425 protein-coding genes, 1 tRNA gene, 4 pseudogenes, 1 riboswitch and 1 other annotated feature (1 of these 432 running past the window's edge) are annotated in these 442,011 nt (G+C 54.2%); of the genes and pseudogenes, 85 read left to right on the top strand and 345 right to left on the bottom strand.

Annotated elements, in window-relative coordinates; genetic code table 11:
* A protein-coding gene (locus C4S74_RS08605; protein ID WP_103994934.1) for an ABC transporter substrate-binding protein crosses the window boundary here: on the bottom strand, positions 1 to 521 show its 5' portion. Its footprint begins 487 nt before the window's first position; only the first 521 of its 1,008 coding nucleotides appear in the window; its start codon is at positions 519 to 521; the stop codon falls past the left edge of the window.
* Between the two features lie 150 nt (positions 522 to 671).
* Positions 672 to 2,192: a carboxypeptidase M32 gene (locus C4S74_RS08610; RefSeq protein WP_103994935.1), complete on the bottom strand. Its 1,521-nt coding sequence runs from the start codon at positions 2,190 to 2,192 to the stop codon at positions 672 to 674.
* 110 nt (positions 2,193 to 2,302) lie between these two features.
* Here C4S74_RS08610 and C4S74_RS08615 point away from each other — a divergent pair, with 110 nt between their 5' ends.
* Positions 2,303 to 2,626 carry an iron-sulfur cluster biosynthesis family protein gene (locus C4S74_RS08615; RefSeq protein ID WP_103994936.1) on the top strand — a complete coding sequence of 108 codons (324 nt, stop codon included), beginning with the start codon at positions 2,303 to 2,305 and terminating at the stop codon, positions 2,624 to 2,626.
* A gap of 68 nt (positions 2,627 to 2,694) precedes the next feature.
* The gene (locus C4S74_RS08620; RefSeq protein ID WP_103994937.1) at positions 2,695 to 3,297 is read left to right on the top strand and encodes a carbonic anhydrase; all 603 of its coding nucleotides are present in this window, start codon (positions 2,695 to 2,697) and stop codon (positions 3,295 to 3,297) included.
* 141 nt (positions 3,298 to 3,438) lie between these two features.
* Here C4S74_RS08620 and C4S74_RS08625 read toward each other — a convergent pair whose 3' ends face one another.
* The 9 genes from C4S74_RS08625 to C4S74_RS08665 form a co-directional block, all read right to left on the bottom strand.
* Positions 3,439 to 4,635 carry a sugar MFS transporter gene (locus C4S74_RS08625; protein WP_103994938.1) on the bottom strand — a complete coding sequence of 399 codons (1,197 nt, stop codon included), beginning with the start codon at positions 4,633 to 4,635 and terminating at the stop codon, positions 3,439 to 3,441.
* A gap of 261 nt (positions 4,636 to 4,896) precedes the next feature.
* Positions 4,897 to 7,152, bottom strand: coding sequence for a hypothetical protein (locus C4S74_RS08630; RefSeq protein ID WP_103994939.1), 2,256 nt, complete (start codon positions 7,150 to 7,152; stop codon positions 4,897 to 4,899).
* Positions 7,153 to 7,184: 32 nt separating this feature from the next.
* Positions 7,185 to 8,363, bottom strand: a complete 1,179-nt coding sequence (locus C4S74_RS08635) for an ABC transporter permease (protein WP_103994940.1) — start codon at positions 8,361 to 8,363, stop codon at positions 7,185 to 7,187.
* Complete coding sequence (locus C4S74_RS08640; RefSeq protein WP_103994941.1) at positions 8,360 to 9,070, bottom strand: ABC transporter ATP-binding protein; 711 nt, start codon at positions 9,068 to 9,070, stop codon at positions 8,360 to 8,362. Before C4S74_RS08640 ends, C4S74_RS08635 begins: the two co-directional genes overlap by 4 nt.
* Positions 9,071 to 9,097: 27 nt before the next feature.
* The gene (locus tag C4S74_RS08645; protein WP_103994942.1) at positions 9,098 to 10,813 is read right to left on the bottom strand and encodes an HlyD family efflux transporter periplasmic adaptor subunit; all 1,716 of its coding nucleotides are present in this window, start codon (positions 10,811 to 10,813) and stop codon (positions 9,098 to 9,100) included.
* Between the two features lie 3 nt (positions 10,814 to 10,816).
* Positions 10,817 to 11,500, bottom strand: a complete 684-nt coding sequence (locus tag C4S74_RS08650) for a hypothetical protein (protein ID WP_103994943.1) — start codon at positions 11,498 to 11,500, stop codon at positions 10,817 to 10,819.
* A gap of 151 nt (positions 11,501 to 11,651) precedes the next feature.
* Positions 11,652 to 13,178: a cell wall metabolism sensor histidine kinase WalK gene (locus C4S74_RS08655; protein ID WP_103994944.1), complete on the bottom strand. Its 1,527-nt coding sequence runs from the start codon at positions 13,176 to 13,178 to the stop codon at positions 11,652 to 11,654.
* Positions 13,165 to 13,893: a response regulator transcription factor gene (locus tag C4S74_RS08660; protein ID WP_103994945.1), complete on the bottom strand. Its 729-nt coding sequence runs from the start codon at positions 13,891 to 13,893 to the stop codon at positions 13,165 to 13,167. The genes C4S74_RS08655 and C4S74_RS08660 overlap by 14 nt, the downstream gene beginning before the upstream one ends.
* A complete protein-coding gene (locus C4S74_RS08665; protein ID WP_103994946.1) occupies positions 13,890 to 14,432 on the bottom strand; it encodes a DUF309 domain-containing protein in 543 nt (180 codons plus the stop codon). The genes C4S74_RS08660 and C4S74_RS08665 overlap by 4 nt, the downstream gene beginning before the upstream one ends.
* 234 nt (positions 14,433 to 14,666) lie before the next feature.
* Between C4S74_RS08665 and C4S74_RS08670 the strand changes: the two genes are divergently transcribed.
* The 4 genes from C4S74_RS08670 (at position 14,667) to C4S74_RS08685 (ending at position 17,776) form a co-directional block, all read left to right on the top strand.
* Positions 14,667 to 14,828, top strand: coding sequence for a DUF1540 domain-containing protein (locus tag C4S74_RS08670; protein WP_103994947.1), 162 nt, complete (start codon positions 14,667 to 14,669; stop codon positions 14,826 to 14,828).
* A 210-nt stretch (positions 14,829 to 15,038) separates the two neighbouring features.
* The gene (locus C4S74_RS08675; RefSeq protein WP_181024364.1) at positions 15,039 to 15,470 is read left to right on the top strand and encodes a hypothetical protein; all 432 of its coding nucleotides are present in this window, start codon (positions 15,039 to 15,041) and stop codon (positions 15,468 to 15,470) included.
* Positions 15,467 to 15,742 (top strand): DUF2653 family protein, encoded by a 276-nt coding sequence (locus C4S74_RS08680; RefSeq protein ID WP_103994948.1) that lies wholly within the window; start codon positions 15,467 to 15,469, stop codon positions 15,740 to 15,742. Before C4S74_RS08675 ends, C4S74_RS08680 begins: the two co-directional genes overlap by 4 nt.
* 132 nt (positions 15,743 to 15,874) lie before the next feature.
* Positions 15,875 to 17,776 carry a glycosyl hydrolase family 18 protein gene (locus C4S74_RS08685; protein WP_103994949.1) on the top strand — a complete coding sequence of 634 codons (1,902 nt, stop codon included), beginning with the start codon at positions 15,875 to 15,877 and terminating at the stop codon, positions 17,774 to 17,776.
* A 101-nt stretch (positions 17,777 to 17,877) separates the two neighbouring features.
* Here the strand turns inward: C4S74_RS08685 and C4S74_RS08690 are convergent, their stop codons facing one another.
* From C4S74_RS08690 to C4S74_RS08720, 7 genes are all read right to left on the bottom strand, one after another.
* Positions 17,878 to 19,476: a basic secretory protein-like protein gene (locus C4S74_RS08690; protein ID WP_103994950.1), complete on the bottom strand. Its 1,599-nt coding sequence runs from the start codon at positions 19,474 to 19,476 to the stop codon at positions 17,878 to 17,880.
* A 195-nt stretch (positions 19,477 to 19,671) separates the two neighbouring features.
* Positions 19,672 to 20,031 (bottom strand): GIY-YIG nuclease family protein, encoded by a 360-nt coding sequence (locus C4S74_RS08695; RefSeq protein WP_103994951.1) that lies wholly within the window; start codon positions 20,029 to 20,031, stop codon positions 19,672 to 19,674.
* Between the two features lie 44 nt (positions 20,032 to 20,075).
* Complete coding sequence (locus tag C4S74_RS08700; RefSeq protein ID WP_258042439.1) at positions 20,076 to 21,236, bottom strand: nitric oxide reductase activation protein NorD; 1,161 nt, start codon at positions 21,234 to 21,236, stop codon at positions 20,076 to 20,078.
* Positions 21,130 to 22,284, bottom strand: coding sequence for an AAA family ATPase (locus C4S74_RS08705; protein ID WP_103994952.1), 1,155 nt, complete (start codon positions 22,282 to 22,284; stop codon positions 21,130 to 21,132). Before C4S74_RS08705 ends, C4S74_RS08700 begins: the two co-directional genes overlap by 107 nt.
* A gap of 24 nt (positions 22,285 to 22,308) precedes the next feature.
* Positions 22,309 to 22,788 (bottom strand): DUF6530 family protein, encoded by a 480-nt coding sequence (locus C4S74_RS08710; RefSeq protein ID WP_103994953.1) that lies wholly within the window; start codon positions 22,786 to 22,788, stop codon positions 22,309 to 22,311.
* A gap of 360 nt (positions 22,789 to 23,148) precedes the next feature.
* The gene (locus C4S74_RS08715; protein WP_181024377.1) at positions 23,149 to 23,943 is read right to left on the bottom strand and encodes a hypothetical protein; all 795 of its coding nucleotides are present in this window, start codon (positions 23,941 to 23,943) and stop codon (positions 23,149 to 23,151) included.
* Between the two features lie 100 nt (positions 23,944 to 24,043).
* Complete coding sequence (locus tag C4S74_RS08720) at positions 24,044 to 24,457, bottom strand: GNAT family N-acetyltransferase (protein ID WP_103994955.1); 414 nt, start codon at positions 24,455 to 24,457, stop codon at positions 24,044 to 24,046.
* Positions 24,458 to 24,859: 402 nt separating this feature from the next.
* On the opposite strand from C4S74_RS08720, the gene C4S74_RS08725 reads away from it, so the two are divergent.
* Positions 24,860 to 25,225, top strand: coding sequence for a hypothetical protein (locus C4S74_RS08725; RefSeq protein ID WP_103994956.1), 366 nt, complete (start codon positions 24,860 to 24,862; stop codon positions 25,223 to 25,225).
* Positions 25,226 to 25,367: 142 nt separating this feature from the next.
* Here the strand turns inward: C4S74_RS08725 and C4S74_RS08730 are convergent, their stop codons facing one another.
* From C4S74_RS08730 to C4S74_RS08785, 12 genes are all read right to left on the bottom strand, one after another.
* Positions 25,368 to 25,568 (bottom strand): hypothetical protein, encoded by a 201-nt coding sequence (locus C4S74_RS08730; RefSeq protein WP_103994957.1) that lies wholly within the window; start codon positions 25,566 to 25,568, stop codon positions 25,368 to 25,370.
* Positions 25,569 to 25,774: 206 nt separating this feature from the next.
* On the bottom strand, positions 25,775 to 26,773 hold the full coding sequence (locus C4S74_RS08735) for a hypothetical protein (protein WP_103994958.1): 999 nt from the start codon (positions 26,771 to 26,773) through the stop codon (positions 25,775 to 25,777).
* A 5-nt stretch (positions 26,774 to 26,778) separates the two neighbouring features.
* Positions 26,779 to 28,083 (bottom strand): DNA sulfur modification protein DndB, encoded by a 1,305-nt coding sequence (locus tag C4S74_RS08740; RefSeq protein ID WP_103994959.1) that lies wholly within the window; start codon positions 28,081 to 28,083, stop codon positions 26,779 to 26,781.
* A gap of 307 nt (positions 28,084 to 28,390) precedes the next feature.
* Positions 28,391 to 29,359 carry a GNAT family N-acetyltransferase gene (locus C4S74_RS08745; protein ID WP_103994960.1) on the bottom strand — a complete coding sequence of 323 codons (969 nt, stop codon included), beginning with the start codon at positions 29,357 to 29,359 and terminating at the stop codon, positions 28,391 to 28,393.
* A gap of 284 nt (positions 29,360 to 29,643) precedes the next feature.
* Positions 29,644 to 30,504: a carbohydrate ABC transporter permease gene (locus C4S74_RS08750; RefSeq protein WP_103994961.1), complete on the bottom strand. Its 861-nt coding sequence runs from the start codon at positions 30,502 to 30,504 to the stop codon at positions 29,644 to 29,646.
* Between the two features lie 18 nt (positions 30,505 to 30,522).
* Positions 30,523 to 31,425: a carbohydrate ABC transporter permease gene (locus C4S74_RS08755; protein ID WP_103994962.1), complete on the bottom strand. Its 903-nt coding sequence runs from the start codon at positions 31,423 to 31,425 to the stop codon at positions 30,523 to 30,525.
* Between the two features lie 85 nt (positions 31,426 to 31,510).
* Positions 31,511 to 32,932, bottom strand: a complete 1,422-nt coding sequence (locus C4S74_RS08760) for an ABC transporter substrate-binding protein (RefSeq protein ID WP_103994963.1) — start codon at positions 32,930 to 32,932, stop codon at positions 31,511 to 31,513.
* Positions 32,933 to 32,964: 32 nt separating this feature from the next.
* A complete protein-coding gene (gene murQ, locus C4S74_RS08765) occupies positions 32,965 to 33,879 on the bottom strand; it encodes an N-acetylmuramic acid 6-phosphate etherase (RefSeq protein WP_103995320.1) in 915 nt (304 codons plus the stop codon).
* A 255-nt stretch (positions 33,880 to 34,134) separates the two neighbouring features.
* Complete coding sequence (locus C4S74_RS08770) at positions 34,135 to 34,428, bottom strand: hypothetical protein (protein ID WP_103994964.1); 294 nt, start codon at positions 34,426 to 34,428, stop codon at positions 34,135 to 34,137.
* Between the two features lie 25 nt (positions 34,429 to 34,453).
* The gene (locus C4S74_RS08775) at positions 34,454 to 35,317 is read right to left on the bottom strand and encodes a MurR/RpiR family transcriptional regulator (RefSeq protein WP_103994965.1); all 864 of its coding nucleotides are present in this window, start codon (positions 35,315 to 35,317) and stop codon (positions 34,454 to 34,456) included.
* A gap of 439 nt (positions 35,318 to 35,756) precedes the next feature.
* A complete protein-coding gene (gene coaD / locus C4S74_RS08780) occupies positions 35,757 to 36,263 on the bottom strand; it encodes a pantetheine-phosphate adenylyltransferase (protein ID WP_103994966.1) in 507 nt (168 codons plus the stop codon).
* A complete protein-coding gene (locus tag C4S74_RS08785; protein WP_103994967.1) occupies positions 36,260 to 36,772 on the bottom strand; it encodes a metallophosphoesterase in 513 nt (170 codons plus the stop codon). The genes coaD and C4S74_RS08785 overlap by 4 nt, the downstream gene beginning before the upstream one ends.
* A 460-nt stretch (positions 36,773 to 37,232) precedes the next feature.
* Between C4S74_RS08785 and C4S74_RS08790 the strand changes: the two genes are divergently transcribed.
* Genes C4S74_RS08790 through C4S74_RS08800 form a run of 3 tightly spaced genes read left to right on the top strand, consistent with a single transcriptional unit; the run spans position 37,233 to position 39,599 of the window.
* Positions 37,233 to 37,487, top strand: coding sequence for a FeoA family protein (locus C4S74_RS08790; protein ID WP_103994968.1), 255 nt, complete (start codon positions 37,233 to 37,235; stop codon positions 37,485 to 37,487).
* Positions 37,484 to 38,215 carry a FeoB small GTPase domain-containing protein gene (locus C4S74_RS08795; RefSeq protein WP_103994969.1) on the top strand — a complete coding sequence of 244 codons (732 nt, stop codon included), beginning with the start codon at positions 37,484 to 37,486 and terminating at the stop codon, positions 38,213 to 38,215. Before C4S74_RS08790 ends, C4S74_RS08795 begins: the two co-directional genes overlap by 4 nt.
* Entirely contained in the window at positions 38,193 to 39,599 is a 1,407-nt protein-coding gene (locus C4S74_RS08800; protein WP_103994970.1) for a nucleoside recognition domain-containing protein, read from the top strand. Before C4S74_RS08795 ends, C4S74_RS08800 begins: the two co-directional genes overlap by 23 nt.
* A 403-nt stretch (positions 39,600 to 40,002) precedes the next feature.
* On the opposite strand, the gene C4S74_RS08805 is transcribed toward C4S74_RS08800, so the two are convergent.
* The 5 genes from C4S74_RS08805 to C4S74_RS08825 all read right to left on the bottom strand — a co-directional run bounded on the left by C4S74_RS08805 (position 40,003) and on the right by C4S74_RS08825 (position 45,958).
* Entirely contained in the window at positions 40,003 to 41,286 is a 1,284-nt protein-coding gene (locus C4S74_RS08805) for a DUF4179 domain-containing protein (RefSeq protein WP_103994971.1), read from the bottom strand.
* A complete protein-coding gene (locus C4S74_RS08810) occupies positions 41,252 to 41,815 on the bottom strand; it encodes an RNA polymerase sigma factor (RefSeq protein WP_103994972.1) in 564 nt (187 codons plus the stop codon). The genes C4S74_RS08805 and C4S74_RS08810 overlap by 35 nt, the downstream gene beginning before the upstream one ends.
* Before the next feature lie 269 nt (positions 41,816 to 42,084).
* Complete coding sequence (locus tag C4S74_RS08815; protein WP_103994973.1) at positions 42,085 to 43,269, bottom strand: anhydro-N-acetylmuramic acid kinase; 1,185 nt, start codon at positions 43,267 to 43,269, stop codon at positions 42,085 to 42,087.
* Between the two features lie 221 nt (positions 43,270 to 43,490).
* Positions 43,491 to 44,936: an amino acid permease gene (locus C4S74_RS08820; RefSeq protein WP_103994974.1), complete on the bottom strand. Its 1,446-nt coding sequence runs from the start codon at positions 44,934 to 44,936 to the stop codon at positions 43,491 to 43,493.
* Between the two features lie 488 nt (positions 44,937 to 45,424).
* Positions 45,425 to 45,958, bottom strand: coding sequence for a hypothetical protein (locus C4S74_RS08825; protein ID WP_258042440.1), 534 nt, complete (start codon positions 45,956 to 45,958; stop codon positions 45,425 to 45,427).
* Positions 45,959 to 46,185: 227 nt separating this feature from the next.
* Here C4S74_RS08825 and C4S74_RS08830 point away from each other — a divergent pair, with 227 nt between their 5' ends.
* Together C4S74_RS08830 and C4S74_RS08835 are read left to right on the top strand one after the other, a co-directional pair.
* Entirely contained in the window at positions 46,186 to 46,650 is a 465-nt protein-coding gene (locus C4S74_RS08830) for a MarR family winged helix-turn-helix transcriptional regulator (RefSeq protein ID WP_103994975.1), read from the top strand.
* Between the two features lie 13 nt (positions 46,651 to 46,663).
* Positions 46,664 to 47,965, top strand: a complete 1,302-nt coding sequence (locus C4S74_RS08835) for an MFS transporter (protein WP_103994976.1) — start codon at positions 46,664 to 46,666, stop codon at positions 47,963 to 47,965.
* Between the two features lie 70 nt (positions 47,966 to 48,035).
* Here C4S74_RS08835 and C4S74_RS08840 read toward each other — a convergent pair whose 3' ends face one another.
* A complete protein-coding gene (locus C4S74_RS08840; RefSeq protein WP_103994977.1) occupies positions 48,036 to 48,494 on the bottom strand; it encodes an NUDIX domain-containing protein in 459 nt (152 codons plus the stop codon).
* A gap of 303 nt (positions 48,495 to 48,797) precedes the next feature.
* Here C4S74_RS08840 and C4S74_RS08845 point away from each other — a divergent pair, with 303 nt between their 5' ends.
* Complete coding sequence (locus C4S74_RS08845) at positions 48,798 to 49,025, top strand: hypothetical protein (protein WP_009675610.1); 228 nt, start codon at positions 48,798 to 48,800, stop codon at positions 49,023 to 49,025.
* A 114-nt stretch (positions 49,026 to 49,139) separates the two neighbouring features.
* Here the strand turns inward: C4S74_RS08845 and C4S74_RS26470 are convergent, their stop codons facing one another.
* Positions 49,140 to 49,295, bottom strand: a complete 156-nt coding sequence (locus C4S74_RS26470) for a hypothetical protein (protein WP_181024366.1) — start codon at positions 49,293 to 49,295, stop codon at positions 49,140 to 49,142.
* A gap of 244 nt (positions 49,296 to 49,539) precedes the next feature.
* Here C4S74_RS26470 and C4S74_RS08850 point away from each other — a divergent pair, with 244 nt between their 5' ends.
* The 4 genes from C4S74_RS08850 (at position 49,540) to C4S74_RS08870 (ending at position 54,835) form a co-directional block, all read left to right on the top strand.
* Positions 49,540 to 51,024: an aldehyde dehydrogenase family protein gene (locus tag C4S74_RS08850; protein ID WP_103994978.1), complete on the top strand. Its 1,485-nt coding sequence runs from the start codon at positions 49,540 to 49,542 to the stop codon at positions 51,022 to 51,024.
* Between the two features lie 186 nt (positions 51,025 to 51,210).
* On the top strand, positions 51,211 to 51,681 hold the full coding sequence (locus tag C4S74_RS08855) for a DinB family protein (RefSeq protein WP_103994979.1): 471 nt from the start codon (positions 51,211 to 51,213) through the stop codon (positions 51,679 to 51,681).
* A 676-nt stretch (positions 51,682 to 52,357) separates the two neighbouring features.
* Complete coding sequence (locus C4S74_RS08865) at positions 52,358 to 53,254, top strand: LysR family transcriptional regulator (RefSeq protein ID WP_103994980.1); 897 nt, start codon at positions 52,358 to 52,360, stop codon at positions 53,252 to 53,254.
* A 282-nt stretch (positions 53,255 to 53,536) separates the two neighbouring features.
* Positions 53,537 to 54,835 (top strand): NCS2 family permease, encoded by a 1,299-nt coding sequence (locus tag C4S74_RS08870; RefSeq protein ID WP_146065490.1) that lies wholly within the window; start codon positions 53,537 to 53,539, stop codon positions 54,833 to 54,835.
* Between the two features lie 128 nt (positions 54,836 to 54,963).
* On the opposite strand, the gene C4S74_RS08875 is transcribed toward C4S74_RS08870, so the two are convergent.
* Positions 54,964 to 55,164 carry a hypothetical protein gene (locus tag C4S74_RS08875; protein WP_103995322.1) on the bottom strand — a complete coding sequence of 67 codons (201 nt, stop codon included), beginning with the start codon at positions 55,162 to 55,164 and terminating at the stop codon, positions 54,964 to 54,966.
* A gap of 134 nt (positions 55,165 to 55,298) precedes the next feature.
* On the opposite strand from C4S74_RS08875, the gene C4S74_RS08880 reads away from it, so the two are divergent.
* Positions 55,299 to 55,796 (top strand): Crp/Fnr family transcriptional regulator, encoded by a 498-nt coding sequence (locus C4S74_RS08880; protein ID WP_103994982.1) that lies wholly within the window; start codon positions 55,299 to 55,301, stop codon positions 55,794 to 55,796.
* A gap of 45 nt (positions 55,797 to 55,841) precedes the next feature.
* On the opposite strand, the gene hmpA is transcribed toward C4S74_RS08880, so the two are convergent.
* Positions 55,842 to 57,071: an NO-inducible flavohemoprotein gene (gene hmpA / locus C4S74_RS08885; RefSeq protein WP_103994983.1), complete on the bottom strand. Its 1,230-nt coding sequence runs from the start codon at positions 57,069 to 57,071 to the stop codon at positions 55,842 to 55,844.
* A gap of 194 nt (positions 57,072 to 57,265) precedes the next feature.
* Between hmpA and C4S74_RS08890 the strand changes: the two genes are divergently transcribed.
* Complete coding sequence (locus C4S74_RS08890; protein WP_103994984.1) at positions 57,266 to 58,900, top strand: glycoside hydrolase family 10 protein; 1,635 nt, start codon at positions 57,266 to 57,268, stop codon at positions 58,898 to 58,900.
* Between the two features lie 121 nt (positions 58,901 to 59,021).
* Here the strand turns inward: C4S74_RS08890 and C4S74_RS08895 are convergent, their stop codons facing one another.
* The 4 genes from C4S74_RS08895 to C4S74_RS08910 all read right to left on the bottom strand — a co-directional run bounded on the left by C4S74_RS08895 (position 59,022) and on the right by C4S74_RS08910 (position 62,505).
* Positions 59,022 to 59,549 (bottom strand): GNAT family N-acetyltransferase, encoded by a 528-nt coding sequence (locus C4S74_RS08895; protein ID WP_103994985.1) that lies wholly within the window; start codon positions 59,547 to 59,549, stop codon positions 59,022 to 59,024.
* A 138-nt stretch (positions 59,550 to 59,687) separates the two neighbouring features.
* Positions 59,688 to 60,395 carry a DNA alkylation repair protein gene (locus tag C4S74_RS08900; protein WP_103994986.1) on the bottom strand — a complete coding sequence of 236 codons (708 nt, stop codon included), beginning with the start codon at positions 60,393 to 60,395 and terminating at the stop codon, positions 59,688 to 59,690.
* Between the two features lie 218 nt (positions 60,396 to 60,613).
* Positions 60,614 to 60,970: an iron-sulfur cluster assembly accessory protein gene (locus C4S74_RS08905; RefSeq protein WP_103994987.1), complete on the bottom strand. Its 357-nt coding sequence runs from the start codon at positions 60,968 to 60,970 to the stop codon at positions 60,614 to 60,616.
* A 152-nt stretch (positions 60,971 to 61,122) separates the two neighbouring features.
* Positions 61,123 to 62,505, bottom strand: a complete 1,383-nt coding sequence (locus C4S74_RS08910) for an MFS transporter (protein ID WP_103994988.1) — start codon at positions 62,503 to 62,505, stop codon at positions 61,123 to 61,125.
* 167 nt (positions 62,506 to 62,672) lie between these two features.
* Between C4S74_RS08910 and C4S74_RS08915 the strand changes: the two genes are divergently transcribed.
* Positions 62,673 to 63,332: a metalloregulator ArsR/SmtB family transcription factor gene (locus C4S74_RS08915; protein WP_103994989.1), complete on the top strand. Its 660-nt coding sequence runs from the start codon at positions 62,673 to 62,675 to the stop codon at positions 63,330 to 63,332.
* Positions 63,333 to 63,435: 103 nt separating this feature from the next.
* Here C4S74_RS08915 and C4S74_RS08920 read toward each other — a convergent pair whose 3' ends face one another.
* From C4S74_RS08920 to C4S74_RS08945, 6 genes and pseudogenes are all read right to left on the bottom strand, one after another.
* The gene (locus C4S74_RS08920) at positions 63,436 to 64,914 is read right to left on the bottom strand and encodes an Lsa family ABC-F type ribosomal protection protein (RefSeq protein ID WP_103994990.1); all 1,479 of its coding nucleotides are present in this window, start codon (positions 64,912 to 64,914) and stop codon (positions 63,436 to 63,438) included.
* Between the two features lie 344 nt (positions 64,915 to 65,258).
* Positions 65,259 to 65,327 (bottom strand): annotated as a pseudogene (locus tag C4S74_RS08925) (formylglycine-generating enzyme family protein); the annotation flags it as partial.
* A gap of 27 nt (positions 65,328 to 65,354) precedes the next feature.
* Complete coding sequence (locus C4S74_RS08930; protein ID WP_103994991.1) at positions 65,355 to 65,768, bottom strand: hypothetical protein; 414 nt, start codon at positions 65,766 to 65,768, stop codon at positions 65,355 to 65,357.
* Positions 65,769 to 65,975 carry a hypothetical protein gene (locus C4S74_RS08935; protein ID WP_374755399.1) on the bottom strand — a complete coding sequence of 69 codons (207 nt, stop codon included), beginning with the start codon at positions 65,973 to 65,975 and terminating at the stop codon, positions 65,769 to 65,771.
* Positions 65,976 to 66,002: 27 nt separating this feature from the next.
* On the bottom strand, positions 66,003 to 66,461 hold the full coding sequence (locus C4S74_RS08940) for a hypothetical protein (RefSeq protein ID WP_103994993.1): 459 nt from the start codon (positions 66,459 to 66,461) through the stop codon (positions 66,003 to 66,005).
* Positions 66,462 to 66,537: 76 nt separating this feature from the next.
* Positions 66,538 to 67,494: a YafY family protein gene (locus tag C4S74_RS08945; RefSeq protein ID WP_103994994.1), complete on the bottom strand. Its 957-nt coding sequence runs from the start codon at positions 67,492 to 67,494 to the stop codon at positions 66,538 to 66,540.
* A gap of 238 nt (positions 67,495 to 67,732) precedes the next feature.
* On the opposite strand from C4S74_RS08945, the gene C4S74_RS08950 reads away from it, so the two are divergent.
* Positions 67,733 to 68,608 (top strand): SDR family oxidoreductase, encoded by an 876-nt coding sequence (locus C4S74_RS08950; RefSeq protein ID WP_103994995.1) that lies wholly within the window; start codon positions 67,733 to 67,735, stop codon positions 68,606 to 68,608.
* A gap of 95 nt (positions 68,609 to 68,703) precedes the next feature.
* Here C4S74_RS08950 and cysK read toward each other — a convergent pair whose 3' ends face one another.
* From cysK to C4S74_RS08975, 5 genes are all read right to left on the bottom strand, one after another.
* On the bottom strand, positions 68,704 to 69,639 hold the full coding sequence (cysK, locus tag C4S74_RS08955) for a cysteine synthase A (protein ID WP_103994996.1): 936 nt from the start codon (positions 69,637 to 69,639) through the stop codon (positions 68,704 to 68,706).
* A 104-nt stretch (positions 69,640 to 69,743) separates the two neighbouring features.
* On the bottom strand, positions 69,744 to 70,517 hold the full coding sequence (locus C4S74_RS08960) for an ankyrin repeat domain-containing protein (protein ID WP_103994997.1): 774 nt from the start codon (positions 70,515 to 70,517) through the stop codon (positions 69,744 to 69,746).
* A gap of 66 nt (positions 70,518 to 70,583) precedes the next feature.
* Positions 70,584 to 71,870 carry a hypothetical protein gene (locus C4S74_RS08965; protein ID WP_103994998.1) on the bottom strand — a complete coding sequence of 429 codons (1,287 nt, stop codon included), beginning with the start codon at positions 71,868 to 71,870 and terminating at the stop codon, positions 70,584 to 70,586.
* 120 nt (positions 71,871 to 71,990) lie between these two features.
* Positions 71,991 to 72,680, bottom strand: a complete 690-nt coding sequence (locus C4S74_RS08970) for a response regulator transcription factor (protein WP_103994999.1) — start codon at positions 72,678 to 72,680, stop codon at positions 71,991 to 71,993.
* A complete protein-coding gene (locus C4S74_RS08975) occupies positions 72,658 to 74,169 on the bottom strand; it encodes a cell wall metabolism sensor histidine kinase WalK (protein WP_103995000.1) in 1,512 nt (503 codons plus the stop codon). Before C4S74_RS08975 ends, C4S74_RS08970 begins: the two co-directional genes overlap by 23 nt.
* 277 nt (positions 74,170 to 74,446) lie before the next feature.
* Between C4S74_RS08975 and C4S74_RS08980 the strand changes: the two genes are divergently transcribed.
* Complete coding sequence (locus C4S74_RS08980) at positions 74,447 to 76,342, top strand: MHYT domain-containing protein (protein ID WP_103995001.1); 1,896 nt, start codon at positions 74,447 to 74,449, stop codon at positions 76,340 to 76,342.
* A 76-nt stretch (positions 76,343 to 76,418) separates the two neighbouring features.
* Here the strand turns inward: C4S74_RS08980 and C4S74_RS08985 are convergent, their stop codons facing one another.
* The gene (locus C4S74_RS08985; RefSeq protein ID WP_103995323.1) at positions 76,419 to 77,081 is read right to left on the bottom strand and encodes a L,D-transpeptidase family protein; all 663 of its coding nucleotides are present in this window, start codon (positions 77,079 to 77,081) and stop codon (positions 76,419 to 76,421) included.
* Positions 77,082 to 77,203: 122 nt separating this feature from the next.
* Entirely contained in the window at positions 77,204 to 78,385 is a 1,182-nt protein-coding gene (locus C4S74_RS08990; RefSeq protein ID WP_258042441.1) for a hypothetical protein, read from the bottom strand.
* Between the two features lie 311 nt (positions 78,386 to 78,696).
* Here C4S74_RS08990 and C4S74_RS08995 point away from each other — a divergent pair, with 311 nt between their 5' ends.
* A complete protein-coding gene (locus C4S74_RS08995; protein ID WP_103995002.1) occupies positions 78,697 to 79,551 on the top strand; it encodes a manganese catalase family protein in 855 nt (284 codons plus the stop codon).
* Between the two features lie 71 nt (positions 79,552 to 79,622).
* Here C4S74_RS08995 and C4S74_RS09000 read toward each other — a convergent pair whose 3' ends face one another.
* From C4S74_RS09000 to C4S74_RS09055, 11 genes are all read right to left on the bottom strand, one after another.
* On the bottom strand, positions 79,623 to 82,163 hold the full coding sequence (locus C4S74_RS09000) for a glycoside hydrolase N-terminal domain-containing protein (RefSeq protein ID WP_103995003.1): 2,541 nt from the start codon (positions 82,161 to 82,163) through the stop codon (positions 79,623 to 79,625).
* 104 nt (positions 82,164 to 82,267) lie between these two features.
* Positions 82,268 to 84,205: a sensor histidine kinase gene (locus C4S74_RS09005; RefSeq protein WP_103995004.1), complete on the bottom strand. Its 1,938-nt coding sequence runs from the start codon at positions 84,203 to 84,205 to the stop codon at positions 82,268 to 82,270.
* A complete protein-coding gene (locus tag C4S74_RS09010; RefSeq protein WP_103995005.1) occupies positions 84,202 to 85,221 on the bottom strand; it encodes a response regulator in 1,020 nt (339 codons plus the stop codon). The genes C4S74_RS09005 and C4S74_RS09010 overlap by 4 nt, the downstream gene beginning before the upstream one ends.
* A 136-nt stretch (positions 85,222 to 85,357) precedes the next feature.
* Positions 85,358 to 86,908 (bottom strand): extracellular solute-binding protein, encoded by a 1,551-nt coding sequence (locus tag C4S74_RS09015; RefSeq protein ID WP_103995006.1) that lies wholly within the window; start codon positions 86,906 to 86,908, stop codon positions 85,358 to 85,360.
* Between the two features lie 112 nt (positions 86,909 to 87,020).
* Entirely contained in the window at positions 87,021 to 87,893 is an 873-nt protein-coding gene (locus C4S74_RS09020; RefSeq protein WP_103995007.1) for a carbohydrate ABC transporter permease, read from the bottom strand.
* Positions 87,894 to 87,908: 15 nt separating this feature from the next.
* Positions 87,909 to 88,859: a sugar ABC transporter permease gene (locus C4S74_RS09025; protein WP_103995008.1), complete on the bottom strand. Its 951-nt coding sequence runs from the start codon at positions 88,857 to 88,859 to the stop codon at positions 87,909 to 87,911.
* Positions 88,860 to 88,921: 62 nt separating this feature from the next.
* Positions 88,922 to 89,557 (bottom strand): SGNH/GDSL hydrolase family protein, encoded by a 636-nt coding sequence (locus C4S74_RS09030; protein ID WP_103995009.1) that lies wholly within the window; start codon positions 89,555 to 89,557, stop codon positions 88,922 to 88,924.
* Positions 89,551 to 90,573, bottom strand: coding sequence for a glycoside hydrolase family protein (locus C4S74_RS09035; RefSeq protein WP_103995010.1), 1,023 nt, complete (start codon positions 90,571 to 90,573; stop codon positions 89,551 to 89,553). The genes C4S74_RS09030 and C4S74_RS09035 overlap by 7 nt, the downstream gene beginning before the upstream one ends.
* On the bottom strand, positions 90,560 to 92,398 hold the full coding sequence (locus C4S74_RS09040; protein ID WP_103995011.1) for an alpha-L-fucosidase: 1,839 nt from the start codon (positions 92,396 to 92,398) through the stop codon (positions 90,560 to 90,562). The genes C4S74_RS09035 and C4S74_RS09040 overlap by 14 nt, the downstream gene beginning before the upstream one ends.
* A gap of 38 nt (positions 92,399 to 92,436) precedes the next feature.
* Positions 92,437 to 92,754 (bottom strand): cupin domain-containing protein, encoded by a 318-nt coding sequence (locus C4S74_RS09045; RefSeq protein WP_103995012.1) that lies wholly within the window; start codon positions 92,752 to 92,754, stop codon positions 92,437 to 92,439.
* A gap of 176 nt (positions 92,755 to 92,930) precedes the next feature.
* The gene (locus C4S74_RS09055) at positions 92,931 to 95,234 is read right to left on the bottom strand and encodes a DUF4962 domain-containing protein (protein WP_103995014.1); all 2,304 of its coding nucleotides are present in this window, start codon (positions 95,232 to 95,234) and stop codon (positions 92,931 to 92,933) included.
* A gap of 251 nt (positions 95,235 to 95,485) precedes the next feature.
* On the opposite strand from C4S74_RS09055, the gene C4S74_RS09060 reads away from it, so the two are divergent.
* The gene (locus C4S74_RS09060; RefSeq protein ID WP_103995015.1) at positions 95,486 to 98,254 is read left to right on the top strand and encodes a discoidin domain-containing protein; all 2,769 of its coding nucleotides are present in this window, start codon (positions 95,486 to 95,488) and stop codon (positions 98,252 to 98,254) included.
* Here the strand turns inward: C4S74_RS09060 and C4S74_RS09065 are convergent.
* The 9 genes and pseudogenes from C4S74_RS09065 to glgB all read right to left on the bottom strand — a co-directional run bounded on the left by C4S74_RS09065 (position 98,245) and on the right by glgB (position 109,041).
* Positions 98,245 to 98,526 (bottom strand): hypothetical protein, encoded by a 282-nt coding sequence (locus C4S74_RS09065; protein WP_146065487.1) that lies wholly within the window; start codon positions 98,524 to 98,526, stop codon positions 98,245 to 98,247. The two genes, C4S74_RS09060 and C4S74_RS09065, sit on opposite strands and share 10 nt — an antisense overlap.
* Positions 98,527 to 98,709: 183 nt before the next feature.
* Positions 98,710 to 99,246: a DUF4362 domain-containing protein gene (locus C4S74_RS09070; RefSeq protein ID WP_146065488.1), complete on the bottom strand. Its 537-nt coding sequence runs from the start codon at positions 99,244 to 99,246 to the stop codon at positions 98,710 to 98,712.
* 18 nt (positions 99,247 to 99,264) lie between these two features.
* The gene (locus tag C4S74_RS09075) at positions 99,265 to 99,882 is read right to left on the bottom strand and encodes an NUDIX hydrolase (protein WP_103995018.1); all 618 of its coding nucleotides are present in this window, start codon (positions 99,880 to 99,882) and stop codon (positions 99,265 to 99,267) included.
* A gap of 124 nt (positions 99,883 to 100,006) precedes the next feature.
* On the bottom strand, positions 100,007 to 101,260 hold the full coding sequence (locus C4S74_RS09080; protein ID WP_103995019.1) for a hypothetical protein: 1,254 nt from the start codon (positions 101,258 to 101,260) through the stop codon (positions 100,007 to 100,009).
* Positions 101,261 to 101,378: 118 nt separating this feature from the next.
* Positions 101,379 to 103,067: pseudogene (locus tag C4S74_RS26960) on the bottom strand (alpha-glucosidase); the annotation flags it as partial.
* A 225-nt stretch (positions 103,068 to 103,292) separates the two neighbouring features.
* Positions 103,293 to 104,714, bottom strand: a pseudogene (gene glgA, locus C4S74_RS26965) (glycogen synthase GlgA); the annotation flags it as partial.
* 122 nt (positions 104,715 to 104,836) lie between these two features.
* A complete protein-coding gene (gene glgD, locus C4S74_RS09090; RefSeq protein ID WP_103995021.1) occupies positions 104,837 to 105,946 on the bottom strand; it encodes a glucose-1-phosphate adenylyltransferase subunit GlgD in 1,110 nt (369 codons plus the stop codon).
* Positions 105,947 to 105,953: 7 nt separating this feature from the next.
* The gene (locus C4S74_RS09095) at positions 105,954 to 107,102 is read right to left on the bottom strand and encodes a glucose-1-phosphate adenylyltransferase (protein WP_103995022.1); all 1,149 of its coding nucleotides are present in this window, start codon (positions 107,100 to 107,102) and stop codon (positions 105,954 to 105,956) included.
* A complete protein-coding gene (gene glgB, locus C4S74_RS09100; protein WP_181024379.1) occupies positions 107,092 to 109,041 on the bottom strand; it encodes a 1,4-alpha-glucan branching protein GlgB in 1,950 nt (649 codons plus the stop codon). The genes C4S74_RS09095 and glgB overlap by 11 nt, the downstream gene beginning before the upstream one ends.
* Before the next feature lie 252 nt (positions 109,042 to 109,293).
* Here glgB and C4S74_RS09105 point away from each other — a divergent pair, with 252 nt between their 5' ends.
* Complete coding sequence (locus C4S74_RS09105; RefSeq protein ID WP_103995024.1) at positions 109,294 to 110,160, top strand: class I SAM-dependent methyltransferase; 867 nt, start codon at positions 109,294 to 109,296, stop codon at positions 110,158 to 110,160.
* Positions 110,161 to 110,163: 3 nt separating this feature from the next.
* Complete coding sequence (locus C4S74_RS09110; protein WP_103995025.1) at positions 110,164 to 110,901, top strand: RluA family pseudouridine synthase; 738 nt, start codon at positions 110,164 to 110,166, stop codon at positions 110,899 to 110,901.
* Here the strand turns inward: C4S74_RS09110 and C4S74_RS09115 are convergent.
* On the bottom strand, positions 110,866 to 111,270 hold the full coding sequence (locus tag C4S74_RS09115) for a MarR family winged helix-turn-helix transcriptional regulator (protein ID WP_103995026.1): 405 nt from the start codon (positions 111,268 to 111,270) through the stop codon (positions 110,866 to 110,868). The two genes, C4S74_RS09110 and C4S74_RS09115, sit on opposite strands and share 36 nt — an antisense overlap.
* 596 nt (positions 111,271 to 111,866) lie before the next feature.
* On the opposite strand from C4S74_RS09115, the gene C4S74_RS26480 reads away from it, so the two are divergent.
* Positions 111,867 to 112,034, top strand: coding sequence for a hypothetical protein (locus tag C4S74_RS26480; protein WP_181024368.1), 168 nt, complete (start codon positions 111,867 to 111,869; stop codon positions 112,032 to 112,034).
* Positions 112,035 to 112,052: 18 nt separating this feature from the next.
* Here the strand turns inward: C4S74_RS26480 and gyrA are convergent, their stop codons facing one another.
* Genes gyrA through C4S74_RS09140 form a run of 5 tightly spaced genes read right to left on the bottom strand, consistent with a single transcriptional unit; the run spans position 112,053 to position 119,360 of the window.
* Positions 112,053 to 114,515 carry a DNA gyrase subunit A gene (gene gyrA, locus C4S74_RS09120; protein ID WP_103995027.1) on the bottom strand — a complete coding sequence of 821 codons (2,463 nt, stop codon included), beginning with the start codon at positions 114,513 to 114,515 and terminating at the stop codon, positions 112,053 to 112,055.
* A 24-nt stretch (positions 114,516 to 114,539) separates the two neighbouring features.
* On the bottom strand, positions 114,540 to 116,513 hold the full coding sequence (gene parE, locus C4S74_RS09125) for a DNA topoisomerase IV subunit B (RefSeq protein ID WP_103995028.1): 1,974 nt from the start codon (positions 116,511 to 116,513) through the stop codon (positions 114,540 to 114,542).
* A 48-nt stretch (positions 116,514 to 116,561) separates the two neighbouring features.
* A complete protein-coding gene (locus C4S74_RS09130) occupies positions 116,562 to 117,554 on the bottom strand; it encodes an ABC transporter permease (RefSeq protein WP_009675515.1) in 993 nt (330 codons plus the stop codon).
* A complete protein-coding gene (locus C4S74_RS09135) occupies positions 117,547 to 118,536 on the bottom strand; it encodes an ABC transporter ATP-binding protein (protein WP_103995029.1) in 990 nt (329 codons plus the stop codon). The genes C4S74_RS09130 and C4S74_RS09135 overlap by 8 nt, the downstream gene beginning before the upstream one ends.
* Before the next feature lie 14 nt (positions 118,537 to 118,550).
* A complete protein-coding gene (locus C4S74_RS09140) occupies positions 118,551 to 119,360 on the bottom strand; it encodes a GDSL-type esterase/lipase family protein (RefSeq protein WP_103995030.1) in 810 nt (269 codons plus the stop codon).
* Between the two features lie 258 nt (positions 119,361 to 119,618).
* Between C4S74_RS09140 and C4S74_RS09145 the strand changes: the two genes are divergently transcribed.
* The gene (locus C4S74_RS09145; protein WP_103995031.1) at positions 119,619 to 120,302 is read left to right on the top strand and encodes a hypothetical protein; all 684 of its coding nucleotides are present in this window, start codon (positions 119,619 to 119,621) and stop codon (positions 120,300 to 120,302) included.
* Positions 120,303 to 120,366: 64 nt separating this feature from the next.
* On the opposite strand, the gene C4S74_RS09150 is transcribed toward C4S74_RS09145, so the two are convergent.
* The 11 genes from C4S74_RS09150 to leuC form a co-directional block, all read right to left on the bottom strand.
* Positions 120,367 to 121,503: an acyltransferase gene (locus C4S74_RS09150; protein ID WP_103995032.1), complete on the bottom strand. Its 1,137-nt coding sequence runs from the start codon at positions 121,501 to 121,503 to the stop codon at positions 120,367 to 120,369.
* A gap of 212 nt (positions 121,504 to 121,715) precedes the next feature.
* Positions 121,716 to 123,566, bottom strand: coding sequence for an ABC transporter ATP-binding protein (locus C4S74_RS09155; RefSeq protein WP_103995033.1), 1,851 nt, complete (start codon positions 123,564 to 123,566; stop codon positions 121,716 to 121,718).
* Complete coding sequence (locus C4S74_RS09160; protein ID WP_103995034.1) at positions 123,559 to 125,343, bottom strand: ABC transporter ATP-binding protein; 1,785 nt, start codon at positions 125,341 to 125,343, stop codon at positions 123,559 to 123,561. Before C4S74_RS09160 ends, C4S74_RS09155 begins: the two co-directional genes overlap by 8 nt.
* 647 nt (positions 125,344 to 125,990) lie before the next feature.
* The gene (locus C4S74_RS09170; protein WP_103995036.1) at positions 125,991 to 129,782 is read right to left on the bottom strand and encodes a dynamin family protein; all 3,792 of its coding nucleotides are present in this window, start codon (positions 129,780 to 129,782) and stop codon (positions 125,991 to 125,993) included.
* Between the two features lie 193 nt (positions 129,783 to 129,975).
* Entirely contained in the window at positions 129,976 to 130,254 is a 279-nt protein-coding gene (locus tag C4S74_RS09175) for a hypothetical protein (RefSeq protein WP_009675599.1), read from the bottom strand.
* A 29-nt stretch (positions 130,255 to 130,283) separates the two neighbouring features.
* Entirely contained in the window at positions 130,284 to 130,943 is a 660-nt protein-coding gene (gene nth, locus C4S74_RS09180; protein WP_103995037.1) for an endonuclease III, read from the bottom strand.
* 153 nt (positions 130,944 to 131,096) lie between these two features.
* The gene (locus tag C4S74_RS09185; protein WP_103995038.1) at positions 131,097 to 133,784 is read right to left on the bottom strand and encodes an S-layer homology domain-containing protein; all 2,688 of its coding nucleotides are present in this window, start codon (positions 133,782 to 133,784) and stop codon (positions 131,097 to 131,099) included.
* A gap of 38 nt (positions 133,785 to 133,822) precedes the next feature.
* Positions 133,823 to 134,407 carry a GerMN domain-containing protein gene (locus tag C4S74_RS09190; RefSeq protein ID WP_103995039.1) on the bottom strand — a complete coding sequence of 195 codons (585 nt, stop codon included), beginning with the start codon at positions 134,405 to 134,407 and terminating at the stop codon, positions 133,823 to 133,825.
* A gap of 21 nt (positions 134,408 to 134,428) precedes the next feature.
* Positions 134,429 to 135,832 carry an N-acetylmuramoyl-L-alanine amidase family protein gene (locus C4S74_RS09195; RefSeq protein ID WP_103995040.1) on the bottom strand — a complete coding sequence of 468 codons (1,404 nt, stop codon included), beginning with the start codon at positions 135,830 to 135,832 and terminating at the stop codon, positions 134,429 to 134,431.
* Positions 135,833 to 136,132: 300 nt separating this feature from the next.
* Positions 136,133 to 136,741: a 3-isopropylmalate dehydratase small subunit gene (gene leuD / locus C4S74_RS09200; RefSeq protein ID WP_103995041.1), complete on the bottom strand. Its 609-nt coding sequence runs from the start codon at positions 136,739 to 136,741 to the stop codon at positions 136,133 to 136,135.
* A gap of 35 nt (positions 136,742 to 136,776) precedes the next feature.
* A complete protein-coding gene (leuC, locus tag C4S74_RS09205) occupies positions 136,777 to 138,198 on the bottom strand; it encodes a 3-isopropylmalate dehydratase large subunit (protein ID WP_103995042.1) in 1,422 nt (473 codons plus the stop codon).
* 130 nt (positions 138,199 to 138,328) lie between these two features.
* On the opposite strand from leuC, the gene C4S74_RS09210 reads away from it, so the two are divergent.
* From C4S74_RS09210 to C4S74_RS09225, 4 genes are all read left to right on the top strand, one after another.
* Positions 138,329 to 139,243, top strand: a complete 915-nt coding sequence (locus tag C4S74_RS09210; RefSeq protein WP_103995043.1) for a LysR family transcriptional regulator — start codon at positions 138,329 to 138,331, stop codon at positions 139,241 to 139,243.
* A 102-nt stretch (positions 139,244 to 139,345) separates the two neighbouring features.
* Complete coding sequence (locus C4S74_RS09215; protein WP_103995044.1) at positions 139,346 to 139,606, top strand: GlsB/YeaQ/YmgE family stress response membrane protein; 261 nt, start codon at positions 139,346 to 139,348, stop codon at positions 139,604 to 139,606.
* Positions 139,607 to 139,685: 79 nt separating this feature from the next.
* Entirely contained in the window at positions 139,686 to 140,051 is a 366-nt protein-coding gene (locus tag C4S74_RS09220; RefSeq protein ID WP_103995045.1) for a YtxH domain-containing protein, read from the top strand.
* A gap of 126 nt (positions 140,052 to 140,177) precedes the next feature.
* Entirely contained in the window at positions 140,178 to 140,507 is a 330-nt protein-coding gene (locus C4S74_RS09225; protein WP_103995325.1) for a DUF5665 domain-containing protein, read from the top strand.
* 397 nt (positions 140,508 to 140,904) lie between these two features.
* On the opposite strand, the gene C4S74_RS09230 is transcribed toward C4S74_RS09225, so the two are convergent.
* The 6 genes from C4S74_RS09230 to C4S74_RS09255 all read right to left on the bottom strand — a co-directional run bounded on the left by C4S74_RS09230 (position 140,905) and on the right by C4S74_RS09255 (position 144,590).
* The gene (locus C4S74_RS09230) at positions 140,905 to 141,219 is read right to left on the bottom strand and encodes a hypothetical protein (protein WP_103995046.1); all 315 of its coding nucleotides are present in this window, start codon (positions 141,217 to 141,219) and stop codon (positions 140,905 to 140,907) included.
* 147 nt (positions 141,220 to 141,366) lie between these two features.
* Positions 141,367 to 142,308, bottom strand: a complete 942-nt coding sequence (locus tag C4S74_RS09235) for a magnesium transporter CorA family protein (protein ID WP_103995047.1) — start codon at positions 142,306 to 142,308, stop codon at positions 141,367 to 141,369.
* Between the two features lie 94 nt (positions 142,309 to 142,402).
* Complete coding sequence (locus C4S74_RS09240; protein ID WP_103995048.1) at positions 142,403 to 143,182, bottom strand: sigma-70 family RNA polymerase sigma factor; 780 nt, start codon at positions 143,180 to 143,182, stop codon at positions 142,403 to 142,405.
* Positions 143,179 to 143,628, bottom strand: a complete 450-nt coding sequence (gene rsbW, locus C4S74_RS09245) for an anti-sigma B factor RsbW (protein WP_103995049.1) — start codon at positions 143,626 to 143,628, stop codon at positions 143,179 to 143,181. Before rsbW ends, C4S74_RS09240 begins: the two co-directional genes overlap by 4 nt.
* Positions 143,629 to 143,648: 20 nt before the next feature.
* Positions 143,649 to 143,984: an STAS domain-containing protein gene (locus C4S74_RS09250; protein WP_009675595.1), complete on the bottom strand. Its 336-nt coding sequence runs from the start codon at positions 143,982 to 143,984 to the stop codon at positions 143,649 to 143,651.
* Between the two features lie 147 nt (positions 143,985 to 144,131).
* Positions 144,132 to 144,590 carry a DUF948 domain-containing protein gene (locus C4S74_RS09255; RefSeq protein WP_009675468.1) on the bottom strand — a complete coding sequence of 153 codons (459 nt, stop codon included), beginning with the start codon at positions 144,588 to 144,590 and terminating at the stop codon, positions 144,132 to 144,134.
* Positions 144,591 to 144,782: 192 nt separating this feature from the next.
* Here C4S74_RS09255 and C4S74_RS09260 point away from each other — a divergent pair, with 192 nt between their 5' ends.
* Both C4S74_RS09260 and C4S74_RS26485 read left to right on the top strand, forming a co-directional pair.
* Positions 144,783 to 145,244: a Dps family protein gene (locus C4S74_RS09260; RefSeq protein WP_103995050.1), complete on the top strand. Its 462-nt coding sequence runs from the start codon at positions 144,783 to 144,785 to the stop codon at positions 145,242 to 145,244.
* 40 nt (positions 145,245 to 145,284) lie between these two features.
* Positions 145,285 to 145,443 (top strand): hypothetical protein, encoded by a 159-nt coding sequence (locus tag C4S74_RS26485; RefSeq protein WP_009675476.1) that lies wholly within the window; start codon positions 145,285 to 145,287, stop codon positions 145,441 to 145,443.
* A 676-nt stretch (positions 145,444 to 146,119) separates the two neighbouring features.
* Here C4S74_RS26485 and C4S74_RS09265 read toward each other — a convergent pair.
* The 7 genes from C4S74_RS09265 to C4S74_RS09295 all read right to left on the bottom strand — a co-directional run bounded on the left by C4S74_RS09265 (position 146,120) and on the right by C4S74_RS09295 (position 155,844).
* Positions 146,120 to 146,749, bottom strand: a complete 630-nt coding sequence (locus C4S74_RS09265) for a hypothetical protein (protein ID WP_103995051.1) — start codon at positions 146,747 to 146,749, stop codon at positions 146,120 to 146,122.
* A 110-nt stretch (positions 146,750 to 146,859) separates the two neighbouring features.
* Positions 146,860 to 147,252, bottom strand: coding sequence for a general stress protein (locus tag C4S74_RS09270; RefSeq protein WP_103995052.1), 393 nt, complete (start codon positions 147,250 to 147,252; stop codon positions 146,860 to 146,862).
* 13 nt (positions 147,253 to 147,265) lie between these two features.
* A complete protein-coding gene (locus C4S74_RS09275; RefSeq protein WP_103995053.1) occupies positions 147,266 to 148,447 on the bottom strand; it encodes a glucose-1-phosphate adenylyltransferase in 1,182 nt (393 codons plus the stop codon).
* A gap of 346 nt (positions 148,448 to 148,793) precedes the next feature.
* Positions 148,794 to 149,978: an ATP-binding protein gene (locus tag C4S74_RS09280; protein WP_103995054.1), complete on the bottom strand. Its 1,185-nt coding sequence runs from the start codon at positions 149,976 to 149,978 to the stop codon at positions 148,794 to 148,796.
* 46 nt (positions 149,979 to 150,024) lie between these two features.
* Positions 150,025 to 150,894, bottom strand: coding sequence for a protein-glutamate O-methyltransferase CheR (locus tag C4S74_RS09285; RefSeq protein WP_103995055.1), 870 nt, complete (start codon positions 150,892 to 150,894; stop codon positions 150,025 to 150,027).
* A gap of 83 nt (positions 150,895 to 150,977) precedes the next feature.
* On the bottom strand, positions 150,978 to 154,655 hold the full coding sequence (locus C4S74_RS09290; RefSeq protein WP_103995056.1) for a response regulator: 3,678 nt from the start codon (positions 154,653 to 154,655) through the stop codon (positions 150,978 to 150,980).
* 49 nt (positions 154,656 to 154,704) lie between these two features.
* Entirely contained in the window at positions 154,705 to 155,844 is a 1,140-nt protein-coding gene (locus tag C4S74_RS09295; RefSeq protein WP_103995057.1) for a fused response regulator/phosphatase, read from the bottom strand.
* A 459-nt stretch (positions 155,845 to 156,303) separates the two neighbouring features.
* On the opposite strand from C4S74_RS09295, the gene C4S74_RS09300 reads away from it, so the two are divergent.
* The gene (locus C4S74_RS09300) at positions 156,304 to 156,741 is read left to right on the top strand and encodes a general stress protein (protein ID WP_103995058.1); all 438 of its coding nucleotides are present in this window, start codon (positions 156,304 to 156,306) and stop codon (positions 156,739 to 156,741) included.
* Between the two features lie 108 nt (positions 156,742 to 156,849).
* Positions 156,850 to 157,014, top strand: coding sequence for a DUF1328 domain-containing protein (locus C4S74_RS09305; RefSeq protein WP_042228371.1), 165 nt, complete (start codon positions 156,850 to 156,852; stop codon positions 157,012 to 157,014).
* A 103-nt stretch (positions 157,015 to 157,117) separates the two neighbouring features.
* On the opposite strand, the gene C4S74_RS09310 is transcribed toward C4S74_RS09305, so the two are convergent.
* A complete protein-coding gene (locus C4S74_RS09310; RefSeq protein WP_103995059.1) occupies positions 157,118 to 157,933 on the bottom strand; it encodes a carbon-nitrogen family hydrolase in 816 nt (271 codons plus the stop codon).
* A gap of 209 nt (positions 157,934 to 158,142) precedes the next feature.
* On the opposite strand from C4S74_RS09310, the gene C4S74_RS09315 reads away from it, so the two are divergent.
* The 8 genes from C4S74_RS09315 to mtnB all read left to right on the top strand — a co-directional run bounded on the left by C4S74_RS09315 (position 158,143) and on the right by mtnB (position 167,486).
* On the top strand, positions 158,143 to 159,426 hold the full coding sequence (locus C4S74_RS09315; protein WP_103995060.1) for a right-handed parallel beta-helix repeat-containing protein: 1,284 nt from the start codon (positions 158,143 to 158,145) through the stop codon (positions 159,424 to 159,426).
* Positions 159,427 to 159,539: 113 nt separating this feature from the next.
* A complete protein-coding gene (locus C4S74_RS09320) occupies positions 159,540 to 160,796 on the top strand; it encodes a pyridoxal phosphate-dependent aminotransferase (protein WP_103995061.1) in 1,257 nt (418 codons plus the stop codon).
* Between the two features lie 497 nt (positions 160,797 to 161,293).
* Positions 161,294 to 162,430, top strand: coding sequence for a glutamate 5-kinase (gene proB / locus C4S74_RS09325; protein WP_103995062.1), 1,137 nt, complete (start codon positions 161,294 to 161,296; stop codon positions 162,428 to 162,430).
* Between the two features lie 243 nt (positions 162,431 to 162,673).
* Complete coding sequence (locus tag C4S74_RS09330; protein ID WP_103995063.1) at positions 162,674 to 163,921, top strand: glutamate-5-semialdehyde dehydrogenase; 1,248 nt, start codon at positions 162,674 to 162,676, stop codon at positions 163,919 to 163,921.
* Between the two features lie 64 nt (positions 163,922 to 163,985).
* A complete protein-coding gene (gene proC / locus C4S74_RS09335) occupies positions 163,986 to 164,840 on the top strand; it encodes a pyrroline-5-carboxylate reductase (protein ID WP_103995064.1) in 855 nt (284 codons plus the stop codon).
* Between the two features lie 41 nt (positions 164,841 to 164,881).
* A complete protein-coding gene (locus C4S74_RS09340; protein WP_103995065.1) occupies positions 164,882 to 166,186 on the top strand; it encodes a 2,3-diketo-5-methylthiopentyl-1-phosphate enolase in 1,305 nt (434 codons plus the stop codon).
* Positions 166,183 to 166,851, top strand: a complete 669-nt coding sequence (locus tag C4S74_RS09345) for a 2-hydroxy-3-keto-5-methylthiopentenyl-1-phosphate phosphatase (RefSeq protein ID WP_103995066.1) — start codon at positions 166,183 to 166,185, stop codon at positions 166,849 to 166,851. The genes C4S74_RS09340 and C4S74_RS09345 overlap by 4 nt, the downstream gene beginning before the upstream one ends.
* The gene (mtnB, locus tag C4S74_RS09350) at positions 166,848 to 167,486 is read left to right on the top strand and encodes a methylthioribulose 1-phosphate dehydratase (protein ID WP_103995067.1); all 639 of its coding nucleotides are present in this window, start codon (positions 166,848 to 166,850) and stop codon (positions 167,484 to 167,486) included. Before C4S74_RS09345 ends, mtnB begins: the two co-directional genes overlap by 4 nt.
* A 187-nt stretch (positions 167,487 to 167,673) precedes the next feature.
* Here the strand turns inward: mtnB and C4S74_RS09355 are convergent, their stop codons facing one another.
* The 11 genes from C4S74_RS09355 to C4S74_RS09405 all read right to left on the bottom strand — a co-directional run bounded on the left by C4S74_RS09355 (position 167,674) and on the right by C4S74_RS09405 (position 179,407).
* Positions 167,674 to 168,363: a DnaD domain-containing protein gene (locus C4S74_RS09355; protein ID WP_103995068.1), complete on the bottom strand. Its 690-nt coding sequence runs from the start codon at positions 168,361 to 168,363 to the stop codon at positions 167,674 to 167,676.
* A gap of 72 nt (positions 168,364 to 168,435) precedes the next feature.
* Positions 168,436 to 169,731, bottom strand: a complete 1,296-nt coding sequence (gene asnS / locus C4S74_RS09360; RefSeq protein WP_103995069.1) for an asparagine--tRNA ligase — start codon at positions 169,729 to 169,731, stop codon at positions 168,436 to 168,438.
* 99 nt (positions 169,732 to 169,830) lie between these two features.
* The gene (locus C4S74_RS09365; protein WP_103995070.1) at positions 169,831 to 171,048 is read right to left on the bottom strand and encodes an acetate/propionate family kinase; all 1,218 of its coding nucleotides are present in this window, start codon (positions 171,046 to 171,048) and stop codon (positions 169,831 to 169,833) included.
* Positions 171,045 to 171,917, bottom strand: coding sequence for a 3-hydroxyacyl-CoA dehydrogenase family protein (locus C4S74_RS09370; RefSeq protein ID WP_042228387.1), 873 nt, complete (start codon positions 171,915 to 171,917; stop codon positions 171,045 to 171,047). The genes C4S74_RS09365 and C4S74_RS09370 overlap by 4 nt, the downstream gene beginning before the upstream one ends.
* Before the next feature lie 332 nt (positions 171,918 to 172,249).
* Positions 172,250 to 172,906, bottom strand: coding sequence for an ABC transporter ATP-binding protein (locus C4S74_RS09375; RefSeq protein ID WP_103995071.1), 657 nt, complete (start codon positions 172,904 to 172,906; stop codon positions 172,250 to 172,252).
* Complete coding sequence (locus C4S74_RS09380) at positions 172,906 to 174,186, bottom strand: ABC transporter permease (protein WP_103995072.1); 1,281 nt, start codon at positions 174,184 to 174,186, stop codon at positions 172,906 to 172,908. Before C4S74_RS09380 ends, C4S74_RS09375 begins: the two co-directional genes overlap by 1 nt.
* Positions 174,186 to 175,172, bottom strand: coding sequence for an FtsX-like permease family protein (locus C4S74_RS09385; protein ID WP_103995073.1), 987 nt, complete (start codon positions 175,170 to 175,172; stop codon positions 174,186 to 174,188). Before C4S74_RS09385 ends, C4S74_RS09380 begins: the two co-directional genes overlap by 1 nt.
* A gap of 223 nt (positions 175,173 to 175,395) precedes the next feature.
* A complete protein-coding gene (locus C4S74_RS09390; protein WP_103995074.1) occupies positions 175,396 to 176,916 on the bottom strand; it encodes an AAA family ATPase in 1,521 nt (506 codons plus the stop codon).
* Positions 176,913 to 177,446 carry a hypothetical protein gene (locus C4S74_RS09395; RefSeq protein ID WP_103995075.1) on the bottom strand — a complete coding sequence of 178 codons (534 nt, stop codon included), beginning with the start codon at positions 177,444 to 177,446 and terminating at the stop codon, positions 176,913 to 176,915. The genes C4S74_RS09390 and C4S74_RS09395 overlap by 4 nt, the downstream gene beginning before the upstream one ends.
* A 130-nt stretch (positions 177,447 to 177,576) precedes the next feature.
* Positions 177,577 to 178,080, bottom strand: coding sequence for a DUF5590 domain-containing protein (locus C4S74_RS09400; RefSeq protein ID WP_103995076.1), 504 nt, complete (start codon positions 178,078 to 178,080; stop codon positions 177,577 to 177,579).
* Positions 178,081 to 178,108: 28 nt separating this feature from the next.
* Positions 178,109 to 179,407, bottom strand: a complete 1,299-nt coding sequence (locus C4S74_RS09405) for an amidohydrolase (protein WP_103995077.1) — start codon at positions 179,405 to 179,407, stop codon at positions 178,109 to 178,111.
* Between the two features lie 240 nt (positions 179,408 to 179,647).
* On the opposite strand from C4S74_RS09405, the gene C4S74_RS09410 reads away from it, so the two are divergent.
* Positions 179,648 to 180,277, top strand: coding sequence for a DUF47 domain-containing protein (locus C4S74_RS09410; RefSeq protein WP_009675522.1), 630 nt, complete (start codon positions 179,648 to 179,650; stop codon positions 180,275 to 180,277).
* A 23-nt stretch (positions 180,278 to 180,300) separates the two neighbouring features.
* Positions 180,301 to 181,314, top strand: coding sequence for an inorganic phosphate transporter (locus tag C4S74_RS09415; RefSeq protein WP_103995078.1), 1,014 nt, complete (start codon positions 180,301 to 180,303; stop codon positions 181,312 to 181,314).
* 94 nt (positions 181,315 to 181,408) lie between these two features.
* Here C4S74_RS09415 and C4S74_RS09420 read toward each other — a convergent pair whose 3' ends face one another.
* The 14 genes from C4S74_RS09420 to C4S74_RS09485 form a co-directional block, all read right to left on the bottom strand.
* A complete protein-coding gene (locus tag C4S74_RS09420; protein WP_103995079.1) occupies positions 181,409 to 182,032 on the bottom strand; it encodes a redox-sensing transcriptional repressor Rex in 624 nt (207 codons plus the stop codon).
* Positions 182,019 to 184,919 (bottom strand): ATP-dependent DNA helicase DinG, encoded by a 2,901-nt coding sequence (dinG, locus tag C4S74_RS09425; protein WP_258042449.1) that lies wholly within the window; start codon positions 184,917 to 184,919, stop codon positions 182,019 to 182,021. The genes C4S74_RS09420 and dinG overlap by 14 nt, the downstream gene beginning before the upstream one ends.
* A gap of 92 nt (positions 184,920 to 185,011) precedes the next feature.
* Positions 185,012 to 185,650 carry a tetratricopeptide repeat protein gene (locus C4S74_RS09430; RefSeq protein ID WP_103995081.1) on the bottom strand — a complete coding sequence of 213 codons (639 nt, stop codon included), beginning with the start codon at positions 185,648 to 185,650 and terminating at the stop codon, positions 185,012 to 185,014.
* 90 nt (positions 185,651 to 185,740) lie between these two features.
* Positions 185,741 to 186,124, bottom strand: coding sequence for an aspartate 1-decarboxylase (gene panD, locus C4S74_RS09435; protein ID WP_009675514.1), 384 nt, complete (start codon positions 186,122 to 186,124; stop codon positions 185,741 to 185,743).
* 4 nt (positions 186,125 to 186,128) lie between these two features.
* On the bottom strand, positions 186,129 to 187,010 hold the full coding sequence (gene panC / locus C4S74_RS09440; protein ID WP_103995082.1) for a pantoate--beta-alanine ligase: 882 nt from the start codon (positions 187,008 to 187,010) through the stop codon (positions 186,129 to 186,131).
* 39 nt (positions 187,011 to 187,049) lie between these two features.
* Positions 187,050 to 187,910, bottom strand: coding sequence for a 3-methyl-2-oxobutanoate hydroxymethyltransferase (gene panB, locus C4S74_RS09445; protein ID WP_103995083.1), 861 nt, complete (start codon positions 187,908 to 187,910; stop codon positions 187,050 to 187,052).
* A 298-nt stretch (positions 187,911 to 188,208) separates the two neighbouring features.
* Entirely contained in the window at positions 188,209 to 189,183 is a 975-nt protein-coding gene (locus C4S74_RS09450) for a biotin--[acetyl-CoA-carboxylase] ligase (RefSeq protein ID WP_103995084.1), read from the bottom strand.
* Positions 189,184 to 189,186: 3 nt separating this feature from the next.
* Positions 189,187 to 191,019 carry a CCA tRNA nucleotidyltransferase gene (locus tag C4S74_RS26970; RefSeq protein WP_258042442.1) on the bottom strand — a complete coding sequence of 611 codons (1,833 nt, stop codon included), beginning with the start codon at positions 191,017 to 191,019 and terminating at the stop codon, positions 189,187 to 189,189.
* A gap of 34 nt (positions 191,020 to 191,053) precedes the next feature.
* Entirely contained in the window at positions 191,054 to 192,232 is a 1,179-nt protein-coding gene (bshA, locus tag C4S74_RS09460) for an N-acetyl-alpha-D-glucosaminyl L-malate synthase BshA (RefSeq protein WP_103995085.1), read from the bottom strand.
* Positions 192,233 to 192,234: 2 nt separating this feature from the next.
* Complete coding sequence (bshB1, locus tag C4S74_RS09465) at positions 192,235 to 192,951, bottom strand: bacillithiol biosynthesis deacetylase BshB1 (protein ID WP_103995086.1); 717 nt, start codon at positions 192,949 to 192,951, stop codon at positions 192,235 to 192,237.
* Positions 192,951 to 193,373: a methylglyoxal synthase gene (locus tag C4S74_RS09470; protein ID WP_103995087.1), complete on the bottom strand. Its 423-nt coding sequence runs from the start codon at positions 193,371 to 193,373 to the stop codon at positions 192,951 to 192,953. Before C4S74_RS09470 ends, bshB1 begins: the two co-directional genes overlap by 1 nt.
* Positions 193,374 to 193,489: 116 nt before the next feature.
* Positions 193,490 to 194,296, bottom strand: coding sequence for a 4-hydroxy-tetrahydrodipicolinate reductase (gene dapB / locus C4S74_RS09475; RefSeq protein ID WP_103995088.1), 807 nt, complete (start codon positions 194,294 to 194,296; stop codon positions 193,490 to 193,492).
* 34 nt (positions 194,297 to 194,330) lie between these two features.
* Positions 194,331 to 194,852: a lipopolysaccharide assembly protein LapB gene (locus C4S74_RS09480; protein ID WP_103995089.1), complete on the bottom strand. Its 522-nt coding sequence runs from the start codon at positions 194,850 to 194,852 to the stop codon at positions 194,331 to 194,333.
* Positions 194,853 to 194,907: 55 nt separating this feature from the next.
* Positions 194,908 to 195,246 (bottom strand): nucleotide pyrophosphohydrolase, encoded by a 339-nt coding sequence (locus C4S74_RS09485; RefSeq protein ID WP_103995090.1) that lies wholly within the window; start codon positions 195,244 to 195,246, stop codon positions 194,908 to 194,910.
* Between the two features lie 176 nt (positions 195,247 to 195,422).
* On the opposite strand from C4S74_RS09485, the gene C4S74_RS09490 reads away from it, so the two are divergent.
* Both C4S74_RS09490 and C4S74_RS09495 read left to right on the top strand, forming a co-directional pair.
* A complete protein-coding gene (locus C4S74_RS09490) occupies positions 195,423 to 195,854 on the top strand; it encodes a WGxxGxxG family protein (RefSeq protein WP_103995091.1) in 432 nt (143 codons plus the stop codon).
* 172 nt (positions 195,855 to 196,026) lie between these two features.
* Positions 196,027 to 196,905, top strand: coding sequence for a YitT family protein (locus tag C4S74_RS09495; RefSeq protein WP_103995092.1), 879 nt, complete (start codon positions 196,027 to 196,029; stop codon positions 196,903 to 196,905).
* Here C4S74_RS09495 and C4S74_RS09500 read toward each other — a convergent pair.
* From C4S74_RS09500 to C4S74_RS09805, 64 genes are all read right to left on the bottom strand, one after another.
* The gene (locus C4S74_RS09500; RefSeq protein ID WP_103995093.1) at positions 196,902 to 197,771 is read right to left on the bottom strand and encodes a sporulation protein YpjB; all 870 of its coding nucleotides are present in this window, start codon (positions 197,769 to 197,771) and stop codon (positions 196,902 to 196,904) included. The two genes, C4S74_RS09495 and C4S74_RS09500, sit on opposite strands and share 4 nt — an antisense overlap.
* Before the next feature lie 43 nt (positions 197,772 to 197,814).
* Complete coding sequence (locus C4S74_RS09505) at positions 197,815 to 198,474, bottom strand: DUF1405 domain-containing protein (protein ID WP_103995094.1); 660 nt, start codon at positions 198,472 to 198,474, stop codon at positions 197,815 to 197,817.
* A gap of 103 nt (positions 198,475 to 198,577) precedes the next feature.
* Entirely contained in the window at positions 198,578 to 199,468 is an 891-nt protein-coding gene (locus C4S74_RS09510; protein WP_103995095.1) for a menaquinol-cytochrome c reductase cytochrome b/c subunit, read from the bottom strand.
* A 20-nt stretch (positions 199,469 to 199,488) separates the two neighbouring features.
* A complete protein-coding gene (qcrB, locus tag C4S74_RS09515) occupies positions 199,489 to 200,160 on the bottom strand; it encodes a menaquinol-cytochrome c reductase cytochrome b subunit (RefSeq protein WP_009675629.1) in 672 nt (223 codons plus the stop codon).
* An 18-nt stretch (positions 200,161 to 200,178) separates the two neighbouring features.
* Complete coding sequence (locus C4S74_RS09520; protein WP_103995096.1) at positions 200,179 to 200,724, bottom strand: ubiquinol-cytochrome c reductase iron-sulfur subunit; 546 nt, start codon at positions 200,722 to 200,724, stop codon at positions 200,179 to 200,181.
* A 254-nt stretch (positions 200,725 to 200,978) separates the two neighbouring features.
* On the bottom strand, positions 200,979 to 201,428 hold the full coding sequence (locus C4S74_RS09525) for a DUF2487 family protein (RefSeq protein WP_103995097.1): 450 nt from the start codon (positions 201,426 to 201,428) through the stop codon (positions 200,979 to 200,981).
* 223 nt (positions 201,429 to 201,651) lie between these two features.
* Positions 201,652 to 201,840 (bottom strand): IDEAL domain-containing protein, encoded by a 189-nt coding sequence (locus C4S74_RS09530; RefSeq protein ID WP_009675494.1) that lies wholly within the window; start codon positions 201,838 to 201,840, stop codon positions 201,652 to 201,654.
* 54 nt (positions 201,841 to 201,894) lie between these two features.
* Positions 201,895 to 202,410: a gamma carbonic anhydrase family protein gene (locus C4S74_RS09535; protein ID WP_103995098.1), complete on the bottom strand. Its 516-nt coding sequence runs from the start codon at positions 202,408 to 202,410 to the stop codon at positions 201,895 to 201,897.
* Positions 202,411 to 202,510: 100 nt separating this feature from the next.
* Positions 202,511 to 203,626, bottom strand: coding sequence for a hypothetical protein (locus C4S74_RS09540; RefSeq protein ID WP_103995099.1), 1,116 nt, complete (start codon positions 203,624 to 203,626; stop codon positions 202,511 to 202,513).
* 173 nt (positions 203,627 to 203,799) lie between these two features.
* Positions 203,800 to 204,390 carry a histidine phosphatase family protein gene (locus tag C4S74_RS09545; protein WP_181024369.1) on the bottom strand — a complete coding sequence of 197 codons (591 nt, stop codon included), beginning with the start codon at positions 204,388 to 204,390 and terminating at the stop codon, positions 203,800 to 203,802.
* A gap of 40 nt (positions 204,391 to 204,430) precedes the next feature.
* Positions 204,431 to 205,057 (bottom strand): anti-sigma factor, encoded by a 627-nt coding sequence (locus C4S74_RS09550; RefSeq protein ID WP_103995101.1) that lies wholly within the window; start codon positions 205,055 to 205,057, stop codon positions 204,431 to 204,433.
* Complete coding sequence (locus C4S74_RS09555; RefSeq protein ID WP_103995102.1) at positions 205,054 to 205,650, bottom strand: RNA polymerase sigma factor; 597 nt, start codon at positions 205,648 to 205,650, stop codon at positions 205,054 to 205,056. Before C4S74_RS09555 ends, C4S74_RS09550 begins: the two co-directional genes overlap by 4 nt.
* Before the next feature lie 447 nt (positions 205,651 to 206,097).
* Positions 206,098 to 207,186, bottom strand: a complete 1,089-nt coding sequence (locus C4S74_RS09560) for a prephenate dehydrogenase (protein WP_103995103.1) — start codon at positions 207,184 to 207,186, stop codon at positions 206,098 to 206,100.
* A gap of 25 nt (positions 207,187 to 207,211) precedes the next feature.
* Positions 207,212 to 208,312: a histidinol-phosphate transaminase gene (gene hisC / locus C4S74_RS09565; protein ID WP_103995104.1), complete on the bottom strand. Its 1,101-nt coding sequence runs from the start codon at positions 208,310 to 208,312 to the stop codon at positions 207,212 to 207,214.
* Between the two features lie 48 nt (positions 208,313 to 208,360).
* Entirely contained in the window at positions 208,361 to 209,188 is an 828-nt protein-coding gene (trpA, locus tag C4S74_RS09570) for a tryptophan synthase subunit alpha (RefSeq protein WP_103995105.1), read from the bottom strand.
* The gene (gene trpB, locus C4S74_RS09575; RefSeq protein ID WP_103995106.1) at positions 209,175 to 210,383 is read right to left on the bottom strand and encodes a tryptophan synthase subunit beta; all 1,209 of its coding nucleotides are present in this window, start codon (positions 210,381 to 210,383) and stop codon (positions 209,175 to 209,177) included. The genes trpA and trpB overlap by 14 nt, the downstream gene beginning before the upstream one ends.
* Positions 210,383 to 211,108 carry a phosphoribosylanthranilate isomerase gene (locus C4S74_RS09580; protein ID WP_103995107.1) on the bottom strand — a complete coding sequence of 242 codons (726 nt, stop codon included), beginning with the start codon at positions 211,106 to 211,108 and terminating at the stop codon, positions 210,383 to 210,385. The genes trpB and C4S74_RS09580 overlap by 1 nt, the downstream gene beginning before the upstream one ends.
* A gap of 91 nt (positions 211,109 to 211,199) precedes the next feature.
* The gene (trpC, locus tag C4S74_RS09585) at positions 211,200 to 212,003 is read right to left on the bottom strand and encodes an indole-3-glycerol phosphate synthase TrpC (protein ID WP_103995108.1); all 804 of its coding nucleotides are present in this window, start codon (positions 212,001 to 212,003) and stop codon (positions 211,200 to 211,202) included.
* Positions 211,993 to 213,033 (bottom strand): anthranilate phosphoribosyltransferase, encoded by a 1,041-nt coding sequence (trpD, locus tag C4S74_RS09590; RefSeq protein ID WP_103995109.1) that lies wholly within the window; start codon positions 213,031 to 213,033, stop codon positions 211,993 to 211,995. The genes trpC and trpD overlap by 11 nt, the downstream gene beginning before the upstream one ends.
* 105 nt (positions 213,034 to 213,138) lie before the next feature.
* Positions 213,139 to 214,683 (bottom strand): anthranilate synthase component I, encoded by a 1,545-nt coding sequence (trpE, locus tag C4S74_RS09595; RefSeq protein ID WP_103995110.1) that lies wholly within the window; start codon positions 214,681 to 214,683, stop codon positions 213,139 to 213,141.
* A gap of 351 nt (positions 214,684 to 215,034) precedes the next feature.
* On the bottom strand, positions 215,035 to 215,412 hold the full coding sequence (gene aroH, locus C4S74_RS09600; protein WP_103995111.1) for a chorismate mutase: 378 nt from the start codon (positions 215,410 to 215,412) through the stop codon (positions 215,035 to 215,037).
* Positions 215,413 to 215,414: 2 nt separating this feature from the next.
* The gene (aroB, locus tag C4S74_RS09605; RefSeq protein ID WP_103995112.1) at positions 215,415 to 216,509 is read right to left on the bottom strand and encodes a 3-dehydroquinate synthase; all 1,095 of its coding nucleotides are present in this window, start codon (positions 216,507 to 216,509) and stop codon (positions 215,415 to 215,417) included.
* Position 216,510: 1 nt separating this feature from the next.
* Positions 216,511 to 217,674 carry a chorismate synthase gene (aroC, locus tag C4S74_RS09610; RefSeq protein ID WP_103995113.1) on the bottom strand — a complete coding sequence of 388 codons (1,164 nt, stop codon included), beginning with the start codon at positions 217,672 to 217,674 and terminating at the stop codon, positions 216,511 to 216,513.
* 194 nt (positions 217,675 to 217,868) lie between these two features.
* Positions 217,869 to 218,033, bottom strand: coding sequence for a hypothetical protein (locus C4S74_RS26490; RefSeq protein ID WP_181024370.1), 165 nt, complete (start codon positions 218,031 to 218,033; stop codon positions 217,869 to 217,871).
* A gap of 61 nt (positions 218,034 to 218,094) precedes the next feature.
* Complete coding sequence (locus tag C4S74_RS09615; RefSeq protein ID WP_103995114.1) at positions 218,095 to 218,874, bottom strand: protein-glutamate O-methyltransferase CheR; 780 nt, start codon at positions 218,872 to 218,874, stop codon at positions 218,095 to 218,097.
* A 126-nt stretch (positions 218,875 to 219,000) separates the two neighbouring features.
* On the bottom strand, positions 219,001 to 219,444 hold the full coding sequence (ndk, locus tag C4S74_RS09620) for a nucleoside-diphosphate kinase (RefSeq protein ID WP_009671982.1): 444 nt from the start codon (positions 219,442 to 219,444) through the stop codon (positions 219,001 to 219,003).
* 124 nt (positions 219,445 to 219,568) lie between these two features.
* Positions 219,569 to 220,543, bottom strand: a complete 975-nt coding sequence (locus tag C4S74_RS09625; RefSeq protein ID WP_103995115.1) for a polyprenyl synthetase family protein — start codon at positions 220,541 to 220,543, stop codon at positions 219,569 to 219,571.
* Positions 220,540 to 221,403 (bottom strand): menaquinone biosynthesis protein, encoded by an 864-nt coding sequence (locus C4S74_RS09630; protein ID WP_103995116.1) that lies wholly within the window; start codon positions 221,401 to 221,403, stop codon positions 220,540 to 220,542. The genes C4S74_RS09625 and C4S74_RS09630 overlap by 4 nt, the downstream gene beginning before the upstream one ends.
* Entirely contained in the window at positions 221,363 to 221,998 is a 636-nt protein-coding gene (locus C4S74_RS09635) for a UbiX family flavin prenyltransferase (RefSeq protein WP_103995117.1), read from the bottom strand. Before C4S74_RS09635 ends, C4S74_RS09630 begins: the two co-directional genes overlap by 41 nt.
* On the bottom strand, positions 221,995 to 222,879 hold the full coding sequence (locus tag C4S74_RS09640; protein WP_103995118.1) for a UbiA-like polyprenyltransferase: 885 nt from the start codon (positions 222,877 to 222,879) through the stop codon (positions 221,995 to 221,997). Before C4S74_RS09640 ends, C4S74_RS09635 begins: the two co-directional genes overlap by 4 nt.
* Positions 222,860 to 223,609 carry a demethylmenaquinone methyltransferase gene (locus C4S74_RS09645; protein ID WP_103995326.1) on the bottom strand — a complete coding sequence of 250 codons (750 nt, stop codon included), beginning with the start codon at positions 223,607 to 223,609 and terminating at the stop codon, positions 222,860 to 222,862. Before C4S74_RS09645 ends, C4S74_RS09640 begins: the two co-directional genes overlap by 20 nt.
* Before the next feature lie 14 nt (positions 223,610 to 223,623).
* On the bottom strand, positions 223,624 to 224,487 hold the full coding sequence (locus C4S74_RS09650; RefSeq protein ID WP_103995119.1) for a heptaprenyl diphosphate synthase component 1: 864 nt from the start codon (positions 224,485 to 224,487) through the stop codon (positions 223,624 to 223,626).
* A gap of 82 nt (positions 224,488 to 224,569) precedes the next feature.
* A complete protein-coding gene (locus tag C4S74_RS09655) occupies positions 224,570 to 225,103 on the bottom strand; it encodes a hypothetical protein (RefSeq protein ID WP_103995120.1) in 534 nt (177 codons plus the stop codon).
* Positions 225,104 to 225,174: 71 nt separating this feature from the next.
* Positions 225,175 to 225,396, bottom strand: a complete 222-nt coding sequence (gene mtrB / locus C4S74_RS09660; protein WP_009672001.1) for a trp RNA-binding attenuation protein MtrB — start codon at positions 225,394 to 225,396, stop codon at positions 225,175 to 225,177.
* Positions 225,397 to 225,485: 89 nt separating this feature from the next.
* Positions 225,486 to 226,778: a sorbosone dehydrogenase family protein gene (locus C4S74_RS09665; protein WP_103995121.1), complete on the bottom strand. Its 1,293-nt coding sequence runs from the start codon at positions 226,776 to 226,778 to the stop codon at positions 225,486 to 225,488.
* A 195-nt stretch (positions 226,779 to 226,973) separates the two neighbouring features.
* Positions 226,974 to 227,050: transfer RNA gene (locus C4S74_RS09670), tRNA-Pro, on the bottom strand.
* Between the two features lie 124 nt (positions 227,051 to 227,174).
* A complete protein-coding gene (locus tag C4S74_RS09675; protein ID WP_009671985.1) occupies positions 227,175 to 227,447 on the bottom strand; it encodes an HU family DNA-binding protein in 273 nt (90 codons plus the stop codon).
* A 281-nt stretch (positions 227,448 to 227,728) separates the two neighbouring features.
* A complete protein-coding gene (gene spoIVA / locus C4S74_RS09680; RefSeq protein ID WP_009672005.1) occupies positions 227,729 to 229,207 on the bottom strand; it encodes a stage IV sporulation protein A in 1,479 nt (492 codons plus the stop codon).
* A 288-nt stretch (positions 229,208 to 229,495) separates the two neighbouring features.
* Positions 229,496 to 230,251, bottom strand: a complete 756-nt coding sequence (locus C4S74_RS09685) for a hypothetical protein (RefSeq protein WP_258042443.1) — start codon at positions 230,249 to 230,251, stop codon at positions 229,496 to 229,498.
* Between the two features lie 51 nt (positions 230,252 to 230,302).
* The gene (locus tag C4S74_RS09690; RefSeq protein WP_103995123.1) at positions 230,303 to 230,656 is read right to left on the bottom strand and encodes a 2Fe-2S iron-sulfur cluster-binding protein; all 354 of its coding nucleotides are present in this window, start codon (positions 230,654 to 230,656) and stop codon (positions 230,303 to 230,305) included.
* A gap of 118 nt (positions 230,657 to 230,774) precedes the next feature.
* Complete coding sequence (locus tag C4S74_RS09695) at positions 230,775 to 231,410, bottom strand: hypothetical protein (protein WP_103995124.1); 636 nt, start codon at positions 231,408 to 231,410, stop codon at positions 230,775 to 230,777.
* Positions 231,411 to 231,420: 10 nt separating this feature from the next.
* Positions 231,421 to 231,714, bottom strand: a complete 294-nt coding sequence (locus C4S74_RS09700; RefSeq protein WP_042228465.1) for a 2Fe-2S iron-sulfur cluster-binding protein — start codon at positions 231,712 to 231,714, stop codon at positions 231,421 to 231,423.
* A 142-nt stretch (positions 231,715 to 231,856) separates the two neighbouring features.
* Entirely contained in the window at positions 231,857 to 232,129 is a 273-nt protein-coding gene (locus tag C4S74_RS09705) for a stage VI sporulation protein F (protein ID WP_103995125.1), read from the bottom strand.
* 88 nt (positions 232,130 to 232,217) lie between these two features.
* Positions 232,218 to 233,258 carry an NAD(P)H-dependent glycerol-3-phosphate dehydrogenase gene (locus C4S74_RS09710; protein ID WP_103995126.1) on the bottom strand — a complete coding sequence of 347 codons (1,041 nt, stop codon included), beginning with the start codon at positions 233,256 to 233,258 and terminating at the stop codon, positions 232,218 to 232,220.
* A gap of 35 nt (positions 233,259 to 233,293) precedes the next feature.
* Positions 233,294 to 233,890 carry a glycerol-3-phosphate 1-O-acyltransferase PlsY gene (gene plsY, locus C4S74_RS09715; protein ID WP_103995127.1) on the bottom strand — a complete coding sequence of 199 codons (597 nt, stop codon included), beginning with the start codon at positions 233,888 to 233,890 and terminating at the stop codon, positions 233,294 to 233,296.
* 12 nt (positions 233,891 to 233,902) lie between these two features.
* Positions 233,903 to 235,225, bottom strand: a complete 1,323-nt coding sequence (gene der / locus C4S74_RS09720) for a ribosome biogenesis GTPase Der (RefSeq protein WP_103995128.1) — start codon at positions 235,223 to 235,225, stop codon at positions 233,903 to 233,905.
* A 105-nt stretch (positions 235,226 to 235,330) separates the two neighbouring features.
* On the bottom strand, positions 235,331 to 235,513 hold the full coding sequence (locus C4S74_RS09725; RefSeq protein ID WP_009671973.1) for a hypothetical protein: 183 nt from the start codon (positions 235,511 to 235,513) through the stop codon (positions 235,331 to 235,333).
* Between the two features lie 3 nt (positions 235,514 to 235,516).
* A complete protein-coding gene (locus C4S74_RS09730; protein WP_103995129.1) occupies positions 235,517 to 236,425 on the bottom strand; it encodes a YIEGIA family protein in 909 nt (302 codons plus the stop codon).
* Positions 236,422 to 237,048: a hypothetical protein gene (locus C4S74_RS09735; protein ID WP_103995130.1), complete on the bottom strand. Its 627-nt coding sequence runs from the start codon at positions 237,046 to 237,048 to the stop codon at positions 236,422 to 236,424. The genes C4S74_RS09730 and C4S74_RS09735 overlap by 4 nt, the downstream gene beginning before the upstream one ends.
* A gap of 55 nt (positions 237,049 to 237,103) precedes the next feature.
* Positions 237,104 to 238,159 carry a type 2 isopentenyl-diphosphate Delta-isomerase gene (fni, locus tag C4S74_RS09740; protein WP_103995131.1) on the bottom strand — a complete coding sequence of 352 codons (1,056 nt, stop codon included), beginning with the start codon at positions 238,157 to 238,159 and terminating at the stop codon, positions 237,104 to 237,106.
* Positions 238,160 to 238,185: 26 nt separating this feature from the next.
* Positions 238,186 to 239,442: a 30S ribosomal protein S1 gene (gene rpsA, locus C4S74_RS09745; protein ID WP_103995132.1), complete on the bottom strand. Its 1,257-nt coding sequence runs from the start codon at positions 239,440 to 239,442 to the stop codon at positions 238,186 to 238,188.
* 107 nt (positions 239,443 to 239,549) lie between these two features.
* Positions 239,550 to 240,137: a 1-acyl-sn-glycerol-3-phosphate acyltransferase gene (locus C4S74_RS09750; protein ID WP_103995133.1), complete on the bottom strand. Its 588-nt coding sequence runs from the start codon at positions 240,135 to 240,137 to the stop codon at positions 239,550 to 239,552.
* Positions 240,134 to 240,817, bottom strand: coding sequence for a (d)CMP kinase (gene cmk / locus C4S74_RS09755; RefSeq protein ID WP_103995134.1), 684 nt, complete (start codon positions 240,815 to 240,817; stop codon positions 240,134 to 240,136). The genes C4S74_RS09750 and cmk overlap by 4 nt, the downstream gene beginning before the upstream one ends.
* Positions 240,818 to 240,946: 129 nt before the next feature.
* Entirely contained in the window at positions 240,947 to 241,177 is a 231-nt protein-coding gene (locus tag C4S74_RS09760; protein WP_103995135.1) for a hypothetical protein, read from the bottom strand.
* A 68-nt stretch (positions 241,178 to 241,245) separates the two neighbouring features.
* Entirely contained in the window at positions 241,246 to 241,905 is a 660-nt protein-coding gene (locus C4S74_RS09765; RefSeq protein WP_103995136.1) for a flagellar brake protein, read from the bottom strand.
* Positions 241,906 to 242,036: 131 nt separating this feature from the next.
* The gene (gene ypeB, locus C4S74_RS09770) at positions 242,037 to 243,422 is read right to left on the bottom strand and encodes a germination protein YpeB (protein WP_103995137.1); all 1,386 of its coding nucleotides are present in this window, start codon (positions 243,420 to 243,422) and stop codon (positions 242,037 to 242,039) included.
* A gap of 127 nt (positions 243,423 to 243,549) precedes the next feature.
* Positions 243,550 to 243,705, bottom strand: coding sequence for a hypothetical protein (locus C4S74_RS26495; RefSeq protein WP_181024371.1), 156 nt, complete (start codon positions 243,703 to 243,705; stop codon positions 243,550 to 243,552).
* Between the two features lie 65 nt (positions 243,706 to 243,770).
* Positions 243,771 to 244,469: a glutamic-type intramembrane protease PrsW gene (prsW, locus tag C4S74_RS09775; RefSeq protein ID WP_103995138.1), complete on the bottom strand. Its 699-nt coding sequence runs from the start codon at positions 244,467 to 244,469 to the stop codon at positions 243,771 to 243,773.
* A gap of 42 nt (positions 244,470 to 244,511) precedes the next feature.
* Positions 244,512 to 245,762, bottom strand: coding sequence for a Glu/Leu/Phe/Val dehydrogenase (locus C4S74_RS09780; RefSeq protein WP_103995139.1), 1,251 nt, complete (start codon positions 245,760 to 245,762; stop codon positions 244,512 to 244,514).
* Positions 245,763 to 245,947: 185 nt separating this feature from the next.
* Positions 245,948 to 246,553: a genetic competence negative regulator gene (locus tag C4S74_RS09785; RefSeq protein WP_103995140.1), complete on the bottom strand. Its 606-nt coding sequence runs from the start codon at positions 246,551 to 246,553 to the stop codon at positions 245,948 to 245,950.
* A 250-nt stretch (positions 246,554 to 246,803) separates the two neighbouring features.
* Positions 246,804 to 247,160 carry a hypothetical protein gene (locus tag C4S74_RS09790; protein WP_103995141.1) on the bottom strand — a complete coding sequence of 119 codons (357 nt, stop codon included), beginning with the start codon at positions 247,158 to 247,160 and terminating at the stop codon, positions 246,804 to 246,806.
* A 223-nt stretch (positions 247,161 to 247,383) separates the two neighbouring features.
* Positions 247,384 to 247,620: a hypothetical protein gene (locus tag C4S74_RS09795; RefSeq protein ID WP_103995142.1), complete on the bottom strand. Its 237-nt coding sequence runs from the start codon at positions 247,618 to 247,620 to the stop codon at positions 247,384 to 247,386.
* A gap of 6 nt (positions 247,621 to 247,626) precedes the next feature.
* The gene (locus tag C4S74_RS09800) at positions 247,627 to 248,238 is read right to left on the bottom strand and encodes a CPBP family intramembrane glutamic endopeptidase (RefSeq protein WP_103995143.1); all 612 of its coding nucleotides are present in this window, start codon (positions 248,236 to 248,238) and stop codon (positions 247,627 to 247,629) included.
* 260 nt (positions 248,239 to 248,498) lie between these two features.
* Positions 248,499 to 248,825, bottom strand: coding sequence for a rhodanese-like domain-containing protein (locus C4S74_RS09805; protein WP_103995144.1), 327 nt, complete (start codon positions 248,823 to 248,825; stop codon positions 248,499 to 248,501).
* A gap of 215 nt (positions 248,826 to 249,040) precedes the next feature.
* Positions 249,041 to 249,277, top strand: a binding site (T-box leader).
* A gap of 57 nt (positions 249,278 to 249,334) precedes the next feature.
* On the opposite strand from C4S74_RS09805, the gene serA reads away from it, so the two are divergent.
* Entirely contained in the window at positions 249,335 to 250,918 is a 1,584-nt protein-coding gene (gene serA, locus C4S74_RS09810; protein WP_103995145.1) for a phosphoglycerate dehydrogenase, read from the top strand.
* Between the two features lie 339 nt (positions 250,919 to 251,257).
* Here serA and C4S74_RS09815 read toward each other — a convergent pair whose 3' ends face one another.
* The 9 genes from C4S74_RS09815 to C4S74_RS09855 form a co-directional block, all read right to left on the bottom strand.
* On the bottom strand, positions 251,258 to 253,114 hold the full coding sequence (locus tag C4S74_RS09815; RefSeq protein WP_103995146.1) for an ATP-binding protein: 1,857 nt from the start codon (positions 253,112 to 253,114) through the stop codon (positions 251,258 to 251,260).
* A 1-nt stretch (position 253,115) separates the two neighbouring features.
* Positions 253,116 to 253,829 carry a response regulator transcription factor gene (locus C4S74_RS09820; RefSeq protein WP_016423993.1) on the bottom strand — a complete coding sequence of 238 codons (714 nt, stop codon included), beginning with the start codon at positions 253,827 to 253,829 and terminating at the stop codon, positions 253,116 to 253,118.
* A 54-nt stretch (positions 253,830 to 253,883) separates the two neighbouring features.
* Positions 253,884 to 255,143, bottom strand: a complete 1,260-nt coding sequence (gene ccsB / locus C4S74_RS09825) for a c-type cytochrome biogenesis protein CcsB (RefSeq protein WP_103995147.1) — start codon at positions 255,141 to 255,143, stop codon at positions 253,884 to 253,886.
* Complete coding sequence (locus tag C4S74_RS09830; protein ID WP_103995148.1) at positions 255,140 to 256,807, bottom strand: cytochrome c biogenesis protein ResB; 1,668 nt, start codon at positions 256,805 to 256,807, stop codon at positions 255,140 to 255,142. The genes ccsB and C4S74_RS09830 overlap by 4 nt, the downstream gene beginning before the upstream one ends.
* Positions 256,808 to 256,844: 37 nt before the next feature.
* Positions 256,845 to 257,384, bottom strand: coding sequence for a thiol-disulfide oxidoreductase ResA (gene resA / locus C4S74_RS09835; protein WP_103995149.1), 540 nt, complete (start codon positions 257,382 to 257,384; stop codon positions 256,845 to 256,847).
* Positions 257,385 to 257,445: 61 nt separating this feature from the next.
* Complete coding sequence (locus tag C4S74_RS09840) at positions 257,446 to 258,192, bottom strand: pseudouridine synthase (RefSeq protein ID WP_103995150.1); 747 nt, start codon at positions 258,190 to 258,192, stop codon at positions 257,446 to 257,448.
* Positions 258,193 to 258,496: 304 nt separating this feature from the next.
* Positions 258,497 to 259,033 carry a spore maturation protein gene (locus C4S74_RS09845; RefSeq protein WP_103995151.1) on the bottom strand — a complete coding sequence of 179 codons (537 nt, stop codon included), beginning with the start codon at positions 259,031 to 259,033 and terminating at the stop codon, positions 258,497 to 258,499.
* A 7-nt stretch (positions 259,034 to 259,040) separates the two neighbouring features.
* A complete protein-coding gene (locus C4S74_RS09850) occupies positions 259,041 to 259,640 on the bottom strand; it encodes a nucleoside recognition domain-containing protein (RefSeq protein WP_103995152.1) in 600 nt (199 codons plus the stop codon).
* A 27-nt stretch (positions 259,641 to 259,667) separates the two neighbouring features.
* The gene (locus tag C4S74_RS09855; RefSeq protein WP_103995153.1) at positions 259,668 to 260,843 is read right to left on the bottom strand and encodes a D-alanyl-D-alanine carboxypeptidase family protein; all 1,176 of its coding nucleotides are present in this window, start codon (positions 260,841 to 260,843) and stop codon (positions 259,668 to 259,670) included.
* Between the two features lie 353 nt (positions 260,844 to 261,196).
* Between C4S74_RS09855 and C4S74_RS09860 the strand changes: the two genes are divergently transcribed.
* Positions 261,197 to 262,504, top strand: a complete 1,308-nt coding sequence (locus tag C4S74_RS09860; RefSeq protein ID WP_103995154.1) for an ArsB/NhaD family transporter — start codon at positions 261,197 to 261,199, stop codon at positions 262,502 to 262,504.
* Positions 262,505 to 262,592: 88 nt separating this feature from the next.
* Here the strand turns inward: C4S74_RS09860 and ytfJ are convergent, their stop codons facing one another.
* From ytfJ to ribD, 8 genes and pseudogenes are all read right to left on the bottom strand, one after another.
* On the bottom strand, positions 262,593 to 263,072 hold the full coding sequence (gene ytfJ / locus C4S74_RS09865; protein WP_103995155.1) for a GerW family sporulation protein: 480 nt from the start codon (positions 263,070 to 263,072) through the stop codon (positions 262,593 to 262,595).
* Between the two features lie 126 nt (positions 263,073 to 263,198).
* Entirely contained in the window at positions 263,199 to 263,933 is a 735-nt protein-coding gene (locus C4S74_RS09870) for a DUF2953 domain-containing protein (protein WP_103995156.1), read from the bottom strand.
* 364 nt (positions 263,934 to 264,297) lie between these two features.
* Positions 264,298 to 264,900: pseudogene (scpB, locus tag C4S74_RS09875) on the bottom strand (SMC-Scp complex subunit ScpB); the annotation flags it as partial.
* Complete coding sequence (locus C4S74_RS09880; protein WP_103995158.1) at positions 264,869 to 265,651, bottom strand: ScpA family protein; 783 nt, start codon at positions 265,649 to 265,651, stop codon at positions 264,869 to 264,871. The gene C4S74_RS09880 and the pseudogene scpB, both read right to left, overlap by 32 nt.
* Positions 265,652 to 265,748: 97 nt before the next feature.
* On the bottom strand, positions 265,749 to 266,219 hold the full coding sequence (ribE, locus tag C4S74_RS09885) for a 6,7-dimethyl-8-ribityllumazine synthase (protein ID WP_009674421.1): 471 nt from the start codon (positions 266,217 to 266,219) through the stop codon (positions 265,749 to 265,751).
* A 66-nt stretch (positions 266,220 to 266,285) separates the two neighbouring features.
* Positions 266,286 to 267,509 carry a bifunctional 3,4-dihydroxy-2-butanone-4-phosphate synthase/GTP cyclohydrolase II gene (locus C4S74_RS09890; RefSeq protein ID WP_103995159.1) on the bottom strand — a complete coding sequence of 408 codons (1,224 nt, stop codon included), beginning with the start codon at positions 267,507 to 267,509 and terminating at the stop codon, positions 266,286 to 266,288.
* A 39-nt stretch (positions 267,510 to 267,548) separates the two neighbouring features.
* The gene (ribE, locus tag C4S74_RS09895) at positions 267,549 to 268,217 is read right to left on the bottom strand and encodes a riboflavin synthase (RefSeq protein ID WP_103995160.1); all 669 of its coding nucleotides are present in this window, start codon (positions 268,215 to 268,217) and stop codon (positions 267,549 to 267,551) included.
* Positions 268,202 to 269,341, bottom strand: a complete 1,140-nt coding sequence (gene ribD / locus C4S74_RS09900; protein WP_103995161.1) for a bifunctional diaminohydroxyphosphoribosylaminopyrimidine deaminase/5-amino-6-(5-phosphoribosylamino)uracil reductase RibD — start codon at positions 269,339 to 269,341, stop codon at positions 268,202 to 268,204. Before ribD ends, ribE (C4S74_RS09895) begins: the two co-directional genes overlap by 16 nt.
* A gap of 487 nt (positions 269,342 to 269,828) precedes the next feature.
* A riboswitch (FMN riboswitch) is annotated at positions 269,829 to 270,011 on the bottom strand.
* 316 nt (positions 270,012 to 270,327) lie between these two features.
* Here ribD and C4S74_RS09905 point away from each other — a divergent pair.
* The gene (locus C4S74_RS09905; RefSeq protein WP_103995162.1) at positions 270,328 to 270,588 is read left to right on the top strand and encodes a YetF domain-containing protein; all 261 of its coding nucleotides are present in this window, start codon (positions 270,328 to 270,330) and stop codon (positions 270,586 to 270,588) included.
* A gap of 48 nt (positions 270,589 to 270,636) precedes the next feature.
* On the opposite strand, the gene C4S74_RS09910 is transcribed toward C4S74_RS09905, so the two are convergent.
* The 5 genes from C4S74_RS09910 to C4S74_RS09930 form a co-directional block, all read right to left on the bottom strand.
* On the bottom strand, positions 270,637 to 271,068 hold the full coding sequence (locus C4S74_RS09910) for a peptidylprolyl isomerase (protein ID WP_103995163.1): 432 nt from the start codon (positions 271,066 to 271,068) through the stop codon (positions 270,637 to 270,639).
* A 175-nt stretch (positions 271,069 to 271,243) separates the two neighbouring features.
* Entirely contained in the window at positions 271,244 to 272,575 is a 1,332-nt protein-coding gene (lysA, locus tag C4S74_RS09915) for a diaminopimelate decarboxylase (protein WP_103995164.1), read from the bottom strand.
* Between the two features lie 142 nt (positions 272,576 to 272,717).
* Positions 272,718 to 274,994, bottom strand: a complete 2,277-nt coding sequence (locus tag C4S74_RS09920; protein ID WP_103995165.1) for a spore germination protein — start codon at positions 274,992 to 274,994, stop codon at positions 272,718 to 272,720.
* Between the two features lie 18 nt (positions 274,995 to 275,012).
* Entirely contained in the window at positions 275,013 to 275,432 is a 420-nt protein-coding gene (locus C4S74_RS09925; protein ID WP_103995166.1) for a stage V sporulation protein AB, read from the bottom strand.
* Positions 275,429 to 276,070, bottom strand: coding sequence for a stage V sporulation protein AA (locus C4S74_RS09930; RefSeq protein ID WP_181024372.1), 642 nt, complete (start codon positions 276,068 to 276,070; stop codon positions 275,429 to 275,431). Before C4S74_RS09930 ends, C4S74_RS09925 begins: the two co-directional genes overlap by 4 nt.
* A 186-nt stretch (positions 276,071 to 276,256) precedes the next feature.
* Here C4S74_RS09930 and C4S74_RS09935 point away from each other — a divergent pair, with 186 nt between their 5' ends.
* Complete coding sequence (locus tag C4S74_RS09935) at positions 276,257 to 276,466, top strand: DUF378 domain-containing protein (RefSeq protein ID WP_103995167.1); 210 nt, start codon at positions 276,257 to 276,259, stop codon at positions 276,464 to 276,466.
* 123 nt (positions 276,467 to 276,589) lie between these two features.
* Here C4S74_RS09935 and sigF read toward each other — a convergent pair whose 3' ends face one another.
* The 15 genes from sigF to C4S74_RS10010 all read right to left on the bottom strand — a co-directional run bounded on the left by sigF (position 276,590) and on the right by C4S74_RS10010 (position 290,678).
* Positions 276,590 to 277,345, bottom strand: coding sequence for an RNA polymerase sporulation sigma factor SigF (gene sigF / locus C4S74_RS09940; protein ID WP_009674438.1), 756 nt, complete (start codon positions 277,343 to 277,345; stop codon positions 276,590 to 276,592).
* Between the two features lie 12 nt (positions 277,346 to 277,357).
* The gene (spoIIAB, locus tag C4S74_RS09945; RefSeq protein WP_103995168.1) at positions 277,358 to 277,804 is read right to left on the bottom strand and encodes an anti-sigma F factor; all 447 of its coding nucleotides are present in this window, start codon (positions 277,802 to 277,804) and stop codon (positions 277,358 to 277,360) included.
* Positions 277,801 to 278,154: an anti-sigma F factor antagonist gene (spoIIAA, locus tag C4S74_RS09950; RefSeq protein ID WP_009674398.1), complete on the bottom strand. Its 354-nt coding sequence runs from the start codon at positions 278,152 to 278,154 to the stop codon at positions 277,801 to 277,803. The genes spoIIAB and spoIIAA overlap by 4 nt, the downstream gene beginning before the upstream one ends.
* A 120-nt stretch (positions 278,155 to 278,274) precedes the next feature.
* The gene (locus C4S74_RS09955) at positions 278,275 to 279,450 is read right to left on the bottom strand and encodes a D-alanyl-D-alanine carboxypeptidase family protein (RefSeq protein WP_103995169.1); all 1,176 of its coding nucleotides are present in this window, start codon (positions 279,448 to 279,450) and stop codon (positions 278,275 to 278,277) included.
* A gap of 192 nt (positions 279,451 to 279,642) precedes the next feature.
* A complete protein-coding gene (locus tag C4S74_RS09960; protein WP_258042444.1) occupies positions 279,643 to 282,345 on the bottom strand; it encodes a CHASE3 domain-containing protein in 2,703 nt (900 codons plus the stop codon).
* Positions 282,346 to 282,619: 274 nt separating this feature from the next.
* Positions 282,620 to 283,000 carry a hypothetical protein gene (locus C4S74_RS09965; protein ID WP_103995170.1) on the bottom strand — a complete coding sequence of 127 codons (381 nt, stop codon included), beginning with the start codon at positions 282,998 to 283,000 and terminating at the stop codon, positions 282,620 to 282,622.
* A gap of 169 nt (positions 283,001 to 283,169) precedes the next feature.
* On the bottom strand, positions 283,170 to 283,991 hold the full coding sequence (locus tag C4S74_RS09970) for a purine-nucleoside phosphorylase (RefSeq protein ID WP_103995171.1): 822 nt from the start codon (positions 283,989 to 283,991) through the stop codon (positions 283,170 to 283,172).
* A gap of 251 nt (positions 283,992 to 284,242) precedes the next feature.
* Complete coding sequence (gene xerD, locus C4S74_RS09975; RefSeq protein ID WP_103995172.1) at positions 284,243 to 285,142, bottom strand: site-specific tyrosine recombinase XerD; 900 nt, start codon at positions 285,140 to 285,142, stop codon at positions 284,243 to 284,245.
* Positions 285,143 to 285,224: 82 nt separating this feature from the next.
* Positions 285,225 to 285,461, bottom strand: coding sequence for a DUF4227 family protein (locus C4S74_RS09980; RefSeq protein WP_103995173.1), 237 nt, complete (start codon positions 285,459 to 285,461; stop codon positions 285,225 to 285,227).
* 133 nt (positions 285,462 to 285,594) lie between these two features.
* Positions 285,595 to 286,404: an SDR family NAD(P)-dependent oxidoreductase gene (locus C4S74_RS09985; protein ID WP_103995174.1), complete on the bottom strand. Its 810-nt coding sequence runs from the start codon at positions 286,402 to 286,404 to the stop codon at positions 285,595 to 285,597.
* Between the two features lie 228 nt (positions 286,405 to 286,632).
* The gene (locus tag C4S74_RS09990; RefSeq protein WP_103995175.1) at positions 286,633 to 287,154 is read right to left on the bottom strand and encodes a Fur family transcriptional regulator; all 522 of its coding nucleotides are present in this window, start codon (positions 287,152 to 287,154) and stop codon (positions 286,633 to 286,635) included.
* A 102-nt stretch (positions 287,155 to 287,256) separates the two neighbouring features.
* Entirely contained in the window at positions 287,257 to 287,898 is a 642-nt protein-coding gene (gene spoIIM, locus C4S74_RS09995; protein ID WP_103995176.1) for a stage II sporulation protein M, read from the bottom strand.
* Positions 287,899 to 288,218: 320 nt separating this feature from the next.
* Positions 288,219 to 288,722, bottom strand: a complete 504-nt coding sequence (locus C4S74_RS10000) for a PCYCGC motif-containing (lipo)protein (RefSeq protein ID WP_103995177.1) — start codon at positions 288,720 to 288,722, stop codon at positions 288,219 to 288,221.
* Positions 288,723 to 288,870: 148 nt separating this feature from the next.
* Positions 288,871 to 290,112 (bottom strand): endonuclease Q family protein, encoded by a 1,242-nt coding sequence (locus C4S74_RS10005; protein WP_103995178.1) that lies wholly within the window; start codon positions 290,110 to 290,112, stop codon positions 288,871 to 288,873.
* A complete protein-coding gene (locus C4S74_RS10010; protein WP_103995179.1) occupies positions 290,112 to 290,678 on the bottom strand; it encodes an NUDIX hydrolase in 567 nt (188 codons plus the stop codon). The genes C4S74_RS10005 and C4S74_RS10010 overlap by 1 nt, the downstream gene beginning before the upstream one ends.
* A gap of 218 nt (positions 290,679 to 290,896) precedes the next feature.
* Between C4S74_RS10010 and mciZ the strand changes: the two genes are divergently transcribed.
* The gene (gene mciZ, locus C4S74_RS10015) at positions 290,897 to 291,034 is read left to right on the top strand and encodes a Z-ring formation inhibitor MciZ (protein ID WP_103995180.1); all 138 of its coding nucleotides are present in this window, start codon (positions 290,897 to 290,899) and stop codon (positions 291,032 to 291,034) included.
* A gap of 36 nt (positions 291,035 to 291,070) precedes the next feature.
* Here the strand turns inward: mciZ and C4S74_RS10020 are convergent, their stop codons facing one another.
* Both C4S74_RS10020 and C4S74_RS10025 read right to left on the bottom strand, forming a co-directional pair.
* Positions 291,071 to 292,096: an LCP family protein gene (locus C4S74_RS10020; RefSeq protein ID WP_103995181.1), complete on the bottom strand. Its 1,026-nt coding sequence runs from the start codon at positions 292,094 to 292,096 to the stop codon at positions 291,071 to 291,073.
* Positions 292,097 to 292,355: 259 nt separating this feature from the next.
* On the bottom strand, positions 292,356 to 293,492 hold the full coding sequence (locus C4S74_RS10025) for a M20/M25/M40 family metallo-hydrolase (RefSeq protein ID WP_103995182.1): 1,137 nt from the start codon (positions 293,490 to 293,492) through the stop codon (positions 292,356 to 292,358).
* 71 nt (positions 293,493 to 293,563) lie between these two features.
* Here C4S74_RS10025 and prli42 point away from each other — a divergent pair, with 71 nt between their 5' ends.
* Positions 293,564 to 293,665 (top strand): stressosome-associated protein Prli42, encoded by a 102-nt coding sequence (gene prli42 / locus C4S74_RS26500; RefSeq protein ID WP_016423989.1) that lies wholly within the window; start codon positions 293,564 to 293,566, stop codon positions 293,663 to 293,665.
* A 6-nt stretch (positions 293,666 to 293,671) separates the two neighbouring features.
* Here prli42 and C4S74_RS10030 read toward each other — a convergent pair whose 3' ends face one another.
* The 4 genes from C4S74_RS10030 to lpdA form a co-directional block, all read right to left on the bottom strand.
* Positions 293,672 to 295,081 (bottom strand): dihydrolipoamide acetyltransferase family protein, encoded by a 1,410-nt coding sequence (locus C4S74_RS10030; RefSeq protein ID WP_103995183.1) that lies wholly within the window; start codon positions 295,079 to 295,081, stop codon positions 293,672 to 293,674.
* 14 nt (positions 295,082 to 295,095) lie between these two features.
* Complete coding sequence (locus tag C4S74_RS10035) at positions 295,096 to 296,076, bottom strand: alpha-ketoacid dehydrogenase subunit beta (RefSeq protein ID WP_103995184.1); 981 nt, start codon at positions 296,074 to 296,076, stop codon at positions 295,096 to 295,098.
* Positions 296,077 to 296,102: 26 nt separating this feature from the next.
* Positions 296,103 to 297,104 (bottom strand): thiamine pyrophosphate-dependent dehydrogenase E1 component subunit alpha, encoded by a 1,002-nt coding sequence (locus C4S74_RS10040; protein WP_103995185.1) that lies wholly within the window; start codon positions 297,102 to 297,104, stop codon positions 296,103 to 296,105.
* A gap of 120 nt (positions 297,105 to 297,224) precedes the next feature.
* Positions 297,225 to 298,649 carry a dihydrolipoyl dehydrogenase gene (gene lpdA, locus C4S74_RS10045; protein WP_103995186.1) on the bottom strand — a complete coding sequence of 475 codons (1,425 nt, stop codon included), beginning with the start codon at positions 298,647 to 298,649 and terminating at the stop codon, positions 297,225 to 297,227.
* A 389-nt stretch (positions 298,650 to 299,038) separates the two neighbouring features.
* Here lpdA and C4S74_RS10050 point away from each other — a divergent pair, with 389 nt between their 5' ends.
* Positions 299,039 to 299,296 carry a DUF2627 domain-containing protein gene (locus tag C4S74_RS10050; RefSeq protein ID WP_103995187.1) on the top strand — a complete coding sequence of 86 codons (258 nt, stop codon included), beginning with the start codon at positions 299,039 to 299,041 and terminating at the stop codon, positions 299,294 to 299,296.
* Between the two features lie 256 nt (positions 299,297 to 299,552).
* Here C4S74_RS10050 and C4S74_RS10055 read toward each other — a convergent pair whose 3' ends face one another.
* On the bottom strand, positions 299,553 to 299,918 hold the full coding sequence (locus C4S74_RS10055) for a carboxymuconolactone decarboxylase family protein (RefSeq protein WP_181024373.1): 366 nt from the start codon (positions 299,916 to 299,918) through the stop codon (positions 299,553 to 299,555).
* A gap of 145 nt (positions 299,919 to 300,063) precedes the next feature.
* Complete coding sequence (locus C4S74_RS10060; RefSeq protein WP_103995188.1) at positions 300,064 to 300,270, bottom strand: hypothetical protein; 207 nt, start codon at positions 300,268 to 300,270, stop codon at positions 300,064 to 300,066.
* 211 nt (positions 300,271 to 300,481) lie between these two features.
* Here C4S74_RS10060 and C4S74_RS10065 point away from each other — a divergent pair, with 211 nt between their 5' ends.
* A complete protein-coding gene (locus C4S74_RS10065; RefSeq protein WP_103995189.1) occupies positions 300,482 to 300,736 on the top strand; it encodes a hypothetical protein in 255 nt (84 codons plus the stop codon).
* On the opposite strand, the gene C4S74_RS10070 is transcribed toward C4S74_RS10065, so the two are convergent.
* Complete coding sequence (locus C4S74_RS10070) at positions 300,679 to 300,954, bottom strand: hypothetical protein (protein WP_103995190.1); 276 nt, start codon at positions 300,952 to 300,954, stop codon at positions 300,679 to 300,681. The genes C4S74_RS10065 and C4S74_RS10070 overlap by 58 nt on opposite strands.
* Positions 300,955 to 301,062: 108 nt before the next feature.
* Between C4S74_RS10070 and C4S74_RS10075 the strand changes: the two genes are divergently transcribed.
* The gene (locus tag C4S74_RS10075; RefSeq protein WP_103995191.1) at positions 301,063 to 301,332 is read left to right on the top strand and encodes a hypothetical protein; all 270 of its coding nucleotides are present in this window, start codon (positions 301,063 to 301,065) and stop codon (positions 301,330 to 301,332) included.
* Positions 301,333 to 301,461: 129 nt separating this feature from the next.
* Here the strand turns inward: C4S74_RS10075 and C4S74_RS10080 are convergent, their stop codons facing one another.
* Together C4S74_RS10080 and C4S74_RS10085 are read right to left on the bottom strand one after the other, a co-directional pair.
* Positions 301,462 to 303,681 (bottom strand): ATP-binding cassette domain-containing protein, encoded by a 2,220-nt coding sequence (locus C4S74_RS10080; protein ID WP_103995192.1) that lies wholly within the window; start codon positions 303,679 to 303,681, stop codon positions 301,462 to 301,464.
* Positions 303,671 to 304,615 carry an energy-coupling factor ABC transporter ATP-binding protein gene (locus C4S74_RS10085; protein ID WP_258042445.1) on the bottom strand — a complete coding sequence of 315 codons (945 nt, stop codon included), beginning with the start codon at positions 304,613 to 304,615 and terminating at the stop codon, positions 303,671 to 303,673. Before C4S74_RS10085 ends, C4S74_RS10080 begins: the two co-directional genes overlap by 11 nt.
* Positions 304,616 to 304,692: 77 nt before the next feature.
* On the opposite strand from C4S74_RS10085, the gene C4S74_RS10090 reads away from it, so the two are divergent.
* Positions 304,693 to 305,292 carry a biotin transporter BioY gene (locus tag C4S74_RS10090; RefSeq protein WP_103995194.1) on the top strand — a complete coding sequence of 200 codons (600 nt, stop codon included), beginning with the start codon at positions 304,693 to 304,695 and terminating at the stop codon, positions 305,290 to 305,292.
* A 68-nt stretch (positions 305,293 to 305,360) separates the two neighbouring features.
* On the opposite strand, the gene C4S74_RS10095 is transcribed toward C4S74_RS10090, so the two are convergent.
* The gene (locus tag C4S74_RS10095; protein WP_103995195.1) at positions 305,361 to 305,810 is read right to left on the bottom strand and encodes a FixH family protein; all 450 of its coding nucleotides are present in this window, start codon (positions 305,808 to 305,810) and stop codon (positions 305,361 to 305,363) included.
* Positions 305,811 to 306,130: 320 nt separating this feature from the next.
* Here C4S74_RS10095 and C4S74_RS10100 point away from each other — a divergent pair, with 320 nt between their 5' ends.
* Complete coding sequence (locus C4S74_RS10100; RefSeq protein ID WP_103995196.1) at positions 306,131 to 307,963, top strand: UbiD family decarboxylase; 1,833 nt, start codon at positions 306,131 to 306,133, stop codon at positions 307,961 to 307,963.
* Positions 307,964 to 308,447: 484 nt separating this feature from the next.
* Here the strand turns inward: C4S74_RS10100 and C4S74_RS10105 are convergent, their stop codons facing one another.
* Positions 308,448 to 308,915, bottom strand: coding sequence for a DUF6884 domain-containing protein (locus C4S74_RS10105; RefSeq protein WP_103995197.1), 468 nt, complete (start codon positions 308,913 to 308,915; stop codon positions 308,448 to 308,450).
* A gap of 165 nt (positions 308,916 to 309,080) precedes the next feature.
* Between C4S74_RS10105 and C4S74_RS10110 the strand changes: the two genes are divergently transcribed.
* The gene (locus C4S74_RS10110) at positions 309,081 to 310,004 is read left to right on the top strand and encodes an LD-carboxypeptidase (protein WP_103995198.1); all 924 of its coding nucleotides are present in this window, start codon (positions 309,081 to 309,083) and stop codon (positions 310,002 to 310,004) included.
* Positions 310,005 to 310,060: 56 nt separating this feature from the next.
* Here the strand turns inward: C4S74_RS10110 and C4S74_RS10115 are convergent, their stop codons facing one another.
* The 29 genes from C4S74_RS10115 to C4S74_RS10260 all read right to left on the bottom strand — a co-directional run bounded on the left by C4S74_RS10115 (position 310,061) and on the right by C4S74_RS10260 (position 339,810).
* A complete protein-coding gene (locus tag C4S74_RS10115) occupies positions 310,061 to 311,014 on the bottom strand; it encodes a copper amine oxidase N-terminal domain-containing protein (protein WP_103995199.1) in 954 nt (317 codons plus the stop codon).
* A gap of 775 nt (positions 311,015 to 311,789) precedes the next feature.
* Positions 311,790 to 316,154: a polysaccharide lyase family 8 super-sandwich domain-containing protein gene (locus C4S74_RS10125; protein ID WP_103995201.1), complete on the bottom strand. Its 4,365-nt coding sequence runs from the start codon at positions 316,152 to 316,154 to the stop codon at positions 311,790 to 311,792.
* Between the two features lie 33 nt (positions 316,155 to 316,187).
* Positions 316,188 to 317,246: an Ig-like domain-containing protein gene (locus tag C4S74_RS10130; RefSeq protein WP_258042446.1), complete on the bottom strand. Its 1,059-nt coding sequence runs from the start codon at positions 317,244 to 317,246 to the stop codon at positions 316,188 to 316,190.
* Between the two features lie 321 nt (positions 317,247 to 317,567).
* A complete protein-coding gene (spo0A, locus tag C4S74_RS10135; protein WP_103995203.1) occupies positions 317,568 to 318,362 on the bottom strand; it encodes a sporulation transcription factor Spo0A in 795 nt (264 codons plus the stop codon).
* 198 nt (positions 318,363 to 318,560) lie between these two features.
* Positions 318,561 to 319,895 (bottom strand): SpoIVB peptidase, encoded by a 1,335-nt coding sequence (gene spoIVB / locus C4S74_RS10140; RefSeq protein ID WP_103995204.1) that lies wholly within the window; start codon positions 319,893 to 319,895, stop codon positions 318,561 to 318,563.
* Positions 319,896 to 320,006: 111 nt separating this feature from the next.
* Positions 320,007 to 321,746, bottom strand: a complete 1,740-nt coding sequence (gene recN / locus C4S74_RS10145) for a DNA repair protein RecN (RefSeq protein WP_103995205.1) — start codon at positions 321,744 to 321,746, stop codon at positions 320,007 to 320,009.
* A 32-nt stretch (positions 321,747 to 321,778) separates the two neighbouring features.
* Complete coding sequence (ahrC, locus tag C4S74_RS10150) at positions 321,779 to 322,225, bottom strand: transcriptional regulator AhrC/ArgR (protein WP_103995206.1); 447 nt, start codon at positions 322,223 to 322,225, stop codon at positions 321,779 to 321,781.
* Complete coding sequence (locus tag C4S74_RS10155; RefSeq protein WP_103995207.1) at positions 322,222 to 322,692, bottom strand: hypothetical protein; 471 nt, start codon at positions 322,690 to 322,692, stop codon at positions 322,222 to 322,224. Before C4S74_RS10155 ends, ahrC begins: the two co-directional genes overlap by 4 nt.
* A gap of 115 nt (positions 322,693 to 322,807) precedes the next feature.
* Complete coding sequence (locus C4S74_RS10160; RefSeq protein ID WP_103995208.1) at positions 322,808 to 323,650, bottom strand: TlyA family RNA methyltransferase; 843 nt, start codon at positions 323,648 to 323,650, stop codon at positions 322,808 to 322,810.
* Positions 323,651 to 323,773: 123 nt separating this feature from the next.
* Positions 323,774 to 325,675, bottom strand: coding sequence for a 1-deoxy-D-xylulose-5-phosphate synthase (gene dxs, locus C4S74_RS10165; protein ID WP_103995209.1), 1,902 nt, complete (start codon positions 325,673 to 325,675; stop codon positions 323,774 to 323,776).
* 94 nt (positions 325,676 to 325,769) lie between these two features.
* Positions 325,770 to 326,660, bottom strand: a complete 891-nt coding sequence (locus C4S74_RS10170) for a polyprenyl synthetase family protein (RefSeq protein ID WP_258042451.1) — start codon at positions 326,658 to 326,660, stop codon at positions 325,770 to 325,772.
* Positions 326,661 to 326,668: 8 nt separating this feature from the next.
* Positions 326,669 to 326,944, bottom strand: a complete 276-nt coding sequence (xseB, locus tag C4S74_RS10175) for an exodeoxyribonuclease VII small subunit (protein ID WP_103995211.1) — start codon at positions 326,942 to 326,944, stop codon at positions 326,669 to 326,671.
* A complete protein-coding gene (gene xseA, locus C4S74_RS10180; RefSeq protein WP_103995212.1) occupies positions 326,928 to 328,295 on the bottom strand; it encodes an exodeoxyribonuclease VII large subunit in 1,368 nt (455 codons plus the stop codon). Before xseA ends, xseB begins: the two co-directional genes overlap by 17 nt.
* A 3-nt stretch (positions 328,296 to 328,298) precedes the next feature.
* Positions 328,299 to 329,171, bottom strand: coding sequence for a bifunctional methylenetetrahydrofolate dehydrogenase/methenyltetrahydrofolate cyclohydrolase FolD (gene folD / locus C4S74_RS10185; protein WP_103995213.1), 873 nt, complete (start codon positions 329,169 to 329,171; stop codon positions 328,299 to 328,301).
* A gap of 160 nt (positions 329,172 to 329,331) precedes the next feature.
* Positions 329,332 to 329,793: a transcription antitermination factor NusB gene (nusB, locus tag C4S74_RS10190; RefSeq protein WP_103995214.1), complete on the bottom strand. Its 462-nt coding sequence runs from the start codon at positions 329,791 to 329,793 to the stop codon at positions 329,332 to 329,334.
* A 104-nt stretch (positions 329,794 to 329,897) separates the two neighbouring features.
* Positions 329,898 to 330,128, bottom strand: a complete 231-nt coding sequence (locus C4S74_RS10195) for a DUF2273 domain-containing protein (protein WP_103995215.1) — start codon at positions 330,126 to 330,128, stop codon at positions 329,898 to 329,900.
* Between the two features lie 14 nt (positions 330,129 to 330,142).
* Positions 330,143 to 330,709: an alkaline shock response membrane anchor protein AmaP gene (amaP, locus tag C4S74_RS10200; protein WP_103995216.1), complete on the bottom strand. Its 567-nt coding sequence runs from the start codon at positions 330,707 to 330,709 to the stop codon at positions 330,143 to 330,145.
* 79 nt (positions 330,710 to 330,788) lie between these two features.
* The gene (locus tag C4S74_RS10205) at positions 330,789 to 331,199 is read right to left on the bottom strand and encodes an Asp23/Gls24 family envelope stress response protein (protein ID WP_103995217.1); all 411 of its coding nucleotides are present in this window, start codon (positions 331,197 to 331,199) and stop codon (positions 330,789 to 330,791) included.
* Positions 331,200 to 331,283: 84 nt separating this feature from the next.
* Positions 331,284 to 332,642 (bottom strand): acetyl-CoA carboxylase biotin carboxylase subunit, encoded by a 1,359-nt coding sequence (gene accC / locus C4S74_RS10210; protein WP_103995218.1) that lies wholly within the window; start codon positions 332,640 to 332,642, stop codon positions 331,284 to 331,286.
* An 18-nt stretch (positions 332,643 to 332,660) separates the two neighbouring features.
* On the bottom strand, positions 332,661 to 333,155 hold the full coding sequence (gene accB, locus C4S74_RS10215; protein ID WP_103995219.1) for an acetyl-CoA carboxylase biotin carboxyl carrier protein: 495 nt from the start codon (positions 333,153 to 333,155) through the stop codon (positions 332,661 to 332,663).
* 170 nt (positions 333,156 to 333,325) lie between these two features.
* Complete coding sequence (locus tag C4S74_RS10220) at positions 333,326 to 334,102, bottom strand: SpoIIIAH-like family protein (protein ID WP_103995220.1); 777 nt, start codon at positions 334,100 to 334,102, stop codon at positions 333,326 to 333,328.
* Between the two features lie 129 nt (positions 334,103 to 334,231).
* A complete protein-coding gene (spoIIIAG, locus tag C4S74_RS10225) occupies positions 334,232 to 334,873 on the bottom strand; it encodes a stage III sporulation protein AG (protein WP_103995221.1) in 642 nt (213 codons plus the stop codon).
* A 43-nt stretch (positions 334,874 to 334,916) separates the two neighbouring features.
* Entirely contained in the window at positions 334,917 to 335,711 is a 795-nt protein-coding gene (locus C4S74_RS10230; protein WP_103995222.1) for a stage III sporulation protein AF, read from the bottom strand.
* Positions 335,712 to 335,852: 141 nt separating this feature from the next.
* Positions 335,853 to 337,052, bottom strand: coding sequence for a stage III sporulation protein AE (gene spoIIIAE, locus C4S74_RS10235; RefSeq protein ID WP_103995223.1), 1,200 nt, complete (start codon positions 337,050 to 337,052; stop codon positions 335,853 to 335,855).
* 51 nt (positions 337,053 to 337,103) lie between these two features.
* Positions 337,104 to 337,496 (bottom strand): stage III sporulation protein AD, encoded by a 393-nt coding sequence (gene spoIIIAD, locus C4S74_RS10240; RefSeq protein WP_103995224.1) that lies wholly within the window; start codon positions 337,494 to 337,496, stop codon positions 337,104 to 337,106.
* A gap of 10 nt (positions 337,497 to 337,506) precedes the next feature.
* Complete coding sequence (spoIIIAC, locus tag C4S74_RS10245) at positions 337,507 to 337,710, bottom strand: stage III sporulation protein AC (protein WP_009674926.1); 204 nt, start codon at positions 337,708 to 337,710, stop codon at positions 337,507 to 337,509.
* Between the two features lie 15 nt (positions 337,711 to 337,725).
* The gene (gene spoIIIAB, locus C4S74_RS10250) at positions 337,726 to 338,247 is read right to left on the bottom strand and encodes a stage III sporulation protein SpoIIIAB (RefSeq protein WP_103995225.1); all 522 of its coding nucleotides are present in this window, start codon (positions 338,245 to 338,247) and stop codon (positions 337,726 to 337,728) included.
* A gap of 4 nt (positions 338,248 to 338,251) precedes the next feature.
* The gene (locus tag C4S74_RS10255; protein ID WP_103995226.1) at positions 338,252 to 339,475 is read right to left on the bottom strand and encodes a stage III sporulation protein AA; all 1,224 of its coding nucleotides are present in this window, start codon (positions 339,473 to 339,475) and stop codon (positions 338,252 to 338,254) included.
* 68 nt (positions 339,476 to 339,543) lie between these two features.
* A complete protein-coding gene (locus tag C4S74_RS10260) occupies positions 339,544 to 339,810 on the bottom strand; it encodes a YqhV family protein (protein WP_103995227.1) in 267 nt (88 codons plus the stop codon).
* Between the two features lie 146 nt (positions 339,811 to 339,956).
* Here C4S74_RS10260 and C4S74_RS10265 point away from each other — a divergent pair, with 146 nt between their 5' ends.
* From C4S74_RS10265 to C4S74_RS10275, 3 genes are all read left to right on the top strand, one after another.
* Positions 339,957 to 340,802 (top strand): phosphosulfolactate synthase, encoded by an 846-nt coding sequence (locus C4S74_RS10265; RefSeq protein ID WP_103995228.1) that lies wholly within the window; start codon positions 339,957 to 339,959, stop codon positions 340,800 to 340,802.
* On the top strand, positions 340,792 to 341,529 hold the full coding sequence (locus C4S74_RS10270) for a 2-phosphosulfolactate phosphatase (RefSeq protein ID WP_103995229.1): 738 nt from the start codon (positions 340,792 to 340,794) through the stop codon (positions 341,527 to 341,529). Before C4S74_RS10265 ends, C4S74_RS10270 begins: the two co-directional genes overlap by 11 nt.
* A 280-nt stretch (positions 341,530 to 341,809) precedes the next feature.
* Positions 341,810 to 342,274: a DUF441 domain-containing protein gene (locus C4S74_RS10275; RefSeq protein WP_103995230.1), complete on the top strand. Its 465-nt coding sequence runs from the start codon at positions 341,810 to 341,812 to the stop codon at positions 342,272 to 342,274.
* Positions 342,275 to 342,445: 171 nt separating this feature from the next.
* Here C4S74_RS10275 and C4S74_RS10280 read toward each other — a convergent pair whose 3' ends face one another.
* The 8 genes from C4S74_RS10280 to C4S74_RS10315 all read right to left on the bottom strand — a co-directional run bounded on the left by C4S74_RS10280 (position 342,446) and on the right by C4S74_RS10315 (position 349,699).
* Complete coding sequence (locus C4S74_RS10280; RefSeq protein ID WP_103995231.1) at positions 342,446 to 343,702, bottom strand: aspartate kinase; 1,257 nt, start codon at positions 343,700 to 343,702, stop codon at positions 342,446 to 342,448.
* Between the two features lie 216 nt (positions 343,703 to 343,918).
* Positions 343,919 to 344,713: an ABC transporter ATP-binding protein gene (locus C4S74_RS10285; protein ID WP_103995232.1), complete on the bottom strand. Its 795-nt coding sequence runs from the start codon at positions 344,711 to 344,713 to the stop codon at positions 343,919 to 343,921.
* The gene (locus C4S74_RS10290) at positions 344,700 to 345,623 is read right to left on the bottom strand and encodes an ABC transporter permease (RefSeq protein WP_103995233.1); all 924 of its coding nucleotides are present in this window, start codon (positions 345,621 to 345,623) and stop codon (positions 344,700 to 344,702) included. The genes C4S74_RS10285 and C4S74_RS10290 overlap by 14 nt, the downstream gene beginning before the upstream one ends.
* A 64-nt stretch (positions 345,624 to 345,687) precedes the next feature.
* Positions 345,688 to 346,719, bottom strand: a complete 1,032-nt coding sequence (locus C4S74_RS10295; RefSeq protein ID WP_103995234.1) for an ABC transporter substrate-binding protein — start codon at positions 346,717 to 346,719, stop codon at positions 345,688 to 345,690.
* A 225-nt stretch (positions 346,720 to 346,944) separates the two neighbouring features.
* Positions 346,945 to 347,502 carry an elongation factor P gene (gene efp / locus C4S74_RS10300; protein ID WP_042228653.1) on the bottom strand — a complete coding sequence of 186 codons (558 nt, stop codon included), beginning with the start codon at positions 347,500 to 347,502 and terminating at the stop codon, positions 346,945 to 346,947.
* Between the two features lie 26 nt (positions 347,503 to 347,528).
* Complete coding sequence (locus tag C4S74_RS10305; protein ID WP_103995235.1) at positions 347,529 to 348,599, bottom strand: Xaa-Pro peptidase family protein; 1,071 nt, start codon at positions 348,597 to 348,599, stop codon at positions 347,529 to 347,531.
* A 4-nt stretch (positions 348,600 to 348,603) separates the two neighbouring features.
* Positions 348,604 to 349,047 carry a type II 3-dehydroquinate dehydratase gene (gene aroQ / locus C4S74_RS10310; RefSeq protein WP_103995236.1) on the bottom strand — a complete coding sequence of 148 codons (444 nt, stop codon included), beginning with the start codon at positions 349,045 to 349,047 and terminating at the stop codon, positions 348,604 to 348,606.
* A 94-nt stretch (positions 349,048 to 349,141) separates the two neighbouring features.
* A complete protein-coding gene (locus tag C4S74_RS10315) occupies positions 349,142 to 349,699 on the bottom strand; it encodes a YqhR family membrane protein (protein WP_103995237.1) in 558 nt (185 codons plus the stop codon).
* Positions 349,700 to 349,859: 160 nt separating this feature from the next.
* Between C4S74_RS10315 and C4S74_RS10320 the strand changes: the two genes are divergently transcribed.
* Together C4S74_RS10320 and C4S74_RS10325 are read left to right on the top strand one after the other, a co-directional pair.
* Positions 349,860 to 350,810 carry a DUF1385 domain-containing protein gene (locus C4S74_RS10320; RefSeq protein WP_103995238.1) on the top strand — a complete coding sequence of 317 codons (951 nt, stop codon included), beginning with the start codon at positions 349,860 to 349,862 and terminating at the stop codon, positions 350,808 to 350,810.
* On the top strand, positions 350,807 to 351,094 hold the full coding sequence (locus C4S74_RS10325) for a hypothetical protein (protein WP_103995239.1): 288 nt from the start codon (positions 350,807 to 350,809) through the stop codon (positions 351,092 to 351,094). The genes C4S74_RS10320 and C4S74_RS10325 overlap by 4 nt, the downstream gene beginning before the upstream one ends.
* Positions 351,095 to 351,297: 203 nt before the next feature.
* Here the strand turns inward: C4S74_RS10325 and C4S74_RS10330 are convergent, their stop codons facing one another.
* Positions 351,298 to 352,263 (bottom strand): patatin-like phospholipase family protein, encoded by a 966-nt coding sequence (locus tag C4S74_RS10330; RefSeq protein ID WP_103995240.1) that lies wholly within the window; start codon positions 352,261 to 352,263, stop codon positions 351,298 to 351,300.
* 120 nt (positions 352,264 to 352,383) lie between these two features.
* The gene (gene mntR / locus C4S74_RS10335) at positions 352,384 to 352,818 is read right to left on the bottom strand and encodes a transcriptional regulator MntR (protein ID WP_103995241.1); all 435 of its coding nucleotides are present in this window, start codon (positions 352,816 to 352,818) and stop codon (positions 352,384 to 352,386) included.
* Between the two features lie 205 nt (positions 352,819 to 353,023).
* On the opposite strand from mntR, the gene splB reads away from it, so the two are divergent.
* Positions 353,024 to 354,082, top strand: a complete 1,059-nt coding sequence (gene splB / locus C4S74_RS10340) for a spore photoproduct lyase (RefSeq protein WP_103995242.1) — start codon at positions 353,024 to 353,026, stop codon at positions 354,080 to 354,082.
* An 18-nt stretch (positions 354,083 to 354,100) separates the two neighbouring features.
* Here splB and C4S74_RS10345 read toward each other — a convergent pair whose 3' ends face one another.
* The 8 genes from C4S74_RS10345 to C4S74_RS10380 form a co-directional block, all read right to left on the bottom strand.
* Positions 354,101 to 354,814, bottom strand: coding sequence for a cytochrome c biogenesis CcdA family protein (locus C4S74_RS10345; protein WP_103995243.1), 714 nt, complete (start codon positions 354,812 to 354,814; stop codon positions 354,101 to 354,103).
* 33 nt (positions 354,815 to 354,847) lie between these two features.
* Positions 354,848 to 355,651: a metal ABC transporter permease gene (locus C4S74_RS10350; RefSeq protein WP_103995244.1), complete on the bottom strand. Its 804-nt coding sequence runs from the start codon at positions 355,649 to 355,651 to the stop codon at positions 354,848 to 354,850.
* Between the two features lie 61 nt (positions 355,652 to 355,712).
* The gene (locus C4S74_RS10355; RefSeq protein WP_103995330.1) at positions 355,713 to 356,486 is read right to left on the bottom strand and encodes a metal ABC transporter ATP-binding protein; all 774 of its coding nucleotides are present in this window, start codon (positions 356,484 to 356,486) and stop codon (positions 355,713 to 355,715) included.
* A 70-nt stretch (positions 356,487 to 356,556) separates the two neighbouring features.
* Entirely contained in the window at positions 356,557 to 357,513 is a 957-nt protein-coding gene (locus tag C4S74_RS10360) for a metal ABC transporter substrate-binding protein (RefSeq protein ID WP_103995245.1), read from the bottom strand.
* A 212-nt stretch (positions 357,514 to 357,725) separates the two neighbouring features.
* Positions 357,726 to 359,744 carry a methionine--tRNA ligase gene (gene metG, locus C4S74_RS10365; protein ID WP_103995246.1) on the bottom strand — a complete coding sequence of 673 codons (2,019 nt, stop codon included), beginning with the start codon at positions 359,742 to 359,744 and terminating at the stop codon, positions 357,726 to 357,728.
* A gap of 454 nt (positions 359,745 to 360,198) precedes the next feature.
* Positions 360,199 to 360,438, bottom strand: coding sequence for a membrane protein insertion efficiency factor YidD (gene yidD / locus C4S74_RS10370; protein ID WP_103995247.1), 240 nt, complete (start codon positions 360,436 to 360,438; stop codon positions 360,199 to 360,201).
* A complete protein-coding gene (locus C4S74_RS10375) occupies positions 360,435 to 360,848 on the bottom strand; it encodes a Fur family transcriptional regulator (protein ID WP_103995248.1) in 414 nt (137 codons plus the stop codon). The genes yidD and C4S74_RS10375 overlap by 4 nt, the downstream gene beginning before the upstream one ends.
* A 285-nt stretch (positions 360,849 to 361,133) precedes the next feature.
* Complete coding sequence (locus C4S74_RS10380) at positions 361,134 to 362,030, bottom strand: MBL fold metallo-hydrolase (RefSeq protein WP_103995331.1); 897 nt, start codon at positions 362,028 to 362,030, stop codon at positions 361,134 to 361,136.
* Between the two features lie 194 nt (positions 362,031 to 362,224).
* On the opposite strand from C4S74_RS10380, the gene C4S74_RS10385 reads away from it, so the two are divergent.
* Together C4S74_RS10385 and C4S74_RS26835 are read left to right on the top strand one after the other, a co-directional pair.
* Complete coding sequence (locus tag C4S74_RS10385) at positions 362,225 to 362,860, top strand: DsbA family protein (RefSeq protein ID WP_103995249.1); 636 nt, start codon at positions 362,225 to 362,227, stop codon at positions 362,858 to 362,860.
* A 217-nt stretch (positions 362,861 to 363,077) separates the two neighbouring features.
* On the top strand, positions 363,078 to 363,182 hold the full coding sequence (locus C4S74_RS26835; protein WP_219819049.1) for a sporulation protein YjcZ: 105 nt from the start codon (positions 363,078 to 363,080) through the stop codon (positions 363,180 to 363,182).
* An 84-nt stretch (positions 363,183 to 363,266) separates the two neighbouring features.
* On the opposite strand, the gene C4S74_RS10390 is transcribed toward C4S74_RS26835, so the two are convergent.
* Positions 363,267 to 364,580: a hemolysin family protein gene (locus tag C4S74_RS10390; protein WP_258042447.1), complete on the bottom strand. Its 1,314-nt coding sequence runs from the start codon at positions 364,578 to 364,580 to the stop codon at positions 363,267 to 363,269.
* A gap of 372 nt (positions 364,581 to 364,952) precedes the next feature.
* On the opposite strand from C4S74_RS10390, the gene C4S74_RS10395 reads away from it, so the two are divergent.
* Positions 364,953 to 365,768: a divergent polysaccharide deacetylase family protein gene (locus C4S74_RS10395; RefSeq protein WP_103995251.1), complete on the top strand. Its 816-nt coding sequence runs from the start codon at positions 364,953 to 364,955 to the stop codon at positions 365,766 to 365,768.
* 177 nt (positions 365,769 to 365,945) lie between these two features.
* Here the strand turns inward: C4S74_RS10395 and C4S74_RS10400 are convergent, their stop codons facing one another.
* Together C4S74_RS10400 and C4S74_RS10405 are read right to left on the bottom strand one after the other, a co-directional pair.
* Positions 365,946 to 368,270 carry a fibronectin type III domain-containing protein gene (locus tag C4S74_RS10400; RefSeq protein WP_181024375.1) on the bottom strand — a complete coding sequence of 775 codons (2,325 nt, stop codon included), beginning with the start codon at positions 368,268 to 368,270 and terminating at the stop codon, positions 365,946 to 365,948.
* A 196-nt stretch (positions 368,271 to 368,466) separates the two neighbouring features.
* A complete protein-coding gene (locus C4S74_RS10405; RefSeq protein WP_103995252.1) occupies positions 368,467 to 369,468 on the bottom strand; it encodes an NAD(P)H-quinone oxidoreductase in 1,002 nt (333 codons plus the stop codon).
* A 264-nt stretch (positions 369,469 to 369,732) separates the two neighbouring features.
* Between C4S74_RS10405 and C4S74_RS10410 the strand changes: the two genes are divergently transcribed.
* Positions 369,733 to 370,839, top strand: coding sequence for a nitronate monooxygenase family protein (locus C4S74_RS10410; protein ID WP_103995253.1), 1,107 nt, complete (start codon positions 369,733 to 369,735; stop codon positions 370,837 to 370,839).
* 217 nt (positions 370,840 to 371,056) lie between these two features.
* Here the strand turns inward: C4S74_RS10410 and C4S74_RS10415 are convergent, their stop codons facing one another.
* From C4S74_RS10415 to C4S74_RS10475, 13 genes are all read right to left on the bottom strand, one after another.
* Positions 371,057 to 372,736, bottom strand: coding sequence for an alpha/beta fold hydrolase (locus C4S74_RS10415; protein ID WP_103995254.1), 1,680 nt, complete (start codon positions 372,734 to 372,736; stop codon positions 371,057 to 371,059).
* 161 nt (positions 372,737 to 372,897) lie between these two features.
* Positions 372,898 to 373,353 (bottom strand): Dps family protein, encoded by a 456-nt coding sequence (locus tag C4S74_RS10420; protein WP_103995255.1) that lies wholly within the window; start codon positions 373,351 to 373,353, stop codon positions 372,898 to 372,900.
* A gap of 234 nt (positions 373,354 to 373,587) precedes the next feature.
* Positions 373,588 to 375,735 (bottom strand): DNA topoisomerase III, encoded by a 2,148-nt coding sequence (locus tag C4S74_RS10425; protein ID WP_103995256.1) that lies wholly within the window; start codon positions 375,733 to 375,735, stop codon positions 373,588 to 373,590.
* Positions 375,736 to 375,943: 208 nt separating this feature from the next.
* The gene (locus C4S74_RS10430) at positions 375,944 to 377,116 is read right to left on the bottom strand and encodes an MFS transporter (protein ID WP_103995257.1); all 1,173 of its coding nucleotides are present in this window, start codon (positions 377,114 to 377,116) and stop codon (positions 375,944 to 375,946) included.
* A 42-nt stretch (positions 377,117 to 377,158) separates the two neighbouring features.
* Complete coding sequence (locus tag C4S74_RS10435; RefSeq protein WP_103995258.1) at positions 377,159 to 377,794, bottom strand: KinB-signaling pathway activation protein; 636 nt, start codon at positions 377,792 to 377,794, stop codon at positions 377,159 to 377,161.
* Between the two features lie 79 nt (positions 377,795 to 377,873).
* A complete protein-coding gene (locus C4S74_RS10440; RefSeq protein WP_103995259.1) occupies positions 377,874 to 378,227 on the bottom strand; it encodes a DUF1516 family protein in 354 nt (117 codons plus the stop codon).
* A gap of 247 nt (positions 378,228 to 378,474) precedes the next feature.
* The gene (locus tag C4S74_RS10445; RefSeq protein ID WP_103995260.1) at positions 378,475 to 379,461 is read right to left on the bottom strand and encodes a Gfo/Idh/MocA family protein; all 987 of its coding nucleotides are present in this window, start codon (positions 379,459 to 379,461) and stop codon (positions 378,475 to 378,477) included.
* A complete protein-coding gene (locus C4S74_RS10450) occupies positions 379,454 to 380,458 on the bottom strand; it encodes a Gfo/Idh/MocA family protein (RefSeq protein ID WP_103995261.1) in 1,005 nt (334 codons plus the stop codon). Before C4S74_RS10450 ends, C4S74_RS10445 begins: the two co-directional genes overlap by 8 nt.
* 93 nt (positions 380,459 to 380,551) lie before the next feature.
* On the bottom strand, positions 380,552 to 381,817 hold the full coding sequence (locus tag C4S74_RS10455) for an FAD-binding oxidoreductase (RefSeq protein ID WP_103995262.1): 1,266 nt from the start codon (positions 381,815 to 381,817) through the stop codon (positions 380,552 to 380,554).
* A 249-nt stretch (positions 381,818 to 382,066) separates the two neighbouring features.
* On the bottom strand, positions 382,067 to 383,287 hold the full coding sequence (locus C4S74_RS10460) for an FAD-binding oxidoreductase (protein ID WP_103995263.1): 1,221 nt from the start codon (positions 383,285 to 383,287) through the stop codon (positions 382,067 to 382,069).
* Positions 383,288 to 383,476: 189 nt separating this feature from the next.
* The gene (locus C4S74_RS10465; RefSeq protein WP_103995264.1) at positions 383,477 to 385,150 is read right to left on the bottom strand and encodes a b(o/a)3-type cytochrome-c oxidase subunit 1; all 1,674 of its coding nucleotides are present in this window, start codon (positions 385,148 to 385,150) and stop codon (positions 383,477 to 383,479) included.
* Positions 385,151 to 385,179: 29 nt separating this feature from the next.
* Complete coding sequence (locus tag C4S74_RS10470; protein ID WP_009677258.1) at positions 385,180 to 385,650, bottom strand: cytochrome c oxidase subunit II; 471 nt, start codon at positions 385,648 to 385,650, stop codon at positions 385,180 to 385,182.
* A gap of 53 nt (positions 385,651 to 385,703) precedes the next feature.
* Positions 385,704 to 385,877, bottom strand: a complete 174-nt coding sequence (locus tag C4S74_RS10475) for a cytochrome c oxidase subunit 2A (RefSeq protein WP_103995265.1) — start codon at positions 385,875 to 385,877, stop codon at positions 385,704 to 385,706.
* 211 nt (positions 385,878 to 386,088) lie between these two features.
* Between C4S74_RS10475 and C4S74_RS10480 the strand changes: the two genes are divergently transcribed.
* Complete coding sequence (locus C4S74_RS10480) at positions 386,089 to 388,188, top strand: sulfatase-like hydrolase/transferase (protein WP_103995266.1); 2,100 nt, start codon at positions 386,089 to 386,091, stop codon at positions 388,186 to 388,188.
* Between the two features lie 81 nt (positions 388,189 to 388,269).
* Here C4S74_RS10480 and C4S74_RS10485 read toward each other — a convergent pair whose 3' ends face one another.
* From C4S74_RS10485 to C4S74_RS10500, 4 genes are all read right to left on the bottom strand, one after another.
* A complete protein-coding gene (locus C4S74_RS10485) occupies positions 388,270 to 389,112 on the bottom strand; it encodes an SMP-30/gluconolactonase/LRE family protein (RefSeq protein ID WP_103995267.1) in 843 nt (280 codons plus the stop codon).
* Between the two features lie 99 nt (positions 389,113 to 389,211).
* Positions 389,212 to 390,423 carry an ROK family transcriptional regulator gene (locus tag C4S74_RS10490; RefSeq protein WP_103995268.1) on the bottom strand — a complete coding sequence of 404 codons (1,212 nt, stop codon included), beginning with the start codon at positions 390,421 to 390,423 and terminating at the stop codon, positions 389,212 to 389,214.
* The gene (locus C4S74_RS10495; RefSeq protein WP_103995269.1) at positions 390,416 to 390,952 is read right to left on the bottom strand and encodes a chromate transporter; all 537 of its coding nucleotides are present in this window, start codon (positions 390,950 to 390,952) and stop codon (positions 390,416 to 390,418) included. Before C4S74_RS10495 ends, C4S74_RS10490 begins: the two co-directional genes overlap by 8 nt.
* Before the next feature lie 14 nt (positions 390,953 to 390,966).
* A complete protein-coding gene (locus C4S74_RS10500) occupies positions 390,967 to 391,641 on the bottom strand; it encodes a chromate transporter (protein WP_103995270.1) in 675 nt (224 codons plus the stop codon).
* 382 nt (positions 391,642 to 392,023) lie between these two features.
* Here C4S74_RS10500 and C4S74_RS10505 point away from each other — a divergent pair, with 382 nt between their 5' ends.
* Positions 392,024 to 393,046: a phosphatidylinositol-specific phospholipase C/glycerophosphodiester phosphodiesterase family protein gene (locus C4S74_RS10505; RefSeq protein WP_103995271.1), complete on the top strand. Its 1,023-nt coding sequence runs from the start codon at positions 392,024 to 392,026 to the stop codon at positions 393,044 to 393,046.
* A 267-nt stretch (positions 393,047 to 393,313) separates the two neighbouring features.
* Here C4S74_RS10505 and C4S74_RS10510 read toward each other — a convergent pair whose 3' ends face one another.
* The 14 genes from C4S74_RS10510 to C4S74_RS10575 all read right to left on the bottom strand — a co-directional run bounded on the left by C4S74_RS10510 (position 393,314) and on the right by C4S74_RS10575 (position 406,090).
* The gene (locus tag C4S74_RS10510) at positions 393,314 to 393,547 is read right to left on the bottom strand and encodes a CsbD family protein (protein ID WP_103995272.1); all 234 of its coding nucleotides are present in this window, start codon (positions 393,545 to 393,547) and stop codon (positions 393,314 to 393,316) included.
* 296 nt (positions 393,548 to 393,843) lie between these two features.
* On the bottom strand, positions 393,844 to 394,497 hold the full coding sequence (locus tag C4S74_RS10515) for an HD domain-containing protein (RefSeq protein WP_103995273.1): 654 nt from the start codon (positions 394,495 to 394,497) through the stop codon (positions 393,844 to 393,846).
* Between the two features lie 324 nt (positions 394,498 to 394,821).
* A complete protein-coding gene (locus C4S74_RS10520; protein ID WP_103995274.1) occupies positions 394,822 to 395,541 on the bottom strand; it encodes a KDGP aldolase in 720 nt (239 codons plus the stop codon).
* A gap of 43 nt (positions 395,542 to 395,584) precedes the next feature.
* A complete protein-coding gene (locus C4S74_RS10525; RefSeq protein ID WP_103995275.1) occupies positions 395,585 to 396,685 on the bottom strand; it encodes a DgaE family pyridoxal phosphate-dependent ammonia lyase in 1,101 nt (366 codons plus the stop codon).
* Between the two features lie 78 nt (positions 396,686 to 396,763).
* Positions 396,764 to 397,414, bottom strand: a complete 651-nt coding sequence (locus C4S74_RS10530; protein WP_103995276.1) for a DUF4310 family protein — start codon at positions 397,412 to 397,414, stop codon at positions 396,764 to 396,766.
* A gap of 1 nt (position 397,415) precedes the next feature.
* Positions 397,416 to 398,201, bottom strand: a complete 786-nt coding sequence (locus C4S74_RS10535) for a DUF4311 domain-containing protein (protein ID WP_103995277.1) — start codon at positions 398,199 to 398,201, stop codon at positions 397,416 to 397,418.
* Positions 398,202 to 398,290: 89 nt separating this feature from the next.
* Positions 398,291 to 398,629 (bottom strand): DUF4312 family protein, encoded by a 339-nt coding sequence (locus tag C4S74_RS10540; protein WP_042228729.1) that lies wholly within the window; start codon positions 398,627 to 398,629, stop codon positions 398,291 to 398,293.
* A gap of 3 nt (positions 398,630 to 398,632) precedes the next feature.
* On the bottom strand, positions 398,633 to 398,998 hold the full coding sequence (locus tag C4S74_RS10545) for a glycine-rich SFCGS family protein (RefSeq protein WP_103995278.1): 366 nt from the start codon (positions 398,996 to 398,998) through the stop codon (positions 398,633 to 398,635).
* Between the two features lie 13 nt (positions 398,999 to 399,011).
* Positions 399,012 to 399,377: a PRD domain-containing protein gene (locus C4S74_RS10550; protein WP_103995279.1), complete on the bottom strand. Its 366-nt coding sequence runs from the start codon at positions 399,375 to 399,377 to the stop codon at positions 399,012 to 399,014.
* Positions 399,361 to 400,500 carry an amidohydrolase/deacetylase family metallohydrolase gene (locus C4S74_RS10555; RefSeq protein WP_103995280.1) on the bottom strand — a complete coding sequence of 380 codons (1,140 nt, stop codon included), beginning with the start codon at positions 400,498 to 400,500 and terminating at the stop codon, positions 399,361 to 399,363. Before C4S74_RS10555 ends, C4S74_RS10550 begins: the two co-directional genes overlap by 17 nt.
* A 2-nt stretch (positions 400,501 to 400,502) precedes the next feature.
* Positions 400,503 to 402,431, bottom strand: coding sequence for a transcription antiterminator (locus tag C4S74_RS10560; protein WP_103995281.1), 1,929 nt, complete (start codon positions 402,429 to 402,431; stop codon positions 400,503 to 400,505).
* A 194-nt stretch (positions 402,432 to 402,625) separates the two neighbouring features.
* The gene (gene ptsP, locus C4S74_RS10565) at positions 402,626 to 404,380 is read right to left on the bottom strand and encodes a phosphoenolpyruvate--protein phosphotransferase (RefSeq protein WP_103995282.1); all 1,755 of its coding nucleotides are present in this window, start codon (positions 404,378 to 404,380) and stop codon (positions 402,626 to 402,628) included.
* Positions 404,381 to 404,388: 8 nt separating this feature from the next.
* On the bottom strand, positions 404,389 to 404,646 hold the full coding sequence (locus C4S74_RS10570; RefSeq protein ID WP_103995283.1) for an HPr family phosphocarrier protein: 258 nt from the start codon (positions 404,644 to 404,646) through the stop codon (positions 404,389 to 404,391).
* 196 nt (positions 404,647 to 404,842) lie between these two features.
* Positions 404,843 to 406,090 carry an MFS transporter gene (locus C4S74_RS10575; RefSeq protein ID WP_258042448.1) on the bottom strand — a complete coding sequence of 416 codons (1,248 nt, stop codon included), beginning with the start codon at positions 406,088 to 406,090 and terminating at the stop codon, positions 404,843 to 404,845.
* 216 nt (positions 406,091 to 406,306) lie between these two features.
* Here C4S74_RS10575 and C4S74_RS10580 point away from each other — a divergent pair, with 216 nt between their 5' ends.
* The 3 genes from C4S74_RS10580 to C4S74_RS10590 all read left to right on the top strand — a co-directional run bounded on the left by C4S74_RS10580 (position 406,307) and on the right by C4S74_RS10590 (position 411,572).
* The gene (locus C4S74_RS10580) at positions 406,307 to 407,524 is read left to right on the top strand and encodes a S8 family peptidase (protein WP_103995284.1); all 1,218 of its coding nucleotides are present in this window, start codon (positions 406,307 to 406,309) and stop codon (positions 407,522 to 407,524) included.
* 402 nt (positions 407,525 to 407,926) lie between these two features.
* The gene (locus C4S74_RS10585) at positions 407,927 to 409,672 is read left to right on the top strand and encodes an ABC transporter ATP-binding protein (protein WP_103995285.1); all 1,746 of its coding nucleotides are present in this window, start codon (positions 407,927 to 407,929) and stop codon (positions 409,670 to 409,672) included.
* Positions 409,665 to 411,572 (top strand): ABC transporter ATP-binding protein, encoded by a 1,908-nt coding sequence (locus C4S74_RS10590; RefSeq protein ID WP_103995286.1) that lies wholly within the window; start codon positions 409,665 to 409,667, stop codon positions 411,570 to 411,572. Before C4S74_RS10585 ends, C4S74_RS10590 begins: the two co-directional genes overlap by 8 nt.
* A 250-nt stretch (positions 411,573 to 411,822) precedes the next feature.
* On the opposite strand, the gene C4S74_RS10595 is transcribed toward C4S74_RS10590, so the two are convergent.
* From C4S74_RS10595 to C4S74_RS10610, 4 genes are read right to left on the bottom strand one after another with little or no spacing between them, the layout of a single operon-like run.
* Positions 411,823 to 413,025 carry an acyl-CoA dehydrogenase family protein gene (locus tag C4S74_RS10595; protein ID WP_103995287.1) on the bottom strand — a complete coding sequence of 401 codons (1,203 nt, stop codon included), beginning with the start codon at positions 413,023 to 413,025 and terminating at the stop codon, positions 411,823 to 411,825.
* A complete protein-coding gene (locus C4S74_RS10600; protein ID WP_219819050.1) occupies positions 413,022 to 413,864 on the bottom strand; it encodes an ATP-binding cassette domain-containing protein in 843 nt (280 codons plus the stop codon). Before C4S74_RS10600 ends, C4S74_RS10595 begins: the two co-directional genes overlap by 4 nt.
* 25 nt (positions 413,865 to 413,889) lie before the next feature.
* Positions 413,890 to 414,699: an ABC transporter permease subunit gene (locus C4S74_RS10605; protein ID WP_103995288.1), complete on the bottom strand. Its 810-nt coding sequence runs from the start codon at positions 414,697 to 414,699 to the stop codon at positions 413,890 to 413,892.
* Positions 414,700 to 414,730: 31 nt separating this feature from the next.
* A complete protein-coding gene (locus C4S74_RS10610; RefSeq protein ID WP_103995289.1) occupies positions 414,731 to 415,780 on the bottom strand; it encodes a sulfonate ABC transporter substrate-binding protein in 1,050 nt (349 codons plus the stop codon).
* Between the two features lie 295 nt (positions 415,781 to 416,075).
* Here C4S74_RS10610 and C4S74_RS10615 point away from each other — a divergent pair, with 295 nt between their 5' ends.
* From C4S74_RS10615 to C4S74_RS10625, 3 genes are all read left to right on the top strand, one after another.
* Positions 416,076 to 416,708: a YhbD family protein gene (locus C4S74_RS10615; RefSeq protein ID WP_103995290.1), complete on the top strand. Its 633-nt coding sequence runs from the start codon at positions 416,076 to 416,078 to the stop codon at positions 416,706 to 416,708.
* A 2-nt stretch (positions 416,709 to 416,710) separates the two neighbouring features.
* Positions 416,711 to 417,439, top strand: coding sequence for a polymer-forming cytoskeletal protein (locus tag C4S74_RS10620; RefSeq protein ID WP_103995291.1), 729 nt, complete (start codon positions 416,711 to 416,713; stop codon positions 417,437 to 417,439).
* A gap of 75 nt (positions 417,440 to 417,514) precedes the next feature.
* On the top strand, positions 417,515 to 418,444 hold the full coding sequence (locus C4S74_RS10625) for a helix-turn-helix domain-containing protein (protein WP_103995292.1): 930 nt from the start codon (positions 417,515 to 417,517) through the stop codon (positions 418,442 to 418,444).
* Between the two features lie 111 nt (positions 418,445 to 418,555).
* Here the strand turns inward: C4S74_RS10625 and C4S74_RS10630 are convergent, their stop codons facing one another.
* The 5 genes from C4S74_RS10630 to C4S74_RS10650 form a co-directional block, all read right to left on the bottom strand.
* The gene (locus tag C4S74_RS10630) at positions 418,556 to 419,242 is read right to left on the bottom strand and encodes a hypothetical protein (RefSeq protein WP_103995293.1); all 687 of its coding nucleotides are present in this window, start codon (positions 419,240 to 419,242) and stop codon (positions 418,556 to 418,558) included.
* Positions 419,243 to 419,332: 90 nt separating this feature from the next.
* On the bottom strand, positions 419,333 to 420,325 hold the full coding sequence (locus tag C4S74_RS10635; RefSeq protein ID WP_103995294.1) for an aldose 1-epimerase: 993 nt from the start codon (positions 420,323 to 420,325) through the stop codon (positions 419,333 to 419,335).
* Between the two features lie 66 nt (positions 420,326 to 420,391).
* A complete protein-coding gene (locus C4S74_RS10640) occupies positions 420,392 to 421,534 on the bottom strand; it encodes a metallophosphoesterase (RefSeq protein ID WP_103995295.1) in 1,143 nt (380 codons plus the stop codon).
* 364 nt (positions 421,535 to 421,898) lie between these two features.
* Entirely contained in the window at positions 421,899 to 423,422 is a 1,524-nt protein-coding gene (locus C4S74_RS10645; protein WP_103995334.1) for a glycosyl hydrolase family 18 protein, read from the bottom strand.
* A 376-nt stretch (positions 423,423 to 423,798) separates the two neighbouring features.
* On the bottom strand, positions 423,799 to 424,356 hold the full coding sequence (locus C4S74_RS10650; RefSeq protein ID WP_103995296.1) for an NUDIX domain-containing protein: 558 nt from the start codon (positions 424,354 to 424,356) through the stop codon (positions 423,799 to 423,801).
* 232 nt (positions 424,357 to 424,588) lie between these two features.
* Between C4S74_RS10650 and msrA the strand changes: the two genes are divergently transcribed.
* The 4 genes from msrA (at position 424,589) to C4S74_RS10670 (ending at position 428,695) form a co-directional block, all read left to right on the top strand.
* Positions 424,589 to 425,557, top strand: a complete 969-nt coding sequence (gene msrA, locus C4S74_RS10655; protein WP_103995297.1) for a peptide-methionine (S)-S-oxide reductase MsrA — start codon at positions 424,589 to 424,591, stop codon at positions 425,555 to 425,557.
* A 187-nt stretch (positions 425,558 to 425,744) separates the two neighbouring features.
* A complete protein-coding gene (locus tag C4S74_RS10660) occupies positions 425,745 to 426,440 on the top strand; it encodes a response regulator transcription factor (RefSeq protein WP_103995298.1) in 696 nt (231 codons plus the stop codon).
* Positions 426,430 to 427,566 (top strand): cell wall metabolism sensor histidine kinase WalK, encoded by a 1,137-nt coding sequence (locus tag C4S74_RS10665; RefSeq protein WP_103995299.1) that lies wholly within the window; start codon positions 426,430 to 426,432, stop codon positions 427,564 to 427,566. The genes C4S74_RS10660 and C4S74_RS10665 overlap by 11 nt, the downstream gene beginning before the upstream one ends.
* 190 nt (positions 427,567 to 427,756) lie before the next feature.
* A complete protein-coding gene (locus C4S74_RS10670; RefSeq protein WP_103995300.1) occupies positions 427,757 to 428,695 on the top strand; it encodes a D-alanyl-D-alanine carboxypeptidase family protein in 939 nt (312 codons plus the stop codon).
* A 157-nt stretch (positions 428,696 to 428,852) separates the two neighbouring features.
* On the opposite strand, the gene C4S74_RS10675 is transcribed toward C4S74_RS10670, so the two are convergent.
* Positions 428,853 to 430,769, bottom strand: a complete 1,917-nt coding sequence (locus C4S74_RS10675) for an arginine--tRNA ligase (RefSeq protein WP_103995301.1) — start codon at positions 430,767 to 430,769, stop codon at positions 428,853 to 428,855.
* Between the two features lie 672 nt (positions 430,770 to 431,441).
* On the opposite strand from C4S74_RS10675, the gene C4S74_RS10685 reads away from it, so the two are divergent.
* Positions 431,442 to 431,762: a hypothetical protein gene (locus C4S74_RS10685; protein WP_103995303.1), complete on the top strand. Its 321-nt coding sequence runs from the start codon at positions 431,442 to 431,444 to the stop codon at positions 431,760 to 431,762.
* Positions 431,763 to 431,866: 104 nt separating this feature from the next.
* Here C4S74_RS10685 and C4S74_RS10690 read toward each other — a convergent pair whose 3' ends face one another.
* The 7 genes from C4S74_RS10690 to C4S74_RS10720 all read right to left on the bottom strand — a co-directional run bounded on the left by C4S74_RS10690 (position 431,867) and on the right by C4S74_RS10720 (position 438,829).
* Entirely contained in the window at positions 431,867 to 432,361 is a 495-nt protein-coding gene (locus C4S74_RS10690; protein ID WP_103995304.1) for a hypothetical protein, read from the bottom strand.
* Between the two features lie 297 nt (positions 432,362 to 432,658).
* Positions 432,659 to 433,003 carry a cytochrome o ubiquinol oxidase subunit IV gene (gene cyoD, locus C4S74_RS10695; protein WP_103995305.1) on the bottom strand — a complete coding sequence of 115 codons (345 nt, stop codon included), beginning with the start codon at positions 433,001 to 433,003 and terminating at the stop codon, positions 432,659 to 432,661.
* A gap of 1 nt (position 433,004) precedes the next feature.
* Complete coding sequence (gene cyoC / locus C4S74_RS10700; RefSeq protein WP_181024381.1) at positions 433,005 to 433,604, bottom strand: cytochrome o ubiquinol oxidase subunit III; 600 nt, start codon at positions 433,602 to 433,604, stop codon at positions 433,005 to 433,007.
* A gap of 30 nt (positions 433,605 to 433,634) precedes the next feature.
* Positions 433,635 to 435,605, bottom strand: coding sequence for a cbb3-type cytochrome c oxidase subunit I (locus C4S74_RS10705; protein ID WP_103995307.1), 1,971 nt, complete (start codon positions 435,603 to 435,605; stop codon positions 433,635 to 433,637).
* A 23-nt stretch (positions 435,606 to 435,628) separates the two neighbouring features.
* Positions 435,629 to 436,639, bottom strand: coding sequence for a ubiquinol oxidase subunit II (gene cyoA, locus C4S74_RS10710; RefSeq protein WP_103995308.1), 1,011 nt, complete (start codon positions 436,637 to 436,639; stop codon positions 435,629 to 435,631).
* 443 nt (positions 436,640 to 437,082) lie between these two features.
* A complete protein-coding gene (locus tag C4S74_RS10715) occupies positions 437,083 to 437,361 on the bottom strand; it encodes a hypothetical protein (protein ID WP_103995309.1) in 279 nt (92 codons plus the stop codon).
* Between the two features lie 421 nt (positions 437,362 to 437,782).
* Positions 437,783 to 438,829: a glycoside hydrolase family 88 protein gene (locus C4S74_RS10720; RefSeq protein ID WP_103995335.1), complete on the bottom strand. Its 1,047-nt coding sequence runs from the start codon at positions 438,827 to 438,829 to the stop codon at positions 437,783 to 437,785.
* 208 nt (positions 438,830 to 439,037) lie between these two features.
* On the opposite strand from C4S74_RS10720, the gene C4S74_RS10725 reads away from it, so the two are divergent.
* Entirely contained in the window at positions 439,038 to 439,901 is an 864-nt protein-coding gene (locus tag C4S74_RS10725; RefSeq protein WP_103995310.1) for an AraC family transcriptional regulator, read from the top strand.
* A 61-nt stretch (positions 439,902 to 439,962) separates the two neighbouring features.
* Here C4S74_RS10725 and C4S74_RS10730 read toward each other — a convergent pair whose 3' ends face one another.
* Complete coding sequence (locus C4S74_RS10730) at positions 439,963 to 440,721, bottom strand: SDR family NAD(P)-dependent oxidoreductase (RefSeq protein ID WP_103995311.1); 759 nt, start codon at positions 440,719 to 440,721, stop codon at positions 439,963 to 439,965.
* 196 nt (positions 440,722 to 440,917) lie between these two features.
* Here C4S74_RS10730 and C4S74_RS10735 point away from each other — a divergent pair, with 196 nt between their 5' ends.
* Positions 440,918 to 441,586 carry a TetR/AcrR family transcriptional regulator gene (locus C4S74_RS10735; RefSeq protein ID WP_103995312.1) on the top strand — a complete coding sequence of 223 codons (669 nt, stop codon included), beginning with the start codon at positions 440,918 to 440,920 and terminating at the stop codon, positions 441,584 to 441,586.
* Positions 441,587 to 442,011 lie beyond the last annotated feature (425 nt).

The raw sequence follows: 442,011 nt of genomic DNA on the forward strand, positions 1-442,011 counted from the left end.
AAATCGACATTCTGAATCAGGTTCAAATCGTTATGGGGCTCGATGCCGTGCTTGCGCAGCGCAAACTCGCCGGCCATTTGCGGCATTCCGCCCTTGCGCTGACCGAGGAACGTTGTTCCTTTAAGCCCGTTCCAATCGAAATTTCCCGCCGGTTTCGTACGCGATACGAGAAAGGTGCCGTCCGTCTGCGTAAGCTGGGCAAAGTTGATGACGGGATCTCCGCTTCCCTGCTGGTGCACGTAGATCGACGTTTCCGATCCGACCAGCGCCACGTCGATGCCGCCGGAGAGCAGCGCTGTCATCGTTTTGTCCCCTCCCGCCGTAGTCGTCAAGTCTACCTCCAGCCCCTCATCCTTGAAAAAGCCTTGCGAAAGCGCGACATATTGAGGCGCGTAAAAGATCGATCTCGTCACTTCACCGATACGGATTTTGCTGACTTCTTCCTGTTTCGAGCAGCCCGGCAGAATCAACCCCGCCAACAGCACCGACAGCAGGAGGAAGACGATGGACCTGCGTTGCATGGGCGTCTCCTCCATTCTTCTTAATTGCTATCAGCATATGCACAAGCAGGCGGGCGGGTTAACGGCCGGAGGGCTTTAGGCACAAAAAAACGCCCCGAAAGGCGTTGGCCGAAGCGGCCAACGTCATCCGGGGCGTTTTTACAACTTCTATCAGCTTAAGCCGTAGAGCGGCTTATATTTGTCCTTGAGGTAATCCACCAGATACTGCGGATTGAGGTCCTCGCCCGTCACGCGGCGGACGATCTCGTTAGGCGTCTGGGATTTTCCGTAGCGGTAAATGTGCTCGACCAGGAACTGCTTGATCGGTGCGAAATCGCCTTTGGCAAGCAGCTCGTCAAACGCCGGAATCTCTTTGCGCAGCGTGTTGGTGAACTGCGCGGCGTACATGTTTCCGAGCGCGTAGGACGGGAAGTACCCGAAGGAGCCGCCTGCCCAGTGCACATCCTGAAGCACGCCTTCCGCGTTCGTGTCCGCCTCGATGCCCAGGTACTCGCGGTATTTCGCGTTCCAGGCTTGAGGCAGGTCGGCGACTTTGAGCTCGCCGCTGAACAGCGCTTTTTCAAGCTCGTAGCGGATCATGATGTGGAGATTGTAAGTAAGCTCATCCGCTTCGATCCGGATCAGAGAAGGCTCGGTATGGTTAATCGCCCGGTAGAACGCGTCTTCGCTCACGTTATCGAACTGTCCGGGGAAGGTGCGCTGCAGGTCGGCGTAATAGCGGGACCAGAACTCGCGGCTTCTACCTACCATATTCTCCCAGAAACGGGATTGTGACTCGTGAATGCCCATCGATGTTCCGGTGCAGAGATTCGTGCCGATCAAGTCTTCGGAAATGTTCTGCTCGTAGAGCGCATGACCGCACTCGTGAATCGTACCGAAAAGCGCGCTCGTCGCGTCTTCGGGCAGGTAGCGGGTCGTAATCCGGACGTCGCCCGGGCTCAGACCGGTCGCGAACGGATGAACGGTTTCATCCAGGCGTCCCGCTTCGAAGTCGTAGCCCAGTTCTTTTAAGATGAACAGGGAGAAATGCTTCTGCTTCTCCTTGTCGAACGTCTGGCGCAGGAACGAGCGGTCCGGCTGCGGTGCCTTCTTGATATCGGCCAGAAGAGGCACCACTTCGCTGCGGAGAGCTCCGAACACTTCGTCCAGCTTCTCGACGGTCATGCCCGGCTCGTACATATCGAGAAGGGTGTCGTACTTATGCCCTTTGTAGCCCCACAGCTCGACGAACTCCAGATTCGTCTCCACAATTTGTTCCAGATAAGGCTGGAACATGGCGAAATCGTTCTTCTCTTTCGCCTCTTCCCAGACGCTTTCCGCTTTGGAGGTCAGGACGACGTATTCCTGGTATTTCTCGGGCGGAATCTTTTTGCTGCGGTCAAATTCCTTCTTCGCTTCCTGAACGATGCGGCGGTTCGTTTCGTCCAGCTCCTCGATGCGTGCCGTATCGGAGAGAAAATCCAGGTATTCGCCCATCTGGTCGGATACCGACAGCCGGAACGCTTCGGTGGACAGCTCGCCGAGTACTTCGGAACGCTCGGACACCCCCTTCTTGGGAGCGCCGGTGCGCAAGTCCCAATAAATGAGGCCGACTGCTTCTTCATAATGTTTTATTTTACGTATGTATTTGCGGAATTCATCCAGTTTGCCCTGATAGTCTGTCTGGCTCATGGTGGATTCTCCTTTCACTAAACAGGTATAATGTCATCATACTTTCTACGCGGGAGATAATCAAATTCTTCCGTTTGTGATACAATTGATAAAAAGGAGGGAGCTTACGAATGTATATTCACTTTAGCGAAGCGGCCGTCGAAGCCCTTGCGAACCGCCTGCCCCAGGACGCGATCCTCAGGCTGTTTTACGATACGGAAGGCTGCGGATGCGCGCTGGCCGGGGTAGCGGCTCTTCAAATCCAGGCCGCTCACACCGAAGGCGACGTAGACGCGCGCAGCAATGCGTTCACTGTGCAGTACGATCCTCGCAAAGAAGTTTTCTTCGAGGAAAATCTGTCGGTCGACTACATGCCCCAGCGGGGAACCTATGTCCTGAAAAGCAGCCAGCAGACCTACAATCCGGCCATGAGACTGGTCAACTGCGTGAACTAGCACAAGGCGGCCTTCAGGCGGTCTTTGCCATAAAAAAGAAACCATACAATAGAAGCGGAGGATTATGCATGAGCTTGATATCCGAAATTCTCAATTACAATGAATCTTTTGTGGAGTCCAAAGAGTACGAACAGTATTTGACTACGAAGTTTCCCGATAAACGGATGGTTATTCTGACCTGTATGGATACCCGTCTGGTGGAACTGCTTCCCAAGGCGATGAACCTGCGCAACGGCGATTCCAAGATTATTAAAAATGCCGGCGCACTCGTCTCCCACCCTTTCGGAAGTATTATGCGGAGCATTATTGTGGCCGTATACGAGCTGGACGCCGATGAAGTTCTCGTAATCGGACACCGCGACTGCGGTATGACCGGCCTGAACTCCGAGAAGGTCCTGAGCAAGGCGCGGGATCGCGGCGTGCAGGAAGAAGTGCTGGACACCCTGCATAACTCCGGTATCAACCTCGACAAGTGGCTGACGGGCTTCGAGCATATCGACGAAGCGGTCGTCGGAAGCGTGAACATTATCCGCAATCACCCGCTCCTGCCGAAAAATCTTCCGGTACACGGCCTGGTCATGAACCCGCAGACGGGTAAACTCGACCTGCTTACGGAAGGATACGACGCTACTCCCATAAAAACGAACCCCGAAGAGTATCCGTTCATTTAATTTTCCGGAACGTTACTCAGCCGACTGTTTTACATACAAAAAAACCGCCTTTCGGCGGCAGGCGCTGCAAACGCATTGCGCCCGCCCGAAGGCGGTTTTTTTATTGACTGTAGGCGGTCGTCAGCCGCCGGATCTGCCGCATCAGGAAGCCTGCGCGGATTGGTCCGGTCTGCGCGTTTTTTTGTAGACCGCCTCGACCACAGCAAGACCGAGCAGATAGAAAACGGCGAAGCCGACCGTCATCCAGAGCGCCCGGGAAGTGCCCGCATGGTCCATGACGTATCCGATCAATGCCGGAAAAACGGCTCCCCCAAGACCCGCCAGTCCGGTAATCAGACTTGTCACGAGCCTGGCGAGACCCGGAAACGTATGGTTGGCGTACACCATCGTAATCGAATACACGCCGGACAGCAGCAAGCCAAGCGCAACAATCAGGACATACCCCGTCCAGATGTTTTGCAGCACGATGAAGGCGGCCAGCACGAGCAGGCTGCTTGCCATACTGATAAACAGAAACCGGCTGTAAGTGACTTTCCGGATAATCCAGCCCGTTGCGAGACGTCCCAGGACCATCGCTCCCCAGAACAGACCGACGCTTAGTGCCGCAAGGAAAGGTGCCGCATCCAGGTACGAGATAAAGATGGAAGACAAGAAGTTGTTCATGCTTCCTTCGATGCCACAGTACATAAAAATCATAAATCCGAAGAAAACGAGCAGCAGCCATTTTACACGGGCCGACATGTTTTCGGGCGGCGCCATGTTGCTCGCATCTTTTGCGGCGTTATCGTCGAGATCCGTTTTGGAGTAGGTAATAAACACCCACACGCCCGTCATTGCAAGAGCCATGACTCCCGTAACCACGAACGAGTATCTCCACAAATCCATCGAGATCAGCAGGCTGGAGATGACGGGCATCAGCAGAGCCCCCAGGCCGAACGAGACTTCAAGGTAGCTCATCACAACCGCCCGGCGCCCCACAAAAACCTCCATCATGAGCGTCGCCACAATCGTTTCGACGGCAGCCGTTCCGAGACAGTTCATAAAGTTGGTAACCAGTAGAGTCGAAAACGGCGGCAGCGACCACATCATAAACTGGGAGCCGGCAATAATCAGACAAGCCAGCGCCAAAATCTGCTTTTCGCTATAACGGTTTAATAATAGAGTCGCAACCGGCACTCCCACGAGAAACCCGATAGAGCCCCAGAAAACAAGCTGGCCTCCCATCGTGTATGTAACATCATAGTGCTTTAAAATTTGCGGTAAAACGGAACCGATCGTGGTGATGACCAGTCCCGCCAGAAAATACATCACGTAGGATGCTTGTGCAAAACGTTTCAACTCCGACTCACTCCTCTATCGACAGGGCGGGTTCTTTCCGGTCCTAACGCCCGATCGTATGCTGGTTAAGCGTTCTTATCCCTGTTTCTCCGGATTAACGCGTCCCCTCTATGCTAGTAAAGGAAGCGGAATTTTACAACGAAAAATTTTTTCTCAAAAATTTACAATAGGAGAAAGTCATTATTTTATTACGCCATGAAGTTTTTTCTTAAAAAAACGCCGCTCCCCGGCGGCGTTTTATCGTGATTTCGGCTGCGGCAGTCAGCCCTGAATTGTTTTGATCAGGCGTCTCACGGGACCGTTCGGAGTTTCAATCACTTCATAGATATTAAAATGGGCTCCGGAGCTGAACTGCTCCGATTTGACATCGTTGAAGAAGAACGTCTGCTTCCCGGATACGAGGCGGCCGGTACCCAGGAACGGAACCGTCTGACTGGCCAGAGAGCGATTGTCGGGATCAAGCAGTTCGATTTCCATTTTGGAGAAGTTCGAATCGACGATCACCTGCTCTTTGCGCGTAATCGTCATGTCCAGAATCAGCTTGTAGGTGTACTGGGCATCGGTCTTCGTGCTGTAAGTCCAGCCGACCGTGGAATCGTTAAACGCAACCTCGAACGGATAGAACGACACCGGCCCGCTCTCCGCCTCCGCCTGGAAGGCGACCTTGTAGGAACCGAGCGACATTTTGTCGGCGTCGGTGACCGTCATGGCAAGCGTTTCCGACTTGTCCGACGGCGGGATCATATAGGAGTAGCTCACCACCGCGGCGGTGCCCGGAAGAATTCTTGCGGCTGCCGACGACTGGCGCGTGCCCGCATAGACGAGCCCGTCCGGCGTGGTCAGTTCCATGCCGAGCTGCGGCAAATCCAGCGTCTTGACGGATGTGTTCGTGAACTTGTACTTGGCGACGGCGGTCTGATAGCCGAACTCTTCGTTCTCGTGCTTGTGGAATTCCACAAGCGAAACGCCGAGCCCCGCTTCCAAGGCCCCGCCCGGAAGCGGCAGCTTCCCGCCAAGGGTGTACGGCTGGGCGGCCGCATAGTCACCGCCCTTGCCGGAATCCGCCTTGGCGAGGGAGAGTGCGGCCGCGGGCACGTATCCAGCCGCCGTCTTGTCGGAGGCCGGCGACACTCCGGCGGCGGTGGAAGAGCCCCCCGAAGCGGCGGCTTTGCCCGCGGACGTGGTTCCGCCGCCCGCGGACGTTCCGGCGGTCGAAGCGGACGCCTTCGCGTCCGCGGCGGACATGCCGGACGTGCCGGCCGCATCGGCCGAGCCGGTTGATCCGGCGGCGCTCCCGGCCTCCGTCTCCTTCGCGAGCAGCAGCAGCTCGATCGCGTCTTTGGAGACGCCCCCCGGCAGGGACGCGGTGTAGCGGTATGAGGCCGCCTCGTCCGGGGCGAGGAAAGCCGAGGACGGCTTTGCGTCGATCACGCCGTCAACGGTCGCCCGGCTGCCGAACTGGTATACGGCGGACAAATCCGGAAGCGGAACGTGTTCTTTGCTCGTATTCCGGAATTCGACCACGGTCTGCACGGTCGTTCCGTCTGTTTTGGCGTTGACCACCGCGCTCCGGTACGTCAGCTCAAGTCCGTCCCCGTTTATGTAGGGGATAGCGTCCCCTACGCCGGCGGCAGCGGTTCGCTCGGGCAGCGGAACGGTTCCGATCGTGAAGGTGCCCCCGCTGTTTTTCGCGCCAAGCACGAGTTTCAGACCCGTTCCGGACGACTGGCTGCCCGCTCCGGACGTTTTCACTGTCAGGGTAGCCGGCTCCTGCGGCTCCAGCAGGGCATCCCCTCCGCTCACGACGGCAGCCGCGTAAGTGCGGCCCTTGGCGTCCTGCACGGACAGCAGGACGTTGTCGTTCCATTTGAAAGCTGTCGTGCCCTGATTGACAACCGTCAAATGGGTGTACAGCTCCTGACCGCTGTCGCGGTTCCAGCGGATGGAATCCTTCGCGACAATTGTCACTGCGGCATCCTCGGGCAGCGACGCGTCCGCTTCGTTAAGCTGGACGCGAACAGGCTTACCGGAGGAAGGCGCCGCGGCCGCCGCAAGCGGCAGGCTGCCTATGCCCGCCCCCTTCGAGATTCCGTCCGAAGCCCAGCGGTTCAGCGAAAGCTTCAAGCTCTCAAGCGAAGCCTGCGAGGAAACGTCGGCCGAATAAAGGTAGCGTCCCGTCGAAGCCGGCCAAACCCGGGCGGAGGATGTGCCGCTGAGCTTCGGTGTATATTTACTTCCGTCAGGAGCGTTCACGCTTACCGCAAACGCGTTAAGATCAGCGGTGCCGCTTCCTTCGTTGTGCAGCACCAGCGTGAAGTGCAGGGAGCTTTTCCCCGTTCCCTTGGCTAAGGATACGTCTTCTACGGTAAAGTAAACGTTCGGCGATACGAATATCCCTGCCGCCCCTGCGGAAACCGTACCGGTAAAAGAACCGGACCAGCCGGCGGATGAGATGGCGACGGCGGCCGTAAGCGTGACGAGCAGCTTCGGAAGCTTGTTGCATTTGTCTTTTTCCACTTCGTTACCTCCTGAGATGATTTGGGGCTGAGTTAATCGGAGCGCAGCGCGTCGATCGGATGCAGCTTGGAAGCTTTATTGGCCGGATAAAGGCCGAATACGACGCCGACCAGTACGGAGAACGCGAACGCATATACGCAGACGTCCAGCGACAGGCGCAGGCTCTGCTCTTTGGAAAAGAGCGGCCAGCCGTACACGATGCCGATGCCGAGCAGAAGACCGAACAAGCCTCCAAGACCGCTGATGACGGTCGCCTCTACGAGAAATTGCAGCAGAATGCTCCGGCGTTTGGCGCCGATCGATTTGCGGATTCCGATTTCGCGTGTCCTCTCGCTTACGGTGACCAGCATGATGTTCATGATGCCGATGCCCCCTACAAGCAGAGAAATCGCGGCTACGCTGACAAGCTGCTTGGTAAGCGTATCGGTCGCTTTCGTGCTCGCGGCGAGCAGCTCATCCTGATTAATCAGAGTAAATCCGGTATCGGATTTGAATTTGTAAGTCAGATATGACTTCATGGTGTTCTGTGCTTTGTAAATATCTTCACGTGTCGGGGCTTCGATGTAGGTCGTGCGGATCGTTCCGAGCTGGAATTGGCGCCGCGCCGTCTCCAGCGGTACGAGAATGGAGCTGTCTACGGAGGTGCCGCCGATATTGGAGCCTTTTTCTTTCAGCAGCCCGATCACGGTAAAAGGAATGCCTTCGATGCGGATCGTCTCTCCCACCGGATCGAGCGTTCCGAAATACGTTTTGGCGGTCTCGCTGCCGATTACGGCCACTTTATTCCGGAACTCAAGATCCGACGGGCTTAGAAAACGCCCCGAAGCCAAATCGGCCTTGACGATATTCTGATAACGGTCGTTCGTCCCGATCACATTGGACGTATCCTGCGTGCGGTCCGCTTTGATATGGGCTCCGTTCTTGGCCATCGTCGGCGCGATCGCGCTGATTTCGGGGAAGCCCTCGAACTGCATCAGCTCGTTGTAATCGAGCTGGGTGGCGCGGCCCATGCCGTTCACGTTCACGACGAGCAGATTCGTGCCCAGGTTCTCATACTGGGCTTTGATCTTGTCGGTCGTTCCGTTGCCCAGCGCTACGAGCGCGATGACGGAACAGACGCCGATGATCACGCCCAGCATCGTAAGAAATGTCCGGAGCGGGCTCCCGGTCACCGTTTTCATCGCCATCCGGATCAGTTCGTTGAATTTCATGAGGGCACCCCCTGTGCCGCCTGCGGCAGGCTCAGCCGGTCTCCTACGATTTCACCGTCCCGGATGGACACGACGCGCTTCGCGCAATCCGCGATATGCAGATCGTGCGTGATCAGCACGATGGTGTGTCCCAGCCCGTTCAGTTCCAGAATGAGCTCCAGCACTTCCTGCCCGGTCCGCGTATCCAGCGCGCCCGTCGGCTCGTCGGCCAGCAGCAGGGGCGGCGACAAGGTAAGGGAACGTGCTATGGCCACGCGCTGCTGCTGGCCTCCCGACAGCTCGCTGGGCTTGTGGTGCTCCCGCCCTTTCATGCCGAGCTTCTCCAGCACAGATCTCGCTTTCTCCGCCCGCTGCTTGGCGGGAAGTCCCGCGTAGATCATCGGCAGCTCCACGTTTTCGAGAGCGGACAGCCGGGGAAGCAGGTTAAACTGCTGAAAAATAAATCCGATCTTGCGGTTGCGTAGTTCCGACAGCTGATTGTCCGATAAGCGCTCGGTCTGGACACCGTCGAGAAAGTAGCTGCCGGTCGTCGGGACGTCCAGGAGCCCCAATGTATTCATCAGCGTGGATTTCCCGGAACCGCTCGGGCCTACGATGGCCACAAATTCTCCGGCGGCGACAGACAAGTCCAGCTCTTTCAGAATCGTCAGCTCCTGGGCGCCTTGGCGATATACTTTCGTAATGCCTTGAAGTTCAATCATATTCATGCCAATTACCTCCTTGACCGACCTGCCTTATCTCGTCTGGTTTGCACGCTGGCCTCCCGCGCCTGAACCGCCCGGACCTCCTTGACCGCCTGCGGGGAATCCGCCTCCGCCCCCGCCTTGGAAGCCTGCGCCCCCCTGGCCTCCCTGGCCGCCTTGATACTGCTGCCTCAGCCGGTCTATCTCCTGCTGGCTCATTTTGGTCTGTTGGGTTTTCTGCGGTACCACGACCGTGTCGCCTTCTTTCAATCCTTCGGTGATCTCCACTTGGGTCGTACTGCGGATGCCGATCTTCACTTCGTGCTGCGGTTCCAGCGTGCCGTCCGCTTTTTTGAGGATGACATACCGTTTGCCCTGCCGTGCCTGAAGAGCTTCCGGGGACACATACAGGACACCCGTTTTATTTTCGATCAAAATGTTCGCGGTCGCCGTCATGCCGTATTTCAGTTCGTTTGTATTTTTGACCGCCAGAATCACGTCATAGAACGTCACCCCGTTGGTCGTCGTTCCCATGCTGGAGATTTGCGTCACTTCGCCTTCGAATTTTTTCCCCTGCAGCGAATCGACCGACACTTCCGCCTTCATACCGGTTTTGATCGCATTGAGGTCGAGCTCGTCCACCTGGACCGGCAGCTGCATCATGTCCATGTTTGCCACGGCACCGAATTCAAAGGCGTTTTTCACCTTGGCCCCCGGTGTCAGGCTTGCCAGGATGTTTTCCTTCGTATTGACAAAATCGGTCGAGAACACGCCGTCAAAAGGCGCCTTCACCACCAGATCGGCCACTTTGTCCCTCGCTTCCTGCACGGCCAGCTTCTGCTGCTCCAGCGCTGCTTCCTTGTCGGAAATGTCGCTCTGGATCGTATCGTTCTCCAGTACCGCCACGCTGTCTCCCGCTTTCACGGCGCTCCCCGACTTGTTCGGAAGCGAAGAGACGGTGCCCTGCACACCCGCAACGACCGCAGCCGTTTTGGCGTATTCCAGTGTGCTTTCAGCCGCCGCTTCCACCGGTACGCTGCCGATCCGTGCGGATGCTTTCACTTTAAGCCCGGCATCAAGCGTGCCGTCGTTTTGAATGCGGATCTGCACTTCAAGCGCTTTTCCACCCTTTCCGTCGGACTTGGCCGTTTTGTTTACGGTGTCTACCCGGCCTGTTTTGGTTAGCGAAAATCCGTCGACAGCCAGATCGATTTCTTCTCCACTGCGCAGCTGCAAAGCTTCTTCGTAAGGAAAAAGCGCAGTCGCCAGCAGATTGGCCGTATCGTTAACCGTCGCGATCTTTGTATTTTTATTGACGCTTGAACCGATTTCAATGTTGGGAGTCAGCACAAGCTGACCGCCGATTGGTGCCGAAGCTCCCATGTTGGCCTGCTGCTGCCGCAGCTCGGCGATCTGCTTTTCGATGTCCGCCTGGGTCATCAGCGCTTTTTCTAAATTATTTTCCAGTGTGGGGCTGCTCAGCTCCACAAGGACTTCTCCAGCTTTAACGGGCTGATTCCGCGTAAGGTGCATCGCTTTAATCGTGGCGTCCGCAGGAGAGACAATCGTCTGTTTTTCCTTCGGTTCGAATTGGGCTGTCCCTGATACGGTAGAACGGATATCGCCTTTTTTGACGGCAACCGTGACCTCTTGAGCGGCGGCACCCGCCATCGGTTTTTTAACGGCTCCGAACGCAAAATAGCCTCCGGCTCCGACCAGCAGAACGCCGGCCAAGCTTATTCCGATTAGTTTACCTGACCATTTCATCGCTTATTTGTCCCTCCCTGTTATGGTCGCTGTTTTTAGAGCGTTAAGCATTTGCAGTGTCTGCTGCTCCAGGCTTAGTTCCGGCTCGTTCCGGACCGGGCCGCAGTCCAGTTGCCGGTCAGCCGGAGATCCGCCGGCCGGCTCTTTTTCTCCGTCCGAAACGCCTTCGTAAAAATCGGGAGCGGTCTCGCCGCAATGCTCCCGGTTTCTTCCGGTTTCGAGGGCGCGTCTCTGCAAACTTCGTTTGGCGTCGTCCGCAAAAATCTTCTCGAACCTGTCCCGCTGCCTCCCCGTGAGCAGGTGCTTGGCTTCCTCACTCTCCTCCTGCGTCATTTCACCTTGGCCGATACTGCGCCGAACGATGCCGGCAAGCTGTTCCGCTTGCGATGGGGTGAGTGAAAAGTCCGGTTCTTTGCCGACTTCGAGCAGTGTGGCGCAAAACAAGACGAGAAGGCGTTCCCTGCTCGTCTGTACGGCAGGCTCCGTATTCTCATAAAGATCCCCGCCTTGATAGGCGGCAGTCCCGCCTGCCGCGTCATCCGGCTTCAAAGCGGATAACGCGAAAGTATCGGGTTCCGGCAACCCCGCAGGAGAAGGCCCATTCCCCGCAATCGCAAACGTAAACGCAAGAGGCAGCAGGCAAGCCGCCCCTATCCAGCCCGAATACAGCTTCCGGCGAAAATCCATGGCCCCCTCCTTCAACGCAAAAATCCCGCCCTTAAGGGCAGGATCGGTTTGACGCCGTTCAGGCGCTTGCCGGCATCCAACCTGTCCCTATGAACAGGATAAGAAATGCCTTTGATGAAAAGATGCTCGATTTGTAAAAGGAATGTGAAAATCATCCAGTAGAGGAACCGGCATCCGTCTTTCCACCCGGATACCCGCCGCTGCCGCTTACACATGGAAACTCCACGTAAAAAGAGGTGCCTTCCTCGGGCCGGCTCTGTACCGTAATGCGGCCGTTCATCGCCTCGATCAGATGCTTCACAATCGTCAGGCCGAGTCCGACGCCTTCCGTCGTTCCGCCGCGGGTCCGGTCGACTTTGTGGAATTTCTCCCAGATGCGCTGGGTTTCTTCCGCCGTCATCCCGATTCCCGTATCGCTCACGGTGAGAACCGCTTTGTCCGCTTTCCGCTCCAGCCGGACCTTGACCGTCCCGCCTTCAGGCGTAAATTGCACCGCATTGTACAGCAAATTGTGCACAATTTGCGCGTAGCGGTCGGCATCCAGGCGGGCGAAAAGCCTCTCACCGGCCGGCACGTCGACCTCCTCGGCAAGCTCCAGCCGCTTGCGGGCGAAAATCTCCCGCATCACGTCCAGCACTTCCCCGGTCTGCGCCGCCATGTCCACCGGCCGCAGCTCGCGCAGTCCGGCTCCGTTCTGGATGCGGGCCAGATCGAGCAGCTCCTGCACGAGCCGCTCCAGACGGCGGACTTCCGACTCGCAGATCCGGAAGTAGTGGCCGTACTTGTCCGGCTCGATAATCCCGTCCCGCATGGCGGAGATGAGCCCTCTGAGCGAGGTCAGCGGGGAGCGGAGCTCGTGGGACACCTGCGCGAGAAATTCCTGGCGCGTGCCTTCCCACTCCTGGAGCCGGTCGACAACGCGGTTGAAGCTCTCCGCCAGCTCGCCTACCTCGTCCTTCGAGGTGACGGGAACGCGCAGGGACAAGTCTCCCTGCTCGATGGCCGAGGCGAGCTCGTTCATCTGCTTCAGGGGGGCCGTCATCCGGCGCGAGATGAAATAAAGCAGCAGTCCGACGGCCAGCAGCGAGAACAGGAGCGGCAGCAGGATGATCAGCCGGATGACCGAGATCGTCTGGCGTATTTCGGCCACGGGCACCTGCAGGAAGACGACGATCGTTTCGCCTCCGATCTGGGCCGGCGCGTAGTATGTCAAGAGCGTGTCCATCGGCCGCTTGTCGCCCGGATGCCTCGCGCCCGGCGGCTGGTCGAAGAGGAAACCGGATTTGCCTTCGAGCCCGCTTCCCAGCGATTTTTCCAGAGTCGGCGGCAGCTTGAAGGTCTCGTATTCGGTGGACCCGTTCAGAATAACTCCCTTGCCGTCCACGAGAAAAATACGCCCGTTCACTCCGCGCGCGACGATCCGTGTCGCCATCCGCAGCTCCCGGGTGGACAGGGTTCCTTCCTGGAAAGGAGCCAGCAGCTTCGTTACCTCTACATACCCTTTTTTCAAAAATTCCTGCTTGTCTTTGTAAAAGAAATTTTGGAAATACATGTTCCAGAACAGGGCCAGTCCTACGAAAAACAGTACGCATACGGCGAGGAACAGAAGAAAAACCCGCAAATACAAACTGCCGAACCGTCCCCGCCAAAACTCCAGAAGGCGCTCAGTCCTTCTCATGCGCCGTCACCTCGAACGAATAGCCGATTCCCCAGAGCGTTTCGATCCGCCATTCGGGACGGCTGCCCAGCTTTTTGCGCAAATTTTTGACGTGGGCATCCACCGTTCTCGTACCGCCCGGAAAATCGAACGCCCAGACGCCGGCGAGCAGATCGTCCCGGGAAAACACCCTTCCCGCCCTGCAGGCGAGGAAATAAAGAAGCTCCGTCTCCTTCGGCGTCAAATCGACCCGGTTGCCCTCCAGCTCGACCCGGTAACGGGCAAAGTCGATGGTCAGGGTGCCGATGCGGATCGGCTGGGGCAGCGACGGATCGGCCGGCACGGCGGCCGCTTCTTCCGGCTTGCTGCGCCGCAGAACCGCTTTGACCCGCGCGATCAGCTCGCTCGGATCAAAGGGCTTCACGATATAGTCGTCCGCTCCGACATTGAAGCCCTCCAGCTTGTCGAACGCCTCGCCGCGCGCGGTGAGCATAATCACCGGCACGTCGCAGAGCGGCTTGCTCATGGCGCGGATCGAGCGGCACACGTCGAAGCCGGACCCGTCCGGCAGCATCACGTCGAGAATCACGAGCGACGGCTTGTGCTCGCGCAGCAGAGGGAGCACCTCCGACGCGTGATCCGCCAGCAGCGGCCGGTAACCGGCATGCTCCAGATAGAGGCGGGCCACTTCGGCAATGTACGGCTCATCGTCGATGACCGCGATTGTGTCCTTCACAGCGTCCCGCCTCCCTTCCGCCGCAGCTTCCTGGCTTCCAGCTGGCGCGCTCTTTCCTCCACGACATCGCTGCGGTCCCGCAGCTTGTGGCGGTCGATCAGCATCGGGTTGCTTCCGTCGCTCACCGCTCCCCAGGCGAATCCAAGCCGTGCGCACTGCCCCTTGCACGCTTCGAGCAGAAGGGGATCTTCCACCGGGAGATCCAGATCCGCATACGGTACGGCGTCAAGCTCCGTTTCCCGCACTCTTTGCCGCACCCGGGCAACCAGTTCTTCTCCGGCCAGGCCGAGACCTTTCAAATGCTCCTCGTTCAGATAAGAAAGAGAACTGCCCAGCATTTTCACGGCTCCCGCCTTGTTTCCTCTCCGCTGATGGTAAAGGCCGACGGCCACCTGGATCAAACCGACCAAAGTATCCGCATACGGATGATCCGGTTTTTCTTTCCAATATTCTTCCAAAATTTCATGACATTCAAAAAAATCACGGTCCCCGTGAAAATGAACCAAATAATCCACTACTTCCTGCGGATAACGCTCCATATATAGCTTCCCCTCATCCCGGTTTATCGCCGACATCATGCTTTCATTTCCATGTTAACCAAAATACGCGGCATCGTCCAACGCCGCTTCGGACAGATATCCGCAGAGACCGGAACATCGCCATAAAAATTTGCCGGACGGCACGCAAAATTTTAAATTTTCTTGGCCGGACACGTATAAAACCATGCCGAATACGCCCACCCTAATAAAGCTGGAAAAGGGAGGTGAATCAGCATGGCTAAAGATGTTCTGTGTGAAGTGAATTCCTGCAAGCACTGGTCGAACGGAAACAGATGCGAGGCAGAATCGATTTATGTCGTGAGCCACCACGACGGCAATCAGGCCCGTCATTCCGAAGAAACCGACTGCAAAACGTTCGAATCGAAATTGTCCTGATGCTTACCGGAAAAGAGAGGCCTGTCGGGCCTCTTTTTTATTTGCCTAAAGCCATTGTAACCAATAATGATAATTATTATCAGCGATTGTCGAATTTTTGGGCTCTCCCTAAAATTTTTATAAAAAAGTGAAACCGGCTCCCGCTTCCGTACGTATAGCATGTTTGCGGACGAGCATCGTTTGCATAATTATTTAAGGGGGACATTTATTTTGAAGAAATGGTTGCTTTTAGTTATGGCCTGTATGCTTACATTTTCGGTGACTATGCCCGGAACCGTCGAGGCCAAGAAGTCGTACAGCTCCACCAAAAAATCGTATACACCGTCCACAACCAATAAATCCAACGATACAGGCGTCAACAAATCCACACCAAGCAATTCGTCCAAAACGACGTCTACCGCTCCGACTCAAAAACGCGGATTTTTCAGCGGCGGTCTGATGAAAGGCCTTCTGATCGGCGGTCTGGCCGGCATGCTCTTCGGAGGATTGTTCGGCGGCATGGGAATGCTCGGCAACGTACTCGGATTCATGGTCAACATGCTTGCCATCCTGCTCATCGTGATGGTGATCCGTCGTATTGTCGTCTACTTCATGGACAAGCGTAAAGCCGATAAGCTGAAGGAGAAGCACAACCTGACATGAAACTGACCGAACAGGAAATCACGAACGCGTTATGCGTCAACATGGCGCAGCGCAAACAGCTCCACCCTTCCCAAGTCGAGGTCGTTCTCATGTGGGACGAGGATCTCGGTTTCTCGGCGGAAGTATTTGCGGAAGGCCGCAATCAGATCCTAATCGAGGCTAACATTTATGAGGCCATCATGCAGTATCTGAGCCAGCAGCAGCTCCGCGTTTTCCGCGACCAGATCCAGCTCGATCTCGAAGATGAAATCGTCGCTTATATCCACGAGTAGACGAAGAGATTGGAAAAAGCCTTTTCCGGCAGAAGCCGGGGAGGCTTTTTCTTTTTTTATCCCCAAAAACGCAACTAAACGGCACGCTTGAACGTCAAATAATAGGAAGATTGATAGAAAGAGGCGTGATAAATGAAAGCAGTGCGTTGGATACTAACAGGAGCCGTCGTCGTCAGTCTTTGCTCCCCCCTGCAGGCTCAGGCGGCGGACAAAACCACGAAATACAGGGTTTACCAGAACAACAAAATCGTAACGGAGCTCCCCGACTACAGTCAGGCCGAGGCTTACGCCAAGCAGTTCAAAAATTCCCATGTCGAAGAAATCTCCACACGCAAGTGGCTTTGGAACAACTTTCCCCGTTATCAGGTGTTTCAATATGATTTTACACAACCTCAGTGGACGTTTCCTACCCTGGATGCGGCCGTTGCCGAAGCTAAGCGTTGGGGACATGCGAGCGTAAGGGATTTGCAGAGCGGCGGCTGGGTTTGGAACAACTATCCCAGATACCGTGTTTATCAAGGGGACAGCACGCAGGCATCTTGGGATTTCACGACGCTGGCCGACGCGACCGCCGAAGCCCGTAAGTGGAGGCACGCCCATATCATTGACCTGAGCACGAACAAGTGGGTCTGGGACAATATCAGTGCCGCCGACAAAAGCTCCCTCCGTTCCGGAACGCCTGTCTACCGGGTCTATCAGGATACATATTCGGCGCCTGCCTGGAGCTTCGCTTATCTGGAAGACGCCGTTAACGAATCTCTCAAATGGGGAGGCTCCAAAGTCGTCAGAACGACCGACAATGCGGTGGTGCATACGAACGAGGCTTCCTACAAAGTGTACCAGAGCGACAATTTTCTGAGTGAATTCCAGTCCCTGGATGCGGCAGCGGCCTACGCTTCCCGCTGGGCACACAGCGAAATCTCATACAACGGCAAAATTATCTGGAGCAATTATCCGTATTATCAGGTTTTGCAGAACAATACGCTGATCGGAGATTTTAACACCATTCCCCAGGCGCTGGAGTACGCATCCAAATACTCGAACAGCACGATCCGCACCCTGGACCGCAATGTCATTTGGGATAATCTGCGCAAAATGCAGTACTGGGGCTGGACGGGCTCTTCCGCCGCCTCGACCATCCAAGCGCAAGCATCCGGCACCGTCGGCCTTGATGTCGTATCGCCTACCTACTTCCAGCTTGCGGATGCGAGCGGCAAGGTCGACGACAAATCCGAAGCGGCTACGGTCGACTGGCTCAAAAAACAGGGATTTACCGTGTATCCCCTGATTAACAATCAATTTAATGCGGAAATGACCTCGGCTTTCCTGGCGAATCCCGCCGCTCAGACGGCCTTCATCCGCCAGATCGTCGATAAAGCCACCGCCTTGAAAGTAGACGGGCTCAATCTCGACTTTGAGAGCCTGAACGCCAAAGACAGGGCGGGTTACACCGCCTTTGTGAAGCAGTTTGCGGATGCCGCTCACGCGAAAAAATTGAGCGTTTCGGTCGATCTGCCGCGCGGAAGCATCAAATGGAACGAAAAAACCGCGTATGACCATGAGAAGCTCGCTGCGTACGTGGATTACATCGCCATCATGGCCTATGACCAGTACTGGAAAGGCAGCACGGAGCCGGGCTCCGTATCCGGTCTTCCTTGGGCCGAGCAGGGCGTGATCGAATTCCTGAGCTACGGGATTCCTCGCGACAAGCTGATCATGGGCATCCCTTACTATGTACGTGACTGGACCCTGGATGCCGCAGGCAAGCCTGTAGAGAACAAGGCGATCCTGCTCAAGGACATCCCCGCGCTCATCACGGCTAAGAAAGCCGTTAAAACGTGGGACAACGAGTTCAAGCAGTACCGGGTCGACTATACCGAAGACGGCAAAAAGCACGTGTTCTGGCTGGAAGACAACGACACGGTCAAGCAGCGCCTGGCTATTGCGCGCAAATATGATCTTGCCGGCGTCGCCGCCTGGCGTCTCGGCTACGACACCCCGCAGCTTTGGGAAATGATGCTGCAGGAGAAATAGCAAAAAGCTGGCACCTTTGGGTGCCAGCTTTTTTTGGCTTCATAAAAATAAGGGAAGTATCCATAACTATAAGGGCAAATCATAAACCTAAAGTTTCACCGCTAACTAGGCAACGTCGCCTGATACTGGCTCCAAAGCGTGTTCACGTCTGTCCCGGTAATCACTTTAAACTGATTTTCTTTCCACAGCTGAATTTCATTGGCATTCCCGAGGAGGTTGTAAGGGATCGCAGCCGCGTTGAGTTCACGGATGAAGCCGCGTTTTTTCGTATCTTCAATCCAGCGAAGGAAATTCGCGGTTCCTTGCGTCTGCCAGGTTCCACCCTTGGTCGCGCCGTAACGGTCGTGATAGCCTGTCTGGTAACGCAAGCTGTCGGCTATCGCTTCGACATCAAAGTTGCTGTACTGATAAACATGGCCTATTTCATGATAAAGAATGCCGATGATTTCTTCACGCAGTGATTTGGAAGGGCTGGCTACGAATTTTTTCAGATACTGGGAACTGAAGCCGACTGTCTTCTGCGCGGCGTTTCCTGATGTCCAAGCCACTCCAGGAACGTCTTCGATGGTCACCACGATTTTTTTGACGTCAACAGGGGCGTCTGCGGGATTGCTGTATAACAGCTCGTGTACTTTACGGGCGACGGCCAAGATTTCTTTCTCGGCATTAGGAAGGGCATCCGTGAATAAGCTGCCGCCGCCTGTTGGATCCAGGTTCTTCACTTCGATAACCGGGTTGACGGCATGCCCGATATCATTCGTACGGGAAAACTCAACTTCACCCAATTGGATAGAGGTTCCGCTGTGATTTTTTATGTTGTTGAGCCTGTAATACCGGTAGGCCTTAGTATTGTTCGTTAAAAGGTAATGCTTGCGCTGGTGTCGGACGTTGAAGTTCTCGTTGCTTTTCGTATCTATTCCGGTCCAGGTCTTGTTGTCATTGGAGCCTTGGAGAACCCAGCTTTTGGGATCGCGTTCGGGTCTGTCATTAGCTGCCGTAAGTGCGTAGCCATCGAGCGTCACCTGTTCGCCAAAGTCGAACTTAAGCCATGCGGTATCGTCTTTAATTAACCATTTGGTGACGCTTGTCCCATCCACCAAATTTTCTTTGATGTTGGTAGGCGTATGTTCTCCGCTTGCCGTAACTGTGGGCTTGGTCGTACTCCATGTTTTTGCGCTGCCGTCGTAGATTTTGATCTCGGACAGCTGCAGGATGCCGCTTCCGCTCTGATTGTTAAAATCATCGAATTTTACGTATTTATAAGCGGTCGTATTGGTAAATGAATACGTTTTCGTCTCATGCCGGGAAGAGAAACTTTGGTTTTGCCGTGTGTCCAGCGGAGTCCAGTCCGATCCGTTGTTAGAGCCTTTTAACACCCAGCTTCTCGGGTCTCTGTCAGGTACGTCCTCGGCGGAAGTAATGGTGTATGAGGTTACGGCTTTCGGAGCGGAAAATTCATATTGAAGCCAGGCAGGACTGCTGAATGTCAACCATTTCGAAAAAACATCCTGGTCAAACGCTTTGTCCTTCCCTTGGTGCGGCGCATACTCTCCGCTTGCCGTTACGTTGCCGCCTAAAGCCAAATTGGTCGGTATAGCGATCGAAGTCGGCTGCGCTGCTGACGCAGATGGAAGGTTCACACTGCTGCCGAAGGCTATTCCTACTGCCGCCGCTAAAATAAGACCTTTGAATTTCCTCACGTCTGGTCCTCTCCTCTATCCTTTTATTGGTATTTATTAGTAAATATACCACGATAGAGTTAGAACCTCAATTGACGAGAATTACGGAAAATATGAAGTGATCATAAAAGAGTTCATTTTTGCAGGAAACAATTTGCGCCGACGGTACATGCAAATGTAAGCTAGAGTAAATCTTTCCCCGCTATTCTCTAGCTGTCACCCTTCAGGCGGCTTATTATATCCCTTCTCCCCGTAAGGCTCCAGCTTCTCCAGCCACCGCTTTTTCAGCTGCTTCCGCTCCCAGCGCATGTCTGTAATTTCCGAAGCCTCTTTCTGCTCCAGCACCTCGAAGGCAAAGTTTTCAGCCCCTAGTTCTTTCCAGTCTTTCTGAAGCTGTAAGTTGGCAAACCTGCCCATATCCAGTTGAGCCTGAATGGTGATCCATTTGTTTTTCAAATTGGGGTAGGTGTCCACGTATATTTTACCGTTAGTTTTGTTCAGAATTTGAATAGCGCCCATATAGGTCTTCACCTGCTTATATTCTTCCAAAAGCTCCTTGCGCTTGGTTTTATCCATGTCTCTTTCTCCTTTCGCGTTTTACCGTCTGACAACAGCAAGATTTACACATACCGGGCGATAATCCGGACCAGCTTAGCCGGCAAGTCCGCCAGATTTGTGATATCCAAAAATTTTTCGCTGCCATAAATTTGATGAATGACATCCTTGTCCTGGCCGATCGCGGCTGCAAGAAAAGTAACTCCTCTGCGTTCATATTCAGCCATCGTCTGCTGCATGTCCCGGATAGCGCAGGCTCCGGTATAATCGTCCATCGCTTTGGGCTGCCCGTCGCTTATGCTGATGAGCAGTTTCGTCTGCTGCGGGAAACCGGCTAACCGGTCGGCTATTATTCGGAGTGCCATCCCGTCCCGGTTGTTGCTGCGGGCCCGGATTCCCGTCAGTCTGTACCGGTCGCCCGGATCAGTTTTGTCCGAATCCGCATAGGCGTAGACGGACATTTGTTCCAGCCTGGAAACATCCGCCGTATCTCCGTAAATCAAGACCGGTATATGACACAATTGACAAAATTCATAGACGGCTATCACCGCACGCTTGGCGGCTTCCAGTCTCCCGTAAGCGGACATCGATCCGGATTCGTCCACCCTTAGACCGACGGCAAGAGAAGGAGAATCGGTTGGCGGAATTTTCTTGGCGAAATTTCTGAAATCCCGGTAAACCGCGCTGTCCGCCTGAAATTTGCTGCCGTAATATTGATGCCTCGCAAATTCGGAGGAAGTCTCATGTTCCAGCAGCGGCAGTGTTTTTCGGGCAATTTCCCGTACGACGGGCATGAGCTCCGCACTTAAACGGGCATATTCCGTTTGGGAATCGGCATCGTAATCGGGGCGGTGAACAATAAGCTTCACCTTGCGGTGAATCGATTCGGACACAGCCTCCCTGGCGTCGCGGTTAAGCTTTTGGCGGAAGTCCCGTTCCTTTTGTTTGGCTTGGTCCGCCTTAAGGTCAGGATTTGCCTGATGATATTTCGGGGTCCCGTTCTCTTCCCGGTCTGAGCTTTCCGTGCGGGTTGAGTCATCCGGAACCCCGGAAATATTTTCTTCACTATCGGGGGATTTTTTTAAAGCGATTCCTTGCGCATCTTGCTCATTGTCCTGTTCAACATCCGGAACATCGATGAATCCGCCTGTTTTCAGCTCCGCCTCGTCCGTTATTCTTTTTTTTTGCTTCGGCATCGACCTGGTCAAGCCCGTCCAGCAATCCACGGTTTTCTAACGCTTCTTCCAAAAGGCGGACCTCTTCGGAGTCGGTCGTTATTTTGTAGATGACTTTGTGGTAAAGGGATTGTTTGGCCGAAGCGCCGTCGGCCACGGCATCCGCCCAGTAGAAGAAGGAGCGCATGCCCGCCACACCCTTAATCGCGTTGGCTCGGGCGGTTTTATCCAAAAGGATAATGATCTCGGCTAACATATCCAGCACCTTTTCATTGCGGAAGCCGGTTTTGGACATCGCCCGTTCTACCATGATTTCTTTGGCCGGCAGGTCCATCTTTTCCGTATGCTGAACTCTGTCGCGCAGAGCCTCGTTTAACGGACGGGTTCCCGCATAGCTGCGGTTCGTTGTGATGACCGCGACGAAATCGGGGTGTCTGTGAATGATTTCCGTGGGAAGGCTAATGCTGCCATCCGGCTCTAGAGCGGAGTTAAGCGCCATAAGTACGGCGGCATCCCGGATTACGGTCGGTTCCTGAATTTCGAGAAGATACCCGTTTCGATAGGCTCTGACAATTTCGGAAGGATAAAAACGGTACTCCACCACATCGTCAGGAGAGTTTTGCTCCATCTTGTCCAGCAGCCGCTTCAGCTTTAAGGCAGCCTCCTCGCGGGTAACTCCCAGCACGTTCATCACGATTTCAGCCGCGCTTTGAAATCCGTCGCTTTTATACAAAGCTTTCAAAACGGTTTGCTCCGCGGCCTCCATATTTTCCAGCCCGCCGGACGCAATGACGGGCAAAATCGCCCCGATGATATCGGTTTTGTCCATATCGGCGAAACAGGTCACTTTCGTGTAAGGCAGTCCCAAATCAGCCGACAAAGCTTTGGCAAGCTGCGTCTTCCCGGAGCCGGCGTCGCCCTCCAGCAAAATAGTGGCGATTTTCATTTCCCCGCGGTTCCAGTTGCGTTTGATTTCTTTGCAAATCCGGACTTCCTCTTCGCTGACCTTGTGAGAGGCCGGCTTTTTCCAAACCAGTGCTTCTTCCGCATCCGTCAGTTTCCTGTCAGGAGACACGTAATAATCCTGGTTGACGTTCATTTCCTTTCACCTCTTTAAAAAGGGTCAATACCCCATTTCCTTCAGCAGCCGTGATAACACGCTAAGCCGCTCCCCGATCATTTCGCCATCCTCGCTAAGAGCCTGGGCAAACAGCTTGATGTCTTGATCCAGCATGGGATTGTCTTCGCAAACGGATACACTCATCGCATCCCCCTGCAGCCCGATCCGGTCAATCATGGGGTTCTCGGGATCGTACATTTTCGGAAAGCGGTAGGCGTCCTGAAAATATAAGCTGCTTCTGCATATCAGAATGGCGAGATCAAGCACGCGGTGCATGGGCAGCTCTTCGGATTGCCTGGACCATTTCTCCCCCGTGTGTCTCCAAACTTTGGCCGATATATCGACTTTGCCTCTATCGTTCCACTGGGCCAGCCCCAGGGATAATCCTTTGGCGTCCGTATTGCGGGCGAGCCGTCCGTCCACCTGCTCGTAATTTTCTGACACGATCACCGGTTTATGTTTTAACGTCGTCGGGATTTTCATAATTAACACGCTCCATTCACATTTTACTAAATTACTGATTTACTTATTTACTAATTTACTAAATCTAAAGTTATCTTACCCTTAGTTCCAGGGATTGTCAATGGGCTCTCTGTTCATGAAAAAAAGGCCGGTAAACCAATCGGTTCAGCGGCCCGTATAGGGTGGATTAAGTTGACGGGGAGGATTTAGTGCTGCTCCGTAAAAACCGAATAAGATTAATAGAGCCGGAAAATCAATTAACATCTTGTTCAGAAAGTATGCACTCATGGAAAAAGTAAAAAGTACGGATGTTATTAAAGCAGCCGTTAAATATTTGATTGTATTTACTCCTTTCAAATTCCTGGAGTCTGCCGGCTCCCGCTACAAAAACGCCCCGAAGTAGTACTGCAGCGCTTCCCGCGAATAACCGTCATCCCCCTGCCAGCCCGCCACGGAGTTAAAGTCGTGATCTCCGCCCCGGCGCCTGCGGGGTGTGTCCCCTTCTGCCAGCAATCCGGCGTATCCCCAGATCTCCATGACCACATCCCGTTCGTTCTTGCTGGATGGGAGTACATCCTTCCAGCGTTTCTCCAGCTTCCGGGCGCTATCGTGAGCTTCACATTCCTGAATCGCTTCTGTCATTTTGTGAAAAATAGCCAGATCTTCCGGCGTTACGTCGAAGGCTTCCTCTTTGCTGAACAATTCGAGATCCAGCCAGCAGTAAAGGAGCCAGTTCAGACGAATGCCTCCCCATTTGACCCGCTCGAAATTCAGCACGTTCAAATCCTCATTGACATATTCGGGGTTCGACATGAGCCCATGGTGGTTACAGTCGCCGCAGCTGCTGTAATTAGGCCGCACCGCGCTGCGCTCTCCATACGTGTGCAGGGGCATCCTGGCTGTCAACGCCCAGCTGGAAAGGGCGCTTCGCAGATGGACCTTTTTAGTGGAAAGACTATGCAGAAAAGCGGCGGCCACTTGTTCTTTCGTAACGGTTTGATGGAGGTCGTGAAGCCGCTTGATCAGCTCGTCATGCGTAACGGTAAGGGGATCGAACATGAGCCCTTTGCTTTTGGCATATTCAAAATCTTCGCCGGCATAAACTTCCGGCCTGTTTTTCCAACCGCCGGCAGACCAAAAAGTGGCTGCCAATATTTTTTTCGCTTTTTTATCCACCGATTCACGTCCTTGTCCGTTTCTCGTTGCCCGGTTCATTTCCCTACATCATATCATGACCGTAAACGGTTCAGGATGAAAAGAAGCCGGCGGCCCCAATCTAAGACAGCAGTGTCTTTGTCAGGATGATTTCCATAGGTTCGTTTTCGAGCAGCAGACATCCGGCATCCCAATACCCCAGCTTTCTGTAAAAATGCTGTGCTTCTTCACTGGCCAAGGTAGATGTCATCACCAGCTTGAACCCTTGTTCAGCCATTTCTTTTTCCCAGAATAGGACGGCTTCCTTGCCAATACCTCTGCCCCGATACGGTTCGTCGATCCAAAGCATGTTCATAAACGGGGTGTTATCCCAAAAATAGCCGTATCTCAACCAGCCGAAGTTAACGCTCTCTTCATTCTGCAGCAGGTAAATCTCCTTTTCCCGGATTTTGGGCAGGATCAAATTTTCTTTAATATGAGGGTCTCGATCACATATGTACTCAAAATCATCGACGGTTGCCGAAACAATTTGCATGGTGTTCTCCTTTGTTATATTCCATCCGCTATTTATTTTAAAATCTATCTTTCTTACTCTAGCATTAATTCCTATAGTCATCCATTCTGAAGATTATCTATTCTGTTAACATAAACTATTTGTCCGCAAGAGAATAAACATAATTTTACATGGTTTTATCAGTAACTTTATTACATTATGTGGTAATATGATGACTTAAACCTCTGAGGATATTGATATTGGTAACATTTTCTAGTTAAACTATATTTGAGTCAGAAATACAACTGAAAGGAGATGTTTACAAAATTTTTCCTGCTCAGCATTTCCTTTATGGATCAGGGTCACATGAGTAAAAGCTTAGTCTAGTGTCAAAAGAAGAATTAATTCGTAATTAAAACTAAAATTTAAAGGAGGAATTTTTCCATGAAAAAGAAAATCGTCTCGTTAAGTTTAGCTGCCATGCTTTCCGTAATCAGTTCAGGTGCAGTTCTGGCCGTTCCTGGAGATTCAACTAACGTAACCGCTTATCCAAACACGAATAATGCAACCCGGAGTATTGCCGGAGCTGATGCTTACGGTAAAGCTACTCTGCAATCGCAAGGAAACGCTTCCGGATATGTATGGGAAGTATGTCCCGGCATTTCCACTCGAGTTGTTGACCTTTCAACCAACAGCTCCAAGCAGGAAGATAGCTACACTATTTACATGAAAGCAGGCTGCAATTACACGTTAAATATTTCGTCTCTGAGCAGCTATGCCGCTAAAGGTTTTATCCGAAATTACAATTAGTCTGTAAGAATTTGAAGAAGTCTCAGCCAAAAAGCATGCACCTTGGGTGTGTGCTTTTCGGTGTTCTAACTGTCTCTTACCACAAACATATCTGCCGTTACCCCTAGTCAAATAGAAGGTCAACAATCAATGGGTATCACATTTAAAGGGCATAAAACTTCGCTTGAGGCTTCTCTTTTTTATAATAATTCAACTGGCGGTTCATCGCTCCTTCAGTCTTGTACAGCTTTCCGTATGGCCTGTCCTCGGCAACCATCAGCTTGTTCACCACTCTGTCTTTAGGGCCGTAATAAATCTTGCAAGTACGATCCGAGTAAATAAGTCCGATGGCGTATGTAAACATGGTATGCTCCCCTTTGAGTCAGCCAAATGTAGTCGGTTTGTTAATCTATAAATGATCTGTATTATATGAATTTCTTTTTATTTTCAAGAAAAGCGAACACGAGTTCCTATATAACATCATTATAACACGAACGTCTGTTCTAAAAAAGTCATATTTCCAATATCCTGAAATTAAAAAACCCGCTTCAGCGGGTTTTAAAAAATTGCTTATTCTGTATATATTCTTTTTATCGTCTCCGGATTCAGGAAATCTTCTTTAAGCCGGTGATAGTTATAAACCTCGTAACCGTTATTCATCACTTTGGAGATACCGAATTGCTCGCTTATTTCTTCATAATGCTGCTTTGTCAACTCGTTGTTCCGGTCATAAAGCGTTTTCGCCATGTATAGCATTCCCGAGTTTCTGATTACATAAGGCGTTAACACTTTAACCCAATCTTCATGATAGCTTTTCACGGCCGATATTCTTCTTTGTATCAGAAAACGGTCCGCTTTACCGTCCGTCTGGCTCCTCGTAATGACGTTTCTCAGCACATAATCGCTCTGTTCGAGATCCGCGGATGCCGGCGATTTCATCGTAACCTTGGCCTCACCGTTCTTCTTGACATACGTTCTCTCTTCAAGCGCTCTTTGAATAATAGCCGTGCATTTGTCCGAAACCCGGATTATTCTTGCTGTTCCGTGATTATGAAGCTCAAGCATGTTGTTAGGGAGTATGTGCTCTCTTCTCAAATTAAGAAGCTCGTCATAGCCGATTCCATACAATCCTTCAAACAATCCCACGACTGGAAATGCGTCTTGTGCATTCAGACACCGGTCTACCATTTTATCGATTTCTTCTTTTGTGTACAGCATTTTTTTGGAAGTGTCTATAAACTTTTTGTAATACGTATTTTCAGCCAATACATCCAACGGATTCAACTTTGTTTCCCGGAAGCCCTGAACGATTCCCCATCGGATATAGTTTTGAATCAGATAAAAATTTGCCCGGCTGGAATTAAGCGTGGAGGGGTTCAAGTAATAGAAGAGGCTTTCGATCTGGCCCAGATTAAAATTCGCTAAGTCCGTATCGTATTTCTCCTCCAACGCTTTAGCCCTGGAGAGAACGCGTTCGGCTTGCTTGGCTGAAGTTTCGGGCAAAGACGCAAGATAACTGTTTTTTTGAACTTCGTTATAATAACCGCCTTCATATATCTTATTAGACATGTGGTTTACCCCTCTGAATTGGAATACAATTCGTATGCTAATTTTTCGGCATGATCTTGAATGAGCCGGTTAACGGAGGACGAGTTATTTCGACCGCTTGCCAGGATTTTTCTCCATTCTTCTTCCCTCTTTTTGATCTCGTTTAAAGCGGTCGTCAGTTCAGGTATGGGAATCTTCATTTCCTTTAATTTGTGTGCCAGCGCCATATAGCCGACAAACATTCCGGGGTGACGCAAAATGCTGTCTTTATTATGAAAATCCTCCCGGTAATTACCGAGCAGGCAGTTGAAAAATTCAGTCAGATAAACGCCAGCTTCTCTGGCTTCGAACAAGCTGCCAGGTGCAAATGTCAGATCAATCGCTTTAGCCAAAGTATCTGAAGTGGTGTAGTGCCCGGCTAACTCACTGATTTTGGCTCCCGAGGAAATACGCCCTTTCAGATCGGAATTAAATTGAAGCTGTTTTACCGTGACGTAAGCGGCATTCTCTTGTTTAAGTTCCTCCAGCCGTTCTTTGCGGACGGGGTTTATCGTATTGATCTGCCCGAAATATTTTCTGGCGATTTCCGCAGTAAAGACCCGGATGCTTAAAATAATCGTCTGCTTCAGTTCAGGATTAACCGCCAGTGCCCTGGCCGCCCCCTGAAGACGGTGAAACCCGTCCAGAACGGAAACATCCGCTCCTTCTTTAATCGTCAGGGTGCCGGACTTCGGATCGAATACTACCGGGGTATCCGCTTCCGAATCTACGTTAAGCGTAATCATATCGGGGATATAAGTCCCATCCAGCATATGCTGGGCAATATCCTTTACACTTTTAAAATTGAGATCGGGAACGGCGATTACATCCTCTTGCTTTCTTTTGTATCTGGCGCTTCTTTGTGTTTCAAAATTATAAGTAACGATATTGCAATGGTACCATTCCACGATGATAGCAATCGGGACGGCCGTCACAAAATTTTCGTGATCGATTTGAATGACGTTATTTAATTGGACGGGAAGTCGTATAGTTTCCGCTTCTGTTTTATTGTATGTTTTTGTTTCTTTAATCTCATCCGTTGTAAAATACCGATCCGCTTTCAGGTTCTCCGTTTTTTCCAGTTGATAGAGAACCATCGTAAGAAGACAAAGTTCAAATGGGCTAATTTCCGTCAGCAGAACGGGTCTTGCGGCTATTTTGTTAAAAAAACCGGTTTCAATATTATGTTCCGATAATTTTTTATTTATTATCTCAACGTTTTTACGTTTATATTTTATTTTTTCGATAGATTGTTCCAATATTTGTTCAAGCTCAGAACGTTCTTTGATCATTCAACCACTCCCTGCCCTAAGAACAAGCTTGTTTGTAGTAATTATAACATAATGCGGACGGCAAATATAAGCGTGCAGCTTGGATTTATCACTTATTATAAAAATTTTTATTTTTTATTTATAACATTTTTAAACACCCTATGACTAGGCTTAAATAAATATCTTTCACGTTTTCCTTAAAAGTAAGGTTACAAAAAAAGACATCCTTCTATAAAGGATGCCTCTTACCTTCGGTTCAAAGCCTTCGCGCTTCAATGAAGCATGGGACGGACCCCCGCAATGGATTTTGCGGAGCGCAGTACCTGCCTTACAACGCCTTCCGCATGACGGCGAACTGCTTCACCGTCGTAAATCCGGCCTTCTCGTAAATACGGATGGCCGGGTTGGTGCTGCCGGTATACAGGGACATGTAATCCGTCCCTATATCCTTGAACGCTTCGCACAGCTTGAAGAAAAGAAGGCTGCCCAGCCCGTGCCCTTCATGCTCCGGATGAACGCCGATGCCCGCAAAATAGCCGCGTCCGCTTTCCTGGCGGATAACGGGACCGGCGAAGCCGACCGCTTGTCCCTGGCGGGCCGCGATAACGACAGGCACGCCGTTTGCCGTGCTTGCGGCAATTTCCTTCTGCCACAGCGGGTTGTCGAAGCCCTGAAGCATGGCTTCTATGCCCTCATGCCGGGCGGGGTCGAACAGTCCGACCGAATAACCTCCGGCTGCGGCATGCGCTTCTTTGGCCCGGATTTCGTCCGGGATGGAGAATTCCGCCAGATTCAAATACATGGCGCATTCTCTGGCCCGCTCGGCATAGCCTTCGCCAAGGAGAAATTCGTACAGGCGGCTGTCCGCGGGAACTCCCGGAGCATTGTTGTGTTCATGCCCCTGCGTACCCGGGATATACCACGGCAGCATCATCGGGTTGAAGAAAAGAACGTCGGCCTGCTTTTTGCCGAGCTGCCGGAACCGCGCTTCGAGCGCTCCCAGCAGCAGGCGGTAATTCGCATCTGTCTGACGGTCCGCCGAGAGCACGATGCAGGTGATATAACCGGCGATATCGCCCAAAGGAAGATCGTCGCCCGTGCAGCCGCAGGCGAAGCCGATGACGGTTCCGTCCTCCTCTCGCAGAACGAACGTATTTTCCTCGTCAAAATAAGGACTGGACAGGAAAATCCCGTTAAAGCTCCCGCCGGTCAGTTCTTTGTAGCCGTCCTTAACGGCTTCCGTGTTCCACAGCCGGATCACCGCGTCCGAAAAGGATTGATTCCATGTTTCGATCATCTTGACACTCCCTCTCCCTTTTACCTCATAAACCTGTATTGTCCGCCCGCTGTAAGCCTATCCGGCCCGAAAATACCGCGCTTCCCTGTCTATGCCTATAAAAAAACGGGCCTCCGTAATCCGCCGAGATTCTCGGACAAAGCACCCGCACGGGCATCGGGAAATATCCGGATGCCTTCGTGCGGGCCCGCTTTTCGGAATAAAAGCCCGTCTTGTTTTAGTACGCCGCGATTCCGCTCTTACTCACCAAGAATGAACGAAATAACCGGATAAGCGTGTCCGTATTATCCCTTCACCGCACCTACGGTAACCCCTTCAAGGAAGTACCTTTGGAGGCTGAAGAAGAGAACGAACATCGGCAGGGCGGAGATGGTGGCACCCGCCATCATCGGTGCGAAATAAGTCGTGTTCGCAAACCGGAAGTTTTTGAGGCCGACCTGAATGGTCTGCATATCCATCGTATTGGTTACAAGGAACGGCCAGAAGAAGGTGTTCCAGCTATCCATGAACGTCAGGATTGCCATGACGGCCAATACCGTTTTGGACAACGGAAGAATAACCCGGAAATAAATCTGGAACTGATTGCAGCCTTCAATCTTGGCGCTTTCGATAATCTCGGTCGGAATGCTGCTCATGAACTGCTTGGCAAGGAAGATGTTATACACGGTGACCAGGCCCGGCAGAATAAGCGCACTGTACGTATTCTGAATATGAAAGATGTTTACGATCAGGATATAAAGCGGAACTTGTGTAACCTGATACGGAATCATCATCGCGATCAATAGGATGGTAAAGAGCATCGCTCTGCCTTTGAATTTGATTTTCGAGAACGCATAACCGGCCATACTGGCGAAAATCACATTGGACACCATCACGGTCGTGGCCACGATCAGTGAGTTGAGCAGCCAGCGGATGGAATACTCGCTATAATCGAAGAAAAACTTGTAAGATGCCAGTGTAAATTTGGTAGGAAGCAGGGAATAGCTCACCGCTCCAGCCTCGATCGGATCTCCGAAAGAAGAAATAAGCATAAAGTAAATCGGGAAAATCGTAGCCAGCGCAAACAGGGTAAGGATTACGATAATGACCGCATTCCGGCTGTATTTGGCTGTGCGATTTCCTGCGTGATTGTTATAGAGCGCCATATCTCGCCCCCCCTTTCCTCAATATTCCACTTCTTTGCCGAGGAATTTGAACTGAACCAGTGAGATCCCCGCGATAATAAAGGCCAAAATCAGAGACTGTGCGGCCGCTTTGCCGAAGTCGAAGTATTTGAACGCGTTGTTGAACACGAGCAGGCCCACCATCGTCGTCGCATTGTCCGGACCGCCGCCCGTCATGAGATACGCGTTCTGGAAAACCTGGAACGAGCCGATCACGCCTGTCACGAGCAGGAACAATGTAGTCGGTTTCAAGCAAGGAATAACGATGTACCAGAGCTTTTTAAAGAAATTCGCTCCGTCAAGCTCGGCTGCCTCGTAATAGCTCTCATCGATACCCAGCAGCGCGGCCAAGTAAATAATAATGCTTGTGCCGTGACTGGACAGCCAGGCCATGAGAACCAATGAGAACATTGCGGTAGCGCTTGATCCGAGCCAGTTCTGATTGCTGATTCCGATATAACTGATCAGCTTGTTCAGAATACCGGACGGCATCGGGTCGAAAATCCACAGCCATACGACCGACAAGGCAACGCCGGAAGCTACGGCAGGCAAGTAGTAAATCGCTTTGAACGTCGTCTGCAGTTTTTTCTTCAGCGGAAGAATCAGGATCGCGACCCCAAAAGAAAGGAGCAGGGCGACAGGTACCGTCAGAACCGTATAGACGATCGTATTAACGACGGATTTCCAGAACAGCGGGTCTTTAAAGGTCGCCGTATAGTTGTCGAACCCGATAAAGGTAGAACCCAGCGGTCTGTATTTCTGAAAGCTAATGATAAAGGCACTAATAACCGGGTAAGCCGTAAACAGCGCATAGACGAGAAGCGCAACCGCGATAAAGGCATAGCCCCAGGCGCCGTCTCCTCTGATTTTCCGTCTTTTAACCGGTTTAGCTGGTTGAGTCATCTCTCGCACCCCTCTCCATCCTGTAATTCATTCTACATATCAGATAGCCGCATGTTGGGCACACGGCTATCCGATTATAAGCTCTCTATTCTTTTACGACGCCGTCTGCGCCGAACGTTTGCACGGCTGCCGACTTAACCGCTTCGAACATCGCTTCAGGAGTCATTTCGCCTGAAATTAACGCCTGCAGCTTAGGAATAATCACTTCTTCTTCCAGCTTGATCGCTTTGGCGCCCAGGTCGGCCGGGATATCCGGACGGGCAGGAGCCGCATTCTTCAGCATCGTTTCAACCGCCGCTTTGTTATCGGCATCACGGTTAACGGTCATGCTTTCGGCTTCTTTTTTGCCGCTCTTCGTAATGTGAGCGACAAACAGATCGTTGTTCGTCGTTGCCGCTACTTTACCGCTTGCGAGGAAGTAGGCCGCTTTAACGACGTTGGCTTTATGCTCGGCCGTCGGTTCTTTCGAGCCGCGGAAAGTCACGTAACCGTCGACCGCTACGCTGGACTGCGGTTTTTGTCCGAGGAAAGTCGGAACCGGCAGGACCGTGTATTCAACCGGGACGCTTCCTTTGACGGCGCTGCCGTCATTGGCCTTCAGCTTCTCGTTGTTTTTCTTGGCGGAGTTCTCGAAAGTCGCCAGTCCTTTACCGGTAATCATGGTTTGACCGGTCAGGAACATGTTCCAGCGCTTGCCGGCGTCGATGGAGCTGAGCTCTTTCGGCATGGAGCCGTCATCGATCATCGTGCGGATGTCTTTTAACACTTCGAGATAGTTTTTGCTGGTGTATGCGTATTTCAGATCTTTATTGAACGGTGCAGGCATGCCCGCATTTTTGATCAAGATGTTCAGATAATCTTTGGACGCTACGCCCGCAGTCGCAAACACGAAGCCGTAGCGGGATGTTTTGCCGCCTTCGGAAACGACGCCTTTCTTGATCGCTTCGCGGAACTCGTCAAACGTCCAGCCTTCTTTCTGGACTTTCTTCCAGTCGATGCCCGCTTTCTCGAGGTACTCGCGGTTGCCCCCGATCGCGTGAACTTCCATATACGCCGGGAAGCCGTAAAGGCCGTCGCCCTTCTTCATATACTCAAGCGGAGCCTGGTCGAAATCTTCCACCATTTCCTTGGTGGCCACGTCTTTAATGTCCATCATCATTTCCTGCTGCATGTACTTGGAAATGCCGTCGGAGCCCATGAACGCGATATCCGGAGGGCTGCCCGCATTCACCTGCGTATCCAGCTTCTGTGTAATGTCCTCCCAGCTTGCCGGTTCGATTTTCAGCGTCAGGTTCGGGTACAGCGCGTTGAAATCTTTTGCCATCTGGGCAAAATTGTTCTGGTAGCTCGCGGAAACCGGCGGAAGCAGGGCCGTGATGGTGTCTTTGGCGTTCGGATCGCCCGCCGCGCCGCCTTCTTTTTTACCGGAATCTCCGCAAGCCGCCAGTGTGGACATTGCCATGGTTAACGCCAATACCGATGCTGCTGCACGCAATTTTCTTTTCATGAATAACAAGCCTCCCCCAAGGATATGAAAATTTACACCACGTTGGTCGTGGTTCGTATTGCCGCCTTTAAACTGCCCTCGCACTGATCGAGCACCCGCTGCGCCGAAGCGGCGTCCAAGCCGCTTTTGATCATCATGATCGCCAGCTTACAACTCATGGAAGCGCTTTCCAAAACCGCAGCGGCGGTCTTGTCATCCACGCCCGTGGCCGCTTTTATGATTCGTACGGAGCGGTCTATCAATTTGATGTTGCTCGCTTTCAGGTCTACCATCAGATTGTTGTAGGTTTTGCCGAGCTTCACCATTGTACAGGTCGTAAGCATGTTCAGGACCAGCTTCTGTGCCGTACCCGCTTTCAACCGGGTCGATCCCATAATGACTTCCGGCCCGACAACCGGTGCGATGCATATGTCGCAAACGGATTCGAGTTTGGAATGCTTGTTGTTCACAAGACCGATGGTCGCCGCTCCGATTTCCCTTGCCCGGTTCAAGCCGGCGATGACAAATTGTGCGCTTCCGCTGGCCGTAATTCCGATTACCGCGTCTTTGTCCGTTACGCCGCACCGTTCGATAAGGGCGATGCCCTCCTCTTTATTGTCCTCAAAACCTTCCACAGCTATTCTTAGTGCCCCATCTCCTCCGGCGATATGCCCCTGCACCCGCAGAGGATCGATACCGAAAGTTGGAGGACATTCAGATGCGTCGAGTACACCGAGCCTGCCCGAAGATCCCGCTCCGATATAGAACATTCTGCCGCCGTTTTTAAGGACTCCATGCAAAATATCAACCGCTTTCACAATTTGCGGTATTTCAGCCGCAACCGCAGCCGGAACCGTCGCATCCTGCTCGTTCATCAGACGCAGCATCTGTTCCGTCGTACATTCGTCTATCATTTGTGTCTTCTCGTTGATCTCTTCGGTCGTTAGTCTCGCCAAATACTCATCCACAGCTTTCTCCCCCCCCATCTGTTTAGTTCAACTTCTTGATTTCATCTTAACGAGAAATTTCAGTTTGGTCAACAGTTTTTGAAATAATATTTTATGGTGAAACATTTTATTGTTTTTTTATTTTCTACTTCTACCTGCCTCACGGCATTTTCCTTTTCTTTTCGCGCAAAAATAAAAAGGACCTTATTCCGGTCCTCCATTTGTCTTATTCGATATAGCGGCGCTTTATGACTGAGCGGCAGACGGATGCCGGCATCAGCGGCCGCCGTCGTCTATCCGGCCGAACTCGACTTCCGAAGGCAGGTCCGCGTCCTTCAAATCGGACAACATTATCTCGAGAAGCGGCGCATGCTCTTTGGTCAAGATCATACCGCCCAGGATCTTGCAAAGGGTTTCCAGATCTTGCGGGTCCCATTCCGCCAAGCTCTCTGCGGTAAACGGCACCGGTTTGCCGAAAACTTCTACACTCATGACGGCAAACCGCGCTTTCTCTTCAGCGGAAAACCGCTTGAGCAGGGCGGCCGCTTCCTCTGCTTTCGTGCCGGACATATGCTTCTCCACCTCTCCGGTTAAATTAACGCCGCTGTTTCCCCGCCACGATATTGTGCGTTTTGGTCAAATATTTTTTCACGTGTTTGTACTCCGCACTTGCCACTCCGGCGAAAAGAATATCCACGACCGTGAGCATCGCAATCCGCGAGCCCATCGCGCCGCTGCGGATCGTGATTTCCGGCGTGGAAATGCTGAGCAGGATGTTCGCCTGATCCGCCAGCCGGCTTTTCGTATACTTCGTGATGGCGATCAGACAGGCGCCGTTCTTTTTGGCGATTTCCAGGGCATCGAGAACCTCGACGGTTTCTCCCGAATTGGAGATGAAGATGGCCGCATCGCCTTTCTCCAGCAGTGTCGCCGCCGTCAGCATGCTGTGCCCGTCCGTATAGGTGTGACACATTTTGTTGATCCGCGAAAATTTCTGCTCCGCATCGATTCCGACCAGACCGGACGCCCCGATTCCGAAAAAGGCGACCCTCCTGCACGAGCGGAGGACGTCAACGGCCCGCGCAATTTCGCTTTTGTTGATTACCTGCAGCGTATCTTCAATGGACTGGCTGTTGGTGCGCGAAATATTCACAATAATCGTGGACAGGTCATCGCCGGGCTGGATATCCCGGTACGGATTCGCTTCCTCTTCGTGCATGGAGCCAAGGGAAGCCGAAATACTGACGATAAAGCTCCGGTAGCCCGAGTATCCCATCGTTTTGCAGAACCGCAGAACCGAGGCGTCGCTGGTTCTCGTCAGCCGGGCCAGATTTTTGATCGAGAGGTGCGGAATTTCCTCCACGTTCTCCAGAATGTACTCGCCCACCGCTTTCTCGACGGGTGTCAGGCTCGTTTTCATCTGCCGGATTTTAATTAAAACGTTATCATTTATGGCCATATTTTTCCCTACTCGCTATAAATTCTTGAAGCTGAACCGGTAAGAAGAGAAGCTGGAACGGCGATGGACATGGTTGACCTCTAAAATAATTTCATCATAAGCGCAATTATTATAAAATACAAGATTAATAGCTAAAATTGAAAAATAATAGAAAAAAGAAGAAAATGGCCTCTGCAGGGGAGTTATACTGCCCATCCACAGAAAAAAACCCGCAAAATCCGTCAGGAACCGGCTGCAGGCTTTTTCGAAGCGACCGTCCTAGAGGCAGGGCGGATACATGCCGGGGTGAAATAACCGGACCGGGTCCGGCAGAGGCTGCGCCGGGCAGTCGTTCGCCCCGCCCAAACGTGACGTCCGGGCAAGTACCGCCCATACAGGGCCGCTCCGGCAGGCATACCCTGTTGAAGTACGGAAAAGAAGCGGAAGGAACGGCCCGGTCTTACCCGTTTCCGCTCCCGCGCTGATTGTTCTCCTGCTCATAAATGTTCATCTTCTCGAAAGCGGCCTCCACCATATAAGCCCGGGCCAGCTCGGCTTTGCCGGTCGCAATGAACATCCGGACCAGAGAACTGCTTGTCTGCATGTTCGGCGTATACGGCGACAAATAGACGGTGTCGGCTTTCGTCGTATTCCGGACGTACTGCTCCAGCTGCAGCTCGTACTCGAAATCCGTCGCGTTGCGGATGCCCCGGACGATCGCCCTGGCTCCCGCTTCATTGACATAGTCGGCTACAATGCCTTCGAAAGCGACAATTTTGATCTTTTTGCCGGAAGGAATGGAAAGCCTGACCAGCTCGGTTCTCTGCCCGATCGTAAAACGATGCTGCTTGGCGCGGTTATTGGCGACCAGAATGTGGAGCTCGTCGAACAGGTTCGTGGCTCTCTCGATGACCGACGTGTGCCCGAGGGTAATGGGATCGAAGCTTCCCGCATAGACGGCTATCATGCCTGCTCCTCGCTGACGACAACCGCATCCCGGATCTGTTCGAAGTTCAGCGGCGTATAGTCCCAGTGCTCCACGCACACGTTGAAATAGTTGTTGCCTTCATATTTCTGGCCGTGGATATGACCGTGCACATTGACGTACGGCATGTGTTTGTTCATATAAAGCGGCTCGTGCGAAAGCAGGAAAAAGTTTTTATACAGAACAGGATATTCGCTCACTTCGTCAAACCCGGCGTCCAGCCACCAGGAGCGGGATCTGCCTCTGTCGTGGTTGCCGAGGACAAGAAATTTATAGCCGTTCAGCCGGCTGACGATTTCCCGTGTCCTTTCCTGATTCAGAAACGAGAAGTCACCCAGATGAAAAACTTTGTCTTCACTGCCGACGACGGCGTTCCATTTGTCAATCATGACAGCCGTCATTTCGTCCGCATCCGCAAAAGGCCGCGACTCGAAATCGATAATCAGTTTATGACCGAAATGATGGTCCGAAATAAAAAAATCGTTAGGCATGCGCTGCTCCTCCTTACATAAGATTCCGGAATGTTATTCCAGCGGGGCTTTATACTTGTTAGTTTACCAACTTCGCCGCAAAAAGGCACGAAAGGTGCGTTAATCTCCAACCGGCAGACCAAGACGCGGCACTTCGCAATACTCTCCGGCAAAACAGCGCGGCACCGTTCCGGGTCCTTTCTTTTCTTCAAAATAAAATCAAGTTTTTTAGGGCGGACAAGGTTCCCCCTATTTTCTTTTACATAAAATGTGGCTAACAAATTAGGACATTCGTCCGTGCGGAAATACGATTCATTCCTCCTCCTAAAAATTTTGCCCTCAAGAAACTTTTTGTTGACAGACAAAAACTGTTTGCCTATACTAACATCATAAAGCAGCGTTAACGGATGACGGATTTCCATAAATAAAATTTTGCACTCGGCAAACAGTTTGTCCGAAGGGAAAAAGAGAGGTGGACCCTATGTCTTTATCGGAATTGTCATTGGACCAGGTCAGTGTGGGAAGCGCCGTCCGGCTAAGCCGGATCGAAGTACAGGGAGGAATGCGCAGACGGCTCCTTGATCTCGGATTCGTTCCGGGAAACCGCGTGGAAGTGATCCAGCGCAGCCCACTCGGCGATCCTACCGCTTTCCGCGTCAGTAATACAACCATCGCGCTCCGGAAAGAAGAAAGCTCGCTCATTTACGCGGAGCCGGAAGGAGGCGACAGTCTGTGAAGAAATATACCGTAGCACTGGCCGGCAACCCGAATACCGGCAAAAGCACGCTGTTCAACCGGCTGACGGGACTTCGTCAGCATACGGGCAACTGGGCCGGCAAAACCGTGTTGACCGCGGAAGGCGAATTCGAGCGGAACGGAATCGCATACAAGCTCATCGACCTTCCCGGCACGTATTCCCTGTATTCGAATTCGGCGGATGAGGAAGCCGCGAGAGATTACATCATTTTCGAGCAGCCGGACGTCACGCTGGTCGTGCTCGACGCGACCTCGCTGGAGCGGAATTTGAATCTGGCGCTGCAGGTGCTGGAAATGACCAGCCGTACGGTAGTCTGCATCAATCTGATGGATGAAGCCGAGAAGCTCGGCATCAAGATTGATCTGGATCGCATCCGCGAGAGGCTCGGCGTGCCCGTTGCCGCCATTTCCGCGCGCAACAACAAAGGCATCGGCCCCATGCTCGATCTCGTCCAAAAGGTCGCGGAAGGCGTCATCCATCCCGAGCCCCCGCCTATCGCGTACAGCGAAGAAATCGAGCGGCAGGTGCGGGAATTGGAGCCGTTCGTCCGTGAGACGCTGGGCGCCCGCTTCCCGGCCCGCTGGATCGCGCTTCGTCTGCTGGACGGAGACGAGAACCTGCTCGCTTCGCTGAAGCAAAGGCTCGGCGAAGCTTCGGAGGCACAAGGACAGGGGGTAATGGGCTATGGCCACACCGCATGCAACTAACCGGCCCGATCCGCTCGATTCGCTGTTGTCGATGGCGCAAACGATTACGGGCGGCAGCTCTATCCGGGACGGGATTGTAAGCGACATCTATAAAACAAGCCGCGAGATCTGCAGCGCGGCCGTCCGCTACGAGGACAGGAAAAAGCTTGCCAGCACGCACAAGCTAGACAAGATACTGACTTCCAAGCTGTGGGGTTATCCCATTATGTTTGCGGTGCTCGGCGCGATCTTCTGGATCACGATTGCCGGGGCCAACGTTCCATCCGGCTGGATCGCGGATTTCTTCGGTGTCATCGAAGGCTATCTGACGGCCGGATTCCAGGCCGTCCATGCCCCCGCATGGCTCCACGGCATCCTCGTACTCGGCTTTTTCCGGGGAACCGCCTGGGTGATCTCGGTTATGCTTCCCCCTATGGCAATCTTCTTCCCGATTTTCGCGCTGCTCGAAAACTTCGGCTATCTGCCCCGGGTCGCGTTTAATATGGACCGCCTGTTCAAGAAGTCGGGCGGCCACGGGAAACAAGCCCTGACGATGTCGATGGGCTTCGGCTGCAACGCGGCGGCCATCTTGTCCACGCGGATCATCGAATCTCCGCGCGAAAGAATGCTGGCCATCCTGACGAACAACTTCGTCCCGTGCAACGGCCGCTGGCCTACGCTCATTTTGCTGTCGTCCCTGTTTATGGCGGCGGGTGCCGCAGGAGGATGGCAGACGCTGGGAACCGCTCTGTTCGTCATGGGGCTCGTGCTGTTCGGGATAGTCGTCACCTTGACCGTGTCCTGGGTGCTGTCCAAAACGGCACTGCGCGGAGTGCCCACGCACTACACCCTGGAGCTTCCTCCTTACCGGAAACCCCAGATGTGGAAAACGATTCTGCTCGCCTCCCGCGACAAATCGTGGGCGGTGCTCAAACGCGCCGTTATCGTGGCGGCCCCCGCGGGAATCATCACCTGGATTCTGGGCAACATCATGATCAACGAAACGAGCGTTCTTGCCCATACGGCGGCTTTCTTCGATCCGTTCGCCCATATGATCGGTCTGGACGGTTATATCGTCATGGCGTTTATACTCGGCCTGCCGGCCAATGAAATCGTCCTCCCCATTCTGCTCATGGGCTATATGTCTTCGGGCGCCATGGTCGATGCGGACGGGATGGACAATATCAAAGACCTTTTCCTGCAGCACGGCTGGACCTGGCTGACGGCTCTTAATATGATGCTGTTTTCGCTGCTTCACTACCCTTGCGGCACGACCTTGTTCAATATTTATAAAGAAACCAAGAGTACGAAATGGACCGTTCTTTCGGCCCTTATCCCCTTGGCCATCGCCATCCTCGTTACTTTCGCCACCGCGCAAGCGGCCCGTGCTTTCGGATGGGTATAACATTTTTATAGAAAAAGAGAACGGAAAGGACTATACCGGTACCCATACACTGGACACCTTGAAAAAAGGTGCACGGCGTGCGGGTACTTTTTTTGTAAACTAGAGTCAGTGATGGAGGCGAGAACATAAGCCAAATACATGTATTGAAGAAGAACGCTAAGGGCCATCCACAAGCCTTCATGTCGTACGTGTGGGTGAAAAATAGCCCCTCGCAAACACGCTCCCTATAAACGTATGGCTGAGGATACACAAGAGCATCGGCCCCTCCCCAATGGAACCGAAAAAAGATGATTCCCGTCCAATACAGGAATCATCTTAATAAAGGCATTTTCAACTGTCCTTGAGCACTGTCTTTTTTTGTTGTTTGACATAGTTTGACGAGCTATTACAACAAGCGCATGGTTTATTTTTTGCTTTCTACAGGAATCGAAATTTTCTTATTATAGGTTTTAATATATTGTAATTCGTCCAGCAGCAGGAATTCCGGTATGTCCTTGGTGTTAAAAGAATACGTCTGCTCCCACATAATGTTACCGTTCTTCAGATCCCAAGGGCGTGAGGAGGAAATCTCTGATACGGGAACAACGCTGCCGCCAGCTTGGATGGATATATTGTCCTTTTCCAAGAAAACAAATTGGTTTCTTGCGATTACGATATCATAGCCTGTATCGGTTTTTGTCACGTTTCGAATCCATAACTTTTCATGACCCACGTTGATCGAAAGATCTGATGGCGAGGCAAGAGAGATGGGTTTTTCTATTTTCTGTATTCCTGTGAAATTTTCCAGCACAAGTTCAATGGACTGAATCTTGTCTGTTGGAAGCACATCGAATTTAAGTTCAAATTCAGGACTAGTCGCCTTCATTCCTAAGCTTTTCACTTCTGTTCCATTCACATAGAGCTTTGTTTCGTCTGAAAATCTCGGAGGTCCCTCTAATTCATAATGCCCTTTCACGATGGTTGAAGACGGCGAAGCTGTAATGGAGTCATAGTGAATCTTCCCCTGATCAACAGGAATGGTTTCAGAAAGGTCCTCTTTGATTATACTCTTCATCGCCTTATTTGCATCAAAGTCGAAGGAGATGGGATAGGATACTCGTTCCCCATTATCCAGCCGCTCATTTAATGTCAAGGTTAATGTTCTGGAGAATGGACTAACAGGCTCGAACTGGTGTACTCCAACAAACTGAGATTTGTCTTTGCCAGGATTGCCGCTTCCTCCTCGCGATTTGGAATCAGTCAAGAACCCTTTCAAATTACCGAATTGGTAGCGGATGAAATCTTCGTCGGTATATTCGGTTCCTGCAGGTCGATCGATGGTGTAGTACAAGGTAAATACATTATCGTCGGCGATAACGCCATTAATGGTAAAGACCGTTCCGTCTTTAAACGCTGTGCTTTTGTTTACCTGCTGCCCGTATCCTTGCTCTGTTAATTCAGAAAAACTAAGAGAGTTCAAATTGGCTCCATTAAACAGCTTACTTCCGTAATAAGCGAAGGCAGGGTATTCATATAAACCAACAATCATAATGAGCGCTGCAACAGCTGATGCAACCCATGCCGCCGCTTTATTCATGTTTCTTTTTTTGGCGGGAATACGCTGAAGTGCATCCCGAAGCCTTCCTTCAAGTTCTGAGGGAGCCTGGACCCTTTTATACTCCTGTAATTTCTCCTCGATCGTTTTCATAACGATTACCTCCGATCATAGCTTTTAGTTTGTGTAGTCCTTGCGAGATTCTTGATTTGACGGTTCCTAGAGGCACACCGGTCATGTCCGCAATCGTCTGATACGGAAAATCATGAACATAGCGAAGTTCGATCGCTTCCCGTTGCGGGGCATTCAGATGGGATAGCAGCGTATGCATATCCAGTTCCGACTCAGTATGGTGATACGGATTATCGTCAGTGAATGCAGCAAGGGCTTCTTCTTGCTCGTCTTCCAGCGGGGAAAATCGCCCCTTTTTACGAAGTAATGTTTTGCACCGATTGACGAGAATGGTTTTGCTCCAGCTGTAGAATGCTTCGCTTTTTTGCAATTGATCAATCTTTTCGTACAGCGTGACAATCATGTCTTCCATGGCATCCATCGCATCATGCTCGTTCCCCATATAGGCATAGGCAAGACGATAATAAGCGTCCTGATCGGCCATGATTAGTTGCAATAAAGCCTCTTTGTTGTCTTTTTTTGCTTGTTTGACAAGATGGCTTACTTTCATGTTCTCTCCCCTTTCATAGATAAGAGATCCCAGAGGTTACAAAAGTTCATTTTATGCAAAAAAAACTTTATCCCCCTATCATGGGGAAGTTACTACCTCCCTATGAGGTTGGGGAAGAAGATAAGGAAAAAGTCCACTTGCGCAAACACTAAGAGACACCGCCATAATCAGCCGTGCCTCCATCCGTCAGTATTCGTTTTTATAACAACCTTTGCAGATCTGCTGCGGCGAAGCGCCCCGTTTGCGGCAGCAGAGTAACAGCGGGATATTTACGGAAGCGCAAGCTTCCCCATCACAGTCGGCCGCGATGCCCCCGTTGCCGATGGGAGATTGTTGGGAATGCCGCGCAGGAAGTCGTTGCCGAGCAGTGCGAAGATGATGGCCTCCTTGGCGTCATCGTGCACACCGAGCGCGCCCGAGGTCAGCACCTGCTGGTCCGGCAGAAGCTCCGCCAGCATCGACAGCAGCGTCCGGTTGTGAGCGCCCCCGCCGGAGACGATGACCTCGTCCACGCGGCACCGCGGGAACACGAACCGCCGGCAGCCTTCGGCAATCGTGGAGGCCGTGAACGCCGTGGCCGTCGCCACGATGTCCGCGTCCGCCAGTCCGAGGGCCTTCGCCCGCGCGACAAAATCGGCCGCGTACGCTTTGCCGAACACTTCGCGGCCGGTTGATTTGGGCGGCTTCAACGAGAAGTACGGATGTGTCATGGCGTCTGCGACAAGCCCTTCATCCGCACGTCCCTGCGCCGCCCACGAACCGCTTTCGTCATAGGAATGCCGGCCGCCCGACAGCTGATAGACCACCTGGTCGATCACCATGTTGCCCGGCCCCGTGTCGAAAGCGAACACGTCGGACGGCCCCGCCTGAGGGGGCAGGACCGTGCAGTTGCCGATGCCGCCTATGTTTTGGAGCAGGCGGCCTTTCGTTTCATGGCGGAACAGGATGAGATCGCCATAAGGAACCAGCGGCGCGCCCTGTCCGCCGACCGCCATATCGGCCGGCCGGAAGTCGCCGACGACGGGGACACCCGTCCGCTTGGCGAGGACGGACAGGTCGCCGAGCTGGAGCGTCGAGCGGACGAGGTACGGATCCCCCGCGTCCTGCTCGGGGATATGCCAGACCGTCTGCCCGTGGGAGGCGATAAACCCGATGCGGTCCATCGGCAGACCCGCTTCGCGCACCGCCTCCAGCGCGGCTTCCGCCATCCGCTCGGCGAGGAAGACGTTCATCCCGCAGACGAGCGCGACGTCCGAGCGGGCGACGGAGCAAAGATCCTTCAGCTTTTCCCGGAGCGCATCGTCGTAAGGTCTGCTGTAGAAATGCAGCAGTTCCATCCGGGTCTCCGTTCCGCTTCCCTTTATCCGCACAACCGCGGCATCGATTCCGTCGAGCGAAGTGCCGGACATCAGCCCGATAGCGGTTACTTCCTCTTCCTTTTTGCCGAGTATCATATATACCCCTCCCAATTGTCGTCTCCGTGCCTCCGGACAATATGTGGAACAGGCGCACGGGTTCCGGTTGGCTTCATTATAGAGGGGCAGAAATATTTTTTCAATCTAAACATGATTTATAAACTTTTATTTCACGCCTGCTTCTTATGGCCTCTTACCTGGACCCTTAGCATAACTTAAAAGACCCAGTCGAGAGATTCGCGTTTATCCGCCGCTTTCGTTCATTTCGACTTTTTCCGAAAAAACACATCCGCTTTCTCACGGATAGAAAGGGCGGGTGTAAACACCCATTCCTCCCCGGAACCCGGGGCCGTTTCCGCTTGCACCTGCCCCCCTGTATTGTCTCCGGCTTTGTTCCATTTGCGGATCATGATCCAGGTTACAAGCCCGATGGCGCCGATAAAGCCCAAGCTGACATAAAAGCCCGGGCGGCTGCCTTGATGCGCCAGCGTTCCGCTGACGGCAAGCAAAATAAGCGCGATGCCCGCAAACCGCTTCGTTTGTCCCAGCGCCTTCAAGCGGAGCAGTTTTCCCGCCGTTATCAGTATAAACAGCCAGTTGTAGATAAGCAGCAGTCCGGCCGCGGTAGTAATGTATTCGTATACGCCCTCGGGCATGAGCAGGGCCAGCACGATCGAAGCCGCCATCCCGCAGGCTGTCAGGCCGAGCGCCGGGATCGGGAGATTTTTTTTCCAGCGGCGGGCGAAAAGCTTCGGGGCATCCTTATCTTCCGCTAATGTCACCAGCATGGTGGTTACCGCGAAAAGCGAAGCCACCATGGTGGAAAATCCGGCGATAATCAGCACCCCGTTAAACACGTGCGGGATAAACGGCAGCCGGTAATGGCTCAGCGCCAGCACAAACGGGCTTTCTTTCGTATGGAAAACGCTCCAGGGGAGCAGCGTGACCGCCAGTCCGATCGACAACACATACACGACGGCGAGCAGGAGCAGCATGATTTTCCCCGCCTTTGGCGCTTCTTCCGGCTTCTGCAGCCTGAGGGCCATGAGGCCCATGATTTCGATGCCGCCGAATGCGTAGAAAGCGAAAATAAGCGAAGACCAGAGGCCCGTCGCCCCCGCGGGAAACAGTGTCGAAGCTTCTGCGGGAAAACTCGGAGCCCGGCTTCCGCGGATGACGCCAAACAGGGCCAGCGCCGCAATAACGAGAAACATGACGATGGCGGAAATTTTGATCACGGCAAACAAATTTTCCATCCGTTCGAAACCTTTTGTGCCCAGCAGGATAATACCAAGCCCGAGAATGCCATATCCGGTCGCAAACACCCACATGGGAACGGACGGAAACCAGAAACGCGAAAACAGGGACAACGCCGTCAACTGGCTGCCCATGATGAGAAGCTCCGAACTCCAGTACACCCACCCGCTGCTAAAGCCGGCCCAGCGGCCGTATGCTTTTTTGGCATAAGAACGAAAAGAGCCCTTGATAGGGTCTGCGGCGGTCATTCTTGCCAGGACGTCGAATACCATGTAAGTTCCGAAGGCGGCCATCACGAACGAAATCAGCACGGCGGGGCCGCCGATCGTAATTGCCAGGCTGGAGCCGAGGAAATAGCCGGTTCCGATCGTAAAAGCGACGCCCAGCAGGGAGAGCTGCCACCATTTCAGCTTTTTTTCGTTTTCACCGGCCGTCTGTTTCTTTTCCACGGAAGTCTCTCCTTTGTAAATGAGTCATACCTGTCTTTTAAGAAGAGTTCCCCTGCGGCAATCTTTGTATGCTGAATGAGACCTTGCCCTTCTGTAAGCACCCCATTCCCGGAGAATGGCCGCTTCCGTCCGCCATGTTACGGTGCTGTTAGCGATTGGCGCGCCGGTCCGCAGCAAAAAAACAACCGCCTGCATAGTTGCAGACGGCCGCTGAGCGGGTTTGGTGTTTTTCGCAGGCTTCGTTTCTTTTGCAGGTTTGGTGATGTTATGAGCTTCCGTTATGTTGTAGATTCCGTGTGTTTTGTTTGGTAGGTTACGGTATTTTACAGGTTAGGTCTCTATTGCAGGTTTCGGTGTTTTCGCAGGTACCGTGTGCTTTGCAGGTTTCGTTTGCAAGACAGGTCCATTGTATGGGTCGTGGATCGGTAACGGATAGTTAATGGTTTTTGTGCTTATTTTTAATGAGGCTCTGACTTTACTATAGACCGTTATCTGGCGATTGGGTCAGCCGGTTTTCCTTTGGCCAAGTAAACGGTCACCCAGCAGGAAACGGCCGCGGTCAGGGAAATAACGATGCCCATCAGGAGACCGACAAACTGTATGAAAGGATCTTCCTCCGCAGTAGAAGGCGGCAGCAGGAAGATTTGCAGAAGAAGATAGACGCTGAGCACCCAATAAAATGCGCTTCCGATCCCGCCGATGATGCGCTTCTCTTTCTTTGAGCCCCCTCGCGAGATGCTCATTTGAATCCAGATCAAAAAGCTGATTAACACGCCGACACCCGCAAACAAAAACAGCGATAACGCGACATTCATCATCATGGTGAACACCACAAGCGCCGTAATGACAAGGAAAATAACCATGTTCAAGATAAATAAAAAGCCTCCGTACGCGTAAGGGGATTCCAGTCTGGCCGAAGCGGCCATTCTCGTAAACCACGGGATCGGACGGAACGTAATCCTTCGAACAAGAATGATTTGGATCAGGACAAGAACCAGACCGAACAACAACAGAACAGTCACTTCCAAGCACTCTCCCTTTTTACTCTGCATGTTTTCCTGATTATAGCAAACGCGGATACGGTGCAACAAGACGAAGCTGGTTTTCGGCGGTTTCGGGTCTTTCAGGTGTTTCAGATCTCTTTCGAGTCTTTCAGGTCTTTGGGATTTATGCTTCCTGTTTTCCATTGACAAGTAATAGTTGTTTAACATATAGTTGTTAAGACAATCATTTAGCGCGGAGGGATCAGATGACAACGGAACCCATCTTGTACACGAACGGATTGAACGATTCCTTGGGCTTTTTGCTCGGCGTGGCTTACCGGAAAATTTCCAATGTGCTGTCGCAGCGGCTGAAAGAGTACGACATCACGCCCGAACAATGGTCGGTGCTGTACCGGGTCTATGAACATGACGGCCTCATCCAGAAGGATATTGCCGCCAGGGCGGGCAAAGACAAGCCGACGACGACACGCATTCTGGACTCGCTGGAGGCAAAGCAATTTATAAGGAAGCAGGTCGGGCAGGGCGACCGGCGTTCTTTTCATATTTACAGTACGGACAAAGGCCGTTCCCTGATCGAGGAAACAAAGCACCTTGAGCAGCAGACCATACGGGATGCCGCCGCGGGTTTGTCCCAGGAGCAGTACGACCAGCTCATTTCTTTTTTGCACGGGATTATCGGCAACCTTACTTTGACATCAGAAAGCGAATAGGAGTGTCTGCATCATGTCTAAACATCCAGAAAAGCTGGAACTGCTTCACCATCCGGATGCGGGGAAAAGCGAACCGCTCTGGACGAAATCGTTTATTATGCTTACGTTTTGTTATTTTCTTCTGTTTCTCTGCCTGCAAATGCTGCTGTCTCCCTTCCCCACCTATGCGAAGGACCGGTTTCATTCGGGCGATTTCACCTTAAGTCTCTTAACCAGCCTCTTCGCCATCTCGGCCATTATTACCCGGTTCGTAACGGCCGCCCTTATGCGCCGGGTGCACCGCAACACGCTGCTGTTCTGCGGAGTGGCTTTCGCCGCCGTATCGACGGCGGCTTATTCGTTTGCCGGCTCCATGGGCATGCTGCTGGCGCTGCGCGTCTGCTTCGGCATCGGCTTCGGGATGGCCAGCACGGTCATGCCGACGCTGGTCTCCCAGATCATCCCCCGCCGCCGAATCGGCGAAGGGGTCGGGTACTTCGGGCTGTCGAGCAGCCTGGCGATGTCCGTTGGGCCGACCATCGGCCTCGCCATGATCGGCAGCTACGGCTTCGCTCCGCTGACCGCCATGGGCACGGCCGCCGCCGCCCTGATCGTGCCGCTGCTGCTCGGATCGCGAAGCATCCCGCCCCAGCCGGCTGCCGCTGCCGTTTCGCCTGCCGGTATGGCTGCGGACGGTCAGGCGCACGGCTCTGCCGGCGGAGCCGTGAAGCGCAGCCGCTTCAACAAGAAGCTGCTGCTGCCGGCTCTGCTCAATGCGCTGCTGTCGGTGACGTACGGCGGTCTGCTCAGCTTCATCGCGTTGTACGGCAAAGAAGTGCATCTCGAGCAGATCGGGCTGTTCTTCCTCTTCAACGCGATCACCGTTCTCGTTGTCCGTCCGATCTCCGGCCGCCTGTTCGACAGCAAGGGCCATGCCGCGATTCTCATTCCCGGCGCGCTCATTCTGATCGCGAGCCTGCTCGTTCTGTCCGTTGCGACAACGATGCCGGTGCTGATCGTCTCGGCCCTGCTTTACGGTCTCGGCTTCGGCGCTCTTCAGCCGACGACACAGGCCTGGATGCTCCGCGAAACGCCGCCGGAGCAGCACGGCACGACGAACAGCCTGTTCTACAACTCCATTGATTTCGGAGTCGCTGTCGGCTCCATGCTGCTCGGCCTCGTCGCCTCCGGCACCAGCTATGCGGTGATGTACCGCTATGCCGCCGGTGTGATGGTCCTGTTCCTTCTCGTGTACGCCGTTTATATGTTGACACGCCGCCGGAATTCGGGCGCTTCCGCCATACCGGCAGTGACCGAGATGGAAGTTACCTCCTGAAGATCGCAAAAAAGACAAGGTCAGAGAATTCCATGACCTTGTCTTTTTTATTCACAGGTAAGCTAAATTCTTAAATCATCCCTGAACGAGCCTCGGCCGCCCAGCCGTAGCTCTCGAACCAGAGGCTCTCCTGCCGCTTCAAAAGCGCCTCGCGCACATAGGGCACCATCTCGGCGGGAAGCCTCTCTTCCGGAAACCAGCGGAGCTCTTCGCACTTATGGGGCTCCATGTTGCCGATCTCGCCCTGCCAGCTGCGCGCCCTCAGGAAAAAGTCGATCCACTCGGAATTCGTGTTTTTGCGGTGCATAATACCGATGATTTCGAGATCCTCGGGCCGGATGTCAATTCCCGCCTCTTCCTTTGCTTCCCGCACGGCGGCCGCTTTCACTTCTTCTCCGCCGTCGATTCTACCGGCCACGACACTCCACTGGCCGTCCGCGAATCCCGTATTTTTTCTCTTTAATAGAAGCGTTTCCCCATTGCGGGACAGAAAAACATGAACGGAACCGTAAAATATAGGTGTTCTCATTTTTTAAAGCCTCCATGGAATTGAACATTAAGCAAAACTTTTCTGAAACATATTTCGTTTCATATTATGAAAAACCGTTTAGTAGTAAGTGGATCTTTGCAGATTAGCCTGCAAGCTCCTGATTTTTGACTTTAAATTTATGAAAACAAACGCTTTTCCCCTTAAATTTCAAACATTCTGTGGCGGAGGTTGATCGTTTCCAAAAAAAAATTGAAAAATCTATCGTTTTTTTAAGTTTCCTTTAATATTCGTAATCTATACTATTTTCAAAGATTGATCTATCTTACAGGAGGTAGAAATCACATGAAAACCATAATCGTATTTAACAATCAAAAAATACCCGTCTTTTATACAGAAGCGAGCAAAAAAGCGTTAAGCTTACTGAAAATTGCTTTGGAAGCGAAATGGAACAACGGAAAACGCGCTGTAAAGACGTGTCTGGAGAACCTTATCTCCATCGAAATCGAGGGAACGGAAGCGATTCTGCATTCCCGCCGCGAAAGCGATACGCTGGCTTTGTCTCTCTACTAATCCAGTCACGAATATTCTGTCACGAACAAATCGATCAAGGCCTCTTACATACGGCCCCGCGAAAAAGATCCCTTTCGGGATCTTTTTTGTATGTAGCGCGGTAATTTTCGCGGCTTAACGCTTCTCGTTAACCGCTTCATTGCGGAGCGCCTGCTCGAAATCGGCGATGGTTTTTTTAAGCATCGGCCCTTTATGGCCCGAAAGCATCCGTTTGTTTTCCTTCTTCAACACCGCCAAAATAAGCTCCTTCTGATCCCGGCTGAGCAGCATGATCCCAACCTCCCTTTCCCCGGCAAATCTTTTGCACGTCAGCCTGTGAGGCCGGATGCCTTCCCTTCCTTGTTACGGGAGTCCCCCTATTTTATCATGTTCGCCGCTCGGCGGGATAGACCCGGAAACTTTGCAAGCCTCCAGTCATATTTTCCGCGCTAGTTTGATATAGATACAATATCACGGATGACAAGCTATGAGAGCTGAGCCGAGCATGATACCTTTCCTAAGGAGGCAGTGTGAAATGAACGAACTGACCCTGACGGTCCGACCCAAAATCCAAAGATTTCTGAACGGAACGAAGCGGCTTTTCATCGACGGGGAATTCGTCGATTCCGTTTACGGGCGCACGTTCACGACCCCGAACCCGGCAACGGGCGATATTTTGGCGGTCGTAAGCGAGGCGACCGAAGAAGATATCGATCTGGCGGTAAAAGCCGCCAGGCGCGCTTTCGACGAAGGCCCCTGGTCCGCCGCCAGCGCCGCGGAACGGAGCCGGCTCATTTACCGGCTGGCCGATCTCGTCGAAGACAACCTCGAAGAGCTGGCCCAGCTTGAGACGCTCGACAACGGCAAGCCGATCGCGGAAACGCGCGCCGCCGATCTGCCGCTGGCCGTCGAGCACCTGCGCTACTTTGCCGGCTGGTCCACGAAAATCGTCGGTCAGACGATCCCCGTCAGCGGCGGGTATTTCAACTACACGCGTCATGAGCCGGTCGGAGTAGTCGGGCAGATTATCCCGTGGAACTTCCCCCTGCTCATGGCGATGTGGAAGCTTGGCGCCGCGCTGGCTTCCGGCTGCACCGTCGTGCTCAAGCCGGCCGAGCAGACGCCGCTCTCGGCCCTCTATCTCGCCGGGCTGATCCAGGAAGCTGGCTTCCCTCCGGGCGTGGTCAACATCGTGCCGGGCTACGGGGAGACGGCGGGACAGGCGCTCGTCAACCACCCGCAGGTTGACAAGATCGCCTTCACCGGCTCCACGGAAGTCGGCCGCTCCATCATGCGGCAGGCCGCGGACCGCTTGAAGAGGGTCACGCTGGAGCTGGGCGGAAAATCCCCGAACATCATCCTTCCCGATGCCGATTTGTCCCGGGCCATTCCGGGGGCGCTTTCGGGGATTATGTTCAATCAGGGGCAGGTCTGCTGCGCGGGCTCCCGCCTGTTCATCCAGAAGAAGATGTTCGACAACGTCGTCGCCGACCTAGTGCTGTATTCCCGCAAGCTCAAGCAGGGCGCGGGGCTTAGCCCCGACACCCAAATCGGGCCGCTCGTATCCGAGGAGCAGCAGAACCGGGTGCTCGGCTATATCGAGCGCGGTCTGGAGGAAGGCGCCGAACTGCTGACTGGAGGAACGAACCCGTTCGAGGAAGGCTATTTCGTGGCGCCGACCGTTTTTGCCGGTATCCAGGACAGCATGACCATCGCCAAGGAAGAGATATTCGGGCCGGTGGTGACGGCTCTGCCTTTCGAAGATCTGGACGATGTGATCGCCCGGGCCAACGATACGGATTACGGACTGGCTGCCGGACTGTGGACCGAAAACGTCAAAAACGCCCACTATATCGCGAGCAAGCTGCGCGCCGGAACCGTGTGGGTCAACTGCTACAACGTATTCGACGCGGCTTCTCCGTTCGGCGGTTACAAGCAGTCCGGCCTCGGACGCGAAATGGGGTCTTACGCGCTGAACAATTACTGTGAAGTCAAAAGCGTCTGGATCAACTTGAACTGAACCGGATTTACGGCTCGGCCGGCATCAGGCTCTGTCCCAAAGGGACAGAGTTTTTTTTGATGCGCAAAAATATAACGGGATAATAATCGGTATTTCCGATTGATTCCATCAAAACTTTCGGATTTTCCGATACCGTTTTTGATTGTACACTTGAATAAACAACTTACAACAAATGGAGGTATTCCCATGAAAGAAATCGCGGCAAGAATACATGACAGGACTTATGAGATCGCATCGCTATTGGAGACGGCGGAAAATTCGCTGCTTACCAGACGTCCGGGACCGGATAAATGGTCCGTTAACGAAATTCTCGGACATCTCTGCGATTCGGCTCTCAATAATCTGCCCCGTTTTATCGTAAGCCGGTATGCCGCCCAGCCAGCCGTGTTCCAGCCTTACCTACAGGATTTCTGGGTAGCCGCACAGAATTACCGGGATGCGCCTTCGGAGGAAATTATCGCCTTGTGGGGAAGCCTGAACCGCCAGGCTGCACGGGCTATCGCGTCCGTTACTCCGGAGCAAGAGAAACTGCTCTGTAAAATCGGAGAGAACGAGCCGGTCACGCTCCGCTGGCTTATTGAGGATTACGAAGAACATCTGGAACATCATCTGGGACAGATTATCCGGTTGAAAGAGCAGCTCGAAGGAGAAATTTAACAAACGGCCGCTTCAGGAAATATTCCCGCCGGTTTTTATACCGAGTGAGGCTCCCGGCGAGGGTAGTTCGCGGCGTGAAGGAGTCGGTCGACCACAACCCGAGTTGTCATCTTCGGCACCGAAAAAGCCTGTTGAATAAATCAACAGGCTTTTCTCCGTTCCCCGAAGAGGCTTCAATCTTCCACGACCAGCACGATTTTCCGCGGCCGTGACCGGTTTCCATTTCCGTGTGCGCTTAGGCCGCCCGGCTCAGAGGGAACGTTGGCCCCACGTGGATGGCGAGCTGTCCCCGGGTATACAGCTCAACCGGCTCGGCCAGTCGTTCCGCCGACCGCCCGCCGCCTTGACGCGCACTCTCACTTCTCCCGCGCTTGCCTGCGGCGCTGCGATTTCCAGCGGTTCCAAGAACGTCCGGCGGGCCAAACTCGGTAAACCCCATAACTTTCTTCCTTGTTTCCTCCTCTTTTATGCGGCTCCACGAGCTGCTTATGCTGCACTTGCTGCATTTGTTGCATTTGCCGCGCTTGCTTCACATGCTGCACTTGTACGCAGCCGGTCGCACATCTTCTTCACGGTTGCCTGCTCCCTTATCCGCATTTTATAATGGAAGCCTGATAATAAAAACTACTTCTTGCCGCATATCACTCATTCCTTCAGGTATATAAGAGGAGGGCACATGGAAATTTTGCAGCTCCAGTATTTCCGTACAGTCGCCAGGCTGCAGCATATGACCAAAGCCGCCGAAGAGCTTCACATCGCCCAGCCGGCGCTCAGCAAAACGATTGCCCGTCTTGAGAACGATCTGGGCGTTCCTCTCTTTGACCGCCAAGGGCGGAAAATCACCCTCAATGCGTTCGGGAGAGCCTTCCTGAACAAAGCGGAGGTCGCCCTCACCGCGCTGGAAGAAGGCCGCAAGGAAGTCGCCGATCTGGCCGGCATGGAGCAGGGCAGCATTTCCATCGCTTCGCCGGTCCTTAACCGGCTGTCGGGTCCTTTGGGCGAATTCCTCGCCCGGTATCCCGATATCCGGCTCCGGCTCACGCAGGTGCCGACGGAGGATTTGGCCGGTATGCTCGAAAAGGGTGAAGCCGATTTCTGCTTCACCGCTTATCCGGTCGCCCGGCCCGGAATCGTCGAGGAGCCTGTCCTCAGCGAAGAAGTTTTTTTGGCCGTGCCTCCCGGGCACCGATTCGCGGACCGCACGAGCATTGCTTTGCGCGAAGCGGCCGGGGAGCCTTTTATCGGGTACAAAAAAGAGCACGTCTTCCGTCAAAGAGACGACGCGCTGTTCCGGCAGGCGGGCATGACGCCCGATTTCGTCTGTGAAGTAAACGAACCGTCGGCCAAAGCCGCACTCGTCCGTGCGGGACTCGGCGTCGCGTTCGTCGGAGCCTGCAACCGCAGTGAAGAGCCGCCGACGGCGCTTATGGTCCGGATTCCGATTTCGGAACCGGCCTGTTCGAGCTCTTATCAGCTGGCCTGGCATGAGAAACGCTATTTATCCAAAGCCGCTCAAAAATTCCGTGATTTTATCCGTTACTATTTTTCAACCGGTAATGACACGGAGACTTGAAACGGGCCGAGACTCCGGCAACGCTACTACAACCGTCGTTCCTCACGCATTTTTTGCTAAAAAGAATGCCTATCTGTACCTGTCCGTTCGGCTCCGCCCCGATTTGAGAAGTATGGGTCCCCCGTCTGCCTATACTTTGGGTAGAAAGCCGCCATACTAACGCAATAACGGTAGCTTCCTTGGGGGTTTCTGGTTATAATGATTCAAGCGAAACGGATACGGATGTACATCCACGTCGTTTCGAGGGTGGGCCGAGGGATATTTCAGAAAGAAGGATGAATGTTGGTACGTTTTCTCGATCGCCGGTTCGGGCTTGAGGCCCACGGAACGACTGTGCGCCGCGAGCTTTTGGCCGGATTGGTGTCTTTCGTGACCAGCGTCTATATTATTATTGTCAATTCCGCGATTCTGGCGGATGCCGGTATCCCCGTTCAGGCGGGAATGATCGCCACCATTGCCACTTCGTTCGTCGGCTGCTGGCTGACCGGCTGGTGGAGCAACACGCCGCTCGTTGTCGTACCGGGCATGGGAATCAACGCCCTGTTCACGTACACCGTCGTGCATACAATGGGGCTGTCTTGGCAGGAAGCGCTTGCGGCCGTCTTTGTCTCGGGACTTCTCTTCTGTCTGGTCGCCTTTACGGGGCTGGCCGGACGGATCTCGCAATCGGTTCCGCATACGCTGAAAGAAGCCATCGGGGTCGGTATCGGGCTGTTTCTGACGTTTATCGGCCTGCAAAAAAGCGGCATCGTCGTGCCGAGCGCCTCGACGTATATCGCGCTGGGCGATCTCGGCAGTCCCGAAGCGGTCGTCACCCTGCTTACGCTCGCACTCATGACCGTACTGTACGTCCGCGGCGTGAACGGCAGCTTCCTCATCGCCATCGTCTTCGGAACCGCCGTCGCCTGGCTGCTCGGCCTCGTAAACCCGGCTGCCGGAGGACCCGGGTTCGGACTTCGCGATGCCGCCGCCGTCTTCGGCGCGCTTTCCTTCGGGAGCCTCTGGACGGTGCCGTTCTGGATCGCGGCCTTCTCGATGGCGATGGTCATCGTCTTCGAGAACCTGGGCCTGATCCACAGCCAGACGGCCAGCTTCGGGCGCCCGGACACCTACCGGCGCGCCTTCCAGGCCGCTGCCTTGTCGAACGCGGCCGCCGGACTGCTCGGCTCGAGTCCGACCGTATCCGCGGTCGAAGGCTCCGCCGGCATCGCTTCCGGCGGACGCACGGGTCTGACCGCCCTGTTCACGGGCGTGCTGTTTCTCGGCTCCTACTTTGCGGTGCCGCTGCTCCAGGCGATTCCGGACAGCGCGATCGCACCCGTGCTGATTATCCTCGGCTCGCTTATGCTCGGCAGCATCAAAGCGATCCCTTTCGAGGATTTCAGCGAAGCGTTTCCCGCTTTTCTCGTGATCGCGCTGATCCCGCTGACATACAGCATCGTCGACGGAATCGCGTTCGGCTTTATCGCTTACCCGGTCGTGAAGCTTGCGGCGGGCAAGGGCCGTCAGGTTTCCGTCACCCTGTATGTCATCGCTCTTCTCTTTCTCCTGTACGAAGTTTTGCAGGTGATGAGCAAGTAACGGAAGCTTTGGAGCAATCCGGTTTACCCGGCTGCCCCCGCATACTTTTTCCGGCATAAAAAAAACGCCTGTCCGAGCTTCCTTCCGGGAAGACGGGCAGGCGAATTTTTTGACACGAAGCCGCGCGGTCACGAGCTCCATCCCGAAGCCATGACGATAAACGTAACGAGGGCCGCCAGACCGACTACGAGGTAGACGGCTCCCTGGACTTTCTTTTTCTGAAAAAACCGCATGATGCTCATGCTGACCATCGACCCGATAAAAAGGATCAGCAGCAGGCTCGTTACGAACATGCCGGTTGTTAACGCATCCAAAGAAGTTGTTGCCACGACGTTTTTCACCTCGATAAGATTGGTTTTCCGGTATCCTGTAAAGATCCTTTCTCGATTATAACCGGAAACAAGGCGGAAACGGTACATTCTTTCTACATTTCTATGAACAAAAAAGAAAGGCGGGGGTCCGGATGATTCTGCATAAAGGCGAAGTGCTGTTCCGCCAGGGGGAACAAGGACCCTTGTTCCGCATCCGGAGCGGCCTGTTCAAGGTCGTGCGCCTTCAGGAGAACGGGGAACAGTTTCTGTTCAATATTCTGAACCCCGGGGAGCTGATCCCCCACCATTCCCTGCTCACGCCCAAAGAATACCACGGGACCGCGATTGCCCTGATCACAAGCGAAGTAGAGGTTATTCCGGCCGCGCAGTGGTACGCGGAGCTTCAGGAGAACCCCCTGCGCTACCGGGACGCCGCTCTTGTGCTGCAGGACAAGCTGAGAGCGATGCAGCAGCGCATCGACCAGCTTACCGCGCTCACTCCCGCCCGCAAAATCGAGCTGCTCGGGCAATGGTTCGCCCGGTACGTCGGGGACGTTCCGCTTGGCGACGTGCTGACCCAGGAAGAGATCGGGCAGCTCGTCGGCCTGCGGCGCGAAACGGTCAACCGGCTTCTGCGGAAGGGGCGCTGAGCGCAAAAGAACGGGTCCGCCACGGAGGCGGACCCGTTTTCTTTTTTACAGGTTAAGCGACGGACCGAAAAATTCATAGTGGAGAGATTCCGCCGGAACGCCCAGCTCCCGCAAGTACCCGATCATGTCGCGCATAAACGATACGGGGCCGCAAATATAATAGTCGGCCTTAGCTCCTGCTTCCGCCGTAATTTCCTTCAGCTTCTCTGCCGTCAGCCGTCCTTCCGTATGAAAGGCGCCTTCGGATCTGTCTTCATCCGCCGGCTGCGTATAACAAATATGCGTGCGCAGACCATTTTCCGCCGCCGCGGTTACCCCCTCTTCCTGGAGCATATCCTTCATGGCGTGCAGTTTGCCGCAGGCCGCCGTGTGGATGAACGTAACCGGCCGCGCGGGCTGCTCGGCCCGGATCGTTCTCAGCATGCTCGTCAGCGGAGTCAAGCCGACTCCCGCGGACAAGAGCACGACCGGCGTATCTGCGGAACGGTCCAGCGTGAATGCCCCGGCGGGTACGGAGAGCAGCAGCGTGTCCCCTTCCTGCACGGCTTCGTGCAGATAAGCCGATGCCACGCCCGGCTCGCGGGTGTCCGTGCCCGTTTCCTTCTTCACCGAGATCCGGTAATACGGCTGTCCGGGGCGGTCCGACAAGCTGTACTGCCGGTTCACGAGATGCTCGCGTCCGGGGATCTTCATCTGCACAGTCACGTACTGCCCCGGCTCGAAAGACGCCAGGGGTCCCCCGTCCTCCGGAACGAGATAGAATGACGTGATGTTGCCGCTTTCCGCCATTTTCCGGCTCACCGTAAACTTGCGGAATCCCGCCCAGCCTCCCGGCTGATGAAGCGCCTCATCCGTCATTTCCGTTTCTACGCCGATAAAAGCCCCCGCAATTACGGAGTAAGCCTCTTCCCAGGCGCCGAGAATTTCCGGCGTCGCCGCATCGCCCAGCACCTCGGAGATCGCGCTGAGCAGATTCTCTCCGACGATCGGATATTGGTCCGGGGTCACGCCCAGACTTACGTGCTTATGAGCGATTACCTTGACGGCCGGCATAATCTCATGCAGCCGGTCGATATGAACGGCAGCCGCATAGACCGCGTTGGCCAGAGCCGTCTGCTGCCGCCCCTGCTTCTGGTTGCCGTGGTTGAACAAATTCAGCAGCTCCGGGTGGCTTTTGAACAACTTTTCGTAAAAACGGGTCGTAATGGCTTTGCCGTGCACTTCAAGCACCGGTACGGTGGATTTGATGATGGCGATCGTTTCGGGTTTCAACATGATTAATCTTCCCTTCGTCTTCGTTCTTGTTTACAGTATAAAAAATCACACCCCTTTCCCCGGTGATTACAATCACACCGCTTATTGCAGCTTTGTGAACACTCTAGCAGCTCTCTCTTCGGCTTTTTTTCGTCATAGAGTCGGTTTTCCCCTCATAGAATGAACTATCATCTGCAAGGAGGATTTCTTTACTCATGAACAAAAAGCACATCGCCGCACTGGCCGCACTCGCCTTTACAGCCGCCTTGCTCGTGATTTTGACCGGCTCTCTGACGGGGCGGAAATCGCTTCTTGCCCAATCGCCCGGCGCTGCCGCGGGCTCCGCAGCCGCTTCGGTTACGCAGGCGTCAAACCAGGCGTTATCCGCCCCCCGGCAGCTCCGGGCCGTCTGGATCGCCACGGCCTGGAACATCGACTGGCCGTCGAGCCAGGGACTGTCCGCCGCCAAACAGCAGCAGGAGTTCACCGCCATGCTGGACGAAGCCAAAAATGTGGGCATGAACGCCGTCATCGTACAGGTCAAGCCCAACGCCGATTCTCTCTATCCTTCGGAGTACGGCCCCTGGTCCGATGTCCTGACCGGCAGGCAGGGCCAGTCTCCGGGATATGACCCGCTCGCTTTTATGGTGGAGGAAGCGCACAAGCGCAACCTGGAATTCCACGCCTGGTTCAATCCGTACCGCATCGGCAAAACCAAAGACACCGCGAAGCTTGCCGCCGATCATCCGGCTCTGAAGCATCCCGACTGGGTGGCGTCTTATGCGGGTACCCGGTATTATAATCCCGGCATACCGGAGGTCAGGGATTTTGTCGCGGCCGGCATCGCCGAGGTCGTCCGGAAGTATGATATCGACGCCGTTCATCTCGACGATTATTTTTATCCGTATCCCGAGAAAGGCAAAGATTTTCCCGACGATGCCGCTTACCGGAAATATGGTCAACCGGAGTTCGGTTCCAAGCCCAATTGGCGCAGGGACAACGTCAACCGGCTTGTGGAGGCCATTCACACCGCTATCAAAAAGGAAAAGCCTTACGTCAAATTCGGTATTTCCCCGTTCGGCGTATGGCGCAACCAGAATATGGACCCGACCGGATCGGAGACGACGGCGGGCACCACGAATTACGACACGCTTTTTGCGGACACAAGGGCGTGGATCAATGCCGGCTGGGTCGATTATATCGCACCGCAGCTGTACTGGAACTTCGGCTTCAAACCGGCGGCCTACGATAAGCTGGCGGACTGGTGGATCAAAGAAACCGAGGGCAAACCCGTCCAGCTGTACATCGGGCATGCGCCCTTCAAAATCGGCCAGCAGGACCCTCCGGGCTGGCAAAACCCCGACGAGCTGCCGGACCAGCTCAAGTTCAACGCCCGCAGCGCCGGCAAAATCAGCGGCAGCATTCTGTTCAGCCTCAAGGATATCCGGCGCAATCCCCTCGGATTCCGCGACCGGCTGAACACGGAACTGTACGCCAGCCCGGCGCTGGTGCCGCCCATGCCGTGGCTGGGAAGCACGGCGCCTCAGCCGCCGGAGGCGCTCTCCGCCGAGAGCACGACGGACGGCGTGCGGCTCGACTGGCGCGAAGGCGGCGGGAGCCCCGCGTACTACGCCGTCTACCGTGCCGAGGGAAGCGGCCCGGACGCCGCGCGCCTGATCGGCACCGTCCGCAGCGGCGGAAGCGGGGCCGGGACGTTCACCGACCGCGCCGCTCCGACCGGGAAGCCCCTGCATTACGTCGTGACCGCGCTCGACCGGCTGCACAACGAAAGCACGGCGAGCCGGACCGCCTCCGCCGACGTGCCGGGCAGGTTCGCGAAGGCGAAGTAACGCAAAGACCCTCCATCCGGTTCTTCCGGCTGAAGGGTCTTTGCATGGGCGGAAACATGGCGGGAGCGGCAGCGGCTTATCCGCACAGGCGGCCGGCCCGGTCTCCGCCCCGGTAAATGATCTATGTGCCGGTCGATCCGAGCACCCGCCCGGTGGGAACGTGGTACCGGCAGATGCCGTCGATATTGTCCTGCAGAACGCCTCCGCAGCTTTCAATCACGCGGCGCGACGGCACGTTATCTTCATTGACGGTCAGCAGCGCTTCGCCTATGCCTTTGACGGCCGCTTCCCGGAGCAGAAGCTGCAGCAGCGGCTTGGCATAGCCTTTGCCCCGTTCCGCCGGGCGGATGACATAGCCGATGTGGCCGCCCCGCTTTTTCAACGGTCCGTTCAGGGCATGGCGCATTTTCCCGTAGCCGACGGGCCTGCCGTCCGCATAAAGCCAGTATACCGTTTGAGGGACAAGCCCTTCCGGCAGCTGCCTGGCCCGGGCCATATTATAATTTTTAACCAGAATGTTATGAAACTCGTCCAGGGTTTCGCTGTAAAAGCTGTTTACAAATCCGTTCGCACCCAGTCCGATCTCACGCGTCATTTCAAAGATGTCCGAGCCTTCCTCCACATTCAGTTCGCGCAGCTCTATATTCATACGGGCAGCTCCTTTACTCCTTTTGAAAAATATACGGGATTTGGCTGCAGAAAAAAAGCCCCCTTTTATAGAAGGAGACTTTCGGACCATACTCGTATGCGTCAGTTGAACCAGGCATTCCTGCAAAAAAAGAAATTTTTAACACCTGACATATTTACGTTTGAAACCAAGCCGGCCTTTACTAACTGCCTTTTCAATATTTTCGGAAGCATGCAAAGACTTGCCTTTTGTCTTGTCCGTGTTGACTTCTACAGGGCCTACCGCCTTTGCGGTATCAACCGCCTTATCATGGAGAGGCAGATAGGATGTCCCCACTGTGTAAATAAAATTGTTCATCGCATACTTAGCTCTTTCGGGAGAATCATGGATCGTATTTCTCACAATTTCCAGCATATCGGCAAGCTTGCTTTCGGAAAACTCACTGTCTTTGCGGCTCCCCAAAAGCCAGCAGTAACAGCTCCAGCCCGCCGACATTCTCAGCTCATGACCGCTTGCGATCCATTTATCCGCCACTTCTTGTGCGATATCTGTTTCTGCCAGCGTTACGGCCACTACATAATCGGACAGCATATAAAAATACGCGGCCTCTATCCAGCGCTCAAAATCCGCATCCGTCATTGTTTTCGGGTCCGCTATGACGCCGGCAAAGTACATGGCATCATAATTCCCCGTGTTGTAAAGCTCTTCTGCCAAAGGCTGATTTTTTTTAATTATCTTCGCCATGGGCTTCATTGCACCCGTAGCCACACCAAAGAGCGGTTCGTGCGCGCCGTTCGACATGTACATTTTTTTGGTTCGTTCCTTGCCGAGACTTTCAAGTTCCTGCATGACCATTTCAAAATTCACTGTGTATCACTTCCTTTTTCGCAGGATTTCGTCACGTTTATTATAGCCTCTACCGGATAAAACCATTGGCCGTCTGGCCCCGTATAGAAGCTTCACTTCTTATTATACAGACATTTTCCCGCTGCAAAAAATTATTGACGTATAATCATGTCCGGAATTTGCGACAAGAACATACGTCAATAAGTTAATCAGGCTTTTCGCGTCCCGTTTCCCCAATTTTAATCACATTTTTTAGCTTCGCCGCGGTAATTTTCCATTCTGAAACTGGCTCCACATCCACATGAAGCTCTTGCATTAGGATTGTTCAAGGTGAAACCGCCTGTCATTCCCCTTTCTTCATAATCAATGAGAAGACCTTTAATATAGGGAACACTATCCGCGTGAACCAATATACTAAATTCACCTTTATTTAATAAGATATCCTCCTCTGTCACCTGCTCATCCACTGTAAGAGTATAGGACAAACCACTGCATCCCCCCTCATTGACGCCTATTCGGAAAAAAGAATTTCGGGCCTCGTCATTTGCTAAGATTTCGGTAATTTTTTCCGATGCTGCTTCACTGACCTGTATCATCGTTCATTTCTCCTTTGACCGTCATTTTTGGTTAGCCGGTATGTTCGCAACAAGAGCACATCTAAAAAATGGTTTGTATGGACAGATCCATGTCACAAAGAACATGAACATGGACCGTTTTTTTTGTAAAGATCGGAAGGCTTGTCGGTTTGTTAGTTAGCCGGTCTGATCCGGGTGCTGGCGAATAAACTCATAGCGATTAATAAGAGATGAAAACCCATCGTCACAATTAATCCGGATTGCAGGGACATCCCTGCAGCTTGACAGACAACGAGAATCGAGCCGCCTATCCCGATAACAACGCCCGGTGTAAAAGAATCCGCGAATTGCAGATTTGCCGAAGTTTCTCCAACATCCCCTTTCCCTGTTTGGGAAAATGCCACAACGCCGCTAATGGGGTGCGCCAATCCAATTCCGATTCCGGCTATGATTTGTCCGATAACCGCAACGGCAACCGTCACGACAGGCACCCAAAATACTAAGGCAATTCCAATTGCAAGCAGCAGCACACCCAAAATAATTCTTGCATTACGTCCCCGCCCCTGGTCTGCCGAATCCCACCGTCCCTGTAAGTAAGCAATGAGGCACCAGCTTAGCGCAGCGCTCGCTACGATTAATCCAGCCTGAGAAGGAGTAATGCCTTTCACATCTATTAAAGCCAGTACCAGGAAATTTTGTGTACTTGTGTAGGCCGCGAAGAACAGCCCCCGCGTCGCCAGAATAGCCGGCATGCCTCTTCCGAAAGCAAGAGTTCCTTTAGGCAGCAACTTGCGCAGCGGATATCCCATGAGCACCAAGCCGATAAGGACTAAAACAAATCCCGGCGTGGCCGGCAGCATGCTTAGACCGACCAGGAAAATCCCCGTACCTACCGTTAACAGTAAAGCCAGCCACGCAGCCGAAGTCCCGTTGTCCCCTTGTGTCTTCTGCGTCTTTAATTTCCTGAACGCCGGTAAACTAAGCAGTGCCGAAACAGCCAGAATCGGCAGTATCCCCCAGAAAACCAACCGCCAGGACCACTGATCCGCGATTAGACCCGCCACGTATGGACCGAGCATGGACGGAAGTACATAGGCAGTACCGAATGCTCCGAGGATTTTGGCACGCAATTCATCCGGATAACTTAACGATATGGCCGTGTATACACAGGTCATCATAGCTCCGGCGCCTAAACCCTGCATAGCCCGCGCTCCTATCATCGTATACATATCTCCTGCCGTCGCGGCAGCGATCAATCCGACGATAAACAAAATAAGCGCGAAAGTGAACGGTGCCGCAGGTCCTTGTCTGTCAATGATCCGGCCGACGACCAAGGTCCCGATAATCTGCGCAAGCAGGTATGTACTGAAAATCCAGCCGAACAGGCTGAGGCCGTTCAAGTCACCGGCAATGGAAGGGGCAATCGTCGTTACCGACAAACCTTCGAATCCCACTGCCATTACCGACAGGATGATTCCTATGGACAGGGCAAAATAGCGCGGGCTGAAAATACTTTGAGGAGCGCTTTCTGAAATGCTTTGAGCATGGGACGACATGAAATATAACCTCCAAGAAAAATTTTTATGTATACATCGTATCCGGATACTTAGTAAACATTTATGTTGATAAAGTTTAAATTACAGTCCGACTTTGACTTTGTCAACATTTTTATTTAAAATGTAGACAGCGATGTAAAACCGGCTGCTTAATAAGGAGGCTCGTCATGAACCGAAACGAAATGAATAAGGCTGCCTCGACCAAAACACGGAGAGCGATCATTGATCTTCTCAAGCAGCAGGGAGGAATGGATGTTGCGGCACTATCCTCCAAATTTTCGCTGTCCGGAATGGCCATTCGTCAACATTTAAATGCGTTGAAAGAAGAAGGATTCGTTACATTTGAGGAGGAAACTCGTCCCATGGGACGGCCGACAAAGCTGTGGAGATTAACTCACGAGGCGGATCGTTTTTTTCCAAGCGGCTATTCCGAATTGTCCGTCAGTCTGATTCATTCGATGAAAGAGGCTTTCGGAAACGAGGGGCTGGACAAGCTGCTTGCTGTGCGGAACAAAAATATGCAAGAACAATACCTCCGGTACCTTGACGGCGCATCCGGCGTAAAAGAGAAGCTGGACAAACTGGCCGAAATTCGAACCGTCGAAGGCTATATGGCCGAGGTCAAAGAACAAGGCGACGGCAGTTTCTTGTTGGTTGAGAAGCATTGTCCCATCTGTGAAGCTGCTGCTGTATGTACCGGGTTATGTAAAAATGAATTGCAATTATTTAAAACTATTCTTGGCGATCATGTTCTTATTGAACGTGTGGAGTATATTTTGGCGGGTGGAAGAAACTGTGCGTACAGGGTTAGGGAAAATATTCTGTGACCTAAGAGAGCATGGGACAGTAATTGAACTCAATTAAGTGAGGTTGCACACAAAAACACCGCAGTCCGGGAGGACTGCGGTGTTTGAGTATGCCAAAGAAAAGTTAAAGCTCCACTACCTTCGTCGCGATATGATCGCAAAATTCACGATCGTGCTCCACAAAAAGAATGGTCGGCTTGTGTTCGAGCAGCAGCTCTTCGATCTGCATCCGTGAAATGACGTCGATAAAGTTAAGCGGCTCATCCCAGATATGCAGGTGAACAGGCTCGCAAAGACTTTTGGCGATCAGTACCTTCTTCTTCTGCCCTCCGCTAAAAGACGAAATGTCTTTCTCGAATTGGACCCGTGCGAAATCCAGTTTTCTCAAGATCGCTTTGAACAAGCTCTCTTCAATGCCGTTATCACGCGCGAAGTCGGATAAGCTGCCGCGAAGATGGGCGGTGTCCTGCGATACGTAGGATATTTTTAGCCCGCTCCCCTTTCGGAAGGTGCCGGTATAGTTCATATCTTCGCCGAGAATGAGCTTCAGAATACTTGATTTTCCGGAGCCGTTTTTACCCGAAAGCGCAATCCGCTCTCCCTGCTCCACCGTAAAGCTGACATCGCTGCAAACCGTCCTGTCCCCGTAATGAATCGACACGCGTTCAAGCTCGGCCAGCTGATTTTTGTGATAAAGGAGCTGGGAAATCTTCAAGCTCTCGGAGCTTTCGATGTTTTTCAGGAGACCAGAACGTTCCTCTACCGCGGACTGCTGTCTTTGCTCGATGGTTTTGGAGCGTTTCATCATTTTGGCGGCTTTATGGCCGACGTATCCTTTATCCACCTTGGACCCGGAATTTCGTGTCCCGTTTTTCGTTTTCTCCACTTCGTGTGACCAGCCGCTTGTCCGTTTGGCCGCATCCGATAAGCGCTTGATGTCTTTACGCAGCTTTTCGTTCTCCGCAAGCTCAAATTCGTCCTGCATTTCTTTGTTTCTCCACCAGTCCGAAAAGTTCCCTTTCTGGATTTCAATGTTGGTTTTATTGATGGACAAAATGTGATCGACGCAGTGATCGAGGAAAGCCCTGTCGTGAGACACCAGGATGTACCCGCTTTTGCTTCTCAAATAGCTGCTGACCAGTTTGCGTGCTTCCATGTCCAGGTGGTTCGTCGGTTCGTCAATAAGCAGAAAGCTGTTCTCCTTAAGAAACAGGGCGGCCAGCATCACTTTCGTCTGTTCCCCGTTCGACAACGAGTCGAAAGGGCGGTCCAGCACATCCTCCGACACTTTCAGCAGGGATAATTCGCGCAATAGTTCCCAATGCACATAATCCGGAAAGATGTCATGGATTACATCCAGCGTCAGATTTTCCTTGTGATCCACCGGATAAGGAAAATATTCAAACTGGACTTGAGCGGAAATTGTACCGCTGTATTCGTACTTGCCCTGCAGCAGGTTCAGAAAGGTGGTTTTCCCCCGGCCGTTTCTTCCTGTGAAACCTAATTTCCAATCGGTATCGATCTGAAAGCTTACCTCTTCGAATATGTTATCGTAGCTGCCGTCATAAGCGAAAGTCAGGTTAGAGACTCTAATCAGTGACATGATTGAATCCTCCTCCTTGGAATAAAAAAATGAGCTGCAAGAAAGTTACCTTTCCCGCAGCTCAAATATGAAAAAAACAAATCCAACCCGTGACAGGGTCAGACGTGAATATCCGATTTGAGTTGAAAAGGAGATGTAACTTTCTTGCAGATAATAAATAAAACAAGCGAAAAATTCGCTCTTTGTTTTATCATTACGCGCGCAAGAAAGTGTACATTATCCTCTTCAACTCCTTTAGTAAATTATTGACATCTTAGCATACCCGCACTCTATTTGCAACCCGCCGCCGTTTTGTGCGTATTCTTCTGCCTGTTTGCAGCCGTCCTTTTCGGACAAAGCAGGGGTTACACCGAACGAGCCAGACGGAAGCCGAGGTCGTCTATGCCAAAGGTCGGATGGCTCCGGCGGCGGCATGCCCGGGTTTAAGCGGAAGCCGAATCTTAAGAGGATACCGAATTATCCTCAGGAATATGGTCCTTTCGGAACCGGGCGGCAATAAGCTTTTCATGCAGCAAATGGCCCGCATACATTCCTCCCATGATGAGCAGAAACCCCAGCGGCCCTCTCTGCAAGGCCGTCTGCCAGCCTTCGTAATAGGCGAAAACACCGGTTAACACACTTATGCCGAGCACGTACACAAACATTATCTTTTTGCGGGATTCTTTTGGGGGAACATACAAAATTTTTTCACGAAGCCGGATATTCATCGCTGCCAGAGTGGTCAGGACAAAAAAGACTGTTTTACCCGGGTGCTGCGATTCGAAGAGAATGTACTGATATGACAAATAAAAAGCGACTCCGTACGTACCCGCAAAGATTGCGTTATACGCCAGCCTGATTTTCAGCGGGACCATTCAGTTCCCCCTTATTTCCGGCGGTTGCACCGCTGAATTCGGTTTGGATGCCATGTACGTATCGAAAGCTTTGTTCGCTTTGAGGGCGAGCCTGATCAGCACGATCAAGAGAATGATCCCTAGTACAAGCAGGGCCGCGTATCCCGCCGTCATCAGCAATTGAATCAGAATGAACGGATTGACCGCCCCGGCAGCAGTACTTTCCACTTCCATCTTCCTTCCGGTAATTAAGGTTTAAATCCATCTTACGAAGCTTTTGCGGATAAACGCGATGTTCCGGGCCTCCGCCCAGCTGCACAGCGCCTCCATGCCTTCTTCATCCTTTAAGCGGAACGTCAAATGAGCGGGAACGTCGAAGCGGCCTTTGAGTTTAATGCCGATCACATCGCTGCCGAATTTCCCCCACCTGCGAATTTCTTCGATTTCATCGGGTTTCACTCTCCGGCCTTCGGCAACGAGCGCGTGGGGTTCCAACAGGACGAAGGACCGTTTCCGAAAAGCCCGTACCGCTTGTACGGCTAACAAAACGGCCCAGATCAGCAATAGACCGCCAAATACATAAGCTTGCTGCATATTTCCTCTGTAAACCGTCATTATGAAACTTGTGAGCGAAATGCCGGCCAGTATAAGCTGCATGAATAACAAGACGGGTCCCTCCACAGGTTTAACGGAAACGGGAACGGGCTCTTTCATGTTCAGTTCCACTCCTTTGACGGGTTTTCCAGCCATCTGTTATATTTTACCATCCGAAACATCTTATTCCTAGTTCTTATTCGTCCTTGTCGTAAAGCCGCCTTATTTTTTTCGTTTCCGCGATTAATCCCGAACGAAGTTCTTCCGGCGTGACAGCATAGACCCCGCTCCCGTAACTGAGCAGGATCCCCAGGGCTGATTCGAGCGTATTGAATTCGACGTCAGCTTTCACCCAGCCGTTATCTTCTTCGTATGGCTGCCGTACTTTTGCAAACCGTTCTCTGGAAAAGCGGTGAAACACCGTCTCCCTGATCCTGATTTGTGCGGGGTAACGAGGCAGCCGCGCTTGAAAATCTTTAAGCGACTCCTCCCAGTACTCGGCGAGATCGAATGACGGCGGCCTTGTAAAACGTTCCTCCAAGAGCTCCGCGTCAAGCAGCCGAGAGATTCTGTAGGTTCTCATCTCTCCCTCTGTTTCGGCAGCCGCATACCAGATGCTGCCTTTGGCGACGAGGCCGAGCGGACAGATGATCCGCTCCGCGATCCGGTCGTCGCGCCGGTAGCGAATGCGCAGCTTCCTCTCCTCCCACACCGCTTCCTGGACGAGCGGAAGATGGGGAAGCTGCTCCACCGAGCGGTGCCAGCCAGCACCGTCGATATGGATGCGCTGCCGGACGCGCTCCGTTTCCTGCCGCAGGGACTCGGGCGAAGCCGCCAGCAGCTTCTGGAATGCGCTGTCGTATTCGCCGCTCATGCCGAGATCCGTCAGCAGGGCGGACGAGTTTGCGATCAGCAGCGTTGCGATTTCCTCCGCTTTCATGCCGGTCAGCCGGGTGCGGTATCCTTCCGTCAGGGACCATCCGCCGCCCGAACCCCGCTCGGCATAAACCGGAATGCCCGCCGCGCTCAGCGCCTCCATGTCCCGGAAAATGGTCCGTTCCGACACCTCAAGCTTCTCGGCGAGTTCGCGGGACGACATTTTCCCCCGGTTTTGCAGCAATAATAAAAGAGACAGCAATCGGTCGGCTCTCATCGTTATTCCTCTTTCCTTCCCTTTAGGCGTTCCTGGACGTTCTTTTTCCTCAGCGGTTTATCCCGATCGGCAGTTCCGAACGGCGCGGGGCTTGCCTTAAATTTACTATAACAATTATGACAAAGGTTGTCATATATCCCCTCTTATACTGGGTACAGCTTGCGGGCGGCTAATCGATCCGCTGCCTGCACAGATACAGCAATCCGCTATTCATTGGAACACAAAAGGAGAGATCGCGATGAAATCGAAAGCACTGGAAGGCACTATCGCCGTAGTGGCAGGAGCGACGCGCGGCGTCGGACGGGGCATTGCAGCCATGCTCGGGGAGGCGGGAGCGACCGTGTACTGCACGGGCCGCAGTATCCGGGGAGCCCTTTCCGACATGGGCCGCAGCGAAACGATCGAGGAAACGGCGGAGCTTGTGACCGCTAAAGGAGGGCGGGGAATCGCCGTCCGCGCTGACCACACGTCAGAAGAAGATGTCAAGGCGCTGTTCGAACAAGTCAAACTGGAGCAGAACGGCCGGCTGGATCTCCTGGTGAACGATGTGTGGGGCGGCGATCCTTTGACCGAGTGGGGAAAAACGTTCTGGGAACATTCTCTGCAGGACGGACTTCTCATACAGAAGCGCGCGGTTCATTCCCATATGCTCACCAGCTATTACGGAGCCCCTTTACTGGCGTCCCGCAAGCAGGGCATGATTCTCGAAATCACCGACGGGTTCGACTACCGGTACCGCGGGAACTTGTATTACAGTCTGGCCAAAATTGCCGCCATCCATCTGGCGGAGGCGATGGCCGCGGATCTGCGGCCGTACGGGGTAACGGCGGCAGCCGTCACACCGGGATTTCTGCGCTCGGAAGCGATGCTGGATCATTTCGGCGTCAAGGAAGAAAACTGGAGAGACGCCATCGCGCAGGAGCCTCATTACAGCGAGTCCGAAACGCCGTTCTTTATCGGACGGGGGATCGCCGCGCTTGCGGCCGACCCCGATAAATTCGCAAAGTCCGGGAAAGTGCTGACAAGCTGGGGCTTGTCCGACGAATACGGCTTCAGCGATGTGGACGGCAGAAGGCCGCATTGGGGCCGCTATGCGGCGGAACAAGGCTTGTAAGACATTCGCCGGAACGCATAAGACGCCAAATAAGGCAGCCACGATTCAGGTGGCTGCCTTAAGTATTTTATGCGGCTCCGAAGATCAGCCCTGTGCTACTCTTCCTGGAACAAATCGGTAGACAGGTAGCGTTCCCCGGTATCCGGCAGCAGGACTACGATCGTCTTGCCCTTGTTCTCGGGGCGCTCCGCCAGCACGGAAGCCGCATGAACGGCCGCCCCCGAAGAAATTCCGACGAGCAGCCCTTCGCTTCTCGCGAGCAGCCGTGCCGCCGCAAGAGCTTCCTCGTTCTTCACCGTCACAATTTCGTCGACGACGGAGGAATCGAAATTACCCGGCACGAAGCCTGCTCCGATTCCCTGGATTTTGTGCATGCCTCTTTTCCCGCCGGACAGGACAGGAGAATCCGCCGGCTCCACGGCGACGATGTTCACCGCGGGATTTTTCGCTTTCAGCGCCTGCCCGACTCCGGAAACCGTGCCGCCCGTACCGACCCCGGCGACAAAAATATCGACGGCGCCGTCCGTGTCGCGCCAGATTTCTTCGGCGGTCGTCCGGCGGTGTACGTCCGGGTTCGCCGGATTCTCGAACTGCTGCGGCACGAAGGCTCCCGGCAGATCGGCCGCGAGCTCCTCCGCCTTGCGGATCGCGCCCGACATCCCCTCTTCCGCCGGTGTCAGCACAAGCTCGGCGCCTAACGCCGCAAGCAGCTTCCTGCGCTCGATGCTGAAGCTCTCCGGCAGCGTGATGATGAGCTTGTAGCCGAGAGCCGCGGCCGCGAAAGCGAGACCGACGCCCGTGTTGCCGCTCGTCGGCTCGATAATGACGGAATCCGGCCGGAGCAGCCCCTTCTCTTCCGCGTCTTTGATCATCGCGTATCCGATGCGGTCCTTTACGCTGCCTGCCGGATTAAAGTACTCCAGCTTAGCCAGCAGCCGCGCATCCACCCTCTGTTTCTTGCCGTAATTCACCAGCTCCAGCAGCGGTGTGTTGCCAATCAGCTGCGTCAAATTCGTTGCAATGTTAGCCATGTATCTATCCCCCGTTTGGAATGCTTTATCCCTATCATGTTAGTCGGTTATCATTCTACGATACCACCAACGGATGAAGATGACAAATGGGGACAGTCTACTTTTTACCGGCCTCCGGCCGCTTCCAGAAGCGCGGCGATTGCCCCGAAATTACGGGAGACCGCGTGCCGGTAAGGCGTAACGCCGTCCCCGTCGGGCAGATTCACGTCCGCCCCGTGCTCCAGCAGCAGACGGACTATCGTCTGGTGAGCTTCTCCCCCGTCACCGAGGATGACGGCTTCCAAAAGCGCGGTCCAGCCGAGCCGGTTCACGTGGTTAACGTCCACTTGAGTCCGGGTAAGCAGTTCCCTCACGATGTCGGTATGCCCCCGTTCCGAAGCGGGAATGAGCGCCGTACCCCCGTACCGGTTGGTGAGGGCGGGATCGGCACCGGCGGATATGGCCAGCCGCAGCAGCTCCATATCCCCTTCGGCTCCGGCATAGAGAAACAGATTGTCGGAACGGTCGTTGCGGATATTCACATCCGCTCCGGCTTCCAGCAGGAGCCGGACGGCTTCGGGCTGGCGGTTGATCGCGGCGGCCATAACCGCCGTATTCCCCCGGCTGTCCCGCGCGTCCGCATCGGCCCCTTCCCCGATCAGCGCCCGGATTTTGTCCGTGTCGCCTTTCGCAGCCGCATCGAGCAGACGCTTGTTTTTTTCATTGGACATCTCCATCTTTCCATCCCCCTCCGTTTTCTGTACTTGCGATTGTTGAGAAACCGGCGTTTGCGCCGTTCCCGGTTCCGGGCCGCCGGCATTCCCGCATCCGGTCAGCATCGCGGAGACCACGACCGGGACGATCAGAACCGGAATGAAGCTGTTAAACCTTACGAGCATTGGCAGCCGCCTCCTTAATCCATATAGGCAAAAGACCTCCGCAGAGGTCTTGTCGAAAGCGTGAGTTTAGCTGCTTTTCAGAGCATCGGTATTCAAAACGATCTTGCCCTGCTGTGTTGCCCACGCGCCGGAAGCCGTCACGGTATAAGACTTGCCGGGACTCAGCTGCGTGCCCGCAGGCAGATCGAACGTGCCGACCGCCCCTTTGCGGCTCGTTACCTTGTAGACGGCCGTCAGCTTCTTGCCGTCCCCGTCCGTCAGCTCTACGCTGCGGCCGGAGAACAGCTCGTCACGCGGGTCGGCCGTAAGCGTGATGTCGACGGAGGCCGGGCTGACGGCTTTTGCGGACGCGATCACAAGCGGTGCCGCCGTCCGGGCAGTGAAGGACCCTTCCGTCACGGTCGCCCAGTCCGACGTTACGGTATATTTTACCCCGGGAGTCAGGATCTGTCCCGCCGGAAGCCGGAACTTCGGCGCCTGTCTGTCATCCGTTGCCTGCGTATACGGAACATACGCGGCGCGGATAGGCTGCCCGCCTTCCGGTGTGAGAGTGACGGACATATCGCGGAGAGAGGAAATGATATCGTACGATTTTCCGCCGCTTGCGTTGCGGTCGTTCAGGTACATTTCCAGCCCGCCGCGCGTGCCGAAGTACGATTCGACCACATAACCGTAATCGACGACTCCGTCTTTGCGGAACGATTCCAGCTCGAACGTATCTGCCGTCACCTGCCGGGCTGCCGCCAGTTTTACCGTATGGGCGGAGCCCGTGAACTTGCCGGCGGCTTTGCCTTTGTATGTCAGCGTGTATGTTTTGCCGGGCTGCTGAACGGTGACGGGCACCACATACGTGGAACGGGCTCCGTTCTTAAGCTGCGGAACGTTGCGGATCGTCATTCCGTTATCGAACCGGAAATTCGTTTTCGCTTTGTCCAGATTCACGTCGGCCGCCGTCAAGGGAGAATCGAACGTGATTTCGAGCGTTGCGGAGGACAGTACCTTGATATCTGTCACCGCGGCGTGCTCCGAAGGAATATGAGCGATCGCTTTCATGCCGATCCGGGCCGCCTCACCTCTAGTGACACGCGCATCGGGTTCGTAATTTTTCAGCCACTGCTGAATGACCAGCGGTTTCTTCTCCGTCAGTTGGGCGATCCGGCTGACAAGCTCCTGCTGGGTCAGCATCAGTTTCCCATGGTCCGAGTAATGCCCGGCTGCCGGCGCAAGCTCACCGTTCACGGATGCGGCCGGAGTCTGGCCGGATTGGGCGGAAGCGGGAGCGGCATTCAAGGGAAGCAGGACCGAAGCGGCTACGGCCGAAACCGTCAGCAGTTGAAGCAGCGTTTTTTTCATAAAAGTTCCTCCTGTAAGGTGATTGTTAAGTTCATGATTTCATCCTACAGAACGAAACTAAACTCCCCGGAAACAAATTCGAAACTTTTTCTAAACAGCTTTTTCTAAACAGTTCACGAGTTAACCCGAAAACCGGTAGCCGACTCCCCAAATCGTCTCGATATATTCCGGCGCGGAGGGATCGGCCTCGATTTTCTCGCGGATACGCCGCACATGTACGGTCACCGTCGCGATGTCTCCCATCGAATCCATCCCCCATATTTTCTCGAAAATTTCCTCCTTGCGGAAAACCCGGTTCGGGTGCCTGGCGAGAAACAGCAGCAGATCGAACTCCCTGGCGGGAAGCGGCACCTCTTTGCCCCGGATGTAAACACGGCGGGATTCCGGTTCAATAGCCAGTTCCCGGATGCGGATTTCGCCCGGCGCCGTCTCCTTCAGCCCGACCAGCCGTTCATAACGCGTCAAATGCGCCTTCACGCGCGCAACCAGCTCGCCCGGACTGAACGGCTTCGTCATGTAATCGTCGGCGCCCATGCCCAGTCCGCGGATTTTATCGAACTCGTCTTTCCGTGCGGATACGATGAGAATGGGCACTTCCATGGCTGAGCGGATTTGACGGCATACCTCGAAGCCGTCTTTTCCCGGAAGCATCAGATCCAGAACGATCAGATCGTAGCTTTCCGTAAGCGCCTTGTGCAGCCCGTCGTCCCCCCGGGTCGAAATCTCGACCTGAAACCCGTGCAAATTCAAATAATCCCGGTGCAGTTGGGCGATCGACGCCTCGTCTTCAATAATCAGAATTTTTTTCATCGTGATGAGTTCCTTTCAGCAGCGGAAGCCGGATTACAATGCGCGTACCTGTCTGCGGATGACGCGCTGACACGCCCTCCGAAACATTCTCCGCATATATGCTTCCCCCGTGGTTATCGACAATTTGTTTGGCGATGGCCAGCCCCAGCCCCTGCCCGCCCGATTCCCGGTTACGGGACGTTTCCGCCCGGTAAAACCGGTCAAATACGTGAGGAAGCGCCTCGGGATCGATTCCCGGACCGGTGTCGGTTATTTCGAGCACGGCCGTTTCCCCGTCCCGGCGGAGTTCGAAAGCAATCGTTTTTTGCGGCTGCTCCATGAACTTCAGACTGTTTCCGACGACGTTGTTCACGACCCTTTTCATATGCATGGGGTCCATCCGGACGTATAAAGGTCCAGGCGGGTTTCCGCCTGTTGCCAGTCCGACGCCTTCTTTTTCCAGTTCGAAACGCAGTTCATACACCACGTCCGCGACGAAACGCGTCAGATCCACCTCCTGCAGGGCAAACGGGACTTTATTCAAATCCAGCCGGGAATAGAGGAACAGCTCCTCGATAAGATGATCCATTTCTTCCGCTTTGCTGTATATGATATCCACATAGTTCTCCAGTTTGTCGGGCGTATCCGCCACCCCGTCCCGGATTCCTTCCACATAGCCGCGTATGGCGGACAAGGGCGTTTTCAAATCATGCGAAATGTTGGCGATAAGTTCCTTGCGGTTGGTTTCGTACTGCTTTTGCAGCTCCTCGGATTCCTGAAGTTTCCCTCTCATCTCCTCGAAAGCCGCGGATACCTGGCCGATTTCATCGTCGCCCGGCTGAATCCGGAACCACAAATCTCCCCGCTGGATGCGTGCAGCCGAAGCCCGCAGCAGGTTAAGCGGCCGGATCATCCGTCTCGTAAGGAACAGATAGATGTAAATGTTCGAGCCTACGAGCAGCAGAAACAAAACCGACACGAACAGAGGCAGCAGCTTGCTCATCAGAACCGCGAACGGGCTGACCTCCCGGAAAACGAACAGCCTCCCCGGCTCCCCGTCCGCAAACCGGAAGTCGTACTTCGCGTAGCCGAAAAAGTTTTTTCCCGCCTGCAGCGTGCTTCGCATATGCACGTTTTCCGATTCGTACGGAGGAAGAAGGGCGTCGATCCGCATTTCCGCCAGACCCGGAGAAATAAACGCGCTGCCGGTCCCTTTGCGGATCAGAAGAGAGGCGTGCGCAACCTTGAGCTGAAAGTCGTATTCTTTGTAGATGTCCGGCAGGAGCAGCTCCTCCGGCTTCGTTTTGGAAAGATGCTTTAGATCCAGGAAAAGCGTTTCCTGTTCGGGGGTAAGCGGCTTCAGCCGGAGATGAACGTTGTAAAAAGATGAAATGCCCCTCACGTCCCCCGTTACGGCTGTCGTGACGATAAAGGCGGCTGCCGTGAAAAGCAGTACGGTGGTCACGAGCAGCAGAGTGAAAGAAGCGAGCAGGCGGGCACGGATGGACATGATTTTGCCTCCAGGTGATTTAAAATCGCGAAGTTTTCCTTACAGTCTACCAAGGAATTTTACGGGGATCAAAACAAAATTTTCGTCCCGGGAGATTAATAAATACTTGATAAGATCAAGAGATTTTTGATGTAAGCGGTTTATTTTAGCTTATTTTTCCTAGTTTTATGCTTGTTTTTGTAATTTTTAGTCGAAAAAGAAGTGATTTCGGGTAGACTTCCCACCCTTGCATCCTTTACTATGAAAGTACAGGAATACGAATACAGGAGATATGCGAATGCAACATGAAGCTGGGAATTACGATGTGCTGCTGGTCATTCTCTCGATCCTGATGTCCGTGACAACCTCCTACACCGCGCTGGACATGATCGACCGTCTGCTCCGGGGCAGCCGCTCTTTCCGTAAAATGCTGCTGACCGCTGTCGTAACGGGTTTAGGCCTCTGGTCCATGCATTTTCTGGGCATGCTGGCCATGAAGTTCCCTTTCGAAGTTCATTATCATCTGCCGCTGCTCGCCGTCTCTTTAATACTGCCTGTTCTTGCCGTTTTCCTGTCGCTGCTCATTCTGGACCAGGACCGCAAACCCGGAAAATGGTTTTTGAGCGCCGTCGGCCTGCTGGCCGGGCTTGCCTTCGTTTCCATGCATTACTCCGGCATCCTTGCCATGAAAATACAGGCCGTGTACCACCAGACGCCGGGGAGCCTGCTCGTATCGGTCATACTGGCCCTTATCGCCTCTTATCTTATGCTGTCGCTGGCGGTCTACGCGCGCGGGCTGCCTGACTATAACCTGCTTTCACCCTGGAAAATCGGGGGAAGCCTGCTCGCCGGAGGCGTTATAGCGGGCATGCATTACACGGCGATGGCAGGAGCTGCTTTTATACCGTCGGACCGGGAGCTTTCTCTTACAAACAGCTCCATTATCGGGAATACGCTGCTGACGGTTCTTGTCGGTTTTACGACCTTCTGCGTGCTTTTCTGGGTTGTGTTCGTCCTGTACCGGGACCGCCAGAAGGTCCTTACCGCCTCGCGGTTCAACGAGCAGAGATATACCGCGCTGTTCGAGCACAGTCCCGACCTGGTCGTCTGCATGGATCCCGTCAAAAAGTTAGTCGTCAGCGTAACTCCGTCCGTTTACGACAACACGGGCTATACGCAAGCGGAGCTTATGGTTCTCACCCTGCAGGAGCTTCTTTATTCCCGGGACGATAAGGTGAAAATCATGAACGCCCTCTCGGAAGCGTCTCAAGGACAAGCCTCCAAAATCGAAGTTTCCATCCTTACGAAGCAGGGAGTGCGAAAATATCACCGCACCTCGGTTTTTCCGCTCGAACATAACCGGCAGCTGCTCGTTTATTTCGTATCGAAAGATATAACCGACAGGATCGTGGTTGAGCAAGAACTGCGCCGGGCTAAAGAGTTAGCTGAAAGCGCTGTCAAAATGAAGAGTGAGTTTCTCGACACGATGAGCCACGAAATCCGGACGCCGCTGACCGGCATTATCGGGATTAACCAGCTGCTGGCGGAGTCGGCGGAATCTCCCGACGATCAAGAGCTACTGGCGCTTCAGGCCAAAAGCTCGCAGGCGCTGTTGAGAGTCATCAACGACATTCTGGAGCTGTCCAAAATGGAAGCCGGACGCATATCGCTCCACCAGGAGCCTTTTCAGCTTCGGGAGCTTATCCGGGAGTGCCTCGACTTCTTTGCGATCATTATCCGCAATAAGGAACTCGCCATGGACACGTTCATTGACCCCGCGGTACCGGAAACACTTGTCGGCGATTACGGCCGTGTCCGCCAGATTCTCGTGAATGTAATCGGCAACGCCGTGAAATTTACGGATCAGGGCCTTATTTCTCTCGAAGTCCGGCTCTCGGAACGCGGCGAAGAAGACTGCCTCCTCGAATTCGCCGTCAGCGATACCGGGATCGGCATCGACTGCAGCAAGCTCGACCGTCTGTTTCAGCCCTTCACCCAGCTTGACGGGGCCCCGAACCGCAAATATGAAGGTACGGGCCTGGGGCTTGCCATCTGCCGCAAGCTTGTTACGCTTATGGACGGCCGGATTTGGGCCGTTCCCGGCCGGACTGTCGGAACGGAATTCCGGTTTACGATCCGGCTGCGGGAACTCAGCCATTTTATGCGCGAAGGAGACGGTCAGGAAGCCGGATGAATTCATTTGCGTGCGCCCAGCCGTACATAAAAAGAGAGAACCCTCCTGACCGTGACGGTCGGGAGGGTTCTCTCTTTTATTCCAGCAAGCCCAATTTTTCATAAACGCTTAGCGATACGACACCGTCCGCTCTGAGCCCGTGATCCCGCTGAAATCTCCGCAGGGCTTCGGACGTCGAAGCCAGAAACTTCCCGTTGCAGACTCCGCCGTAATAGCCTGCGCTTTTCAGCCGGTTCTGGATGAGCTGGACTTCCGCCCCGATATCTCCTTGGGCAAGCTTTCTCGGTTCATGGCCGGGATCTCCCAGAACATGCCCCGCGATCGTCACCTTCGTGCCGATCGGAATGAGGTCGTAAAGCTCCTCCACGTCGCGGTTTCTCATCCTGATGCAGCCGTGGCTCAAATGCTGGCCGATGGAATGCGGCTTATTCGTTCCATGGATGCCGTACGCTCCCCACGGAACGTTAAGTCCCAGCCAGCGCGGTCCGAAAGCAGGCCCCCAGTCCTTGCCTTTATAGATCACCCGATATTCGCCGACAGGCGTAGGCGTTGCCAGGTTCCCGACCGCGACAGGGTAAGTTTTATAATGCTTCTTGTCTTTAAATACGACAAGCTTGTGCTTCAGAGGATATACCTCAATCGAGAACGGCCCCCGGTCCGCAGCGATAGGAATGACGGGCTCTATCGTGTCTTCCGGAATCGGTCCGGGTATGTCCGCTCCCGCGGCATTTCCCGGCATCGGCACAATCAGCAGTATCAGCAGCAGGCAAAGAGCTGCCGGCCATATCAGCGCCCATCTTTTTAACTTCAAAAGCGGTTGTCTTTTGTTCATGTTTGATCCCCGCGGCAGCATTCATTTTTTTACCGGGTGTCACGTCCGCTTTCGCTGCGCTTTCCTGGACGGTCCGGCTCCGGGTATTGAAATCGGGTCAATTCCCATGGGTCGTACAAAGAAGCGCGGATGAAGCCGAAGCGGCAAATCGCTTTGCGCGGGCGTTCTCCCTTTTCCTCGAAAGCGAGCTCGGCCGGAATCTCATAAGCGTACTCCAGTTCAGGCTTGCCCGCATCTTCCGGCTCCCATTCCGATAATCTGCGTACGGAAACGAAAGACCGGCTGTCTCTCTTCAGCTCTTGGAGCAGGCCGCGGTTATGCGAACGGACCAGCAGATCCAGCAAAGCGTCATCATGCTGGTGAACGGCCGCGACAACGAGATCCGCCAATTCCTGCGGAGAAGCCTGTCCGGCAAAGCTATCCGCCTGGCCCGCGGCACGGTGGACCATAAATTGGTGCACCGTATCTTTGGAGCGGGACTTGTGGGTCGTGCTCCCGGCAAAATGGATGCAGGAATGTCCGCTGAACCCGTTTTCCGGAATGCCGTCTCCGCCATGCGGCATTCCGTTCATGGAAGCGGCATAGCTTTTCCCGTTAAACCGGACGAGAACCGCCCGGCGGTCCCAGCTCCATTTTCCCCCGTAGATGGTCTTCATAACCTCCGTATCCTTCTTCGTTAGCGGCTGCACGTCCGCATGCTGCCGGCCGGCTCTGCGCTGAACCCGGAACGTGAGCCCGGTTTGCAGATCGAGCACCTCGAATCGGGCCAGACGGGGAATTTCTTTCTGCGCATCATTCCAGGAAACCAGCTCTCCGTAATGTTTTTGGCGAAGAGCTTTGATCTTCCTCACAAGTTCTTTTCTGTGCGATTCGTCCGGGCGGATCACTTCATGCTCCATGGAGTCATAAATCTCTCCCGCCGGGCTGACCGGATAGATGCGTTCTCCGCCTCTCTCCCTCACCTTTACAACCGTATCCGTAAAAGGAAAGAACGCCGCCTTGCGATGTACGCTGCTGCCGAAAAGGCGGCCCGCGCTCAGCTCAGTCCCGGCTTCGCTCCGGTAAAGCGCATCCGGCGTCGATTGGACGGAAAGCACAATGCTCCCGTGGTCTCCGGGCTCAACGGCTTGCCGCATGGCTGCCGCTTCCGGAACGAGTAAAATTCCACCAGCTGCCAGAAGCAGGAAAAGACTTCTTATCCATCTGCCCATTGTTTTTATCACCTCACCTCGCTTCTTTTCTTTCCGTTTCACCTCTCCGCTGAACATGTTCTTACTTTCCCGGATAGTTTTCTCCAAAGCTCCGAAATCATGTGAATGGGCGTGCAAATTGTCAGGTGCGTCTGCCCGGTACATATGGGGAAAAGAATGTGTCCGATTTTGAAACGGCGGAAAAATTATTTTCTGTAAATTTCCTTTTTTTTTGTTTTGGCACAAAGCTAACGGGTAATTAAAAGTCGGGAAGCGATAAAATGTTATTTTATTTTCTTCTGGCATCTGAAATCGAAGGAGGAAGTTAACTTATGTTCCGTCATCAGAAAGAATTGCAGTTCGAGGTAAAAGTAGACCGGCCGGACCCTATGCTGGCCCGTCAAGTGCAGGAAGTATTGGGTGGACAATTCGGTGAAATGACTGTCATGATGCAATATCTCTTCCAAGGTTTTAACTGCCGCGGAGAAGAAAAATATAAAGATATGTTAATGGATATCGGTACGGAGGAGATCGGACACGTCGAAATGCTGTGCTCCCTGATCAGCCAGCTCCTGGACGGCGCTTCTCCGGAAGATCAGGCCGAAGCGGCGAAGGACCCTGCGACGGCAGCTATCATGGGCGGTATTAACCCTCAGCATCTCCTCGTCAGCGGATTGGGCGGCCTGCCGACCAACTCCCTCGGCGTGCCGTGGAACGGCGGTTACATTGTGGCGAGCGGCAACCTGCTTGCGGACATGCGCTCCAATCTTCACGCGGAAAGCCAGGGCCGCCTTCAAGTGGCACGCTTGTACCACATGACCAAAGACGAAGGCGTGCGTGCCACATTCCGTAAAATGCTTGCCCGCGACCGTTACCATCAGTATCAGTGGATGGCCGCGATCAAGGAGCTGGAAGAGAAGAACGGTGTCGTAGTTCCGGCTTCCTTCCCGCCGGAAGCGGAGCTCGAATCGCAGCCGCACGCATTTGAATTCTGGAACTTGTCGGAAGGCACAGAGTCTTCCGAAGGTTTGTGGGCAACCGGTTCGGCGCCGGACGGAACGGGCGACTTCGTTTACGTGTCGGAACCGGTTCCGCAAGGACAAGTTCCCGCACCGAAGGTTCCCGCAACCGAGCTGCATCACGATCTGGACGAATGGGAAAGCTTGAAACAAGCGGTTAAGAAATAAGAAAAAGGCTCTTCTCCTTGGGAGAAGAGCCTTTTTTATCGTCTATTTTCGCGGTGCGGGTGCGCCCGCGTTTATAGCCGGATCTCCACAACCGTATGTGCCCCATGCTCAATTTCCATCATATAGAGCCCGTGAACGCCCGAAAAATCGCATTTTCCGGTCATTTTTGTGCCGTCCCGGTAAGCGGTAAACGGCCTTTTGTACCCGACACGAAGGGTTCCGGCCAAGGAGGCGGTAATACGGCCTTGTGTGAGCCGTCCGCCTTCCCACTCCATATCCGCCTCGTAGCCTCCGCGCGCGCGCAGTCCTTTGACGCCTCCGCCCGGCCAGGCGGACGGCAGCGCGGGCAGAAGATCCAGAAACCCTTCGTGGGACTGGAGCAGCATTTCGGCGGCGGCGGATGTCCCCCCCAGGTTCCCGTCGATCTGAAACGGCGGATGCTCCGTGAACAAATTAGGGTCGGCCGCGTGCCGAAGCAGAGCCGTCAAGTGGCGGTGAGCTTCCTCGCCTTCTCTCAGCCTCGCCCAGTAATGGGCGATCCACACGCGGCTCCAGCCGGTATGTCCGCTGCCACCGGCCAGCCGGCGCTCCAGCGTCACTCTGGCCGCTTGGGCCAAGGCCGGCGTACGGACCGGGGAAATAAGCTCGCCCGGGAATAGGCCGAACAGGTGCGAGATATGCCGGTGGCCCGGGTCCTCTTCCTCCTCGTCGCCGAGCCATTCGAGCAGCTGTCCGTGCCTGCCCGTCGCGGGCTGCGGCAGGCGGGCCTCCGCCGCCGTCAGCTCCTCCAGCCATGCGGCTTCCGCCGGCAGGGCGGCGTGCCCGCGCACGGCCGCATGTGCGCCGGCGGCGCTGGCCTCCGCGGAGAGCGCCGGACCTTTGGCGCTGCCCGGAGGGGGCTGTTCCGGCAACGCGGCTCCGGGCGTTTCGCGCTCGTCCGCGTTAGGCGCCGAGCCCGCCGGCACCCCACGGTAAGCGGCCGCATCGCCGTCAGCGCAGACGCCGATGCGGCCGGGCTCCGGCTGCTCCGCGCCCATCGCCCGCCCGTCCGTCAGCACGGCCGCCACTTCGCGGACAGCCCCGAAAAGCGTGCGCGCGAGCTGAATGTCCATGGCCGGAGCCATGCACAGATAGCCGCTTTTTCCGCCGGGAAGCACATATTTGTTCTCCGGCGATACGGAAGGGCCCGTGAGCAGCCCGCCCTGGCCGTCCTCCGTCATGAAGTCGAGCAGAAACCGGGCTGCTTCTTTCATGACGGGATAAGCCCGCCGGGCCAGAAAGTCTTCATCCCCACCGAACCGGTAATGCTCCCACAGATGAAGGGCGAGCCACACTCCGCCCATCGGCCAGACGGCCGCCCGCGGAAGCATTCCGTTGATGCCGCTTTCCGCCCACAAGTTTGAATTGTGATGAACCACAAATCCCCTGCACCCATAAAGATTCCGGGCGGTTTCTCTGCCGTTCTCGACCAGCCTGTCGATAAAATCGAACAGCGGTTCATGACATTCGCTCAAATTGCACACTTCCGCCGGCCAATAATTCATCTGCAGGTTAATGTTCAGCGTGTAATTGCACTCCCACGGAGGCTGGTAGTCCGCATTCCAGATTCCCTGAAGGTTGGCCGGAAGCGTGCCGGGCCTTGAACTGGCCAGAAGCAGATAGCGTCCGTATTGAAAAAAAAGCGCAAGAAGACCGGGGTCCTCCCCTCCCTCGCGAACGCGGTCAAGGCGCTTGTCCGTGGGAAGCAGCCGGGCATCGTCATCCGGCGTATCGAGCTCCAGGCTCATCCGGGCAAAAAGAGGCGCATAGTCCGCCTCATGCTCCATTTTGACCGCTTCGTAGCCCTTCCGCACGGCCTCCGCGACCTGCCGCCTGCAGACGTCGGCGGGCTCCTCGTGGCGGAAGCTCGTCTGCGCGGCGACATAGATCGTCGCCGCGGCCGCTCCCTTCACGAGGACGAAGTCACCGGCCGTACGGACCGTGCCGCCTTCGGCGCTCACGCCCGCAAGCGCGGCATACCGCACGCCGTCCGGTCCGCACCGGCCCTGCATAAGCACCGCATGCGGACCGTCGGGCGCCGCTCCTTCGTCGAAGGGACGCCGCCCCAAATGAAACCGGAAGCTCAGTCCTTCCGGGTGAGTCGTTGTTAGGCGGAGCACCAGCACACCGGCCGGGGCGCTGGCGAACAGCTCCCGGGTGTAGCCTGCGCCTTGCGACGTGTACTCGACGCGGCACAGCGCCGTCGCCAGGTCCAGCTCCCGGCGGTAAGTACCCGCTTCCGGCTCATGCTCTCCGAACCAGATGCGCAGGTCTCCCAGCGGCTGGTAGGGGCCGGCATATTTCGGGATGGGGGTCAGCCCCACATGCGCCAGCTCCTGCGCCTCGATCACATGGCCCTCCATGAGCAGCCTTCTGACTTCGGGCATAGCGGCAGCGGCCTCCGGATTTGTCCGGTCTTTGGGACCGCCGTACCACAAGCTATCCTCATTAAGCGAAATCAGTTCTTCCGCTGTGCGGCCGTAAATCATGGCACCCAGTCTGCCGCTGCCGACCGGGAGAGCTTCGGTCCATGCTTGAGCGGGCCGCGTATACCAGAGCTTGTTAGCAGACATGGTCCGCCTCCTTTACAGGCTTGCCGGTGCCCTGTTCCGAAAAGGGCACCCGCCATTTTTTATTTACCGCCTTCACGAGCCCCGTCGCATTTCGCACTTACGGGTTATACCGTTCTTCCGCTTCTTCCGGTCCCTTCAGAATCAGCGGGACCGATCCGCCACCCGCTTCCGGTTCCCGGCCATCCGCCGAAGCCTTCGTCCGGGCTTTCCTTGGCAGGCTTGGAAACCGGCATCATCATCGTCATCTTCGTCCCGGTGCCGGGCTCGCTTTCGATACGGAGGCCGAATTCCCCTCCGAACACCAGCTGGATCCGGCGGTGCACGTTCAGCACACCGATCCCGCCCATTCCGCTCTCTTCCAGTTCCGCCGAAGCGGGAGCATCCGTCAACTGCTCTGTTTTCAGCTTGGACTGAAGTTTATCCAGCGTCTCACGGCTCATTCCCGCCCCGTTGTCTTCCACCGAAATCCAGAACCTCCCGCCTTCTTCTCCGGCATCGATCCGGATCCAGTGGTGATCCTCCAAACCGTCCGGAAAAGCATGCTGGAACACATTTTCGATCAGCGGCTGCAGGGTAAGCCGAACCATTTTCTTAAGCAGAAACTGCGGCGGAACCGCGACATCCAGCTCAAATTCCCGGTCGTGCCGGTGCTTCAAAATAATCATATAGTTCAGCACATGATTCAGCTCGTTGGCCACGGTTATCTCTTCCAGGTTCGTTTGAACCGAATAGCGCAGCATATAGGCCATCGATTTGACGATTTCCGAAATTTCTTCCGAATCCTGCACGACGGCATAGCATACGATCGTTTCCAGCGTGTTGTAAAGAAAATGGGGATTGATCTGAAGCTGGAGAGCCTGGAATTCGGCCTGCTGCCGTTCGAGCTGTGTTTTCTGCTGCTTGAGCTCGCCTTCGTAAACCTGCTCCACAAGCTCCGACAAACGTCCCACCATCAGGTTGTAGCGCTGCATGAGCTCCGTGATCTCGTCCCGCCGGTTCGGCAGCGGCACCGTGGACCATTTGCCCTGCTCCGTCTGCCGCATGCCCTGAATAAGCACAAGAATCGGCCGTGTGATCGAGCGGCCGAACCGGTACGCGAGCGCGACCGCGATAGCCAGCGTGAACAAGCCGATCAGAATCGTCGTCGTGCGGATGGCCGTCACCGGTTTTTTCAGCTCGCTCATCGGCATCGAAACGACGAGATTCCAGCCGGAGTAAGAAGATCTGCGGCTCATGTAAAGCCGCTCATCCCCGTCCGGCCCTTTATGCAGGAAGGAGCCCGTCTCCCCGGAACGGACAATCCGGGGCACCAGCTCCGGCAGCGCGTTCGGGCTGATTCCGTCCTTGGACGGCTGATAAATCATCTCGCCTTTGTCGTTGACGATGAAGAAATAGCCGCCTTCGCCCAGATCGATCCCTTTCCAAAGCATGGAAAGATCGTTCGACCGGATCTCGACGGCCAGAATTCCTTTATAGTCCGCCGACTGCAGCCCTTTAATCTGCCGGGACAGCCGGATTACACTGCCGTTCATCGCCGGAAGAATGCTGTCCGTCGTAATGCTCAGCGTTCCGTCCGGTTCCGTGACGCTCTTCAGCCGCTCCATCTGGCCGAGTGTCTGCTCCCGGGAATAGGTTCCCTCCGCCTGATCGTTGCTGTAGCCGTAAATTCCGTTGCCCGCAAAGCTTATCGCGTACATGGACACAATCTCGGGATTGCGGATAAAAATCGGCTGAAGCGCGGTTTCCCGGATCGTGCTCCAGAACTTGTAATAATCGTAGGGCTCCGGAACCGGAGGAAGATCGACGAATTTCTTGATGTCCCGGTTCGTCAGCAGCGAAATCGTGAGCCGGTCGTAGCTTTTCACATAGACATCCGTATGATGGAGCGCATTGGTTAAAATTTGATTCATATGAAGCCGGTTTTGTTTATCCAGCTCATCGGACGCCTTTTTATACGTAAAGATCCCGACAGAGGTCAAGGTGATCAAAATTATCGAGAGCAAATAAAGAAAAATTTTGCGGGAAAGGTTCCATTTAATCATTTAATCCCCAGCTGCTGCCGGTATTCCGAAGGAGAATAGCCGGTCGTTTTCTTGAACATTTTCGTAAAATGCGGATAGTCTTCGTACCCGACCTTGGCGGCCACGTCGACGATGCGGATATGCGGGATCGCCAGAAGCTGCTGCGCCTTCTCCATCCGCTTCTTGATCCGGTATTTCACAAACGTTTCATTGGTCATTTTCTTGAACATGGAGCTGAAATATGTCGGAGTGAAGCCGGCCATCTCGGCTACCTCGTCGAGCGTAATTTCTTCGGCCAGATGCGTGTCGATATAAGTCTTTACTTCATCGAGCAGATTTTTGTAGGTGCCGCTGCGCTGCTGATGCAGCTTCTCCATGATGTCCTCCAGCCGGAGCTGCATCTGCTCGAAAATCTGGTCCTTGGAAACGCAGCGCCCGTCCTCCCATTCGTTCTTGACCGGAAGACCCCTGGCCTGAAGCCTCTTGAGAAGCAGCGCCATGCATTCCTTGATGAGCTGCCGGAGCTGGAGCATGTTCATTCCGCTCGCCAGACAGTTCTGCTTCCACTCTCCGATCAGCGTGCGCAGCCTGTCCTCTTCGAGGTTCCAGAGGAGCTGTTCCATCCGTTCGATCACGTCCACGCAATCCGACAAAGCCACGAACCCTTTCACCCGGTTTTTCATAAAATCGGCCAGCACCTCATGAAGATCCGGCGCCGTCACCGGCTTCAGCAAATAATGCTTCACCCCGTAGAACAGGCATTTCTGAGCGTAGGAGAAATCGCCGAAACCTGAAATCACGATACACGGAATATGGCTGTACTGCTCGTGAATAACACGGCACAGCTCCAGCCCGTCCATTTTCGGCATCCGGATGTCGGTAAACACGAGGTCGATCTCGCGCTCCCGGATAATTTCAAGCGCGGCGGCGCCGCTCGCGGCCGTATGAATGCCGGCGAATTCGAACGGATAAAGCTCCGCCATTTTTACGAGGCCTTTGCGAATAATCGGCTCATCGTCGACGATCAACAAATGCATGGTAACAGCTCCCCCGTCGCGAAGTATGTGCTTTTGCAAAAAAAGCTGGCCTCCCCGCTAACTTCTGCAAGGGAGGCGGATCTTTTGGTCAGCCGGAATTTAAAACGCTTTCATTCTAGCTTAAGTTTAGCTTTGCTTAACGGGCGCGGTCAACCACGCCTTCTTTTTTGTTGTACCGTTCCGTAGCTTCCTTAATAATTTCTTTGCCGCCCTTGGCTTTGTACTCTTCGATCACTTTGGGCCAGTCGGAGATCGGGCGTTTGCCGTATATCATCTGGATCATCTGGTCCAGAATGAATTTCGGACCCGTATCTCCTCCGGAAGCCAGATCCGGGTATTTCGTAAAGGAAGCCAGACTCGTCGTAAACGTGATCCCGCCTACGCCTTCCTTGGACAGCACGTTGTCGAACGCTTCGACCATGTCTTTGCCGTCTTCCGTCAATTCGGAAAGCTTCTTGTTGTAGGTCAGGTCATGGACCATCCAGAGCGTCGTCTGCCGGTAGTTCGCCTCGTCGATTTCTTCCTTCGTTTTCGGCTGTTTATAGTTGATTTTGCCGTTCTCCTTCGTATAGGTTTCCCCTTCAATTCCGAAGGTGAAGAACTCTTCCGCTTCTTCCGTACTCATCCAGTCGAAGAACTGGATAATCTTCTTGGCTTTCTCTTTGTCCACCTTGCTGTTGATATACTTCGCCGTCGAAATATATCCGTACACGCCGTGTCCGCCCTTGCCTTCGGGACCTTTGGGGGACGGGACGATATCCACTCTGCCGTCCTTCACCGCATCCTTGATCTTGCCCCGGAAATTCAGCAGCGCCTCGCCGTTCGCCGACCAGATGCCGGATTTGCCCGCCGCGATATTTTTGTTATAGTCGGTTTGGGAAACGGTTGCAAAATCTTTCGGAATGAGTCCTTCCTCATACATCGTTTTGTACGTCTGGAGAGCTTTCGTCATATTTTCCACATCGAAAAACTTCGGCACCACTTCGCCGTTCATCAGCTCGAACTGATACGGCATCACATCGTAAGCGCCCAGGAACGTGTCCGCATATTTAAACTGCTCGCGGATCTGGTACGGATTTTCCACGCCCATCTTCTTGAACGCCCGCAGAACGTCCAGATATTCCTCGACGGTGACAGGCTGCTTCAGGTTCGCCTTCTCCAGAAGATCCGTCCGGATAAAGGTCGCCCGTCTCGACGGGTTGGTCAGCCAGCCGGGTATGCCGTAAATTTTGCCGTCGTACGATGTTTCTTCCCACGCTTCCTTCGGAACAAGCTTCATCAGATTCGGCGCGTATTCCTTGAGCAGATCGTCAAGCGGCATAAACACGCCCGCTTCCACCGACCCGGACATGGAGGATGTTGTCGGCCCCCCGCGCAAATTGCTGACGACATCCGGAATATCGTTGCCTGCAAACATCAGGCTCATTTTCTGATCGAATTCTTTGTGAGAAAGCGGTTTCAAATCCAGGTCCGTGTTTGTGCGTTTTTCCAGCTCCAGCACCCATTTGTCTTTGTTGATATCGGATGCGGATTCCAGATAGGCATTGCCCCCCGTAGAGAAGGAGACGGAGAATTTAACGGGACCCGCGCCCGCCGCGCCTTCTTTTGCCGGTTCCTTGGAATTGCAGCCCGCAAGCGTTCCGGTAGATAGAACCGCCGCCAGAAGTATACCCAAGCCTTTTTTCATCAAGAATCCTTCCTTTCATCTCTTCCTCGTGATACGACCCCGGTTACACTTTCATGATAAGGGCTGGAGATTTTTACGGGTATTGGGATTCTTATTTTGGCGTTGTGTTCTTTTATGATTTAATCGACCCGATAAGCATACCTTTTATGAAGTATTTCTGCAAAAAAGGATAGATTAACAGGATCGGCACCGTCGCCACCACGATTACGGCCATTTTGATGCCTTCGGGCGAAATATTCAGCGTATTCTCAAACGTGGACGTCATCTCCCCGAAATTGTCCGTAATGACGATTTCTCTCAGTCTGACCTGAAGCGGAAACAGATTCCGGTTATTGATATAATACAAGGCATTGGAGTAGGAATTCCAGTGGGCCACCGCATAGAACAAGCCCATCGTCGCCATAACCGGCTTCGACAAAGGCAGCACGATGCTCCAGATCAGCCGCATTTCGCCGCAGCCGTCGATCCTGCCGGAATCGACAAGCTCGCCGGGCAGCCCCGAGAAGAACGAGCGCATAATAAACAAATTGTAGGCGCTGATCATGCCGGGAATGATGAGCGACCAGACCGTGTCCAGCAGCCCCAGATTTTTGATGAGCAGATAGTTCGGAATAAGCGGCGCGCTGAAAATAAACGTAACGAGCACCATAAGCAGCAAATACCGGCGCCCGATATATTCCGGACGGGACAGCGGATAAGCCAGCGAGGTCGTCGCGATCAAATTGATGAGCGTTCCGGCGACCGTCACGAACACGGAAACGAGAAAACCCTGCCATACGGAGCTGTCGCTTAACACGAACGCGAAGTTGGACAAAGTAAACTCCACCGGAAAAACGGACACCCTGCCCTGGTTGAGCGCCAGCTCGCTGCTGAACGACTTCGCCAGCACGTGGACGATCGGCAGGATCATACAGATTGCCACTACAGTCAGCAGCACGTAGTTAAACCCCTGGAACGAGCGCTCTCCCCTGCTTTCTTTCATCATAAAACGTCACCTGCCCTAGTATAAAGATTCGCCTGTCGCTTTCTTGCTGAGACGGTTTCCGATCATGATAAGCACAAGGCCGATCAGCGATTTGAACAGGCCGATGGCGGTCGTATAGCTGTACTGTTTGCCCAGGAGCCCGACCCGGTAAATGTACGTATCCAAAATTTCGCCGCTGTCCGAGTTCAGCGAGTTCAGGAACACATATCCCCGCTCGAATCCGAAATCGAGAAAATGCCCGATATGCAGCAGAAACATGATCGCGATCGTCGGCATAATGGTTGGAATCGTAATGGCCGTCGTCTGCTTCCAGCGGCTCGCTCCGTCGATTTTGGCCGCCTCGTAAAGCTCCGGGTTAACCCCGGCGAGCGCCGCCAAATAAATGATCGTTCCCCAGCCCGCGTCCTTCCAGACGCCCGAACCGATCAGAATACTGCGGATATAGGAATCTTCCCCGAGAAAATATACCGGCTCCATGCCGAACCAGCCGAGCATCGTATTCACGATTCCCGTCGTCGGAGAAAGAATGCCTACCGCGATTCCCCCGATAATGACCCAGGACAGAAAATGCGGCATATACACGACGGTTTGAAGAATCCGTTTGTAGACCATTTTGCGCACTTCGTTCAGCAGCAGCGCCAGAACTATCGGCACCGGAAACGCGATCACGATATCGTACAGCCCGATCAGGAGCGTATTCATGAAAATTTTCAAAAACTCGTCGTATTCGAACATCCGGAAGAAATTATCAAGGCCGACCCACGGACTGCCCGTGATTCCCTTAAACAGGTTGTAATTCTGAAAAGCCATGATGCTCCCCATGAGCGGCACATACTTGAACACGATAAAATAAAGAATGCCGGGAATCGAGAGCAGATACAGCGCTTTGTATTTGCGCAGATTCGATCCGACTTCATGCCTCTGCACGTACCTGACTTTGTCGGACGGCTGAATTTTACTGGCCATAAGTACCTCCTGGGCTGTCGGAATAGACTTGATCAAAGACTTTATATTGTGCAGGGACCGGGTTAAAAAAGAGCGCGGGGCACGCCGGCCGCTTTCAGCCACGCATCCGCGATAAGCGCATGACCGGCGGGAGACGGGTGCACCCCATCGGGAGCCCAGTACGTGCAGGGCGCCTTCACAGAAGCCTGCGCGAACATGCCGTCCAGCGGCACATAAGCCGCCCCGTATTCCCGCGCCAGATCCCGGACTCCGTGAATTTTCGGGTCGAGATCTTCCCGCCAGCGCCGCCGGTCTTCGGGAACCGGCAGCACGAACGGCTCGATCAGCATCAGCTTCACGCCGGGAAGCCCCTCTACCGTCCGGTCCAGAAGGTCCCGGTAGCCGGCAATGAACGCTTCCGCGGATGTCGGATCGCCGCGGTCGTATCTTCTCCACGTGTCGTTGACACCGATATAGATCGAGACGACGCCGGGCTTCAGCTCCAGGCAGTCCGTCTCCCAGCGGGCCTGAAGATCCCGGACCCGGTTTCCGCTGATTCCCCTGTTGAGGAACGTGACGGTCAGTTCCGGGTACAAGCTGCCGAACCGGGCCGCCGCCATCCAGGCATAGCCTCTGCCGAGCTCATGGCCCGGCTCCCGTTTGGCATCGGTAATGCTGTCTCCCTGAAACAGCACGATATCGTTTTTACGGATCAGCATGAGGGAGGCGCCTCCTTCAGCGGAATCACCAGATTCCAGGTTTTCGTGCAATCGTGGAACCCCCTCGTGCCGTCGGAAGCCGCCGCGAACAAATGAGTGGGCACACCGCCCTCCATGAGCAGGAACGGCCGTTCCAGATTGCCCGCCTGCCTCACGACGCCGTCATCCCACAGGAAGGTGCGGGAATAAGCTTTCGGAGGATCGCACAGCGACCACGTCACCCCGTCCGGCGAAGAGGCGCGGATGCCTCCGTATTTTTCTCCGCACAGGCGGCCGGTCATGTCTTTGGCGATCATCGAAAAGCCGTCCTCCGTCTTCCACACAAACGGGTCTTCGATGTTGAAATGCACCGGGAACAGGGGCCCCTCGGCCAGCCTCGTATACGGGCCTTCGAAGTGAGGGGCTTTCGCCGCCCCGATTGTCATCTCCCCGTGACGGAAGCCTTCGTACTTCCTTGCCTTGTAAACCAGGAGGACCGAACCGTCCTCCAGTACGCAGGGAGCCGGATTCGACGTCAGGAAGCTATCGAACTTGCCGGGGCGCACATCCAGCACGGGTTCGTCCCGGCGGAGCCACGGACCTTCCGGCCGCCCTGCCGTGGCGATGCCGATCCGCTTATTGGAACGGGCCACGACCGTAACGGGATCATCCAGGCCAAGCGGCTCTCCCGGCTGCGGATCAGCGAACGGATGAGTCGAGCCCATGTAGTAGAGCACATAAGTATCGCCGATCCGGACGATATGGGGATTGTGCGTGCTGCGGCCGTCCCAGTATTCCGCTCCCCGGGCGGGAAGCACCGTTTCCGCATACGTATACGGCCCTTCGGGCGTATCGGAGACGGCGCGCACCACTTCGGACGAGACGAGCCAGCCGGGATGCATCGGCAGACTGTCCGGCCAGCGGGACGCGAACAGATGATACCGTCCGTCCTCGCCCTTCACGGCCGAACCGCACCAGACCCAGTATCCTTCCATGCGGAATCCGCCGCCGACCGGAGCCGGCTTAAAGCTGAACATGCGTCTTCTCCTCCTCCGTTAACGCTTTCATAACCACCTGCTGCAAATTCATCAAATAACCGCCTCGTATGTTTTCAGCCCTTACCGTCAAGGTGTATGTGCCCGGACCCGGAATTTCGAGGCCGCCAATCTCACGGACCGCAAAATCATACGGTCCCTCTGTGGGAACGACTTCCGCCCGGAGCGTCTGATCTCCGCAGAAGACGGAGTAAACGCCTCCCGAGACGCCGGGTTCCGCCGCATACGACAGGCTGATCCCGTACGTTCCGGGCTGCGCCGCCCGGAACGTCCACGAGAGGCTGTCGCCCGCCCGGCTCCAGTCCGTGACGTTATCGCGGCCCTTCTTGCCGGTGTCGTAGCGCAGCCGCTCCCCGGCGGCTTCCCCGTCGAAAGCCGGGAAAGTCGTCGCGCCTTCCTCCATCAGCCGCTTGTGCGGGTCGGCTGCAAGCTCTCCTTCGTATTGGAGCACCAATACGGAAGAAGCGTTGTCCGGCAGGGGGCCGGGAAGCTCCACGAGCAGGTCGAGCCCGTTCAGCCGCCGGAAGCGGAGCGCGGGCGCCGCCGGATCGTGCAGCCAGCGGACCGCGGTGACCGGGCTTGCGATGCCGGGCACGATCATCCTGCCGCCGGGCGGCCGCCGCAGGATGTGCAGGAACAGCTTCCGCTGCCGCGGATCGGCCGTGCAGCAGCCCCACTCGGGGCTCCCGATCGGGCTGCCCTCCGTGCCGCGGACGCTCGTGTGGTGGACGGCCATCCACCGTCCGACTTCCCGCAGCAGCTCGCGCGAAGTTTCATCGATGCGCCCGCTGCCTTCGGGGCCGACATTGAAGACCGTGTTGCCGCCCCGGCTCGCCGTCTCAACCAGAATCCGGATCAGCTCCTCCGGCGTTTTCCAGTTCCGGTCCGCATGCCGGAAGCCCCACGAATCGTTCAACGTGAAAATCGATTCCCAATCCGGCCGTGTTACGCGTACGCTGAGCTGGTTGTCTCCCGGATTGCCGTAATCCGCGAATTCGTCGGAACGGATTCTTTTGTTGATCAGGCAGCCGGGCTGGATCGAACGGACCAGTTCGGCGAACTCGCGTCCCTGCTCATCCGTGATTTTGTGGCCGCAGTCGAACCAGAGAATGCCGACGGGCCCGTATCCGGTGAGCAGCTCGCGGATTTGGGGGAACGCTTTCTCCCGCAAATACCGGTCATACCGGCGGCTCTTCGCTTCATCCCCGGTCCAGCTTTCGAGCGAGTCCCAGGCTCCGATATTATCGGGGTAATCCAATGTATTTCCTTGGGAATCGGGGTGATGCCAGTCCATCGCATGGGAGTAATAGAGGCAGAACGTAATTCCGCCTCTTCCGCATGCCTCGCTTAATTCGCGGATTGGGTCCCGTCCGCTCGGACCGAGCGCCACGATGTTGTACCCGCTCGCTTGCGAGTCGTACATGGCATACCCGTCATGATGCTTTGCCGTAACGATCATATATTTCATACCGGCTTCTTTGGCGGCCGCGACCCACTCGTCCGCTTGGAATCCGCTCAGGTCCATTCCGGCGGCCACCTTCTCGTATTCGCGGACGGGAATACGTCCCCTAAGCTGGATATGCTCGGCGTAGGCGGCCTCGATCTCTTCCCCGTTCCATCTTCCTCCGAGCAGCGAGTACGGCCCCCAGTGGACAAACATCCCGAAACGCGCCTCCCGCCACCAGGCAAGTCTGCCATCGTAGCTTTTCCCGCCGGAAGCGCGCACCTCCGCCGCCGGACTATCCGGCGGGCGGCTGCGTCTCGCTTCCGCTTCGGCCCCGTCCATCAGCGGATCATTGTCCCGCACGATACATCCCTCTCTTCATCTGTAAATTCGTATCCGGGTTAGCGTTTGACGAGATCTTCCCGGACCGGCGTAAAGCAGTCCAGCAGGATGCTCGTCTCAAGCGCTTTCGCGCCGTGTCTGGCGTGAGGGGGAATACAGACCGATTCCCCCGCCCCGATGACCTTTTTTACACCGTCGATCGTAAATTCCATCCGCCCTTTCATGCAGTACGACAGCTGCTCGTGCGGATGAGCGTGCTCATATCCCTCCGCCCCCGGCTCAAAGTGGACTTCCATCAGCATCAGTGACTCTCCCGGCTGCATGATTTTGCGCTTAACCCCGGGTTCCGCGTCTTCCCATACGTTAATATTGCTCATCGCCAGATTCCTCCTTGGTGCGTATAAGTTCCAGTTCCAGTTCCATTTTCAGTTCCCGTTTACGGGCCCCGATAATACCGGCAGTCTTGACAGTATCGGCATTTCCGGCATTTCCGGCATTTCCGGCATTTCCGCCAGTATCGGCAGCCCTTCCCGGCCCCCCGCGTGACATTGTTCTAGAAAGTTTTCTGCACGTCGATTTTCCTTGTCTTCCCGTTATCCGTAAAATAAAGCGAAAACACGAAGCCCTGGTCGTCCATGAAATACGATACGTAGCGGTCCTCTTCTCCCGTTTTTTTCGGCACGAGAAGCGTCACGAGGCGGTGGGAAACCGCCGGAGAAGACTCCGCCTTCAAATGCCACTGACGGGAAAGGCCCTCGATCTCCTTCTCGTCCACGCCGGAAAATTCATGGCTCTGGGAAAGCGTCAGCTCGCCGGACGTGCAGAATACGAAGCGTCCCTCCAGCGAAGCTTTTTTCCCGGTCACCCGGAAAGACTGCTCCTGCAAATCCATCTCGTACATGGCATGGTACAGCCATTCGATTTTACCGGGGCGGTTCAGGTCGACGGAATCGACCACAACGAAATAACTGTGGTCCACAAAATAAATCTCCCGCTCCACCCGTTTCGCATAAGGTACCGGCTCCAGATAAGCGGCGGTCACATCCATCTTCACGTAACTTCCGTTCTTGTCCCGCTTCGCCTCCACGACTGTGCCGGATGCCGCCATATTAAGCGATTTGTCCGTGTCCGCGTACTGTCCCGCCCCGTCGATCAGCAGGCTGTTTTTGGAAACCGTCTGCCTCCGCCAATTGCGGTGCATCGTGCTGTTAAACGCGACATAATACCCGGTTTCCACCGCGAGCGCTTCCCCGAACGCATGAATATAAAAAGCGCCCTGATCCGCGTGACTATGGCTCACGGAGCCGTACTTGCTGGCCTTCGTCAGCAGCATGATCTGCTCGCCGGGATCGTCCATCCGGTGATGCATCGCCACCCAGCCTACATCGCGGAACCATTTCAGCTCTTCGGCATCCGCCGGCGCTTTCGCCTCTATCTGCGGGTAAGCCTCCCGGTACACGAGCTCGTCGAAGCGGAAATCCCACCAGCCGTGATTGTGGAACTGCTTAGCGGCTTCAGGGTCCGTCTCTCTGATTTTCTCGTAATACCACTGGTACCGGCCGTCTCCCGTTACACCCGCCAGGTGGCGCATGTTGTAGCCCGTTTTAGCGCCGATCTTCCCGCCCAGGCTTGAATTGTCGCCGAAGGTTGTGCGCGTGGAAGCGTTGGGGCTGTAGACATACAGCGGAAAATCGCCGGTTTTGTGAAAAAAAGGCCGGTCGAACAAGCTGAGCCGCGCATAGCCGCGGATCCATTCGATCGCTTCCAGCAAGGCCGCCATTCCGGTCGTCCAGTAATGGGGGCCCTCCGCCCAGCCGCCGTCCTCGCCGCCCCAGGGGGTGTACAAGGTCCAGAAATACTCCAGTGTGTAATGAAGCCACTCTTCCGCTTCCGGTTGTTCATGCAGAAGCGAGATGCAGCACGGCGTAAGCACGGACGACAGCGACCGGACCGCATGGCTGTCGTAAGGCACCTGGTGAATCTTGGACCGCCGGATCGCATGCACCGCCACCTGACGGGTCCGGGCGGCCAGGCTCCGCTTCACCTTTTCTCTCTCCCCGTCGTCCAGCTCGCCGTGCAGCCAGTCGTAGCCCCAGGCGAGAGCTCCCGCCATCCGGAAAGCGGCTTCGTCGTTATAGTCCCGGCCCGTAGGCCCGTCCGGGTCCCAGGAAGCGGCGGCCAGTAACCAGTCTTTCGCCCGTCCGAGCAGACGGGAATCTTCCAGCACCCTTCCCGCAATGCTCAAGTGGCGGATCGCGTACAGCATTTCCTGGCAGGTGATATAAGATTGCCTCCAGAGCTCCACCGTCCGCTTGTTGCCCGGATACGGACCGGGCTCCTCATGCGGCTCCCGCTCCGACCAGGGCAGAACCGACAGCTCGTAGAACAGCTTCCAGCCGGTTCCTTCGGGATCGGCAGCGATTCTGTCCCGGTAGCGGGCAATCCCGTCCTCGCCCTGCAGCCATAACCGCGGCCTTGCGCAACCGCTTTCCTTAAATCGTTCGCCTTTGGCCGGCAGCGGAGTTTCCGGCACATTTTCCGGTACCGCAAATGAACGCGCGACGCTCCATTCGGACGTGCGCTTATCGTTCTCATACAGCGCATACCGCCAATAATACGTACCGGGCGCGAAACTTTTTTCCGGCGTAAAAAAATTATAGGGAACCGGAGCATACATCCGGGAAAGCTCTGCGGGGAAATCGTCCCGCCCGGATATTTCCAGCACGTAACAATCTTTCTCGAGCCTGGCGGGAATCCACGTAAAACGGGGCGGATTTTCAATCACCTTCGTCTGCGCGTCAGGCCCGTATTGAACCGTCAGCACGCCGCTGCGGGGTTGGTACAGAGATTTGCTCATGTCATCGCTCCCTCCGGTGGTCAGCCGTTATGCCGCTGCTTAACATTTCTACCTGCTTTCATCTTCCTCTGTATCCAGTATAAAAGTGTTTGCCTCCCGTCTGAATAGAGTCAATTAAGATCGAGTTGTGCTTTTTTACGATTGGGGGCAGCCGGGCAACTCCTTAAAAAAAACCATATTTTTCTAAAGTGCCTCTCTGCTATAGTGAAGGTGCTTTAAATCATTCTTACGAAGGTGAGGTGTTTCGGTACATGAAAGCCGTTTCCGTCAACTCAAAAAGGCTGCTGGCTGTCCTGACCGCCGCTCTCGTGCTGCCCCAGCCACTGCTGACGCTGCAGGCAGCCCAGGCCCGCGAGCAGGGGCAGCAGGCCGTGCAAACCGCTTTGGCCGCAGCCGGGCAGGCAGCAAACCCGGCAGCGTCGGCAAGCTCGGAAGTAAGCGGCCGGGAAGCATCCAAAGCCGTCGACGGGGACGCTGCCACCTACTGGCAGCCCTCAAGCACCGACCGCGAGGATATGAATGTGTGGCTTTCCGTCGATCTCGGCCGGAGTACATCCGTCAACAAAGCCGTGTTTTCGCTTAACCGGGCCGATAACCTGGCCTCGTATGCTATCGAGTATTCTTCCGATGGCCTCTCATGGCATACCGCCTGCTCCCGGAACCAGCCGCCGAGCAAGGATGAGAACGCTTACTTTGAAGAAGTGACGGCACGTTATTTCCGGCTAAATCTGACCCTCGGCAAAAACCTGAATGTGAATGTGTTCGACTTTCAGCTTATGAAGGATGTGAATAGTGAAAATCCCGTGCCCAGCGACCTGAAACGTATCTATTTCGCAAACGACGTCGGCCAGGAAGTTCCGATTAACGGAGAACTGACCCTTCAGAAAGACGCCGTAAAAACGTTAAACGTGAAAGGCGTCACCTCTTCCGGCAGCATCGTGCCCCTGCCCGGAACGGCGGTCAGCTGGATTTCCGCCGCCAAAAGCATCGAAATCAGTCCGGACGGAACGGTCAAAGCGCTCAAAACCGGCGCTGCGATGGTCAATGCCGAAGTCACCGTAAACGGCGTGAAAATCAAATCCCCCGACTTCTGGATTGTCGTGGAAGATCCGGCCGAATTCGAGGGAGAAGCGTTCATCGCCGGAACGAGCCTGTCCCATCCCACGCTCCGCACTGAAATCGGCCAGCCCGCGATTCTCTCAGCCGGCGAAGCCCTCCCCGCCATCGGGGTCCGGGCCAACACGGCCCTGACGCTGAGCGGGGAAGTGCGACTGAACGGCAGTCCCGCTGCGGGCATCACGCTCCCGGTTACCGCTTTCGGCAAAGGCCAGCGGCAAACGGTGCCGTTAACCGGACAAAGCGCAGTCCCCGGCCTATACGAGATCCGGCTGACGTTCTCGTCGCCCGGCAGACCGGATTACCACGACACCTTCTCGTTCACGGTGCCGGACGAGACGAAAGCGGCCGGGACGCAGAGCAGCATCGCCTTTCTGGGCGAGAGCGGAAAGATGACGTACGTCCCGGATTTCAAAGGCAACCGGATTCTCGATTTTTCCGGCAGCGGCTATAAAGGCGGCGGGGTCCCGATCCCGAACGTTCAGGCCAAGGCAGTTGTCTCACCCGGAGAGGGCGACGATACCCGCCGCATTCAGGACGCGATAGACGCGGTATCGCAAATGCCGCCCGGACCCGACGGCTTTCGGGGCGCCGTTTTGCTGACGAAAGGCAGGTTCGAAGTGTCCGGTACGCTGAAAATTACCGCCGGCGGAGTCGTCCTGCGCGGAGAAGGCCGGGATGCGGGCGGCACGGTCCTACTCGGAACAGGCGCCACGGCCCGCAATCTCGTCGAAATCGGCGGCACATCCGGCGTTGTGACGGATAATGCTTCCAAAACGGCGGTAACCGACCTGTACGTTCCGTCCGGCGCGGTTTCTTTTCACGTGGCGGATGCAAGCGCCTATAAAGCCGGAGACAAGGTCGTCGTCCGCCGGATCGGCAGCGCCCGGTTTATCCATGAGATCGGGATGGATCATATTTATATGCGGCCCGGGCAGGGAGGTACGCAGCAGTGGGGCGCGTTCAACCTCGATTTCGACCGGACGGTCACCAAGGTGGAAGGCAGCCGGATCACCCTCGATGTGCCTCTGGCCAATTCCATCGATCTGAAATGGGGCGGCGGCGAGCTGTACAAATACAGCGATGCGGGGCGGATCGAGCAGGTCGGCGTGGAAAATATGCGCGTCGATTCCGAATTCGACAAGAGCATTATCGATACCGTCATGGATAACGGAAAAACGGACCCGTACTATGCCGACGAGAACCATGCGGAACGGTTCGTCGTTTTTAACAGCGTGAAGAACGGGTGGCTGCGTGAAGTGACCACAACCCATCTCTCCTACGCCACGGCTCTCGTCGGCCGCCAGGCGAAATGGATCACTGTTCAGGACACGACCACGCTGGACATGGTCAGCATTATCACGGGAGGCCGCCGGTACGCCATCCATTTCCAGGGCCAGCAGAGCCTCGCCCAGCGCAATCACGTCGAGACGTCCCGCCACGCTTTCGTTGTAGACAGCCGGGTGCAGGGACCGAACGTCTTCCTGGACGGAACCACGGACAAAAATTTCAACACAAGCGAGCCGCACCACAAATGGTCGGTAGGCGGCTTGTACGACAATATCCAGGCGCCGATCTCGATACGCGACCGGGCATGGCTCGGAAGCGGCCACGGCTGGTCAGGCGCGAACTACGTGACGTGGAACACGGAAGGCGCGCTTACTTCGCAGCAGCCTCCGACCGCGCAGAACTACGCCATCGGCCACGTCGGAACCGTGGTGCCCGGACTCGTGCCGAGCACCTACGATCCCAGACCGCGCAGCGAAGCGTTCTGGGAGTCCACCGGCGCTCACGTGACGCCGGTCAGCTTGTACAAGCAGCAGCTTCTGGAGAGAAAAGGCCCGGACGCGCTGCAGTTTATTTCCCGGCTTCCGCTGCCGTCCGGTTCGCTGAATCAGCCGTAACGCAGCGCGCCGGATTCTCTCCGGAAGTGGGCGTGCGCCAGGCTGCCGAGCGCCGTCAGCGGGCAGCCGAACAAGCCCTTCTGCCGGGCATTGGTCGGGCGGCAGGCCAAGCGTGGCAGCGGAACCGGCGGCCGTGCGGCTGAGTACCGGCGCCGCTTCCCGGTCCGGACGGCAGGTGGGCGGCGCAGTGCCATATACCCTCCGGCAGCCGCCGGGACACCCCTGCGCACACTAAAAAGCAGCCGTACCGCTACGGCTGCTTTTTCACGCATACCAAACATCATCGGTCTGGCGTTCCCTTTATAAAACCTGCCTGCCCGCCATAACCGGCATCACTGCGCAATCGGCGTCCGGCTCTTCCGCACCGCGTGAAGCTCCCAACGCGCGGTGCTCGGCGTCACATGACGGTGGTCAACCACGTGCCCTCTCCAGCGTGATCCGTAAAAGCTTTTCCCCTAGCGCTCACTGTTCTTTTCGATATCCAGAATCGGCAGCTTGTCACCCTGCCCGCCACCGCACTCGCTAAGCTGGATCCCATAACGCTCGGTGGTTTCGATTTTTTCAATGGAGGCGCACTTGTACGTTTGCTGCTGTTTGGGCGAGCTGTGCGCATCTCTGGTATTGTCTACTGTCCACGCAATCTGTGTCCCGTCCGTATGCACATCATGTATCCACGGGCCGCTGTCAATCGTCGGTGAAATCACCATCAGATAATCTCCCTGAGCCCGGTTGAACCGGTCTACGAGTTCGTCCAGCCTTTTCAAATCCCGCTGATCGAGATTCACAAGAATGTCGGCGTTCGCTTGAACCACTGAAGGCTGGAACCAGTGGGTTTTGACCACGGCATAAGGCATAAATCCCGCAAGGAATGCCACCCCCATTAAGACGATCGCAAGCTTTTTGTTCATGGGTTTGCTCTCTCCTCCACTCCGTTTCTCGAACCGGTCAAGTCTGCTCCCGCCCTGATGCCGTCCGCCGGTTTGGCGTTTCACGATCTTTCCGCATATCCCCTAATCCAGCAAAACCGGTCTGCCGGGATTCTCGGCCATTTCGAACATGGTAAGCAGCTGGGCCTCCGTGTTTCTCTCCGCCGACAGTTCGGGCAGCTCCTCTTTTCCGAAAAAAGCCGCCTCGCTCGTTTCGAGCCCTCCTTGCATCTCACCCCCGGTAACGGTGCATAGCACAAAAAATTTGTACACGTGATACGGGGATTCCGGATGATCGTGAAATTTTTTATCGAATACGGCCAGCAGCCTGTCCGCTTTCACTTCCAGTCCCGCCTCCTCTTTGACTTCCTTCACCGCCACTTCCGAAGGCGACAGCCCGATGTCCGCCCAGCCTCCCGGCAGCGACCAGGCCCCGTCCAGCTTCTCCCGCACAAGCACAAGCTTGCCCTCCCGGAAAACGACCGCGCGGATGTCCACCTTGGGGGTAGCGTACCCTGTTTCGTTAGCAAAAAGATCCCGGATTTTTTCCCGATGAAGGTCCGTATACTCGCTCATAATCTCCACACTCAATTCCCGCAGCATTTCATACCGCTCCAGGTCGTACACGTCTTTGCTGTAGGCAAGCCCGATTTGCGAAATCGCCTGGATCTGCTTGGCCCATTCCAGCCATTTGGCGCTCATGCTTTTGTCCTCCCCGCTTCGTTCCTCTCATAAAAAAAGACGAGCACCGGTGATGAGGTGTCGTCTCGCAAGTATATCCATTTTAGCATGGAGCTGTGCAAATAAAAACAAGCCCGTCTTTCGCTTACTCCGTAACCGCTGAATTCATTTCCGTTTCGGCAGGCTGCTTGGCGGGTTCCTCAGCATCGTTCTCCGGAATCCACCAGTCGTCCCAGGTGCCGTGAACATGATACCAGGTCATTCCTTCGGGAGACAGCCACTTTTCAAAAGCTTTCACAGTCTGCGGGACAAAGTAGCCCTTCGTATTGTGAATACGGCTCCAGTCGGGATACTTGTACGTTGTCGTGCGGGACGTGAGCGGAACCTCTTCGTCCGTCGGAATAATACCGGCAGGCCGCACTTTCAGCGCCAGCCCGGGATTGACCCATACCGCACCGGATTCCGTCCGGATATGCACCCATTCCAGCTCCCCGTCCTTCCACGTTTCAAAAGCGTCATAGCTGCCCGGCGCGACTTCCGCATAATTTTCGTCGTCGTAATAAGTCGGCTTCTCGAATCCTTTGCCGCCGGTCGGCAGTTCCACTTTACCCGTCGTTTCCTGAACCCCGGCCAGCTCGCCCTCGGGTAAAATCCAGCGTTCCCCTTCCGGAAGGGAAACTTTATACCACGTCGGGCTGCCGTCACCGATCGTAGGCGGAAGCTCCCACACGGCCGTTACCGGATATCTTCCGGATTTGAGCGTTCCGGTTTTGGCTGAACCCGTGTAAGGCAGTTCGAAGCTTTCCGTATCCTTAAAAAGATCGACGGTAGTCGAGACCGCTTTTTCCCGGATGGCCTCCTTATAGAAGCTGTTGTAGATCCACTTCTCTCCCAGCCAGGTCCGGATGCGGTAAAATTTTGCCGTCCGGGGAGGTCCGAAATCCGCTTCGTCCCATTCAATCGTTCCCGTTACCGTTACCTGCTGCGGGGATATGACCGTTCCGCCGGCCGTTTCTTGCAGCGGCTCGTCGTACAGCTCCTGTTTATCCACGAGAGTGATCGTCGCGCTCTCGGGCCTGTACGTACCGGGAACGAGCGTTTCGGGATCGGCCTTGATCCATTTCTCTCCCTGCCACGTTTCGATGAGGTATCCCTTATCTTCCGTATGATCCTCCATACTCCAACCGCTGTCTCTCTTCGTAATATGAACGGTTTGAAAAGGAGCCAGGCTTCCCGCAGGCTTCGTGAACGTTTCATCGTCGTAGATTGCCGTCTCCCGGATCAGCGTCACGTCCCAAGGAACGTTTACGATCATCGCGTTCGTCCGTGCGGGAGCCAGTATGGAAGCGGAACTTGCGAGCAGCAGGAAAGCCGTGCCAGACATGAGCCATTTTTTCAACGGGTTTCCTCCTTCGTCAACGGATAGTTAGTTGGGGTTAAAAAGCACCTGAAACCGCCGGGGTCTCAGATGCTTTCAACAGGATGCGCAGCGTATTCGATCCGGAGCGGGCCGCGCCCTATATGGCCTTCAGCAGATAGACCCTCGCCTCATAAGGACGAAGCTGAAGCTCCGCGTCCAAACCGCTCGTCTCGCTTCCTTCCCCAACGGGGTAATTGGCGATCAGCAGCTGACCGCCGCCTCCGGCCAGAAGCGGGTAAGGGCTCGCGAACGAAGCCGTTTCTCCGGTAAAGTTGAGCATAACAAACAGCCTGTCGCTGCCGAGCGTGCGCGTATACGCGTAAATACGCTCGTCATCCTCGGCCACGATTTCGTAGCTGCCGTACACGATGACCGGGTGGATTTTGCGGAGCGCGATCAGCTTCCTGTAATAATGAAAAATAGAGTCCGCATCGGCCAAAGCCGCTTCCGCGTTAATCTCCGTATAGTTCGGATTGACGTGAAGCCAAGGCGTTCCGGTCGTAAAGCCGGCGTGCTCTTCCGCATTCCACTGCATGGGAGTCCGTGCGTTATCCCGCCCTTTGATGCGGATCGCGTTCATAACCTCTTCGTGGCTGCCTCCGCCTTCGGTGACGCGCTCCCGGTACATGTTCAGCGTCTCGACATCCCGGCAGTCCTCGATCCCTTTGAACGGCACGTTCGTCATGCCAAGCTCTTCGCCCTGATAAATGTATGGCGTTCCTTCCAGCGTATGAAGGAAAGTCGCCAGCATTTTGGCCGATTCCACGCGGTATTCGCGGTCATTGCCGAACCGGGACACCATTCTCGGCTGGTCATGGTTGTTCAGGTACAGGCTGTTCCACGCGCGTCCGTGCAGGCCCGTCTGCCAGCGGCCGATCGTCGCTTTCAGATCCTTCAGCTTCCAGGCGCAAGGGTCCCATTTGCCGCCCCAGCCGCTGTCCAGCTCCATATGCTCGAACTGGAACACCATGTGCAGCTCGGTGCCGTCCGCATTCGCGTAACGGGCCGCGTCATCGGGGGTTACACCCGGTGTTTCTCCGACCGTCATGATATCGTAACGGGACAGCACCTTCTCGTTCATTTCCCGCAAAAATTCATGAACCTTCGGGCCGTTCATAAAGTAATCCCCGCCCCAGGCATACCTGTCTCCGCCGGCGCTGGGAAGCCCTTCCGCCTTGGAAATCATATTGATGACGTCCATGCGGAATCCGTCGATTCCCTTATCGAGCCACCACGTCATCATGTCGTAGACTTCCTCGCGTACCTTCGGGTTCTCCCAGTTTAAATCCGGCTGCTTGCGGCTGAACAAATGAAGGTAATACTCCCCGGTCTGCTCGTCATACTCCCAAGCCGGACCGCTGAAGATGCTCGTCCAGTTGTTCGGCTCGCGGCCGTCACGGCCGGGCCTCCAAATGTAATAATCCCGGTACGGATTGTCCTTGGAGGAGCGCGATTCGAGGAACCAGGCATGCTCGTCCGACGAGTGGTTCACGACGAGATCCATAATGAGCTTCATGCCGCGGCCGTGCACTTCCGCGAGCAGCTTTTCCCAGTCGGCCATCGTTCCGAAGTCGTCCATGATCTCGCGGTAATCGCTGATGTCGTAGCCGTTATCGTCATTGGGCGATTGATAGACCGGAGACAGCCAGATCACGTCGACGCCGAGTTCTTTCAAGTAATCCAGCTTCGAAATTATACCGGGGATGTCTCCGATTCCGTCCCCGTTGCTGTCTTTAAAGCTGCGGGGGTAAATTTGGTAGACGACGCTCTCTTTCCACCAGGCTCTGCCTCCGGGGCCCCCGCCGTCGTCTTCGCCCGCCTCGCTTGCGGCTGCGGCTTTCGGCCGTGCGGGAGTCCGTCCGCTTGCGGCCGGAGCCGTTTCCCTCAGCTGGGCCGCATGAGCCGCGGCGACCCGGAGCTGAGCCTCCTGGTCACTGCGCCGCCGCTCCTCTTCCTGCCAGGCTCTCTGACGCTCTTTCGCCTTGTCCGCCGCTTCGCGGATCAGCTCCTGGTAGAGCGACTTGTACTGCAGAGCCGATTTTTTCCAGCTGAAATCGGTTTTCTTGATATTCGCCATCAGGTTGCGCCAGGCATCCTGGTCATGAAGATAGAAATCTACCGCTCGTCTGACCGTATGCAGCATATCGTGCGCGTTGTACGAGCTGAAGCTGAAGCCCGTGCCTTCGCCGGTAAACTCGTTGTAGGGCTCTACCGTATCCTTCAAGCCGCCCGTCTCGCGGACGATCGGCACTGTCCGGTAGCGCATCGCGATAAGCTGGCCGATTCCGCAGGGCTCGAAAAGCGAAGGCATCAGGAAGAGATCCGAGCCCGCGTATACCTGACGGGCCAATCCGTCGTCGAAGGCGATGTAGGCCGCCAGCTTGTCGGGATGCCGGGCCGCCGCTTCGCGAAAGAGCTGCTCGTATTCGTGATCCCCCGTCCCCACGATGACCCATTGGGCATCCAGGGACAGCAGCTCCGGCAGCACGTGGCGGATCAGATCGATGCCCTTCTGCTGCACCAGCCGGGTCACCAGCGAAATAACCGGCACGTCGTCGCGGACCGGCAGCCCCAGCCGCTGCTGAAGATGCGTTTTGTTCAGCCGCTTTTTGGACAAGGAGTCCCGGTACGTGACAGCGAGATGGGAATCCGTCATCGGATTAAAAAGATCGTAGTCGATACCGTTGACGATACCCACTGTCGCATCGCTCCGGTAGCGGAGCAGGCTGTCCATATGCTCACCGAAAAACGGCGTGCGGATTTCCTCCGCATATGTGGGACTAACCGCAGTAATGCGGTCGGAATACAGCAGTCCGCCTTTCAGGAAGCTGCCGCCGTCGTACATTTCCAGCTGCTCGCCGCTGAAATAACCGGCGTTCAGACCGAACAGATCCATCATCGTCTCTTTGGAAAACAGTCCTTGATAGCGCAGGTTGTGTATCGTAATGACCGTTTTGATATCTTCATAGAACGGATAGTAAGGACTGTACTGCGTTTTCAGCAGGACCGGAATCATTCCGGCCTGCCAGTCGTGGCAGTGAATCACATCGGGCTTGAAGCCGAGATGCGGAAGCGAGTCGATTACGGCCCGGCAGTAAAACGCGAATCGTTCGGCGTCATCGCCGTATCCGTAATGCCCGCTTCTGCGGAAATAAAACTCGTTGTCCACGAAATAAAACGTGACGCCTTCGTGTTCCAGGGTTTGTATGCCGCAGTACTGCGAGCGCCAGCCCAAGTTCACGCTGAACGTGACGAGGTTCGCCGTCTCCATCTTGTCTTTGAATACTTGGGGAATCTCGTCATACTTGGGCAGAATGACCCGGACATCCGCTCCGTTGCGTTTAAGTTCCTTTGGCAGGGACCCGATTACGTCACCCAGTCCGCCCGTCTTGGCGAAAGGCGCCGCTTCCGAAGCCGCAAACAAAATGTTCATGCACGTCTCCACTCCCGTCTTCTGAATTTCTTCTGAGTTTTTATTGAGTTTCTATTGGCAAAAAGCCAAACCGGAACCGCATGGCGGCGTCCGGTTACGGCTTTTGATTGTCGGAATCCGTTTTAGATGACCTTCATTTTAGCCGCGATGAACGGCGCTCTCATATCCCCGGTCAATACGCGTCCCCGGCTGATGAATACGTCTTTGTCAAGAATGGCGTTCTCGATCACGACATTTTCTTCTATGGAGCAGTTCTGCAGGATAATGCTGTTTTTGACGACCGCACCCTTGCTGATTTTTACCCCCCGGGACAAAATGCTGTTATCGACCTTGCCTTCAATAACGCAGCCGTTGGCGATCAGGGAGTTGCGTACGTTCGCGTTCGCCTCGTAACGGGCCGGCGGTTCGTCTTTTACCTTCGTGTAAATGAGATCTCTGCGGAAGAACAGCTCCCGCAGCACGGCCGGGTCAAGCAGCTCCATACTGTGCCGGTAATAACCCTGGATCGAATTCACGATCCCGAGATAGCCGTCATGGCGGTAGCCGACCACGTTCAGTTTGTCGACGTTCTTCATGATCCCGTCCCGGACCAGATGGTCGTAACCCTGTGCCAGGCACGTCTCCACCATATCGAGAAGCAGCGACTTGCTCATGATATACATTTCCATGGACACATTGTCCGTACGCAGACGTCCGGTCTGATCTTCTATGACCGTCACTCTGCCGTCCGGACGTATCGCAAGGCGGCGGTAGCTTCCCGAGTATTCTTCTTCCGCTTCTTTATAAATGACGGTAACATCCGCTCTCATATCTTCATGGTAGCGGACCGCGTCTTCGTAATTAATGTTGCAGACCATATGGCTGCGTCCGATGATGACCAGCTCTTCCCGGCCCCGGTAGAAATAATCGCGGTGGGAGTAGAACTGGAACAGATCTCCCCGCGACATGCCCGCCGGATCGTCCTGGACGGACGGCAGCACGAACAGGCCGCCTCTCTTGCGGTCGAGGTCCCATTCCTTGCCGGATCCCAGATGGTCCATCAGGGAACGGTATTTGTGCTGGGTAAAAACAGCCACGTTGCCGATCGAGGAATTCACCATGTTGGATAAAACAAAATCGATCAGCCGGTACCGGCCTCCGAACGGAACCGAAGCGGCACAGCGGTGAAGCGTAAGCTCTTCCAGATCGTCCGGCTCGTTCACCAGATTGATAACGCCCATTACATGCTTCATGCTACCCTCATCCTTTCGATTCCGTAGTCGCCCGTATGTGTTCTCCAGCGCCGATCAGCACGATTTCTTCCCCGTCTCCTACGGCCGCCCCGTCCTCCACGATCGTATTTTCCCCGATAATCGCTTTGCGGATGGTGACATTGTTGCCGATTCTCGCTCCTGGCATGATGACGGAGTCCCGGATCACGCTGCCTTCGCCGATATGGACGCCATAGAACAGGACGGAGTGGTCCACATCCCCGAACACGGAGCACCCTTCGTTCACGAGTGAACGGCGAACTTGGGCCCCGCCCGAAATAAACTGGGCAGGCTGGTAAGGCGTGACGGAATAGATGCGCCACGATTTATCGTTCAGGTTCAGCTGGGTCGGATCGTCCAGCAGATCCATGTTCGCTTCCCACAAGCTCTGTATGGTGCCGACATCCTTCCAGTAGCCCTGGAACGGGTAAGCCACAAGGTTCGCCCCTTCTTCAAGCATCGCCGGGATGATGTCCTTGCCGAAATCTTTGCTGGAATCCGGATTCTCGTTATCCTGAATCAAATATTTTTTCAGCGCTTTCCAGCTGAACATATACACGCCCATGGAAGCGAGGTTGCTTTTGGGTTCTTTCGGTTTTTCCGCGAACTCCGTAATTTCGCTGTCTTCATTTACGCTCAGAAGACCGAAACGCGACGCCTCTTCCCACTTGACCTCAATCACCGCGATCGTGGCGTCGGCGCCTTTCGTTTTGTGATACGTGAGCAGCCGGTCATAATCCATTTTATAAATATGATCGCCCGAGATGATCAGCACGTACTCCGGCTCATAGCGGTCGATATACCCCATATTGCGGTAAATCGCGTTCGCCGTCCCCTGGTACCAGTCTCCGCCGCCCTGCTCCATAAAAGGAGGCAGCACCGTTACGCCGCCGTTTTTACGATCCAGGTCCCAAGCCCCGCCTATGCCGATATAAGAGTTGAGCACGAGCGGCTGGTACTGGGTAAGCACCCCCACCGTGTCGATACCCGAGTTGGTGCAGTTGCTCAGCGTGAAATCGATAATGCGGTACTTTCCGCCGAAATGAACGGCCGGTTTCGCCAGCTGCTGGGTGAGCACCCCAAGTCGTTTGCCCTCTCCTCCGGCAAGCAGCATGGCAATACATTCTTTACTTCGCATCTTTCGATTTCCCCTTTCGTCGCGGAGTTCGTTCGACTTGCGATCGTTTCAGATAAACTGCGGCAAGCGGCGGTACGCGAAGCGATAAGCTGTAGTCAAAACCGTGCATCGGAACCGGCTCGGCCGCAAGCGGTTCGCCGTTGGACTGGCCCGATCCGCCGTACGCTTCGTCGTCGCTGTTGAAAATTTCCGCATACGTCCCCGGTTCGGGAACGCCGATCCGGTAATCCGGATGGACGACCGGCGTGAAGTTGCACACGACGATAAGATCGTCCTTGGGCTTCTTGCCTTTGCGGATAAAGGCGACGACGCTTTGGCTGGAATCGTCGGGCGAAATCCAGCGGAATCCGTCGTGGCCGTGATCGTTCTGCCATAAGGCAGGCTGCTCCAGGTAGAAACGGTTCAAGGCCCGGACGTAGGTCTGCATTTTACCGTGCAGCTCATAGTCCAGTAAAAACCAGTCCAAATCCTCCAGGTCCTTCCATTCGTCAAATTGGGCGAATTCGCCTCCCATGAACAGAAGCTTTTTTCCCGGATGACCGGACATATAACCGTAAAGCACGCGGGTGTTGGCGAACTTCTGCCAGTAATCCCCCGGCATTTTATGCAGAATGGACCGCTTGCCATGCACAACTTCGTCATGCGAAAGCGGCAGCACGAAATTTTCGTTAAACGCGTACATAAACGAGAATGTGATGAGATTATGATGATGTTTCCGGTGTATCGGGTCCATTTTCATATATTTCAGCATGTCGTTCATCCAGCCCATGTTCCACTTGTAATTAAAGCCCAGCCCGCCCGCATCGACAGGCGCCGTGACTTGAGGCCAATCGGTGGAATCCTCGGCCATCATTAGGGCATTGGGATAAGAGCCGAAGACGACGGTGTTTAATTTTTTCAAAAATTGGATGGCGGACGGATTTTCGTCCCCTCCGTGTTCGTTCGTTACCCACATGGACTGCGGTTTGCCGAAATTCAGATACAGCATGCTTGCTACCGCATCGACCCGGATGCCGTCAATGTGATATTTGTCCATCCAGAACATCGCGTTGGAAATAAGGAAGCTGTGAACCTCCGGCTTGTCAAAATCAAAGGCCAGCGTCCCCCATTCCGGTTTTTCGGCCAGATTGGGCTCGTCCGGCTCATACAGCGGCTGTCCGTCAAACTGGCGAAGACCGTGGGCATCTTTGCAGAAATGGCCCGGCACCCAGTCCATGATGACGCCGATACCGGCCTGATGGCACCGGTCCACAAAATACATAAAGTCCTTCGGCTCGCCGAATCGGCTCGTTACCGAAAAATAGCCCGTTGCCTGGTAGCCCCACGAACGGTCGAAAGGATGCTCCGCAAGCGGAAGCAGCTCGATATGGGTATATCCCATCTCGGCGGCATAGCCGACAAGGTCGTCCGCAAGCTCGCGGTAGGAGAACAGCTCATCCTCTTCGCGGCTTTTCTTCTTCCACGTACCGAGATGAACCTCGTAAATGTTTAACGGCTGGTCGTATGCCGGTTTGCGGGCGCGCTGACGCCGCCAGTTCTGGTCGCCCCACTTGTATCCGTCCAAGTTATAAAAGCGGGAAGCGGTGCCCGGGCGCAGCTCCGAATAGACGGCATAAGGATCGGCCTTCAGAATGATCCTGCCGTCCGGTGTGTGGATTTCATATTTGTACAGGGAGCCTTCCGCCAGACCGGGTACCGCAAGCGTCCAGATGCCGCCAGACTCCGGCACGGTCTCCATACGGTGGTTTTCACCGTTCCATTCGTTAAAATCGCCGACGACGCGCACTTCACGGGCATGAGGCGCCCAAACGGTAAAGCGTACGGCCGTTGTCTTACCCCTTTTCTCTGCGTGTGCCCCGAATAGGCGATAACTGTGATAATACGTTCCTTCATGGAACAAGTAGATGTCTTCGGAGCCGGGGATCTGTTTACCCGCCATATGCTTCAACCCATCCCCCTCTTGTATAGTCATCTTTTTGTACCCGATTCGGCACTTTGTGAAACGAAAAGGCGCTTTATCGGGCACACTCCTTATATTGGCTTCCATCAAGGGATGTTGTACAATAGATGCTTAGAAGAAAACGGTGTTAAAAACCGCAAGTTATACCGGTATCCGCCCGCGGACGGATAGCGTTTTTTTGAATGAGGAACCGCTGTACATTTTGACGCGAGGAAAGAAGGAAATGAACCGATGTATGTAGCTAATCGCTGGAACGACTATGAACTCCTGGACACCGGCGGAGGAGAAAAACTCGAACGCTGGGGTTCTTATGTATTGCGGCGTCCCGACCCGCAAATTATTTGGCCGCTCGCGGCCGAAACGGCAAGCTGGAAACAGGCCGAAGGACATTACCGGCGCAGCTCTTCCGGAGGCGGCAACTGGGACTTCCGCCAGACCCTGCCGGAGCGCTGGACGATCTCGTATGACAACAAACTGCGGTTTCATATCAAACCGACCGGCTTCAAACATACGGGCCTCTTCCCCGAGCAGGCCGCCAACTGGGACTGGATGATGGACAAGATAAGTAAAGCCGGCCGTCCCGTTAAGGTATTGAATCTGTTCGCCTATACGGGCGGAGCTACCGTCGCCTGTGCTTATGCGGGCGCCTCGGTCGTCCACGTCGACGCTTCGAAAGGCGTTGTGCAGTGGGCGAAAGAAAACGTCGAGCTGTCCGGCCTCGCCGACCGCCACGTCCGTTTCATTACGGACGACGTTTTCAAATTCGTCCAGCGCGAGCAGCGCCGCGGCAACAAATACGACGCCATCATCATGGATCCTCCGTCCTACGGACGCGGACCCAACGGGGAAACCTGGAAGCTGGAGAACGATTTGTATCCGTTTATCGAGACGTGCATGACGATCTTGTCGGACAACCCGCTGTTCCTGCTCGTCAATTCCTACACGACCGGCATCTCTTCCACGGTGCTGAAAAACATCCTGACCATGGCGATGCACAAGCGCTACGGCGGAACAATCACCGCAGGCGAGATCGGACTTCCGATCACCGCGAGCGAGCTGACATTGCCGTGCGGAATTCTCGGCCGCTGGGAGGCGTAAGCCATGGCGGGACCGAAGCATGCGGCGGACGGGGCGGCGATTCCCGTCCTCTACGAAGACAACCACGTGCTCGTCGTGGAGAAGCCCGTCAATATGCCGACGCAGGAGGACAGCTCGCGCGACCCCGATCTCCTGAGCGTGCTCAAAGAAGACTTGAAGCGCCGGCATCATAAGCCGGGCAACGTCTTCCTCGGGCTCGTGCACCGGCTGGACCGTCCCGTCGGCGGCGTCATGGTGTTCGCCAAAACGTCCAAGGCGGCTTCCCGCCTCTCGGACAGCGTGCGGACACGGACGTTCGACAAGACGTACGCGGCCGTTGTGCGCGGCAGACCCAAGGAGCCGCAGGGCTCTTTGCGGCACTGGCTGCTTAAGGATACGCGGACTAACACCGTATCCGTGGTCAAGCCCGGCAAGGACGGCGCCAAAGAGGCGCTCCTTGACTACCGGGTGCTCGGCAGCGCCGAAGGGCTCAGCCTCGTCCTGGTGAAGCTGCACACGGGCAGGCCGCATCAGATCCGCGTGCAGCTTGCGGCCATCGGCTGCCCTCTGTACGGGGATCAGCGGTACGGCGCGGGAGAGAACGAACCGGGGCAGCAGCTTGCCCTCTGGTCGGCCCGGCTGTCCTTCCCGCACCCGACGCAGCAGGAGACGCTGACCTTCCGGTCAACTCCGCCGGAGCGTCACCCCTGGTTCTTGTGGCAGGAGCTAGTTCGCAACCTTCCCGAGCAGGTAAACGAGTAGCTGCTGGTTGTGGGAGGAAATGCGGCTAAGATACGCATCCAGCACTTCCTCACGGATTTGCAGTCCGCGCTCCCGCTCGGATTTTCCTTTGTCCGTCGCGTCGACCCATACGACGCGGCGGTCTTTTTCATCCCGGCTCCGGCTGATTAGGCCCGCCCGCTCCATCCGGTCCAGGAGAGTCGTCACGGCCGCCGGTGTCGTAGCCAAATATTCAATAAAATCGGAAGGCTTCATCGTGCCGTTCGCCGCAAGCAGCTCAAGCACGTGAAGCTGTCCTTCCGTAATCGTCGGTGCAAGCTGGTCTTCCATATTGGATTTGAGCTCCTTGGAAAGCTTCGTCCACAGTTTCGCAAATTCTACCGAATACAATTGCAATCACTCCTCCGATTCAAGGCTCATCCACTCTTCTATCCAAGTATATCACGTGTCCAATGGCGAAATATAGGTTAATGCCGTTAATACTTTAAGACAATAAGCCGGGCGTTTCGCGCCTTTTCGCTAAGTTACGGGCTCCGCGGACGGAAAAGTTGTCCGAATTGCGAGAACGGGCGTCTGCGTCTTTAGGCTCGTTTTTCAGCTTCGTTCTGGCTTCGTTTTTAGATTCGTTTTAAATTAGCGTCTCTCTCCGGCCGTTTTGAACATGTTAGCCTCCTTTCTCTTCTCATTCTTCTGCATGCACTCTTCAGTCAGAATTCTTCTGTCAGAATTCTTCTGTCAACATTCTTCTGCATTCATTCTTCTGCACGAATTGTTCTGTAAGCATTCTTCTGTAAGCATTCTTCTGTAAGCATTCTTCTGTAAGCATTCTTCTGTAAGCATTCTTATGTGAGCATTGCCCTTCTTCTGCAAGCCTTGCACTCTTCTGCACGCGTCTCTTTCCTGTTCGCCGAAACGCGGACCCGTCCCGCACATTTCTGGGCGGATGCACATACACTGTAAGGAAACGGCAGAAGGAGGGATCGCCCGTGCACATAAAAAAAAGCGCGCTGGGACAGCGCGCACTTGATCTTGGCTTATTGAAGGACCCGGGCTGGCTGGATCGTCTGGACGAACAAGTGCCCTTGTGGGTCGTACTGGAAATCGCTTTTCAGCTCATGGAAACGATGGATCCGCCTACCACGAGCTATGATTGAAGTCTAATCTGATATGTCTCACGCGTTCGGCGGACGTTTATCCAGGCTTGCGTTCTTGACAAGGGCGGTAATGCTGTCGCCTTTGGAAACCGGCACAACCTGTTTTCCTATCGATTTACGGTCATCAAGCGGGGCCTGGTTGGTTTTGAACACTGTTTTGTCTCCGCTGCCGTTCCAGGCAGTAATATCGTAGTCCTGTTTGAAATAGAACATGCCGACCAGCTCGCTGCCGTTGGATTTCACGCGCTTGCCTTCTTTGAATTCGAAGGTGCCGATCCCTTTGCCTCCGCGTCCCTGCAGTGGGTAATCCACCAGCAGCGTACGTTTGGCATAGCCGAGATCGGAGATCACGAGCACCTCACCCTCGTCTCCGTATACCCAATCCGCGGCAACCACTTCATCGCCTTCGCGCAGCTGAAGCCCGCGGACTCCCGCCGCGGCGCGCCCCATCGGATTGACTTCTTCCTCGCGGAAACGGATGCTCATTCCCTGCTTCGTCGCCAGCATGATATCCTTCGTACCGTCGCTAAGCTGGACATGCAGGATCTCGTCTCCCGCTCCTACCTTGCAGGCGACAATCCCGCTGGAACGGTTCGTGTAATATTCCTTAAGATCGGTCCGTTTAACCTGCCCTTTGCGGGTAATGAAGACGAGCGATTTGCCTTCTTCGTTAAAGTCCTTGACGGGGATCATGTCCACGATCCGGTCGTCTTTCGCTATCGGAATAATGTTTACGATGGCGGTGCCGTTATCTTTCCATTTGTACTCCGGAATGAGATGAACGGGAAGAAGGAAATACTGGCCCTTGTTAGTGAAAATGAGCAGGCTTTCGATCGTATTGACTTCCTTCAGATGACGGAGATAATCGCCTTCCTTAAGTCCCGTGTTGTCGACCGCGCCTCCGGATCTCGTATAAGAAAGCATACTTGTCCGTTTGATATACCCTTCGTTAGACAGCGTGACGAGAACATCCTCCGGCGTCACCATCACTTCCAGGTTTACCTTGATTTCCTCTACCTCGTTCTGGATATCCGACCGGCGCTCAATGCCATACTTGGTCCGGATTTCAGTCATTTCGTCCTTGATGACGCCAAGGAGCTTCTTCATGCTTCCCAGAATTCCGCGCAGGTGATTAATCGTCTTCTGCACGTCCTTCAGCTCTTTTTCCAGCGAAGTGATTTCCAGGTTGGTCAGTCTGTACAGCTGGAGAACCAGAATCGCATCCGCCTGGCGCTCTGTGAAACCGAACAGGTTGACGAGGTTTTTCTGTGCATCAAGGCGGTTTTTGGATGCTTTGATGGCTGCGATAACTTCGTCCAGAATGTTCAAAGCCTTGACGAGCCCCTCCAGAACATGCGCGCGGTCTTCCGCTCTCTCAAGATCGTACTGGGAACGGAACGTGACGACTTCCTTCTGGTGCTCGATGTAGGCCGAGAGCATGTCCTTCAGCCCGAGCTGCCTCGGCGTTTTGTTCACGATGGCCACCATATTGAAATTATAGGTAACCTGGAGATCGGTTTTTTTCAGCAGATAAGCCAGAATTCCCTGGGCGTCGGCTTCCTTCTTCAGCTCCACGACGATACGCATGCCGTCTCTTCCGCTTTCGTCGCGGACTTCGGCGATGCCTTCGACCTTTTTCTCCAGACGGATATTTTCAATGGCGGTGACCAGTCTCGACTTTACGACCTGGTACGGAATTTCCGTCACGACAATTTGCTGCCGGCCCGCTTTGAGATCCTGAATCTCCGTCTTGGAGCGGACATAGATGCGGCCTTTGCCCGTATTGTACGCGTCCCGGATGCCTTCCTCGCCCATGATGATGCCCCCCGTCGGAAAATCGGGGCCTTTCATATGACGCATCAGCTCTTCAATGCCTATTTCGGGCGAATCGATCAGCGCGATACACGCATCAACCACCTCACGCAGGTTATGCGGGGGAATCTCGGTCGCAAATCCCGATGAAATCCCGCTTACGCCGTTGACGAGCAGATTCGGATACCGGGAAGGAAGAACGACGGGTTCTTTGGTCGTATTATCGAAATTATCTTTGAAAAGCACAGTCCGCTTCTCGATATCGCGAAGCAGTTCCATCGCAATGGGCGATAGCCTTGCTTCGGTATACCGCATAGCGGCGGCCGGATCGTCATCGATCGAGCCCCAGTTGCCGTGGCCGTCAACGAGCACGTGGCCCATTTTCCAAGGCTGCGCCATGCGTACCATACCCTCGTAAATAGGGCTGTCGCCGTGAGGATGATAGTTACCCATAACATCCCCGACCGTCTTCGCCGATTTCCGGTACGGTTTGTCCGGCGTATTCCCGGAATCGTACATGGCATACAGAATCCGCCGCTGCACGGGCTTGAGTCCGTCACGGACATCGGGAATAGCCCGGTCTTGAATAATATATTTAGAGTAGCGGCCGAACCGGTCCCCTACTACTTCTTCCAGAAACGCGGGTAAAAACTGTTCCAAACTGCTCAACTCGGTTCACCTCTAGACGTTCAGTCACTCTTCGGATTCGGTAAAGTCTACATTTTCGATAATCCATCGTTTGCGCGGATCGACCTTGTCGCCCATCAGCGTCGATACCCGTCGCTCCGCCTTGGCCGCGTCCTCAATCTGCACCTGCAGCAAAGTGCGGCTTCCCGGGTCCATCGTCGTTTCCCACAGCTGGTTCGGGTTCATTTCGCCCAGTCCTTTGTAGCGCTGGAGTTCGATGCCTTTGCCCAGCTCCTTATGGAGCGCCTGCAGCTGTTCTTCGGTCCAGGCGTAGTGGACCGCACTGTTTTTGCCTGATTTCTTGGTCACTTTAAAAAGCGGCGGCTGCGCGATATACACTTTGCCGTTATCGATCAACGGTTTCATGTACCGGTAGAAGAACGTCAGCAGCAGCACCTGGATATGGGCGCCGTCCGTGTCGGCATCGGTCATGATAATGATTTTGCCGTAATTGCTCTCCTCGATGGCAAATTCGGAGCCGACTCCCGCACCGATAGTCGCAATGATCGCCCTGTATTCATCGTTCTTGAGAATATCGGCGAGCTTCGCTTTCTCGGGGTTGAGCGGCTTCCCTTTCAGGGGCAGAATCGCCTGATGCTTGGAATCGCGGCCCTGCTTGGCTGAGCCGCCCGCGGAATCGCCTTCCACGATGAAAAGCTCGTTGCGCGCGTAGTCTTTCGATTGCGCCGGCGTCAGCTTGCCTCCGAGATTGGAGCTTTCGCTGCGGCCTTTCTTGCCGCTGCGCACTTCCTCGCGCGCTTTGCGGGCCGCTTCACGGGCTTTGGCCGACTGGATCGCTTTTTTCAGCATACTTTGGGCGATTTGCGGGTTTTCCTCCAGGAATACGGCCATTTTCTCCGATACGATAGCGTCTACGGCACTTCTCGCCGATGCGCTGCCGAGCTGGTCTTTCGTCTGGCCGACGAACTCCACCTCGCCCATCTTGATGTTGATTACCGCCATCATGCCTTCACGCAGGTCGGTTCCGTCGAGGTTTTTTTCTTTTTCCTTCAAAATGGCGGTTTTACGGGCATATTCGTTCATCGCCCTGGTGTAGGCGATTTTAAACCCGGTTTCATGGGTGCCGCCGCCGCGTGTCGGAATCGAGTTCACGAACGAAGCTATCGTTTCCGTGTAGCCGTCGTTGTATTGGAGCGCCACTTCCACCTCGATATCGTCCTTCTCGGCCGCAAAGTGGATCACGTCGTGCATGACCGATTTGCCTTCGTTGAGGAACTTAACGAATTCGCTCGCTCCGCCGTCGTACTTGAACGTTTCGGCCTGATCCGTGCGCTCGTCTTTCAAAATGACCTCCAGCCCGGAGTTCAGAAAAGCGATTTCTTGAAGCCGTTCGGCGAGGGTGTCGTAGCTGATCGCAATGCCGTTCTGGAACACACGGCGGTCCGGCTTAAAGGTAACACGCGTACCTGTTTTGTTCGTGGTCCCCGTTACCTCAAGCCCGGTTCTCGGTTCCCCTACATGCTCTACGCCTTTCTCGTCGACCCAATATTCGAAACGCTGTTTATGTATCTTGCCGTCTCGAAAGATCGTGACTTCCAGCCACTCCGACAAAGCGTTCGTCACCGATGCGCCGACGCCGTGAAGACCGCCGGACTTCTTATACCCGCCGCCGCCGAATTTTCCTCCGGCATGAAGAATCGTAAATACAACCTGCGGCGTCGGTATGCCGGTCTTGTGCATGCCGGTCGGGATGCCCCGGCCGTTATCCTGTACGGTGACGGATCCGTCTTTATGAAGCGTCACCTCAATTTTGGAACCATGCTTCGCGAGGTGTTCATCGACCGCGTTATCGACGATTTCCCAAACCAGATGATGCAGGCCCGAAGTACTTGTGCTGCCGATGTACATGCCCGGCCTTTTACGGACGGCCGTCAGCCCCTCCAGTACCTGAATCGCATCGGCATCGTACTCCGCCGGCTGGTTCGGTTGATTCGTCATCATCTCTAGCTGCTCGGTCATCGAAGCGCCTCCTTCTTTCCTTTTTCCATTCCCGAACGGGTTCATACGTTAATTTAAAATATCTTTACGGGTAAATACCCCAAACGAAACGAAAAGTGAGATCACAGCCCAGACCGACAGAACGGCCAGCGAAAACCCGAGGCTCATGCCTTTAATCGGAGGCAGCGCGCCCGTCATGTAATCGGTCAGCTTTAGATTCACCATAAACAAATATTTGGCCGCTTCCCAAGAGGATACCATATTGGTCAGGATCGTGCCCGAAATAAGCACGGCCAGCATAATCCCCATTCCGGCCGCCGTCGAACGGATGAGCACGGACAGCATCAGGGAAAGGATGGCGACCACGATGCCGACAAACCAGACAAGCCCGGTTTCCATCAGCAGGTACTTCCACTGGTCGATGGCGTGGACTCCGCTGAGATCCACATCGCCTCCGCTCGTTTTGAAGCCGACAAACACCGGCATGTTCCATCCCCCGTATCCGAAAACGAGTCCGGATATGAGATAACTGAGCGCGGCGGTCGACAAAACGACGAGTGAAACGAACAGGATCAGCGTGATCAACTTGCTCATTAGGATTTTCCATCGCTTTACGGGTCTTGTCAATAACAATTTGATAGTGCCGCCCGAATGTTCGGATGAAATGATATCCGCCGCGATGACCATAATGATGAGCGGAATGAACAGCGAGATGGAGTTGTTCAGAAACTCCCGGGTGAAAGTGACGCCGTTGGGAGATTGCGGATTAATATCATGATCCAGATAATACTGGGATATTTTTATTTGTGCCCGCCTGAACTCTTTCCATTCCTCGGGAACGCGGGCGGAGCTGAGACTCCGCTGGTAATCCACGATTTTCTGACGCTCCGAAGCTCTCCAATCCGTCGTACCGAATTGCTTGATTGTATTCTGGGAGACGCGCATCTGTGCATAAGTAAACATGGGAATGAGAGCGAGCAGGATCAGAATGACCACAAGAAAACGCCGTTTTTTAACCATTTTGATACTTTCATTCTGGACTAACGCCGCCAAGTTACCCAATTTTCTCACCCTCCGTCAGACTCAGGAACAGATCCTCCAGTGTCGGATGTTTCATTTCGATAGCATAGATCCGGATTCCTGCGTCGACCAGACCGCGGTTTATTTCCGGAATCCGCTCCTCGCTCAACTGTGTGACTATCGTTCCCGCCCTTGCTCCGGCGTAGAGCGATGATAATACCGCAGGCTCGTCTTCCTCATCGGCCAGCTCTTCGCGCCGCCCCAGTATCGTAACTCCCTGCTGCCTGCCCAGCCAAGCTTCCGCTTCGTCAGCCGGGTCGACGGACCAGAGGACCGTACTGCCGGACTGCACGATCAGCTCGTCCACTTCCCCTACCGCAATCACCCGGCCTTTGCTGATAATGGCGACGCGGTCGCAGAGCTGCTGGATTTCGCTGAGCAGGTGGCTCGATACGAACAAGCTGAGCCCGCCTTTGGCCAGCTTGCGGATAAAGATCCGCATCTCCTTGATGCCCTGCGGATCCAGACCGTTGGTAGGCTCGTCCAGAATAAGAAGCTTGGGCCGGGCCAGAAGAGCCTGGGCGATCCCGAGGCGCTGGCGCATGCCGAGCGAATACGTTTTTACCTTGTCGTGGATGCGTGCATCCATGCCTACGAGGTCGACGACTTCCCTGATCCTCTCTTCGCCCGTATCGGGAAGCATACGCGCAAAGTGCTCCAGGTTCTCCCACCCGGTCAAATAGCCGTAAAGTTCAGGGTTCTCCACGATACAGCCGACATGCCGCATCGCTTCGTTATGCTGCTTCTGGACATCGAAGCCGCAGATTGTCACGGTTCCCGAAGAAGGCTTAATGAGATCCACGAGCATCCGGATCGTCGTCGTTTTGCCGGAGCCGTTTGGTCCCAGAAATCCGAAAATTTCGCCGCCGTACACATCGAAAGAAATGCCTTTGATAATTTCCTTGCCGCGGATGCTTTTATGGACATCCCTCACGGACAGCACCGGTTCCCGGTCTTCAGCCATAGATACTCCCCCCGTCATTTCAAAATTTGCGCCATCCGGCTTGCTATCCGTTCGTACCCGTCCTGATTCGGATGAAAATGATCCGTAAACAAATATTTATTCAAATTTTGTTCGAACAAATCGTAAGTGGGCACAAATATGGCATTCGGAAATTTGTTCGTCAGCGCGAAAGCCCCGTCGTTAAATTTCTGGACGATCAGGGAACCGGCTTTCTTCGGATCGAGATCGAGAAAAGGATGATACAGCCCCACGTACATAACCTTCGCATCCGGATTCGCCTTGTTGATGTTCGTCAAAATTTTATCGAGATTAGCAAGAGCCGGCTCAACGCGCTTGGCTGCCGCTTCGGGATTGAACCCCTGGTCATTGTTCGTGAAAATGTCGCTGCCGCTCTGGAAAATATCGTTGCCGCCAATCGTAAGCAAAATAAGATCCGCCTGCTTCAGCGCATCTGTCGTCTTCTTGCCGTCCCATTCCTTAAGCAGCGCATCGGTCGTAGCGCCGGGAATAGCCAGATTATTCAGCACATAAACGGGCTTGCCTGCCTGTTCCTCCAGCTTTTCCCGGAATCGTCCCACATATCCTTTGCCCGTACCGTCTCCGGTGCCTGCCGTAAGCGAATCACCCAGGGATACGAGCTGAATTTTATTTTTCCGGTCCAGTTCGTTCACGGCCGGTGTTTCTTTCGGAGCCGCCGTCATCTGCTCCCCGCCCGAGGCCGGAGACAGGACATCCTTGACCGCATAACCGAATCCCCCGGCAAACAGCAATGTGGAAATCAGGCCGGTCGTTCCGACAACAAACCATAATGTTCGCGATTTCATAGGTATAGAGGCCCCCTCGACTTGTCCGTTCGTTCCTACTTAAAAGAGTATCCGTTCGTCCGTCTATTTGCAAATGGGATGCGGATAAGACAAAGCTTGATGCTGACATGATTTCTTCATTATAGAACACACGTTCCCTGATTTCAAAGAATATTTGAACGCCTCTGAATTCTTCCTGGAATCTGATTGGAAAATATGGTAATTTGATAAAGATTTATTTTTCGCTTTTTATCTCTGAGAGCAAAGGAAGAACCCATTATGCGTCCCGTAAAAGTAAAGAAGCGTTTGGCGGGCTTGTTCATGCTGGCTTTGCTGGCGGGCGGCTGCTCCGCTCCGGCGGTTACGCCTCCGTCCGGAAGCCCCTCTCCTCTCCCTTCCGCCGTAGGACCGGAACAATTGATTGTGGAGCCGGCCGATCTGTTCGCGGGGGACGCGGACAAATTCAGCCCTTTCCTCGGCAGCCACGCGGGCAGTGTACGGGTGCGCTACGAAGGCCGCAAAAAACAGCTGAACATTTCCTACAAGGTGTGGGAAAACGGGAAAGCATCCGAATCCGCAATCTCTCAGATTTCGCTGCCTATGGGGGGCGGTGACGCGAATCCGCAAAAGGATTACAACGCAGAGTTCATCGTTTCGGTTCATGAGGTTAGAGACGAGAAAGACGAGAACATCCTGCAATCCTATGCCGTGATGTACAGCCTTAAGGACTCGGCAGGCTCATCGTCTTCAGGCTTTAACGTTCCCGTCAACCGAGAGCACTTTACCCAATCCCACTTATTGAAGCTCCGGGAGAAAATTGCGATTCCGGATTCCACCCCGACTGCCGTCTGGGGTTTCGCGGCATCGAACGCCAATGCCGTCACGGTTACTTCCGGAAAATCGCCGGAAGAAGAAGCCGCAAAAGCCCCCTACGCTTTTGTGATGTACCTCACCCTGGAGTAAACATGGCTCGCCCGCGCATAAAGAAAATCACGTCCGCTTGGACGTGATTTTCTTTGCCGGAGCCTCAACCGTTCATCGGAACGTTTCCAGGTGAAACTGGCTTGCCTTTGCCGGGCTTCAAGGCGCGGGCGGCTTTGCGGTAAATAACGGCGGCAGCGAGCGAGCCGAGCAGGGCGCTCAGGAAGCCCAGCAGCACATACAGATCGTAAGCCGCCATACCGCCCGGGGCCGGAATTTTCAGCTTAAAAGCCGTTAAAATCAGCGGGTGCATCAAATAAATGCCGAACGAAAAGGAACCGAGCGGCAGCACCCATTTGGCGGCGCCCGGCAGTTTGTCCAGCAGCCACTTGCCCGCTCCGAGCAGCACCACCGAAACGGAAGTCGCGTAGAACAGCATAGCGATCACATACCAGGTGTTCTCGAACATCCGGCTGTCGTACCGGTTAAGCAGGAACATCTCCACGTACGTTCCGCCGGACACCAACATAACGAGCAGGGCCCACGACACGATACTTTTCATTTTTTGACGGAAAAAATCATAATACAGGCCTATAAATCCGCCCGTCAGGAAGAAACTGAAGTAGGTCGGCGCCAGCGAAGGGTAATGATCGATACTCTCTACCCAGTGGCTGTAAGAATAAAAACCGAGCTGGATCAAAATGCCGAGCGGAACCATGGAAACGCGGAACCATTTATACTTGGCGAGAAACATCAGCACCGGGAAAATTACATAAAACTGCAAAATAATAATCATAAAATACAGATGATACCCCGTATCCGCCCACTGGATGTCCCCCAGAAACTCTTTCGCGTCCAGTTCCACGGGCTGCCCGGATATCCAAGGGTTGTATATATAATAAAAAAGAGACCAGATCAGATAAGGGACGACAACGCTCCATAACCGGCGTTTGTAAAATTGGACGGCCGTCTTTACGTTCCAGCTTCCCGAATACCGGTAGAACAGGACAAGCCCGCTAATCAGAATGAAGACAGGCACCGCAAATTGGCAGGCCCGGTTGAGAGTGAACATAATGATCTGGGACAAACTTCCCTCGTCCGGTACGACCTGGCCCTCCCACGGATACACAGCCGCTTCGGTTGTCGAGTGGATAAGTACGACGGCCATAATGGCAACAGCACGCACGATGTCCATTTCAAAAATTTTCTGTTTGCTTGTTTTTACAGTAGTCTGGCTGTTCAAACAAATCCTCCTTCACTCATGTTCCATCCAATTAATTACCCTATCACGACTTGCCCCTTCCTGTCGAGAGAGAACCGTTAACATTATGCCCTTAAGCGGTTTTATCTCGAATCGTCCACCAGTTTAGTGCCGTAAACAAAAAGAACTCCCGAAGGAGTTCTAGTGATTCATTTTCGATTCATTATCATTTCATCTTTATTCATGCAGACCGGTCAAATCGCATCCTGCAAAAATTTATACTGGGCCTGAATGAGCCCGTAATAAATGCCCTGATGCCGCATCAGCTCGTCGTGATTACCGGTTTCCATCATTCGCCCGTGATCGAGTACGATGATCTTATCCGCTCCGCGGATCGTAGACAGACGGTGGGCGACCATGAAGGAAGTCCGGCCTTGCAGCAGCGTTTTTAACGCTTCCTGGATGCGCAGCTCCGTCTCCGTGTCGATGCTTGCCGTCGCTTCGTCCAGAATCAGGATAGCGGGGTCCGCAAGCAGTGCCCGGGCGAACGAAATGAGCTGCCGCTGTCCCATGGAAAGCGCGTTCCCCCGCTCCTGGACTTCCGTGTCGTAGCCGAAAGGAAGCTTCTGGATGAAATCGTGAGCGTGGACCGCTTGGGCCGCCGCCTCCACCTCTTCATCTGTCGCATCAAGCCGGCCGAATCGGATATTGTCGCGGATCGTTCCCGAGAAAATAAACGTGTCCTGCAGGACGATCCCGATCTGGGACCGCAGGCTTTGCAGCGTAACGTCCCGGATATCCGTCTCGTCGATGCGAACGCTGCCCTGGGTGGGATCATAGAAGCGGCAGAGCAGATTAATGATCGTGCTCTTGCCCGAGCCCGTATGGCCGACAAGCGCGATGCTCTGCCCCGGCTGCACGTCGAGATTAATGTTGTGCAGGGCGGTGCGGCCTTTTTCATATTCGAAAACGATATTCTCGAAGCTGACATGTCCGCGGATCGGCGGCAGGGCAGCCGCGTTATCCTTCTCGCCGACGGTCGGCTGCTCATCCATAAATTCGAAAATGCGCTCGGCAGACGCCATGGCCACAAGAAGCTGCGAATACATCTGCACCATGCGGTTGATCGGCTCCCAGAAGTTGCCGATATAGCTCGCGAAGGCGACGAGAAGGCCGACTGTGATCTCACCGGACTGGATCAGGCTCGCTCCGTACCAGAACAGGATAAAATACCCGATCGCGCCCGTAATCTCGATGATCGGCCCGAAGCTCTGGTTCAGCTTGGAAGCCCGGTTCCACGCCTGCTTGTTGTCCTCGTTCATCTGCTCGAAGAAGCGGATGTTTTCTTTCTCCTGCGTGTAAGCCTGCGTGACCCGGATGCCCTGAATACACTCGTTGAGATGGGCGTTCAGGCGGGATTGTTTAATATTTACGGTCTGCCACGAACGTCTGACCCGTTTGCGGAGCTGGGACGAAACGATAAACATGAGCGGAACCGTAATGATAATCGCGGCTCCCAGCTTGAAGTTGATCGTCAGCAGAATAATCACGATCCCGATCAACTGGACACAGTCGATCATCATGTTGACGACCCCGTTCGTGAATAAATCCTGAAGGGAGTTCACGTAGTTGGTTACCCGTACCAGCACCGAACCTGCCGGCCGCTTATCGAAAAATTCAAAGGACAGCCGCTGAATATGCCGGAACAGGTCGTGTCTCAGATCGTAAATCACGCGCTGGCCGATGACACTTGTATACTTGATCCGGTATTTGTTCGCCAGCCACTGGATGATGTACACCCCAAGCATTAAAGCGACCATGCCGAACAAAAATTTAGCGTCCCCGCCGACATAAAGCGACGAATCGATCGTCGTACTGATAATAAGCGGGATCGACAGCTTCGTTACCGCTCCGACGATCATCATGACGATAACGATCGGAATAATCTGCTTGCTGTAAGGCTTCATGTAAACGGCGAGCCGTTTAAACTGCCCCCAGTCAAACGATTTTTCCAGCATTTCGTCGTCCTGGTAGACGAACCGTTCGCCACCCCCGGCTCCCTTGCCGTTCATTTTCTCTTCGGACTGCCGCTGCCGGTTACTCATTGACTGCCGCCCTCCTTTGCTGCGCATCCGCCGCTCCCGCGACATCGGGATGATCCGAATATTGGATGCGGTACGTTTCCAGATAAGGGCCTTCCCGGCGGATCAGCTCCGAGTGAGTCCCTCTTTGTACGACGCGTCCTTTATCCAGTACGATAATTTCGTCCGCGTGTTTGAGCGAAGAAATACGGTGGGCGATAATGAACGTCGTCCTTCCCCGCATCACTTCCTTGAAACCCGCCTGAATTTCCTGTTCCGTCTCCATATCGACCGCACTTGTCGCATCGTCCAGGATCAGAATTTTAGGATCTTTAATCAGAGCTCGGGCAATGGCGATTCTCTGTTTTTGTCCTCCCGAGAGGCCCATTCCCCGCTCGCCCACGACCGTGTCGTAGCCGAGAGGCATCTCCATAATAAAATCATGCGCTTTCACAAGCTTGGCCGCGCGGATAATCTCGTCCATCGTCACGTCTTTGCGTCCGTAGGCGATGTTGCCCTTGATCGTCGAGGAGAACAGGAACGTTTCCTGGAATACCGTCGCAATCTGGCTTCTCAGGCTTTCCAGCCGGATGTCTTTAATATCCGTACCGTCCAGCGTGATTTGTCCGGTTTTCACGTTATAGGCCCGCATAAGCAGGGAAATAATCGTCGATTTCCCGGAACCCGTTCCGCCCAGGAAGCCGATGACGGATCCGGGAGTCGCGTTCAGGCTAAGGTCGTGAATGGCGGCCTCCGCATCCGGATAGGCAAATGTCACCCGGTCGAAATGAACGTGCCCTTTTACGGTATCGGGGTTCAGTTCGACTGCATTCTCCCCGTCCTTCACATGAACGTACTGATGGAGTATTTCGAGAATTTTTTCACCGGACGCTTTGGACTGCGTATAGTTATTAATGTGAAACCCGATTCCCCACATGGGGCCGATAATATACCAGACAAGGCTGAAAAAGGCGACGAGTTCCCCTACGGACAGCGATCCGAGTATAACCATGTAACCGCCCACACCGAGCAGAATAACGGCGCTCAGGTTCGCGATCAGCTCCATTACCGGGAAATACTTGGACCAGATCTCCGAGGTAATAACGTTGTTCGCCCGGTATTCCTCGTTGCGGAGCGTGAATTTCTCGACTTCGTAAGGTTCGCGGGCAAACGATTTCACCGTGCGCACCCCTGTAATATTTTCCTGCACAGCCGTCGTCATATTGCTCATGGAAGCCCGGAGCGAACGGAAGGCCGGATGGATTTTCCCTTCAAAACGGATAGCCGCGAAAGCCAGAAAAGGCATCGTCAGCATCGTTAGAAGCGTCAGCTTCCAGCTGATCGAGAACATCATGACCATCCCGAAAAGAACCATAAGAAACACGTTCAGAATCTGCGCGAAGCCGAAGCCGATAAAGTTCCGGATCGCTTCGAGATCGGCCGTAAGCCGGGACATTAGATCTCCGGTACGGGCTTTGTCGTAGTACTGGAAAGATAAGTACTGGAGCTTCTCGTACATCGCTTCCCGCATGTTGTACGCGACCCGGTTGCCGAGCCGTCCCCCGCTGAATCCGTGCAAAAACTGGAACAGCGCTTTGACCGCGATCACTCCCACAACCATAAGAGCCAGTGCCGGAACCTGATCGTAGCGCTTCACCGCGATAACGTCATCAATGAGATAACGCAGCAGGTTCGGGTACACAAGCCCCAGAGCCGTCGTGCAGATCAAGCAAAAAATAGAAGCGAAAAGCAGCTTCCGTTCGGGCCAATAAAACCGTTTGAGCCCCTTAAAGACTTCCATAGCATCCTCCTGGACATGGGCCAAGTTCACCGAATTTTGAGCAAGGCTTTACCTAGCAAACCTTAATGAATCTTAACACCATCCCCGTAGGGCGGCAACGAGTGGAAAAAGGCTGAATTCCCCTTAACCTTTCATATGTTCACGAATTAGACACCTGAGGGTTGCTATCCTTGTAAATCATCAAATTTCCCATCAATGAAAGCGGTATCATAACAAACCTAACTAAACCCCGTTTTTTCTTTAATGCGTCTTTAAATACATTTTTAAATACATGCCGCGCCATAACCTTTTCCTGTAAAAAAGGAAAGACCATCACTTGGAATTCAGTGAAGGTCTTTTTCTTTTTGAACATACGTTTTCCAAAGGCAACGCGCCCAGCTAAAGCATTCCGTCCGGTTAATCCGATTACTCAAGATGCCTGACCGGCTCCCGGCTCAGCAAGTTTGCCAAAGTTAGGGAACAGGCGCACGTCGGAAAAATACGGACTGGGTTTCAGCCTGCCGGGCATCTCCCCTGAATGCCGCAGGGGGTCGAGACGAACGGCCCGCACGTTGTGGCAGTCCACTTCCTTCTCAGGATAAACCTCTGCGGCAGTTCCACTCGAATACGGGACTACCCTGAGCCTGAAACAGCCGAAAATGCCGGGACTATCCGGTTACCCGTTCCTGCCCGTCTGCTGTTTCTCCGCTGCGCGACGGCATCCATTTGGCGAGCTCGTCGCGCTTGGCTGCCAGCACGCCGACGTCCGTCCGCATTTGAAGCGCATCTCTCATGCCCTCCAGATGTTCGCGGTAGCTCTCCAGGTGTCTTTCCTCCAGAACGGCGAATGTATCGGTCAGATGTCCCGCATACAATTGTTTCAGCATTGCTACGGCATTATCCACGAAACGTGCGACAGGATCGTTCAGTCTGCCTTCCAGCTCCGTCCTCAGCTTGCTTTTGCCTTCGCCCTCGAAGAAATGTTTGGCGCTCTTGAAATGAGCGGCAAGCACTTTATCCGTAACGTCGGGAGCTTCCAGCGGAAGCTTGTTATCCGGCGTGTCGAAAGACACGGATTCGAACGCTTCGAATTCGTAGCTTTCCTGCAGCTTGCGGAGTCCGGTTCCCCATGTTTCGTAGGTTCCTTTCGCAAGCTTGTTCAGAAACTGCTCGATCCGCAGACTGGTCGCCAGCACTTCCTGCTGAAGATCGAATTCGATCATCCGCAGGAGGTCGCGCCAGCTCTCGCGCAGGGCGGCTTTGGGATCCCCGACCCCTTCCCGGAAAGAAGCCGGGTTGAAGGAAGCGTTATACAGCTCGCCGAACCGGTACATGGTCCGCTGCTTCACGTAATAAAGCAGCTCCTGGATTTCTTTCGCCAGTTCCCGCTGCACAGGCGCAGCGTCCGTTTCCTTCAGGAGACGGACGGCCGCTTCCTCCGCACGCTCCAGCGCCTGCAGGCGTGCCTTGCGGGCCTCTTCCCCCTGCTGCGCCCCTTCGATACGTTCCTGGAGAACATGCAGCGCCCGTTCAAGCTCCTGATCGGCGGAGCGCAGCGAAATATCCGTCAGCTCCTCCAGCGTGAAGCGGATAAAATCCCGTTCGAACGGAACGATACCGGAAGCCTCCAGCTTCCTGTCGTCCCCGGACAGCTTTCCTTCGGCCGCCAGATGACTCGAAACCGGGTAAATTCTCGGATGACGGATTCCGTGCTGAAGCAGGTTCGTTTCAATATGGCGGACAACGCCCTGCAGTTCTTCCTCCCCGGCCGCCAAATCCGCGGCATTGACGAGAAAGAACATTTTATCCAGCTCGAAGCTGTCTTTAACCCTTCCGAGCTGCAGCAGAAACTCCCGGTCCGCCTGGGAGAACGCATGGTTATAGTAGGTCACGAACAAAATCGCGTCCGCGTTCTTGATATAGTCGAAAGCGACGCCCGTATGGCGCGCGTTGATCGAATCCGCACCCGGCGTATCCACAAACACGATTCCCTGCTCCGTGAGCGGCGTGGAATAATGCAGTTCGATGTACTCGACGAAGCACGACTTGGATTCTTCCGCCACATAACCGGCGAATGCTTCCTCCCCGACTTTCTGCTGCGTCCCGAGAAGCGGGGCGGCATCGGGCCAGCCTTTGGCAACCGCTTTGAGGAACGTATAGTGCGGCTTGCCCTTGGCCGTTACGCTTTCCGGAGTAAGCCCGCGGATCGCGGCCAGCGCCTCATCTATCGCAGACGCCCGGACGCCCAGCATATCCAGGGAGAACAGCACGTCCTGGAGCATCACTTCGGCCGTCTTCATCTGCACCTTGGCCGTTCCATGCGGCCAATCGGCCGTAGGCGGCACGATCTTGTTAATCGCCGCGGTCGTCGGATTAGGCGACACGGGCAGGACGCGCTTGCCGATCAGCGCGTTGGTGAAGGACGACTTGCCGGCACTAAAAGCGCCGAACAAGGCGACCGTGAACGTCTTATGCCGCAGACGTTCGGCTTTCTCGCGCAGCGAGCGCACAATCGATCTCATCGACGGCATATCGCCGAGGAGATCCGCCGCCGCCGCGAGATCCTGTGCGCGGCGCTCCGCGCGCTTCGCGCCGAGCTGCAGCCCGCCCGCGGCCGCTTCCGTGGCGGCGCCTGCCGCGTCGGCCGCCGGTGCCGCGAACGCTCCGTCTGCCGGAGCGCCGCCCGGTGCGGCAGCGCCCCCTGCCCCGCCCGCGAGGCTGTCACGATCCCCTGGCGCGGTATGCGCCGCCCGCAGGATCGTGTCCATCTCGGACGTGTGCAGCACGCCGCGCAGCTCCCCGGTCTCTTCGCCGCGGTAAGCGGCAAGATCCGGCAGCTCGTACGCCTTGGCGTGCGGCCAGGAAGCCAGCGCACGCAGAGCTTCCTCGCGGGCCGCCTCCTCGCGCTCGAAGCGTTTCAGCTCGCGCAGGGCGCCGAGCCGCTCTTCCAGCTGCCGCAAATCGGGCGCCAGCTCGGAATCGAGCCGGACCGAGCAGCTTCCGGCAAGACCGGCGAGCCGGTCGATCAGCGCGAGCGCCGAGCGGCGCGCGGCCGTTTTGAGCTCCGCGGCCGTCTGGCGCATATACGTCATCGTGTATTCGTTTCCGAACACGGCTTCCGTGTTAACCTGCGAAGCGAGCCATGAGGACGTGACCTCCACGCTGAACGCGTCAATATCGGCCAGCAGCTTCTCGTCGCTCATGCCGATGCCGCTGTACGCCCGGCGCAGCGCATCCCTCAGATGCCAATCCATCTGGGCGTGCACCTGCTCGGCGTAATCCTCGCGGAAAACCTCCAGACGCCGCTCCACCTCCGCAGCCGTCTTCGCGGCCGCTCCGAAGAAGCCGACCTTGAAGCCCGGCTTGCGGCTCAGCAAATATTCATGCGCTTTGTCGCGGGTCAACGCAGGCGTCACGTTCGCATTGTCGATGATCGCCGCAATCTCTTTCCTCAGCGAGTCCGTCAGCTGCCCGGGCAGCGACTGCGCTTCGTTCAGGCGGCGGGACAGCTCCTCGTACTCGGCCAATACTCCGGCCGATTCCTCTTCGTCCACGCGCTCGCGCAGAACCGCTTTCTGCGGTTCGCTCTGCTCCCTCAGCCACTGGATATGCTCGCCGATCAAATGATCCGCGGCCGCGTCCACGCTCGCTTCGCGAAGCTCCCGCTGCATGCCGATCAATCCGGACAGCAGCCATTTGAGCTTCCCGGATTCGTTGCGCGGGTGGTCCGGCTGCTTCATCGTTACGAAGAACATCCCGTCCGGATAAATGCCCCAGCTGCGGAACGCCTCCAGTGCGCTTTCTTTGTAAGTATCGAAAGACAGTTCTTCTTCCCGGTGTTTATCGATTTGGTTTACGATCAGGTAGAGCGGCTTGCCGCGTTCTTTCATCTGTTTCGTAAAAGCCAGGTTTACTTCCGATTGAACATGGTTATAGTCCATGACATAGAAAACCGCATCGGCCAGATGAAGCGCCGACTCCGTAGCCATGTGATGGGCCCCGTCCGTCGAATCGATTCCCGGAGTATCCAGAAGCACGGCGTGCTCCCCGAGAAAAGGCAGCGGATACGAAATGTGAACTTCCTCGATATCCGTTCCGTTGACGCAGTAAGCGTCGAGTTCGTTCAGCGGGATCCGCCGTTTTCTGGCCTCTTCCTCGCCCTCGCTCCTCTGAACGACTTCCGCCCCTTCTTCCCCGCTCTCAATGCTAACAATATTCGCACTCGTCGGAATAGGGCTGGAGGGCAGAAGCCGGTGCCCGCATAAGGTGTTGATCAAAGTGGATTTGCCCGCCGAGAAGTGCCCGCAGAACGCAAGGACGGTCTTCTCGCCGCCTAGCTTGTCTTCCAGCTGAATCAGTTTGCGCACCCGCGCGCCGTCGCCGGCCCTCTTCATTTCTTCCCGAAGACGGCCGAATGCGCGGAGAACCTCGTCCTTTCTTTGCTCCATAAGTCCATTCATTGAGTTTCTAATCTCCCATGCCATTGATATCGGTATAAGTGTAATCCCGGGTGTAGCGGAAGTCAATTTCTGTTTATACGCAAAAACCCGTCCGTTCGCGCACGAGATGCAGACGCCGAGAAAATCAGCGTGTCCCTGTGCGGACAGACGGGTAACCTGCTTGGAAGCCCGGTTGAAGCGGAACAAAAGCGGTTTAGGAAACCACTGCGCTCTCTTTTTCTTCCGGAAGGAAGATTTCGAAAACATCGCCGTGTTGAAGGATGGTAATGTCGCCTTCTTTCACTTTCATGACAACCACTTCCGGTTTTGTTCTCATTTTTTCGAGATAGTTCTCAGGCACTTCGCCGGATTCGCTGACGATAACGCCCTGAATTTCTTTTTCTTCATTTTCGGAGAGCGGTGTGTTCATAATTGTCTCGTACAAATCGGAAAATAGTTCGAAGTCTTTCGTGTAAACAGCTATGCATTTCATTTCTACTCATCCCTCACTACACATTCTTTTTAACTAGTTTTGCGTACTTTCTTGATTTTCATACGCCTTTTTCCTTCCGGACAGATGTCAAGCAGCGGGCAAATATCGCATTTCGGCGATTGCGCCTTGCAGTGGTACCTGCCGAAAAAAATAAGCCGGTGATGCGTCAAGGTCCATTCCTCGCGAGGCACTTTTCGCATCAGTTTCTTCTCGACTTCGAGTACGGAGTCGTCCTTGCCCGCCAGTCCAAGCCGCTTCGACACCCGTTCTACATGAGTATCGACGGCGATTGCAGGAACCCCGAAAGCATTGGAAACGACTACGTTAGCCGTTTTGCGGCCTACACCGGGCAGCTCCACCAGTTGTTCGTGCGTGGTTGGAATCTGGCCGTCGTAGCGTTCGAGAATGAGTTGACACAGCTTCTGAATGTTCTTCGCCTTGTTGCGGTACAAACCGATGCGTCGGATGTCCTGCTCAAGCTCCTCCAGAGGGACGGCTAAATAATCTTCCGGCGTCTTATATTTTTGAAACAGCGTCTGGGTGACTTTATTCACGGTTTCATCTGTACACTGGGCGGATAGAAGCACCGCAATGGTTAACTCGAACGGATTCGAATGGTTCAATTCGCAGTGAGCGTCTGGAAACATTTCCCCAATCGTGTCCAAAATGTGCCTTACCTTCTGATTCATGAGTACCTCTTCTTCAATTCCCCGTTTTCCTTTTACAAGTGTAGCGGAATGTTTGTCAGGTTGCAATGGAAGGATGCAAACAAATGCGAACATTTTTCAAAAAAATTTTGGCAACCAAAAAACCGCCCTCGGGAGAGGACGGTCAGGCAATCCTTACTTTTCCATTTCGATGATTTTGTTATCCACGATATAGACGGTTACCGTCTCTCCTTTGTTGAAAGAGGAGGCGGTGAGGGTTTCGGCGCCTTTGTGATAGTAAGCGCTGCGGTGGATATTATAACGCTCGGTAGAACCGCTGGCGTCGAACTGGATTTGGTTCACCGCGTACTCGTAGCTGCTGAATGTCTTGGTCATGGCAGCGGCGAGCTGGATGTTGATTTTGCCGTTCGACTGCTTGATCACTTGGACGCGATCCCCGGCTTTTATCGCATTCAGACCGATGAGGGTCGTGCCGTTCTTAACCACTGCATCCGTTCCGATAGTGTACAGCTGGATTTTGCCCGTCGGCTCCTGAATGGTCAGCGTGCCGTTGACGGAATCCACATTCGTGACTTTACCGCGGGAAGGGCTTACGATCTCCGCTTTCACGACGCTTCCGCCTTTATAGGTCACATACAGGTAGTCATCCGGTAAAATATCGGCCGTTGCGGCAGACGTACCGTCGCTTTTAACAATCTTCGTGTCTTTCAGAGTAAACGTCAAGCCGTTGTTAAGATCGTCTACGGCCGTAACCTGCTGGGAGCTGTTTACATACTGAACCTTCACGAGTGTAGAACGGTCGACGACTACTTTCGTTACGCCCGCCTGATTGTAATCGAGGGATGCCGTTACCAGGTCCCCGATTTTAAGATCGGCGAGGGTTGCGCCGCTTTTGTTCGGAATTTCTACGGCCGGCGAGTACATTTTAAATGTAAACGACTGTCCGTTGTTCGCACGGATCGACATTTCATTGGCTACCGTGTTGATTTGCGTGATCGTACCGCTAACGTCAAGGGAAAGCTGAATCGCCGTCACTTTGTTTTTCGATACTTTCAGGTCGACTTTCTTGCCCTCGGTGAAAAGGGAAGCGAAGCCCGGATAGTTTTTAAACGACATCGACGTGCCGCCGTAAGTAACGACCGTATTGTCCGAAATCGTGTAGGCGCCCGGCGTTCCGTCCGCATGCTGGACGTTCAGCTGGTTGTATTTCGAATCGAAACGGATAAACGTAGCGAACAAAAGGTTGGAAATCGAACGGTTCGTCACGGTGATTTTCACGATCTGATCGTTCGCGATATCCATCGTCAGCTCGTCATTCTCATCCAGGTCATACAGACTTGGAGAGCCGACTCCGTCAATTACGACTTGAACGTTAGTCGCTAATTTGCCGGCGCCGAAACTGCCGTCCGTTTCCTTGTAAAAGATACCCGTTTTATCACTGCTCAAACTGGAGAAAGTACCTTTAACCGTCTTGCTGACGCCGGTTCTCGTTTTGATTTTGACCTGCGTGATTTGGCTGTTCTCAAGCGTATAGGAGACGGCGTCTCCCGCTTTGATCGCGGTTTTGTCCACGAGACGGTTATCCGCATCTACGATCGTCGGATTTTTGGCCAGCGTGTATGACTCCGATTGTCCGCTCGTCAAGTCCACAAGCGCCACGGTGTCGCCGTTTACGCTCTGTACCGTACCTTCGGACGTTTTGTTCACGGGAACTTCGCGGACGACCACTTGGCCGTATTCCTTGCTCCCCGTGATAGAGTTGCGGCGGAGTTCCAGCTTGCTGCCCACGACGAGCGAAGACAGGCTGATTTCCTGGCCTTTGCCATCAAGCACCAAAGCGCCGCTGCCGATTTCGTACGCTTCGAAATTATCGAGTGTAAGCTTGCGGTCCTTCACGTTCAGCAGCGTTCCCGTAACTTTCTCGGAGCGGTCTTCGTCTTTTAGGACCTCGGCATAGTAAGCCGTTCCGCCCTGCTGGACGAGGGAAACCTGATAAGTGTACGCCAGCTCCGAAGATTGGATCGGATTATCGTTTTTGTTTCCGTAGAATACGGATTCCGGCGTCAATTTATAAGAAGTGGTTTTCCCCTTCTCGTCGAAAATGCTGATCTTATCCGCGCTTACATGATTCACATAGCCGCGTACGACGCGGGAAGACAAGTTCTTGCTGTGACGCTCGGCACGGCTGAGGAACGTAGCCATTTGAGCACGGGTGACTTCTCCCTTCGGACGGAAAGTTCCGTCTTCAAAGCCGTCTACGATTCCCAGCACGGTAGCCGCGCTAATGTACGGCTTGGCCCAGCTGGAAATGCTCTTCAGATCGGTAAAAGCCGGCGTATCGTCCGCCAGGCCGTTAGCCGTTTCCTGCTGCCCGATCGCGCGGATCGTCAGCTTCGTTACCCATTCACGGGAAGCCGGCTTGCTGCCCCAGTTTTTCGAGCCGTCTTTTTCTTCGTCTACGGAAATCAGCTTCTTCTCGATAGCGGCCGCTACATATTTCTGAGCGTAAGTGTCCACTTTCAGAGGGAGATTGTAAGAAGTATTATCACTAAGGCCGGATTCAAGTCCGAGTGTGCGGACCGCCATAATGATAACATCCTGCTGGGATACGGAAGCTTCCGGACGGTAATTGCCTTTCTCATCGCCTTCTACAATGCCTTCAAGCGCGAGTTTGGTAATGTGTCTTAGTGCCCAATGTGTATTTACGACATCCGGAAAATTCTTCTTAAGCGCTTCAGCGATTGTGGATTGAGCGGATGACGTCGTCTCGGTGGTTTTGTTGTCCGCATAAGCCGGACTTAAAGAAATGCTGGAGGCGATCAAAGCGCCTGCCAGCAACATTGCGGTTTTATTCGTTTTCATGCTTGCCCGTGTTCTCCTCTCGATTGCACGTTCTCTCTTTATTTGCGTTTAATCGGGTAAGGCAGATCCATATGGCCCATCAGGGATTCCACCTGTCCGCCGTCTTTCGTAATGTAGATGGCTTTCACTTCCGGGAACTGGAACACCGTTTTCTTCAACGCATCCAGGAAAAACTGTTCCCCGCCGGAGCCGAGCTGTGCGCCTTCGCCCAGTTTCAGATCGAGTTTGAGCTCGTCCTTCTCGAATTTAACCGATTGGAAAGTGACGTCGTTAAAAAGCGGTACGGCTTGCGCGTCGTCGCTTTTCTTCAAAGCTTCCAGGGCCGATTTGTACTTGTCCCCTTCGGTTTTATAAGAAATTTTGACGTTCTTCTCTACCAGCTTCGTAAGATCCGGATCGCTGTAATAAGCTTTAATCTCAGTTTGTTTAGCCTCCGGTGAAGGAGATGGTGACGGCTTTACGGAAATAGTCGGCTCAGGTGAAGGGCTCACGGTTTCAACCGGTGCCGGTGTGGAACCTCCGTTATTGCTTGCCAGAGGCTGCTGTTTCTGGCCGCAGCCGGATGCGACTGCCAACACCAGAGAGCCTACCACGATCCCCTGTACCCATAATTTTTTCTTCATGCTACACCCACTCCTTGCTTATTACGAAATCTTCAAATACTCTTTGATGGCAGCTACGAAAGAGGCCGCGACTTTGTCCTGGAAAGCGGACGTGTACATCAGAGCTTCCTCCTGCGCGTTGGATAAAAATCCGACTTCGGCAAGGGCTGCCGGCATCTTCGTTTCTCTCACTACATGAAGGTCGCCTTCTTTTACTCCCCGGTTTTTGAACCCGGTCGCTTCCAGCAAATGCTTCTGAACGACGTTCGCGAATGCTTTGCTGTCCGCACGCTCGTAATAGAAGGTTTCGGTACCGCCTGCTGTCGGAGTCGCCTTGTTCGCATGAATCGAAAGGAACAGGTCGGCATCCAGGTTATTAGCAAATTCGGAACGGCCTTTCAGTGTGACAAAAGTGTCCGTCGAACGCGTCATATACGTCTGGATATTCGGTTCTTTCTCCAGCAGCTTCGCTACTTTATTCGCGACGGCCAGTACAAAATCCTTTTCTTTCTTGTTGGTCAGGGAAACCGCACCTGAATCCGTTCCGCCGTGACCTGCGTCAATAACGACTTTGTATTTGGTTTTACCCGGTTCCGGAGCTTTCAAAACTCCAACGAGCAGGTTCGCCTGTCCCGCTGCGGCACTGATCGTAAGATCCGCGTTCGCTTTCATGTCAAGCGTAATTCTTACGGTTGCCGGATCATTGTTGAAATTCGAAAATCTCACCTTCTCTACCATCGGATGCAGGGAAGGGACTTCACCGACATTGTTGACGAGTTTGCCGGCAAGCGAGGCGTCAAGCTCCGTACCCGGCAGATCGATGACGATCCGGTCCGGCGAGGTAAGCTTGAATACGTTCGCTTGGGGAGACTTCTTGTCCGTTCCGACCAGAAGCTGATCCTTGGTCAATTGGATCGTTTTCACAAGCACCTTATCCGATACCTGGCCGGGATTCGGCGTCGGCGTCGGTGTCGGTGTTGTGGGCGGTGTTCCCGCACCGGAGCCTTGTCCGCTCTTCGGGAAAATTTGTACTGTGCTGGTTTCTTGAACCCATTTGAAATCGTAGCCGATTTTCTGTCCGACGAACCTAACGGGAACGAGCACATTGCCCTTCACGTTCATCGGGGCGACCTCAAGTTGTTCAGCCCTGCTACCGTTGACGACCGGTTTGCGGTCACCGACTGTAAGCTGGATCTTCATGCTGTCACGAACAATAGTCGCGGTCTGCTTCGACTGATCCCAGGTCACCTTGGCACCGAGTTTCTCGAAAATTTGCCGAATCGGAACCAACACATTACCATCCACGTTGAGCGGGTCCACTTCGGTTGTCAGCGTCTTGCCGTCCAGCACGATTTTAGCGGTTGGGGGGGACGTTGCACCGAAAGCCAATGAGGGCAGGAGCAGAGCGATCATGAGCAGCGTGGCGACAGTGGACCAAAGTTTCATCATACACCTCTTACACTTATTTTTCAGCGTTCGTCTCTTCTCGCCGAGTTGCCCGCCTCATCTCTATTCTACCAAATTATGCTACGGTCAGACAACGAGAGCATAGATTCGACGGCGCCGAACATAGAGTTAGACGCAGGTTTAATGCCAAAAGTTGCACGAATTCGCCTAATAACCTTCTATATCGGCTTTTTTGAGGCAGTTTGGTAGATTTAAAGAGATATATTGGAAAAGAAAAGACATGCAAAAAAACCGTTCCCTATGGCAGGAAACGGTTTTTTGAGGACCGGCTTACGCCGTCTACAGATTCAGTGCAAGACGGCCTTGATGCTGAGCCTCATAAGCGGAAATTTTATCCGCATGCTGCAGCGTCAGTCCGATATCGTCAAGCCCTTGAAGAAGGAATTGACGGCGGTGCTCGTCAAGATCGAAATCGATCTTCAGACCGTATTCGTCCGTCAGCGTCTTGTTTTCCAGATCGACGTTGAGCTTGTAGCCCTCATGCTGCGCCGTACGCTGGAACAATTCTTCCACCTGTTCTTCGCTCAGCTTGATCGGCAGAATGCCGTTTTTAAAGCAGTTGTTGTAGAAAATATCCGCGTAAGAAGGCGCGATGACGACTTTGAAGCCGTAATCGAGAATCGCCCAAGGCGCATGTTCCCGGGAAGATCCGCAGCCGAAGTTCGCACGCGAAATGAGCACGGAAGCTCCCTGATAACGCGGCTTGTTAAGGTCAAAAGTCGGGATCACCTGGCCGTCCTCGGTGAATCTCCATTCGAAGAACAGAAATTGTCCGAAGCCGGTGCGCTCGATACGCTTCAAAAATTGTTTGGGGATGATAGCGTCTGTATCTACGTTAACACGGTCAACCGGACCGACGAGCCCGGTATGTTGTTTGAATGCTTCCATGATTGATTTCCTCGCTTCCTGTTATCTCGTTCTGGTTACGCTTCCTGCGGCACTTTGTACGTCCAGCCGCGCACGTCCGTGAAGCGGCCTTCGATCGCCGCTGCGGCGGCCATCTCCGGAGAAACAAGGTGCGTTCTGCCTCCGCGGCCCTGACGGCCTTCGAAGTTGCGGTTCGATGTGGATGCGCAGCGCTCACCCGGGCTGAGAACGTCCGGATTCATGGCGAGGCACATGCTGCAGCCCGCATCGCGCCACTCGAAGCCCGCTTCGACGAAGATCTTGTCGAGGCCTTCTTTCTCAGCCTGCAGTTTAACGCGGCCCGAACCGGGAACGACAATCGCGTTCACGTTCGGATTGACTTTGTAGCCGTTCGCCACGGCCGCGGCACGACGCAGATCCTCGATGCGGCCGTTCGTGCAGGAGCCGATGAATACGCGGTCGACGGTAAGCTCCGTCATCGGTGTTCCGGGCTCTAGGCCCATATATTCAAGCGCCTTCTCAGCCGCTTTACGCTCATTCTCCGTCGCCATTTCCTGCGGGTTAGGCACGCTGCTTGTGACGCCTGTGCCCATGCCCGGGCTTGTGCCCCAGGTAACCTGCGGCACGAGGGAAGCGGCGTCGAAGTCAACGACGAGGTCGTAGGACGCGCCTTCGTCCGTGGTCAGCAGCTTCCAGCCTTCGACCGCCTGGTCGAAGGCCGCATCCTGCGGCACGTACTGGCGGCCGCGCAGGTATTCGAACGTCGTCTCGTCGGGAGCGATCAGTCCCGCTCTGGCACCGGCTTCGATCGACATGTTGCAGACGGTCATGCGCTCTTCCATGGACAATCCGCGGATCGCTTCGCCCGTATATTCGATGACGTAGCCAGTCGCAAAATCCGTTCCGTACTGGGCGATGATGCCCAGAATAAGGTCTTTTGCGGTAATGCCGACAGGCAGGGCGCCGTTTACGCGGACTTCCAGCGTCTTCGGTTTCGACTGCTGCAGCGTCTGGGTAGCAAGCACGTGCTCGACTTCGCTTGTGCCGATTCCGAACGCCAGGGCGCCGAAGGCACCGTGCGTGGACGTGTGGCTGTCGCCGCAAACGATCGTCTTGCCCGGATGAGTCAGGCCGAGTTCGGGACCCATAACGTGGACAACGCCTTGATCCACATGGTTCAGGTCGAACAGGGTAACGCCGAAATCGCGGCAGTTTTGCGAAAGCGTATCGATCTGCTGTTTGGAAATCGGGTCTTTGATGTTAAAACGGTCTTTCGTCGGCACGTTGTGGTCCATCGTGGCGAAAGTCAGCTCCGGACGGCGCACCTTGCGTCCGCTCAGACGGAGTCCTTCGAAAGCCTGCGGAGAAGTTACCTCGTGTACGAGATGAAGATCGATGTACAGGATGCTCGGTTTTCCTTCTTCTTGATAAATCACGTGGTTATTCCAAATTTTTTCGAATAATGTTTTTTTACTCATGTCGCTCACCCCAGATAAAGATTCCGTTAATCTAATTGATAATCTTATGCTATCATTTCTTTCTTCATTGTTCCAAGATATAATAACTATAACCTTCATAGGTAAAACCAATAATTAAAGGAGCCTTCATATGGAACTACGCCAACTGCAGTACGCCGTACAAATCGCCCTGGAGCGCAACTTCTCACGGGCGGCCGAAAAGCTACATATCGCCCAGCCTTCGCTCAGCCAGCAGTTGTCCAAGCTGGAACGCGAAATAGGCGTTCTGCTTTTCCAGCGCAGCACCAATTCCGTAGAGCTGACTCATGCCGGTTCTATTTTTGTAGATAAAGCCCAGAGCATACTCGATTCACTCGAACAGTTGAAGCAGGAAATGGAGGATATCTCCCTGATGAAGAAGGGGAAGCTCGTTGTCGGAAGCATGCCGATCACCGGTTCTACGATCATGCCGTATGTGCTCCCCGTCTTCCAGGCCGCCTACCCGGATATCGAAGTCGTTCTCGTCGAGGAAACTTCCGCCAATCTGGAGAAATTGACGACCAGCGGCCAAACGGACATTTCCCTGCTCGCTCTTCCCATGCAGGAAGATTCGCTCGTCTACTCCCACCTCCTGGACGAAGAAATCGTCATCGCCTTTCCGCCAAACCATCCTCTGGCCAAGCGGCACATAGAAAACGGAGAGCCCGTTACGATCTCCGAGCTGGAAAACGAAGCCTTCATCGCGCTCAAGAAAGGCCAGGGGTTCCGTAAAATCAACGTTGCCCTCTGCCAGGAAGCCGGCTTCACCCCTAACATCGTTTTCGAAAGTTCCAATATGGAGACGGTCCAGTCCCTTGTAGCCGCCGGTATGGGAATCGCCTTCGTACCTTATCTTATCTCCAAAAGAACCCGCAGCGAGCTGTCACCCGTTCACCTTCCGCTCCGGAATCATCCCTCCCGGACTCTGGTTATCGCCCACAGGCGGGGGCGGTATCTGTCCAAAGCGGCGGACGCCTTTATCGAGACGATTCAGGGGGTCATGAAGGACCAGGGCGGCCTCGACTAGGCGGACTACCGGCAACTTGGTGAAGCTCCGTTTGTTTCATCTCTTCTCCTGGCGGGTAGAAAAAAGTACGACAGAATCAATAAGTTAAAGGGGAGTGGAACCATGATAGGCTTCATTATTACTATTATAATGGCCGTAGTCATCGGGATTATCGGCGACGCGATCGTAAGAAGCAATATGCCCGGAGGCATACTGGGATCCATGTTGGCCGGTTTTGTCGGAGCGTGGCTCGGTTCTTTGCTTCTCGGCAGCTGGGGTCCCGAAATCGGAGGCTTTGCTGTCATTCCGGCTATTATCGGTGCAGCGTTATTCGTTTTCCTGATCGGCTTAGCCAGCCGCGCTTTTCACCGCACCAATGTTTAACCCGCGGAAACACTTCACATTTCTATAAATGTATCTTGTGTTTTAAAAAAATGATATTCAGGTAAAGGAGATGGATCATATGTCTAACGAATCCAAAGGTAATGGCGTATTGCTTGGTACTCTGGTAGGTGCAGGTGTAGGCGCGATCACAGCCCTTCTTCTTGCCCCTAAAACAGGCCGTGAAATGAGAGAAGACCTCTCGGTTAAATACTCCGAATGGATGGCGAAAGGTCAAGAACTCGCTTCCGACGCTAAAACGAAAGTAGCGGATGTAGCCAGCCGCGTGAACGAGCAGACCAGCAATCTGGTCGACCGCTCGAAGGAATTGGTAAACAGCGCAGCGACTTCCACGAACCGCGCTCTCGACAATGTGAAAGACATGAAAGAAGAGCGTACGGACCAGATGCTGAACAGCATGGACCAGTCCAATAAACCGATGAACTAAACCGCTTCGGGAACCCCTATTGGAATTGTTCCGAGCATCGGCAGCCAGCTTCTCTGCGGAGAGCTGGCTGTTTTGGCGAAAGCCGCACAGGAGCCGTTCAAACTGACCGAAAGAGGTGCATTCCTTATGAGACAGTCTTCTCCCACCCGTGAGCGCCGAGTCCCTGGAGAGGTACCGATTCCTTCCCAGGAACCGAGCCGGAAGGAATTGGCGCTGGAACGCCTTGCTACCATCCTGGAACGCTCCGAGTATAAAGATGTGATCGAAAATTATCTCAATCCGCGTAAACGGATCATTACGAATTTCACGGCCGGCTTGGCCAGAGGCCTGGGACTTACGATCGGAACCACGGTAGTAGTCGCGCTGCTCGGCTGGCTCGTTTCCCAATTCGTTTCCATGCCGATTATCGGTGAATTTATCGCGAAGCTCGTATCCTACGTGGATATGTATAAATAGTAAAAAGGCTGCCGGGCGGGCTACAGACTCCAGGCAGTCTTTTTCTTACTTCACGTTTTTTAAGGGTATCCGTTCCGCCTGTACTTTACATTACTTTTGACGCCCCGGGTCTTAATCGGTTCTTGGTTCTTTTAATTAGCAGACTATGAATAATTGATTTTTAGTCGGCCCTTACTGCGTGCGTAGTCTGTACCCCCTCCCTTCCCGCTCCGTTCTACTGTGTTCCAATGAAATTGAACTTCAACGATCTCGGTTGCTTTTATCAAATGTTTTGTCCCTATGCTCTGCTTTTTCGCCGGATCATCCTTAAGAATCCGCTCTAGTCCCTATTGCTGCTCAACAAAAAAACAGCCCGGCAGAGATCGCTCTGCACAAGGCTGTCGTTATTTCGGTAATCTTACGCAAAGAGTGCATTCACTTGTTCGTTCTGCATCTCTTCATTCAGAATTTTACTTACCGGAATCGGATGTTTATCCGGCTTTACCAGGAAGGTCTCTTGCAGGTAAAAACCGTGCTCTTTCGCTTTAGCATACGTTTGGCAGAAATGATCGGCTGCACGGACTGCCCGATAAAATTCTGAATACGTTTCCAAAACATTCCCATTGCCAAGCGGGTTCGTACTAGCGCGTATACAAAGCTGATAAGTTGCCCCGTCAACTTCACGAACCAGAATTTCGCTGCCTTCACAGTCGATCGTATATTTGACTGTCATAAGACTCACCGCCTTCTTTAGAGTGGGAATTCATTTTAATTGGGTATGGTCTTTATTTACCCATATTCCCTGCAGCTTGAAACGATTTTTTTCTTATACCGCCCCACCGACCAAACGCCGGATCGGCCCCTAACGGGGCCCGTCCGTTTATTTCAGATTGGAATTCTTGCTTTTGCCCTTAATAATATCGCCCGTCCAGCCCTTCCAATGCAGCCAGGCAAGAACTATAAGCGGCAAAGCCACAATGAGGCCCAGAGCAAGATAATAACCGCTGTTCCACTTAAGCTCCGGCATGTTTTCGAAGTTCATGCCCCATATCCCCGCAAGCATCGTGGGTGGCGCAAATACGGCCGTAAAGACCGTCAGAGTCTTCGTAATCTCATTCCCCCGGTAGTTCGCGATGCTCGTATCCAGAGCCAGCAGGGCCTCTACTTCTTCCGTATAAAGCTTCAGCCGCGTCATAATACGCTCGATTTTGATACAGGTTCTACGGTGCTCGAGCCCTTCTTCCATGTTCTCGACAAACAGTTCCTTGGTTGTCATCATCGTGTCTTTAAGCGGACGCACCCATTTAGTCATATCGAGAAGCTCGTGCCGGCGGTCAAGAATGCGGTCCAGCAGCTTGGAATTGTTTCTTTTTCTCATATGCTCCCCGACCTGACGCATTCTTTTCTCATAATCCGTCAGAACATGCAGCAGCCGCTCCGCAATATAACCGAGGATAACGAAAAGGCCTTCAAGCGCATTCTCCGCATTTAACGTCTGTTCGCGGATCAAGTCCGGATCAAAGGGTGACAGCAGCTCTTCCTTAAAATTGATCGTAACCAGATGTTGTTCATTAACAAGAAAGTGAAAAATCGGAGTGCCTTCCCGGCATTTGGAGTCAAAATCATAATAAAACGCCCCCTCCAGCAGCTCACTTCCTTTATTGCGGTACAATCGGGCTTCAAACGGTTCCGCTGCCGCTTGCTTTACGAGCGGCTTCAATTCTTCGGGCAGCTTATCGATCGCCACATTGAGGTTTCCCTCCTTATCATGCAGGTCGTGCCAAACCCAATTCGATGAAGATTCCAGCTCTTTATCTTCCATGTTTACCCCTTCCTCTACCGGTATATTGTCATTAAAAAAGAACACGCTGTAACAACGTGTTCTTTTCTGCAAGTTCTATTGCCGCATGAACGTTTCAAGCGCCTTCCCCAGGCTTGTTCTTCTCGAAATATTTGCGCAGCTTATCCAGCGCTCTGCGCTGAATACGGGATACGCTCATTTGAGAAACGCCAAGATCCTGAGCGATGGTTCTTTGAGAATACCCATCCACGTAAGCCAGCATCAGGACTTTCTGCTCCTCAGGCTTCAGGTGGCTTAACGCCTCCTGCAAATCGAGTTTGTTGTCGACATTCAGATACTCATCCACCTGAGTACCCAAGACGTCGCCAATCGTTGATCCGTTCTCTTCGGTTGAAAGCGGCATGTCCAAAGACACATAATGATAGCATTCGCGGCCGGCCAAAATTTCAATCGTTTCCTCGACAGTCAGACTCAGTTCTTCCGCAATTTCATTCACATTGGGAGAACGCTCCAGCCGCATTGTCAGATGATCGATTGCCTGCTGGATCTGGAATCCTTTTTCTTTAATCCGTCTCGGAACCTGGATATACCACGATTTGTCACGAAGATAATTCTTCATGTGGCCGATAATGCTTTTCATCATATAAGCATCAAACTGCACCCCGTGAGAAGGGTCAAACTGCTTAAACAGCTTCAGCAGAGATATTTGCCCGATTTGAATCAGATCTTCATACAGATCCGGACGGTTGCGGGACATCTTCGCTGCAGCCATTTTCACAGTAGACTCGTATTGAATAAGCAAAGAGGTAGCGATATCATTGCATTCGGTTTCCTGATACTGTCGAATCAGATCATGGATATGCTCCATCTCTTTCCTCTCGGATTGTAATTTCATACCATTTCCTCACTTTTGCTGACCATCTTCGTTAAGATAACAACAGTCCCCTGATCCCCTTTCACTTCTACATGGTCCATCAGGGCTTGCATAAGATATAATCCGAGGCCGCCGCTGCTCACTTCATCCAGAGATTTATTGTGCAGCGAGTCGGCGGAACCTACTTTCGTGACATGGTCAAAGCTGAGACCCTGATCCTGCACGGTAATTTTAATGCCGCCGTCCACCTCTTCGAAATGAACTTCCATTTTGCCGCCTTGGCCAGGCTCATAAGCGTGAACTACAACGTTGTTGCAAGCCTCCGAAACGGCGACTTTCATATCTTCGATATCTTCATAAGAGAAACCCATCTTGGAGCTGATTCCATAGAGCGTCAAACGGACGAGATCGATGTATTCAGCTTCAGCAGGCAGCGTTAAACTCACAGTACGATTTTTGGATTCCATAGACCCTTTTCTTTCCTTTCTTAGTTCACAGTATTCGCTACAGCCGACAAAAACGGTGTTAACCCCGTAAGGTCAAACAACTTCTGGACCTTGGGAGGGATATTCTCAACCGCAAAAGGAGCTTTTAAAGCGTGACGGGTTTTGATGATCGTGAGTATAACTCCGATTCCCGTACTGTCGATATAGGTTAATTCTTTAAGATTGAGAATAAGTTTGCGTCCCACATCTTGCACAAACGGGTCCACGTTTGTATTAAACTCGGATGCTTTGGATAGATCCAGCTCCCCGATCAAAGAAATGATGTTATCATCATCTGTAATTTGTTTTTCCATTCTGAATTTGTTCTCTTGCACCATTTATTTTGTCCTCCTTAGTCAATGACCCACCAATTATAATACCTGCACATACTACTTACTTTACCCGGCATGAATCCAGGTGAAACAGCTTTTTTATTTTACCTGTTATTACCAGCCCGCTCGGGCTATTCTTTGTAAGAAGCCGTCTTACTTGACGGCTACGCTTTTGCTGTTCGTCGTGCGGCTCTGCTTCAATCTCTTCCACATATCGACCGCTACCGGAACCAGCGGTGCGATGCGGTTCACGATGCTTTTCGGAGAGTTCAGCTCTTTCTCCACTTTGTTTCTCATTGTATTCGTTACGGTAGCCGAGGTTTGGCGCACGGAAGTCGTAATTTCGCTTACCACGTCCCCGACATTTTTAATGGTATAAAAGGTTTTGTCGAGCGCATGCAGCTTGTTGCGTACGTCCAGGCTAACCTCATTGGTATGACGAAGCAGTTCGTTTGCTTCCTGGCTTACCACCGTCACCTGCTGCTGTACTTGCTGAATGGTCTGGTTAGTCTGGGCAACGAGATCGGTCACCGACCGGAGTGTCTTTACCAGAAAAACGACGAGCACCACAAAGGCAATCGCAATAACCGCTAAACTAATTTGCCATATCATAAGCTATCCCCTCCCTTATACATGAACCTTGCTCATAACCTTCCGGATCGACCGGCTTATCTCAGTTTTACCACCTTCCGGGCACTTTGAAACAGCGGATTTCCCGCTATAATTTCCCTTGTTTCGCCCGGTGAAGCTGCGGGTAATGAGCTTGTAGACACGACTATTCAGAGTTAAAGGGAGGAATTAAACATGGCTAAAACATCTACAGCTAAAGAACAACAAACCGTAACTTTACTTAATAAACAAGTTGCAAACTGGGGTGTCATGTACGTTAAGCTGCATCAGTTCCACTGGTACCTTAAAGGTCCTTCGTTCTTCGTTCTTCACGTTAAATTCGAAGAGCTCTATAAAGAAGCCGACCTTTACCTGGACACGATTGCCGAGCGTATCCTCGGACTGCATGGAAACCCGCTTTCCACGACGAAAGAATTCCAGACGAATTCTTCTATTAAAGAAGTTTCTCCGGAGCGAAATGCCGGCCAGATGGTAGAAGAGCTTATCCAGGACTTCCGCACCATTACGGAAGAATCCAAGGAAGCGATCGAAACCGCCGAGAAAGAAGGCGACCACGGTACCGCAGATATGCTGACTGAAATTTGCACTAACCTTGAGAAACACATTTGGATGCTGGAGTCTTACATAAACGACTAAGACTGCCGCAATTGATTTCGTGCAGGGAGGAGGGTTACCCATGGATCAAGACAAGAATGTCGACATTGAGCAGAGGCATATTGAGAAAAGATCGGATTCGAGCGCAGTCGCTTCCACTTTTATCAAATATGCGGCTTATCTCATCATTTTCTTTGGTTTCCTTTACTTCCTCGTTAAATATGTATTCCCCAAATTTTAATAGATTTCCTTCCATCAGCCTTCTTCGAAGGCTGATTTTTTTTGTGCCCCCGTTACATTGGCGGCCCTTCCTCTTCCGTTTATTGCGAGTGACACCGGCATGCGGACGACGGCGCGCCGCACCGAGCTGCCCGCAACTCGAAGCGGGCATGGTTACTCTCCTCATCACTATCAAGAGCAGATAGTCCAACAATCTCAATGAAACAAAGGAGCTTACGGCTGCTCCGACGGACGTTAATGGCTTTTGCAGGGATACCCGCAGGAACATCGGTCAAAACCATATGAGCTTTCGCATCTCATCTCTCTCGGCTCAACCTCTTCCGTTCTCCGCTCGCCCGCCAGCCGCTTGCGCTACATGCTCCGGCGGCAAGACACCGCTCTTCTCAGGTACCTTTACAAAAAAACAGTTACTCTCCTTGGTGTTCTGCCCTGGCAACAGAGCTTTACGATCCGCAACCTTCATCATCATTCACGCGGCTACCCCATCGGGAAAAACAAATCCGCTCGACCACCGCACTTCTTTCTCCTGTACAGAGTTTCGTTGGATCGCCATAGAACCTATACGTTATTAATTCGCCGCCCCGGTCCTTTGTTTCACCTCAAAAAAGAGACAGACAACAAAAAGACCCGCTTGGCGCGGGCCTGTTTTTAGTATCTTGATTCTATTAGTTGAACCCTTACTCCGTAACGCTGGAAAAGAACTGAACGGACTTTAACTGGCCGCTGTCAGGGTCTACGAACAATTTTAACGCTTGATTGTCCTGCGTGTAGACCAAGCCGTCCTCGGCTGCCCAGTAAGGCTCTCCCAGCGTCTTTTCGAGAGCTTGCAAATTATTCGCGACTCGCTTGCCATCGATCGTGATCTGTTTATGCTCCGGCGTAACTTCTACGTATTCCACCCCGTATTCGCCTACGGCCACGCTGCAATCGGGATACTCAAGAATTTTCGTATCTCCGAAAAATTCATCCTTCCGGACAGATGTCGGCTCTCCCTTATGTTTGACAATCGTATCCACATCGTCAGATAAAGAGATGCCATTTATACGTTCCAGCTTTACGGAGCCGGACGCCTCGGCAGGCGCTTGCTCAGCAAGAACTACCGCCGGTTTAGCCGACACCGTTTCGTTAGCGCTCTTATAACCCGTTACGTCCGTAATGGCGCCTCCAGCACCAAGAACCAGAGGAGGTGCCGCTTTAGAAATGAGTCCGTCATCCGCGCCTGCGGACGCAGGCACCTCAAGTCCTCGAGCGCCGCCGAAAAGCAGCGCACCGCCAAGCAGCACCATCGTCAGTGATTTCTTGTTCATCTGGAGTCCCTCCTAAGACGTATTGGGGTCATCATGAGCGGCTAAGGGATGTTCAACAGAAGGCAAAATTGTTCGTAAAACGAAAACCGGTCAAATATCCGTGCGAGTGATTACTGCCCTGACGCAGACGCTTCAATCGCCTGATCGGCATAGCTTGCATCATAGGCGTAAATAAACTGGCTGGGAACTGCCACAACGACAATGCGGCCGCGGGAAATCTCTTCTTCGTAATGAGGAATGGCACTGCCGGCCAGACCCAGCGAAATGAGCTTGGAGCGCATCGCTCTTCCGCTGCCGCGGAAGATAGTCGCCATCGTGTAAGCCATCTGCTCGGCGGAGAAGCCGATACGGCTTGTGTAACGCGGTCTCAGCATCTCTTCCGTGTCCACCGCTTCATCGGACAGCACGTGAATGCAGTGCGGTTCGCATCCGGCGGTTTGAAGCTGACGAATGACATCCCGGATTTCCTTTTCGCTGTCGACGACAATTATGGAATGATTCACTTGAATATCCCCCTTAACCGATACGCTGCTCGAGACGAGGCAAGTAAATTTTCGGAGCTTTGTCGTTGATCTTGTAAAGCACTTCATGATCTCCGACCACACTAATCGTTTCGGCATCCGTCTTGCCAACCGTTACACCGTCACACAATACGCTTCCCTCACCGATAATGGCTTTGTGGAGCTTCACATTGTTCCCTATCCGGACATTCGGCATGATGACGCAGTCCGTCAGAACGCTGCCTTTGCCTATGTAAACTCCATGGGAGATTACCGAGTTCTGAACTTGGCCGTATACGGCGCAGTTCTCGCTGATCAGGGAACGGTCCACTTTGGCCGTACGGTCGACGTGCGGCTTCACGTTGGCAATCTGGGCCGTATACATCGGCCATTCCAGCTCGCTCATCAGCGGGGAACCGTTTAGCAGATCCATCTGTGCCTGCCATAGACTGTCGATCGTACCTACATCCTTCCAGTAACCTTCGTAGGAGAAGGAATGAACGCGCACGCCTTCCTCCACCATCATCGGAATGACGTCCTTACCGAAGTCGTGGGAAGATTGCGCCGACAAATCATCTTGTTCCAGCACTTTCTTCAGGAAATCCCAGTTGAATACGTAAATTCCCATTGAAGCCAGATTGCTTTTCGGTTGAGCCGGCTTTTCTTCGAATTCAACGATGCGGCCTTCTTCATCCGTGTTCATAATTCCGAAGCGGCTCGCTTCGTCCCAGCCTACCGGCTTAACCGCGATTGTCGCGACCGAACCGAGCTTTTGATGCTGTTCGATCATTTTGCTGTAGTCCATTTGATAAATGTGGTCGCCCGAAAGCACCAGTACATATTCCGGATCGTGCTTTTCGATAAAGTGGCGATTCTGATAGACCGCGTTTGCGGTTCCCGTGAATTCGTTGCCGATAACATGCTCCTGGTTTGAACAAAGCACTTCGACGCATCCTTTGTCCGTTTCGCTCAGCCAAGCTTCGCCCGTTCCGATATGCTGATGAAGGGATTCCGGTTTGTATTGGGTTACTACACCGATCGTGTCGACGCCGGAATTGCGGCAGTTGCTCAAAGCATAATCGATCATACGGTAGCGGCCTGCGAAATGAACAGCCGGTTTCGCCGTATTTTGGGTCAGGGCACCGAGTCGGCGACCTTCACCTCCTGCTAGTAGTATTGCTACACTCTGTTTTCTCATCTCTTTCACCTGATCCTTTCGTAGTTGTCGATATCTCTTTTCTACTTTTCTATAAGAAGAAGTACTTGTTTATTTAGGCACATGCGGTACTTGTCTAACTTTAAATACCCCGTGCGGAGAATTCATAATCACCTTAATTTGAATTACCCGGTTTTATTTGTACGACCTGTAAATGTATTGCACTAATGAAATCACAGCCCGGTTTAAATCTTCTTTCTTGGTTCCACCCGCCCCTATGTCTCGGTAATACCTGTTCTTACACCACCCCCGTCCCTTTGAAACAATAAAAAAAGACAACAAAAAAAGCCCCGCAAACCGCATGCTTAGCGTGTTTACGAAGCTTTTATCATGCGCGGAGCTCTTCCGCCTGTATGGTAAAAACAAATTCGGTGCCCTGCCCCTCTTCCGAATAAACCTCCATCTTGCCGGACATGAGCTCCACAAGATTTTGGCAAATGACAAGGCCTAAGCCGGTTCCCCCGTATTTCCTGGTCATCGAGGAATCGACCTGTGTAAAAGGCTGGAACAGCCGGTTTCTTTTCTCGGCCGGTATGCCGATACCGGTATCACGGACCCGGAATTGAAGAATAATCCGGCTGCCGTCCCCGACTCTTCCCAGATGGGTCACTTTAACCTTAATGCCGCCCGTCTCCGTGAACTTAACCGCGTTGCCTATCAGGTTAATAAGCACCTGCCGGAGTTTCAGTTCGTCCCCGATGAGATGGGACGGCACGTTCTCCGCGATTTCCCGTTCCAGCTTGAGGTCCTTCTTGCGGCATTCGCCGTAGAACAGATCCATCGTTTCTTCCATGCAGACGTCCAGATCGAACGGTTCGGTGTTCATCTCCATTTTGGAAGATTCCAGTTTGGTAAAATCTAGAATCTGATTGATAATATGCAGCAGCGCGGCACCGCTGCGTGAAATGGTGTCGGCGTATTCCCGCTGTTCATCCGAGAGCTCCGTCTCCAGGAGCAGATCGGTCATCGCCATGACCCCGTTCATGGGTGTACGGATTTCGTGGCTCATCAGTGCAAGGAACTCGGACTTCGCCCGATTGGCGGATTCCGCCGATTCCTTGGCCGTCAGCAGTTCCTGTGTCCGCATGTTAAGAAGCTCCGATTGGTGCTGGAGCTTTTTCTGAACGAGATACAGGTTGACGAAGCCTTCGATCTTCGCTTTCAGCGTGTGAGGCACGAACGGTTTAACGATATAATCAATGGCCCCCACGGAATAAGCCGCGAATACATGCTCCTTCTCGTGGGAGGCCGCCGTTATGAAAATAATCGGGATATCCTTCGATTTCTCCCGCGATTTGATCCAGCGGGCCGTCTCGAAACCGTCCATACCCGGCATCTGAACATCCAGGACAATCACGGCAAAATCGTCGTGCAATAAACATCGAAGGGCCTCTTCACCCGAGCCCGCTTTTACCAAATGGTAATTCTCTTCCGCAAGAACCGCTTCAAGCGCCAGCAAATTCTCGGGCTGATCATCCACCATCAGTATTTTAATCGGTTCATCCAAGTTCACTTCGAGAAACCCCTTCCTCCAACTCGTCTCCTCATCTTATGCAGCGTCACTGCACCTTGCGGTATATTTTGTCGGCTGTACTGACGGCTTCGTAAGCGGACGCGTGCTTGGTGAAAGTGATCGTTTCTTTATCGCCCAAAATCAGAAAACCCGAAGGTCCCAGACTTTCGTATATGAGCGTATGCACCTGGTTCTGCAGCTGCGTATTAAAATAGATCAATACGTTCCGGCACAAAATCACGTGGAATTCGTTAAAAGAACGATCCGTAACCAGGTTATGCTGGGCAAAAACTATATTGTCACGCAAAAAAGAATGAAGCGTAACGGAATCCTTTGAAGCCGTATAATACTTCGAGAAAGCTTCCTTGCCTCCGGACTGCAGGTAGTTTCTCGTATAATCTTTCATGTTGCGAAGCGGATAGATTCCTTTCTCCGCCTTTTTCAGCACATCCTCGTTGATATCCGTGGCGTAAATCCGGGTACGGTCGTAGAGCCCCTCTTCATGCAGCAGGATGGCCATGGAGTACACTTCTTCCCCGGTGGCGCAGCCCGCATGCCAGATGCGGATCGCCGGATACTGGCGGAGCAGGGGAACCACCTTCTGCCGGAAGGTAAGGAACACCTCGGGATCGCGGAACATCTCGGTTACGTGAATCACCAGGTCCGAAAGCAGCCGTTCCAGACATTCCCGGTCGTGCAGAACTTTCTCCTGCAGGCCCGAGACCGTAGTCAGCTTCTCCGCCAGAATGCGGTGCCAGATTCTTCGCCGGATAGAGGGGTACGAATAATTGCGGAAATCATAACCGTAAATGCGGTAAACGCCCTCCAGCAGCAGGTTGATCTCAATACGTTCGTGCTCCGCCTGCTGACCGGAAAAGGTCGGCAGCTGATCTATAGGTTGAAAATTGGAATCCAATTGTCTCTCTCCTTCTCCTCCGAATCGATCCTGTGGTACGTCTGAGATGTTTCTCATCAGAGGGTTCGCATTTGCTCCTTCTCTTACTTAAACAACCAAACGCGAATTAGAGACATTAATTGATCATTATTTATCGGTTTTGTTATATAATCCGACGCGCCGGCTTGAATACACTTCTCCCGGTCATCCCGCATGGCCTTCGCCGTCAGGGCGATAATCGGCAGATTATCGAACTGCGGCATGCTGCGGATTTCTTTCATCGCCTGATAGCCGTCCATCTCCGGCATCATAATATCCATCAGGACCAGATCCAGGTCCGGCTCCTTCTCCAGAATGGAAAGAGCCTGGCGGCCGGTCTCCGCAAACAGCACTTTCATGTTGTACCCTTCCAGCAGATTGGAGAGCGCAAATACATTACGGATATCGTCGTCGACGAGCAGAACCTTTTTGCCCGAGAATACCGCTTCGCTGCTGTGCAGGCGCTGGAGAATTTGCTTTTTCTCTTCCGGCAGGGTTTCTTCGACCCGGTGCAGGAACAGCGCCGTCTCATCAAGCAGCCGTTCGGGCGACTTCACGTTTTTGATGATGATGGACTCCGCGTATTTCTTAAGTCTCATCTCGTCCTTCTTATCGTATTCTTTTTCCGTGTAAATAACAATCGGCAGCCGGCGAAGCTCCTCTTCGGCTTTAATCCGCTCCAGCAGATCGAATGCGGACTGATCCGCCAAACCGATATCGAGCACCATGCAGTCGAAGTGCTGCTCTCTGAGCTTCACGATCGCATCGTCGGCCGTAAGCGCCACTTCGATAATGACATCGTCATGGCGGATCAGCTCGATCAGATTGTTCAGCTGAACGGGATCGTCCTCCACGAGCAAAAGCTTGCGCAGGTTCTGATCGATAAACCCTTCCAGTTCGACAAAGGCCTGCTCAAGCACATCCTTACTGGAAGGCTTGCGCATGTAAGCTATCGCGCCCATGGACAGCCCCTGGTGCACTTCGTCGACGACCGACATCACGTGCACGGGGATGTGCCGGGTCTCGGCATTGTTCTTGAGCTGGACCAGAATCGACCAGCCGTCGACGATCGGCAGCTGGATATCCAGAATGATGCCGTCCGGTTTATACTCTTTCGCCATCTGCAGCCCGATATCCCCCTGCATCGCGACCAGAGCCTTGAATCCGCGGCTGCGGGCCATATCGACGAGCACGTTCATAAAGTGCACGTCATCTTCGACGATCAGCAGCACTTTATCGTTGTCGGCGATGGTGCCGCGGTCGTCTTCCACCTCGCGCTGGGCCGACTTCGGAGCCGGTTTAACCGGCATGGGGGCAGGTGCCGGAAGCGGTGATACCGCCGGGGCGCTCGGAAGCGGCAGAACCTGCTGCTCCTGTCCCGCGGCAGCGGCCTCCGACGCTCCTCCTACGCGTTCGGAATACTGCCGCTGCGGGATAAACAGCGTGAAGGTGCTGCCCTCCCCTTCCCGGCTGCAGATTTCGATCGTACCGCCGAGGAGGCCCGCCAGTTGTTTGGAAATGGACAGGCCCAGACCCGTTCCGCCGAACTGGCGGCTCGTCGTCCCGTCGGCCTGCTGGAACGCTTCGAAAATGAGCTGCTGCTTCTCTTCGGCGATGCCGATACCCGTATCCTTGACGGAGAAAGCGATCTGCGGCGTTCCCTCCAGGACAGGATAGACATGCAGATGAACGGAACCTTGTGACGTGAATTTAAAAGCGTTGGACAGCAGATTCCGCAAAATCTGCTCCAGGCGCATACTGTCCGTATAAAGCATCCGCGGCACGGCGTGGTCGATCGTAATTTCGAAGCCCAGTGATTTCTTCCGGGCGACTTGTTCGAACGAGCGCTGGATCGTTTCCATGATATCCGGCACGAGCACATACTCGTCCTGAACCTCCACTTTCCCGGCTTCCACCTTGGAAAGGTCAAGGACATCGTTGATCAGTTTCAGCAGATCGGAGCCGGAAGAGTGAATCGTCTCCGCGTATTCCACCTGCTTGTCGTACAGGTTGCTGTCCTTATTCTCCGCAAGCATCTGCGAAAGAATAAGCATACTGTTCAATGGAGTACGCAGTTCATGCGACATATTGGCCAAAAATTCGGATTTGTACTTCGATGCCATGGCCAGCTCGAACGCCTGCTTCTCCAGCGCTTCCTTCGCTTCCTCAATCTGGCGGTTAGCCAGCTCCGTCTCTTGAACCTGAATCTGGAGCTGTTTCGTTTTGCGGAGCAGCTCTTCGTTATTCTGCTCAAGCTCTTCCTGCTGGGATTGCAGCAGCTCTTCGGACGCTTTCAGCGCTTTTGTCTGCTCCTCGAGCTTCTCGTTGGAGGTGCGCAATTCCTCCTGCTGGGAAATAAGCTCTTCGGACTGGCTTTGGAGCTCTTCCGTCAATGCCTGCGACATGCGGAGAAGCTCTTCGACCCGTTCGCGGGAACGGATACGGCCGATGGAGACCGCGAGATTCTCCGTTAGCTGCTCCAGCAGATCCAGTTCTTTCTCGCTGAGCATTTTCAATCCCGCAAATTCCACGACCGCTCCGATTTCTTCCTCGGACACGACCGGCTCCACAACGAGATACTTCGCGTCCAGCTGTCCGAACGAGGACTGGATAGTCAGATACTTATCGACCTCGTCCTGGACCATAATCCGCCGGCCGTCGGCGGCCGCCTGGCCGACAAGACCCTGACCGAGCGCGAACTCGGGAAGAAGATTGTCCTCGGGATCTTTGTCGAACGCGTAAGCGGAGGAGAGGACGAGCCGTGTTCTCATGCCTTCCCGCTCCAAAAGATACACAGCTCCGAACGTCGCACCGATCATCCGGGACGCTTCCGAGATAAAGCTGTTCGTCAAGTCGTGCATGTTCGTCTGATCCTGAAGGAGCATGCTCATGTTCGCCACGTTTGACTTCAGCCATGCCTGGTCTTCGTTCAGCTTATTGAATGTACGCTCGTTGTGCATCAGTTCTTCCAGGTCGTCGGCCATCGTATTGAAGACGTCGGCTACTTTGCCGAATTCGTCCGTCGTCGTCACCTCGACGCGGTAGCCCGGATCAAACCGGCCGTTGCTGAAGCCTTTGATCATGCCGGTCAGGAGGGCAAGCCCGCGGGACAAGCTGCGCATGATCCAGTACATGATCCCGAGACCGATCACGAGAGCGGCCACTGTCAGCAAAATCGTCATAAGCAGCGTTTTGCCGTTGGAAGCTTTAAATTCGTTAATCCCTTTTTGTACGTTATCGTCCAGATACTGCGTTAAATGATCCACGCTGTCCGTTACCTGGTCTTGATAAGTCACGCCGATATCCGTTCTCAGCTTGTTAGCTTCCACGATCTTGCCGCTTTCATAAAGCTCGATCGCCTGATTCAGGTAGGTCATAAAATTCTCGGTGCTCTTGACCGTTTCATACGTTAACTGCTTCTCCACATCCGAATCGGCGGATTTTTGGAGCGCGGCTACCCCTTCTTTCAGCTTCTCTTTATAAGTGTTCGCTTTAGTCAGATTTTCTTTGGCTCCCAATTGATTGGGGTCTGTGTTAAGCAGCAGATTCGCCATATATTTGGCGATCGTATTGACATCCGAACGGGCCGTATAAGCCATTCGTGTCTTGTTAAAGCGGTTGACAAAGGCGCTGTCAAGGCTCTCGTCGATACTGCTTATCCGAGTCGTCCCGATACCCGCAAGCACGAACATCAGAATAAACAAAAGCCCGAAACCCGCCATGAGCTTTGTTGATATTTTCATATAAAACTTCCCTCTCCCCTTTATTCCTGTCTCTGTAAACGGCCTTTCCTTAAGGAATATCGATCCAGATCAGACAAATATCGTCCATATGGTTGTTCTGAACTTCTTCGTCCAACAGTTCGTCCACTACCGCATGAAGCCCCATATCCCCTTTTTGCTGAACGGCCGTAATAAGCCGTGTCGGCAGCTCCGCGTCGGTCTCTTCTATTTCTTCAAGAAGTCCGTCGGTATACAGAAGGATCCGCGATTTGCCCGTATAGGTGATCCGCCCCGGCTTGATGTCCATTTCCTCGAAAAAGCCGACCGCGCAGGTGCCGTTCATAAGCGGGAACGCTTCGCCGCTTTCGTTCATAAGAAAGCCCGGCGGGTGGCCGGCATTTACATAGTCGATTGTTTTGTTTTTCGTATCTACCAGCATATAAATGGCCGTAAAATAGTAATTCAAATGATTCTGGTCATTATGCAGCCGGTTCATATACCGGTTCAGCTCGGCAATAACCAGCTCGGGCGTCACAAACTTGGTAATCGTATCCCGGAGGACCGAAGAAATGAACATGCAGACGAGGGACGAGGAAATGCCGTGTCCCATAATGTCCAGCAGCATAACCCCGTAACGGTCTTCATCGATGGGATACCAATTGTACAAGTCCCCGGCCAGCTCGTAAGAAGGATTATAATAGGCTTCGATCCGGAATTTCTCGGTTTCGATCGGCAGGCTGAGCACGCTGCTTTGAACGTTTTTGGCCAATTGAAGCTCGGAACGGATGCGGTTGTCGTTCTCTTTGTGCCAGTCTTTCTCGTATTTAAGACGCAAAGCGGACTTGATCCGGGCTACCAGCTCGATCTTGTTGATAGGCTTGGTAACGTAATCGATTGCTCCCGCTTCCAGAGCCTCCGCCAGCTTAATGGAATCTCCCATAGCCGTGATAATGATAATCGGAATGTCTTTTAGTTCCTCGATCTGCTGCAATCTCTTGCAGGCTTCGATTCCGTCGATTTCCGGCATCATCAGGTCCATCAGGATTAAATCAATTTGTAAATCCGAAGAACTCGGATTGTCGATCTTCAACATATCAAACAGTTCCATAGCAGAAGAAGCGCGGTGCATGTTGGAGTAGCCCGCGCTCTTCAATATTTTTTCGATCACAATAAGGTTGACCGGATTATCGTCTACAATCATGATGCTCATTCCATGTTCTCCTTTTATAGTGGAATTCTTCTGTCCGTGATTCCTCGATCTATTCGGGAGTATTTTGTAACCAAAGCCGTGAGCGTCCGCTTTTCTTTTCTTCAAAGACTCGGTAAAGCCGAAACGCGCCGGTTTGGGGGAATAAATCTGCTACCGCACACTTTGTCTCCCGCCGCTACCGTCCAGAGATTGTCGTGCGCCTGAAATAAGGCAGCTGTACATCTATCCTATTATATAAAATATCCTATTTAAAAGTAACCCCGAAAACGACTCTTGAATCAGGAAAGATTTGATAGTTCATATGCTAAGGATTTTGTCAAGAGTTTTGTTTCAGGGAACTGGGGGGCGGTTAATAAGAGTCATGAACGACAGGCAAACAACCTGAACAAACGAAGTCGCCGCGGCATCAGCAAGAAGGTTAAGAAAGCTGCGGCTTAAACGATAAGGAGGAGAATGAACATGGAAACCAAAGTGAGACTTGCCGCTAACGAAGAACAAGCCCTGCGCGAGGTAAAAAATTTGCAGGCGGAAGGTTTTAATCTGGATGAAATTTACGTAATGACGCATGATTCCGACCGTACCGAAGGCGTGGCGGAAATGACGAATACGAATGAAGTCGGTGTAGCGGAAGAAGGCCTGATGACGGCCGCCGCCAACCTGTTCCGTTCGAAAGGCGACAAGCTGCGCGCCAAAATGGAATCGCTCGGCCTAAGCTCTTCCGAGGCGGACACCTACGAAAAAGAGCTTGACCGCGGTAAAATTCTTGTGGTCGCTTATGCGGACCGCGACGGTGACGGCTATCCACACGACGGACGTCTCCGCGGAGACGAAACGACGCTCCCGCCTACGGGCATTTACATGAGCGGCCGCGACAACCAGAACAGCAATCTGTTCTGACAAGATTGCCACCCAGGGTGGCAATCCATACCGCACAGCCATGAATGGCTTGCATATCGAGCGTATCAATAAGAAGTATAAAAACGATTATTTGAAGGAGGGTTTCTCATGTTAAAATGGGCTATGATTTTTCTGATCATTGCAATCGTAGCGGGTATTTTCGGATTCTTCGGAATCGTCAGTGCCGCAGCCGGTATCGCCAAAGTCCTTTTCTTCCTGTTCCTCATCCTGTTCGTCATCACACTGATAACAGGTCGAAGATCTTCAGTCTAACGCCGGCTGACAGCCGGTTATAGGCTAACAACCGTCTCTCTCTCAGAGAGAAACAAAAAAACGCAGTCCTTCTTCTTGAAGGGCTGCGTTTTTTGGCGTTCCGCTATTCGTATACGGCAGGGCGGCGGTCGGCGAATACGGGAATTTTAGCGCGAACGGAGGCCACTTCGGCTAAATCGACTTCGGCGAAAATGATTTCTTCCTCTTCTCCGCCCTCGGCCAGCACCTGCCCCCAAGGATCAATCACCATAGAATGACCGAAGAATGAGGTCCCCTTGCTTTCTCCGACCCGGTTGCAGGAAACGACGATCATCTGATTCTCGATGGCACGCGCCATCAGCAGCGTACGCCAGTGATGGAGCCGCGGATGCGGCCACTCGGCGGGCACGAAAAGCATCTGGGCCCCTTCCAGAGCGAGCTTGCGGGTAAGCTCGGGGAACCGGATGTCGTAACAGATGACGGCTGCGGCCGGAATCCCGTCCAGCTCGAAGCTGCCCCTTTCACTGCCGGCGGCAAGGCTCAAATGCTCGTCCATCAGCTGGAACAGATGAATTTTGGAATATTCCAGAATTCCCTCGCCGTTCCGGTTAAACCCGTAGACGGTGTTTTTAACTTCCTCGCCCTTCTTCTCCGCAACGGAGCCTCCGATGATATGTACCCCATGTTCTTTGGCAAAAGAACCGAGCATTTCACGGGTTATACGGCCTTCCGGATCGGCAAGCTCATGAATCCGGTCCAAGGCATAACCCGTATTCCACATTTCCGGGAGCACGATAATGTCCGGTTTTTGCGTTCCGCCGACTGCCTCCAGAAGAAGCTTCTCTACTTTACGCCGGTTTATTTCCGGCTCTCCGATTGTAATATCCATCTGAATAAGCGCTAGACGGACTTTGTTAGGCAGCGATTGCTGGTTATCCATTCAGGCACCTCCTGGTTTAGTCTGCCGGGTACGTCAGTCTGCTTTCATGATAGAGGATCGCCCTTCATAGATCAATTCTTTTCTTCCCGTTCTTCTCTGTCAAAAAGGCGCGCTCGTCTCTTTCGTCCACAAGTCGGAAGGAAAATACTGGGCCGGCGGCGAAATCCAAGGTTAACCATCATATCAAGTACCAATAAGGAGAGATACCTATGAATTCGTCCCGACCTCTCAGCAGAAGAAAGCTGCTCGCCGCACTCGGCGCGGCTGGAGCCGTTATGGCTGCGGGATCGCTTCCGTCCGCGGTCAAAGCGCGAGGAGCGGAAACTCTCATACATAACGTAAAAGAATACGGCGCCCTCGGACAGGGCTCCTACGGTGACACGGACTCCGCCGGCATTCAGAGCGCCGTTCACGCGGCGGCCCAGACCGGCGGCATCGTCTACATACCTGCGGGCCGGTATATCCTCACCAAGCCCGTTCAGCTGAAAAGCGGCATCCGGATTATGGGAGCGGGCATCGGCCAGACGATCGTGACGGCCGCCGCCGGCTGCGCCTTCACCTCCCTGCCGCCTGCCTCGGATATCGAAATCGGCGGTCTTTCCTTCCACGGCGGTAGTGCGCCCGGGGCAGTCGCCTCGCCTGTCGAAGACAGCATCATCTCCCTGCTTCAAGCGAGCCATGTCAGCATCACGGACTGCCGCTTTTTCACCTTGTCCAGTCCTGTCCTGCTTCGTAACTGCCGCGCGTGCCGGGTGGAACACTGCGACTTCGAGCTTATTCTGGGCAATATACCGGGTAAACCACATTACGGCACCGGTATTTACTGCAGCGGAGGCGAAGGCCATACCTTTTTCCGCAACACCTTCAAGAGCGTAACGAACACAGCCGTCTACCTGGACGGAGGCTGTTCCCGGTCGGTGATCCAGTCCAATGACGTTACCTACATCGACCAGTACGCCTTCCTCGTCCAATCCGATCAGGCAGCGGAACCCGCCTCCCGGAATGATATTATTTACAACCGGATCACCAATCTGGCTGCCGCTAAATCGGGGATAACCGGCATTCTGCTGAAACGCAATGTCTCCGGCTGTACCGTTTCCCACAATGAAATCACCAGCCTCGACGGGGACGGCATCCGGTTAGAAGGCGATCAGGAGTCCGGCAAGCTCCAGCCCGCGGACCATACTCTCCAGGGCAATACGCTCAAAGGAATCAGCGGAAACGGCGTCGTGCTCAGCAACGCGGTACGCGCAACCGTTCAAAGCGGTACGTTCCGCAATCTGGGGGCAAGCGGCATCCACATCGAATCCAGGGGTGAGACCGGTTCCCGCGAAAACGCGGCCGGCGGAAATCTGTTCAGCGGCTGCAAAACGGCCGGCATCCGGATTTCCGGCAAGAAAAGCACCGGAAGTCTGCTCTTCGGCAACGGAGGAACCGGCAACGGACAGAACGTTCTCGACGAAGGGACCGGAACCGTGAAAGAGGGCTTTTAAACGGACAATTCCGAGTGGTATACATCCTTTTGAAATCATGATAAAGTAGGGGTAAATTTAGGATCATACCGGGTCTATCCCTAACGGATCAGCATGATGGAGGCAGTATAATCATGAACGATAACCTACAAACCGGACGCTCTCCGCAGCCGGATCATAGCCAGTCCCCCTTAACAAACGCGTCAGTCCGCCCTTTGCAGATCGAAGCGGCCGGCCGTATGGCAAGCCTGCCTTCGCAGTTTTTTGCGGGACTCGTCCGAAAAGCGAACGCCCAAATCGCCCAAGGGCACGATGTCATCAATCTCGGGCAGGGGAATCCCGATCGGCCCACCCCTTCCCATATCGTAAAATCTCTTCAGGAATCCGCGGAAAACCCGCTGTATCACAAGTACCCGCCCTTCAGCGGGTACGGCTTCCTGAAAGAAGCGGTTGCCGCACGCTACCGGGAGGATTACGGCGTCACGCTGGACCCGGAGACGGAAGTGGCGATTTTGTTCGGCGGCAAGACCGGTCTCGTCGAGATCAGCCAGTGCCTGCTTAATCCGGGAGACGTCTGCCTCGTGCCGGACCCGGGTTATCCCGATTACTGGTCGGGCGTGGCGCTCGCGGGCGCCGAAATGGCCTTCATGCCTTTGCGCGAAGACAACGCCTTCCTGCCGGACTACGGATCGTTGTCCGAGAACGACGTTAGACGCGCCAAACTCATGTTCGTCAACTACCCGAACAACCCGACAGCTTCCACCGCTTCCGAAGCCTTCTACGACGAAACGATCGCCTTCGCCGCGAAGAACGGAATTGTCGTGGCCAGCGACTTCGCTTACGGCGCGATCGGATTCGACGGCAGCAGGCCCGTCAGCTTCCTCGAACGGCCGGGCGCCAAGGAAGTCGGCGTAGAGTTCTATACCCTGTCCAAAACGTACAACATGGCCGGATGGAGGGTCGGGTTCGCGCTCGGCAACCCGGATATTATCCGCATCATCAATCTGATGCAGGATCATATGTATGTCTCGCTGTTCGGCGGGATCCAGGCCGCTGCAGCCACGGCTCTTACCGCTCCCCAAGATTGCGTGCACGAGCTGAGAGGCGTCTACGAAAGCCGCCGCAATGCCCTCTACGGCGCACTGGGCGAGATCGGCTGGGAAGCCAAGCCTTCGCAGGGCTCCTTCTTCGCCTGGCTTCCCGTGCCCCGCAAATACGGCTCGGCGGAGTTTGCGGATTTGCTGCTGAACGAAGCCAAAGTCGTCGTGGCGCCGGGCATCGGGTTCGGCACACACGGAGAAGGGTACGTCCGCCTCGGACTACTGACAGGCGAAGAACGCCTCCGGGAAGCCGTCCGGCGCATCGGCGAGCTTCACCTGTTCGATACGTAATCCGCAGAAGCGGATATGGTTCTCTTTGCGGAGAGCCCTTCTTTACAAGCGGCGGCACGCGTGCTATCCTAGTAAGAAAACATCGAACGTTGTGATGGGAATAGTAAGGAATAACCCGCTTCGCTTCAGAGAAAAGCTCCCCGGCTGAAAGAGCTTTGCAGCAGTTTTCCCGAACCCGCCCCGGAACGGTCAGCGACGAGCTGAACAGTCCCCTGCTGTTATCAGGGACAGAGATGGATGTGCATCTCGATCGGACCTTTTAAAGAGGCCCCCTGTTCGCAGCGGGTGCCGGCAGGCCGCTCGGATACGCATCAACCTAAGGTGGTACCGCGGAAGCCCAGGCTTTCGTCCTTACGAGGACGAGGGCCTTTTTTGCATTCTTCCATCCACACGCTCCCGCCTTCGGGCTCCTGATCAGTCAACGAAGCTATAAACGGAACGGGGTTCAGACGTATACTACGCGGTCGTACAGACCGTTTTCCAAGGAAGTGAACCAGATGCAGCAGCGAATCGTTGTAAAAATAGGAAGCAGCTCGCTCACCTCGGATGCCGGAGGATTAAACCCGGCTCCTATCGCCTATTTTGCCGCCGAGCTTGCCCGGCTTCAACAAAACGGCCACGAAGTTGTCCTAGTCACTTCGGGCGCCGTAGCGGCGGGCTTTTCCTTCCTCGGCTACAAAACAAGGCCCAAGCTGCTTCACGAAAAGCAGGCGGCCGCTTCCGTCGGTCAGGCGCTGCTTATGCGCGCTTATCAGGAAGCTTTTCACCAATACGGCATCGGCGCCGCCCAGATCCTCCTTACACGGGACGATTTCACCAGCCGCAAGCGGGTTTCCAACGCGACCGCAACGATGGAAGAGCTGCTGCGCCGCGGATTTATCCCGATTATTAACGAGAACGATACCGTATCGGTCGACGAGATCAAATTCGGGGACAACGATACGCTGTCGGCTCTCGTAGCCAACCTGCTCAAAGCGGGCCAGCTGATCATCATTACGGATACGGACGGCTTGTATACGGACGATCCCCGCAAAAACAAAGACGCGCGCCGGATCGAACGTGTCGATGAAATCAGCGACGAGCTGTACCGGATTGCCGGCGGGTCCGGCAGCTCCGTAGGCACCGGGGGCATGCGCTCCAAAATCGAAGCGGCCCGCATCGCCATGCGCGGGGGAATTCCCGTCTTCGTCGGACGTGCCACGGAGCCCGGGGATTTGGGGACGGCCGCGGAAGGGAACGGACGGGGGACCTATTTCTCCGCCGCCGATCACACGCTGTCCATCAAAAAGCAGTGGGTCGGGTTTCACTCCGTTCCCCAGGGAAAAGTAACGGTCGACCGCGGAGCGGAGCAAGCCCTTCTGTCGGGGGGCAAAAGCCTGCTGCCGGCCGGCGTGACCGCCGTCGAAGGCGATTTTCACCCCGGCGACGTGATCGAGGTGTGCGGTGAAGACGGCTCCGTGATCGGCCGGGGCGTCGCCAATTACGTGGCCTGGCAGCTTCAGGCCGTAATGGGCCTGGGCACCGGAGAAATCCAGCGGAGAGTCGAGGTTCCCCGCATCGAGGTCATTCACCGGGACGAATGGGTAACCCTGCAGGCTTACCGCGCTTCGCACAATACGCAGCTGCCGCTCTAGTGCCGGCCCCCATACCCGTTATAGTGCGGAGGCTGACAAGGTCGATCCTCGGATCCTCTGTTTTCAGACACATGCTTTTTCAGCCCAGCCGGACACACGCTTTCACCGCCAGGTGGTTCTGCATGTTGCACGCACGCCTTACACTGTTAGCGGATAAACCCCTGAACGCTGAATTTCGAAGTGGGCTTCCGCTATTTTTATAAAACAATGAAATCCAATTCCATTAGCCAAGGAGTGAGCTACATGAGTGAAGTCAGACAAAAAGCAGCTGTCGCAAAAGAAGCCTCGACCCGTCTCGGAAACTTGACCACCGGCCAGAAGAATACCGCCCTTTTAAGAATGGCGGAAGCTCTGGTCGCCGAACAGGACTCCATTATCGCGGCCAACGCCGAGGATTTGAAACGTGGCGCCGATACCGGGCTAGGAACTTCCCTGCTGGACCGGCTGGCTCTTACGCCCGAACGGATCGCAAGCATGGCCGAGGGACTTCATCAGATCATCGAGCTTCCCGATCCGGTCGGCGATCAGCTCGAATCGTTTGTCCGGCCCAACGGCCTGCGTGTCGAGAAGATCCGGGTGCCGCTGGGCGTAATCGGCATCATTTATGAAGCCCGTCCGAATGTAACCGTCGACGCTGCGGGCCTTTGCCTGAAAACGGGAAATGCGGTCGTTTTGCGCGGTGGCTCTTCAGCGCTGCGCTCTAATGAACGGATCGTTGAAGTCCTGCAAGCCGCGCTGGCAGGCACGGACGTTCCCCCGGGCGCCCTGCAGCTAATTTCCGATCCCGACCGGGCTTCGGTTGACGAAATGCTGAAGCTGAACGGACTGCTTGATGTGCTGATTCCAAGGGGCGGAGCCTCCCTCATTCAAAACGTGGTCAAAAACGCGACTGTGCCCGTAATTGAAACCGGAGCGGGGATCTGCCACACGTTCGTCGACGAAACGGCAAAGCCCGAAATGGCCGAGAAGATTACTATCAACGCGAAAGTGCAGCGCCCTTCCGTCTGCAATTCGATCGAAACGCTGCTTGTGCACAAGAGCCATGCGGAGGAGCATCTGTCCGCTTTGACGGGCAAGCTGTCCGCTTTGGGTGTCGAGCTGTACGGATGCGCGCGGTCACAGGAGCTGGCTCCGCAGATCAAAACGGCGGCGGATGAAGCCTGGGATACCGAATACAACGACTATGTCCTCAATGTGAAAGTCGTTGATTCTCTCGACGAAGCTCTCGATCATATCCGCCTTCACGGCACGATGCACTCCGAATGTATCGTGACCGAGAATGAAGCTCACGCTGCCCGCTTTCTGCAGGAAGTGGATGCGGCCGCCGTTTATCATAACGCCTCCACCCGCTTCACTGACGGGTTTGAATTCGGTTTCGGCGCGGAAATCGGCATCAGCACACAGAAGCTTCATGCGAGAGGTCCGATGGGACTTCCCGCTTTAACTTCCACCAAATACAGAATTTATGGCGACGGCCAAATCCGGGAATAATTTTAAGAATAAAAAGATCCGTTCCTTGGGGGAACGGATCTTTACCAACAGGAGAGTGAGACTTGTGAACAGCATAATTCACACTAAACGCATCGCATTTGTCGGTGCAGGTTCCATGGCCGAGGCTGTTTTACGCGGCCTCATCGAACGGGAAATCACGGTGCCCGGGCAAGTTTTCGCCTCCAACCGGCAAAATGAAGAACGTCTCCGTGAGCTTAGGGAGCGTTACGGTGTCGAAGCGAGCTGCGAGCCTCTGACCAAGAGAGAACGCATTTCTTCCGCCGATATCGTCGTGCTCTGCATGAAGCCCAAAGACGTCGAAGCTTCCTTCGATGAACTTAAACCGATGCTGAACGAGAGCCAGCTGCTCGTGTCCGTCATTGCCGGGCTGACGATCCGTAAAATCGAACTTTTGCTGGATACCAAAATGCCGATCGTACGGACGATGCCTAACACGTCTTCAACCATAGGACTTGGCGCTACCGGAATGAGCTTCTCCGAAAGCGTGTCCGAAGAGCAGAAGGAGCTCGTGACGAAAATGTTTGAAGCCGTCGGAATGGTGACGGTCGTTCCCGAAGATTACCTCGAAATCGTAACCGGACTTTCCGGAAGCGGTCCCGCTTATGTATACTACTTTATGGAGGCTTTAATTCAGGCAGGCATTGCGGGCGGACTCCAGGAGAACGAAGCGCGCCGGCTCACGATGCAGACACTGCTCGGAGCCGTTCATATGGTAGAGCGTACGGGAGAAGAACCGGCGGAACTCAGACGTAAAGTTACCTCTCCGGGCGGTTCGACCTTGGCCGCTCTTCAGACGCTGGACCGCTACAAGTTCCCGGAAGCCGTAGCCGCCGCCGTCTTCAGCTCCGCAAAACGGGCAAAAGAAATGGGCGCCGAGATTGCTCCCCATATCCGTTAAGGCGTGCTGCCTCCTATCTTTTCTTAAGCAGGTGATATGTTGTGAATTCTTATTGTTTGGCGACTTACCGCTGTTATGACGATACAGCCGATTTTAACAAGAAAGCGCAGGGTATCGCTGTCGGCCTTACCGTCGGCAGCTGGACCGAGCTTCCGGAAGCCCGCAAAGCCGAGATGCAGCGGCATCTGGGCCACGTCGTTTCCGTCGACGTCCATGAAGCCGGAGAAGCTTCGCCCGAATCCCGGCGTTACGCGGATATCCAAATCGCTTACCCCGATGTGAATTTCAGCCGGGATTTGCCGGCTCTGCTGGTTACCGTTTTCGGCAAACTGTCCATGGACGGGAAAATCAAATTGACCGACCTCTCCTTCTCGGACTCGTTCCTATCGGCTTTTGCCGGTCCGAAGTTCGGCCTGCAGGGCGTAAGAGAGCTGCTCGGCGTACACGACCGCCCGCTGCTGATGAGCATTTTCAAATCCGTCATCGGCCAGGATCTGCAGGGACTCGGGGAGCAGTTCTACGCACAAGCGGCAGGCGGCGTCGATCTCATCAAAGACGACGAGATTTTGTTCGAGAACCCGCTCACTCCGATTGAGAAAAGGGTCGCCGTCTGCATGGAAGCGGCACGCCGCGCCCGCGAAGTAACGGGACAGAAGCTGCTCTATGCGACGAATCTGACCGGCCCGACGTCCAAGCTGGCCGATCAGGCGAAGAAAGCGATCGATGCCGGAGCTAACGCGCTTCTGTTCAATGTGCTCGCTTACGGATTCGATACGCTGTGCGAGCTGAGCGCCGACCCGGACATCTCCGTCCCGATTATGGCGCATCCCGCCATGGCCGGGGCATTCTATCCGTCCCCCGAGTACGGCATTTCCGCCTCTCTGCTGCTCGGCAAGCTTATGCGGGTAGCCGGAGCCGATCTCGTTCTGTTCCCTTCCCCGTACGGCTCCGTCGTGATGCCGCGCGAAGAGAACCTGGCGATCAAGCAGGTCCTCCTTACGGAGAACCTGGAGCAGGACTATATTTACCGCCATTCCACGAAGGAAACACCTGCCGGTCAGCCATCCGCTTCCGCCACCGGAAGCGCGGCGCTTAAAACGAGCTTCCCCGTTCCTTCGGCTGGCATCCATCCCGGGCTTGTCCCTCTCATCCTGCGTGATTTCGGCACGGATGTCGTGGTCAACGCCGGCGGCGGGATTCACGGCCATCCCATGGGCGCCATTGCCGGCGGACAGGCTTTCCGGCAGGCGATTCAGGCGACGCTGGAGGGGGCAACGCTTCAGGAAGCCGCCCTGCAGCATCCGGAACTGAAAGCCGCAATCGACGCCTGGGGGGTTAAATCTTGAGTACCCGACAAAAAATCGTGTTCTGTGATTTTGACGGCACGATTACCGTAAACGACAACATCGTGGCGATTATGAAACATTTCGATCCGCCCGGCTGGGAAGCGATCGTGAAGCGTCTTGTGGAAGAAAGGGCGATCTCCGTGAGACACGCGGTCGGTGACATGTTCCGGCTGATCCCTTCTTCCCGCCAACATGAAGTGATCGATTATGCCATCTCGAATGCGGTTATCCGTGAAGGCTTCGCCGATTTTGTCGCGTTCTGCAAGCAAAACGGAATCAAACTGCTCGTGACAAGCGGCGGAATCGACTTTTTCGTCTATCCGCTCCTGGAATCCTTCGATATACCCCGGGAGCATATTTACTGCAACGGAAGCTCATTCGAAGGCGAAGCTATCGAAATTTTGTGGCCGCACGCCTGTGACGAGCACTGCGGAGCGGACTGCGGAATGTGCAAAACGTCGATTATCCGCTCGTATCCCGCCGACGAGTATGAACGCATCCTGATCGGAGACAGCGTAACGGATTTTCAGGGAGCGAAGCTCGTCGAGAACGTTTATGCCCGCTCTCACCTGATCGAACTTTGTGAGGAACTGAAGCTCCCTTATGCTCCTTTCGAAACATTCCACGATATTATCCGTGACCTGGAGGCGAAAATAAAAGCATGATCGAATTAACGTTGGAGCAAAAACAGCACGCCTATGACGAGCTGCGCGAGATCAAAGCAAACCTTGCGGCCCGCGGCTGGTTTCCGGCTACAAGCGGAAATCTGTCCGTACGTGTCGGCGAATTCACTCCGGAGAACTTCACATTTGCCGTAACGTCCAGCGGGAAGGACAAGTCACTCCAATCGCCGGAAGACTTTCTTCTCGTGAACGAAAAAGGAACGCCGGTCGAAGCGACCCGTCTGAAGCCTTCTGCCGAAACCCTGATCCACTGTGAAATTTACAAGTATACGGGTGCAGGCGCGATTTTACACGTACATACCATGTTTAACAACTTGGCATCCGAGCTGTACGGCGACGAAGGTTCCATTCCGGTAGAGGGGATTGAAATCATCAAGGCCCTCAACATTTGGGAAGAGGATGCCAAAATCCGCATTCCCGTTCTGCCGAACTACGCCGACATTCCGAAAATCGCCGAGCTCGTGCAGGGCGCCATCGTTCCGCGCATTCCGGGAATCGTACTGCGCAAGCACGGGATTTACGCCTGGGGTGCCAGCGTGGCCGAAGCCAAGCGGCATCTCGAAGCATTCGAATTTATGTTCGAATATGTGTATCGCTGGCACCTGCTTAAAAAATAAGCTGTTCTTTCCGGCTTGAACAGGCGTTTTCTACGGATTGGCCGAACGCGTCTGCTGTTTCTTTTACACGCGGGATAAATATTTCCTACCAACACGCAAAACCCCCGAAGGAATCTCATTCGAGAATCCAATCGGGGGTTTCTTGTTAGCGGGCGGACCGCTCTGTAAGAACGAGCTGTACGTACGACTAGCGGTTACCTCTGAATTTTTGTGTAAATTCTTTCGCCTGCTCCACTGTCGTAATTCGATTCCGGCTCCATTCCAGCAAAATGCGGTCCACATAGCGGAAATGGACTTTGCCCGCGAAAACGGCTTCTTTGAGAGCGGCCAGCACAAGCTCTTCCTTGTAGCTGTCCCTATCCAGCCAACTCGTTATCGTTTCAAGCTCCATCGGAGTCAAAGGCCTGGCAAATTCCGCTTCGAAGATCGAATACACATCCTTTTCACGTCCAGGCTGCGCTTCCGCTTTCTGGGCTTCCGCCTGCCTGGCCGCTTTTTGAAGGAGATCCTCCGCATAGCAGCTCGCGATTTTTTCGTACATCGGCCTCAAATTGTACCGCTCGTACTGGATATCCGACACGCTGTCGATTTCCTGTTCAATCCGGAGCACGCCGCTGTTCACAAGCTTTTGAATGCCTTCGATCACTTGATCCTGCGGAGCCGTCATCCGGTCTTGAATTTCATCGTGCGTCGGGAAATCCTTCTTTTCATTCTCCTGGAAAGCCAGGATATGAATGAGCAGCATGACTTCAAGTTCGGACAGCTTCATCCGGTGATAATACCTCAAAAGCAGATGCGGAACGGCCACGGTTCCTGCTGTCATTCCTGCAAGGAGAGCCCGCTCTACCCGCTTGCGATCGTTATCGTTCGGTTTCAAATCCATCCTCCTCTTTCTAGCTCGGCCGGTGTGACCGGCCACCCCGTACGTAAAGGCTTCATACCTTCCGTATTACGGGTACAAACGGTAAAGCAGACGCGGGAACGGAATCGTCTCGCGCACATGCTCCAGACCGCAGATCCAGGCGACCGTGCGCTCCAGACCGAGTCCGAATCCGGAATGCGGAACCGTGCCGTATTTGCGCAGATCCATATACCACTGATACGCTTCGGAAGACAGCTCGTGTTCCTTGAAGCGCTCTTCCATCAGCTCGGGATCGTCGATCCGCTGGCTTCCCCCGATAATTTCGCCGTACCCTTCGGGCGCGATCATATCCGCGCAGAGCACGACTTCCGGACGGTTCGGATCTGGCTTCATGTAGAAGGCTTTAATTCCCGTCGGATAGTGCGTAATGAAGACCGGCTTCTCGTACTTCTCGGCGATGGCCGTTTCATGCGGAGCGCCGAAGTCTTCTCCCCAAGGGAATTCATGACCCGTGTCCTGCAGGAACTGAACTGCTTCATCGTACGTAATGCGGGGGAACGGAGCCTGAATTTTCTCCAGCTTGGAGATATCGCGGCCCAACGTTTCAAGCTCGCTGCGGCAGTTTTTCAGAACGGTCTGGACCACATGGGAAACGAACTGCTCCTGCACGCGAAGGCTCTCTTCGTGATCGACGAACGCCATTTCCGGCTCGATCATCCAGAATTCGATCAGGTGGCGGCGTGTTTTGGACTTCTCCGCACGGAAGGTCGGTCCGAAGGAATACACTTTCCCCAGCGCCATGGCGGCGGCTTCCATGTAAAGCTGACCGCTTTGGGTCAAATAAGCGTCTTCATCGAAATATTTCGTATGAAATAAATTCGTCGTCCCCTCGCAGGAGGATGGCGTTAAAATCGGCGGGTCGACAAGCTGAAAGCCCTTGTCATCGAAAAACTGCTGAATCGCACGGATAATTTCCGCACGGATAACGAGAATGGCGCGCTGACGCGGAGCACGCAGCCACAGGTGGCGGTGATCCATCAGGAAATCGACGCCGTGTTCTTTCGGCGTAATCGGATAATCCTGGGTAATTTGAATGATTTCCACGCCTTCAACCGTCAGTTCATACCCGCTCTTGCTGCGCGGTTCCTCGCGAACCGAGCCCGTCACGTAAAGCGAGCTTTCCTGGGTTAATTTCGAAGCGGCTTCCCAGACGTCTTCGCTCACTTCGCTTTTAACGACAACCGCTTGAATAAAGCCGGTTCCGTCACGCAGCTGCAAAAATTGAATTTTGCCGCTCTTGCGCTTGTTGTGCAGCCAGCATCCGATTCTTACGGATTCGCCGACATGATTCTTGACTTCATGAATCGTACTCATATTGCTCATATGACGTCTTCCTCCTTGCGTTGACATGGAAAAACGGCTCTATGGCCGTTTTCTCCCATCCACCTATTGTACTATAAACCAGTGGTAAAAAAAATCATTTTACCGCTTCGCTTCATGCAGCTGATTCACCAGTTGGAACGTATCCCGCGCGATCATCCACTCTTCATTCGTCGGAATGACAAGCACTTCTACCTTCGAATCGTCCGTCGAAATACGCTTCTCGACTCCCCATCCGTTAATGTTCCGCTGGGAGTCGAGTTCCAAACCGAGATAGGAAAGTCCCTCACATACCGCTTTGCGCAAAATAACGGAGTTTTCCCCTACACCGGCGGTAAAAATCAGGACATCGATGCCGTTCATCGCCGCCGCATAAGAGCCGATAAATTTACGCAGCCTGTACGTATACATATCGAAGGCCAGCTTCGCGTTCTTATCCCCGCTGTCCATCGCTTCCGTAATTTCACGCATATCGCTGCTCAGCCCGGATATGGCCTGCAGCCCGCTGTGTTTGTTCAGCATAGAGTTCACTTCGTTAAGAGACAAGTCCTCTTTGCCCATTGCGAACGTAACGACAGCCGGATCGAGATCCCCGCTCCGCGTTCCCATCATCAAGCCTTCAAGCGGGGTAAGCCCCATGCTCGTATCCACGGATTTACCGTCTTGAATAGCCGTGCAGCTTGCGCCGTTTCCGATATGGGCAGACACGATTTTAAGCTCTTCCAGCGGACGGTCCAGGAACCGGGCGGCACGCTCGCTCACGTATTGATGAGAGGTGCCGTGGAAGCCGTAGCGCCGGACTTTATGTTTGCTGTACCAGATTTTCGGAATCGCGTACATGTAAGCGTGAGACGGCATCGTCTGGTGGAAAGCCGTATCGAACACGACCACCTGAGGCACGTCGCCCATATTAGCCTCTACGGCGTTAATCCCCAGCATATGCGCGGGATTATGTAGAGGCGCCAGGTCGAACAGCCGCTTGATCTCCTTCTTCACTTCTTCCGTGACGACAACCGAGGAAGAAAACGCTTCCCCGCCATGCACGATACGGTGACCCACCGCATCGATTTCATTCACCGACTCTAAAACCCCATGCTCTTTATGAACGAGCATATCCAGCACCTTTTTGATTGCCGTCGTATGCTCCAGAATTTCGCTGACCTCACGGACCTCGATCTTTCCTTCCGGCTCGTGGGTAAGAATGGCCGAGTCCAGCCCGATCCGCTCAACGCGGCCTTTAGCGAGCACGGACTCATCCTTCATATTGTACAGCTGATATTTTACCGACGAGCTTCCTGCATTAATGACGAGAATATTCACATTCTGTCACCTTCCTTATCGTACCGGAAAAATCCTTCCCCGGTTTTAACGCCCAAATGTCCGGCATGCACCATCTGCTTCAGCAGGAAGGAAGGCCGGTATTTCAATTCGCCGAATTCGCGGAACATCCGGTCCAGCGCGGCCAGCACCGAGTCCAGTCCGAACCGGTCCGCCATCTCAAGCGGTCCGTGCCGGAACTCGTAGCCTTTACGCATCGCCAGATCGATATCTTCCGCCGAAGCCACTCGCTCCGCAAGCGTATGAACCGCTTCGTTAATGAGCAGGCAGATAAGCCGGGACGTGACAAAGCCGGGCGACTCGTACACTTTTATCGCCGTTTTCTGAATCACGTCTTCCACGAAGCGGCGTGTCAGCATGTACGTATCTTCCGAGGTTTTCAAACCGCGGATAATTTCGACAAGGTCGATTTTAGCAACCGGATGAATAAAATGAAGACCGATCACCCGCTCCGGATGCTTCGTGGATGCGCCCAATTCCGTAAGACTGAGCGTGGACGTATTGGAAGCCAGAATCAGGTCCGGGCCGCAAATTTCGTCAAGCTTCCGGAATAAGCTTTTCTTAAGATCCAGATCCTCGGAAATCGTCTCAATCACCATATGGCAGGAAGGGAGCTCTTTCAGATCGGTCGTTTTATGAATGCGAGAAAGAATCAGCTTCTTCTCCGCACCGGTAATAGCCCATTTCTCCAGCTGTTTATCCAGACTCAGCTCAATCATGGCCCAAGAATGTTCCATTCGTTCGTTATCTTTCTCCACCAGGACAACCTCAAGGCCTTTAGCCGCCAACATCTCGGCTATCCCCTGCCCCATCGTTCCTCCACCGATAACACCTATCTTTTTATATTGCATCCCTATTCTCCTCTTCATCCGTTAATCTAGGGGTGTCGATTTATATCTCTTTTCAAGTCCATCATACACCGTTTTCATGCCTTTTTCATTAGTATACACAAAACTTTCAAAAGCAACTGCCGTATTTCGACAACTTTCGCACACTGTGAAAAAGAACACAGACAACCACGCTTCATTATACGGATTCTTACCCGTTTAGAAATAGTGGAAATGTGGAAGTTTGCAAATGCTTAACTAAATGAAAAAACACCTCCGCAAACGAATACAGCGGACGTGTTTTTAGAGTATAAATCGAACGTTTGTTAAACGAAAAGATGTGATTCGTGAAGCATTTATTCTTCACTGATATGAAAAATCCGTTGACACTGCTCGGCTATCGACCGGTCGTGGGTTACCATCACAATGGTTTTTCCCTGTTGGTGAAGAGTATGAAACAATGCCATGATAGATGCCTCCGTTTTTTCGTCTAACGAACCTGTAGGCTCGTCGGCTAAAATGACATCCGCATCGTTAACTATTGCCCGGGCAATTGCCGTCCTTTGACATTGTCCTCCCGAGCATTCGGAAGGGTAACGGTTTCTTAGTTCAAAGATACCTACCGACTTTAACACCTGATGAACTTTCTCCGTCATAAAAGCTTTGGACATTTTATTGTATTTTAAAGGCAGCATAACATTTTCAAAAACCGTCCGGTCCTGTAGAAGCGCGAAGTGCTGTACGATAAACCCGATATGATTTCGTCTGAAGCGGCTTAGCTCCGCTTCCTTTTTTCCATTTACATTCTCCCCATTAAAACAATACTCGCCGCTATCCAGGGAGGTTAGTCCTCCCATGACGTTCAAAAGCGTCGATTTCCCCGACCCGCTTCTACCCATGATAGCCACCATCTCACCATGTTTAATCTCAAGAGATAGATGGTGAAGCGCTCGGACGGCCGCTTCTCCGCTTCCGTAAGTTTTACAGGCGTCTTTAAGTTGAATGTCCGGCATCAATCCTTCCTCCTTAGCATCGTATCCACGTTTAATCGTCTTAAATGAACTAGGGGCTGTATACTGCTTGTCAGCAGCAGCACTAGGCTTAAACCTATCCAAATTGGACTGTAAGTGATCTTGTCACCAAACAAGAGTAGAGTAATCAGAAAAGCCAAAAGATGGGCAGTCGCAAAAATAAGGAGGTTTTCCAATAAAACAAACCCCGTAATATGCCGCATACTCCCTCCGCACAGCAAGTGAACACCGTATTGGCTCCGGTTACGCCGGATCTTGCTGGACATGATAACCGAAAGCGTCAGCACGGCGAAGCCCGCCATCAGCAGGCCAATAGTCAGCATGTGTCCGATATTTTCCCCCGCGGTAAATTTTAATATTTTCAGTTCCCAAGGAGAAGAATTCCAAATATCGAAATCAAACATCTGATAGCGCTGTCGCAGTTCTTCAAAATTGGCTGCAAAGCTTGCAAGAGTGTACCCGTTCTCTAACTGAACAGTGCCGCTTAATTTAGTTAAATTACTGGTTTTTTGGAACGTATAATCTTCTTCCGTTACCGGCGGTTCATTGACCACTACGGATGGCAGCACAATATAACGGTCTAAATAAAGCAGTTCTCCTTGTCCTCTTGCAGGCATAACGGAGTTCTTTTCCAAAAACCCGACTATTTCCATCGTAAAATTTTTAAAATAATACTGAATTTGAAGATGATCTCCGATTTTATAAACATCTTGATACTCGTAACCTAAGACAGCAGGAAGGATTCCCTGATTGGATACACTAAAATCACTTTTATCAAAGGCTCTGCCCTCACTTGTGCGGAAAGAAAATTCTTTCCATGTCTGTTCATTGACTGCAGCCGCTTTGACAAATGTTAAATTCAGATCATTGGATTGGTAGTAGGTAGGCTCTCTTCCATCTTCATAGCCACTAGTAAACTTCTCCGAACCTCTAAAATTGGCGACATAAACAGGCTGCAGGATGCGTTCCAAAAAGGTAAACTCCTTTTGTTGAGTAAGGTCTTTATAAAATCCTTTTAAATCTTCAAGCACTCCTTCTCGTCCCAGAAAGGATCTTTCCTCTTCGCCTTTCAGCTTATCCGACAATTCATATCTTGGTTTCTCTTGTAATTGTGTAGCATAATGTTGTTCGCTTTTTTTCATAACACCCAAGTTTGTCCATATGGCATTCAGCACTATAAAGGAAATTGTAAATTGGATTACGATAAGAATGCTGAAAAACCTCCAATTTTTTAAACTTCTAATTGCTTCTGAGACTATCATTATTGGACCCTCCTTACAGCTCGGTCCGTTGATCGTTTCATCATGAAAGTCAAGGGTATTAAGCAGACTACGATCCCAACCAAAAGCGTACTTCCGTATTGAGCAAGCAAATTTGCTGGAGAGTAAGAAGATTGCGGAAGTACAATAATGCCGATCATGCTGCCCCCTGTATAAGATAATACGGAGACAGCCAAATAGCGCTTGAAGGAATCCCAAAATATTAATCGTGTCGAAAATCCGCACAATTTTTGTATAGCGATCATTTGTTTTCTTTGTTCTACCCAATAGACCGTGAGGGCTGAAGCACATGTTATAAAACTTAAAACTACAAGAGAATCAATCATTTTAAAAATGGGCTCGTTCTGAAAAAATCGCCGGAGTCCTTCTCCCGGTACATCTACTTTTTTGACACTGCCCCCATTTTGTTCCGAGAAACGCTGAATGTTTTGAAAGGTTTCTTCGAGATTCTTATTGCCATCCAGAATCCATATTCCTTTAGTGTCTGCCTGGGCATTATCCGTTTGTAAAAAAACCATACGGTCCAATTTACTTGGCTTCTCCATCCCCGTAACTCCTATGATCTCGTGAGAGAGTCCGTTATACATATGGGGTTCTTTTTCACCCATTTTTTTACGAATCTCTCTACCCACGATCGCAATATTTTTACCCGGCTTGTTTTCACTAAAGGAATGACCTTCGATCATAGGAAAAGGACTAATCGTTCCCTTATATAAAATTTCCTTAATTTCAGGATCGATTTTTTTGTAAAGGATATCTCCCTGCTTTAACGTATTTCGCAAGGAAGTTTTATCTGCGAAGCTTATTCGTTCAAATCTAAAAAAAATGGCCTCGTCACCGACATAGTTTTGACTAATTTTTTCAACAAGCTTGTACTTGTCCAGGTACGAAACAGCCATACTCGTAAAAAAACCAATGCAAACAAAAACAAGTAATAATAAAATGGACGATGAATTCATTTTAGGCATCCGGTTATCTTCCTTCACTGAAAAATGTGCTTATTCAATGCTATACACTAAAAACCAATAGGATCTCTAGTATTTTCCATATTTAATTTACTATAGAGTACCTTATCGCTATTAGAAATTATTTTCAATTTTATTAAATACTCCCTCTCAAAATCAAAAAAAAACCAGCCCGGCTGATATACAGCCAAAACTGGTTCTTATTTGTATGCGATTATTCGTAAACTTAAGCCAATACCGGCTCCAGATGTCTTTTGCTTCCTTCAAGAAGATCACGGAACTGCTGACCGGAAATGACCTCTTCCTTAAGCAGGATATCCAGCGATTGCTCGAATACGATCCGGTGCTTCGTCAGAAGCTCTTTTGTACGAGCCATCAAATCATCGAGGATGGCGTTGTTCACTTCCATCAGCTTCTGCTGCGGAACCATTTTCAGGTCGACGATGCCCAGAGACGTCAGGCCCGAAGAAATCATCGTGCGGACCATATCGATAGACTTTTCGAAGTCGTTGCTTGATCCCGTGCTCCGGCCGCCGTAAATAATCTCTTCCGCAGCGGCACCGGCCAGCGCGATCATAATTTGATCTTCGATCGCTTCCTTGGAGTACAAATACTGATCCTGCGGCGGGTTATGGCGCACATAACCGAGCGCTTTGCCGCGGGGCCGCAGGGAAACCTGGGCGACGGAATCCGGACGCACCAGCTCAGCAATAATGGCATGGCCGAGTTCGTGATAGGCGACGCGGATTTTCTCTTCCTGGGTCGCTTCACGGTCCGTCTGCTCGCCCATCATCACTTTATCGATAGCCGAAAGCAGATCTTTCTGCATAACCGCATCCTGCTGGCCGCGCAAGGCGTAAATGGCCGCTTCGTTCAGCACGCTCTCAAGCTGCGCACCGGAAAATCCGAAGGTCTGCTCCGCGATTTTCTCCAGATCCGCCGCTTCATCCAGCGGCTTGTTCTGGGCATGAATCTTGAGAATGGACAGGCGCCCCTTCTTGTCCGGCAGCTCGACATCGATGTGACGGTCAAACCGTCCCGGACGGAGCAGAGCCGAGTCCAGCATTTCTTTGCGGTTAGTCGCCGCAATAATGAGAATGCGCGGAGTCGTATTTGTATGAATGCCGTCCATTTCGGTCAGGAGCTGGTTCAGCGTCTGATCGTACTCGCGCTGCTGCCCACCGTCGCGTTTGCCCCCGATCACGTCGATTTCATCGATAAAAATGACGGCGTTTTGTTTGTTTTCCTTCTGTGCTTTCGTTCTCGCTTCCTGGAATAAGGTACGGATCCGCGAAGCCCCTACACCGACATACATTTCCACAAATTCACTGCCGGAAGCAGCAAGGTATACGGAATTCGTATGGTGAGCGGCCGCTTTGGCCATCAGCGTTTTACCCGTTCCCGGAGGACCGGTCAGCAGGATGCCTTTAAGAGGGCGGATGCCGAGCTTTTTCGTTTCTTCCTGTTTCACGAGAAAATCAAGCGCTTCGACGAGCTCTTTCTTCGCGCGTTCCTGACCGCCGATCTGATCGAAGCTGAGGTAGGAAGGCTGACGCGATTTGCCGCGCGTACCGGCTCCCGCGCCGATTCCGATGCCGGAACCCCCGCGGCTTTTCATCATATAAAGAACGGCTGTAATAAGGGCGGCTGTAAACAGTAAAGGGATAATGTTGACTTTAATAAAAGCAAGAAAAATGAAAAGTACCGGAGCGGCGCCAATCGCTATCTCTTTTCCGTATTTGCTCATTTAAACACCCCAACTTTTTCGGCATTTCGCGGCAGCACCACGTATTTGTGCTGATCCCCTTTTTGCAGATGAACGTAAACGTTCTGCTCATCCATTTCGGTTTTGACCACCAAACTGCTGTCTTTGTCCGTTTTGTGCTTTTCCAGTGCCGTTGGTATATCGGCATAGTGACGGGTTTCCATCGCCTGGGCGACATCGAACAGCGCCTGCGCCCACCATTTATCGAGATCCGGAGATTCTTTTGTATTGACCGACAGTTTCACGTCCCGGGAACCGATTGTAGAGGCTCCTTCTTTTGTAATGCGGCCGTACACTTCTCTTAAGCTTGTATCAGGTTTGAGGGACAGACGGATCGAAACTTCTCTGTCATTATATGTGACCTGGGATTGCTCAACCCCCGGTGTTTCTTTCACGATATTGCCTAGCGGTTTTCCAATGGCGTAGGTCTGATAAGCGAACCAGCCGCCAAAGAGGAAAAAAGCGGTGATGACGACACTTAACAGGACGGGCAAGAGACGTATTTTACGCAACTTACGTCCCCCTTTCTATATCACTCGTATTTAGCAAATGCTATACGAATAGTATATCACAGTCCGTAACCCGTGGGCAAAGAAAACGGTGGAGTCTTTGACAAATTAACGAAATGAGAGAAAGCTCACCCTATTGAAGGCTGAGCTTAAATGTATCTTCGAGAGCACCCGTTTTTAAATTGTAATAATCGTAGAACGCCCGGTCCTGCTCGTCTTTATAAAAGACTTCCCAGACATACTTCCCCTTGAATTCCCCCGCGTTGACGCGCAGAATATCCAGCTTGGGGTTTTTCTTCGCCATAATGCCGCGCACGGCTTCTTCCGTAATGTTCTCGGCCGTCATTTCCGTATGAATTTCATCTACGGCCAGACCCGTCCCGTCCTGCTTGAGCGGCACCCAGACGATCAGCCCGTTGCCGAGCTTGTCTTCCCCATACACGACTTCATAGGAGCAGGCTCCGTGAAAAGCCTCGACCCGGTTTGCCTTGGTCATCGTCGTTTTCTCATAAGCCGCCTGAACAGCCTCGGAATTCGATTCCCAGTGGGTCGCCTGCACGTTTACGTAAAAACGGTTTATGCCGAACCCCGAAGTCAGCACGACAAACAGTCCGATCCAAATCGCTTTTTTAAACATTCCGTTCCCTCCTTCCTTCCGCCGAAGACTAGCTGCTCGTCAAACGGGCAAAGCACGACTCGAATTCCCGTTTGATTTTCTCTTCGTCAAGCGTCAGGCATTCGCGGCCCCGTACGATCCAGCTGCCGTCCACGCACACATCTACCACATCATGGGCGGATGCCGAATAGACGATATGGGAAACATAATCCGTGCGAGGCAGAAAATGAGGCTGGTCGATATCGAGCGCGATAAAGTCGGCTTTCATTCCAGGCTGGAGTGTACCGATATCGTCAAGCCAGATGGAGCGCGCGCCCATCGACGTGCCCATGCTTAAAGCTGCGGCCGCCGGCACGGCAATCGGATCGCCGGATACGCCTTTGTGGATCAGCGCGGCAAGACGCATTTCCTCGAACATGTCGAGGTTGTTGTTGCTGGCCGCTCCGTCCGTGCCCAGTGACACGTTTATGCCGGCTTTAAGCAGCTCAGGCACACGGGCGACACCGCTCGCAAGCTTAAGGTTGCTCCCCGGGTTGTGCGAAACCCCGACGTTATACTTGGCAAGAACGGCGATTTCTTCGTCCGTCAGGTGAACGCCGTGCGCCACGAGTGTCGGCCGTGTGAAAACGCCCAGCTTTTCCAGATGCTCGACTGGCCGTGCGCCATACTGCTCCGCGTTGGCTTCCACTTCTTTCAGCGTCTCGGACATATGGGTATGAATAGGCAGGTCCAGATCGTGTGCGGCTTGGACAAATCGTTCAATGTAATCCGGCGGACATGTGTAAGGAGCGTGGGGAGCCATCATCGTCGTAATGCGGCCGTTCGCGGCGCCGTTCCAGTCCTTGGCGAAAGCGACGGCTTCCCGGAGCTTGGATTCCTGAACGTCGGCCGGACAAAGTCCGATGACACCGCGCGTCAGGCGTGCCCGCATACCGGAGTCGGAAACCGCCTGGGCCACTTCGTTCATATGATCGTACATGTCGACAAATGTCGTCGTTCCGCCCTTGATCATTTCGAGGATGGCCAGAAGCGTTCCGTAGCGCACGTCCTGCGCCGTGAACCTGCCTTCCATCGGCCACATTTTCTCCTCCAGCCAAACCTGGAGGGCAAGATCGTCTCCGTAGCCGCGCAGCAGTGTCATCGCCGCATGGCCGTGCGTATTGACGAGACCGGGCATGTAAAGCTTGCGGTCCCCGCGGATGACTTCATCGTAAGTTTCAAGCGGATGCGGCGCATCCTTTCCTATATATGTAAGCTGATTTCCTTCCATAACCATACAGCCTTCGATGACGGGCGCGGCTGCGTCCCCCGTTACGAACAAGCCGTTTATGATAATCGTTTTTTTCATGGGATAGCCCTCATTCCGTATAAAGTGCCGAAATCGGCAGTTATTCTTATCTTTTCAATGTACAACGTCACCTGTTTAAAATCAAGCCGAGCAAACAATTGAAAAAACGCTCAACCAGTGATTGCTTTCTGGGGAAATGTTATGATATTTTTAAGTTTGTGAGTTTAAGCTACAAAATTCTACATACATTAAACTTAACTTCACGGAATCTTTACAATCGAATCACTAGGAGGAACCGTAATGGCATCGCTTTTTAGCAGTAAAAGAGGAGACGTCGATTTTTTAAACCTGCTCATTCGGGCGGCAGAAAACACACTCCATGCATCCCAGATGTTCAGAAACGCGATGATGGGAGATAAAATTCCGGAAAATTTTTTCCAGATGATCAAAGACATCGAGAGCAAGGGCGATCAGATCACCCACGAAATCTTTAAAGAGCTGAACAAAGTCTTTATCACTCCGCTTGACCGTGAAGATATTATGGAGCTGGCTTCCAAGCTCGACGACGTACTGGACGGCATTGAAGCGACTGCGGCACGTTTTGATTATCTCAACATCAGCCAGACGGACAAGGTTATGCAGGAATTCTCCGCCGTGATCGTGTCCAGCTGCCAACATATGCTCGATGCTTTCAAGCTTCTTTCCAAAAAGAAGTACATGCAGATCCCTCAACATACGGTAGAAATCAATGCGCTTGAAAACGAAGCCGACCGCCTGATGCGCGAAGGCATCCGCGAAATTTTCATTACCAAACGCGATCCTTACGAAGATTTCAAACTCAAAGAACTTTATGAACGTCTCGAACAGACCACCGATGCATGTGAAGACGTTGCCAACATCTTGGAAAGCGTCGTGCTGCGCTACTCGTAAGCCCAGCAGTTTAGGAGGATTTCATGACGACAACAGTTCTTATTACCTTGATTGCGATCGTTTTTCTCGCCCTTGCTTTTGATTTCATTAACGGTTTCCACGATACGGCGAATGCGGTAGCGACTTCGATCTCTACGCGCGCAATGAGTCCCAAAGTGGCCATTATATCCGCCGCATGTCTGAACTTCGTCGGCGCCCTGTATTCTTCGGAAGTGGCCAAGACGATCGGCAGCGGGATCGCGGATCCGTCCAAGATCAACCACGGTGAATTTATCGTCATCGCGGCCCTGCTTTCCGCCATTATCTGGAACCTGGTTACCTGGTATTATGCCATTCCCTCCTCTTCCTCCCATACGCTCATCGGATCCATTGTCGGTGCCGTGCTGGCCGGGGCGGGAGCCGACTTCGTCAAATGGGGCGGTCTCGGCAAGATCGTACTGATTCTGGTGCTTTCACCGATTGTCGCGTTTATAGCCGGCTATATCATCATGACGATCATTAAATACCTGGTTATTCTGACGGGCAACAAGTCCCGCTCGAAGCTGAACCGCGTGTTCAAGTTCTTCCAGATCCTGTCCGCCTGGCTGCTGTCCTTCTCCCACGGGGGAAATGACGCACAGAAAGCGATGGGCATTATCGTGTTCGGACTCGTCGCTGCCGGAGCCCAGACAACCATGGACGTGCCCTTATGGGTAAAAATCGCGGCTGCGACCGCAATGGGTCTCGGTACCTCGATCGGAGGCTGGAAGATCATCAAGACGATCTCCAAAAACTTGATCAAAATCGAGCCGATCAACGGATTCGCTTCGGATTTGACTTCCTCCATCGTGATTCAGACTTCCACGCATATGGGGATGCCGCTTTCGACCACTCACGTAATTTCCTCCGCCATCATCGGTTCCGGTTCCGTACTCCGGTTTCATGAGGTGAAATGGGGTACCGTAACGCGCATGATCGTAACCTGGATCATTACGATTCCGATCAGCATCATTCTGTCTTATGTGATCTACACCGTGCTGTTTAAGTTCTTCGTATAAAAATGAATGTGAATTCCATTAAAAAACCGCCATACGGCCCAACCGGCCCATATAGCGGTTTTTCTGGTTTTTAAGACTAAATACCCTCACTTGTTTATTCAGGAAGGTAATAGGCCAGGCTCTGGAGCTCTGCGGTAAAGTCCGCATGATGCACACGGATTTCTTCCGGCACTTTCAAAATGGACGGAGCAAAATTCAGAATCGCTTCGATGCCCGCCTTCACGAACTGGTTGGCGACATTCTGCGCTTCCGGCGCCGGAACGGTTATGATGCCGATTCGAATGCTGGAATCCCGGATAACATCGGCCAGATGCTCCATGGGCAGAACGCTCATGTTATTGATGACCTGGCCGATCTTGTCCGGCGACGAATCGAAAATCGCCGTTATTTTCATCTGATCGCGCAAATAAATGTTATAGTTGCACAGCGCCCGGCCCAGGTTACCGGCTCCCACGAGGGCAACCGGTATTTGGCGGTCAAGCTTCAGAATCTGGCGGATCTTCTCGATAAGATAGGTTACATCGTAGCCGATCCCCTTCTTTCCGAATTCACCGAAGTAAGCCAAATCTTTGCGGATTTGGGCAGGATTCAGATTCAGCTTCTGCCCCAGATCCTGGGACGAAACCGTTAATACGTTTTTCTTCGACAGTTCGTTAAGAAAACGCAGATAGATCGGCAGACGTTTTACGACTGCCTCGGATATTTTAGGTGACTTCAAGCGTGTTCTCTCCCATCCATTCCTGAATTCTCGGTACGATGCGCTCTACAGGCATATGTTCAATCTTCGGCCCCGGCAGAGAGTAGAGAAAGTGCTTGCCGTACTGCGTCTCGATGACACGCGTATCGTAGATCAGCACAATGCCTTTATCCGAAGCTCTGCGTACGAGCCGGCCGAACCCCTGCTTGAACCGGATGACAGCCTGAGGCACCGACAGCTTCATGAACGGGTTCTGATTCCGTTTTTTCAGGTTTTCGCTCTTCGCTTCGACCAGCGGATGATTCGGAGGCTGGAAAGGCAGCCGTACGATCGCCAGACAGGTCAGAGCTTCTCCGGGAATGTCCACCCCTTCCCAGAACGAGCTTGTGCCGAGCAGAACGCACGCTTTATGCTCTTGGAAGAGCCGGGTCAGCTTGCTGCGGTTGCCGGTGTCCACCCCTTGACCGAGCACATGAATCCCCTGCGGACGGAGATTTTCTTTCAGAACCGCGTGGGCCTGCTTCAGCATCCGGTTCGAAGTGAACAGAACGAGCATCCTTCCCCGCGTGGCCACGGCCACATCCGTCAGCGACTCCGTCAGCGCTTTGAGGAACTCCTCCTCGCCGCTGCGGCCCTTTAACATCGGGAAATCCCGCGGAATGCAGACAAGCGCCTGCTGCCGGTACTGGAACGGGGACGGAAGCTGGACGGTCTTCAGCTTCGGATTCTCCTCTTCCTCAGCGGGCAGTTTCAGCCCTAGCTGGTCCGCCGAATACTGGAACGATTTGTTGACCGACAGGGTGGCCGAGGTGAGAATTACGCTCTCCTTGTTGTCAAAGAAATGTTCGCGGATCAGGGGACTGACATCCATCGGCACGGAGATCAGATTGATCGAACGGCTTTTGTTGTACGTCCCCGCTTCCACCCAGTACACAAAGTTGTCGTCCGCCATTTTCATAAAGAAGCGGAGCGTTTCCTTGGCAGCCTGCAGTTCCTTCGCAACCCCGCCGAGATCGGTTACGAAGCTTTGGACATCGTATTCTTCCTGAACTTCCTTCAAATCCTGAGCGAGCGAATCGACGGATTTGTACACATCCTGGATGTGCTGTTCCAATATCTCTTCTAGATCCGTGAAATCGCTCCAGTTCGGCGGGAGCGATTCTTTCTTCAAACGCATCACCAGGGAACCGGGATCGATCTGACCGGGCTCGGAATTCGTCTGGAGCAGCTCGTAAAACTTTTCACAGAGTAAATCCCAAGCTTCCTTGATCAGCAGCGTTTTCGGGAAAAGGTTGTCGATGCCGTTCATCCAGGTAGCCGCGCGGTAGTCGTCGTCATAGCGCTGAAGCTTCGTCCGAAGGGCCGGCAGCTGCCCGTTCCGGCTGTCTTTGAACAGCCAGAGAAGCTGATTGGTCAGTCCCAGATAATGAAGCTCCTTGCCCAAATGCTTGCTGGCCACTTCTTCGAAATGGTGTGCCTCATCCAGGACGAGGTGCTTATAAGCCGGCAGCACCCGGTTCTCGGCCTTCATATCCGTAAACAGCAGCGAGTGGTTCGTAATGACAACGTCCGAATTGTTGGCGTCATGGCGCGCACGGTGATAAAAGCACTTTTTGAACCACGGGCAATGCCGGTTCTGACATGACTCCGCATCGCTCGAAACGGTATGCCAGAAAGCGGCGCCCTTGTTGCCGAAATGCAGCTCCTCTTCGTCGCCCGTCTGCGTCTGACTCAGCCAAACGACCATCTGTGCGGCCGTTATGGCATCCTCCTTGCCCGTGTCGAACTCCTGCATGGAGATGCGGTTCTCGAACTTGCGGAGGCACAGATAATGGCTGCGGCCTTTGAGGACGGACGCTTTGAAATTTACCGGAAAAATTTCGTGAAGCAGCGGGATGTCCCGCTCCCGCAGCTGTTCCTGCAAATTGATGGTGTGCGTGCTGACCACCACCTTCTCGTCGTGCTTAATTCCGTAATAGAGGGACGGAATCAAGTAGCCGAGCGATTTGCCCGTGCCCGTACCGGCTTCGATCATGAGGTGCCGGTCATTCTGGAAAGCTTCCTCAATTTCGTGAATCATGATCTCCTGGGCTTCCCGGCTTTCGAAATGCTCGAACTTCGCTTTCAAAGCTTCTTTTACCTGCTCGTAAACGTCTTCAAAAGAGTCGCTCAGTTCCAGCACATCGTTCTCGTCGCGTACCGGGTCTTCGTCCCCCCAGTCCTGCACGTTCAGTGCGAACTGGCGGTAATACTGATGAACCGATGTATCCAAAGGTGTCTGCTGTTCCTTGAACCCGGCGATTTCCGACATAAACCAGCCGAGGTCGCTCGTCTCGGCGGGCAGGATCTGCGCCAGCCGCTGAACCGTTAGCAAAGGCAGGGAAAGCAGCCTGTCCAGGCTCATCGTCCAGATCTCCGCCGTAACGTCCGCATCGCTGTCCGCCTGATGGGGCCGCTCATGCTCGATGCCGAAGGCCGAAGCCACCATGCCGAGCTGATAAGTCGGAAGAGACGGAAACACGATTCTCAGCATGTCTATCGTGTCCAGGACGCGTCCGGTAAAATCGGGATAGCCCGTTTTACGCAGAGCCCGCTGCAGGAAACCGAGATCGAAAGAAGCGTGGTGAGCCACGAGCACGCAGTCAAAGAGCAGCGGATACATCTCCGCCATAATATCATCGAGCTTCGGGGCATGCTCCACCATTTCGTCGGTAATGCCCGTAAGCTCCGTAATCGAAGAAGGTATACTGATCCCCGGATTTACCAGGGAAGTATACCTGTCGGTTACTTCCATATCATCTATAATAACGAGACCGACTTGAATAATATCGTCAGCCGGGCCCGTTCCAGTCGTTTCAAAATCCAAAACCGCAAATTTCATAAGTTCAAGCCTTCTTCCTTTCTCCAGCTTCTATCCTAAGCATACCACATTTAGAGGTCCAGAGGGGAAGTTAGTTTGTCGATTCCGCAAATAAAGAGATCATCCGTTCTTATTTCTTCTTATTCGTTCGATGCGGAAAAAAGCTCCAGACAATCCGGATCGGCATGGTAAGCTTTTTTGAAATACTCAAGCGCCTGTTCCAGATTCCGGTTCTGAAATTGGATGCAGCCCATCGCGTTGTAAGAGATGGCTTTCATCTGTTTATTTTCGGTAAGTGCCAAAAGAAGGGTGAAGTGCCGGGCGGCTTCCGCCGTGTCTCCCTGGCGCAGATAACCCATGGCGAGATAAGCTCTCGCAAGTAAAAAGTCCGGTTCTCGCGCAAGCAGAGCCTCGAATTCCCGGGTCGCCTGCTCATACATAAAAAGCATATAAAATCCCTGTCCGCGGACAAACTCCGCCGCTTCCCTCCCCTCGGCCTGGTTAGGCTGATCGGCTTCGGCAGACAGCGGCAAGTCGGGCTGCTTCTGCGGATCGGGTACAGGGGCTGACATAGACGGGACGGACGCGTTTTCGACGGACAGGGTTTTTCCAAGCTTCTCCTCAAAGAGGAGCCAGTGCTCGATACAATCGTCACTAATGGCCTTCAGGGCTGCAAGCTCATCTTCAAGCTCCGCTTTTAACGCGCCTTTCGCATTCGGCAACTGAAGCAGAATTTCATCCAACACTTCATTCATCGTGGCGAACAAATGTTTGAACACTGCGCATCCCCCACCTTCGGCTTTGCTGTCGTACACTCATTCTGCGTTGCCGGAGGTGTTTTCATACAAGTTCTTTAAGGGTGCCAGACGTTACAGTACGGTTGCATGCATTTCCTCTTTTAACAGTTGGGCCACTTTATTGTTCTCTCCCATGATCGCTACGGTCGGCTTGTGGCGCCGCGCCTCTTCTTCCGTCATCATCGCGTAAGAAATGATGATAACCGTGTCTCCCGTCTGCACGAGCCGCGCCGCGGCACCGTTAAGGCAGATAACACCCGTTCCGCGCGGACCCGGTATAATATACGTTTCCAGGCGGGCCCCGTTGTTGTTGTTCACGATCTGGACCTTCTCGTTGGGCAGCATATCCACCTGATCCAGCAGATCCTCGTCGATCGTAATGCTTCCGATATAATTAAGATTCGCCTCGGTCACCGTCGCACGGTGAATTTTGGCTTTCATCATGGTTCTGAACATGCGATCACTTCCCCAGGGTTAAAATAGTGTTGTCGATAAGCCGCGTGGCGCCGAATTTGACCGCCAGCGCGACGATAAGCTGTGAGGGTTCCCCTGCTTTTACCGCTTCCGGACGCTCCAGCTGCGGGTACGTCAAAACCTCTACGTAATCGATTTCGGCGAGAGGAGCTTCTTCGATGACGGCCTTTACGGCGCCGCGGAGATCTTCCGCCCGGAAAGAAGCGTGCTTCCGCGCCCAGGCTTCGGCAGATCGCAAAGAGCGGCTCAGAACGAGTGCCTGCTCGCGTTCGTCCCTGCTGAGGAATACGTTCCGGGAGCTCATCGCAAGCCCGTCTTCTTCGCGCAGAATGGGGCATGCCACAATGTCCACGTTCATGTTCAAGTCCTGGACCATTTGCGAAACGACGGCAACCTGCTGCGCATCCTTAAGTCCGAAGAAAGCTTTATCGGGCTGAACGATATTGAACAGCTTGGCCACGACCGTTGTCACCCCGTCGAAGTGCACGGGACGGGAAGCGCCGCAGAGTACCGAAGTGATGCCCGATACGGAAACGGTCGTTTTGACCGGTCCCGGGTACATTTCTTCGACCTGAGGCAGAAACACGATGTCCACGCCGGCTTCTTCCGCCAGCTTCAGGTCCCGCTCCGTATCCCGCGGATAACGGTCCAGATCTTCGGTTGGACCAAACTGAAGCGGGTTGACGAAAATGCTGAGCACGACGATTTCGCTCGCTTCGCGGGCCGCTTTTATCAGACTCAAATGCCCTTCGTGAAGGTAACCCATCGTAGGCACAAAGCCGACCGGGGCTTTGAGAACCGCCCCGATCTCGGATTTTTTCTGTTCCAGCGTACTGCGAAGCAAGGCTATGCTTTGAATAACTTCCAACGTCTCTCTCTCCTTCGGGACTAAAGGTAGGATAACCGTTTATTTAACGGCCGTTCCGTACAAATACTGGAGAACTTCGTTGTCTCCTTTAAAGCTGTGCTGTTCGGCGGGGAACTTGCGGCCCTTCACTTCCGCCACATACTGCCCGATCCCTTCGCGTATGGCCAGACCGACCTGGGCATAAGCTTTTACGAATTTTTTGGCCGGAGCATCCGGCTCGTAACCGAGCATATCGTGAAAAACGAGAACCTGACCGTCACAGGAAGCGCCAGCACCGATACCGATCGTCGGGATGGACAGCTTGCTTGTGATCCATTCGGCCAGTTCTTCCGTTACCAATTCCAGTACGATCGCGATTGCGCCCGCTTCTTCCAGCGCTTTGGCGTCTTCCATCAGTTTGCGGGCCTGCTCGGAATTTTTGCCCTGTACGCGGTACCCGCCGAGCACGTGAACCGATTGAGGCGTCAGTCCGAGATGGCCGACGACGGGAACACCCGCCTGAGTCAATGCTTTAACCGCATGGGCGATTTCCGCGCCGCCCTCCAGCTTGACGCCTTTGGACAGCCCTTCGCGCATGATCCGTCCCGCGTTCTGCAGCGTCGTATCCAGGCTTCCGTGATACGTCATGAACGGCAGGTCCGTTACGACAAAAGCCGTTTTCACGGCACGCGTTACCGTTTTGGCATGATAAATCATTTCGTCCAGCGTGACGGGCAGAGTGGACTCGTGGCCTTGAATCACATTTCCAAGGGAATCTCCCACCAGAATCATGTCTACTCCCGCTTCGTCCGCCAGTTTGGCCGTCAAATAGTCGTAGGCCGTCACCATCGAAATGGGCTCCTTGCTCGCTTTCATTTTTTGCAGCTTGACAGTCGTCATCGGTTTGCGCTCTTGCGCCATGTCAATCCCACGCTTTCTTTTTTAATGTGGAAAAAATAAAACCGTGCTTCCGTCCAAGCCTTGACCGGGTTCTAAGCATCAAAAAAACCCTTCAGCAAACAGACTGAAAGGGCGCATAGTCAAAGAATCGTGAATCGTATGATCCTTCTGTCTCGGTCCTTCAGGCTCAGAGCAGAATCAGAAAACACACAAACGTACTTTATGCAATTGTCTAAAGCGTTAACCGTATAAGTGCAGTTCCGAAGATACCGCCTTACGGTGACAGTATAACAAAAACCTGTTCTTTTGAACAGACGGTTTAGCGTAATTCGACATCGCCGCTGTAAATTTTAACTTTTCGGCCGTCGTCTGTAAGCACGGTCAGCGCCCCGCTGTCATCGAGCGAATCCGCCCGTCCTTCCAGCGTTCCCTCGCTCGTTTTGACCCGGATGGGGCAATTCAGCGAGACGCTCATCGCTTCCCACATGATCCGGATCGGAGCGAATCCGCTTTCCAGATACAGGTCGTACAGCTGCTCCAGCTCATTCAGAAAAGCAGCAATCATCGCTTCCCGCCGGATGGGCGAGCCCGCTTCCAGGGCAAGTGAAGTGGCAACCGGCTTCAACTCTTCCGGGAAATCGGTTTCCGTCAGATTCGCCGTAATGCCGACACCGACGATCACATATTTCAGCCGTTCGTCTTCCCCGCTCATTTCAAGCAGAATCCCGCTTACTTTGCGGCCTTTAACGAGAAGATCATTGGGCCACTTGATCCCGACTTCGACGCCGCACTCCCGGCGGATGGCCCTGCAAAGAGCTACCGCGGTAAGCAGGGTAAGCTGCGGAACGAAGTAAACCGGTACGCGCGGCTTCAGGATCAGGCTCATCCAGATACCCTGCCCTTTCGGCGAGTGCCAGTGCCTGCCCATCCGGCCCCGTCCTGAGGTCTGTTCTTCGGCAAAAATCAGCGTTCCTTCTCCGGCACCTTCCGCGACAAGCCTGTGTGCTTCATTCATAGTGGAATCTACCGCTTCGCGGACTTCGATATGCCTGCCCATGAGACGGGTCTGCAAAGCTTCGTCGATAAGAGCTGCCTGGAGCTTGTCCGGCTCATCAATCAGACGGTAGCCTTTCCGGGTGACGGCTTCGAACTGAAACCCGTCCTGCCGGAGGCTTTCGATATGTTTCCAGACGGCTGTCCGGCTGCAGCCCAACTCCCGGCTGATTTGCTCGCCGGACAAATATACGCCCGGATTGCTCCGGAACAAGTCTACAATTCGCTCGCGTACCGCCATGAATCATTCATCTCGCATTTCTGTAGGACGGAAAGCTTCCGTCATTAAGATTTCTTTGGTGTTTTCCAAAAGACCCAGGGCAACCCGCTCCAGAAGCATATTCAGCGTCTCGCCTATCCAGGGTCCCGCTTTTTGTCCGCTTCTCGCCATCAAATCGGTACCCCCGACGGCGAGATCTTTAATCCCATGGACCGGCATTTCGCGTATCCAGGATTCACCGTTATCCAGGTAAAGGACAGCTTCGCCCGCCATAAAGCGGAAAAGCTTATCCAGTCCTGCTTCACCGGCCGCTGCATCTGTTTCTGGATCCGTGGAAAGGTGCCCGGAAGCTTCTTCCGGGCCCGGTGCGCGGCTAGGCGGCGCCGAGTCAGGTATAGCGGGAGTTGTGGATGGAGGAGCGTCTTGCCCGGGACGTCCGGTTTTCACGGGTGAAGCTGCAAGGTCGTGGGGCTCATCTTTCAGCGCAGAGCACGACTCCGCGGCAGTCGCGGACGGCAGGCCCTCTTGCCCGGGGCGTCCGGTTCCCGCGGGTGAAGCTGCAAGGTCGTGGGGCTCACCTTTCAGCGCCGGGGCCGACTCCGCGGCATTCGCGGACGGCAGGCCCTGTTGCCCGGGGCGTCCGGTTCCCGCGGATGAAGCTGCAAGGTCGTGGGGCTCACCTTTCAGCGCCGGGGCCGACTCTACGACATTCGCGGACGGCAGGGCTTCTTGCACCGGACGCTCGCTCCCCTCGGGTGAAGCGGCTCCCGCGCCGGCCTGCTGCCGCCACGCGGCGCTCAGCAGCCCCGCCGCGCGCAGCCAGCCGCGCGCCGCTTCCTTGCCGTGAGCAAGCACGGCAAGCTTAAACCGCGCGGCTGCGCAACCCACCGCGGACGCCGGAGCGTCCGCCCGCGGCTGTACCGCCGCTTCTTCAGCATCATCACGCTGAAGAAGCGCATGCATGGCGAGGATGCGCGTCAAACGCGCGATATCCTCGCCGGGGAACGTCAGAGCGCGCAGCTCCGCTCTGACGGCGTCAAGCTGCTGCGAACCGATCAGCAGCAGCAAAACCGCCCATCTGTCCTCTTCCGCAGGGACAGAGGACAGATGGGCGATGACCGCCCGCGCATGGGGATGTCCCCATGCGGCGAAGGGCAGCGCGAGCGGAGTCTTGGCGTGCCGCCACAGCCCGCTCGCGAGGAGCAGTTCCGCGGCGCGGGCCGGGTCCGCGCCGCCCACCATGCGCTGGAGCTCCGCGCGTACGCGCTCCATCGCGATGTGACGCAGCAGAGGGGCCTGCCGCAGCAGAGCCTGCCACGTGGCCTCTTCGATGCAGAGGCCGTATTCGGCCGTGAAACGGATGCAGCGCAGCATCCTCAAGGCGTCCTCCCCGAAACGCTCGGACGCCTCCCCAACGCATCTCAGAACGCCTCTGTCCATATCGCTCCGCCCTTCGAACGGATCGATCAGGCTTCCATCCGCGTCCATGGCCATGGCGTTCATCGTAAAGTCGCGCCTTTTCAAATCTTCTTCCAAGTCCGTAATATATTCGACCTCCGCCGGCCTGCGGAATCCCTCGTATTCCGTTTCCTTCCGGAAGGTTGTCACTTCAAAACTGTAAGCCCCCGTAAGAACGGTTACCGTGCCGTGCTGAAGCCCTGTAGGCACCGTCTTGGGGAAGGCTTCCATCACTTCTTCGGGTTTGGCCGAAGTTGCGATATCCACGTCTTTTACGGGCCGTCCCAGGACGTAATCCCTGACAAACCCGCCGACGAAATAAGCCTCATGCCGCCGGGACCGCAGCTTCTCGAGCACACGGCGCCCTTCCTCGATCATGGTCCGGTTTTTCTCTTCCATGGTATGTACTCTTCCTTCCGTTACCGGAACACGCTTAGCTTTCCGCGCAAGCTTGTTTGTCCACCCGGTGCGACGGAGGCAGTTCTTTTCCGAGAACCCGGTAATAAATTTCCTCGTATTGCATCGTGATCCAGTCGTTGCAGAACGTCGTGCGGGCGCGGTTCAGGCATGCGGCCGACATTTTTTCGTACGCCTGCGGATCACGGAGCAGCTCGACCGCATACTCCGCCATTTTCTCGGTATCGCCGATTTCCGCCAGAAAGCCGGTCTCCCCGTGCGTTACGAGTTCGGGAATGCCGCCCGCTATCGAACCGACTGTCGGCACGCCGCAGGCCATCGCTTCCAGAGCGACAAGCCCGAAGCTTTCTTTTTCCGAAGGCAGAAGCATAACGTCACCCAGGGAAATAAGCTGCGCCACATCATCTTGTTTGCCGCAAAATTTGACCCGGTCGCTAAGGCCCAGTTCTTTCACGTACGAAATCACTTTGGACAGCTCCGGTCCTTCGCCTACAAAAAGAAGGCGGCTCGGAATTTTTTCGCTGACGCGCTTGAAAATATCGACGACGTCCGTGACCCTTTTGACCGGCCGGAAATTCGAAATATGCAGCAAAATTTTCTCGTCGTCCCGGGCGAATTCCTTCCGCAGCGACTTCACGTCACGCGGGTAATAGACCCGCTTGTCCACAAAATTATAGGTCAAATCGATGTCCCTGGAAATATCGAGCGTTTCTCTCGTTTCCGCGATGAGATCATTGGATACGGCCGTAACCGCATCGCTCTCGTTAATGGCGTACCGGATCAGATCGCTGATGGACTGATCTTGGGCAAGTACCGTAATATCCGTCCCGTGAAGGGTCGTAACGACTTTCAGATCCGGGCCTACCATCTGCTTGGCCAGCAGCGCACAAACGGCATGAGGAATCGCGTAATGAACGTGCAGAAGATCCAGCTTCTGCATCTGAGCGACCTGCGCAAGCTTGCTCGCGAGGGACAAATCGTATGGAGGGTAGCGGAAAACGTAATAATCGCTGACCTCTACCTCGTGATAATAGATGTTTCTATGAAATTTACCCAGCCGGAAAGGCATGCTGTGCGTAATAAAGTGGACCTCGTGGCCTTTTTCCGCGAGCAGCTTGCCGAGTTCTGTCGCAACCACTCCGGAACCTCCCAGCGTAGGGTAGCACGTGATTCCGATTTTGAGCTTGTCGTTCATGCTCAGGTTCCTTTCTTGGGCAGAAAGTATTGAAGTGCAACGGGCAGCTTGGACATAAATCCTTCCGCGTAAGCCATCATCCGCTTCTGTCCCAGCAGCGCGTCTCTTGCTTCCACGCGTTCCACGTAATTCCGGTTCAGAGGCGTCAGCACGATGTCTTCCCCGACCTGAGGAGGCGTGAATTGGGAACGGTAAGCTTGTAACACTTCTTTCTTGCCGGGGTATGTGTCCGAAACATCCACAACGATGTCCGGGTCAACCGTATCGTTTATGAAATAAAAGAAAAGGCTATCGACTTGAAAAGCTTCGGTTTCAGGCAAATACCGTCTGAGTTTGGCGTTGAAAACCGCTTCCTGGACCAGATGCGAGCACGCGATATGATCGGGATGACGGTCTTCCCAGTAAGGCGCAAACACGATTTTCGGTTTTCTCAGCCGGATTTCCTTCGTTATCGCGTCAATCTGATCCTTCGAGCCGGGTGATAAGCCCCGGTCGGGAAGGCCCAGATTGGAACGGAGCACAATCCCCATCGCTTCCGCGGCCTTGTTCGCTTCTTCCAGCCGGTTTTCAGGCGTTCCGTTCGAAGACATTTCGGACCGGGTCAGATCGCACAAGCCTACGGTATAACCCGCTTTTGTGTGCTTCAGAATGGTACCGCCCATTCCGATCTCCGCATCATCCGCATGCGCTCCGAATACAAGGATATCGACGGTCTGCATTACGCTTCACCCGGCTTGTACTTGTGGACAAGCTCCCGCCACGCGAAATCCCCTCTGTCCAGAGCGCGGACAAGAAGCTCCGCGGTAGCGATATTCGTGGCGACGGGGATGCCCATTACGTCGGATAAACGGAGCAGAGCGATGATATCCGGTTCATGAGGCTGGGCCATCAAAGGATCCCGGAGGAAAATAATGAGATCCATCTCGTTTTGAGCTACCATCGCACCGATCTGCTGATCCCCGCCTAGGGGGCCTGACATAAACCGGTGGATCGTCAAACTTGTATTTTCCATAATCCGTTGTCCCGTAGTTCCGGTTGCGAAAAGCCGGTTCCCATCGAACACCTTTTCATAGGCGGTTACGAAATTGACCATCTCGTCTTTCTTGCGGTCGTGGGCGATTAAGGCAATATTTAAGCTCACTTGTAAACTCTCCCTTCCCTGCCTTCAGGGGGCCTGCTGATATGTATGTTTCGTAGAGGAGCATGAAAAAAAAGGATAGTAGGTAGTCCGCATGCGGGAATGAGAAATTCAGCCAATCAGTCGATAAAATGCTCGAACCCGTAGATCATGCCTTCATAAGTCATCACTTTATGCACGGCCGTATTGACGCCTGGCATGTAAGCCGCCCGCTCGTAAGAATCATGACGGATTTTAAGCGATTCTCCGTATGCGCCCATAATAACCTCCTGCTGGGCAAAAACACCCGGAAGCCGGACACTGTGGATACGGAAGCCGTTATAATAAGCTCCGCGCGCTCCTTCAAGCTGTTCCTCTTCCTTCGGATTACCTTGCCGGAATTCTTCCCGGTTTTTGGAGATCAGTTCCGCTGTTTTGACGGAAGTGCCCGAAGGAGCATCAAGCTTCTGGTCCCCGTGATATTCGATAATTTCCAGATGAGGAAAATATTTTGCCGCCTGGGAAGCGAATTTCATCATCAAAATAGCGCCGATGGAGAAATTGGGAGCGATCAGTCCGCCGATTTTTTTCTCCTTGCATTGTTTGTCCAACTCTTCGATATCCCGTGTCGTAAAACCCGTCGTTCCGATTACCGGTCTTACGCCGTGACGGATAGCCAGCGCCGTATTGGCGAAAGCGCTCTGAGGCCCGGTGAAGTCAACCAGAACGTCCGCTTTGCCTTCAACCATAGCCAGTTCCAGATCGTTGGACATTTTTACGCCGCAATCCGGAAGGCCCACCAGAGAAGCCGCGTCTACCGGACCGGAGGACCGGTCAACGGCAGCCACCAGCTTTAATGAAGAATCTCCGAGCACCATTTTTACTACTTCACGGCCCATCCGTCCGCTTGCTCCGGCAACCGCTACTTTAATTACTTCCTGAGTCATCACATATACCGCCCTTTCTTATCTTGTGCAGTGTTTAAGGTTTCAAATACTGGCGCAGCTTCCTGCGGTACTCATCCAGCAGTTCCGCGGCTGCCTTATTCAGCGGTTCAAGGCGTATGGCCTCTTCGGCCGCATGTACGGCCAGATCAAAGTCGCTTACACCCGCGTAAGCGGCTGCAAGCTTCAAGCAGGCCTCGGCACTGAGGGGATCCAGGGCAGCCGCCTGCTTCAGCAGAACGATCGCGGTTTTAAGCTGCTCCCTATCCTTGCTTTGGTCCAGACACTTGTCCGCTTCCGCAATCAGTGCTTTGGCTTTCAGTGTAGTGAGATGATACTCATAAGCTTCGCTTTCGGGCTCCAGTCCGTAAGCGTCGACCGCATGCTCGATCGCTTTCGCGAGCTTTCCGCTCCTGGCGTACGTAATCGAAAGCTTATAATGATAAGAAGCGTTGCCTGGCTCCGATAAAACCGCCTTTTCGAACCAAGTGATCGCTTCTTCAAAATCATTGTTCAGAATAGCCTCGTAAGCCTTCTGAATTTCGTGTTCCCCGTCCATCCGTCCATCCTCCTTCCGCCCGCAAAAGAGCCGGGGATGGTACAGCATATGAGGTTTAGTCGGAATCGGTGTTTATTTTCGTCCACCTGTCCGCATCCCGGGTGTTGAACTTCTTCATCACTTTATCGTGCGCTTCCGTTAAATCAATCCCCAGTGAATTGGCGAAGCAGATGGTGATAAATAAAATGTCACCGAGCTCCAGTTCTATCGAATTTTCTTCTTCGGTTGCTTTTTTAGGCTTTTCCCCGAACTGGTGATTGACTTCCCTGGCCAATTCCCCGACTTCCTCGGACATTCTGGCCAGCATGGCAAGAGGACTGAAATAGCCTTCTTTAAACTGCGATATGTATGTATCCACTTCCTGCTGCAGATCCTTCATTGAACGTTCCGCCATAAAAAGGGGCCTCTCTTTCTTTCCAGCCTAACTTAAATCTTACCAACATCTTATTATAGACTCGTTTTTATTGCAATTTTCGATTTTCGGACAACACTTTCCTTGTATGACATTCAGACTACAGGGAAAACCAAAGATAAGCAGCAAGCGAAGTCATACAAGAAGGCGGGATTCAGATGAAACGGCTGTACAGTTTTTCGCTCTGCGCAATGATGCTCTTATCCGTATGCGGCACCTGCATCGCGCAATCCGCTGAGCGGGGCATAAAGGGAGAACCCGGAACGCTCGGTTATCCCGGTAATCAGCCCTCATCCTACGGAACTCAGCCGGTCAAGTCCGGCATCAGCGGGTCCACCGGAACGGCCGATCCGTCTGAGTATTCTAACGGCGGCGTAGGCACCAGTTTGCCCCAGCCTCCGCTGGATCCGACTCCTAAGCCGGGCGATTACCCTCCGTCCAAACCATATAACGTCAATCTGATGCAGTTCGATTCCAAAGTATCCGACTCCGCAAGGAGGGACGATCCCGACTGGGACTGGCTGGGCTTTATAGGTCTGCTCGGATTGGCCGGATTTGTGGGTAAATATCGCAAAAAAGAATTTTACTAACGGTTTTTCTTCCCATGCAAAAAAAAAACAGGCCAAAGAACCGAACGGCCTGTTTTTCCTTATGAGTGGCAGGGAAAGCTATGTTCCCGCGGGGACCCGGATGACAACGGACCCGAATTTCATTACAATAGGATTGGTGATTAGTGGCAAGACCGGGAAGGAGGAAACAATCATGGCCCTGGCATTAAAAGATAAGACAATGCCGTATTTGAAGCAGTTTTTGCCGATCGCATTCGGAACCGCCATCTTTTCGTTCGGGGTGCATTATTTTGTCATTCCCAATGAGCTTATGGAAGGCGGACTAACGGGCATCTCGCTGCTTCTGCACTATATTTTCCAGCTTCCGCCTTCCGCAACGACGCTCGTTCTGAATGTGCCGCTCTTTTACTTGGGATGGAGACATTTCGGCTCCAAAGCTATGGTCTATACGATTTTCGGCTCTCTTTCTTCGTCGTTTTTCTTATGGGTTATGGAAATCATGATCGGCAAAGGATGGATTATCCCCTTCATCACCAAGCAGGATTATTTGCTTGCCGCATTATATGCGGGCTTTACGATAGGCCTTGGACTCGGCATCGTATTTCGTTTCGGGGGGACGACCGGGGGATCGGATATTCTTGCCCAGCTCGGCAACAAGTGGAAGGGCTGGAGCGTCGGGCAGGTCATCCTGCTGATCGACCTCATCGTTATCGGGACGTCTTTACTCTACATACCGAAGGAAAAAGTACTCTACTCACTGGTCAGCGTGTTTATCGGCTCCAAAATGATCGACTACATCACGGAGGGCTCGCATTCCGCCAAAGCATTTACGATCATTACCAATGATGCGGAACAAGTCTCACAGATGATTCAAAAGGAATTGGACCGGGGGGTCACCCTTTTCCCGGCCAAGGGAGCTTTCTCCCGGCAAGAGAAAGAAGTGGTCTACTGCGTAGTCTACCGGCAGGAAATGCGGCGGCTTAAGGAACTGGTCAAATCCATTGATCCTACCGCATTCATCATTATCAATGAAGTGCACGAAGTACTGGGAGAAGGCTTCAAGGTTGACTAGAAGCCTTCTTTATTTTTGTCCCGGACGGTGTCGTAACCGGGCTTCAGCCGGAACATCCTCCAGCCGGCAAACAGCAGGACGCCGATGATGAACGCTCCGACTCCGAGCGACCAGAAAACGGGTTCCTGCGTGTCGGGCAGCGGCAGAAAAGCTTCGCGGTCGGAACGGCCGAATATCCCGTCGATCGTTTTCCCGAACTCCTCCGAGGCTCGAAGCACATTCGCCTTGTCGGGAGCGGGCGCGGACAGTTCCTTTCTCATGAACACGAGCAGGGAATCCAGCTTCTCCACTTCCGCGGGAGCACGGCTGATAAGCAGCGCCGGACGAATCGTCGACATATGCCGGTACAGCTTGTTATAGTCCAGTAAAGCTTCAAGTTTTTTGCGGGCCGCCACGTTCGTGTCGATCCGCTTCAGATCATCTTTGATCAGCTTGTAGTACTGAAGCCACATCGGCTGTCCCCGGTGGGTCAGCGCGTCGGCGGCCAGTCTTATTTTTGCGGCGGCAAAGCGCGCTTCATCCAGGGAAAAAGAAACAGAGGCATAGGTTTTCTTCGCCTCCGTGATCGTTTCCGTCAGAGCGTGCAAACCTTCTATCGTAATCGAACCGTCATACGTCAGCTTCGTCGCAAGATCTCCGAGCTGCTCCAGTTCGATTCTGGCTTCGGTCGTTTTCCCCTGCTCCGACAGCTTGTACAGCTGTTCCGCGGCTTCATTCAAGGATTCAGCCGTCTTCATTTGAACCGGAGTCATCGATGCCGCGGGAACCGCTTCTTTCGGAGCGGGCGCGCATCCGGTTGCTACCGAAGTGAAGATTGCCCATGCTCCGAGCAATCCGATGATCCGCCTGCAAGATCTAAACAACATGTGGACATCCCTCCTACCACATCATATGGAGGGATGTCCACATTTAGACCTTGCGTTGCCGGTGTTTTTGATAAGGCAGCCAAGCAAGCGCCACAAGAATGCCCGCAGCGCTTAAACCGATCGTAAACCACTGGATCGTATCCAGATGTGGCATGAGAACCTCGGAAAGTCTGGGGAAAATTCCTCTCGTGTAGTCCATAAAGTCGTTCGCGAACACCCAAACGGCTACCAGAATCAAGGCAGGAACCGAGTAGGTCATTACCGACGCGAATAAAAGCGCCTCAACCGCCATACCCAGATGAGAAAGGGTAAGCATCCAATCCTGCCAGGCGATCGGATCTCCCAGCGCATAGCCTGACCAGATCATGGCTACGGCCCAGATCCCGTACTTGAAGGAAGTCACAAGTCCGAACGCTTCGATAAATCCCCGCAGCAGCGACCGTTTCCCCAATCCGACTCCGTTCGTCCGTTCGTCGCTTAACAGATAAAGAAGGGTAAGCGTAAAAAACAGGCTTGCCGTCGGGCTGTCCGGGACAAAAGGCAGATACCAGAGAGGCTCAAAATCATACGTATCTATCAGCTGATATTTATACCAATAGTAGCCGTATACCGTTCCTAAAGCATTAATCCAAAACAGCAGCCAAAGCATAGGCCGGCTTCTCAAGAGAGTAAGCGCCTGATGCAGGGTGGCATTCTTTGTCATCCTTCTGCTCCCCTCGGAAATCCGGCTAACGGATCTCTTGCGTACATTTTTCATTTTACAAAAAAACCTGACCGTCTGCATACGGTCAGGTTTTTAGACTTGCTTATTGGGCTTTCTTTTGTTTTGCGAGCCAGTCAGACAGTTTGTCCAAATCGGCATCGGTCAGCCCTTTGGCGATATTGTCCTTGTATTGAGGCTGCATAGCCCCCTGGCCGTTCTTGATGATGTTCATGATTTGTTCCTTATCATGCTTGTCGCCCACACCGCGAAGTGCCGGGATTCCGTTGTTCGGCATCCCTTTCAGGTCGCCGCCATGACAAGATACGCAAGTCGCTTTCTTGTAAATCTCCATGGCCGGATCGTCTGCGGCGACGATGCCTGCCGCTTTCTGCTGCTGTCCGCCACCGCCGGAAGCGGCTCCGCCAGCTGCTTTCTTCTCTTTCATTTCTTCTTCACGCTTGATGTGCTCCGGAATCGTGTTACTCGCTTTCAATTCCAGCTGGTAATGATGCCAGGAGGTATACGTCAAGTATGCGGAAGCGATTAACGTCAGAAGCGCCAGAGAAGAAGCGATCGGGCGTCTGTAGAAACGGCGCTCTTTACCTGTATCCAGGAACGGAGCCAGAAGAAGTCCGCCGAACATCAGTCCGGGTACGATCAGCGTACCGAAAACTACATATTGATCCGATGTATACGGATATTTCAGCAGTTGGTACATAAACAAGAAGTACCAGTCCGGAATCGGAATAAAGGCCGTGTTCTTAGGATCAGCCGGGTAGCCGAGCGGCGCCGGTTCTGAAATAACCAGACACAATACACCGACCAGAAATACAACGGCAACCATCCATTCTTTCAATAGAAAGTTCGGAATGAACGCTTCGGATTTACCCGGATAAGACGAATAATCCGGAGGTACGGTGTTTTTTACTGTTTTCTTAACACGAGAGTCGCCTACATATACGACTTTCTCGCCATCTTTTTGTCCGTGAGCCACTTAAGTACCCTCCTTTCATTTTATAGCGGTCCGGAAATCCCCTGCCTGCGAATCATCAAGAAGTGTCCGGCCAGTAATGCGAGGAGAGCTGCAGGTAGGAAGAACACGTGAAGCGCGAAGAATCTCGTCAGCGTCTGCGCACCTACAATATCTCCACCCTGCAGGAACGTTTGAACATATTGACCCAGGAAAGGAATCGATGCCGCGATCTTGATCCCTACTTGCGTAGCATAGTAGGCTTTGTTATCCCAAGGAAGCAGGTAACCGGTAAATCCAAGACCCAGCATAACAAAGAAAATCAGCATACCGACGACCCAGTTCATTTCACGAGGCGCTTTGTAGGAGCCCGTGAAGAAAACGCGGAGCGTATGTAACAGCATCATAACGATAACAAGGGATGCTCCCCAGTGGTGCATACCGCGCACGATAACGCCGAATGCGACCTGGTGCTGCAAATAGTCAACGCTTGCATAAGCGTTGATAATGTCCGGTGTATAATACATCGTCAGGAACATGCCGGACAAAATTTGAATTACAGTGACAAAGAACGTCAGACCGCCGAAACAATAAACGAAAGCGGAAAAATGGTGAGCCGGATTGACGTGTTCAGGAACCTCGTGATCGGCTACGTCCCTCCAGATCGGCGTGATATCTAGACGTTCGTCGATCCAGTTGTACATATTTTTAAACATCTGATCGTTACGCCCTCCTTATTTCGCCCTTGTGTTAGCGTGCAGCTGTCCCAGATAGACGAATCCTTTATCGATTTTTACGTCGTATTCGTCCAGCGGAGCTGGAGCTACCGCAAGGTTTTTGCCGTCAGCGGTATAGTGCGCGCCGTGGCATGGGCAAAAATACTGGTTTTTGTACTCCGGATTGTTGTTCCAGTTAACCGTACAACCCAAGTGCTTGCATGTCGGGTTCAAAGCGAAGATTTTGCCGTCTTGACCCTTGGTGATCCATGCGGTAAGTTCCACATCGCTTTCGTACCAGCCGTCCACCTGATGGACCTGGAACGTGAATGATTTGGGCTCATTCGTAATTTTGCTTTCTTCAACTACTTTGATCCAATCCGAAGCCTTCTTCGGCTGAAGCACCGGATCCACCGCGAATCTCAGCATTGGAGCTACCATACCGGCCGCCATGAAAGCAGTGGTACCGCCGAGCGTGTACGAAAGAAACTGGCGGCGGGACATTTGACGCCGTACTACTGGCTTTTTGCCATGGTGCTCATTCGAATTGTTGCGTTCACTCATTTCGCGTGCTACCCCCCTAAGCCATTCAATTTGTCGCATGACAAATCGAACCTATATCACGTGTCGTTCGACATTATCTTACACTTCATAGACTAGGACATTACTAATAATATCCTACGACCTTTGGGGCGTCAAGGATGTAGCCGCAAGGTCAAGGGAGTGCCTTCTCGGGTTATCTTGTGAATTTAACAAAATTGTCACAATTTCCTCCGGGAAACACGCCATCCTTTTTATCTTTACCAAATTTTCGAATTCTAACGAATCTCTTCTGATTTTTTTGCATACCAGAGCTGCTCGATCCGTTCCCCTATCGCTTTCTTCGCTTCCTGTCCGGGAAACTGCAGCGCTTCGGGGGAAACGTACACGATCAGATCCGCATTTTGCAGCTGCCAGGCTCCAATCTCCGGATGGGCGGTTACCACGACGACATAGGCGAAACCGACCTTCCTTGCCTGTGCGCAGGTACGCTCCACGTATTCGCGGTCCGCATCTTCCCCAGTACAGTAATGGAGAGCCGGGTAGGTAACCACTCTTCCTTTGTAAGGAATCTCCAGCACGTCCAGCACGTCCCTGAGGCTTTCCAGGGCGTCTCCCGCTTCCCAGGGCTGCTCCGCGCCGTCCAGGCCCGTAACGGGAAGTAGGCAGGTGTCCAGGTACGGCTGCAGATCCGTCCAGTCTTTTTCCGTAATTTCGCTAAACTTCATCTTACTCTCCCCTTCCGATCACTAGAGCTACTTTACCATACCGGGACAAACGGAGGGTACCCTTTTTACAATCGTATAACCCGCGGAACTCAAAAAACCCCCTCCTTCCGCAGACCCCATCCGCCCGGATGGCCTGCAAGAAAGAGAGGATAATGACGGGACATGCCGCGGTTGCGGCCGTCCTTTTTTCATAAACTTTGCGACAATACGGGAGACGGTCAGCCTAGCCGGGGGATTGGATGGATTTGAGTTCGGCGGTAAGCGCTAGAAAAGTAGCTTCATCACCCTCGGCTAGAGCGCTGTCAATCTGTTGATAGAGATGGTTCTCTTTATATTTCCGCATGGCGTCGTCCATTACCAATTCAGCGATCAGACCCAACAGCGCTTCATTTGAAACATTCATTCTTCCCATAGGGATCTACCTCCAGGTATCGTCCGCACAATGCAGAGCAGCGATAGGATTGTATTACTTCCCTGGTTCCATCCGGTACTCTCTTCCCTTGCTTACATAGTTATCCGTCGTGCGTTTCATCCGTTCGAGATCCTCTGGTGTTAATTCCCGCACAACTTTGGCCGGTGTTCCCAGCGACAGCGTATAAGCCGGAAGATGCGTACCTTCAGTAACGAGAGAACCTGCCCCTACTAAAGCATATTCACCGATCTCGGCGCCGTTTAGTACGATCGCCCCCATTCCGATTAATGTGCCCCTGCCTATACGGCAGCCATGAATAAGGGCACCATGACCGACGGAAACGTCGTCTTCTACAATCAGCGGCTTGTCCTTGTTGACGTGTCCGATGCATCCGTCTTGAATATTGCACCGGTTCCCGATCCGAATCGGAGCCAAATCTCCTCTCAGGACGGCATTGAACCAAACGGTGGAATTTTCACCGACGGATACGTCTCCGATAATTTGTGCGCCGGGGGCGATGTAGACCGTAGACGCGATAGCGGGAAATAAACCTTTAAAAGGATGCAGCATGGCACAGCTCACTCCTCTGGATTTTTCCTCATCATAGATGGAGGGAGGAGAGGCCGTCAACGCGGCGGTCCGCTGAGGGCGGCCCCGCAGATCGACGGAGCTATTCTTTCAAATCGATTTTGTCTTCGTCGGCAATCTGATTGCCTGCGATTGTTTTGCCGCCCAGAGGGCTCATGCGGACCACGGCCCCGGCATGTTCTTCTTCCCCGACGGCAAGCAGTCCCAGATGCATCATCATCCCGATAATCCGCTGTTCGAAAATCGATTCCGGCGAATCGTAGTAAAACGGCCGGATCAACGGACACAGCACTTCCGCCAGCGATGCGGTCGTCACCCAGTTGTCGGCCAGCCGGGCCGTCCACTGTACGATGGACTGGAGGTTGTAGACGGGGCCTTTGTAAAGACGGAGCCAGAAGCGATACAGTTCGTCCTGGCCCGGCTTTATCCCGGCGGCCGTCATTTCCGCCCCTTTCTCCGTCGGGAGCAGCAGTCCGCCTTTTTCCTGGAGAAGCCCCTCGAAAAAGCAGTAATCGTAGATCAGCGAAAACCGGTTCGGATATTCCTTGAACTTGCGTCCGTAACCGAATCTCCATGCCGTCTTGCCTACAAGCTCTTCCTTAACCGCCATGACGCCCAGTATTTGAGACAGCTGCCGCTTGTACATGACGTCTTCATGGGTCAGCAGCACTTCATGGTCTCTGACATACCGCATAAGCTGAAGCACATCGTCAGCCATCAGGGTATGTTCGTCGCGGTAGACGGCCGGATCGTCCGTGTAGGTAAGGCGGCTTTTGTAATTGCGGGTGAGCACATCGCCGAAACGCCGCTTCAAATCATGAGGCACTTGGAAAAGATACTTCGTCTGCTGGGAATAGCCATGAAACAGCCAGCCGTGCTTTTTGAATTTCGAGATCGTGTCGCGCGGGTTGGAGTTTTCCTTCTCTTCCTTCAGAAACTTGGCCTGCTGCACGCGGGCAACGAGCTCCTCCAGACTGAATAACCCCCGGTCTTCAAACAACAAGGTGTTCAAAAACCGGATATCTTCCATCGTCAGCGCGTCTACCCTTTGCTCGAAAATGTCTCTGCGGCTGACCGTAGTCAATATAGACTGGATCAGTTCGTTCTTGGAGTGCATGTTGCATTCGCAGGCATACGTATCCGCAATCCGGTTGAGATCATGGATATCCGCGTAACTGAGCATATCGGCCAGATTCAAGTCCGCCACCTCCCTTCACGATTCCTGTCCGCCGTCTTACCGACCGCAATCTTCTAGTTAGCCGTATACTTGTTGGTACTAACCAGTATGGGAATAATTCCCTGAATTAAACCTTCCACGCAAAAAAAAGCACATCCGCCTTCCGGCAGACATGCTTTTCCAGGTTCAACTGCTTATACGATTAAATGCTCCGTACAATTATACAGGGTGCATTCCCACAATGCCGTACCTTGGCGTACAATCGTCAAAGATGCGTTCGTAAGCGGGTCGTCCGGACGTTCCAGTTTCATCGTTTCGAGCGCCCGTCCGATAAATGCGCCATGGCTGACGATAAGCATCCGCCCGCTGGGATAATTCACGCATAAATCCCCGTAGAACGAAAGCCAGCGGCTGCGGACCTGCTCGTCCGTCTCTCCGCCAAGCTCCAGCCGCAGCCAGTCCGGACCCCAGCGGTCGATCCGTTCCTGCAGCGTCGTCCCCTCTACCTGCCCGAAGCCTTTCTCCCTGAGCCTCTTGTCCGTTCCGGCGATCGGAATTCCCGATCGTTCGCTGATCAGCTCCGCGCTTTCCCTGGCGCGTTTCAAATCACTGCTGATAATGCCGTCCCACGCTTCTCCGCGAAGACGTTCACCCAGCTTGCGTGCCTGTTCTCTTCCCTCTTCGGTAAGCTCCGTGTCGAGCGCCCCTTGTATTTTGCCCAAAAGGTTCCACTCGGTGCTTCCGTGCCGGACTAATCCGATCGTGGTCAATCTTATCTCCTCCATAAACAAGCCAGCTCCGTAAGAGCTGGCGGGTACTTTTCTTTTATTGTTTCCCGCGTCCGATCCAGGCACGGAATAGAAAACTCACAAATAAACCGATCAGCGACAGCGCGATGAGATGATGTACGTAGGGCGGCAAAGCAAACGTGCTCCTGGTTGGCATCACAGCCGAAACGTTGAGACCCGCAACAGCCTGCTTCATCGTACGGCCGTTCATCGCGGAGGCCGCTTCCGTCCCCGGCGATGCGGCGTAGGCATGCTCATAAGCCGAGCTTAACCCCTTCCCCAGGAAATCGGGAGACGAGTTCAGAGAGAGGCACAGCAGGACGCCTACGAAAAGCAGCAGGCAGAACGAGGCCGCCAAACGGCCCGCGCTTCGATATTTGCGCCCGCGTCCGGAGCTTCCCGGGCCCCCTGCCTGCGCCGGATAACGCCACGGCTCGTAAGCGCCGATCCGCTGCATCACCGAATCCGCGATCGATACGCGCGGGACAGGCGTATCGGTACGCAGCGATAAGCGGATCAGATCCCGGCACTCCTGCCAGGCATTGAACTGAGCCGAGCAATGCTTGCAGCTGTCCGCATGGACCCGGACGGCCTGGCGCCTAAGATCGCTGGCCGTACCGTCTATGTATTCAATCAGCCATTCCTGAACGTCCTCACATTTCATCTACGCGCCATCCCCTCGCATTCTTCGAGCCAGCTATCCGTGTTGTAATAAGGCTCCAGCTGCAGCTTTACGCTGGCTCGGGCCCGAAACAACAAGGACTTGACCGAACTGACGGTTTGTCCCAAAATGGATGCGATCTCCTGGTAATCCAGCTGATCGTATTCTCTCAGGATAAGAGCCGATCTTTGCTTCTCCGGCAGACTGTTGATCGCAATCCGGACCATGGAGACTTTCTCCTTCCGGATGACGGTCTGCTCGGGAAGCGATTCAAACGAAGTTTGAGGGGTATGTCCGCAATTGTCCAGCGATATCTTAACGATTTTGTGTTTGCGCATTTCACTCAGCACGGTGTTACGTGCGATCGTATACAGCCAGGTAGAGAAGGACGCCTCGGCTTCACGGAACGAACTCAAGCTCCGGTATGCTTTGTAAAAGGTTTCGTTGCACAAATCTTCAGCCATCAGCTCAAGCTGGGCACTTTTGAGCATATGATAAATAAAGACGAAAATTTTGCGCTCATAACGCTGCATCAGCTCGTTGTATTTCCCTACATTTCCATCCTTCACTTCACGAATCAATTGGGTATCCGTCATTACGTGCACCCCTCCTGCACAGTACGTTCGGGTTCCCCGCTTCGGTTTACAAGCTTATACCGGGCGGGAACCAAAAAGTTGCGCGGTCTGCGGGCTAACTTCCATCAATCGAAGCACAACATGTACTCACTATAACAAATATTGTATAGAGCTGTAAAATTTTCTCCGTCCCCGCGGCAATAACGAAAAAAGACAAAAAAAAAACCACCTCTACGAGGCGGCTGCACAATGTGCGATTATCGGATAGGAGTGGAGAGAAACCATACTGTACTTTTATTATATGAATCCGTTTACAAAAAGTCAATGCTTTTTTGAAAACGTTTACGAAAAAGTTTTTGAAGGCTGCCGGCACTCATTAAAAAAGTCTCTTCCCGACCCGCACAGCTCCTTAAAAGGCATCTGTGACATCGGAAAGAGACTTAGCAGGCTCCGTGAGAAGAGCACGATCTATACGTGGATGGAAAATTGCTCGCTGAGCAGTGCCGACGCTCTGTCCGCGGTCTCCTGGTCCCGGAATGACAGACGAAGCACGCCCGGTACGTCGAGACGGCTTTCGATAATCTGCAGGTTGCTCAGATTAAGCCGGTGTTTACCGAGCAGCGTAGCGATTTGCCCGATCATTCCCGGATGGTCGGGAATATCCGCATAAATGTCATACAGCGGGGTGAGCATGCCTTTCCGGCGGTCGGGAACCTGCTTGCGGAATGTCCCCGCTACTTCGAACTGCTTCTGGATGCCTTCTCCGTCTTCCTTCTCAAGCAGCTCGCGGAACACCGAGATCTGCTGATCCCAGTCGTCCAGAAGCTTCAGCAGGACCGTGCGGTTGTTGATAAGGATATCCCGCCATATAAACGGATCGCTGGAAGCGATGCGCGTAATATCGCGGAAACCGCCGGCCGCCAGATTTTTGTAAAGCTCATTCGTGTCGTTGTACGTCCGGATCTGGTTAACGAGCGCGACTGCAATCATGTGCGGCAGGTGCGAGATGGCTCCCACGATATCGTCGTGTTCGCGTGCGTCCACTCGGATGATCTGGGCTTGCGTATACGCAAGAAGTTCGGCCAGACGCTCGACTTCAGCAACCGGCGTGTCAGTTCCCGGTGTCAGAACGTAGAATGCGTTCTCGAACAAATGCGAAGAGGCCGCTTCCATGCCGGAACGCTCCGAACCGGCCATTGGATGACCGCCGATGAAATAAGCGTCCGTGAAGCCCAGTTTCTCCGCACACTGTACGACGGACAGCTTCGTGCTGCCCACATCCGTTATAATGCAGCCTTTTTTTAAGGAAAACTGCTTTAACCGTTCGAGATACGATTCCAGCGCCCCGACGGGCACGCAAAGAAAAATGATATCGGCGGCTTCGGCCGCCGCCTGCATCGAGGTCGTTCCTTCGTCCACGATGCGTCTTTTCACCATATTTTCTACCGACGTCGGGTTATTGGAGTGCCCAATTACCGTAATGTCCGGTTTGCCTTTGAAGCACAGAGCGAGGGAGCCGCCAATCAGTCCGACGCCGAAAATTGAGATTGTAGTCATGTTTAATAACCTTTTCCTATACGTATTATGATTCTTGAACAGCTCCGTGTAGCACAAGCTCAAGCGCACGAACGAATGCTTCGTTCTGCTCTCTGCTGCCCACCGTTACTCTCAGCATGGTCGGGAAATCAAGTTTCTCCCCGCTGCGGACGATGATGCCGTGACGAAGCAGCTCGTCAAATACCGGACCGGAAGGACGGCCGATGTCCACCAGAATAAAGTTGCCGTGCGCCGGATACGAAGAAAGCTCCAGTCTCCGGAACTCACCGAGCAGATACCCGATCCCTTCCCGGTTGAGCCTGCGGCACTTATCCACAAAATCCTGGTCGCGGATAGCGGCAGCCGCGGCCGCTTGAGCCAAGCGGGTCGTATTAAACGGTTCCCGTACCTGATTAATCGTACGGATCACATCCGGGTGACCGATGCCGTAACCGATCCGCAGGGAAGCGAGCCCGTAAATTTTCGAGAACGTGCGGAGGATCACGATATTCGGATAGGTGTTCAGCAGTTCCAGACTGTCCGGATACGCCTCATCGGTCGTATATTCATAGTAAGCCTCGTCGAGGGCCACCATAATATCGGAAGGCACTTTGGCCATAAAGGCTTCCAGCTCTTCCCTCGTTACAATCGTTCCGGTCGGATTGTTGGGGTTGCAGATCCAGATGATTTTCGTGCGCTCATTGACACGGCGAAGCATTTCGTCCAGATCGTGTTTTCCTTCTATTAAAGGAACCTCAACCGAAACCGCGCCTTCGATCTCCGCGTTATGTTTGTATTGGGGAAACGTGTGGGTCGCCATGATCGTCTCGTCTCCGGGAACGAGATAAGCGCGGGCGATCATAAGGATGACATCGTCCGATCCGGCTCCGAAAATAAGCTGGTCCGCCTGAACGCCATAATGATCGGCAACCGCCCGGGTAACCTCCGCTCCGGCTCCGTCCGGATACAGCGTCAAGTTGTCAAGGTCAGCCAAAATCGCTTCTTTGGCTTTAGGCGAAAATCCGAACGGATTTTCGTTGGAAGCCAGCTTGATCACATGAGTCAAGCCAAGCTCCCTTTTCACTTCGTCGATCGGTTTGCCCGGCTGGTAAACCGGCAGTTTCGTTACCTGTTGTTTGGGTCGCATGTCTGTCACCTCAGCCTGTCTCTATCTTCATTCATACTGCTTTGCTCGTTAGCTTTGCGTCTGGAATGAGGCGCCTTTCAAGTCTCTCACAAATTCACCGATTTGCCCCAGCGCCTCTTGTTTTGTGCTTGGGTCCAGAAGGCGGTGCTCCTGCTCGCCGATGCGACGGACAATAGCGCTGCCCACAACGACCGCGTCGCACGTTTTTTCAAAACGTTCCACCTGCTCGCGGTTCGAAATGCCGAAGCCGATAGCGATCGGCAAATCCGTGGCCGCTTTTACCGAAGCGAGGAAATCGTCTAAACCGGCATGAAATTCGGAGCGCACGCCGGTCACACCCATGGAGGATACGCAGTAGACGAAGCCCGAAGCCCGGCTGACGATTTTTTGCACACGCTCGTTGGAAGTCGGCGCAATGAGCGGAATCAGGTGAATGCCGTGCCGTTCCGCCAGCTGCTTGGCTTCAGCGTCCTCCTCCATCGGCAGGTCCGGAATAATAACGCCGCTTATATCACTTTCCTTCATGAGTTCAAAAACGCGCTCCAGCCCGATGCGGAGAAGCGGGTTGTAGTAAGTAAACAAGATCATGGGCAGCTCGGAGCCCCCGCTGCGCGCCTGTTTGGCGATTTCGATGACTTTGAGCACCGTAATCCCGCTTTTAAGGGCACGTCCGGAAGACTCCTGAATAACGGGGCCGTCCGCGAGCGGGTCCGAGTACGGAACGCCGAGCTCCAACAGATCCGCACCGGATTTCTCCAGTTCACGGATAATGTCCAAGGTAACGTCCGCTGTAGGATCTCCTACCGTAATAAAAGGAATCAAGGCGTTCTTGCCGGCAGACTTTAGCTCCGCAAATTTACGGTCAATTCGATTCATGATCAGCACCTCCGAGATAGCCCATGATAGCTTCCACGTCTTTATCTCCCCGGCCCGACAAACAGATGACAAGAAGCTCGTCAGGGGACATAGTCGGAGCCGTTTTTATCGCCTGTGCCACCGCATGCGCGCTTTCCAAAGCCGGAATAATGCCTTCCGTCTTGCAGAGCAGCTGGAGAGCTTCAAGCGCCTCCGCGTCGGTGATCGGCACGTATTCGGCACGTTTCAAGTCTTTCAGGTAAGCGTGCTCGGGACCTACGCCGGGATAATCGAGGCCCGCCGAAATGGAATGGGCCGGAATCACTTGTCCGAACTCGTCTTGAAGCACGTAACTGAGAGATCCCTGGAACACGCCCGGGCTTCCCTTCGCCATCGTGGCCGCATGCTCTTCGGTATCCACGCCTCGTCCGGCCGCTTCCGTAGCGATAAGACGCACGCTTTCATCGCCGACGAACGGATAGAACATCCCCATCGCGTTGCTGCCTCCGCCGACACAAGCGATAACCGTATCCGGCAGTCTTCCTTCGAGCTCCAAAATCTGCGAACGCGTCTCGTCTCCGATCACACGCTGGAAATCGCGGACGATCATCGGGTACGGATGCGGGCCGGTTACGGATCCGAGGATATAATACGTATCGTGCACGTTGCTGACCCAGTAGCGGAGCGTTTCGTTGCACGCGTCCTTGAGCGTACGGCTGCCGGAGAGCACCGGTACCACTTCCGTTCCGAGCAGACGCATGCGGAATACGTTCAACTGCTGGCGTTTCATATCTTCTTCGCCCATGAACACCTTGCATTCCAGGCCAAGCAGTGCCGCAACGGTAGCCGTAGCGACGCCATGCTGTCCCGCTCCGGTTTCGGCGATGACCTTATTCTTCCCCATCCGCTTGGCCAGAAGCGCCTGGCCGATCGTGTTGTTGATTTTGTGCGCGCCCGTATGGTTAAGATCTTCACGCTTTAAATAAATTTTAGCGCCGCCAAGCTTCTCGGTCAGTCTCTGCGCGTGATAAAGCCGCGTCGGTCTGCCGGAATAATCATGCAGCAGCGTTTCAACCTCTTTAATAAATTCGGGATCCTGTGAGTATTGACGGTAAGCTTCTTCCAGCTCGATCAAAGCGTTCATTAAAGTTTCAGGTACATATTTCCCCCCGAAACGTCCGAATCTTCCATGTTCATCTGGTACTACTGCTGCCATTATCCTGTCACCCTTTCCACAAAAGCTGCAATCTTGGCAATATCTTTAACACCATCCGTCTCGACTCCGCTCGAAACGTCAACTCCGTCGATTTCATAACGTTCAATGAGACCGCCGACATTGTCGGGGTTCAATCCGCCCGCTACAATGAGGGGAATGCCCGCTGACTGTGCCCACTTACGGGCGGCGGGTATGCACTCCCACGAGAAGGTTCGTCCCGATCCTCCGCCGTAGACGGGATCGAACGTATCGATCAACACGGCATCCACCGCATCGCGATAAGGGTCCAGCCGCTGAATCCAGCCGTCAACCCCGTACTTTATATCCGAAAAAGAGCTCTCGTTGACAGGAGGCTCTTCGCTTTTAATCGAGGATACTTTCCAAAGTTCCACACCGAATTGTTCCTTGATGCTTCTGCAGGTGTCAGGCGATTCTTCCCCGTGAAACTGGATAATATCCAGTTTGGCAACGGACAGAACTTCCGCCAGCTCATCACGGGTGGGATTGACGAACACCCCGACCGTCTTCGGAACACGGTGGCCCTGCCGGGCACGTTCATGCAGGTACGCAATCATCTCGGAAGCTCGTTCCGGTGTGATTCGTCTTCTGCTGGGTGCAAAAACAAACCCGATCTGGCTAATCGGGAAATGTACGATTGATTTTAACACTTCAACGCTTTGAAGTCCACAAATTTTTACGTCCGGCCTTCTGGTAACCGACCCCATTTTCTTCACTCCCCGGCAGTCAAAAAGCTTGTTTTGCCGCCATTACTCCACTCGCTGACGATGATGCTTCCTCTACAGCCCGCCTCTTGCATTAAGCATTCGGGGTTCTGCTGAGTTCGCCCATCAAGTCACGGACGGCTTGGCCGACGTCCGGCTGCCTCATAAAATGCTCACCGATCAGCACGGCTCCCGCACCGGCTTTGCGGACGAAATCCAGATCGCTCCGGGATGATATCCCGCTTTCGCTGACCAGAATGCGGTCGTCCGGTACGATGGCCGCCAGTTCTTCCGTCGTATTGATATCGGTCACGAATGTTTTCAGGTTCCTGTTGTTGATGCCGACCAGAGTCGCGTCCTGTTCCAGGACCGTCTCCAGCTCCCGGCGGTCATGAACCTCCACGAGAACATCCAGCCCCACATCCTGCGCAAGCTGTTTAAGCTCCTTCAGCTCGGAAGGCTTCAGGATGGCGGCAATGAGCAGGACCGCATCCGCGCCGATCACTCTCGCTTCCAGAACCTGAAGCGGATCGATCGTAAAATCTTTGCGCAGAAGCGGCACGTTAACCGCTTCGCGGACGGCGCTCAAGTATTCGTTGGCGCCTTGGAAATAATCGGTATCCGTAAGCACCGAAATGCAGTCGGCCCCGGCTTCGGCGTAGGCCGAAGCAAGCTTGACGGGATCGAAATCGGCACGGATAAGTCCCTTGGAAGGCGAAGCTTTCTTCACTTCCGCGATAAGTCCCGTCGGCCGCTTTCTTCCGTCACGCAGGGCATTCTCGAACCCCCTGCATGCCTGAAGGGCGGAGATACGGCGCTCCAGCTCGGAAGAGCTTACCCTCCCGCGAAGCTCTTCAACTTCTCTGCGCTTGGTCGTTACGATTTTTTCAAGAAACATAGCTCAGATCTCCTGTATAGTGGGCTAATTGCTGTAATTTCTCCATGGCTTTGCCGCTGTCGATGACATCTGCCGCCACCTTGACGCCTTCCTGCAGCGTGCCGGCAATTCCGGTCACGTAGAAGCAGGCGCCCGCATTGGCAAGCACGATTTCGCGGTGCGCGCCTTTGGCTCCGGTGAAAATCGTGCGGATGATCTCCGCATTCTCCGCCGCGTTACCTCCCTGGATTTCCTGCAGGGAGTACGTTTGCAAGCCGAGATCGTCCGGCGTGACGGAGTACGTGTTCACCGCTCCGTTTTTCAGCTCCGTCACCTGAGTAGGCGCGGAGATGCTGATTTCATCCAACCCGTCGTGGCTCGATACCACGACGGCCCGCTTAAGGCCGAGCGCTCCCAGCACTTCGGCCACGAGCTCCGTTTTGCCGCGCTCGAACACTCCGAGCACCTGGCGGTCGGCGCCGGCCGGGTTGGTCAGCGGGCCGAGCAGGTTAAACACCGTCCGTACCCCCAGTTCACGGCGGGGACCCGCAGCGTGCTTCATCGACTGGTGATACCGCTGGGCGTACATGAAGCAGATGCCGATCTGATCGAGGCACTGCGCCGCCTGATCGCCGTCCAGCTCGATGTTAACCCCTAGCGCTTCCAGCACATCCGCGCTGCCGCTGCTGCTGGACATCGCACGGTTTCCATGCTTGGCGACGCGGATGCCTCCGGCTGCCGCCACGATGGCGGAGGCGGTCGAAATGTTGAACGTTCCGGCACCGTCTCCCCCCGTTCCGCACGTATCCAGCAAATTGTCCTGGATGGTCCGCACCGAGGTCGCTTTAAGCCTCATCGCTTCGGCAAAGCCCGTCACCTCTTCGATTGTTTCTCCCTTGATTCTCATCGCCGTCATTACACTGCCGATTTGGGCAGGCGTTGCCTCCCCGTCCATGACCGACAGCATGACCTCCCTCGCTTCATCACGGGACAAGTTCCCGCCTCCAATGAGTGTCGAAATCGCCCGCTGAATGGTACCATTCGCCGCCATTTGACCGTCCTCCTTCTTCGATATGGATTTTATCCTGCCGTTCAATGTTGAGTCCGTTCCGCCTTATCGTTCCGCCTCCTGGCGGGCTATGCCTTTCCTTCCCTCTTAAAGGGCCGGAACGTGGACATAGTAGTCGAGGTTCGGATTATCCGCCGCCCGCTTGAACATCGCTTCCGCAGTACGGATCGCCGTCATCATACCCCGCGCCTTGTTCACCGTCTCTTCGTATTCCTTCTCCGGATCGGAATCGTAGACAATGCCCGCTCCGGCCTGAATGTACGCCTTGCCGTTTTTGAAAACAATGGTCCGGATCGTAATGGCCGAATCCATATTCCCCGAGAAGCCAAGATAGCCGATCGCTCCGGCGTATGTGCCCCTTCTTTCGTTCTCCAGCTCGGCGATGATCTCCATCGCTCTCAGCTTCGGCGCACCGGAGACCGTCCCAGCCGGCAGACAGGATATGAAGGCATCGAAGAAGTCCTTCTCTTTGTTCATCGTCCCCGATACGTTCGAGACGATATGCATCACGTGCGAGTAGCGCTCGATCTGCATAAAGCTGTCGCAGGCGACCGTGCCGTACTCGGCAACCCGGCCCACATCGTTGCGCACAAGATCCACGAGCATCAGATGCTCCGCGAGCTCTTTCTGGTCCGCAAGCAGGTCCTGCTCAAGCTCAAGGTCCTGTTCGGGGGATTTGCCTCTCGGGCGCGTGCCCGCAATCGCCCGGGTATCCACTCTCTCATCCTCCACGCGCACCAGCATTTCGGGAGAGGTCCCTACGATGACTTCGTCGTCCATTTTCAAATAGTACATGTAAGGAGAAGGATTCAATGTCCGGAGTACCCGGTACACCTGCAGCGGAGAGACATCCGTATCCGTCTCGAAACGCTGGGAAAGCACAACCTGAAAAATATCTCCCGCTTTTATATATTCCTGGGCCGCCTTCACGTTAGAGATGTATTTCTCTTTGCTCAGGTTGGAACGGAAGCCGTCCAGATCCGTCGGGGTTTCCACTTCGCTGTGCGTCATCATGCCGGTCGGGAGCGGTTTTTTGAGCTTTTGTATCGTCGCGTCCAGCTTCAGACAGGTTTGGCGGTAAGCTTCCGCTATCGTTTCCTCGCTTGCTCCTTCGGGAATGTGGACATTGGCGATCACGTTCATCTGCTGTTTAAAGTGATCGAAGGCGATAACCTGATCGCAAAACATAAACTGGATATCGTCCATCTGAATATCATCGACGCGGTGTTTGGGAAGATTCTCATAGTACTGGAGAAGATCGTAGCCGAAAAACCCGACCGCTCCCCCCGTGAATCTGGGCAGTCCCTCGATCGAAGGGCTCCGGAATAACGCAAGCTGGCTTTTCAAAGCCTGAAGCGGCTTTTCTTCCGTCGTGATTATTCTTCCCTGCGTCTCCAGATGAGTCTTGCCGTCGCGTGCCCGGATAATGAGAAACGGGTCTGTGCCGATGAACGAATACCGGGCCCACTTAATGCCGCCCTCTACGCTTTCAAGCAGGAATGCGCGTTTCTCGTCGGCAACATGCTGAAATACTCGGATCGGTGTCTCCGTATCCGCCAGCAGGCAGCGTACAATCGGTATCAGATTGTATTCTTTTCCCAGGCGGATCACTTCTTGAAGCTCGGTATTCATTCTTGTTTTCCCCTTTCTACGGGCAGCATTTGAAAAAATAAAAAAACCTCTACGCATCCGTAGAGGTTTGGTTGAGTTCATTTGATTGGTAAGAGTGCAGAAAATTCAAGGCGCATCGTCATATAGCCTTATGGGTTCATTAAAGAAACCGGCTATAAGCCTATAGTTCCGCTCTGCACAATAAGGCTGCAGAAACCCTCTGCTTACGCTAAGGGATGGAACGACTGTTATCGTCCTTTCGCAACTCATGCGAAATGCTAACGATCGATATGCGCTGTCTTCGCTCAACTCTACTCTTCTCAACTGATCTCGTCTAAGCTCTACTCATCTATAATGACTATACTACCCGGATTAGGGATTTGTCAATTTCACAATGTCCGGACGCAGCACCTGCGCGCCTTTTAAATAAACGTGCTTCATTTCATCCTGGCGTTTCGCCGTATTGGCCAGCACCATAAGCCGGATACATTTCGGAAGACTGTTGTCTACATCGATTTCGATGGAGCACATAAGCGGGACGAGGTCCCAGCCCGGCATCTGACGGATCGCTCTTGCGGGGAACGTCGCGGTAAGCTCCTTGGTAACCGTAATAAACACCGAGGAAATTTCATCGGGTTTCACGTCGTTCTCGTGGACAATCTTTTCCAAAAGCTCCAGCGTAGCCGCCAGAATCTGTCCTTCTTCGTTGCTTTCCACGGTTGTTGCGCCGCGGATTCCTCTAACGAACATGGTTATGCCTCCCGCTTTAGTTGTTCCACGACTTCTTCCACCCATTCCCGGCGGACATCGCTGCGGATTTCCACCTGCCCGACAGCCGTAGGAATAATGAACGTCATGGTGCCTTCCTTGAACTTCTTGTCGTGCATCAATGCGCTCATAATCCGGGCCGTATCATACTGCTCCGGCAGACGGATGGGCAAGCCGAAGCTTTCCAGGATGCGTTTGGTGACCGTGTAGATATCTTCGGAGTATCCGAGTTTCATGGCAAGCCGCGCCGAACCGACCATCCCGATGGAGATGGCTTCGCCGTGCAGCAGCTCGTTATAGCCCGCGACCGCCTCCAAAGCGTGGCCGATCGTATGGCCGAGGTTCAAGATCGCCCGGAGGCCGTTCTCGCGCTCGTCCTGCGACACGACCAGAGCTTTAACTTTGCAGCCCTGATAGAGGCCGTACTGCAGAGCTTCCGGGTCCAGGGACAGCAGCTTCTCCCGGTTGTCTTCCAGCCACGTCACAAATCCGGCGTCCCAGATCAGGCCGTGCTTGATCATTTCCGAGAATCCCGCGGAAATATCCCGCTTCGGAAGGGTTTGTAAAGTCGTTACGTCGTACAGCACCATCTCCGGCTGATGAAAAGCCCCGATAATGTTCTTCGCCAAAGGATGATTGACCGCAACCTTGCCCCCGACACTGCTGTCATGAGCCAGAATAGTGGTAGGCATTTGAACAAAGGCGATGCCCCTCATAAAGCTTGCCGCGGCGAAACCGGCGAGGTCTCCGACGACGCCTCCGCCCAGGGCGACAATGGCGGACTTGCGGTCCAGCCCGGCTTCCAGAGCGGCGGTGACGATTTTCTCCAGCATCTGCAGAGATTTCGAGCCCTCGCCCGAAGGCACGATAAAAGATGAAGCCTTATATCCGCCGGCTGTCAGGCTGTCCATGACGGGCTGAAGATGATGGCGCGCGACCGACTCATCCGTCACGACCAGAAGCGGGGCGCGTTTGCTGATGGCATGTTTATCGAAATAAGCGGCACAGTCCTTAAGCAGCCCTTCTCCCAAGTAGATCGGATACGAGCGCTCGCCGAGATCAACTTTCAGCTCCATCATCTTAGTAGGTCTCCACTTGCTTCAAATAATTTTCATAGTTGCGGCGGATCTCTTCAAGAGAATCCCCGCCGAATTTCTCCATAAACGCCTGCGCGACTTCCCAGGCCACCACGTTCTCCATGATGACGCCGGCAGCCGGCACGGCACACGTATCGGAGCGTTCCACTTGAGCCGTAAACGCTTCTTTCGTATCGATATCCACGCTTTGCAGCGGTTTGTATAGAGTCGAGATCGGCTTCATGACGCCTCTTACGACAATCGGCTCGCCGGTCGTCATACCGCCTTCGAAACCGCCTGCGCGGTTGCTCGCCCGGCGGAAGCCCTTCTCGGGATCATACTGAATCTCGTCGTGCACGCTGGAGCCGCGCAGCTTGGCCGCTTCGAATCCGATTCCGATTTCGCAGCCTTTGAACGCCTGGATAGACAGAACCGCCTGAGCGATCCGGCCGTCCAGCTTGCGGTCCCACTGCACGTGGCTGCCCAGTCCGACCGGAGCGCCTTCCACGATGACTTCCACGATGCCGCCAAGCGTATCTCCGTCGGCCTTCGCCGCGTCGATAGCCGCGATCATCGCCGCTTCCGCTTCGGGGTCCGTCACTCGCACGGGAGACTGCTCCGTAATCGCGATGAGCTCGTCGATCGGCAGCTGCGGAGATTTCGCCTCCACTTCGCCGATGCGCACCACGTGGCTCGCCAGCTTGATGCCGAACGCTTCCAGCAGCTGTCTCGCGACGGCGCCGCAAGCGACGCGCATCGTCGTCTCTCTGGCGCTGGAGCGTTCCAGGATGTTGCGGAGGTCGCGCTGGTTGTATTTCAACCCGCCGTTGAGATCAGCATGCCCCGGACGCGGCCGGTTAACCCGGCGCTTTCCTTCATCCGTATCCGGCTGCTCTTCTATATTCATAATGGAAGTCCAGTGCTTCCAGTCGTTATTCTCGACCACCAGGGCAATCGGCGCACCCGTCGTTCTGCCGTGACGCACGCCGCCGACAATGCTTGCGGTATCTTTCTCGATCTGCATCCGGCGTCCGCGTCCGTGGCCTTTCTGCCTTCTATGTAATTGGAAATTCATCGCTTCAAAATCAATCGTTACATTACTCGGAAATCCTTCAATGATCGCAGTCAGCTGCGGACCATGCGTTTCCCCCGCCGTTAAGTATCTCACTACTCTTGCTCCCTTCTAATCCGTACAACTACGGTACCGACAAACACTTTAGCGCTTTCAAGTGCCTAAGTTTTTCTATCATTATAGTATACCCCTATGCGTTTGACAACCGCGCGCACAAAAAACACGCCCTGCGTACCCGTGGCACCAAAGCGTGTTTTATCCGGTTTCCGCTATACCCCGATTTCCGATCGTCAGCCTCCGGCGGATTGCTTCTGCCAGGGACCGGACGGATCGGCCATCTTCGGGTCGTTCATCATCCCGAGAATCTGCACGGAATCTATGCCTAGAATCTGTGCGCATTCCTGCATGGTGATAAAGCCCCGGCGATAAGCGGAAATAACTTTACGTTTATCCATTTGAGTCCTCCTTGAAAGACAGTACTCCAAGTATCGGTTTCAAAAGGAAAAGTTATACATCCTACCCCTTTTTCCGGTAAAAAAAGGTATCCGCTGGTTCGAGGTCGTACTGGGCCGGAGAAAAGATCTGCTCGGTGGAGCCGACGAACAAAATGCCGCCCGGTTTTAACGCTTTGGAAAATTTCTGGTACAGCCGGTGCTTCGCTTCTTCCGTAAAATAAATGATCACGTTGCGGCACACAATCAGATCGAAGCCGCTGTCGAAACGGTCCTCCAGCAAATTCTGTTTCTGGAATTTCACCGCTTTCTTGAGTTCGTCGGAGACGTGGAAGCCGAGCTGTTCCTGCTTGAAATACGTTTTCACGTAGTGGGGCGGAACGTCTTTAAGCGATCTTTCCACATATATGCCGCGCCGCGCCTTTTCCAGCGCTCCTTCGTCAATATCGGTCGCAAGAATGGAGGCGTCACGCAAAGCGCCCATGTGGGACAAAATCATCGCCAGCGTGTACGGCTCCTCGCCTGTCGAGCAGGCCGCGCTCCACACCTTCAAGTTACGGCTTGCGGTTCTCAGTTCCGGCAAAAATTTCTGTTCCATCACTTCCCAGCGGTTCGGGTTGCGCCAAAATTCGGAGACATTAATGGTCATCCGGTCCAGAAATTCGTAGAAGAGTTCTTTATCCTTCGACATGGCCTCGAAATAGGCCGAGAAGGAGTTGTAGCCTTTTTTGATCCGCAGCGTCGTGAGGCGCCTTTTCATCTGAGCTTCTTTGTATAGTGCGAGATCTATCGATGTGAACTCTTTGATTTTGCGGATAAATAACGGAAAATCGTCGTTTTCCAAGTTGTATCCCACCTCTGATGTATTTGTCCAGGTGTTGATATTCCCTATCCCGGGCGGATTCTCCTGCAAAAAAGAAAAAGATATAGGCAAAAATGCCCATATCTTTTTCCCTAAGTTATGTCCGATTTACAGCCAGCGGGATACGTCGCGCTTGTAATCCAAAATTTCTTCCGGCTTGAAGAAATGGTTGATCTCGCGCTCCGCGCTCTCCGGTGAATCCGAGCCGTGAATCAGGTTTAATCTCGTATGTAAGGCGAAGTCGCCGCGGATCGTTCCGGGAGCCGCTTCCAGCACGTTCGTTTTGCCGTTCAAAATGCGGGAAAGCGCAATCACCTGCTCGCCCTGCCAGACCATGGCAAATACGGGACCGGAAGTAATAAACTCAACGAGCGGTTCGAAGAAGTCTTTGCCTTTATGTTCGGCATAATGCTCTTCCGCCTGCTCTCTTGTCATCAGCATCAGTTTAGCGGCTACCAGCTGGAAGCCTTTCTGCTCCAGTCTCTTGACGATCTCTCCGATCAGTCCGCGCTGGACGCCGTCCGGTTTTACCATTAGAAAAGTTTTTTCCATGTAATCTGCCTCCAATTGGTAGAAAAGTAATCTCTCTTACTGTACCACCGTTTCAGCAGCACGTACAATGAACAATTGCACACATTCGCGAAACCGGAGACCCGCCGGGCCGATATAAGGTAAATTAGTGCGTTCGGTTGCCGATAAAATGGGCGACCTGAATGAGATCCTGCTTGGCCCGGATATTAGGAAGCGTATCCAGAGCCGCAATGGCTTTTGCGATATAGCGGTCGGCAAGGGCGCTGGATTTCTCGATCCCTCCGCTCCCGCGGATCATGTCCAGGACGCGGCTGACGTCCGTCTGCCCGTCCGCTTTCTGTATCCGGTCGATCTCGCTCAGAATCGGAGCCCGCAGCTTCTCCTCCTGCAGGGCGAAAATAACGGGCAGTGTAATATTGCCCTGTTTGATATCGCTTCCCGGAGGCTTGCCGATCTCCTTCTCGGTGCCGCACAGGTCCAGGATGTCGTCCCGGATCTGGAAAGCGAGCCCCACGTTGTAGCCGAATGCATACAGCCGGTTGGATACGTATTCGTCGGCTCCCGCCACCATAGCTCCGAGCTGGCAGGAAATCGCGATAAGAAGAGCCGTCTTCCGCTTGATGCGGAGAAGATAATCGCGAAGCGTCTGCTCCGTATGGAAGAAGAAACGGATCTGTTCCATTTCGCCGATGGACATTTCCACCAGCGCTTTCGACAGGATCATATGGACACGCGGATCTTCCAGTCTGGCGGCAATCTCAAGCCCCTTGGCAAAAATAAAATCTCCGGTATACATCGCAATCCGGTTGTCCCATCTGGACTTTACGGTATCCTGGCCCCTCCGGGTGTCCGCATCGTCGATCACATCGTCGTGAACGAGCGAAGCCGAGTGGAAAAGCTCCAGCGGCACCGCTATCATTTTCAGCCGCTCGATATCATAGGTTCCGAATTCCCCGCCCAACAGGACAAGAACAGGCCGGATTCTTTTGCCCCCGGCCTTTAGCAGATGCATGGACGTTTCCGTCAATAACGCGTGGTCGGTCTGCAGGTTAGCTTCCAGTTCCCGCTCGATGGCGCCCACGTCTTTTTTCTTGCGCACGTATATGTTAAGAATTTTCATTCCGTCACCCGCACCCTCGTATTATCGGACCAGATCTGGATGGAGACCTCTTCCGGTAAAAAACCAAGCTCCCAAGCATAGCGGTAATACAGTTCGAGACCGCTCCACTGCTCGGGACCGAATTCGTAGCAAAGATTTCTGAAATAATGTTCCCAGTAAGATTCCGAACCGCCGATTTTGAGGACGGCTTCATTAATAACGCCCGTAAGGTCCTCCAGCGACTTGCGTTTGCTTTCCACAAAACCGTCAAAGATGCTTTTAACCAGCTCCGGAGACCGCTCGATGGTATCTTTACGGACGGCCCATACGGCAAAAGACATCCAATGGCCGGTCCATTCCTTCCATTCTTGCCCGAGGTCGGTTACCATATACCCGCTGTCCTGCCAGCCGGCTTTGATGGCATGGTCGCCGATCAGGAGCGCCGCGTCGTTGTCTTTCATCATATCTTCCAGCACGGGCGGAGCATAACTGTAGGTCGGATTGCCGCCGTATTTTTTGTTCATGATGATTTTCAGCAGGTTCGTCGTCGTAGCGGACGTGGTCGGAAGGGCAAATTTTCCGTTTTTCAATTGTTCCAGCGGTTTTTTATGAAATAGCAGCAGTGAATTCACATAGCCGTAAGCACTGACCGACAAGTCGGGAAACAGGACGTAATCCCGGAAGTTTTCCCCGTAAGAAAACGAAGAGATAGCGCTCATATCGATCTCTCCGGCAGCCAGAGCCCGGTTCAATCCGGTCGGAACCTGACTTACGAATTCAACTGAATTTGCCAACTTCTGCACCGGAAAATGGTAAAACACAGGCCAAGCGTTCGTAAATTCAATTCTCCCGATGCGCAGTTTCTTCTCTGTTGTCGTCATTGCCTTCTCCCCATCTTCTGAACAATTCATGATCCAAATCCATGTTGTCTAGTACCTTCCCCACGAGAAAGGCAACGATGTCTTCCAATGTCTCCGGCTTCTGATAGAAGGCCGGCATGGCCGGAATCAGCTTCACGCCCATTTTGGCAAGGACGAGCATGTTCTCCAAATGAATGGCATGCAGAGGCGTCTCCCTGGGAACCAGAATGAGCCTGCGTCCCTCTTTCAGCATTACGTCCGCGGCACGCTCCAGAAGATTGTCCGAAGCTCCGCGGGAAATTCCCGCCAAGGTCCCCATCGAACACGGCATAACCACCATGCCCTCTGTCCGGAACGAGCCGCTTGCTATCCCGGCTCCGATGTCTTGAAGCGGATAATATTCATACGTACCCGGGAAACCGCCAAAGTGAGCTTCCAGTGTTTCTTTGCGCTTGGCAGCCGCCCAATCCAGTTCCTCATGAAGCACCCGCCAGCCGGCATCCGTAATGACCAGATGGACGGGAACGCCTCTTTTCAGAAGTTCCTTAACGAGCGTCACCCCGTAAATCGCGCCGCTTGCCCCCGTAATTCCGACGACCCAGCCGCGTTTCTTCATCGGAACGTATCCACCAGTACATCCACCAGCGTGAAGACGAATACAACCATACTGAGTATCCCGTTCATGGTGAAAAATGCCGTATTCAGCTTAGACAAATCCGTCGGCGAAACGAGACGGTGCTCGTAAAACAAAATGATGTACGCGATAATGATGCCGACGAGATACCACCAGCTGAGGTTTGTCATAAAAAAGATCGAGATAAGACCTACGGCGGTCAGCGTGTGAAGAACGCGCGCCGTAATCAGCGCCGCCGGAATACCAAAGCGGCTCGGATAGGAATGCAGACCTTCCTCCCGGTCAAATTCCACGTCCTGGCAGGCGTAAAGCAGGTCGAACCCGGCACTCCACATCGCTACGGTAATGAACAGGATAAGTGCGGCCGGCGTGATTCCTCCGGTAATCGCCACCCATCCGCCGAGCGGAGCGAGGCCCAGGGTAATGCCGAGGACAAAATGACACGCCCACGTAAAACGTTTGGTGTACGAATAAAAGACAAGAAAAAAGGCCGCAACCGGTAGCAGGTAAACGGACAGCATGTTCAGGTGGTAGGCTGACCAGAAAAGCAGCAGGAATGAAAGGATAATAAATATCGTCACTTCCGCGACTGAAATCAGGCCCGCCGGGATCGCCCGGTTTGCCGTCCGCGGGTTTTTCTTGTCGTACTTCTTGTCGATGACCCGGTTCAGGGACATCGCGGCCGTGCGGGCGCCGATCATCGCAAGCGTGATCCACATGATCTGCGTCCACCTCGGCAGGTGCCCCGTTTCCACAACGGCTCCAAGAATGGAGCCCATATAAGCGAAAGGTAGGGCGAAAAGGGAATGTTCGAATTTGATCATTTCCAGGAAAATTTTCGTTTTATGAATGAGTTGTCGCATCTGTCTTACTCTCCTGACTCGAATTCCCTTTGACGCCTATATGAAGCGCCGCAATTCCTCCGGTCAGAGGGTAAGCTTCGACTTTGTGAAGCCCCGTTCCGCGAAAAATTTCGGCAAGCTGTTTATAGTCAGGGAAACTGATTAGCGATTCCGGAAGCCATCTGTACTGCTCGTAAGACTTGGCAATCAATTTGCCGAGCACCGGAAGCACTTTCTGAAAATAAAAATAATACAAAGCTTTAAAAGGCCGCCAAGTGGGCTTGGACAGCTCAAGAGAAACGACAAGCCCGCCCGGTTTCACGACGCGCTGCATTTCACGCAGCACCTGCTCCACGTCCGGCACGTTCCGAAGCGCGAACCCGATGGTGGCATAGTCGAAAGTGTTATCGTCGAAAGGGAGGCTCATGGCATTGCCGTGCACGAGGCGGATCTGGCTGTCCAGCCCTTCTTCACGAATTTTGCCCGCACCGTAATCGAGCATGTTCTGGCTGAAATCCAGCCCGATCATTTGCCCGGTGCCGCTTGCCTTCGCCATGGAGATCGTCCAGTCGCAGGTGCCGCAGCAAATATCGATGGCGGTCGAGCCCGGCTTTACGTTCATTTTGGCCATCGTAAATTTCCGCCAGGCCTTGTGCCTGCGGAAGCTTAGGATACTGTTCATTTTGTCGTATTTGGGCGCGATACTTTCAAACACGGAATGAACAAATTGTTCTTTCGTTTTGCCTTGCACGGCTTTCCCCACCTTTATCTCTCTTCCAGTAACCTGGTTTTGGAAATGAAACGAAAAAATGGCTCGCCAATGTGAAACAGTTCACTTGCGAGCTTGTCCGAATCAAGCTGCTTTACTTTCGCTTCAAGCTGTTGAAGCTGGGCCGCAAGCAGGTTGTACAATTGGGACGGCACGTTGTATTTGTGAATTAGCGCTTTGAGTTTAACCGGATCCTGCTCCTGAGCTTCGAGCAGCTTGCGCTCTTCTTTGGAGCCGTTCTGGATAATGTGCCAGTAGCCCCAGCTCCCGTGAAAATCCTGAAGAGACTCCGAACGGAAAATTTCCTTGAAAATCACTTCGCAGCGGGTAAACGCTTCGAGAATTTCAGGCCAGGCGCGGCGGTTTACTTCTTCCATTAGTCCCCCGAACGACTTGAACAGGTGTGACTTGATATCTACGGACTGCCTCACGTAGTCCTCCGCCGTGACTTTAAGATGCTTCATCGTCACATACAGATTCGTTTTGAGCCGGTTGAGCTCGCAGATGGCCGTGGACAGCCGTTTGATCAGATCAATTTGACCCGCCTGCGAAAGCAGGTGGTAAAAACGCGAGCTGAAATAATCGCCGGCCAGCACTTTCAGCTGACGGGATCTGGCGGCTTTCTTCTCTTTCACCTCATTAGAAACCGTTACCTCGTCATGCGTATCGAGTCCCATCTGGACAAGCGAAGTGACGAGCGCAAACAATTCGGACGAAGGGTTAAGCCGGGAATCCCTGCTCAAAAAAGCATACAGAAGCTGCGCCCGGAAGTTCGGGAAATCAGGCAGATCCGTATGCTGGCGGATCATGTCATAATCCGTATATTGTTTAGCGATCTCAGGGATCCGATATGGGTTCATACAAAAGCCTCCGTACGTGTGCCAGTTTCATAGATCGTATCTAAGTAATTATAGCATAACCTTTTGAGCGGCGCACAAGCAATTATTCTGGAAAGTGCTGCTGCCATTTCTTTGTAAAGGTGAGAAGAAATCTGCGCTGAAGCTCGGCAGCCACCTTGTCTTCTCCGTCGGTTCCTTTCAGGGAGGACAATGCCTTCGCCTCCGTGCGGGCGGCTTCCATCGCCATAACGAGCTGCGGGCCTTTATCGGCCGGCTTCGCGCCGTATTCCACAACCCTGACGAGTACCCGGCTAATGTTGGAGGTGCGTAGCAGGGACGACTGCGTGATCCGCAGCAGATCCCCGTAAACGACTCTCTTCTCCGCCGTTCCCGGCATGAGCAGGTCCAGCGACAGAATGGAATGGGTAAGCTCCACTTTGCGCACGCGAAGCTGAAGCGGCAGACCGTTTACGTAATCGGGCAGGTTGGCCTCCGTCAATTCCGGACCGGAGATGCTTCTCCAGGCGTCGGAGCCTTGGCCGCCGTTCTTTCTGTCGAGAAACGGGACGAACGCCATAGCGAGCACAACGGCCGCCGACAGACCGGCTATCGTCAACAGACGGGCAATTTTGTTCATCGTACAAGGGCACCTCCTGTCTATATCCCATTGTACAATGAAAAAAAGCAGGCTATGCCTGCCGACGCAAATTATTGTTCGGTTTCGATGTTGCCGAACTTCGTCATGATCAGCGCCTTGCCGCGGACTTTCACCGCCGAAGTGTGTTCCGTGAACTGGGCGATCATAACCTCGCCTTTGTCCAGCTTTTCGGTATGATGAAAGCGCGTGTCGTGTCCTCTTGTCAGGCCGATCACATGTACGCCGTTTTCCTTGGCCTTAATAATAAAATAATCTCCCTGTGTCTGATCCATAAATCGGTACCCCCTTCTATCCGTGCTGCTTATCCGTCGTATATTACTTACAATTTATCATGCTTTAAAAAGAAGCCGCCTGTCAACCCTTATTCCGCGCCGGACCGCTTCGGTTTAAGGCGGACGATTTTGTCGTCGTCTCCCGCCGGTTTCCCGCGCCCGTCCCGGTTGCTCGTCAGCAGATACAGAGAGCCGTCAGGGCCTTCCGTAACCGAGCGGAGCCGTCCGAAGCTGCCGTCGAACGCAGCCTCCGCCTTGGCCAGCTTGTAGCCGGGTACGGATGACGCCGCTCCGGAAGCCGGTGCGCCTTCCGGTTCGAGCGTAAACAGCAGCAGCTTCATCCCGCGCAGACCCGCGACGGCGAGCCGTCCCTGCCAGGGCCCTTGGCGGATGAACGTCATTCCCGAAGGCGCCCACGTGTCTCTGCCGCTGTGCAGAAGCGGCGGGATCAAGGGGCCGGCCGCCTCGGGCGAACCCGTTTCGTCCGCTTCGATCAGAGGCCAGCCGTAGTTTCCTCCGGGCACGATGACGTTCAGCTCGTCATGAGCCGACTGTCCGTGTTCGGAGCTTAGCAGCGCACCGTTTCGCGGGTCCCATGCCAGGCCCTGTGCGTTGCGGTGTCCCCAGGAGTACACGGGCGAACCTTGAAACGGATTGTCATCCGGAATCGAACCGTCCGGCTTTAGCCGCAAAATTTTGCCGCCGAGGCTGCTCTTGTCCTGAGCCAGGGGCGGATCATATTTCTCGCCCGTTGTGATGTAAAGCATGTTGTCGGGACCGAATTTGATCCGGCCGCCGTTGTGATTCTCCGCGCCCGGTATCCCGTCGATCAGCACACGGTCTATTCGCGCCTCGTCGCCTTGCAGCTTCAGCCGGAGCACCCGGTTCTTCGTTTCGCCTCCGTCTGAATACGTGTGATAAACGTACAGGTAGGAATTGACGGCGAAGCCGGGATCAAGCGCCAGACCAAGAAGGCCCCCTTCCCCGCTGCTGATAAAAGGGTCTTGCAGTTTCAAAAGCGGCTTTTCCTGCAGCTTGCCGTCCCGGATCATGCGAAGCTGGCCGGGCCGCTCCGTGAAGAATTGGCGCCCGTCCGGCGCGATAACCAGCTCCCAGGGCACATTAAGGCCGGAAGCCAAGATTTCCTGCGTATAGTCCGCCGCTTTCTGCTCTGTGAGCTTGGGCACGACGGGAGTATTCCGGGAGCCACTTTCCTGCGTGCTGCCGATGTTTGCCGGTCCGGGCGCTTCCGTGCCGGCAGAGCCTCCTACCGCGCCCCCTGTGGAAGCCGGCTTTCCTTCACACCCAGCCGTCATGACGGCTATCGCTGCCGCCGCCGTAAACAGAACGCTTTTAACGCGTGTTTGACCGATCTGCCGCATTTTCGTTTCCCTCCTGCGGATTCGTTGGATCTATCGTAACACAATTGGGCGTCCCTTCCAAAAAACGCTCACCGTCATGTACTGCCGTACACCGCTTACTGAGAGCTTCGCCCCCGCCGGAGGAAAAAGCATTAAAAAATGCTTCCGTCAGGAATTCATCCCGATCGAAAGCATTTGTGTTATGTATGGGTTTCATGGTCGGAGTAGCGGGATTTGAACCCACGGCCTCACCCACCCCAAGGGTGCGCGCTACCAGACTGCGCCATACCCCGACGCCGTATCCCTATTATACCGGATAATCGCAAGTTGTCAATGCGGAAAAAAGGGGACAATAAAAACTAAACCGCGCGCCCGGAGGCACACGGTCTACACAAAATCCATATGTAAGAGAAGCGATTATTGAATGCCGTCTCTCAGCGCTTTGCCAGGTTTGAAAGCAGGAATTTTGCTTGCAGGGATTTCGATTTCATCGCCTGTTTGCGGGTTGCGTCCTTTACGTGCGGAGCGCTCGCGAACTTCGAAGTTGCCGAAACCAACAAGCTGAACTTTGTCGCCCTGCTGAAGAGCTTCGGAAATTGCATCGAACACAGCGTCAACCGCTTTCGTCGCATCCTTCTTGGAAAGCTCGGAGGTCTCAGATACTTTAGCAATCAGTTCGGATTTATTCATGCCTTTCACCTCCCTCCCAAAATATCTACTGTTTTACTTTCTGTTTTCACCGTTTCGTTAAAAAATATACATGAACCGGGCAAAAGCCCAAGCCCATCAACGAAAAACGAGTACCGAAGAAAACGAAACAAACTTATAGTAATATACGCTAGAGCTTATTTCAAGTCAAAGTCGCTGATTTTGTGGAAAATGCACAAAAAAACAGGGAAATTCTTGGAGAACGTGAAGTTCTCTGAAGAATTCCCCCATTGATAACGAAAGCACACGAAATGTCAAGCTGCTTATAAAATGATGGCGATGAGTCCGCCGGAGCCTTCGTTGATAATACGTCCGAGCGTTTCCTGGAGCTTATAGCGGGCATTATCCGGCATCATGGCAAGCTTACCTTGAATGCCTTCCCGTACGATGGAATGCAGAGAGCGGCCGAAAATATCGGACTCCCAAATTTTGAGCGGATTGTCCTCGAAATCCTGCATCAGGTAGCGTACAAGCTCCTCGCTCTGCTTCTCCGTTCCGATAATCGGGGAAAACTCCGACTCCACATCGACACGGATCATATGTATCGAAGGAGCCGTCGCCTTCAGCCTCACACCGAAGCGGGAGCCCTGTCGGATAAGCTCCGGCTCATCCAGCGCCATTTCCGCCAGCGTAGGCGGCGCGATGCCGTAACCGGTCGTTTTGACCATTTCCAGCGCTTCGGCGAACTGGTCATATTCCCTCTTCGCATGAGTGAACTCCTGCATCAGCTGAAGCAGGTGATCCTTGCCGCGAATCTCCACGCCAACCACTTCGACCAAAATTTTATCGTACAGTTCATCCGGTGCGTACAGGTCGATCTCGGCCACACCCTGCCCCATGTTCATTCCCGCAAGGGCCGCCCTGTCGATGAACTCGTATTCGGAAAATTGTCCGACAACCCGCTCTACGTCGCGCAGACGCCGGATGTCCTGGACGGTATCGCGGACGGAATTTTCGAAATGCGTACGCAGCCAGTGCTTCTCCGGAAGCACCATCACCCAGCTCGGCAGGTTTACGTTCACTTCATGCACCGGAAATTCATACAGAACTTCACGGAGCACGCCGATCATCTCGTCTTCGCCCGCCGTCGCTACGCTCATCGTGACCACGGGGATGTCGTACTTGCTCTGCAGTTCGCTGCGGAGCTCCTGGGCCGGCTCGCTGTTCGGTTTTTGCGAGTTGATGACAACGATGAACGGCTTACCGACTTCTTTCAGCTCCGCGATGACTCTTTCTTCCGCCAGCACATAAGACGAACGCGGAATATCTGAAATCGTCCCGTCGGTCGTCACGACGACCCCCAGTGTCGAATGCTCCTGAATGACTTTGCGCGTGCCGATTTCGGCCGCTTCCTGGAAGGGGATCGGCTCGTCAAACCATGGCGTCGAAATCATCCGGGGACCGTTTTCATCCTCGTAGCCTTTCGCGCCTTCCACCGCATAGCCGACGCAATCGACCAGCCTGACGTTGACGTTCAGCCCTTCCGCTACGGAAATCTGCACGGCGTTGTTCGGCACGAACTTCGGTTCGGTCGTCATAATCGTGCGCCCTGCCGCACTCTGCGGGAGCTCATCCGTGGCTCTGATGCGATCGGTTTCACTCTGGATGTTAGGCAGTACAACTGATTCCACGAAGCGTTTGATGAAGGTCGATTTTCCCGTACGGACCGCTCCAACGACCCCCAGGTAAATATCTCCTCCCGTTCGCTCAGCAATGTCCTTAAAGATATCCACTTTCTCCAAGAGAATCCCTCCTACAGGTTGTTAAATGAAGCGAGAGCCACGATACGTTCTTCAGCCGGCCTTCCCTTTGCCATCCGTATGCGACATAACTCGTACATCATTTGGACTTGTAACAAATATATGTGCCGGTCGTCGAAATATGCCTGGCAATAATCTCTGAAAAAATATATGAGCACCGGTACTCGAATATGCGCCGGACGCGAAAAACCCCTTTTCTCCATCGCGGAAAAAAGGGGGTCGGAAGTCCGTATAAGGTTTATAAAGCGCCTTGCAGGCTCTGCCCGCCGACTATTTCAAGAAGGGGACAGGTTTGCTTGTCGCGCTGTCCCATTTGTACTCAAACGACATGACAGGAACGAAATAGGAGTCTTCCACCAGTAGAGGCAAGAGGTCCTGACCGTCCTTCAGCGCGGCCTGAAGCTGCTTGTCTCTGATCTTTTGAGCCAGATCGGGTGCATAATCAATCGCAACTTTGCCGGAGTCATGGACAAGGAAATTAATCAGGCTCTGACGGTTGTAGACGCTTTTGATTTCGGGCGCCTTCATGCCGATTTTGCCGAAATCGACATACTTGAAGCCCGGGGAATAGGTCTCGCCGCCCGGAACGGCGCCGTTGTTTTTGCTGATATAGTCGTTTACTTTCTTCTGAATGTCGTCCGTGGTCCGGTAAGCCACCAGATCGAAAAGCTTTACTTTCGCCTTCGAATCGGGGTCTACGAGCACATAAATAAAATCGCCGCCGCTCTCATAAGCATTGCCCGGGAGGTTCGACAAATAGCCGCTGTTTTTCAGCTTTTGAAAATCGATAACGTACTTTTCATAAAGCGGCGTGTCCATTTCGCTGTTCTTAATGGGGTAAACGCTTTTTTTGGTATGATACTCGTCGATGCTCTGCTGGACTACGGCAATAAACTCGCCGGGATTCGTCTGATTTTCTTTGCGCATTTCTTTGGGATACATGCAGCCGCCAAGCAATGCCAGCGAAAACAAAGCGGCCAACAGCACCGTAAGACGCCCGGCAAGAGCGCCCTTTACGATATTCATCATCGGTTCTCCTTTGGTTTCGTTTCTCCTGAATCACTGTGAGGATCGGATCTATGGCCAGTCGTCCTCTTCCCGCTGTTTGGCTAGTTGAGCGCGTACAGCGGCTTTCAGCGGGTCTTCGGGGACGGTCACCGTCACATCGCCCGTAATCCGCGCCTGACAGGACAGGCGCAGGCCCTCCTGCAGCTGGCCGCCGAGCTTGAGCCGCTCGTTCTTGTTCGGCTCGGCCAGGCCGCTCTGGTCCCCGGCGTGCACTTTGCACATCAGGCAGGCAGCCTGCCCGCTGCACCGGGTGCGGATGTGCACGCCGGCCCGGCGCGCGGCATCCAGCAGAGTGGTATTCAAGCGGACGGAGGCGCTGCGGTTGTCCGGCATAAACGTTACCTTCGGGTTGATCCGGTTCATCTCTCGCCCTCCCTCTGTCTACAACATTTGCTTCCTTCTAAGCCGGTTCCCGTTACTTGGCTCAGCCGGGCCTCCGGTCCTGAGGCGAAGGCCGGAGCCGCGGAAACGGCACATACTTCTATAAGCCCGGAATTAGGCGCCTGACGGTCGACAGAGCGGGCTCTCCCCAGCTGTTTCGGGACAGGAGGTCCGTCAGGGCGGCTTCATACCGGCCCGGGCAGCCGTTGATCGTCTTCGCGATAGCCTCGTACCGATCGGGACGTTCACGCAGGATGTTGAAGAGCAGTTCGTGCGCAAGCGGCATTAACGCCACACTTTCGCCTGCCAACTGCCGCAGCTCCGCGTACTTCTCCCTTAAGTAGGCCGCTTCGACCGTGTACTGCGATCCCGCCGCGCACACTTTAAACCCGCCCACGAGCTCCACCTGAATGCCGCCGATGGCATAATGACTGAGCAGCGATTCGTAGATGCCCGTACGGTCCAGCTTCTGCTCATCGACGGCATACGGCTCCAGAATGCGGGCCGCAGCGGCAGCCTGATCCGTATCGACATACAGATCCAGATCCCGCGGCTGCGCTCCGATTTCCACGCCCTGCAGAGCCAGAGCACAGCTTCCGCCGATCAGCCAGCCGGTCCCGGTGCCGTTGAGCAGACGGGCCGCCTGCCTCATGCCCAGAACTAACGGTTCTTCCAGATGGAGGTTCCGAGAAGTTTCGTGCTCCGTCTGCCGCTCCGTTGATCGTTCGCTTTTCATGGCGGACCTCCTAGAAGTAAGGCTTGTGAGTAACGGAAACGTCGCCGGTCTCCTGAATCACAGCCTGACATCCGAGACGATAGCCCAGCTCGATTTCTTCGGGCTCCAAACGGTCAAGTTCCGCTTCCGTCGGCGGTGCGAGCCGCTCCCGGCCTTCTTTGACGAAGCATCGGCAGCGGGCGCAGGTTCCCCGCTTACAGGAATGTCCCCACTCGAGTTTATGTTTAAGGGCCAGCTCAAGTACGGTAAGCCCCGTCTCGCTTTCGACGGTCTTGTCCCCTTTTCTCGTACGCAGTGTAATCATGTATGTTTCCCCCTTTGTGTAAGCGATGCTGCTTCATTCCTAGGTTGATTATAGCATTCCAGCGGAAACTTTGTGAATCACGAGCAAAAGGACCGCGGTCTGCCTTTACGGCTTCCCACGGTCCCCTCTGCAGGCGTTACCGCTATTGTTTCATGATGAGGTTCATCATCTGCTGCATGTTGTTGCCGTCCAGCTTGCTGCTTTTAACCGCTTGGACGATTTCCCTTACCGTTTCTTCGGGGACGTTAATCCCGACAAGCTGGGAAACCTGCTTAATGAGCTGCCGCAGCTGCGCTTCATCCTGAACGGTTGACGGTTTCACACCGCTGGCCAGCTTCTGGATATCTTTCTCGGTTACGCTTTTACCCGTTTTTTTCTTAACGGCATTAAGAATGTCTTTCGGATTTTTAGGCACGCTGCCGCCTCCCAACCATATTGTCCGCTATAAGAAACTGGACTTGAATCTATGGTAGTGTATGAAGGCTCGGCAGGAATGGTGTAGGCTAAAGAATCCATTTATCCGTCTGATTGGCGACCTCTTCGATCTCATGCGTACGGCCGCGGCCCATCAGATCCTCAACCGCCGCACGAGGGGTTTTGCCTTCGAACAGAACGTGGTGAAGTTCATTCGTAATAGGCATGGTGACGCCGTATTCCTGGGCAAGCGCATAGGCGGACTTCGTCGTTTTAACGCCTTCGACGACCATGCCCATCTTATCGAGAACCTGGTCCAGCGGTTCACCCTGCCCGAGAAGATAGCCCGCTTTCCAGTTGCGGCTGTGCGTACTGGTACAGGTGACAACCAGGTCGCCGATTCCCGCAAGGCCAGCGAAAGTCATCGGGTTGGCTCCCATCTCCGCGCCGAGGCGCGCGATTTCGGCGAGCCCCCGGGTTAAGAGAGCCGCCTTCGCGTTGTCGCCGAACCGGAGACCGTCGGAGAGCCCCGCGCCGAGAGCGATGATATTTTTGAGCGCCCCGCCCACTTCGACTCCCGTTACGTCCGGGTTCGTGTAGACGCGGAAATACGAATTGATGAACAGATCCTGAGCCGCTTCGGCCGCTTCGATCGTCGGAGACGCGACGACGACGGTCGTCGGGCATTCCCGGATCACTTCTTCCGCATGACTCGGTCCCGACAGAACGACGATTCGTCCCGGATCACACTGCGGGAGCTCCTCGGCCAGTACGGTGGTCATCCTTTTGAGCGTGAGCGATTCAAAGCCTTTGGTCGCGTGAATCACAAGCGTGTCCGGGCTTAAGAATTCCCTCACTTGAGACGCCACCTCGCGCATTCCGGCGGACGGCACTACGAATATGACGGCGTCCTTGTTTTCAACCGCTTCGCGAATCGATGTAGTCGCACGGATGCGGGGGGACAGCGCGATGTCCTTCAAATAACGGCTGTTGGTATGTAAAGTGTTGATCTCTTCCGCCTGTCCGGCGTTTCTCGTCCAAATCGTTACGTCCAGATCGTTGGCGGCCAGTACGGAGGCAAGAGCCGTTCCCCAGCTTCCCGCTACCAGTACGGATACGTGTTTAGTCATGGCTGTCTCCCTTCTAAGCCGATTCATCGAGCAGGCTACGCCTTTTTGGAGCCGATCTTATTTTCTCGGCCTTGAACCAGTTTACTGATATTTGTACGGTGCCGCCAAAAAGTAAACAGCCCGATTACGATAACGCCCCACAATATTTCGACCGGTCTTCCCATGCCCCATACGAAAAAAGGTAAGAGTGTGGTAAACAGCAGGGAGCCGAGCGAAACGTAACGGGTAAGAAAAATGGAAGCGATCGCGATGATGCCCGCGAAAAGCGCGGGGAGAAAGCACAGGGTAGCCGTTACTCCAATGGCGGTAGCGACGCCTTTACCACCCCGGAAACCGAAAAATACCGGCCAGTTATGACCGATAATTACGGCAAGCCCGCAAGCGACATGGACCCAGATCAGATCCGGAGCCATCCACTTGCCGATCCACACAGCCAGGATCGCTTTCACGACATCCAGCGCAAGTACCAGAATGGCCGGCCCTTTGCCAAGCACGCGGAGCGTGTTGGTGGCTCCGGCATTTCCGCTTCCGTGCGCCCGGATATCAATCCCCTTGACCAATTTCCCAATTATAAAGCTGAAGCTGAGCGAGCCCAGCAAATAAGCTGCCACTACGGGAATGATGTAGATCAAACGAACTCTCCCCTATTCGTCGTCGGATTTTCTTCGCGTGAACAAACGGATCGGGGTTCCCTCAAAACCGAAAGCTCCGCGAATTTTGTTTTCGAGATAGCGCTCATATGAGAAGTGCATCATATCCGGCTCGTTTACAAAGAAAACAAAGGTCGGCGGCTTAACGGAAACTTGTGTGGCATAGTTAATACGCAGACGCTTGCCTTTGTCGGTCGGAGGAGGGTTAAACATGACCGCATCGGAGACCACGTCGTTGAGCACGTGAGTCTGAACGCGCATCGTATGCTGCTCCGCCACCTGGTTGACCATGGGCAGAAGCTTCTGGACACGCTGGGTGGTGCGGGCGGACACATACAGAACCGGCGCGTACGTCATAAACAGGAAGTGATCGCGGATCTTCTGCGTGAACTGGTGCATGGTCTTGTCGTCCTTCTCCACCACGTCCCACTTGTTGACGACGAAAATAGCCGCTTTGCCCGCTTCGTGCGCGTAGCCGGCGATATGCTTGTCCTGCTCGATGATCCCTTCTTCTCCGTTGATGACCACAAGCACGACGTCGGCGCGCTCAATGGCTTTCATGGCGCGCATTACGCTGTATTTCTCCGTATTCTCATACACTTTACCGCGTTTGCGCATGCCGGCCGTATCGATAATGACATATTTCTGATCGTCAAGCTCGAAAGGCGTATCGATCGCATCCCGGGTCGTACCGGCCTGGTCGCTGACAATGACCCGGTCTTCGCCGAGGATGGCGTTTACAAGCGATGACTTCCCGACGTTCGGTCGTCCGATCAGCGCGACCTTGATGACTTCCTCGCCGTATTCTTCGTCCGCATGGTCCGGGAAATGGGCGGATGCGGCTTCCAGCATATCGCCGATTCCGATGCCGTGGGCGCCTGAAATCCCGATCGGGTCCCCGAAACCGAGGCTGTAGAATTCGTAAATCTCATCCTGCCGCTGAATGTTGTCCACCTTGTTGACGGCCAGGACAACGGGCTTGCGGGACCGGAAAAGAAGCTGGGCCACTTCCTGGTCCGCCGAGGTAACGCCGGCTTTGGCGTCTACCATGAAAATAATAACGTCCGCTTCTTCAATCGCGAGCTCGGCCTGGACACGGACGGACTTCATAATCTGATCTTCGCCTTCGACTTCGATACCGCCGGTGTCGATGACGCTGAACTCACGGTCCAGCCATTCGCCGATCCCGTACAATCTGTCTCGGGTCACGCCCGGTTTATCTTCAACGATGGCCAGCCGATCGCCGATTATCCGGTTAAATATCGTCGATTTACCGACGTTCGGACGCCCCACAATCGCTAGAATGGGTCTTGCCATTCGGTTCACTCCTTACTGATGGTCACTCAAATTCTCATTATTGGAAATTTCACATTCTTCATCATAGCAAAAAAGCGCTGGATTGGCTAATGTTTTCAGTGAACGTTATCCCTTGTGGTCGACAAGGATGAAAGTTCCCGGTTTTAAAACGTGAGCGTTGACATCCAGAATTTTCTCCAGATTAAAAGCGAGCTGCTGGAGTTCGGCTTCATCTTTTGCATAAAAAATGGGGGCCCCTCCATCGACTTTAACGCCTTCCACAACCGCCACGGCTTTAATCGTTGCCATTTATTACGCCTCCTTGTTGGGTCCGGCCGCAGACTCCGTCGGCATGCGAATGGCGCTTTCCAGTACCGGCACCCGTTTAAGCGCGGCCGCCGCTTTCTGTGCGTCCTTCACTTGAGGAAGGACGAAGATTCCGAGCGTCCCCGAATCCAGATGGAGCTTGGCCATCGGCATCAAGGCCGGCTCTCCGCTGTCCCTGTAAACTCCGAGGACGGTGGAAATATCGTGCAGGATAGCCTGGCGCTGGCCCAGATTAGCCAGGGTGACTCGGGCGTCGGGATTTTTCGGAACGGCCAGCAGTCCTACCCCCTGCCTTCCGATAAGCTCCCGGTCGCTCTCCAGCCCGACGTTCATGATGTAAATATCGCCTACATACAGATTAGGGCCGTCCAGCCGGACTTCGCTGATCCGGATATCCGCGATATGGGTCATATTTTTTCCCGTCTTGAAATAAATCGATACTCCGACGGCAGCCAGTCCGGCAGCCGCCCCCCAATACCAGGCAAAAACGAGCGTAAACAGCGATGCCATCATGGACGTGAAAATGACGAGGTAGTTCCGTCCTTCGAAAACCATGGCGATGCCTTCAATGTAGGAGACGCCCCGCGGCACAAGCTCCATCTGATCCACCTGCATCAGACTTTGGCGCTCCATATTCCGCACATCGCGGAACTGTTGAGCCGCAACGGTCAAGAACGTGACGGCCGTGTAATTTTTGTCGAGCAGCGCAGGTACCGCAACCGCACCGAGACCGGCCGCAATCACTCCCAGCGAAACATGAATGATTTTGCCGTGGGGATAAGTCGGATATTGACGATAATCCGTTCTTAACAAATACAGACGGGACGCGATGCCGAAAAACAATCCGACAAAAACAGCGACCGTTTCTTTTTGCGACAGCATATGCGCTATCATTTCCTCCAACCTCGCTTTCGCCGGATCCAATGACGGGCGGTCGTCCTGCATCCCGAATATACCCATTCCAGGAAGACGGTCAGAATCCGCGCCGTAAAAAAGGAGAGCCACCATTTATCCAGAAACGAGGGTGTACCGAGATGAACCGGCATCAAGCCGTGGTGCATATAGGCAAAAGAAAGGTCTCCCGCAATCATGGCCACCGTCAAAGACACGTACTGTTCGGCTGCTCCCCGGTGCATCCCCATTACCAGTACCGCAAGGACAAGGGCAATATCCCATTCGGGTTTCAGCACAATCATGACCGGGTCCACGCTGTACAGCTCCAGCATCAGCAGATGAACGGCACCGAGCAGCAGACCGGTCGCGAAAAGATGCCCGCCTTCCCAGAAGCTCTTCTTGCGGATAGCGATCAGAAGAGCCGTACAGACGGCTACGGGGACAGTCCCGTTGATAAGAGCGCCTCCAGCGGAAACGGTCATCAGGGCGGCAGGCAGCGCGAACATAAAAAAAAGAAGTATGTCGCGTCCGGATATACTTCTCATAAAAATTTCCCGCCATCCGCTGAGCAGAAATATGACAGAGATGGCGAGGAGTACGGAAGCAAGATAACCTGGATTCATAGTTTTGTCACCCTAGCTCGTTTCGTTACTCCTAGTATGACAAAACATCCCGTTTTTACTCCGCTTCCGTTCTGCAGGCATATTCAGTTAAATCGATCCGGCGAGCCCGGCACCATTCCGCGGTCGAGCCCGTGATTATCACGGGACGTGTCCACAGCTGTTCGATGCGCGTCGTTCCCAGAGCGGTCATCATCAGAACGATCCCGTGGTGCAGCTCGTCGATGTGATCGATCAAAGCTTGCGTGCCTTCGCTTTGCAGCACTTTAAGCAGGGCTCCGGCCATTCCGGCCGCCGAAGCGCCAAGGACCAGCACCTTGACGATATCTTCGCTGGTGCGGATGCCTCCCGTGGCCATAACTCTGCCACGTTCGTAGACTTGCAGCGCTTCGATCAAGGTCACGCTCGTCTTCATGCCCCAGTCGTTCAGCCATTCGAGGGGAACCTTTCTCCGCGCATTCTCGATCGCGGCAAAATTGGTCCCTCCGGAGCCGCCGACATCCAAAATTTGTACGCCCGCCGATTTGAGCAGCCTCGCGTTCTCAAGCGGAATGCCGAACCCGACTTCTTTGACGATTACGGGCACTCCCGTGCCTGCCACAATGCGGCTTACGCGCTCCAGCATACCGTGGAAGCTGCGGTCGCCTTCGGGCATGATAAGCTCCTGCATCACGTTCAAATGGATCTGAAGCGCGTCCGCGCGAAGCATGTCTACGGCGCGAGCCGCCTGCTCCAACGTCGCTTCGCTGCCCAAATTCGCAAAGACGAGCCCGCCTGGATTCACCTGCCGGACAATCCGATAGCTCGACTCCTGCAAAGGGTCCCGCAAAGCGGACATTTGGGAGCCGACCGCCATGGCGAGTCCCCGTTCCCGGGCCGCCACTGCAAGCTCACGGTTTATATCTTCGGTTTCACGTGCTCCTCCGGTCATCGCATTTACGACAATCGGCGAACTCAAATTGAGTTCGCCGATTGTCGTAAAGAGAGCGACAGACTCGGTGGAAGCGTCTGGCAGGCAGTTAGGCAACAGCTTGACATCCGTCAACCCCTGGTTGCCGGACTGCCCAGTCTGGAGCGCAAACTGCACGTGATCCATTTTGCGCGATGAGCGCATTCCGCTTCCTCCTGTTCAAGTCGTCATTATTTTTTAAATTTGGAAAGCTTGTCGCCGAAACGCTCGCCGAGCGTCATGGACAGACCTTGATTGCTTAGGGAAACATTCTCGTTGCCAGCCAGTTCCTTCTGGTGGTTGGAGGATCTTTCCGGTCTGGAAGAATAGTTGGAAGGTGCGGAAGATGCGGTTTGAGCCGGAGCTTCTTCCGTTTCCTTGATGCTGAGGCTCACGCGCTTCTCAGCCGCGTTCACGTCAAGGACTTTCACCTTAACTTCCTGGCCTTCTTTCAGAACTTCCTGCGGAGTCGCGATGTGACGGTGAGCGATCTGGGAAATATGAACCAGACCTTCAACGCCCGGTGCGATTTCAACAAACGCGCCGAATCCGGCAAGACGTTTAACCGTACCGGTAATGATTTCGCCGGTCGTGAAAGTTTTCTCCGCCTTTTCCCAAGGACCTTCTTGAGTGGCTTTCAGGCTCAGGCTCACTTTGTCTTTCTCCGGATCCACTTTCAGAACCTGTACGCTTACTTTGTCGCCTTCTTTAACGATTTCGGAAGGGTGCTCAACATGGTGCCAAGCCATTTCGGAAATGTGCACCAGGCCGTCGATACCGCCGATATCCACGAACGCGCCGAATTGAGTCAGGCGTTGTACGGTACCTTCGTATACTTTGCCCACTTCGATTTTGCTGATAATGTCTTTCTTCTGTGCTTCATATTCTTCATCCAGAACGTCCTTCTGGGAAAGAATCACTTTGTTCTTCTCGCGGTCGATTTCTTTCACTCTCAGGCGCAGAGTACGGCCTTTATAGTCGGAGAAATCCTCAACAAAGCTGCGCTCTACCATAGATGCCGGTACGAAGCCGCGCACGCCTACGTCAACAACGAGGCCGCCTTTAACCACTTCAGCCACGACAGCTTCGATGATGACTTTCTCGTCCAGTTTTTGCTGCAGGGTTTCCCATGCTTTTTCACTGTCAACAGAGCGCTTGGAAAGAACCAGCTTTTCTTTGTTGTCGTCAATCGTTACGATTTTAAGCTCAATCTCCTGGCCCTCTTGAACCGCTTGATCCGCGTTCTCGATTTGGACGGAGGACAGCTCGCGAAGCGGAATCGTGCCGTCGTACTTGTAACCGATATCTACGATTGCCTGATCCTGCTCGACTTTAATGATTTTGCCTTTAACGACGTCGCCTTTCTTAACGGCTGCGACTTGGCTCATCGCTTCTTGAGCTTCTTGGCTTTCGTTCGTTTGATTTTCGTTTTTGATTTCTTCTGACATGGGATACCCTCCTCGAAAATAAACACACCGACGGTTAATTTTGTATAGGCATCTGCACGGCGCGGATTGCGCGGCAGGATTTCCTTACAACCGGGTTCGTTTTTTAGTTAAGCGACTTCTTTCCGGTGTTCCCGGATCAAAGTCTGAATTTCTTGCATGATGTACTCGGTCACCTGCTCGAGATCGGCCGATCCGGCTTCGCTGAATGGAGTCAAATCAAGCGGTTTCCCGTAAATGACCGTCATTCTGCCGAATACCTTGTAATCGCCGATGATGGCGGTCGGCACAACGGCCGCGCCGGATTTCAGGGCAAACATCGCTGCGCCCTTCTTTCCCACACCGGGATTTTTGCGGCTTCCTTCCGGAAAGATGCCAAGCACGTTTCCATCCCGAAGCAAGTTCAGCGTTCCCTTGATCGTTTCTTTGCTGACGCCTCCCCGTTTAACCGGAAAAGCGCCAATTTTACTAATTATTAGACCTAAAACCGGAATTTGAAACAGCTCCGCCTTCGCCATAAAATGAACTTTGCGTTTGAGGCGGATGCCGACAAGCGGAGGATCAAAGTTGCTGATATGATTGGAACAGAGCAGTACGCCGCCGTGCTCGGGGATGTTCTCCTTGCCGATCACGCGAATCCGGAACAGCAGGGAATACACCACATTGCAGACTCCCCGCGCGAAATGGTAAAAGCTCATGCTCTTTCACCGCCTGTCCTCAACCGGCACATCTCCAGGATGCTCTCCACCACTTCGGGAATGGTCAGATCTGTACTGTCCAGCATTACAGCGTCGGCCGCTTGTACAAGGGGAGATACTTCCCTGCCTTCATCCAGCATATCGCGGCGGGCAATGTCCTTTTCCATCTCTTCAAGAGTGGTCGCCATTGCCGTGCCCTGAACTTCTTGAAACCTTCGTTCGGCGCGCTTGCGCACGCTCGCGGTAAGGAAAATCTTCACTTCCGCATCGGGAAGCACGTGAGTGCCGATATCCCGGCCGTCCATCACGATGCCTTTGGAAGCGGCCATCCGCTTCTGCTTGTCTACCAGAAGCTTCCTCACTTCCGCGATGGCGGCGATTTGTGAAACCTGGTCCGTAACGAGCTTGGTACGGATATCGGAAGATACATCCCGGCCGTCTACAAATACAAGCTGTCCTTCCGGTCCCGGCACGAGTTCGATCTCCATGCCGGCGGCCGTATCTGCGACGGCCTTCGTGTCCAGAGGGTTAATCCCGTCCTGCAGCACCTTCCAGGTGACCGCCCGATACATCGCTCCCGTGTCCACATAGACAAAACCAAGCTCGCCGGCGACCTTGCGGGCTATGGTGCTTTTGCCTGCACCGGCTGGCCCATCTATCGCGATATTAAATTTAGTCAAAACAAAGGCTCCTCCTAACAAAACCTTACGAACAAAAAAGCAGGCGCAGCCTGCTAACGCTGTAAATTATACCATAGCCGGAAGACAGATGCAAAAGTGTGCGGCCCTCCTGAATTTTCCGGAAAGTCGTTATTCCTCCGACTGCCTGACGTAAGGCACGCCTTCCAGAGGTTCGACCCGCGTGATTTCTTTACGCACACCCGGAAATTGAAGAAGCAGCTGGCTAATCAGCAAACCGGCCAACAGTACGTATAAACATCGTACGAGCACCTTCTCGACCCGCTCGGAAAATTCAATGAACAGACGTTCGTAACGTTCATAAGTTAATGGGCGTTGCTGCCCGGACCTCCGGATATTCACTTGCATCCTCCCGTAAACGAGCCTTGTTTGGAATGCAGTGTTTCCCGAACGGACCGAATTTATGTAAGCTACTTCTTGCGGAAATCGAATTGTTTCTCAAAGCAGTACTGAATCAGCTTCTGACGGTCGCGGTCCGTAATTTCGCTGAACTGCAGCATGACGATTTTGCGTCCCGTCTCCAGCGTTTTCACCCGGACGACCTCCGCTTTGAACGGCAGATGTTCCAGCGTCCCATTCTTGTAAGTTACAAGAAGCCAGCAGTTTACCTGGGTGACATGGTCCTGAAATTCACTGCCTTGGCAGGTGAAGGAAACCCCGCCTCCGCCGACGTCCTCCGTCAAGGCCACGATAGGAACCGTATCGCCAGCCTGTACGGAAATTTCCAGCTCGGCCGGAATCCGCAGAAAGCTTCTGCGCTGGACTTTCGTAATCGAGGCCGGATCGGGCATGGCCAGGGCGACCAGACGGATCCCGTCTTCCTTGAAGCCGATGACCGAGGTCTGGAAATAATTTTTCACGCCTCCGTCCGTCACGAAAAAGGCGCTTACCTCGTCCCCCGTGTAAAGGCGTTTCAACCGGCCCGTCCGTTCGTTCATCGGAGTTTCGATCCATATACGGTCCGGCAGCACGTCCGAAATTCTCGCTTTGTATTCTTGTTTCGCTTCTTCTTCGTCAATCGTATTGACGTGAAGATGCAGAAGCTGGTTAATTTTCATAAGCTGAGCCACGGTAACCTCATCCTTTTTTCGGCTAAATCCTGCATGTTTCTACTTGATTATAGCACGCCTCCACCATTTAGGAAGACACAAAAAAGCGGCACAGAGTTTCCCCTGAAGCCGCTTGTTTCGAAAGGATTCCGTCAAGTGCCCTGCGTAACGGGCTGCTGCTTGGCCTGCTCGGCGTCTTCCCTGCGGATCGTTTCCACTTTTTCTTCCGTACCGTCTTCTCCGTTGACATAAATCCGGTACGTCTGACCGTTCAGACTGCCGATAAATTCGTGGCAGAGCACTTCCTGATTGAGATCGTTGACGATAAGCGCCTTCGTATGACGGGCCACTTTCAACTGAGGGCTCAGGTGGCTTCTCGCCTCTTCTTTCGAAAGCTTCGGCTCCTGGTCGATATTTTTGTGATTGCGGTTGGCAAACACAAAATCGGTCGCCTGAAGCCCAAGAATCTGACCGTCATCCAGAGCGACGTTAACGACAAGCTTCTCGGGATAAATGACGGTGTCCTTCTCTTGTCTGGCGAACGTCATATTGCAGATGTTCTGGTGACGGTCGAAACTGACCGCGGTCATATTTTTATAACCGTGCCGCTCCAGAAACTGTGCCGCCGCTTCGCGCGATTGCTCGACCTGAAGGTTGGATGCCTTCACTTCACGGGGATTCATGAAGTAAATCAGTTGACCGCCTTTTTTCGTAAAATCCATCGAGATATCGCTGCCGTTATTTCCCGGCAGTGAGCATGTAAACGACTCATACTCGACGCCTCCGCTGCCGTTCTTGACCACATTAAAAATAGCCGGGTTGTTTACTCCGAGGAAAGCGGCCGCTCTCTTACGGACTTCCTGTTCGTCAATCTCGGGACCATCCAGCATTTGAGCCGTATATTTGGACTGGGTAGACAGAGTGAAAGGGCCTTCCTTCAGATCGTTGTATGCCCCGACTTTTTTGTCCACCGTCTTGAAGCCGTCAATAATGGTGTTGTCGTTCGGCTCCTTATTGGCACTGAGCGCCAGGTCCACATCCATCCAGCGCAGGTTATTGGCGATAACCTTCTCCTGGACTCCGCGCAAGTCCCCCGTAATTTCCTTGGAATGCTCATACAGGGTGCTCAGTGTTTTTAATTCGCCGTCCGTCAGAGGCTTTTTGGCCAAATCCCTCGTCGAGGTCTGGTAGCTGAACTTCGCCACGTTGGACAGGAATTCTTCCGTTTTGTTAAAAGGTAGCAGCCCAAGCGGCAGCTGGTTCACTTCGTTCTGCGCCTGGCTCGTCAGCCTCCAGACATTCACCAGACCTTTGCGGTAGGTGTCATTGGACGTGGAATTAATCGCCAGCGTGTTGCCCAGCTCCGTATGTAGCTTTTCGACATGATAGGACAAATCGTGAAAAGCGCGCTGATACTGGTTTTCCGCCTTAATGGAGACTTCATTTTTCTGCCTTTGCTGGGAATACCCCCAAACCCCCGTACCGACCAATGCCGCAGCGCACACCGGAAATAAAACCATACTCATTTTTCTGTACATGCTTGTAAACTCCTTTCTTAGGCTTATTGCCGTTATTGTCTGCCTTCGAAAGGAAGTTTATACAGCAAAAAAAGCCTGCACGTCACATGCAGACTTTCTTGCTTTTCTTCCTGTCACTGGAGTTCGATCAGTCTTCCGTTTCAACCTCTAAATCGTGCTCGTTATCACAAATGCAGCGTTTGAAGCCGGTCTCGATTTTGCCTTTGTCCCGGCGCCCTTTCAGGATAAATCGTTCTCCGCACTGTTTGCAGCGGATCGTAACTTTCACCCGGTTCACGGTCATGTGTTCACCTTCCGCGCCATCGCTTGCGCAACAAATAAGTGTTCTCACAACCAGTATGGTCACCTTCAGCCGATTTTAAACTCCTCTTCCCCGCGGATGATGCGGAGCGGAGAGCGGTCGTTGGCCCGGTCAACCTTCCAGAGTGTACGGATCCAGAGAAGCGTCATAAACGGCAGCATAAACCAGATCCAGTTATTGGCCGCCACCAGCAAAATGTAGTCGAACGCCCCGTGCCATAAGATAGGCAGGAACAAAGAAGCGAGCAAATATTTGCGCTCATGGGTGCGCATAAATTTGGCTTTCCCGAGATAGTATCCCATCATGACGCCGAAAAGCGCGTGTCCCGAAACGGGAAGCAGAGCGCGCATAAGCAGCGAGGACATGCTGATGCCGTTCGCGAACGCGTAGAGAATGTTCTCCAGCGTAGCGAATCCCAGGCTGACGGCCACGGCATAAACGATTCCGTCGTAGGGCTCATCAAACGAATCGTGGCGGTAAATCAAATGGTACACCACGAACCATTTCAGAAATTCTTCCAGGCCGCCGGAGATGAAGAAAGCGAAAGTAAAACGGTTATCCCCGCCAATTTCCTGCATAAACGAATTCTGAAGCACCATGGCCGGAATAACGAGTAAAACCCCGCATAAAAACAGCTTGCCGACCAGATGAATCGGCTCCGTTTCGTAACGGTCCTTCAAATAAAAATAAGCAAGAAGGGAGATTCCGGGAGCGACTGCCGCCATTAGAACGGAAAACATGTTCATCCCATTTCCCCCTTTCTGATCCGGTGAACGATTCCGTTCTTCTTATACCCAGCCACGGAAACGGGCGGCTTCCGCCATTTTGCGAACGCCGGTCATATAGGCCGCCAGACGCATATCGATTCCGCGTGTTTTATGAATAGTATAGACATTTTCGAAGCCTTTTTCCATCACTTCTTGAAGTTTGGAATGAACTTCTTCTTCCGTCCAGTAATAACCTTGGTTATTTTGTACCCACTCGAAGTAGGAAACAACCACGCCGCCTGCGCTTGCCAGTACGTCCGGTACGAGCAGCACGCCGCGCTCCGTCAAAATTTTGGTCGCTTCGAGCGTAGTCGGTCCGTTCGCCGCTTCGACCACGATGCCCGCTTTGATGCGATGGGCGTTCTCTTGGGTGATCTGGTTCTCGATCGCGGCCGGAACGAGAATGTCGCAGTCCTGCTCCAAAATTTCCGTGCTTGGCATTACATTCGGGAACAAGTTCGTCACCGTTCCGAAGGAATCGCGGCGGTCGAGCAAATATTCGATATCAAGGCCGTCCGGATTGTACAAAGCCCCGTTCACATCGGCAATTCCGACCACTTTGGCCCCGGCTTCGTGCATAAACTTGGACAGGTAACTTCCCGCGTTGCCGAAACCCTGCACGATGACACGTGCGCCTTGAAGCGGAATACCGCGCTTCTCCAGCGCTTTGTTGATCATGATCGTGACGCCTTTGGCCGTCGCCGTCTCACGGCCGTGGGAACCTCCCAGCACAATCGGCTTGCCTGTGATGAATCCCGGAGAATCGAACTCGCGGATGCGGCTGTACTCGTCCAGCATCCAGGCCATGATCTGGGAGTTCGTCATCACGTCGGGAGCCGGAATGTCCTTGTTCGGACCTACGAGCTGACTGATCGCCCTGACGTAACCGCGGCTGAGCACTTCCAGTTCGCGGAACGACATGCTGCGCGGATCGCAGATGATACCGCCCTTGCCGCCGCCGTAAGGCAGATCCACGATGCCGCATTTAAGGCTCATCCAGATGGAGAGTGCCTTCACTTCGTCTTCGGTCACGCCCGGATGAAAGCGGACGCCGCCTTTCGTAGGACCCACCGCATCGTTATGCTGGGCGCGGTAGCCCGTGAACACCTTGACCTTGCCGTCGTCCATACGGATCGGTATACGAACCGTCAGCACGCGGAGCGGCTCCTTGAGAAGCTCGTACATCTCGTCGGAATATCCAAGTTTCTTCAAGGCTTCTTCAATAATCGTTTGAGTCGATTCCAGCACGTTTAAGTTTTCGATGTTAGCCATGTTGACCACCTCGTATATGTATTATGACGCAATGAAAATAAAGCATCCTGCAAAAACAGTTGTTTTTGGAGAATGCTTTATGAAGCAGGTGCCGCCTATATCTTGTCCGGCATGCAGCCACCCGGAGCCGTGCACATTCGGGCAAGGTCGGGATTGGTCCGCGCCGGTAGTTGGAGTGTAAGGCATCATGCGAAATGCCGGCATAATTCCTGGACCGCATTAGCTTCAATAACAGCTTTTCCATACTCTTCGAGCACGGCCTTCGTCACGTTGGTCGCATCTCCGTACTCGGATAGGACGGCGATGAGCGTCTGAAGCTTGCCTTCCGGCAGATCAGTCGGTTCGAGCTGAAGGATCCATTTGTTTTTATACGTATAAAGCGCTCCACCATCCGTTAGCATCGGATTGACGACTTTTGAAGCACGCAGCAAATCTTCGAAATCGCGGAAGGCGTATGAAATGATGTCGCTGTGTTCCAGCGTTACTTCCATTTCGTACACTTCTTCGTCATCATGGTCATCCAGCAAATCCGCTTGCAAGGACAAGTCCATGCTGCCCCTGGTCACTATGACGACCATTCCCTGGGCAGGGAGCGCAAAAACTTCTACAGCTAAAGGTCCTGCAGGTTCGAAACCCAATTCGGAATAGGCCTGATCCATCATGTCGCTGAAAAGATCGTGAACTTTGGGGATTTCCCTCCACATGTCATCTTTCTGGATGCCCCGTTCCGTCAAATCATCGAATGTAAGGAAAATCCGTATTTTATCCGGGCTTAAACGTTCGATTTTCATGACAGGATCCTCCTTTCCATGACACCTCTGTTTGAATGGTTATAAACAAAATATGCCGGTTTGAAAACCATGGTGTGTGTGCTTGCGGAAACAAGCACGCTTATGGGTGCCACCTAGTATTAGTATACCATGTTAGAGCCAAAATGTTAGCTATGCGGCAAAAATTTAAAGGCACCTTCTCTGCGGAATGCAGAAGAGGTGCCTTTCGGTCGCATGAGCTCCAGACGGAGCAGCCAGCGCGGCTTTACACTCAGTGAGTCGCCGAGGAAGAAGTCGCGTTTTTCACCAGAATCTCATCTACGGCCGCTTTAACCTGCGAATCTTTGGCGATCAGGTTTTCCAGCGATTCCTTGCCGTCGGAAGAATGGGACGCGCCGGATGCGCGTGAAGAGCCGGAATTGTGATCCGCTTGGTGTTTGGACCCTTCCTTGCCGCCTTTTCCCGACACAAAATTTTTCGTCTGTCCGATCACATCGTTTAAGGAGCTGCCGATTCCGCTGCTTTCCGAGCTGAACATGGCGGACCTCATGCCTCTTATCCGCTTGCCGGCATACAAAGCCAGCGCGGCGCCCGCGACGCTTCCGATAAGGAAAGTGCCTATTCTCATCCCGTATCCCTCCAAGTTGTTAAAATGTATGAGTCTTGATTAGGGTGTGTCCGATCGGCGGGGGCCATGCGTCCCTAAAGTGGGAATAGGAGGGATTGGGTCCTTATCATTTCAGCCGTCAAGGGGACAAAAAAACCTGACGAACCCCGTGACGAACGGCTTTATGCACCGCGCGTCTTTGGGATTGTCAGGAAGCGGCCGGGTTGCGGCCGGACTCCGTCTCTCAAGTTCCGGATGTATAACGGATTCCCCACCAGCCCAGGCCCATGACGAGAAGAATGAACAAAAAGAGAAGCAGACGGTAAAACCAGCGCGTAACTTTGGCCCTTTCGGACGGATGTACCGAGCTTCTCGGCGGCAGGTAGTGGCTTTCTTCTTCATTTTCATTTTCATTGAATAAATCGTTTTCCGCGAGTATCGGCTGTTCGTACTCAATCCCCTGTGTCTTGTTGCCTTCCATGCCGGATTACTCCTCCTTGCCGTAACGTAAGATGCAGCCCGAAATAAAATCAATCATAAAATGGGCGAAAATAGCGGTCCACAAAGACCCGGTATGGATAAAAATCCAGCCGATCCCGTAGGAAATGCAAAAAACAAGCCCCGTCATCAGCCAATGCTGAAGATAACGGATATGGATGGCCGCAAAAACAATGCTCGTCCAGTAGGGGCCCATATAATGCTGAAGGCCCGCGCGGAACAGCAGTTCTTCGCATATCGACACCAGCAGGCAGATAACCGCGATATGCCACAGCGGACGCCTGCCGAAGATGCGCTTGTTCACTCCCCCGTCATCCATGACTTCCTCGGGGACATATTTGGTTACGATCAGGTCCGCGGCCAGCACCGCCAGTGCGATACCGCCTCCCCAGAAGACGATCGACCAGCCGGGAGCCAAGCTGAAAAGACTCCGCCAGTCCGCCCCTTGAACGAGAAGCATAATAACGCCGATCACCAGCAGTATCGCCTGGGTTCCATATAAGTTAATAAGCAGCATCCGGTCATTGAGATCATCAATCCGGACGTCCGTCTTAATGCGGATATTTTTCAGCTCTTTCCATTTCCAGTTCCATTTTCTCATCATGGTCCTCTCCAGGGAATTTCCCCTATTCAAGCCGTTTATTTGTCCGTGATTCCGATTCTCCATACCATCATCTTTATACTATTAACATACCATGAATCTCACATAGAGGAAATCTTGTCCTCTTAATAGAACGGATAAGTGCGGCAAAAGTTCCACGGGGGATCATAAAAAAAGCGCCCATCCGCAGCGGATGTCGCTTGACATTCACCAGGGTTAGGCACTTCGTTTCCTCAAAGGCATGACTCGTCTGGCCTCTCTTAATCGTAGGCAAAACCGCGCAGCATCGCCAAAGCCGCCATGCCGCCCCGGACATTCACCAGCTTGTCCGGATCGAAGCCGTTTCTTTCCAGGTACCCGCACACCATTTCGCTGCGCACACCGTGCGCGCATACGACATACAGGTCGGCGTCACCCTCCAGCTCGTCCAATCTCTCGGGTATGGTATTCATGGGGATAAGCTCCGGCTCCTCCAAATGGTAATAGTCCCATTCGTACGGCTCGCGGACATCGACGATTCGGATCTCTTTGAGCATTTCCGATTTGTCCAGGAGTTCAAGAAATTTTTCGGGCGCGATATGTTTCATGCAGGCTTCTCCTTTTTTTACATGCGCTTACATGTGGAAAATTTTCAGTTTAACAGAAGAATAGCGAATATTAACTCCGATTACAAGGGTAATAGTACGGATTTATCAGCCTATTTGGCGTTTCGTTTGTTAAAACGGCGTGAATATTCGGGTAACCCTATTGACACGTTGCCGGGGCCATGTTACATTAAGTGAAACTTAACGACATATACCACGTTAAAGCGTTGACGGAGACCCGTATGGTTGGACAGCCTTTCAGAGAGCCGATGGTTGGTGCAAATCGGCAGGACGCCTTCATACCAAGCACTCCGGAGCATTGAACCGAAGCGAAAGCCGCAGGTTCGATCGGCAGAACCCGTTATCGTTCAGGTCCCGACACGGACCGATAAGGCCTTGCGTGAGAACGCCGGGTGAAGTAGGGTGGCACCGCGAAGATAACTTTCGTCCCTTCATACGGGTTACGTATGAGGTTCGGGAGTTTTTTTATTTTCCAAGAGGAGGCTATATACATGTTTAAAGTACTTGTATCGGATCCGATCAGCGATATGGGGATCCAAATGCTCTACGACGCAAGCGATGTTGAGGTGGACAAAAAACCGGGATTAAGCGAAGACGAGCTTGTTGCAATCATCGGCGAATACGACGCCCTTCTCGTCCGCAGCCAGACCAAGGTTACCCCGCGCATCATGGCGGCCGCTCCCAAACTGAAAGTAATCGGCCGCGCGGGTGTCGGCGTCGATAACATCGACCTTGAAGCGGCGACTAAGAACGGCATCGTTGTCATCAACGCGCCGGACGGCAACACAATCGCTACCTGCGAGCATACTTTCGCGATGATGATGTCGGTAGCCCGCTCCATTCCGCAAGCTTACAAAAAGACCGTCAGCGGTGAATGGGACCGCAAATCGTTCGTGGGCGTCGAGCTCCGCAACAAAACGCTGGGCATTATCGGAATGGGCCGTATCGGAAGCGAAGTCGCCAAACGCGCCAAAGTCTTCGGAATGAAAGTGATCGGCTACGATCCGTTCCTGACGGAAGACAGAGCGGAGAAAATCGGCGTTAAGCTCGGCACGGTCAACGATATCGCGGCCGCGGCCGATTTCATTACCGTCCATACGCCGCTGACGAATGAAACGCGCCATATCGTAGGCCCGGCTCAATTCGCCATCATGAAAAAAGGCGTCCGGATCATCAACTGCGCACGTGGCGGAATCATCGACGAGAACGCCCTCGTGGCCGCGATTGAAAACGGCACCGTAGTCGGAGCCGCATTCGACGTATTCGAACAGGAGCCGCCTCAAGCGAGCCATCCGTTCCTGAACAACCCGAGCATCATTGTCACGCCGCACCTGGGCGCATCGACCATTGAAGCTCAGGAAAACGTGGCGATCGACGTCTCGGAAGAGCTTCTGCATATTTTGCGCAACGAACCTTTCAAAAATGCCGTGAACATGCCGCCGGTACCGGCTACCGTGATGAGTAAACTGCAGCCTTACTTCAATCTCGGAGAAAAGCTCGGTCTTATCGCCGGTCAGCTGACCGAAGGACCTGTCAATGAAATCGTCGTCAGCTACTCCGGCGATCTTGCCGATGTCGACACGAATCCGTTGACCCGTTATATCGTCAAAGGCGTTTTCACCCAGCATCTCGAAGGCATCAATCTCGTGAACGCCATGCATATGGCGAAATCCCGCGATATCAACGTCACGACACAGCAGTCGTCCACGACGGGAACGTTCACCAATCTCGTGACGATTACCGTAAAATCGAAGCAGGGCGACCGCACGCTGGCTGGTACGCTGCTGGCCGGTTACGGCGAGCGCATCGTGCGCATCGATCAATACCCGGTCGACTTTGCACCGGAAGGCTCGCTTCTTCTCATCTCCCACAACGACAAACCCGGCATCATCGGCCGCGTAGGTACGCTGCTGGGCAGCAATGACGTGAACATCGCGACCATGCAGGTAGGCCGTACGGTAGTCGGCGGATCGGCGATCATGGTTCTGACCATCGATAAGACCGCTCCGAAAGAAGTTATTGCCGAGCTGGAGAAACAGCCGGAAATCGTCAACGTTCGCCAACTGGGCATCTAAGCACTTTTCGGCCGATTTAATCTGATCCGGCGCTTGCAACGTACGTCACGGCGCCGGTTCCTTCCTTATCCGGCCTGCGGAATGTTTCACGAACAACAAGATTTAAATCGTTTTTTCAACAAAAAAGGCGGAAAGCAGCTGAATGACTCAGCAGGCTTTCCGCCTTTTGCGCGTAAATCTTGCAGAGCACGGGCCGAAGCCGCGCGGAGCTGCCCCGAGCTTGTACGGTCCGTTCGCTCAGCTCCCGATGCCGGCTCTCCCTGTCCCCCTTCTTCGGTTGACCACCGTCATGTGACGTAAAGGGGAACTGAACTGGCCCCGCGTGCCCTAACGCGCTTTTCACGGCAGGAGAATCGTAAACGTCGTCCCCTGCCCGAGCTTGCTGCGCATCGTGATCGTTCCCTGATGGGCGTCCACGATATTCTTGACGATGGCCAGTCCAAGGCCCGTGCCGCCGGTCGCTCCCCGTGTTCGTGCCTTGTCCGCTTTATAGAAGCGCTCGAACACATAAGGGACATCCTCGGCCGGAATTCCCTGGCCTTCGTCCGTCACTTCCAGCTTGCAGCCGGGAGAAGACTTGTACGTGTAAGGCTCCGCCTTAATCGTAATCGTCTTCCCGCCCGGCGTATGCCGGAAGGCGTTGTCGAGCAGGTTCGTCAGCACCTGCTCCAGCCGGTCCTCATCCGCCGTACAATACAGCTCCCCCTGCGGGAGCTCGATATTAAGGCGAATGTCCTTCTCTCTCGCCAGGACCGTAAACTTGCGGTGCATCCGTTTCACGAGCCCGCCGATATCGGTCCTGTTGAAATTCATCTCGAGATGTCCCGCTTCCATGCGGGCCAGATCGAGGAGATCCCGGACGAGGCGCCCCATGCGCAAGGCCTCGTCATAGATCACCTGAGCGAGCTCCTTGCGCTCCTCGGGAGATCCGGCGATGTCGTCCAGCAGCGCCTCGCTGTAGCCCTGCACCATCGACAAAGGCGTGCGCAGCTCGTGCGAGACGTTCGCGACGAAGTCTTTGCGCAGCTTGTCGAGCCTGAACTCCTCCGTCACGTCGCGGAGCACGGCGACGGCGCCGCGCACCCCGTCGCGCGAATGAAGCGGCGTCATGGCGACGGACCAGACCTCGTTCTCGACGTGAAGCTTGTCGGTCTGCTCCCGCGCCTCCGTCACCACCTGGTGGAACATCGGCTGAAGCGGAGCGGGAATATGCCGGTCCAGCGGCAGAGGAAGCGCAGCCGGAACGCCGCCGTTGACGGGCGGCCCGTCCGGGTTCCAGGAGAGCTCTTCCCACTCTTGGATGATTTTATCCCCCTGCGGGTTCGTCACGATGACTTTGCCGCCGGCATCGAACGTCATGACCGCATCGGTCATGCTCCGTAGAACGCTGGAGAGGTTCTCTTTTTCATGCCGCAGGGCTTTCACGTTCTCCTGGAGCTCTTCTCCCATCACGTTGAACGATTTGGCGAGTTCCCCGATCTCATCGGAAGAAAGAATCGGAACCTTCGTGCCGTATTCCCCCCGGGAGATTCTGCCTGCCGCGTCTTTGAGCTGAAGCAGAGGCCGGGTGATTCTGTAGAACAGGAAGAACGCGAATACGGTCGTCATCAGGAAGCCGATAATCGAAACGATCACGAACAGGCGGAATACGTCCCACTGGGTCGCTTCCAGTGACTTCAGGGATTGATACAGGACGATGGCGCCCTGCGTAGCTTTGGCTCCTCCGTCCGGCGTGTGATAAAGCGGCACGGCCACGGCGATATAATCGTTGCGCTGGTTGATTTTCCCCTGCTTGTTATAGGGGATGCGTTTCTCCAGCATCTGGCCGTTCAAGACCGAATTCAGCTCCGCTTCCGAGAAAAAGTCGGCCGCTTTGAACCGGAGAAGCTCCTGGTTTTTGCCCTCGACCGACGGATTCAGTTCTTTCAGACTTTTATCCAGCGCAATCATGCGCGCATCCTGAAGTTCCAGAAGCTGGTTCGCCATCTTGTAAAACTCTTCGTCCTGGAGATGAAGGGCGGCGCCGTTCGAATAATCGCCCGCAAGCTGCTTCAGATTATGAACCTGATCCTCGGACTGGGAAAAATATTGTTCCAGCGACTGCACGAGAAACACGCCGAGCGTGATCAGAATAACCGCTACAAGACCGATAATCGTCAGCCAGAGCTTGCCGACTACGCTTCGCAGGCTGAACACGTTACTTCGGTACCTCCAGCTTGTAGCCTACGCCCCAGACCGTCGTAATCATCGCAGCCGCTTCCGGCGATACTTTGTTGAGCTTCTCGCGCAGTCTTTTCACATGAGTATCGACCGTGCGCAAATCCCCGAAAAATTCGTAATTCCAGACATCCTTAAGCAGTTCTTCCCGGGAAAACACCTTGTCCGGCGATACGGCCAAATAGTGGAGCAGCTCGTACTCTTTGGGGGTAAGAGCGACTTCCTGGCCTCCTGCCGTTACGCGGTGAGCGTCGTGCTCGATGACCAGGTGCGGAAAGACGATGTTGTTGCTCGAATTCGCATCCTTGGACAAGAAAGCCGTTGCGGACGAACGCCGCAGAATCGCCTTCACCCGGTAGATCACCTCGCGCGGGCTGAACGGTTTGACGACATAGTCGTCGGCCCCGACCTCGAATCCGTGGACGCGGTTGGTTTCTTCGCCCTTCGCGGTAAGCATGATGACCGGTGTGGACTTCACTTGGCGCAGACGCGCGCATACTTCCGTTCCATCAATTCCCGGCAGCATCAGGTCGAGCAGAATCAGATCGAAGTCGCGTTCGGTCGCCAGGGTCAGGGCCGTTTCGCCGTCTTCGGCTTCTTCGATGCCGTAACCCTCTTTCTCCAGGTACATCCGAAGCAGACGTCTGATCCGTTCTTCATCGTCTACAACCAGAATATTCAATCTCTGTTCCATGACGTTCACAATCCCTTCCGTCCGTAAACGATTGTAGTGAATGATTTGCTAAAATTATACACCCGAATAGGAGTGCAGGCCAGCGATGACCAAGTTTACCCCGACCAGCGTAAACATAACCACGATAAAGCCGATTACGGCCAGCCATGCGGAACGTTTGCCCTGCCAGCCGCGGGAAAGGCGGAGATGCAGGAATACCGCGTAGAAGAGCCAGACGATCAATGCCCATACTTCCTTCGGATCCCAGCCCCAGAAGCGGCCCCAAGCTTTATGAGCCCAGATCATCGCGAAGATGAGGGCGCCGAGCGTGAAAATCGGATAGCCGATGGCGATGGAGCGGTACCCGATCTCGTCAAGGTCTTCCGGGTCCATGCCTTTCATAATGGGCGAAATCGCCTGGCCGATCGGCTTGCGCAGGATCAGTCTGAGCAGGACATACAGGAGGACCCCGATCAGAACCGTCCAGATGACCGTGTTGAGCTTCCGGCCGGCATTTTCTCCGCTCATCCAGGAAGGCGCCGTGAACAGCGGCTTGTCCATCCCGAGGAAGGAATCCATCGATTCAAGCGTGGTCTGGTAAGGAGCCACGATAGGCGGAAGCACGTAAGTGACGGTCTGGCTCACTTTTTGCTGGGTGCCGTCCTCTTTGGCAAGGATTTGTTCTTTCACGAATTTGGCTTCATAGCCGGCCGCATTAAACGTAAATACGGAAGCGATGAATGCGATAAGCATGAAAATAATGAGCAGGGTGAATTCCACCCCTCTCTGCTCTTTCCGGTCGGCGGCCGTTTTGCCTTGAAAATTCACCGTCCGGATCAAGTACATTAACCCGGCGGCAAAACCGACAGCGAAGAATGCCTCGCCTGCGGCCGCGGTCGTAACGTGGATTTTAAGCCAGTAGCTCTGCAGCGCCGGAATCAGCGGCTGGACTTCGTTCGGGAAAACGGCCGCGTAGGCAATGATGAGCACGACGACCGGCAGAGCAAATACCCCGAGAACCGGGGTACGATAGATGGCATAGACGATAATAAAGGCGATCATGATCATCATACCGAGCATCGTCATAAATTCGAACATGTTGCTGGTCGGAATATGTCCGCCTCCGTACCAGCGGGTGAAGAAATACAGCAGTTGGGACACAAGGCCCAAAACGGACAGGCCGTAAGCGGCTCTGCCCCATTTGCGTGCGTGAACTTCGGGATCCCGGTTGCTCCATGTCTTGCCTGCGATTGAAAGTACAAACACCAGAAAAGCCACACAGTAGATAACAAATGAAACCAGCAGCGCGTTCCCGCTGAAACTTAACCAATTCATGTAGCTTTCCCTCCTTTTTCAAGCGTTTTCTGATCCACCGTGATGCCTGTTTTATTCAATGCCGCGGCCACTTCCTTGCGGACGCCGAACCAGTTCTTGTTCGTATGCGCGCCCAGTACGAGCCTGCCGTCGTCGATTCTGAGCCATACCCGGCGGTGCTGCCAGTAGAAGCCCATGATGAGCCCGATCATTCCGATCGCGGCCCCGATCCAGATGTAAGGAAGCGCACGGTCCGTACGGATATTCAGGAAAGAGGTATAGCTGGAGAACGTTACGTTCTCCATCGATCCGACAGATAAGTCGAATTTGGCGCCTATTGATCCGTTAATTTCGTCCTGGCGGAACTCCTGCTTGTCTATCTGTCTCGGGAAATAGATGTAAGGCTCACCGCCCGGAGAAAGCCCTGGTCCCGTAATCTGAAAAATAAATGCAGGCGCTTTCGCTTCATTCGACTTCGTAATAGGCTCCCCTTTGTCGTCCAGGCCGAATTCCGGGAAGTATCCCTTTAACGCGAGCTTGTAAGGCCCTGCCTGATACGAATCCTGAGGATCCTTCATCGGAAGCTCGAAGCTTCCGTAAGATTCGCCCGTCTGTTTGTTCGTCAGCGTCGGCTTGACCGAAATCAGCAGCGGATCTTCTTTGTAATCGTATTGAAAAGCGAGAAGCCCTTTGTAATCGAGCGGTTCGTTCACGATAATTTTCTGCCGGTGCACTTCTTCAAGCTCCGGTTTTTTGCCGGGAATGTCACAGTCCGCTTTACAGGTGTAAATCACGGCTTCCGTTTCGTAAATTTTCGCGACGTTCCGTTCTCTTTTTCTAAACTCTTCGGTCATTTCTTCCGGCTTGTAAAAGTCGATGGTGAACTTCTCGTTCTTGATATAGAGCGACGTATCGGGAATTTTCTTGATCTCCCCTTCTCGCAGCCCCATATACTCATCCATCTGCCAGCCCGGGAAACTGCGCATCAGTACGGCCAGCAGAAAAATAATAAGGCCGATATGAAGCACGTAAGGCCCCCAGCGGCTGAACCGGTACTTCTCGGCAAGAAGAGCGGCTCCGTCCGTATGGACGCGATAGTGTTTTTTGCGGAGCTGGCGGGCCATCTGTTCCGTCCATTCTTCTTCGGAGACACCTTCCGGAATATGCCCGTCGTAAGCGACCTTCTGGCGGAGCAGGAAGCTGTGGTGCTTCTGAATCTTCTGCTTGGAAAGAGCCCTGTACAGCGGAAGAACGCGGTCCAGGCTGCAGATGACGAGCGAGGCGCCGATCATCAGAATAAGGAGCTTAAACCACCACGATTCGTACGTGTGGGATAAGCCCAGCAAATAATACACGTGGCCCAGTGTTCCGTATGTATCCTTATAGTAAGTGGAAGGGTCTACCTGAATAAAATTGCTTTCCTGCGGATAAATGGTGCCAAGCGAAGAACCGATCAAGGTCAGGACGATAATCGTCACGGCCACCTTCACCGATGAAAAGAAATTCCAAATCCGGTCCAGCCAGGACGGATTTTCCCGCTGGGACCGCCGGGCGACCCCATCATATTTCATTTCAAGCGGTTCGGTCGAAAACGCTTCTTCGGTCAGCGGCTTGCCGCACGATTCGCAGAGCAGAGTCCCTACATGGTTCTGGTGCCCGCAATCGCACTTCGTGTTCTGAAACACGCCGCATTCCCCCTCTATGCTGTTTAAATTGAAACTTTTACTGGCCGCCTACGGCCGTGAGCTTTTTCAGCGTATCCGCGATAAATGCCTCGTCCATCTCGCCTTTATGAATTTTCATGACCGTTCCGTCGGGTTTGATAAAAAATGTCGTCGGATATTCCACGACCCCGAACTGTTTCCGCACCTTCTCCTCGTTATCGAGCAGGATGGGCAGGCTCAGATTGTACTGGTCCACGAAGTTTTGAACCGTTACCCGGCTGTTGTCCAGGTTGACTTCAAGGAACTCCACGTTCTTGTCTTTCCAAATGTCGTACTGCTTCTGCAGGGCGGGCATTTCCTTCTTGCAGGGAGGACAGAAGGTTCCCCAGAAATTAATCAGGACGCCTTTGCCTTTGTAATCTGAGAGCTTGTAGGACTTGTTATCGAGTCCGGCAAGCGTAAAGTCCGGCGCTTTCGAGCCCTCGACCGGATATTTTTTATCGTCGGCGGATGTTAGGTTATTGACGATCGTAAATACACCGATGATAAGAACAAGGCCTAAAATGATAATCTGAACCCATTTTTTGTTCTTTTTCATAGCGAGCACCCTCAAAAATTTGACATAACTATACTCATTATAACGAAAAAAAAGGCCAAGCTTAGCGGCCTTTTTGAATTTTATGTGACTGCAAGGCCGCATCGCGCAGGCTGTTAATTTCGTCATTGCGCAGGACTCTGTACTTTGCTCTCGGAAGACCCGCCAGCAGTAAAGGTCCGTATTGTACCCGTCTTAATTTGACCACCGGAAAAGATACGGCGTCGAACATTCTTCTCACTTGACGGTTCCGGCCCTCGTAAATCGTAATGGAAATTACGCTCTCGTTCTGTTCCGGACGCACATCGACGTATTCGACCTCGGCGGGAGCGGTCATGCCGTCCTCCAGCTCGATGCCGGCTCTCAGACGGTCGAGTACGGAACCGTGCACGACACCCTTGACAGTCGCATGGTACGTCTTGGCCACATGATGCCTCGGATGCATCATCAGGTTGGCGAATTCTCCGTCGTTCGTCAGAATGAGAAGCCCTTCCGTATCGTAATCAAGCCGTCCGACCGGATACACGCGCTCCTTGATCCCCGGCAGGTAATCGGTTACGACTTTGCGGCCTTTAGGGTCCGCAGCGCTCGTAATAACGCCTTTCGGCTTGTTCAGCATCACGTACACTTTCGTCTGCTGCTTAATGGCCCGTCCGTCTACGGTTATGACATCCTCTGCGGGATTCACTTTCACGCCAAGCTGCGTGACGACTTCTTCGTTCACGCTCACACGGCCGGCCAGGATCAGCTCCTCGCTTTTCCTGCGGGATGCTACGCCCGCCTCGGCCAGCACTTTCTGCAATCTCTCCATCCTCAACGTTCACCTCAAAGCTAATGATAACCATCCTTGCGTGAAATCACAAGTTCTCTGCCGGCGAATCCGCAAATGTTTTTCAGGGAATACCGGGCAAAAGCCTCCCCTCCCATCTTGCATGGACGGGCGGTGACGGATAAAACGTCATAAGCAGGTGCGTATACCGGACGGCCTAATTTTGAAAGGTTCTTCTGCTAATCGTTCCCTTAAGGAGCGGAAAATAATCATATTTTGCCAAAATGAAGGCCGGACGGGCGGGTTTTCTCTGAAAAACAAAGAAACCGCCCTGTCCGGGCGGCCATCAGGTTGCGAACACGAGCAGGCAGATGACGATGGAAGCGACGAATCCGACCACATCGGAAATAAGGCCGACTTTGAGCGCATATCCGGCTTTCCGGATGCCGATCGCCCCGAAGTATACCGTTATGACATACAGCGTCGTATCCGTGCTTCCCTGGACCGTCGAAGCGATCCGGCCGACCAGCGAATCCGGGCCGAACTGGGCGATCAGGTCGGTCGTGAAGGCAAGGGAGCCCGCGCCCGTTATCGGGCGCAGGATCGCCAGCGGGAGCACCTCGGACGGGACACCGAGAGCCTGGAACAGCGGCTTCAGCCAGCCCAGGGTCAGTTCCAGCGCCCCCGATGCCCGGAACACGCTGATCGCAACCATCATGCCGACGAGATGGGGGATGATTTTTACCGCCGTGTCGAAGCCGTCCTTGGCGCCGTCGGTGAACGATTCGTACACGGGCACTTTCCGGTAGGCGGCATACAGCGGGATGAAAACGATAAGGACCGGGATGGCCCACGCCGAGAGCACGTTCACCCAATCGTACATCGGCGGCTCATCCTTTCACTACAGGGTTCGCCGGGAGCTTGCGCCTGTACCAGCGGTCGACGATGATCGCGGCGGCGGTCGACACGACCGTGGCCAGCAAAGTCGTGCCGACGATTTCCGACGGATTTATGGAGTTATAATTCATCCGGATGGCAATCAAAGTCGTCGGAATGAGCGTGATGCTGGCCGTATTCAGCGCCAGGAGCGTGCACATGGCGGGGCTGGCCGTATCCTTATGGGGATTGAGCTTCTGCAGCTCCTGCATCGCCTTAATTCCCATCGGAGTAGCGGCATTGCCGAGCCCCAGGATGTTCGCGCTCATGTTGGACATGATGTATCCCAGCGCGGGATGGTCCTTCGGGATGCTGGGAAACAGGAAGCGGACGACGGGACGAAGCAGAACGGCCAGCTTGGACAGCAGGCCGGCGTCCTCGGCGATTCTCATCATGCCGAGCCAGAAGACCAGCACGCTGATGAGACCGAAGCAGACCGTCACGCCGCTTTTGGCGCCGTCGAAGGCAGCCTGCGTTACGGCTTCGACGTTGCCCTGGACTGCGGCAACCCCAAAGCCGGTTACGATGAAGAACAACCAGATCCAATTCACCATCGTTCTTTCCTCCTTTCCTGTACTTGCCTACATGCCGGGTGACAGCACCGCCCGGACAGCTTTGCGCAAGGTTACACTCCACGCGTTCCAGACACCGGTGTCCGTTTCGGTCGCCTGAAAACCGAATGCCGCCTTGTCTGCCGCTTTCAGGCGCGGGCTTGATGGGTCCACCAGCGGCACGGTGCCGAGCAGGCGGTCGTCTAGCTTCAGCCGGAGACTGCCTTTCTCGCCAAGCCGCGCATCCAGAGACTCCGGCGGGTACGACTCCGGTTCGGAGGTGACGCGGTCTTTTTCCGCAGAGAGCAGCGGGTACGAGAACCCTCTCTCCGCCACATAAGGCGTCCCTTCTACCGCCTGTCCCTTGTTCAGCAGAGGAACAAGCGGATAATGCTCAAACCCCCACTGCAGCAGACGGGTATGATCCGCCCAGTCGTCGCCGTCGTTTAAGGTCACCACGACGAGCTGCTGTCCGTTCCGTGTGGCCGAAGACACCAGACACCGTTTGGCCAGCTTCGTGTAGCCCGTTTTAACCCCGTCGGCCCCGTCGAAAAGGCCCAGCATTTTGTTTTTGTTAAACCAGGTGTACTCCCACGATTCGTTCGGGTTCGGAACTTTGATCATTTTCGTCTGGACAATTTCCTGGAACGTCGGGTTTTTCAGGCTGTAAGCCGCCAGTTTCGCCAAATCGTTGGCGCTGGAATAATGATCGGCACTCTCGTCCAGCCCCGACGGGTTCGTAAAATTCGAATGGTCGAGCCCGATCTGTTCGGCTTTCCGGTTCATCATCATGGCAAACCCTTCCACGCTGCCGCCTACATGCTCGGCTATGGCCGTCGCCGCATCGTTTCCGGAACGGAGCATCAGCCCGTAGAGCATGTGCTTCAGGCTCATTTCCTGCCCCGCCTTCAGGTACAGGGACGAGCCTTCTTTTCCCGCCGCGCGGGTGCTCACTTTGACAATGTCCGTAAGCTTGCTCTCCTCGACGGCCACGATCGCCGTCATGATTTTAGTCAGGCTCGCTATTCTCATCGGCCTGTCTCCCCGCTTCGAGTATAGTACTCTGCCCGATTTCACGTCGACGAGGGTCGCGGCCTCCGCATTCGTTCCTATCGCCGGGGGTTCCGCCGCCAAGGCCGCTGTGCCAAACACGTTCAGCATGCACAAAAACGCCAGCATACCGGATATCCACATCCGTTTGCTCATATGCCCTTCCTCCCATTGCCCCTCGCATCCGGGTCAAGACTTGTCTTCCCTACAGGGAACTTTGTACAAGTATATGCTTGACCCGCCCGCTTATGACCCGCTCCTTTGACCGCAGGCGGTTCTTTACAAATTCGTGCTTCTCCGGTATACTTCTTTAGGATTGTTTAAGAAACGGCCCGGAACACCAAGCAACCGCATATGGAGATCACCGGAGGAGCCTGTCATCACAGGCTCCTTTTTGCGCTTTTTTCCTTCTGTATGCGTTTAACGGGCAGCCGTGCAGCAACCTGAATCTGTGAACAGGCAGATGCAAATAACGCTTGAAAGCCGCTAACCAAAGGAGAGATCATGTCATGACGCAAGTCTGGATCGCACTTATCGTTTTTCTGGCAACCTATGCCGTCATTATCTCAGAGAAGAAAAATCGTGCCGTCGTCGCCCTCCTGGGGGCCGCCGTCATGGTCATCTTCGGCATCGTCGATATCCACAAGGTGTACACGGAATATATTGAATGGGGGACCATCGCCCTGCTGGTAGGCATGATGATCCTTGTCGGCATCACCAACAAAACCGGCGTGTTCCAATATGTAGCGGTACGCGCGGCAAAATTGGCCAAGGGAGATCCGATGCGCATTCTCATCTTCTTATCCCTTCTGACCGCGGTCGGGTCGGCCATGCTCGATAACGTAACGACCGTGCTGCTGGTCGTACCGGTCACCCTGTCGATAACCCGGATGCTCAACATTAACCCGGTTCCTTTTCTCATATCCGAAATCATCGCTTCCAATATCGGAGGAACCGCTACCCTGATCGGAGATCCGCCCAACATTATGATCGGCTCGGCCAACCCTTATCTCACGTTTAACGTTTTTCTGAGCAATCTCGCACCCGTGACCGCTGTTATTCTCGCCGCAACGCTGGTGATGCTGCGCATTATTTATAGAAAGCAGCTTAAAGCGAGTCCCGAGCACAAAGAAAAACTGATGAAACTGGACGAAAAATCGTATATCCAGGATCCCGTTCTTATGAAAAAATCACTCGTTATTCTCGGAATTACCATTCTCGGCTTCGTGCTGCATTCGGTCATTCATGTGGAAGCCGCTGTCGTAGCCATTACGGGCGCCGTGCTTCTTATGCTTTTCGGATTAAAGGAAAAAGAGGTCGAAGAAGCTTTCGATTCCGTCGAATGGGTCACGATTTTCTTCTTCGCAGGTTTGTTTGCCCTGGTGGGAGCCCTGCAGGAAGTCGGCATCATCAAAAGCCTGGCCCAGCAGGTGCTCAACATAACCGGAGGAGACGTGCGGCTCGCAGCTCCGCTCATTTTGTGGGGATCGGGGATAGCGTCCGCTACCATCGACAATATTCCTTTCGTCGCGACTATGATTCCCCTCATTAAAGATATGGCCGTGAGCATGCAGCTTCCCGCCGATTCAATGGAAATTAATACGCTCTGGTGGTCTCTTGCCCTGGGAGCATGCCTTGGGGGCAACGGCACTCTCATCGGCGCTTCGGCCAATGTCATCGTGGCGGGCATTGCCGCTAAAGAAGGCAAAGGATTCAGCTATTGGGAATTTCTCAAAATAGGAGCGCCGATCACCCTCGTTTCGCTCCTTATTTCGCAGCTTTACCTTTATTTCCGTTATATGATTTTTTTACCGTAACAGCGGCATTTCGTATAACTGGTTAAAAGAGACAGAAGCCCGGAATCGGTTTGAACCGATTCCGGGCTTTTGTACTGCGAGAAAAGAGTTACAACTTGATGGTGTCCGCCTCGATATTAATGTTCGAAGCCCCTGTTCCAGCACCGCCAAGACCCGAAGCGTTTCCGCCCTGCTTGAACATGGACTGGACACGGTCCACGATTTGCGGAGCGGAGTCGATCAGTCGTTCGATCAGATGAGTCTGATTGTCGAGCGGCACGATCTTCACGCCATGTATGCCTACGACAAGAAACGCGATCGGGGTAATGGATACGCCGCCGCCGCTTCCGCCGCCGAACGGCATTTCCACGGCCGCTTTCTCAAGACCGCCGCGGCCCACGTCCGGAAGAGTTTCCGTCGTGAATTCACTGCCGCCTGCCGCGAAACCGAACCCGACTTTACTGATCGGCATAATGACGCTGCCGTCCGGCGTTTCTACCGGATCGCCGACGATGGTGTTCACATCCACCATTTGCTTGATGTTTTCCATGGCTGTTTTCATCAGCCCTTGAATCGGATGATCGGTCAATGAAGTCTCCTCCTTTGGGTCCCTTCAAAGCGGAAGTTCCTTGCTTGAAGGAATGTTAGGTCTGCATCCGATAGGTTACCCCGGGAATGAACTTCGTATGTAAACCGTCTGAGTCCTTGCCGGTTTTTACGTAGCGGCCGGCTCCGGCCTTTTCGATCGCTCTCCGTCTCCCTGAATCACCTGGCGCAGCAGACGGAACCAAGCGCGTGTTCCTCCCGGCGTTCTGAAGATCCTGTAGATCAATCTGCACCCGGAAAGACCCAAGGCTGCCGCTTTAGCCTGAACCACACACACAAACTGAATTTGAAAAGATGTGCGGTTATACTGCGGATTCACAGCCAGCTTCGGAACGGCGGTTAGCGGAATATATTTCGTCAGCAGCCCGACAGCCGCCGACTTTATAGTCCAGAGTGTTCCGGCCAAAACAGCCGTCTGCACCGCATCGCCCGCTCCTATTCCCGTGCTCCATTTTAATTGCGTGCAGCGGAACACGCCGAGAGTTCGCTTCAACCAAGCATTGAAGCCTTCCGTATGCTGCAAAAGATCTTTACCTTCGCGGTAAATGGCCCGAATGCGTTCTTTATCGACTCTAGCCTTGCTCTTTTTAGCTATATCCATCGTATTCTCATTGGTTTGTTTTACTTTAAGCGTCAGTCCGTCGATCAGATTATGGAACTGAATGGCCGGCACGTTCAACCGGTATTTAATCCAGCCGTACAGCGCCCGGACTTGAACATACATTTCGTCATTTTCTCCGACCCGGTTCCAGTAAAGCGTAAGCTGAACGGAGCTGAGCATGACCAGTACGACCGCCAGGATCAGAACAAGCATAACGGCGGTTATGATTCCCACGATTAACACAAGCACCCTCCTCCGGCAAACCGACCTTCCTAGTATCACCCGCTCCATCCAGATCATGCATACTTTTTAAGAGGAGAATCCCCCGCCGCGTTTCCATACAAAAAGCGTCCCGCTTGCACACGGCAAGCCAGGACGCTTCTTCTGCTTATTCTTTGCCGGGCGTATCCGACTCTTTACCGAGACCTTCGGGCATCTCCGGCATGTCGGGCATCTCCCAATCTTTCTGTTCCCCGGCATCATAGCGGAACGGTTCCGTTTCCGAAACGGGATTATCCTCTTCCCCTTCAAAAAGCGGCAAGACCCGCCCGTCTTCCTGCCGCAAAGCGGCCTCCCCGGCAGCCGCTCCGTCCAGCAGCTCACGACCCAAATCTTCGAAAGTAAGCTGATCGGTACCGTCCCCGTTCAATTTATCAAACAGGAGTTTGGTCTCTTCCTCAAGATCGAAATCTCCGACAAAAGCCGGCGATTCCGGAAGATCGTCGATCGAACTCAAACCGAAATATTCCAGGAACGGCTTCGAAGTCCCGTATAAAATCGGCCGTCCGATCGCTTCGGCGCGCCCCGTTTCCACAATGAGCTCCTTTGCCATTAGGGTATGAAGAGCCCGCTCGGATTTGACTCCGCGGATTTCCTCGATCTCCACCCGGGTGATCGGCTGTTTGTAGGCAATGATGGACAGCGTTTCAAGCGCGGCCTGCGACAAAGACGAACGGGAAGGAGAATAAGCCAGCCGTTCGAAATAAGGCGCATGTTCCGGAATCGTCGTCATCTGGTAGGCGCCGGCGACCCTCGTAATCTGAATGCCCCTGCCTCCGCGGCGCAAGTCGTCCTGAAGCTCTTCCACAAGCTCGGTCACGATGTGCGCGTCCGTCTCCAAAATATCGGCGAGCTGTTTCTTGTCCAGGCCCTCGTCGCCCGCCACGAAAAGCAATCCTTCAATAATCGATTTCATCTGTTGAAAGTCCATCCGTCAACTCTCCCTCTTTGGCCTGAATGACGATGTCTTCAAACAGCCGGTGCTGAAAGCATTGAATCTTTTTCATCTTCATCAGTTCCAATATCGCCAAAAACGTCACCACGATTTCCTCGCGGCTGCATTGTTTTTCGAAAAGCTTCGAGAACAGGAGCCGCCCGCCTTTATTCCGCAAAAGATCCACCAGATCCGCGATCCGGTCCTTGACGGATATTTCGTCCCGCCGGATTTTCGTGACCTGGTTCCGGTGGACCATCTTCCGCAGCGTACGCTGAAAGGCCAGCATCAGATCGTTGACGTCCAGCCCTTTAACGGGGTTCTCCTGCACCTGGGGAACATAGGGCGCCAAATCCTCGGGCTCGCGCGTGAACACGAGGCTCCGCTCCACCTCCTTGTCGCGCAGCAGATCGGCAATCGCTTTGTACTTGCGGTACTCGATCAGCTTCTGCACGAGTTCGGCCCGCGGATCGAAGTCGTCCTCTTCGTAATAATCGAAGTCCAGATCGAGCACCGGAGGCTTCGGCAGCAGCATCTTGCTCTTGATCGCCAGCAGCGTGGCGGCCATGACCAGAAATTCGCTTGTCACTTCCAGCTCCAGCTCGTGCATAGCCTGGACATATTCCATATACTGCTCCGTGATGTCCTTGATCGGGATATTGTAAATGTCGACCTCGGACTTATCGATCAAGTGAAGCAGCAGGTCGAGCGGCCCTTCGAACGCTTCAAGTTTGTACAGCATTTTCATGAATCTGCTCTCCCAAAAAAAGATCCCCGTCCTAAGTGGCCGGGGCTCCGAATCGCTTGCCAAGCGCTGTAGGGAGTGCGCGATCTGAAAACCGCGTTCAGCCCTGCAGCTGCTTCGTAAGATTAGCCATTTCTATCGCGGTAACGGCGGCATCCCAGCCTTTGTTGCCCGCTTTCGTGCCGGCCCGTTCAACCGCCTGTTCAATCGAATCGGTCGTCAGGACTCCAAAAATAACCGGAACACCTGTTTTTAATGAAATGGCGGAAACGCCTTTGGCCACTTCGTTGCAAACATAATCAAAGTGAGGCGTGGAGCCGCGAATTACGGTTCCCAGCGTAATGACGGCGTCATATTTGCCGGTTTCCGCCAGTTTTTGTGCAATCAGAGGAATTTCGAAAGCGCCGGGTACCCAGGCGACTTCGACTTCGGTATCTTCCACACCGTGGCGCTTCAGCGCGTCGAGCGCCCCGCCCAGCAGCTTGGACGTAATAAATTCATTGAAACGGCCCACAACGATGCCGTATCTCTGTCCTTGGGAAATCAGATGACCTTCATAATTTTTTACCACAATAACCGACTCCTTCTAGTATACAAATTGATGACGCAGATAAAAAGAGATTTTTAGAAAAAAGCATCAGTTTGGATCAAATTGGAGCAAATGGCCGAGCTTTTCCCGCTTGGTATGCAGATATCTGGCATTATCTTCATTATGCGGCATCTGGATCGCGACTCTCTCAACAACTTCTAACCCATAACCTTCCAACCCTTTTATTTTCCGCGGATTGTTCGTGAGCAGACGTATTTGCCGGATTCCGAGATCTTTGAGGATCTGGGCCCCTACTCCGTATTCGCGCAAATCGGGAGCGAAACCCAGCTTGACGTTCGCTTCGACCGTGTCGAGTCCTTCTTCCTGCAGCACATAGGCCTTCAGCTTGTTGATCAGCCCGATGCCGCGCCCTTCCTGTCGCATATAGAGCAGTACCCCCGCTCCCGCATCGTTAATCTGCTGCAGGGCGGCGGCAAGCTGAGGACCGCAGTCGCAGCGGTGGGAGTGGAACACATCTCCCGTTAGACACTCGGAATGGACGCGCACCAGCGTCGGGACGGAACCGTCGATATTCCCTTTGACCAGCGCGACATGTTCTTTGGAGTCAAGCTGGTTTGTATACGCGATGGCCTGAAACGTCCCGAAATCCGTCGGCAGCTTCGCCTCCACTTCGCGCTTGACCAGGTTTTCCTTCTCGCTGCGGTAGTGAATGAGGTCCTTGATCGTAATGATCTTCAAGTCGTGTATGCGGGCTACCTCCATCAGATCGGGAACACGGGCCATCGTTCCGTCTTCTTTGATCACCTCGCAGATCACCGCCGCGGGATACGAACCGCTCATGCGGGCCAGGTCGACGGCCGCCTCCGTATGACCCGCGCGGCGCAGGACGCCGCCTTTTTTCGCAATGAGAGGAAAAACGTGCCCCGGCCTGCGGAAATGAAGCGGCTTCGCTTCCGGATCAATGAGAGCCAGGATCGTAAGGGAGCGCTCGTGGGCGGATATCCCCGTCGTCGTGTCCGCATGATCGACGGACACTGTAAAAGCCGTCCCGTGATAATCCGTATTGCGCGATACCATGGGAGGCAGGTCCAGTTCCTGCGCCCGTTCTTCCGTAATCGGAGCGCAGACGAGTCCGCGGCCTTCCTTGATCATGAAATTGATGACCTCGGGCGTCGTTTTATCGGCCAGAGCTATGAAATCGCCTTCGTTCTCGCGGTCCTCGTCGTCCACGACGATAATGACCTTCCCCGCGGCCAGGTCGCTGACCGCTTCTTCGATGGAATGAAACGAGTAAGTGTCTTTCTCTGTCATTTTGTCCCCTCCTTCAAAAAAATACCGTTGAGCTTATCTTCAGAAAAATCCGTTCTCCGCCAAAAACTTTTCGGTCATCCCGCCCTGTCCGGTATGGGAATGTGTCTTCACGGACATACCCGTGCGGAGCAGTTTTTCAATATATTTCCCAAGCACGTCGCATTCGATGTTCACGCCGTCCCCGGGCTGTTTGTCCTGGAGAATCGTTTGGGCCAGCGTATGCGGAATGATCGATACCGCAAACGTGCTGTCGGTCACATCCGTAAGCGTAAGCGAGATGCCGTCTATCGTGATGGAGCCGCCCGCGATCATATAGCGCAGAATAGCGGGGTCATCCGGCTCCAGCCGGTAGACGACCGCATTTTCCTCCGGCGTTCTGGCCCGGATCCGGGCAGTGCCGTCCACGTGCCCCTGCACGAGATGGCCGCCGAAACGGCCGTTCGCCGGCATCGCCCGTTCCAGATTGACGCGTGCCCCCGTCTGAAGCGCGGCCAGGTTCGTTTTGCGGTACGTCTCCGGCATGACGTCGACGGAAAAGGTTTCCTTGTCATAAGCGACGACGGTGAGACAGACGCCGTTGACGGCTATGCTGTCGCCGAGCTTCACATCCTCCAGCACCAGGCGCGCGCCGAGGGTCAGGACCATCGCCTGCCCCTGCTTGTGTATGCGGCGCATGACGCCGATTTCTTCGATTAATCCGGTAAACATGATGAAGCCTCCTCCTCGGCGTACTGCGGGTAACCCGTGAGACAGACGTCTTCGCCGACGGTGTCGACGGTCATCCGCGCGAGCCGGATCGCCTCGCTCATGCGGCCGAATCCGGCGAACGACGCGTTGTCCGGCGCCTCCGGCCCGCCGCCGATCCATTTCGGGGCGAAAAACAGCACCGCCTTATCCACCAGGCGGTTCTCCAGCATCGCCCCGCTGAGCCGTCCTCCGCCTTCCAGGAGGACGGAGGGCACCTCCCGCTCGCCCAGCAGCCGCATCGCGAGCGGGAGATCGACGTGCGGGCCGCCCCCGCACGCCAGCACTTCGGCGCCGAGCGCCTCAAGCGCTTCGCGCTTGGCCGGATCGGCGCCGGCGGTGGTCAGGATGAGCGTCGGCCGCTCATCCTGCCGCCGCAGCACCCGCGCGGACAGCGGCGTCCGGAGCTGCGAATCGACCACGATTCGCAGCGGGTGGAGCGCCGGCACGCTCAGCCGGGTGGTCAGCTCGGGATCGTCGGCAAGCACCGTGCCGATCCCGACCATGATCGCGGCGTGGCGGTGCCGCATCGCGTGGACGAGCTCGCGGGCGGGCGCGCCGGTGATCCACTTGCTGTCTCCGGTTTTGGCGGCGATCTTGCCGTCGAGCGTGCTCGCGGATTTCATCGTGACGAAGGGCAGCCTCGTCACGATAAACTTGTTGAACGCCTCGTTCAAGGCGTTCGCCTCGTCCGCGAGCAGACCGGCCTCCACGTCGATGCCCCGGCTCCGCAGTCTCGCGATTCCCGATCCCGCCACAAGCGGGTTCGGGTCTACGGCTGCGACGACGACGCGGCGGATTCCGCTTTCGATTAGCCGGTCGCTGCACGGAGGCGTTTTGCCGTAGTGGCTGCACGGCTCCAGCGTGACGTAAGCCGTGGCGCCTTCGGCTTCGCGGCCGGCCATCTGCAGCGCGTGCACTTCCGCGTGGCCTTCGCCCCGCTTCAGATGGGCGCCCATGCCGACAATGCGGCCGTCTTTGACGACGACGCAGCCGACGACGGGATTGATGCCCGTCTGTCCGAGCGCCGCCTGGGCCATTTGCAGCGCCACGCGCATATAGGTTTCGTCCTGTAGAGGTTGAAGCATGAACGTTCTCCTTTCTTGCCGGGAAGGGGACCGGGAGGGGCTCTTCCCTTGCCGCATTGTCAAGCTTGCCGCCTGCCTTTAGTCTCTCCCGCTTAAGCCAAAATGTTGAACCTGAAAAAGCCCCTGTCCGTTTAGGACAAGGGCGTTGGTTGGAATAGCAAGAACGTGCGTGGAACCAGTCTGCGGGTACAAAAAAGTACCTCCGGACCCTAGGGACCGGTTACGGGATTCTCCGGCAGGTACGCCAAAGAAGCGTGCTTCTACCCGACATTCGTGTCTATCTTGCGGAAAAGGCGTCATCGGCATCAACGGCAGTGGAAAAAAGCGCAAGCCAAGGCCAGACGGCCCCGCTGTCTTTTGAACCGCTGCGGATAGACTTCAGAACTTCACAGCACAAATAAACCGGCCGGTAAGGCCGCGTATGTACTTAAACAAGCTCTTTCCGCAAGAATGCAGGTAAAGCTGCGTATGCAGACTGAATCGTTTCGTTCTCCTTCTCCCATCCAGACTTTAACTGTCGGTCTCGGACTCTCACCAAGTCAGCCGGATTGTCCTGCGTTCGAACGCTTAAAAATCAGACAAGCCGGGTCACGGACTGAGCTGCAGACCGGATAACCGGTACTGCGGCAACACCGCCGGTAGGGACTTTCACCCCGCCCCGAAGGATTGATTCAATCTTATTCGATTGTTGACTGAATAGTACCATTGTCATTTCCAAAATGCAAGTGGCAAGTTGACTAGTCCGGTCGGAAAACGTATAAGAACGCTCCCTGCCGGGAATGGCTGAATAAGGTCTGTCCTGTGGATATCGCGCGGAATGAAAGTTGAGGGCAGTCCGTGAATGATTGTTGTATGCCGTAACGGAAAAAATTGGAGCAAGAGGCAAGCGGTCTGTCATTCACGACATGCGGGACATACAGTTCCTCCCCTTATTCATGTCAGTCCGAAACCCCAGCGGTCATTCTTCAAGGAGGGAAACCGGATAAATGAACCGGAATACAGATTTCTCGTACACTGAGTTGAAAGCTGCCGAAAAGACCGGGGAGGTCCCTTCTAGCCCATCCCGCTGCGATGATTCCGCAATCCCTGTTATCGTGCGCGGCCATGTACTCCCCGAGGGACTAAAAGCCTGCGGTTGGGACAAAGCACGGCTCTGGCACGAACTTGACCAGGCCGGCATGGATTCCCTGCTGGATGTCGCGTACGCGGAAATAAGACGCGACGCCCTGATCATAAAAAGCCCCTGACCGGCCGCTTCATTACAGCGGTTGGTCAGGGGCTTTCGGGTTCAATTCTTATACTTCGACGATTTCAACTTTCTCCATCGTGTCGCGGCCTTTGAATGCGTCCACGAATTCCATGCCTTTGGTTACTTTGCCGAAAACCGTGTGCTGGCCGTCAAGATGAGGCTGCGGCTGGTAGCAGATGTAGAACTGGCTGCCACCCGTATTGCGGCCGGCGTGCGCCATTGCAAGCGTTCCGCGCTCATGCTTGTTCGGGTTGATTTCGCAGTCGATCGTGTATCCGGGACCGCCTGTGCCGGTTCCTTGAGGGCAGCCGCCTTGGGCTACGAAGCCCGGGATGACGCGGTGGAAATTAAGTCCGTTGTAGAAACCGGAATTAGCCAGTTTCTCGAAGTTTGCCACCGTGTTGGGGGCATCCTTTTCAAAAAGGTCGATCAGCACTTCGCCGCCGCCTGCCATCGTAATTTTCGCTTGTTTTGCCATGTGGGACACTCTCCTTTTATGTATCGGTTCCTGCTTGGATTGCGGGGTTCATGATTGTGAAAGCAATCTCTCTCATTGTACTCCATATTGGATGGATGTACAAATAAACAAGCCGGAGGGCAGCCCTCCGGCTTGCTGGCCGTTCCGGGAGATTATCCCCCCGGATATCCGGACTTCAGCGGACCGGCTGAATTTGTTTCATCCGTTCCGGCACGACATCATTGCGGACCAGATCTTCATACGTTTCCCGTTTGACCGCCACGTCCGCCATTCCGTCTTTTACGAAAACGACGGCGGGTCTGCGGATCCGGTTATAGTTGCTGGCCATGGAATAATTGTAGGCTCCCGTACTGGCAACGGCCAGAATATCTCCCGACTGCACAAGAGGAAGCTCCACGTCCCAGATCAGCATATCGCCGCTTTCGCAACACTTGCCCGCGATGGAGACCGTCTCCCGTGAAGGCTCCGAAGCCCGGTTTGCCAGCATCGCTTCGTACTGGGACTGGTACAAGGCCGGACGGGGATTATCCGTCATGCCTCCGTCTACGGAAACATACTTACGGACGCCGGGAATGTCCTTGTTCGTTCCTACGGTGTATAGAGTCGTTCCGGCATCGCCGACGATGCTCCGGCCGGGTTCGATCCAAATCTCCGGCATCGGATAAGATACGGCCTCGAAGCGGGTTTTGACCGCTTCCGCGATCGCTTCGACGTAGGTCGACATCGGCAAAGGCGTGTCACCTTCCACGTAGCGGATTCCGAAGCCGCCGCCCAGGTTGATGACCGAGAAAACCACGTTCAGCTCATCCCGTACCTGCGAGGCGAACTGGGCTACCTTCTCGGCCGCCACCCGGAAACCTTCGACCTCGAAAATTTGCGAGCCGATATGGGAATGAACGCCGAGCAGGAGCAGATGATCCGCCGCGGCGGATTGTTTGACCGCTTCGAAAGCGGCCCCGTTCCCCAGGTCGAATCCGAACTTCGAATCGATTTGGCCGGTGGAAATATATTCGTGCGTATGGGCTTCGACGCCCGGTGTTATTCTCAGCAGAATCGGTACGCGCTTGCCTTTGGAACCCGCAATCGCATCAAGCATGCGGAGCTCCGTGAAGTTATCGACGACGAAACAGCCGATTCCGGCGTCAAGCGCCATCTCAATCTCGGCCGGCGTCTTGTTGTTGCCGTGGAAGTGTATGCGCTCGGGAGGAAAACCCGCCTGAAGCGCCGTAAACAGCTCCCCGTCGGATACGACGTCAAGGGACAGTCCTTCCTCGGCTACGATGCGGCACATCGCCATGACACAGAACGCTTTGCTTGCGTAAGCGACTTGAAATTTTAACCCGGACGCCTGAAAAGCATCGACAAACTCGCGGCAGCGCCTGCGCACGAGCGCCTCATCCACAACATATAACGGTGTTCCATAGCGGGCGGCCAGTTCCGTGGTATCCACACCGCCGACTTCCAAATGGCCTTGAGCGTTAACTCGGCTTGTTCCATGAAGATGCATCGTCCGTTTCCCCTCTTCGTTATCCGTATCCGTGACTGCTTCCGTTTTGTTTCTCCATTACATTATTAACTAAAGTAACACAATGTCACTTAGCTGACAACACAACTTTCACGGAAGGAGGCAAGCCGGAACGGACGCGCCGTCATTCGGGCGCAGGCTGGCGGGTTCCGTCTTTCGAACGCGTGATGCTCAGCCTTGTTTTGTGCTTCAGCACCGGCAGGCGGAACAAGATATTCAGCAGTCCCATCGCATTGAACGGAAGGAAGGGCCACATGTAGGGAGCCGTATGCGAACGCTGGAGGGACAGGAACATCAGCCACACCGTACATGCGATGACGAAACCCGGAACTTTGAAAAGCGCCACGGAAAACAGCAGGATAAGCCGGACGATCCGGTTGGCGAGACTAAGCTCATAGCTTGGGGTGGCAAACATGCCGATCGTCGCGATCGAAATGTAGAAAATAATTTCATTCGTGAACAGCCCCGTTTTGACGGCAATGTCTCCGATAAGAATAGCCGCTACCAGCCCCATGGCCACGGATAAAGGCGTCGGCGTATGGACGGATGCCATGCGCATCAGATCGATCCCGAGTTCGGCCAGAAGAAACTGGACCAGAACGGGGATTTTGCCCGGATTTTGCGGTCCTATGAATTCCAGTCCGGTCGGTTTGAGACCCGGTTCCAGGACCATCAGGAACCATAAGGGCAGAAGAAACAGCGAAGCCATTATCCCCAGAAAACGGACCCAGCGCAGATAGGAGCCGATGATGGGAAGCTGGCGGTATTCCTCCGCGTGCTGGAGATGATGAAAGAACGTCGACGGCATGATCATGACGCTGGGCGAAGTATCGGCCATCAGAATTACGTGCCCCTCCAGCAGATGAGCGGACGCAACGTCGGGCCTCTCCGTGTAGCGGACCAGCGGATAAGGGTTCCACCCTTTCGCCACAATCGCTTCCTCCAGCTGCTTCTCGGCCAGCGGAATGCCGTCGAGCTCCACGTTTTTGACTTTGTCGCGTATAGCTTCGACCAGCTCGGGATTCGCTATATCGTCGATATAGCCGATGCAGATATCCGTGCTCGTCCGCTTGCCCACCTGCATGATCTCGACCCGCAGCTTCGGATCGCGCACTCTTCTACGAACGAGGGCCACGTTCGTCATCAGCGTTTCCACGAATCCGTCCCTGGATCCGCGCACGACTCTTTCAAGGTCGGGCTCTTCCGTGGAGCGGACAGGGAAATTTTTGGCGTCTACGGCGAGTGCCGTGCTTTCCCCCTCGATAAAAATACCGGTCGCACCCGTCATAACCTGGCCGATGACTTCTTTCATCGTTTGGTAAGGATTCACCTGGATATGCGGAATGAGATACTCTTTCAGGCTCTCGGCCGGATTTTCCTCCATTGCCGCATGATCCGCGTAACTTAACCTATCGAGAATCATGGTCAGAACCTGATCCTTGGCCAGCCCGTTTACATAAAAGAAGCCTACCCGGACCGAACCGAATACCATTTGGCGCAGCACCAGGTCGAACGAGGTCCCGAGTCCGGAGCGTTCCTCCAGCATGTCATTGACTTCCTGCATCGAAAGCGGGATGGGATCATCTTCGGGCTTGGAAGCATCGCCGTTAGACGGCTCCTTATCCTTTTGGTTTTGCTCGTCCCCCATGCCGCCGGATTTCCGCTTCCGCCCCTTCGAGTCCGCGTTTTTCCCACTGCCGCCCGCCTTAGCGTCTTTGTCCCTGCCTTTCTCGGGCTGCCCTCCGCTCTCCTGCTCCTCTTCTTGACCTGCAGCCGGATTTTTCCGGGAGAAAGAAGCTTGAATAGGTCCCTTATGCCCATCCTTCAAAAGCTTCTTGATTCCGAAAGCATCTTCTTCGGGGAAGCCCCCGGAACGGACATGCTCCTTGTCTGAGGTATCGTCGTCGCCGGAGGCTTCATCCGCTTGACCCAATCGGGGCCGGCGGCTTTTTCCCGCTCCTGTCCCCCCTGCGGATCGTCCGTCGCCGGTAGCTTCGTCCTTGCGGTTCCCGGCAGACATTCCGCCTGCTGCGGGATTGCCCTGGGCCGCTTCCTGCCGGGATTCGTCCGCATTCCCTTGCGCAGGTTCGTGCTTACGGCGATCGGAATTCCCTCGCCCTGCACGTTCGGACGCTTCTTTTTCCGGAGCATCTTCCGGAGCCGTGGCCAGGCTTTGCGGCTGTTCCTCACGTCCGGCATCTCCGGTCTCTTCGTTCAGCTCCGTACCCGATGGAGCGTTCTCCTCCGCTTCCGGAGCGGCGAAGAGATTGCCCGCTTCATCGATCTGGAGAGCGGGAGGTTTAATCCTGCCACCGGCGGCGTCACCGTGACCGGTCTCATCGCCCGGTCCCGCGTGCCTCCGGTCTTTATCTTTTACCATCTTACCGATCAATTTCTTCATGCGTACTCCTCCTCAGCCTCAATAAATAAACCATTCGAACAAGGAGCCCAGAACCTTGCCTGCGATCATGGCCGTGAGCAGCCATACCATATAGGACGTTACGCCTACCCGTTTGGCGAGTACCGGCAGGACGTTGATAATTTCCGTCAGGGCTGCGGACAGCATGCCTATAAACGCACCGGCAAACAGCCCAAAAATCCCCGTCCACCAGACCGGAGCGGACAGCGTCCAGTTAAAGAAATCCGTAACGGTGAAAAATAGCGAGCCGGCAATGACCGCGATCTCGCAGCTGCGGATGCGGTTCTGAGCCCGGCTCACCTGCAGCAGACGCGGGATGATATCCAGCACTAGCAGGAAAGCCACCATTCCGCTGCCGACCGCGATGCCCCCCGCAAGCCCGATCACAACGGCAGCCGTCCACCCCAGCAGCGTAATCAAGAGGAAGGCTCCTGCGGTTTCTCACGGTTTAACGCCTGGTATTCCTCGGTTATCGTATAGCGGTCGATATTCTCCTGATAAGTAAACATTTCAACTTCGAGCGGGCTCGGCTCTTCGTTGAATTTTTTCTTGAAGAAATGATTAAAAAAAACCGCCATGCCGATTCCGATTCCAAGCGAATACGGAATTTGCAGAAACAGCGGATGCTCGGTTTTTTTGCCGGTTACAAGCTCGTACACCCGCTGATGCACCTCCAGCATGCTGACGTCCGCATGGAAATTCATAATGGTAAGGCCCGACCCGATAAAAAGCAGAACCCAAACCGCCGCGAGGAACAGAAAGTTGGGTTTGCGGGAACCCGAATCGATCTCCACGAGCGTATGCGGTTCGCCGAAATGTTCGATCTGCAAATGAGGGTGCACGTTCTTGACAGCCGCCACAATGCCGAGCATATCGATCAGAATACGATTGCCGTCCTTGACTTTCGGATGGACCAGAACAAGCTCCCGGAGCGTGCTCTCATATCGGGGCTCGACGATCATCTGAGCGACCTTCCCCAAGGTGACCGGCTCCCGTGCGGGTATCCGTATTCGGCGGCGCAAGCGGATATAGAGACAGGCGTCTGCGGTTTGATTCAACCCTCATCCCCCCAAAACATCCTTTTGCCAGTAGTATGCGGCACATTCGGCAGAATCATCCAAGGAACCGTTCCCAAACTTTGACGCGATGCGTCCCGCTTAAACTCGTCATGTATAAAAAATCCCCGCCGAGGAACATTAGGAACGAAAAGGTTATTCCAACTTCCAAACAGGTGGTGAACACCCATGTCTCGAATCGCTCTTACCCTGATTATCGTAGGCGCGCTGAACTGGCTTCTCGTAGGAATCTTCGAGTGGGATCTGGTATCCGCGATTTTCGGCGGTGAAGTGCACCGCGAATCTTCCGCCTTCAGCCGCATTATTTATACGCTGGTCGGATTGGCGGGCATCTACAGCCTTTCGTTCTTCTTCCGGGACGATGCGGCCGTGCGCTAACAAAGCATGATCCCGGCTCCGCTTCAGAGGCCGGGACAGATCCACGAAACGTTTCAGCTCCAGGGGCGGACGTATCGTGGATTTTTTCGCTTTTCTTCGGAAAAAGAGAAAAAGACCAGAGCGCTATTGAGCGATCTGGTCTTTTATGGATTGCAATATTTTTTTCTCCAGCCTGGATACCTGGACCTGTGAAATGCCGAGCCTGCTGGCGACCTCCGACTGCGTCTGATCCCGGAAATACCGGAGATACACGATCAGCCGCTCCCTTTCGTTCAGAGCGCCGATGGCTTCATTAAGAGCCAGCTTCTCAAACCATTTGTCCTGGGTTTCGTCGGCGATCTGGTCCATCAGCGTGATGGGATCCCCGTCGTTCTCAAACACCGTCTCGTGGATCGAGGAAAGCGGCTTGCTCGCCTCCTGCGCGAAGACGACTTCCTCCGGCGTAATCCCCAGCGCATCGGCGACCTCTTTAATTGTCGGAAGGCGGTTCATGCCTTTGGAAAGCTCGTCCTTGGTCTTGCGGATTTTGCTGGCCAGTTCTTTAAGCGATCGGCTGACTTTCAGCGTTCCGTCGTCACGGAGAAACCGCTGGATTTCCCCGATTATCATCGGAACCGCATAGGTCGAAAACTTCACATCGTAGGACAAGTCGAACTTGTCGACCGATTTGAGCAGTCCGATGCAGCCGATTTGAAACAAATCCTCGGCTTCGTAGCCGCGGTTCAGAAAGCGCTGAACGACGGACCAGACGAGCCGGATGTTGGAATTAACCAGCCGTTCCCGGGCGAGCGAATCACCCGATTGGCTGAGTGCGATCAAACGCTTGACTTCACTGTCATCCAGGAAACTGTGCGAGGAACCTTTCAAATCGACATCCATCGTATCAAACCCCTAGTTTACCAAAGCTTTTTTGGATTCAATTCTCTTCTTCATCCGGATGCGGGTGCCGGCACCGACTTCGGTGACCACGTCGACCTCATCCATAAAATTCTCCATAATGGTAAATCCCATCCCGGATCTTTCCAGCTCCGGCTTGGACGTATACAGCGGCTGCTTGGCTTCTTCCAGATCTTCGATACCCGCACCGTTGTCTTCCACGGTGATATAGACCTCATCATCCACAATTTCCGTTACGATCGTGACGACTCCGTCGGGTTTGTTGTCATAGCCGTGGATAATGCAGTTCGTTACCGCCTCGGAAATTACGGTCTTGATATCCGTCAATTCGTTCATGGTCGGATCGAGCTGGGAAATGAACGAAGCGACGGCGACACGCGCGAAAGCTTCATTCTCGGACCTGCTGGCGAATTGGAGCTTCATGAAATTCGATTCGCTCATAACGCGACCTCCAGACTGGAGATCGCGGATCTCTCGTTGTCTTCAATCGTTACGATCTTGAACATGCCCGACAATTCGAACAAGCGGTAAACTTCCGGAGAGATGTCGCAAACCACCATGCGGCCGCCTTTACCCGTAATCTGCTTGTAGCGCCCGAGAATGACACCCAGACCCGAGCTGTCCATGAAGGAAAGATCCTTCAGACTCAAAATGAGGTGCTTGGTATCCTGCCGGAAAATGGCATCTTCCATGCGGGTTTTGACCACATCGGCCGTATGGTGATCCAGTTCCCCTTTCAGACGAACGACCAGCGCTTTACTTCTGTGCTCAAATTCGATTTGCAAACTCATGTGCCATGTCACTCCTTCCCACATGACTCACAAGTTCTACAATTCCTTTGGCATTTCCTGCCTGCTGACAAAACTAGAAGAAAAGCGCCAAAAGCTCTTCGGAAGCGGGAAAATGCGACTTTATTCTCCGCCGAACAGGCTGCGCGCCGACCTCTTCATCAGCGTCCACCAGCCGGCTTTTTTGACCTCGGCGGGAGACTCGATCGGGTACTCCGTCAGCACTTCGTTGTTTTTGTACACGACGATTTTGCCGATAGGCTGCCCCTTGGCGATCGGCGGCTTCAGATCCTGGTTAAGCTGGAGCTCGTGGCGGATTCCTTCTTTGCCCTCGCCTTTTTTCATGAGAATGCTGTACGAACGCGCTGCCGTCAGAGGAACCGACGCCACGTCCCCCTTGCTGATCTTAAGCTCTCCGAGGGCGTCTCCGGCCTTGAAGATCGGGAAATTCGTATACTGGGCAAACGCGTAGTCGAACAGCTTCGTCACTTCGGCATTGCGTGTTTTCGTATTGGGTTCGCCAAGCACGACGGCGATCACGCGAAAACCGTCACGGATAGCGGTCGCGGACAAGCAGAACTTCGCTTCGCTCGTATACCCCGTCTTCAGGCCGTCGGCTCCCGAATAGAAACGGACGAGCTTGTTTGTATTGACGAGCCAGAACGGTTTGGCGGAATCTTTCCGCAAATGGTCTTGGTAGTTGCCGGTAAACTTCGTGATGCCGGTATGTTTGAGAAGTTCACGCGACATAATCGCGATATCATGCGCGGAGGTATAATGATTTTCCGTCGGCAGCCCGTTGCAGTTGGAGAAATGGGTGTTGTTCATTCCGAGCTGCTTGGCGCGCTCATTCATCATCGCGACGAAGTTTTCCTCGGAGCCCGCCAGCTTCTCGGCCATCGCTACGGACGCGTCGTTCCCCGAAGCCATGGCGATACCCTTGAGCATTTCTTCAACGCTCATCTCTTCGCCGGGCTCCAGAAAGATTTGCGAGCCGCCCATCGACGCCGCATATTCACTGGTGCTGACTTTGTCCGTCATTTTGATTTTTCCGCTGTCTACGGCTTCCATAATGAGAAGCATCGTCATGATTTTCGTGATACTGGCCGGCGGAAGCTTCGTATCCATGTTTTTGTTCACAATAATTTCGCCCGAGTCCGCATCCATAAGTACAGCCGATTGCGCATTGGGAGCGAGATCAACCTGCTGAGGCTTCTCCTCTTTGGCCCAAGCGGCCGGCCCGGCTGCGGTCAGCAGCAGACTCAGCGCCAGAACCGCGCAGCTCATTTTCTTCCACATCGTCTTCTACCCCTCCTGCTCAACAATTAGACATACGGTTCACAAACCGGATGGCCGGAAGATAAACCGGGAATTTCATTAAGCAGTCTTGACGGAACCGGGCGAAAATATTCCAGTGATTCCCTGTCCCAGCAAAAGTCTTCCATAAAAAAAGAGCGGGCTTCTCAGCCGCGCTCTACTCTATCCTGTACTTCAATTCTCGTTTAACCAGACATTCAGCAGAGAGATCAGCTGATTTAAATCGACGGGCTTGGAGATGTAGTCCGAAGCTCCGGCTTCGATACATTTATCCCGGTCGTTCTTCATGGCTTTGGCCGTGACGGCAATGAGCGGAAGATCCGCCCACTCTTCGCGCTGCCGGATGCGGGTCATCGCCTCATATCCGTCCATTCCCGGCATCATGATGTCCATCAGCACGACGTCGATACCCGGCGTCCGATCCATCAGCGCCAGACATTCGATTCCGTCGCCTGCCGTCAGCACGCGCATCCCTCTGCTTTCCAGCGCCACACTGAGCGCCTTGACGTTGCGGGGATCGTCATCCACGATAAGCACCGTTTTTCCGGCGATAATCGTTCCCGTACGCCCGGAAGCTTCGCGCTTCGGCTTAACCGGCGCCGGCAGGGCAGCGGCCTCCGCTTCCAATGCGGAAGCCGCTTCCAGACTGGCCGTATCCGCCCGTTCCAGGCAGCAGATATACAGCGTGAAGGTGCTTCCCGCTCCTTCCTCGCTCGCCAGATGGATGCAGCCGTTCAGCAGGCCGGCCAGATCGCGGGAAATGGACAGTCCCAGCCCCGTGCCTCCATACTGCCGGCTCGTGGCCCCGTCCGCCTGTCTGAACGCCTCGAAGACATGCTCCTGCTTATCCTTGGGAATGCCGATCCCGGTATCCCGGACGGATATCGCAAGTGCCGTCGTCCAGTCGAGACCGGGCAGCAGGTGGTTCTCTTCGTCTTCTTTGGCACGCCGCAGCGACAGGGTTACCTCGCCGTAATGTGTAAATTTAACCGCGTTCGACAGCAAATTCTTGACGATTTGCTCCAGCCGCTGTCCGTCGGTCTGGATGATCTCCGGCAGTCCGGGCTCGATGGTACGTTTGAACGCGACATCTTTGTCTTCCAGCATTTTTCCGAAAAGATGTTCCATTTTGTCGGGCAGCTCCGTCAGATTAAACGGCGCGTAATTCACTTCAAGCTTGCCCGCTTCGACTTTGGAAAGATCGAGAACGTCATTAATGAGCGCGAGCAAATCGTTGCCCGCCTTATGAATCAGCTCCACGTATTGAAGTTCCTCATCGCTCAGCGTGTTGTTCTGGTTTTCGGCGAGGAATTGGGACAACAGCAGCATGCTGTTCAGCGGTGTCCGCAGCTCATGGGACATATTCGCCAGAAATTCCGATTTGTATTGGGAAGCCAGCTGCACCTGCTCCGCCTTGGCCTGAAGCTCCAGCGACGCCTGCTCAAGCTCCAGCGTTTTTTGTTCCGATACCCGATACTGGGCTTCCAGCTCTTCGTTGGTGACCTGCATTTCTTCCGTCTGGGTGCGCAGCTCTTCGGATTGAACTTGCAGCTCCTCCGCCATCACCCTGGATTCCTGCAGGAGGCGCTCCACTTCCATGCGGCTTCCGACGCTGTTGAGAATAATGGCGAACGAACTGAGAAGCTCTCTCAATACCTGACGCTGAGAAGCCGTAAACGGTTCGAAGGAGGCGAATTCCACCACGGCCGTAACCGAACCTTTGAAGGAAGCGGGCGCAATCAGAATATGCCGCGGCGCCGCTTCTCCGAGGCCCGAGCGGACCGTCACATAGTTTTCCGGCAGGTGGTCGACGGCCAGCATCCGGTTTTCTTCGGCGCACTGCCCGACGAGCCCTTCGCCCGGCTTAAACATGCGGCGGCGCTCTCCGTCTCCGCCATCGGAAGCATAGGCCGCCATCCGGTGAAGGCCGTACTCGCCTTCGACGGTTTGAAGCACGTAGACCACGCCGTACGGGGCGCGGAACAGTTCCGCCGCTTTGCGGACGAACATTTCGGCAAGAGCCGTCGTGTCCGTAAAGCCCTGCAGGGCGGTCGTCAGCTCGGCCACCTGCGTTTTCTCCTCGGTCTCACGCTGCACGTTGTCGAGCAGACGGTTCGTGGCGTCCCCGAGGTCGCGGATTTCATCGCGCGACTTCACTTCGATCCGCTCGGATAAATCTCCGTCCGACGAAGCCAGGTGGTTGATGGCGCGGATAACCTTGCTGATCGTTCCCTGAATCGAGCGGGAGATGAGTATGGCCGTCGCAATGGCTACAGCCGCCACGCCGAACATCATCAGGTACAAGGCGCTGCGCATATCCTGATTCCGTTCGTCCAGATTGGCTACCCGGTCCACCGTCAACTTCGTTTCCGTGCTGCGGAACGTGTCGATCATCACACGGATCCGGTCCATATATTTTTTACCGGGATCCTCCTGAAAATACTGCTGGATTTGCGGAGTATTCCCGGCTTTTTTCCAGGCAATGACAGGCTGTCCCGACTCGGCGATCCATTCCTCGATAACCGACCGCAGCTCCTCCAGACGCTTCTGCTGGGAGGGATTGTCGGCAACAAGCCCGTGAAGCGTATCGTAATCGGTCAGCCAGTTCGCCTGCGCTTTCTCGTACGGTTCCAGATAGCGGTCGTCGCCGGTAATGACATACCCCCGCTGGCCGGTCTCCATGTCGAGAAGCTGTTTTTCTATCTCCGACGTAATGTCATGCACCGCGATATCGTGCTCGGTGACAAAGTCGATCTCGTTCTGTAAAGATACAATCCGTCCGTTAACGGCAAAAATCGAGGCTCCCAGGCAGATCAGGATAAGCAGGTAGCCGGACATAATTTTCCACCGGATACTGAAACGCCGTGCTCGCGCCACACTTACTCCCCCTAGCTAGTTATACTTCTCTATAAACGAATACAAGGGCACGGCTGATAGGCCGCATGCTCCGGATAAGGCACACGACTAGCAGAGGCCTGCAGCAAACACAGCCTTTCGCATTCGCAATAAAAAGCTCAATTTAACTAGTATACTACTGATCTCTGTCACGTGCTAACTGTCTTTACTAGATTTTTATAAAAAGAGCCCCTGCCGCGCGCGGAGAAACAAAAAGGAGCCCGCCAGGGACTCCTTTTCCATAACCGTACCGCTCTTATTCGACCACCAGAACCGATTTCATCTCGTCATGGCCTTCGCCGCAAGGCAGGATACATTTAATTTCGTATTTGCCCGGCTTCTCGAAGTTCACTTCCTGGGACTTGTTCGTTCCGTCCAGCTTAACGTCAACGCCTTCACCCGTAATGTCGATGGCGTGCACGCCTTCTTTCAGGATGAGAGAAACCTTGGTCTGGCCTTTCGGAATTTTGTACTCCGCTTGATCGAATTTCCAGTTGGATGCTGCAATTTTGAGAGAAGCGCCGGCTGTTTCTTCCGCGGCTCTTTCCGCTTGTCGGGCATTGATATCTTGAAAGAGGAAACCCACTCCCATAGCACTCGCGCCGATAAATAGTACAAACATGATCCACTTGTACATGAAGATCCCCCCATCGCGTAATTACCTAATTATTGTACCTAAAATATCGGAAATTGCCTAATCCTTTCCTGAGGCAAACTTCGAATAATTTGTGACAATTTTGTGATATTTGATCTCCAGGCCGCTTCGGACCGTTCTCTGCCCCAAGCGGCGCCGTCTGCAAAAAGCTCTACAGCTCCTCGATAATGCCGAGAACCAGCTGAAGAAACTTCGGCTTGACCTTCTCCGTCGTCTCCATTACTTCCTGATGGGAAAGCGGCTGGTCCAGGATGCCCGCGGCCATGTTCGAGATGCAGGAGAAGCCGAGCACTTCGATGCCGGCGTGGCGTGCGACGATCACTTCCGGTACGGTCGACATACCGACGGCATCCGCTCCGAGCGTACGGATCATGCGGATTTCGGCCGGCGTTTCGTAAGTCGGGCCGAGAAGGCCGAGGTAGACCCCTTCGCGCAGAGAGAAATTCTGCTTCTCCGCAACGTTGTGCGCAAGCTTGCCAAGCCTTCTGCTGTAAGCTTCGGACATATCGGGGAACCGCACTCCGAGCTCGTCGTCGTTAGGACCGATAAGCGGGTTGCGGAACATGAAGTTGATGTGATCCTGGATCACCATCAGATCGCCGACTTCATAAGAGGTGTTCACTCCGCCCGCCGCATTGGTCACGATGAGCGTCTGAACGCCAAGATCTTTCATGACACGGACAGGGAAAGCGACAGTTTCCGCGCCGTATCCTTCGTATTGATGGAAGCGGCCTTTCATCATAACGACTTGTCTGCCTTTAATCGTACCGGCCACAAGCTCGCTTGCATGACCTTCAACGGTCGAAACCGGGAAATGCGGGATATCGCTGTAATCGATAACGACAGCTTCTTCGATCAGATCGGCCAGGACGCCGAGTCCGGAGCCGAGAATAAGACCGACGGTAGGACGGAAGCCGAGCTTCCCCTCGATATAAGCCGCCGCTTCGGTGACGCGTTGTTTTTCTGTGCTCATGTAAGAACACTTCCTCTCTTATTGTGTCCGATTATTTGAATTCCTTGAAAAAGGTTGTTTCATTTGGACAACCCCCTCCGGTTGTCAAATGCGGGTACAGCCTGGTCATTTTTTTTATGTAAGGCAAAAACAGCATGGACATTATCTCATTATTGCCCCCGGGATGCAAAAATACCCAATAACGCATTGACGCGTTAAAGGTAACTTCCGGACCGGCAAAAGGAAAAGCCCCTAAAGGGGCCGGGTAACCGTCACGTCATTTTCGCTCTCGGATGCGTCCGGTCGTAAACTTCCTTCATCTTGGATTTCGTCACATGCGTATACACTTGTGTAGTGGAGAGGTCGGCGTGACCCAGCATTTCCTGCACGGAACGCAGATCCGCCCCGTTCTCCAGCAAATGCGTGGCGAAGGAATGCCTCAAGGTGTGCGGCGTAATGTCCTTGTCTACTTCGGCGTCCGCGGCGTACCGCTTTAGCATTTTCCAGAAGCCCTGGCGGGTCATGCGCGTACCCAGATGGTTCACGAACAAGGCCGTTTCCGGCTTGTGAACCTTCAACAGCTGCGGCCGCGAAGCGGATACATACTCGTCGACCACCTTGGCGGCCATGGTTCCGAGCGGAATAATCCGCTCCTTCGCCCCGCTTCCGACGCAGCGGACAAATCCGAGGCTCGTGTTGACGTCGCCGACATCCAGGCTGATCAGCTCCGACACGCGGATACCGGTCGCGTACAGCACTTCCAGCATCGCCTTGTCCCTGATGCCGTTGCTCGTGTCCGTCTGCGGCGCCCCGAGCAGCCGCTCCATCTCGTCCATGGTCAGCACCTGGGGCAGCTTCTTCTCCTGCTTCGGATTCTCGATATCCCGCGTGGGGTCGAAATCCATTCTTCCGCAGCGGATCATATAACCGTACAAGGAACGGACCGAAACAAGCGTCCGGGACTGGGTCGCCGTTGCCCTGCCGAGCTGCTTCAGACGGGCGATATAGCTGACCACATGCACCTTGCTCGTCTCACCGAGCGTCCGGACGTTCTGCTGCTCCAGAAATTCTATATACTGCTGCAAATCCCGAGCATACGATTCGAGCGTATTCCGGGACAACCCTTTCTCATGTTCCAGATAGTCCATGAATACTTCCAGATCTTCTCTCAAGGTTCCTTGCTCCTTCATGGCATTTCTAAGCTAGCCGGTTTTAAGTCTATATACCATTCGTCACAAATCCGGTAATTCCTCTTTATTCCCCGTACCAATAAAACAAACGGAGCCTCGTGGCCATGCTCTCGCTGCCTTCCGTCTGAATCGCGTGCTGCTGGAACACTTTTACCGAGGTTCCGCTGGGATGACGGTATTTGTCAACCGGTTCGACCCAGACCGAGAACAGGGCAAACACCCGGTACAGGACATACGTAAGCGTGACGAACAAAATGAGAAACTTGGTTCTTTCCAGCCATTTATGTACGGATACGATCATATAACCCGTCCCCCTTTATTACAAGCGTATGACCGGGGAACGCCGGATATGCGGCTCCGTCCGCACTCGGGCAAGGTTCTGATTTGTAAAAAGGAAAAAAGGAGCACCCGCAGGCGCTCCCCTGCTTAAGCCGTTATAGAAGCGACTCCGCCCCGTCGATGTATACTTCCGTGCCCGTAACGTGGCTGGACAAATCGGAGCCAAGGAAAACCAGCAGATCCGCCACCTGCTCCGGCGTTCCGGGACGGTCCGCCAGCGGCATGCTCGTCTCCGGATATTCGACCGGAATCCGAATCTCTTCCAGCTCCGGCGTACGTTCCGTGCTGTCCTCGATGTTCGTGTTGATCGAACCGGGACAAATCACGTTGACGCGGATTTTATAGCGGGCCAGCTCAAGTGCAGCCATTTTGGCGAAAGCCACCTGCCCTGCTTTGGAAGAGCTGTAGGCCGTGAACCCGAAGTTTTTGAAAATTCTCGTTCCGTTGATGGAACTGGTAATAACGATGCTGCCCCCGTTTTCTTTGAGCAGGGGAATCGCATGTTTTACAGTCAGGAACGTGCCTTTCAGATTGGTCTGCAGGGTCGCGTCCCACTCCTCCGGCTCCAGATCCTCGATCGGCGCTATTTTGCCGTTGATGCCCGCATTGGCGAGCACGATATCAAGTCGTCCCCACGTATCCCGCACCTTCCCGAACGCGGTTTTGACCTGCTCCGGGTCGGAAATGTCCGCTTCCGCGACAATCGCTTCCCCGCCCTTGCGCATAATAATTTCCTGGACATCCTCGGCATGCTCTTTGCTGATATCCACCAGGCAGACCTTGACCCCCAGCTTGGCGAGTCTGAGCGACGCCGCTTTGCCTATCCCCGAGCTTGCTCCCGTGATCAGAGCCGTTTTTCCGGCCAAGCCGTAATCCCCCGTATGTACGCCATTCGTTTGCTCCATGGTCCGTCCTCCTCTGAAAGCCGATCCTGCGCCAGGCAGCGGCATGTTGGTGATGGGTATGTTCCACTGCCTCCTTACCCGGTGAACCGCCCGAAGAAACGAAAGAACGCGCCTGATATTCATCTCCTCCGGGAAAGGATCCGGAAGCGGCAAAAACCCGCTGAATTTGCAGCGGGCTTTCCGTCATCACAGGACGCGTCAGACAGACAAAAACCTTCCGCGCCGGTTTTAAACGAGCGTGGAAGGTTTTGCGCTTGCATGATGATGGTGATGCTTGTGGTTAGTGTCTTTATTTTTCGGCTGATCGGCGCCTTTCTCCTGACATCTGTGACAGATACCCTGAAAATCAAGGCGGTGATCCAGCACTTTAAAGTTATATTCACGGGCGAGCCGTTCTTCCAGCGGTCCCAGCCAATCTTCCATAATTTCGTCCACTGCGCCGCACTGCACGCAGATCAAATGATGATGATGGTGATGGGTGCTGTCGCTGCGCAGATCGTAGCGGGCTACGCCATCTCCAAAATTCATTTTCTCAAGCACATGCATATCGCTAAGCAATTCGAGCGTCCGGTACACGGTAGCAAGTCCGATTTCAGGAGCTTTGTCCTTGACGAGCATAAATACGTCCTCGGCGCTAAGGTGATCTTCTTCATTCTCGAGCAGCACTCGAACCGTCGCTTCCCGCTGGGGAGTCAGCTTGTAACCTTGGGATTGCAGCTGCTGCTTGATCTTCTCAATACGTGCTTCCATACTCCTCCCCCTCTTACAACGCGTCTAAACGGCGCGATAGTTTCCCTTTTTTCATTATAGAGGGAGGGAGTCACGAAAGTCAAACGACTATTTAGAATAATTCTAGTTAGCAAAAGCCGCCAGCATCGGTGTAACCCACTTCATCATCGTCGGAGACAAAAATGCTTCCAAAAGCGCCGCCCCAAGCATGCAGACGCCCATCGCCAGCGTAACGCCCGAGTACCGCATGAACGGGTGGTAGATGGTACCGCTCCGGCGGACGAGCCTGTTTTTGATAATGAAAAGAGAGAAGCTGATGGAAACGACGCTGCAGATCAGAATGGCCGGTACCACGATCAGATTCGGAGGCGCGATGGAAACCAGTGCGAAAGCGATCCCTTTCCAGGAAAGCTGCCCGACCATAAAACCTACGCTGAAGCCGATCAGCACACCTTTGAGAAAATCGAGCACAAGGATGAGCGGCAGCCCGATTACGGACAGCCCCAGCGTCCAAATAAGCAGGATCCATTTCATGTGAAGGGAGAACGCCGCCAGCATCGACTGCTTTCCGTCCACCTGTGCCCCGTCCTCTATCGTCCGGTAGAACGAACTGAGATAGCGCCCCAGCTCCTGCTTCTGCTCGAGAGACAGCGCGTTGACCATGACTGCGCCGAACACGACACCCACGACGAAGAGGACCGAGACGAATAGAAAGAGCGTAAACTGTTCTCTGAAATACTGTTTCAAGGTCTGCATAGCCGGCATGATAAGTCCTCCTTGTCCGCTTGTTCACTATAAGCATTCTATGCGGGAGACAACAAGGATAGACCAGGCGGCGGGCGGTGCGAAAACGGACAGGATTGGCGACCGGCGCTATGCGGCGCTCCCCCGTTTCGTCGGCTTGAAATAAAAAAAGCCCTCCTAAGAATCGAGGGCTTTCCTTTTTGCGGCAGTGGCGGCAGGCGGTCGATCGTCCGGCAGGAATGCCATCCGTCGTTCTCCGCCGGATTCTGCCCGCTGCGCGAGGATGCGTCTGCTGGTGGCGGGCAAGGTCATCGGCTGCTGCGCGAATGCCGCTTTCCGTCTTACGCCGCCGGCAGAGGCGTATCGGTCGGCTTGCCCGCACTGCCTTGGTAGGTCTCGTCGATCACCTTGCGGATTTCGAGCGGCGTCCTGCCGTCCTTCTTGAGCGAGACGGCCTTTACCGCGATCTCGAGACAGATGCCGCAGCGGGTCCCGTGATCGTCCCAGACTATGGAGCCGTCCGCGTTCGTTTCGCGGATAAAGCAGTTCTGGTTGCTCTTGTGACCGGCGCTCTCGCCGCAGCCGCAGTAGCACGGCATGGACTGCAGCAGGTCCGCGTTTTTGCCTGCCAGCTCGTAAACGAGCCGGATCTCTTCGCGCTGCTTGTTCAGGAAAGACGGCAGGACGGCGGACGAAGCCGTCTTCTCCTGCAGGTCCCCGTTCGCGGCATGATGCGCCTCGCCGGCTCCGTGCGCCTCCTGCTTGGCTCCGCCGCTTCCGCAGGCGGCCGCCAGCATGCTTGCGCACAAAAGAGCCGCCGTAAGCAGTCCCCATTTTTTGTTCATCTGTACATTCCCCTCTCCCTATGCGGGAATTAGATCAATCTTCCCGCTTCAGCTTTCTCAAGCGGGCGAGCTTACGCCTTCAGCTTTAGGTTTCCAGCCTCAGCTTTAAACCTCGGCCTTCGATTCCCAGGCCTCAGCCTTCCAGCCTTCAGCTGGTTGAGCTTTCGTCCGTCGTACCCTCGTCAGCCGGCTGCGCTTTCGCGGAAGCTTTCGCCGGCGCTTTTACCTTCCCGTAGGTGCCTCCGCCGCCCACCTGGAGATCAAGAACTCCCGAACGGGCCTCCAGAATCATCCCGGCGATGTCGTCCCCCACCGTCTCGGCCAGTTCTTCCCGTGTCGCCCGGTGCAGGATGTTCATTTCGGTGCCGAATCTGGCCAGCAGCCCGTCCAGCTTTCTTTTGCCCAGTCCTGGAATAAACTCCAGGGGAACCTGGTAGTAGTAAGGCGGACGGTAATCCGGCACATACGGCTCCCCGCGTCCGGCAAGCTCCAGAATGCGGTCCATGACGCCCCGCACCACTTTGGGGCTGCCGCAGTACAGACATCTTCCGACGGCCGCCTCGCTCTCATCCAGGATGCTTTCGCAGCTTAAACAGTAGGTGCGGTGATACTTGCCGAGCCGCGGATTAAGGCCGTAGTTCGCGGTAACCGCCCGCCCGCCTTCCCTCCGGAGAGCGAGCACAAACTCCTCGAACGTAGGCTCCGCCAGCAGCAGCTCATTGTATTCGCGGCCGATTTTTCCGAGCGAATGAGCATCCGAATTCGTAACGTACGTGTAGCGGTCCAGTTCCGGCAGATAGCCCGCCATCTCGGAATCGGAGCTCAGCCCGAGCTCGACAGCCGCCAGCCCGTCCAGCTCCAGCATGTGCTCCATACGGGTCGATCCGCTGCCGTAAATGCTTTTGTGCGGCGTAAAAATGTGGGCGGGAATCATAATGCCGCCCCGGCCCAGCACCTCGGCCTGAAGCTCCCTGGCCGTGACGTACATGCGCTGGGAGCTCAGCTCCACATTTTTCATGCGCGGACGCATCCACTCCGTAAACTCTTTCATCTGAGCCAGTTTCGGGAGAAAAACGAGCAGATGCACCGGTCCCATCCCGGGATCGCGCACCTCGATTTCGCTTCCCAGCAGAACGGTGGTCTGCTGATAGCGGATGCCCCCGCCGTCCAGCTCCTTCATTTCTCCGGCCGCGAGATAGTGCTCGATTTCTTCCTGCACCGCCGGAGAATGACAGTCGATGATGCCAACGATCTCGATCCCTTTACGGTCGGACGCCTCGCGGGCAATGTTGTAGAACGTCAAGTTCCGGGCTCCGCTGATCTTGACGGCGGCTCCCTTCTCCGTCCGGCCGATATGAATGTGAAGATCCGCGTAGTACGTCCGCAGCATCAGAACGAGCCCGTCAGCTTGTACGCCTGCCAGGCGTACACGGCCGTAATGGTTTTGGCGTCGCTGATGCTCCCGCGCGCAATCAGCTCTTTCGCCTCCTGGAGGGTGATTTCTTCGCACTCCAGAAATTCATCCTCGTCCGGCCGCGCTTCCCCCCGCACCAGATTTTCGGCTACGAACAGATGAAGAATTTCATCGGCAAAGCCCGGCGACGTATAAAAGGAGCAAACCGGACGGACCGACTCCGAGCTGTAGCCGGTTTCCTCCTCCAGCTCGCGGATCGCCGCCCGGATAGGCTCTTCGCCCGGATCGAGCTTGCCCGCCGGAATCTCCACCTGGCTTTTCTCCAGCGCCTTGCGGTACTGCTCCACCACGATCATCCGGTCGTCGTCTGTTAAGGCCAAAACCGCCACGGCGCCCGGATGCTTCACGATCTCGCGCGTAGCCGTTTCCCCGTTCGGCAGACGGACATGATCCACCTGCAGCGTGATGATTTTCCCCTCGAAGATGGGTTCGGTTTTTATCGTAACTTCCTCAAATTTCCGGTTGTTTTGATCTGCTGACATGTTCCGCTCCTCCCCCGGGCAATCCCCGGAAACGCTTTGTTTTCTCCCCTATTATATCAAATGTCGGAAAAAAAGCGGCTTTACCCTGTGTTGAATTATGGCAAAACGGGGAAAGAATGAATACAGGGTTTTGTGCCTTATTTTAACAGCTGACATAACTCGTCCCTTACTCGCATAGGTTTTTAACCTAAACTAATTGCGGAAATGAGGAATGAATCATGAAAAATTATACAGCTTCCGAAAGCCTGCGTCTCGTCGGAAAAGCATGGGAGATCAAACAATACCTGGAGCTCGCCGTAAAGAAGGGCGGACGCGACCTGCCGCTCGTCGTTTTCCTCGAACAAAAATCCGGATAACCCGGCGCTTCGCAGCCCTCGGCAGGCATCAATCGATTACGGTCTCCCGAACCTGCTTCCGTTCCAGAACTCAATCTTGTCGTAACTCCCGTACGATTGTAAAGGTGCCGCTGTATGGTCCGGCTGTTTACGGATGAGCCGCTTCAATTCGGCCGATACCCGGCTGCGCTCGCTCTCCGTTATATTCATATATGACACTCCACCGATTGTCGCCGTATCGGCTTCAATCGGCATCGTAACCACGTCGTCTCCGGTCAGGGCCGAGAAGGTTCCCGCAAACTGGAATACGGTCCGGGCCGGTATGTCCATGCGGACATTGCCGCCCATAATTTTGAGCAGGTTATTGATCTTAGCCACGTTGCGGTATTGAACCGTCTGGGTAAGAAGCTCGCGCACAACCTGCTGCTGGCGGCGCATTCGCCCGAAATCTCCGTCCGCATCCCCCCGGTACCGGGCGTAATTCAGCGTCTGCTGACCGTTCAGCGTCTGCCGGCCTTTCTTGAGATACACATGACGATGGGTAATCCGGTCGTCGAAGTCCATATTTTTCTCCACGTCAACAGAAAGTCCTCCGAGCGTGTCCACAAATTCTTTGACTCCGTTAAAGTTAAAAGCCACATAGTAATCCACCGGTATGCCGAAAAACGCTTCGACCGTCTTCACGGCCAGATCCGCTCCCCCGTAAGCGTAAGCGTGCGCCAGCTTCTCTCTGCCGTGTCCCTGAATGCGGATTCGCGTATCCCGCGGGATCGACAGCAGCGTTATTTTCTGGTTCGAAGAATCGGCAACGGCCAGCATGTTCGTGTCCGAACGCCCCTGCTCGACGTTTCCCGAGTCTATTCCCAGCATCAGAAACACGTACGTCTCCTTGGCAAGGGTTTCACGGACCGGAGCGGGATTAACCGGCGTGCTTTGCGGAACCCCCGTTTCGGTCCGTTCTTTGTACACCAGATCCCAGCTGTGATAAGCGTGCCAGCCGTAATAGCCGCCTGCCGCGAGCAGCAGTGCAAGAGGCAGCGCCGCCCAGAGCCAGAGTTTTTTTCTTCTGCGTTCTCGTTTCATCCGTTCCGTCCACCCCCGGTTATGCGTTGTCCACTTATCCGTAGTATGGGAAAACCGCCGGTAAAAAAAAGATCCCCGCCTCTAACATCTTCTGTAGAAAGCGGGAAACTTTGAGAAACCGGAACAAAGACGTACTTCTCCGGGGGAGACGTACGTCTTTGCCGATTATACCGGAGCGGACCAGAAACCAAAAAAAACCAAAACAAAACCTCCATCCGGAGTGCCGTTAGGGCTGCCCGAATGGAGGTTTTGGGAGTGCTTATTTCGCTTGTTCGGTTACTTCACGCACGATAGCCACGACCGCTTCCGCTGTTTTCACGAGATCGGATACGGCGATATGTTCGTTCGTGGTGTGAATTTCCTTATAACCTACCGCCAGGTTTACCGTAGGAATTCCCATGCCGTTGAAAATATTCGCGTCGCTTCCTCCGCCGGAATGGAATGTGCCGGTTTTGCAGCCCATGCCTTCCAGGGCTTTCATGGCCAGCTTCACAACCGGCGATGTTTCGTCGTGCATGAAAGCGGGATAGACGATGTCGGCTTCGAAATCGCACGTCGTGCCGAAATCGGCCGCCGTATCTTTGCACGCCTGCTCCATCGCGGCCAGCTGTGCCTCCAGCTTGCTTTGGACGATGCTGCGCGCTTCCGCTTCGAGAAGCACACGGTCGCAGACCACGTTGAGGGGACCGAGACCGGAGAAGCTGCCGATGTTCGCCGTCGTCTCCGAATCCAGGCGTCCCAGCTTCATGCGGGATACCGCTTTGCTCGCCACTTGAATGGCCGAAATGCCGTCTTCCGGATTCACGCCCGCATGAGCGGATTTGCCGTACATGACGATTTTGATTTCGGCGCGGGCCGGAGCCGCAACGGCGATCTCGCCGATTTCGCCGTTAGAGTCGAGCGCATAGCCGAACTTCGCCTTCATGACGGACGGATCCATCGCACGGGCGCCTTTCAGCCCGGATTCTTCCCCGACCGTGATCACGAATTGGATGGGACCGTGAGCGATATTCTGCTCCTTCAGCACCCGGATAGCCTCGAACATGGCCGCGATTCCGGCTTTATCGTCGCTTCCCAGAATCGTCGTCCCGTCGCTGCGGATAATCCCGTCTTCACCGATCTGCGGCTTGATTCCGTTGCCCGGAGCCACCGTATCCATATGGCTGGTGAAGAAAATGCACGGAGTCGATTCCGGTGCGCCGTTCGCTTCCAGCATGCAAATCAGGTTGCCGGCGCCATGTCCGGTTTTCTCGGCCGCGTCGTCCGTCTGGATCGAAAGACCGAGGTCCTTGAATTTCTTTTGCAGGACTACACTGATCTCCTGTTCGTATTGCGTCACGCTGTCGACCTGGACAAGCTCGATAAATTCTTTTATTAACCGTTCCTGCTGGATCATGGGTTCCCTCCGTTGTTGCTATGGTTTACAATAGAGTCAGCGAAAAGTTTGTCCGAATAGGAGTGATTGGTATGAAACGCAACCGTCTGTTCAAAATCGTCGTGTACATCATGCTGTTCAGCATGGTCGCCTCGACTTTGATGGTCTCCCTCAGCTTCCTGACTACCTCATAATACGCCTCAATACAGCTTGGTTTCAAGATTGTAGGCTTCCATATTTTCCTTCACGCGCTGTAAAAAGCGTCCGCAGATAACCCCGTCCAGAATCCGGTGGTCCAGCGACAGGCAGATGTTCACCATCGAACGGACCGCGATCATATCCTGGATGACGACCGGCCTTTTCACGATGGATTCGAAGGTCAGGATGGCCGCCTGCGGATAGTTGATAATCGGCTGCGAAAGGATGGAACCGAAGGACCCCGTGTTGTTTACGGTAAAAGTGCCCCCCTGCAGGTCGTTTAACGACAGCTTGCCGGAGCGGGCCTTTTTCGTTAGGGTGTCCGCTTCGCGCGCCAGCCCGGCGATATTCATCTGATCCGCTTTCTTGATGACGGGCGTCAGAACGGATTCCTCCGTGCCGACCGCAAGCGCGAGGTTGATATCCCGCTTGATAATGATTTTGTCGACCGCCCAGACCGAGTTCATGATCGGATAGTCTTTGATGGCGTTGACCACTGCTTTCAGAAGAAACGGAAGATACGTCAGATTGATCCCTTCCCGGCGCATGAATTCTTCTTTAACCTTGCTCCGCAGGGTTACGAGATTCGTGACGTCCACTTCGATCATGGTCCAGGCGTGCGGAATTTCCGATACGCTCTGGCGCATGCGGCTCGCGATCGTGTTGCGGATCGGCGTCACGTCGATGAACGTTTCGCCCCGCGAATCCGCAATAGCGTCGAATTCGAGCGGCGTCGGCGGATTCTGCGAAAGGTGAATGCCGCTGCTGCGCACCGGAATTTGCGGCTCCGGCTTGTAAGGATTGACGGCCGGCGCTTGCGCGGACGGCTGCTGAGCGGGCGCGGATGGCGCCTGCTGCGCCGCGGAGGCTGCTTGTGCCTGCAGTGCGGCGGAAGCCTGGCCGCCACCGTTCGGAGCCGATGCGGTTCCGCCCTGCGCTATGTAGGTTTCGACGTCCTTGCGCGTGATGCGCCCGCCGAAACCCGTGCCCTTGACGCGGCCCAGGTCCACGGCGTTCTCCGCGGCAAGGCGCTGTACGGCGGGCGAGTAGCGGCCGCGCATGCTCTGGTCGGCGCTGTCCTCCGCGATTGCCGCCGCGGAGTCTGCCTGCGGTGCAGAGCCGCCGCTTGCGCCTGCGGAAGCCGCTTCCGCCGTCTCCGGCACTTCCAGGAGGCAGATCGGGTCTCCTACGGCTGCGGTTTCCCCGCTGCCGACAAGAATTTTGACCAGCCGGCCTTCGATCGGGCTGGGCATTTCGACGTTGACTTTGTCCGTGTACAGCTCGCAAAGCACGTCGTACTGCTGGATATAGTCACCGGGCTGCTTCAGCCAGGTACCGACCGTAGCGGAAACGAGACTTTCCGCCAGATGAGGCACCGGCACTTCGGCCAGCCGGAATTTTGATTCGCTCATATCGCGTTCCCCCATTAAAACTGCGCGAGTTCTCTCATCGCGTCCGCTAATTTGTCCGTGTTAAGCAGGAAAAACTTCTCCATCGGCGGGTTCATTCCGACAGCCGGAACATCCGGTCCGCATAAACGTCGGATAGGCGCATCGAGATCGTACAGCAGCTCTTCGGCCACGATGGCGGCTACTTCCGCTCCGATTCCGCCTGTCTTGTTGTCTTCGTGGGCAATCAGAACCTTGCCCGTTTTTGCCGCCGCTTCCAGAATCGCCGGGACGTCAAGCGGCTGGATCGTGCGCAGATCGAGCACGTGGGCGCTGATGCCTTCCTTCGCCAGCTCTTCCGCCGCCTGAAGGGCGAAATGCACGGCAATTCCGTAAGCGATCACGGTCAAATCCGTGCCTTCGCGCTTCACTTCGGCTTTGCCGATCGGTACGATATAGTCACCCTCCGGCACTTCCGCCGATAACGAGAGGTAGCATTTTTTATGTTCAAAATAAAGCACCGGATCCGGGTCCCGGATAGCCGCCAAAAGCAGCCCCTTGGCGTCATAAGGATTGGACGGCGCAACCATTTTGAGGCCAGGCGTTCCGAAGAACACCGACTCCGGGCACTGCGAGTGATAAATCGCTCCGCCTCCCGCCGCTCCGTAAGGGGCGCGGATGACGATCGGACAGCTCCAGTCGTTGTTGGAGCGGTAGCGGATTTTGGCCGCTTCGCTGATAATCTGGTTCGTCGCCGGAAAAATAAAATCCGCGAACTGAATCTCCGCGATAGGCTTCATCCCGTACATCGCTGCTCCGACCGCCGCACCGACGATAGCCGATTCGGCCAGCGGCGTATCAAGCACGCGGCTCTCGCCGTACAGGTCACGAAGACCTTTCGTCGCGTTGAGCACGCCGCCTTTGCCGACGTCTTCTCCCAAAACAAATACATTTTCGTCGCGCTGCATTTCGTCCTGCATCGCCGAACGGATTGCTTCCAAATAGGTAATTACTGCCACGTTGCTGCCTCCCTCTGCTCTTGCACTTACGCCTGGGCGTATACGTGCTTCAGCGTATCTTCGCCTGTCGGATAAGGAGCCGCGTCCGCGTAGGCTGTCGCTTCATTGATTTCCTTCTGAATCGCAGCCTGAAGCTCCTGGTCCTGCTCTTCGCTCCAGATGCCGCAGTCGATCAGATATTGACGGAATTTCGGCAGTCCGTCTTTGGCGCGGTTCTCTTCCACTTCTTCCTTCGTGCGGTACAAGAGATCGTTGTCGGACGTGGAATGCGGAGGAACCCGGTACAAGTCCGCCTCGATCAGCGTCGGGCCTTCGCCCCGCAGAGCGCGCTCGCGGGCTTCCTTCACCACCCGGTACACTTCAAGCGGATCGTTGCCGTCCACCTTCACACCCGGGAAGCCGTAACCGATCGCCCGGTCGGCGATATTGCCCGCAACCTGCTTGTGGTGCGGAACCGAAATCGCGTACCGGTTATTCTCGCACATGAGAATGACCGGCAGTTTGTGCACGCCGGCGAAGTTGCACCCTTCGTGGAAATCACCCTGGTTGCTGGAGCCTTCCCCGAAGGTTACGAAGGAGACGAGCTCGTCGCCCTTCATCTTGGCGGCCAGGGCAATCCCGACCGCATGCGGCACCTGGGTCGTAACCGGGCTGGAGCCCGTCACGATCCGGTGCTTCCGGTGTCCGAAGTGGCCCGGCATCTGGCGGCCGCCGCTGTTGGGATCTTCCGCTTTCGCAAATACCGAAAGCATCAGCTCCTTCATCGTCATGCCCACCGAAAGAACAAACGCGTAATCGCGGTAGTAAGGCAGGAAATAATCTTTCTCCGCGTCGAGAGCGTATGCCGCTCCCGCCTGGGCCGCTTCCTGGCCTACGCCCGATACGTGAAAGGCGATCTTGCCGGAACGCTGCAGAAGCAGGGACCGCTCGTCGAATTTGCGCGCGAGCAGCATGGATGTATACATTTGAATGACTCTTTCATCGGAAAGTCCTAATTGCTGATGCTTAACGTATTGACCGATGGACATTGGGGCTGCGCCTCCTTTTTGTTACCTGGTCTTAATACTAGACACTATATGTTTATTATAAACGGTATTCTTGTCCAATTCAACGGACATTTGGCACAGACAACCGTTTTAGACCCTTGGTTAAATGTGGATCGCCCGACCTTCGGCGGCGAGAACGGCCTCCGCGAACGCCTCCGAAAGGGTCGGATGCGGATGGATTGTGCTCCCGATTTCCCAAGGGGAAGCTTCCAGAAGCTGAGCCAGCGCGGCTTCCGCGATATAATCCGTGACGTGAGGCCCGATCATGTGAACGCCGAGCAGATCGTTCTTGTCCGCGTCGATCACGACTTTGACAAACCCGTCGTTCTCTCCGTACACGATGGCTTTGCCGAGCGGCTTGAAGCCGAATTTGCCGGTTTTGATCCGGAAGCCTTTCTCCTTGGCTTCCGCTTCCGTCCAACCCACGGACGCGATTTCCGGCCGCGTGTACACGCATCTCGGGATGCGGTGCGCCTCGTGCGCGTGGGGCTTCAGGCCGCAGATATGCTCGACCGCGACGACGCCTTCGTGGCTGGCCGCATGGGCCAGCTGCAGACCGCCGATCACATCGCCGATGGCGTAAATATGCGGGATATTCGTCTGCATATGCCCGTTCACGCGGATAAAGCCGCGCTCCAGCTTCACATCGGTGTTTTCCAGCCCGAACTGTTCCACGTTCGGAGATCTCCCCACCGATACGAGGATCTTGGCGGCGGAGAGCTCCACGCGCTCGCCTTTCTGCTCGGCCGCGATCGTGACGCCGGACGCGTCCTTGCGGAGCGTGTCCGCGAGCACGCCGGCGTTCGTCAGCACCTTCACGCCGCGCTTGCGGAGCAGCCGGTCCAGCTCGCGGGAAATTTCCTCGTCCTCAGTCGGGACGAGACGTGGGCCCGCTTCCACCACGGTTACGTCCACGCCGAAATCGTTCATCATCGACGCCCACTCCACGCCGATAACGCCCCCGCCGACGATGATCAGGGACTCCGGCAAGCTTTCAAGCGCCAGAGCTTCGTCGCTCGTCAAAATGTGCTCGCCGTCCGGCTCCAGACCCGGCAAGACGCGCGGACGTGATCCCGTGGCCAGAATAAGGTGTTCCGGAACCAGCGTTTCGAAGCTGCCGTCCGGCATTTCGACGGAAAGCGTGCCGCTTCTCGAAGAGAAAATCGACGGGGCCATAATGCGTCCGATTCCGTTAAAAACGTCGATTTTATTTTTTTTCATCAGATACTGTACGCCCTTGTGAATCTGCGCCACAATCCCGTCTTTCCGGGACTGCACACGGGTGAAATCCAGGGAAACTTCCGGCGCGATGACGCCGAACTCTTCCGCCTGCCTAGTCGTCGCCAGAACCTCCGCGCTTCTGAGCAGCGCTTTGCTCGGGATACAGCCGCGGTGCAGGCAGGTTCCCCCCAGTTTGTCTTTCTCCACCAATGCCACTTTTTTGCCGAGCTGGGCCGCACGGATTGCGGCCACGTAGCCGCCCGTTCCGCCTCCGAGAATAACGATATCGTATGCTTGTCCACTCATTCCTGTTTCCTCCTGTTCTTTAACAAAACCGGTGCCTCCGGCCATTCCTGGGATTAATCTTTAGATTAATCTTTGGACCAATCTTTGGATCCTTTTCGGATCTTTGTTGAAACCGGTTGTTCATGCTTCTATGTGTATGTATTTTTTATGTAAGGCAGGGCTGGTTCGTCCTCATTGTACAACGTACAAGGGCCTTCCGTAAAAGCCGGCGGCCGGGCAGGCGCGTGCCCCCGTACGGCCGATCCCGTCCCGTTCATTGTAACCCCTGTACGCCCTTAAAATATAGTAGCCGCCCGAAAATAGACAGAACCATCCCGACACGGTATCATGGGAATAAAGGCGCTGAGCCCTCACTTATTCTCTTCTCTGATTTGTAAAGGAGCCGCATTATGAAAGATAAATTAAGCCGTTTTGTCGCGATTATGCTACTCGTTATTCCCGGCGTTATGGCGACCTACGGTTTTCTGTCCATGAAAGACGCGTTCTTCCATCAATTCGAGGCGGAAGGCTATATGCAATGGGGCAAATTCGTCCTCGGTTTCATTCTTTTCGGTCTCGGCGTCGCTTTTATCGGAGGCTGGACTTTTTTCCGCGACCGCAAGCGCAATTACGTCGCACCGCGGTTTAAAGCGAAGCGCAGACGGTAGTCATCCGATCGGCCGGCTTGCGGGCAGGAATACGCAGCTCCCGGCATTCGGTTTGCATCGCCTTACACAGGATGGATGACCCGCGGTTATCCGCCCGGCAGAAAATCATCCCGGACCGTCCGCTAACGGAGGACAGGCACTAAAGCACAGCACATCCCGTGCGGTCTTTTTTTCCAGACAAACAGCCCCGCCGCCCGAAAGGATTTCCTTTCAGCAGGGAGCTGTTTTTTTTATACCGCGGAACCAAAAAATCAAGTTAATGAACGACGCCTTTGAGCGCCTGCTCCACCCGTGTGACTCCCTGGGACATGGCATGCCCGCCGCCGATTGCGGCCGCGACCGCTACCGTTTCCATAATTTCCTCGGCGCTCGCCCCTTTGCTCAGCGCTTCCTGGACGTGGTAGAACGTGCAGACTTCATTGTTCGCAAAAAGCCCCATGCCCAGCGCGATCAGCTGCTTCGTTTTCGAAGGAAGCGCGCCGTCTTTGAAGCATTCGCCCGTAAACTGATGATAAGCGTCCGCTACCGCCGGCAGCTGCTGCTGAAGCTGCGAGATTCCCGTTTTATAGGCGTCGATCTTGGCGTCCATCGCCCCGCCGTCTTCATGTGTTACCGAACTCATATTAGTCACCCCACTGGCAGATTCCGTTTAGTCTCCCATAGAGTGCCCCAAGCTTCTTGCCTCCATACGAAAAACAGAAAGGGGGGAGTTTCGGCTCCGTTCCGCTTTCCCTTATCCTGACAGTTGGAATTCCCTCGCTGCGCTTTCAGTCTTCTTCGTCTTCGGGCCTCACGGGGTGCTCCACGATTTCCCAGGAGATGCCCACTTCCCGGTCCGCCCAGCTGCGGATATTGATCTCAACGGCTTGAAAAAGCTCTTCCTCCGTTAAATGATCCACTTTACGGTCCTCAATCTGGAGAAAAGCTTCTTTTACGTTCTCGCCGCCTACGGAAAGGTCAATTCTGATCTTCACGCTTCCCGGCACCTCCCTATGTGTCCGCGTTTTTTTGCAATAAAGCAAGCGTCCCCTAAGCTTCAGACCCTTCCGTCCCGCATGCTCCGTCCGGCCCTGCCTATGGTCGCGTTCCTGCCAGTACTATTCATTGTCAATCCGTCGTCTGAAGGAGTATACTAGATAAAGTATTCAAGAGTCTGCCAAGACTTAAAAAGGAGGCCAACCCGACATGGCGATCAGCCGAGCACGCAAGCTGCGGGACAAAAAAATCCGCGAAGGAAAACTCGACCCGGCCATCAAAAGGAAGACGTGGGACGGCGTTCAGCCCACCACCAAATCCACCCCGACTCTGCAGGAGAAAAAGAGAAGAGTCGCTCACAAACATAAACGGAACTCGTTCCCGCATACGGAGGACGGTTCCGTTTATTATTTTCCGCCGGCTTCTTCATCCGGAATCGTCCAGGGCAGAGCAAGCGGGTTATGAGCGTTTAAGTACCGGACGAGCTGCTCCTTCTCCTCGGGCTTGAAGGTATATTTGCAGGCAAAGCCGTTAAACATCAGTTCCAGGCCGCGTATGCGCCCTTCCGGCGAAGCCAGAACATCCACGACGTAGTAGGAATCCGGTTCATCTTCGAAATGAACGCCGACGGCAAGATTCAGTTCGTTTTCCGCCGATATCACTTCCGCATAATCGATCTCCAAAGGGCCTCCAACCTTTCTATTGAATACAACGTGCTGAATTTATTATAATATAAAAATCCACTGCCTGTCTTTGTCCGAAGACGCAGGAGTGACTAAGGAGGAAGAAACATGGCATATGATCCGCAGGTTGTTGAAGCAACCAAAGTAAGCGATAACCCGAAAAACGGCTTGTTTGAAGTCGTTGTCGTTCTGAAAGACCGTACACACGGCCGTATTTTCTTCGAACGCAATCTGCAATCCGGAGAAATCAAACCATCCCGTATTTCCCGGCTGCTGAAGGAGCCTTGCCCGATCTGCCGCAAAGATTTCCTTTGCAACTGCCTGGACCGGTACCTGGACAACATTTCCGGCCAAGCCCTTCAAAAAATCGAATCCTAACCCTTCTCCGGAAGGAAGCATAAAAAGCCTGTAGAACGGTTCATCCGTTCCGCAGGCTTTTTATAATTCGGGCATGTATCGCCCTCCGGGGACAACACGTCCGGCAGGATTGCGGAACAGCCCGTATGTTTATCCGAGCAGGCGGGCGAGAAAGGCCAAAGAAAGGAACACAAGAAGAAAAACACCTATCGCGGCATAATCCCGAGCCTGCATCCGCAGCGTTTGGCTCCGGGTTCTGCTGCCTCCCGTGCGGCTGTATCCTCTGATCTCCAGAGCCGTCGAGAACTCGTCGGCCATGCGGATGAGAGCGAACATGAACGGCAGCGCCATAATCCGGAACTCGGCAAACCCAAGTCCGCTTTTAACGCCGCGCCCCTGTCCCCTGGCTTTGGCGATCCGGCCGAACCGGTTCCACAGCCCGCCGATAAGCGGAATGAAACGAAACATAAGGGAAGCCGTCAAGGCGACAGCCTCCACGGGGAACTTCAGCCGCGCGAGAGCGGACAGCCCCTGCTCCACTCCCTGTTTCATCCGCAAATAACCCACCGCAAGCGGAAAAAGGACGCCCAGGACAAGCACCAGCATCAGGTTCGATAACGCCCGGACGGCCGAGAACGCCGCTTGGGGATCGAAACCGACGGGGCTTCCTCCTTGACCGGCTCCAATCTTCAGTCCGGCGATAACGGCCGACACGCCCGTGAAGATCAGAAATGCGCGCAGGGGCTTCCAGACCGCCCCGAAGGGGACCTGCGACAGCAGGACGGCCAGCACGGTTATAACCGCGGCTGCGGCCAGGCCGGCCAGCGAATGCTGCAGCAGGATTCCCGCCGACACAAGCACGTAGCCGATCCAGAAGGTCCGCGGATCGAAACGCCGGCCGACCGGCATGGCGGGCGGACGGGGAGCCGCTGCCGGGGCTGGGCTGCTGTGGGAGGACGGCGCGGAAATGCCGCTGGCTGCGGGAGCCGGTGTGCCGCTGCCTTCAGCGTTGGCGGGCCGTATGTCGCAAGCGGAATACCGTACTTCATTCAAGATACTTGCAGGTTCGGTCTCCCCTGCCCGGGTGCTGATGGCAGAAGCAGAGGGATTGTCCGCCGCTGTCCCGTCTGCCAGAGGGCTGACGGAAACCGCACCGCTTGCAGAAGAGAGGCTCAAGCCGGCAACGGAAGACGGAGACCGGTCATCGGCCGATGTGCCTGCTTGTACTTTCTCTGCGGTAGACGAGTTACCCTCCGCAGCCGGGGAGGCGGCCGGTATGCCGCTTTCAAGCGGGCCGGCTGAGAATACATCCGCCGGGTCCGTTGAGCTGCCCGAAGCGGCAGCTGGCGGGCTGCCTGAAGCGGCAGCCCCGCCAAGGCCGCGAAGCCCGGCCTCGCGGGCCTCGCTGCCCGGGCTCACGGACGCATGCGCGGACACAGCGGCGCTCTCGCCCTGCGCCCGCGCCTCCGTCGCGGCAAAGCCCGCCGCCGCAGCGACTGCGCCTTGCCCGCGGAGCGCCTGCGCCGCCAGCGCGGCGGCAATCGCCCGCGCCGTCTCCTCCGGCGCGGGAAGCCCTGCCGGCACGTCCACGCCGTGCCGGCGGAGCAGGCTGCCGAGCGCCAGCGCTTCCGGCAGCAGAAGCCCCGCGTCCCCCGCAAGGGCGGGACGCGCAGCCAGCTCCGCAGGGGTACAGTCGTGCACGACTGTGCCCTGCGAGATCATCACGATGCGGTCCGCCACCGGCAGGAACGCATCGAGATCGTGCGTCGCGACGAGCACGCCGCCGCCCGTCCGCCGCGTCCAGTCGCGCAGCGTGCCGGTGAGCCTCGCGGCCGCCTCGTGGTCGAGGCCCGCCGTCGGCTCGTCGAGCAGCAGCCAGCGGGGCCGGGACGCGAAGACGGACGCGAGCGCCGCTCTGCGCTGCGTGCCGCCGCTGAGCTCGTGAGGGCGCTCGTCCAGCAGCTCCGGCCCGAGGCCGAACAGCTCCAGCGCTTCGGCTGTGCGGACTTCCCGCTCCTCCCTGCTCAGCTTGAACGGCCTCAGCGTATACTGAAACTCCCCCCGCACCGTAGCCGCGAAAAGCTGCTCGTGCGGATGCTGGAAAACAAGCGCCAGCTCCCGCCTCGCCTCCCGCACGCTTTGTCTGCTGCCCGGCCAGAGTCCGGTGTTTCCGTACCGGATGCTGCCTCCGCCCGGAACGGACAAACCTCCCAGCATATCCAGCAGCGTCGATTTACCCGCTCCGCTGCGTCCGATAAGCAGCGTAATCTCCCCAGCCCGGGCTGTAAAGGATACGTCCCGGACGGCAAAAGAAGCCTCAGGCCCGCCGACCGTTTTCGAAAGGTTTTTAACGTGCAGATCATAGTCCATATCGCTTCAAAACCTCCATCAATTCGCTCGGCGTTACAGGCCGCTCTTCAGGGCCGAGCGCTCCGAGCCTGTGCAGTTCCCGCGTCACCTCTACCGTGTAAGGAAGCTCGTATCCGTGCTCCAGACAAGGAGAAGGGGACGGACTGCTTTCTATACCTGTGCCACGATAACCTTCATCCGGCATGCTCCCGTAGAAAAAATCTATGGGATCCCCCGAATAGACGGTCTTCCCTTCGTCCAAAACTATAACCTTGTCCGCGTGAGCCAGCTCGTCCAGCCTCTGGGTGATCCAGACGACGGTTATCCCCTGCTCGTGAAGCTGCGAAAGAGCGTCGATCACCATACGGCGCGAAGACGAGTCCAGCATCGATGTCACTTCATCCATCACCAGAACGGAAGCGCCGACAGCCAGCGCTCCCGCCACAGCCGTCAGCTGCTTCTGGCCGCCTGACAAGACTTCACAGCTGTCGTTGCGCTTGTCCGCCAAGCCGACAAGATCTAATACATGAAGGGCTGTTCCCGGCATCCGCTCGGGATGAAGTCCGGCATTTTCCATACCGAAGCAGAGATCTTCATACACCGTTTCTCCGATAAGCTGGGTGTCGGGATTTTGCAGCACCATGCGCATCCGCTCCCCGGCCGCCCAGCCCGGCTCGATAGACCCGCCCGCCGCCGGAATGAGGCCGGCCATCACTTTCGCCAGGGTGCTCTTGCCGCTTCCGTTGGGGCCGACAATGGCAAGCCACTCGCCTTTATGCAGTTCTATATTTATTTCGTTAAGAAGTGTTTGATCCCCGGCTGAGACGCCTTCAGCAGGCTCTCCTCTTTTTAAGACGGACACTTCGTGCATTCTGTAGGGAGATTGCGTATGTTTCTCGTGATCGTTTTCCATTTCCCGTGCAAATACCTCCAGCCTGTTCACAAACCTATTCACAAAACCGCTCCTGCTGTGCTACAATGCGGATTGTCAACCGAATTACATAATACAAAGTTAACAAATGATTGGAGAAGATGCAATTGAAACGTTCGTCATTCACCGTCCGCGGGATTACGTTCAGCGCGATGTTTGCGGCACTGCTTGTTGCGCTTAGCTTCGTCAACATTCAATTCGGCTTTTCGCAGGTGCCTTTTACGCTGGCGAATTTCGCCATTATGCTTGCCGGAGCTCTGCTCGGCGCCCGTTACGGCTTTTTCAGCATCGCTCTTGTCGTAGGCTTAACGGCCATCGGGCTTCCGCTCTTGCACGGAAGAGGAGGACTGGACCTGGTACTCGGTCCGACGGGCGGGTTTATCTGGGCGTACCCTTTCGCCGCTCTGTTCATCGGCCTCCTTGTTCCGCGTATCAAAGGCAGCGGAGTCACCGCCTTCGCGCTTATTTTCTTAACTCTCTTCGTATTCGGCTCGCTGCTGCTGTACGTTACCGGTGTTCCCTGGATGGCCCATGTCGTTACCAACATGAGCTTGACCAAAGCTTTGGCCGTCGGCTGTTTTCCTTATCTCCCCGGCGATGCCGTAAAAGCTTTTGTCGGAGCCTTGATCGTCCTGCCTGTCAGAAAAATGTACCCCGTTTCCAGGCTGGACGGTGCGGGCAGCGCCTGGGTTTCCAGGTAAGCGGTGCCCCGCGTTTCACAGCAAAAGCCGTGTCTGCTTCCGCAGATCCGGCTTTTTTACGTGCGCTGCTATTTTTTCTTCGTGTTCTCTTCGAACGTCTTGATCTCTTCATCGGACACGTTGCCGGCAATAATTCTCTGCTTGGGCATGATGTGCTGATTGCGAGCGATTACATGAGTCCGGACAAAATAAATCCCGTCCTCTTTAAACGTGTTTTTTACGCTATAGACCCCCTTGTCCTCGTAGGCTGCGACCACATTTACGGCGGTGTCGACGTTCTTGACATTCCAGATTTCGAACTGGATATCTCCCGCATCTTTGACGGGCTCCTGGCCCTGCTTGACCTCTACCTTCAGAACGGTTTCCTGGTTCAGCGGCACTTTTTCCGGCGCCATAATGGTCACGGTTAGCTCCTCTGCGGACTCCTGCTTGGTCCCTCCCGCAGTGTTTGCCGTCTGCGAACAGGCCGATAGCGCCAGTGAAGCGGCAAGTAACGTTAATGCGAGTATTTTTTTCATAGTAGACGCCTCCGGTTATCCGTTTAGCTTTACGGGCCGCGGTAACCTTCTATTCGAATCCACACGTTCTCACTCTCTTAGAATAGGAGATTTAAGCACGTTAAACAAGCCTTTTTTACATAGTCTTCCACGGTTCGTCATTTTCTTGAAAAAGCGGATAATACCGTTTAAAAATTCGTTTTAAAAAAATATTTTCAACCTAATCAGCGCAGCTGAGACGGATTCATTTGACACCCGGCCGAAATTGGCTTTAACTGATTTTAAGGGCTGGCGAACCTTCGCGTAAACAGCCGACCTCAAGAGAACGGAGATTATCGATCATGTACGCCCATTTAGAAGACTGCATAGCTGATTTGGAGAAAAACGGACACCTGATCCGCATCAAAGAAGAAGTCGATCCTTATCTGGAAATGGCGGCCATTCATTTAAAAGTCTATGAAGCGGGTGGTCCGGCACTGCTCTTCGAAAAAGTTAAAGGCTCGAAGTTCCGGGCGGTTTCCAACCTGTTCGGCACGCTGGAACGAAGCAAATTTATTTTCAGACATACATGGCAGGACGCCGAAAACATCATCGCCCTGCGAAACGACCCGGTCAAGGCGCTTAAGCAGCCGTTCAAAACCGCGGGCAACGGTCTTGCCGCCTTTAAAGCCCTTCCGTTAAAAAAATCCGGCCTTCCGGGGGATTTCAGGGAAATCTCGATTTCCGATCTTCCCCTGATCCAGCATTGGCCCATGGACGGCGGAGCCTTCATTACCCTGCCGCAGGTTTATTCGGAGGACCCTGAAAAGCCTGGTATTATGAACTCTAATCTGGGGATGTACCGCGTCCAGCTCACCGGCAACGACTACGAAACGGACAAGGAGATCGGGCTGCACTACCAGATTCACCGGGGCATCGGCATTCATCAGGACAAGGCGACCAAGCAGGGGGCCCCTTTAAAAGTAAGCATCTTTGTCGGCGGTCCTCCCGCTCACACGCTGTCGGCCGTTATGCCTTTGCCGGAGGGACTGAGCGAAATGACCTTTGCCGGCCTGCTTGCCGGACGCCGCTTCCGCTACAGCTATGCGGACGGCTACTGCATCAGCCACGATGCGGATTTCGTCATTACGGGAGAGATTTATCCCGGCGAAACGAAACCGGAGGGGCCTTTCGGCGACCATCTCGGCTACTACAGCCTGACGCACCCGTTCCCGGTTCTGCGCGTGCACAAAGTGTACGCCCGGGAAAACGCCGTCTGGCCGTTTACCGTCGTCGGACGTCCTCCCCAGGAGGACACCTCTTTCGGCGAGCTTATCCACGAATTGACGGGGGATGCGATCAAGCAGGAAATTCCCGGCGTCAAAGAAGTTCATGCGGTCGATGCGGCGGGCGTGCATCCGCTTCTGTTTGCGATCGGCAGCGAACGGTATACGCCTTATCAGCAGGCTAAGCAGCCTGCGGAAATTCTTACGCTGGCCAACCGCGTGCTCGGCACGGGGCAGCTGAGCCTGGCCAAATATTTGTTTATGACGGCGGAAGAGAAGCAGCCGCTTGATACCCATAAAGAAAAAGATTTTCTCGCCTATATCCTCGAACGGATCGATCTGAGGCGGGACATTCATTTTTACACGAACACCACCATCGATACGCTCGATTATTCGGGTACGGGCCTGAATACCGGAAGCAAGGTGCTTTTTGCCGCTTACGGGGATAAGAAAAGGGACTTGTGCACGGAAGTCCCCGCTGCTCTGACGGAACTTTCTCCGTTCGGAGGGGCAAGGCTCGTCATGCCGGGCGTTGTCGCGATGCAGGGATCTGCCTTTGAGACTTACGAGAAGGCTATGCTGGAGCTTGAGCATCTGTGCGGCGCTATTGCGGGCAAAGGACCGCTTCCGGGCTGCCCGATGATCGTTTTGTGCGATGACAGCGAGTTCCTGAGTGCGGACTTCGCCAATTTTCTGTGGGCCACGTTTACCCGCAGCAATCCGTCGCACGATATGTACGGCGTGAACAGCGCCTATGAGTATAAGCATTGGGCCTGCGACAACGTCATCATCGACGCGCGCGTCAAGCCGCATCAGGCTCCGCCTCTCGTTCCCGACCCCGAGGTCGAGAACAATATCCGGCGGCTGTTTGCCCCCGGTGCAAGCTTGGGCGGAATCGTTAAAGGCTGAGCGGCGGCGGAAGCTTTATCTGTTTATGGCCACTGCAGGCCGGTACGCCTGCATGAAGCTTTATGCGGCACCATGCACCAGGCAGGCGTACCGGCTGCAATCGGCGGTTTGCATGGAACATCAAACACCACAGGCTTTAAGCCTGTGGTGTTTTTTATTTATATCTCTTTTCTTTGTGTTCTCATATACTTGGCTTTCTCGAATTTTCCATTCAAACAAGCTCCTCTTAATACGGATGACTGGAAAAGAAAACTAGGCTTCTTCCATACAGTTATCATTTAACCGGATAGCTTTAAATTCTTGAAGCGCAGTCCGACTGTATTTTAGAAAATCGATAGGCAGCTATCAATTGGTGGATTCTTCTGGGGTCTGTACCAATTTCCCGCTTACTATTTGGCACCAGCTATTCAATTCGTCATTCGTTTATTCGGCTTATTTTTCGGGCTGCACGCCAGTCCAGTCACTCAGTGTTGATAAGGCTTTGTCAAAATTCCTCCGTCTCTTTCTTCATCCGCATTGTCAAAGCATCGAGCAGGTGCAGCATGTCCCCGATTCCGCGGCTGTTTTCGAGAGGAAAATAAACGGCTGCCGCACCCGCCAGCGCTCCGATAATCGGGCGGAACTTTTTGCCCCCGAGCACTTCAATCCTGCTGTAGGTGTGCAGGCCCTTCTCTTTCCACTGCTGAGCCAGTTCTTCCGAAGAGATGATGCCGGCATTCGCAGTTCCGAAAGCTGTGTCATAATTGCCGACAACGGTATCTTCTGGCATGAGGAAGCCGTGTTTCGCGGATAAAATGACCCAATCGTAGCCGCATGCTTCCGCGTAAGCCCGGGCCTTCCGATTCAGTGTTCCGGTGTAAGCGTCTTTCGCAGGTGCCGGTCCGTGGGCGGCATCCCGGTCCCACAATTTTCTTTTGCCGGGAGGAATAATGCATAGGGTATCGGATTTCATAGTCTGGGCCTCTCCATAAGATGAGTTTGCCTTAAGTGTATCAGAGTTTATGACCCAGCGCTCCTGCAGCCGGATCGGATCGGCGGATTTGGCGCAAGTTGCTAGCCTATTCATCCTCCCTCTCTCATACGTTAGTAATAAACGAGCGGGAAAGGAGGCGGTTCTATGGCGATCAAGCCAGTAGCACTGCTGCCCGGCGATACGGTCGGAATCGTCACCCTGGGCAGTCCGCTGAGCGCCGAAACCATTCAGGCACGGATTGCCTATTTGCAAAGCTTGGGGCTCAAAGTTCTTCTGGGCCGCTACGTGTACTCCGCAAACGGATATCTCGCCGGAACGGACCGGGAACGCGCGGAAGATTTTATGTCGGTTTACGCCGATCCCCGCGTGAAAATGATCCTGCCGACAAGAGGCGGCGTAGGAGTGGCGGACATTCTGCCGTACCTGGATTATGCTTTTATCCGGCAAAACCCCAAGATTGTGACAGGCTACAGCGATATCACCGTGCTGCTGAACACCCTCTATAAGCTGGCGGATCTGATTACGTTTCACAGCCTGCTGCTCATCGATTTCAGGCCGGACACGCCGTCGTACAATTTCGAGCAATTTTTTACGGCGACCTCATCTATTGCGGCCCCGCGCCCCATCGCTAACCCTCCAGGCATCCCATTAATCGGGCGAGTTCCCGGCAGCGTCTCCGGCCCGGTTATCGGAGGGAATCTCACCTCCCTGGTAGGGTCGTTGGGTACACCTTTTGAAGTCGACACCACGGGAAAAATATTGCTCCTCGAAGAAACGCACGAGCCGGTCAACACCGTGTACCGCTACGTCGACCAGCTTCGGCTGGCCGGCAAGTTTCAGGCTTGCGCCGGTATCGTCATGGGCGAATGCACCAACTGCCAGACCGCTTACGGCAAGACGTATGAGGACCTCATCAGCGAAGTGATCGTTCCCTTGGGGAAACCGCTGCTGACCAACCTTGCCTCCGGGCACGGCCTTTACAAAGCCGCTATCCCGATCGGCGCCAATGTGAATTTGAACGCGTCGGCCGCAGCGCTCACGCTGCTGGAAGCGGCTGTAAGGTACTGAACGTAAAAAGCTCACGCTGCCGCAAGGGCTGGGGTGAGCTTTTTCGATGTTAGTTACTAATTATACTGCTTTTCGTTAAATTTCATCGTTTGCAGTAATTGTTGAAAGTTTTCGAGCGAACTTTTATAAGTTTCCGTATAAGATGAGTTCCTAATGGTATAAAATCGGGAATCCGATTTGAAGACGATAAGCGTATCAATTCTGCTGTTCCAATCAAGATGATTTTTGTAAGTCAATTGGGCAGCGTCATACCCAAACACGCTTATTTGTTTTTCATCCAAAATATCATCGCTGGAAATGGCCGCCTTCTTTTTGACAGAATTCACGTATTGTTTGAGTGTAAAGTTTTTGGTCTGCTGGTTTTCGGGTTCCTCGGCTATAAATAACATCGTATAATTAAAATACTTTAGCGCCAAACGGATATTTTCCTCATCTTCTATGCTGATATAATCTTGAGCCAGTTCATCCACTTCCGGTTGTATAGAATCGATTCCGTCCAAATTACTCCAGAGCCCGTATGCTGTAAAGCGGAACTTGTTATCGGTACTCGTATATTCGTTCTTGCTATAGATCATCGCATCCTTCCTATTCGGGTCCCATTCCACCCTCGCCCCCGCAGATTCCGAGACAAACCTCAAAGGAACAAACGTATACCCGTCCTTTAGCTTGGGAGCCACAGGCAGATTAATAAATTGACCGTTCACCTTTGCGACGGGGTTATCAATTTGCAATTCAATTAAAGTATCCCCTCTCTCCCCTTTTACGGTTCGGGTCTGTTCATCCCATGTGATGTTCAGCTTCATCCGTTCGAAAACAGGCCGGAATGGAACAAGTGTCGTCGAATTTTCCATAAATGGCGGGCTGTCAAATTTAACCCACTTTGCGTCTAAAATGACCCCGATTTCTTCTTCCGTATCCGTAAAATTATCCGCTCTGACATTCCCCGGACCTGTAAACAAAAAAGATAAGACCAGCAGCATCCCCACATAGTTAAACAACCTTTTTGACATCGGAACACGTCCTTTATGATATAAATTTCACAAAAAAAAGACCGAACATTGGCACCCGATCTTCCTCTATCTTCCAATAAGAATAGTTTTTCAGAAAAATTTTGTCAATTACAAATGATACAAAGGAGAAAGGAGGATAGCTTCCTTCCTTATACCGGCTTATGCAACTCAAAATTCGGGGCTGTCAATAGGCATCAGCATAGTCAATAGTTATTCACCTACATATCTTGAAATATGATATTTTTTTGAATACCTGACTAAAGGAGTGGAATCAAATGTCATTTTTCCAACCCCCGCCGCCACCTCGTCCCCCTGCATTCGTACAACCAAATCCCTGTTTATATAAACTAACTTATGTCCAGCTCTGGACTGGAGAGCGATTCTGGTTCTATCCAATTAATGTATCGTTCAACGAAGCTTCAGGTTATCGATGGACCGGGGCATTCTGGGTCCGTTACCGGTTTGATCCAAGATCGGCTTATATCTTCGACTGTTCTCCCGTTCCAACGCTTTACTAAGCCGGCTATTAAGTTTGATTTCCTTTTTCCATAAGGAGTGGCTCCGACTGTATTCGGTTTGCTCCTGAGAATCGCAAATTTGCGATATTCCTACGACCCGGTTTCTCCATAAAAAAACCCTTCGAGCAGACAACATAAAGACCACCTTATCAGATGTCTCCATTTCGTTGTCTACCGAAGGGGATATTACCCTACGTAAAATCTGCGTGAGAGGCTCCTATTTCTTTTTACATATAAAGTACCCGTTCGAGTCTGAACTACTTCCTCAAGGATAATACATTCAGAAGAATGACAACCGCTTCCGCACGAGTTGCCGGTGCCAGAGGAGCGAATGTCCGGTTATCCCGTCCTGTAACGAGGCCTTTGCTCACAGCAGCCGCTACCCACCCCCGTGCCCAGACGGGAATATCGCCTTGGTCAACGAAGGATGTTAAATCCGGAGATTCTTCCGCCAAATTCAATGACTTCACGGCCATTACCGTAAGCTCAGCTCTCGTTATATCCTGTTCGGCACGGAATGTGTTGTCTTGATAACCGGAGATAAGTCCTTTTTTAACCGCCTTCGCGATGTCCGGCTTTGCCCAATGATCTTTTAGATCCTGATCGCTGAACGCTAGCTCGGTCTCTTCATCCAGTTTTAATCCTCTGACGAGCAAGGAGGTAAATTCGGCGCGCGTGATCTTCTTGTCCGGCTGGAAAGATCCGTCCGGATATCCTAGTATCAATCCTTTTTTAGCAGCTTCTTGTATTTTTTCTTCTGCCCAATGACCATTCAAATCATTTAAAACAACTGCTTCTGTGTTGTCCGTTGGAATTTCGGGCTCTACATGGCCTCCATTATCCGTACCGGAACCGGTACCGTTGCCGTTACTGTTACTGTTACTACCGTCACTACCATTGCCGTTACCATTGCCGCTACCACTACCGTTACCATTGCCGTTGCCATTACCATTGCCGGTACCGTTACCATTGCCGTTATCAGTTCCGCTTCCGTTATCTCCCGGGTCAGGTTTAACGGGACCCGGCTCTTCTGTTGAAGCTTGGACGCTAAAATGAAGAGAACTCGGCGTCACCGCCATTTCGCTTCCCTGTTTATCGGCAAGGATCGCTTGAACCACCTCAATCTTGCCGCTTACAGCCTCCGTCGCTTTTTTGGCTTTAAATGTAAGCTTCAATAAGTCGGCGTTTCCTTGGATTTCTTGTCCCTCGCCGGCAATCACGAACCGCAGACGTCCGGTATCTTCCGCCTTCGACTTGAGTATGGATACGCCTTTTTGCACAGACTCGGCGGAGACAAACTCCAGCACATGAGCATCATAATCGAGTGTCAAGTCATGGGAATACATATCGCTAACAGCTTTTTTGATTCGGTAGGTAACAATCAGCGGCTCACCCTTAATGACGGATTGATTTCCGCTTAATTCCGTATCCGCATTAGCCAGGACGACAGTCAATTTTTGTGCTTCTTCCATATTGCCGGCCTTATCTATCGAGCGATATTCGATGTTATGCACACCTTTTTCCCGAATAACGCCCTGACCCGCTTTGACTGTCGTCCATTTCCCGCCATTGATTCGATACTCGCTCCTCAAAACACCCCAACCGTTCGGATCGTCCACCGCGGTAAAGTGCAGGGTCACGTCCTTGTAATTTTCTTGATCCGCTCCGCTATTTCCATCGACACGCACGGAGGTTGCAGGCGCTTTCGTGTCTTTAAGCAGCACTTCCAAATAAGCCTGATATTTTCCATCTTCACTTTTGCGGCTTCGAATCGTTGACGCCAGGTTACTTCCGACCTGCTGCAAGGAAAAGCTTGCCACTTTGTCCCCTTGCTGCTGTGTCAGCACAAACGGAGTCACATCGAATTTACGCCATTGTTCCGGTGTTGTGAACGTAGCCACATCAATTTGTTTACCTGACGCCGGCTTATTCGCAAAAGTCAAGGTTGTTTCTGTCCAGCTGTCATCGGGCACCTCATAGACGCCAATATCCGAGATATTACCGCTTCCGTCTTTTGTCTCCCCGTAAACATTAAGGCTCACAGTATGAATTTCCTGCAAAGAGGAAGGCAGCGCAAATTTCAAAAAAACTTTGCGGTCTGTGTTTCCGCTCCCATTTCGAATATTTAAATAGCCTCTACTACCAAAATTGTTGTTCGCATCTGTCCCGCCATTAACGAATGTATCTTCCGTAACCGGAACTCGAACCTTTGCGGCGGGGTCAGGTTCATAATCGGTTTCCCCCGGAAGCTCCACTTCCTGATCCGGGTTAATTTTCAATTGAACACTGTGGCTTCTTCCCAAAGACCCTCTAGTATCTACTTCCAGCTGCACGGTTGGCAGCATCCGCAATACTTTCACGCTGGGATCACTCGCAAGCACCTGCGAAGCGGCGGCAGCCAGCTCCACTTTTACTTTGGACTGGGATTGGGTCGGGTCTGACACCGAAATCGTAAGCTCATCGCCTTTTTCCTTCATCATGAGCGAAGCAGGCTGGTAGGCGCGTATGCGATCCAGCGTCCCCGGTACCCAAAAGTGAACCCCGGTCAAGCCCAATTTGGTTTCTTGAACACCTTGAATTTGAGCCGTGTTGCTCAAGATACGCACATCCGGATTTTCACTATACGATTGGGTAGCCGCCGCATTTAAAGCAGGCAGCAGCACGTAGGAATAAGATTGATCGGCCGGCTTGGTTCCATGATCGATCGCTAAGCTGACATAATTACGCGTGATGATGTCCGTCGGGCCTGTCGGATTAATATCTCTCCACGAACCGCTTCTCGCCTCCCGTAAAGCGCTGACATTTGCCGTTTCGGGAAAATAATAGCCGATATCGGCTCCGGCTGCCGTACCTTGCAAGTTGGCCCACTTTACTCCGGCAAGATTTTTGGACCAGCCCAAATCACTCGGCATCGTCTCTCCGTTCACAATCAGCTTGTTGTTTCCCGCCGGATTAATCATCCGGTTCTCCACAATCGTTTCGACTTTTCGGCTGTCGGGAGTTGTGATCCCCGCTCCCAATGCGACAATCTCGTTATCGAACATAAACCATGATTTTTTTCCATTTAATTTACTGCCTGGAGGAGCCAGATCCATTCCGGCCGTACCATACAACTCGTCCATCGATGCTCCGCCGACCCAGCTTTTAGAGGTTACTTTACTGCCTGTCCTTGGCAAGCCGTCGGAGGTTGTTCCCGGCATCCGGTATGAATTTACCGTCGGCCAGAATGCGTCTCTGAACTGAGCGGCATCGTTATTGTACAAATACGTCATGCCGTCGCCCGTGTACCAGCCCTTCGTATGCTCGCCGTTGATTCCCCCCTCATAGTTGGAAATTCGCGAAGACGACATGCTGATAGCGTAGGCATATCCCTCCCGCGCATGAACAACACGATCCATCGCCGAAAATTGATGATGGACAATCAAATCCCCGCGCGGCACGACGGACGTATCCTTCATTAAAGCTTTGAAAAGAACAAGATCCCGAATCGGCATGCCCTCATATTTGTTGGACATACTCGTATCCGATAAAACCCATTCTTTGACCATGCTTTTGTAACGGGCCGCAAGCTCGGGAGGAGCAAATTGTGACATCCGGTTAATGGTCCACGCAGTTCCGCGAGTGTTGTTGTTATACCGCGATACCGCCCGCCCGCTGACCATTTCCATCATATGTCCGCCGTAAATGAGCGGCTCGAACGAATGGGTGATCCAGTCGTACGCATTCGCCAAGTTCGGATCTTGAATCGGCCAAGGCGAATCATTCAATATCGTCAAAAGCTTAGCGATATCGCCAAGCAGGACACTTCCGTAACTTCCGGTATACGCAATATTGTTATGCTGAATAAAAGAACCGTCGGAATAAAAACCGTCGCCGCTTGTTACCGGAGGAAATACCGAGCTAATGGAGCCGCGCGCCTGAACGATTTTCGTTTCACTTTTGCCGATAACTCCCCGAATCAGTACTGCCAATGCTTTATCCAAAAGGTTTGCGCCTGTTTCTTTCAATGTGCTGCCCAGCCGTAGGGTGGGATCGGGTATAAACTTGTCAATCGTCCGGGTATAACGGGCAACTTGCTCGGGAGAAAGGTGGTCATACATTAAAGTCATGATATCGCCGAGAGACAGCGGTGATCCGATTTCCCAATCCCACCAGTTGTTGTATTTCGCTTTATTCTCATTAAAGCGATTGGTATACATCCAATCCAAACCCGCCATAATATCTTGTTTAAGCCCCTCATTCCGGTACAAGTCCGAGCCTTGAGTCGAGTAGGCAATCGCCATGTCCTTCAACCGGTTATAAGAAAGGGTAATATGGCTTGAATCCGTCGTACTCCCATAATCCGCCCACAACGACTTGCGTGCCGGGTCTTTAAGGAGCAGGTCCCAAAAGCCGGTTTTTTGGTCGTTGGTTACCTTTTTGGCGTTCGCCTCCACCGCTTGACGGATATCTTCATCGTTCAAATCGATTTGCCTGCCGCCCGTCAAAAACGCAAACCATTTGTCCCTCATGGAATCGATCGGGTCCGGCTGCTGAGCTTGAACAGAAACGGGAAAAGAGGTGAAAATGAGCGCGACTATCGTTAAAGCAATGACTCCAACTTGCAAAATGGACTTTTTCACGAAAATAACACTCCTTTCGTTTATATAACTGACTTATGGAAAAATCCGCTCCGCGAACCACATCAGGTCACTGCGGTCGATTTTATGGTCTCCGTTCACATCGGCAGCCTTTACCGTTTCCCAATCCGGGCTGCTTGTATCTTTACCGAAATGCGCGGCCGCCATAGCCAAATCTCCGACGGTTATTTTTCCATCGTTCGTAAGATCCCCCTGGATGCCTGCTTCTTTTACTGTAATTTCACTGGTTGCCGCAAAAGTTCCGTCCTCAGTCATCACCGTTACGATCGCCTTCCCCGGCTTCAGAGCCGTCAGAACAGCAAGAGAACCTTGAGCCTCCACCTGCACAGCATCTTTGTTGTCGACCCGCCACTGCAGCGATAAACCGCTTACATTTTCAGGCGTCACCTTGGCCGTCAGGACAGCGGTTTGCTTTGTATCCATTGTCACACTCGTTTGGTCCAGCGCCAGGCCTGTCACACTGTTCCATTTAACTAAAGAAATATCATCAAACCACACCGTACCTGTCCCTGTTTCGAAAAAGGGTTCCAGCCGGATATACTTCGCGTCCTCCGGACTGTTTATGATCACTTCCCGCTTCATCCAGTCTTGAGTCCCCGTTAATTCTTCTGTCGAAGGCCCCGAACCTATCTTTTCATCTAGCGTTTTTCCGTCAAAACCTTTGATGCTTTTAAAAAACTGTGTTCTTACAAACACGCCAATGCCCGAATTGACATCCTTCGTTTTCACCCAAACGCTCAGTTTATACGTTTGTCCGCCTGCAATCGGTACATCCTGAGAAAGACCCGTTCTGCTCAGAGCCAAATGTTCAAGCTGGACCGCTTGAGTCCCAGTATGGTAAACATCCCCGGTCACAGAGGCCTTTCCTGTCCCGCTTGCCAACCATAACCCCCAACCAACGGGTTCAGCTCCAGCCGCCCACTTTCCTGCCCCTGACTTTACACTTTCAAATCCGCCATTAGAAACCAAATCAGGCTGCGGCTCGCTTGCATGGACGGCTGTCACAAATGAAAGCGCCTGCATCATGAAGCAAAAAAACAGAATTACCGAGATTCTTCTGCTCATCGAAGTCATTCACTTTGCTCCCCTCTCATTCTGATTTCAAGAATAAAATTCCTCTCCATCCTATCCTAGAGAAATATTTAGCAGCGTCCTAGTTCATTTTTTTGCTCTATCGTGAACGATTTTGACTTTATCAGGTCATTTTTTTACCTTATCTTGTGAGAGTATAAAAAAATACCGCCCTTCATCGGATTTTTGCAAATCCAATAAATAACGGTATCGGTTGGTATTTGGTGCATAAAAGTTTATCGCTTAGTATCGCTGATTTTAGAGAATTACCGCAAAAATTGTTCTTCAAGAATATCCGAAACCCGGTCAGCTCTAAGCTTACCTTCAGCTCACCTTGTGCTCAATCCGCAGCTTATCCGCCACCATCGCGATGAATTCGCTGTTAGTCGGTTTCGACTTCGAAATGTTCACGGTGTAGCCGAAAATAAACGAGATGCTGTCGATGTTGCCGCGCGTCCAGGCGACTTCAATCGCGTGACGGATGGCGCGTTCGACGCGGCTCGGGGTGGTTTTGTATTTTTCCGCAATGGCGGGATACAGCGTCTTGGTGATGGCGCCGAGAATTTCGATGTTGTTGTACACCATCGTGATCGCTTCGCGCAGATATTGATATCCTTTAATATGCGCAGGTACGCCGATTTCATGTATGATTGTCGTAATGTTAGCGTCCAGATTTTTGCTTTTCGGCATCTGAACGACATTCGCTTTCATGGAACTGGTCGACGTAACAGCCGGCTGATTGCCCACCAGCTGACGGATCCGGTTCGTCAGAACTTCCATGTCAAAAGGCTTCAAAATATAATAGGAGGCGCCAAGCTGCACGGCTTTCTGCGTGATATTCTCCTGGCCGAAGGCCGTGAGCATAATGATCCGCGGAGCCGGATTTAAGTTCATTTCGCGAAGCTTCTCGAGTACACCCAGGCCGTCCAAATGAGGCATGATAATATCCAAAATGAGAATATCAGGCACATCATTCTGCGTTTCCATAAAACGGAGCACTTCGTTTCCGTTATAGGCGATGCCTGCAATCTCCATATCTTCCTGTTCACTGATAAATTCGGAAAGTAAATGTGTAAACTCTCGGTTGTCGTCCGCTAACAAAACTTGAATCTTTTGCAACTTGAAAGCCTCCTTTATTTGTAAAAAAATCGAGGGTTTTCTAATTCCTTGTTGTATCATTTCGACACGCCTAATCAAATTCCTTCTGTCGAAAAATTATTTTCTTTATTTTTGTGAGCAGTTATTTTATAATAGAGTTTTATTTTGGTATTTCAACATTTTTCGACAAATCGTTCGCAAAAAAGAAAGAACCAAAGGCTAACTCGCCTTCAGTCCTTTCGCATCTGATTCGGGCCGGAGCAGAATGCCTGCATCCTGGAGCATCCATTCAATAAAACAGCCATACCCGCTGGAAGGATCGTTCACGAAAACGTGGGTGACGGCGCCGATCATTTTGCCGTTCTGGATGATCGGGCTTCCGCTCATCCCCTGCACGATGCCGCCGGTCTTCTCAAGGAGCCGTTTGTCGGTTACTTTGATAACCATGCCCTTGGTTGCCGGGCTTCCCTGCTTCGCCACATGCACGACCTCGATATCGAACTTCTCCACTTTTTGTCCGTTCACGACCGTGTAAATTTGAGCCGGACCTTCTTTTACCTCTTCCGCGAATGCGACAGGAATCGGAGTTCGGGATAAACTATACTCAGGAGCTTCTTCCATTTTGCCGAAAATGCCGAACGGGGTGTTTTTCTCGATCGTTCCGATCACCTTGCTGTCCCGGAAAATCTGCGCATGCTTCTCGCCGGGCTCGCCGTTCTGGCTCTTGGCGATCGACGTGACGCTCGAGTGAACGACCTCCCCGCTGCCGACCACGATCGGAGTCTGGGTGTCCATATCGGTAATCACATGGCCTAAGGCACCGTAAACGTTCTGTTCGGGCGCGTAGAAGGTCAGAGTGCCTACTCCTGCCGCGGAATCGCGGATATACAGACCGAGCCGGTACGACTTGTCCACGACGTCATAAGCGGGCTTGAGCTTAAGGTCGAAGCGCTGATTGCCTCTTTGCACCGTCAGCTCCAGCGGTTTCTTGTTTTGACCGGCTTTGTTGACGAGACCGGACACCTTGGACACGTCCGCGGAAGGACTCCCGTTGATCGCAACAATCAAATCACCGACCTGCACCTTCGCTTCTTCACCCGGCGAGATCTTCTGATTCTCGGTCACGGCGACCAGATGATGGCCTACAACCAGAATGCCGGCTGACTTGATTTTGACGCCAATGGTTTGCCCGCCGGGAAGGACTTTAAGGTCCGGCACGACATTGACCTTAACGGTCTTGAGGGGTATGGCTCCGAACAGCTTCAGTTTCATCTCGGTATAGCCCTGCTGATTGGACTGGAGGGAAATCGGATCTTTCAAATTAACTTGAAATGAGTGCCGGGAGTTCCCGTTAACCTTGACTATTTCGGGGTCTTCCACCGTAAGCATGGCGTTGACCGGCATGGAAAGCCTGATTTCTTTGGCTTGCCCGCTGAAAAACCGGAGCTCATCGGGGAAGGAGGCGAAGCTTTGGAAAGGGGCGGATACACTTAGGATACAAACGAAGAAAACGAGCAGGAGACCAATGAATCTTCTACGACGATTCGATTTCACAAGACACCCTCCTTCTGCTTTCTTGCCCTGACGAACCCTCGTCAAATGCGTACCTTTAAGGTATCCTCCCTCCATTCGTTTTATAACTGCAAATGCTTCTAGGGGCCTCAGTTAGTTCCTTGACTTTTTTTCGTCTGCCAATGCAAGCATTTCTTGAGCATGATGCAGAGTCGTTTCCGTCACTTCGACCCCTCCGAGCATCCGGGCAAGCTCTTCGATACGGCCGCGGCGGTCCAGATCGGTCACGCGGGTAAACGTGCGTTCTCCCTGAACTTCCTTATGAATGTAAAAATGTACGTCGGCCATGCATGCCACCTGGGGTAAATGCGTAATGCTAAAGACCTGGCAGCTGCGCGAAAGCAGGGAAAGCTTCTCCGCGATCGCCTGGGCCGCCCGTCCGCTGACACCGGTGTCCACTTCGTCGAACACGAGGACCGGGATCTGATCCAGGCGGGCGAAAATGCTTTTCATCGCAAGCATAATCCGCGACAGCTCCCCGCCGGAAGCGATCTTGCTGAGCCCGCGGAGCGGTTCTCCGGGATTCGGCGCCATCAGGAACTCGACGAGATCGACACCGTCCCGGGTAAATTTAACGGGCGGCTCGTCGCCGATCTCCAGCCCCCCGCTGCCTTCAGGAACCGGCGTATGCGATACCTGGACGCGGAACTGCGTGCGCTCCATATGCAGGTCGCGGAGCTCCGTCTCGATTTCTCCGGCCAGACGGTCCGCGATTTTTTTGCGGGAACCGGACAGCTTCCGCGCCGCTTTCGTGAGCTGCACGATTTCACGGTCGAGCTTTTCTTGGAGCTTCTGGATAATCTCGTCCTTGTTCTCGATCGTGGCGAGTTCCCCGCTGATTTTCTCGCTGTAAGCCAAAATCTCCGCAATCGTATCGCCGTATTTGCGCCGAAGCGAAGCGATTAAATCGAGCCGGAGCTCGATTTCGTCAAGCCTCTCGGGATTGAACTCGATATCGTCGCGGTAATCCCTCAGCTGGTAAGCGGCATCTTCAAGCTGGTAAAACGCGCTCTGCATCTGCTCCAGCAGAGGGGCGATTCCCGCACTGTCGATAGCCGCCACGTCCTGGATGCGGGTGATGGCTTTGCCTATGGCTTCCAGCCCGCTGCTCGCGCCGTACAGCGTATCGTAGGAGCCGGCAACGCTCGAATACAGCTTTTCGGCGTTCGCCAGCTTGCTTTTCTCCTCCGTCAGCGTGACGTCCTCGCCTTCCTTCAAGGCTGCCGCCGCGATTTCGTCCACCTGGAAACGGTAAAGATCGATCATTTGCAGCGACTGCTTGCTCGTTTCCCGGAGCGCCTTCAGCTCTTTGCGGAGCTTCGTGTAGCGGTCGTACGATTCGCGGTATGCCGCCAGGTTGGGACCTACCTCTTTATCTCCGTATGCATCGAGCCAGTGGATGTGTTCGTCCGATTTGAGAAGAGACTGATGCTCATGCTGGCCGTGAATATTGACGAGCCAGCCGCCGACTTCGCGCAGCATCGTCAAATTGACGAGCTGGCCGTTGATCCGGCTGGAGCTTTTGCCACTTGCCGTCACTTCCCGGCGGATCAGCAGCTGTTCCTCTCCCGCGGCTTCGATACCGAGCTGGGCAAGCGTGGCCCAGACGGGATGTCCTTCGCCGATTTCGAAAACAGCCTCGATCTCGGCTTTCTCGCTGCCGTAGCGGACCAATTCGGAGGAACCCCGGCCGCCGACAATCAAGCTCAGCGCGTCGATAATGATGGATTTACCGGCACCGGTCTCACCCGTCAGAACATGAAAGCCGGATTTAAATCCGATGTGAACGTATTCGATAACCGCCAAATTGCGGATAGACAGTTCTGTGAGCATAGGTCCTCCCCTGAATTCGCTGCATGACCGAGTCAGATCAGCGACATAATCTGATTCACGACTTTCTGGCTGACGTCCTTCGTCCGGCAGATGATCAGAATCGTGTCATCCCCGCAAATCGTCCCCATGATTTCATTCCATTCCAAATTATCGATCAAGGCGCAGATCGTATTTGCCGTTCCCGGCATACACTTCATGACAACCAGATTCTCGGTAAAATCGATGTTGATAAAATGATCGCTTAGCGCCCGTTTGAGCCGCTGCATCGGATTGTAGCGCTGATCAGCCGGCATTGAATATTTGTACCTTCCGTCATCAAGCGGGACTTTGATCAGATGCAGTTCTTTAATGTCCCGGGAAACCGTCGCCTGGGTCACGTTGAAACCGGCGCTGCGCAGTGATTCCACCAGCTCGTCCTGAGTTTCGATCTCATGGCCCGTAATGATTTCCCGGATTTTAACGTGGCGTTGCCCCTTCATTCGAACACCTCAATGGTAAACGTAATTTGTTTGATCTTGCGTCCGTTCATGTCCACGTACAGCACTCCGGCCGCTTCCGGCACGAGGAGCGAATACACCAGCAGCATGTCGCGGATAGCGCTTCCTGTCATCTCAAGCGGCCTGCGTTCGCGTGCCACCTTGACGAGATACAGATTGTCCTCTTTTTCAGCAAAATAGTCGATAAACAGGCGGCTGTACAGCTCATCCTTCTGATTCAGGGTCATGGAAATCGGGATTTTGGTTTTCCCGCCGACCACGTCAAACCCCGCACCGATCAGAAGCTCGACAACTTCATCGTCCTCCGGAACTTCGTTATAGTCCGTCATGCGGACAGGTTGGAACGAATCCGTGTAAGGCTCGTACAGCCACTTTCGGAAACTTATGCCGGCCCATGCTGCGAGAAGTCCTAAAAGCAAAATTAGGATAAGCGTATCCCCGTGCTGCATACCGGATCACCTCGACGTACCTATTCGCTAAGGGAGGCGAGGATTCCTTTTGCCGGGAAGCCTTTTCCGGTTGTTTTGCCGTATAAAAACCTTCTGCGCGGACCAGCTTGATATTTCAATACCGGGCTTCAGGTTTGGCGAACATGGCCTTGGCCTCCGGAACGACTCGGTCGATCAGGGATTGAATCGGTTCTTCCAGCTTGTCCGGATCTTCGGGATTGCAGGTCCAGTAAGCAAGGAATTCAATGTTTCCTTCGCCCCCGGTAATCGGAGAGAACGTCAGTCCTTTTAAGTAAAAGCCGATGTCCTTCGCGAATCCCAGGACACTTTCCAATACGTCCTTATGCACTTCGGAATCCCGGATTACTCCGGATTTGCCTACTTTATCGCGTCCCGCTTCGAATTGTGGTTTGATCAGGGCAACCGTCTCCCCTTTTATACCCAGCATCGCTTTCAGCGGAGGCAAAATAATTTTCAGGGAAATGAAAGAAACATCAATCGTGGAAAAAGACGGGGACGGACCGGTCAGTTCTTCCGGCGTCAAGTAACGGAAATTCGTGCGTTCCATAACCTGGACACGCTCATCCTGTCGAAGTGACCAGTCGAGCTGGTTATAGCCCACATCGATCGCGTACACATACGAAGCTCCGTTCTGGAGCGCGCAGTCCGTAAAACCGCCGGTAGAAGCTCCGATATCGAGCATCACCGCGTTTTTCACGTCAATGTCAAACTGTTTCAGCGCTTTTTCCAGCTTCAAGCCGCCGCGGCTCACATAAGGATGCACCGCACCTTTCACTTTCAAGGCGGCTGCGCGGCTAATTTTCATTCCTGCCTTATCGACAGGCTCCTCATCAGCAAAAACAAGGCCAGCCATAATGGCGGCCTTGGCTTTTTCCCTGCTTTCAAAATAGCCTTGTTCGACGAGCAGCACATCAATTCGTTCTTTATCTGTCGCCATTCCATAAGCTCCTGTTATCGTTCGTCGTTTGGGCCGGCTGCTGCCGGCACGTGTAAGCTGGTTCCCGGGAGTGACTGTCGGCATGTGACGACAAGCCCTGCCCGCCGGGTTCCTGGCGGGATGTTAGGCGTTAAGGCCCGCGGAACGCTGGCGTTTGCGCGGCAGCAGCGTGTGAACCTGCGTAATCAGGTGTTCGGCGGTTAAGCCGACTTCCTGGCGCTGCTCTTTGATGGAACCGTGCTCCACAAAGTAATCCGGCACGCCCATCGTGCGGACACGAACGCCTTCGATGCCCTGCTTCGCGTAAAATTCGAGCACCGCGCTGCCGAAGCCGCCTTGTTCCGATCCTTCTTCCATAGTGATGATCGGCATATGCTCTTTGGCCAGCTGGAGAAGCATAGCCTCATCCAGCGGTTTGATAAACCGGGCGTTGATAACGCGCAGGTTAATGCCTTCTTTCTTCAGCATATCCGCGGCTTCCAGAGCGACCTGATTCATCGGGCCGACGGCCAGTACTGCCATCGTATCCCCTTCGGTCAGCGTCTCCCAGGTGCCGATCGGAATCGGCTGCGGATTCTCGTCCAGAGGGACGCCGAGCCCGTTAATGCGGGCATAACGCACGGCGACCGGCCCCTCGTTATAATCAATCCCCGTCCGCATCATGCGGCGGAGCTCGTTCTCGTCTTTAGGCATCATAAGCACCATATTCGGCAGGCTGCGCAGGAACGAGATATCGTACACGCCCTGGTGCGTTTCCCCGTCGGGACCTACAAAGCCGGCGCGGTCAATGGCAAACATGACGTTCAGCTTGGGACGGCAAATATCGTGCACAACCTGATCATAGGCGCGCTGGAGGAACGTCGAATAGACGGCGAATACCGGTTTCAGCCCTTCCGCAGCCATGCCCGCACACAAAGTGGCCGCATGCTGTTCGGCGATACCCACATCGATCATACGCGTAGGGAAACGGGCGGCGAAATTCATCAGCCCCGAACCTCCCGGCATAGCCGGCGTTACAGCTACGATGCGTTCGTCTTGCTCCGCAAGCTCTATCAACGTATTGCCGAAAACTTCGGTGTACATCGGATTGCCCACGGCTTTAAGGAACTGGCCGGATTCGATCTTATACGGGCTGGCTCCGTGCCATTTGTGGGAATCCATCTCCGCGGGGGAATATCCTTTCCCCTTGGTCGTAATGACGTGGATGAGCACAGGGCCATCCACTTTCTCGGACTGCTTCAGCGTTTCAAGCAGCAAAGGAAGATTATGACCGTCGACGGGACCGATGTAATTGAAGCCCAGCTCTTCGAACCAGACACCGGAAACAAGCAAATATTTCAGGCTATCCTTGACTTTCTCCGCCGTCTTGGCCAGAGTCCCTCCGATAGCCGGGATTTTCTTAAGGAGACTTTCGACTTCTTCTTTCGCTTTGCGGTAATGCTTGTCGGACCTGATCTTGCTCAAATAATTGTGGATCGCGCCCACGTTAGGGGCGATGGACATTTCGTTGTCGTTCAGAATAACGGTTAAATTCTTCTTCTCGTGGCCGATATGGTTCATCGCTTCAAGCGCCATACCGCCGGTCATGGCTCCGTCGCCGATAACGGCAAAAACCCGGAAGTCTTCGCCCTTCAGATCGCGGGCCATGGCCATCCCCATCGCCGCCGATAGCGAGGTGCTGCTGTGTCCCGCTTCCCATACGTCGTGATCGCTTTCCGCCCGCTTGATGAAGCCGCACATCCCTTTATACTTGCGCAGGGTATCGAAGCGGTCTTTGCGCCCGGTTAAAATTTTGTGCACATACGCCTGGTGCCCCACATCGAAAATAAATTTGTCCCGGGGGCTGTCATAAAGCGTATGCAGCGCAATGGTCAGCTCCACTATGCCCAGGTTGGAGGAGAGGTGCCCGCCGGATGCAGACAGCTTTTCGATGAGAAATTGCCGGATTTCTCCCGCAAGCTGTTCAAGGTCCGCCGTAGACAACCTCTTTAAATCCTCTGGCTGGTTAATATGATCGAGCAGCACATTAATTTCCTCGCTTTCCGAAGGTGAAAATTAGCAAAATTTATGAAATACGTTCATGTGTTCGTGTATTTTATTTTACCATTATACCACAATTTCAACGGTCACGCTTCATCAGGTAATCGGCCAGCTCAAGCAGTCTCCGCGGATCCGGCAGAACCCCTCCGGAGATCGCCGTTTTGGCCTCGTCCGTCAATTGGGCGACCCGCCGTTCCGATTCCTCCAGCCCGATGAAAAAAGGATACGTCACCTTCTGCTGCTTCTCGTCGCTGCCTACGGCTTTGCCCAGCTTCTCCTGCGTGCCGGTCACATCCAGAATATCGTCCTGGATCTGAAACGCCAGCCCGATCGAGCGGCCGAAGTCCGTAAGCGCTTCAAGCTGCCTGTCGTCCGCCCCGGCTATCCGGCCGCCCGCGCGGAGCGAGAAAATAATGAGATCGCTCGTTTTGTGCTGATGAATATATTCCAGGCCGCTCAGTTCCGTAATCCCCTGCTCGCCCTTCATGTCGGCCACTTGTCCGCCGACCATTCCCCGGGCGCCGGAATATTCGGCCAGCTCCTCGACAATCGTCAGTACTTGTTCGGCCGGAACGCCATGCCTGCGCGCCTGTGAAGCGCTGTAGAACGCCTGAGTCAGCAGAGCGTCTCCGGCAAGGATGGCCATCGCTTCTCCGTAAACTTTATGGTTGGTTAGTTTGCCCCTCCGGTAGTCATCGTTATCCATGGCAGGCAAATCATCGTGAATCAGCGAGTACGTATGAACCATTTCGATGGCGCAGGCTACCGGCATAGCGGCTTCCTTGCGTCCTCCCAGGGCTTCCGCCGCGGCAAGGACAAGTATCGGCCTAAGCCGTTTGCCTCCCGCGTCGATCGAATACTGGGCGGACTGCCGCAGCACATCCGGAATGTCCCAAATCCGGGGAAACAGCTCCTGAAGCTCTCCCTCGATTTCTTTCGCATAAGAAGCGATATATTCTTGGATGTTCATGTCGTTGTTCAACGGGATTCCCCTTTGTCCTCGATCATATTGGCTCCGAACGGCTTCTTCGAAAGACCGGCTTCGCTTTCCACGAGCATTTCGATCTTCTTCTCCACCACCTCAAGCTTCTGGCCGCACAGATGAGACAATTTCATGCCTTCCTGGTACAGCTCGATCGCCTGCTCGAGAGGCACATCTCCGCTCTCCAGCTTCGCTACGATTCCTTCCAGCTTGTCCATCGCTTCCTCGAAGCTGATGGCGGTTTCTTCCTGCAAATTACTTTCGTTCCCCATTTGTTTTCTCCTCCATCGCCCAGACGTGGCAGTCGAGCCGTCCGTCGGTCAGCTGAACTCGGACCATATCGCCGATCTGAACCTGCTCGATCGAATTTAATACGCGTTTTTCTTTCTCGTCGTAAACAAGGCTGTATCCCCGCTGCATCACTTTCAGCGGGCTCAGCGCATCCAGGTGGCGCAGCGTGGATACAAGCTGCTGCCTGCGGCCCCTGGCGACGCCCTGCATCGCCAGAGTGAGCGCCCGCTCCGCGCCTTCCACGCGCTTGCGGGCGTAACGCACCTGCTCCTGCGGGTTGAAGCCCGACAGGGTGCGCTCCAGACGCATGCGGCGGTCGCCGGCCCGGCCGACAAGCTGACGCATGCGGAAAGAAAGCTGCTCGCCCAGCCGGTCCAGCCGCTGGGCCGGATGCTGCAGAAGCTGCCGGTGCGGATTGGTCAGGTAAGGCGAGCGGCGGAGCCGGTCCAGCCGGTCCTGACGACGCTGCAGCTGCTGCAGCAGGCCGCGGTGCAGGCGCTGGCGGAGATGAGCCATCTGCTGCTTCAGCTCCAGATGGTGAGGCACCGCCAGCTCCGCCGCGGCCGTAGGCGTCGCCGCCCTGAGGTCGGCGACGAAATCCGCGATGGTGAAGTCGGTCTCGTGGCCGACGGCCGAGATGACGGGGATCGCGGAGGCGAAGATGCTGCGGGCAACGACTTCTTCGTTGAACGCCCACAGCTCCTCCAGCGAACCCCCGCCCCGGCCGACGATCAGCACGTCGACTTCACCGAGCCTGTTCATCGTCTCGATGGCCCGGACGATGGACGGAGCGGCCTGAGCGCCCTGCACCAGCACCGGAAACAGCAGAATCGGCACATTCGGGAACCGCCGCTGCAGGGTGATAATTATGTCCCGGACGGCGGCCCCCGTCGGCGATGTGATCACGCCGACGGCCTTCGGCATCCGGGGAATCGGTTTCTTCCGCTCGGTGCGGAACAAGCCCTCGCTCTCGAGCTTCTGTTTGAGCTGCTCGAACGCGAGGTACAAGCCGCCGATTCCGTCCGGCTGCATCTGCGTGACGTAGAACTGGTACTGCCCGTCCCGTTCGTAGACCGAAACGTTCCCGCGGGCGATCACCATCGTCCCTTCCTTCGGACGGAAAGGAAGCCGCTGGTTGTACGACGCGAACATGATGCTCTTGAGGCGGCTGTCTTTATCTTTAAGCGTAAAATACATATGGCCGCTGGAATGATGCGTAAAGTTGGAAATCTCACCGCGCACCCAAACGTCCTGAAGGCGGTTGTCGCCTTCGAGCTTCATTTTGATATAGCGGTTGAGATCCCTAATGGATAATACGGCGCGCTCGCTCATGCGTTACACGCCCGCTTCTGTACCCGTATTGGACGCGCGGCGGGCCGAGCTCAGCGTATTCTTGAGCAGCATCGTGATGGTCATCGGACCTACACATCCCGGAACCGGTGTAATGTAGCCCGCGATTTCTTTGACGGCATCGAAATCGACATCACCGCACAGCTTGCCTTCGGCGTTGCGGTTCATCCCGACGTCGATCACGACCGCGCCCGGTTTCACGTGCCGGTCTTCAATCACGCCGGCTTTGCCAACCGCCGCAACGAGAATGTCCGCCTGGCGTGTAATATCCTGCAGGTTCGGCGTGCGCGAGTGGCAGATTGTAACCGTAGCATGCTCGCGGAGCAGCAGCATCGCCATCGGCTTGCCGACGATATTGCTTCTTCCGACGACAACGGCATGTTTGCCGGCCGGGGACACGCCGATTTTTTTCAGCACTTCCATAACGCCTGCCGGCGTACAAGGAAGCATGCCTTCTTTGCCGATCATCAGATTACCCACGTTAACCGGGTGGAAACAATCCACATCCTTCTCCGGAGTAATCTCATCTACGACCTGCTCCTCGTTGATGTGGCCTGGAAGCGGAGACTGGACGAGAATTCCGTGAAATTCCGTGTTACGGTTATATTCGTGGATCAGCTTGACAAGCTCTTCCTGGGAAGTATCGGCCGGAAGACGGTGAACATGAGACTGGATGCCGACCTGGGCGCAAGCTTTTTCCTTGTTGTTGACGTAAACATGGGAAGCCTGGTCGTCGCCGACGATAATCACCACAAGTCCGGGTGTCGTGCCCCGTGCGGAAAGCTCCTCGACTTCCTGCTTGATTTCTTCCCGAATGGAACGGACGATTTCTTTGCCGTTAATCACTTCTGCTGCCATGACGGTTCTCCTCCCTAATTCTCCGTGAAATGGTTTTCTCTGTTTTTCCTGTGTCCCTGTTATCTTTGTTATTTCCTTATTGTAGCCCGCAATAAGCAGATAGCGCAAAGCTGCCCGGACAATTCTTCTCAGAAGTCCCGACAACCGTGCGCCCGGTTTATTACTCTTTGCCGCCGCGGATATTTTCCCTCAGCGTATCTACGTCTTTGATCATTTTGCCGAGTACGCCGTTCACGAATTTGCCGGAATCGTCCGTACCGAAATGCTTTGCCAGATCGATGGCCTCGTTAACGACAACCTTCGGCGGGACATCTTCCTGAAACAGCATTTCGAACGCGGCCAGACGCAGCACTTCACGGTCTACGCGGGAAAGCCTGTCCATTTTCCAGCCCTTCAGGTAACCGGCCAGCAGCTCGTCGATGCGGTTCCGGTTGCTTAACGTGCCGTCCACGAGCTCGCGGATATACTCCGGCATAATTTTTTCCTTATGATCTACCTGGGCCTCGTTATCGTTCTCCGCCTCATGTACGGCAACGTTCACCGCTTCCGCCGCCGAAACCCCGTTCATATCGATCTGATACAAGCTCTGCAAAGCTATTTCTCTGGCTACTCTACGCCTCATTGTATGCCTCCCACATCTTAAACCGCTAGTTCGTTCGTCTACGTCTAGTATACGTCATTTTAAATCCAACCCAAACAAAAAAATCCAAGGTTGAACCCAGGATTTCAGCGAAACATTCTCCATTTTTGCGTAAGAAATTGCCAAAGGTTCTGGAAAGGGAGCAGAAAATCTTCGCCCCGGTCTACTTTTTTGCCGATATAATACCCCAGGAACACGATAAATGCAAAAATCAGCATATCCCAGAAGCCGAAAAACAGATAGACCAGGCCCAGAACAAGTCCGGCGCCTCCGCCGGTTATCGTTCCGGGGTGCTCCTGCCACAATTTTCTCCACATGAGAGGACCCACCTCTATTCTACCCGGCTTTTAAACGTTGGGGTATTCTGCACGATATTCGCCACATACACGGATACGACGGAGACCGGGATTCCCGTAATCTCTTCCACGTGATTCTTGACCGCGGACTGCATTTCCTCCGTAATTTCCGGAATGGAAGTTTCCCCGTCCACTACGGTGCGGATACCGATCTCGAGTCCGGCTTCGCTCACCTTCACACGGGCGCGCAAATCGCGTACGCCACGGCTTCTTCCGGCCGCTTTCAACGACAGATTCTCCACCGTTTCCACCGAAATCCGGATATCCCCGTACTCGCTGCGCTGGTCGATAGACGGCGCCTGCGTACGGCTTCTGCGGACAGATATGTAAAAAAAGCGGATGCTGATCAGAAAAATAACGATTCCGGCTCCGATTACCCATGCCTTGGATACGGTAAAGCCGCTGTCGAACACATCCTGGAGAAAATAATCGGTCGATCTCATCGGAATGAGCTGAAAAGCTGCGAGTACGGCGATGGCGGAAAGGAACATGATCGCGAGGCTAAAAAGAAATAACAGGAGTCTGTCCAATAGTTTGACCACAGCAAATGGCTCCTTCCGAAATAAGTGAGGAACCCCCGTCCTTAGCGGTTGGGGGTCAGTGTGTAGCCGCTGCTATTTATTATTTTACGCGCAGTGCGGCCGAATCCTCTTCAACCGGCTTCTCGGCCGTCTTGAATTGGACGTCGTGAATGTGAACGTTTACTTCCACGACACTCAGCCCTGTCATCGATTCGATTGCCAATTTCACGTTCTGTTGGATCTTGCCGGCCACTTCGGGAATCCGGTGTCCGAATTCCATCACGATCGAAACATCGATCGCCGCTTCGCGCTGACCGACGTCCACCTTGATGCCTTTGGCAAAGTTTTTGCGTCCGAGAAGCTCGGTAATGCCGTTGACAAAGCCTCCGCTCATGCCGGCCACGCCTTCAACCTCGACGGTAGCGAGTCCCGCAATCACTTCTATGACTTCGGGAGCGATCTGAATGGTGCCCATATCTGTCTTCTCGTAATCCGCTGCAATCATCGTCATCCTATGCAACCCTCCTGCACGTTTGGGATAAGCCCACTAATTTAATACTATACCATTCCGGGATTTTTATGACAACGAATCCGCTCAGGATTCCGGGTCGTTCACGTCGTGCTCTTCCAGGAATTTGATATCGAAGTCTCCGCTCAGGAATTTGCGATGATTCAGCAGCTTCAAGTGAAAAGGAATCGTCGTATGGACGCCTTCGACTTCAAACTCGGCCAATGCACGCTTCATCCGGTTCACGGCTTCTTCACGGGTCGCTCCCCATACGATCAGCTTGGCGATCATGGAATCGTAATGCGGAGGAATCACATACCCCGGATAAGCCGCACTGTCCACGCGGACGCCTATGCCGCCCGGAGGCAGATAGAAGTTGATGCGTCCCGGAGAAGGCATAAAGTTGCGCTCGGGGTCTTCCGCATTAATCCGGCATTCGATCGACCAGCCGTTAATCTGAATATCTTCCTGCGTAAACGGAAGCGGGTTGCCTTCGGCGGCGCGGATCATTTCCTTGATCAGGTCGACGCCCGTAACGTATTCCGTCACCGGATGCTCCACCTGGATACGGGTATTCATTTCCATGAAGTAGAAGTTCCCGTCCGGCCCGAGCAAAAATTCAAGTGTTCCCGCACCGGAATAGTTGACGGCCTTCGCCGCGCGTACGGCAGCTTCCCCCATCGCCTGACGGATTTCAGGCGACAAGGTCGGGCAAGGAGCCTCTTCGACCAGCTTCTGGCGGCGGCGCTGCACCGAGCAGTCGCGTTCGCCGAGATGGACCGCGTTGCCGTGCTTGTCCGCTATGATCTGAATCTCGACGTGCTTCATGCCCGTCAAGTATTTCTCCAGGTAAACGCCGGAGTTGCCGAAGTTCAGCTGGGCTTCCTGCTGGGCCGTCATAATATGCTGGATCAGCATATCCTCGCTTTCGGCGATCCGGATGCCTTTGCCTCCGCCGCCGGCCGTCGCTTTGATAATAAGCGGATAACCGATGTCACGGCCGAGAGAAATGGCTTCGTCGAGGTCCTCGATCAGCCCGTCGGAGCCGGGAATAACGGGAACGCCCGCTTCCTTCATCGTCTGCTTCGCGACAGCCTTGTCCCCCATTTTGGTAATGGCTTCCGGGGAAGGACCGATAAACGTAATGTTGCAGCTTTCGCAGATCTCCGCGAAATCCGCATTTTCCGCCAGAAACCCGTAACCGGGGTGAATGGCGTCCGTATCGGTGAGCGTGGCCACGCTCATGATATTTGTAAAATTCAAATAGCTGTCTTTGGAAGGCGTAGGTCCGATGCAGTACGCTTCGTCTGCTAGACGGACGTGAAGAGCGTCCCGGTCCGCTTCCGAATAGACGGCAATCGTCTGAATGCCAAGTTCACGGCAGGCGCGAATAATCCGCACGGCAATTTCACCGCGGTTTGCAATTAAGACTTTCTGAAAACCCATTTTGTTCCCTCCGTTCAATTACTCCGGCTTCACCAAGAACAGAGGCTGGCCGTACTCGACAAGTTGGCCGTTCTCGACCAGAATTTCAACGATTTCGCCTTTTACTTCCGCTTCGATCTCATTCATCAGCTTCATTGCTTCCACGATGCAGACGACCGATTTCTCGTTCACGTTAGAACCTTTCGAAACAAACGGGGCAGATCCCGGAGAGGAAGCCTGGTAGAATGTGCCTACCATAGGCGATACGATTTTATGTAAGGTAGAATCCGATTCCTTCTGTTCATCCGCTTTCGGAGCTTCTGCTGCCACTTGTGCGGGAGCGCTTCCGGGTACCGCTTGAGCAATGGCGGGCGCGTACGTTTGCTGCACGGGAGCCGCCGTAACGACTACGGACTCGGTTTTGTTAGGTTTGCGTATCGACAAACGCGCACCCTCGTTTTCAATTTCGAGTTCCTGCAGGGACGTCTGGTCCATTAGTTTCATTAATTCTTTAATTTCGCTCAGCTTGAACATCCATGTCACTCCTTCAAAAATGGTGAACCGATGCCGTAATACGACGTATGTATTATATCACAACCGCAAGAAATGGAAAGAGTCCAGTTTGTCCGGACTCTTTCCATTTCTGATAGCTATGGGGTTAAAGGCTTTCTCCCGGCCGAATTCCGGGCCTTTTTTCCTGCCGCTTACTTCACGTACTGGACCGAAATTTCGGGTCCGACCTTCAGTTCCTTCATCACGGTTTCCACGATGGAAACCGCCTGGCTTTTCTCGAGTTTATCCGACTGTACGGTCACTTTCCACTTGCTTCCGTCCTGGGTCAGAACCGCGTTCGGGTAATCTTTGGAGAGAACGTCCTCCACATTCGTTACGCGCGTATTCGTATCCTCGATCTGCTGAAGCTCCTGCTGAGCTTTGCTCACCGCTTCGGAGGACTGATTTTTATCGGTGATGAGCGTCAGCAGCTCTTCGGTCTTCTTGGACAGGGCGTCCTGGCGGTCGAGCTGGAGCTTCGTGAGGTAGTCACGGCCGGATTTGCTGCTGGCCTGCGTCTGCTGGCTCACTTTGGCTTCCGCCGAAGCCGGAGCGGCCGCCGCATCTTTGCCGTCTTTCGACGCGGTCGCGTCCGTTTTCGTGTCCTGCGCCTTGGAATCGCCTGCCTTCGCTTCCGCTTTCACGTCGGTCTTGGCATCGGTCTTGCCGTCAGTTTTGGCGTCGGCTGTCGCTTTCGTGTCGCCGGCTTTCGCATCGGCCGCTTTATCGGTGGCGGAAGCTTTACCCGCTTCGGCGACGGCCTGCTCCGGGGATACCTGGCTCAGATCAATTTTCACTTCATCCGCTTTAGGAGCCGTGGAAGCGACATCCACCTTGCTGACATCCTCGGTGAACAGATAATAGGCGGACAGTACGACCATCAGGCTCAGCATGGAAACGAGCCATATTGTTTGTCTTTTGGCATTCATAGAATAATTCCTCCTAACGGATTAATAAGTAATGGGATTGCCGCACACGGCTTTACATGCTGCTTGATTTGCTGCCTTACTTGCTAGCTTACTTATGCCGGAATGCCTGGGCTTTCTTGCAAAGCCCCGCTATTCGGCTGTTTTTCTCGGGAGAATGGAGATCCGGTGAACCGGAACGTCGATGCCCCGGGCGACGGCTTCGATCATCATCTTCTTGACGGTAAGATCTTCGGCCCCTTTGGCGACTACGAGCACTCCGCTCACTTTGGGTTTAATCGTCTTGACGACAAGGGGCTGCTGATCGCCCGACACCTGATAAAGCACGACTTTGCCTTCCTTCGTAACCTGGGAAATATTCCGGTTCGCGCCGTTCGTATCTTTTTCCGTCGTCAGCTGCTGGTTTTCCTTCGAATCCTTCTCCACGACGATTTCTTCCGTAGATTCAATCGTAATCAGCACTTCCACATCCCCCACGCCGACTACTTTGCGGAGGATATCCCTGAGCCGGGATTCGTAGGCTTCCTCGTATTCCCGGAAAGGCGTTTTGTCCTTGGCCGCTCCGCCTATAAACGTTTCTTTGCCCGGCTGGGACAAAGGGGACGCCCGGCTGTCGCCGGCGGGTTCCACTTCTTTGAAATTGAGAAACGAGCTTAAAATCATCAAGGCGGCACCGACCAGACCGAGCAGTACAATCCAAAGAAAGGAATTGGAACGTTTGCCGTCCTCGCCTGTCCCGAACCATTTACTCCTCCACTGCTTCCAAGAGCCCATCCGCTCACCTCACCATCGCTCCCTGCCGCTTCTTCTGGTTTTCCTAAAGCTTCGACTTTTCCTTCGTCCATTGCACCGAAATGTGAGACGGGTCAACCTTCCAGCCAAGCTCTGCGGCCTTGGCGAGCTTCTCCTCCGCTGCCCGCTGCGCCGGGGTCGGCTGCTCCCCGGTCTGTGCGGCAACGGCACCGTCGCCCGGGCCGCTTGGGCCGCCGATGCGGACATCCACGGGCGCCACGGAGGCGATGGGCGCGACCGGCTTTACCGGCCCCATGCCGGATGCTCCGGCCTCACCCGCGAGGGCGCCGCTGCTGGCGTCCGGTGCCGCAGCCGCAGGTGCCGCGTCGTCCAGCGTCAGCTCGACGCTGGCCACCGATGCGGCGCCCTGCCCGTCCACCGCCGCCTTCACCCGGATGTCCCGGATGAGATAAGGCGTTTCCTTCTGCAGCGTCTGCCTCATCTCGGCGGCCAGCTTCTCTTCCAGCAGGCGGACGGCCTGCTCCCGGCTGCCGGCCTGAAGCCGGTCCGACTGCTCCATGACCGCCTGAAGCGATGCCGGCTGGCCGGGAGGTCCGACCCCTGCGGGTGCCTGACGTCCGCCGGCCGCCCCGGCGCTCCCAAGCTGCTGCCCCTGCTGAGCCTCGGCGAGAAGCCGTGCCGGGTCCCAGCTTTTGCGGGTCAACTGCAGCAGGGGCGAAAGAAGCGTCAGCAGGATGAACAGGCTCATCGCCGTCCGGACATACCGCTGCATCTTGTTCGTCGGGAGCATCAGCTCGATAAAAGCGGCGAGCAGAATCAGGGCGACGACCGTCTTGAGCCAACCGCCTAGCCAATCCACGGGGCAAGCCTCCTTCTTAGGCGAGCAAGCTCCCGTCCGGCAGCTCCAGGTTGTTTGAGCTTGTTCGCCTATGCTTGTATATATTCGTCAACATTTCGGGATATGCCAATTTTTTGACGGATGCTTACGGGTCCTGCCTGCCTAGCGCACCATTACGGCGATATTCCCGGCCGTTATCATAATCGTGAGGGCAAGGAAAAACATGAGGCCGACGGCCGACAAGGCGGCGAACACATACACCATGCTCTTGCCGATCGTGGACAGACAGGCGATGATGGGGCTGTCACCCAAAGGCTGCATGACGGCCGCACTAATGTGGTAGATCAGGGCCAGCACCAAAATTTTGATCGCCGGAAACGCGCAAAGCAGAATCACGATGACGACTCCGGTCAGGCCGACCGCATTTTTCACAAGCAGCGAGGCTCCCAGCACCGTCTCCGTCGCGTCCGAGAACAGTCTGCCGACAATCGGGATAAAATTGCCCGCGATATACTTCGCGGTTCGCAGCGTTACGCCGTCGGTTACGGCCCCCATGCTCCCCTGCACGGAAATGACGCCCAGAAACACGGTCACGAATACCCCGAGCGTACCGATGGCGATTTTCTGGAGAAGTTTTGCCAGTTGGGTCACTTTATACTTGTCCGTCATGGAACTGACGATATGGAGAACAGCCGAGAAGAACAGCAGCGGAAAGACGAATACATAGATGACCGTGCCGATGGTATGGATCATGAACACAATCAGGGGATGCAAAATGGCCACCGACGTGATTCCCCCCGAAGAAGCGAGCAGAGACAGCAGAAGGGGCATGAGGGCGATCATAAACTGAATCATGGACGAAATCGCTCCGTTGGCATACTCGATAGCTACCTGAAAGCTGTTCACCGCTATAATCAAGAGCACCAGATAAGACACGACAAAGGCGACCTTGCTGACATTGTTGCGTTCAAACGAGCTTTGCAGCGTCTCCAGCAGCATGCTGAATACGGTAAGAATCACAATCGACACAAGCAGCTTTCCATTGACCACTATTTCGTGAAAAAGATATTTTAGCGCCCCTTTCCACAAGTTGGAGAAATCGAACGCTTTCGTCCCGGTGATCAGATCGGAAAAGCTCGGAGGCCGGTTTTCGGGAAAATAGCCTCCGTAATCTTTCATAAGCTTGTCCCAGAACTTCTCGACAGACGCCGTATCGAGCTGGTTCGTCTGTTCTTTAACAAGCGTATCGATCGGGTTGACGGGATTTTGACTTTGCGCCCCCGTGTGGCTGAGAAAGCCTAAGAATAGTGCGACGAATAAGACAAGTATTGTCCACGTCCTTTGCGGCATCTGCTGCGCCAATGCTCTCCACTCCCTATCCGGTCCAGCTCCCGTTCAGGCTTGTCCCGTTGTTCAGGCGGCCGGAAACAGTTTAATCACGGTTTCGATAATGACGGTAATAATCGGAATGGCCATGACCATAATGAGAATCTTGCCGGAGAGCTCGATTTTCGAAGCGATCGATTCCTGCCCCGCATCCCTTACGATCTGCGCACCGAATTCCGCTATGTACGCGATGCCGATGATTTTGAGGATCGTTTTCAAAAACACCATGTTGACGCCGGACTGCTGCGCCAGATTATGGAGCACTTCGATGACCGAAGCGATTTTGCCGACCAGAAAAAGAAAAATCAGAATGCCCGTAAACGCCGCCAGCAGGAAAGCGAACATCGGCTTCTGTTCCTTGATAATGAGGATGAGGACAGTGGCGATCAGGCCGAGTCCGACGATTTGAATAATCTCCACGTCATCCCTCCTACTGGAACAAAAAGATGGTTTTGATTTCCTGGAACAAATTATCGAGCAGCCTGACCACCATAAACAGCACGACGACGAAACCGATGACCGTTACCCAATGGGCCATGTCTTCTTTCCCCATCTGCTTCAGCACCGTATGGATCATGGCGATAATAATCCCGATTCCGGCGATCTGAAAAATGGCGTTTACATCTACGTTCATGCTCGGCACCCCACTTTAATACATCAAAATAACGATCAATGCTCCCACCAGCACGCCCAGGCTTTTCCACATCGCTTCATAGCGCTTCTGCTCTTCCGCAGCCGTTGTCTCTTCGGCCTGGAGCTGAAGAACCGACAGGCGCAGATGCTTGGCCTGATCGGTACGGTCGCTGGCCCCGAGCGTCTGCCCGAGCCGGAGGACGACCTGCAGCTCGGCCGGTTTCATCGCGGAGTTCCGCCAGCCGTGCTGCACAGCGTCGCGCCAGATGGCGCTCAGCGTGTCGTCTTGCGGCTCCGACAGGCGGTCCGCCAACTCGCGGAACACGCCCGCCAAAGGCGCCCGCGTCTGCCCGCTCAGCGTTGCCATCGCATCGGGCAATGGCGTCGAGCCGTAGACGATTTCGGTTTCCAGCCGCTGGAGCGCCTGAATCACTTCCCGGATCTGCTGCGGCCGTCTCCGGTACCTTCTCGCTTTGGCGAATCCGAAGCCAGCTCCGGCTCCGAGCACGAGAGCGGCTCCCGCAAGTTTGATCCACATCGCTTCATCCCCTTCCGCCGGTTGAAAATATAGTGTTCCAACCGCCTGCCTTCTCCGCGGCCGGAGTACGGTATGCACCGAAGACGGCAAGCTGGCGGCCTTCCCCGTCCAGCACGTGCACGAGGCGCCCGCCCGCGGCCGAGCGGCCGAGAATCACATAGCGGCCGAAAACGCCGCTTTCGAAAAGCCCCCCGAGGGCGGGTCTTCGCTTGACATCGTCCAGGTCCCGGCCGTGAGCCGTGGCGATGACCCGGATTCCCGCATGAAGGGCCTCGCGGATAGCCTCGGCATCTTCATAGCGTCCGATCTCGTCCACGATCAGCACCTCCGGAGACATCGAGCGGATCATCATCATCATGCCCTCCGCTTTCGGGCAGGCGTCCAGCACATCGGTGCGCGGCCCCAGGTCGAATCGCGGCACCCCGCGCTCGGAAGCGGCGATTTCGGAGCGCTCGTCGACGATGCCGACTTTCCAGCCATTGCTCCTCCGCGGGGTCTCCCGCGCGGCGCACGGGCGGGCGGGATCCGGGTTCCTCGCAGCGGATCCGGCACCGGAAAACGGGTTCCCGGCTCCTCCCACTCCGCCCGGCAAGCCCGGGCCGCCGCTAGTGCCGGCACGGGAACCGCCGCCGGGAGAGGCACCGGTCCCGCCGGGACCGCCCTCGCAGCCCGCTGCCGGCAAACACGCTTCCCCGCTGCTGATCAGCCGCGCCAGATCGCGGATCAGCGTCGTTTTCCCCAGCTGGGGAGGCGAAATCAGAAGCGTATGGTGAACGCTTCCCGACTCCGGATCGAGCAGATGAGGAAGCACCGGTTTACCGGCTCCGGGCAGTTCCCTCGCGATCCGGATGTTAAACGAGCCGACATCGCGAATATGTTTGACGCTTCCCCCTTCGAGGACGACCCGTCCCGCCAGCCCTACCCGGTGACCGCCCGGAATGGTAATATAACCGCGCTTCAGTTCTTCCTCGAAAGAGTAGAAGGAATGACGGGTCAACAGTTCGAGCAGAGTTTTGCACTCTTCACGGGACGGCCTGTACGCCCGCGAGGCTTCGGTGTCCGGCAGACCATCCCGCGTAACGAACGCGCAGCTCCGGTCAAATACGATCTCCAGGGGACGGTCCTGACGGATCCGGATTTCTTCCAGCTCCGCGCGCAAATGCTCAGGCAGGGATTCCAGTACCCCCCGTATGGAAGCGGGCAGATGGGCGAATACGGACGCAAGCACAGCCTCACCTCCGGAATGTCTTGTCCTTTGTCTTTATATGTATGTCCCGGTGCAGTGAATATGTCGGTTTACTTTTTGAGGATGCCGATAAAAATGCAGCTGACGCCGGCCACGACCCAGAGCATTTTGCCGAACGAAAGTTTCTCCGCAATCCCGACAAGTCCGACGGTAGTCGTCGCCAGAAGAATCAGCGGCCCCGCCATGGCAAGGCCCGTATTGACGAGAAGCGCTTTTTCGATCTGGTTGAAGCGGAGCATCAGCAGCGCCGCAATAATTTCCAGCGAACCCGACAACAGGCGCAAGGACGCCATAGTGAGCACGATTTTGTTGATCACAGCCGTCACCTCTCCTTTTTCAGAGCTATTCGATTCACCATATGCGGGCCTGTCTGATTTTAGGCATACCCGGCACCTACCCAGAAACGGCCGCATAAGATGACTACGAAATTTACTCCACCGGAAAGTACTGAGGTGAGGACGTTATGGAAGAGTCTTCTTGCAAAAAGTGGCATCCGATTCTCGCCGATCCGACAGGGTGCCGGCAAAGAAAACCCCGAACACTCGGAAAAACGATGGTTATGGACAAAGGCCTCGGCCTGAACGCCTACGACGATTTGCTGCAGGCCGCCGGAGAACATGTGGATTATATAAAGCTGGGCTTCGGCACTTCCCCGCTCTATCCGCGGGAACTGCTCCGGCACAAGATCGAACGTGCGAAAGCTTTGGGGATCGATATCTATCCGGGCGGCACATTTCTGGAGGTGGCGGTCCAGGAAGGACTTATTTCGTCTTATTTCGACACGGTCGCGGCGATGGGTTTCACTTGTGTCGAAATATCGGACGGCACGATCGAGCTGGACCGGAGTATCCGCAGCGAGCTGATCGTCCGGGGGATTGAAGCCGGACTTAAAGTAGTCACGGAGTATGGCAAAAAATGCTGGGGCTCTTCGGTAGAAGCGGATGCGCTGGTCGCTACGGTAACCGGGGATGCGGAGATGGGCGCGGAGCTCGTTACGATCGAAGCCCGGGAATCCGGGGTGGGGGTCGGCATCTTCGACGAGAACGGCGCCTGCAAGGATGAGGAGCTTAACGGGGTTCTCCGCTCGGTTCCAAGCCCGGATATTCTCCTCTGGGAGGCTCCGCTCAAAAATCAGCAGATTCATCTGCTGGAGCTGCTGGGGCCTGACGTCCACCTCGGCAATGTCGCTCCGGCCGATGTGATCGCTCTGGAGGCGCTACGCCGCGGCCTGCGGTCCGACACGTTCCATTTCGGCGCAAAGCTCAGGAAAAGCCGACGGGAAGAAGGCGCCGAAGTCCATGCGGATTGACGTCATTCCGACCCTCGGCGAAGTGCGAAGCGATCTGCTGGCCGGGCGGACCGCTATCGTCATCGACGTGCTGAGGGCGACAACGACGATCACGGCCGCGCTGGAAAGCGGCAGCTCCGGCGTTCTTCCCGCCGAGTCCGTCCAGCAGGCCGTCATGCTGCGCGGGAAGGAGGACGTGCTCGGCGGAGAACGCCGCTGCCGGCGCATTCCCGGCTTCGACCTCGGCAACTCGCCGCTGGAGTATACGCCGGAAGCCGTCGGCGGACGCCGGGTCGTGCTGACCACGACCAACGGCACCCGGGCGCTGCAGAAAGCGGCTCCGGCGGATAAAATCGTGGCGGCGTCCCTGCTGAACGGCGAAGCATGCGCTAGGGCGGCCGCCGGTTGGAAACGCGACATCGCGATTGTATGCGCAGGCACAGCCGGCGCGTTCTGCTTCGAGGACGGCCTCTGCGCCGGGCTCATCGTCTCCGCGCTGCAGCGGCTCTGCGGAGGGGGCGCGGACGTCTGCGATCTGGGCCGCAGCCTCGCGGCCTGCTACGAGCGGCATGCGGACGATCCCGCCGAGCCGCTGGCGGCCTGCGGCAGCGGCCGCAGGCTGGCTTCCATCGGCTGCGAAGCGGACACGGCTTTCGCCGCCCGCGTGAACGTCTCGGAGGTCGTTCCGGTGCTGAAAGCCGGCGTCCTCGTTCCCTGCACGCCGGCCAGGGAGCATTTTGCCCGCTGAATGCGGGACGGGATGCCCGTACCGGAGCCGGTGCCGGAGCCGGTGACGCGGCTGGTGACACTTCTGGTAACGCGGCTGATAACGGCAGTCGGTGACGAAGCCTGACAACTTGCCGAGCTGCCGCTTGCCGCCTGCTGTCTTCCGCATGGCGTACGGATTGACGCCCGGCACAACGATGGCTTCCCTACGCTTGCACCTAGCCGTATCCGTACCGGAGAGCTCGTTCTAAAACCTGTCCCCGTTCATACAATAAAGGGAGACTGGTACAAGGAGTTTTCCCATGAACGGAGATCTGCTTCTCGTTATTCTGATTATCGTCGGCATGATCGGACGCTCCCCCATTATTACAACGGCGGCTTGTGTCCTGCTCGTCGTCAAGCTGATCAGCCTCGACCGCTACCTGCCCGCCATCGAACGAAGGGGGCTGGAGCTCGGATTGCTGTTTCTGACGATGGGCGTGCTCGTCCCTTTCGCGAGCGAACGCATTTCGTATAAGGATATCTTGACGGTGTTTACGACTTGGCCCGGCATTCTCGCTTTGTCCGGAGGCGCAATCGCCACCTACATGAACGGCAAAGGGCTCGATTTATTAAAAGTCGATCCCCAATTGATCGTGGGGCTCGTGATCGGCTCTATTTTCGGCATCATTTTTATGCGGGGCATCCCCGTCGGTCCGTTGATGGCCGCAGGCATAACAGCCGTACTGCTGAAAATATTCACGTTCGTCGCCGACCGCATCTCCTGAGTTCCGACCATCGCGGATTTGCAGCCTGGAAATAAAAAAAAGCGCTTAACTGTCCTCGGACAGTTAAGCGCCTGGCCGGCCTTTCGGGGCCGGTTTTGTTTTAGGTTATTTTTCATGCTTCCGCTTAAAAAGCCGCGGTTGCGGGACGATTCCCCTGACCGGAACGACGAATTAACGTCTATCCTGCGGGCCGCCCACGAATACCTGCTCCTGGGCGTCGAGTCCGTAAGCCGTGTGAAGAGCCTGCACGGCTTCCGGCAGCAGCTTACCGTCGATCACGCAGGAAATTTTGATTTCCGACGTGGAGACCATGTTAATGCTGACGCCGATTTTCGAGAGCTCGTCGAACATTTTGGCCGCCACTCCCGGTGTGCTGACCATGCCGGCGCCGACGATCGAGATTTTAACAAGATCGCCTTCGGAAGTCACTTCGCGGAAACCGATCTCTCCACGGATGTTTTCGATGGTCTGAAGCGCCTTGTCGCGGTCGGAAAGCGAGACGGAGAAGGAGAAATCGGCCAGGCCGTTCAATACGCCGCTTTGTACGATAATATCCACGTCAATCTGTTCAGCCGCCAGGGATGTAAACACTTTGGCCAGCTGGCCCGGTTTGTCCGGTACGCCCAGAATGCTGATTCTAGCGATATTTTTATCGTACGCGATGCCTCTTACGACGATTCCTTGTTCCATCTCCGCTTCCTCCTTGACATACGTGCCTTCGTTTTGAGTGAAACTCGAACGAACGACAAGCGCCACATTGTAATTTTTGGCATATTCCACTGCACGGGGGTGCAGAACCGCAGCTCCCAGATTGGCAAGCTCCAGCATCTCGTCATACGAGATTTCTTTCAATTTTCGCGCATTTTTGACAACACGGGGGTCGGTTGTGTAGATCCCGTCTACGTCTGTGTAAATTTCGCATAGATCGGCATGAATCGCCGCGGCCAGCGCCACAGCGGTCGTATCGGATCCGCCGCGTCCGAGCGTCGTAATCTCGCCGTCTTCGGTCATGCCCTGGAAGCCCGCCACGATCACGACGTTGTCTTTCTCAAGCGCCGTGTGAATCCGGTGGGGCTGAATGTCCGTGATGCGGGCTTTACCGTGCAGATTTTCCGTAATCATGCCGCTCTGCCAGCCGGTGTAGGAAACGGCCGGTTCGCCCAAATTTTGGATCGCCATCGATAAAAGCGAGACCGAAACCTGCTCTCCCGTAGTCAGCAGCATATCCATTTCTCTTGCCGGCGGTGTGCCGTCATACAACTGCTTGGACAAATCGATGAGATCGTCCGTCGTGTCGCCCATCGCGGAAACGACTACGACACAGCGGTGTCCTTCTCTTTTGCGGTCCACGATCCGCTTGGCCACACGTTTCATCCGTTCGGCATCGCCAACGGAGCTGCCGCCGAATTTCATCACAATTAATGACAACCCTGTTCACTCCCTATGCTTGCAAATGAATAATTGTAGATCATTATAGCATAAACGTTCGGAATTGTGGGAGCAGAAAACAACACTGTCCGACATTTCCCCTTATCCCCAGCAGAATTGGAGGAAATCACATTCTATTTATATGAAAAAAAAGAAAGCGTGCCTGCTCCGTTGTCCGGCCGCAGACACGCTTTCCTGAATGCTCGACCCGGTAGATTAACCTAATACAACCCGGTCGTCGACGAACTTCTCGCCGCGGATTTTTTCGAATTCCCGGAGCAGCTTCTCTACGGTCAGATCCTGTTTCGAAGCCGCCGGAATGTCGAGAATGATCCGGCCCTTGTCCATCATGATCAGCCTGTTTCCGAGCCGGATGGCCTGCTCCATGTTGTGCGTCACCATCAGCGTCGTGAGCTTCGACTCCTCCACGATCTGTTTCGTGAGCCGGGTGATCAGCTCCGCACGGGACGGATCAAGTGCCGCCGTGTGCTCATCCAGCAGAAGAATGTTCGGCTGCGTAAAGGTGGCCATCAGCAAGCTGAGCGCCTGGCGCTCCCCTCCGGAGAGAAGACCGACCTTGGCGTTCAACCGGTTCTCCAGGCCGATGCCGAGCCGCTCCAGGTGTTCCTTGAACGCGTGCTTCCTCCGCTTGGTCACGCCCAGTCCGAAGCCGCGCTTGCCCGCACGTGCCAGCGCCATGGCGAGGTTTTCCTGGATTGTCATGGTAGGCGCCGTGCCTGCCATCGGGTCCTGGAAAACACGGCCGATCCAGCGGCTGCGCTTATGCTCGGAGAGCGACGTGATGTCTTTGCCCTCGATGCGGACGACGCCGTAATCGGGCTGCATCACGCCGGAAATGACGTTCATGAGCGTCGATTTTCCGGCTCCGTTGCTGCCGATGACCGTAACGAAATCGCCGGGAGCGAGGTGCAGCTGTATGTCCGAAAGAGCGACTTTCTCATCCGGGGTTGCCGGGTTGAATATTTTGGATGCTCGATCAATGTGAAGCATGCTCCACACCTCCGCTCTTCTCCGCAAGTTGCGCTTTCCGTTTGCGGATAATCGCCTTCTGTTTCAGAGAACTCTGGATTTTCGGCAGCGTTAACGCGATGATGACGATTAGTGCGGTCATCAGCTTCATGTCCGTCGATTCCAGACCGACCTGCAGCGCGATCGCCACGACGAACCGGTAGACGATTGCACCTAGCACAACGGCTAGGGTGGCCCGGATAATCGTTTTCGTCCCGAAAAGCGCTTCCCCGATAATGACGGAAGCCAGGCCGACGACGATCATGCCTACGCCCATCTGCATATCCGCAAAACCGAGATATTGGGCGACCAGCGCGCCGGATAACGCCACCAGACCGTTCGAAAGGGAAACCCCGAGAATAATCGTGTTATCGGTATTGACGCCGAAGCTCCGGATCATCCGTTTGTTGTCGCCGGTGGCCCGCAGCGCAAGTCCCAGCTCCGTGTGAAGAAACCAGTCCAAGGCGAGTTTGAGGGCAACTACGATGATCGGCATGATATACAGCAGCGATTCTTTGCTGATCAGAACCTCGCTACCGAACAAGGAGGTGTTCGCTTTGCCCATAATTCTCAGATTGATCGAATACAGGGCGATCATCATGAGAATCCCGGATAGAAGGGCGTTGATTTTGCCTTTTGTATGCAGCAGACCGGTAATAAGCCCGGCAATCGCTCCTCCCGCAAATGCCGCCAATGTGGCGAGCAGAGGCGATATCCCGTTGGTAATCATGATCGCCGCGATGGATGCTCCCGTCGTAAAACTTCCGTCCACGGTCAAATCCGGAAAATCCAAAATGCGGAAGGTCAGGTATACGCCGAGCGCCATAATCGCGTAAAGCAGCCCTTGTTCAAACGATCCCTGCACGACCGCTCCCCAGTCGATGGTCATCATGTTCACTCCGTTTCGTGTTCAATCATAAGGCGGCTTCGAAATCCGAAGCCGCCCCCATTCTTTCTTATTCAAACAGGTTGGCCTTTTCTTTCACTTCCGCTTTCATTGCGTCCGTGACTTCAACGCCCATATTTTTAGCGGCTTTCATGTTGATGGCCAGATCGAGCTTTTTCGGATATCCGACCGGAATGTCCGCAGGCTTTTTACCGTTTTTCAAAATTTCGACGGCTTGAAGACCTGTCGTATATCCCAAATCGTAGTAGTTGGAACCGTAGCCCGCAAAACCGCCGGCTTTAACGGAATCGTTCTCGCCTACGAACAGGGGCTTCTTGCCCTGCTCCGCGACCTGGATCACCGCGTTCAAGGCCGAAACGACCGTGTTGTCGAGCGGCACGTACAGCGCGTCGGCTTTGCCGATCAGCGATTCCGCCGCCTGCTTCACCTCGGAGCTGTTGGAAGGCGATGCTTTGACGACTTTGATATTATGCTTGGCGAAAGCTTCCGCCGCCTGCTTCACCTGCACCTGGGAGTTGCGCTCCCCTTCGTTCGCGATGATTCCGACCGTCTTCACGTTCGGGAACTGCTTGCCCACAAACTCCGTCAGCTGGTCGACGGCCTTGGGATCCAGGTCCGAAGTGCCCGTCACGTTGCCGCCCGGCTTCTCGATGCTTTTGACGAGCTTCGCGTCGACGGGATCCGTCACAGCCGTAAACAGGACGGGCGCGTCCTGGACGGTCTGCGCCGCAGCAAGCGCGGAAGGTGTCGCAATGCCCAGCACAAGGTCTTTTTTGTCAGCCGCGAATTTCTGTGCGATCGAAGTGTTGTTGTTCATATCGTTCTGCGCATTCTGGTAATCGATCTCGGCCGTTTTCTTGTCTTCATAGCCGTTGTCCTTCAGAGCCGCGATAAATCCTTGGCGGGCGGCATCCAGAGACGGATGCTCGACGATTTGCATAATGCCGATTTTTACTTTTTTGCCTTCCGGAGCCGCGGAGGCCGCCCCGCCAGTTGTTTCCGGTGCCGCCTGTTTGCCGCAGCCTGCGGCGGTGACCAAAGAAGCCGCCAGTAAAAGCGTAACGAACGGTTTCATTTTCATCTGTTTTTCCCCCTAAAATTAACCATCGGTTGAATTAATGTTTTACTGCATGAAAGCATAAAACCTGTAAAGCGTTATTGATATAATAACCCGCTGGCCTAAAGTCGTCAATGAAAACGTTTCATTCCCGAAATGATATTTTTTGAACCCTTTTCCCTCCGTCCGCCGGAGCGCAAAAAGCCCCCGATTCCTTGGCGGGAATCAGGGGCATATCGAGCCTGCAAACTAGGCGCGGGAGATATATTTGCCTTCGCGCGTATCGATCAGAAGGACGTCGTTTTCGTTGATGAAAAGCGGTACTTGAACGTTCAGGCCGGTTTCCACCTTCGCGTTCTTCGTTGCGCCTTGAGCCGTGTTGCCTTTAACGCCCGGCTCCGTTTCAACGACTTTGAGCTCAACGCTGTTAGGCAGGTTGATCCCGAGGATTTCTCCCTGGTAGCTCATGATGTGGATGTTCATGTTTTCTTTGAGGAAATTCAGCTCCCATTTCAGCTGCGCTTCTTCCAGGGAGATCTGGTCGTAAGTTTCCGTATCCATGAACGTGTACTCGGAACCGCTGGCATACAGGTACTGCATTTCGCGGTTTTCGATATGAGCGCGGCCCACGTTCTCTCCTGCGCGGAATGTTTTCTCCACCACGTTGCCGTTGCGCAGGTTCTTCAGCTTGGAGCGGACGAACGCGGCGCCTTTACCCGGTTTTACGTGCTGGAAATCGATTACGGAGAATAAATCGTTATCTACTACAATCGTTAAGCCTGTTTTGAAATCGTTAACTGAAATCACGTCTCAAGTTCCCTCCTGGAAATAAATCAAATGGTGATAAGCTCTTTCGTGGAATGCGTCAGCAGACGGATACCGTTTTGCTCGATGACAACGTCGTCTTCGATGCGGACGCCGCCGAACCCCGGGATATAAATGCCCGGTTCGACCGTCACGACCATGCCGGGCTCAAGAACGCCCGCAAAGCCTTTGGCAAGCCGCGGCTGCTCGTGGACTTCCATCCCGAGACCGTGTCCCGTACTATGGCCGAAGTTGTCCCCGTACCCGTAGCCGGCAATAATATCGCGGCAGAGCGCGTCGCCTTCGCTTCCCGTCATGCCGGGCTTCAAGCTGCCGACACAGTTCAGCTGGGCTTCGAGTACAATGCCGTAAATTTCCTTGTGCCTGTCCGAAGGCTGACCCAGCACGACGGTGCGGGTAATGTCGGAGCAGTAGCCTTTATACAAGGCGCCGAAATCCAGTTTGACGAATTCGTTGGGCTGAAGCACCCGGTCACTCGCCACACCGTGAGGAAGAGCCGATCTTTCGCCGGAAGCGACGATCGTATCGAACGAGGAGGATGTGCCTCCGTTCTCCCGGATGAAAATTTCCATCTCCAGCGCGATCTGCTTTTCGGTCACGCCCGTTCTCAATCTCGTTAGTATGTAAGAAAAAGTCCGGTCCGCCAGATCTGCGGCTTCCTGCATGATTTTGAGCTCGGACTCGTCTTTGACGATCCTGAGCTTCTCCACAATACCGCCGGTCGGGATCAATTCAACCCCTTGCAAATCGCCAGTATAGCCGGAATAAGCGGAATAAGTCAAGTCATTTTCTTCAAAGCCGAGCTGCTTGATCGACTCTTTGCCGAGAATATCCAGAATAGTCCGGCCGATTTCACCTTGATGGTCGATAACTTCGTAGCCCGCGGCTTCTTTCGGAGCCTGCTCCATATACCGGAAATCCGTAATAAGGACGGCTCTGCCGCCCGTTACCAGCACGATACCCGCGCTGCCCGTAAAGCCCGTCAAGTATCTGCGGTTGATGGCGTTCGTAACGAGTACCGCAGGAATTCCCTGCTTGGTCAGCTGCCGGCGGAGACGTTCCAGACGCTTGTCCTGCATAATATCACCTAGCTTCCAAAAAGTGTTGATGAAGCGCTCTTAATCCGAGTTCATAGCCGAAAGCCCCGAAGCCCGCAATCTGTCCCACCATTACGGCGGCCAGAACGGAATGGTGCCGGAACTCCTCACGCTTGTGAATGTTCGACAGATGCACCTCTACGGCGGGCAGTCCGACCGATGAGATCGCGTCGCGAATGGCGTAGCTGTAATGGGTGAAAGCCCCGGGATTGATCAGAATCCCGTCCATCGTCCCGTGGGCTTCGTGAATCCAGTCGATCAGCCGGCCCTCGTGGTTGGACTGGTGGAAGGTCAGCTGGAGATCCAGCGTTCCCGCTATTTCCGTCATCGCCGCTTCAATATCCATGAGCGACGTCTTTCCGTAAACGGCCGGCTCCCGTATACCGAGCATATTCAAGTTCGGCCCGTTAAGGACCAGCACTTTATTCACGCTGAGGCGCCTCCTTCATAGCCGGCCGAACGTGCTCCGGCTTCTCGCTTTACCGTAGCCATTTTACCATAAGTTGCTTGGAAAAGGTAGCTGGCTAGGCGGGCTTGCGGCTGTGCTCTTCCGTAAATTCGAAGGCGGTCGAATAGCCGATAAACATCCCCCAGAGCAGAAAGAGGCAAAAATCCGTCAGGATCGTGTTCCAGTCGCTGTAGTACAGCCAGCCCATCATGCCCGTCCAGGGGCCGATCGCCAGATAGAGCAGGCACCACCACGTGATTCCGTACCCGACCCCCATCCAGGGTCCTCTTACTTTCCCTAACAGAAACATATAGATGAAAGACGCGAGGATCGAAAACACGATAAAAAACACCCAGCCCACCAGCGTGCCCTGCCATGTAATCAAAAAGTCGTGCCTGTAAAACGGTTCGGCCAGAAAAGCGGGAATAATTCTTGTAAACTTGAAGATATACTCGATGATTTTGACGCCCCCCCAGATTACTCCCGCAAAAAAACCCAGATACAGGGCGAAAAAAGCCCGGTTCGTCTTCTTCTCGTCTCCGGCCGCTCCGCCGTTTTGCGAAAACGACTTTCTTTGACCGCCGGCAGCTTTTCCATGTCCTGCCGCGGCTGTCGCCTGCGTGTAGTTAATCATCTTCCTTTTTCCTCCCGGCTGTTCCATTATCCGTAAATTCACGTCTCGCCTAGTATGTACCAATTCCCGCTTCTTAACCCGAACAGAAAGCGGTGGCATTCTGCTGGAAAATTCGCTAAAATAGAGAAGAAACCAGCTATTTAGAGAAGGTGGATAGAACGTGTCACAATCCAATACAAGCATTTACGGCGGACAAGCCGTTATTGAAGGCGTCATGTTTGCCGGCCGGAATGTTCATGTTACCGCGGTCCGCAAGAAAGACCGCACCATCGATTTTCTTGAAGTTCCCAAGACCGAGATCGGCTGGGTCAACAAATTGAAGAAAATCCCGCTGCTCCGCGGCATCGTCGGAATTATCGAATCCAGTGCGAAGGGCGCGCAGCACCTCAACTTCTCGGCCGAAAGCTTCGCGGAAGAAGAGGAAGGCGAAGGCAAGGCTCCCGCTAAGGAAGAGAAGTCGGGCTTCAGCCTGTCGATGATTCTCGGGGTTGCCGTAGTCGGCGTCCTGTCCTTCCTGATGGGGAAAGTGATCTTCACGCTCGTTCCGGCTATTCTGGAACAGACGCTGTTCGGACGCTTTTTCCAGGAGCATCAGATCTGGCATAACATCATCGAAGGACTGATCAAGATCGTTTTGCTCGTGTCCTATATTTACATCATTTCGCTTACGCCGGTCATCAAACGGCTGTTCCAGTACCACGGCGCCGAGCACAAAGTCATTTCCGCCTACGAAGCCGGCGTCGAGCTCAATGTCCGCAACGTCCAGAAGTTCAGCACGCTTCATTACCGCTGCGGCAGCAGTTTTATCGTCTTTACCGTCATCATCGGGGTCATCATTTATTCGTTCTTCACCTACGACAATATGATCGACCGCATCATTCAGCGCCTGGTTCTTCTGCCGGTCATCATCGGCGTTTCTTACGAAGTGCTCCGTTTTACGAACTCGCTTCGTGAAGTGCCGGTTCTCCGTTTCCTCGGTTATCCGGGGCTCTGGCTGCAAAAGCTGACGACCAAAGAGCCTACGGACGATCAGGTGGAAGTATCGATCGCCTCATTCAACCGGATGCGGGAAGCCGAAAGCCGGCTCACCCAATCCAAGGCAAGCGCATGAACCGCCGTTGGTCGGCCGCTACCGTCGTCATCGCGGCGCTCGCTCTGATCGGACTCGCCTACAGCTTAAACCAGTTTCTCATTCCCATCCTCGTACTCGGCCTGATTTTCGTCCTGTACAAGATGGCTCCCCGGAAGGGGCAGGGCACCTCCTACAAAACACGCTCCGCAGGCCGTAAGCCGGATCGGCTCTCGGCATCGGAGCGGAGGCGGAAAGCCAAGTTCCGGGTCATTGAAGGCAGCAAGCCTTCCGACCCTCCAGAGGACCCGCCGAGATACCACTGAGAATATGGAAATACAAAAGCGGACCTTAGAAGGTCCGCTTTTTTTGTGGCGGGATAGGCTGCCGTTCCCGGCGGCTTTACTCTTGTAATACTATGCCGGCGAGGGTTACAGGCTCTTTCGTCCTGCGCCGTACAGGCAGCCTTATAGGCAGCCGTAAAGTTCAGCCGATTTCCGAACAGCCGCTCCTGCCCGCATCCGCCTCCTCATACCGGCTTGCGGAGAACATATTTTTCGTAAGCGGACTCATACAGATGCATGGACCACTTGCGGAAATAGTCGTCGGAAGCCCGGTATCCCGCTTCGTACAGGTTTTCGCTGTCTTCCAGGGTCAGATTGAACTGGGTCGAATTCACGTTAAGCGCGGGTATTTTGATCGTCCGGAAATAATTGTTCTCTTCGATGTACCGGGTATCATGGGCGTCCATCATGGTCGTAAACAACGCCTGAAACATGGAGATAACCCCGTTGATTTTATGAATATGCTTCGGAATTTTGCCGACCAGGGAGAAACCGAGAGTCGGAATACGGCTAGGCTGCTGCTCCGGCTCGTCGAAAAGCCACAGCGGAAAGTTGCTCAGAATAGCCCCGTCCACAATGTATACAAACTGGTTGCGGAACGGCTCGTCGTGCCGGGTCTGCCGCGCGGGTTTCCGGATTTTCACGGGATCGAAAAAATACGGAATCGAAGAGCTCATCCGGACGGCGCGGGCAATGGAGAATCGGCCGGGATCGATCCCGTACTGGGCGACGTCGTCGGGAAAAACGAGCAGCTTGCCCTGGGAAATATCCGAAGCCACGATCCGCAGCTGGTTTTTGCGCAGGTCGCCGAATTTCCGGATTCCTTTGACCTCCAGTTTATGGCGGACCCAATCTTCCAGGGCGTCACCGGAATAGAGCCCCTTTTTCCAAATCAGCCTGGCGGCCGACCCTACAATTCCCGTATCGAATATGGGAGAGCGCTTTAGAAATTTGTGAAACGGCGTTTCAATAATGAGCCGCTTGATTTCTTCCCCCGTGTACCCCGCCGCGAGAAAAGCCGCCACGATGGAACCGGACGAGGTACCCGCCACGTCGTGAAACTCGAATCCGTTATCCATCGCGGAGCTGACAGCCCCTGCCAGAGCGATTCCTTTGACTCCGCCGCCCTCGAATACCGCGTTTATTTTCATTCCGCCACCTCCGCACACCTTCCCTAGGTATGTATGCGGCAGCGGACGTTCCTAGACGCGAATTCTGTATCCATAAACGAAAAAAACGTCCGCCGTCATAGTTAGGCAAACGTTCAGGTCTTATTCGGAGTCCGAGCTGTTGTCCAGCTCCGTCCTTATGCTTCGGAGATCTTCCAGTCTCGCCGGATCCCGGTTCAAATATTCAATCAGTGTTTCAATGCAGGTAATGGAATCCCAGCTCAGATGATGCTCGATTCCTTCCACATCGCGGTAAATATTTTCTTCCTGGACACCGATAACGGTTAAGAATTGTTCCAGCAAGGCATGTCTGTCCACCAGCCGCTTGCCCATCTTTTTGCCTTTTGAAGTCAGAACGAGTCCGCGGTACTTCTCATATACGAGATATTTATCTTTATCCAGTTTCTGGATCATTTTCGTCACGGAAGAAGGATGTACTTCAAGGCCTTCGGCAATGTCGGACACACGGGCGTAGCCTTTCTCGTCGATCAGTTTGTAGATCCGTTCCAAATAATCTTCCATACTGGGCGTCGCCATCCCGAGTTCCCCCTGCTTTTGCTAAAATTAGTTACTACCTTATTTGCTTTAGTATAATACCGTTTATTAACTAATAAAGCAAGTTAACGGAATGCGCCTCAGCCATTTCCGCGAACTTTTCCCACGGTTACGGGCCCTGTCCCGGGCGCAGACTATAGCCGAACGGAAGGACTGTTCCGTTACTCCCGTCTTAAAGGAGCACGCCATGGCTACTGAGCAGATGACCCGCACCCGAAGCACCGCGTTGTTCGTGCCCGAGCTCGTCTATTTCGAACCGGATGCCCTGCTGTATCCCAAAGGCAAACGCATTCTGGAATGGGCCCAAAGCAAAGGGCTGCCCATCCACATGACAACTTCCCACAACCGGATTACAAATCTGCCGGGCGAAACCGAGCTGGAAAAGTACCGGATCGCGAAGCGTACGCTTGTGGTGGGAATCCGGAAAACACTGAAGTTCGATACGTCCAAACCGTCCGCCGAATACGCCATTCCGATTGCGACAGGCTGTATGGGACACTGTCACTACTGCTATCTGCAAACGACCCTCGGCAATAAACCTTATGTACGGGTATACGTCAATACCGACGACATACTGAAAGCCGCCAAACAGTATATCGAAGAAAGGGCCCCGGAAATTACGCGGTTCGAAGCGGCTTGTACTTCCGATCCCGTCGGCCTTGAGCATATTACCGGCTCGCTGAAAGAATACATCGAATTCATGGCGAACGAGCCGCTCGGCCGTCTCCGCTTCGTTTCGAAATACCACCATGTCGAGCCTCTGCTCGATGCGAAGCATAACAAGCATACCCGGTTCCGGTTCAGCGTAAACGCCGACTATGTCATTAAAAACTTCGAGCCGGCCACCTCGGCGTTTCATGAACGCATTGAAGCGGCCGGCAAGGTAGCCCGTGCGGGGTATCCGCTCGGTTTCATCATTGCCCCGATTATTTGGCACGACGGGTGGGAAAAAGGCTATGAGGAGCTGATCGTCAAGCTCCATAATGCCCTGCCGCCCGAAGCGCTCGACGACTTGACGTTCGAGCTGATCCAGCACCGTTTCACGAAAACGGCGAAAAATGTGATCGAACGCCGTTATCCCAAGTCGAAGCTGGAAATGGACGAGGCGAAGCGCAAGTATAAATGGGGCCGCTACGGCCGCGGCAAGTATGTATATCCCGACGAGCAGGCGACCGCTCTGCGCGAGTTTATCACAGAGCAGATTTTCGAGAAGTTCCCGAACGCCAAAATCGAATATTTCACCTGATCCTCCGGAGTCACCCCGTTAAAATTGCAGCCATTGAGGCGTTATGTTGTTCAGCCAGATTGTAATTTTGTACATCTGATTGGTGTACAGCAAAATGGCGAAAACAATCATGACGCCTCCCCCTATTTTCATGATCGTGGCGGAGTAGCGCAAAATCCATTTGGTGGAACCGATAAAAAAGGATAAGACGAAAAACGGAATCGCGAATCCGAGCGAATAAGCGCTGATCAGCGGCAGCCACGAATCCGGCTCGGCGGCAGCCATAACGAGCATCGACGATAATATCGGACCGATGCAGGGCGACCAGCCGGCGGCGAAACCGATTCCGATCAGGACTGATCCGAGGTAGCCCGCAGGTTTCCATTTCAGCTGGAGCTTGCGCTCCCTCATCATCCATTTAGGCTGGAAAATGCCGAGCAGAAACAACCCCATGACAAGGATGAGCAGAGCCGCAATTTGCCTGAGAAGATCGCGGTTCGTTACAAAAAACTCCGAAACGGAGCTGGCCGCGAGCCCCAGACTGTAAAAAATGATTGAAAATCCGAGAATGAATGCAAGCGTATGGGCCATCGTCTGAAGTCTTGCCGCGCCTTTCGTCTGTCCCGACTTAAGCTCACTGACCGATATTCCGGTGATGTAAGACAAATAAGAAGGATAAAGCGGCAGACAGCACGGCGAGATAAACGAAGCGAACCCGGCCCAGAATGCGAGCCAAACATTAACATGCTGCATGTGTAAGCATTCCTCCTGCTTCCGGCCGCCGGTTTATGCGCGGCGGACCGTTTTCCAAACCAGCTGAAAGATGAGGACGACGATCAGGGAAAGAACGATGGTCGCTCCCGGCGCAAAATCGTACCATGCCGCCAAGGCCAGTCCCGCAACGACGCCAATCTCCGATATGATGACGGACAGCACGACCGAATGCCGGAAGCTCTTCGCCGCAAGAAGGCTGCAGGCGACCGGGATCGTAAGCAGTGCGGATACGAGCAGCGCTCCCACGATCTTGATCGATACGGAGATAACCAGCGCCGTCAGCATCGTGATCATAATGTTGTACACTTTCAGCGGCAGCCCGCTTACTCCCGCCGCTTCCTCATCGAAGAACATGAGGAACAATTCTTTGAAATGAAGCGCAACGACGGCGAGCACAAGAATACACACGCCGAAAACGACCCACAGGTCGCTGGAATCGAGTGTGTAGATACTGCCGAAGAAATAGCTCATCACATTAATATTATACCCTTTGCCCAGCGTAAACAACAGTGTAGCCAGCGCTACCCCGCCGGACATGATGATGGCGATGGACAGCTCCGCATACGTTTTGTACGCCTTGCGGAGCTTCTCGATCGCAAACGATGCCAGAAGCGCAAAAAGCAGCCCCATGCCGATCGGATATACGCCGAGAAGAAATCCGAGCGCCACTCCCGCGATGGATACATGCGCAAGAGTATCGCCGATCATCGAAAGTCTCCGCAGCACCAGAAAGACACCCATCAACGGGGCGGTCAGCCCGATCAGGATGCCACCGATAAGTGCTCTTACAAAAAACGGTTCCGTAAAAATGTCCAAGCTGCTCGCCCCTTACTTACTTCCTCTTAATCTATCTGTCAACAAGCCCGGCCTCTTGCCTTCATTGACTTGTTTGAAGCTCTTTCACGGTGGAATGCGTCAGGTCGGTCTCTGCGCAATTCTCCGGTTCATGCGTGTGCTTCACGAAAAACTTCAGTCCGCCGCTCTGCGTCTGCGGCTCCGAACCGAGATAGGACCTCATCATTTCCCGGTCATGAGACACCATAATGAAGGTCATGTGATGATGCTGGTGCATGTGGCGGATCATGTTGAAGAATACCGCCTGGCTTTCCGCATCGATCCCCACCGTCGGCTCATCCAGAATGAGCAGCTCGGGGTTGTTGGCGATCGCGCGCGCAAGGAACACCCTCTGCTGCTGTCCGCCCGACAGTTCCCCGATTCTGCGTTTCGCCAGATCTTCGATGCGCATCGCTTCCATCGCATCGTCACACCGGCGCATATCCTCTTTGGACAGGCGCTTGTACAGCTTTTTTTTCGTATAAAGCCCGGACATAACCACCTCGCGGACAGTTGCCGGGAACAGCGGATTCAGCGAATTCTTCTGGGGTACATACCCGATTCGCTCCCAGTCCCGGAACTGCCGGATCGGCTGTCCGAACAGGCGGATATCTCCTTGAGTAGGCTTATGCAGCCCGACCAGCATCCGCAGCAGCGTCGTTTTACCCGCTCCGTTGGAACCGATCAGACCTACGAAATCTCTTTCAAGAACATCAAAATTTAAATCCGTTATAACCGGCTTGCTTCCGTAGGAGAAGGAGATGCCGCTAAATTCCACGATTTTGTTATGGCAGCCGTCCGGTTTCCACGTTTCCATTCCGTTCTTCTGCTCCCTTCGCCGCCAGGCGGCTTTCGCTTCTGTCACTCACTTCGATGTTGAGTCCCTTCTATTGTAAAGCTTTCGTCAAATTTTTCAAATTTTCTTCCATGACGGAAATATAATCTTTGCCCTGCTTAACCTGCTCTTCCGTCAATCCTTCGAGCGGGTTTAATACAAGCGTTTCGACGTTCGCATCCTTAGCCAGCGTTTTCGCCAGTTTGTCCGAAACCAGTTCTTCGAAGAAGATATATTTAATTCCGTGCTCCCCGATATACTCTCTCATTTTCTTCATATCCTGAGCAGTCGGCTCGGCATCCGGAGAAAGTCCCATGATGGCCATCTGGGTCAGCCCGTAGTCATGGCACAAGTAAGCGAAAGCCTGGTGGGAAACGGCGATTTCTTTCTTCGGCAGCCCCGTGAGGCTGTCCTTGTACTGCTTATCCAAAGCGTCCAATTTGGCCGCGTATGCGGAATAGTTCGCTTCATAGTCGCTTTTGTGAGCCGGATCGGCCTCTACAAGAGCGTTTTTGATATTCTCGGACATTTTTTTTGCGTTCTTGGGACTCAGCCACGCGTGAGGGTCCGTATCTTTTCCGGCTTCTTCCGTATGGTTGTGTTCGTCCTTGCCGTGATCGTGCCCGTCCGCTTCTTCTCCGGCTTTAAGGAGCTCGACCCCCGTGCTCGCTACGACGGGTTTTACCTTGCTGTCCTTCAAGCTTTTGAGGAAATCGTCCACCCAGCCTTCAAAACCCGCACCTTGATAAAGGAACAGCTGGGAATCGCCGATATTTTTGATGTCCCGGCCTTTCGGTGTCCAGTCATGAGGTTCAACGCCCGCGGGTACCAGATTAATGACATTCACATGGGCGCCCCCAACCTTGACCGCAAAATCGTAAAGCGGGTAAAAGCTCGTCGTGATGTTGATTTTATCTTCCACGACCGCCGACTTTTGGCCGCCTCCGCAGCCCGCCAGCAGCAGAGATATTGCCAGTGTCAACCCTGTAAGTATACGCCGTCTTTTCATAGAAAATAACTCCTCCCGGCAGCTCGCCATTATAATCATGCTGTGTAAATCGTAATTATTTTTATTTACTTGCTGATTATACGGAGCCAACCCGCCGCCTGTCAATACTAATCATAAAGATTACGATTAAAAGACATAAATTTGCACCCGCCCATGTCAAAACCCGGAAAAACGCGAAGGTTGTCCGCGTTTTTCCGGGTCGGATAGGGTGTTTATTTCACGATTGCGCCGTTCGGCATCGAATCCGGCACGGTCGCCAGCGTCAGTCCGTCGCCTTCGGAAGCCGCCAGGATCATCCCCTGCGACTGCACGCCGCGAAGCTTCACCGGCTTCAGGTTCGTCACGCAGATAACCTTGCGTCCGACAAGCTCTTCCGGCTTGTAGTACTTGGCGATGCCCGAAACGACCTGCCGCTGCTCGTAGCCGAGATCCAGCTGAAGCTGCAGCAGCTTGTCGGCGCCCTTGACGGGCTCCGCCGCCGTAACCTGCGCCACGCGCAGCTCCACCTTCGCGAAATCGTCGATGCCGATTTCGGGCTTCGCTTCCGGCGCGGGCTTGGCTTCAGCCGCCGGCGTATTCTCTGCCGGGGCGGACCCTTCGGCCGCGGAAGCAGGCTCGGCTGCGGCTTCACCGGCCGGCGCCTGGCCGCCTGTCATTGCGGCCGCGATAAAAGCGACCTCTTCCGCCATATCCAGGCGCGGGAAGAGCGGATCGCCTTTGGCCGTTTTCGTGCCGGGCGGCAGCAGACCGAACGTGTGGGCGCTGTCCCATGCGGTAAGAGCTCCGGCCTGGATGCCGAGCTGCTCCCAGATTTTCGCCGGCGTGCGGGTCAGGAACGGCTGCAGAAGCACGCTCACGATGCGCTGAGCCTCGAAGAGGGCGTACATGACGGAACCGAGCGTGCCGTGGTTCACGTCGTCTTTAGCCAGAGCCCATGGCTGCGTTTCGTCAATGTATTTGTTCGCGCGTCTGACAAGCGCCCAAATGGCCGACAATGCGGTAGAGAATTCCATCTTCTCCATCTGCGCTTCCACGGTTTCGACCGTTTCCTTCGCCGTCGCGATCAGTTCCTTGTCAAAAGCCGTTGCTCCCGGCTGGAAGTCCGGTACGACGCCGTCGAAATATTTGCCCAGCATCGCCAGAGTCCGGTTGAGCAGATTGCCCAGGTCGTTGGCGAGATCGTAATTGATCCGCTCGACAAACGCCTCGGGCGTGAAAGTGCCGTCGGAACCGAAAGGAACTTCGCGAAGCAGGTAGTAACGCAGCGCATCGAGGCCGAAATGGTCGATGAGCGTAACCGGATCAACGACGTTGCCTTTGGATTTCGACATTTTGCCGTCCTTCATGAGAAGCCAGCCGTGCGCGAACACTTTTTTCGGCAGAGGCAGATCCAGCGCCATCAGCATGATCGGCCAGTAGATGGTGTGGAAGCGGACAATCTCCTTGCCCACCAGATGGACGTCAGCCGGCCAGTAGCGCTCATACTTGGACGGATCCTCGCTGCCGTAGCCGAGAGCCGTAATATAATTGGTCAGCGCGTCGATCCAGACATAGATGACATGCTTGGGATTGCCGGGCACTTTAATGCCCCAGTCGAACGTCGTCCGCGAAACGGCGAGATCCTCCAGCCCCGGCTTGATGAAGTTGTTGATCATTTCGTTCTTGCGGGATTCCGGCTGAATGAACTCCGGATTTTCCTCGTAATATTGGAGCAGTCTGTCGGCGTATTTGCTCATCCGGAAGAAATAGCTTTCTTCTTTCACCCATTCGACGGGGCGGCCGCAGTCCGGACATTTGCCGTCGACCAGCTTATTTTCCAGGAAAAAGGATTCGCACGGCGTACAGTACCAGCCTTCGTAAGTATCCAGGTAAATATCTCCCTGCTGAGTCAAACGGTCGAAAATTTTCTGGACGGTGTCTTTATGCCGCTGGTCCGTCGTGCGGATAAAATCGTCGTAAGAAATATCGAGCCGGCTCCACAAAGATTTAATGCCGTCGACGATTTCGTCCACGAATGCCTGAGGGGTCTGCCCTTTTTCCTTCGCCTTGCGCTCGATTTTCTGTCCGTGCTCGTCCGTGCCCGTCAAATACATGACATCGTAACCCCGCAGCCGCTTGTAGCGCGCCATGGCGTCTCCCGCCACCGTCGTGTAGGCATGCCCGATATGAAGCTTGTCGCTGGGGTAATAGATCGGTGTCGTCAGATAAAAGGTTTTACGGTTGTTGTCCATGTTACCCATCCTCTTTCTTCGTTAATGTTCTGATTTGTCTATGAAACAAGAGACGGAAGCGGAAAACCACAAAAAGCCCCCGTCCAACAAAGGGACGAGAGCTGTGCTCACGCGGTACCACCCAGATTCCTCCGCCTCTTGCGAGGGCGAAGCTCGGCAGCCGCCGGCTTCCCGGCGGCTCTGTCCGTTAACGCCGGACAAGCGATGCCCCCTTACGCCCTGACTGCGGAAGCACACTCCTTCCACACCGGGGCCGCTCGAAGGCATGTTCTCCGGGACCATACTCCGGGGTTCCGACAGCACCGGCTTTCACCTGACCCGGCTCTCTGCAGCAGCTTCCTCCCGTACTCATCCGTTCATCGAACATGTTTATTCATAAAAGGATCGTTTTGATTCCATTGTTCCCGCCAAAAGGCAGGTTTAACCAACAATATAGCGAATCCCGCAAATTGTGTCAACCGGTATTTCGCCCTTCCTTCCGCGGCGGCGGAACCGGATCAACCCCGCCGGGATGAAACGGGTGGCAGCGGCAGATCCGCTTGGCCGCCAGCCACGATCCGTACAGCGGCCCGTGCCGCTCTATCGCCTCCAGCGCATACTGGGAACAGGTCGGATAGAACCGGCATGTAGGCGGTTTGAGCGGAGATAAATATTTACGGTAGGCATGAATGGGTGCCTGAAGCACCTTTTTCATTTCTGGCATTCTTTGCAGTATCCGTAAATTTCGAATTTATGTTTGACCGCCTTGAAGTCTTCCGGCAATCCCTTCACCTCGTCCATGGGACAAAAAACGAACGGGATCGTTTTCTCGCACTGCAAGCAGATCAGATGATGATGATGGTCCATTTCCGAACAGCGTGCACGGAATTTAATCCCGTCTTCGAATACAAACTGTTCCAGGACGCCCATGTCGTGCATGATTCTCAAATTGCGGTATACCGTATCAAAACTAAGGCCGCCGTATGTTTTTCCCATGCTTTCATACACGGCTTTCGGTGTCACATACCCTTCGGACTTGGCGAACAATTCCGCCAGCGTGCGTCTTTGATCGGTTATCCGCATTCCTTGTTCGGACATGGCCTGTATAATTTCTTCGGCTTTCACTGCGGTCCCTCCAAGCTGCATCATATCTCTTAATAATGCCTTATAAGAACAGCAGCGTCAATAAGAGAGCAGGCCGAAGGTCCCGCTTACAGGCCGCCGATAGGATACGACCTCTCCCTCCGGTAACTTAGCCGGCCTTGCCGCTCACGCTCGCAGGTACACTTCGGTTTGAAATGCTTTCGGCGGCATACAGGAAGCCTAGTTCAACCGTTAAGCCGGCGCTGAACGACGGATGGGACGAACCGGATGTCGGTATCCAACGGTCCGGGTGCCCCTAAGGGAATATTAACCCTCGCTTCTCCCGCCGATCTCTTTCATTTCATCGTCCGCGTAATAAATGAGCCGCTCTCCCGGAACAAACAGCTTGAACTTTTGATGCGGATAGGTGTGATGAACGTAGTCGACAAAATAGGCCGGATTTTCCGTATTGAACGCGAAAAGGTCGTAGTGCATGGGAACAATCAAGTCCGCTCCGATTCCGACTCCCAGATCCGCCGCTTCGCGGAAGTTCATATTGCCCATGAGATTCGCTTCATATCTCTTGATATCCCGGCCGTTAATAGGCAGGCAGGCGATATCGATCCGATGCGGCCGAAGCGTCTCCAGCAGACCCGCGTACCCGACCGTATCCCCCGCATGGTACAGCGTAACTCCGTTAAGCTCCAGAACATAACCGAGATACTTGTGGTCCCCGTTCTCGTCCGTTTCGAAGTCTTCATGCTTACCGGCCACCGGCGTAATCCGCATATCCCGGAAATCGATCATTTGCCCCGCCCGGGCCCCGATAACCGCATCCGGAGCTATGCCGAGTTCCGTCAATTGCGGAACCACCGGAGCCGGACAGATCCACGACGCTTGCGGAGATGCGATAGCTATCGCGCGTACGGAGACGGGATCGAGATGATCGGGGTGATCGTGCGTGATCAGGACGAGATCCGCATGCCCGATGAGCTCCGGAGAAAGAGGCGTTTCGAATTTGCGCGGCGAATTGCCGAATTCGTCATCTATGTAATTGCTCAAATACGGATCCACATAGCCGATGATTCCCGCCGCTTTGAAAGCCATTCCCTCCTGACCCAGATGCCACAGCGCAACAGCTTTATCCGGAACGAGCGTACGGTCGATTTGTCCGATGATCGGTTCGCCCCGCTTGGTTTTGTCTTTGTCTTTTTTATCTGCCACCTTAAGATCGCTCCCTTTCGGCTGGATTGAAAACTCCATCAGGTTTTTTAGCCGTTTTCTCCCTGTCTCAAACAGTATTCCGGTTTTTGGCAGAACGGGGCGTTTCGGTTTCCCGCAGGAAGTATACTATAATGAGTATGGCATTATTTCGATAAGCGCATGGTAAGATCCCAGGACGGAAGGAGCTGACTCTATTGATTATCGATGTTTTTCAAGATACCGTCTGTCCCTGGTGCCGGATCGGCAAGTCCTATCTGGCGGAAGCTCTCGGTTTATGGAAAGGCGAACAAGTCACTGTCCGCTTCCGGGCCTTCCGCCTCGACCCGTCTATCCCGCCTCAGGGCGTCCCTTTTGCGGAAGCGATGAACCGGAAGCTGCAGGACCCCGGCGGGGAAAAGCTGCAGGCTTTACTGGACGGGGTCACCCGTGCCGGCAGGCAGGCAGGCGTCCCTTTCCGCTTCGACCGGATTACGACGATGCCCGATACCCGGCTTTCTCACCGTCTGATCGCCGCCGTACCGGAGAGCTCTAAATCGCGCGTTCTCGACCGTATATACCGGGCTTATTTCGAAGAGGGCCTTGATATCGGCAAGGAGTCCGTACTGCTGCGGGTTGCCGGAGAATGCGGTTTAACCCCCGCCGAAATCTCCAAGCGCCTTTATCACGAAGACGTCGAAAACAGCGTACGGGCCGATTATGCACTCGCTAAACGGCTGAACATAAACGGCGTTCCCTTTTTCATCCTCAATAAAAAAGCGGGCTTCTCCGGAGCAAGACCTCCCGAAGCTCTGCTGGACTTAATGAAGCGCGTAAGCGAGGACCGGAATTAGCTCGTATGGGCAAGCCACGGTCAGAATGGCGATAACGTTAGGGCCCCGTGCCGGCCCGTCTGCCGCCTGCACTTTGTTTCAACAACGCTCACAATAAGGAAAACGGCTTCCCTTTAAATTTTGCGCTATCCGGGCATACGTCCATGACAACCGCCCCCGCCCTTCATAGAATATTGTGTAAACCAAAGCAAACTAACACACTCGGGGAGGCGTTTATATGTCGGGTTACGGAACAGGCGGTATCGGTGGCGGTTGGTACACGAGCACAGCGGTGATTCTGGTTCTTTACATCCTGCTGGTTATCATTCTCGCTACATTCTAAGCAGGTTAATCAGGGTTTTACCGTCTTCACAATCGAAAAAAAACACAAGAAACGCCGCGGATCCGCGGCGTTTCTTATGTTTGATCAGGAGACGACCTGCTGAAGAAGCGCTTCTTCTTCGGGACGTTCTTTGCGTACGATAAGCCGCACGATCCGCATATGCTCCACTTCGTCGATAATAAACTGAAGCGGGCCGAGATGAATGCGCTGATTTTTCTTAGGCGGAATTTCCACCTGGGAGTAAATCCAGCCGCCGATCGTGTCGTAATGCTCCGTTTCGATTTCCGTACCGAAATGATCGTTCACTTCTTCGATAAGCATCATGCCGTCGATCGAGTACGTAAATTCGTCTTTCTTCTCCATAACGGGACGTTCATGGTCAAATTCGTCCTGAAGCTCTCCGACGATTTCTTCCAGAATGTCTTCAACCGTTACAAGCCCCGACGTGCCCCCGTATTCGTCGATCAGCAGCGCCACTTCCGTTTTGCGTTTCTGCATCAGCTTCAGCAGCGTGCTGATCGGCATCGATTCCGGCACCGTCATGAGGGGGCGTATAATCTTGCGTATATCGTCAAGCTGGTCGCTTGCTTTTAGTAAATCCTTGATATGGACAAATCCGATAATGTTATCTTTGTCCGGGTCGCAAACCGGATAACGCGTGTAAAGCTCCTGGATGGCCATTTCCTTGTTTTCCTCGAAGGAATGGGCGGCATGCAGGCACACCATTTCCGTACGCGGAATCATAATTTCGCGTGCGTTCGTTTCCGTGAATTCAAAAATATTATCCACCAGGGTAAGCTCCGTATTGTTGATCAGCCCGTTCCTGTGGCTTTCTTTCATCAGCAGGCGGATCTCGTCCTCCGTATGAACCGTATCGTGGTCGCCCTCGGGTTCAATACCGGATTTGCGGAGCAGCCAATTGGATGTTCCGTTCAGCATCCAGATGAAAGGATACATGATTTTGTAGAAAATCAGCACAGGTCCGGCAACCCAAAGAGTCACTTCTTCCGATTTGCGGATCGCATACGTTTTGGGAAACTGCTCCCCGATAATAATGTGAAACGCCGTAATAACCGAGAATGCGACGATAAAAGAAATGGTGTGAATAATAACAGGTGGTACACCAATGTTGACCAATAGCGGTTCAAGTACATACGCCACCGTCGGCTCGCCGATCCAACCGAGCGCCAAAGACGTCAGTGTAATGCCGAGCTGGCAGGCGGATAAATACGCATTCATGTTCTGAACGATTTTGCCGGCGAAGCGCGCTTTCACATTCCCTTCTAGGGCGAGCGCATCGATACGGCTTGCGCGCACTTTCACCATCGCAAATTCCGCCGCCACAAAAAATCCGTTCAGTAGAACGAGAACCACAATCAGTACAAAGTTCAATAACACTGGTAAAGGGTCACTATCCAATTAATCCCTATCCGCCTCATGGAAGCAGACAGGTACACCTCCTTTTAAGTTGAAAAATGAAAGATCAAAAAAGATTTGAGTCTTTCCTACTTTACAGTATAGCGTCTCGCGGTTTTTGAAGTCAAAGCCAGGGATAGCCAGCATGAAGGCGCGAACCGGAGCATCGTCCGGATTGTGACACCCCTTTCGCACTTTTTGAGGATTTACTCCATGCTATTCGCCGCGGCTTGGAATTTATACCATTTTCCGTCCCGCAGCAGCCTCCTTTTTGAGCTCCCCGCATAACTTTCGTCAGGCATTCCCATATTAAAAACAGAACATTAAAAAACTATCGCCGGGAGGAATACGATTATGCCTGGTATCCGCTACCGGTTCTGCAGACTGTTCGCTGCGTCCGTTTTGGCAGGCGCGTCCCTGTTTACGGGACCCCCAGAGTTAACGGCGGCCCGCCGTGACGAGCCTGCGGCCGCCACCGTCCGAAAAGCCGCCATCATCATTGACGACCTCGGCAATAACATGAAAGGCACCGATGAGATTCTGGATTTGCCTTTCCCGATTACGGCCGCCGTTATGCCGTTTCTTCCTTCCTCGCACAGCGATGCCGAGAAAGCTTTCGGCAAAGGCCACGACGTGATCGTCCATCTTCCGATGGAGCCGCGCAGCGGCCGCAAGAGCTGGCTCGGCCCCGGTGTGATATCCACCGATCTGAGCGACGACGAAGTACGCAAGCGGGTTAACGCCGCCATTGACGACATTCCGCACGCTATCGGAGTGAACAACCATATGGGCTCCAAGGCGACGGCCGATGAGCGCGTGATGCGGCTTGTGATGGAAGTGCTGCACGAAAGAGGACTTTTCTTTCTGGACAGCCACACGAATTACCGCAGCATCGCCTGCCGCGAGGCAAAAAAAGCCGGTGTTCTTTGTCTGGAAAACCATCTTTTTCTGGATGATATCCATACGAAAAGCAAAGTAACCCAGCAGATTCAACTGATCGGCGCCCACTCCAAGGCGCACCAGCCCTGCATCGCCATCGGCCATGTCGGAGCCAAGGGGGAAATAACGGCTTCCGCCCTGCGGGATACAGTGCCGAGGCTGAAGGATACGCTGTCCTTTGTAAAGCTCAGCGAATTGTACAAGCCTCCCGCGCCCGAGACGGCTCCGTGAACAAGCGGGTTGTCTCCAGCCTTATTTTCCCGATACGGAATGAGGGCCAGTGACCGTTATGAGACGCTGTTAGCGAATAAGGAACAACGCACGAAGTAAACAAGAAGCCCTTGATCGGTTTTATCTGATCAAGGGCCTTTTGCCGTGAGAGCTTATCTTTTTCCGCCGGAGGTCCGATTAATAATTACTGGGATCTTCCGGGTTAACAGGAGGCGTGGTTTCGCCTTTACCGTTATCGTAGGCGTTCACTTCGAACGTGATGATTTTGTCGTACAGGATGTAATCCTTACGGTTTTTAAACGGTCCCTTGTTGTTCTCGTGCTTGTCGATCGCGAACATAACCGGGCCTTTGCCCGCCGCGCGGCCTTCGTACCAGGCAATAAACGCGTTAACCTCGTTCATGGAAAGGTCGTACTCTTTCTCGGTTCCGTTGTTAAGCGTGATGACGAGAATAGCGCTGTCACCGGATTCTTCCACCGGCGGAATGACTACGTCTCCCGCTTTAGGAGTAGCGGACGCTTCGTTGGACGGCGCGCTCTCTCCAGCTGCGGCTACCGCCGTTACTACATAGTAGTAAGTCGTGCCGTTGACGACATTTGTATCGGTGTAGCTATAAGTCGCACCCGTAACCGAACCGACGGTAACATACGGTCCGCCCGCAGTCGTGCTGCGTTTTACGTTGTAGCTAGTCGCGTTGTTCACGCTGTTCCAGGCAAGCGTAACTTTCTTGTCCCCGCCTGCGGCTGTCAGGTTAAGCGGAGCTGCAACCGGCGGCTCGACGCCTTTGCCGAAAACGTTCCATTCTTTAACAAAACCATTGCTGTGTTTCAGGACGACCACGCTTACATTTTTTACTGGAGCAGCTAAAGTTTCTACTATATCATTTTGAACGGGAGTGTAGCTGAAAAGCAAATTGCTGTTAGTATCGTAAAATTCAACGATAGCTCCCGAAGTTCCGTTTACAATAACGGATTCGATATTTTTTGGAGTATCGAAATTGTACCAAGCCATTCCTCTCAGCACAAACTGAGTGGCGGTATTATTATCGGTCATAATTCGTTCCGCACCCGTAGGATTGGAAATCGCTGAACCCGTTTTCAATATCTTACGATCCAACAAGCCTCCCGTGTACTTGGTTGCTTCCGGTTTGATTTCTTTTTCCGGAGAGGGCGCGCTCTCTCCTGCTTCATTGACAGAGGTCACTACATAATAATAAGTCGTTCCGTTCGTTACGGTTGTATCTGTGAAGAAAAGTTCCTTTGTATTGGCAATGAGAGCGTAAGGTCCACCCTTTGTTACGGAACGTTTTACATTATAACTTTTAGCGCCCTTGGAATCCCAGTACAAATCTACAGTCCGGTCACCGGCTTGAATCCAGTTAATGACCGTTGGAAGGGGCTTTGCGGATGGGCTTTCAAACAGGTTCCACTCATTCACGAAAGCATTTGTGCTTTTTTTCAAAAGAGCAGTTGTGACGTTTTTCACGGGTGTCGGTAAAGATTCCACTCCGTCTAGTGTGATAGGCGTGTAAGAGGACAATAAGTTGTCATTTGCGTCATAGAATTCGACGGTTACCCCTCCCGTTCCTTGGATGAGAACGGAATTGATTTCTTTGGGGGATTGAAAGGTATGCCAGACAAGAATCCCAGGTGTTAGTAAATAACGTGTCGCGGCATCGTTATCCGTCATAACCCGCTCGGTTCCTGTGGGATTGTTTACAGCCGGACCTGTCTTTAGCCATAAACGATCCAGCAATCCACCGGTATACTTAGTCGCCTCCGGCTTAATTGATTTTTCCTGAGAAGGAACACTTTCACCTGCCTCATTGACGGCTGTAACTACATAATAGTAAGTTACTCCATTGGTTACAGTCGTATCCGTGTAGGTTGTCGAAGTAAGATCGGAAGCAAGGAGCGCGTAAGGACCTCCAGGTGATACAGAACGTTTAACTTTGTAGGATTTAGCGCCGGTAGAATTCCAATTCAGATCCACCGTTTTGTCGCCGCCCTGAATCCAATTTATGGTTGTAGGCAGAGGAGCGGCCGTCGGATTTACAAACAGGTTCCATTCGTATGCAAAAACATCCCTGTGTTTCAAAACAACAGTAGATACGTTTTGGACTGGTTGGGGGAGAGTCTCAACCCCATCCAATGTAACAAGCTTATAACTGTATATTAAATTGTTGTTAGAATCGTAAAAATCAATGACACCGCCTAATGAGCCAGCTTTAAAAATTACAGCATTGACTTGTTGAGGCGTGGAAAAGGTATGCCAGAACATTGTGGGAGCACGAAGCACCGTTCTTGTGGTCGCATCCCCATCCGTGATTTCTTTTACTACTGTTCCCGTCGGCTGCCCGACGGTTGTGCTCGTTTGTAGGGACACACCATCTAACAATCCTCCTGTATATGGGCTAGCCGCTTCTGCACGATGACTCATCATACCGGAAATAAATAAAAAAGCAAAAAAGATCAATATTATCTTCATTTTACTTATCTTCATTTCTTTTCCTCCAAAGTTTTTTTATTTTCCATTAATATGATACTATAGAACTATATTTATGTCATTAATAAATTTTATTATGAATTATTATTTGGAAATTAATATAACGTTAGGGTTCTTCAAAGTCTTTTATGAATAAAAGAAAAAGAGCTGATTAATCAGCTCTTTTCTTTTTATTCCATTTACGTATAGAAATCTATTCCGCATCCGCCGTAATATCCAGAATCACTTTCCCCTTGTTCCGGTTCGCTTCCATCCACTGGTGGGCTTCACGCACGCGGCTCCACGGGAAAATCCGGTCTACGACCGGCTGGAGGGCACCGTCCGCAAAGCCGTGACCTGCCTGCTGCCAAAACTGCTGGGTCAGCCGGATTTTGTCCTCGCGGCTGCGGCTGCGCAGGGTAGACCCGATGATGGAAATCCGTTTCATCAGCAGAGGATTGAGATCAAAGCTCTCCATCGGAACTTCGGAACCGCCCGTCATGCCCACCAGGACGATACGTCCTCCTACGGCCGCACCGGCCAGATGGTCCGTAAAATACGGGGCGCCAACAAGGTCGAGCACGATGTCGCTCCCGTGGCCGCCTGTTGCCTCCCTAAGCCAAGGGAGGAAGGAGCCTTCCCGGTAGTTCCAGCCGTATTCCGCGCCGAGTTCCCGGCAAAACTCAAGCTTCTCGCTCGAACCCGCGGTCACCAGAACATGGGCCCCGAATTCCCGGGCAAGCTGGATCGCCGCCGAACCGACGCCGCTGGCGCCGGCATGAATGAGCACATAGTCCCCTTCCGTCATTCCCCCCAGTTTAACGAGATTCAGATAAGCCGTAAGGAATGCCTCTGGAATAGCGGCTCCTTCCGCATAGCTGAGATTAGCCGGCAGCCGCATCGCCATGCCCGCGGGAACGGTTACTCTCTCCGCATAGCCGCCCCCGGGCAGAAGCGCACAGACGCGCTCCCCTTCTCTCCAGCCGGTAACGCCGCTTCCTACACCTATAACAACGCCTGCCATTTCCAGGCCGAGTATGTCCGATTCCCCGGGAACCGCCGGGTATTTGCCTTCACGCTGCATCAGATCCGCACGGTTGAGACCCGCCGCCTTCACTTGAATAAGCAGTTCGCCTTCGCCCGCAACGGGGTCAGGCCTTTCCCCGATATACAGCTCTTCCGGTCCGCCATATTGTTTGATCTGTACCGCCTTCATCGGGATCACTCCTCTGGTTGATAAACATCTGCAATAGGACTAGTATACCACGCGCGATAGGTATTTGCTTGCTCGCCCCCACGACGGCAAAATTGTTCCAACCGAGGTATACTTAAACTATCCGCTTGAAAATCGGACAACAGGCCGGGATTTACCGTACAATCGAACTTATTCTTAAAAAGACCCCCGGCAGCCAATCAGCATTCAGCATTCAGCCGTCAGGCATACCGCAAAAAAACAGTTCAGAAAGCGAGGCTTCCGAACATGAATCATTCCAATCGCATTTGCGACCTTTTCCGAATCCGCTATCCCCTTATCCAGGCCGGAATGGCCGGCGGAAGCACGACGCCGGCGCTCGTAGCCGCCGTATCCGAAGCCGGCGGCCTCGGGACGCTCGGCGCCGGCTACATGACGCCGGAGCAGATATCCTCCGCCGTCCGCGAAATCCGCCGCCGGACGAGCCGCCCTTTTGCCGTAAACCTGTTCATCCTGCCCGAACCCGGGCAAGGCCCTCATGAACAGGAACAGCGGCAAAAAGCCGACGAAGCGTGGCGGCTGCTGGCTCCTCTGCGGGAGAAGACGGGCACCCGCGAAGAACGGCCTCCCGCCGTGTGGAGCGAATCGTACCGGGAACAGCTCGCCGTCCTCCTGGAGGAACGGGTCCCGGTATTCAGCTCCACATTCGACGTGCCGGATGCGGCGACTTTCGCGGAATGCGCGCGTCTTGGCATCCGGACCGTCGGCACGGCGACCACCGTTCGGGAAGCCGCCGCGCTGGAAGAAGCCGGGGTCGACGCGATCGTCGCCCAGGGCGGCGAAGCCGGCGGCCACCGCGGCACGTTTCCCGGCGAGAACGACGGCGAGCCGCCGCTCGTCGGCACGATGGCTCTCGTGCCCCAGATCGCGGACCGCGTCCGTGTGCCGGTCATCGCCGCCGGCGGAATCATGGACGGCCGCGGCATAGCCGCCGCGCTGGCCCTCGGGGCGGAAGCCGTTCAGCTTGGCACGGCTTTCCTGACGTGCGCGGAAAGCGGCGCTCACGCCGTCCATAAGGAAGCCGTGCTCGCCGCAAGCGACGAGTCCACCGTGCTCACGCGGGCGGTGTCCGGCAAGCATGCCCGCGGCATCCGGACGCCCCTGCTGGATGAGCTGCGCCCTTTGGACAGCCGGCTCCCCTCCTACCCCGCCCAGAATGCTCTCACCCAAGGCATTAGACGGAACGCCGCCAAAGCGGGCAATTCGGCTTATATGGCCATGTGGGCGGGCCAAGCCTCCTCTCTCGCCAGACGCGTAGGAGCCGCGCAGCTCATCGAAGAACTGGTCCGGGAAACCAACGAGAGGCTGAACAGGATGGGCGGACTGAAGCTCTGATGGTGAGTGTGTTTGCGACGGCCCTACCGGTCTGCCGCATGGTGCAAGGATAGCGGATCGAGACGTGCAAGCGCCTGCAATCCCAAAACCCTTGCAAGCCGCTGAGCAATCCGCTGAAATCGGCCTCCAACCAAGCCGCCAAACCGTCTATTCACGCAAAAAAGCCTGCACGGAAAGGAAATCTCCCTTCCGTGCAGGCTTTTTTCATTCTAATTCCTTACTTCGTTTTCTTCACCCAGTCGGCGATATCTTTAACAACGGAAACCGGTGTGTTCGCCGGCTCGTTATATTCCGAACCGGTCGATTTTTCTTCAACCTCGGCAAATACGTGGTTCAGCTTCGGATACAGCTTGTATTCTACGTTCGAACGGTCTTTGAGGGCTTCTTTCCATTTGTCGAGATGATAAGAAAGCACCTGGGCATCGTTATCTCCCTGAAGGATAAGCATCGGCTTGTCCTGTTTTTTGGCGATTTCGGAAGCGGAATAATTGCGGAAATCCATCCACCAGTAGGCATTGCTCAGCGCCAGATCCTTCGGCAGATTATTTACGGAATACTGCGGGTCTTTGATCAGCTTAATCTGCTGCTCCCAGAAAGCGATCTGCTGCTCCAGCATGCTCGTATCGAGACCGCGTTCACGGCTCACTTCCAGCTGGTACTTGGACTGCTCCAGCACGACGTCTTCGATGGAATTCGTCGGTCCGGCCATTACGACGGCACCCGCCAGCTTCACGTCCTTAACTCCGTCGATAATGCGCGGAACGACCATTCCTCCCTGGCTGTGACCCGCTACGAAAATGCGCTGGGGATCGATATCCGCCGTCTTCGCCAGCTGATTCACCGCGTATACGGCATCCGCTACAGTCTCATCCTGTACGGTAAAGGTCGGCGTCGCCGATTTGAAAGGATGCTCCCGCGTCACTTTCTCGTAACGGAGAGTGGCGATTCCTTCGGCCGCCAGACCGACCGCCAAATCCCGGAACAGCTTGGAACCGCCGATCGACTCGTTGCGATCGTTGGCGCCCGAGCCGTGAACGAGGACGACGACCGGATGCGGGCCCGGTTTAGCGGGCAGTGTAAGGGTTCCCGGAAGTGTGAGCTTGCCTTCGCCGAGCTTCACTTCTTTTTCAACATAAGCGCTGGAATCGTCGTAAGACGGCTTCCGGTATGTATCCGGAGAATAGTAGGGCGGTATGTACAAATCGTCGATACGTTCCTGCTTGTCGAACCGGACCGTCATCTGGAACGGCAAGGTGCTCTGCGTTTCATAGGTCAGATACACATTTTCATGAACGGAATTGCTTGACTTCCCGGACTCAAGCTGCCCGGTTATCTGTCCGTACATATTTGTGTAGTACTGCGATATGTAGTGAAGCTGATTGGCGTTGAGGGATTTTTTGAGATCATCGTTAAAATACGAAACCGCGCTCTCGCTCTCCCCCTGCAGCCAGTGGCTAGCGAAGGCGCTTGCGGCGGCCTTCAAATCCCCTTTCGGGATAATGAGCTTGCCGGATTGCGGATCCCAGGAGACAGCAGTGTGCAAAGCCTCCGTTAAAAACTTGAGAGGAACGAACGTTTTATCGTCCTTGATTTGGACCGCAGCCCCCAAATCGACTTCTTTTTCGTTGATCAAGGCCGTAGATTTTCCGATCGTGAGCGTGATCGTATCGCTCCCAAGCGACAAGGTTACGGTTCGTTCTTCATTGTTCCAGGCTACCTTTGCACCGGCCGTTTCGCTTACGAGACGCAGCGGGGCAAGAACAGCTCCCTGTTTCGTATCGGCAGCGGAAACGGATCCGGCTGCCGGTGTATCCGCGGAAGCTCCCGCAGGCAGGGCACCGGCGAGAAGCATGGAAGCAATCACGGCGGATTGCCAGACAGGCAGACGTTTTTTCATGGGGTCACCTCAATATAGAAATAGTTGGAGAAACTAGCAGCCGCTTTCTAGCAGCCGCCATCTATCAGTATAGCACAATCTTCCAGACGGTCGACGGGACTAAAGTAGGAAGTGCGCCAAAAAGACAGGTTCCGCGGGAACCTGCCTTTATTAAGAATAATTTATACGCGGCCCAGGAAGGCGCCCAGCATCCAAACGTGTTTCTGCAGCGTTGCCTGCAGTTCCGTCAGCATATCGGCCGTCGGCTCGTCGCTTTCTTCTTCGGCGGCCGCGATGCCTTCCTGCAGGAAACCGATGAGCCGCTCAAAGTCGGCGAGCACGGCTTCTGCCATCTGCTCAGCGGTTTCCGAGCCCCCGGCTTCCTGGAGACGGGCCAGCTTTAAAACCTCGGCCAGCGTCGCAACCGGTTTGCCTCTAAGCGCAAGCACCCGCTCGGCGATCTCGTCGATATACTGAGCCGCTTCATTGTAAAACTCCTCGAATTTCTCGTGAAGCGTAAAGAAATGAGGCCCGCTGACGTACCAGTGGAAGTTGCGCAGTTTCATGGAAAGGACCGTCCAGTCGGCGGCCAGTTGATTTAATTGGGTCAGAGTTTTCGCTTGAGTCACAGTTTTCATGGTTAGTTTCCTCCTCGGATGATACTCAATAGGGTGCATTTTTTCTTCTTTTATTGCCGTACATTTAGTTTACCACCGCCCTTATTTAAAATCAATACTTAATTATAATAATTCTAAATAAGGGGTTGTGAAAAAGGCAGGAGTTCACTCCCGCCTTTTGGGTTAATACCGCGTGACGCAATCGACTACCGTGCCGCTTCGCAACACGTGCCTGGAATTCGTCCGCGTTGGATGTTAATCGTCTTTTTTGGCTAAAGCCGCCTTAAGAGCATCCCCGAGGCTCGATCCTAAATCTTCTTGCTTGCTGTACTGCTTGACGAGCTTCTGCTGCTGATGCTTGGCGACTTTCCCCGTGCTTTCTCCCAGCACTTCGACTACATTGCACGGGAGACACTGGACATATTTGCCCGCTTTGCCGGTTTTCAGCTCCATTTTCTTATGACACTGTGGGCAGCGGCGGTTAACGAGCTGCTTCTCCGCGGAGCGGCGGTATTCGCATTCGCGGTTTGCGCACACGAGCATTTTGCCGCGCTTGCTTTTCCGCTCCATTAACCTTTCCCCGCATTCGGGACACCGGCTGTTCGTCAGGTTGTGAGGCTTGTATTCCGTCTGGCTTGTTCTTACGCCGGTTACAAGCTGCTTGGTCATATCGCGGATTCCGCTGAGGAACGTTTCGGTGCGGCCCTTCCCCCGTGCGATATCTTCAAGCTCCTGTTCCCACTTCGCCGTCAGCTCGGGAGAACGCAGCTCTTCGGCAACCAGCTCAATGAGCTGCGTTCCTTTGCCTGTCGGGTGGAGGGACCCGCCTTCGCGTTCGATCGTATCGGAGCTGACGAGCTTCTCGATAATTTCCGCCCGGGTCGCAGGCGTACCGAGATGGTGCTTCTCCATCTGCGTCAGGAGTGTCGCCTCCGTATGCCGCTTCGGCGGCTGGGTCCGGTGCGTGCCGACCTTGCAGCGGACCGCTCCGGCACTGTCTCCGGCGGACATCGCGGGAAGCTCCTGCAGATCCGCGCGGTCAGCGCCCTCACTGCCGTCCTCCTCGTCGCCGTCTCCGGAGTCCGCGGCGGTTCCCGTGCCGTATACGCTCCGCCAGCCCGCATCCTTCACGACGCGGCCTGCGACATGAAACGGCTCGCCGGCCACTTCGACGACCATCGAGGTCGTCTCATATCGGGCGGCCGGATAGAACAGCGCGAGAAAACGGCGGACGATAAGGTCGTAGAGCTTTCTCTCGTCTGTCGAGAGAGCGGAAAGATTCACATATTCGTCCGTCGGTATGATCGCGTGGTGATCGGACACTTTCGAATCGTCCACAATCCGCTTCGACACGGGCAGCGGGCCCTTCATGAGCGGCTTCGCAAGCGGCGCGTACGGTCCGACGGCTACGGACTGGAGCCGCTCCTTGAACGTGCCCGTCATATCGCTCGTGAGGTACCGCGAATCCGTCCGCGGGTACGTCACGAGCTTATGCTGCTCGTAGAGCCGCTGGAGCGTCGAAAGCGTATGCTTCGCCGAGAAGCCGAACCGGCGGTTCGCATCCCGCTGGAGCTCCGTCAAGTCGTAGGCGAGCGGCTGAGGCTCCGTCTTCTCGGTCTTCTTGACGGAGACGACCTTGCCGCTCTTGCCCGAGACGCACTGCACGAGCTCGTCGACGCGCTCGCGCTCGAACAGGCGGCTCTCTCCCGAGCGCTGGCGCCATATCCCGCGGAACGCGCCGAAATCCGCCTGCACGGTCCAGTATTCCACGGACCGGAAGCTCCGGATTTCTTTCTCGCGGTCCATGATCATTCCGAGCGTCGGTGTCTGGACGCGTCCGGCCGATAGCTGCGCGTCATACTTGCTCGTGAGCGCGCGGGTGATGTTCAGGCCGATCAGCCAATCGGCCTCGGCCCGGCAGACCGCCGACTGGAACAGGCGGTCGTACTGTTTGCCGGGCTTCAGGTTCGCGAAGCCTTCGCGGATCGCCTTATCGGTCTGCGAAGAGATCCACAGCCGCTGGAAGGGCTTGTTCCACCGGATCATTTCCATGATCCAGCGCGCGACAAGCTCGCCTTCGCGGGCGGAGTCCGTCGCGATGATCAGCTCCGACAAATCTTTGCGCTTAGCCAGATCCGCAATGGCTCGGAACTGGTGGGACGTTTCCTTCAGCACTTTAAGCTTCATGCGGCCCGGAATAATCGGCAGATCTTCCAGATTCCACTTTTGATAGCGGGTATCATAGTCTTCGGGCTCCGCAAGACCCACGAGATGTCCAAGAGCCCAGGTCACCACATGCGTGGGACCTTCGAAATACGATTTATGCTTTTGACCGCAGCCGAGCACACGGGCGATTTCTTTGGCCACGCTCGGCTTTTCGGCCAGTACGAGTGATTTGCTCATCTATTTCTCCTTTAATAAACCGGTAACGGACCGTAAAGCACATGACGGCTTCTTTGATACCGTTCCTGCTGTATCGTGCTTCTATTGTAAAAATGTTTCAAGGGCCGCGTCAACCAAGGACGCCTGCCGTGGGGTTCGTCCCGCCCGCGGAAACGGAAAAAACCCGCCGGATTGCGGCGGGTTCATCGGGTCCGGGAAGAAAGGCATGCTAAGCGGTTCCCTGCAGTTCTTCCCCCGATTCGCGGTCGAGCTGACTGAAACGGAGCAGCAGCAGGCTGGCCAGCACCGATACGACGGCTCCGGCCGCGAAAGGAAGGCCGTGCTGGATGCCGAAGAGCGAAGTTCCCGTAATCGGTCCCGCGATGCGGCCCAGACTGTCCATGGACGAGCTGAGACCCGTGGTGACCCCTTGTCCGTGCCGGGTACGCTGGGTGAGCAGCGAGTTGATGCAGGGCCGGATCATCGCGTTGCCGGCGCTGAATACGGTCAGGGCCAGCGTTGCCGACCAGAAACCTGTGGAGCCGAGCACGAGCAGGAAGCCTGCGGCCGAAGCGAACAACCCGCCAAGAATGGCGATCTTCTCCTTCTTTTTCTTGGCAATGACTCTAACGAGTCCGCCCTGTACCAGCGCGTCGGCAAATCCGCTGAACATAAACATCAGGCCGATTTGCAGCGGAGTAACGCCGAAACGGGCGATCTGAAAATACTGGAAAGTCGCTTCCAGCCCGGCGAGCGAGAAGGTGACAAAGAAGGTCATCACATACAAATAGCCGAGCTTTCCGCGCAGCAGAGACCAGCGGGACGGCTTGTCCCCCTGCTGTCCCCTGTTTTCCGGCAGCGATTCTGTAAGCTTCAAAAATCCGCCGCAGAAAATACCCGCGGACAAAAGCGCGGCTCCCCAGAACGGGAGTGACAAACTGACCACGCTCAAGGTTCCTCCGATAGCCGGGCCGAAAATAAAACCGAGCCCGATCGACATTCCGACGAAACCCATCGATTTCGTCCGTTCCTCATGAGTCGTAATATCCGCCACGTAAGCCAGCGCGACTCCGCTAAGCGCTCCCGAGCAGATACCGCCCAATATCCGCGATAAATAAAGAAGCGGCAGATTCGTTCCCGCCAGCGCGAGCAGAACGAAGGAAATCATGAAGCCGAAAATTCCGGTCAGCAGAACGGGTCTGCGGCCGATTTTATCCGATAAGCCTCCCCATAAAGGAGAGACCAGGAAGGACATGACGGAGTATATGGAAAGAACCCACCCCAAATGCGTCTGTCCGTTCGGTATCCCGTGCAGCAGCTCGGGCAGGACGGGAATGATCAATCCGAATCCGAGATAGACGGTAAACATCAGCAGCATGATGAACACGACACGCTTGTTCATACGATCGGCCCCTTTGGAAGTACTTTGTATCTTGTCTCAGGATTACGCTTTCTTGACCTGAGCTTTTTTCATCTGTTGGTGTTTCTTCGTGTTCGTCAGCTTGTGGAAAATAAGAATCTGCCACGCGTTGCAGGAAAGCAGGACGAGCGATACATACAGCAGCGAAGTCAGATCGTTAATGCTGAAAGCCGGGAGCATCTCCAGGCAGGTGACCACGATTATAAAAAACAGCGTCGGAATCCTGGCCGAAGCATTGGTCAGTTTCACCTTCACCTGCGAAACGATCAAAGCCGCCGCGACGATCAGAACCGGAATGCCGGCATACATCGCCAGGCTCTCCTTTCCTTCCGCAAAGCTTTGGTAACGCAGGAAAAACAAGTTCGCGATAGCCATAACGATAAAGAAAAGCTGAAGGCCCGACCAGGCGCCTTTGCGGTTGCGGAGAATTCCGATCATGTAGTAGTTGGTCATCAGGTAAGCGAAATATCCGACCACGCTGATCAGACACATGGTAAGTGTCGCCATAATAATCATAGAAAATTCACTTGCGCCGCTCACCGCGACGTCCATGGACACAAAGTCCGGGAAAATCGCCTTGCCGATTCCCCAGACGGCAATACCGAGAACAAGCCCGCCCAACATCGTGGACCAGAACAGAAACAGCATCGGTTTTAACATGATCTCTCTCCTTAACCGGATACACGGACAAAACCGTCCCCCATTCAGGCAGGGACGGTTCTACCGCTTTTTCGTTTACTTAAAATATTCCGTAGCCGAGAAGCACGACGATCAGGATCAGAACCGCCCAGACGACAAAAAGAATCTTGGTGGAAGATTCCTTGCCTTGCCCTCTTTTCATGCGGCCGAGAATCATTTCCATCAACCCGATTACAACGATGGCGATAATTCCCTTCACCACGTACTTGACCGGGAAGCCGTAGCCGATCAGCATGCCGATTCCGGAAACCAGCATAATCAGGTAGAACAATCTGAGGAGCATCGGAGTAATTTTCTGACGGTAAAAAATGGCGCTTACCACAAACAGGATGATGATGAATGCCCACGATCCCGCATGCGACTGGTGAAAAATGTTTAACAACTTGTCTGACATGTCGATTCCTCCATGTTCGTATATGTATTCCTTGTAGACGCAGCAACGCCCTTATCATATCAAGCCGACCGAGGGTTTACAAGGTCTTAGGGACAATAACCCGCCCAATAAGACACTAGTGTCGGAAAGTGTTCACAAAACTTTGAACGGGAAAGGGGCGAAAAAAAAACCTTGTGAAACGGACAGATTCCCGCATCAAGCAGGATATCCGCCGGAACGCAAGGGTCCGAATTCCATGAAAATAATATCAGCTCAGAACGACCGGCTTGCCCGCCCGCGCCGATTCGTACGCGGCCAGGCCGACGGCCGCCGCTTTAAGTCCGTCTTCACCGGTGACCGGTACGGGCTTCCCGCCGAGAAGAGCATCGACGAATCCTCTGAGCATGTATTCGTCCATATCGTCTCCCCAGTAGCTCCATTGGGCCTTGCCGGTAACATCGCTGAAAACTTCGTTTTTCTGCGCGAAGGAATCGATGGAAATAACCCCTTTCGTCCCGGTAATTTCCATCGTTACATCGCCCCAGGTCGGGAACGATTTGCTGCGGGACCAGCTCGGATCCAGCACGGCAAAGACGCCGTTCCCGAACCTTACGTGCACCATGCCGGCATCGTCGATATCTAGGTCGTGGAAGCGGGTATCCGCATAGGCGAACACTTCCCGGACATCGCTGCCGAGGAACCAGCGCATCAAGTCCATCACGTGAACCGTATGGTCGAACACGGCCCCTCCTCCGGAGAGTTTCTTGTCGACGAACCATCCGCCCGGCATGCTGCCGCGGTTCGTTCCCTTGATGGCGATAATCTCGCCGATTTCCCCGCGGTCGACAGCTTCTTTGGCCTGCACGACAGCCGGTATGTAACGGCACGGAAACGCTGTCATCAGCTGCACGCCATTGTCCTTGCAAACCGCAATCATCTCTTCCATTTCAGCCGTGGAGATGCCCAGCGGCTTCTCGCACAGGATATGCTTCCCGGCTTTTGCGGCGGCAATCGTCAGTTCCGCGTGGCGGGAATTCTCGGAGCAGATGACAACGGCATCTATGCCGGTTTTCAGCAGCTCTTCCGCCGTGCCGTAGTAGGAGATCCCGTAAGTTTCCGTAAGTTTGGCGACACGTTCCTTCTCTTCGTCGGCAATTCCGGCAACCTCAACCTCCGGCATGGCATTCAATGCGTTAAAATACGAAAACGCGTGGCCGTGAGCAAAGCTGATCATTCCGATTTTGAGCTTACGCATGGGCAATCCCTCCTTTTAGCGGCAGACGGACAGGCTGTCCCGTACGAGCGGATTCGAGAGCGGCCAGCACGATTTCGAGAGCGCGCAGCGCGTCTTCCGCCGTAACGAGCGGCTCCTTGTCTTCGCGGATGCAGGTGATAAAATGCTCCAGCTCGTAGTAATAAGGGTCTTGATAAGACGGGCTTTTCGGTACCTGCACCCTGCTTGCCGATGCCTTCGCCGCTCCCTTCCGCAGCAGCTTCAGGGAATTCGAATCCCCGCTGTTCATCCGGATAATGCCGGATTTACCGGCGAATTCGGCGGCTGTCGAGAAGGCTCCCGGATACCCCCAGTGGCCTTCAAGGTTCGCGATGGCGCCGCTTTCAAAACGCAGGGTCACAAGAGCGTAATCCTGGTCGGCGCTGCGCCGGTTGAGGGCGAACACTTCCCGCACTTCGCCGTACGCCCAGCGGGCAAAGTCGATATCGTGAATCATCATGTCCATGATGACGCCGTGACTTTTGTCAAAATCGTTGTACCAGTCCTTGGCGGTTCCCGGATGCGAGCCTACCCGCTTCAAATGAGCCACTCCCGGTTCTCCGGCCGCTCCTGAATCCAGTTTGCGCTTGAGATCGGCATATTCCGGGAAGAAACGGACCACATGGCCGATGAACAGACGCACGCCCTTCTCTTGGCAGTAAGATATCATCTCTTCGGCATCTTCCAGCGTCAGGGCGATCGGTTTTTCGCAGATCACATGCTTGCCCAGATCCGCCGCTTTCATGACGTATTCTTTGTGCAGGTGGGTCGGCAGCGCGATGCTTACCGCATCGATCTCCGCCTCCGCCATCATGTCCTCGAAAGAAAAGTACGCGATCGTCTCCAAGTGTCCGGCAAGATCCCGGGCCGTTTCCCGGTCGAGATCGCATACGCCGGTTAATTCGACTCCCGGCAGCAGACTGTAATCCGTTCCGTGAACGGTCCCCATTGTTCCGCAGCCAACTACGGCGACTTTCATGCTTGTTCTCCTCTCCCTGAAGCAAAATCTGTGCGAAGCGCACAGCTTCTTTCATTATATAGGATGGGAGGAAGCCATAAAATGTCTCTTTCTTTAGGAAGCGGATATTTTTTCCTGACTGATATGCTGGAGCCGTTTGGCAGGAGGTGTGTGGCGGGGCCTGTCGAACCGGAAGAGCCGATCCCCCGGATGCTTTAAGCCTTTCAGCCGGTTTACAATCATCTCTGCGCCGAGCACGGAGTATACCGTTCCGTTCCCGCCGTATACGAGTGAGAACACACTGTTTGGAAATCCGTCCTGTGCCCCGATGAGCGGGTACCCGTCATGAGTTTCGCCGAATACGGCCGCCCAAGCAAATTCCGCTTGAAGATCAAGCTCCGGAAACAAGGCTCTCGCTTTGTCCAGCAAAATATCCTTCTTGACTGCAAGTCGGTTTATCCGTTCCTCTCCGGAAAGCATGTCCTCGTCTTCACCTCCGACAATAACCCGTCCGTCCGCCGTTGTCCGCATATATAAATAAGGGCGGGCCGTCTCCCAAATCATACATTCCTTGTACCATCCGGGAAATTCCCCCAGGGGTTGAGATGCGATCGCATAAGAGGCGAGAAGTTTGGCGTTGCGGTTGCGCTTCATTTCCTGGGTTTCATATCCCGTCGAATAGACCGCATACTTCGCCCGTATCCGCCGCCGTTCTTTCGTATAAAAAACCGAGCCGCCCTCCGTCTCCAGCCGCGAATCGATTTCGGTCCGGGCATAGACCCTCATTCCTCTTGCAGCCGAGACATCGATAAGCCCGTTTACGCAGGCGTACGGATTAATGGCCGCATCACCGGATGCCAGGATAGCTCCGGGTTTTGTGAAGGGGAATTTATCCGTTATATCGCCCGGATTCAAGTATTTCACTTTAAATCCGTATCTGCTCAATGTCCTGTACTCTTCCTCCAGCATCGGCAAATCCGCTTCATTGGAAGCCAGGTAAAGAGATTCCCGGGGCTGAAACTGGGCATCAATCCCTTCTTCTTCGCAAATCCGCCCCAACTTGCGGACCGCTTCCTCGCAAAGCTTATAGAAGGCCACCCCATTCTCTTCCCCATAGGTGTGAATGCAGCTCGTTAAGGTTTTATCGTTGAAAAATTGAATGAGGCCGGTATTCGCCATCGTGCTGCCGCCCGCGATTTCCCTTGAATCTACAAGTACGGTATCGAATCCGGCCTTAGTAAGCATGTAGGCACTCATAGCCCCGGACATTCCGCTTCCTATAACAAGAACTTCGCATGCGATATCTTTCTCTAATTGAGGATACGGCTTGATTTCGCCGCCGATATGCGGCCATAGTGGTTTGCCTGTAGTCAGATCCATGGTTTCAAGGCTCCTTGTCGTCTGTACTGTTTACCGTTCACTACCCCATTCCGGAAAAGTCCTAACTGGAAACCAATTCCTGTTCTCGTTTCCATCAAAATAAGACAAAAAGCCCGCCTCGTATTTTCACGAGGCGGACCTTGCCGAATATGGGAAGGGTAGAGCCATTGAAGTGCCTGTATTTATTAAGGATTAAGAAAAGATTACGTTTGGAGCAGCCGATGCCGATGCCGATGCCGCACCCGCACTTTAATTTATGCCCGATCTCTTTCTATCAAAACGGAATAATGCTTCTCCGGGATGAGGGCGTCCTGTTGCACGGGCGGCGATGATCTCGGCCCCCAGAACCGAGTACACGATCCCGTTCCCTCCGTACCCCAGGGAAAACTGGCTGTTCGGAAAACCCGGCTGGGTGCCGATCATCGGATAACCGTCATGAGTCGCCCCGAAGATACCCGCCCATGCGTATTCCGCCTGAAGATCCAGATGAGGGAAAAGTTCCTTCGCTTTTTGCAGCAAAACGTCTTTTTTTACCCTCAGTCGCTTGGCTCTCTCTTCTTCTGACATTAGTCTCTCATCCTCTCCCCCGATTATAACCCTTCCGTCTCCGGTGGTACGCATATACAGGTAAGGGCGGGCCGTCTCCCAGATCATACATTCCTTATGCCAGCCCGTTATTTCCTGAAGTGGTTTTGTCACGAGAGCGTAGGTGGTGAGCAGCTTCGCGTTCGGATTTCTTCTTATTTCCTGGGCTTCGTGTCCGGTGGAGTAGACGGCCCGGCGAGTACGGATGCGGCAGCGGTTCCGGGTCGTGAATACGATCCCGTCCTTGGTATCCACACGGGAAACGATTTCGGTTCCCGTATACACCTTCATCCCCTTGGCAGCCGAAGCCGCTATCAAGCCGTGCACAAAAGCATAGGGATTAATGGCGCTCCCTTCGGGGGTAAGGATGGCTCCCGGTTTTGTAAATGAGAATTTATTCGCAATCCGTCCGGGCGTTAAATATTCGGCTTGAATACCGTATTTCACCAAAGTCCGGTATTCCTCCAGAAGCATGGGCACATCTTTCTCATCCGAAGCCAGGTACAGCGAATCCCTCTGCATAAAGTGAGTATCCAGCTTCTCCGCACGGCAGATCTCCCCAAGGATCCGGACCGCTTCTACGCACAAGTTGTAAAAAGCGACGCCGTTTTCTTCTCCGAATGTATGGATGCAGCTCGTCAAGGGTTTATCGTTGAACACATGGACAATTCCCGTGTTGACTGCCGTACTCCCTCCGGCGATATCCCGGCTGTCCACCAGCACGGGAGTGAATCCCTCCTGGATTAGCCTGTAAGCCGCGAGCGCACCGGACATTCCCCCTCCGATGATAAGAATCTCGCATTCGGTATCTCTTTCGAGTTTCGGATACCGGGCGGTTTCCGGTTGAACATGCGGCCAGTAAGGCTCTCCTGTAATGAGGTTCATACGGCCATGCCCCCCTTTCTTTTGAAATCGGCGTATTCGCGCGTGCCGCGGTTTCCGGGTCGGAATCGTTCTGAAAGCGGCTATAAAGTTATTCTTTATTATGCCCATCTCGGGAACCCTCTACCTTTTAAAGACGGCAAGAAAAAACCGCCTGACGCAGCATCTGCATCAGACGGTTATTTTTCATTTTTACCAGGTTACAAAAGGGATCGAGCCCGGCGTATCTCCGCCCATCATCTGGGCGACCGGTATCGTATACGCGACTAGAATCAGGACGGCGGTAACGCCGAGCCAGAGTCCCCAGCGCTCGAACAGCTTCGGAGTCGGCTCCGATGCGTCCCGCACTTCGCCGAGCGGGTATTCCGTCTCGCCTTTAGGCGAACGCATAAGCGCGACGACATTATAGATCATCAGCACCACGGCTACGAAAAGAATCATGCCGCCGATCGCCATCGCAACGTGGTACGGCATCCACAGCACCGTGTCGGGATGGTTCTCGTACGTCGTGTACGCGGTGCGGCGGGGCGAGCCGAGCAGGCCGACCGTATGCATGGAGCCCGACATGAAGAACATGCCGACGCACCACAGAATCGTCTGCCAAATCCCCAGCTTGTGCAGTCTTGGCGTCAGCTGCCGGCCGGTGATCGACGGGATGAGCCAATACGTAATCCCGAAGAAGGTGAGCGCCACGCTCGTCGCGACGGTCAGATGAAAGTGCCCCGTTACCCAGAGGGTATTGTGCACGACCTGGTTCATCTGATTGCTGGCATTGATGATCCCGCCCGCTCCCGCCGGGATGAAGACCAGCATACCCATAAACGGAGCGAAGAAGCGGACGTCTTTCCAGGGGAGGAACTTAAACCAGCCGAACAGGCCTTTGGCCCCTTTTTCCCTGCCGGTCGTTTCAAACGTGGCGAACAGCGAGAACGCCGTCATCAACGAAGGCACGATAACCATGAAGGTCAATATAACCTGGAGAAACTTCCAGAACGAGCTGATTCCGGGTTCCGTCAGCTGATGGTGGAATCCGACCGGAATCGAGAACAGCAGAAACAAGATGAACGAAAGCCGGGCAAGCGCATCGCTGAATATTTTGCCGCCGATCACTTTCGGAATAATCGTATACCAGCAAATATAGGCGGGCAGCAGCCAGAAGTAAACGAGCGGATGGCCGAAGTACCAGAACAAGGTCCGGCTCAGCAGGACGTTTACGGTGTCAACCCAGCCGAACGACCAGGGAATCAGCTGAAGCAGAATTTCCGCCGCCACGCCGATGGTCGCCACCTGCCAGAGCAGCATCGTAATGACCGCCATGAAGGAAAACAACGGCGAAAGCTGTCCTTTATGCGTCCGCTTCCAGAAGCGGTAATTGATGAAGATGCCGAAGCCGCTCATCCAGCTTCCGACGACTACCATAGTCAAAGCGATGTAAAAATAGGGCGACGCTTTAAGGGGAGCATAGAACGTGTACAGCACGGACGCCTTATTGAGCAGGATAAAAACCGTTCCCAGCGCCGTTCCGCCCGCCATCAGGCCGAATCCGAGCCAGCCGAGGCGCCGCGGGAGCGGCAGCAGCTCGCCTCCGAGCGTTTTGGAAATACCGGAATACAGGAATCCGATAATGAAAAAGGTTGTAAAAATGAGTGCCATGAGCACGCCGTGAGCCGTCAGAAGCTGATAATAGCCGATCCCGGCGGGCAGTTTGACCATGCCTCCGCGGACCAGGCCCTGCAGCACTCCGGCGATGCCTCCGAGAAGAAGCGCGCCGAAAGCGAATAAAATGTGAGCGAGAACGAGCTTGCTGTCTTTCGGACTAAAAGAAACGGAGGCTTGCCGCGCGGGCTGCGTTTCGGTTCCGTTCATACATAACGACTTCCTTTCTGCCGGTGGGTTTAGTTAACGACAATCGTCGTTTTCATCCATTCGTGGGCTCCGCCGCAGTATTCGTTGCAGAGCACAAGGTAAGAACCCGGCTTGTCGAACTTATACGTAAGATGATTCACTTCACCCGGAAGCACCATCATGTTTACATTTGTGCCCGGGATTTCAAACCCGTGGACAACGTCCTTGCTTGTGATCATAAAATGCACGGTCGCTCCCGCGGGAATTTCCATCTTGTCGGGTTTGTAGCCGAACGCGAAGGCGGTCATCACGGCTTCGTATTCGTTCTCTCCGACTTTTTTGAGGCCCGGCTGATCGAACGGCGGCGTCAAATCAACCTTCGCCGGATCAATCGTGTGCGCATGGCCGGTCGGCGGGTTCATTCCCATCGCAAACGCCGATACGCCGATCACGGACAGGAAAACGATCAGCATGGAGATGCCGAAAACGATCCAAATTTTTTCCAAACGATGAATATGCATGTAATTTCCCCTCTTTTTTTCCGATTCGCGGAACTTTTTGCGCCTTTGCCCCGTTAACTTCTTATAAGATACAGAGCAAACACGCCGAACCAGGTAATCAGAATAAACGCGCCCAGAATCATAACCGATGCGAAAGCGCCTTTCAGTTCCGGCTCCTTCTCGTCCGCCCCGCTTTGCGGAGCGGGCTTAACGTCCTGCTTTTCCTTGGCAGGCGCGAGCTGTGCCATAGCGGCATCCCCCTTTGTCAATGAAGCTTTTCATGGTTTCATCTTACCCTCGGCGTGAGCACCCACATGTGATAAGAATCACAATTTCTTTATCAAATTGTAACGATTTTGTTACAAGGTTTTAGGTATCGAGACCCGGTCCTACATGGTATAATGGCATAGCAAATCATATGTAAAATGTTTGTAAATTGAATGAACAGGGAGATCTGTGATGCAGAAAGGTATTCATTTTATAGCGCGTCGGCTGCACTTATTCGTTTGGCCCCTGCTGCTCGTTGTCTTCATTGAGTTTTTAAATCGGGGAGGAGTGATGGCCGCTCTATCCTGGGCCAAGCACAGTCCGGGAGAAATGGTGCTGAACTATTTGCTGACCTTCTGCCTGTTCCTCGTTTTTACCGCATTGACCGGCCGGAGCCGTATCGCGTTCTGGATCGTAGCGGCTTTCATGCTGATCTGCGGTCTTATCAGCGGAATTAAATTCAAAATTCTCGGCGTGCCTCTTCTGCCCTGGGATTTGTTCCTCGGCAGCGAGACGACCGATATTGTCCAATACTTGAACGGTTTGTTCGATAAAACGATCGTGATCGGCATTATCGTCTTCCTCGCGGCCAGCGTCGCGCTGCTCTATTTCGTTCCTTGGACCCACTCCCGCTTCCGCTGGAAAGAGAACATCGTTCTCGGTGTCCTGGGCGTCGCGCTCGCCTGTGTCGTCTATTTCGACAAGCCGCTTCCGATCAAATCCGCCCTTCATATTTCCACCATTCCCTGGAACCAGGCCGATAACTATCATGTCAACGGGTTTATGCTTTCCACCGTCATGAATATCGAGCAGATCATCATCGACGCTCCACAGGGCTACAACCAGGCGAATATGGATAACTTCGTGAAGAAGGTCGAACGCCGTACAAACATAGATCCGAATGTAAAACCGAACATTATCGTTATTCTCGGAGAAACGTTCTGGGATCCTACCAGAATGAAGAACGTCACGTTCAGCGAAGATCCCATTCCGTTCGTCCACCAGCTTCAGCAGAACTATTCCAGCGGCTATATGCTGTCGCCCCAGTTCGGCGGAGGAACGGCGAACGTCGAATTCGAGGTTCTCTCGGGAAATTCGATCCGGTTCCTGCCGGAAGGCGCGATCGCCTATAACCAGTACATGAACAGACGCGTCGATTCGCTTGCCAGCATATTGGCCAGACAAGGCTATCAGACTGCGGCCATTAACCCGTTCCACAACTGGTTCTTCAACAGCCGCAACGTGTATCAGAATTTCGGATTTTCCAAATTCATCTCGCAGGAATACTTCGAACCGGAATACAACGGTCCTTATCTGGCCGACAAAGCGGTGATGAAAAAAATCATCGAACAAGTCGACAACTCCGCCGGTCCCGATTTTGTCTTTGCGAATACGATGGAGAATCACGCGCCGTTTACGCCGGACAAATTTAAACAGAACACCATCAAGGCGAGCGGTAATTTCCCGGAAGAAACGAAGGGCATGCTCGAAACTTATGCACAGGGCGTTCATAATACGGACGAGGCGCTCAAAATGCTCGTGGAGCATTACGAGAAGAAAGGCGAGCCGACGATCATCATGCTGTTCGGTGACCACCTGCCGTCTCTTGGCAACAATTATCAAGCTTACAAAGACACCGGCTATTTAAAAGACGACGACGATTCCGCAGCGGTACTGGATAAACTGTACACCCTCCCGGTCGTCGTCTGGAACAACTATTTGCCGAAGCATCAGGATAAGCTCGATATGAGCTCATCCTTCCTGGGCCCTTACCTGCTGAATCTGGCCCAGCGCGAAGGGACGCCTTACATGGACTATCTCTTCTCCTTGTCCAAAAAGTTCCCGATGATTCCGCCACGCAATCATTACGAGCGCATGAAGCTGACCGAGCAGGACGTAACGGAGTATCAGATGCTTCAGTATGACGTGCTGTTCGGGGAGCAGTACAGCTTTAACGGCTTCCGTGACAAGATCATCAATCCGAAATACACACTCGGCTTCGGTGAGATGACGATCGACAACGTATCGCCGCTTCACCAAAGCACGGCCGGAGGCACCGGAGGAGACTCTTCCGTAGAAATCAGCGGCAAAAATTTTGCTCCGGGCTGTGTCGTCTATATGAACGACAAGGCTTTGAAAACAACGTACGAGAACCGCCAATCGCTTTCCGCCATCGTACCGAAAGATGCTGTCGAATCGGGTAAACCGGTGAACCTGCAGGTAAAAGTGATCGATTCCAAAAACCTGCCGATCCAAACGACACCGGTCAAACAAGTGAATGAGCTGAAATAACGGCAGTAAAAAAGACTTGGCCGTACGCTTCCCCAAGGAAGCGTACGGAACCAAGTCTTTTTTTTGTTGCGCCCGAAAATTTTAGGAAGAAACGACCCCGTTCAACACCCGGCATCTGCCGGGAACGTCCGTACGGAATTTTTCCACGTTGCCGTTGTCCGCTACGGTAACATAGACCGTTCTGCCGTCCGGACCGCCGAAGGTCAGGTTGGTGCAGTTTTTGCCTTTCAGAACGACTTCCTGAACAATTTTACCCTGAGGAGAAATTTTCAGGACCGTTCCTTTACCGAACCGGGTGCTGTACAGATTGCCCTGCGAATCGCAGCGCATGCCGTCCAATCCGAAGTCAGGGAATTCGATGAACAGACGCTTGTTCGAAATCGCGCCCGCTTCGGTCAGATCGTATACCCAGATCCGGCGCTGTACGGATTCGTTCACATACAACTTTTTCCCGTCCGGCGAAACTTCGATCCCGTTCGTTGTCCCCATTCCGCTCTCCAGTAGGGTCACGCTGCCCGGGGTTACCCGCCACAGGTTGCCCGTGTTGTTGCTCCAGTTCGGATCGCTGGCAAATACAATATCGTTAGCTGAAATGGCGATATCGTTCGGCTGGTTCATGCCGGGTCCGTGAGCCCAGACCGAAACGGCCTTTGTGTTCATGTCCACTTTCAGCACGTTGTGGTTCTTATAATCGGCAATCAGCATCTCTCCGGCCCGCGTAAAGCGGATCCCGTTGCCGATGCTGCCGTTCGGAAGCTCGATGAACACGCTGCTTTCTCCCGACGGCGTCACTTTACCGATGGTGCCTTCTCTCGCATAGTTCACGGCATACAAGTTTCCTTTGGCATCGCAGGCCGGTCCTTCGATTCCGCCCGTAAAACCGTGAGGAGGCGTAAATACACTGCTTTTGAATAATTGTTCCATGTCTGATCTCTCCTTTTTTTGATCCACTCCACTTTCCGGGATCGCTGTGTATAGCCGGCAAGCGGCTTTCTCTTTAAACGAAAGAAGATAGATGAGAACTCAGTGGGCGGAAAGCTGGCGGATGACCAGCCCCGCCGCCCCGATAGCGAGCGCTTCCTCTCCGAAGCTTCCTTTGCTGAATAGCACCTGGTAGTCGGGGTAATAATAAGTTTTCTTTATCGCGGTCTGTGTGGCGGTATAGAAAAACAGATCATTAGTCGAAATAAGCGGTCCGCCGAGCACGACCTTCTCCGGATGCAGCATATTGAGCAGATTGGCCAGTCCGATGCCGAAATACACGGCAGCCTGGGTCATCACCTCGACCGCCAGCGGATCGCGGTTGTTCAGAGCCTGGACAATCTCGCGGAATGCAAGGGCATCCGGACTGCCGAACGAGGATAACATACTGGGCCGTCCCTGTTTGAGCTTGGAGCGTATTTCCCGTTCGACCGCATAAATGGAAGCATAGGACTCCAAGGCTCCGTAATTCCCCTCCTGGGACCGGGGAGCGACGCCATCCGTCTGGATGATCATCTGGCCGATCGAGCCTTCCATATCGACGGCCCCGTAGATGATCTTTCCTTCGCTGAGCATGGACGAGCGGAGTCCGACGCCGAGGTGTACATACAGCATATGGCGGAACGAGCGTTTATGCCTGGACCAAGATTCCGCGAGAAGCGCCGTATTTGCTCCGTTATCGAGCAGGACGGGCATACCGAGCTTGTCTTCCAGCATACGGCGCACGGGCACGCCCTGCCAGCCCGGTGTCGGGAAATAGCGCGGATTCAGGATGACGCCTTCTTCGCGGTCCACCGGGCCCACGGCTCCGACACCCATCCCGAGCACATGCTCGGAAGCGATCCTTCGGCGCTTCAGCATGGCCTTCGCTTCTTCGGCGAGAGCGGCCAGCAGTACATCGGGCGTCATCGTCTCGTTCATTTCCCACGTACGGGATTCGAGCACCTTCATCTGCATGTCGGTCAGCACGAGACGGGAAAGCGTCCGGGATATATCGACGCCGAATGCGCAGCCGTAATTGGCCTGGATCCGGTACAGAACCGGCCTGCGGCCGCCTGTCGACGGGCCGTGCCCCGACTCGGCGATCAGCCCCTGCGTGCACAGTTCGTCCAGAAGCCGGGTAAGCGTGCTTACGGTCAAGCCGCTTTCTTCCAGCAGTTCGATCTTCGAGACCGTTCCGCCTTGACGGATCAACTCGAACAATTCTTTTTGTTTGCGGTTTCCGATACGCTCGGAAATCGGACGGTTAACCATAAATCGCCACACCCACTAACGCACTAAGCAGAATAACGGACAACGGATGCATTCGGTAACGGATAAGCCCGAGCAGCGCCAGCAGAAATATCGCCGCCGAAACGGCGGACTTCCAAGTCCACCATTCCGCCCGGAAATAGGTAAAGCCGAAGCGCAGAGCCGCCACGGCGACCAGCGCGGCTACCACGGGGCGCAGCCCGTAGAACACGATTTTGACGGTACGATGCGTCCGGATGCTGTAGAAGAAACGCGCCACGGCCGCGATCAGAACGACGGACGGAAGCACCATGCCGAGCAAGGCTGCCGCCGCTCCGGGAAGTCCCATCGTCATTTTGCCGATATAAATCGAACAGTTCGTGGCCAGGGGCCCCGGCGCCATGCCGGAAATCGCCACGGCTTCCGAAAACTGCCCGGGCGTCAGCCACCCCTGCAGCTCAACCTCATGCTGAATGGCCGGAATCATGGCGAAACCGCCGCCGAAGGAGAGAATACCGATTTTCAGAAACGTCCAGAAGAGGATGATCAGCATCTGTTCTCTCCCCCTTATATGCCTTCGCCGAAATAGCATTCCAGCTCGGGATAACGGGGAACGGCCGGGGCAGCGGGATGTTTCCGTTTCCGCTTTTTGGGCTCAAAGCTCACGGCGAAGCCGAGCCGGCCTTTGACCAGTACCAGCGCACAGCCGGCAGTGACGCCGAGAAGCATGACGAGCAGAGGATGGATTCCCGTGAGCAGTAAGGCCGCGACAGATCCGGCAAACACAAACAGCGAGGCACCGTCAAAGACCGAGGAGCGCAGCAGCTTCAATCCCGCATAAGCGATCAAAGCCAGAACCGCCATCTGAATGCCCTCCATTGCCGCAATAACTTTAGGATACTGCCTGAACGCCGAAAAGCCAATAGCAAGCAGGAGTACCAGAACGAAAGTGGGCAGCATCATGCCGAGAACAGCGGCCAGCATGCCGGGCACACCGCTCAGCTTATAGCCGACGAATGCGGCCGCGTTCACGCCGACGCCACCAGGTGCTACGCCCGAAACCGAAATCACCTCGCCGAATTCGTCTTCGTCCAGCCAGCGGCGGCGCAGCACGATTTCCCTTTCCAGAATAGGCAGCATGGCGAAGCCTCCGCCGAAGGAAACGGGCCCGATGCGGGCGAACGAACCGAACAAGTGAAGCAGCAGTTTCATACGGGCAGTGGAAATTTTCAAGAGAGTCATCTTCTTTCGTGTCTGTAGGGTAGGATAACTCTATTTTAAACAACTTTATTTCATTTTGGAATAAACTTATGCGTATTTCTATGAAATTAGACGTTTTTTTCTCTTTACTCGCCTATTTCTTATTCACTTACAACTAATTTCATATAAAAGTTGGGATTTTTTACGCCTTTTCCCTTCTGATATACAGTTATAATCCGATCCTAATAATAGGACTTACTTTCCCGTTTTCGACAAAAAATGACCTTACCTGCCTATTTTTTTGTTTCACTCTACCTTTACCGGGTAAATAAATTTAGTTTCTAACAACCCGTACGTCATGTGCCCGAATCTTCGATCGGAGAACTCCGGGACAAGAGATGAATACCATGAAGGAGGTTGTTTTGTGAAAAAACACTTGACGGGAGCCCTGGCTCTTCTGCTTACGCTAACGTGGCTGCCTTTTCAGCAGGCGTCGGCCAAAGAAGCCGGGCCTTGGACCGATCAAACCCTGATCGCCCATGCGATGGGCGGAATTTCCGGCGAAACTCTCACAAATTCATATGAAGCGTTTCTGGTGAATTACGAAAAAGGGCACCGCCTGTTCGAGGTCGATCTAAATTTGACATCCGACGGCCAGCTTGCGGCCCGGCACGACTGGATGCGTTATTTGTCCGACCGTCTGCAGCCGACACTTCCCGATCATCTGAAAGACGGGCCGATCCCTTTGGCTGATTTCAAACGCCATAAAATTTTGAACAAATATACACCTCTTGATTTTGATCTGCTGCTTCAGCTGCTGGAGCAATACCCGGACGCCTACATCGTCACGGATACGAAAAGCGAAGATCCGGAAGTCGTACAGAAACAATTCGAGCTTATCGTCCAAAAAGCAAAAGCGGTGGACCCGGCTCTTCTGGAACGCATCGTTCCCGAATTGTATGAGATCGAAATGATTCAGCAGGTGAAGAAAATCTACGATTTTCCGAACTATCTTTTCTCCATATATATGACAAGCTATTCGGAAAAAGAAATCATCTCGCTCGTGAAGAAGCATAACATCAAAGCGGTCGCGATGCCCTACGAGCGGGCGACTTCAACGATGATCGGGGGCCTCGACAAACTGGGCGTTCCGGTATACGTTCACACGATCAACGAGATGAATGAAATCAACCGGCTGAAAAAAATCGGCGTTCACGGGTTCTACACCGATTTCCTGACTTACCGCCAAGTGTCGCCGAATTCCGCGGCCGCGAAAACACAGGAAACCGCTGCCGTCAAAACGGCGTCGGCCGCTCCGGCGGACAGCCAAGGCGGCAACGTGGCACAAGCCGGAGTAAAACCCGCCGCTGCGGCTGCGCCCTCTGCGCCTAAAGAGACGCTTATGCAAAAGCTCGCCGCGCTTGTCAATCAAGTTTTCGAAAAATAGATAAAAACGGGCCCTAGAGCGGCCCGTTTTTTTATGGTTTTTTTTCCGGTCCGCCTTGCGTCTCCCCGTTAACCTCTCTTGCATCCTCCATGCCCAACAACCGGTCAGGACGCCAATCGATAAAAGCGCCGCCTTATTATGTTCTCCGCCCTCGTATGCCGCCTTCCCCACTTCCCTGGAAACACAAAGAAACCGGATCTCAAAGATCCGGTTTCTTCTTATCATAGGAACGGAGCGTTCTCCGTTTCTATTCCGTTATCGTTCTGCTCAGATGCGGCGGTCGGTGTCCGCCGGAGCGTCATCACGGTAGCTGCTAGACCAGCGGTGATATTCGTCCTCCGCGGCATCCTTCGTATGTCCGTAACGCTCTTGAAGCTTGCCTACCAGTTTATCTTTTTCGCCGTTAATAACATCCATATCGTCGTCCGTGAGTTTACCCCACTGTTTTTGCGCTTCCCCTTTGAGCTGTTTCCATTTCCCTTTAAATACGTTGTTGTCCATGGTATCTCATCTCCTTAGAGGTTATTTGTTATCTCTACATCCTTTACTTACCCTCCCAGGCGGTTGATGAAACCCGTGCCCATATACGGCGCCGGAAACGGCCGGACATCAAAAGAGCCGACTCTCTTGGAATCCAAGCAGCTGTCGGCTATCTTTATTAGATCATATTTCCTCCAGCAGCGGCAGGGGGAAATTTTTACAGAAGGGGATACATATGTACACTCCCTACAACATTATATAAACATTTCATAAAAAGGGCATCGCGATATCAGTCGGCGCCTTCACCTTCCGCCGGTTTACAGGCCGCTCCCCAGGTTCCATTCGGAATAAAACCGCACCAGATACTGCTCCATAAACTCATGCCGCTCTTCAGCCAGCTGTCGGCCCGTTTCCGTATTCATCTGTTCTTTAAGCTTGAGGAGCTTCTCGTAAAAATGGTTGATCGCCGTGCTCTTGCCATCGCGGTACTGCCGTACGGTCATTTCCGTACGGGGTTCAAGCTGCGGATCGTAAATCAGACTTCCCCGCGCTCCCGCGTAAACGAAGGTCCGTGCTATGCCGATGGCTCCGATCGCGTCGAGCCGGTCCGCATCCTGAACGATCCGGCCTTCCAGTGTGCTCATTCTTGTACCGCTGCCAGCCTGAAAAGACATGGTGCCGATGATGTCAAGGATATGCCGGGCGGTTTCCCCGGGTACCCTGTTGTCTGCCAGCCACCCGGCAAGTTTCCCGGTTTCCTTCTTTTTATCGTCCACCAGCTTCTCGTCAATGAGATCATGCAGTAAAGCAGCCATTTCGCACACAAACTCGTCGGCGTTCTCCTTCTTCGCGATAAGCTTGGCCATGCGGGTCACCCGGTGAATGTGCCACCAGTCGTGTCCGGTCGGCTCATCCTTCAGCTTTTCCCCGGCCAATTGATACGCTTTCTCCAATACAGTCTGTTGTTCCATAGCATACAATCCTTTTTAAATGATAATTGTGGAAAAGAACGACTCGCTTTTGCCCCGATTTAGCTTCTGACTTGCAGCGGATCTATTCTCCGGACAAAAAAAAGTGTACTCCCCGGAATTGCGAGAGTACCAGAACGTGTGGAGTGTGAAATTGAAGCTGACCCGTACCCTTATTACACCATAAATAGACAAAGTTCATAAGGGATAAATTCGGCGAATAAAGGGCACAATTATCTACTCTTTGCGGGAATTCCCTTTCTTGGCAGGAAAAATACCGCATACGGCTCCTGCCTGCATGCGGTATCGGGCTTATTATGTCTGCACTTAAGAAATAGCGCGAAGCAATTCCTTCACATCTTCAATGCGGGTCAAGCCTGTTGCGGAATCGATAATCGACGTGTACACGTGAGGAATGATGATTTCGGCACCGTTCTCCGCGCAAACTTCCACGACTTTGCCGATCGTATCGATATCGATACCGCCGGTCGGTTCGAATATTTTGATTCCCTGGGCGACGGAAGCTTTCACCATAGCCGCCAGTTCGTCAAGACGCGTCGTGCCGCCGATCGGATAGAACTTCACGGAGTGAACGCCGATTTCGGCGAGCATAGCCGCTGCCGCTTCGCAAGAAATCGTGTCGTTTTCAAAAGAAACGCTGGTCGGGCCCGTGGCGATCCGGACTTGACCGGCCGTTCCGCTTGGCGTAATCAGGGCGTTCACGAGCGTATCTTCGCTGCCCACCGCGCGCATAGCTCCGAGCGTGTAACCCGCAGCCGGGAACACCTGGTTCACGTGAGCCGGTTTGGTGCGGACGGAAACGTCCACAACCTTGCTCCACATCGCCGGATCGCCGGCGCCGAGACCTACGGAAACCGGTACGCCTGCGGCTTGAAACTCTTCCACGGTTTTAACCGCTTCGTCCACGGACGGGAAATTTTTAACCATCAGGCCCACATATACGCGGCCCTCCGCTGCTTCTACGATTTGCTTGGCGTTCTCAGCCGTTTTCGCTAGTACGTTTAATTTAATCGTCGGTTGTGCCATTTCGTTCTCTCCATCTCCTTTATCTTTAAGGGGGTTTTAAAAACTAGGCTTGCAGAATTTCTTTGATTCTCTGCGCGATCACGCGCTCCTGGCCTTCCAGCAGCGGACGAGGGTCCACGCTGATGATTCCGAGGTTGGAATAATGATTGCGCGTGTACACGGCCGGGCTGCCCGATTCGAGCTCTTGGATGAGCTCGTAGGCGGTTTTGCCCGCGGCTTTCGCGTCGATGGTGAGCTGCGCGCGGTAAATGGCGCGTCCCGCTTCATCCTGAGTGATGGCGCCCTTCACGCCCGGAACGTCTTTCAGCTCCCCGATGAGCCATTCCATGCGCTCACGCTGCTGCTGGGACTCGTCCGGGCGGTTGTCGTAACGGCGAAGCGCCGTCAGGAGGCCGATGATGCCCTCCTTGCCGATCTTCATCGGGCGGCCGACGCCTTTGTACTGCGCCCGGCAGGCGACCATCAGGTCAGCGCGTCCGCAGATGAAGCCGGAGGTCGGGCCTTCCAGGGCTTTGCCGCCGCTGTACACGACGATCTCCACGCCCATCGCGACGTACTTGCGGAAATCTTCTTCGGCGGCCGCGTCCACGATAAGCGGGATGCCTTTGTCCTTGGCGATCGCCGCCATCGTTTCGATGGACTGCATGCCCTTCTGCACCGCGTGGTGAGACTTCACATACAGCAGGGCGGCGGTTTTGTCCGTGACCGCTTCCGCGATGTGGTCTTTCTCCACGTGGTTGGCCTGGCCCACCTCGACGACTTTGCCGCCGCCGATAGCGATCATCTGCGGAATGGACGCTCCGAAATGGACGGAGTGGCCTTTCTGGATGATAATCTCGTTGCGGAGGCCGTCGGTGAGCGGGATACGCTCGATCAGCGACAGGCTCGTGCCGGCGATAACGGCCGCGACTGAAATCGCGATGCCTCCGGCCGCACCCGTAGTCGGACAGCCGTCTTCGGCGCCCGTTACTTCGGCGATGACCTTGCCGGCCTGCACCATCAGCTCGCTGATGTCCACGTAGTCCATTGCCGCCTCGGCTACCGCCGCCGCCACATCTTTGTGAACGGCGCTGGCTCCGAGGGCGGTCATTTTACCGCTTGCATTGATGACTTGCTTACAACCGTAACGCTCAAAAATACTCATGGTCTCTCTCCTCTATCCTTGATTTGAATCCATGGTATGAACATCTTGTCGTGCAGGGCTGACTTTCGCCAATCTCGCTTATTTCGTTACGATCGGGAAGATCGCGCCGAGGATCATGGCTCCGATAATCGCGCCGCCGGCGATCGGCTTTTTATAATAGTAGAAAATAGCTGCGCCGATAGTTGCGCCGATCCCGACCGGAATGGAAGCCATAACGGCGGAGATGACAATCAGGGGGCCCAGATAGCGCCCGGAGGCGTTCCCCGCACCCATCATGACATCCGCTCCGAACGTCGAATTCGAGGCGTTGATCGTAAACTTACGAATCAGGATGATGACTGCTCCGACGGCTACGCCGAGTACGGCGCCTGTCAGAAGAGCCAGCGGGAAGTTCGTGAGCGGTGCCGTCATACCGGCGCCGAGCATAAGAGCCGGCACACCGATACCGATTCCGGTTTGAAGAGAGCCGCCGATGTCGAGGATACCGACCAGAGGGGCTTCGAGAATACGGGCGAACAGGAAGCTTGCGCCGAATGCCGCTGCGGCTCCGTAGCTGCCGCCCTTCAGACCGGCTTCCAGCATGGCGACGATCGCGATATCGTTAAAAGCGCCTACATGATATACATAGTATAAGTGAGTTCCGGCAAAAATCCCAGAAGAAAGACAAGCTACGAACAAAACAAATGCCCATTCCGAGAACCAGAAGCCTTTTTGCAAGTTATTTTCCATGTTATTTCACCACCGATCCGAAGAATGCATGCAGGTCGATCAGCCACTGCGGTGTCGTTAAGTTCATGCTCTTAAGAAGCGCCACGTCAAACGCGCGGAAGAATCCGCTGAAAATGAACAGCAGGATAACGGCTACGAGCATGGTCTTGGTGATCCGGTTCCAGCCGCTGTCGTCCACGCCCTTGCCGATGAGAATACCGAGCACGATACCCGGCACGGCGTTGCCCATGACGAGGTGGGAGAAACCGCCGAGCATGGTCGCCCATACCCCCGTCCGTTTGCCCGCATCCATGGCGGCGGTCCAGAATACGATCGGCATGATCGGATTGATCAGCCAGTTTGCCGCCGGGACAAGTACCTTCGTCGCGACGGATTGCAGCGAAGCCGGAATCGCCGCCGCGGTCGAGTTCAGAAGCGCGACCACCACGGCACCGATAATTGCGCCGGTCCAAGCCATTTTACGCGGGTCGTGAAGTGTTTCCTCCAGCTTTTTGTTGCGGGAAAGCAGCGCAGCGGCCGACCAGTGCGGAATGATCCGGTGGTCGACGTCCTGGGTCAGGGCGCCTGCGCCCACAACGGATGCCCAGGCGTTGAACAGGAAGCCGAGGCCGAACGAGAAGTGAGCGACGGCGTCGCCTTCGCAGGCGTTCAGCTCGCCGAAGGTGCGGAACGCGCCCATTCCCTGCACGTTCGGTGCGTGGAACATCCGCGCCGCGCCGGCTCCGACCCCGAAACCGACCAGGAGTCCGATAATGATGGACTCAAATACAATCATCAATGTGTTCATGTGTATCCCCCAAAACTTCAGTATACAGGTGGTCTCCAGATCTCTCTATCCTCACACAAATCTTCACACAAAACAGCTGCCCCGGCAGTTCAGCGCATATGAAGCAGACGCTGATACTTGCTCAGGTTCTCTTTATTTTCAGTAAATTCCACTTCCGAAAGGTTCACATATTTCAGTTTGACCGTTATTCGCAGAGTCACCTCGTAGCGAGTTCTCGTCCGCGGAAATAAGAATCCGAGAAACTTCTCACGGTATTGCGTCAAATGGGCCGAAACGACTTCCACATCCTGAGGCTCGATTTGCAGAAGAACATCTGACGTCTCCTTCGAAATTTGGCTTTTCATGCGGGTCAGAGCCTGTTGAAAAGCTCCCTGCTTGGTTTCCGACATCCCGCTTACGACGAGTGTTAACGGCTTTTCCTGAAACATGGTTTACCTCCCGTTTTTCTTGATAAATTCTTCGGTTAAACGGCGGCCGAGTTCTTCGACATCCATGAAACCGAACCCAAGAACTTTTTTGCCTTCGCGGATCGCCGTAACGCCCGCATCAATGGAACGCATGCCGAATTCCATCGGATATTTATATTTGGTATTCGCCGTAACCGCACCCGCTCCGCCGCTTCCGCAGAAGGAGATGCCGAAATCGGCGTTTTCCTTGTTCATTACGTCGCCAAGCTTCATGTCGGCTCCGACGCCCGGAATAACGATAGCGACTCCGCCGGCGGCCTCTACGCCTTTTGCCACGTTTTGGCCTTTACCCAGACGGTCACCGATAACTACTTTCACTTTGTTTTCCATAAACTTCCACTCCTCAAAGATTAGTTTTCGCCGCTTCGAAATGAACTGCCAGGAAAAATATTTCGGCATCATCCAGTTTTCTTTGCGGCGGCATGTTGTAGCCGGCGAGCAAGCGCTTACTGAGATCGATAGACTCCGCACTGATCTCCTCGAACATCTCCGGCTCGATTTCCGGCAAATATTCGTCCTGATCGACTCTTCTCAGGAAAGCGAGAAGATGAATGCCGATAATGACGGCTTTCGTATGCGGTATACTAAGCCCGATCTCTAGCGACATCGGGCGAAGTTTCGTTAACAGGTCTTCTACCGCTTCGAGCTTGTCGGGAGAAGCTTCCGTTTTCTGCGGGATTTCTTCCACGACTTCATTTATGTTGTACATGGTGTATCGCTCCAGCTCTTAAAGTATATTGCGGCAGCAGCTGCTGGTCGTATTGAACCGTTTTGCCTTCCGAATCCGTAAGGGAAACTGCCTCCTGCACAAGCCGGAATACGGTGATATCCGCTTCGGCGCCTTCGCGGAGGGTACCGATTTCGTTTTCACGCTGCATGGCTTTGGCCGGGGCCACGGTGGACCAGGCTACTACCTGCTCCAGGGAATAGCCCATCGCCAGGAGCTTCGTCATTGTCAGGGCGAGGCTGTAAACCGGTCCGCGCTCCAGATTTTCCAGATACAAGTCCGTGGAAATGGAGTACGGATCAATGCCCAGCTCCTTCGCTTTAATCATCGTATCGAAGCTGAAGCTGGAGCTGCCGTGTCCGACATCGAACAGGACGCCGCGCTCCAGCGCGCGCACCGCCTGCGGAATCAGACCTCCGTCCGCACTCAGGATGCCGCCCGCTTTGCCGTGGAAGGCATGCGTGACGACATCCCCGGCTTCCAAGAGATCCAGCACGTCTCCCAATTGAGGAGGAGCGTTGCCGATATGAACCATCACCGGAATGCCCGCTTCTCTGGCCGTATCCTTGGCAATCTCCAGGGGACGGATGCCGCTCGTTTTGACGACCGATCCGCTCATGCGGGCTTTGATGCCGATAATCCGGTCCCGGTTGCGCTCAATGACCGCAAGGACTTCCTTCGGATCGAGCTTTGCCAGATCGGCCAGCTCCGAGCGGCCTTCGACGAGACCGGGGGCCGAGATGTTCAGCCAGGCATAAACCCGGCTTTTGCTCGGTTCGATGCTTCTGCGGACGAAATCGTCGAAATTGGCGGCTCCCGAGCTGCCGGCGTCGACAACGGTCGTTACCCCCTGGTCGATCCCGACGCGGTCCGGGGCTACGCCCATGGCCGGTACGCCTTCATAAATGTGGGTATGCATATCGATGAAGCCAGGCGACACGTAACTTCCCGAAGCATCGAGCGTCTTTCCGGCTTCTACGGCGACCGTGCCCGCTTCGAACACGCCCGCGATTTTTCCTCCGCTTACCGCAACGTCAAAGGCACCGGATATTCCTGTGGATGGATCGATTACTGTTCCTCCGTGGATCAACAAATCTGCTTTCATGGTTACGCACTCCTCTCAAAGTACCGTAAAATGGCCATTACTTCGCCTTCCGTCGCATGGATGCGATGTTCGGAAAGCAGCATTTTTAATTCCTCCGCCAGTTCGCCTTCCGCCCCTTCGGCTGCAGGTGCGGCCCCCGTCTGGATATAAGCCGTATCGAACGCGATGCGGTTCATCATGAAAAGCAGATGAAGCGTCAAGCCTTCGAGTCTTTCCTCATTCAGATACGGGGTAAAACGCGTCCGGATCGCCCGGCTCAGTTCAAAGCCTCTCCAGATTATATCCTGGAACTTTTGTTCCAGATAGGAAAGTTCGGGCCTCTGGAGGCTCGATGACCGGACCTCCGAGTTACTTCCCGCGTCTTCTTGCTTCTCCAGGTTTTCAAGTCTCAGCCGGATCGATTTAAAATCGTTCTTGTCCGGAATCGGATTGACGACCACGACAGGTACGGACGCTTCAATCGGGAATATGCTGATGACCAGATCGAAATCGCCGCCGGCCTGCTTGTCAAACTCCATTACGGAACAGAAGGCCGCGACCTGGAGTGTCTTGATTTCATTCTCAATGACCGTCTTCAAAAGCTTGGATGTCCCCCGGCCGGTTCCACATACGACCAGCGCCCGGTACCGCTGTACTTCCTGCCTTCGTTCGAAAGCGGCCTGGAAATGAAGGACGATATAAGCGATGTCCGAAGCCGACAGCAGAATGCCGTAAGGAGAAAATACTTCTCTGCAGGCGGAGCTTACGGTTTCGAACATGCTCCGGTAAGATCGCAGTATTTCTTGAAGCAGCGGATTCGGTTCCGCGACTCCGTAGCTGTATTTGTTCAATTTGTCCGCAATATGCGCATGAAGATGCTGAATGAGATCCGGATCTTTGCGGAACCGGACATGAACCGACTCGCTGACTCTGTCAATAAGCTTCTTCGTCACGGCAAACGCGTCGGGCAGCTGCGCCCCTTCTTCATCCCGCTCCTTGAGCAGCGGGGGAATCAGGCCGATCGCCGGCAGGCTGATATAGCGGATATTTTCCTCGGATAGAGGAAGCTCCAGTTCCGCAAACAGTCCCGTTAGCTTCTGCCGGAACAAATCCGAGATGCTCAGATGGTAGCCCGCCAGCGTCCGCTGATCGAAGGCGACGGCGCGTTCGCCCGGATCGGAGGCGGCTTGTTCCTCCGCCTCCGCCGTGTATTGTCTTTGAATGACGATGCAGAGCCGGATGAACACTCCGATGATCGCGTTGTCCGTCAGCAGCAGCTGAGTCTTCTCCCGGATTTCGCGGACCAGCGAGCCGACTTCCTCGAACACGCGGTCGAGATCGCGCACCGGCTGCAGAAACCATTCCAGCAGCTTGCTGAAGTGAAGGTGCGGCCGGCGTTCCTGCACGACCCCCTGCACGATCTGGAACATGTCGTTCCCGTCCAGCAGGTCCTGAATCACATGCTCCAGGACGGCGCGCCTTCTCATTTCGGAACCGCTTACCCGGATTCCGTGGCGGGTCCGGCTGAGAGTCAGGTCCGAGCCCGCAAGCAGCTGATCGGCCAAAGCCAGATCCGCCTGAACGGTGTTCCGGCTTACGTCGTGCTTGGCGACGAGTTCGCCGATAGTGAGGTAGCCGTCCAGGAGCAGAAGATCGATCAGCATATGCCTCATCCGCCCCTGCTGGTTCAGAAAGACGTGCTCGCCGACCGCATCCAGTTTCTCCAGCAAATGAATGCGCTCCGTATCGGTGCAGTCGATCCAGATTCCCCGGCTCGGCTTCGAGAGCAGTTCGATCTGTTCCTGCTGAAGCCAGAGCCGGATCGTTTCCAGATCGTATTTGACGGTCCGTTCGCTGACTTGAAACTCTTCCGCACATTCCTTGATGCGGAGCGGACTGTGGGAATAGACGATTTTTTTGAGCAGTGCACGAGATCGCGTTGTGAGCGTCATGATATCCCCTCCTGCATATTCATCCTGTTAACGTCTATTGTACCACTACCCGCCCGCCGGTACGGAAGAAAAACGAGTCTTTTCCCTAACGGTCCGTCATCTCGGTTACCGCGGATTTCATTTCCATGCGCGCGTTTTTTCTCTTGAAGGTATTTATAGACTTACCGGTATATCGGGCCGGCCCGCGCAAAAGTTTACAGCCACTCCGCAACGGCCGGGACCCGGCTTAAGATATGACGGCGGATTTCCTCGGCCGTGTCCAGTTCCAGCGCTTCGTCCGCCAGACGGCTCAGCTCGCTCCGGTCCAGCTTGTGCATCAGCGCCCGCGCCTGAGCGACGGAGCCGCTTCCCATGCTGAACTCATCCAGCCCCATGCCCAGCAGCAGCGGGATGGCGATTACGCTGCCGGCCATTTCGCCGCACATGCCTACCCAGCGGCCTTTCGCATGCGCCGCCGTGATGACGTGGCGGATCAGCCGGAGCACCCCCGGATTGAACGGTTCGCTCAAATGCGCGACCGTTTCGTTCATCCGGTCCGCCGCCATCATGTACTGCACGAGGTCATTGGTGCCGATGCTGAAGAAGTCGGCTTCGCGCGCCAGCTGATCGGCCGCCATACCCGCCGCCGGCACCTCGATCATGATGCCCACCTCGACGCCGGCTGCGTAGCTGACGCCTTCGGCATCCAGCTCCGCTTTCGCTTCGGCCAGGACCGCATTCGCCTGGCGGAGCTCCTCAATGTTGGAGATCATGGGGTACATGATCTTCACATTGCCGTAAGCGCTCGCACGGAGTATCGCGCGCAGCTGCGTGCGGAACAGATCTTTCCGGTCCAGGCAGAGGCGGATGGCGCGATAGCCCAGGAACGGGTTCGCTTCCTTCGGCAGGCTCAGATAAGGCAGTTCCTTATCGCCGCCGATGTCCAGCGTCCGGATGACGACCGGCCGGCCGGCGAACATTTCGGCCACGATCTTGTAGGCCAGAAACTGCTCTTCCTCTGTTGGCATCGAATCGCGCCCCATGTACAGGAACTCCGTCCGGTACAGCCCGATGCCCTCTGCCCCGCCGTCTCTGGCGGCCTGGGCGTCCTGCGGGCTGCCGATATTAGCGGCAAGCTCGACATGATGCCCGTCCGCGGTTTCCGTCGGGCGGCCGATATAGGCGCCCAGCCGGGAGCGGCGCTCTTCGTACCGGGCCTGTTTGCCCCGGTACAGCTCCAGAAGCCCGGCATCGGGATTGATGTGGACGGTGCCTTCGCCCCCGTCCACGATCACGTAGTCGCCGGGCTGCACCCGTGCCGCTCCCGCGCCCATGCCGACGACCGCCGGAATTTCCAGGGAGCGGGCCATGATCGCCGAATGCGAGGTCCGCCCGCCCACCGCCGTAACGAAGCCGGCGATGCGGCTGCGGTCGAGCCGCACCGTATCCGAGGGCGTCAGGTCATGGGCGAAGAGGACGACCGCTTCGCCGTCCCCGCCGATGTCGCCTGCGGATTCCCCGCGCAGCAGGCGCTGCAGGCGGCCCGCCACGTCGCGGATGTCCGAGGCGCGCTCGCGCATGTACGGGTCGCTCATGTTCTCGAACAGCTCCACGAGCGCCTTCGCCGCGTCCTCTACGGCGGCTTCGGCGTTCAGCCGCTCCGTGCGGATGGCGTCGGCCGCCGCCCCCACGAAGTCGTCGTCTTCGAGCAGCAGCATGTGCGTTTCGAAAATTTCGGCGTGAGCCTCACCCAGTTTGAGAGCGGTTTCTTCTTTGAGGCACTGAAGCTCGTCGAGAGCTTCCCTTGTCTTCTCTTCCAGCCTTGCAGCTTCAGCCGCGGTTTCTTCTTCAGCCAGCGTTCTGCGCTGCGCTTTCTCTGCCTGAGGCTGCCACAAATGTGCCTTCCCCATCGCGTAGCCGGGTGCGGCCGCGATGCCCTTCACGCTTTCCGTTTCTCTCTCCACTATCATCCGGTCACCTATTCAAGTACGGACTCGAGCATGGTTCCCAGCTCGTTTACCGCTTCTTCTTCCTGTTCGCCGGAAGCTTTAACCGTTACTTTATCCCCGTAACGCATTTCCAGGGAAAGCAGACCGACGATGCTTTTCGCATTAACGCTTTTGTCTCCCTTGGTAATCGTAATATCACATGTAAACGCTTTTGCTTTTTTCATAAGTGCCCCTGCGGGACGCGAGTGAATACCTAACGGATTCTGTACGGAAAACTCTTTCTCCATCTGTGGTATCTCCTTCCGATTTGAAGCTGGTTTCTGCTTAAACTTTTTGTAAAGGAAAGGTTCCTGTAAGCCCAAGATAACGCAACCGCTTCCAACTGAAAAGATCAAACCTTTTGCACCATCCACGGTGCAAAAAGAAACCGGGTCTGGGAAAATAGTCCCAAACCCGGTTCTTCAGTTGCCGCCATGCAGGGAATTACGCCGGAAAATTAGGCGGTTGAGGCAGATGCCCTTCCCCCGCGGAAGGCTCCGTTTCTTCTCTTTTTTTACGGACGTCGGCCATCAGCCTGACTGCTTTCGCCTGTACGACCGGAATGGAAATAAGACTGACGAGCGTGATTCCGATAATGGAAATATACAGCCAGCCCTCCAGTTTATCCAAAGACATAATGAACATCAGCAGCACGATCCGCATTCCGACCAGCATCGTTTCCCGCCAGATGAGAAAGGCCGCTTTTCTGCCCGGAGTATAGTCTTCAATACATTGAAACTGCTGGGCGTTCCAGATCATCGCAAAGAAAAACATGCCGAACGCCGTAAGCACATTCGAAAGGATCAGCAGCGGTTTAAGGGGAAACATCGCAATCACAAATCCGGCCGAAAGCAGAATAACGCCGAGCCAGAGACAGAAATTATCGTTCCATTTGAACTTCCGGTACAGAACAAGCCCGAGAAAAGCCGACCCCGTATACAGCAAATTCAGCAGCGCGATAAGCAGCTTATCCTGGGTGACCGTGAATGTGAAAACGAGCGTAAACAGGTTTTGAAACTGCAGGAATACGCCTCCCGCCAAAATCGAAAGGATCAGCCAGACGGAATGGCGGCCTCCGAAAACCCGCTTCCATTGAAGCTGCTGCCAGAAGCCCATGGGGGGCGTTTCCGTTCTAGGCAGGGCTATACGAGGCATCGTGGCCGAGAAAACCAGCATGACGATCAGGAAGACAAACATCAGAACAAACGAACTCTCATACCCGAACCAGCCGATAAATTGGGCTGAAATAATGGGGATAACCATAGACAATATCGACGCGATGAGGTTGTTGGCCGCGAAAAAGGAAGCGATTTCAGTTCCTTTACCTGAAAAAGAGACGCTCAAATTTTGGGCGACCGTATAAAACCCCCACATGAGACCGACCGGAAATCCGATAAGGGCGATCCACACAATCCGGTTCTCCAGCGTCAGGAACGTCAGCATAATAAACGCGGCCGCTCCCCCGAAGGCGGACAAGGCAAGCAGCAGGCGGATCGTGCTGTGATAAAGCAGTTTCGCCCCGAGAACGAACGAAAATCCCCAGCCGATAAACATCACCATGTTGAACCAGGATATTTCAAAAATGCTGGTGTTGGCCTGCCAGATGTACAGATTCACGAAAATCCCGATGTAAATAAAAATGATGGACGAAACAAAATTCATGATGAGCATTTTTCGCATGTTCGTCGACAACGGATTCACCCTTCCGGCTCAAGCATCCAATCGATCGGGAAAGTTTTCCGATTCTCAAGCCCTGTTCGCATTATAAGCATAAGTTGTATACGCGTCCATGATTAAATTTGTTAATATCCGCGATTATTTTTTTATAAAGGGACAACCCCCCAATCCTCCCTATCTTCCGGTTCATAGCATAGAGAGATTTCTAAACGAAACCGGGAGGAATGAGCCATGACGACTTGGATCGCCACACTCGCTTTTATTGCCGCGGCAGCCTTCGTTTATCTGATTTTCCGTATAAAAAAACAGCCGAAAGAACCCCATCGGCCGTTCCAGCTGATCGTAAAGTTCAAGCCGGAAACACCGGAAGAGCTTATCTCGAAGCTTCATAAGAAGTACAAATGCAAGGTGCTGGAGCAATGCAGCACGCTCGGTCACCAGGTTCTGTTCACAAAGCAGCCTCTGCTCAAAACGATTAAAAAGTATGAAAAACATGACGTTGTGGAGTATGCGGAACTGAATTATATTTATCAGGCGTTCGATTTCCCTCCCGCCGCCGGCAAAAAACAGGGGAAAGGCCCGTCCTCTCCGGATACGGAAGCGTTTGCGATCCCCAACGATCCTTATTTCAGCCTCTATCAGTACGGTCCGCAGAAGATTTCGGCGCCTTCGGCTTGGGATGTTGCGCAGAGCGGCAGCTCCATCGTCATCGCCGTCCTGGATACGGGGGTCGAGCTGACTCATCCGGACCTGGCCGCGCATCTGGTTGCCGGGTACGATTATGTGGACAACGATTCGAACCCGAGCGACGGCAACGGACACGGCACCCATGTGGCGGGCATTGCCGCAGCCGTTACGAACAACGGGATCGGCATCGCCGGCGTCGCCCCGCTCGCTTCCATCCAGCCGATCCGGGTCCTTGACAACGCCGGCAACGGAACGGTCAGCAACATTTCCAACGCGATCATTTATGCTTCTTTCTTCGGCGCTCAGGTCATCAATCTTAGCCTCGGCTCTCCTTACAGCTCGACTACTCTCCAATACGCGCTCGACTACGCCTGGGGCAAGGGCTCTGTCATAGTGGCGTCCGCCGGGAACGACGGAAGCATGACGCCCAACTATCCGGCCGCTTACTCAACCGTCATTTCGGTAGCTTCCACGGATTCGGCCGACAACATTTCCTCCTTCTCCAACCGCGGAAGCTGGGTGCAGGTCGCCGCGCCCGGGACGACGATCCTCTCGACATTCCCCGGCTCAAGCTATGCCTACCTCAGCGGGACGTCCATGTCCGCTCCCCACGTGTCGGGTCTGGCCGCTCTCCTTGCGGGACAGGGACGCACGAATGCGCAGATCCGCGACGCGATTCTGTTTAACGCCGATCCGATCGCCGGAACAGGCACGTACTGGGTGTACGGCCGGGTTAACGCCGACCGCGCGGTACGGTCTTAAGATAAGCTGCTTCTTTCGAAACCCCGATTACCAGACGGTCGTTAGTTTCTGCCAGATTCCTTATTTGAACAGGCGTATTGGCGAATCGCTCCTCATCCGGTCATTCTTCATCCGGTCGGCGCACAGGCCCCTCTCTCCTCGGCTTAACATGCCTGTTCCAATTAAAGCTCCCTTACCGGGAGCTTTTTTTTAACAGCTTCCGTTCTAATTCGGCAGGCCACGGGCCATTCGATTGGAGAGCTTCTCCAAATCTTTTGATTTTCTTGGAAATAAACCGCTTTCAGCCCGTCATGTCCCCCGTACGGCTTCTTTTCCCCTTATATGAGGCTCTATCTGCCTTGCCCACCGTTTCCATTGCCCTTTACAATAAAGAAATGAGTTTATCCCTGAGGAGGTGGTGGCATGGGCAGTCAAAGGCTGCTTACGAACTATGTGAAAGCGAACCTGGGGCTGTATTCGGTCGGGGTCGCTTTTATTATCCTGTCTAACGTTGTGCAATCGTTCTTCCCCCGGGTACTGGGAGAATTTACGGACGATCTGCAGCTGAAAGTCGCCACATCCCACACGATCGCAAGCTACAGCATGCAGCTTCTCGGAATCGGTGTGGCTTACGGAGTGCTTTTCGGCATCGGCCAGTATACGAACGCCAGGCTCGGACGCCGGTTCGAATACGCGACGAGGCAGAAGCTGTTCCGTCATTTCTCCACGCTCAGCGAGCATTATTTCTCCAGGCACGGTGTCGGCAAGCTCCTCAGTTACGTCATGAACGACGTGACGGCCGTAAGAGAGTCCATCTCGAACGGAGTCAACCAGACCACCAACGCCATCTTCTTTATTCTCTCCGCTTTTGTCATGATGTCTTTCAGTTCCATTCCATTTGGCTTGATAGCTTTGAGTCTTGCACCTATGGCACTTATTCCGTTCATCGTCGTGTTCCTGGGGCCGCGTATCCGCTCCCGGTCTCTTGAAGTGCAGGAATCGCTGGCCACGATGACCGAATCGGCCGAAGAACAGTTCGGCGGCATCCGTGTGACCAAAACGTTCGCGGCGGAAGAAATCGCCTACGAGCGGTTCGGCCGGAACGTTGACGCGATCCGGGAAAAGCAGCTCCGGCTCGTCCGGATGTCTTCGCTTTTCCAGTCCCTGCTTCCCCTGATGGGCTCCTTCTCGATGATTATCGCCCTTCTGGCAGGCGGTTACATGACGCTGCACGGTCAAATTACGCTCGGCAGCTTCGTGTCCCTTACCTTCTACCTCCGGATGATGATGACGCCTCTGCAGCAGATCGGCAACGTGATCAATATGATGCAGCGTTCGCGCGCGTCGCTGGAACGGCTCAATCATCTGCTGGCCGTAAAACCCGATATCCGGGAGGAAGCAAAAGCGGCGCAGCTGGAAAACGGTGCGGGGGAACTGGAAATCCGCGGACTTTCCTTCTGCTACTCCGGTTCGGACCGCCAAGCTTTGGAAGCCATCGATCTGAAAGTGAAGCCGGGCAGGACACTCGGAATTATCGGACGCACGGGGAGCGGAAAAACGACGCTCGTCAAGCTGCTCCTGCGCATTTACGATCCGCCCGCGGGCACGATCTATATCGGAGGCCACGATATCCGCCGGGTTACGCTCGACAGCCTGCGCTCGCAGATCGCCTATGTCCCGCAGGACGGCTTCCTGTTCAGCACGACGATCCGGGACAACATCGCCTTCTCCAGGCGGGATGCGGCGGACGATGAAATGCAGCAGGCCGCCCGCGAGGCGCAGATTTACAGCAGCATTACGGAGCTGCCGCGCGGCTTCGAAACGAAGCTCGGCGAACGCGGCATCACCTTGTCCGGCGGGCAGCGCCAGAGAGCGAGCCTGGCACGCGGTTTCATGAAGCAGGCGCCCATCCTTATTCTCGATGACAGCGTAAGCGCCGTGGACGCCGTGACGGAAACGAACATCGTCCGCCAGATCCGCGCCGCCCACCGCGATAAAACAACGCTGATCATCGCCCACCGGATTAGTGCGGTCAAGCATGCGGACGAAATCGTCGTCCTCGACGAAGGGCGGATCGTCCAGCGGGGCACGCATAAGGAGCTGCTCGCCCGTCCGGGCCTGTATGCTTCCCTGTATCAGATTCAGGAGGAGGGAACCCGGCATGCCTGAACCGAAATCACCGGACAGTAACGCTCCAAGGGAGCCGGCTTCCACGGGTCCAGCCGGACCGAATTCTGAGGGGCCCGGACAAACGGCGGAAACCGTCAAGAATCGCGGAACCTCCGATCCGAAAGAGAATCCGCGTCCCGGAAGACTCGCCGCATTTAAAGCGACGCTGACGTATGCCAAGCCGCACAAGCTGACGTTCATCGGCATCTTCTTCTGCTCGCTGATCGCCATCGTCGCCGAGCTGCTGCAGCCGTATCTGGTCAAGATCGCCATCGACGACCACCTTTTCGGCGGGAGCGGAGCCATGCGGCCGCTTGTGGTCATCGGGCTGTTCTACCTGGGGCTGTCCGTCGTCAACTTTGCTTTTACCTATGTCCAGAACAACCTGCTCCAGTATGCCGGGCAAAGCATCGTTGCCAGTATCCGCAAAAATTTGTTCGCTCATATCTCCAAGCTGTCGATGTCTTTCTTCGACCGGTATCCGATCGGCAGCCTGGTTACGCTCGAATCGAGCGATACCGAGACGATCAGCCAGTTTTTCACCCAGGTGTTCCTCAGTCTCGTACGGGACGGGATGACCTTGGTGCTTATCATTTTTTTCATGTTTCAGCTGGATGCCACACTCGCCTTGTACAGCCTGCTTCTTCTGCCGGTCATCGCGCTGATCGCCGTCCTTTTCCGCTCCATGCTGAGAAAAGCTTATCAGGAGACGCGGGCGCAGCTGTCCCGCCTCATCGCTTATCTGGCTGAAAATCTCGCCGGAATGAGCCTGATTCAGACATACAACCAGCAGGATGAGCAGTTCGAGCGGTTCAGCGGCCGCAACGGGCAGTACTTGAAAGCCAACTTGAAAGAAATCCGCACGAACGTGCTGTTCAACCGGTCGTTCGATATTTTCGGCAACATATCCGTCGCTCTTCTCGTCTGGCTCGGCGGACTCGCTTTTCTCGGGGGCAGTATCGAATTCGGCGTGCTCTACGCCTTTATTACATACATCCGCCAGTTTTTTCAGCCGATCAACCAGATTACCCAGCAGTGGAACACCCTGCAATCGACCTCCGTGTCGATGGAACGGCTGTGGAACATTTTATCCACGGAACCCGATGTAAAAGAACCTGCCGACGAAGAAAAAGCCGAAATCGACTGGAAAAAAACAGCCGGAAAAATCGACTACAATCACGTGGATTTTTCTTATGTGGAGGGAAGCAGGGTTCTTCGGGATCTGGATCTGCACATCAAGCCGGGGGAAATGATCGGAATCGTCGGAACGACGGGCGCCGGCAAAAGCTCGCTGATCTCCCTGCTTACCCGCTTCTACGACGTGAACGCCGGCAGCGTTATGATCGACGGAACCGATATCCGGCGTATTCCACAGGATACGCTTCACCGTATGATAGGGCTTGTCCAGCAGGAGCCGTACCTGTATTCCGGTACGATCCTCGACAACGTGCGGCTGTTCCGGCAGGAAATCAGCCGCGAAGAGGTGACCGCCGCCTGCAGGGCGGTCGGCGCCCATCCGCTCATTACCCGGCTCAAGGACGGGTATGACACGAAGCTTTCGGAGCGCGGCAGCGGCCTTTCGGCCGGCGAGAGACAGCTTCTGTCGTTCGCGCGTATTCTCGTATTCAAACCGAGAATACTTATACTCGACGAAGCTACGGCCAACCTGGACTCCCATACGGAGCAGCTCGTGCAAAAGGCGCTCGCCGTCGTTTCCGAAGGCAGGACGTCCCTGATCATCGCCCACCGGCTGTCCACGATCATGCACGCCGACCGGATCATCGTCATGAAACACGGCGAAATCGTGGAGGAAGGCAGCCACCGGCAGCTGCTCGCCAAGAAAGGCACCTACGAGGAGCTGTACCGCCACTCGCAGGGCATGCAGGCGATCGGTTCCTGAGCGTCCGCCCCGCTTGCCTGCCTGCCTAAAAAGACCCGCAGTCCGCGTTCGTAACCGAACGTGAGACTGCGGGTCTTTCTTTTGCCAACGCTAAAGGCTTCGGACGCGTGGTGCTGTTACGCATGGGCGATAACCCGCATGCTTGAAAAACGGCGGCTTGCTTGCGATGAGAGCGCGGAGCCGGGTCTGCTCATGCAGCAGCCTGCCGTGCATACCGGGGAGAGCGCGCAGACAATGCGCGCCAAGGCGCTCACGCCTCCGCCGATTCCGCGGGCGGGGGCAGCAGCTCCCGCTCCGCGCGGTCGGCAAGCTGCTTCAGCGTGACGTCGTCCATCGGGGGATTGTGCAGCCCGAACCGCACATCCCGATACATTCGCTGAAGCGGGTGAGTCATCGCCAAGCTGTGCGCGCCCGCGATCCGCATCGATTTGTCGACGACGGTAAGCGCCGTCCGCACGGCGAACGTCTTGACGGCGCTCAAGTCCGCGGCGAATGCCCCCGGATTTGCGGGGGCGCTCTCCCAGCGCTGCGCCACGGCGTAGAGGAAATGCCTCGCCGCGGTGAGTTCCAGCTCGATTTCCCCGATAAGCTGCCGGATATGGGGCAGCTCCAGAATCGGGTGAGGAAGCGAGTTCGGCCGGTAATCCGCCGCGAAGGAAATCGCTTCCCGCCTTGCCGCAAGAGCGATACCGAGGTAGCAGGCGGGAATGTGCAGCAGATACGGATGAGCCGCCGGCCCGGGTCTGCTCGGTTCGCTGCGGGTGTGCTTTACCCTCGCCTCCGGCGGAACAAGCACATCCTCCAGCACCAGGTCGTGACTGGCCGTTCCGCGCATGCCGACCATATCCCAGGTCGGCTCGATGCGGACGCCTTCCGTCGCGACGGGGAAAACAAACTCCCCGTGACATCCGTCCGGCTCGACGGATGCCGTCACAATGACGAGGTCAAGGGCGGGTGCCAGCGTCGTAAACGTCTTGCGTCCGTTGAGGAGGTAACCACCCTTTACCTCTTCCGCCGTTGTAGCCGGACGGCCTCCGCGCGAAGGGCTCCCCGTCCCTTTTTCCGTGGCCGCGCGGTTAATCAGGAGACTGCGGGAGGCGATGTCTCTGCACAGCGCCTCGTATTTGTCGTGCCAGGCGGGCTGGTTCGCCAGCTCCAGAACGATGCCCAGATGCCAGCCGATTCCGAGCGCGGTCGCCGCATCTCCCTGCGCGAGCCTTTCCTGCAGCAGAACGAACTCATACAGGGAAGCCCCGGCTCCTCCGTACTCGGAAGGAACGGTTAACGAAGGATAGCCGGCTTCTTTTAACGCGTCGATAGCCCCGTAGGAGAAGCCGTTCTCCTCATCAACTCTTGCCGCTTCTTCACGTAAATTGTCGGCCAGCCGCCCGATCTCATCGAGACGCGCCTGCTCTTCCGCCGTCCGTGCGAAACTGAATGGAGACGGATTCATTCGCTCTTCCCTCCTCCCGTCTGCATGATCCGCTCCAGTACCCGCTTCTCCAGATGTGCGAACCCCGGGTCCGCCTGATCCCTCGGCCGCGGAGCCGGGTTGTCGGCGTCAAGCGCGATTCTTCCGTCTTCGATAAGAAGAATCCGGTCCGCCAGGCGGACCGCTTCGCTGACGTCGTGCGTGACGAGCACGGTCGTGAAGCCGTGCCGCTGCCAGAGCGTGCCGATCAGCTGCTGCATCTCCAGCCGGGTCAGCGCATCCAGGGCGCTCAGCGGCTCATCCAGCAGCAGAAGCTTCGGCTGACGGACAAGCGCCCTCGCCAGGGAGACCCGCTGCTTCTGGCCTCCGGACAGGACACCCGGCCACTCTCCGGCGCGGTCCGTCAGGCCCACCTGCCCGAGTACGTGCAGGGCACGCGGGCGCCAGTTCCCGGATAAACCGATGCCGATGTTGTCCAGCACGGTTTTCCAAGGGAGCAGCCGGGCTTCCTGGAACATGACCGTGGTATCGCGGCCGATGCCGGACACGGACCTGCCGTCGATCTCGATCCGGCCCCCGGAAGGCTTCTCAAGCCCCGCCAGCAGTCTCAGCAGCGTGCTTTTTCCGCTTCCGCTCCTGCCCGCGACGGCAATAAACTGGCCCGGGGAGATCGTCAGATCCAGTTCGTCCAGCACTTTTTTGCCTCCGAACGATTTATGAACTCCCTGCAGCCTGACAGACGCCCCAAACAAGCCTTCCCCGCTTTGTCCGGCAGTATCGCCCGAATCCGTTCTTCGCTTATCACCTGCGAGGGCTTCCGTATATAAAGCCTCCTCCGCCAACTGACTCCAACCGCTCACTTGCGGCACCCCCGTTTACATTGTTCTAGGCTTTCCGGTAGGCTACATTCCACTTGAGCACGGAATGCTCCAGCCATTTGGCGATCACATCCGCCAGTTTGCCCAGCAGCGCATACAGCAGAATACTTAAAATAATGATATCCGCCTGCATGAATTCGCGGGCATTTAAAGCCAAATACCCGATTCCTTTATCCGTGGCGATCGTTTCGGCTACGATCAGCGTCAGCCACATAATTCCGAGTCCGTAACGGATTCCGACAAAAACGGAAGGAAGCGCGCCCGGCAAAATAACATGGCGGAAAAGCTGCCAGGAGGTAAGCCCGTAGACGCGGCCCATTTCCAAATACCCCCGGTCGACCGACCGTATGCCGTGAAACGTATTTACGTAGACCGGGAAAAGCACGCCGAGAGACACCAGAAACACCTTCGCTCCTTCGTCGATTCCCATCCATAATATCACAAGAGGCACCAGCGCAAGATGCGGAATATTCCGGATCATCTGGATCGACGTATCGAAAATCCGGTAGGACGTGAGAAACAGTCCGTTGGCGGCCCCCAGCAGCAGCCCGATGCCTCCGCCGATGACAAAACCCGCTGCCGCCCGGCTGAGACTGATACCCAGATGGTACGTCAGCTGACCGGAGGCGAGCAGCTTCCATCCCGATTTCGCCACCTCAAGAGGAGGCGGGAACAGCCGCTGGGAAACGGGCCCGTAGACGGCGGCCATATGCCAGCCCGCCAGGAGAAGAACCGGGAGCAGCCAGGGCAGCAGTACAGCAGCCCACGTATCCCTTCGCCTCGTATCCGCTTGCCGCACGCGTACGCTTACCGGCATCTCGTCATCTCCCTCCCATTAAAATATGCGCTCATTTCCTGATCGCCCACGCCTCTTGGACCGGCATCAGCGGAGCGACATCGATTTTATCGCCGATGAGTCCGATCCGGTGAAACGTGTCGGCCAGCTTTTGCTGCGGCCCGATGATTTCCGGAGTCAGGTTTTCCACGCCGTACGTCCGGCGGTTTACCGCCCGTTCGATCGCCTTCCGGTCAATGCCGAGCGCTTCCGTCAACTGCTTGACGACTTCCGGCTTGTTCGTGTTGGCCCATTTGTCGGAAACGTCGATTTCTTCCAGAATGGTTTTAATCAGGCCGGCATTGCCTTTCGCGAACGTCTCATTGGCGTAATAAAAAGTCCGGTTCGGCGAAAATCCCGTTCCGTCGGTCAGCGTAACCGGCGACAGATCGTTCTCGACCGAAGCGAAAAAAGGGTCCCAGGAGCCTAGCGCGTCCACCTGCTTCGTTTCAAACAAGGCTCTCCCTTCGGATGCGTCTTTGACGAACACGAATTTGACATCGTCCAGTTTGAGACCGGCTTTTTCTATGGCCAGAACAGCGAGATAATGATGATTCCCGCCTTTCGCCACGGCGATCTTCTTGCCCTTCAAGTCCGCGGCCGTTTTCACCGGAGAACCCGCCTGCACCACGATTCCCATACCTTCCGGGTTGGGAAGATCACAGCCCACGTACACAAACGGTTTGCCTCCGGCCTGCGCGAATACGCCTGAACCGTCCGCGGCATGCCCGAAATCGATGCTTCCCGACGTTAACGCTTCCAGCAGAAAATTACCGCCGGCGAAAACTTTCCATTCCACGGTGATATTCTCTTCTTTCAGCCGTTTCTCCAGATTGCCGTGCTCTTTCAAAATATTAAGCGTATTTCCTTTCTGATACCCGATTCGCAGTACCTTGGCATCCCCCGATACGGCGGATTTCGCCTCTTTCGGCGCTGCCGCTCCGGTTTCTTTGCCCCCGCCTGAAGCGCATGCGGACAGCATGGCCGCGGCCGCCAGCATTAGGACCGCCAGCCATGCCTTGGTACGTGCGGAACGCGTCAGCCTCCCGGTTTTCTTTGTCATTTTCGTCTCTCCCCTTTTCTGTTGTTCTCCCGCTTCCACTTTTCAAAAAAAAGAAGACGCACTTTTCCCTGAAAGGAAAAAAGCGCGTCTCCGTGCGAACGGTAGACCGTCGTTTAGTTTTTTTGATAATTCCGATTGGATTAGTAAGTTATCGGATTTTCAAGTAGCTTAGCACACGTTTTTTTGAAGTGTCAATGTCTTTTTTATAACGTGATTTAGAAAGGAATTCTCCAATCTAAGGGATGATTTACAGCGTAACAGTGTTATGTTACAATCTTTTTCAAGAGGTGTTAAGATGACGAAGGAATTGATTTCGAAAAAAGATCTGCTTGAATTGACCGGCATATCCTACGGACAGCTTTATCGCTGGAAACGCAAAAATCTTATACCCGAAGCATGGTTTATCCGAAAATCAACCTTTACGGGTCAGGAAACGTTTTTTCCCAAGAAGGAAATTCTCATCCGCATCGACAACATTTTGCATCAGAAAGACGATCTGTCGTTGGATGAGCTGGCCGATCGCTTCTCTCCCCATCCATCCGACCTGAGCATGACAAAAGAAGAGCTTATTCTTCATAACATTGTTTCGAAGGTAGCGATGGATTATTTCGTCCGGTTCTGTGGAGACGCCGAGGTTTGGCCGTTCGAGCGCATTTTTGCCGTTTATATGTTTCATACGCTGCTTGAAACCGGGGAAATCGGCCTGGAGGAAGGAAGCGGCCTCATCCAGCTTATGATGGACGAGTATCCCAACATGAGCGGCAGCGACGGGGAACTACTTTTTATCCGCAAAATGGGGGTATCCACCTGCCTTCTGAAGCAGGGCGCCGGGGAGATTTATCTGGAAAAGGGTGTGAAAGTGGCGGTGCGACTCCAGCTTTCCGCATCCGTTGAAGAGTTAAAAACAAAAATTTGGCGGGAGGCCTGACCATGGAAGCACAACCTATTGTAACGAATGATTTATCGATCGCGGGATCGGGTTCGGCAGACGGCGGACGATACCGGAACGCGAGAATTAACGGTAACGGACGAATAGACGGGGACCTGGAGTGCAGAAGCTTTAAATCGGCCGGTCACAGCCATGTTTACGGAAATTTGGCCGCCCTGGAAGTTATCGTACGCGGTAGCGGATCCGTATCGGGAAATGTCCGGAGCGAACTGCTCAGCGTAAGCGGAAACGGGGAAATCCGGGGCGACGTGGCTGCCGGCCAAGTGAAAGTGAACGGATCGGCCGGCATCGGCGGCTCCTTGACTACAGACACGGCGGTTATTCGCGGTTCCGTACAGATTGGCGGAGACTGCGAAGCGGAAAAGTTCGAAGCCTACGGAAATTTTGAAGTCGGCGGCCTGCTGAATGCCGGGCTTATCGACATTCGTCTGTTTGGGCCGTGCCGGGCCAGGGAAATTGGCGGGGAGTCGATCCAGGTGAGAAAAAACGGATTCCTCAACTCGCTGGCTTCTCTTTTCGGTTCCAAACTGACCTCCCTGGAAGCCGGAATCATCGAAGGGGACGTCATCTACTTGGAGCATACATCCGCCTCCGTCGTACGGGGAAGAGACGTGAAGATCGGTCCCGGCTGCGAAATCGGCCGTGTGGAATACTCGAACTCGCTTTACGTGGACAACCATTCGGCTGTTGCCGAACGGCAGCAGCTGTAAACTGCGCAAGATCGATCAAGTTTCTATCCGGCTCTCCATGATAAGCTGATAGCGGAAAGGCAGGTGATATCCGGTATGGTGCAGGCAGCCGTACATTCGGAAACGGTCAACCGGACCCTTTCGTATATTGAGGCTCATCTCAAAGAGGAACTGACTTTGGAAATCCTCGCCGAGCGGGCGGCATTTTCCATGTATCATTTTCACCGGATCTTCCAGGCTCAGATAGGTATGCCTCCCGCCGACTATATCCGCAGGCGCAGACTGTCCAGTGCGGCTTGCAGCCTGCTCGGAACCGAGCGGAGGATTCTCGATATCGCGCTGGAATACCGCTTCGATACCCAGGAATCGTTTACCCGCTCTTTCAAGCGAATGTTCCTCATGACACCGGGCCAGTACCGTTCCTACTACCGCAAGCTTACGATGCAGAAGGAGAGTGAAGCCGAAATGGCCGAACAGACGGAAGGAATGAACGCTTTCCAAGGAGAACCCCGGGGCTGGATGCTTACCGGCACCCATTCGGGAGATTACGAGATGGGCATAGACCGGCTGGAGGTCCATCACGGCAAATCGTCGGGTTATCTGCGTTCGCTTACGGAAAGGACTCTCGGCTTCGGAACCATGATGCAGATGTTCAAAGCGGACGCTTATTCGGGTACCCGGCTTAGGCTGAGCGGATTCGTCAAAACCGAGCAGGTCAAAGACTGGTGCGGTCTGTGGCTGCGCATAGACGGCCAAGATCACGACGTGCTCGGGTTTGACAACATGAGCGGCAGACCCATCCGCGGAACGACGGACTGGAGTCGTTACAGCGTGGTGCTGGATGTGCCCAAAGAGAGCGTAGCCATCGCGTTTGGCGTCCTGCTGAACGGAAGCGGACGGGTCTGGATCGACAGCCTCCAGTTCGATACCGTCAGTCTCCAGGTGCCTGTGACGAATCTCGACGAGATTGCCGCACTCCCTGACGCTCCGGTTAACCTGAACTTCGAAGAAGAACCCGGCCTGTAGAGCATGGGAGTGACGACAAAAAGACGATTCCCTGTGGGAATCGTCTTTTTTATAAGCAAGCGCCGGGACGGGCCCGGTAAGCGGTGCCGCTCTCTGGTAAGCAGGAATCGGCTAGGTGCTCTCCGTCTGCTGCTGGTGCTCTTCATGAATTTTATAGAGCGCCTGCACAAGCGGATCGGCCGGATCGCGGTTCAGCAAGTGAAGCGTCATCAGAAACTGGAGCGGAAGCGCAAACGTGTTGTTCCCTTCTTTAATGGACGGGAAGCCCACTTCGAGAACGGGACCCGCTTCCGGGTGCATCTCCAGATCGACGTAGATCTGTTCTTCCGGAAATTCGCTTCTTACGCTCTGCGCGCAGTGAGGCACGATATAGTTGTCCAGCAGCTCTTTCGCTTCTTCTTCGCTCTGAGGAGCGGCCGGAAGCGGACGATTGTCGGAGCTGCGGATCAAGTCCACGAAGAAGGAAGACATCCATAGACCCGGATTCTCCTTGTTCTGGAACGTATGAACGAGTTCGTTGAGGAAAAATCCACAGGAATAGCTGTTATCGTTTTGACGGACCGTGTAGGCGAACAAAGGACCGAAGACGGGATGCTGGCCCACCTGTCCTTCCACTTCGTAGTCGGAAAACTGCTCTTTCAATACCTGCTCGGCATGCTTGTACCAGGCAAAAATAATTTCGTTCTGCTGCTGTTGCTCCTGCTGTTCTTTGGCTGCCTGCTCTTCGGGAGACAGCTGCTCTTCTTCTGTCGCTTGAGCTTCGATAGGCTGATCGCCGGATTCGTTAGGTGTGGTCATATATACTCCTCCTTGCCTCCCATCTTATCATGTTCTGGAGATGATGGGAAAGCGCCGTCTTCTTTTCCCCGCTCGGTTATAAAGCGGCCGTTATTTCACATAAAGCCTTCCGGTCTCTTCCCAGATTTCTCCGGGATCCAGCCCGAACAGGCCGATCTCTTCCGCCGGCAGCGTGGTGTTCGGCGCATTTACGAGGTTCACCTGCGGCTCCGGGCAGAAAAACCCTTCTTCCCCGAAGTGGTTCCAGATCATCCACTGCTTGAAGGACGTGCCCGCATCGTAAACAAGAGTAATGTTGTTCTTCGTGTCGGTCAGTTCCATGCGGTTTCGCCCGTCCCGGGCGGACACCGTATAATGGTTGTCCAGCGGCTCGTAGAAGGGATAGATGCCCTCGTCACGGAGCTGCTCCTCTTCCCGCGTCAAGTCTTGCTGCCTGCCCGTAGGAAGCATACGATCGTTCATCTCCCAGCGCTTGCCTATCGTCAGCTTCACGCGGTAATCCTTCGCCGAAGCATCCGGCGCGAAAGGAGCGTTCACCGACGTATGAAAAGCGAGCAGACAAGGCATCCGCTCTCCGCCTTCATTGCGGATAAACAGATGCTGGGCCAGACCGTCCGCGCTGAGCGAATAGCGCAGGCGGATCGTGAAACGGAACGGAAGAAACTTGTACACCTCATGGGCTTCATCCACCCGGACGGATACGCTTACGAAGCTTTCGCTCTCCGTCGTCCCGTATTCGTCGACCTGCCAGGGGATTTTATGTAGAAATCCGTGCAAATGATTGCCCGTCGCTTCTTCGTTAATCGGAAACCGGAGCACTTTGCCGTTCCACGGAAACTTGCCGTCTTCGTAGCGGTTTGGCGGAAAAAGCACGGGTATTCCATGAATTCCCGGATTCGCCTTAAACGATTCCAGCTCTTCTTCAGCCGGTTCGTGCAGAAACCGGTACCCCTTGTCCGTATCCCGGAAGGCGATAAGGTTGCCTCCGTATTCCGGGAGCATGACGGCTTCATAACCGCCCCATTCCAGCCGGACGGCTTTCATTCCCTGATAATCACTCTTATACGCACGGTTGTGTGTCATGCTTCTCTCTCCCCTCGTCAGTTACAGTGCGGCCTTTTTCCCCGTTATTATACCATGAAAACTCTTTCATTCCGCTTCCCCGAAATCGAGGATAAGCTCGATAACCTCCGAACGGCTGGCGATCCGTATGGGCGGTCCCCATGTGCCGAAACCGGACGATACGACGACATGCATCTTATCCTTCAGCATATAGCCCCAATCCAGCTCGAATAACCTTCCCGTAATCCAGTGATTCGGCGCGAACTGCCCGCGATGCGTGTGACCGCATAAAAGCACGTCCGCTCCGGCGGCAGCGGCCTTGGCGAAATGATAGGGCTGATGGTCCATAAGAAGAATCGGCTTCGATGGATCGAGCCCGGACAGCAGCTCGTCCACCGTCATGCGGCCGTCGGTATCGAACGACTCCGCCGTCTTGTCTTTGCGTCCCGCGATATAGAAGGCATCCTCCACGGATACCGTCTCGTCCCGCAGCACGCGAATCCCGATCCGCTCCATCTGGGAGATGTGCTCTTCGATATGGCCGCCGTAATATTCGTGGTTTCCCAGCACCGCATATACGCCGTATTTCGCCTGAAGCTGCTTCATGACCTCCGACATCCCGTTGCGGATATACGGCTCGATGCTGTCATCGATAAGGTCGCCGGGCAGCAGAATAAGATCGGGCTTCATCGCGTCGACCGTCTTAACCAGCCGGGCCAAGTGCCTTTTTCCTACAATATTACCCAAGTGGATGTCGGATGCAACGGCTACCCGGAGCTGCCGCAGCTGACCGGCTTGCTTATCGACCTTCGCCCGGTACGTCCGGACGATGGGCGTCCAGGCATTCCAGTATCCTTTGGCAAGCAGGATAATCAGAATCACAAGCACGACGCTTCCCGTACCTCCGAAATAAACGGCGGGCGGAAATCCCGCAAGTTTCAAGAGCCAGGCGGCCAAATCACCGAGCGGAAGGAGAATCACGGCAAATTCCAGAACGGCGAAGTAATAGGATCCGATAACTTTCAGCAGCCTGCCGGGAGGTCCCGGAACTGCAGGAGAGCGGCCCAGCATGTAAGCGAGAGCCAGTACGGCCAGCAAAGTCCAGTACAGCCCGCCCGGAACCGAAATTCCCCAGAAATCGAGAAATCTCGCTCCGTGCCAACCGATGTAAATATTAAGCCCCCCATAAACCAGCAGGGCCAAAACAAGCAGAACAAGACGCGATTTCACCGGCGCACCGACCCCTTTATTTAACAAGTAAACAGATGAGATGTCCGCATTATACCACGGGGAGACGGCACCGAACCAATCCCCGCCTCATCCGCTGCATCTACCGGTTAAAAAGAAGGTTTTCTTCCGGATAATCATTATAAATACGGCTGCCCGGAGAGCCGGCACTTTCACGCCATAAAAATACACTCCCTGGAGATCACCGGCTGAAACCGAAATTCCGGCGAGTTCCAAAGAGTGTATTCCGTCAAAACGCGGGCTCCGCCTTCCGCATAACGGTCAGCCGCCGGGCGTATCCCTGCCCTTTCGCTGAGCAATCCGGGCTTGAGCGGGGCACGGGATGCCGCCGGTCAGACCGGCTCTCTTAACGGTCCAGCGATTCCGCCAGCCGCGGCAGAAGCTTGCCGTCCGGGTCGCCGTTCAGTTCCCAGAACATGGCTCCGCCGAGGCCTTTTTCCTTAATGAATTCGGCTCGGTAGCCGATCGATTCTTCATCCTCATAGGAGACGAACTGGCCGGTTTGCTTGTTGTACAGGTAAGGAACCTTGGCGCGGTCGTTCCAGTAACGCTGGAAGCCCTCCGGCTTTTCGGTCCAATCCACGACATCCCCGCCTTTGCAGGCCTGGTAAAGTCCATTATTTTCGGCTTCGCAGCCGCCCCACGACCGGCCGTAGAACGGAATGCCCAGCACGAGCTTTTTGGCCGGCACGCCCGCATTCAGGTGTCCGTTCACAGCCGCTTCCACATAGAACCGGTGCGCGTTAGGGTCCGGATCGGCCGGATCGTAGTACAGGGCGGCATTGTTGTTGCTCGTCTCCTCCCAGCTTCCGTGCAGATCGTACGTCATGATGTTGACGAAATCGATGGATTCGGACACTTTATCGAGCTCCGTATCCCTCACGTAATTCGGATTCGCGCCCGACGCGATCGTGAGCAAATAATGACGGCCGTCTGCACGTCCGGCGTCTTCCAGCTTCTCGCGGATGGTTTGCAGCAGGAGGGTAAAATTCGTACGGTCTTCCGGACGGCGCACGTTCGTTTCCAGACCTCCCGTCACCGGGTACTCCCAGTCGAGGTCGACTCCGTCGAAACCGTTCTCCCGGATAAAGCGCACGGCGCTGTCGGCGAACTTGATACGCGAAGCTTCCGTAAGGGCCGCGTCCGAGAACCGGCCGGACCATGTCCATCCGCCCACGCTCACCAGCGTCTGCAGATGCGGATTCGCCTGCTTTAATTTGGCAAGCTCTTTGAAATCGCTTACGAATTTGGCGCAGTCGTCTCCTTGGCACGCACCGGGATAAGCCTCTTCCTGCTCTTTAGGCGAACTCAGCGCCACCTCTCCGTCCACAATGTTGGCAAACGCATAGTTGATATGCGTAAGCTTGGACGCGTCGATCTCGGAAGCCTTCAGTTTTCCCCAGGAAGTGAAGTAGCCGACGACTTTGTACGCGGGGCTGACGATCGCCATCCGTCTGGCCTGATCCCATTCAACCAGATTGCGCGCCGCCTCCGATACGAAACGGAGAGGAACGTAGACCGCGTCACCGTGCTTCGCCGGAGCGGTTTCAAGCTTAACGAGCTGATTGTTCACGCGCGCTTCCCTGGAGTCCAGCTTCAGCTCGATATAAACACCTGTCTTGGACAGCGTAAAAGTTCCATCTTCTTTCAAGCCGCCGAGCTTCAGCTGCAGCTGCTTGGCCAGCCCTTCGGCGGGAACGGTCAAGGTATCCCCCTGCAGAACAGACTTCTGCTGCTGCACGGCGACACGGCTTCCGTAAGCGATGCTGATATCCCCGGCCGACGACGCTCCCATGGCGGGAACGGCTCCCAGCGCGAGTCCCAGCGTTAATGCGGTCACTAAAGAGGGTTTCCATTTTTTCAAGAACATGACCTCCTGTACATGATAGCGGAAGATTCGGAAAACGTCCCCTGAGGCGAAAATCCGTAAGGAAGAGGCTGTGCGGGGAAGGTAGAAGAGAAGACTTGCTGCAGAGCGGGAAATCATCTCGCCCGCCTCCCGGGAAAACGCTTCCAAATCTTTCTATGGCAATAAGATAGCACAGGAAACTTCCATCTGTACAAGGAATTTTTATTGCGGTTTTCCGCACTTTTGGAGAAGAATTTTACCAATTGAAATCCAGTTCTCGAATCCGGTCCTGTCGGCTGTTTCCAAAATTTTTTTTAGTTAAAAAAACATGCAGCACCGGCAGTTGCCCCGCCTTGGCTGCATGCTTTGTATCCCGCTCCGCTGTATACCCGCGCTGCTATACGCGGAAAAGTCCGTATCCGTCCAGCGGCACCACCGGGTCCGTGTCGATAACCAGCCCTTCGCCACGGCCGTTCCAGGCAATATCGGCCAGCCAGCGCGTGAAAGGAGCCACGTTCATCGTCTCCATTTCCTCCCGGCTGTAGAACCCCGCGGCATCCACCTCGGAATTGTCCGGTACGGGTTCGCCGCTTACGTAATCCATCGCGAAGGCGATATAAATGTTATGAATGCTTTTCGGCATATCACGGAGCGCCACCACTCTCGTAACGGAAGCCTCGATGCCCGTCTCCTCCAGCACTTCCCGCGCAATCGTCTCGTGAATAAGCTCAAGCTGTTCGATAAAGCCTCCCGGGTTGGTCCATCTTCCCCTGCCCGGCTCTTGCGCTCTGCGGACAAGCAGAAGCTTATTTTCCCGCATCACGAGAGCCCCCACGCCCGCGCTGTAGCTGCCCCAATGGACAAAGCTGCAGGCCGGACAGGCCCGGCGGAGCGTTCCGTCCATATCCCTTGTTTCCAGCGGGGTTCCGCACGCCATACAATAATTCGCTTCCATCGGAGTCACCTGTTTCATTTGAGAATGGACTGCATACGTTCATGCAAGGGCCATTATACTCCTTTCGCGGCTTACGTGAAAGAGCGGCCCGGCCGTAAAGCGAAGGCGGCGGAAGACCGTCCGCCATGACCGGGCGGAGGATTTCTTTTTTCGGGCGGAGAGATGGTATAATGGAAAGGTCAGGAATCTAACCGACATTAAAGAACTTTTTAAATAAAGGAGCTGGGAAACCATGAGTTTGGAAAACAAATCATCCGAGCTGGCAACATTTGCGGGCGGCTGCTTCTGGTGCATGGTCAAGCCGTTCGACGAGCAGCCGGGAATTCTCAAGGTCGAATCCGGCTACACGGGCGGTCACCTGGAGAACCCGACATACGAACAGGTCTGCTCCGACACGACCGGCCATTACGAGGCGGTTCAGATTACGTTCGACCCTGCCGTGTTCTCTTACGAGCGGCTGCTTCAGGTATTCTGGCAGCAGATCGACCCGACGGACGCGGGCGGCCAATTTAACGACCGGGGCCAGTCGTATCAAACGGCCATTTTCTATCATAGCGAGGAACAGAAGGCGGCAGCGGAGAAATCCAAGCTGGAGCTGGCCCGCAGCGGACGGTTCGACAAACCGATCGCCACGGAAATTTTACCGGCCAAGCCGTTTTATCCGGCGGAAGAGTATCATCAGGCTTACTATAAAAAAAATCCCCTGCGCTATAAAGCGTATTCGGTCGGATCTGGGAGGGCGGCATTCTTGAAAAACACTTGGAAAGACCACGCGAAAGATCAGGATCTCAAAAAGCGCCTCACGCCCATGCAGTATGAAGTGACGCAGAACAGCGGCACCGAGCCGCCGTTCCGCAATGAATTCTGGGATCACAAAGAAGAAGGACTGTACGTGGATATCGTGTCCGGCGAGCCGCTTTTCAGCTCCCTGGACAAGTTTGACTCCTCCTGCGGATGGCCTTCCTTTACGCAGCCGCTCCAGGGCGAGCAGGTAACGGAACACGTGGATCTGACCCACAATATGGTCCGTACGGAAGTCCGCAGCAAGGACGCGGATTCCCATCTGGGGCATGTTTTCGAAGACGGCCCGGGCCCGAACGGGCTCCGCTACTGCATCAACTCGGCCGCTTTGCGCTTCGTTCCGAAACATAAACTGGAAGAAGAAGGCTACGGCGATTACCTGAAACTGTTTACGAAATAAGAACCGGGCCGGGTTCCTCTTGGGGAGCCGGCCTGGCCATTGTTTAAGCCGCGGGGGTATCCCCGCTTTTTTTATTGAAAGAATTTCTTAACCTTTTTGTAAAAAGATCCTAAGCAACAAATGATACAATGGAACCATTATGACTGCCGGCCCGCCGCAAACGGGCAAACAAAGGATGAAAACGGACATGGACAAGCATATTCTGATCGTCGACGACGACGATAAAATCGCTCAGCTCATCGAAATTTATTTGCAAAACGAAGGCTATACCGTCTACAAAGCCGACAACGGTATGACGGCTCTGGAAATTATGGCGGAACAGACGGTTCACCTCGTCATCCTCGATATTATGATGCCGGGCATGGACGGCCTTCAGGTGTGCATGAAAATACGCGAAAAGCAAATGACCCCCATCTTGATGATCAGCGCCAAGGACGGGGATCTCGATAAAATTACCGGGCTGATGACCGGGGCGGACGATTACGTCGTGAAGCCTTTCAACCCGCTGGAGCTGATCGCCCGTGTCAAGTCCTTGCTGCGACGGGCTTATTTCCAGGCCCAGGCATCCGTTCCCGCCGAAGAGCATACGACCCGGATCGGCTCCCTCCTGATCGACAAGCAGACCCACACCGTAACGGCCAACGGACGCCTCGTCAAGCTGACGCCGATCGAATTCGGCATTTTGTCCCTGCTGGCGACTCATCCGGGACGTGTATTCAGCTCGGAAGAAATTTTCGAGAAAATCTGGAAAGAAAAGTATTTCGAGTCCACCAACTCCGTTACGGTCCATATCAGCCGCCTCCGCGACAAGCTGGAGAAGGAGACGGAAGGCGAGAAACTCATTCACACGATATGGGGGGTCGGCTACAAGCTTGAAAACTAATTGGAGCAGAGCCCTGTTGTACAGCCTCGGATCGGCCCTGATCGTGCTGCTTCTTATTTTTCTCCTGGGCCGCACGCTCTTCTATTCCTATCTTTCCGAGCGGATCAGCCTGGAAAATATTTTGATCTGGATCAACTACCGGATCGGCTATCCCGATGCTTATATTCAGGCCGGACTGATCATCTTCCTTCTCTTTTTTGTTTACTTTTACCGGCTGGAGCAGCGTCACCGGGACAAGCGTACGCTCGCGCAGATTATCGAGAATATGCAAAAAATAACCGACGGCGATTTTAATCACCGCGTTCCGGCGGGAGGCTCCGGCGAGCTCGGTCAGCTTGCCGTGCACGTCAACCGGCTTGTGGACCGCCTGAAGCTCTCCCTGGAGGAAGAACGCCAGGCCGAACAGGCCAAGAACGACCTGATCACGAACGTGTCGCACGATCTCCGGACACCGCTCACTTCCATTACCGGTTATCTGGGCCTGGTCGATCAGGACAGATACCGGGACGAGGTGGAGCTCCGTCACTATATCGGGATGGCTTACGAGGAATCCCAGCGGCTGAACCAGCTCGTTCAGGATTTGTTCGAGTACACGCGGCTGCGGAACAAAGAAATGAAGCTGCAGCTCGTCAAGATCGATCTGGTCGAAATGCTGCATCAGATTTTCTCCGCTTTTCAGCTGCAGCTTAAGGAGGCGGAAATGGACACGCGCATGACGTTCGAGCAGCCCCGCCTCTACGTGCTTGCGGACGGCAATAAACTTCGCCGGGTGTTTGAAAATCTGATCACCAACGCAATCAAGTACGGGCATGACGGAGCTTATCTCGACGTCACGGGACGGATCGAGGGCAGCGAAATTGTCCTGTCCGTAACCAATTACGGCGAATCGATCCCCGCGCCCGATCTTCCGCGGATTTTCGAGCGGTTCTACCGCGTCGAGAAATCCCGTACGAAGCATCTCGGGGGCTCGGGAATCGGTCTGGCCATCGCCAAGCAGATTATCGACCTCCACGGCGGAACGATCGAGGCTTACAGCGATCCGGAAGAGACGGTATTCACAGTCCGCCTGAGGACGCTGAATCCCGAAAGCTCTCCCCCTTCCTCCGTCCGTTCCGGTTCTTTCTAGACGCGATCCTCCGCGGAGGATCGCTTTTTTTATCGCGGAAATAGGGCTGTGCAGGGAACACTCAAAATCTGTCTAAAATCACAGAGAAACGTAATTATTTCGTAAGGTTTTCTTATCGGATTATTAAACGTTAGGGTCCAATATAGAAGAAGAACAGTTACCGCCTCAGACCGGAAAGGAGCATTACCCCATGAAACTAAAAACAACCCTGCTGGGACTCACGGCGGCCGTCGTCGCCCTGACCCTGGTTTCGGATCCTTTACATGTCATTAAACCACGCGCCGTGTCCGCTTTATCGACGCTGCGCTCAGGTCTTCTGGGCGGAAGCGGCAGCCCTTTAACTTCTTCCGTCGAGGGAGAAGCCGCCGTACTCATGGACGCGGATACCGGCGAGGTCCTTTTCGAGAAGCAGATGGACTCGCGCCTTTATCCCGCCAGCACCACCAAAATCGTCAGCGCCATGGTCGCCCTCGAGAAAGGAAGCGCCAAAGACCGCATTACGGTCGGCGACGAAATCCGGCTGAAAACGCCGGGAGAAAGCACCGCGGGTCTGTGGGAAGGCCAGCGCCTTTCGCTTGAGGATCTTATCGCCGCGATGATGCTTCCTTCCGGCAACGACGCGGCAAGAACCGTCGCCCGCTACATAGCGGAGAAGGACAGCGGCCGGAAGCTTTCCGCGGAGGAGGGCATCGACTATTTTGCCCGCCTGATGAACGAGAAGGCCGCCGCAGTCGGCGCCAAGCGCTCCCACTTCACCAACCCGCACGGGCTGCACGATCCCAAGCATTACACGACTGCGGGCGATATGGCTCTGCTTGCCCGGGAAGCCATGAAGAACAAAGTGTTCCGCAGTATTGTCGATGAGCCCCGGCATACGGTCGCTTCGTCCGGACATTCGCAAACGTTCGTCAACCGGAACCAGCTTCTTCAGGAAGGCGGCGCCTATTATTTCAAAGGCGTTAACGGCGTCAAAACTGGCTTTACGGACGAAGCCGGCTATTGCCTTGTTTCGTCGGCCGATCTCGACGGAAAGAACCTGATTACCGTCGTACTCCGTTCAAGCTCCGGCGGCGTTTATACCGACACCCATGCGCTGCTCAAGCTTGCCGTGAACAAGGAAACGGCCTGAACCGGACGGCTCCAAGCCGCGATAGGGAACGGGCTAGGCTTCAGCGGCGCCTTCACGGCTGTCTTACTTTCCTTGTCTGAACGGCAGCGCCCCGTTTGAACGAATGGTGATTGAACCTGCCGGGCAAGGTGAGTCATCTCGTATCCGCCGTTAACAATCACATCCGTTCGGGAGCCGGCAGTCCGAGCACATCGAGCGCTTTCCCTAACGTTTCGCGGAATTTCCACGTCAGCCAAACCCGCAGCTCCACCCGGCCTGCCGGACCTTTCAGTATCGGACAGGCTCCGTAGAAGTTGTTGAACAGCAGCGACAGCTCGAAAGCATAGCTGCAGATCAGATTCGGAGCCAGCTGCCGGACGGCGGCATCCATCGTCTCGGTCCAATACGCGATCTGCTTCAGCAGCTGACGCTCGGGGGTTTCCAGCGTCCCGCCGTCCACGCAAGGCACCGGCGGCTCCTTGAGCGCTTGCCCGTTCTCTGTCCGTTCTGCACCCGCCTTCTCCAGCACACTCCCGGCACGGGCGTACGCGTACAGCAGATAGACGCCGGAGTTGCCGCTTACTTCCGTCGCCTGGCGCAGATCGAAAACGACTTCCGTCTGAAGATGATATTTCAGCAGGTAATACCGGATCGCGGCGGCCGCAATGTCCCGGCTGGAGAGCCCCTCCTTCCGGGAGCGCTGAGACTCTATGCTCTCCTCCATCGCCTGGAGCAGCTCGGCCACCTTGATGCCTACACCCTGTCGCCCCGACATGGCATACGAGCCTTTCCCTGCGGAAGTGTCGACTCCCAGGCTGCCGGCCGTTTCGGGGCTCAGCGAAACGACTCCGTAGCTCACATGCCGCAGCCGGGCCGCCTGCTCGCTGTAGCCGAGCGCTTCCAGCGCCAGCTTGACCATCGCCTGCGGATACTCCTGCCGTTGATCGATCACGTTGATCACCGACTCTCCGCGGCCGAACGGCCTCGCTTGTCCTTGCGGCTCGGTGGACCAGACGCCATCAGCAAACGGCCTGTACGTAAAATCCTGAGGCAGCAAACCGAACTTCCACAAATGGTACGCGATATCCTTAGCGGTATACGTCAAAATTCCATTCGACCGGACGAGTACCTTATCCGCCTGATGCGCTTCCGTGTCAAGACCGTCGGGCCCCTCCGCTTCATCCCTGTTCGCGCCTCCGTGGCGCAGTACCCAACAGCCGGCCAGCTTGCCTTCCTCCACTTTGTAAAACGCATCCGTAGCCTTAAGATGTTCGAAAGCGGCTTCCCACAGCCCTTCGGCCACAATACGGCTTTCCCACACGAGCACGTCGTACCCGATGCCGAACGCCTTCATCTCGTGAAGCTGTTCCCGCACGATTTTTTCCGCCGTCAAGCGTCCGATCCAGGCCGCAGAAGATTTTCCTTCCTCCAATTCGTGGAGCACCCTCGTTCTCTCTTCAAGCAAAGCGGAATTCTCCTTGTACGCTTTGTTTACTTTTGCATAGGTATCCCAGCAAAAATCACCGAAACGGACATGCTCCCCTTCCGCACTCTCATGAAGAATACCTACCACCGTATCGGCCAGCTGATTTCCCAGGTCATCGATGTAATTGTGAATTTCCACCTCACAGCCCGCTCTCACCAAAAGGCGCGCCAGCGTATCTCCAATGCAGGAATTGCGCAGATGACCGATGTGAGCCGATTTATTCGGATTGATCGACGTATGCTCGATCACAACCTTCCCCTTCTCCGTCTCGCCTTGGTAAGCCGAATATTCCCGATGGCGGTTCAGCCAGACGTTCCAATCGATCGAAAAATTCAAAAACCCCGGTGCCGCGGCTTCTATACTTGAAAAGATGCCTTCTGCGATCTTCGCATGCTCCAGTTCACTCTTTAGCTTATTTGCAATTTCCAAGGGAGACTTTCTCATAGTTTTAGCCAAAAGCATGGCGACGTTAGTACTGTACTCCCCGTGTTCGGGATGAGCGGGCCTATCCACCAGCACTTTCAGTTCGGACGGCCACGAGATGCCCGCTTCGTCCAGCAGCTTCCGGACCCCTCTTTCGACTTCAATGCGCAATGCTGCGGATATCATTTTCATAACCCCCTTTTGATGATAAAACGCAAAAAGCCCCCGTCTCTATGAAGAGACGAGAGCTCGTAAGTTCCCGCGGTACCACTCTAAGTGCCCGATTCCGCCAATGCGGAAAACCGGACCTCTTTTGATCGATAACGGCGTTCAGCCGGATCTTCCTACTTTCCGTTCAGAAGACCATCTCCCGGGCCCGAGGCCAACCAGACATCCGTACCGGCTCTCACCTTCTCCGGCTCGCTGTGACTATCCGTCTGAATGCCAATCCCATTCTTAAACGTTTCTGTTTTTTGCGTTGTTTGAATAATTAGATTATTTATACCGGAACATCCGCATATTGTCAAGGCGGCATTTGGTAAGGAGAGCTGCAGCAAGGAAAAACTTCCGGAAAAAATCAGCGCGGCTCCGAATAGGACATAAGCTAAAAAACCTATGCTGAAGCACGCGTTCACGTTATAAAATGATCATGATTATAAGAAATATTCATTTTTTACAGAAATATTTCTTCATAAATTCAGGTAATAAATCCATTATCCGTTTTAATTTCTTTTATTAGATTATAACCATAATAATTACAGATTTTATTTTAAATTCCGCTATTTCAACCGTTTACACTTGCACGTTAATGTGTTACTTTGATGATGTAATCTAAATTATGGTAAAGGGTGTGTAATTATGAAAAGTAGAGTTTTAGCCATGTTGTTCCTCTGTTTCGCCCTGTTTGTTGTTGTCCCCCTCTCCGCATCAGCAGCTACGAGTGTGCAGGCTACAGGCCAAGGCCAGCTGAACATTACGGCCAATTTCACAGGTGCTTCTTATGCTGAGGTTTATGTCAGCAACCAGAATGGTCAAGCAGTTTACAACAAAATCTTCACCTCCGTTGGCGGAAATGGAACAATCAACGCTTCGATCCCTAACCTTCCATACGGCACTTACAAGATCATTATCGGCGGACAAGCTATTTCGGTCTCGAACCTGCATTACGGCTTCCAATAATGCAATATAAGAAAAGCCTCGAAATCGAGGCTTTTTTTGTTTATTTCTTATCCCGATACTTCCGGTACATAAGCTAAGGATACAATAAAGTTCTAACTTGAGGTTTACTTACCAAAGGTTAAATCCCAGATTTGTTCCACAACAGGGGGATTAAATTCTTGGGGATACAACAAAATCGAAATCAACAACGTTAGCAGGATTGCAGTGGTAAGCGAAACACCACGATTGATGAACTTTCTTTTTTTGAAACCAGCCGCTATCACGACACTGTTTACAAGATATATAGCAGGCAGGGCAGCAATTCGACCAAGACCCGTATAGGGAAAGAAGTGGATTAACCCTGTTATCACAAGCATACAAGGAGCAAAGGCCCAAACACACTGATCCACAACCGAAAATCTGAAAAGAGCAGCCTTTTCCAAGCCGGAAAAATGTTTATAGAACATATGACCGCAGTCGAGGCATTTATTATCGTAGGGAACTGCAAAAGGAATCAAGGATACAAGTGCCCCATAAGAAACACCTCCCGTAAAAAACAGAAAGGTAAGAAAAAAATAAACAGAGAGCAGCAGTCTCGTTAAAATTGAAGAAGTTTGCATGATTCGGTCCCCGTTACACTTAGAACAATGCTTCACTAGAATCTCCATCCCTTACCGGCCAATTAAGTATCGTTAATATGAAGAGCTTACAATCCTAAGTGTACTATTCTTTTTTGCCGATTGATTTCCTCTTTTATCCACTAGCATAATCTAACCAGCCGTTAACAGCCGAATCCGATTACACCCAGCCTGCTGCTTCTAAACTGGCTGAGTTTGCTATATATCGAAAAATCATCTTGCTCGCGCCCACAAAAAAAGAGCTCTCCCGCATAAACGGGAAAGCTCTTTGAACCTCGCTCAGTGAGCGACGGTATTGTAAGTCATAATCCAGATGGAACCTGCCACGATCGTCGTCAGAATCACGAGACCGAGAATCAAGGTCATCAGGTTGTAACGCGGTCCCTTCTCGTCCGTCAAGTGCATGAAGAACAACAGCTGCACGGCGAACTGGAGAACGGCGGTAATGAGCAGGACCAGAATGGCCGCCTTGCCCGTTACCATTTTGTTCAGGACAACGACCAGCGGAATAATCGTCAGCACGATCGACAACAGGAAACCGATGACGTAAGACTTCAGAGAACCATGCGATTCATGGTGTTCATGGTCGTGCGCTCCGCCCGAATGGGTCGTATGTTGTGCCATCTTACATCACCCCCATCAAGTAAACGAACGTGAAGACGAAGATCCAGACCACGTCCAGAAAGTGCCAGTACAAGCTGATGATGTTCACTTTACGGCGTGTTACCGTGTTGATGCCGTGACGGCTGAGCTGGATCATCAACGCAATCATCCATACCAGACCGACGGATACGTGGATTCCGTGCGTTCCGACCAAGGTGAAGAAGCCGGACAAGAAACCGCTCGTTGAGATCGTTGCGCCTTCATGAACCATTTTGACAAACTCGGTTACTTCCAGCGTGATAAAGGAAGCGCCTAGCAGCGCCGTTACGGCCAGCCAGCCGATCAGACCTTTACGGTTGCCTTTATTCATCGCCAGTACGGCCAGACCGCTTGTAAAGCTGGAAGTAAGGAGGATGAACGTCTCCGCGATAATGCCCGGCATTTCGAACAGCTCCGCCGGAGTCGGACCGCCGTTAGTGTTGCCGTGAAGAACGATGTACGTGGCGAACAACGTACCGAACAGAATAACGTCGGTGATCAGGAAGATCCAGAAGCCGAACATCCGCAGCGATTCGAGGTCATGATGGCCATCATCATGGCTGTGATCGTGCTGGTGAGACATTGCTTTATTGTGACTGCTTGCTTGTGCCAATTAGACCGACCCCCTTGCCGCGGCTTCCGTGCGTTCAATCTCATCCACCGGAATATAGTAATCTGTATCATAGTTAAAGGAATGTGCAAGCATACATACCGCGACTCCGATCATGCCCGGGATGGCGAAGAACATCCAGCCGAACACGAAGCCGAAGCCCGCGATGAACCAGCAAAGCGATTTGATGAACGGAATCGCCGAGTTTTTCGGCATGTGAATCGGTTCAAGCTTCGCTTTAGGCGCCGGTTTGCCGCCCTGCTCCAGACGCTGCTTCTCTTCCCACCAAGGATCCTGCACGCTTGCCGTAGGAATCGTCGCAAAGTTATAAAGCGGAGCCGGCGAAGGAATGGACCATTCCAGCGTACGTCCGTCCCATGGATCGCCTGTTGTGTCGCGCTCCATGAACTTGATGCTGTGTGCGATTTGCCATACTTGGAAAATGAAGCCTACCCCCATCAGGAAGCCCCCGATAGTGGAAGTCAGGTTCAAGCCGTACCAGCCCGAATCCCAGCCGTACGTGCTGAGACGCCGGGTCATGCCGTCCAGGCCGAGGAAATATTGCGGCATGAAGCAGACATAGAAACCGATATTCCAAAGCCAGAATGCCCATTTACCGAGCTTCTCATTCAGCTTGAAGCCGAAAATCTTCGGCCACCAGTAGTAGAGACCGGCGAAGTATCCGAATGCGACACCACCGATAAGCACTTGGTGGAAGTGGGCAATCAGGAAGTAACTGTTGTGGAACTGGAAGTCGGCCGGCGCTACGGAGAGCAGCACCCCTGTCATCCCGCCCACGATAAAGCACGGAATAAATCCGATCGTCCACAGCATCGGGGTATCGAACCTGATTTTCCCCCGGTACATGGTGAACAGCCAGTTAAATACCTTCACGCCCGTCGGAATCGCGATAATCATCGTCGTTATGGCAAAGAAGGCATTGACATTGGCCCCCGAACCCATCGTGAAGAAGTGATGCGCCCAGGTAAAGAACGAGAGAACGCTGATAATCATCATGGCGAACACCATGGATTTGTACCCGAACAATTTTTTCTTCGCGAAAGTCGAGACGACCTCCGAGAAAATACCGAATGCCGGCAGTACAACGATGTAAACCTCAGGGTGACCCCACATCCAGATGAGGTTGATGTACATCATCGGGTTGCCCCCGCCGTCCAGCGTGAAGAAGTGCGCGCCCATGAAACGGTCCAGGAACAGCAGAGCGAGCGTCACGGTCAGAATCGGGAAGGCGAAAATGATCGCGATACAGCTGGAAAGCACGGACCAGGAAAACATCGGCATTTTCATAAGCTTCATGCCCGGTGCGCGCATTTTCAGAATGGTCACGATAAAGTTAATACCGGTCATCAAACTCCCGATACCGGAAATCTGAATCCCCCAGATGTAGAAGTTCTGCCCGACCCCCGGACTGTGTGATAGCTCCGACAGCGGCGGGTAGGCCAGCCAGCCCGCATCAGGCGAGCCTCCGATAACGAAAGACATATTGAACAGCATCGCGCCGAAGAAGAACAGCCAGAAGCTGAGCGCGTTCAGGAACGGGAACGCGACGTCGCGCGCTCCGATTTGAAGCGGTACGGCGATATTGAACAAGCCGAACATCAGCGGCATCGCCATGAACAAAATCATGATTACGCCGTGCGTGGTGAAGATTTGGTTATAGTGCTCCGGCTGCAGGAACTCCATATCCGGCATCGCCAGCTGCGTACGCATAAGCAGCGCATCGACGCCGCCGCGGAACAGCATCAGGATCGATGCGATGATATACATGATACCGACACGCTTATGGTCGACGGTAGTCAGCCATTCGCGCCACAGCCATGTCCATTTTTTAAAATAAGTCAGTACAAAGATGATGGCGATAGTCGCCAGAGCGATACTCACGTCAGCGCCGTAGATCAGCGGATCGCCGGTTACGAAGAACGTGGACGCGAAATCTTTGATTTTATCCAGCATGATGGATGTTCCCCCTTTCCTCTCTATTCATGGCCCGTATGAGCGGCGGAAGCTTCCTGCTTCACTGCGCCCGAGCCTTCCGTTGAACTGTTTCCGGCTGCTTTGTCGGAAGAACCCGACTCGGTACCTGCAGACGGCTTGGCAGGCGCAGGAGCACCGAAGCCTCCATGGTTATGGGACGGGGAGTATCTCGTTACGATCTTCTCAAACAACCCTTCCGGGAATTTGGAGAAAGACTGAACTTCCGATACGCCAGGCTCGGCAAGCTTCTTGTATCCGTCCAGCGTAAGCTCCGGAGAGCTTCCCTTGATTCCATTGACCCAGGAATCGAACTCGGCTTGAGTCGTGGCTTTCGCGACGAATCTCATCTTACCGAAATCTTTACCGCTGAAGTTAGCGCCCGAACCCATATATTCGCCAGGCTCGTCGGCCATCAGATTCAGCTTCATGGCCATTCCGGACATCGTGTAAATCTGTCCGCCAAGCTGCGGAATCCAGAAAGAGTTCATCGGTGCGTCCGAAGTCAGCTCGAAACGGACCGGTACATCTTCGGGAAACTGAACATAGTTAACTGTCGCGATACCCTGCTCGGGATACTTGAAAAGCCATTTCCAGTCCAAAGACGTAACTTGGATCGTGATCGGCTTAACCTCTTTCTCGGCCGCAAGCGGTTTGGAAGGCTCCAAAGCATGCGTGTAACGGACGGTAACGATACCCAGTGCCAAAATAATCAGAATCGGGATCCCCCACCAAATTGTTTCGAGCTTGGTGCTGTGCTCCCAGTTTGGCGTATATTTCGCCTTTCTGTCCGGCTTGTCACGGTAGCGCCACACGATTACAAAGGTAATCACGAGTACGGGTACGATGATGACCAGGCAGAGCAGAGTCGAAATCACGATCAAATCCATCTGCTGTTGACCGACGGGACCTTTCGGATCCAATACGATCGGACTTTTACAGCCTGCGGAAACGACCGCCATCAAGACCAGCATGAATACTGCGCTAAAACGCCGGAACAAGTTCCCCTTCTTCAATTCTCCTCATCTCCTGACTAACGCCCCCGCCATCCTAAGACGCGGAGATCGTTCGTTCTTTCATGTATGTGATAAACATAACAGAAACGGAATCGAACATCTGCCCTGTTAACAAAGGTGTCATCGAACCGTTGAAATTCCGTAATAGAAAGTTCAACGTTTCGACGTTTTTTTGTAATGAATAGGCAGAAAACCTTGCCAGACCAGCGTTTTCACCAAAACTTGGATGAAACCTGAGTCCCATCCCGCTATAATTGTGAACGCAAATTCTGTCCGATTTTGTCGATCCGTAGACACACCTTTAGGTTCATTACCCGAATTGCCCGTCTTCTAACAGCCCTTTCCCCGTTAAAATTCCGCTTACCTTTACACGTTCCTATCGGAAGACAATAAAAAAGAAGCCCTCCACCCTGACGGGTCCGAGGACTTCTTGTTCATTCCGGTTATTCGGTTACTTCACCGTTCTCCTGCTGTTCAAACTTACGCTCGTGCACCAGGTGAATCGCTGTGCCGATCGTATAAATGAACACGCTGCCGACCATAAAGCCGATGCCGACCATCAACGTCAGGTTCTTGTCGCTAAAGTGGAATACGTTCCACAAACTCATAATTACGCCGATTACTAGCGCGCTCCATGCCATCAGGTTCATAAAAGAAAATAAGCGACCAACTTCGCGTTCGTTTTTTTGTCTTTGCGGTACGGTTAATGTTTTGGTTGTCATTGAAATCACTTCCCTTTCGTGCAGTAAGGGTCTATTTGTGTCTATTATAGCACAATCTTTAAAATTTGTTCAAACAATTTTCAAATTTTGATCAATAATTGGACACTTTTTATTACCCGAAACGAGAAGGAGGTAAACATTAGGGAAACAACCGCTTCATATACGCATTTTTGTGCATGCCGCAAAAGACTCCTTTTCCCGCTGATCCGTCAATAGACTCTAATGAACTTACGGCATCCCCTTCTTCCGATTATCGTATCGCTGTCGCCAGGACTCGTTTTTCCTAACCACATGGGTATGTTGCCGTTAATAAAAAGCTAATATTCGCTCCGCACCGCGAAGCTCTCCGTGCACGATGCTTGATGTCACATGGCGGTGGACTCTTTTTTAGACTAGGCTGCATATCTTTCCCTTCCCGCTTTCAAAAAACGCTTCCCTGCCAGCCGTTCAGCTTTGCGGCCGCCTCGACTAAGAAATAGTCTCCGTAGATCAGCCCCACATCGACGTTCTGACCGGCGGGCTTATTGCCCGTGCCTTCCCGAAGAATCGCTTCGCTCCCGTCATCAAAAGAAGCGTATGAACCTGCCAAAGCCGCCATAATCCTTGCCGCCGCTTGTTCATACAGCGCTCTCTCGCAGGCCGGCACATGCTTTGCGATTTCAAGCATCCCCGACGCGGCGCAGGCTCCCGCTGAAGTATCCCTCGGCTCCCCTTCCGCATTCCCGGTACGGAAATCCCAATACGGCACGCCGTCTTCGGGCAGGCAGGCCAGAAAATAATGGGCGACTCTTTTCGCCGCATGAAGGTAACGCAACTCGCCGGTATATCGGTAAACGTTCGCCATCCCGTATAGGGCCCAAGCCTGTCCGCGGCTCCATCCCGATTCTGGCGAATGCCCCTGGCCTCCCAGCGCTTCCAGGAAAGCTCCCGTCTCCGGATCAAAGCTGACAATGTGCCGGACCGATCCGTCTTCCCGGATAAAATGTTCCAGCACGGTATCCGCATGGGCGGCCGCTATATGGCGGAAGCGGGGATCCTGTATTTCTTCCGCCGCCCAGAACAGCAGGGACAGATTCATGCAGGAATCGATGATCGCCCAGCCGGTCTTGTCCTGGTTCCAGGCCCGCAGAAAACGGCCGGCGGGATTAAACCGCCCCGCTAAGAAATTTGCCGCCTGCAGTCCTCTTCTGCGTGCATCGGCGTCTCCCGTAAGCTTGTATTTAACAACCGCCGTCGGAAGAAACTGAAAGCCAACGTCATGGTGAAGATTGGAGGCGTTCACCATACACTGCTCCAGTTTCGCATCCCAGTTCCACGCTTTCTCCCGCAGTGACGGCTCACCCGTCATGTCATGCATAATCCACAACATTCCCGGCCAGAAACCGGAGGTCCACCAATCGATCCTCATATCATCATATACCCCGTCAAAAGCCACATGAGGCGACCGGTCCCCCATTTTTTCCGCCATAACGTTTACTTTCTTCTGCAGCTCGGTCCATAGTTGTTCGTTATTCACTCTTATCCCTGCCCTTTCCGGCGATCCGTCCGGCCCCCTACTCTACCGCCGGACTCCGTTAGTGTCCTTATTCTCCTATCGTAACAAAACGCGTCCGGCATAGTTTTGGGAATATTATGATATAATGTTGTCAAATTACGAATTCACAGAGGGCCTTATCATGAGACTTGATAATTATGCCGATCTCGGACGGCATCCCGTGCAGCTTTCTCTTTGTGTTAACCGTTCGGAAAGCTTTCGCGATGTTTTTCACGCCCACCAGGGAATCGAAATTTTATATGTTCACCGCGGCAGCGGAAGGGTCATGATCGGACAGGATCTCTTTGAGATGAAGCCGGGCACGCTTCTGTTTTTCAAACCCTTCCAGCTTCATACGATACGGATGACCATTACCGAAGTGCAGCCCTACATCCGTTCCATGCTGCTGTTCGATCCGGCTGTTTTGCTCCGGTATACCGAGCCTTACCCGACGTTAAACAGCTTTTTGCTGCATATTTGGAAACATCCGTTGAATCATCAGTGGGTAGACGTGCCGGATCCGGAAGCGATGGATGCCCTTTTTCATTTTTACAAAGGGGATACAACCGTGAGCGGAAACTCCCCTCTCCAATCCGAAAAAATTGTGTTGGATACGATCTCCCTTCTCCACCGGATTCAAGTTCTTTTCGAAAAGGGATCTGCCGCCGGAAGAATCGGTACCACGCTGCGCTTTTCCCCGTCCGTCGCTGCCATACTGGATTGGATCGAAGTCAACTATGCCTCGGAATTCCGCCTCACTGATTTGGCCGGGCATGTGCACCTTACTCCCAATCATGTCTCCTATCTGTTTCACAGGGAAACGGGGAGCACCTTAACCAGCTATCTGACCGCCAGAAGGCTGCAGCAAGCCTCTTTTCTTCTTAAAACGACGAACTTATCCGTCCGCGAAATCGGCCATCGAATCGGGTTTTCTAACTTCTCTTACTTCTGTCAGTTGTTCAAAAAACATAACGGCCTCTCGCCCGCAAAATATCGCGCCAGTTAAGCGCAAAAAAGGCAGGAACGTCTTTGGACGCCCTGCCTTTTTCTTTCTACGTGTACAGCCGTTACAGTGTTAGACCGCCGTCGACTACCAGAACGGAACCTGTCATATAACCGGACTTGTCCGATGCTAGGAAAGCGACAGCTTCAGCCAGCTCGTCAGGCTGCGCATACCGGCCCATACGCATGTTAGGTACTTCTTCCGGCACAAATCCGGACGTTTTAAACATTTCGGTTACGCTGTCCGTTAATGCGGTTTGGACCCCACCCGGGCAGATCGCATTGACGCGGATGCCTTTTTTGACATACTCAAGTGCCGCGGACTTCGTTAATCCGACAACCGCATGCTTGCTGGCCGAATAAACGCTCACGCTGTGCTCACTACGGATGCCTGCTGTAGAAGCCGTGTTAATGACCAAGCCGCCGCCCTGCTTTTCCATCACCTGCAGCACATATTTCAGACCGAGAAAGACTCCTTTTACATTCACGTTCATAATGCGATCGTATTCATCTTCCTGAACTTCCGTGAGCGGACCAAACTTCTGAATAATTCCCGCGTTATTAAAGAAAATATCGATGCGGCCGTACTTTTCTACCGTTTTATTTACATAGTTCTGCACATCGTCACTTAAAGCCACGTTAGCCTGGACAAAAAAAGCTTCTCCGCCCTGCTCTTGAATGAGACGAACCGTTTCTTCACCGGTCTCTTTGTTAAAGTCTACCGCTACGATTTTTGCACCCTCTTCGGCCAGCTTCAAGCTGCTTGCTCTGCCGATTCCGCTGCCTGCACCTGTCACTACTGCGATCTTAGCTGATGTTGTCATGTTCTCAATCCCCTTGAGCCAGAGTATAATGAAATTATGATAGTTATACTATCATATTGATTGTTATTATATCATTCTTGAAAACCATGCTCAACAACATCTTATGGAAAATGAAAGACAGCTTGCATTGACAATTAGCGGAAGGTTTGCTAGGATGGCAATCAGCCCAACCGGGATTGAAAGGACGTGAGCTTCAATGCCCCCCAAAACCAGATTGGAACAAGAACGCCGTGAAGGCAAGCAAGTCAGAAAAAACAGCCTGATCGATGCCGCTGAAAGAGTTTTTATGCGTAAAGGTCTCGAAAAAACAACCATGCAGGAAATCGCGGACGAAGAAAATATCGGCATTGCAACGGTTTTCCGTTATTTTCCCAAAAAGGACAAGCTGATCGTTGCGGTTGCCGTTAAAATTATTGAGTCCCAAATCTCAACTTTTCAGTCTGTAGCCGATTTGCCTTGCACATGTATGGAGAAACTGGACAAACTTTTTGACCATTTTATTTCGTTCATTGAGCCGCAGCATTTGGACAATACCCGTTTTATCGAGGCTTTCGAGAGTTACGCGGCCCAATCCTCCGTTCCCCTGACGGATATCGAGCTTTACAACGCCGCTATCCGCAAGTTCAGCGAAGTCCTTACCGAAATTATCACAATCGGGCGGATCGACGGCTCTATTCGCAGTGACATCACAATTCAGGATACGCTCTCCAGCCTTATTCATGCTTTCGGTATTTTCTCCAAGAAACTTTCCATGCAAAAAAGCATCGTCATGCTGGAAGCCAAGCTTCCGCCCGAGACTCAGTTAGCTATCCTCAAAACCATTTTTCTTGACTATCTTAAACCGCCGATCCAGGAGACACCTTAAACATCGAGATTTTTTAAAAGGCTATACAAGCCACACCTCGGGTTATGGCATTATCGCTTTGAAATGCTTTTAAACAAAACAGTCTATGCAAAACAACCCTGTTGGAAACTTTCAACAGGGTTGTTTTGGTACAGATAGTTGAGGACAGCTAATGAAAGAAAAGTTCATAACCGTTGTCTGCAAACTTGTCATCTTATAACTGCTTGTTTTCTATGCAACATAACATGTTAATGAAACTGTTATGCTTATTGAATTGAACTATTGAGCCACGTCGTGATAAAAGCATGCCGCTTTACCTAATGCAACTGTGACTGTAAATGAAAACAAAAAAAAGCCCTCTTGAACGGTTACGTTCAAAAGGACTCTTACGTGCTTGGCAACGTCCTACTCTCCCAGGACCCTTCGGTCCAAGTACCATCGGCGCT

Origin of the sequence: Paenibacillus sp. UNC499MF (genome assembly GCF_900107975.1) — a bacterium.
Taxonomy (GTDB): domain Bacteria; phylum Bacillota; class Bacilli; order Paenibacillales; family NBRC-103111; genus Paenibacillus_F.

What these genes read in the sequence shown, in the direction of transcription:
- C4S74_RS08610 (WP_103994935.1), bottom strand. Translation starts at nt 2,192, where the DNA reads ATGAGCCAGACAGACTATCAGGGCAAACTGGATGAATTCCGCAAATAC.
- C4S74_RS08615 (WP_103994936.1), top strand. Translation starts at nt 2,303, where the DNA reads ATGTATATTCACTTTAGCGAAGCGGCCGTCGAAGCCCTTGCGAACCGC.
- C4S74_RS08620 (WP_103994937.1), top strand. Translation starts at nt 2,695, where the DNA reads ATGAGCTTGATATCCGAAATTCTCAATTACAATGAATCTTTTGTGGAG.
- C4S74_RS08635 (WP_103994940.1), bottom strand. Translation starts at nt 8,363, where the DNA reads ATGAAATTCAACGAACTGATCCGGATGGCGATGAAAACGGTGACCGGG.
- C4S74_RS08640 (WP_103994941.1), bottom strand. Translation starts at nt 9,070, where the DNA reads ATGAATATGATTGAACTTCAAGGCATTACGAAAGTATATCGCCAAGGC.
- C4S74_RS08645 (WP_103994942.1), bottom strand. Translation starts at nt 10,813, where the DNA reads ATGAAATGGTCAGGTAAACTAATCGGAATAAGCTTGGCCGGCGTTCTG.
- C4S74_RS08650 (WP_103994943.1), bottom strand. Translation starts at nt 11,500, where the DNA reads ATGGATTTTCGCCGGAAGCTGTATTCGGGCTGGATAGGGGCGGCTTGC.
- C4S74_RS08655 (WP_103994944.1), bottom strand. Translation starts at nt 13,178, where the DNA reads ATGAGAAGGACTGAGCGCCTTCTGGAGTTTTGGCGGGGACGGTTCGGC.
- C4S74_RS08665 (WP_103994946.1), bottom strand. Translation starts at nt 14,432, where the DNA reads ATGGAGCGTTATCCGCAGGAAGTAGTGGATTATTTGGTTCATTTTCAC.
- C4S74_RS08670 (WP_103994947.1), top strand. Translation starts at nt 14,667, where the DNA reads ATGGCTAAAGATGTTCTGTGTGAAGTGAATTCCTGCAAGCACTGGTCG.
- C4S74_RS08680 (WP_103994948.1), top strand. Translation starts at nt 15,467, where the DNA reads ATGAAACTGACCGAACAGGAAATCACGAACGCGTTATGCGTCAACATG.
- C4S74_RS08685 (WP_103994949.1), top strand. Translation starts at nt 15,875, where the DNA reads ATGAAAGCAGTGCGTTGGATACTAACAGGAGCCGTCGTCGTCAGTCTT.
- C4S74_RS08695 (WP_103994951.1), bottom strand. Translation starts at nt 20,031, where the DNA reads ATGGATAAAACCAAGCGCAAGGAGCTTTTGGAAGAATATAAGCAGGTG.
- C4S74_RS08705 (WP_103994952.1), bottom strand. Translation starts at nt 22,284, where the DNA reads ATGAACGTCAACCAGGATTATTACGTGTCTCCTGACAGGAAACTGACG.
- C4S74_RS08710 (WP_103994953.1), bottom strand. Translation starts at nt 22,788, where the DNA reads ATGAAAATCCCGACGACGTTAAAACATAAACCGGTGATCGTGTCAGAA.
- C4S74_RS08720 (WP_103994955.1), bottom strand. Translation starts at nt 24,457, where the DNA reads ATGCAAATTGTTTCGGCAACCGTCGATGATTTTGAGTACATATGTGAT.
- C4S74_RS08725 (WP_103994956.1), top strand. Translation starts at nt 24,860, where the DNA reads ATGAAAAAGAAAATCGTCTCGTTAAGTTTAGCTGCCATGCTTTCCGTA.
- C4S74_RS08730 (WP_103994957.1), bottom strand. Translation starts at nt 25,568, where the DNA reads ATGTTTACATACGCCATCGGACTTATTTACTCGGATCGTACTTGCAAG.
- C4S74_RS08735 (WP_103994958.1), bottom strand. Translation starts at nt 26,773, where the DNA reads ATGTCTAATAAGATATATGAAGGCGGTTATTATAACGAAGTTCAAAAA.
- C4S74_RS08740 (WP_103994959.1), bottom strand. Translation starts at nt 28,083, where the DNA reads ATGATCAAAGAACGTTCTGAGCTTGAACAAATATTGGAACAATCTATC.
- C4S74_RS08745 (WP_103994960.1), bottom strand. Translation starts at nt 29,359, where the DNA reads ATGATCGAAACATGGAATCAATCCTTTTCGGACGCGGTGATCCGGCTG.
- C4S74_RS08750 (WP_103994961.1), bottom strand. Translation starts at nt 30,504, where the DNA reads ATGGCGCTCTATAACAATCACGCAGGAAATCGCACAGCCAAATACAGC.
- C4S74_RS08755 (WP_103994962.1), bottom strand. Translation starts at nt 31,425, where the DNA reads ATGACTCAACCAGCTAAACCGGTTAAAAGACGGAAAATCAGAGGAGAC.
- C4S74_RS08760 (WP_103994963.1), bottom strand. Translation starts at nt 32,932, where the DNA reads ATGAAAAGAAAATTGCGTGCAGCAGCATCGGTATTGGCGTTAACCATG.
- C4S74_RS08770 (WP_103994964.1), bottom strand. Translation starts at nt 34,428, where the DNA reads ATGTCCGGCACGAAAGCAGAGGAAGCGGCCGCCCTGCTCAAGCGGTTT.
- C4S74_RS08775 (WP_103994965.1), bottom strand. Translation starts at nt 35,317, where the DNA reads ATGGCCATAAATGATAACGTTTTAATTAAAATCCGGCAGATGAAAACG.
- coaD (WP_103994966.1), bottom strand. Translation starts at nt 36,263, where the DNA reads ATGATAGCCGTCTATGCGGGAAGCTTCGATCCCATTACCCTCGGGCAC.
- C4S74_RS08785 (WP_103994967.1), bottom strand. Translation starts at nt 36,772, where the DNA reads ATGCCTAACGATTTTTTTATTTCGGACCATCATTTCGGTCATAAACTG.
- C4S74_RS08790 (WP_103994968.1), top strand. Translation starts at nt 37,233, where the DNA reads ATGTCTTTATCGGAATTGTCATTGGACCAGGTCAGTGTGGGAAGCGCC.
- C4S74_RS08800 (WP_103994970.1), top strand. Translation starts at nt 38,193, where the DNA reads ATGGCCACACCGCATGCAACTAACCGGCCCGATCCGCTCGATTCGCTG.
- C4S74_RS08805 (WP_103994971.1), bottom strand. Translation starts at nt 41,286, where the DNA reads ATGAAAACGATCGAGGAGAAATTACAGGAGTATAAAAGGGTCCAGGCT.
- C4S74_RS08810 (WP_103994972.1), bottom strand. Translation starts at nt 41,815, where the DNA reads ATGAAAGTAAGCCATCTTGTCAAACAAGCAAAAAAAGACAACAAAGAG.
- C4S74_RS08815 (WP_103994973.1), bottom strand. Translation starts at nt 43,269, where the DNA reads ATGATACTCGGCAAAAAGGAAGAGGAAGTAACCGCTATCGGGCTGATG.
- C4S74_RS08830 (WP_103994975.1), top strand. Translation starts at nt 46,186, where the DNA reads ATGACAACGGAACCCATCTTGTACACGAACGGATTGAACGATTCCTTG.
- C4S74_RS08835 (WP_103994976.1), top strand. Translation starts at nt 46,664, where the DNA reads ATGTCTAAACATCCAGAAAAGCTGGAACTGCTTCACCATCCGGATGCG.
- C4S74_RS08840 (WP_103994977.1), bottom strand. Translation starts at nt 48,494, where the DNA reads ATGAGAACACCTATATTTTACGGTTCCGTTCATGTTTTTCTGTCCCGC.
- C4S74_RS08845 (WP_009675610.1), top strand. Translation starts at nt 48,798, where the DNA reads ATGAAAACCATAATCGTATTTAACAATCAAAAAATACCCGTCTTTTAT.
- C4S74_RS26470 (WP_181024366.1), bottom strand. Translation starts at nt 49,295, where the DNA reads ATGCTGCTCAGCCGGGATCAGAAGGAGCTTATTTTGGCGGTGTTGAAG.
- C4S74_RS08850 (WP_103994978.1), top strand. Translation starts at nt 49,540, where the DNA reads ATGAACGAACTGACCCTGACGGTCCGACCCAAAATCCAAAGATTTCTG.
- C4S74_RS08855 (WP_103994979.1), top strand. Translation starts at nt 51,211, where the DNA reads ATGAAAGAAATCGCGGCAAGAATACATGACAGGACTTATGAGATCGCA.
- C4S74_RS08865 (WP_103994980.1), top strand. Translation starts at nt 52,358, where the DNA reads ATGGAAATTTTGCAGCTCCAGTATTTCCGTACAGTCGCCAGGCTGCAG.
- C4S74_RS08880 (WP_103994982.1), top strand. Translation starts at nt 55,299, where the DNA reads ATGATTCTGCATAAAGGCGAAGTGCTGTTCCGCCAGGGGGAACAAGGA.
- hmpA (WP_103994983.1), bottom strand. Translation starts at nt 57,071, where the DNA reads ATGTTGAAACCCGAAACGATCGCCATCATCAAATCCACCGTACCGGTG.
- C4S74_RS08890 (WP_103994984.1), top strand. Translation starts at nt 57,266, where the DNA reads ATGAACAAAAAGCACATCGCCGCACTGGCCGCACTCGCCTTTACAGCC.
- C4S74_RS08895 (WP_103994985.1), bottom strand. Translation starts at nt 59,549, where the DNA reads ATGAATATAGAGCTGCGCGAACTGAATGTGGAGGAAGGCTCGGACATC.
- C4S74_RS08905 (WP_103994987.1), bottom strand. Translation starts at nt 60,970, where the DNA reads ATGATACAGGTCAGTGAAGCAGCATCGGAAAAAATTACCGAAATCTTA.
- C4S74_RS08910 (WP_103994988.1), bottom strand. Translation starts at nt 62,505, where the DNA reads ATGTCGTCCCATGCTCAAAGCATTTCAGAAAGCGCTCCTCAAAGTATT.
- C4S74_RS08915 (WP_103994989.1), top strand. Translation starts at nt 62,673, where the DNA reads ATGAACCGAAACGAAATGAATAAGGCTGCCTCGACCAAAACACGGAGA.
- C4S74_RS08920 (WP_103994990.1), bottom strand. Translation starts at nt 64,914, where the DNA reads ATGTCACTGATTAGAGTCTCTAACCTGACTTTCGCTTATGACGGCAGC.
- C4S74_RS08930 (WP_103994991.1), bottom strand. Translation starts at nt 65,768, where the DNA reads ATGGTCCCGCTGAAAATCAGGCTGGCGTATAACGCAATCTTTGCGGGT.
- C4S74_RS08940 (WP_103994993.1), bottom strand. Translation starts at nt 66,461, where the DNA reads ATGAAAGAGCCCGTTCCCGTTTCCGTTAAACCTGTGGAGGGACCCGTC.
- C4S74_RS08945 (WP_103994994.1), bottom strand. Translation starts at nt 67,494, where the DNA reads ATGAGAGCCGACCGATTGCTGTCTCTTTTATTATTGCTGCAAAACCGG.
- C4S74_RS08950 (WP_103994995.1), top strand. Translation starts at nt 67,733, where the DNA reads ATGAAATCGAAAGCACTGGAAGGCACTATCGCCGTAGTGGCAGGAGCG.
- cysK (WP_103994996.1), bottom strand. Translation starts at nt 69,639, where the DNA reads ATGGCTAACATTGCAACGAATTTGACGCAGCTGATTGGCAACACACCG.
- C4S74_RS08960 (WP_103994997.1), bottom strand. Translation starts at nt 70,517, where the DNA reads ATGCTCGTAAGGTTTAACAGCTTCATTCCGGTTCTGATCGTCCCGGTC.
- C4S74_RS08965 (WP_103994998.1), bottom strand. Translation starts at nt 71,870, where the DNA reads ATGAAAAAAACGCTGCTTCAACTGCTGACGGTTTCGGCCGTAGCCGCT.
- C4S74_RS08970 (WP_103994999.1), bottom strand. Translation starts at nt 72,680, where the DNA reads ATGAAAAAAATTCTGATTATTGAAGACGAGGCGTCGATCGCCCAACTG.
- C4S74_RS08975 (WP_103995000.1), bottom strand. Translation starts at nt 74,169, where the DNA reads ATGTCCATCCGTGCCCGCCTGCTCGCTTCTTTCACTCTGCTGCTCGTG.
- C4S74_RS08980 (WP_103995001.1), top strand. Translation starts at nt 74,447, where the DNA reads ATGCAACATGAAGCTGGGAATTACGATGTGCTGCTGGTCATTCTCTCG.
- C4S74_RS08985 (WP_103995323.1), bottom strand. Translation starts at nt 77,081, where the DNA reads ATGCCGGGAAATGCCGCGGGAGCGGACATACCCGGACCGATTCCGGAA.
- C4S74_RS08990 (WP_258042441.1), bottom strand. Translation starts at nt 78,385, where the DNA reads ATGGGCAGATGGATAAGAAGTCTTTTCCTGCTTCTGGCAGCTGGTGGA.
- C4S74_RS08995 (WP_103995002.1), top strand. Translation starts at nt 78,697, where the DNA reads ATGTTCCGTCATCAGAAAGAATTGCAGTTCGAGGTAAAAGTAGACCGG.
- C4S74_RS09000 (WP_103995003.1), bottom strand. Translation starts at nt 82,163, where the DNA reads ATGTCTGCTAACAAGCTCTGGTATACGCGGCCCGCTCAAGCATGGACC.
- C4S74_RS09005 (WP_103995004.1), bottom strand. Translation starts at nt 84,205, where the DNA reads ATGATTAAATGGAACCTTTCCCGCAAAATTTTTCTTTATTTGCTCTCG.
- C4S74_RS09010 (WP_103995005.1), bottom strand. Translation starts at nt 85,221, where the DNA reads ATGCATTTGTTGATCGTCGACGATGAGCCGATTATTCGCAAAGGCCTC.
- C4S74_RS09015 (WP_103995006.1), bottom strand. Translation starts at nt 86,908, where the DNA reads ATGAAAAAAGGCTTGGGTATACTTCTGGCGGCGGTTCTATCTACCGGA.
- C4S74_RS09020 (WP_103995007.1), bottom strand. Translation starts at nt 87,893, where the DNA reads ATGATGAAAGAAAGCAGGGGAGAGCGCTCGTTCCAGGGGTTTAACTAC.
- C4S74_RS09025 (WP_103995008.1), bottom strand. Translation starts at nt 88,859, where the DNA reads ATGGCCAGTAAAATTCAGCCGTCCGACAAAGTCAGGTACGTGCAGAGG.
- C4S74_RS09030 (WP_103995009.1), bottom strand. Translation starts at nt 89,557, where the DNA reads ATGCTGATCCGTAAAAACGATATCGTGCTGTTTCAGGGAGACAGCATT.
- C4S74_RS09035 (WP_103995010.1), bottom strand. Translation starts at nt 90,573, where the DNA reads ATGTTCAGCTTTAAGCCGGCTCCGGTCGGCGGCGGATTCCGCATGGAA.
- C4S74_RS09045 (WP_103995012.1), bottom strand. Translation starts at nt 92,754, where the DNA reads ATGAGCAATATTAACGTATGGGAAGACGCGGAACCCGGGGTTAAGCGC.
- C4S74_RS09055 (WP_103995014.1), bottom strand. Translation starts at nt 95,234, where the DNA reads ATGAGCAAATCTCTGTACCAACCCCGCAGCGGCGTGCTGACGGTTCAA.
- C4S74_RS09060 (WP_103995015.1), top strand. Translation starts at nt 95,486, where the DNA reads ATGAAAGCCGTTTCCGTCAACTCAAAAAGGCTGCTGGCTGTCCTGACC.
- C4S74_RS09065 (WP_146065487.1), bottom strand. Translation starts at nt 98,526, where the DNA reads ATGCGTGAAAAAGCAGCCGTAGCGGTACGGCTGCTTTTTAGTGTGCGC.
- C4S74_RS09075 (WP_103995018.1), bottom strand. Translation starts at nt 99,882, where the DNA reads ATGAGCGCCAAATGGCTGGAATGGGCCAAGCAGATCCAGGCGATTTCG.
- glgD (WP_103995021.1), bottom strand. Translation starts at nt 105,946, where the DNA reads ATGAAGCATGTAATGGGCGTTATCAATCTGGTGAACGAGCCGGACGAT.
- C4S74_RS09095 (WP_103995022.1), bottom strand. Translation starts at nt 107,102, where the DNA reads ATGCGAAGTAAAGAATGTATTGCCATGCTGCTTGCCGGAGGAGAGGGC.
- glgB (WP_181024379.1), bottom strand. Translation starts at nt 109,041, where the DNA reads ATGGCGGGTAAACAGATCCCCGGCTCCGAAGACATCTACTTGTTCCAT.
- C4S74_RS09105 (WP_103995024.1), top strand. Translation starts at nt 109,294, where the DNA reads ATGTATGTAGCTAATCGCTGGAACGACTATGAACTCCTGGACACCGGC.
- C4S74_RS09110 (WP_103995025.1), top strand. Translation starts at nt 110,164, where the DNA reads ATGGCGGGACCGAAGCATGCGGCGGACGGGGCGGCGATTCCCGTCCTC.
- parE (WP_103995028.1), bottom strand. Translation starts at nt 116,513, where the DNA reads ATGACCGAGCAGCTAGAGATGATGACGAATCAACCGAACCAGCCGGCG.
- C4S74_RS09135 (WP_103995029.1), bottom strand. Translation starts at nt 118,536, where the DNA reads ATGGCTGAAGACCGGGAACCGGTGCTGTCCGTGAGGGATGTCCATAAA.
- C4S74_RS09140 (WP_103995030.1), bottom strand. Translation starts at nt 119,360, where the DNA reads ATGAAATCGCGAACATTATGGTTTGTTGTCGGAACGACCGGCCTGATT.
- C4S74_RS09145 (WP_103995031.1), top strand. Translation starts at nt 119,619, where the DNA reads ATGCGTCCCGTAAAAGTAAAGAAGCGTTTGGCGGGCTTGTTCATGCTG.
- C4S74_RS09155 (WP_103995033.1), bottom strand. Translation starts at nt 123,566, where the DNA reads ATGAGTAACCGGCAGCGGCAGTCCGAAGAGAAAATGAACGGCAAGGGA.
- C4S74_RS09160 (WP_103995034.1), bottom strand. Translation starts at nt 125,343, where the DNA reads ATGGAAGTCTTTAAGGGGCTCAAACGGTTTTATTGGCCCGAACGGAAG.
- C4S74_RS09170 (WP_103995036.1), bottom strand. Translation starts at nt 129,782, where the DNA reads ATGAATGGACTTATGGAGCAAAGAAAGGACGAGGTTCTCCGCGCATTC.
- C4S74_RS09175 (WP_009675599.1), bottom strand. Translation starts at nt 130,254, where the DNA reads ATGAAATGCATAGCTGTTTACACGAAAGACTTCGAACTATTTTCCGAT.
- nth (WP_103995037.1), bottom strand. Translation starts at nt 130,943, where the DNA reads ATGAATCAGAAGGTAAGGCACATTTTGGACACGATTGGGGAAATGTTT.
- C4S74_RS09185 (WP_103995038.1), bottom strand. Translation starts at nt 133,784, where the DNA reads ATGAAAACGAATAAAACCGCAATGTTGCTGGCAGGCGCTTTGATCGCC.
- C4S74_RS09190 (WP_103995039.1), bottom strand. Translation starts at nt 134,407, where the DNA reads ATGAAGAAAAAATTATGGGTACAGGGGATCGTGGTAGGCTCTCTGGTG.
- C4S74_RS09195 (WP_103995040.1), bottom strand. Translation starts at nt 135,832, where the DNA reads ATGAAACTTTGGTCCACTGTCGCCACGCTGCTCATGATCGCTCTGCTC.
- leuD (WP_103995041.1), bottom strand. Translation starts at nt 136,741, where the DNA reads ATGGAAGCATTCAAACAACATACCGGGCTCGTCGGTCCGGTTGACCGT.
- leuC (WP_103995042.1), bottom strand. Translation starts at nt 138,198, where the DNA reads ATGAGTAAAAAAACATTATTCGAAAAAATTTGGAATAACCACGTGATT.
- C4S74_RS09210 (WP_103995043.1), top strand. Translation starts at nt 138,329, where the DNA reads ATGGAACTACGCCAACTGCAGTACGCCGTACAAATCGCCCTGGAGCGC.
- C4S74_RS09215 (WP_103995044.1), top strand. Translation starts at nt 139,346, where the DNA reads ATGATAGGCTTCATTATTACTATTATAATGGCCGTAGTCATCGGGATT.
- C4S74_RS09220 (WP_103995045.1), top strand. Translation starts at nt 139,686, where the DNA reads ATGTCTAACGAATCCAAAGGTAATGGCGTATTGCTTGGTACTCTGGTA.
- C4S74_RS09225 (WP_103995325.1), top strand. Translation starts at nt 140,178, where the DNA reads ATGAGACAGTCTTCTCCCACCCGTGAGCGCCGAGTCCCTGGAGAGGTA.
- C4S74_RS09230 (WP_103995046.1), bottom strand. Translation starts at nt 141,219, where the DNA reads ATGACAGTCAAATATACGATCGACTGTGAAGGCAGCGAAATTCTGGTT.
- C4S74_RS09235 (WP_103995047.1), bottom strand. Translation starts at nt 142,308, where the DNA reads ATGGAAGATAAAGAGCTGGAATCTTCATCGAATTGGGTTTGGCACGAC.
- C4S74_RS09240 (WP_103995048.1), bottom strand. Translation starts at nt 143,182, where the DNA reads ATGAAATTACAATCCGAGAGGAAAGAGATGGAGCATATCCATGATCTG.
- rsbW (WP_103995049.1), bottom strand. Translation starts at nt 143,628, where the DNA reads ATGGAATCCAAAAATCGTACTGTGAGTTTAACGCTGCCTGCTGAAGCT.
- C4S74_RS09250 (WP_009675595.1), bottom strand. Translation starts at nt 143,984, where the DNA reads ATGGTGCAAGAGAACAAATTCAGAATGGAAAAACAAATTACAGATGAT.
- C4S74_RS09255 (WP_009675468.1), bottom strand. Translation starts at nt 144,590, where the DNA reads ATGATATGGCAAATTAGTTTAGCGGTTATTGCGATTGCCTTTGTGGTG.
- C4S74_RS09260 (WP_103995050.1), top strand. Translation starts at nt 144,783, where the DNA reads ATGGCTAAAACATCTACAGCTAAAGAACAACAAACCGTAACTTTACTT.
- C4S74_RS26485 (WP_009675476.1), top strand. Translation starts at nt 145,285, where the DNA reads ATGGATCAAGACAAGAATGTCGACATTGAGCAGAGGCATATTGAGAAA.
- C4S74_RS09265 (WP_103995051.1), bottom strand. Translation starts at nt 146,749, where the DNA reads ATGAACAAGAAATCACTGACGATGGTGCTGCTTGGCGGTGCGCTGCTT.
- C4S74_RS09275 (WP_103995053.1), bottom strand. Translation starts at nt 148,447, where the DNA reads ATGAGAAAACAGAGTGTAGCAATACTACTAGCAGGAGGTGAAGGTCGC.
- C4S74_RS09290 (WP_103995056.1), bottom strand. Translation starts at nt 154,655, where the DNA reads ATGAAAATATCAACAAAGCTCATGGCGGGTTTCGGGCTTTTGTTTATT.
- C4S74_RS09295 (WP_103995057.1), bottom strand. Translation starts at nt 155,844, where the DNA reads ATGAGCATCATGATTGTAGACGATAATCCGGTCAACCTTATTGTGATC.
- C4S74_RS09300 (WP_103995058.1), top strand. Translation starts at nt 156,304, where the DNA reads ATGGAAACCAAAGTGAGACTTGCCGCTAACGAAGAACAAGCCCTGCGC.
- C4S74_RS09305 (WP_042228371.1), top strand. Translation starts at nt 156,850, where the DNA reads ATGTTAAAATGGGCTATGATTTTTCTGATCATTGCAATCGTAGCGGGT.
- C4S74_RS09310 (WP_103995059.1), bottom strand. Translation starts at nt 157,933, where the DNA reads ATGGATAACCAGCAATCGCTGCCTAACAAAGTCCGTCTAGCGCTTATT.
- C4S74_RS09315 (WP_103995060.1), top strand. Translation starts at nt 158,143, where the DNA reads ATGAATTCGTCCCGACCTCTCAGCAGAAGAAAGCTGCTCGCCGCACTC.
- C4S74_RS09320 (WP_103995061.1), top strand. Translation starts at nt 159,540, where the DNA reads ATGAACGATAACCTACAAACCGGACGCTCTCCGCAGCCGGATCATAGC.
- proB (WP_103995062.1), top strand. Translation starts at nt 161,294, where the DNA reads ATGCAGCAGCGAATCGTTGTAAAAATAGGAAGCAGCTCGCTCACCTCG.
- C4S74_RS09330 (WP_103995063.1), top strand. Translation starts at nt 162,674, where the DNA reads ATGAGTGAAGTCAGACAAAAAGCAGCTGTCGCAAAAGAAGCCTCGACC.
- mtnB (WP_103995067.1), top strand. Translation starts at nt 166,848, where the DNA reads ATGATCGAATTAACGTTGGAGCAAAAACAGCACGCCTATGACGAGCTG.
- asnS (WP_103995069.1), bottom strand. Translation starts at nt 169,731, where the DNA reads ATGAGCAATATGAGTACGATTCATGAAGTCAAGAATCATGTCGGCGAA.
- C4S74_RS09370 (WP_042228387.1), bottom strand. Translation starts at nt 171,917, where the DNA reads ATGCAATATAAAAAGATAGGTGTTATCGGTGGAGGAACGATGGGGCAG.
- C4S74_RS09375 (WP_103995071.1), bottom strand. Translation starts at nt 172,906, where the DNA reads ATGCCGGACATTCAACTTAAAGACGCCTGTAAAACTTACGGAAGCGGA.
- C4S74_RS09380 (WP_103995072.1), bottom strand. Translation starts at nt 174,186, where the DNA reads ATGATAGTCTCAGAAGCAATTAGAAGTTTAAAAAATTGGAGGTTTTTC.
- C4S74_RS09385 (WP_103995073.1), bottom strand. Translation starts at nt 175,172, where the DNA reads ATGCCTAAAATGAATTCATCGTCCATTTTATTATTACTTGTTTTTGTT.
- C4S74_RS09390 (WP_103995074.1), bottom strand. Translation starts at nt 176,916, where the DNA reads ATGAGCAAATACGGAAAAGAGATAGCGATTGGCGCCGCTCCGGTACTT.
- C4S74_RS09400 (WP_103995076.1), bottom strand. Translation starts at nt 178,080, where the DNA reads ATGTTTAAAAAAGCGATTTGGATCGGACTGTTTGTCGTGCTGACTTCG.
- C4S74_RS09405 (WP_103995077.1), bottom strand. Translation starts at nt 179,407, where the DNA reads ATGAAAAAAACGATTATCATAAACGGCTTGTTCGTAACGGGGGACGCA.
- C4S74_RS09410 (WP_009675522.1), top strand. Translation starts at nt 179,648, where the DNA reads ATGGCATCGCTTTTTAGCAGTAAAAGAGGAGACGTCGATTTTTTAAAC.
- C4S74_RS09415 (WP_103995078.1), top strand. Translation starts at nt 180,301, where the DNA reads ATGACGACAACAGTTCTTATTACCTTGATTGCGATCGTTTTTCTCGCC.
- panD (WP_009675514.1), bottom strand. Translation starts at nt 186,124, where the DNA reads ATGTTCAGAACCATGATGAAAGCCAAAATTCACCGTGCGACGGTGACC.
- panB (WP_103995083.1), bottom strand. Translation starts at nt 187,910, where the DNA reads ATGGCGCAAGAGCGCAAACCGATGACGACTGTCAAGCTGCAAAAAATG.
- C4S74_RS09450 (WP_103995084.1), bottom strand. Translation starts at nt 189,183, where the DNA reads ATGGCGGTACGCGAGCGAATTGTAGACTTGTTCCGGAGCAATCCGGGC.
- C4S74_RS26970 (WP_258042442.1), bottom strand. Translation starts at nt 191,019, where the DNA reads ATGGAAGAGAAAAACCGGACCATGATCGAGGAAGGGCGCCGTGTGCTC.
- bshA (WP_103995085.1), bottom strand. Translation starts at nt 192,232, where the DNA reads ATGAACGACAAGCTCAAAATCGGAATCACGTGCTACCCTACGCTGGGA.
- bshB1 (WP_103995086.1), bottom strand. Translation starts at nt 192,951, where the DNA reads ATGCAGACCGTCGATATCCTTGTATTCGGAGCGCATGCGGATGATGCG.
- dapB (WP_103995088.1), bottom strand. Translation starts at nt 194,296, where the DNA reads ATGACTCAGGAAGTAATTAAAGTAGCGGTTGCCGGAGCAAGCGGACGG.
- C4S74_RS09480 (WP_103995089.1), bottom strand. Translation starts at nt 194,852, where the DNA reads ATGGACGGGGAACACGAAATTCAGAAGGCTTACGAGGCTATTCTGAAC.
- C4S74_RS09485 (WP_103995090.1), bottom strand. Translation starts at nt 195,246, where the DNA reads ATGGCGGAACGTTCAATGAAGGATCTGCAGCAGGAAGTGGATACATAC.
- C4S74_RS09490 (WP_103995091.1), top strand. Translation starts at nt 195,423, where the DNA reads ATGAAACGGCTGTACAGTTTTTCGCTCTGCGCAATGATGCTCTTATCC.
- C4S74_RS09495 (WP_103995092.1), top strand. Translation starts at nt 196,027, where the DNA reads ATGGCCCTGGCATTAAAAGATAAGACAATGCCGTATTTGAAGCAGTTT.
- C4S74_RS09500 (WP_103995093.1), bottom strand. Translation starts at nt 197,771, where the DNA reads ATGTTGTTTAGATCTTGCAGGCGGATCATCGGATTGCTCGGAGCATGG.
- C4S74_RS09505 (WP_103995094.1), bottom strand. Translation starts at nt 198,474, where the DNA reads ATGACAAAGAATGCCACCCTGCATCAGGCGCTTACTCTCTTGAGAAGC.
- qcrB (WP_009675629.1), bottom strand. Translation starts at nt 200,160, where the DNA reads ATGTTTAAAAATATGTACAACTGGATCGACGAACGTCTAGATATCACG.
- C4S74_RS09520 (WP_103995096.1), bottom strand. Translation starts at nt 200,724, where the DNA reads ATGAGTGAACGCAACAATTCGAATGAGCACCATGGCAAAAAGCCAGTA.
- C4S74_RS09525 (WP_103995097.1), bottom strand. Translation starts at nt 201,428, where the DNA reads ATGAAGTTTAGCGAAATTACGGAAAAAGACTGGACGGATCTGCAGCCG.
- C4S74_RS09530 (WP_009675494.1), bottom strand. Translation starts at nt 201,840, where the DNA reads ATGGGAAGAATGAATGTTTCAAATGAAGCGCTGTTGGGTCTGATCGCT.
- C4S74_RS09535 (WP_103995098.1), bottom strand. Translation starts at nt 202,410, where the DNA reads ATGCTGCATCCTTTTAAAGGTTTATTTCCCGCTATCGCGTCTACGGTC.
- C4S74_RS09545 (WP_181024369.1), bottom strand. Translation starts at nt 204,390, where the DNA reads ATGGAGGAGATAAGATTGACCACGATCGGATTAGTCCGGCACGGAAGC.
- C4S74_RS09550 (WP_103995101.1), bottom strand. Translation starts at nt 205,057, where the DNA reads ATGAAATGTGAGGACGTTCAGGAATGGCTGATTGAATACATAGACGGT.
- C4S74_RS09555 (WP_103995102.1), bottom strand. Translation starts at nt 205,650, where the DNA reads ATGACGGATACCCAATTGATTCGTGAAGTGAAGGATGGAAATGTAGGG.
- C4S74_RS09560 (WP_103995103.1), bottom strand. Translation starts at nt 207,186, where the DNA reads ATGACTACAATCTCAATTTTCGGCGTCGGACTGATTGGCGGCTCCCTC.
- hisC (WP_103995104.1), bottom strand. Translation starts at nt 208,312, where the DNA reads ATGCGACCCAAACAACAGGTAACGAAACTGCCGGTTTACCAGCCGGGC.
- trpA (WP_103995105.1), bottom strand. Translation starts at nt 209,188, where the DNA reads ATGAATCGAATTGACCGTAAATTTGCGGAGCTAAAGTCTGCCGGCAAG.
- trpB (WP_103995106.1), bottom strand. Translation starts at nt 210,383, where the DNA reads ATGGCAGCAGTAGTACCAGATGAACATGGAAGATTCGGACGTTTCGGG.
- C4S74_RS09580 (WP_103995107.1), bottom strand. Translation starts at nt 211,108, where the DNA reads ATGGGGTCGGTTACCAGAAGGCCGGACGTAAAAATTTGTGGACTTCAA.
- trpC (WP_103995108.1), bottom strand. Translation starts at nt 212,003, where the DNA reads ATGTTTCTTGAAAAAATCGTAACGACCAAGCGCAGAGAAGTTGAAGAG.
- trpD (WP_103995109.1), bottom strand. Translation starts at nt 213,033, where the DNA reads ATGGCGGCGAATGGTACCATTCAGCGGGCGATTTCGACACTCATTGGA.
- trpE (WP_103995110.1), bottom strand. Translation starts at nt 214,683, where the DNA reads ATGAATACCGAGCTTCAAGAAGTGATCCGCCTGGGAAAAGAATACAAT.
- aroH (WP_103995111.1), bottom strand. Translation starts at nt 215,412, where the DNA reads ATGTTCGTTAGAGGAATCCGCGGCGCAACAACCGTGGAAAGCAACGAA.
- aroB (WP_103995112.1), bottom strand. Translation starts at nt 216,509, where the DNA reads ATGATGGAGCTGAAAGTTGATCTCGGCGAGCGCTCGTATCCGATCTAC.
- C4S74_RS26490 (WP_181024370.1), bottom strand. Translation starts at nt 218,033, where the DNA reads ATGGATAAACGTAAAGTTATTTCCGCTTATCGCCGGGGCTTTATCACC.
- ndk (WP_009671982.1), bottom strand. Translation starts at nt 219,444, where the DNA reads ATGGAAAAAACTTTTCTAATGGTAAAACCGGACGGCGTCCAGCGCGGA.
- C4S74_RS09625 (WP_103995115.1), bottom strand. Translation starts at nt 220,543, where the DNA reads ATGAAAATTCTTAACATATACGTGCGCAAGAAAAAAGACGTGGGCGCC.
- C4S74_RS09630 (WP_103995116.1), bottom strand. Translation starts at nt 221,403, where the DNA reads ATGACGACAACAGAGAAGAAACTGCGCATCGGGAGAATTGAATTTACG.
- C4S74_RS09635 (WP_103995117.1), bottom strand. Translation starts at nt 221,998, where the DNA reads ATGAAGAAACGCGGCTGGGTCGTCGGAATTACGGGGGCAAGCGGCGCG.
- C4S74_RS09640 (WP_103995118.1), bottom strand. Translation starts at nt 222,879, where the DNA reads ATGCGACAACTCATTCATAAAACGAAAATTTTCCTGGAAATGATCAAA.
- C4S74_RS09650 (WP_103995119.1), bottom strand. Translation starts at nt 224,487, where the DNA reads ATGAACCCATATCGGATCCCTGAGATCGCTAAACAATATACGGATTAT.
- C4S74_RS09655 (WP_103995120.1), bottom strand. Translation starts at nt 225,103, where the DNA reads ATGAACAAAATTGCCCGTCTGTTGACGATAGCCGGTCTGTCGGCGGCC.
- mtrB (WP_009672001.1), bottom strand. Translation starts at nt 225,396, where the DNA reads ATGGATCAGACACAGGGAGATTATTTTATTATTAAGGCCAAGGAAAAC.
- C4S74_RS09665 (WP_103995121.1), bottom strand. Translation starts at nt 226,778, where the DNA reads ATGCGGCAGATCGGTCAAACACGCGTTAAAAGCGTTCTGTTTACGGCG.
- C4S74_RS09675 (WP_009671985.1), bottom strand. Translation starts at nt 227,447, where the DNA reads ATGAATAAATCCGAACTGATTGCTAAAGTATCTGAGACCTCCGAGCTT.
- C4S74_RS09685 (WP_258042443.1), bottom strand. Translation starts at nt 230,251, where the DNA reads ATGAATATCGTAAAGGGCGCTCTTGCCGGGCGTCTTACGGTGCTGTTG.
- C4S74_RS09690 (WP_103995123.1), bottom strand. Translation starts at nt 230,656, where the DNA reads ATGAACCGGATCAACCCGAAGGTAACGTTTATGCCGGACAACCGCAGC.
- C4S74_RS09695 (WP_103995124.1), bottom strand. Translation starts at nt 231,410, where the DNA reads ATGAAAAGCGAACGATCAACGGAGCGGCAGACGGAGCACGAAACTTCT.
- C4S74_RS09700 (WP_042228465.1), bottom strand. Translation starts at nt 231,714, where the DNA reads ATGATTACACTGCGTACGAGAAAAGGGGACAAGACCGTCGAAAGCGAG.
- C4S74_RS09710 (WP_103995126.1), bottom strand. Translation starts at nt 233,258, where the DNA reads ATGACTAAACACGTATCCGTACTGGTAGCGGGAAGCTGGGGAACGGCT.
- der (WP_103995128.1), bottom strand. Translation starts at nt 235,225, where the DNA reads ATGGCAAGACCCATTCTAGCGATTGTGGGGCGTCCGAACGTCGGTAAA.
- C4S74_RS09725 (WP_009671973.1), bottom strand. Translation starts at nt 235,513, where the DNA reads ATGGCAACGATTAAAGCCGTGGCGGTTGTGGAAGGCGTTAAAGTCGAT.
- C4S74_RS09730 (WP_103995129.1), bottom strand. Translation starts at nt 236,425, where the DNA reads ATGATAGCGCATATGCTGTCGCAAAAAGAAACGGTCGCTGTTTTTGTC.
- C4S74_RS09735 (WP_103995130.1), bottom strand. Translation starts at nt 237,048, where the DNA reads ATGAATCCAGGTTATCTTGCTTCCGTACTCCTCGCCATCTCTGTCATA.
- fni (WP_103995131.1), bottom strand. Translation starts at nt 238,159, where the DNA reads ATGCGCTCATCGCGCAAAATGGATCACGTGCAGTTTGCGCTCCAGACT.
- rpsA (WP_103995132.1), bottom strand. Translation starts at nt 239,442, where the DNA reads ATGTCAGAAGAAATCAAAAACGAAAATCAAACGAACGAAAGCCAAGAA.
- C4S74_RS09750 (WP_103995133.1), bottom strand. Translation starts at nt 240,137, where the DNA reads ATGAGCTTTTACCATTTCGCGCGGGGAGTCTGCAATGTGGTGTATTCC.
- ypeB (WP_103995137.1), bottom strand. Translation starts at nt 243,422, where the DNA reads ATGTACAGAAAAATGAGTATGGTTTTATTTCCGGTGTGCGCTGCGGCA.
- C4S74_RS26495 (WP_181024371.1), bottom strand. Translation starts at nt 243,705, where the DNA reads ATGACCGTGAACCGGGTGAAAGTTACGATCCGCTGCAAACAGTGCGGA.
- prsW (WP_103995138.1), bottom strand. Translation starts at nt 244,469, where the DNA reads ATGAACATGTTTTCCGTTCTAATGGCGGCAGTCGCTCCCGGAATCTCC.
- C4S74_RS09780 (WP_103995139.1), bottom strand. Translation starts at nt 245,762, where the DNA reads ATGGCTAACATCGAAAACTTAAACGTGCTGGAATCGACTCAAACGATT.
- C4S74_RS09785 (WP_103995140.1), bottom strand. Translation starts at nt 246,553, where the DNA reads ATGAAAATCGAACGTTTAAGCCCGGATAAAATACGGATTTTCCTTACA.
- C4S74_RS09790 (WP_103995141.1), bottom strand. Translation starts at nt 247,160, where the DNA reads ATGAGAATAGGCACTTTCCTTATCGGAAGCGTCGCGGGCGCCGCGCTG.
- C4S74_RS09795 (WP_103995142.1), bottom strand. Translation starts at nt 247,620, where the DNA reads ATGGAAGGCAACAAGACACAGGGGATTGAGTACGAACAGCCGATACTC.
- C4S74_RS09800 (WP_103995143.1), bottom strand. Translation starts at nt 248,238, where the DNA reads ATGAGAAAATGGAACTGGAAATGGAAAGAGCTGAAAAATATCCGCATT.
- C4S74_RS09805 (WP_103995144.1), bottom strand. Translation starts at nt 248,825, where the DNA reads ATGAAACATATCGCGCCCGAAAAATTTCTTGAACTCCTGGACAAATCG.
- serA (WP_103995145.1), top strand. Translation starts at nt 249,335, where the DNA reads ATGTTTAAAGTACTTGTATCGGATCCGATCAGCGATATGGGGATCCAA.
- C4S74_RS09820 (WP_016423993.1), bottom strand. Translation starts at nt 253,829, where the DNA reads ATGGAACAGAGATTGAATATTCTGGTTGTAGACGATGAAGAACGGATC.
- ccsB (WP_103995147.1), bottom strand. Translation starts at nt 255,143, where the DNA reads ATGAATTGGTTAAGTTTCAGCGGGAACGCGCTGCTGGTTTCATTTGTT.
- resA (WP_103995149.1), bottom strand. Translation starts at nt 257,384, where the DNA reads ATGAAAAAGAACAAAAAATGGGTTCAGATTATCATTTTAGGCCTTGTT.
- C4S74_RS09840 (WP_103995150.1), bottom strand. Translation starts at nt 258,192, where the DNA reads ATGGAGAGATTGCAGAAAGTGCTGGCCGAGGCGGGCGTAGCATCCCGC.
- C4S74_RS09845 (WP_103995151.1), bottom strand. Translation starts at nt 259,033, where the DNA reads ATGTACGATTGGGTGAACGTGCTCTCGGCGTGGGCCATCCCGGTCCTT.
- C4S74_RS09850 (WP_103995152.1), bottom strand. Translation starts at nt 259,640, where the DNA reads ATGGTGAATTGGATCTGGTTGTTCTTCATCGTAACCGGCTTTGGGGTT.
- C4S74_RS09855 (WP_103995153.1), bottom strand. Translation starts at nt 260,843, where the DNA reads ATGAGCAAACGGATGTGGATATCCGGTATGCTGGCGTTTTTGTGCATG.
- C4S74_RS09860 (WP_103995154.1), top strand. Translation starts at nt 261,197, where the DNA reads ATGACGCAAGTCTGGATCGCACTTATCGTTTTTCTGGCAACCTATGCC.
- C4S74_RS09880 (WP_103995158.1), bottom strand. Translation starts at nt 265,651, where the DNA reads ATGAAAATGCTGTACAAACTTGAAGCGTTCGAAGGGCCGCTCGACCTG.
- C4S74_RS09890 (WP_103995159.1), bottom strand. Translation starts at nt 267,509, where the DNA reads ATGACAGAGAAAGACACTTACTCGTTTCATTCCATCGAAGAAGCGGTC.
- ribE (WP_103995160.1), bottom strand. Translation starts at nt 268,217, where the DNA reads ATGTTTACCGGATTAATCGAAGAAATCGGCGTCATGCGCCGCATACAC.
- ribD (WP_103995161.1), bottom strand. Translation starts at nt 269,341, where the DNA reads ATGCTTCAACCTCTACAGGACGAAACCTATATGCGCGTGGCGCTGCAA.
- C4S74_RS09905 (WP_103995162.1), top strand. Translation starts at nt 270,328, where the DNA reads ATGAACCGGAATACAGATTTCTCGTACACTGAGTTGAAAGCTGCCGAA.
- C4S74_RS09910 (WP_103995163.1), bottom strand. Translation starts at nt 271,068, where the DNA reads ATGGCAAAACAAGCGAAAATTACGATGGCAGGCGGCGGCGAAGTGCTG.
- lysA (WP_103995164.1), bottom strand. Translation starts at nt 272,575, where the DNA reads ATGCATCTTCATGGAACAAGCCGAGTTAACGCTCAAGGCCATTTGGAA.
- C4S74_RS09920 (WP_103995165.1), bottom strand. Translation starts at nt 274,994, where the DNA reads ATGAAGAAATTGATCGGTAAGATGGTAAAAGATAAAGACCGGAGGCAC.
- C4S74_RS09935 (WP_103995167.1), top strand. Translation starts at nt 276,257, where the DNA reads ATGTCTCGAATCGCTCTTACCCTGATTATCGTAGGCGCGCTGAACTGG.
- sigF (WP_009674438.1), bottom strand. Translation starts at nt 277,345, where the DNA reads ATGGATGTCGATTTGAAAGGTTCCTCGCACAGTTTCCTGGATGACAGT.
- spoIIAB (WP_103995168.1), bottom strand. Translation starts at nt 277,804, where the DNA reads ATGAGCGAATCGAATTTCATGAAGCTCCAATTCGCCAGCAGGTCCGAG.
- spoIIAA (WP_009674398.1), bottom strand. Translation starts at nt 278,154, where the DNA reads ATGAGTTTGCAAATCGAATTTGAGCACAGAAGTAAAGCGCTGGTCGTT.
- C4S74_RS09955 (WP_103995169.1), bottom strand. Translation starts at nt 279,450, where the DNA reads ATGTGGAAGAAAATGAGCTGCGCGGTTCTGGCGCTGAGTCTGCTGCTG.
- C4S74_RS09965 (WP_103995170.1), bottom strand. Translation starts at nt 283,000, where the DNA reads ATGTACAAGTGGATCATGTTTGTACTATTTATCGGCGCGAGTGCTATG.
- C4S74_RS09970 (WP_103995171.1), bottom strand. Translation starts at nt 283,991, where the DNA reads ATGAGCACAGAAAAACAACGCGTCACCGAAGCGGCGGCTTATATCGAG.
- C4S74_RS09980 (WP_103995173.1), bottom strand. Translation starts at nt 285,461, where the DNA reads ATGATCGTATCCGTACATAAATGGCTGGAAAGAACCAAGTTTCTCATT.
- C4S74_RS09985 (WP_103995174.1), bottom strand. Translation starts at nt 286,404, where the DNA reads ATGGAGCAAACGAATGGCGTACATACGGGGGATTACGGCTTGGCCGGA.
- C4S74_RS09990 (WP_103995175.1), bottom strand. Translation starts at nt 287,154, where the DNA reads ATGGAAGCACGTATTGAGAAGATCAAGCAGCAGCTGCAATCCCAAGGT.
- spoIIM (WP_103995176.1), bottom strand. Translation starts at nt 287,898, where the DNA reads ATGCCGGCTATGCAGACCTTGAAACAGTATTTCAGAGAACAGTTTACG.
- C4S74_RS10000 (WP_103995177.1), bottom strand. Translation starts at nt 288,722, where the DNA reads ATGAACAAAAAATGGGGACTGCTTACGGCGGCTCTTTTGTGCGCAAGC.
- C4S74_RS10005 (WP_103995178.1), bottom strand. Translation starts at nt 290,112, where the DNA reads ATGCTGCGGACGTACTACGCGGATCTTCACATTCATATCGGCCGGACG.
- C4S74_RS10010 (WP_103995179.1), bottom strand. Translation starts at nt 290,678, where the DNA reads ATGTCAGCAGATCAAAACAACCGGAAATTTGAGGAAGTTACGATAAAA.
- mciZ (WP_103995180.1), top strand. Translation starts at nt 290,897, where the DNA reads ATGAAAAATTATACAGCTTCCGAAAGCCTGCGTCTCGTCGGAAAAGCA.
- C4S74_RS10020 (WP_103995181.1), bottom strand. Translation starts at nt 292,096, where the DNA reads ATGAAACGAGAACGCAGAAGAAAAAAACTCTGGCTCTGGGCGGCGCTG.
- C4S74_RS10025 (WP_103995182.1), bottom strand. Translation starts at nt 293,492, where the DNA reads ATGATCCAGCAGGAACGGTTAATAAAAGAATTTATCGAGCTTGTCCAG.
- prli42 (WP_016423989.1), top strand. Translation starts at nt 293,564, where the DNA reads ATGAAACGCAACCGTCTGTTCAAAATCGTCGTGTACATCATGCTGTTC.
- C4S74_RS10030 (WP_103995183.1), bottom strand. Translation starts at nt 295,081, where the DNA reads ATGAGCGAATCAAAATTCCGGCTGGCCGAAGTGCCGGTGCCTCATCTG.
- C4S74_RS10040 (WP_103995185.1), bottom strand. Translation starts at nt 297,104, where the DNA reads ATGTCCATCGGTCAATACGTTAAGCATCAGCAATTAGGACTTTCCGAT.
- lpdA (WP_103995186.1), bottom strand. Translation starts at nt 298,649, where the DNA reads ATGAGTGGACAAGCATACGATATCGTTATTCTCGGAGGCGGAACGGGC.
- C4S74_RS10050 (WP_103995187.1), top strand. Translation starts at nt 299,039, where the DNA reads ATGAAAGATAAATTAAGCCGTTTTGTCGCGATTATGCTACTCGTTATT.
- C4S74_RS10055 (WP_181024373.1), bottom strand. Translation starts at nt 299,918, where the DNA reads ATGAGTTCGGTAACACATGAAGACGGCGGGGCGATGGACGCCAAGATC.
- C4S74_RS10065 (WP_103995189.1), top strand. Translation starts at nt 300,482, where the DNA reads ATGGCGATCAGCCGAGCACGCAAGCTGCGGGACAAAAAAATCCGCGAA.
- C4S74_RS10075 (WP_103995191.1), top strand. Translation starts at nt 301,063, where the DNA reads ATGGCATATGATCCGCAGGTTGTTGAAGCAACCAAAGTAAGCGATAAC.
- C4S74_RS10080 (WP_103995192.1), bottom strand. Translation starts at nt 303,681, where the DNA reads ATGGACTATGATCTGCACGTTAAAAACCTTTCGAAAACGGTCGGCGGG.
- C4S74_RS10090 (WP_103995194.1), top strand. Translation starts at nt 304,693, where the DNA reads ATGCAATTGAAACGTTCGTCATTCACCGTCCGCGGGATTACGTTCAGC.
- C4S74_RS10095 (WP_103995195.1), bottom strand. Translation starts at nt 305,810, where the DNA reads ATGAAAAAAATACTCGCATTAACGTTACTTGCCGCTTCACTGGCGCTA.
- C4S74_RS10100 (WP_103995196.1), top strand. Translation starts at nt 306,131, where the DNA reads ATGTACGCCCATTTAGAAGACTGCATAGCTGATTTGGAGAAAAACGGA.
- C4S74_RS10105 (WP_103995197.1), bottom strand. Translation starts at nt 308,915, where the DNA reads ATGAAATCCGATACCCTATGCATTATTCCTCCCGGCAAAAGAAAATTG.
- C4S74_RS10110 (WP_103995198.1), top strand. Translation starts at nt 309,081, where the DNA reads ATGGCGATCAAGCCAGTAGCACTGCTGCCCGGCGATACGGTCGGAATC.
- C4S74_RS10115 (WP_103995199.1), bottom strand. Translation starts at nt 311,014, where the DNA reads ATGTCAAAAAGGTTGTTTAACTATGTGGGGATGCTGCTGGTCTTATCT.
- C4S74_RS10130 (WP_258042446.1), bottom strand. Translation starts at nt 317,246, where the DNA reads ATGACTTCGATGAGCAGAAGAATCTCGGTAATTCTGTTTTTTTGCTTC.
- recN (WP_103995205.1), bottom strand. Translation starts at nt 321,746, where the DNA reads ATGCTCACAGAACTGTCTATCCGCAATTTGGCGGTTATCGAATACGTT.
- ahrC (WP_103995206.1), bottom strand. Translation starts at nt 322,225, where the DNA reads ATGAAGGGGCAACGCCACGTTAAAATCCGGGAAATCATTACGGGCCAT.
- C4S74_RS10155 (WP_103995207.1), bottom strand. Translation starts at nt 322,692, where the DNA reads ATGCAGCACGGGGATACGCTTATCCTAATTTTGCTTTTAGGACTTCTC.
- C4S74_RS10160 (WP_103995208.1), bottom strand. Translation starts at nt 323,650, where the DNA reads ATGGCGACAGATAAAGAACGAATTGATGTGCTGCTCGTCGAACAAGGC.
- C4S74_RS10170 (WP_258042451.1), bottom strand. Translation starts at nt 326,660, where the DNA reads ATGAACATCCAAGAATATATCGCTTCTTATGCGAAAGAAATCGAGGGA.
- xseB (WP_103995211.1), bottom strand. Translation starts at nt 326,944, where the DNA reads ATGGGGAACGAAAGTAATTTGCAGGAAGAAACCGCCATCAGCTTCGAG.
- xseA (WP_103995212.1), bottom strand. Translation starts at nt 328,295, where the DNA reads ATGAGCGAGCGCGCCGTATTATCCATTAGGGATCTCAACCGCTATATC.
- folD (WP_103995213.1), bottom strand. Translation starts at nt 329,171, where the DNA reads ATGGCAGCAGAAGTGATTAACGGCAAAGAAATCGTCCGTTCCATTCGG.
- nusB (WP_103995214.1), bottom strand. Translation starts at nt 329,793, where the DNA reads ATGAGGCGTAGAGTAGCCAGAGAAATAGCTTTGCAGAGCTTGTATCAG.
- C4S74_RS10195 (WP_103995215.1), bottom strand. Translation starts at nt 330,128, where the DNA reads ATGTGGAGAAAATTGTGGCAGGAGCACCCCGGAACGATAACCGGCGGA.
- C4S74_RS10205 (WP_103995217.1), bottom strand. Translation starts at nt 331,199, where the DNA reads ATGACGATGATTGCAGCGGATTACGAGAAGACAGATATGGGCACCATT.
- accC (WP_103995218.1), bottom strand. Translation starts at nt 332,642, where the DNA reads ATGGGTTTTCAGAAAGTCTTAATTGCAAACCGCGGTGAAATTGCCGTG.
- accB (WP_103995219.1), bottom strand. Translation starts at nt 333,155, where the DNA reads ATGTTCAAGCTGAGCGAAATTAAAGAATTAATGAAACTAATGGACCAG.
- C4S74_RS10220 (WP_103995220.1), bottom strand. Translation starts at nt 334,102, where the DNA reads ATGAATGCCAAAAGACAAACAATATGGCTCGTTTCCATGCTGAGCCTG.
- spoIIIAG (WP_103995221.1), bottom strand. Translation starts at nt 334,873, where the DNA reads ATGGGCTCTTGGAAGCAGTGGAGGAGTAAATGGTTCGGGACAGGCGAG.
- spoIIIAC (WP_009674926.1), bottom strand. Translation starts at nt 337,710, where the DNA reads ATGAACGTAGATGTAAACGCCATTTTTCAGATCGCCGGAATCGGGATT.
- spoIIIAB (WP_103995225.1), bottom strand. Translation starts at nt 338,247, where the DNA reads ATGTGGATCAAACTTGCGGGAGCCGCTCTCGTGCTCGGAGCCGGAGCT.
- C4S74_RS10265 (WP_103995228.1), top strand. Translation starts at nt 339,957, where the DNA reads ATGGAAGAGTCTTCTTGCAAAAAGTGGCATCCGATTCTCGCCGATCCG.
- C4S74_RS10270 (WP_103995229.1), top strand. Translation starts at nt 340,792, where the DNA reads ATGCGGATTGACGTCATTCCGACCCTCGGCGAAGTGCGAAGCGATCTG.
- C4S74_RS10275 (WP_103995230.1), top strand. Translation starts at nt 341,810, where the DNA reads ATGAACGGAGATCTGCTTCTCGTTATTCTGATTATCGTCGGCATGATC.
- C4S74_RS10285 (WP_103995232.1), bottom strand. Translation starts at nt 344,713, where the DNA reads ATGCTTCACATTGATCGAGCATCCAAAATATTCAACCCGGCAACCCCG.
- C4S74_RS10290 (WP_103995233.1), bottom strand. Translation starts at nt 345,623, where the DNA reads ATGATGACCATCGACTGGGGAGCGGTCGTGCAGGGATCGTTTGAACAA.
- C4S74_RS10295 (WP_103995234.1), bottom strand. Translation starts at nt 346,719, where the DNA reads ATGAAAATGAAACCGTTCGTTACGCTTTTACTGGCGGCTTCTTTGGTC.
- C4S74_RS10305 (WP_103995235.1), bottom strand. Translation starts at nt 348,599, where the DNA reads ATGCAGGACAAGCGTCTGGAACGTCTCCGCCGGCAGCTGACCAAGCAG.
- C4S74_RS10315 (WP_103995237.1), bottom strand. Translation starts at nt 349,699, where the DNA reads ATGATTAACTACACGCAGGCGACAGCCGCGGCAGGACATGGAAAAGCT.
- C4S74_RS10325 (WP_103995239.1), top strand. Translation starts at nt 350,807, where the DNA reads ATGAACCGCCGTTGGTCGGCCGCTACCGTCGTCATCGCGGCGCTCGCT.
- C4S74_RS10330 (WP_103995240.1), bottom strand. Translation starts at nt 352,263, where the DNA reads ATGAAAATAAACGCGGTATTCGAGGGCGGCGGAGTCAAAGGAATCGCT.
- mntR (WP_103995241.1), bottom strand. Translation starts at nt 352,818, where the DNA reads ATGGCGACGCCCAGTATGGAAGATTATTTGGAACGGATCTACAAACTG.
- splB (WP_103995242.1), top strand. Translation starts at nt 353,024, where the DNA reads ATGGCTACTGAGCAGATGACCCGCACCCGAAGCACCGCGTTGTTCGTG.
- C4S74_RS10345 (WP_103995243.1), bottom strand. Translation starts at nt 354,814, where the DNA reads ATGCAGCATGTTAATGTTTGGCTCGCATTCTGGGCCGGGTTCGCTTCG.
- C4S74_RS10355 (WP_103995330.1), bottom strand. Translation starts at nt 356,486, where the DNA reads ATGGAAACGTGGAAACCGGACGGCTGCCATAACAAAATCGTGGAATTT.
- C4S74_RS10360 (WP_103995245.1), bottom strand. Translation starts at nt 357,513, where the DNA reads ATGAAAAGACGGCGTATACTTACAGGGTTGACACTGGCAATATCTCTG.
- metG (WP_103995246.1), bottom strand. Translation starts at nt 359,744, where the DNA reads ATGGACAACAACCGTAAAACCTTTTATCTGACGACACCGATCTATTAC.
- yidD (WP_103995247.1), bottom strand. Translation starts at nt 360,438, where the DNA reads ATGAAAAAGGTGCTTCAGGCACCCATTCATGCCTACCGTAAATATTTA.
- C4S74_RS26835 (WP_219819049.1), top strand. Translation starts at nt 363,078, where the DNA reads ATGTCGGGTTACGGAACAGGCGGTATCGGTGGCGGTTGGTACACGAGC.
- C4S74_RS10395 (WP_103995251.1), top strand. Translation starts at nt 364,953, where the DNA reads ATGCCTGGTATCCGCTACCGGTTCTGCAGACTGTTCGCTGCGTCCGTT.
- C4S74_RS10400 (WP_181024375.1), bottom strand. Translation starts at nt 368,270, where the DNA reads ATGAAGATAAGTAAAATGAAGATAATATTGATCTTTTTTGCTTTTTTA.
- C4S74_RS10405 (WP_103995252.1), bottom strand. Translation starts at nt 369,468, where the DNA reads ATGAAGGCGGTACAGATCAAACAATATGGCGGACCGGAAGAGCTGTAT.
- C4S74_RS10410 (WP_103995253.1), top strand. Translation starts at nt 369,733, where the DNA reads ATGAATCATTCCAATCGCATTTGCGACCTTTTCCGAATCCGCTATCCC.
- C4S74_RS10415 (WP_103995254.1), bottom strand. Translation starts at nt 372,736, where the DNA reads ATGAAAAAACGTCTGCCTGTCTGGCAATCCGCCGTGATTGCTTCCATG.
- C4S74_RS10420 (WP_103995255.1), bottom strand. Translation starts at nt 373,353, where the DNA reads ATGAAAACTGTGACTCAAGCGAAAACTCTGACCCAATTAAATCAACTG.
- C4S74_RS10425 (WP_103995256.1), bottom strand. Translation starts at nt 375,735, where the DNA reads ATGAGCAAATCACTCGTACTGGCCGAAAAGCCGAGCGTGGCCAAAGAA.
- C4S74_RS10430 (WP_103995257.1), bottom strand. Translation starts at nt 377,116, where the DNA reads ATGAACAAGCGTGTCGTGTTCATCATGCTGCTGATGTTTACCGTCTAT.
- C4S74_RS10435 (WP_103995258.1), bottom strand. Translation starts at nt 377,794, where the DNA reads ATGTTAAAACCGATGCTGTTTCTGTTCTGGTCCACGATGTTGGGCGGG.
- C4S74_RS10440 (WP_103995259.1), bottom strand. Translation starts at nt 378,227, where the DNA reads ATGTCAGACAAGTTGTTAAACATTTTTCACCAGTCGCATGCGGGATCG.
- C4S74_RS10445 (WP_103995260.1), bottom strand. Translation starts at nt 379,461, where the DNA reads ATGCGTAAGCTCAAAATCGGAATGATCAGCTTTGCTCACGGCCACGCG.
- C4S74_RS10450 (WP_103995261.1), bottom strand. Translation starts at nt 380,458, where the DNA reads ATGAAAGTCGCCGTAGTTGGCTGCGGAACAATGGGGACCGTTCACGGA.
- C4S74_RS10455 (WP_103995262.1), bottom strand. Translation starts at nt 381,817, where the DNA reads ATGGATCTGACTACAGGCAAACCACTATGGCCGCATATCGGCGGCGAA.
- C4S74_RS10460 (WP_103995263.1), bottom strand. Translation starts at nt 383,287, where the DNA reads ATGAACCTCATTACAGGAGAGCCTTACTGGCCGCATGTTCAACCGGAA.
- C4S74_RS10465 (WP_103995264.1), bottom strand. Translation starts at nt 385,150, where the DNA reads ATGAACGGAACCGAAACGCAGCCCGCGCGGCAAGCCTCCGTTTCTTTT.
- C4S74_RS10470 (WP_009677258.1), bottom strand. Translation starts at nt 385,650, where the DNA reads ATGCATATTCATCGTTTGGAAAAAATTTGGATCGTTTTCGGCATCTCC.
- C4S74_RS10475 (WP_103995265.1), bottom strand. Translation starts at nt 385,877, where the DNA reads ATGGCACAGCTCGCGCCTGCCAAGGAAAAGCAGGACGTTAAGCCCGCT.
- C4S74_RS10480 (WP_103995266.1), top strand. Translation starts at nt 386,089, where the DNA reads ATGCAGAAAGGTATTCATTTTATAGCGCGTCGGCTGCACTTATTCGTT.
- C4S74_RS10485 (WP_103995267.1), bottom strand. Translation starts at nt 389,112, where the DNA reads ATGGAACAATTATTCAAAAGCAGTGTATTTACGCCTCCTCACGGTTTT.
- C4S74_RS10490 (WP_103995268.1), bottom strand. Translation starts at nt 390,423, where the DNA reads ATGGTTAACCGTCCGATTTCCGAGCGTATCGGAAACCGCAAACAAAAA.
- C4S74_RS10495 (WP_103995269.1), bottom strand. Translation starts at nt 390,952, where the DNA reads ATGCTGATCATCCTCTTCTGGACGTTTCTGAAAATCGGTATTCTCTCC.
- C4S74_RS10500 (WP_103995270.1), bottom strand. Translation starts at nt 391,641, where the DNA reads ATGACTCTCTTGAAAATTTCCACTGCCCGTATGAAACTGCTGCTTCAC.
- C4S74_RS10510 (WP_103995272.1), bottom strand. Translation starts at nt 393,547, where the DNA reads ATGGACAACAACGTATTTAAAGGGAAATGGAAACAGCTCAAAGGGGAA.
- C4S74_RS10515 (WP_103995273.1), bottom strand. Translation starts at nt 394,497, where the DNA reads ATGGAACAACAGACTGTATTGGAGAAAGCGTATCAATTGGCCGGGGAA.
- C4S74_RS10520 (WP_103995274.1), bottom strand. Translation starts at nt 395,541, where the DNA reads ATGGCACAACCGACGATTAAATTAAACGTACTAGCGAAAACGGCTGAG.
- C4S74_RS10525 (WP_103995275.1), bottom strand. Translation starts at nt 396,685, where the DNA reads ATGAGTATTTTTGAGCGTTACGGTTGTAAGCAAGTCATCAATGCAAGC.
- C4S74_RS10530 (WP_103995276.1), bottom strand. Translation starts at nt 397,414, where the DNA reads ATGGAAAATAACTTGCAAAAAGGCTTCTGGTTCTCGGAATGGGCATTT.
- C4S74_RS10535 (WP_103995277.1), bottom strand. Translation starts at nt 398,201, where the DNA reads ATGAACACATTGATGATTGTATTTGAGTCCATCATTATCGGACTCCTG.
- C4S74_RS10540 (WP_042228729.1), bottom strand. Translation starts at nt 398,629, where the DNA reads ATGTTTCAGGAAAAGCCGTTAACACTCGTCGTAAGCGGGATGTCGGAA.
- C4S74_RS10545 (WP_103995278.1), bottom strand. Translation starts at nt 398,998, where the DNA reads ATGGAAAACAAAGTGAAAGTAGTTATCGGTGACCGTCTGGGTAAAGGC.
- C4S74_RS10550 (WP_103995279.1), bottom strand. Translation starts at nt 399,377, where the DNA reads ATGTACAACATAAATGAAGTCGTGGAAGAAATCCCGCAGAAAACGGAA.
- C4S74_RS10555 (WP_103995280.1), bottom strand. Translation starts at nt 400,500, where the DNA reads ATGAAAGCAGATTTGTTGATCCACGGAGGAACAGTAATCGATCCATCC.
- C4S74_RS10560 (WP_103995281.1), bottom strand. Translation starts at nt 402,431, where the DNA reads ATGACGCTCACAACGCGATCTCGTGCACTGCTCAAAAAAATCGTCTAT.
- ptsP (WP_103995282.1), bottom strand. Translation starts at nt 404,380, where the DNA reads ATGATAGTGGAGAGAGAAACGGAAAGCGTGAAGGGCATCGCGGCCGCA.
- C4S74_RS10570 (WP_103995283.1), bottom strand. Translation starts at nt 404,646, where the DNA reads ATGGAGAAAGAGTTTTCCGTACAGAATCCGTTAGGTATTCACTCGCGT.
- C4S74_RS10580 (WP_103995284.1), top strand. Translation starts at nt 406,307, where the DNA reads ATGACGACTTGGATCGCCACACTCGCTTTTATTGCCGCGGCAGCCTTC.
- C4S74_RS10585 (WP_103995285.1), top strand. Translation starts at nt 407,927, where the DNA reads ATGGGCAGTCAAAGGCTGCTTACGAACTATGTGAAAGCGAACCTGGGG.
- C4S74_RS10590 (WP_103995286.1), top strand. Translation starts at nt 409,665, where the DNA reads ATGCCTGAACCGAAATCACCGGACAGTAACGCTCCAAGGGAGCCGGCT.
- C4S74_RS10595 (WP_103995287.1), bottom strand. Translation starts at nt 413,025, where the DNA reads ATGAATCCGTCTCCATTCAGTTTCGCACGGACGGCGGAAGAGCAGGCG.
- C4S74_RS10605 (WP_103995288.1), bottom strand. Translation starts at nt 414,699, where the DNA reads ATGCCGGTAAGCGTACGCGTGCGGCAAGCGGATACGAGGCGAAGGGAT.
- C4S74_RS10610 (WP_103995289.1), bottom strand. Translation starts at nt 415,780, where the DNA reads ATGACAAAGAAAACCGGGAGGCTGACGCGTTCCGCACGTACCAAGGCA.
- C4S74_RS10615 (WP_103995290.1), top strand. Translation starts at nt 416,076, where the DNA reads ATGACGAAGGAATTGATTTCGAAAAAAGATCTGCTTGAATTGACCGGC.
- C4S74_RS10620 (WP_103995291.1), top strand. Translation starts at nt 416,711, where the DNA reads ATGGAAGCACAACCTATTGTAACGAATGATTTATCGATCGCGGGATCG.
- C4S74_RS10625 (WP_103995292.1), top strand. Translation starts at nt 417,515, where the DNA reads ATGGTGCAGGCAGCCGTACATTCGGAAACGGTCAACCGGACCCTTTCG.
- C4S74_RS10630 (WP_103995293.1), bottom strand. Translation starts at nt 419,242, where the DNA reads ATGACCACACCTAACGAATCCGGCGATCAGCCTATCGAAGCTCAAGCG.
- C4S74_RS10635 (WP_103995294.1), bottom strand. Translation starts at nt 420,325, where the DNA reads ATGACACACAACCGTGCGTATAAGAGTGATTATCAGGGAATGAAAGCC.
- C4S74_RS10645 (WP_103995334.1), bottom strand. Translation starts at nt 423,422, where the DNA reads ATGTTCTTGAAAAAATGGAAACCCTCTTTAGTGACCGCATTAACGCTG.
- C4S74_RS10650 (WP_103995296.1), bottom strand. Translation starts at nt 424,356, where the DNA reads ATGGAAGCGAATTATTGTATGGCGTGCGGAACCCCGCTGGAAACAAGG.
- msrA (WP_103995297.1), top strand. Translation starts at nt 424,589, where the DNA reads ATGAGTTTGGAAAACAAATCATCCGAGCTGGCAACATTTGCGGGCGGC.
- C4S74_RS10660 (WP_103995298.1), top strand. Translation starts at nt 425,745, where the DNA reads ATGGACAAGCATATTCTGATCGTCGACGACGACGATAAAATCGCTCAG.
- C4S74_RS10670 (WP_103995300.1), top strand. Translation starts at nt 427,757, where the DNA reads ATGAAACTAAAAACAACCCTGCTGGGACTCACGGCGGCCGTCGTCGCC.
- C4S74_RS10675 (WP_103995301.1), bottom strand. Translation starts at nt 430,769, where the DNA reads ATGATATCCGCAGCATTGCGCATTGAAGTCGAAAGAGGGGTCCGGAAG.
- C4S74_RS10685 (WP_103995303.1), top strand. Translation starts at nt 431,442, where the DNA reads ATGAAAAGTAGAGTTTTAGCCATGTTGTTCCTCTGTTTCGCCCTGTTT.
- C4S74_RS10690 (WP_103995304.1), bottom strand. Translation starts at nt 432,361, where the DNA reads ATGCAAACTTCTTCAATTTTAACGAGACTGCTGCTCTCTGTTTATTTT.
- cyoD (WP_103995305.1), bottom strand. Translation starts at nt 433,003, where the DNA reads ATGGCACAACATACGACCCATTCGGGCGGAGCGCACGACCATGAACAC.
- cyoC (WP_181024381.1), bottom strand. Translation starts at nt 433,604, where the DNA reads ATGTCTCACCAGCACGATCACAGCCATGATGATGGCCATCATGACCTC.
- C4S74_RS10705 (WP_103995307.1), bottom strand. Translation starts at nt 435,605, where the DNA reads ATGCTGGATAAAATCAAAGATTTCGCGTCCACGTTCTTCGTAACCGGC.
- C4S74_RS10715 (WP_103995309.1), bottom strand. Translation starts at nt 437,361, where the DNA reads ATGACAACCAAAACATTAACCGTACCGCAAAGACAAAAAAACGAACGC.
- C4S74_RS10720 (WP_103995335.1), bottom strand. Translation starts at nt 438,829, where the DNA reads ATGGCGGAAAAAATGGGGGACCGGTCGCCTCATGTGGCTTTTGACGGG.
- C4S74_RS10725 (WP_103995310.1), top strand. Translation starts at nt 439,038, where the DNA reads ATGAGACTTGATAATTATGCCGATCTCGGACGGCATCCCGTGCAGCTT.
- C4S74_RS10730 (WP_103995311.1), bottom strand. Translation starts at nt 440,721, where the DNA reads ATGACAACATCAGCTAAGATCGCAGTAGTGACAGGTGCAGGCAGCGGA.
- C4S74_RS10735 (WP_103995312.1), top strand. Translation starts at nt 440,918, where the DNA reads ATGCCCCCCAAAACCAGATTGGAACAAGAACGCCGTGAAGGCAAGCAA.